Here is a 461,373-nt window from a genome sequence, read left to right as displayed (position 1 = left end):
CTGCGCGTGCTGGACAAAACGCCGTCCATCGCGAAGGCCAAAAGGCCCAGCGCGAAGGACCTTGCACCGCTTGTCCAGGATCTCGTGACCGTCCTGGACAACCTGTCCGGAACCCTCTCCAAAGGCAAATACCCGGAAGGCAATAAGGGCAAGGCCATCGCTGCCGCCCTGCGTAAGGTTGCCGACGAGCTGGACGTTTAGGCCCCATGAAACCGGAAGCTGATCAGCAGGACCCGCAGTCAACCGTCCCGGAACCGGTGGACCTGGCGTCCTTGGCCGCGGGCTCGCTGGACATTGAGTTGGTGGACCCGGTGTCGGTGGATCCCGCATCAGTGGACCTGGTGGCGCTTCAGGCAGGTGCCGCACCGGCCGGGGAGGCCGATGTTGCTGCCGCCTCTGCAGGCCTTCCGCCTGCCGCGCCGACGGTTGCAACAGCCAAACTGGCCAAGCGGCGGGCAGGGGTGCCTGTGTGGCGGACCGGAAAGCCGGACGCTTTCCTTGCCGCTGCCGTGGACACGGCACGGACCGCCCTTGCAGGCATCACCTCTGCGTCAGACATTGGGGCGCACCTGGCAGCTAAAAGCGAAGGCGACCGGCTGGTAACCCACCTCTTTGAATGCAGGCTGCCCGGTTACGTCGGTTGGCAGTGGTTCGCCGTGCTGACACGGAACTCCCGGTCCAAAGTAGTCACAGTCAACGAGCTCGGCCTCCTGCCGTCCGAGGAATCCATCCTCGCGCCGGAATGGGTGCCGTGGGCGGAACGCGTCCGGCCCGAGGATGAGCAGGAACCGGAACCGGAAACAGCCGAACAGCACGTCTTTGAAACAGCGGCGGAGGCGCCTGAAACTGTTGCGGTTCCCGATTGGACAGCGGACGCTGCCTCCACTGAACCTGACCCCACTGAACCTTTTTCCGGTGAACCTGCCGAGGGCGTTGCCGCTTCCCTGGATGCTGTCGGCATGGGCGAAGCGCAGTCCGGCGAAGCACAGGACGGCGAAGCGCAGTCCGGCGAAGCACAGGACGGCGAACGGCAGCAGGGGGAAGAGCAGGACGCTGAGGCCCCGGCGCAGCCCTTCGACCACGACGCCGGAAGGCACTAAGGCTCAAAGTCACGCGAACGCGGGCTGAGTGACCAGCTCCGACGCACCAACGGCGCCGACCGGGAAACCCGGGCGGCGCCGTCGTACTTAACCAATAGGTGTTAAATTATTTGGGCTTCTGGCGCAGCCCCGTTTCGCGACGCAGCACGATTCACTTGCGCAGTTCGCCCACGACGTAGTCGATGCTGGCGAGAAGGGCGGAAACATCTGCCGGCTCGATCGCCACGAACGTCGCGATGCGCAGTTGGTTTCGGCCGAGCTTGCGGTACGGCTCCGTGTCCACGATTCCATTGGCCCTCAGGACCTTGGCAACCACGGTGGCGTCAACGGACTCATCGAAGTCAATGGTTGCGATGACGTTGGAACGCTCATCCGGGTTGGTGACGAAAGGGGTGGCGAATTCCGACGCCTCGGCCCAGCTGTAGATGCGTCCGGCAGAATCAGCTGTGCGGGCAGAAGCGAAATCCAAACCACCGTTGGAGTTCAACCACTGCACCTGCGCGTCCAGCGTTACCAGGGTGGACAGCGACGGGGTGTTGTAGGTCTGGTTCAGGCGCGAGTTGTCGATGGCGGTTTGCAAATCCAGGAAATCGGGAATCCAGCGGCCGCTGGACTTGATCCGCGCCGCCCGTTCCAGTGCGGCGGGGGAGAACAGGCCAAGCCAGAGCCCGCCGTCGGAGGCAAAGTTTTTCTGCGGCGCGAAATAGTAGACATCACTCTGTGCAACGTCCACATCCAGTCCACCGGCTGCGGACGTTGCGTCCACAAGCACCAGTGAGCCCTCGTCCACCCCATCGACTCGCTGCACGGGGGCTGCGACGCCGGTGCTGGTCTCGTTCTGGGGCCAGGCGTAGACGTCTACACCGGCTTCGGCCTGGGCGGAGGGGCGGGTGCCGGGCTCGGACTTGATAATGGAAGAGGCCTCCAGGAAGGGCGCCTTGTTGGTAGCCCCTGCGAATTTCGATCCGAACTCGCCGAAGGACAAGTGCTGGGCTTTCTTTTCCACAAGGCCGAAGCTGGCAATGTCCCAGAACGCTGTGGAGCCGCCGACGCCGAGTACAACTTCGTACCCTTGCGGGGCCTGGAAGAACTGGCTGAGGCCCTCGCGGACGGAGCCAACGAGGTTCTTGACCGGGGCCTGCCGGTGGGACGTACCCAGGATGTTTTTCGCGGCCGCGGACAGGGCATCAATCTGCTCCGGTCTGACCTTGGACGGCCCTGCGCCGAACCGTCCGTCCCGGGGCAGGAGGTCGGCGGGAATAGTGATGCTGGGTTCGCTCACAGGTGCTCCAATTTCGGCGTGGACACGGCTTTGGTCCGGACGGGTGCTGGTGGCCGGCAGCCGGTGACAGCTGCAACCAGGGCCTCCCTCATTCTGCCCTGTGGGACTGTTGGGGCGGGAACCGGAGCCGTCATAGTCCAGTCAATGAGACGGTCACACAGCCCGCCGCAACTAATCGGACAAAGTCAAAATAGGCTAAGCTTTTCCACGGACTACGTCGCAGTTGAAGGCGATACGGTGGGACAACGCAAGGTACTGCGCTCGAGGAGCTGAGCTGGATGACGGATCTGATTGATACTACGGAGATGTACCTTCGGACCATTCTGGAGCTCGAGGAAGAGAACATCGTTGCCCTGCGTGCGCGTATCGCCGAACGGCTTCGCCACTCCGGACCCACCGTTTCCCAGACCATTGGACGGATGGAGCGGGACGGCCTCGTGGTGGTTTCCGGCGACCGCCACCTGGAGCTCACTGAGACCGGCCGTAAGCGCGCCACCGAAGTCATGCGCAAGCACCGCCTGGCTGAGCGGCTCCTCGCCGACGTGATCGGACTGGACTGGGCCTACGTCCATGACGAGGCCTGCCGCTGGGAGCACGTGATGAGCGAGCGGGTGGAACGGCGCATCTACGAGATGCTCGACCACCCCACCAAGTCTCCGTACGGAAACCCCATCCCCGGGCTGGCCGCGCTGGGCGGCATGCCTTCCCTTGGTTTTGGCGACGGGGCTGTCAGCCTTCTGGAGGCGATGAAGTCCTACGGCTCTGCCTCTGTTGTCACCATCAGCCGGCTTGCTGAACCCATCCAGGTGGAGCCTGAGCTGCTCTCGCAGCTTGACGAGGGCGGCATCCGGCCTGGCGCTGCTGTGTCCCTGGAACGGGTGGGTGATTACATCTCCGTCCGGGTCCCGGGCATCGAAGGGGCGCTCGAGCTGCCGCCGGAGGTAGCGGCCCACGTGTTCGTGGCCCTCGCCTGAGAATCCCCGTCGGGTGCCCTACCCCATGTGAAGTGGCTTACGCAAAGATAACGGAATTGTTACTTTGCCCCTTTTGCCTCTATAGTTGAACTGAAGTTGATATTAAAGCGTTACCTGATCCGGAGCCGAGCTCTGCCAGCGGATCAGGAGCACGAGTCGTAACTGGCAGAGGCGGGGGAACCACAAGCGGCAGCCGGGGGACTGCCTTGGGGTTAAGTCCGTCAGCAGCAAGCCTCTTCCAGTGAAGGATTCCTCCGGGATATCTCTGTGCCGAAGCTTGCTTACGGCGGACCGGGTCTTTGCACTCTCTGACCCGAATCCGACAGCTAACTTCGCAGGCTTTCCAGAGAGGACCCTTCTTGACCATGCACAATTCCAGGGGACGCCGCCGCGCGCCGGTCCCTGCTTCGACACCGCGCGGTGTCGAAGTCATCACCTCGGAACGCCCCCGCGATCCGCACCGTGATGCTCGCCGGCGTCGGGGTCCCTTCCGTCAGGTCACCGAATTCGCTGCAGCCAGCGGCATCGGCCAAAAGGCCGGCGTGGCACTTGCCGCCACCGGTCTGGTACTCACCGTGACCGTACCGGCCACCAGTCCCGTCATGGCCACCGATACCTTGGGATCCTCTGCCGTTGCCGCGTCAGCTGTTGCCCCGCAGCCCCAGATCACCGCAGAAGCCGGGGCCGCGATTGACTTCAGCCGTTCCGCTGTAGTCACCCAGGCGGACCCGGACGGAAAGCTGAAGCAGCTGCTCAGCGCCCAGTCTGCCGGCGCCGTAACCCGCGCTGCTTCCACGGGAAGCCTCGGTGCCCCACTCGCTGCCTTGACCACTGCTTCGCCGTTCGGCTACCGCGTCAGCCCGATCACGGGAGGCTCCGGCGACTTCCACCGCGGGCAGGACTATGTGGCCCAGTGCGGCACATCCGTCCTGGCTGCGGCCACGGGAACTGTTACCTTCGCCGGCTGGCACGAGTACGGTGGCGGCAACCGCGTTGTAGTGGACCACGGCAACGGCCTGGAAACCACGTACAACCACCTCTCCTCCTTCAGCGTGAAGGAGGGGCAGACAGTTTCCCGCGGAGACGTTGTAGCCCTCAGCGGGACCACAGGTGCCTCCACCGGCTGCCACCTGCACTTTGAGGTCCAGGTCAACGGTGAGGTCGTCGACCCCACCAGCTGGCTCTAGTCAAGTGACCGCTTGCTATCAAATCATCTTGACCTGCCGTGACCTGAATGTGACATTCACGCAAAACTGCTGTACCGTCTAACTCGCGTCAACTTTTCCGAAGTTGACGCTCTTGTGCGGATTGCCTAACTCTGCCACCGCTCAAGGTCCGTTCGCATTTCATCGTCTGGCAGGGGCGGGGGAACCAATTGTGGCCTTTAGTTTCGAAGGCCTTGGGGTTAAGTCGCAAAAGCTTCCCAGGAAGCCGCGCGGCCGGGTGACTCCCATCCGAATCCGACAGCTCACCTCGCAGGCATTGGGAGAGGCTACCTTCGTGTCTTCACGCCATAATTCGGCGCGCCACCGCGCGCAACCGGTTCGTACCAACGCCCTGGACTCCATGTCCAAGGCTGTTAGTGCCAATGCCGGGACAGTAGGTCGCCAGGCTGCAGTCATCGCTGCTGCATCCGGCCTCATCCTGACCATGGGCCTGCCAGCCAATGCAGCAGATACCACTGCTGGTATCTCCGCTTCCACCGAGTCCGGATCCGCGCAGCCCGCCCTTGCCGTCACCGCGGCACCCACGGCTACCGTTTCCTTCGAACGGCCGGTTGTGACCACCATCGCCGCTCCTGTTGTGGAGCCTGTGACAGTCCAGTCAACCTCCGATGACGAGGACGCCCCCGCCGCATCGACTGCAGCGACCGCGTCAACTGCCCCCACTGCGGCGACTGCCACCACAGCAGCAGCAAAGAAGATCGCCGAGCCCGTCGCATCCGCGGCCAGCTCGGGCATCGCGGCCATCGCTTACACCGGCATCGGCAGCCCGTACGTCTGGGGCGGCACCACCCCCAATGGCTGGGACTGCTCCGGCTTCACCCAGTGGGTCTACGCCCAGGCCGGCATCAGCATCCCCCGCGTGAACGCATGGACTGCAATGAAGCCCACGTCCACGCCGCAGCCCGGTGACCTTGTTATGCAGAACGGCGGAGCGCACGTTGGCATCTACGTCGGCAACGGCATGATGATCAGCGCCCTGAACCCCTCCCAGGGAACGCTGCTGCACTCGGTAGCCGCTACCGGCTCCTCCGCGTTCTTCACCATGAACTAGTTCTTCGACCTTACGGTCCAAGAGCTTTTTCTTTGCCCAAACACGCTTTTCGCTAAATCACACATCCCCGTTCAGGGCGTGCCGGCGTACCCCCAAGATGCCGGCACGTCCAGTCCCCTTTGGCTGCCTACATGCGGTTCGAAGGAAAACGAAAGAGAGAACTGATGACTACTCGTGCAACCGCACGGCACCGCGCCGAGGTCACCAAAACCAACTCGCTCGCCATCATTGCCAAAGCTGTCGGCGACAACGCCGGCGGCGTAGGACGCCAGGCGGCTGTTATCGCAGCGGCTTCCGGCCTTGTCCTGACCAGCGGCCTGGCAGCCAACGCTGCTGACGCCAACGTCCAGCGTGATTCCGCTCCGGCTTCCACCCTGGAAGTTGAATCAACCGTTGAGGCTCCGATTTCGGCTGCTTCCACCATCGCCATCTCCTTCGAGAAGCCGGCTGTAACCACCACCCCGGCCCCCGTAGTGGAAGCCCCCGAGCCCGAAGTCGAGGCAGAAGCTGAGGTTCAGAAAGCCGCTCCGGCTCCTGCTCCCGCCACACGGACTGCCGCTGTCGCCAAGGTGACCGCCACGGCGCCGGCAGCAGCCGCTCCGGCAGCAGCCGCGCCCGCCGTTTCTGCACCGGCAAGCGGCAAGGGTGCGGCCATCCTGTCCGCCGCCTACGCACAGCTCGGCGTTATGCAGGACTGCACCATGCTGGTTACCAACTCCCTGGCTGCCGTGGGCATCAACTTCCACGACTGGCCGGCAGGCTACCTTTCCCTGGGCCGTACGGTTAGCGCTGCAGAGGCTCAGCCGGGCGACCTCATCTACTACGCCAACGGTGGTTCCGGCATGGCGCACATCGCCGTTTACGCCGGCAACGGCCAGGCCGTCCACGGTGGCTACAACGGCAACCAGACTGTTGTCTTCAGCGCCAACGTAGGCTCCGGCCCGGTGTTCATCCGCGTCAACTGACACTCTTCCGCCACGTTTTGCATAGCTGACGAAATCCAGACAGGACCCCTGCCCTTCCGGCGGGGGTTCTGTCAGTTAACCCGGAGGGTTTGCGGGTCCCGCGCCTATTTTGGTTCGGACACGGCTGCCTCCGGCTTCAGCGATTAGCTGATAGTGCACTTCTTTGTTTACTCTTGTGGTGTCGATCCATAGCCCGGACATGCCGAGGGCAGCCGGCCCTCGTGCCCCTGACGGGTGCGGCCGTGAAGAGGTACGTGCATGCGCACTCTCGTTCTGAATGCTGGATATGAACCGCTGGCGGTTATTACTTTCCGCCGGGCGCTGGTGCTTGTGCTCACGGGCAAGGCGAGCGTTGTGGCTGAGGGGGACGATCCCGTCGTGGGTCCCCAGGAGATTCTGGGCCGCCCGTCCGTGATCCTCCTGAACCGCTACATACGCCCCAGATACAACCAGTCCACGGCCGTTAGCCGACGCGGAGTGCTCCGGCGTGACGGGCACAAGTGTGCCTACTGCGGTAAAGCTGCGCACACCATCGACCACGTTCAACCAAAGTCCCGCGGAGGTGCGGAGTCCTGGGAAAACCTGGTGGCTGCCTGCTTGAAATGCAACAACGTCAAGGGCGACCACACCCCGGCGGAAATGGGCTGGAAGCTGAGGTTCGTCCCGGAGCCTCCGCATGGGACCATCTGGCAGATCAAGGAACTCGAGAAGCCGACGCCCGCCTGGGATCCGTTCCTGCTGCCCGAACGTGCTGCGTAGCACCAGTGTCGGACGGCTTCCGTGCCCCCGGACTAGGCTGGGGGAATGGAGCAAAAGGGGTCGGATTTCAATGCCTTGATCCTGGCCGGCGGTCGGTCATCACGGCTGGGCGGAGTACCGAAGCAAGGGCTCGTCTTCCAAGGTGCCACCCTCCTGCAGCAGTCACTGGCCGCGGCCTCCGGGGCCTTCCGTACAGTAATTGTTGGCCCGGACCCAGGTGCACTTCCCGCAGGTGTGCTCTCATGCCGGGAGCAACCCGAGTTTGCAGGCCCGGCGGCTGCTGTGGCCGCTGGCCTTGGCGCGCTGGCCCGGGCCGGAAACGAACAGACGTACACCCTGGTGCTGGCCTGTGACATGCCGCGGGTCTCTGCTGCCGTGCGGGCCCTGAGGAAGCCGCTGGACGACGGTGAACTCGGAGGCGACGGGCTCATGGCCTGTGGGGAAGACGGGCGGCCCCAGCACCTCGCAGGGTTCTACCGCACAGGCATGCTAAAAAAGGCTGCGGAGGATCTTGCGTCGCGGGGCGCCTTAGTTAACGGTTCGATGCGGGCGCTCCTTGCTAGTCTTGACCTGCAGCTTGTCACCGTCCCCTCCGGTTCCACTGACGACGTGGATACCTGGGACGATGCCGCCGCACTAGGAGTTGACGCCGGGACTACGACGAATTCCAGGACCGGCGCGGCAGCAGTTGATTTGGGAGGCAGTCAGTGAAAAGCCAGGATGAAACGCTGGAGGAGTGGTGCAGGTCCCTGCTCCAGGCTTATGAGCTTGAGGACGTCCAAGTGGATGTCAACGCCGTCCTCGCCCTTGCAGGGGTAGCAGCGCATTCTGTCGTGCGGCCTGCGGCGCCCCTCACTACCTTTATCGCCGGCTACGCCGCCGGCCTGGCTTCAGCGGCCGGACGCAGCACGGAAACGGCGTCCATGGAAGGTGCCCTGGCCGTGGCCCGATCTTTGGCTGCCGACTACGACGCTGAAGCTGCCGGGACTCCCGGCGAATGACCGAGGAGCCCGGGGAAGAACGGAGTTCAACGGACCTGCCGGAGACGCCGCGGCATCTGGCCCACACCTGGGAGGAAGCGAGGCTGGCCGCCTTCGAAGCAGCCACGCCTATTCCGGCCGGGCCTGTTCCCCTGCAGTTTGCCCTGGGCCGAAAGCTTGACCAGGACATTACTGCGCTCCAGGACATGCCCCACTACGCTTCCTCCGGCATGGACGGCTGGGCGGTCAACGGCAGCGGCCCGTGGATCCTGGCGGAACCGGGCGCCCGGCTGGCGCCCCACCAGGCCAGCCCAATCGTCACCGGCGGGCTGATTCCTCCCGGCGGAAAGGCTGTGCTTCGCAGCGAAAGCGCCGTACTCGGCACGGACGAGGACGGCCTGCCGGTCCTGATGACGGGTGGGAGCGCCCGGCCCGGGGAACCCCGCAACGGCCAGCACATTCGCAAAGCCGGGGAGGAAGCCCTGGCCGGAGACATGCTGGTCAAGGCGGGAGCGAAGCTCAACCCTGCCCATCTGGCACTTGCCGCACTGGCCGGCTACGACGAACTGCAGGTCCAGGGAAAACCCCTTGTCCGGATGCTGTTCACCGGCTCCGAAGTTATAGAACAGGGAGTGCCCGTCCCGGGCAAGGTGCGGGACACTTTCGGTCCGCAACTGCCGGCAGTCGTGGAGATGCTTGGCGGCATAGCGGGGGAACAGCACCGGATCGGGGACTCCTACGACGAGTGGCTCGCCGCCTTGGAGGACGTGGTACCTGAGGTGCCCGGCGCTCCAGACCTGCCGGCCGACGTCGTCATCACCACGGGCGGAACCGGACGCTCAGGCACGGACCACCTCCGCACGGCGGTGGCAGAACTGGGGGGCAGGCTCGTCGTCGACGGGATCGCGATGCGCCCGGGACACCCGGCTGTCCTGGCGGAACTGCCGGACGGCCGCTTTGTCCTCGGTCTTCCAGGGAACCCGCTCGCCGCCATGATGGCACTGGTCACTGTTGGGGCGCCCCTGCTCGCCGCGCTCGGCCACGGCAGCCTGCCCCCTGTCCAGGAAGTGCCCTGCGGAAGCATGATCGAACCCGATCCGGGGCGCACCCGGCTGATGCCCTTCCGGCTCCTCTACGGGATGGCATCTCCGGCGCAGCACACCGGCCCGGGGATGATGCGCGGGTTGGCCTCGGCCGACGGCGTGATGGTGGTGCCGCCCCATGGAGTCCAGCTCGGCGAGTTGGTGCCGGCCGTTGCCCTGCCCTGGGGGCCACCCATTCCGGCAGCTGGTGATCCTGCCGGGAAGGCAAAGCCAAGGAGCGCACCGCGGCAAACCAGGACCGCCGCCAAACCGTCAGCCGGCGGGCCCGTAGACTGGAGTGCACTGCTTGGCTGACGCTGCTCCCGGCCGTGCCCGGTTGGTGTCAGGCTGCGGCAGTTGTCATGATGGACCTATGAAAACGCAGGGGTGGGAATGGGCCGGGTAACCCAGCGCCGGAAGGTGCACAAGTACGTCCTTGACGGTTCTCCGAAGGCGCTCGAGTTTCCGGTACGCCACCGTGAGGATGTCCTCGCTGTGGAGGAGCCCCTGGAGATCCGGCTCGGACAGCTCTCCTTTTCTGTCACTATGCGGACCCCTGGCGACGACTTTGACCTGGTGGCCGGCTTCCTGGTGTCAGAGGGGATCATCTGGAGCTCCGAGCAACTCGTGTCGCTGCGTTTCTGCGCCGGCGAAGATGAAAACGGCGTCCAGACATTCAACGTGGTGGAAGTCCAGCTAAGGCCGGACGTCACAATTCCGTCCATCGGCCGCCACATCTACACGTCGAGCTCCTGCGGCATTTGCGGAACGGACTCAGTGGAGTCAGTCCAGAAGTCCTCGCACTACAGTCCCGCCGCAGACCCGCTGACCATCGACGCTGAGCTCCTCGCATCGCTGCCCGCCCTCCTGCGGAAATCCCAGCGCCTTTTCGAGGACACCGGGGGAGTGCACGCCGCCGGATTGTTCAACATCCAGGCCGACGGCGGCGCGGAGCTGTTGTGCCTCCGGGAGGATGTAGGGCGCCACAACGCCGTGGATAAGGTGGTGGGCTGGGCGCTGCGTGAAGGACTGCTCCCGCTCCGCGGCACCGTCCTCCAGGTCTCGGGGCGGGCGTCCTTTGAACTGGTGCAGAAAGCGGCGTTGGCGGGAATTCCCGTGCTCGCCGCGGTCAGCGCGCCGTCAAGCCTCGCAGTTGAGCTTGCAGAGGCCAGCGGCGTGACGCTTGCCGGCTTCAGCCGGGGAACCAGCCTCAACATCTATGCCGGTGACCACCGGATCGTCAGGCCCGTTGCCCGGACTGCCGCTGACGCCCGTACCTGAGCCGGTTTCCCCGCCCGCCCTGCGCGGAAAACGTTTTTTAGGGGGATGTTGTCCGCCGGTTATGGCGAGTAAGCTACCAGCGGGTAGTTTTATCCGCCGAATGGACAACATGGTCCACGATCTCAGCGCTGAAGAGGGCCAACATTGCATGACGACCGCCGAATCACGGAAGTCCGCCTCGAAAGATTCGTCCGAGAACGTATCAACCCCGCCGTATACAGCCGGAGCCTCCCCCTCAGCCTGAGCAGTTGGGACGTGCCGGACGAACCCGTGCCGGCCCTCGAGGCCATGCGGCAGAAGTTCCAGCCGCAGGAACACGGCGCTCCCTGGGGAAAGCCGTGGGCTACCAAGTGGCTTCATCTCCAGGGGGAAGTCCCCGAGTCCTGGGGCACGGAGCCGGACACTACCCTTGAAGTGGTGGTCGATCTGGGGTTCACCATCGAAGTGCCGGGTTTCCAGTGCGAGGGCATCGCATGGCGGGCCGACGGCACCATCATCAAAGCGGTGTCGCCGCGGAACCAGTACATTCCGCTCAAGCTTCTGGGCGGCGGCATGGCAGTGGACTTCTATGTGGAGGCCGCCGCAAACCCTGATGTTGCGCAGGGCTGGACGTTCGCCGCCACACCGTACGGCGACAAGTCAACGGCCGGAACGGCCACCCAATACAGGCTGGGAACCATTGTCATCGCCGAGCTGAACCAGGCTGTGTGGGAACTGCAGCAGGACATCTGGACCCTGTCCGGCCTGATGGTGGAGCTGCCCCTGGAGCTGCCGAGGCGGCACGAGATCCTGCGGGCGCTTGAGCGCATGATGGACGTGATGGATCCCGACGACGTCGCCGGCACCGCAGCCGCCGGCCGGGCCGCCCTCGCCGAAGTGCTGGCGCGTCCCGCCTATGCGTCCGCTCACCAGCTCGTTGCCACCGGCCACGCGCATATCGACTCGGCCTGGCTTTGGCCCGTCCGGGAAACCATCCGCAAGTGCGCCAGGACGTTCTCCAACGTAGTGGCGCTGATGGATGAGTACCCGGACTTCGTTTTCTCCTGCTCGTCGGCGCAGCAGCTGGCCTGGATCAAAGAGTTCTACCCTGAACTCTTCGGCCGGATCCGGGAAAAGGTGCGCGCCGGGCAGTTCGTACCCGTAGGCGGCATGTGGGTGGAGTCCGATACCAACATGCCCGGCGGAGAGGCGATGGCGCGGCAGTTCGTGGAAGGGAAAGGCTTCTTCCTTGCCGAGTTCGGCGTGGACTGCCAGGAAGCGTGGCTGCCGGACTCCTTTGGATACTCCGCAGCCCTGCCCCAGATCGTCAAGTCCGCCGGCAGCCGGTGGTTCCTCACCCAGAAGATCTCCTGGAACCAAACCAACAGAATGCCGCATCACACCTTCAACTGGGAGGGCATCGACGGCACCCGGATCTTCACCCACTTCCCGCCGGTAGACACCTACAACTCCCAGCTCAGCGGACGCGAACTCGCCCACGCCGAGCGGAACTACCGCGACCACGGCCGCGGCACCGTCTCGCTGGTGCCCTTCGGCTATGGTGACGGCGGTGGCGGCCCCACCCGGGAAATGCTTGCGGCTGCCGTGAGGACAGCAGATCTGGAAGGATCTCCCAAGGTGCGGATCGGTTCCGCCGCCGGCTTTTTCCAGCAGGCCGAGGATGAGTATCCGTCGCTGCCGGTGTGGGTGGGGGAGATGTACCTCGAACTGCACCGCGGCACCTACACCAGCCAGGCCCGGACCAAGAAGGGCAACCGTCGCAGCGAACACCTGCTGCGCGAAGCGGAACTGTGGTGTGCAACTGCAGCGGTCCGTGCAGGGGACAGGTTCACCTACCCCGGCGCCGAGCTCAAAAGGCTCTGGCGCCTGGTGCTGCTGCAGCAGTTCCACGACATCCTTCCAGGCAGCTCCATTGCCTGGGTGCACCGGGACGCCGAACGCAATTACGCAACCATCGAAGCTGACCTCGAAACGCTGATCGCCGCTGCCGCCAAGGCAGTGCTTGGCCGCGGGGACCGGGAGTTCCTATTGAATGCTGCACCGCATGCCCTGGGCGGCGTGCCTGCGATGGCTGCCGGCGTCCCTGCGGCGCGGTCTGCGCCCGCCCGCTCCGCAGCGCGGGACGGTGGTTTCGTTCTGGACAACGGCATTATCCGGGCAGTCCTGGATGCGGACGGCCTGCTCACTTCGCTTTGGGACTACGCCACTGGCCGTGAAGCGATTGCGCCGGGAGAACGCGGCAACCTTTTGGAACTTCACCGCGACACCCCTAATGAGTGGGACGCCTGGGACATTGACGAGTTTTACCGCCGCAACGTCACTCCATTGACCTGCGCGGAGTCGGTGCGGCATGTCGACGAGGACGGCGCGGCTGCAGTAGTGGTGGAGCGGAGTGCAGGGGCCTCAACCATTACCCAGCGCATCAGCCTCGCCGCCGGAAGTCCTTCGCTGTCGATCACCACGTCTGTGGACTGGCAGGAGCGGGAAAAGCTGTTGAAGCTTGGCTTCGCACTGGATGTGCGGGCGGACCGGTCTGCGGCGGAAACACAGTTCGGTCACGTCTTCCGGGCAACCCACACCAACACGTCCTGGGAAGCGGCGAAGTTCGAAATTTGTGCACACCGCTGGATTCACGTGGGGGAGCCGGGCTACGGCGTCGCCGTTTCCAACTCGTCGACGTACGGCCATGACGTCACCAGAAGCATCAGGGCGTCCGACGGCGGCACCACCACCACAGTGCGTATGTCGCTGCTGCGTGCCCCGAAGTTCCCGGATCCGGATGCGGACCGTGGACGTCACGAGCTGACCGTCACCGTCCGGCCCGGCGCCGGCATTGCCGATGCTGTCGAGGAAGGATACCGGACCAACCTTCCTCCGAGGCTGGTCACCGGAGCCTCGCCGGTGGAGCCGCTGGTTTCGCTGTCAAACCCGGCTTTGGTGGTGGAGGCTGTGAAGCTCGCAGAGGACGGTTCCGGAGATGTCATTGTCCGGTTGTACGAATCGCTGGGGCAGCGTTCCGGGGGAACGCTCACCGCGAACTTCCCGGTACGGCGGATCACTGCCGTGGATCTGTTGGAACGCCAGGTGGATGCTGCCGGCGTAAACGCCGGCGTGGACGGGGCGGAGCTGCTGCTGCGGCCGTTCCAGTTGGTGACGCTGCGTCTTGTTCGCGGACAGGAGCAGGCGGGCGGAAAAGGGCCTTAAATGGCTGAGTGGGGGCGGTCCCCAACGGCCGCCACCACTCATCCCCCCAAAGCGTGCAAAGGCCCCCGGGGGCCGCATTCGTCCAAGAAAGTATCCCCGTTCGTAAACGCCCCGCAGCCCCCACCTTCACACATTCATGATTGTTTCACATTCTAATGATTTTGTGAAAGCGGGAAAGGTTACGTTTCGGTAGATGTCCTTCTCAGCGGGTGGCTCCTGCTGTTTCTGACTCTCGCGACCCAGATGAGGGCCAGGCCGAGGACGAAGCAGAGCACCGCCGTGTAATTGACGATGAACTCCAGGGCGCCCAGCGCGGGCGGCACCACAGGGAACAGCAGGGTGAGGGCTATGGCCATTCCGCCCACTGCCAGCAGCCCGGCGGCCACCCGTACCAGCACGGGAAGTCTGCTGCCTACTGCGCGGACCATGGCCGGAAGCAGGACCAAGGACACGTAAGAGGGATAGGCTCGTCCCGCCGCCCCGTAATACTCCACCAGGACGAAGTTCCGCTCGCTTTTGCCCGCTGTTGCCGACAGTCCGGCCGAGGAACCGGTAGTGTCCATCAGGAAAAACAGGATGGTCATCACCAGGGAAATGACCAGCAGCACCATCATGCCCAGCCTGCCCGTGATGAGCCGGTAGGCATGGTCCGCTCCAAATCCCCGTGTCACCCGTATCCCCACAAAGTAGATCGCTCCGAAAATGATGAAGCGCAGCAGCAGGTTGGCGAGGTTCGTGCCTCCCAGCGCTCCGTCAACCGCCGCGTAGGGCGCCTCAATGCTCAAAAGGATGGCCGCAGTCAGCAGAGCAAAAATATAGAAAAGGGACCGGTTCTCTCCCCGAAGTGCACTCGGTACCCGGGCCGCTGCGATAAGTCCGCAGATTGCCAGCGTGGACCACTGAAGAATTTCGATCATCCCAGGTTCTCCCAAATCTTTTCTGTCTGCGCCTGGTCCTGTTCCTGCCGCCGCAAAACCTTGCCCAACGCCTGTAGCCGGTCGCCGGCCAGGACCGCGAGGTCGCCGTCGGACAGGCTGTCCAATGCGGCCTGGCGTGCGCCGGGAGGCCAACCTGCCTCTTCCTCGGTGATCAAGCCGGTGGCCACCAGGCCGCTTGCGGGGCCCACTCCTGCCGCCCGCGCCGTGGCCACGGCCAGTTCTGCTGAAAGCCGGTTGGCGGTCAACTGGGCTGAATAGTTCTGTGGCGCTATGCCGGTGGCGGCGGAAACACGGTGCCGCACCTCGCCGTCGTCAATGGCATCAACCCAATTCTTGACGGACGTGGCGTGCGGCGCAGGTGACAGCGGGGGCGGCGTGCTTCCCGGGTTCCCGTCGGGGCCCATGCCCGGGCGGGCCAGCATGGCGCGCAGGAGGTCAGCGGTGGAAATCTGGCTGACCAGCTCGCACCGGGCAGGCGGTTGCTGCGGTCCGGCCAGTTCCCGGTACGGTTCGAAGTCGGCCAGGGCAGCCACCGGGTTGATGTTGTAGGCGCGGCTGATGCTGACCACCGTGCTGACAGAAACTTTTCCGCGCACCAATTGCTGGGCCAGAGTGGTCCGCTTGATTCCCGAGATCCGGCAGACATCTGCCGTACTGGCGTCCGGCGCGATTCCTTGCAGCCAGCGCTGGAACGCCTTGGCGGGGAGGGTCATGAAGGGCTCTCTGCAGATCGGATGATTTGTTGATTTTAGCCTGCCCTTGTCCGGCCGATTTTACCCGCACCCCAGTTTCGGCTATGCTTGATGGTCGAGCCCGTTGGTCCGTACACCCCCCAAGTCCGGACCAGCGGGTTCTTTTATGTCCGGGCTCCGGGCGCCGTCCATCTGACGGAATGCAGAGGCTTTGCGGGCCGAAAGGCGCCAGACCTGCTGCGCGCTGCGGTGAAAGGATGACTCCATGACTGCGACCCTTGTTGCAAAGGATCTTTCCGGCGGTCACGACCACCGGCTGCTCTTCTCCGAACTCTCCCTCACGGTCGCCCCTGGTGACGTTGTCGGTGTGGTGGGGGCCAACGGCGCCGGAAAGTCGACACTGCTCCGCCTGCTTGCCGGCGTCGACCAGCCCCAGGGCGGGACCGTCAGCCTGGCTCCCGCTGACGCGTTCGTGGGCTGGCTTCCCCAGGAGCACGAGCGCGTTTCCGGCGAAACGGTGGCGGCGTACATTGCCCGGCGGACCGGCTGCGCCGAGGCCACCGCCGAGATGGAGTCCACAGCAGAGGCGCTGGGTTCCGGCGCGCCCGGGGCCGATGATGACTACGCCCGCGCTTTCGACCGCTGGATGGCCTCCGGAGCCGCTGACCTGGACGACCGCATTCCTGCCGTACTGGCTGATCTGGGCCTGGACACCGGCACTGATGCCGAGATGACCGGGTTGTCCGGGGGCCAGGCCGCCAGGGTGGCGCTCGCGGCCCTGCTGCTCAGCAGGTTCGACGTCGTCCTCCTGGACGAACCCACCAACGACCTGGACCTGGCAGGACTTGCCAAACTCGAGGACTTTGTCCGCGGATTGCGGGGCGGCGTTGTCCTGGTCAGCCATGACCGGGAATTCCTTGCCCGCTGCGTCACCACCGTAGTGGAACTGGACCTGGCGCAGAACTCCGTAGCTGTTTACGACGGCGGCTATGACGCCTTCCTTGAAGAACGTGCAGTGGCCCGGCGGCACGCCCGCGAGAAGTACGAGGAGTTTGCCACCACCAAGGCGGACCTGGTGTCCAGGGCCCGTACGCAGCGTGAATGGAGCTCACAGGGCGTTCGGAACGCCATGAAGAAGAGCCCGGACAACGACAAGATCCGCCGCGCCGCCAGCACCGAGTCCTCGGAGAAGCAGGCGCAGAAAGTACGGCAGATGGAATCGCGGATTGCCCGGCTGGACGTGGTGGAAGAGCCACGGAAGGAGTGGCAGCTCCAGTTCTCCATCGGCAAGGCGCCGCGCTCAAGCGCCGTCGTGGCCACCCTCCGCGATGCTGTGGTAAAACAGGGCACGTTCACCCTCGGCCCGGTCAACCTCCAGCTCAATGCGGGGGAACGGATCGGCATCACGGGCCCCAACGGCGCCGGCAAGTCCACCCTGCTGCGCCTGCTGCTGGGTGACCTCGCACCGGAGTCCGGCAGCGCAGCCATGGGCGCCTCGGTGGCCATCGGCGAGATCGACCAGGCCCGGGGGCTGCTGGCAGGCCACCTTGCCCTTGCCGACGCCGTCGAAGCTGTCCTGACGGACCTTAACCCGGCAGAGGTCAGGACGCTGCTGGCAAAATTCGGCCTGAAGGCGGACCACACCGCGCGTGCCGTTGATTCGTTGTCACCCGGCGAGCGGACCAGGGCCGCCCTGGCCCTGCTGCAGGCGCGCGGCGTGAACCTCCTGGTCCTGGACGAGCCCACCAACCATCTTGACCTCCCCGCCATCGAACAGCTTGAGGAGGCGCTGGAGAGCTACGACGGCGCCCTGCTGCTGGTGACACACGACCGGAGGCTGCTGGAAAACGTGCGGCTGGATGTACGTTGGAATGTGGAAAACGGGACCGTAACGGAGCAGCAGCAATGAGCATGGAACGGGTGGCCTGGGGCTCCCTCTACAACATCACCCGCGCCAAGAGCGGTTCCCGGCCGTTCTCCAAGGCCACCCTCAAGCGCGTCCTGGGGTTTGCCCGGCCGCACCGGGGCAAGCTCCTGGCCTTCGTGGCGTTGTCCATCGTGATGGCGTTCCTCGCCGTGGCCACCCCCGTGCTGGCAGGGCAGGTGGTGGATGCGATCGTGGCCAAGGCCGCCGCGGAGGAAGTGGTCCGCCTTGCGGTGCTCATCGCCGTCGTGGCCGTGGCCGAAGCAGGCCTGGGCCTGGTGAGCCGCTGGCTGTCCTCCACCATCGGTGAGGGGGTGATCGTGGACCTTCGCACCAAGGTCTTCGACCACGTGCAGAAAATGCCCATCGCGTTCTTCACCCGGACCCGCACCGGCGCCCTGGTCAGCAGGTTGAACAACGATGTGATCGGTGCCCAGTCGGCGTTCGCCGGGACACTGTCCGGTGTGGTCAGTAACGTGGTGGCCCTGATCCTCACGCTCATCGTCATGCTCGGAACGTCCTGGCAGGTGACAGTCCTGGCCATGATCCTGTTGCCGGTCTTCCTTATCCCAGCGCGGCGGATGGGGTCCAAACTCGCGGACCTGCGCCGCGAGGCGGCGGAGCACAACGCGGCCATGGGAACCCAGATGACTGAACGCTTCTCCGCCCCCGGCGCCACCCTGGTCAAGCTCTTCGGCCGCCCCGATGAGGAGTCCCGGGAGTTCGCCGTCCGCGCCGGCCGCGTCCGCGACATCGGCGTCCGGACCGCCATGCTGCAGTTCACCTTCGTGACCGCCCTGACGCTGGTCTCCGCGCTCGCCCTGGCGCTTGTGTACGGGCTGGGCGGATGGTTTGCCATTACCGGCCAACTGGCGGCAGGCGACGTCGTGGTGCTGGCCCTGCTGCTGACCCGCCTCTACGCCCCACTGACGGCCCTCTCCAACGCCCGGGTGGAAATCATGAGCGCCCTGGTCAGTTTCGAGCGTGTTTTCGAGATCCTGGACCTCAAACCCCTGATCCAGCAGAAGCCGGACGCCGTGCCTGTGCCGCCCGGCCCGGTAGCAGTGGAGTTCGACGACGTCCGTTTCGCCTACCCCTCGGCGGACAAGGTTTCACTCGCCTCGCTGGAGGAGGTGTCCACCCTGGACACCCGCGGCGGGGAAGAGGTGCTCCATGGCATCAGCTTCCGGGTGGAGCCCGGCCAGACGGTGGCGCTGGTGGGATCGTCCGGCGCCGGCAAGTCGACCATTGCCCAGTTGCTGGCCCGGCTTTACGATGTGGACTCCGGCGCCGTGCGCCTGGGCGGAACCACGCGCGGGACTGGACTGGACCTGCGTGACGCCACCTTCGATTCCCTCCGGGACACGCTGGGCATGGTGACGCAGGACGGCCACCTCTTCCACGAAACCATCGCCTCCAACCTTCGGCTCGCCAATCCGTACGCCACTGAGGAGGACATGTGGGAGGTCATCCGGCAGGCCCGGCTCGAAGCCATGATCCGGTCCCTGCCGGACGGGCTGGACACCGTGGTGGGCGAACGCGGCTACCGGCTTTCGGGTGGTGAGCGCCAGCGGCTCACGATCGCCCGGCTGCTCATCGCCCAGCCCCGCGTGGTGATCCTGGACGAGGCAACGGCCGCGCTGGACTCCACCAACGAAGCTGCAGTGCAGGCTGCCCTTGGTGCCGCGCTCGAGGGGCGCACCGCCGTCGTGATTGCCCACCGCCTGTCCACCGTCCGTGCCGCTGATGCGATCCTGGTGGTGGAGGACGGCCGGATTGTGGAACGGGGGACCCACACAGAACTGCTGGCTGCCGAGGGACGCTATGCGGAGCTCTACCGGACGCAGTTTGCCGAAGCCACGGCAGTGGCGCAGGAAGCAGTTCCTGAGTTCTAGCCTTCAGGCGGGGTGCCTGCAGGCCGGACGTCTCCAGGCCCTGCGGCCAGCTTCGGAAGGATATGCTCCGTGAGCAGCGGGGCGAGGTCCGCGGGCAATTCGCCAGCCAGTTCAAGCCAGCGGATCTCCGCTATTTCTGCAGACGGATGGGCCGTCCAGGTGCCCGGCGCCAGGAAGACGGTGGCCTCGATATCCGTGGCGGCCTCGTTGGCGGCCTCCGCGATCCAGACCCCCATCAGCTGAAGCTCGCGCGGATCGACGACGATACCCACTTCCTCGGCCAGTTCCCGTGCCGCCGTCTGTGCCGCCGTTTCCCCCGTTTCCGGCTTCCCGCCCGGGTGCATGAACATGGCCGTGCCGCGCTTCCTCACAGTCAGGAGCCGGCCGGCATCGTCGAAGACACACACCGCGGACACCACGATGCGGTTCTTCATGCGCCCACCGTAAGCCGCACCAGCACTGAGGCGAGCAGGAGGTCCTTCTGCGGCCCCGTCACGTCCCAGCTGTAGCTGAAGCGGTTCTCGTCAATGTACGCGTAGGCCACGCGGTAGGTGTCAGGATCGCACCAGTGCTGGTCCAGGTTGGCCTTAGGCGTGAAGCTCATGGTGTGGAAGGGGCGCCCCTCGGGAAAAAACACGTTCAGGGCGTCGGGGTGGTCCGTGGTCTTCAGCAGGTATTCACGGGAGGCAGGGCCGGTGAAGGTGGGCCAGCGCATGGTGCCTTCTTCGCGGAGGGCCAGGCCGGCGTCGTCCAGTGGGTCAAAGCGCACGACGCCGGAAAAGGTACCGCGGGTGCCGGTTGCCCTGTCCAGCAGGTCCCGCCGGACAGACCACTGCCCCGATTCCGCGGGGGCGGCCGGGCCGAGCAGGTAGGCACGGAGTGCGAACTCCGGGGGAGGAAAGTTCAAGTGCCCTCGATTGGAATCGAACCAACGACACCGGCTTTAGGAGAGCCGTGCTCTATCCACTGAGCTACGAGGGCGGGCGTCCGCAGGATCGGCAGGGCCGGTCCGGCTCGGACACGGATACAAGCATACAAGGTACAGAGCCGTACTACGCTCAAGGCATGAGTTCAGCGCCGTCCACAGCCCGCTCCGTGGCGTTCATTCCGGACACCGCGTCCACGCGGCAGTACATCGGCGCCTGGTCCGTGCTGAGCGTGCTGCAGTATTTCGCGGCGGAGGCGGCAGTCATCGCCGCCTGGGCCGGACCCCGCCCGTACGACCTGCGCACGGGCTACATCAGCGACCTGGGTGCCATCAACTGCGGGATTTTCGACGGCCGTGAGGTTTGCTCGCCGCTGAACTGGCTGATGAACGCCTCCTTTGTGGTCCAGGGGCTGGGGATGCTGCTGGGTGCGCTGCTCCTGAGTTCGGGGCTTCTGCGGGTGGCTGCCCTGGCCAACGCACGCGTGCGGCCGGGCCGGCGCGTTCCTTGGCTGGCCGCCGCCGCTGTCCGGGTGCTGACAGCAACGGCGGGAGCCGGAACGGTGATCGTGGGACTGGTTCCGGAGGACATTGGCTCGGGCTGGCACTACGCCGGAGCGGTCATGTACTTTGCGGCCGGGTCGGTTGCCCTGCTGGTCCTGGGGATCCTGTGGCTGCGAAAAACACTTCTGGCCTGGTTCATCCTTGCCGGCGGCACCGTATCCGCTGCCGCCCTGGTAACCGGCGGGCTTACCGGCATGGCTGTGCCGGAGCCCGGGACCTTGGAGAGGCTCATGGCCTACCCGGTCACGGTGGGAATGGCCACCGCCGGGTTGGTGATCGCGCAGCGGGTGCGCCGGCACCGGAAACTGGTCCGCGCCGCGGCTGCCGCCGGGCAGGGGCTGCAGGGGAGTTTTTAGCCCTCGGCGTCTTGAGGCTTCCGCGCCCGCAGGAATACTGCGGCGGCCCCTGCCAGCAGGCTCAGGACCAGCAGGACCCAGCCGGCGACGGTGAGGGTCGATGCCAGGGCGACCTGGCCGGCGTTGGCCGTTTGCGCTGCCAGCACGCCGTCGATGGCCGCGTTGCCCCAGAGCCGGACGGCGACAAACAGCAGGGGGAGAGCCCACAGCGCCCAGCGCAGCGTTCTCCGTGCAACGCTCGTTCCGATCAGCAGCAGCCAGGTGAACCCGAAGATCAGCGGAAACAGGGTCCCCGCCGTTTTGTGCACGTAATTGAGCTGGCCGCGCGCGTCCTCGTCCATGGCCGAGCGCAGCTGGCCGACGTAAGCGGGATCGAAACCGCCGATGAGTGCATCGGGCATGGCCAAACCGGAGGAGAGCTGCCGCAACTGGTCCAGCGTGAGCAGGTGCACGTACCAGAACAGGAACAGGCTGGCCACCACACCGGCGATCAGGATGAGGTTGCCGTTGCTTTCGGCTTTTTGCGGAGTGCGGGCGGTGGTGGAATTAACCACAGGGGGAAGATGGTGCTGCGGTACAACCGCTTTTGAACCATGCTTCTTGATCCGCTGCGCAGGAGTTTTGGCCATGGCACCATTATCCAGCCCCATAAACTGAAGCCATGACCATTGGCCGGCACAGCGCTGCTGAACTTGACCCTTCCCTGGACGACTACCAGCTGGGGGCAGCCTTGGTCCGCGAAGCCGGGCAGCTGGCGCTGCTCATGCGGATGGCCGGCCTGCAGTCCGAGCAAAAGACTTCCATTTCCGATGTTGTGACCGCGGCAGACCATGCCGCAGAGGCTTACGTGCTGGAGCAACTGCAGCGCTGCCGGCCGGAAGACGGCATCGTGGGAGAGGAAGGCGCCTCGGTGCAGGGCACCAGCGGCCGCACCTGGGTCATCGATCCTGTAGACGGCACCTACAACTTCCTGCACGGCTCCACGTACTGGTGCTCCGCCATAGCCCTGAAGGATCCCTCCGACGTGGTTCTCGGCGCCATCTTCCAGCCTGAGGAGGACAAGCTTTGGGTTGGCGGCAAAGAGCGCGCGGCAACCTTGAACGGTGAGCCCCTGACGGCGTTCCATGAAGACGGGGGAGCGCGGAACAGCACTGCCGTTGCAGAGTTTGGCGCGGCCACCTACATTCACCCCAGCTGGCTGATGGACCCCCTGTGCGCCATGCCCTGGCACGCCGCCGCAACCTCGGCCGCGGCCCTGCGGATGCTCGGCTCGGGCTCCTGCGACCTCGGCCGGGTGGCTGACGGGCAGCTCGGGTGCTGGTTCCAGCACAGCTGCCCGGAGTGGGACTGGCTGCCGGGCAAGGCCATTGTCCGTGCCGCCGGCGGAGCCGTGGACACCGTCCGTGTCAACGGCCTGGAATGGTTTATGGCAGGAGGCACGACGGCGGTACGCGAGTTGCGTGCGGCGTTGGAGTCGGGCTCGGTGGCATAAACGTGCGGGTAATCCCGGCCACGTAATCCACAGCCTGGAAGTGAGTGTCGGCCCCACCGCCTAGACTTGTAGGCATCATGGATATGTTGTTCGACCCGTACTCTGAGGGACCTTTTAAGGCCGCTTCCGCCGCCGCTGTCCGCACCAAATCGCCCTCCGAGGGTGTAGCTGCGGCTCCGGGGGCAGGCGGCAGCGTCCGTGTGGACCGGGCTCCGGAAGGGCAGGGCCACCGGGGGCACCGCCTGGATGCCGCCCAGCTCCTTGAGGGGTTGAACCCCCAGCAGGAAGAGGCGGTCAAACACACCGGTCCGGCCCTGCTGATCGTAGCCGGTGCCGGTTCGGGTAAAACCCGTGTGCTCAGTAACAGGATCGCCTACCTCATCGCCACGGGACGGGCCCACCACGGTGAAATCCTCGCCATCACGTTCACCAACAAGGCCGCCGCGGAAATGCGGGAACGCATTGAAGTGCTGGTGGGCGGCCGCGCGAAGATCATGTGGATCTCCACCTTCCACTCATCCTGCGTCCGTATCCTGAGGCAGGAAGCGGCAAACGTTGGTCTGAAATCCAACTTCTCCATCTACGACTCCGCGGACTCCCTCCGGTTGGTCACGCAGGTGTCAAAGGCACTGGACCTGGATCCCAAGAAGTTCGCACCCAAGGCCATCCAGCACAAAATTTCCGCGCTGAAAAATGAGCTCATCGACGCTGACTCGTTCGCCGCCTCGGCGAACTACAACGATCCCTTCGACCAGGCGGTGGCGGACGTCTTCAAGGGCTATACGCAGCGGCTGCGCCAGGCCAACGCCATGGACTTCGATGACCTCATCGCGGAAACCGTCTACATGTTCCGTGCCTTTCCGGCGCTGGCGGAGTCCTACCGCCGCCGGTTCCGGCATGTCCTGGTGGACGAGTACCAGGACACCAACCACGCCCAGTACGCTTTGGTCCGCGAAATCGTGGGCGAAGGCCCGGGAGCGTCGGAGCTGACGGTGGTGGGCGATTCGGACCAGTCCATTTACGCTTTCCGCGGCGCGGACATCCGCAACATCGTGGAGTTCGAGAAGGACTACCCCGAGGCGCGGACCATCAAGCTGGAGCAGAACTACCGGTCCACGCAAAACATCCTCAGTGCCGCCAACTCCGTTATCTCGCGCAACCCCAACCGTCCCGAGAAGCGGCTGTGGACGGCCGAAGGTGACGGCCACAAAATCGTGGGTTATGTGGGCGAGAACGAGCATGACGAGGCCCAGTTCATTGCCAAGGAAATTGACCGGCTCCAGGACGAGGACAACCTCCGTCCGGGCGATGTCGCCATCTTCTACCGCACCAACGCCCAGTCACGCTCCATCGAAGACGTGCTGGTCCGGGTGGGCCTGCCCTACAGGGTGGTGGGCGGCACCCGCTTCTACGAGCGCAAGGAAATCAAGGATGCCCTCGCGTACCTTCGTGTCTTGGTGAATCCGGACGACGACGTCAACCTCCGCCGGGTGCTCAACGAACCAAAGCGCGGCATTGGGGACAGGGCCGAAGGCGCCGTCGCAGCCCTGGCACAGCGTGAGCGGATCTCCTTTATGGCCGCAGCCCGCCGTGCCGAGCAGGCCCCGGCCATGGCCACCCGCTCCGTCAACGCTGTCCTGGGATTCGTAAAGCTGCTGGATGACCTCGCGGAAGTGGCGGCGGGTTCCGGTGCGGCCGCGGCCTTGGAAGCCGTTCTTGAACAGACCGGTTACCTGGCAACACTGCGCGCCAGTACCGATCCGCAGGACGAGTCCCGGGTGGAAAACCTGGCCGAGCTCGTGGCAGTGGTGCGCGAGTACGAACAGGAAAACCCGGAAGGAACGCTTGAGGCCTTCCTTGAACAGGTGTCCCTGGTGGCCGACGCCGACCAGATTCCGGATGCGCCCGGCGGCGACGCGGAAGACACAGCCGCCGCCGTGGCGGAAGCGAAACGGCTGGGGGTTGTCACGCTGATGACGCTGCACACCGCCAAAGGACTCGAATTCCCGGTGGTGTTCCTGACCGGCATGGAGCACGGGCTGTTCCCGCACCAGCGCTCAGCGACGGATCCAAAGGAACTTGCCGAGGAACGCAGGCTCGCGTACGTGGGGCTCACCCGTGCCCGCAAGCGGCTCTACGTCACCCGCTCCGAGGTCCGCAGCATGTGGGGCCAAAGCCAGTACAACCCTGCCAGCCAGTTCCTGGAGGAGATCCCGGCCGACCTTGTGGAGTGGAAGCGCGAAGGCACCACCAGGCAGGCAGGCTGGGGCGGCGGATCCATCGGGTCCAGCCGTTACAGCGGGTCCTTTTGGGGCGCCGGAACAGCCCGCGGTGCCGTCGCTGACCCGTCGGCCGGCTTCAATGCCGATGTTCCGGCGGTCGTCGCCCGGACGCGGGTGCAGCCGCAGAAGGAGGTCGTTGCCGTCAGTGTGGGGGACAAGGTCAACCACACGAGTTTCGGCAATGGAACGGTCCTGGCGCTGGAGGGGGCGGGGGACAAGACCGTAGCCAAGGTGAAGTTCGACGTCGGCGAAAAGCGGCTGCTGCTGCGCTACGCGCCGCTGACTAAACTCGACGCATAACGCCTACGGGGGACTGTTTTGGGGATTGTTGCCGCCTGGAGGGTGGCGTTACGAGCTGATTTCCGGACCCGCCAAAAGCGCCTCCCTGGCACCTTCAAAGGCGTCAAAAACCCCGTAATTCCGCGGTTTTTCTACGCACCATAGAATAGTGTGCTTACTCACATAAGCGGTAGTCTTGGACGGGCCGGTCCCTCCAAAGGACTAGAGTTCCCAGTGGAGCATCACGCCGCGTGGCTCGTTTCCAACAGGCCTCCGGTGCGAGCAATTCCGCAGCCCGGTCATCGTCTTCTGATGGTGTCCGACTGTACAGAAACTACTTCGACGTAGAAGGACACTAAACCGTGGACCTGTTTGAATACCAGGCGCGCGATATGTTCGAGGCGCACGGTGTACCCGTGCTTGCCGGCATCGTGGCGCACACCCCAGAAGAAGCTAAGGCAGCTGCCGAGAAAATCGGCGGCGTGACTGTTGTTAAAGCACAGGTCAAGGTCGGCGGCCGTGGCAAGGCCGGCGGCGTCAAGGTCGCAAAGGCCGCTGACGAAGCTCTTGAGCATTCCACCAACATCCTGGGCATGGACATCAAGGGCCACACCGTCAACAAGGTGATGATCGCCCAGGGTGCCGATATCGCCGAGGAATACTACTTCTCCGTCCTCCTGGACCGGGCCAACCGCAACTACCTGGCCATGTGCTCGGTCGAAGGCGGCATGGAAATCGAACAGCTCGCCGTCGAACGCCCCGAGGCGCTCGCCAAGATCGCCATCGACCCCGCCGTGGGTATCGACCAGGCCAAGGCCGACGAAATCGTCGCCGCCGCAGGCTTCGCTGAGGAACTCCGCGGCAAGGTGGCCGCAGTGATCCTCAAGCTCTGGGACGTCTTCAAGAAGGAAGACGCCACCCTCGTAGAGGTCAACCCGCTTGTCAAGACCGGCGCCGGTGACATCATTGCGCTGGACGGCAAGGTCACGCTGGACGAGAACGCAGAGTTCCGCCACGCCAAGCACGCCCTCCTTGAGGACAAGGACGCCGCTGATCCCCTCGAGGCCAAGGCAAAGGCGCAGGACCTCAACTACGTCAAGCTGGACGGCGAAGTGGGCATCATCGGCAACGGTGCAGGCCTGGTCATGTCCACCCTTGACGTTGTTGCCTACGCCGGCGAGAACCACGGCAACGTCAAGCCCGCCAACTTCCTGGATATCGGCGGCGGAGCCTCCGCCGAGGTCATGGCCGCAGGCCTGGACGTCATCCTCGGCGATGAGCAGGTCAAGTCCGTCTTCGTCAACGTCTTCGGCGGCATCACCGCCTGTGACGCTGTTGCCAAGGGCATCGTTGGTGCACTGGCCGAGCTGGGCCACTCCGCGAACAAGCCGCTGGTAGTCCGCCTCGACGGCAACAACGTTGAGGAAGGCCGCCGCATCCTGGCCGAGGCAAACCACCCGCTGGTTACCCTGGCCGCAACCATGGACGAGGGCGCCGACAAGGCCGCCGAGCTCGCCAACGCAGCTAAGTAAGGGACGCACCATGTCTATCTATCTGAACAAGGACTCCAAGGTCATCGTCCAGGGCATCACCGGCGGCGAAGGCACCAAGCACACCGCACTGATGCTGAAGGCCGGCACCAACATCGTCGGCGGCGTTAACGCCCGCAAGGCCGGCACCACCGTCCTGCACGGCGACAACGAGATCACCGTCTTCGGCACCGTCAAGGAAGCCATGGCCGAGACCGGCGCCGACGTCTCCATCGTCTTCGTGCCCCCGGCATTCACCAAGACCGCCGTTGTCGAAGCCATCGAAGCCGGCATCGGCCTCGTCGTTGTCATCACCGAAGGTGTTCCGGTCCAGGACTCCGCCGAGTTCTGGGCACTTGCCCAGGCCACGGTGGACGCTGACGGCAACCAGGTCACCCGCATCATCGGACCCAACTGCCCCGGAATCATCACTCCCGGCGAGGCACTGGTCGGGATCACGCCGAACAACATCACGGGCAAGGGCCCTATCGGCCTGGTTTCCAAGTCCGGAACCCTGACCTACCAGATGATGTATGAACTGCGTGACCTCGGCTTCTCCACGGCCATCGGCATCGGCGGCGACCCCATTATCGGCACCACGCACATCGACGCCCTGGCCGCGTTCGAAGCTGACCCCGAGACCGAGGCGATCGTGATGATCGGCGAAATCGGTGGCGACGCAGAAGAGCGTGCCGCCGACTTCATCAAGGCCAACGTCACCAAGCCGGTTGTTGGCTACGTTGCAGGCTTCACGGCTCCCGAAGGCAAGACCATGGGCCACGCCGGCGCCATCGTCTCCGGTTCCGCCGGAACCGCCCAGGCCAAGAAGGAAGCCCTCGAGGCTGCAGGCGTGAAGGTCGGCAAGACGCCGTCCGAAACCGCCAAGCTGCTCCGCGAAGTCTACGCAGCCCTCTAGGCGGCAGCACCACCAGCAAAAGAAGCGGGGCCACCTGCCGTCTTTCCGGACGGCAGGTGGCCCCGCTCTTTGCTTTTTGCTTTCCTGCCCTCAAGTACGACGACGAAGGGGTCCTTCCAGCCGAAGCTGCAGTCCGTCGTCGCGCGCTGTCCTAGACCTTCGCGCTGCTGAGCAGCTCATCGAGCCGTTCGTAGCCTTCGGTCATGCCGCCTTCCATGCCGGACTGCGCCATCCCGTCCCGCGCCTCCTGGGTGGGGTAGACCGAATGGCCCCGCAGCCGGCACCGGCCGTTGCCCAGATCCTCAAACGTCATGAACTCCAGGCTGACCACGTCCGGGTAGCCGCCGAACTCAAAGGTCTGGATGGCGAACTCGTTCTCGCGGACCGTATGGAAGATGCCCTTGAACTCGTAGGGCACCCCTTCCGGGCCCGTGTGCAGGTAGCTGTAGCTGCCACCGGTGCGGAAGTCGTAGTGGTCGATGTCCATTTTGTAGCCCCGCGGCCCAAGCCACTGGACGAGCAGGTCCGGTTCCTTGTGGGCGCGGAACACCTCCGCCACCGGGAAGTCGAACTCGCGCTCGTAGTCGATGAAGGGAAGGCCTTCGGGGACGGTGAGTTTCAGAGAATTGGTCATGACTGTTCCTTTGCCTTGGCGCCGCCATGCCCGGCGCTGGATTCAAGCACGGCATCCAGGCTGCGGAACTGCTCCTCGCGGACCAACCTGTACTGGTCAATCCAGGCGGTGAGTGCCTCCAGCCGTGCGGGGTTCAGGTGGACGGGCCGGCGCTGGGCATCCCTGCTGCGGGTGACCAGCTGCGCCTGCTCGAGTACCTGTATGTGCTTCGAGATTCCCTGCTTGGACATCTCAAAGGGTTCCGCCAGTTCGTTTACGGTGGCCGGTCCCCGGCTGAGCCTTGCGATGATGCTTCTCCGCACGGGATCAGCCAGCGCCATGAATGCGGAGTCGAGGGCCGCGCTTTCGGGAATCATTCCTACCTCTTTAGTCAACCAACAGCTTTATCAACTGCTTGGTTGTTTAAGGGTAGGGCTGGGCACGCTCCAACGCAAGCCCCAGTCCTGAAATAGGCTGAAAGGATGAACGACCCCTCGCAACTCCCCGTCCCCCTGGTCCGTCAGGGCAGGACACCGTGAACCTCTCCGGGAATTTGGGCCCAAGCCCCCGCAGCCTCGAAGTGAACGACCTCGCCGTCTTCGACCAACTGGTCGCCGCGCGCGGAACGGAGCTGGACGGCTGGCACGCCCAGTCGCTCGACCTGCGCGGCCGGGCCCCGGCCCTGGAACAGGTGAAGGTTGAGGGGGCCATCTTCCTTGGCTGCACCTTTGACGACGGGATGGAGGACACCCTGCGACGCCGGGGAGCCCTGATTTTCCCTCGCCTCGAGTCAGTACCCTTCAACCCCTACCGGGCAGAGCTGTACTCTCCCGCCGAGCTTTACGCCGGCTTAAAGGAGGCCCCGTATGAAGAACTGCCGGACGCCCGCATCTACCAGTGGAGCATTCAGCCAGGGCAGCGGCACCGGCTGGACGCCACCCTCGCCTCAGCGCTGCACGACCACGCCATCGGCGATGCGCTGGAGGAAGCCATCCGTTCCGGCCCCTTCACAGCCCGGTCCGTGGTGGGCGTCATGGGCGGGCACGCAGCCCAGCGGGCAAGTGCCGACTATACCCAGGCAGCCCGGCTCGGCAGGCTGCTTGCCCGGGAGGGGCATGTGGTGGCGACCGGCGGGGGACCGGGAGCCATGGAGGCCGCCAACCTGGGCGCCTATCTCAGCCAGGCGGACGACGCCGGGCTGGAGGCTGCGCTGGCAGGGCTCGCCTCCGTCCCGGGGTTCCGTCCCTCGGTGTCCGCATGGGCGCGGGCGGCGGCAGCCGTCGTCGACCGCTATCCGGACGGAACGCCGTCGCTGGGCATCCCCACCTGGTTCTACGGCCATGAGCCGCCCAACTACTTCGCCACCCACACCGCCAAGTACTTCGCCAATGCCATCCGCGAGGCCATCCTGCTGGAGCTTTGCCAAGGCGGCATCATTTTCCTGCCCGGAGCCGCCGGAACCGTGCAGGAGATTTTCCAGGACGCTTGTGAAAACTACTACGGCGCCCGCGAGAAAATTACACCAATGGTGCTGGTGGGCAGGCACCACTGGGAGCACCAGTATCCGGCCTGGCAGATGCTGCGCAGCCTGGCCGCGGGCAGGCCAATGGCGGACCGGATTTTCCTGGTGGACACCGTGGATGAGGCAGTGAAGGTTTTGGGGACCTGACCGCGGCCTGGCCGTTGTTATCCGGCTGCTCAGAGGTCCTTGCGGCACTGGGCTTTGCTCAACGCGTACAAGCCGTTGAGGTCCCCTTCGGACAGCCCCTCGGGAGTGCCGATTTCCGGGTACATCAGCTGGGTGGGATCCTCCACATGGTCCAGCCCCATCACATGGCTGAGCTCGTGCAGGATCACAGCAGTGGCATACAGGTGGCCGTTGGGATTCAACAGCTCATCGGCTATCTGCGGTGCGTCCAGGTCGAGGCCGCCGGTTACAAAGGTCTTCGGGCCGTCGTCGTAGCCGTAGTGGGTGCTGCCTCCGGTGCCAATCACCTTGCCCTTGAGCTGCGGGGCCACCTCCGGGGTAGTCCACGCGATGAGCAGCGGGGCCCAGCGATCGCCGTAGGCGTCCGGCTGGTAGGGCGGCCGCTGCGGCGATGGCAGTTCGCGGGTGGTGCCATCGTAGATGAACGTTATTCCGGTGGCAGCGGAAACAACAGCGATGGCTTCCGGGACCAAGTGCTGCGCGCCCGCGGGCGCCAGCTCGTCATTGATGACGTAGTGCAGCGGCCGGCACGGAGAGTACCCTACCGGGCTGCCGTCGCCGTTAACCGCAAGAAACTGGTAGGAATCGTTGGCCACGGCTGGCGGCACAGGCGCGCTCAAGGGGGCGGCTCCTTCCCCGACTCCCGCCGGCGGCGCTCCCGTCCGTGCCCCCGCAGGCTGTCCGACGGATTCCGATGCGGCACCGCCTTGGGGGCCGCCTTCCTGTCCGCCGGCACCCGGCCCAAGGCGAACGTCGAGGAGGTCCTTGAACCGCGGATCATCAAGCACCAGCGCTGCCACCAACAACGCCGCGGAGAACAGGGCACCCGTAAGCACGAACCGAAGGGCCCTTGCGCTGCTTCCAGGGCGTGCCCGCCTTCCGGCACGGCGTGGTGGTTGTCCGTCCACTACAGCACCCCCACATGTCGCCAGCTCATCCGCTGCCGCCAGCGGACCTGTTGCCAGTGCACTTTACAGCCCGTGGTCAATCGACAGCAGGCAACTGCTACTGGACAACCGTGCCGAAGACCAGCCCCAGCAGGTAGGTAACCGCCGCGGCGCCCAGCCCGATGGCGAGCTGGCGCAGCCCGCGGGTTAGCGGGGACGTGCCGGAGAGCAGGCCGACGATGCCGCCGGTGACCAGCAGGGCAACGCCTACAAGCACGCCTGCCACCATCAGGGCGGCTGCGCCGGTCATGCCGAACAGGAACGGCAAAATCGGGACGATGGCGCCCGAGGCAAAGAAGCAGAAGCTGGAGAGCGCCGCACCCCAGGCTGTGCCCACGGCTTCGTGCTGGTCCCCGGCCTCGGGAAGTTCCGGCTGCAGGGACAGGCTGGGGTCACAGTCGCAGGACAGGAGGCCCATGCGTTCGGCAACGCGGTGCTGCGCTGCTTCCTGTGACATACCCCTGGCCAGGTAAACGAGCAGCAATTCGTTGTGCTCAAGGTCCAGTTTGGGGGCCGCGGCCAGGGTGACCTGGGTGGGCCGGGTGGCTGCCAGGAGTTCCCGCTGCGAGCGGACCGAGATGAACTCGCCGGCTCCCATGGACATGGCACCTGCCAGCAAACCCGCAATGCCGCTGAGCAGCACTACGCTGCTGGCCACACCGGATGCGGCCATGCCCATCACCAGGGAAAGGTTGCTGACCAGGCCGTCGTTGGCGCCGAAGACGGCGGCGCGGAAGGTTCCGGCAAGCCGATTGCGGCCGCGCGTGGCCAGTCCACGGACCACTTCCTCGTGGATCTGCTCGTCTGCGGCCATCGCATCCGTTGCGTTGGGGTCCTTGGCGTAGGGGGAGCGCCCCTCCGCACGCTGGGCCAGGGCCAGCACGAACACCGAACCGAAGTGTCGGGCCAGGAAACCGAGCACCTGGCTGCGGATGGAGGCCGGGCGGGGCTTGCCGGCGTGCTGGCCGAGGAGACCCAGCCAGTGGGCTTCGTGCCGTCCTTCCGCTTCCGCAAGGGCCAGGAGGATGTCGCGTTCCTCACCCTGCCGGTTTTGCGCCAGGTCACGGTAGACAGCGGCCTCGGCCCGTTCATCCGCCAGGTACTGGCGCCAGCGCCGGATATCCGCGGCGGAGGGCGGGGGCACCGGCGGGGCTGCCGGTGAAGGCGCTGAGGGGCCGGTGGCGGCAGGGCCGGAATCCGCGGAAAACGGCTCTGACGGGGTGTCACGGTGGCGGTATGCATCGGCGTGCTGAGACACGTAAACTCCTGGGCTGGATGGGGCGTGGTGCGGCCCCATTGCCCCGCCAGCTTACCGCGGAAATCCGCGGTTTTTCGGCTGGCTTCCCTACCTGGGAAGTTTCGGTTCCCCTCAAAAATGCAGGGGTTTAGGGCCTTCCGGCCGCCGTTCGCTGGCCCTTGACCACGGCAACCCGCGGTGCTGTGATGAAACTGTGGCGCTCGCCGGCGCCCACCAAAAGAGCACGTCAGAGGCGAACAAACGGAGGTAGCACAATGAACACCACCGGACAGCACCCGGACATGCCCCACCTGGATTCGGTGGAAGCCGATCCCGCTTATGACTATGCCGAGGATGTGCCCGTCATGAAGGAAGACTGGGACGCTGAGGATGAATTCCTGGATGCGGAGGAGCCCGTAGTCCAGACGCCGCCCGTAGTCATCGACGCGGAGGAACGCGTGGTTCCCCTGGATGACGACGAGTTCCGCGAGACGACTGAATAGCGCGAAACCGGAAGAGAACTGACGACGGCGGCACCTCACCTTCGCTTGGTAGCGAGGGTGAGGTGCCGCCGTCGTCCGGGTGACCGTTAAGCTGCCGTCAGGAGGCCGTAACTGCTTCCGGCGCCTCGGTGTCCTGCCCGGAAACGCGGCGCTGCCAGTTGCGCATCACCTGGGGGTCGGTGGGCTTTGTCAGCAGGGAGACCGTGACGTACACCACGGCGGATGCGAGCAAGCCGTAGTAGATGGGTTCGTTGGCGTAGATGCCGTCCAGCGGCGCCTTTGCGTTGATTTCCAGGATGATCATGGTGCCAAGCGTGACGACCGAGCCCACGGCCATGGAAGCGGCCGCGGCCACGCCGGTGCCGCGCTTCCAGACCAGGCCACCGAGGATGGCGACCAGGAGGCCCCCCACCAGGATGTCGTACGCGATGGTCAGGGCCGCCACCACGTCCTTGGTGATGATGGCGATGACGATGGCAACGATGCCCAGGGTGAGGACCCAGATGCGGTTGGCCTTGACGTCGTGTTCCGGGTTGTCCGTGTCCTCGGTGTTGACCGTCTTGCCAAACCAGCTGGCCACAAACGGCAGGACGTCCGCGCGGGCAACTGTTGCGGCCGCGATGAGGGCCCCTGATGCCGTGGACATCATTGCTGCCACAGCGGCGGCCAGGACCAGCCCGGCGATTCCGATGGGCAGCAGGCTCTGGGCCACTTCAGCGTAGACGTCGTCCTTCGCGGCAATTTCGATGTCGGCCAGCGCCACGCTGGCGGCCATGCCGATCAGTGCGCCGGCAACACCGTAGAGGATGCAATAGATGCCGGCGGTGGCGCCGCCCCACCTGGCCACCTTGGCTGTCTTGGCAGTAAAGACGCGCTGCCAGATGTCCTGGCCGATCAGCAGGCCGAGGGTGTACACCACGAAGTAGGTGATGATGGTCTGCAGGCCGATGCCGTCGATCTGGAAAAAGCTCTCGTCCACCCGGCTGCGGATGCCGTCGATGCCGCCGGCGGCGTTGAAGGTGAACGGGAGCATCAGGAAGAAGATCCCGACCGTCTTGATGATGAACTGCACCTGGTCAGCGAGGGTGATGGACCACATGCCGCCCACCGTGGAATAGATCAGCACGATGGCGCCGCCGACGGCGATGGCCAGTGCGCGGTCCCAGTCGAAGAGCACCACGAAGATGGTGGCGTAGGCGCCGGTGGAGGTGGCGCAAAGCATCAGTGTGTACGCGAGCATCACGATGCCCGAAGCCTCGGTGGCCCTGCTGCCGTACCTCAGCGTGAGCATCTGCGACACGGTGTAGATCTTCAGCTTCTGGATGGTCCCGGCAAACAGCAGGCTAAGGAGCAGGACACCGGCGCCAATGGCGACGACCAGCCACATGCCGGAGATGCCGAATTTGTAGCCGAGGCCTACCCCGCCCACTGTCGAGGCGCCGCCCAGGACGACGGCCGCCATGGTCCCGGTGTAAAGGAACGGGCCAAGGCGGCGGCCGGCCACGAGGAAGTCGCTGTTGTTCTTGGTGCGGGACTTCCCCCACCAGCCGAATGCCAGCATTGCGAGAAGGTACACCACCACGATGGCGATGTTGATGACATTTGCGTCCACGAGGACTCCTTGGAGCTGTTGGCAGCCGGGTGGTTCCGGGAAAGGGAGCCGGGAGCCGCTGCACGAGGGGGATGAGGCTGAGAGTCGAATCTCGGATATTGCCCTATAGGCAACAGATGTTTTCCAAAGAGTAGGCTGTGACCGTGGTAACAGTCAAGAGAATGCACGCTTGCCCGGCCACGAGCGCCATGCACGCGTCACAGAAGCCGCTGGCTATTAGTATTGCTCCAGAGTGGGGCCGGGCGGCCGGCCGTGAAAGGTACGCAGATGAAGGCACTGCCAGTTGAGCCCAGCAACGTACCTGTTGCCATTGGCTCCCGGATCCGCGCCGCGAGGCAGTCCCAGCGGCTCACCATTGAGCAGGTCGCTGACGCCACGGGACTCACCAAGGGGTTTCTCAGCCGGGTTGAGCGTGACCTGACATCCCCTTCCGTAGCCTCGCTGGTAACGCTGTGCCAGGTCCTCTCCATCTCCATTGGTGAATTGTTTGCCGCCCCGGAAACGCACCTCACCAAACGCAACGACGGCCCCCGGATCTCCCTTGGCGGCCAGGGGATCGTGGAGCGCCTGCTTACGGCTCGTTCGGAGCGGCGCATCCAGATCATCCAGGCCTGCATCGAACCGCACGGCCGCGGCGAGACGGAGCTCTACGCCGTCGACTGCGACGTCGACGTCCTTCACGTCATCAAAGGCAGCATCCGGCTGATTCTCACCAACGAGGAATATGACCTCACCACAGGGGATACCGTGACCTTCCCCGGCCGGGAACCACACACCTGGGTCAACCCGACGGATAAGCCGGTCGAGGTTCTCTGGGTTCTGGTTCCCGCCGCCAGCCGCTGACAGCCCCTTGTCTTCTTTCGTTGATGCCCTGGGCTGGTCGTGCCTCAAGCCAGGCTTGGCCGGTAAACAACTGGTGCACATATGAAAACAAGCTGTATGATGGCAGTCACATCCATTCTCAACTCCTCGAAGGAGAGGCCTCCATTGGAAGAGCTGCGCATAGAAGCCAACGGCAACCTTGGCCCCATCGATTCATCCCGTATTCCCCGGTACGCAGGGGCAGCCACTTATGCCCGGCTTCCCCGCCTGGACCAGGTGCAAAAGGCGGACATCACGGTGGTGGGTGTTCCTTTCGACTCCGGCGTCTCCTACCGTCCGGGAGCCCGCTTCGGTGCGAACCACGTTCGCGAGGCAAGCCGGCTGCTGCGCCCCTACAACCCGGCCTGGGACGTCAGCCCCTTCGAGAATGTCCAGGTGGCCGACGCCGGGGACATGGCGGTCAACCCGTTCAATATCAACGAGGCCATCGAGACTGTCCAGCAGAACGCGCTGGACCTCACCGCCGGCGGCAGCAAGCTGGTGACCCTTGGCGGCGACCACACCATCGCCCTGCCCTTGCTCCGTGCAGCCGCCGAGCGCGCCGGCGAACCTATCGCCATGCTGCACTTCGACGCCCACCTTGATACCTGGGACACCTACTTCGGTGCCGAATACACCCACGGCACCCCGTTCCGCCGCGCCGTCGAGGAGGGCATCCTGGACACCGAGGCCATCAGCCACATCGGAACCCGCGGGCCGCTCTACGGCAAAAAGGATCTCGACGACGACCACCGCTTTGGGTTCGGTATCGTCACCTCCGCAGACGTCTACTACCAGGGCGTCCTCGAAACGGTGGCCAAGGTCCGCGACCGGATCGGCAACCGCCCCCTCTACATCTCTGTGGACATTGACGTCCTTGATCCGGCACACGCACCCGGAACCGGCACCCCGGAAGCGGGCGGCATCACCAGCCGCGAACTGCTGGAAATCATCCGCGGCTTCCGCGGCATGAACCTGGTGGGCGCCGACGTCGTGGAAGTGGCCCCCGCCTACGACCACGCCGAGATCACCGGTGTTGCAGCAAGCCATGTCGCCTACGAACTGGTGACCCTTCTGGCGGACAACGCCGTCGCCGGGGATCGGTTCGGAGCCGAAACAGGCTATGCAGCGCAAGCCCTTGGCCAGGAAGCCCGCCGCCCCGCAGGCTTCGCCGCAGCCGGCAAGGAGTAGCCAGGATGATTGGTTCCGATCCGGGGATGGCAGCTCCGAGGAAAGGCACGGATGCCCGCAACGGCGGGGACCTCGTCGTGGAAACCCTTGAGGCGCTGGGCGCGAAAACCGTCTTTGGCATCCCCGGCCAGCATGCACTGGGACTCTTCGACGCGATGGGCAGGGGCAACCTGCAGTTTGTGTCATCCCGGGTGGAGAACAACTCGGCGTTTGCCGCCGACGGGTACTCCCGCGCCACCGGTGAAGTGGGCGTCCTCTTCCTTTCCACCGGGCCCGGAGCCCTGACATCGCTGGCCGGGCTGCAGGAAGCCTACGCGACGGGGGTTCCCATGGTGGTGGTGGCCAGCCAAATCCCGCTCGAGGGCCTCGGCGCCCGGCGCAAGGGCATGCTGCACCAGCTCGATGACCAGAAGGCTTCGGCGGCCAACGTCACCAAGAGCCAGCGGCTGATCCAGCACGCATCGGGCATTCCGTCCGCGATCCAGGACGCATGGACCGAGGCGATTTCCTCGCCGCAGGGACCGGTATGGCTCGAGATCCCGCAGAACGTCCTGCTCGATCCGATCATGGTGCCGCCGGTGGAGGATGCCCTTGCTGAAGCTGCGGACAACCCGCCCCGGGTGGAACTGGTCCGCGAAGCCGTGAAATGGCTGCAGGCCGCGAAGCGTCCGGCCATTATTGCCGGCGGCGGCACACGGCGGGGCCGGGCCGAAAAGCCACTGCTCTCCATCGCGGAGAAACTTCGCGCCCCGGTGATCTGTACTCCTGGCGGCAATGGCGCTTTCCCCTGGAACCATGAGCTGTCGCTGCAGTCCTGGATCGAGGACCGCTACATGACCGATCTTCTGGAGGACGCCGACGTCCTGGTGGTGGTGGGTTCGTCCCTCGGCGAAGTCACCTCCAACTACTTCACCTTCGAGCCGCGCGGCAGGATCATCCAGATTGACGCCGAACCCCGGGTTCTGGAGTCAAACCGCCCGGGGCTGGGGATCCGTGCTGACGCCGGGCAGGCCCTCGCCGCCCTCGACGAGGCGCTTGCAGCTGGAAGCGGAGCCACCCCCGACTGGCACGGCACCCCGCCCGAGGACCTGGTGAAGGAATCGCTGGCGAAGGTCCGCGCACGCCTCGAGGCCCAGGACCTCGGCAAGGAACTGAAGTTCATGGCCGACATCCGCGAAGCAGTCCCGGCGGACATGCAGACCTTCTGGGACATGACCATTTCGGCCTACTGGGGCTGGAGCTGCTGGGACGCCCGCGAAGGCCAGTTCCACTCCGCGCAGGGCGCCGGCGGGCTGGGCTACGGCTTCCCCGCAGCCATCGGCGCAGCAGTTGGACTGCAAACCGTGGGCAAGCCGGGCCGGGTCCTCGCGGTCTCCGGCGATGGCTCGTCGATGTATTCGATTTCCGAGCTGGCCACCGCCAAGCAGCACAACGTTCCGGTCACGTGGTTGATCGTGGACGATGGCGGCTACGGAATCCTGCGCGAGTACATGGTGGGTGCCTTCGGCAAGGCCACCGCCACCGAACTCGCACGTCCGGATTTCGTCAAACTCGCCGAAGCATTCGGCGTGCCGGCCGCAAGAGTTGCACCTGAGGACGTGGGGGAGGCGCTTAAGGCCGGCTTCGCAGCGGACGGGCCCAACGTCGTCGTCGTCGAAACCCTCCTGAAGATGTTCGCCCCTACCCACCTTCCCGAATAACCCGCCGGGCTCCCAGCCAGGCACAAACAGTCGAAGGCCCCGCAACACGAGTCCGTGTGGCGGGGCCTTCCTGGCAACCGCTCCGCCTGATGGGGGACAGGCGGAGAAGCTGACACCAACCTAATGGAAAGCATGCTTACTTTCAACCTGGGGCGGTTCTGTCCCTCAGGGTTCCGACTCCGGGGCTGTTAGTTTCCCAAAGCAACCATTTACCTATATAGTTGCTTCAGGCAAACAAGTAGGGAGCGCCTGAAACCATGGCAGTAGCACCGGATACAGCAGCGGATCTCGTGTACCAGATATTCGACCTCCAGCGGGCGGTGCGGTGCATTGCCACCGCCAGCGTGCGTGGGCAGGGCACCGGGATCGCGCTCCAGGGCGTCCTGCGCTTCGTCGGCGAAGGGGAATCCCGTGCCACGCGCCTGGCCGAGCGGTTGGGGGTGAGCGCCCCGGTCCTCAGCCGCCACATTGCCGACCTTGAAGAGCATGGGCTCGTGGTCCGCAGGCAGGATCCCGACGACGGCCGGGCCCAGTTGGTTGCCCTCACGCCCCTGGGCGAGGAAAGGCTCCGCCACGTCGAGGAGCAGCGGACAGCTGTTCTGCAGGACTACCTGCGCACCTGGAGCGAGGAAGACGCGGGCAACACCGCGAAAATCCTGCACAAACTCACCGAATCACTCCTGCAATCAGCCCGGGCAAAGGCGGCCGGCACCTTCCAACCCATCCCTAGGAGCTGACCCATGGCAACCCATACCGAAACAAGCCAAACCGCCGCCCCGGCGTTATCCGGCGCACTCGCGGAAACACCTCCGGAGATGTCCCACCGCCAAATCATGGAAGCCCTAACCGGGCTCCTGGCGGCCTTCTTCACAGCAATCCTCAGCAGCACCATCGTGGCCAACGCGCTGCCCACCATCATGTCCGATCTGCACGGAACGCAGACGGACTTCGCCTGGGTCATCACGGCCGCGCTGCTGGCCAACGCCGCCACCACCCCCATCTGGGGCAAGCTTGCAGACCTCTTTAACAAAAAGGTCCTGGTCCAGCTCAGCATCGTGGTCTTCGTGGCCGGTTCCGTGATGGCTGGGCTGTCCGAGACCATCCCGCTGCTCCTCGTGGCCCGGGTCATCCAGGGCGTCGCCATGGGTGGCCTCACCGCCCTCGCCCAAGCCATCATCGGCACCATGATCCCGCCGCGTGACCGTGGCAAGTACTCCGGGTACATGGGCGCGGTGATGGCCGTCGGCACCGCCGGCGGGCCGCTGCTGGGCGGCTTTATCGTGGACAGCCCGCTCGGCTGGCGCTGGACCTTCTTCGTCTGCGTGCCGCTCGCCGTCGTGGCACTGATCCTGCTGCAGGTCACCCTCAAAATCAGCCACGTCCGCCGGCCCGCTAAAATCGACTGGCTCGGGTCCATCCTGCTCACTTCGGGCGTGAGCCTGCTGCTGATCTGGGTCTCCTTCGCAGGCAACCCCGCCTACTACGACTGGATCTCCTGGCAGTCCGCCCTCATGGTGGGCGGCGGCGTCGTTCTGCTCGCGCTGCTGGTCCTGGTGGAATCAAAGGTTGAGGAGCCCATCATCCCGCTCAAGATCATCTCCGAGCGCACCACGGCCCTGGCCATCGTCGCGTCCGTGGCTGTGGGTGTCGCAATGTTTGGTTCATCCACGTTCCTGGGCCAGTACTTCCAGGTGGCCCGCGGCGCGACCCCCACCGAGGCCGGGCTCCTCACCCTGCCCATGATCGCCGGAAACCTGGCCGGATCGGTGGCAACCGGCCTGCTGATCAGCCGCACGGGCAAGTGGAAGGGCTACCTGATTGCCGGTTCGGTCCTGCTGATCGGCGGACTCGGGCTGGCCGGCACCATGGACCACACCACGGAGCTTTGGCACGCAGGCGTCTTCACCGCGGTACTGGGCCTGGGCCTGGGCATGCTGATGCAGAACCTCGTCCTGGCGGTCCAGAACACGGTCCGGGCTGCGGACATCGGGACGGCCAGCGCATCGGTGGCGTTCTTCCGGTCCGTGGGCGGCGCCATCGGCGTATCGGTTCTCGGCGCCGTCCTGGCCAACAGGGTCAGCGAACTTGCCACGCAGGGACTGACAGCAGCCGGAATTCCGGTGCAGGGAGGCTCCGCCGGCTCCAGCATGGACCTGGCCCACATGCCCGAACCCGTCCGCGAAATCATGCGCGCCGCCTATGGTGACGCCACCGCGGAGGTCTTCCTGATCTCCGCCGCGGTGACCGTTGTCGCGCTGGTATCCGTGCTGTTCATCAAGGAAAAGCCGCTGCGGCGCACGGTGGACATCCAGCCCCTGCAACCGGCGCCGGAGAAGGAAAGCACGACGCCGGCCCCAGCCTCCGCTGCCCCGTGAACCCCGGCATTACTCCTCCGGGATGTTCTTGTGCTGGGCTGTTTCACCACCGGAAGGAGTTTCGTAGAGTTGGAGGGCTAACGGTGTCAGCCCCAGCTGGTACTACTTAAGCCCTCACCACTTCGCGCACTCTTCCAAAGGACTCGTGGGCATGCTCCTCACCCTTATTCGGCGGTACTCCAGGCCGTACAAGCCATACATACTGGCCGTCATCGTTTTCCAGCTGGCGTCCACCATCGCGGCGCTGTACCTTCCCAGCCTGAACGCCCAGATCATCGACGAAGGGGTATCCCGCGGGGACACGGACTTCATCTGGCGCACCGGCGGAATTATGCTTTTGGTCGCCTTCCTCCAGGTGGGCACGGCCATTGCCGGCGTCTACTACGGATCCAAAACGGCCATGGCCGTGGGGCGCGACCTTCGGCGCGGTGTGTTCCGCAAAGTCACCAGCTTCTCCGCCAAGGACGTCAACACCTTCGGCGCGCCCACCTTGATCACGCGCGGCACCAACGACGTCCAGCAGGTCCAGATGCTCGTGCTTATGGGGCTGAACTTCATGGTAGCCACTCCCATCATGTGCATCGGTGGCATCATTATGGCCCTGCGTGAGGACATCAACCTGTCCTGGCTGGTCTGGGTCTCGGTACCCGTGCTGGTTGTGGTGGTGGGCTACCTGGTGGTACGCCTCATGCCTCTTTTCCGGGCCATGCAGAAAAAGATTGACCGCATCAACGGAGTCCTGCGTGAACAAATCATCGGCATCCGGGTGGTCCGCGCCTTTGTCCGCGAACCCTACGAAACCGAGCGCTTTGGCGAAGCGAACAAGGACCTGACGGACGTTTCCCTGAAGATCGGGGCCCTGTTTGTCCTGATGTTCCCCGCCATCGGCATGATCCTGCACTTGTCCACCGCCGCTGTGCTGTGGTTCGGCGGCCAGCGGGTGGACACAGGCGAAATGCAGGTGGGGGCACTCACCGCGTTCCTCCAGTACCTGCTGCAGATCCTCGTGGCCGTCATGATGGGCACCTTCATGGCCATGATGATCCCCCGTGCCTCGGTGTGCGCGGACCGCATCGGTGAGGTGCTCGACGTCGAACCCTCCATCCACGATCCCGAGCGGCCCGAGGCACCGGCCGCACTGGCCGGGGTGGTGGAATACCGGAACGTCACCTTCGCGTACCCGGGCGCAGAGTCGCCGGTGCTGAGCAATATCAGCTTCACCGCAAAACCTGGGGAGACCATCGCCATCATTGGTGCCACGGGGGCAGGGAAAACTTCGCTGGTGTCCCTGCTGCCGCGCCTCTACGACACCGTGGAAGGGGAGGTGCTCCTGGACGGAGTTCCGGTCAGCAAACTGGACCGGGCAGAGATCACCAGGCGAGTGGCACTGGTGCCGCAGCGGCCCTACCTGTTCTCGGGCTCCATCGAACACAACCTCCGCTTTGGCAAGACCGAAGCCACGGACCAGGAACTCTGGGACGCGCTCGAGGTGGCACAGGGCGCCGACTTTGTCCGGAACAAGAAAAACGGGCTGAACTCCCGCATTTCCCAGGGCGGAACCAACGTCTCCGGCGGTCAGCGCCAGCGCCTTTGCATCGCCCGCGCGTTGGTTACCAAGCCCCGGGTCTACCTCTTTGATGACTCCTTCTCCGCCCTTGACGTCGCAACTGACGCCCGCCTCCGGGCGGCGCTCAAGCAGACCACCGCCGACGCCACCGTCATCATCGTGGCGCAGCGCATCTCCACCATCACCGAAGCGGACCAAATCCTGGTACTGGACAACGGCCGCATCGTGGACCGCGGCACCCATGGGCAACTCCTGGAAACCTCACCCACCTACCAGGAGATTGTTGAATCCCAGCTAAGCGTGGAGGAAATGGCATGAGCCCCCGCAGGAAAAACTCCGCTGACGTGCACGGCTCAACGGACTCCCCAGACCAGGCTGGGGCGGGCCTGGTTGAAGACGGCGCGGTTGAGGACGAGGAATTCTTCGAAGAGGAATACAAGCCTTCCGAAGCTGACGGCGACATGTTCGGCGGCATGCCTGCCAAGAAGGCCGAACACTTTTGGCCGTCCGCCAAGCGGCTGATGGGACTGCTGAAGCCAGAGGCCGCGGGCATCTACGCCGTGGTCGCGATGGTGGTGGTCGCAGTGGTCCTGAACGTTATTGCCCCCAAGATCCTGGGCCAGGCCATGGACGTGATCTTCGGCGGTGTGGTTGGCAAGCAACTCCCGGCCGGCGCCAGCAGGGAAGAGTTCGTGGCGGGACTGCGCCGGCAGGGGCAGGACAACTTCGCGGACATGATTTCCAAGATGGAGCTGGTACCGGGAAGCGGCATCGACTTCCAGAAACTCTCCTTCCTCATCGCTGCAGTGCTGCTGATGTACTTCGTAGCCAACATCTTCCTGTGGCTGCAGGGCTACGTCCTGAACCGCATCGTCATGAAGGTTATCCGCCGGCTCCGTGACGACACTGAGCAGAAGCTCAACCGGCTGCCCTTGAACTACTTCGACACCCGCCAGCGCGGCGACGTCCTCTCCCGGGTAACAAACGACGTGGACAACATCCAGCAGGCGCTCCAGCAGGCGTTCGCCCAGCTGATCAACTCGCTGCTCACAGTCATCGGCATCGTGATCATGATGTTCATCGTCTCCTGGCAGCTGGCCCTCATTGCCCTCGTGGCACTGCCGCTGTCCGGCGTCGCCGCCGGGATCATCGGCTCACGCAGCCAAAAGCTTTTTGCCGCGCAGTGGAAAAACACCGGTTCCTTGAACGGCCAGATTGAGGAGTCGTTTTCCGGCCATAACCTGGTACGGGTCTTCGGGCGGGACGCCGACATGCTGGAACGGTTCGAGGAACGCAACGAGGCCCTGTACAAGGCCAGCTTCGGGGCCCAGTTCGTGTCCGGCATCATTTTCCCCGTGATGCAGTTCGTCTCCTACCTCAGCTACGTGGGCATTGCCGTGGTGGGCGGACTTCGGGTGGCCTCGGGCTCCATGTCCCTGGGCGACGCGACCGCCTTCATCCAGTACTCCCGCGAGTTCACCCAGCCGCTGGGTCAGATGGCCGGGATGGCCAACATGCTCCAGTCCGGCGTGGCGTCATCCGAGCGTGTATTCGAATTCCTGGACGCCGAAGAACAGGACTTGGAAACGGCCACCGAGCACCTTCCGGCCAAAACGAACGGGCACGTACAGTTCAGGAACGTCACCTTCAGCTACACGGAAGACAAACAGCTAATTGAAGACCTGTCCTTCAACGCTGAGCCGGGCCACACCGTTGCCATCGTTGGTCCCACCGGTGCCGGAAAGACCACCCTGGTCAATCTCGTGATGCGCTTCTATGAGCTCAATTCCGGATCCATCACCCTTGACGGGGTGGACATTACCCGGCTCAGCAGGTCCGAACTGCGTTCCAAGGTGGGCATGGTGCTCCAGGATGCCTGGCTGTTCGGCGGGTCCATCTACGAGAACATCCGCTACGGCAACCTGGACGCCACCGAGGAACAGGTCATGGCCGCGGCCAAGGCTACCTTCGTGGACCGCTTCGTGCGCGCCCTCCCCGAGGGCTATGACACGGTGATCGACGAGGAAGGCAACAACGTCAGCGCCGGCGAGAAGCAGCTCATCACCATCGCCCGTGCCTTCGTTGCCAACCCGTCGCTGCTGATCCTCGACGAAGCCACCAGTTCCGTTGACACCCGCACCGAAGTGCTGGTGCAGAAGGCCATGGCGGCGCTGCGCACCGACCGCACCAGCTTTGTCATTGCCCACCGGCTTTCCACTATTCGCGACGCCGACACCATTTTGGTGATGGAGAACGGCAGGATTGTGGAACAGGGCAACCACAAGGTCCTCCTTGCCGTCCAGGGCGCCTACCACCGGCTGTACATGTCCCAGTTCGCCGGCGCGAACGCGGGCGAACTGCCGGTGGACGATTCGACGGCGGTACACAGTTGAGCGCTCAGGAGGCACTTGCGCGGGAGAACGTGGCGGTGCAGCACGGCGCACAAATACAGGAGGATTCCATGCAGCAGGATGCACGGGTGCAGGACGCCCCGCAAAAGCCGGACAGTGACGGCGGGCGGCGGATCGAGGTTCTGGTTCCCATGCGGTGGGGTGACATGGACGCTTACGGGCATATCAACAACGTCCAGATTGTCCGGATGCTCGAAGAAGCGCGGATTGGTGCTTTCGGGCCGCCGCGGGGAGCAGGACTGCCCGGTATCGAGCCCCATGTCTCCCTCTTCAACGACGTCCCCGACGGCACCATGGCGCTGGTGGTGGACCATAAGATCCGTTACGTCAGAACCTTGGAGTACCGAAACATTCCGGCTGTGGTCCAGGTGTGGATCGGCGCCGTTAAGGGAGCAAGCTTCGATATCCATTACCTGGTCCAGGATCCCGTCACGGGGGAGGAGTGCGTGAAGGCCAGCAGCCACCTGGCCTTCGTTGACGAAACCACAGGGCGGGTCCAGCGCCTCACCCCGGAACAAAAGGAACGGATGGCGCCGTTCACGGCCTGAGCCGATATCACCGAGGTGTGGACGCGCTGCTCCGGAAACGCCCACTGGGGCGGGTGCAGCCATTGCACTGGAGAAGGGTGGCACCGGAAACTGAAAACCCACACCACAGAGGAGAAGACAATGGCCCAGAAAAAGACCTGGAAAGAAATGTCCCCGTCAGCGAAGGCCGGCACCATATTGGTAGGCATCGGGCAGGTGTCCCTCCTGGTTGCGGCGCAGCGGGACATTTCGAAGCGTCCGGCCGCGATGATCAACGGTCCGAAGGCTGCCTGGCGTGCGGCATCCTTCATCAACTTCATTGGGCCCGTGGGCTACTTCACCTTCGGCCGGAAGAAGCCCGGAGCGGTGTCGTAGCGGTGTGAAGCCGCGGAGGCGCGGGCGGCTCTGAGCACTGGTTCAGCTTCACCCTGTAAATTTGAATCCATGACCCCCGCCTCCACTGCTGCCATGACCCGCGCCCTCGGCATCTCCAAGGAGATCGAGGACGCGGCGTGGTTCGTGCTTGGTCCCGGGCTCCTCGGCAAACCATCAGCACTTGATGGCCGCACCATGACCTGGACGTCCGAGGCCGCGGCGGAACTCCTGGAAAGGCTGGAACGGGGCACGCCGGATCCGAAGGCGCCCATGATGACGAACCTCCGGCAGAACCTCGACGGCGCGTCCCGGCAAGCAAAGCAGCTGGCCGTCGAACTGTTGTTCCTGCAGTCCCTGCCGCTGGCCCATGAGGTGAAGTCCCTCAAGGTCAAGCGCGCCCGCGTGGCCGAGGCCGCCTCCTGGCTCGAACCCCCGCTTGACCTGCCCGATGAGCTGTATGAGGGCCTGACGGACCATGGTGTCATCCGTGACCGGACGGCTGAGTTCAACTGGACAATCTGGGACCACCTGAAATGGCTGTGCCGTTTTGTGCAGCAGGTGGACCAGCAGCCTACCGCTGACATTGCCGCAGCACTGCAGGACCCGTTGCAGTTCCACCGCCTCGCCGCAGCCACGCCCGGCGACCAGCCGGCCATCCGCCGCAGCATCGAGTTCCTCACCTGGCCCAGCTACTTCGAGCCCGTCGTCGCGGATGTGGAACGCCAGGAGATCCGCGACGCCTTCGCCTCGCTGGTGGGCGGCGCGAAGGGCGACGCCGAGGAGGACGTCACCGCGGACATCCATCGCATCCGCCTGCACCTGGATGAGCAGGCCGGCCAGCGCATCGACTGGCACGCCCGCCAGCTCGTCAGCCAGTGGCGCAAAGTGGGCGACCCGGGCCGGCGGGCGTGGCTGCTGCGCACGCACAGCGACAACACCGAGCTGCTCACAGCCTGGCAGGGCGAGGAGAAGGTGACGCTCGACGTCGAGCATCTCCGCCTGCTGGATCCCGGCGTCACAGCGGGCCTGGTCCAGCACGCAGTGGACGAGGACTACAAGCACCTCGGCTACGTGGAGCGCGAGGACACCAAAACGGCGGTCTTTGCGTTCCTGACGGTCATGAAGCCCGGGGACTTGGTGCTGTACCAGCACTCGGGCGCCGTACGGCTCGGCGTGGTGCTGGGCGAGCCCGAACACAACGCGGACAACCGGCGGTTGCGCCGGAAGGTCCGCTGGTTCGATGAAGGCCACACCACTACGAGCCTTCCCCGCCACGTCCAGCGGCAGCTGGCCACACCCGGAATCGTCGTCGACCTGACCCGCGTGGTGCAGGCCCTGCAGGCCCTGTTGCCGGCCGAAGCGGAAACAGAGCCCGACGGCGATGCTGAAGCGGCCGCCGTCGTACCTCCCGTCCAGGAGGGCTTCCGTGCGCTGACCCGCGAGTTCGCAGACGCCCTGCACATGGAGCTGGAGCCGCTCCAGGAAATTGCCGAGCTGCTGGAGGAGAACCGCCAGCTGGTCCTGTATGGTCCGCCGGGCACCGGCAAGACCTACCTGGCCAAGCACCTTGCCGCAGAGCTGGCGGACGACACCACCGACGAGCGGGTCAAACTCGTGCAGTTCCACCCGTCGTACGCCTACGAGGATTTTTTCGAGGGCTACCGGCCGGACAAAACCGACGAGGGCCAGGTCTCCTTCAAACTGGTGGCCGGCCCGCTCCGCCGGCTGGCTGAAGAAGCAGCCAAGCCGGGCAACGAAAAGAAACCGTACTTCCTCATCATCGACGAGATGAACCGTGCCAACCTGGCCAAGGTTTTCGGCGAACTGTACTTCCTGCTGGAGTACCGCGATGATCGGATTTACCTGCAGTACAGCCCTAACGAGCCGTTCACGCTGCCGGACAACCTTTACATCATCGGCACCATGAACACCGCGGACCGGTCCATCGCCATGATGGATGCCGCCATCCGCCGCCGCTTCGCGTTCATCGAGCTGCACCCGCAGACGGAACCGGTGAAGGGGTCCCTGCTCCGGTTCCTCGAGGCGCGCAGGTTGGACACCACCCCGGCGTTGCTGCTGGATGCCCTGAACAGCGCCATCGACGAGTGGGACCGGGACCTGATGATCGGCCCGTCGTACTTCATGAAGTCCGCCGCCCACACTCCTTCCGGGCTGCGGCGCATCTGGAAGTACGAGCTGATGCCCCTGCTTGAGGAGCACTATCACGGCCAGCTGACCCGGGCGCAGCTGGAGGAACGCTTCGGACTGGACCGGTTGCTGGAACGCCTTGCGGGCCGCTGATCCCGGCTCGTCCGTCCGGCATCTGGTGCTGGACGAACTGTCCCGTGGAATGGTGGAACGGCTGGACACGGCCAGCGCCGCTTTCCTGAACTCCAGCGGTCTGGCCAAGGCGTCTCCGATGGGCCTCGGACTGTACCGCATCGAGCCGGTGGGCAAGGTGGGCTCGGTGCGGACTCCCACGGTGCAACTCGATGTCCGGCCCAAGGACCGGCTGGGGCTCAGCCGGCTCCTGTTCCTGCTCAGCTACGCCGGCGAACAGGGTTTCCGTCCGGATACCGTTGCGGCGCTGGAAGACAGCGAGCTGTGGAGCGCGCTCGCGGAGTCGCTGGCCCAGCTCGCCGAACGGGCACTGGGCCGCGGCGTCCTGCAGGGCTACCGGACCGTGGACGAGTCCCTCCGCACGGTGAAGGGCCGCATCCGGATCTCTGACCAGATCTCCCGGCGGCCGGGGATGCTGGTGCCGCTGGAGGTGTCCTATGACGAGTTCAGCGAGGACATCGCCGAGAACCGCATCCTCCGCGCCGCATTGGAGCGGATGGGCCAGGTGCCGCGGGTCCGGCCGGAGGTGTTGAGCCGGCTGCGCCAGCTCAAGGGAAGGCTCGACGCCGTAACCCGCCTTCCAGCGGGCGCCCCGCTCCCGCCGTGGACGGCCAGCCGGATGAACCTGCGCTACCACGCCGTCCTCCGCCTGGCAGAGCTGATCCTTCGCAACGCCTCGGCCGAAGCCGGCCAGGGCCAACAGCAGACGGCGTCGTTTGTAGTGGACATGGCACAGGTCTTCGAGGACTTCGTGGGCACGGCGCTGCGTGAGGCCCTGTCGCCCTACCCGGGGGAGCTGCGGCTGAAATACAACGCGCTCCTGAGCGAGGCGGTCCGGGACTCCGACCGGCTCTCCGTGCAGCCGGACGCCGTTCACCTCCTGGGCGGGCGTCCCGTAGTGGTCTTCAACACGAAGTACAAAGCTGCCTCCGACCTCGGCGCCTCCCTCACGGCCGACCATTACCAGATGCTGGCCCACTGCACCGCTCTGGCGGTCCCCACTGCATGGCTGGTGTACGCAGGAGCCGGCGAGGTTAAGCTGCGCCGCATCCTCAACACCGACATCGACATCGTGGAGTTCCCGCTGGACCTGTCCAGGCCGCCGTCGGAAATCCTCGCCTCCATCTCGGAACTGGCCCGGCAGTCCTGGGGCGAGGTGGTCCGGCAGGCGTCCGCGCGCTAGCCGGGCAGCGCCCGGAGGGCACCCGGGCCCTGCCTGCGGGGTTAGGGTCCGGGTGGGGACTACACCGGCACCCGGAACGTAAACGTGGTTCCCTTGCCCAGGTCGCTTTCCACTTCGATGGTCCCGCCGTGGGCCTCCACGATGGCTTTGCTGATCGGCAGGCCCAAGCCGACGCCAGGGATGGCTGTCCTGCGGACGCTGCTGGTGCGGAAGAACTTTGCGAAGACCTCGGAGGCGTCCTCGGGGCTCATGCCCATTCCGGTATCGCTGACCCGGCAGGCCAGGTGGCCGTCCTCCTGTGCCAGCGTGACCAGCACATTGCCGCCATCGGGGGAGTACTTGATGGCGTTGGACACCAGGTTGTCCAAGACCTGGGAAATCCGTGCCCCGTCCACGTGTGCCTCCAACCGCTCCGGTGTATCAGCAGCCAGAACCACACCGGAGGCCGCCGCTTTCGGCATGGCGGAGGAGACGCTGCTGCGAACAAGATCAGCCACGTCAACAGTGTGCGGGGAGACGATCAGCTGTCCGTTGCGGCTGGACAGCAGATCCGATACCAGCGTGAGCAGCCGCTCCGAATTCCTCCGGATAATTTCCAGCATGTCCCGCTGGGATTCCTCCGGCTCATCGCTCAATAGAATTTCCACATACCCAAGGATTGATGTCAGTGGCGTGCGGAACTCATGCGAGACGCTGGAGACAAAGTCGTCCTTGGCCGCCAGCGCGTTGACCAGGTCCGTGACGTCGCTGAAGGCGATCACGGAGCCGGAGAATTTCCCGTCGGCGTCCTTCATTGCCCGGGCGGTGGTCACGAAGGCACGTTGCTCATTGCCTGAGCCAAGCCAGACAAGGTAATCGGTGAACGTTTCTCCCAGCACGGCACGGCGGACAGGGCGTTCCTGCACTGGAACCAGCGTTTTGCGGTCCGGTCCGTAAACGAGCAATTGGGACTCGTCCGGGTCCGCTATGTCCTTGGGCCGCGCCAGTTCGTGGTTTACCCGCTGCTTCCGGTTCATCAGCACGTCATGCCCGTCGGCGTCCACCGCCAGGACGCCCAGGTGGACGGTGTCCAAGACCGTATTCAACAGCGCTTCCTGGCGCTGGCTCGTCTGCAGGTTCGCCTGCAGCTGGGCGTCCTTATCCTCCAGCTGCCGCTGTTGCCGCATCATGCTGTGGGTCAGGACACTGACGGACACGCCGATGCCCAGCATAATCACGGGCAGGAGCAGGGCGCGGGTGAATTCCTGGGCTGTGGAGGCACCCTTAAGCAACAAGGGCACCCAGATGATGGCAAGCGGTCCCAAAAAGGAGAGCCACAGTGCAGCCCGCGGGTAATATCCGGAGGCACATAGCCAAATGACCGGGAACACCGAAAGCAAACCCAGGGTGGTCAGGCTTTCCTGCCCGCCCTCCCGGGCAAAACCGATGGAAATGAAGTCCAGCAGTGGAACGATGAGGAAGCTTGTATAGGGCAACCGCTCCCAAGGGGTGAAGTAGCAGATGCCCATGATGGCAAGCTGTGAAATGACGAAGACGGCAAACAGGGGATTTTCAAGCGTGCCGGGAAAGAACGCCCACACCAGGAACACGGTGAAGAGAGTCGTCACAAAGAGTGGCATCTGGCTCAGCGCTACCCGTTGCGTCAGCCGGAGCTCGTGAAAGGGCCGCCGAAAGAACCTTATCCGGCCGGACGACCACGCTACGGGCTTAGTCATGGCGTGGAAACTTGCGGGACAAGGTGTGTAAGGCCATATCAGCAGGATATCCGCAGCCAGCTATACTTCAGACGTTGGCTGCTGAGGGGACGCTATGAGTGATGCACGTGTCGGACTGGTTATTGAGGATGACCACGACATTCGGGAACTGGTTCGCACAGTGTTGACCCAGGCAGGCTTTGACGTGACCGTAGCGAGCAGCGGCGCCGAGGGCGTCCTGACGGCCAAAACACTCAACCCGGATGTCATCACCCTGGACCTCGGGCTGCCGGACATTGATGGTTTTGAGGTCTCCCGGCAAATCCGTGAATTCTCCGATGCCTATATCGTGATGCTGACGGCCCGCACTGAAGAGCTGGATACCCTCATCGGGCTGGAATCCGGCGCGGACGATTACCTCACCAAACCGTTCCGGCCCAGGGAGCTGCGCGCCCGCATCGCTGCGATGATGCGCCGTCCCCGTTCCGTCCCGGAGTCGTCAGACGCAACAGATGCCGAGGCATCAGCGGACGCCCTGGCGCACCCCGAACGTGGGAACTACAGCCATAACGGGCTGGAGTTGAGTTATGCATCCCGCACGGTGACCGTGGACGGCACCGAGATGAACCTGACCCGCACTGAGTTCGAGCTACTGCACGCACTGCTGGAAGCAGGCAGGACTGTACGGACCAAATCGGACCTGGTGCGTCGGCTGCGGGACGAGGACTACGACGTCGGGGGTTACATCAGCGAAGCGGACGAACGGTCCGTCGAGGTGCATATGGGGAACTTGCGCAAGAAACTGGGGGATTCGCCGCAGAAGCCGCGCTGGCTCCAGACGGTTCGCGGTGTGGGCTACAGGCTGGCTCCGGGCGAACACTGAGTCTGCAGTCTGTCCATCGTTTGCCCGCTGCACCGGCTGATTGGTCGAAGGAACGTTTTAGCAAGCCTGGGCAGGACGACGGCGGCGTCATCGTCAAGCCCTTCAGTCCGGATTTCGCCCTCCAGGGCTGCCGCCAGGCCTGCGAGCCGCTCGGCGCCCACCATTTGGCTGGATGTCTTCAGGCTCAGCACAGCGTCGACCGAACCGTCCAGGTCGCCAGCGGTCAGGGCGAGCCTCAGGCGGCCGATGCGATGGGGTAGGTAGTTGATGAAGTTGCCAACAAAAACCCGGCAGTAGCCCTCGTCCTCCCCGAGATCCTCACGGAGCCGGTCCAGGACTGTATGGTCCACCAATGGCCAGCCGGAGTCGTCGGACGGGGTCATCGCTGTCCTTTCGGCTGTGGTCTTCCACTCCGGAAACCGGTGGATTACGTGGGGCATTGGCTCCTTCTCAGATTAGGGCTGCTTCGCCTGCTCACGACGGGTCCGCGTGAGAATTGTGGCTTTCTTGATGAGGCTGTAAGTACAGCCCTGTGCCCGACCTTGCTGCTCCGCACTTCGTTATGGGCGTCACATGGTCCCGCCTGCAGCAGGAGCCCCATGTGCGTCATCAACAGCGCGTCCTGGCCCGGTTTACCGTTTTGTGCGGCCCCCTTGGGTCGCCGCAGTTAGCTGGCCGCTGCTCCGGACCCTTTCGTGCTGCAGTCCTCCAAGCGGGACAACGAAGTCATCCTTCCGGGCCGATATCAAGAGCTACCGGGGTAAAGGCAAAAGATCGCCTCAAGAATGCTCCCTGTTCAGGCCCGGGCCGGAGGGCGAGGGTGCGGCGCCGAGAAACTGCACCAGCTGAGCTTCCAGTGCCGAGCCGTCCTTGAGCTCACATTCCCAAACGGTGAGCACCTCCCAGCCGGCGTCCTCCAGCAGGCGGCGCTGGCCCGCGTCGCGCTCCTTGGTGCGTGAACGCTTGGCTGCCCAGAACTCGGCGTTCGCTTTGGGCGCGTGCAGGCCCACCCGGCAGTTGTGGAAATGCCAAAAGCAGCCGTTGACGAAGATGACTTTGCGGCGGCCCGCCAAGACAAGGTCAGGATTGCCCGGCAGGCGGGTTCCGCCCGTGCGTCCGTGCAGGCGGTATCGGTATCCCTTTGCGTGGAGGAGGCGGCGGACCAGCAGCTCGGGCTTGGTGTTTTTGCCGCGGATCCGGGACATGTTCCAGCTGCGCTGCTCCGGGCTCAGCTTGTCCGCCATGCTTCCAGTCTAGGTTCCTAGAAACCGCGCTCCGGCTGGTCCCCGAGCTGGAAATGGCGCCCGGTCACCGATGTGGGTTCGATTTCGACGTAGAAGTCCTTGAGCGTGGGCAATCACGACTTCAGCCCCAGCTCCTCCACGGAAGCGAGTTCGGCCGAGTTGCTCAGGACCCGGGCTTTGCCCCGAAGGACCACGGACCACGCCTCGTCCGAGAGGATGCCGTCGGCCTCGAAAAGCACTGCTGAGTTTATGATCAGCTGGGCGAGCTCGTTGCCAGGAGCAGTCCGCAGGTACAGCTTGCCGTTGGAGCTCACGTAGTTGACGGGAAAAATGTCAGGTTCTCCGGCCACTGAGACCACTAACCGTCCGTGCTTGGTCTTTTCGAGCAGACGCCAGGACTGCTCGTCGTTGAGTTCGAGGACGGGATTTCCATCTGGGTGTTCAAACAGCATGGCGCCATTCTTCTGTGTCCCTTGGGAAAGTTCCAGGGGCTCGACGCGTTCATTCGTCATGACCAGCTTGAGTCAACGCCGCGGAGGACTGCTTACGAGTCGGCTTCTTCTACAACGTTCTCCGAGACAAGTGGGTGGTGAATCGAGGGGCCTGCACCTGTGGATAAGTCTTATCGCTGAAATGTGAGGTGGGCTACCCTTAGATCACTGTCCGGAGTATGCCGTCTTGAAACTACGGGGGGATTAGCGGCCCATGACATCGCATAACGTATCCGCATCCAGGTTGAAGCGTCTTGGCGGTGTCGCCACAGTTCTCGCCGGAGGGTTGGTGCTTGCTGGGTGCGCGGGCGGAGCGCCTGCAGATCCCGGCGCCGTATCCCCGACTGCTGCACAGTCAGCCTCCTCCAGCTCTTCGGCCACTCCGACGGCGACGCCAAGCGCCGCCTACAAACCCGCCGACGCATCCGGCCCAGCCCAAAACGTCCCCGTCCCCGTGCTGCCCCAAGTGGCAAAAACGGAGACGAAGGAAGGTGCGGAGGCCTTCGCAAAGTACTGGTTCAGTGTGTTGAGTTACGCGTATGAAACCGGAGACACGGAGTCCCTGTCGTCTGTATCGGGCCCTAACTGCACATTCTGCCAAGGACTAGTGAATAACATTGAGTCCGCTTGGGCTGAAGGAAAGTGGATATCTGGGGGCCAAATTGAGGTCCCTGCTGCTACCGCAAAAGTGCTACCGGGTGAGCCTACATATGTGACCCTTCAGGTCCTACAGAAAGAGCTATTAATTCATAACTCGGACGGAAGCCTCTATCAAGAACCAACGGCAGCTACGAACGCCGGAAGTCAGGCGACCGCTACCTTTGGAGCGTCGGGCTGGATATTCAGTGATCTAGGACTGATTCGGTAGCAATGCGTACTGGATGTAGGGGGTTCCTGAGCCTCACTTTGTCGTTGCTATTGCTGGTGTCCTCCTCTGCTCCGGTCCATGCCCTAGACAATTCACAGCCGAAGCCGCCCCGCATCGGGGCCGGTTTTGTTGACACTGGGCTCGGAGCGGTAGCAGACCAGTGGACAATCGATCCTGCTACAGGTGAAGTCGTCCCGACGGCCGGGGGCTCCGTAAATACCGACCCCAACGAATACAAGTACGAGCTCCAATGCCACCTTGGCGGGGGTGATTTCGATACTCCGTGCCTCGCCCGGCAGATTGAATGCAACGATGGCCCGGAGGGCGAGGAGGGCATTCCCGTCATCTGGCTATCAAGGCCCCGCGGGGTTCCCGGCGCTGTCTGGGCCCACCACTCGGGCCCGACCTGCCTTTACGATGCTCAGCCGGAAGACCTGCTGCCGCGAATTGCCGCGGACATTCAGCGGCAGTTCGAAAGCCTGCCCGTGAACGCCGGAACGGTCGTTGCCCAACCCAGCCCCCACACGCTAAGGGGTGCCGAAACAAACTTCTATGCCGAAGCAGTTGAACAGCAGTTCGACGTCACGATGTTCGGCCAGCAGGTGCACATCGTGGCCACTCCGGTCCAGTACACCTGGAACTACGGCGACGGCACTGTCTTCGGTCCGCAACCGTCAATGGGAGGCCCGCTGCCGCAGGACCGGTGGGGCGAAAAGACGAGGACGAGCCACGCTTACGGAACTACTGGGGACTTCCAAATCGTGCTGACCACCACCTTCCAGGGAACTTACTCGGTAAACGCAGGCCCTCCGCTGCCCATCCCCGGTCAAGGCCAATTCAGTGCACCACCTCAAACCATCAGCGTCTGGCGGTCACTGACTCGGAACTATGCCGACGACTGCAACGTGAACCCGCAAGGGCAGGGCTGCCCGGGCGTCGGGGCACCGCGCTGATCTCCTGCCGTTGCCGGACGGGCGCGCCGACGGGTGCGATACACACATCCGTCGGCGTCAGCTCCCTACCTGCGGTAGGTCGGGACCGCGCGGCAAGGGTGTGATCCGCACCGCATCCGGAATAGTTGCAGGTGCCTCCCAGTTGCGCCAGACAGTACGTCGAATACTTCGAAAGGACGCGCATGCTGTTTTCCCCTCTGGCCCTTGGCGAACTTGAGCTCCCGAACCGACTGGTGATGGCGCCCCTGACCCGGCTCCGCGCCGGAGAGGATGGTGTTCCCGGACCCCTCATCGCGGAGCATTATCGCCAGCGCGCTTCGCTTGGCCTGATTGTCAGCGAAGGAACCTACCCCAGCCAGGCAGGCCGTTCCTACCCCGGCCAGCCCGGCATCGTCACTGAGGAACAGGTAGCCGGTTGGAAGAAGGTCACCGACGCGGTCCACGCCGAAGGCGGCCGGATGTTCGCCCAGGTTATGCATGGCGGCCGGGTCTCGCACCCCGACATCACAGGCGGCAACACCATCGTCGCCCCCAGTGCAGTAGCCATTGAGGGCGACGTTCGCACCCCCTCGGGCAAACAGCCCTACCCCGTGCCGCACGCACTCACCACGGACGAACTGCCTTTGGTGTTTCAGGAATTCGTGGCCGCCTCGCTGAACGCCATAGAGGCAGGGTTCGACGGCGTGGAGCTGCACTCGGCCAACGGCTACCTCCTTCATGAGTTCCTGGCACCGAACTCCAACATCCGCACGGACAGCTACGGTGGTTCCCCGGAGAACCGGGCTCGTTTCGTCATTGAGGCGGTCAACGCGGTTGTGGCAGCAGTGGGAGCCAACCGGGTGGGTATCCGTATCTCGCCGGAGCACAACGTCCAGGGCATTGCGGAGGTTGACGCCGCAGATGTCCGGGCAACCTATGAGGTGCTGGTGGACAGCATCGCCCCGCTGAACCTCGCCTACCTCAGCATCCTGCACCACGAACCGGCCGGCGAACTGGTCCAGGACCTCCGCGCCCGCTTCGGCGGCACCTTCCTGGTCAACACCGGCTTCAGCGTCGTCACCACCCGGGAGGAAGCGGCTGCGCTGGTGGCGGACGGCCACGCTGACGCGGTGGTGGTGGGCCGTCCCGCCATCGCCAACCCCGACCTGGCACGGCGGTGGAACGAGAGCCTGCCGCTGAACGAGCCCGACCCCTCCACCTTCTACGCCGAAGGCGCCAAAGGCTACACAGACTACCCGGCCTACGCCGGCTAATTGCCCTTCAACGCAATTACGCGATAACAACGACGGCGGCACCCGGCCTGGGTGCCGCCGTCGTTTGCTGTCCGGTGTGCTGTCCCGGCAGCGGGCGCCGAACGCCATCCGACGGCCTTCGGCTACTGAAGTTGGCCCACCGGGCTCCACAGGGGTCCCGGCGGTGATCGAATGCTACTCCAGCAAATGGAGTTTTACTAGGGGCGGGTCCAGCGACAGCAGGAAGTGCTAAAGAAGCGCCTCCCGGCCGGTTCCTTCTGTCATCACGAGCTTGCCGTCCTCGATGGACACCAGCACGCTTTTGGGCTTTCCACTGACCTTCGTGATCGCCTTTAGGCCCTTGTTCGTCACTTCAACTCCGACGTGCGCGCCCTTTGCCGGCAGCTCCACGGACACCTCAGACGCGATGCCGAGTATCGGATTTGTGGAAACGTCCAAGTCCCGCCGCGCCTGCTTGCCGTTCACCGTCACGGTGATGTTCGCTTCCTCGAACCCCTCCTGAAACACAATAAGCAGTTCCCGCATGATGCCCTCTTCCTCGAGCGATGGGTGCCTTGTGACGGTATTCCAACTACAGCACTTTGCGGGCGGCAGCGGAATAGCCAGCTCCCAGGCGGCGGCGTTCAGCGCCAGTGGAGCGGGCCAAGCGCTTAGGGCAAGATGTTCTGGTGACCCAACTGCCGCATGCTCCTTCCCCTACACCGTCCGCACCCAGCAAAAGGGAGGACGGAATCTATAGCCAGATAGCAGCCGAACTGGGTGTCAAAGCCTGGCAGGTGAAAGCAGCGGTGGAGCTGCTCGACGGCGGCTCCACCGTCCCCTTTATTGCCCGGTACCGCAAGGAAGCCACCGGCACGCTGGACGACACGCAGCTTCGCGACCTCGATGAGCGCCTGCGCTACCTCCGCGAGCTGGAGGACCGCCGTCGTACGGTGCTCGACGCCGTTGCATTGCAAGGCCAACTCACCCCCGAGCTGCAGAAAGCGATCCTCGCTGCTGATACCAAGTCCCGGCTCGAGGACATCTACCTGCCCTTTAAATCCAAGCGGCGGACCAAAGCACAGATCGCCCGTGAAGCCGGCCTGGAGCCGCTGGCCGACGCGCTGCTGAAACGGCCGGAGCTTCACCCGGACCGTGAGGCCGCCAAGTACCTCAACCCTGAGCACGCCGTTGGTGATGCAACTGCCGCGCTCGCCGGTGCGAGGGCCATTCTCGTGGAGCGGGTTGCGCAGGATCCCGACCTCGCCGCAACCCTGCGCGAGCGTCTTTGGACACAGGGCCGCATGGTGTCCCGCGTGAAGAAGGGGAAGGAGACCGAGGGGCAGAAGTTCGCTGACTACTTCGAGTTCGCGCAGGCCCCGGCGGGTATGCCGTCGCACCGGGTATTGGCTTTGCTGCGCGGCGAGAAGGACGGCGTCCTTGAGCTCGATCTCGCCGAAGCAGACCCCACAGACGACGCCGCCCTTGCCGCCGCGCGTTCCCGGTACGAGTCAGCGGTGGCCAGGTGCCTTGGGGTCGCCGACCGCGGACGTCCCGCTGACAGCTGGCTAATGGAAACGGCGCAGTTGGCGTGGCGGTCGCGCGTGCTCGCGCGGTTGACGGCCGATCTTCGGGGCAAGATGTTCGCCGCCGCAGAGGACGAGGCCGTCCGCGTTTTCGCCGCCAACCTTCGGGACGTGCTGCTGGCAGCACCTGCCGGGAACCGGGCGACGCTGGGACTGGACCCTGGGCTTCGGACCGGCGTCAAGGTAGCAGTGGTGGACGGCACCGGCAAGGTTGTGGCAACGGACACGGTCTACCCGCACGCGCCGGCCAGGAAGTGGGACGAGGCGCTGGCAACGCTGGTACGGCTGGCACGGCAGCACACCGTCGAACTGGTGGCCATTGGCAACGGAACCGCGTCACGGGAAACGGATAAGCTCGCCGCTGAACTGATAAAGCGTCTGCCGGACGTGGAGCGCAAGCCGCAGAAGCTTGTGGTTTCTGAAGCCGGGGCATCCGTCTACTCGGCTTCAGCCCTCGCCGCGGCCGAATTGCCGGGGATGGATGTGTCTCTCCGCGGGGCAGTGTCCATTGCCCGCAGGCTGCAGGACCCCCTTGCCGAACTGGTAAAGATTGATCCGAAGTCCATCGGCGTTGGCCAGTATCAGCACGACGTGACGGCATCGAAGCTGGACCGCAGTCTGGACGCAGTCGTGGAGGACTGCGTCAACGCCGTTGGGGTCGACGTCAACACTGCTTCGCCCGCGCTGCTTAGCCGGGTTGCCGGCGTCGGGCCGCTGCTGAGTGAAAACATCGTGGCGTACCGCAACGAGCACGGGCCCTTCACAAAGCGGGCCGAACTGAAGAAAGTGCCGCGGCTCGGAGCCAAAGCGTTCGAGCAGTGCGCCGGCTTCCTCCGGATCACCGGGGGAGCGGAGCCGCTGGACGCGTCCAGCGTGCACCCGGAGTCCTATGCGGTGGCCCGGAAGATCCTGGTTGCCGCCGGTTCTGCTCCCGCATCATCGCTGGACCCACGGGAGTTTGTTGACGATACCGTTGGGCTTCCCACGGTGCAGGACATCCTGGTGGAGCTGGACAAACCGGGGCGGGACCCGCGTCCCGCCTTCGCAGCTGCCGCCTACTCGGTGGGGATCGAGAAGATTTCCGACCTCAAGCCGGGGATGGTTCTGGAAGGGACCGTGACAAACGTTGCAGCGTTCGGGGCATTTGTGGATGTGGGCGTCCATCAGGACGGACTGGTCCACGTCTCGGCGCTGGCGAACCGTTTTGTGTCAGACCCGCGTGAGGTGGTGAAGTCCGGGCAGGTGGTCCGGGTGAAAGTGCTTGAGGCAGACCCCGATCGTAAGCGCATCTCCTTGACGTTGCGGCTTGAGGATGAACCTACTTCGGGTGCCGCTGGTTCCGGTGCCACGGCTGCCGGAAAGCCTGGCGGCCGGCCGCAGAACCAGGAGCGCGGGGGGAAAGGCCAGAATGGCCGGCGCGGCGGCAGCCCCGGTGCCGGACAGGGCTCCGCCAGGGGGTCGGAACGCGGGGCGGGCCAGGAGCAGGGACGAAAGGGTGGCAAGCAGGCACGCAGCGCCCCGGCGGCTGGCCGCGGTTCTGCTTCCCAGGCGGCCCCTGTAGATACCGCGATGGCTGAAGCGCTGCGCAGGGCGGGGCTCGGCAAGTAGCCGGACTGGAGGCTGGCGATTGCGTGTCCAGGTGGGGGTGCGGCAGCTGCGCCTTAGGCCAGTGACAGCACGAACGCGAGGATGAATCCTGCGGCCGTGCTCAGGGCGACGGCCGGGCCGCCGTGTTCGTATGCTTCGGGCATTAGGGTGTCCGCAAGCGATGCGATCACGGCGCCGGCGGCAAAAGCCAGGGGGATGGAGATGGCTTTCGGGTCTGTTCCGGACAGCGGTCCCGCACCCACTACGACGGCGATCACCAGCAGGGCCGCACATGCCAGCCAGAGTCCGAGGATGCTTCCGGTTGACCGGCCTTGGCTGCGCATGGATGCCGAACCTACCAGTGCTTCCGGGAAATTTGAGACAAAGATGGCCGCGAGGAGTGCTAAACCGCCGGTTCCTTCACCAAGCGCGATTCCGAGGGCAACGTTCTCCGGCACACCGTCAAGGGTTACTGCTGCCAACAGCGCCAGGCCTGCTGCTCCACGCGTTGATGCAGCTGTGGGCGCCTTATCGCTGGCAGCTGCATCGGTGTCCAGCTTGGCGCTGCCCTGGAGCTCGTCTGCAGGAGTGGCCTGTTTGTCGTCGCCTGCTTGGGCCCATCGGTCCAACAGTGCACTGAGGACCGTGAACACTACTGCCCCGCCCATTAGACCGACGGCCGCGCGGACGATCCCGCCGTGTTCGTAGGCGTCCTCGAACAGTTCGAAAGCGAGTGCTGTAATCAGGGCACCTGCGGCGAAGGCGAGCAACATGGCCAAGAGGCGCTTGGGAAGTTCGAAGCGGACACCGATGAAAGCACCCAGGACCAAAGCACTGGATGCTATGACGCCGAACCACAGCGACATCATCATGCCGCAAGTATAGGAGCAGGCCCTTGACGTGGGAATACTTAACCGGCCCGCGATGCGGTGGGCGCACTTTCCGTGATGAGGGGGTTTCTGCAAAGGTGGGTTCATGACATATTTCCTGGAGTACACGATTCCTGCCGCCGACGACGCCGAGTTTGAGTTCCCGCACCATGAGATCAACTCCGGTACCACCATTCCGCTGACTCAGACCAGTGCAGATGTTGTGCACACTCCGGAGCTGCCAGCGCGAACCGGCATCATCGGGGCTACTGTTCCCGAGGCTAAGCTGGAGGCGGAGCAGTTGATCACCCACAGCCGTGCAACTGAGGCATCCTTGTACTTCGACCCGTCCAACTCCCTGAACGCCGGGGTTGGGAACCTCGTGGCAAGGTTCAGTAAAGGCCGCGGCTGGCAGGACGTTTAGCGAACCTTCGGGGTCAGTTATCGGCCCACGAACCGGGGCCGGCCGAATTGGGTCCGGACCCCGGGCGAGTACAGTACGGAATCCGGCGGGCCAGCCACTTCCATCCCTGCGGCTCCAAGCAAACCATCTTCTAGTTCGAGCACGTCTGCAACGTACAGGGGCCACGGTTCGTGGGTGTTCGGGATATAGACCGTACGGCCCCTGAAAGTGCTGTGCAGCCCGAAGCGCGCAGTCAGATGAATGGACAGTGGATCGTCCGCAGGCTTCCCAAGATTCGGCGCAGCACGGAAAATGCTGCTGGCGCCCTGCCTGAACCTGTGGACTGAGTAGCTGGTAACAGGGGCCAAAGCCGACGGCGGCGTGTAACCGGTGCGCGACCAAACATAGGGTATGCCGGCCGCCCGAGCGGCCAGGACCACGGGCAGCCGGTTTGCGTCCAGGCTCAGAAAAACCACACCACGCGTGCCGTCGGACTCCCTGGAGTAGAGGCGGACATTGACCTCAGTGAAACTTCCCAAGTGCGGGATGTCTGGTCCCCGTCCTATGCCCGCCTCCTTCATGCGGAAGCCGATAAGGCCGGCCCAGGAGGTTCCGTCGAAGGTATCCGGCTGAACGCCCCGGGGCATAAAACGGGCTGCAACGGGTTCCGGAATGCGCCAGTGCAGGAAAACGGCATCTATCCATCGCTGATCCATGATGACAGGAAGAGGCAGTTCCTCCGGCAGCGGCCACCGTAGCGCCCTGTTTAGGTGTTGGTTCATCGCCCGCTCCTGCCAGTGCTCGAGTACCCCTGGAAAGCCGGCCGACGCCGTGAAGGTGGTTCGGGGGAATCAGCCTTAGCACAGGCGGACGTCATGCTGTGAAGCCTAATGGAGGTGATCAAAAGGAAGCAGTGCCTTCCCGCAACCGAGATACCGGCTTACGGCGTGCGCCTACGGGCGGCAGTTCGGTCCTTGCAGCCGCTCGGGCTCCCCGGGGACGAGGCTGTTTACGCAGCATGCCCAGTTGGGGCCCACCTTCATTTCCGCGCGGTGGTGGTTGTTTCGGTGGTGGCTTGGGGTGGTGGGGGTGGTTTGAAGTAGTGGTTTTGTTGGGGTTTTTGGTGGGGGTCGAGGTGTTTTGGGGGTGTGTACCAGGGGGTGCCGTTGATGGTGGTGATGGTCCATTGTTCTTTGTGGATCAGGTGGTGGTGGCTGCTGCAGAGGAGGGCGCCGTTGTTGATGGTGGTGGTTCCGCCGTGGGACCAGTAGGTGATGTGGTGGGCTTCGCACCAGGGTGCGGGGATGGTGCAGTGGGGGAAGGTGCAGCCTTGGTCGCGGGCGGTGAGGGCGAGGCGTTGGGTGGGGGTGAAGAGCCGGGTTTTGCGGCCGAGGTCGAGGATTTCGCCGTGGGTGCCCAGGAGTGCGGGGATGATGTCGGCGTCGCAGGCGATTTTGCGGAGGGTGGCGGCGGCGACGGGCCCGGTGAACACAAAGTTCCCCGTGCCGGGGGGTGTGCCGGTGCCGGTGCCGAGGGGCGTGCCGGTGCCGGGGCCGGTGCTGGTCCTTGTGCTGAGAGCGGTGGCGGTGGTGGTGTTCTTGTCGGTGCCGGGGTGTGTGCCGGTGGTGGGTGTTGGGTGGGTGGCTTTGTGGTGGGGGAGGAGGTCTTGGTAGTTGATGGTGGCGATGATTTGGGGGCTGTTTCCGCCGGTGCTGGGCAGGGTGTTGGTGGCCAGGGCGATTTTGGCGGCGCCGACGAGACCGTCGAGTTGTTTTTGTGGCCTGGTGCGGCGGTCCAGTTCCACGTCCACGCCGCGGTCCCGCCAGTGATCCGTGCCCGTGCCCGTGCTGGGCCCTAGTTCAGCTGCAGTGCCGGTGCCGGGTTTAGTTCCGGTGTTGGTGCGTGGGTTGGTGGCGGTGTTCATGACGGTGAGGAGGTGTTCGTATTGGTCGGTGGTGGCGTAGATGTCGAGGTGGTGCAGGCCGTGGCGGGGTTTGCGGATGAACGCGCCCTGGGTGTGGCGGAGGGCTTCTTGGCTGGGTTCGGTGCCGTCGGCGTCGATGGTCTCGGCCCAGCGGCGGGCGACGCGGGTGAGGAAGTCGGGGTCGGCGGCCGCGGCGGTGGTGGTGAGGTTTTCCTCGATCAGCGCCAGGTACTCCCCGGTGGTGAGGTGTTGGAGCCGGTTCAGGGTCAGGCTGATGATGGTCCCGGCCCGGGAAGACACGGCCGGGCCGGCACCAGAGCCGGTGCCGGCGGCGGGGGTGAGGGCGGCGGTGCCGGGGGTTGGGGTGAGGGCGGTGGTGAGGTGTTCGCGTGGGGCCGGGAGGGTCTGGCCGGTGAGGGTGGTGGCGGGCAGGATGTCCGCGGCGAGGGCGAGCCGGCGGTGGGCTTCGCTTTTGCCGATCCGGAGCCGTTGGCGGAGGAACTCGGCGGTGGTGGCGCACCCGTCATCGGCCGGTGAGGTGACCATAGGGGCAGTAGGTGTACCGGTTGCTGTTGGAGCTGCCGGCCAGGCGGTGTCTGTTTCGGTCAGGGTTTCCACGGCGTTGTCCCAGCCGGTGACCCAGCCTTTGCCTGTCCGGGCCCGGCAGGTCCGGGCGGTGTCGGCGGCGGTAATGGCCTGTGTTCAGGTGCGGTCCACGGTCCCTGCGGCGAGGACCTGCAGGTACTCCACGGTCCGGGAGAGGTCTTCCACGTGCCCGGCGAAATCAGCGGCTTTAACGTAGTCAGCCCCGGCCAGCACACCCGGTGCGGCTGCAGCGGCCGCCGTCAGAAGCCGGCCACACTCGGCCAAACCCAGCGGCGCAACAGACCGCGCACCGGATGCCAAGGCCGAGGCGGCGATTAGAGCCTGCTCGTGTTCACCCCGCGCGGCTTCACCCAACTCAGATTCATCCGGTGCAGCTTCGTCCGCGTCAGATTCATCAGGTTTGGGTTCAAACGGCTCGGGTTTATGGGGTGCGGGAATGCCGGGAACGACGCGAAGGCGACCGGCCAGACCTGGGCGGGAGCCGCCGTCATACGCCTCCAGGCCACCGGCGGAACTGCTGCCAGCCCGCGCCAGCACAGCGGCAGAACCGCCGAACTCCGCAAGCTGTTCCCCAATGGCTTCCATAGGACAACTCTGCCAAACACCCCTGACAAAACAGCTCCCCAAAAGCAGCTATGTGGAAAACCTAGGCTTCACGGCATCCAACAGGATCAACGCGCAGGAGCGTTCGCGGAATCAGGGGCACGTGGTTCCTTCTGCCACGGCCACCGACCCGTAATCTCCAGCTCCAGCGAGAAGCTCAGGAAGGTCCGGATCAGCACAATGATGGCCAGGACTCCCACGCTCTCGAACGTCGGTGTGACAGCAACGGTGCGGATGATGTCGGCCGCAACCAGGAGTTCTAGCCCCAACAGGATGGACCTGCCCAGCAGTTGCCGGTAAAGGCGGTAGGTGCTGAGGCGTTCAGCTCCCGCTGGGAGGCTGCGGGGCTGGTGTCCGCGGAGTGCCAAGGGAATGGAAACCAGTGCCCCGATGACCATCACGGCCACCCCGGCAAAGTCGACAAATTCTCCGACCGTCTCGATGATGTGCCGAAAGTCCACAGTTCCTGCCTCACTCGCGTCGGGTCAAAGTTGCTGGCGTTCGAGTGCCAGCCTAAGCGCTGGCAGGCGGGAGCAAGCCCACTCTAGGGGTGGCGGACCCCATTCCCGGCAAGGATGTCCCGGTAGCCTTCCCGGAACGACGGGAAGTTGAACTCAAAACCAGTGCTGCGCAGGAGCCCATTGCGGCAGCGCTTGTTGCCGCCCCGCGCCGGTCCGGCGTCTCCAACTCGGGGCTCGGCCAAGCCCATCTCGGCGGCCAGGAAGCGGAGCACGCTGCCGAGGTCAGCGGGTTCGTCGTCCACGCCGACATAAACCGGCGCGGGGACAGTAGGCATGGTGATGAGATGGACTATCGCCGCAGCGGCATCGTCCCGATGGATGCGGTTTGTATATCGGACATCTTCCGGGACGATGGCTGAACCGCTGCGAACCTGGTCGATCAGCCGGGTCCTGCCGGGTCCATAGATGCCGCCAAGCCGGAGTGCCGACGTCTTCGTTCGAGTCCCCGCAAAGCTGGCATGCAGGAGGTCCTCGGCCTCCAAAAGGACGCGGCCGGAGAACCCGCCGGGGACAGCGGCCGTCCCTTCGTCAACCCAGCCGCCGCCGGCGTCGCCATAAACAGCGGTGGAGGAAACGAAGAGCACCCTTTCGGGGGTGACGCCGTCGCGCTCCAATGCGTTCAGGACGTGGGCGAGTCCCTGCACATACGCGGCCCGGTAGGCCTCCTCCGTTGGTGCGTCTGCGGCTACAGCTATCACGACGGCGGTGGTGTCCTTCGGGACTGGCGGAAGGTTGGGCGCGCTGAGGTCCGCCGCCGCGCTTTCGATCTCGGCCGGCAGCTTGCCGGGGGAGCGGCGCCAGCCCACCACGCGGTGGCCCTGGGCAGCGAGCCGCAGCCCCGCCTCCGTTCCGAGATCACCACAGCCAGCAAGGAGGATAGTCATGGCTGACAGTCTGCCAGTTCATTGTCCTGGTCCGAATTCGTGCTTGGGGAGTCCGTGAAGTCAGGGGTCCGGGAGGGTAGACATTATCGCTGGAGTCGGAACAGCGGGACCCTGCGGCTGGGGCGTAAGCTGCGACAGCACGTTGAGGAGCACGCCGAGGATGAAGATCATCAATGCCAATCGGAAAAGCACCCCAAGACATCCCGGTTTCTTCCTGAGCCCGGGCCTGGGCACAGTCGTAACGGGCGGGCGAACAATGTGCGGATCATGGTCCGGGTGGCGGGCAGTACGCCACTGAGCCAGGGATGCGGCTGGACCGGAAGAATGCGCGAAGTCCGGCGAGCCTGTTGGTACGTGTGCGGTGGTCACCAGCGTAGGACTCGTTGTCCCGGCAAGCAGGTTGGTGAGGTGGTGGTGGATAACACCGATGGTGTTCGAGTCCAGCACGGGCGGGAGGGCCGCTACAGCGTCCTTCATGGTGTCGATGCCCTGGACTCGTGCGCCGCTGGCCGTTGACCCCTGCACAACGGGCTGCCCCACCATGCACACCCATGCCTGGACGTAGCGGCGGTGTTGTGGCTCAAGAAGGGCCGCGACGGCGGCGCCCTGCTGCAGTACGCCGGCAACTTCACGCTCCCGGGAGTAGCCGTTCTGCCGGAGAACGCCGTTGCGAAGTTGTACGTCCCCTGACCAGTTCTTTGCGTCAATGACGATGACCCCACCTGGCCCTATCAGAACGTGATCCAGGTTGGCTTTGGGCCGGCCCGGCCAGTGAACATCGTGAAGAGCCGCCCAGCCCTGTGACTGAAGCGTCTCGAGGAAGGCGGCGACCCGGGCTTCCCCGGCCGCCCCTGCTGCCCATGCCCGTTCGGACCGTTCGGCATAATCCAGCTGCCGCCGAAGCTTTGCTGCCCGTTCCGCCGCTATTCGCGCCTGCTCGGCAGCGCCGTCACCTGCACCCATACCTTGCCCCCAAGCTGATGGTGTGCGTCACGCGCACATGGGCATAACTGTATGCGATCAGCGCGACATGGTGGCCTACGGTGCCTCCACCGGGAAGAACACGCGAGGGTCCTGCAGCAGTGCGGGGTAGGCGAACGCGGACCGGTCGATGATCTCGGTGACCGTAAAGTTCCTGCCGAACCTGCCGTCCTTGAGTGTGATGGGCCTGCCCACAACCTGTCCCACCGCAAACTTCGTGCCGTGCTCGAACGGGACGGCCACGGGGGTCTTTCCCGGAAGCGTGGAGAAAGCCTCCTCCTGGGCCAGCCGCTTGCGCGTAGGTTTCTTCACCAGCTGCTTCGGCGGGGCCTTGCGTGGCTGCCTTGAGGGGCGGCGGGACCCGTCCTCGATATAGACCGGCGTGTAGTCATCATCCGGGTCAGCAGGCACGGCATCGGTAAAACCATGAACCGGCGGCAGCGCCACCGTGTCCAGGGCCTGGGGATCCACATCTTGGTGCGGTGAGCGAAGGATCCACAGGATGTCGCCCTCAGGTTCATGCGGCAGTATCTCGTGCCTGGGCTCCGGCCAGACGTAAGCCATCTCCGGTACTGCGTCCGGGAATACGGAACTGTAGATTTTCGGCGCTTTATGCACCAGTTTCGAGCGGTGGCTAAGGTGGACGTCCGGGTCCCCCAGCCACGGCGGCATCGGAATCTTGGCTACGTAGTCCGGGTGGGCGGCCTGCGGCGCGAATTCAGCGATGTTCGCTCGGGTGTTGTCCGGGTGCCCGCGCTCGATCCACTCGTCCACCATCGCCAGCCCATACATGGTCAGGGCAGGCACATATCCCATCCACATCCGGATCGCCGGGTGGGTCTGCCAGCCGTAACCGGGAATCACCAGTGCTCGGAGCGTCTGCAGTGCCTCGACGCGCTGTTTGCCGAGCCGGGCAGTGTCCAAGGCGGCGGCGCTCTGCCGGAAATCGGGGTACGGAAGGAAGGTTTGCATCCCTTCAGTCTGACGGCCGCCGGCGGATGTGCCAATTGCAGTGCCCGGCACCACAGGCGCGGCATCAAATTGTTCACATCGTGGACCTATGCATACTCAAGGTAGCCGGACCCACTAAGATCACCGCAACCACCCCCGCGTTATGGAAGCCCTCTGATGACATCCACTCCTGAAAAGACCCCTGAAAACACCCGCTCCTTCGAGCCCCGCTACGGCCAGATGCTAAGTCCGGAAGCCAAGGGCATCCTGGTCCTTGACGAATTTACCCTTGACCCGGAAGCGGCCCGCAAGGAGCAGCACGGCTTCCGCGCCGGCATGGCCGCCGTCGCCACCACTATGCGCCGCATCGCCGCGTTGCGCGTAGTGATCGCAGTTGTGGCCATCGCTAATCTGCCTCTGTTCCTGCTCTCCAGCGGATGGTGGATTTACGGCGTCTCACTCACCTTGGTAGTCGCCGTGCACACCGCCGTCACCTTGCTCAACCGCCACGAGCCGCGGCTCAAGCAGCGCTCCGCTTTGGAGCTGCACCTCCACCGCGAACGCAGTGCCAACTACCGCAAGGTCCGTGACGCCGTGAAGTACATGATTGACACCCCGAGCCGGATGAACGAGCACCTCTACCTGGAGCTGCTCGCTGCCAAGCGTGTTGCCCTTAACCTGGCGCACGGCACGGTTGCCCTCCTGGACACGAGCGACGATTCCGCCTGGAAGGTGCGGATCGTCCGCGAATTGCCGGCAACCAGCTAGAGGCACCGTCCCTAGCAACACCTTCAAAACGTACAACGCCGGCCCGCCCCTTCTGGGGGCGCGCCGGCGTCGTTCTTTGGTCAACGGAATTTGTCTATCGCCGACCGATTGGGGCGCCCTTGCAGGCGTCGGGCACTACCGTGCCGTCGCTCAAACCGGAAAGGGTTTAAGCCGGGAGCTGGATGACCTGTCCTGCGAAGACGAGGTTCGGGTCAGCAATGGTGTCCAGGTTCGCGTCGGCAAGGTGCTGCCAGCCGCCTTGGATACCCAGCTTATCGGCCACAATGCTCAGGGTGTCGCCTGCCTGCAGGGTGTAGGTTTCGCCGCTCAGGGCAACCGCGGTGACGTGCCTGGCGACGGGCGCCTTGGCAGCCGGTGTTGAGACGACCGGCGCGCTCAGGACGGGGGCGGCCTGAACCGGTGCGGCCTGAACCGGTGCTGCCTGGACGGGAACGCTTTGCACGGGAACGCTCTGTGGTGCAACACCGGTGGCGCCCCCGCTCAAGCCGAGCTGTGCAGCGCAGGACGGCCAGGCGCCCCAGCCCTGCGATGCCTGAACCTGCTCGGCGACGGCGATCTGCTGCTCGCGGCTCGCGTTAGCGGCTGAACCCGTGCCGCCGTAGGCTGCCCACGTGTTGGGGCTGAACTGAAGGCCGCCGCTGTAGCCGTTGCCGGTGTTGATGGCCCAGTTGCCGCCGCTCTCACATTGTGCGAGCGCGTCCCAGGTGGACGTGCTGGTCGCGGCGTTGGCTGCGGTGGCCGAAAGGGCCAGCCCGGCAGCCGAAATGGCGGCTACGGTGGCTCCGCGGCGCGCGACAGTACGGAAAGTGGTGTTTTTCATGATGGTGATGCTCCTGAAGGCCACCTGCGCTGGTTCCGTCCCCGGAGATCGTCGCGCCACTGCCCACCCCTGACGAATAGAGGTCAAGTTCGGCCGCTGCCAGCTGGGCAGTTCTGGTGGAGGCAGCACCGGGCATTACTGCGCCCGCGTTCGCGGGCATGGGTCTCACGCTAGGACATCATCCGGCCGTTATCAAATCGAGACCTTGTCTGGGTGGTGGCTGACTGTTTGCTGGCCGAGCGCTTCAGCCAGGTAGGGGGCCGTGCGGCTTTTACGGGACGTTGCGACGGCGGCTGGTGTCCCGGTAGCCATGATCTGCCCGCCCTTGTCCCCGCCTGCAGGGCCCAAATCAATCACCCAGTCCGCTCCGGCGACCACTGCCATCTCGTGCTCAACAACCACCACAGAGTTTCCGGCGTCCACCAATCCGTGGAGCTGTGCCATCAGCAGTTCCACGTCGGCTGGGTGCAGCCCGGTCGTAGGCTCGTCCAGCAAGTACAGGGTGTGTCCCCGCTGGGCCCGTTGAAGCTCCGTGGCCAACTTGATGCGCTGCGCCTCACCGCCGGAGAGCTCCGTGGCAGGCTGCCCCAGCCGAAGATAACCGAGTCCAACATCCTGCAGGCTTGTGAGGCTGCGGGCCGCGGCGGGTACGTGGGCGAGGAACGCCGCGGCAGTGTCCACCGTCATGGCCAGCACTTCGGCCACATTCTTGCCCCGGTACTCCACCTCGAGCGTTTGCGGGTTGTAGCGGGACCCGGCACATTCCGGGCAGGGGCCGTAACTGCCGGGCAGGAAGAGCAGTTCGACGGCAACGAAACCCTCGCCCTGGCACGTCTCGCAGCGGCCGCCGGCCACGTTGAAGGAAAACCTGCCCGCACCGTATCCCCGAAGTCCTGCTTGTTCCGTGGCGGCAAATTCCTTGCGGACGGCGTCAAAAAGACCCGTGTAGGTGGCGAGGTTGGAGCGCGGCGTCCGCCCGATGGGCTTTTGGTCCACGGTTACCAGGCGGTCGATGTGCTCGCTTCCGGTGACGGCTCCCAGGGCCAACGGGTCCGCCGCGTCATCCGGCTCCACGGGCGTCTTGAGCCCGTAGCCCACTACCTCCGCCAGCACACGGCCTACAAGGGTGGACTTGCCCGAGCCGGATACGCCGGTGACGGCAGTCAGGACACCCAGGGGAAAACGCGCGTCCAGTCCGCGCAGGTTGTGCCGGCTTACGTCCTTGAGCTCCAGCCATCCGGCGGGCTCCCGGGTCAGGCCCTTGCGTGCATCGCCGCGGACATTGCCGGGGACCTTCGGCAGGGTTTCGCCGAACAGGAAAGGCCGGGTGACCGAGGCTTCAATACCCGCAAGCCCATCGACCGGTCCGCTGTAGAGCACGTCGCCGCCGCCTTCGCCCGCCCGCGGGCCGACGTCCACCAGCCAGTCCGCTCTGCGCACCACGTCCATGTTGTGCTCCACCACAAACACTGAGTTGCCGGAAGACTTCAGTTGCTCCAGCACGTCCAGGAGGGGCTCGGCGTCGGCCGGGTGCAGCCCTGCGGAGGGTTCGTCCAACACATAGATGACGCCGAAGAGGCCGGAGCGCAGTTGGGTGGCGATGCGGAGCCGCTGCATCTCGCCCGGCGACAGCGTAGGCGTAGCCCGGCCCAGGGCGAGGTAGCCCAGCCCGAGGTCCAGCAGGACGGTGATGCGCTGGAGCAGGTCCCGGGTGATCGCCACGGCCACCTCGTTGGACTCTCCCGAAACGTGCGTGCGCGAGGCCGTCCCGGCGTCGTGCAGCTCGGAGGTGGGGCGCACGATTTCCGCAAGGTCCGCCATGGGGAGCCGGTTCAGTTCCGCGATGGTCCTGCCTGCGAAGGTCACGGCCAGGGCTTCCTGGGTCAGCCCTGCGCCTGCACAGCGCGGGCACGGCCCGGACTCCATGAACGCCAGCACCCGCTCACGCATGGCGGCACTTTGCGAATCAGCCAGCGTATGGAGGACGTAGCTCCTGGCGCTCCAGAATCGCCCCTTGTACGGCTTGGCAACGCGGTCCCGCTGTGGAGTCACCTCCACCACGGGCTGTTCCTCCGTGAAGAGGATCCAGTCGCGGTGCTTTTGGGGCAGCTTGCGCCAGGGTGTGTCGACGTCGTAACCCAGGTGGGTGAGGATGTCCCGAAGGTTTTTCCCCTGCCAGGCCCCGGGCCACGCGGCGATGGCGCCGTCGCGGATGCTTAGGGAGGGATCCGGGACGAGCGAGGACTCGGTGACGGTGTGTGCGATGCCCAGGCCGTGGCATTCCGTGCATGCCCCGGCAGCCGTGTTGGGGGAGAAGGCGTCCGAGTCCAGCTGGCTGCTGCCGGCTGGGTAGGTTCCCGCGCGGGAGAAGAGCATACGCAGGGAATTGGAGAGCGTGGTGACTGTTCCTACCGTTGACCGGCTGCTGGGTGCGCCGCGGCGCTGTTGAAGCGCGACGGCGGGTGGGAGGCCGCTGATCAGCTCCACCTTTGGATTGTGCCCCTGCTGGATAAGGCGGCGGGCATATGGGGCCACGGACTCGAAGTAGCGGCGCTGCGCCTCGGCGTAGATCGTGCCGAAGGCCAGGGAGGACTTGCCGGAGCCGGAAACCCCGGTAAAGGCCACGATCGCATCCCGCGGAATGTCAACGTCCACGTTGCGGAGGTTGTTTTCGCGCGCTCCGCGCACCCGGACAAAGCCGTCGGTTGCATGGGCAGGAGCTGGATACTGCAGGTCATCAGCGTGCTTGGCATTCTGCATTGGCTCGACTCTAGTGGTGAAACCGGCGGAGGGCATTATCCTGACCGGATGGATAACTTTGCTGGCGGTACTGCCGTGCCTGAAACCGAACCTTTTCCAGGGGAGCCAGAGGTCCCTACCAGGCTCCTCCCGGTGGCGGAGCTGCACCTCCATATTGAGGGGACCCTGCAGCCGGAGTTGATCTTTGCGCTGGCCGAACGCAACGGCATTGCATTGCCCTACAGCGGGATTGAAGAGCTTCGGGCCCGGTACGAGTTCACCGACCTGCAGTCCTTCCTTGATCTGTACTACGCCAACATGGCCGTTCTGCAGACTGAAGAGGACTTTGCGGCGATGACCCACGCTTATCTGGAAAGGGCCGCTGCAGCCGGGGTCCGGCATGCCGAGATCATGATGGACCCGCAGGCGCACCTCGCCCGCGGCATTTCCCTGGAAACCTGCGTCAACGGTGTCGCCTCGGTCCTGGTGACGTCCGAGGAGGACTTTGGGATCTCCACGATGCTGATCGCGGCGTTCCTGCGGGATCTTCCCGAGGAGTCCGCACTGGAAGTCCTCGACGGGCTGCTGGCCATGAACGCACCCATCGGAGCCATCGGGCTGGACTCGGCGGAGGTGGGCAACCCGCCGTCGAAGTTTGAGCGGCTTTACGCCAAGGCGCGCGAAGCGGGCCTGCGGCTGACCGCCCACGCAGGCGAGGAAGGGCCGGCGTCGTACATCGTTGAAGCCCTGGACATCCTCGGTGTGGAGCGCATCGACCACGGCATCCGCTGCATGGACGATCCGGACCTGGTGGAGCGTCTCGTGGACGCGCGGATCCCGCTGACGGTGTGCCCGTTGTCCAACGTCCGGCTGCGCGCCGTCGATACCCTAGCGGACCACCCGCTGCCCGCCATGCTCGCAGCCGGGCTCAATGTGTCTGTCAATTCGGACGACCCCGCCTATTTCGGCGGCTATGTGGATGACAATTTCACCCAGCTGGAAGCAGCCTTCGAACTCTCCGATTTCGACAAGGCCAGGCTGGCGGCAAACTCCATCCATTCGTCCTTTGCTTCGGAGGAGCGGAAGGCGGAATTGCTGGACGAACTGAACAGCGGCGAAGTAACGCACTGACGCCTGCTGTGTCCCACGCAACGTCCGTCCCCGGTTACCGCTAAACTTGGTGCCGCAGGCGTGTCTGGGGAAGTGCAGTGCGGCACCCATGTCAGCGCTCCGGGTTGTGCAGCCAGCCCTACAACCCGATACTCCAGACCCACTTGTTGAAACGTACGCTTCACAGTCGGTCACGACACGCAGAGTTAACCATTTCAAGTCGCGCGATGTTACGGGCAGTTGGCATGATGCCTAAGACCGATCGCTTTTATAAAGGGGAATCATGGCCAAGTCCACCGCAGAAAACACCTTCCTTCGACTCAAGACCGTGCTGGATGTCCTGACCGAAGGCGTGTGGTCCGGCGATGCACTGAACGCAGGCGAGGTCCTCGCGGAGGCCACGGCACGCGTGCCGTTCAACGAGCACGAGCGTGAGCTGCTCAGCGGCGGCATTCCCCGCGGCCACAAAACGCTGACCTCCGCCACGGCCAAGCTCGTTAAGGCCGGCTGGCTGGTTAAGGGCCGCACCGGCTGGACTATCACCGAAGAAGGCATGCGGGCAACGGTAGCGTTCCCGGACCCGGTGTCCTTCGCCACCGCGCTCGACGCCGGCACCCCCGTTCCTGCCGACACCCCGGTTCCCACGGCACCGGCCGGCTTCGTCCGTAAGACGACCGCGGTTCCCGCAGCCGCAGTACCGGCGCAGGCCGCGGCCAAGACGGAGACCAAGAAGCCGGCCGCGAAGAAGACTCCAGCGAAGAAGGCCGCTGCAGCCGTGGGCAAGGCAGCAAAGGCCATCGAGGACGCAGTCGAACCCGTGGTCAACGCCGTCAAGGGCAAGGCTCCGGCCAAGGCGTCGACCGAAACTGTTGTTGAACCGGTTGAGGACGCGGACGTTGAGACTCACCCGCAGCCGGAAGCGGTGGCTGTTGCAGGCGACTTCAACACCATCCTCGGCGCTCCTGAGAACTGGGCGCCCCAGTACGACGAGGCCCAGATGGAGTTCGACTTCCTGGACCAGCTGTGGAAAAAGAGCGCCGAACTTCCGGCGGGCCACTACACCTTCAAGATTGCCCTGAACCGGTCCTGGGACGAGAACTACGGAGCATTCGGTACCTTCGACGGCCCCAACCACGAGCTGTACCACGACGGCGGAACTGTCACCATCCGCTACAACCACAGCACCCGCGACATCACCATCAACTAGGCGCCCCGGATCCAACCGGGTTGCGCCAGGTTCCGTTGCGAAGCGTCAAAACGGCTCCTGGCGCTACCTGGTTGGGCAGGAAGCGCTGACTGAGGGGAGGCACCATGGCCAGGAACGAAGATTCGTCTTCCGACCCGTCTGCCACTGATGCTGAAGCGGTGCGTTTGACTGCCCGTGTATCTGGCGTGGTGCAGGGTGTCGGCTTCCGTTATTGGACCATGGGCAAGGCGGAGGAGCTGGGTCTCACCGGTGAGGTGAAAAACCTCGACGACGGCTCGGTCGCCCTCGTGGCTGAAGGGCCGCAGTGGAAAATCCACGAGCTGCGCGCATGGCTGAACTCCGACGCCACGCCAGGCCGGGTGGAACAGGTGGAGGACTCGATCTCCCCGGCTGAGGGCAACTTCAACGGCTTCAGGACCCGCTGACCCTGCTCCGCGGGGTGCCTCCGTGCCCGGTGGATCTGCCGGGTTTAGGGGATCCCTGGTCCCGTGGGCTGAGGCCGAGAAACGCTCCGAGCTCCTCCAGGGCCATGGGCCGACGCGGCATGTAGCTGGTGAGTTCGGGCGAGCGGATAATGACCGCCCGCCACTGCCCACGCGATACTGCCACATTGATCCGGTTCCTGTTCAGCAGGAACTCGGCCCCGCGTGGGGCCTCGCCCACTGCCGAACATGCCATCGACACCAGGACCACCGGCGCTTCCTGGCCTTGGAACTTATCGGCTGTCCCCACCCGGACGCCGGGCAGGCCTGCCTCCCCGAGGGCTTGCCGGATCACATGGACCTGCGCGTTGTACGCGGCAACCACCAAAACGTCTTCGAGCCCCAGGGGCCGGGACTCCGTTCCCGCACCGGAAGTCCACTTGAGCCCGAGGTGCCGCCGCACCTGACGGACCACCTCGGCAGCTTCTTCCTTCGATGCCGTGGTATTGCCGCTGTGGTTGACGAAAGCGGTTTCAACCCCTGGCGGGAGTCCCTCGAGCTCCCGTTCGGAAGCCGCAGGCGCCGCGTGGAGCTTGCCTTCGTAGCTCAGCCGGGAGACTGCCCGGCACAGCTCCGGGTGCATCCGCCAGCTGTCCGCGAGGAAATACCCAAGGTTGGCAGGCAGGGTGGCGTGTCCTGCAGCGAGCCAGCCCAGCGCTGATTCATCCACGGGTTCGGGGTGTGCGCCCTGCGTGACCTGCGGCAGTTGCTGGGGATCGCCCAGCAGGAGAAGCCGCTTCGCCGCCCGGGAGACGGCCAGCGTGTTCGCGAGCGAGAACTGTCCGGCTTCGTCAATGACCAGCAGGTCCAGCGAACCGCGCGGGACGTCCTTGCCGGTCATGGTCCAAGCCGTGCCGCCTACCAGGCAGCCGCCCACTGAAGCCAACAACGCGACGACGTCGCCATCGGCGGTCTGCCTCCACGGGACGTCGTGCGGCGCCGCCAACTTCTTCGCTACTACAGCGGGATCTACGCCGCCGGTCCTGATGGCACAGCAGAGCAGGTTTTCGACGACGTTGTGCGACTGGCCCACGACGCCGATCTTCCAGCCTTCGGCGACAAGCCTGGCGATCACGTGGGCACCAACGAACGTCTTTCCCGTGCCCGGGGGTCCCTGGACAGCGAGGTAGGAACGGTCAAGGTCACGGATGGAAGCGGTGATTGCAGCGGCGTAGGCAGGGGAACCGTCCGGCCCGTGCGGGACGTCCACCGGATGCCGGAGGGAGCGGAACCGCGGGGGTTGCTTGCGCAGGATGTCCAGGCCCGGCTGGGCCGGCAGGTCCGGCACGGAGGCGCCAACTGTGGCGGCAATTTCCGCGATGGCAGCTTCGATGCTGGCCGTAGCAAGGGGCTGGTCCTCGGTGAGGGCAACGGGCAGGTGTGGATAGGCGGCAACCTTGCCGGACTCACGCTCGGCGACGGTGATGATGGTATGTTCCGGGTTGTCGGGTGCCGCTGACAATTCACTGATCCTGGTCCCGAACGTGAAAGCCCTGGCTCCAGGAGCGGCGTCAGGCGCGGCCATACCGTCAGGAGGCGGGGCATCGTAGAGGCGGCACCAGCTGGAATCCGGCCGGAAGTCCGATCCCTCCGTCATGGTGCCGCGGAGGCGCAGTATCCGTGTGCGCATCCGCTCCCGCGGCTTGGCGAGGGCCCAGTCTGATGTCACCTCTGCCGATTCCACCACAAAGACGTTCCGCTGGTCGGACCAGTTCTCGATGGGTGCTTCCACGCGGTCGAAGTGCTGCCACCAGAACTGCTTGCGTTCGCGGCGGTGATATCCGGTAGCGGCGGCCACCATCGCGATGGCGCGTTCATCATCCGTCCAGGGGCGGTTGTCCGGCAGGCCGGCGAGGTACTCGCGCAGCCTGGATTCCTCGGGGCTTTCCTCTTGTGCCGGGCGTTCCCGGGACGCCGCAGCGGGGCGGGCAGGCTTTGCTTCGGAAGTGACGTCTTTTGCAGCTTCCGTAACTCCCTGCCCGGCAATGTCCAGGAGCCAATCGCGCAACCGGAGGGTGGAGAGGCAGTCATAGTGGTTGTAGTCGGAGATTGATGCCAGGATCTTCTCCGCCTCCACAGTGTTCCCGGCGTCCCGGGCCGCACAGTACGCGGCGTAGGCGACGACGGAGGCGCCGGCGTCCTTGACATCCCCGGAGCGCAGGTTGTCGCCCATGTACAGCGGTTCAAGCTTCTTGATGGAGTACGACGCTTCGGAGATGCGCAGCGACTGCCGCACCGTGGCGTAGAGGTCCACGAGCAGGCCCTCCCTGAGCCAAGTGTCCACCGTGTCCTCGCCGGCCTGATGCGCAAGGGAGAGGTTCCGCAGGGCAGTCTTCTCGTACGCGGCGTAGTGGTAGACGTGCATGTCCGGATACCGGGCCCGGCGTTCCTCTACATAATCCAGGAACTCGAGGAAGGCACGGCGTTCCCCGGACCGGGAATGGGCCCAGAACGGGCGGAAGATGGGATCGCCGGCGTGGCCGGCACCCGGCGCCTCGACCACACCGAACAGATACTCGATGCCCCAGGCTCCGGTGGCAGGGTCCTGCCACAGGGGGTCGCCCTCGAAGTCGAAGAAGATGTCTCCCGGGCTGGGCAGGGGGAGCGCCCCTATGGTGTTCTCCGGCAGTACGGTGAACGAGACGGTGTGCGGCTGGCCGTCTTTTGTGAAGGTACGTGATCCGGCCGGGGTATCGAGGCCCAGCTGCATCCGGGCCTGCACCCGCAGCCGGGCCATTGAATTTTTGGCGTCCCCGGCTGGCATGGCAGCAAGCTCATCAATGGTGGTGATGCCGGCAGCACGCAGCTTCCTGCGCTGCACCACGGACATCCCTGCCACCATCAGCAGGTCCCGGTGGGCCTGTACTTGTTCTGCGCAGTAATCGCACCGGCCGCAGTGGACGATTTCCGGCTGCTGCCACCGCACGGTGGCATCAGCGGACCGGTGCTGCGCTGTCAGCTCCCGGAAGCGCCGGCGCCGTTCCCGAAAAACAGGCAGCAGGTCCGGGAGGGAGTGGCTGCTGCGGAGCCAGTCGTCATCCACGCGGGTACCCAGTACCAGGGTCACGGTGGGGGAGGGGTCAAGACCCATCCCGAGAAGCTGGTCCCCGTACGCCGCCAGCTGCAGCAAAGCACCCACCTTGGCGTGCCGGGCGAGCTTGGTGTCCCAGACTTCGTAGCGCCCGGAGCTGCCCGTGCCGGCAGCCTCGTTGACGAGGAAGTCCGCGTAGCCGAGAAATTCGCCGTCGAAAAACGTGGCCTGGAAAACGACGTCGGCGCCGGAACGGAGGGCGAGCTCCGTTTCCGCGTGCCTGGCCTGCAGCTCCCCGCGCAGGTTCTGGCCGCGTTCCAAGGAATAGACGCCCGCACCCCGGCTGGCATCCCACTCACCGTACTTGGCGACCAGGCTGGCGAGGACCGTTTGTTCGTGCTTGTCACCCAGCTCGCCGGCCCGGACCTGCATCTCGTCAGCCTCAAAGACAGCTTTAGGGGAGCGCCCCAGCTTCTCGTCCAGGATTCGGAGCGTCCGGTACTCGCACTCGCTGGCGGCCACGAGATCGCTGGCGGAAAACACCAGGTCCGGTGGCGCGCCGGCCGCTGCAGCTTCGAGCAAAAACACGGGGCCTCCCCATCGACAGCCGGGCCGGAAGACGGTTCCCCTGGCCCTGGATCCAACCTAGCAAGAGGCACTGACAATTCGGCGCCCGGCAAACCCACCCGGCAAAGGTCAGCTGTCTGCGGCCGCCCGCACCTGGGCCTTGTCGTGCTCCGCGTGGGCGCGACGCAGCAGGTCCAGGAACTCTGTCTCATTGCGGACGAGCCTCTTGTACTTCTCGGGCAGCTGTCGGATCTGGTCCTCCTCGCGGCACATACGGGCGAAGATCTTGTCGCGCTCCACCATGTCCGTCTCGTAGTTGAGATCCAGGTATTCGTTGGCGTGCCGCCGCGCTCCGGACACGGCGTTCTTGGCCTTGCCCTTGGGGCTGAAGATGGAGGCAAGAATAGTCACCACGAGGACGCCGAGGATCACGCTCAGGGAAACCTGGGTGCTGACTTCCACCACGTTGACGTGTTCGCCGTCGTTGATGAACGGCAGAGTGTTCTCGTGGAGTGCGTGCAGGATGAGCTTGACGCCGATGAAGCCGAGGATTGCTGCCAGGCCGTAGGAGAGGAAGATCAGCCGGTCCAGCAGCCCGTCGATCAGAAAAAACAGTTGCCGCAAACCCATCAGGGAGAACGCGGTGGCGGTGAAAACGATGAACACGTTCTGGGTCAGGCCAAAGATTGCGGGAATGGAATCGAGCGCAAAGAGGATGTCCGTGCCGCCGATGGCCACCATTACCAGCAGCATCGGGGTGAGGACGCGCTTGCCGTTTTCCATGGTGAAGAGCTTGTCGCCGTCGTAGTGTTCCGACGCCGGAAGGAACTTCTTGGCGAGCCGGACCACGAGCCCTTCAGACTCGTCGTCGTGGGAGTTCGGGCGGAGCAGGTTGCCGGCAGTGACGAGCAGAATGAGGCCGAAAATGTAGAACACCCAGGCGAAACTGTTGATCAGCGCGGCGCCAAGGAAGATGAACGCGGTGCGGGCGATGAGCGAGAAAACAATGCCGAACAGCAGCACCTTCTGCTGGTCCGCGCGGGGCACCCTGAAGCTGGCCATGATGATGAGGAACACAAAGAGGTTGTCCACGGACAGCGCCTTTTCCGTGACGTACCCCGCAAAGTATTCCGTGCCCATCGTGGGCCCGCCGAAGAACAGCACCCCCAGACCGAAGAGCAGCGCAATGCCCACATAGATGGCGGACCAAATGGCGGATTCCTTGAGCGAGGGCGTGTGGGCCTTTCGCACATGGAAAAAGAAATCGAAGGCCAGCAGGCCAACAATTCCTGCGATGGTCAGGGTCCAGACATAGGAGGGTACTTCCACGCGGCGGGCCTTTCGTCGTCAGTGTCCTTCCAGCCTACCCGCGCGGGCGGCGGCTAAGCAGGCTTGAGGAGTTCATGCTCCACGACGGCGCTGCGGGACAGCGTCTTGTACCCCTCCTGATCGAACAGGACGGTAATCACGTCGTCCTCGTGCCGCATCACCAGCCCCGGACCCCACTCCTTGTGGACCACAGCGGACTGCAGCGGGAAGGGTTCCCCGGCGCCCGAAGCGGCCTGTTCCGCGGACCCTGGAGCGCCGCCGTCGTGGGTTTGTGCTCCCGCGTCAGGCGCATCTGCGCGGTTGGCAGCCTCGGCGCAGGCGTCGCAGTTGCCGCACGGCTCCGGCAGGTCTTCGCCGAAGTAGCCGAGCAGGAACTGCCGCCGGCAGCTGTCCGTCTCCGCGAACGCGCGCATCATGGTGAGCCGGGACTGGTCCACCCGTTGCCTGGCTTCGGCCATGTCGACGGCGCGCTCCACCAAGGTTGGCAGCTTGGCTTTGGAGGTGAGCCGGATGCCCCGCTTGCCGGTGGTGACGCCGCCCGTCTCCTCGAGCTGGTTCACAAGGCCCGTGACCCGCCGGGCGGGGAAGCCGCTGAGCTCCGCCAGGGAGGTCTTGGGCACCGGTGCGCCCGCGGATTTGAGGACCTTCAGCACCTCCAGTAGAGAGTCAGGATCGGGGGAGTGGGTGCCGAAGAACTTGCGCAGTCCCAAATCCTCGGCACGGTAGTGCAGCACAGCCGACGCGGGTTCGCCGTCACGGCCTGCCCTGCCGATTTCCTGGTAGTAGGAGTCCAGGGATTCCGGGATGTCCGCGTGCACCACGAACCGCACATTGGGTTTATCGATACCCATGCCGAAAGCGGTGGTGGCAACCACCACGTCCAGCTGGTCGTCCAGGAACAGCTCGTGGATGCGCTCGCGGTCTGCCGCGGAACGGCCAGCGTGGTACGCCTCCGCCCGGAGCCCCTCGTCCTCGAGCTTGGCGGCGTACTTTTCCGTGTCCTTGCGGGTGGCGGCGTAGAGCAGCCCTTGACCCTGTTCCCGGGCCAGCGCCGCTACCTGCTCCAGCACAGCCTTGCGCTTGCCCTTGTCCTCCTGGTGGCGGACCACGTCGAGGGAAATGTTGGGCCGGTCGAAGCCGTGGACCAGGACCAGCGGGTCCTTCATGCCCAGCCGCTCACAGATTTCATCGCGCACGGGCGGTGACGCGGTGGCCGTCAGCGCTGCTACCGGCGGGTTGCCCAAGCGTTCCCGGACACTGCCGAGGTTGAGGTAGTCGGGCCGGAAGTCGTGGCCCCAGGAGGAGACGCAGTGTGCCTCGTCCACTACAAACATGGAGATGTCCAGCTTGGCGATGCGGTCCACGGTTTCCTGCTTGGCCAGCTGCTCCGGTGCCAGGAAGAGGAAGGTTGCCTCGCCGGATTCTGCCGCCTGCCAGGCAGCTTCCACCTCGGAGTCGGTGCGGGAGGAGTTGACGGCGACGGCGGCCCCTTCGCCCAGTTCCGCGGCCAGGCCGTCCAGCTGGTCCTCCTGCAGGGCAATAAGGGGGGAGACCACGACGACCGGGCGTCCCATTGTGCTGTGCAGGTACCGGCCAGCGACCTGATAGATGGCTGATTTGCCGTATCCGGTGGGCATCACGGCCAGGACATCACGACCGTCCGCGAGGGCACGGATGCCATCGAGCTGGCCATCGTGCAGGTGGGGCAGGGAAAAGGAGGACGCCGCAAGGGCGCTGAGGGCAAGATCGTCGGACATTAGGGAGCGGCTCCGCACAGTGGTTCCTGCGGCCGCTTGCTTCAGCCGAGGTACCCAGCCTAGCGCGGGCCGGGCAGCGCCGTCGTCCCTGTCACCGCCATGTGGACAACCACCCCTCCCGTCGTCCGCTTCCCCGTCGCCCTCCTTGACTTCCGGGCCACCCTGAACAACTGTGGAGGAAACCGGTCTGCCGGCAGAAGCTGTGGCATTTGGGGCCGGGACAGCCAAGGAGAGTGCACCGTGACGCGCAAAAACCCGAAGGTCGAAGAAGCCGACGAGTCCGAGCTTGAGGTGACCGGACACCCTAAGTCGTGGGCGGCGGGAGTGCCCGGCGTTTACCACTCCATGCAGCCAGCAATTAAGCACATGGGCCTTGAAAGGTCCGCGAAGACGCTGCTGGCGCTGAACCAGAAGGAAGGGTTCGACTGCATGAGCTGCGCCTGGCCGGACCCCGGCCACCGCAAGACGTTCGAATTCTGCGAAAACGGTGCCAAGGCAGTGACGTGGGAGGCCACCCCCGTTGTTGTCGCGCGGGAGTTCTGGGCGGAGCACCCTGTCAGCGAACTGCGGAAGCGGTCCGAGTACTGGCTGGGAATGCAGGGCCGGCTCACCGAACCCGTGTACAAAGCGGCCGGTGAGGACCACTACCGGCCCGTCAGCTGGGACCGGGCTTTCCAAATTATGGCAGACAAGCTGACGTCACTGTCGAGCCCGCATGAGGCAACTTTTTACACCAGTGGCCGCACATCCAACGAGGCCGCGTTCCTGTTCCAGCTGTTTATCCGCGGGTATGGCACCAACAACCTGCCGGACTGCTCCAACATGTGCCACGAGTCCTCCGGCTGGGGCATGGGCCAGACCATCGGCGTGGGCAAGGCCACGGTCTCCTACGACGACTTCGCCAAAGCCGATCTGATCATCATCATGGGGCAGAACCCCGGAACGAACCATCCTCGTATGCTCACCGCCCTGGAAGAAGCCAAGGAGGCGGGTGCAAACATCGTGGCGGTCAATCCGCTGCCGGAAGCCGGCCTGATGCGCTACAAGAACCCGCAGAAGGTCAAGGGAATCATAGGCCGCGGCACGGATTTGGCCGACCAGTTCCTGCAGGTCCGCATCGGCGGCGATATGGCGTTGCTGCAGGCGGTGTCCAAGCGCGTGCTTGATGCCGAGGCTGCGAATCCGGGTACCGTGCTGGACCATCAGTTCCTTGAGGAACACTGCCAGGGGCTTGAGGAGCTCCGGGCGCACCTTGCTGAACTGGACGAGTCAGCCGTCCTTGAGGCTACGGGGCTGCGTGCCGAGGAGATCGACGAACTGGCTGACCGGTACCTCCGCGCGGAGAAGGTGATCATCACCTGGGCCATGGGAATTACCCAGCAGAAAAAGGGCGTCGCCACCATCAAGGAGATCATCAACCTGTTGCTGCTGCGCGGAAACATCGGCAAGCCCGGCGCCGGGGCCTCACCCATCCGCGGACACAGCAACGTCCAGGGGGACCGCACCATGGGCATCTGGGAGCAGATGCCGCCGGCGTTCCTGGACGCCCTGGGTAAGGAATTCAACTTTGAACCACCGCGGGACCATGGCGCGGATGCGGTGGAAACCATCCGGCAGATGCGCGACGGCGGCATGAAAGTGTTCATAGCCATGGGCGGCAATTTCGTGGGCGCCATGTCAGACACCCATGAGGCTGAAAGGGCGATGGAAAACACGGATCTTTCGGTCCAGATCTCCACCAAGCTCAATCATTCCCACGCCGTGACGGGGACCGAGGCCTTGATTCTGCCGACGCTGGGACGCACGGAGATCGACCGGCAGGAGTCCGGGCCCCAGTTCGTCTCAGTGGAGGACACTGTCTGTGCGGTGCACGCCTCCCACGGCACTGTTGAGCCAGTAGCGCCGGGGCTGCTTTCCGAGGTTGCGATCGTCTGCCGGCTTGCTCAGCGGGTGCTCGGCAACAAGCTCTCCGCTGACTGGGGCGGTTTCGAAAAGAACTACGACCTGATCCGGGACCATATCTCCCACGTGGTGGTTGGCTGCGAGGACTACAACCGGAAAATCCGGCAGGACGGCGGGTTCATCCTGCCCAATGGACCCCGGGACTCGCGCACCTTCCACACGCCCACCGGCAAGGCCATGCTCACCGTGAACGAACTCGAGCATGTGGAACGGCCTGCAGGCACTCTGATCCTGCAGAGCATGCGCTCGCACGACCAGTTCAACACCACCATCTACGGCCACAACGACCGGTACCGGGGCATCAAAAAGGGCCGCGAAGTGGTGTTCGTGAACCCGGCGGACCTGGCCGAACTGGGGCTCGAGGACGGGCAGCATGTGGATGTCCGCGGCGTGTATCCGGACAACGTTGAGCGGGTACTGCGGAACTATCGTCTGGTGTCCTACCCGTCAGCGCGGGGATGCGCTGCGGCCTATTATCCGGAAGCCAACGTCCTGGTGCCGCTGGAGAGTGTGGCAGAAGGCAGCCAGACGCCCGTGTCCAAGGCTGTGGTCGTGCGGCTTGAGCCCGTGCAGGTACTTGAAGAGGAGCCCACCGCAGCGGGATAGCGCACCCGGCCGGGCCCGGCGGTTATTGGGCGGTGTCCGCCCATCCCTTACTGGCCGGGCCGCCGTCCTGGCCGTCTTCACAAAGCTGGAAAGCAACGCGGGCCGCCTTCTCCACAGAGGCGCGCGAGGCTTCCCGCGTGCCCGCGCTGCCAGTGCCCGCATCCAGTCCAGCCGCATAGCCCACCAAGAAGGTGGTGACCGGCGCCGCCGGGTGGATGACAGATTCCGCGGACTTCCGGGCCAGGTCCAGAAGCAGTTCATTGTCCACGTCCATGTCCAGGATTTGCAGAGCCTGGGCAAGCCGGTTGCTCCACTGGTCCAATACTTGTGCTTCTTCGTCACTGACTGCCATGGTTTGCTCCCCGTTATGAGTTGGTTTGACTGTTTGCTGCGTTCCCGTGGCCGACACTACAAGGCTTCGCGGCTGAAGTCATCGGGTTCCCAAAACCCCTAATCGAAAAAAGGGTAGAGGCCCCTCGCTTATGACTCTGGATCAGCTTCCCTGACCGCACCTAGACTGGGCAGACCCCAGCCCAGGAGCGTTCGCACCTGATCCCCGGCAACAAGGAAGCGCCATTAGATCGGCGCCGTGCACTGCCTGCAGGGGTACATCACGACTCAATCATGGCTGCCCCACCCGGCAAGCCTGACAACAGGAGATACAGATGACAGGGAACAAAGCCGTTGCCTACAAAGCGCCTGGGAAAGTCGAACTGATCGACATTGACTATCCCACCTTCGAGCTCAAGGACGGGCCCGGCGTTAACCCCGCGAACGTGGGCCGCCCCGTTAACCACGGGGTAATCCTCAAGACCGTGGCCACCAACATCTGCGGATCGGACCAGCACATGGTGCGCGGACGCACCACAGCCCCGCCAAACCTGGTGCTGGGCCACGAGATCACCGGCGAAGTGGTGGAGGTGGGCCGCGATGTCGAGTTCATCAAGGTCGGAGACCTCTGTTCGGTCCCGTTCAACATCGCCTGCGGGCGCTGCCGGAACTGCAAGGAACGCAAGACCGGCATCTGCCTGAACGTGAACCCGGACCGGCCAGGAAGCGCCTACGGCTACGTGGACATGGGTGGTTGGGTAGGCGGACAGGCGAACTACGTGCTGGTGCCGTACGCCGACTGGAACCTGCTGAAGTTCCCGGACAAGGACCGGGCCATGGAGAAGATCCTGGACCTGGCCATGCTGTCGGACATCTTCCCCACGGGTTACCATGGCGCCGTCACCGCCGGAGTCGGCGTGGGGTCCACTGTCTATGTTGCCGGCGCCGGACCCGTGGGCCTGGCAGCGGCGACGAGCGCGCACCTGCTGGGCGCCGCCGTCGTAATTGTGGGAGACCTCAACGAGGACCGGCTGGCGCAGGCACGCAGCTTCGGCTGTGAAACCGTGGACCTGACCAAGGGAGGACCTGCGGAGCAAATTGAACAGATCCTCGGCGTACCGGAAGTGGACTGCGGCGTGGACGCCGTGGGTTTTGAGGCGCGCGGGCACGGCCACGGGAAGGAAGCGGAGGAAGCACCTGCTACGGTGTTGAACTCCCTGATGGACATCACCGCCGCCGGCGGTGCCCTCGGCATCCCGGGACTGTACGTCACGGGCGACCCGGGCGGGATTGACGAGGCCGCCAAGAAGGGTGCGCTAAGCCTGAGCCTGGGAACCGGTTGGGCCAAGTCGCTGAGCTTCACCACAGGCCAGTGCCCGGTGATGAAGTACAACCGCCAGTTGATGATGGCCATCCTGCATGACCGGGTCAGCATCGCCAAGAACGTCAACGCCAAGGCCATCACGCTGGAAGAGGCACCAAAGGGCTACGCAGAGTTCGACGCAGGCGCGGCCACCAAGTACGTCCTCAACCCGAACGGGTACCTGAGCTGAGGCGGATCGGCGGACGGTGGTCCTGGTGACCCCGGTGCGGAAATAACGGCTGCCTGGCCCGGGTTAGGCTTTGCACGGGCAGCAACACCACCGCATTGAAGGAGATCCCCTTGAGCCAGATCACCGTCCGCCACAACCCTGACCGTCAGCGCTTTGAAATCCTCGACACCGGGAACGTGATCGGCAAGGCAGCCTACAAGGATTACGACGGCGGCGGCTCGCCCCAGCGGATTTTCTACCACACCGTGATCAACGAGGAGTACGGCGGGCAAGGTTTGGCGGGCCAGCTCGCCACCGTTGCCCTGGACGAGACGGTAAGTGCCGGGTTCGGAATTGTTCCGGTGTGCCCCTACATCAAGAAGTTCCTGACGAAGCACCCGCAATACGCGGCGAATACGGTCCGCACCGTCCCCGCCCACCTGGAATTCCTCGAGACCGCGTTGGCTGCCCGCACCCGCTAACGAAGCTCTCAGGCGGCTCCCAACCTACTGTGCTTTAATCAGCATCCTTAGCATCGGTGTGCGCTGGGCGCCCGATGCCTTTTTTCGTTGCTCGAGTTTGCAGGAGTTCTATGTCGGCCGACCCAGTGCTGCGTGCGGCAGGACGCCACTTCCGTACCCCCCGGAAGGGACTCCGGGCTTTGCCGCTGGCGCTGTTGTTCTCTTTTGCCGCCCTGTTGATCACCGCAGCCGTGGTGTTTGCGGCCGTCAGGTCCGGTTCCGGCCCGGCTGGCCCCGTCCCCGCAGCTGTCCCCGAAGCCCCTGTTGCCGTGGCTCCAGCTTCCCTGGAGGACCGCATCCAGTCCGTCCTGGATGAGAATGACGAGTACAGGGTTGGGATTGCTCTGGCGGACGTGTCCGGCGATGCCGCAAGGACTTTCGGTAACCAGGACGCCTTCACGGCCGCCAGCACCGCGAAGATCATTATTGCGGCGGCGTACTACCACCTCGTCGAGACCGGTGAGGCGGCCCTGGACGAGCCGCTGGGGGACTACGACGCTTCGTTCCAGCTCAAGTCCATGGTGAACAAGAGCAACAACGATTCGTGGCTGCTGTTGATGGATGCGGTGGGCTACCCGCAGTTAACGGAGTACGCCGCCTCCATCGGCGTCGCCTACGATCCGCAGGAAAATCTGCTGACGGCCGCCGAAATGGCATTGGTCCTCAAGCAGTTGTATGCCGGGGACCTGCTGAACCCGGACCACACTGCCCAGTTGCTCGGCTACATGCAGGACACCAACAACGAGGAACTGATTCCCGCCGGGTCGCAGGCCGGGGTGAAGGTGTTCCATAAGTACGGCGAGTTCGCCGGGGAACTCCACGACGCAGCAGTGCTGAGCTATCGGGGCTCCTCGTTTGTGCTGGTCATCTACACGGAGAACCCCGAGGGGACGGAAGAGCCGGGGCAGGCGGACGTGATCCGCGAGCTCACCGGAGTTGTGGAACAATCACTGTTCCCGCCCGTTCAGGTTGGTGAGTAAAGCCCCCTCGGTTCACCAAAGTCGTGCCGGCGCGGCGGCGTGCACCAGACTGTTTCCGTGAGCAACAATCCGCGGACTGCCCTGGCCGTCGCCGGCCTGAGCCTGGGCACGGCACTGAATCCCCTCAACTCCTCGATGATCGCCGTGGCGCTGGTAGTGCTCCGCGGAGATTTTGGGCTGGACGTCGCCGCCGTCACCTGGGTGGTCACATCCTTCTACCTCGCCTCCGCAGCCGGCCAGCCGGTGATGGGCAGGCTTGCCGACCGGTTCGGACCGCGGCGGATGTTCATGCTGGGCATGGCACTAATGGCCGTCACCTGCGCCCTGGCACCGCTCGCGCCGGACTTTGCCCTGCTCTGCGTGGCCAGGGCGGTGATGGCGCTGGGCACCGCCACCGCTTATCCCAGCGCAGTTGTGATGGTGGGAGCCATCGCGCACCGAGCCAATGTTGACTCCGCCCGCCCGCTGGGCCGGCTCCAGATGGCCAACACGTCCGCGGCAGCAGTGGGGCCTGTGGTGGGCGGCCTGCTGGTCAGTTTCGTTGGGTGGGAGGCACTGTTCCTCATCAACGTTCCGCTTGCGCTCGCAGCGCTGCTGATCGTCCGGCAGGCTGCCCCAAAGGATGAAGCCCGGGAACGGGGCAGCCTGGCGGAGCTGGTCAGGGATTCGGACATCCCCGGGATCTTCTGCTTCGTGGCGGCCCTGCTGCTGGTGATGATGGCGGCGCTGAATGTCGCACCGGCCTACCGCTGGTGGATGCTGGCCGCCGGAACTGCGATCGCCGCGCTGTTCGCCTGGCGCGAGCTGCGCTTCAACCGGCCGTTCCTGGATTTGAGGCTGCTGGGCCGCAACCGCCCGTTGATGCTGGTGTACCTGGGTTTCGCGCTGTTCAGCAGCGTCTACTACTTCGTCTTCTTCGGCCTGCCCCAGCTGCTGCAGGAAGCGGGCGGGTACGATCCCGGCGTGGTTGGCCTGTTGATGCTGCCGGTGGCTGCCATGTCAGTGATCGCCACGCCGTGGGCGGTCAAGGCGATGGGAAGGTTCGGGGTGCGGCGGGTGCTGATAGCCGGCGTCGTCCTCCTCACCGTCGTGGCCGCCTTGATGTGGCTGCTGACCGGAACCCTGGTGATTCCGCTGGTGGTGGTCCTGACAGCACTGATGGGTGTCCCGTATGGAACGGTCAGCATCGCCACGAACCAGGGCATGTTTGTTTCCACCCGGCCGCAGGAAAGGGGCGTGGCGGCGGGCATCTATCAGACCTGCCGTTACGTCGGCGCGATCGCCGCCACGGTGATGATCGGCGTCTTCGCGGCGGCCGGCGTGGACCAGGCAAGCTGGGCCCGGATGGTGCTTGCCATGCTGGTCCTCTGCGTGGTGACGTTCGGGGTCTGCCTGTTGTGGCGGCAGCGCGAAGCGTAGCGACTTCCACGGCTCGTGCGGAGGTGCATCCGCGGGGCTTATCGTGGAGCTATGGCTTCTCCAAAGGCGCAGCTGTACCTGGATATCACCGCCAAGGGCCTGTGCATTCTTGGCGCGGCGCTGATGATCTTCGGCCGCGGCGGATGGTTCTACGCGGGCGTCGGGATCGTGGTCCTGGGCGTGCTGTTCATCGGCGGCTCGCTGGTGGCCACGCGCGACCTGCGGCGGAGGGGATGGGACGGCACTAACCGGCCACCGGCCGGTTAGCGCCCCCCGCCGTCGCCTGTTTTCAGGTGTGCATCAGTGAGCTCAGGTGTACATCAGTGACCCGGGCGTGGTGAGCTTCTCCCCGGTTTCCAGCCAGGTCTTCAGGCCGGAAAGGATCATCGGCCAGCCGCCGTAGAGCTGCTCATTGGCGCCTTCCCGGAGGTCGCTGTGGGTGACCGTCAGGCGGCAGGAATCGCCCACGGGCTCGATGTCCCACGTGACTTTTGAGGTTCCCTCAGCTTTCACGTCCTCACCCCACAGTGCGCGCATGGTCTGGACCAGCCGGCGGGGCGGGTCCACCTCGAGGTTCTCGCCTTCGCCCAGCGGCGCGTCGGCTTTGGTGTTGTTCATGGTGAAGCGCCCGCCGGGCGTCCAGTCCGCCTCGATGGTGTTCCCGAACTGGTACTTGCTGCGGATCTCGCTGTCCGTAATGGCTTCCCAGAGCCGTTCGGGCGTGGTCTTGATATAGATCTCGAAGATTTTTTCCATGGGACTTTCCAATCTGGATTTGAGGTCGCTGAGGCCAGCGGCCCATGGTTCTGCATATTTGCTCACCCAGCGGTCGTGGACGAGCCGGATGGGAACCGGGTTCAGGAAATGCAGCTTTTCACGCCCCCGACGGCGGGTCACTACCAGGCCTGCCTCTTCCAGGATCTTGAGGTGCTTGGCGATCCCGAAGCGGGTCATTTCGAAACGGCCCTCGAGGGCACCGAGGCTTTGCCCGTCTTCCCGGAAGAGCTCGTCGAGCAGATCCCGGCGGGTGGGGTCGGAGAGTGCCTTGAACACGGCATCCATGGAAACAATGATAGGTGACCATCCGGTCACCTATCAAGGGTTTTCAGTTCCTCGACGCCATTGTCTGGTCCCGGTGTTGGAAGACGTCCTCGCCCGGGCCGGTGAAGGCGCGGGAGCGCTGCACAGCCTCGATCGAACCCGTGAAGAGCTGCGATTCGTGCGGATCTGCCGGAACGCGCGAACCGTCCCGGGCGGCGGTTCCCAGTCCGCGCAGCGGGTGCTGACGGCGGGAGGAGGAACCGCCGTCGGACGCCGCCTCTGTCCAGCGCTGCTGGGGGAGCGCCTCCGGATGGCCCTGCTGCAGGAAAGCGACCATGGCTTCGCGGACGAGGCAACGCAGGTCGAAGAGCGCTGCACTGTCCGCTGCGCTGACCAGGATCCGCACCCGGACAAACCCGCCCGTGGCATCAGTGATCTGCAGGATGCCCACGCGCTGGTCCCACAGGTCCGTTCCGACCAGGACGGTGCGCAGTTCAGTGCGCATGTCCTCAACCGGGGCGCGCCAGTCGAGGTCGAACTCCACGGTGCCCATCACCTCCGACTGGCGGCGGGTCCAGTTCTCGAAAGGTGTGGTGGTGAAGTAGGTGGAGGGCAGGATGAGGCGCCGGTCGTCCCAAATGTGCACCACCACGTAGGTGAGGGTGATTTCTTCGATCCGGCCCCATTCCTTTTGGACCACCACCACATCGTCCACGCGGATGGCGTCCGTGAAAGCCAGCTGCATGCCGGCAAAGACATTCACCAGCGAGGTCTGTGCGGCGAGGCCGGCCACGATCGAGATCACGCCGGCGGAGGCCAGCAGCCCGGCTCCCAGTGCCTGGATGGCCGGGAAAGTGAGCATGACTGACCCGACGGCGAGGACCACCACCAGTGCCACGCCGATCCGCCTGGCCAGGATCATCTGGGTCCGAAGCCGGCGGGCCCGCCGGTTGTCCGCCACGTCCACGCTGTAACGGCCCAGCACCACCGCTTCGATGATCAGCAGTACCGCCACGGCCAGCCACGCCAGCGAACCAATCAGGGCTATCACCAGCAGATGGTCGACGGCGGGAAGCCAGCCCTCACCTCCGGCCGTCAGTCCCAGCGCGGTCCGGATGCCGATGAGACAGAGGGCCAGGCGTAACGGCTGCCGTGCCACCCGGGAGGTGGCCTGCAGCTCCGGACGTTTGCGGTTAAGGCGAAGGACAAGCTTGCGGAGCAGCCAGGACAGGACCAAACCTGCGGCCACAGCGAGCGTGACGGCAATGAAGGGCAGAGCGGGATTCAGAAGGTCATGCATCCCTTAACCTCTACCAACTTACGGCGCAGGGGTCGAAGTTGACTCGGGGCACGGCGGGGTGTGTAGGTCCAGCGTGCTGGTCGGGAGGGTCCGGAACGCAGCCCGGTACTAAACTCGCCCTTATGAATCCAGCTGAGCAGGTAGTGGTGGCCGCCGACGGTAAACAGAGGTTGGCAGCGTGACGGGTCCGCTGCGGGTCTCTGTGCCCGACCAGAAACTACTGGAGGCGCTTGAGCCGGTTGCCGGCGTCGAGTTCCTGTTGTGGGACTTCGCCGGGCCTGCTCCCGCAGAAAGGTTTGACATCGTGGTGCCGCCTTACATGCGGGGGCCAGAGGTGCTGTCGGCGCTGGAGTCTGTGGAGATTGGCCTGATCCAAAGCCAGTCCATCGGGTACGACGGCGTCGAGGACGTTTTGCCCAGCGGTTCCGTTTTCGCCAACGCGGCGAGCGTCCATGAGACGTCGACGGCGGAGCTTGCCGTCGGGATGATGATCGCCAGCCAGCGCGGCATGTCCGACTTCGTGCGGAACCAGGCCAGCGGGACGTGGGACAACAGCCAGCGGCCCAGCCTGGCCGACCGGCGCGTGCTGCTGGTGGGCTACGGGGGAGTGGGCAAGGCCATCGAGGCGCGGCTGCTTCCTTTCGAAACCGAGGTCACCCGGATGGGCAGCCGCGAGCGCGAGGACTCCGGTGGAAAAGTATTCGGGATCGACTCCCTGTACGAGCAGCTGCCCCGGCACGAGATCGTGGTGGTCAGCGTTCCCCTTTGCGAGCAGACCCGGCAGCTGGTGGACCGGAAGTTCCTGGCTGCCATGCCCGACGGCGCCCTGCTGGTGAACGTTGCCCGCGGCCCGGTGGCGGACACGGAGGCGTTGCTGGCCGAGACCTCGTCGGGCCGTTTGCGGGCTGCTCTTGACGTCACGGACCCGGAACCGCTGCCGGCCGGACACCCGCTCTGGACTGCCCCGGGCGTGCTGATCACACCTCACGTGGGCGGGGCCAGCTCGGCGATGTTCCCGCGGATGGTCCGGCTGATCAGGCAGCAGATCGGGCTGATGCTGGACGGTAAGGAACCGGTGAATGTGGTGCTGGGCCAGCCTCAGCGCGCCGGCCGATAATCCGGTGAGCCGCGGAGTGTGTCATGGGTGTGGCATTGCGCCGGCGGTAAAATCTGTCCATGGCTGATACCTTGGCCTCCCTCGCGGAGACCTTCAGGAATATGGGTGTTTCCAAGGCTTACGGGGATCCTCTCAACGTGGGCGGGGAGGAGATCATCCCGGTGGCGCTTGTCTGGTTTGGTTTCGGCGGCGGCAGCGAATCCGAAGGCGGCCCGTCCGGCGGCGGCGGTGGGGGAGCAGTGCTCCCGCTCGGTGTTTACCGCACCGTCAAGGGAAGAGCTGTGTTCGAACCGAACACGATTGCCACGTTGGTGTGCCTGGTGCCGTTGGTCTCCGTGGCGGGCAGGGCAGTCCGCCGGGCCATCGCTGCAGCAGGGAAATAAAGGGCAGTTCTCTTTCCCCGCCGACGAATGCGCCCGACAGCACGCCGCTCTTAGAGGGCGGGCTGGCGCCGCCTCCGGAACACAATCCGGAGATTGTCCCGGAGGCTCATGCTGCTCCGGCGGCTGACCACGATGACGGCGAAGAGTGCAGTCACCAGAACCACCGCACCGCCGGCCGCCACGGACCAGCGCGCGCCGAACTCCGAGCCGATCCAGCCCATCAGCGGCGCCCCCACGGCTGTTCCGCCCTGCAAAACCGCCAGGTACAGGGCCAGTACACGCCCCCGGAACTGGGGTTCCACCGAGAGCTGGATGCTGGTGTTGCAGCTGTTCAGGAACGTGATGGACGCCAGGCCCACAGGGATCAGCACCGCCGCATACAACCAGAATGACGGCGACACGCTCCCCAGGAGTGTAAACAACCCGAGCCCGAGTGCCCCGCCGAGCAGGTACCGCAGCCGCGGCCCCGCCCTGCGGGCGGCGAGCAGCGCGCCGGCCAGTGTGCCCACCGCCATGATGGAGCCGAGGAGCCCGAACTCGCCGGGGCCCATCCCGAACTCGACGGTTGCCATCAGCGCGTTGATGATGGGAAAGTTCATGCCGAAGGCCCCAAGGATACCCACCAGGACCATGATCAGGACGAGATCGGGCCTTCGCCGGACGTAGCGCACGCCTTCGGCGACCTGGTGTTTCCCGCGGCTGGCTTGGGCAGCGGGGGCCAGTTCCGGAGTGCGGATCCGGAACAGCGAAATGATGACGGCGGCGAAGCTGGCGGCGTTGATCAGGAACACCGGGCCGGTGCCCACCCAGGCGATCAGCAAACCGGCGATGGCGGGGCCGGTGAGGCGGGCGGTGTTGAACGAAGCGGAGTTCAATGCCACCGCGTTGGAGATCTTGTCCTGTCCCACAAGCTCCGAAACGAACGCCTGGCGGGACGGTGCATCAATGGCACCGGCGATTCCAAGGCAGAGGGCTGCCAGGTAGGCGTGCCACAGCTGGGCGGTGCCGGTCACCACCAGGAGTCCCAACGCCAAGCCGGTGAGTCCCATGGCAACCTGCGTCCACAGCAGGATTTTCCGCTTCCGGTACCGGTCCGCCAGCACTCCGCCGTACGGGCCGAGCAGCAGCATGGGAAGGAATTGAAGGGCAGTGGTGATGCCCACCGCGGCCCCCGAGTGGTTCGTGAGGACCGTGAGCACCAGCCAGTCCTGCGCCACCCGCTGCATCCAGGTACCCACATTGGATACCAGCGCCCCGCCGGCCCAGATCCGGTAGTTGCGGTTTTCCAAAGCCCGGAACATGGCGCTCATTTGCCGCTCATCTCCTGCATGAGGTGCGCCGCGCGGCTGAGAACCATCCGGTCCTCTTCGCTCAGGCCCGCCACCCGCTGGGCCAGCCACGCTGTCCGCTGGTTCCTGGCTTCGGCCAGTACTGCACGGCCCGCATCGGTGATCTCCACGCGGACCTGCCTGCCGTCGTCGGGATTTGCGGACCTGGACACAAAGCCCTGCTCCGCGAGCGCGTTGACTATCCGTGTCATGGAGGGGGCCTGCACGTGCTCCCGCTCGGCGAGTGCGCGGAGGGTCTGCGCCCCGTTGGCGTTCAACTGGGCCAGCACCGTGTACTGGCCGGGGGTGATGACATCGCCGGTTGCTTCCACGCGGAGCCTGCGGGATGTGCGCATCACGGCCGTACGGAGGTCTATCGCCAGGTTGTCGGCGCTGGTTGATTGTGCAGCTTCTGAGTCTTTGATTTTGGTGTTCACGCCCGCGATGCGCCTCCCGAATATGCTTAAGAGTGCTAATTAGTTCTGCTAATAAGTATGCTGCGTTATCGGCGGGGCCACAAGGACCGGAACCTTGACGTGCGTCACCACCCGGCAGGAAAGGCCCTCAGCAAGGGAGAGAGAGGGGTGATCGGCTGGTTAGGCTGAAGCAGGATTACGTTCTGAGCATTCCCGGCTCTATTCAGGGGACGAACCGGGGCGCCTACTGCTCCGCCTTGATTTTCCGCCAGCCGCCGGCGCGGTTGTTGGCTATGATCGCCCGGAACATCTCCAGCAGGGCTTCCTCGTTGATGGGTTCCCCCTCGTGGTAGGAGATTGTCCGGCCGGTCTTGTTGCCGTGGCCGGCGGTGATGATGTGATGCGGGTCGGGGGCGATTCCGCCGTCGTACAGGAAAACGTTCACATGGTCCTTGGCCGCGAGCAGCGCACAGATGTTGCCCTGCAGGACGAAGTACGGCTGAACAGTCCGTTTGATGGTTTCCTCAACGCCCGGATCTGCAGCGTGGACAAGGTCGCGCACTTTCCGGCAAATATCCTGCTGCCAGGGCGGGAGGGGATTGATGTAGTCGTCCACCCGGGGGTCCGTTTCGTAGCTCATCCTTGAATTCCTTCCGCGGGGCGCCTTTGCACAACGAAGGCGAATTCACAGCCTATGATCCCGTGGGGAAGCCGGGAGGGGAAGGGGCCGAGAGCAGGCGGAGACGTCCGCCGTCGTCCGCGCTTGGCGGCGCTATGATGACCGGATGGGTGCTGTTGATGATTCCCTCGCAGCGATGTCCGAGCCGGACAAAAGCTGCCTTCAGCGCGTCATAGACGTTGCTCGGGGCATCGCTCCGGACACCGAGGAGGGTATGAGCTACGGGATGCCGGCCCTAAAGCTGGACGGCAAGCCCCTGATTAGTGTGGTGGCGGCAGTCAGGCACCTGTCCATCTTCCCGTTCTCGCCCGCAGTGGTGGAGGCAGTCGCGTCTCAGCTCGGTGGATACTCGCTGTCCAAGGGAACCGTCCGGTTCACGCCCGACCACCCCGTACCTGATGACGTAGTGGCGGGGATGGTCCGGCTGCGGGTGGCGGAAATCCGAAAGTAGCCACCAGGGGCGCCAAGGGTTCAGAGAAACCTGGCGCCCGCCGTCTAAACACGTCGTGAACTGCGGATGCCGGCTAGGGGCTTTGGCGCAACAATGCGGCCACAAGGCCGATAGTAAGTAGGCTTACCGTGATGCCTCCGCGTTCGTGGCGTTGCTGGGCCGTACCAACCCCATCCGGAAACGGTCATGCGGACTGAGAGGAAGAACCATGAGTACCGGACCCGAAAGCGCGCCCCATGATCACGGCGGCGACGGCCTTGCCGGCAGCTTGCTCGGAGGCCTGGCCGAAGACCCGGCGAAGGTGGTGCGTGTCGGGACCAGCCTCATCCGGCTCCTGGACGAAGTGCGCACCGGACCGCTGAATGACAACGCAAGGGTAAGGCTGGCGCACGTTCACCAGCGCTCCGTGGAGGAACTCCGGGACGGCCTGGCGCCGGGCCCGGCAGCTGAACTGCAGCGGCTGTGGCAGCCGCTGACCAGTGGATCTTCCGTGTCGCAGGAAGAACTGCGGATCGGACAGGCGCAGCTCTCCGGGTGGATTGACGGTCTTGTGCAGGACATCCAGTCGAGCCTTGAAGCGAGGCAGGCAGCAACGCAGCAGATGCTGGCACCCCTGCAGCTTCCCCTCCCTGATCCACCCGGTAGCCTGCCGGCTGTCCTGCTGGAGGGCGGCACTCCCGGGCAGAGCGCGAGCGGGGAACCAAACCCGGGAGACGACGTCGAGCTTCCCGGCCAGTACCTCTGACACAGCCGAAGCCGGCCGATATCCGGCGGAAGGCGGCAGCCGGGGCCGGTGGCAGTCGCGCCGCCCGTTCCCCCTAATGTCTGCGGCGACTGCGTGCTGGCCTGTTCGCGCGCCCGCGTGTGTGAGACCATCCGGTATGGGTGATAACAACCAACTGGACAATGACGCCGTGCCTGTAACCGGGGTAAATGACCACGCCTGGGAGCGGGAGCACCGCCATCCCACGGCTGAACAGGCCCGCTCCATCGGCTACCGGCGGCGGGACGCGGAGGCCAAACTTGAGCAGCATCTGCGGGAAGCCCGCGACAAGGCCTAAGGGAACGGACGGGCAAGGGATCCCGACGGCGGGACTCAGCGGCCAGCATACGAACTCTTCCAGAGTGTCCGCGGTTATTACCCCACGTTTGCCTTGCGGCGGGACAGACGCCGGGAGATGAGGGCGGCGGGCACAATCAGGAACCACAAATACGGTGTGTTGCTGGTGAGGAAAAACGCGGCCGGGATGCTGAGCAGGAACACCGCCGGCGCCGTCATCCGGGCCCGGAACACCCGCCGGTGCTCGTGGTCATCCACCGTGTCATCTGTCAGGCCCTTGCGCCAGGCGTAACTCCACATACCGGCCAGGGTGAAGTAGACGCCGGAGATTGTGGCCGCGTAGAGCACGCTCGGCCACGGACTCGGATTGCCGCCGTAGTCACTCAGCACCGACGTGGTGGCGGGCAGCATCACGATGAAGAACAGCAGCAGCATGTTCAGCCAGGCCAGCCGTGAACTGAACTCCCGGATGCGGAAAAAATCGGTGTGATGGGACATCCACACCCGGGCGATGATGATGAAGGACAGCACAAAGGCGAACAGCTCCGGGAGAGCGCCTACCAGTTCAACGTTTAGGCGCTCCGGCGGGATTCCCACCGGCAGTTTCAGGTCCAGGGCCAGCAGGGTCAACGCGATGGCAAAGACCGCGTCACTGAAGAACACCATGCGCTCCAGCGGGACTGACTTGTCCACCGCAATTCCTTTCCCAAGGTGCTCCAGTAATAGGTCCGGCAGGTGGGCCTGTCGAAACTCTAAGGCTGGCAGCAGCAGCGGGAAAGAGGACAAAACCTATTTCCGTCACCTTCAAACAGTTCCATAATGGGCACGTAAGCTTCGGGGACCCTCGCGCCGATGACGGCTGGCGGGGCGCTTCAGAGTCCCAGGTGGCCGCCCTGACACTCGGCGGACGGACGGCTACGCGGGTCCGTTTCTGTTGTTCCGGAACCGCGAACGGGGGAGAGCATCGCCGCCAACGCGAATAAATGCACAAAGGGATCATCATGCTCAAGGATTCTGCAATCATGGCTGTCCTGCCGGCGAAGGACATCAACCGGGCGAGGGATTTCTACCGCGACAAGCTGGGACTTGAGTCCTCGGAAGCCATGGAGGAGTACAGCCTCCTGTACCGCTGCGGCAACGGAACGGGCTTCCTGATTTATCAGACAGACAACGCAGGGACAGCAAAGAACACCCAGATGGGCTGGGAGACGGACAACATCGAACGGGAGATGGAGGAACTGCGGAGCCGTGGTGTTGTGTTTGAGGATTACGACCAGCCCGGCCTGAAGACAGAGGACGGCCTTGCCACCGACGATTGGGGAAAGTCCGCCTGGTTCCTGGACAGTGAGGGCAACATCCTCAACCTGTCCCAGCGCACCTAGCCTCTGCCCACCAGCCATCGGGGCGTGACTGGATGGTGACTTCGATGGCGTCGCCTGCGAGCGCCAGTCACCGGCAACTTGAAAAAGCCGTGGATACTCTGTTCCGGGAGTGTCCACGGCGTCGGTGGCGTAGCATGCAGGGCCAGGTCAGAGCGGCAATGTAATCAGTGCGATGAGGGCCGGTACAGTGGCGCCGAGGGTGCCCGGGATGCTGTCGCCCTTCCGGGGGTAGTGGCCCTGCATGTCCGCCAGGAACATGGCCGGAGCGGTCAGCACCATGTTCAGGCAGCAATAGATCACCAGGGTGTAGCCCACCACCACATAGCCGATGTTCACCGCCATCACCCCGGCGAGTACCCCCAGGCCGATTACCAGGTTGCGGAACCCTGTGGGAATGGCCCACATCATCACGGCCGGAACATTCTGCGGCGGGGTGCTCAGGAACTTCTGCGCCCCCGGCCGGTGCATCAGGAAGCTTTCCAGCGGGAACACCACGATGTAGACCACGGCGGCGAGTACCGCGAAAATCTGGGAGACGGCGTTCATAAAGAAAAAGTACGACGCCGGCGCGACCGGCCGCGATCCCCGCGCCGGGGGTTCCGGGGTGCGTGAGGAACCCCCAAATTAGGGGATTGCACTGCCACCCCGTGGGCGGATACTGGAGCTATGTGGGAGGAGCGCGCTGAGCATGCCCGGCGGGACATCGCCGCCCTCGCCGCCAGCGGAATGAACCCGGCCGACCTGCACGCCTCGGCTCTCGCCGTCGTACAGCGGGAGGTGCCGTTCGAGCAGGGCTGCTGGGCCGCCGTCGACCCCGAGACCCTGGTGATGACCTCCGTAACCAACTGGCGGCCGTGGCCCGTGGGCGAGGCCGAGTACGAAGAGTACGCCCTCCGCTTCGCCGAGACCGAGTACACCGGCCAGGAACCGAACAGGTTCGTTGAGCTGCTGCGGCGGCCCCAGCCCGTCGCGAGGATCTCGGACGCCCCGCACCGGGATGTGGTCCGCAGCGTCCGGATCAACGAACTGCTGAAGCCGCAAGGGCTGGAACATGAGCTGCGCGCAGCATTCCGGATAGACGACGCGTGCTGGGGAGTCGGAAGCATCTTCCGGGACGCCGGCCGCGACTTCACGGACCGCGAGGTGGAGTTCCTGCGCGCAGTGGCGGCAACCCTGGCAGCGGCAACCAGGATCGCTGTCCGGGTACGGCACCAGACGGGGCCAGCCGCCGTCGGGCCGGTGATCGTCCTGGCCGGGCAGCACGGCGAGCTGCGGGCGGCCACCACCGCCGCCGCAGAATGGCTGGCCGAAGTGGAGGAGGCGGCGCCAGGCCGGTTCAGCATGACGTTGTACTCGGTGATGGCGCAGGCGCACGCCGCCGCGTCTGGAACGGCCCGGGCCAGGATGCGGGACGCCGGGAACAACTGGGTAGTGTTGCAGGCCAGCCGCCTAATCACCGGTGACGATCCCGGGCAGATGGTGGTCACAGTGGAGCCGGCCACCACCCACGACCTGGCCGGCCTGCTGCTGATGGCTTACGGGGTCACCGCCCGCGAGCGCGAGGTCTGCCTGGAGGTGCTGGCCGGGAACCCGACAGCGGACATCGCCCGGCACCTGTTCATCTCCCCGCACACCGTGCATGACCACCTGAAATCGCTGTACGGGAAGGTGGGCGTGGGCAGCCGCGGGGAGTTGGTGGCCAAGCTTGTGGCATGACAGCCGGCGGCCCCGGACGGCTTGCGGGCGGACTGGCGGCTAACAGGATGTTGCGGTCTTCCTAGCCCGTTCCTGCGCTTGTATGCTGTGGATCGGAGAGCCGGGAAGCCTGGTCGGCCCGTAGGCGATGCCTGCGGAACGCCCCGGCGCCGCCTCGGGCGTTCGTATGACGACCTGAGGAGCGGACGCAGATGGATTCAGCAGCACAACCCGTCGTAGAAGTGCGGGAACTGGTCAAGAACTTCGGCAGGACCCGGGCCCTGAATGGCCTGAACCTGATCGTGAACCCGGGCGAGGTCCACGGCTTCCTCGGCCCCAACGGCGCCGGCAAATCCACTACGCTGAGGATCCTCTTGGGGCTTATCCGCCCTACTGCGGGAACAGCGCGGGTCCATGGGATAGAACCCTGGGCGGACCCTGTCGCGGTGCATAGGGAGATCGCCTACGTCCCGGGTGATATAAGCCTGTGGCCCAACCTGTCGGGCGGGGAAGTCATCGATCTGGTCACCGGCCTCCGCGGCGGCGCAGAGGGGAAGCTGCGCCGCGACCTGATCGAGGAGTTCGAGTTTGATCCGCGGAAGAAAACGCGGACCTACTCACGGGGCAACCGGCAAAAGGTGGCTCTCATTGCAGCGTTCGCCCGGCCCGCGCGCGTGTATCTGCTGGATGAGCCCAGCGCGGGACTGGACCCGGTGATGGACGCGGTGTTCCGCCGCCAGATCGAAAGAGTCAGCAGGGACGGGGCCACTGTGCTGCTGTCCAGCCACATCCTCAGCGAGGTGGAACAGCTCTGCGACCGCGTGACCATCATCCGGTCTGGAGCCACCGTGGAAACCGGGACGCTCGGCGAATTGCGGCACCTGCAGCGCACACACTTCCGCGTGACGGGTCTCGCTGATCCGGCACGGCTGGCGGCGTTGCCTGGCACGCATGGGGTCAGCATCGCTGATGGAGCAGCGGAGTTTGATGCCGACGCCGGGGACCTCGGGTCCGTCCTGGCCGGCATCGCGGAGCCGGGAGTCAGCGGCCTGTCGGTGGCCCCGCCGTCCCTTGAATCCCTGTTCCTGCGCCACTACGGTGACGGCGGCAAGGACCGTGTGGACAGCGAGGTCAAGTGATGGGCGGCATGCTGCGGCTGGTCCTGTCCCAGGCGCACCGGGACAGGGTTACGTTGCCGGTCTGGATCCTGGGCATCTCGCTGCTCAGTTTTGCCACGTCAACGGCTGTCGCCACGCAGTTCGGGGACGAGGCGGCGCAGGCCGCGATCCTGGCCCTGGCGGCATCGAACCCGGCCTTCCTCTTCCTGCGCGGCCTGCCGGACGGGACCGGCGTTGGTGCCGTGGTGTTCTTCCAGGGTTACGCCTTCACGGCGGTCCTGGCCGGACTGATGAGCACTTTCCTGGTGGTGCGGCACACCCGCGCAGACGAGGAGCTCGGACGGGCCGAACTCCTCGGGGCGGTTCCGGTGCCGCGAACGGCACCCTTGGCGGCGACGCTTCTGTTGGGTGCGGCCGCGAATCTGCTGCTGGCCGCCTTTGTTGCGGCTGCTTTCGTCGCGGCCGGGCTGCCGGCTGCCGGTGCCGTGGCCGCCGCTGCCGCCGTCGGGGTTGTCGGCGTTTTCTTTGTTGGTCTCGCCGCCGTGGTTGCCCAGGTCCTGCCCTCGGGCAGGAGCGCAAACGGGGCCGCCGCGGGCCTTGTGGGTGTGGCCTATCTGCTCCGCGGCGTCGGGGACGCGTTGGGCACTCCAGCGGCGGATCTGCTGCACGTGACCAGTGCCTGGCCGTCGCTCCTGTCGCCCATTGGCTGGGGCCAGCGCTCCCGGCCGTTCACTGCCCCGGACCTGTCCGCGCTGCTGGTGCCGCTTGCTGCCGGATTGGCTCTGGGGGCTGCTGCGGTGCTCATCCGACGACGGCGGGACCTGGGGGCGAGCATGCTGCCCGAGCTCCCGGGCAGGGAACGGGCAGGGGTGGGCGGCACCTCATTCTTTGGCCTCGCCTGGCGCCTGCAACGGGGAGTAGTGGCCGGCTGGTGCGTTGGGGCGGCGGTCCTGGGGGCAGTGGCAGGTGCCCTTGGACCGGCTGTCTCCGAGACCGTGTCCGGCCTGGCGCCCCTGAGGGACCTCATTGCCCGGCTTGTTCCCGGCGGCCGGGCAGGGCTGATCGACATTTTCGTCACCGCCCTGCTTGGCGTGGCAGGGGTGTTTGCGGCGGCCGCGGGCATCCAGGCGGTGCTGCGGCTGCGCGCGGAGGAGGCCGAAGGCCGGGCGGAGCTCCTGCTCTCCGCGCCGGTCACCCGGGTCCGCTGGCTTGGCGCGAACCTGGTCATCGCTGCCTTGTCCGCAGCGGCCGTCACCACAACCGCTGGTGTCGCTGCCGCCGTCGGCCTGGCGCTGTCCGGCACCTCGGACGGTCCGGTCTGGTCCCTGGTTCCGGCGGCGCTGGCGCATGTTCCCGCAGCACTGGTGTTCCTGGCGGCCGCGTCGGTTTCGTTTGCGGTTGCACCCCGGCTCGCCATCCTGCTCGGGTGGGGGATGCTTGCGGCGGGGATCATTGTGGGCGAGTTCGGTGAGTTGTTCGCCCTGCCGGTATGGCTGCAGGACCTGAGCCCGTTCCGGCACTCGTCCGCCATGCCTGTGGAAGCCTTTAACCAGGCAGGGGCGCTGGGGCTGGTTGTCGTTGCCGCCGCAGGCGCCGCCATCGCCGCCTACTCCCTTCGCCGGCGGGACATCACCGCCTGATCCCGGAGCCGGTAGGCCAACGGATCAGGACTTCGGCGGACCCGGAGCACCAGGTTCCACGGAACGGGGCGTCACGCGAATCCGGGAAACGCGCAGCCGGTCCATCGCCGTCACCGTCAGCACATGGCCGTCCGCTTCCACGCTGTCACCAATGCGGGGAAGGCGCCCCAGCCGGTCAATCACAAACCCGGCCACCGTCTCGTAGTGCCCCTCGGCCAGCTCGAATCCGGAGGCAGAGGCGAACTCCTTAAGAATCAACCCGCCGTCGACGTCCACCGAGCCGTCGGCCTTGGTGACACGGTTCTCCGCAGCCGAGCCGGCGTCGTACTCGTCGTAAATCTCACCCACCAGCTCTTCCACCAGGTCCTCCAGCGTGACGATCCCGTCCGTGCCGCCGTATTCGTCCACCACCAGGGCGATGTGCTGGCCCAGCCTGCGCATGCGCTGCAGTGACGGCAGCACCTTGTTGGTGCCCGGCAGCGGAAGGATCTCCCGGACGATGTCCCGCACCTGGCCGTCGTCGTGCTTACCGTTGAGCGGTACGAGGTCACGGACGTGGATGAAGCCGAGGACGTCGTCGGGCGTCTTGTCGATCACCGGATAGCGTGAGAACGGCCCGTCCCTGACCATGCTGAACGCCTCGGCGATGGTGAGGTTGCCGTTGATGAACGTCACGTCGGTGCGTGGGCGCATGACTTCCTGGAGGGAGCGGTCCGCGGCGGCGAAGACGTCTGAGAGGATGCTGCGGCTGTCCTCTTCCAGCATGTCGCTCTCGGCCACCATGTCCCATAATTCTTCAGAGCTGACGCTCTCCTGCCTGGCGTTCGGGTCACCGCCGAACAGCCGAACGACGGCGTCCGTTGAGACGGACAGCAGCCAGACGGCGGGCCGCATGATTTCGGACAGCACGCCCAGGGGAGGGGCGAGGACTCTGGTGAAGCCGACGGCGCTCTGCATGGCCAGCCGCTTGGGCACGAGTTCGCCAAGAACCAGGGAGAGATAGGCCACCAGCAGCGTCATCCCGATAAAGGAGACAGGTTCGGCCGCGGCGCCGAAACCGACGCCGGCCAGAAGGGGTTCGACATCCGGGGCGATGGTGGAGGCGCCATAGGCGGCCGAGAAAAAGCCGGACAGCGTCACGCCGATCTGCACCGTGGACAGGAACCTGTTGGGGTTCCCGGCCAGCGCCGCGATCCGGGCACCGCGTTTGCCTGACTTCTCCATCCGGCGCACCTGGCTCTCGCGCAGGGATACCAGCGCCATTTCCGTGCCGGCGAACACCCCGCCCAGCAGCACAAAAAAGAGGACCAACAGAAAATTCAGCAGGGTATCGCCGTCCATGGACAGACACTACCGAACAGCCGGGCCCTGGTGTGGACGGGTGTTAGGCAGGGGCGAAATACCGGAACAGGCAGTGCCGGTAGGATCGGAGGGTTGCCGCGGGGGTCGGCCACAGTTTTGGGGGAAGTACGTGAACGTCGGTCCGATAAAGCGCACCGCTAGGGCCTCCGTGGCCGGCGCTGCCGCGCTCCTGCTCGCGTCCGCCGTCATAGCTGCTCCGGCGTCTGCCGATGACCCACAAACGATTTCCGTCACCGGACAGCCCCTGGGAGTGGCGGCAGGTCCGGACGGCGCTGTCTATGTCAGCGACTACAACTGGACAGGCGGTATCAGCGTCTACGAGCCGGGGGAGACGAGCGCTTCCCGGCACATCAGCGTTGGGAGGTTTTCTACTTCCTTGGCCATGACGCCGGACGGGTCGCTCTACGTGGTCCAGACTACGGAGGAGATGCAGACCGAGCTGGGCGTGGTTGCCCCCGGCGCCTCAGACGTGTCCTTCACCATCCCGCTGCCGCAGGGGACACACTGGCTGACGGCGGGGCCGGACGGGGCACTGTACGTTGCCAGCCGCAGCGAAGGCACTGTGTCAGTGGTTATGCCTGGCGGGAGGCGGGTGGACCGGGTTGTGGACGCCGGCCATCATCCTGTGGAGGTTGCCGTGGCCAAGGACGGCACCGCCTATGCCGCCAACCAGGACGCAGGCACCGTCAGCGTCATTCCGGGCGGCGCCGCCAGTCCCTCGCACACCATCGACCTCGGCAGGACGTCCGCTCCCCACGGGATTGCGGCCGCCCCTGACGGGACTGTTTACGTGGCCAACGTCCTGTCCAACGACGTCGCTGTCATTGAGCCGGGCGGGACCACAGTGGCGCGGCGGATCCGGGTGGGCCGCGAGCCGCAGGAGGTGGCCACCTCTCCGGACGGCACGGTGTACGTGACCAACAGTGCGGACAACACGGTCTCGGTCTTACCGCCAGGCGCGGATGCAGTGGCGGAGACGGTGCCGGTAGGGGAGGACCCGGGCCGCCTGGCTGTTGCGGCGGACGGCTCGGTGGTGGTGGTCAACCGGGGCGGCAAGTCCCTCACCGTTATCGACGGCGGAGGGTCAGGGGTAGATGCCGACGGCGGGACGTCGCCACTGCCTGATGCAGCCACTCCTTCCGGGGGTGCTTCCGCGGCTGCGCTTCCCGCGGTCGCGGTGGGAGCCGCCGGACTGGTGCTGGCCGGCGCGGCCGCGCTCATCGTGGTGTTTCGAAGGCGCAGGACGGTCGAGGCGGCAGCCACGGTGACAGCCTTGACCTTCGACTAGTGCCGGGTCTGGCTGAGTTTTCCGGGCGTTGGGGTGTGCTGCCTGCAACACCTTCGCGAAGTCCGAAGCGTGGGTTTCCGGCCACCAGTGCCCGCCGTCCACCCTTGTCACAGTAAGGTCTGGCACCCAGTTCTCCAGGCCCTCCGTAAGGCTGGACGAAACGAACGGGTCCTTGACGGGAACCACCACCTGGACCGGAATCGAAACCCGGACCGGGGGCTCGTGCCTGCCGGGAAAGTTTGCCCGGTAGAGGGCCAGCCCGCGGACAGGGTTGTCGCCAATCGGCCGCCCGGCAGCCCTTTCATAGGAGCGGGTGAGGAAGAAACGCCAGAGCGCCTCGGGCAGCAGCGGAATCTGGAACACGGCAACATACTGGCTGCGCAGGAGCTGTCCCACCAGCTTGAACCAGCCGCGCGGGTGCCGCAGGCGTTGATGCATCCACCAGGAGACATGCCCCAGGTCCGGCCCGGACACGCTCGTGAAGCGGCTGATCCTCCCGGCCGCGCGGGGGTCCTGGACAGCTGCCCACCCCTGGATGGACCCCCAGTCGTGGCCCACAACATGAACGGACGAGGTATTCGTTGCGGCCAGCACGGCGTACAGATCGTTGACCAAGGCCTCCAGCAAGAAGCTGTCCTTCCCTCCCGGGGCAGATGAGGATCCGGCGTTGCGGGTGTCGTAAGCGATCACGTGGAATGTTCCCGCGAGTTCGCGGATGAGCGGAAGGAACACGCGGTGGTCGTCCGGGTAGCCGTGGATAAGGAGCAGGCTGGGGATTTCCGGTGAGGGATCCGGGCCGTACTCAAAAACTGCCAGTTCCGCCCCCTGGGAGGAAACTGTCCGCCGCCGTTCCTTCCACCTGTCCATCGGCACAGCCTATAGCTCTCCACCAGCCACTCCGGCAGGAACCCGGCGCGCCCGCGATCCGCGGCCCCGGATAGGTCTTCCACCAGCCGATGAGGTGTCGTTACCCTGAACCTATGGAAACGGCCCTTGCCTCTTGGGGGGAGTTCAACGTGGCAATCGCCGGAGCCGGCGCGGCTTTGGGCGGGTTGCTCATCGTGGCGCTGTCGGTGAACATCAAGCAGATCGCGGAGTCGCGGGGCCTTGCCGCCCGTGCAGGAGCCGCCGTGTCTGCGCTGATCCTTGGTGTTGTCCTGGCGTGTGCTGCGCTGATCCCTGGCCAGCCGCTATGGGCGTTCGGCACCGAGGTCCTGGTCGGCACCCTGGTGGGAGGGGTTATCGCTGCCCTGGCGGCTCGGGCGATCCTTCAGGATGACAGCCCGGGGCGGCCGCGGAACTGGGATAGGCAGCACATCGCGTCCTTTGTCTTCCCACTCGTCATCTACTTGGTGGGCGGTGTGCTGCTCGTACTGTCGGTCCCCACAGGACTGCTCGTGGTGGCCCTTGCCACGATCGTGGCATTGATAGGCGCCGTCGTTTTCTCCTGGGTTGCGCTCGTGGAAATTCTGCGCTGACCCCAAGACGACGTCGGCACAGCACGGAGGACCGAAACCCTATGTCACCTGTAAAACGCTTCGACCATATCGGCATCACCGTTGCGGACCTGGAATTGGTGACGGCGTTCTTCGTCGGGCTGGGCCTGGAGATTGAGGGCGGGCCGATGTTCATGGAGGGTGAGTTCGTGGATACGGTGATTGGCATTCCCGGCTCGCAAAGCCGGATCGTCACGCTGCGCCCGCCCGACGGCGGCACCCGGCTGGAGCTCTCGAGCTTTGTCCGGCCGGAACACCAGCCCGGGTCGCCGCACGCGATGGCCAACGAGCTGGGGTTGCGCAACGTGTCCTTTGAGGTGGACAACCTCCAGGCCACGGTGGAGCAGTTGGCCGCAGACGGCTACGGGCTGGTGGGCGGGATCGGCCAGTACGAGCAGATGTGGCGGATGGCCTACGTCCGCGGTCCGGAGGGAATCATCGTGTCCCTGGCAGAGCGGACCGGTTGACCAGGTAAAAAGGCCCGGCACCAGCTGAATCAGGCTGCTGCCGGGCCTTGCACTGGCCGGAAGGCTTAGCCCTTCACCTCGTACGCCTTCGGCAGCTTCAGGCCCCGCTCTTCCATGAGGGTGCGCAGGCGGGTGGGGTAGTCGGTGATGATGCCGTCCACACCCAGGTCCATCAGGCGCTCCATGTCCGCGGTGGTGTTCACGGTCCACGGGATGACGGGCAAACCCAGTTCGTGGGCTTCGGCGATCATCGCCGGGGTGACGGAGCTGAACGTGGGGGAGACGACGTCGTACCCCTGGGCTGCTGCCGCCTTCGGCAGGGAACCGTTGTAGTCGTCGATGTCGATGCCGCCGAGGTTGCGGCTGGCGCCGGGCTGTCCCACGCCCATCCAGGCGTTGCCGCTGGAGAGTGCCACCAGCGGCAGCTCCGTGGCGATCTCCTGGGTGAGGTTCAGCGAGGACCAGTCGAAGGACTGGAGCGTGGTGCGGTCGGCCATGCCGGAGGCGTTGATCTCGGCCACCACGGCGCGGGTCAGGGACTCCATGCCGGCGCCGCCGATCTCGCTGCTCTCCACCTTGGTCTCCACGTTGAAGCGGACCTTCGCGGCGTTGGTGTCGCGGACCAGCTGGTAGACGTCCTTGAGTTCAGCGATGCGGTTGCCCTCGATGACGTCCTGCTCAGGGTAGCTGGCCAGCTGCTGGAAGCCGCAGTCGAGCGTCTTGATTTGTGCCAGGGAAAGCTCGGCCACGCGGTCGCCCACGTACGGGAACTCGGGGTCCCCGGCAGTGGCGGCTTCGGTGTCCTTGCACTTGCCGGCCTGGATGGTGCCGTCATGCCAAACGATCACCTTGCCGTCCTGGGTCAGGTGGGTGTCCAGCTCCAGGGTGGTCACGCCCAGCGCCAGGGAGTTGGTGAACGCGGCCAGGGACTCCTCGGTCCACTCCCCGCGGCCGCCGCGGTGGCTCTGCAGGTCGAAGGAGCCGTTCCGCTCATTCGTCTTGATGGCGCTTGTTGGCGCCGTTCTGGCATCGTTCGACGACGGCGTGCCGGCTTCGTTCTGCGGGCTTGCCGCGGCGGGGCCCGCCATGGCGGCGATCAGGGCGGCGGCAGCCGCGGCAGTCAGGACTTGGCGCATGGGTGGTTCCTCCAGTGAGACAGGGAAGCGGCCGGCAGGCCGCTGACCCGTCAACGCTAGGGAGGGCAGGTTGCGTGCTTGGTGCGCAGAGTTGGAGCTGAGGTTAACGGGAGAGAGTCTTCCGAAAACGCCGCCTCGCTAGTGCGTGTTTTCAGGTTCCTTGACCGGCCGGGGCCGCTTCCACGTGGACTCGCGCGGGCCCGGCGGATAGGCCGCCGTTTTACCGGCGTACGTGATCACCAGTGCCGCGATGACCGGGAGGGCCGCGGCGGCGGGCACCAGCAAAGGTCCGGCTACCACCAGGGCGGCCGAGCCGTAGAGGGCACCGATGGTGATGCCCAGCTGGATGGTGAGGACCGTGAGCCCGTTCGCGGCGTCCTTGTTCTCACGGCCGGCCCGGAGGATGGCCGACTGGTTGTAGATGCCGATGGCGCCGAGGCCCGCGCCCCACACCGTCATCAACGCCAGGGTGAGGAACAGGCTGCCACCCACGAAAGGCAACGCCAGCATTGAGGCGGCGATTGCCGCCGTCGTGATCAAAAGCGAACGGCGCGGGTGCGAATCCACCGTGAGCCCGGCGATCCAGATGCCGAGCAGGCCCGAGACGCCCAGGACCGTGAGGGAGAGGCTGATGGCGTAGTCGGGCAGCCCGGCGTCGCGGATATACGGGGCGATGTAGGTGAAAAGCGCGAAGTGGGCCAGGACCAGCAGGGGCCAGGCGATGGCTACGGATTTCACGCCGGGCTGGGCGATGGCCGAACGCATGGAAGGGCGTACCTCGCCGGCGCCGCGGCGCACCGACGGGAGGAACAGGAAGCCCAGGATGGCGAGGAGCACGCCGAAGCCGGCGAGGGCCAGGAACGCCGACCGCCAGCCGAGGACCGTGCCAAGTGCCGTGCCCACCGGTGCGCCGATCGCCAGGCCGAGGCTGTTGCCGCTGAAGACAATGGCCAGGGCCTTGCCCACTTTGTCGGCCGGTACCACGCGCGAGACATACGGTGCCATGGTGGTCCAGAGCAGTCCGTGCGCCAGGCCGCCCACCAGGCGAGCCACCATCGCGAAGGTGAAGTCGGGGGCGATGCCCACCAGGGCGTTGCTGAGCGCGAACGTCAGGACCAGGGCCACCAGCAGGGGCCGCTTCGGTATGTTCGCCAGCAGCCGCGCGGCCGGCACCACCGTGACTACGATGACCGCGGCGTAGGCGGCGGCGAGGTAACCGGCCACTGGCTCGGACACCTTCAGGGCCTCGCTGATCTGGGGGAGCAGTCCGGACGGGAGCAGTTCGGTAGTGATGGCGGTAAAGGCGATGGTGGCCAGGACCATCATGGCGGCCAGCGGAAAACGCTGGGGCGCCGGCGCGGAAATCGCGGAAGACATTAAGGAGGATTCCATTCAAGGGGGAGGGGAGCGGAACCCGGCGCTGCTGGCCTGAACAATTCCTCCAACAAGTTTACACTCTGAACTAACCACCCCGGTGCCATAAGATCCGGTCTGAGGGGCCCTGTTGGTACCTGCCAGAGCCGATCTGCGCCAGACTGGAGTCCGGCCCAACCAACGAAAGCAGATTTCCTTGATTACTCTCCAGCAGGACGCAGAAGGCTTCATCCGGATGAACCGGCACTACCCCGCCAGCGTCCGGATCAGGATCGCCTTCAATGACGGCAGCACCGGCGAGTTTTCCGGCCGGGCCCTCAACAGCGCCTACGACGCCGCGCTCGCCGAATTCCGCGCGAAGAACGGCCTCGACGCGCGGGGCTTCTCCAGGACGCCTGCCGGCCGGACGAACTCCGGCAACAAGGTCGACTTTGTTCCCGTGCACCCCGGCATGGAGGAGTAGCCGGGGCCCTTGCTCCAAGTGCTTAAGGTGCTGGCCGCATCCTCAGGAGCAGCCACATGGTCCGCGGGATGGGCCAAATAATCGCGAGCCCGAGCACCATCACCAGCGGAACCCCGACGTCCGGGAACTGGCGGATGATGACCGGCAGGTCGGTATCGAACCGGGCGGGTGCGTAGAACAGGCACAGCCATAGGGCGAACACGTCCAGCGCGAGGGTGGCTGCGGCCCAGGCCAAACGAGCCCACCGTCCACTGCCTGCGAAGCGCTTATGGAGCAGGACCGACAGCGCCAGCCACAGGCTCAGCAGCTCCATCAGCAGCAACGCCAGGGACACCGCCCAGCTGTAGCGCTGCAGCCAGTCCTCGAAGACCACCGCCGGTATCGGGGACTGTCCGTGGAGGATCCGCAGGATGTCGGTATCGATGGCCTTGAGCCGCGACGGGGCGGCAGTATCGTTGCCGTTGATCACCAGGGCAACGCCGAGGCCGGAGTTGGGGACCATGGCCAGGTACGTGTGGCTGTTGCCCCATTCCCCCTGGTGTTCCAGCAGCAGCGGCAACTCCCCAGGCGGCACCGGCATCCAGGGGTCAACGGATTCAACCAGCGGCCGGGTGTACCAGCCCATGCCGTAACCCTTGGCCTGGTCCACAGAGCTGCCCGGCTCGAACATCGCTGCCACGCTCTGGGGCTGGAGGATCCGCGCGTCGCCGTGCCGGCCGCCGTCGAGAAGCGCCGCCAGCACGTGGCCCAGGTCCTCGGCCGAGGAGTAAAGGGTGCTGGACGGCATCCCGGCGGCGGGCGCGGGGACGTCCGTCTGGAGCCAGAAGGAGCTGAACCACCGGGAATGGCCGGCGGCGAGGTTGTCCTGTCGGGCAGCTGCCCGGGTGGGATGGCTGTGCACCATGTCCAACGGCCCGAACACGTGTTGCTCCAAGTAGTCCGCGAAGGGCTGGCCGGAGACCGCCTGCACCAGGACGCCCAGTACGTTGTAGTTGGCGCTGGCGTAGTGGAAGTTCCGGCCCGGTTCCCCCGCAAGGGGAGAGTTCGCCAGGTCGCGGACGGCTGCTTCCAGGGCGTCCGGGTGCTGGTCGCGGGAGGCTTCGAAGGCGGTGTCCCTGGCGCTCATGCCGCTGGTCTGGTGAAGCAGGTGGCGCACCGTGATGGCGGGCGACCGGTGATCGTCAAGGGTGAACCAGGGCAGGTACGTTTGCACCGGCTCGTCCAGCCGCAGCCGCCCGGCCTCCACCTGCTGCATCACCGCGATGGCAGTTAGCGACTTGCTGGTGGAGGCGAGCATCACCGGCGTTTGCGCCGTCATCGGCCGTCCCGAGGCGTCTGCCTTGCCAAGAGTTGCGGAGTGCACCTGGACGCCGTTACGGACGACGGCGACTGCGGCACCGGGAATGCCGAGGCTTTCGAGCTGCCCGCGCAGGTAGGAGTCCACGGCCGCGTAGGTCTGCCCAGAATCGGCGGATTCCCTGGCCGTAATTTCGGTAAGGGCTGCCGTTGGCGGGGGCGCGGCAGCAACGAGGAACCCGGCCACCAGGAAGCACAGCAGCAGGCAACGCGCTGACCACCGCATTGTCCGCATGGCTGCACCTGCTTCGGCTGTCCGTCACTTCACGGTAGGGCCTGGCCAAGCGGAAGGCAACGCATGGGCAAGCCGGCGGTGGTACCGAATTGAGGGGCCTGCAGGGCCAACAGCTGAAGGAGGTTTACTCCGTAACAGCTGCCGGAACCCGCTCAGCGTTCTGTGAAGCAGCTGAGCTGCGGCGCCAGTAGGCCGCCAGGACGGCGCCGGAAACGTTGTGCCAGACGGAGAAGATTGCTCCGGGCAGTGCCGCTTCAGGTGTCAGGTACTGCCGCGCGAGCCCTGCTGCGAGGCCTGAATTCTGCATGCCGACTTCAATTGCAGTGGTGCGCCGGGAGGGAATTGGGAGCCTGAAGAGACGGGCCGCAGCGTAACCCAGGGCGTAACCGAGGCCGTTGTGCAGGATGACCGCCGCAAGAACCAGCAGCCCGGCGGCGAAAATGGCCTTTGCGCTGCCGGAGACCACCGCAACCACCACAACGGTAATGGCGAGCACCGAAATCCAGGGCAGGGCCGGCAGCGCCTTGTTGACCAGGCGCGGCAGGAAGACCCGGATGATGAGTCCCAACAGAACAGGGAACAGCACAACCTGGACAATGGACCACGCCATGGAACCGGCGTCCACCGGCATGTACTGGCCGGCCAGCCACAATGCCAGCGCCGGGGTCATCAGCGGAGCGATCAGCGTGGAAACGGTGGTCATCGCAACGGACAGTGCCACATCACCCTTGGCGAGGTAGGACACCACGTTCGATGCGGTGCCGCCGGGGCAGCAACCCACCAGGATGACGCCGGCAGCAAGTGCAGGCGGAAGGCCCAGGGCAGCCGCAACCAGCCATCCCAGGAACGGCATGATCGCGTACTGCGCCACCACTCCGATCACCACGGGGACGGGCCGCTTGGCGATGACGGCAAAGTCCGGGGGAGTGAGGGTCAGCCCCATCCCGAACATGATGACCCCTAGCAGGGGGTTGATCCACGGGGCCAGTCCGGTGAAAGCTGAGGGAGCGGCGAGCGCCACGGCTCCGCCGGCCAGGATAAGCAGGGGAAACAGGGTGACGGCGACGCGGGCGCTGCGTTCTTCGGCAGCTGACGCCGTGGTGGAGGATTCAGGTAAAAGAGACATACCTACCGGATTATCACAGCGAAGGTTGGGTCCCGGAATTGGTGCCGATTGATGACGCAGCCGTGCCTGTAGGGAAGGAAGGGAACAAAGTGAAGACGGATGAGCTGCTGCGGGACGCGTTCGGGCGGATCCGGGAGACGGTGGAGGACACGCTGGAAGGGCTCGATGGCGGCGCCCTCACCCGCCGCCCGGGCGGTACCGGGAACTCGATCGCCTGGCTGATCTGGCACCTCGGCCGGGTGGAGGATGCGCAGGTGGCCGCTGCGGCCGGGCTGGAGCAGGTGTGGACGTCGCAGGGTTTCGCGGGCCGTTTCGGCCTGCCGCTGCCGGAGCGGGACACCGGCTACGGGCATTTGACGGACCAGGTTGACGCGGTCCAGGCCGTACCGGAGTTGCTGCTTGAGTACTACGACGCCGTGCACCGGCAGACCGTGGGTTTCCTGGCAGGACTTCGGGACGAGGATTTGGACCGGATCGTGGACCGGCGCTGGGATCCGCCCGTCACGCTCGGCGTCCGGCTGGTCAGCACCCTTGCCGACTGCCTCCAGCATGTGGGGCAGGCCGCCTATGCGAAGGGCCTGGGAGACACGTAGCAGGCCGCTCCTAACCGGCCGGACGCTCCAACGTGACCGTCCCGGCGTCGCCGTCCACGCTGATCTGCTGGCCGGTGGCAATCCGCTGCGTGGCCACGCCCGTGCCCAGGACGGCCGGGATTCCGTACTCGCGCGCCACGATGGAGCTGTGGCTCAGCGGGCCGCCGACGTCCGTCACCACCGCGGAGGCCATCCCGAACAGCGACGTCCAGGCGGGGGTGGTGGTGCGGGCCACCAGGACGTCCCCGGGCTCCATTTGGCCGAAGTCCTGCGGCCCGGCCAGCACGCGGGCGGGTGCGGTGACCCGGCCGGCGCTGGCACCGGCGCCTTTGATGACGTCGCCGCGCTGGCGCTGTGAACCGGCGGGCATCATCGATCCGAACGCCTTTTCCATCCACCGGTTCTCGGGCAGCATCTGCGGGGCAGCGGCCTTCACCTGGCCCCGCCACAGCATCCTGCGGTCCTCGACGGCGGCGGCGCGGGCGGGTCGGTCCGCCCCGGTGATCGTGACTGCGCGTGCCCCTGGCGAGGCCAGGCCGAACTCGACGGCGCTCTGCAGTTCCTGGTGCCGCAGCCAGAACACATCGTCCGGGGAGGCGATGACGCCCGAGGCGACCAGCCGGTGCCCGAGTTCCAGCAGCATCTGCCGCAGCAGCGGCCAGGCGAGTCCGACGTCGGCCAGCGCGTCCTCGCGGAGGGGTGCTGTCTCCTGCGCCCACCGCAGCAGCCGCAGGAACACGGCGCTGCGGCGCGGCCCCAGCCGGGCTACCGTCTGTTCAGTCAGCGATTCCCGCCGCTCGGTCAGCTGCCGCTCATGCGGGTCGGTGCCCTGCCCCCGTAGATAGAACTTGACCGTCTCCAGCAGGGCGGACGGATCGTCGGCTGCCACCGGGCTGGCAAAGTCCAGGTTGTAGACCGCGTGGCCGTACAGGCCCAGATGCTCCCGGAAGGCGAAACGCCATTCCTGCCACAGGACGTCGTCCACCCCTTCCGGCGGCACACCGGTGCGCAGGCATTCGGCGAGCACCGCCGTCGGACGCTCCACCAAGGCACCCGTCAGCGCCGGATCGCTCCGGGCCCAGCCTGCCAGATCGTACAGCGACTTATCGGCCCGGATGGGTTCGCTGTCAAAGCCCAAAAGGAAGGTCTGGGCGGGCGGGTCGCCGTCGCGCCGGACCAGCTTGTCGTAATACGCCCGGAAGGAAAGTTCGCTGGTGGCGGCCAGCGGAATGATCGACTGCACGGCCGTGTAGTACACAGTGCCGGCATCCAGGAGCGCCTGCGCTCCCGCGAGCAGTTCCTCGCCGGGAAGCTCCGCCGGGGGCTTCGCGGACCACTCCTTGATCACCTGTTGGTAGCGGGGGTGCGAGAACTCCCGCCAGCCGGCCACGCCCATATGGGCCTTGCCGCGGGCCAGCGCCCGCACCGCCGGCAGCGTCTTGCCCATCATCCGCCACATGCCCGCGCGGCGGTAATAGTAGTAGGCGTAGCCGTTGATGGTGGGCATTCGCACGTCGCCGTCGCGGATGACGTTCCTGCCCAGGGCTTCGGTCAGCAGGGCTGTCAGCGACCGTGCCACCGAGCCGTCGATGAGGTCGGCAAACAGCGGGGTGAGCGGGTCGGGGAGCTGTTCCACGATGCTGGCCCGGAAGTAGAGCCCCTTTGGATACAGCAGGGGCCAGGTATCAGGGGTGTCGGCCGCCGGCTCGGGCAATGCCGTGATGGGCCGGGACTGCAGGATGAAGAACCGGCCGCCGGCCCGCGCCCACTCGATGTCCTGCGGCGCGCCGAAATGGATCTCGATCCGCTTCCCGTACCCAGCCAGCTCGGCAGCTGCACGGTCATCAAGAACAGGCGCACGACGGCGGGCTGCCGCCACCGGCTCCTCCCGGGTGCCGTGCTCCGCGTAGACAGTCATGACTTCCTTGTCGGCTGTCTGCCGGGACACCACCGCGCCTGTCCCGGCGTCGACTGTCAGGTCATCGGTGGTGACCGTCCCGCTGACCACCGACTCGCCCAGCCCCCACGCGGCACTGATCACCGTCTGGCCGCGCCGCCCGTTGGACGGGTTGGCGGTGAACATCACCCCGGCCGCATCGGCCTCCACCATCTGCTGGACGACGACGGCGAGGCGCACCTCGTCCGGCGCCACGCCTTCCCGGGCACGGTAGGCCATGGCGCGCGCGGTCCAGAGGGAAGTTCAGCAATCAACCACCGCGGCGGACAATGCCTCCGACCCGCGGATGTTCAGGGAGGTTTCCTGCTGCCCGGCGAAACTGGCCGAGGCAAGGTCCTCGGCCGTAGCGGAGGACCGGACCGCCACTGGGGTGTCACCGCCGCCGAGCTGTCCGTAGGCCTCGCCGAGTTCGGCTGCGATGTCGGCGGGCATGGTGCCGCTGCCGAACAGGGCCCGGATCCGTTCCGCGGCACGCTCGTAGTCCTGCGGCGGCGATTCCGGTGGGAGCGCGGCCAGTTCCCGGATCTCCGCCGCGAAGTGGTTGTCGAGGGTGAACCGTGAGTAGGCGGCGGTCGTCAGGACGAACCCCGGCGGCACCGGCAGTCCGGCCTGGATGAGGCCGCCCAGCCCCACCGCCTTGCCGCCGGCCACGGCGAGGTCGCCGCGCCCCACATCGCTTAAATTCTCGACAGTGGTCATCACGGCGCGTCCTTTGGAGATTTACGAGGCCAGACGCTCGCTGGCCTTGGAACCTGACGTGTTGGGGGCAGCGCCGCTGGCGGGCGTGCTGATCTCTGTCCACACCACATCGAGGGAGAGCCCGAGGACGTCCGCGATGGCGGCGATGGTGGGGAAGGCAGGGGTGGCCACACGGCCCGTCTCGATTTTGCGGAGGGTCTCCGGTGACACCTGCGCATCGAGTGCGACCTCAAGCATGGAGCGCCCGCCCCTGGCGGTGCGCAGCAGGGCGCCGAGGCGCTGTCCGCGCTCCACCTCTTCGAATGTGAGCGGCAATCTAACCATGGGTACAACTATACCGGGATAATTTGGCCGGTATAGTTATTGGATGATTGAGATCCTGAACTCCGCCGAACTGGCACGGGCAAAAGAGGCGGGCGCCCTGGTCGCGAACATTCTGCAGACACTGAAAAGCCGGAGCACGGTGGGTACCAATCTCCTGGACATTGACCGGTGGGCCAAAGCGATGATCATCGAGGCCGGAGCAGAATCCTGCTACGTGGACTACGCGCCGTCCTTTGGGCGCGGCCCGTTCGGCCATTACATCTGCACCGGCGTCAACGATGCGGTGCTCCATGGATTGCCGCACGATTACCAGCTTGCCGACGGTGACCTGCTGACCCTCGACCTCGCTGTCCTTAAGGGCGGTGTGGCCGCAGACTCTGCCATCAGCTTCGTGGTGGGGGAGTCGAAACCGCCCGAGAGCATCAGCCTGATCGACGCCACCGAGCGGGCACTGTCTGCAGGGATAGCCGCGGCAGGTCCGGGTGCCCGCATCGGTGATATTTCCCATGCCATCGGCTCCGTTCTCAGCGAGGCAGGCTACCCCGTCAACACACAGTTCGGCGGCCACGGCATCGGCTCAACCATGCACCAGGACCCGCACGTTCCCAACACCGGGCGGCCCGGCCGGGGCTACACATTGCGCCCCGGGCTGCTGCTGGCGCTGGAGCCCTGGGTGATGGCAGATACCGCAGAACTGATCACCGATCCTGACGGCTGGACGCTGCGAAGCGCGACAGGCTGCCTGACTGCACACAGCGAACACACCATTGCCATCACCGAGGACGGAGCGGAAATCCTCACCCTGCCCACCCAAGTTCTCCCGTGATGTTGCGGCCATAACGTATGCTAAGCCTGCTTACGATTCCGGTTTCGGGCGGGTTCGCTGACCTCATGCGGGCCTGGGTTCGGGGGCGGAATTGAGCGGGGCGGGCAACATCCCGGTTAAGCTTTGAACTTGCGCAGATGGGTACAGCCACCGTGTGCAGGCAGGACGGAAACGAACAGGGGCTTGATTTGGCAGGGAATGCAACCTTCAGGCACAGCAACACCGCGCTTCTTTCGGTGAGCAGTGTCGAGGCTCCGAGGATCGTGAGTTCCACCGATTTCGACCGCCGGTTGGCGTCCACACTGCAGCGGCTGAAGTTCCCGCCCCGGCTGCTGGAGCGCGTTGCCGGCGTGACGCACCGCCGCTGGTGGGCAGCAGGGACGTCCTTTGATGACGCTGCCGCCGAAGCAGGCGCGAAGGCCCTGGCCGAGGCAGGCGTGGAAGCGTCCGACGTCGGCCTGCTGATCAACACCTCGGTGACACGGCGCAACCTGGAACCATCCGTCGCGGTGAAGATCCACCACGGGCTGGGCCTGCCGTCGTCGGCCATGAACTTCGATCTCGCCAACGCCTGCCTGGGGTTCGTCAACGGCCTGACCCTGGCCGCCAGCATGATCGACTCCGGCCAGATCAAGTACGCGGTGATAGTCAACGGCGAGGACGCCGAGTCCACGCAGGAAGCCACGCTGGCCCGGCTCGAGCGGCCCGAGACCACGCGCGAGGACTTCAACCGGGAGTTCGCCACCCTCACCCTGGGCTCCGGAGCCGCTGCCGCCGTCCTCGGCCCCGCGGACCAGCACCCCGGCTCGCACCGGATCGTCGGCGGAGTCATGCGCGCCGGCACCGAACACCACGAGTTGTGCGTGGGCGGCATTGACGGCATGGCCACCGACACAAAAGGACTGCTCGACGGCGGCCTGCAGCTCGTCGTCCAGGCCTGGCACGAAGCCCAGCCTGAGTGGGACTGGGCCGCCATGGACCGGTACGTCACGCACCAGGTGAGCAACGCCTACACCAAGGCCATCATCGACGCGATCGACCTGGATCCGGACAAGGTGCCCATCACATTCCCGCACTGGGGCAACGTAGGCCCGGCCTCCCTCCCCATGACCCTCGCCGCCGAAGCGCAGTCCCTTGAAGCGGGGGACCGGGTCCTGTGCATGGGCGTGGGCTCCGGGCTGAACACCGCAATGCTGGAAATCGTTTGGTAGCCGCCGGCTGGCCCGGCGTCCGCAGGGAATGGTCTCGCGACATGGACGTGCCGTCCACCTCTGCCGCCGACGCGCCAGGAACTGTACGCCGCTGGCACCTGCTGGACAACGGCGAAGAGCTGGCCCGCCTCGGCCTGACCCCGGCCGGAACCCTGCTGTGCGTGCACGGCAACCCCACCTGGTCCTACCTGTGGCGGACACTGCTGGCCGCAGGATCAGATCCGGCTCACCCGTGGCGCGTTATCGCGGTTGACCAGCTGGACATGGGCTTCTCGGAGCGCACCGGCACTTTCCGCCGCCTGGCCGACCGGATCAACGACCTCGGCGACCTCACCGACGCCCTGGGCCTGGACGGTCCCGTGGTGACGGTGGGCCACGACTGGGGCGGCGTGATCAGCCTGGGCTGGGCCGTGGCCCACCCGCAGCAGCTCGCCGGGGTGGTCCTCACCAACACCGCCGTCCACCAGCCGTCAGGTTCGGCCATTCCGCCGGCCCTGCGGCTTGCCCTGCACCCTGCCGTGCACCAGTGGGGGACCACGACGTCGGACGCCTTTCTCCGGGTGACACACTCCCTGGCACACCCGCCGCTGCCCGCCATCGTCCGCAAGGCGTACATGGCCCCCTACCGGAGCGCCGACCGCCGGGCCGGGGTGGGGAACTTCGTGGCGGACATTCCCGTGGACGCGTCCCACCCGAGCTTCCCCGCACTCACCGGCGTGGCCGAAGGGCTGCGCGGGCTGAAGGTCCCGGCGCTGATGCTGTGGGGTCCCCGGGATCCCATCTTTTCGGACCGGTACCTCAAGGACCTTCTCACCCGGCTTCCGCACGCCGACGTGCATCGGTTTGAAGGCGCAGGCCACCTCGTGGCTGAGGACCGGAACATTGCCGCGCCCGTCTTCCAGTGGCTCGCGGGAAACCTCGGTGCCGGCGAAAGCAAAGCCCCGAGCGCAGAGGGTGTACCGGCCGGGCCGGAGTCCGCGGCCTTCAGCCCGCTGTGGGACCTGCTCAATGAACAGGCCTCAGGGCCGGCGGGAGGGGACACCGCCGTCGCGGAAATGGCGCCGGACGGCACCACTGCCCGTTCGCTCAGCTGGCAGCAGCTGGACCGGAACATCCTGGACCTCGCGGCGGGGCTGCGGGATGCCGGTGTGGCAAGCGGCAGCCGGGTGAGCCTGATGGTTCCCCCCGGCGTGGACCTGACCGTGGCGCTCTACGCCTGCCTGCGGCTGGGTGCCGTGGTGGTGGTGGCCGACGCCGGGCTAGGAACTAAGGGCCTGAGCCGCGCCGTGAAAGGCGCCACCCCCGATTTCCTCATCGGCATCGACAAGGCGCTCGCCGCCGCATCGGTGCTCGGCTGGCCGGGACGGCGGATCAGCGTGCAGGACCTCCCGGCCGCCCGACGTCGGCTCCTGGGAGTCGAGACCTCCCTCGCGGCCCTGGCCCGGGCCGGCGCCGGCCGCGGTTCACAGCCGACCGAAAGCGCGGATCCGGATGCCCCGGCCGCCGTCCTCTTCACCTCCGGTTCCACCGGCCCCGCCAAAGGCGTTCTGTATACGCACCGGCAGCTGGCCGCGATGCGGGACACGCTGGCCGCAACCTTCGGGATCCGTCCCGGTGCCCGGCTGGTGGCAGGCTTTGCCCCGTTCGCACTGCTGGGGCCGGCGCTCGGAGCGGTGTCGGTAACGCCGGCCATGGACGTCACTGCGCCCCGCACCCTCACGGCAACAGCGCTCGCCGACGCCGCCGCGGCCATCGACGCCACGGTGGTCTTCGCCTCGCCGGCCGCGCTGCGGAACGTCCTGGCCACCCAGGAAAGCCTGAGCGACGCCGGGCACCAAGCGCTGGGAAGCGTCGAACTGCTGCTGTCTGCCGGAGCGCCCGTCCCCGAGCCGCTGCTGGCCGAGGTGCAGCGGCTGCTGCCCCGGGCGTCGCTGCACACCCCATACGGGATGACTGAGGCGCTGCCGGTCACCGACATCAGCCTCGAGCAGATCCAGGCGGCCGACGCCGATGCTGCCGCCGGCACCGTGCCGGGAGCCGGCAACGGCGTGTGCGTGGGAAAGCCGGTGCACGGCGCCCGCGTGGCGGTCATCCCGCTGGCGGGGAACGGCACCGCGCCCGGGTCTCAGCCCGTGACCGAAGCCGGCGTGACCGGTGAGATCCTGGTCAGCGCCCCGCACGTCAAGGAAGCATACGACAGGCTTTGGCTGACCCAGGGGGAGAGCACCAGCATCCCGGGATGGCACCGCACCGGCGATGTGGGGCACTTCGACGCCGCCGGCCGGCTGTGGGTGGAAGGACGGCTCGCGCATGTGGTGACGGCCCCCGGCGCCGTGGTGACTCCGGTGGGTGCGGAACAGGCCATCGAACGGCTGGAGTCCGTCCGGCTCGCGGCCCTCGCGGGGGTGGGACCGGCCGGCACCCAGGCCGTGGTCGCCGTCGTCGAGACCATCCCTCCTGCCCGCAAAGCCGGCCTCGCTGAGCCGGAGCTCGCCGGACTCGTCCGCGGGGCGGCCCTCACCGCTGCCGTGCAGGTTTCCGCTGTGCTCGCCGTCCCCGCACAGCCCACCGACATCCGCCACAACGCCAAGATTGACAGGACCCGGCTGTCCCGCTGGGCTGCGCGAGTGCTGGCGGGCGGCCGTCCGGGGAAGCCGTGAGGGTCCTGGTCACCGGCGCCAGCGGGCTGCTCGGCGGTGAAGTGGCCCGTCTTTTGGTGCGGCAGGGCCATGATGTAGCGACGTTCCAGCGCCGTCCGTCAGGGGTCGACGGCGCTGCTGATTTCCGCGGCTCACTGGCCGACGAGGAGGTGCTCCGGAAAGCAGTCGAGGGCGCGGAAGGAGTCATCCACCTGGCCGCCAAGGTCTCTTTCACGGGCCGGGCGGCGGAGTTTGATGAGGTGAACGTCGAAGGGACCCGACGCCTGCTGCAGTGCGCCCGCGAGGCGGGGGTACGGGACGTGGTGTTTGTGTCCTCCCCGTCCGTGGCCAACTCCGGCGCCGCCATCGCCGGGCTGGGCGCGGACCCGGCGGACCCGGAGCATGCGCACGGCGACTACTCCCGCACCAAGGCCGAGGCCGAGCTGCTGGCGCTGTCTGCCGACGCACCGGATTTCCGGGTCGCGGCGGTGCGGCCCCATATTGTCTGGGGCCCGGGGGACACCCAGCTGGTGGAACGGGTCCTGGCACGCGCCAGCCAGGGCCGGCTGCCGCTGCTCGACGCCGGCGCAGCCCTGATCGACACCACATACGTTGACAACGCCGCAGCGGCCATCGTCGCCGCTCTCCACCGCATGGACCACGTGCACGGCAGGGCGCTGGTGGTGAGCAACGGCGAGCCCCGTCCGGTGAGCGAGCTGCTGGCCGGTATCTGTGCTGCGGGAGGTGTCCCCGCGCCGTCGTGGTCGGTGCCTGGCCGGGTGGCGCGTGCGGCGGGAGCGGTGGTGGAAAAGCTGTGGACCTGGGCCGGGCGGCAAGAGGAGCCGCCAATGACCAGGTTTCTCGCCGAGCAACTCTCCACCGCCCACTGGTTCGACCAGCGCCAGACCCGGGAGCTCCTTAACTGGAAACCCGCCGTCTCGCTCGATGAGGGACTGGCGAGGCTGGCCGAGCACTATGGCTCCCGACGGCGGCGCGGCTAACTGCCACCAGCGAAGACGGGGAGGGCCCGGACGGCGCTGCGCGTAGGGTGGGAGTTGGACGAAAGGAGCACTTCATGAAGAAAATCCTCATGGTACTGACCAGCGTTTCCGAGATCGGCGATACGGGAGAGAAGACCGGCTACAACGTGGCCGAGGCTGCCCATCCCTGGAAGGTGTTCAAGGATTCCGGACACTTCGTCGACTTTGCGTCCATCCAAGGCGGCCAGCCACCGCGCGACGAGGTGGACACGAAAGATCCCACCCAGGTGGCCTTCACGGAGGATGAAACCACGCGCGCCGGCCTCTACAACACGGCCCGCGTGGATGTGGTTGATCCAGGCCAGTACGACGCCGTCTACCTCGTGGGCGGTCACGGGACCATGTGGGACTTCCCCGACAGCGAAGGCCTGCAGAATCTCGTTGCCAGCGTTTACAACAACGGCGGACTGGTAGGCGCGGTCTGCCACGGACCGGCCGGCCTGCTGAACGTGGAACTGGAGAACGGGTTCCGCCTCGTCGAGGGCCGGAAGGTAGCCGCCTTCACCAACGACGAAGAGGTAGCCGCGGGGAAGGACAAAGTCATCCCGTTTTTCCTGGCAGACCGGCTGGAGGAACAAGGTGCCACGCACGTCTTTGCTGATGTCTTCGAGGAGAAGGTAGTGGTTGACGAGCGGCTGGTGACCGGCCAGAACCCGGCCTCAGCTGCCGGCGTAGCCAAGGAGATGGAAAAGCTCTTCGCAGAGGTGATCCACCAGGAAAAAGCCGAGGAACGCCACGAGTCGGAGACCCTGCGCGCTGAGAAGGACGCCGAAAAGGCTGCTGCCGCCGCAGAGGGGGAGCAATAACCCTAGAGCTTAGGCTTGGCCTATGTCTACTGACGATGAGAAGGATCCTCCTGTGCCCGCTGACGTCGAGGGTAAGATCCAGAAGAAGGTTCACGACAAGCCAGCCACAGATGAGCGTGAGGCGCGGACTGACATCGACGGGACGCCTTCGCGCTAGCGGCCGCTTCAGCACCCGAGGTATCGCGGGACTTGACCGGAGTCACCGTGCCCCGGTGCCCCACTTTTCCTGGTGTGCCCAGCTAACCGGAGGAATGCCACCGTGTCCTCTGCAATCCGTTCAGGGCACTCCCACAGGACCATGTGCGCCGCGTCGGGGTAGACCTTCAGGATTGCGCCGGGTATCCGGGCGGCCAGGGTTTCCTGGCTGCTGCGGGGCAGCAGGTTGTCTTCGGCTCCCCACAGGATGAGCGTTGGGGCCTGGATGGTTCGGGATTCTGTGGGCGGGCTGGCTTCGCAAAGCCCGTGCAGGATGCTCTTCCACGCGTGGGCGGGCATCCTTAGTCCGTCCCGGACGCGGTCCTCGAGGTACCGGGCCGGGACGTCGTGGAGCAGGGGAAACCAGGACAGCGAGTCCCGGACCCAGTCCTCGTCCACAGGGTCGGTGAGCGCATCCACTTCGTCCGCGAAGGCGGGCCGGCGGTGCAGGCTCAGGGGAGCCCCCACCAGTACCAGCGCCGTCACCTTTTCGGGGTGAGCGACGGCGAGCTGCTGGGCCACGTAGCCGCCGCTGGAGGAGCCGACGACGGCGGCCCGCGGCACGTCCAGCGCGTCCAGCGCGTCCAGGATCGCGGCGGCGTCCTCGGCCTGCTCCGCAAGGGAGTAGCCGCCTGCGGGTTTGTCCGCCTCACCCTGCCCACGCAGGTCCGGTGCGTAAACCCGGCAGCCGGTCAGCAGGGGGATCAGCCGGTCGAAGCTGTGGCGGGACTCGCCCCAGGCGTGCAGCAGCAAAAGTGGGGGCGGGCCGCCGTCGTCCTGGCTGTTGTTTTGGGCCAGGCACGGCACCGTGATGCCGGTGCGAAGCCGGAGATCCAGGACTTCGAAGTCCATAGCTTCAGGGTACGCCGGGCACAGGGCCTTGAGCGGTGGGGATTATTCGCCTTACAGTGACTGCCTACGACACTTCAGGAGACCGCATGTCCCTTGTCCGCGTACACAACTTCTCGGTCTCCCTCGACGGCTTCGGCACGGGCGAGGGCCAGCAACTGGATGCTCCGTTCGGCCACGCAGGCACGCGGCTGCTGGAGTGGGCCTTCGAGACGCGGACCTTCCGCGCGATGGGCCTTCATGGGGAATCGGAAGGTTCCTTCGGCGTCGACGAGGCGTTCGCCAGCCAGTGGGGAACCGGGGTCGGCGTCGAAATTATGGGGCGTAACAAGTTCGGTCCTCAGCGCGGTCCCTGGGAAAACGAGGACTGGAAGGGGTGGTGGGGCGATAACCCCGTGTTCCACACCCCTGTGGTTGTCCTGACACACCATCCCCGGCCGGTCCTCGAGATGGAAGGCGGAACAACCTTCCATTTTGTTGACGCGGACCCTGCCTCAGCGCTTGAACAGGCCCGTGCCCTGGCCGGCGGCCTTGATGTGAGGATCGGCGGCGGCGCCAGCACGGTGCGGCAGTTCCTCGAGGCTGACCTGATCGACCACATGCACGTCGTCCTCGTGCCGATCGTCCTGGGCCGGGGTGAACGGCTCTGGGACGGACTGGAGGGACTCGAGGAACGTTTCCACATTGAAGCCACACCTTCTCCCCAAGGGGTGGTCCACCTGGTCTTCACCCGTCGCCCGGCCGGGGGTAAGTGATGCTCAACGAGACAGACCTTTTGCATGCCCTGCGGCGGCACTGGGAGTACTCCGGCAAGGACGAGGACATCGCCCACGAGATCTACCATGACGACGCCGTGCTTGAGTTTCCCCAGTCCGGCGAACGGTTCGAAGGTGTGGAGAACTTTCGCGAATGGCGGCGGCAGTATCCGGCGGAGCTCAAATTTCACACCCGGCGGATCACGCACCGTGAAGACCTGGTGGTGGTAGAGAACCTGATCAGTTACGACGGTGCGCCCTGGATGTACACGGTCAGCCTTCTCGAGTTCCGGGATGACCGGGTGGCGCACGAGCGGATCTACATCATGGATGGGTGGGATGCTCCGCAGTGGCGGGCCCCTTGGCGCGCCGAGCAGCCTGCAGACCCACCGCTGCCCGCTCCTTAGCTTCATCACAGCACGAGCCCGGCAACGGACCGCTAGGGTCATTCCATGACCACTGACGCTCTCCGGCCTGTCTATTTCCTTTCGGACAGCACCGGCATCACCGCGGAAACGCTGGGAAACACGCTGCTGACACAGTTTCCCGGGAACGATTTCGACCGCATCACCGTCCCCTTCATAACCACCGTTGAGCAGGCACGGTCCGTCGTTAAAATCATCGACGCCGCGGCCGCCGCCGGACCGGCCCCGCTGGTCTTTTCCACCGCGGTCAGCAGCGAAATCCGCCAGACTTTGAGTACCTGCCGGGGAATCATCGTGGACCTCATCGGCACGTACGTCGAACAGCTGGAGCAGGCGCTGGGCAGCCATGCCAGCGGGGAGCCAGGCCGGGCGCACGGCCTGGGAAACGCCGCGCGATACCAGTCGCGGATGGCCGCCGTCGAGTATGCCATGGAGCACGACGACGGCCAGAGCCTGCGGGCGCTGGAAAAGGCCCAGGTCATCCTGGTGGCCCCGTCCCGGTGCGGGAAGACGCCCACCACCATGTACCTGGCGCTGCAGCACGGGATCTTCGCCGCGAACTTCCCGCTGGTGGAGGAGGATTTCGCAAGGGAAGGGCTGCCCAAGTCGCTCAAGCCCTTCGTGTCGAAATGTTTCGGCCTGACCACCAACCCGCTGCGCCTGAGCCAGGTACGCACCGAACGGCGCCGCGGCTCCTCCTACGCCTCGCTGCGCCAGTGCGGTTTCGAGCTGCGCAGCGCCGAGCGCCTGTACGAATTCCACGGGATTCCCTACCTCAACTCGGCCAGCGTGTCCGTGGAGGAGATGGCGGCCACCATCCTGCAGAAGATGAACCTCAAGCACTAGGAAGAGTTTCACAAATGTGGTGTGGCACACATCATATGGCGCCGTTCTGGAAGCCCTGCCAAGGTGGAGAGGACTTTTGCCCCTACCCGGCCACCGCCGGGAGCCGGGCCTTGGCATTTCACCCTCTGCGAAGGAGCAGTAATTATGGCGACAGACATCCTGTGGTTTTCAGAACTCGGACTCAAGGACCTGGACCGGGTGGGCGGCAAGAACGCGTCCCTGGGCGAGATGGTGCAGAACCTGACCTCCGCCGGCGTCCAGGTTCCTGACGGGTTCGCCACCACTGCGGATGCCTACCGCAACTTCCTGGCCGAGTCCGGCCTGGACCAGCAGATCGTCGACCGGCTCGTGGGCCTGGACACCGATGATGTGACCGCCCTGGCAGCTGCCGGCCAGGAAATCCGGACCCTGATCCGCGAGACGCCCTTCCTGCCCGACTTCGAGAACCAGCTCCGGAACGCCTACCGGGAGCTGGTGGAGAAGCACGGCGGATCCGATGACCTGTCCTGGGCCGTGCGGTCCAGCGCGACGGCGGAAGACCTGCCCGACGCGTCCTTCGCCGGGCAGCAGGAAACCTTCCTGAACGTCCGCGGGATCGAGAACATCCTGGCCGCCATCAAGGACGTGTTCGCGTCGCTCTACAACGACCGCGCGATCGCCTACCGGGTGCACCACAAATTCGAGCACGCGGACGTGGCACTCTCGGCGGGCATCCAGCGGATGGTGCGCTCCGACGTCGGAGCCTCCGGGGTCATGTTCACCATGGACACCGAATCAGGCTTCCAGGACGCCGTGTTCGTCACCTCCTCCTATGGCCTCGGCGAGGCCGTGGTCCAGGGTGCGGTGAACCCGGACGAGTTCTACGTGTACAAGCCGGCGCTGCAGGCCGGCCGCCCCGCCATCCTCAAGCGCGGCCTGGGCGAGAAGGCCCTGCAGATGACCTACACCAGCAGCCAGGAGATCGGCCGCACCATCGATTTCGTCCCGGTGGAGGCGTCCCTGCGGAACCGCTTCAGCCTCAGCGACGAGGACGTGGAGCAGCTCGCCCGGCACGCCGTGGCCATCGAGAACCACTACGGCCGTCCCATGGACATCGAGTGGGGCAAGGACGGGATCGACGGCGGCCTGTACATCCTGCAGGCCCGCCCGGAAACGGTGCAGTCCCGCCGTGCCCCCGGCAGCCAGACCCGCTTCCGCCTCAACGAAACCGGCCCGGTCCTGGCCGAGGGCCGCGCGATCGGCCAGCGCATCGGCGCCGGCAGCGTCCGCATCCTCACCGCCATTGACCAGATGGCTGCCTTCCAGACCGGCGACGTCCTCGTGGCGGACATGACGGACCCGGACTGGGAACCGATCATGAAGCGCGCCTCCGCGATCGTCACCAACCGCGGTGGACGGACCTGCCACGCGGCCATCATCGCCCGGGAACTGGGGATCCCCGCCGTCGTCGGAACCGGCCACGGCACGGACGCGCTGTCCGACGGGCAGGAGGTCACCGTCTCCTGCGCCGACGGCGAGACTGGCACCATCTACCAGGGCCTGCTGGACTTCACGGTGGAGGACACCGGGATCACCAAGATGCCTGATGCTCCCGTGAAGGTGATGATGAACGTGGGCACCCCGGAGCAGGCGTTCACCTTCGCCCAGCTGCCCAACCACGGCGTGGGCCTGGCCCGGCTTGAGTTCATCATCAACCGCCAGATCGGCATCCACCCCAAGGCGCTGCTGAACCTGGACAGCCAGCCGGAGGACGTGCAGGCGAAGATCCGGGAGCGGATCGCCGCGTACAGCAACCCGCGCGAGTACTACATTAAGCGCATGGCCGAAGGCGTGGCCACCATCGCCGCCGCGTTCGCGCCGGAACCGGTGATCGTGCGCATGTCCGACTTCAAGTCCAACGAGTACGCCAACCTCCTGGGCGGGCCGGCCTACGAGCCGCACGAGGAAAACCCGATGCTCGGCTTCCGCGGCGCCTCCCGCTACCTGGAGCCGTCCTTCCGGGACTGCTTCGACCTGGAGTGCGAGGCCCTGTCCTTTGTCCGGAACGAGATGGGCCTGACCAACGTCAAGCTCATGATCCCGTTCGTGCGGACCCTGGACGAGGCCCGCGGCGTCATCGAGCTGCTCGCCGAGAACGGGCTGCGCCGCGGCGAGAACGGCCTGGAGGTGGTCATGATGTGCGAGCTGCCGTCCAACGCGCTGCTCGCCGACGAGTTCCTGGACTACTTTGACGGGTTCTCCATCGGCTCCAACGACATGACCCAGCTGGCGTTGGGCCTGGACCGCGACTCGGCCATTGTGTCCGCAGGGTTTGATGAGCGCGATCCTGCCGTTAAGAAGCTCCTCAGCATGGCCATTAAGGCCTGCCGGGAACGCGGCAAGTACGTGGGCATCTGCGGCCAGGGCCCCAGCGACCACCCGGACCTTGCCGAATGGCTGGTGGAGCAGGGCATCGAGTCCGTCTCCCTGAACCCGGACACCGTGGTGGACACCTGGCTTCGGCTCGCGGACGTCGCGGCGGGCGCTTCCGCCGAGGGCGCCGCTTTGGTGGGAGCGCGCTGACCCCTCCAAGCTTAAGCCGCGTGCCGCCGTCGGGAGTTCCCGACGGCGGCACGCGGGTTCGTAGGAACGGAGCCTTAGTTGCCAGCTGTCTGGATCAGGAATCCTGGTTTACTGCGACCACGATCTTGCCGCGGGTATGGCCCTCCATGTTGCTGCGGAAGGCATCAGCGGCTTTTTCCAGCGGGAAGACCTCGGCAACTTCCACGCGGATCTTCCGGCTGTCCGCCAGGTCGGCGAGTTCCTGCAGGTCGGCTCCCACTGGATTGACCCACATCCACTCGCCGCCGTGCTCTTCCACTTCACTGTCGGCGATCGAGGCATGCCGGCCTCCTTCGGCCAGCACGGCCAGCGTCGCCTCGAGGTTTCCGCCTACGAAATCGGCAACAACGTCCACGCCGTTAGGACCCAGCACGCGAACGCGCTCAGCGAGCCCGTCCCCGTATTCAACCGGCTCGGCTCCCAGGGAGCGGAGGAACTCGTGGTTCTTCTCGGTGGCGGTGGCGATGACGCTGGCGCCCTGGGCAACGGCGATCTGGATGCCAAGGGAGCCCACGCCTCCGGAACCGCCGTGGATCAGGACAGTCTCGCCGGCCTTCAGGCCCAGCCGGTTGAGGACCTGGTAGGCGGTCAGGCCGGCCAGCGGCAGGCCCGCCGATTCGTTCCACCCGAGCGAGGCAGGCTTCCGGGCCACGACCCGCTCCGGGAGCGCGATGTACTCGGCAAAGCTGCCACCGTGGACGTAGTCCTTGCGGCCGTAGGCGATGACCTCGTCGCCGGGCTGGAACTGCCTCGCGTCAATTCCCACCGACTCCACAACCCCTGCCACATCCCAGCCGGGGATGGCGGGAAACTGCAGGTCCATGATGGGATCCAGGTACCCGGCCATGATTTTCCAGTCCACCGGGTTTACTGCTGCTGCCTTGACTTTGACCAGGACCATTCCCGGCCCAACTTTCGGCATCGGCTGATCGCTGTATTCGAGGACGTCCGGGTTTCCGTATGAGCTGTAAGTGATTGCCTTCATGCCTTCCACAACCGCGTGGCGGGATCTCAGTATTCCGGGCCCGGCCACGAAGTGGCGGATAGCACGGGCAGGTAGTTCCGGTGCCGGACAAGTCCGCACTAAGTGCGTGCCGGCGATAGGACAAAGCGGCGCTACCGAGTTCGAACCACCCCCCTGTAGAGAGGCACGCTCAATCACCTAACACCTCGATGTCACCTGACATCAGAACAGCCCCTGAGCGCCAGCAAAGGCCGGCGCGGCTTTGAGACGCGGGAATTTGGTGTGTCAGAGATGGGAACGAACAAGTCCTACTTGGTAACGTGCACCACCACTGCTTTATCCACTGACTGCTCAATTCCAGCGTTGTCTACGCCTGTCACAGTCCAGTTGCTCAGCAGCAGAACAGTCTTGCCGGTGTCAGAGTTGTGGACGATCTTTGTGAAGCCCAGGGCTGTGAGTTCGTCGTTCAGAGCCTCTGCGTTCATGCCAACAACGTTGGCGGGGACTACAGCAGTTAGTGGTGCTGCGACAACTGGCGCAGGCTCTGGAGCGACGGCTGCAGGTGGTGTTGCGGTCACAGTAGCTGTGGCGGTCACTGTGGCAGTAGCCGTCTGAGTTACTGTGTGGGTGACAGTCGGGGCGGCCTGAGGCGACCCTCCTGCGCAGCCAGCAAGGGCAAGGCAAACGACTGCTCCTGCAGCGATGATGTGAGTTTTAGTCAAAGCGTGGTCCCCCTATTTAACGATCTTTCTGGCATTGCGGCCGTGATGATGAGGCGGGCGGACAAAGGTACGACCGTTGACCGCCAATAATGAAGAAGTCAGGTTCAGCGATGCACGCTTGCAATAACTCCAAAGGTATCCTCCCTGACCAAAGCAAACTGATTGCCCATTTTTTCTTGGCTTGATGGATTACTGCGCGAATCCTGAGGAGGCCTTGATTTAGAAATCCGTCTGCCAGGGCTAAAGGTGCTGAATCTAACAGGCTATTCATCAGATGTTGCAGAAGACAGACATAGTTCTACTAAGACGCACAGTGCATAATGGGCTTTCTCTGCTGAATCCGTGGTGAGCCTGTTCTTGGTTCGGATACGTATCGTTCAACTGAAAGGCCAAAGCATGCTCTTCGTTTTCGTGCTCATGATGAAGTTCACCGTTTGGTGCATGATCGCGTCAGTCAAGCTGACGGTGATGTGTGCCAGGTTGATGTGGCCTCTTCTAATATTCATGACCAAAATGATGATGGTCGGCGGGGTAGCTGTCGTCACGCTCGTTGGCGGCGCCCTTGCAAAGAGGGGACAGAGCGGAAAACTTCAGGAACATGGGCTCAGCCCGGTGAAACAGGCAAGCGCTCAGCAGTAGGGCTGCTGCCTAAACGAAGCAGCCATCGCCTGCCCGGGAGGCGTATGTAACGCTGGGTGGCAGATAGTTATCGGGCCAAGGTGGCGCTGTTCTGAAGCGTCATAAAACCGGCATCTACTAGGCCTCGCTGAGCTTCAGTTGTTTTGTGCCGCTATAGTTTGTCTTGGGGGACCGACCTGTCATTTGGTCTGACGCAGGGCTATATCTCAGTGATACCGCGGGCAGAGACGCCACCCAGAGAATCAGCCAAATAAGTTAGACAGGATCTGCAATGACAGAGAACACAACGACGCCGAACGCTCCACGTGACGGCAAAGCCCAAGCGGCTGCGGATAAGGCTTATCGCAAGGCTACCCGGCCCTGGTTCAAGAAGAAGCGCTTCCTTCTCCCTCTGATTATTGCCGCCCTAATGATCATTTCGGGGATTTCAAACGCTGGCAAGGACGATTCTACGGCTACTGTCGCTCCTTCAGCAGAGACACCGGCAGTGGCGTCTGCTCCTGCGGCACCTGAATCGGCCGCGGCCCCGGCGGCTCCTGCAGCCCCCGCGGCTCCCGCAGCGCCCGCGGCACCGGCGGTTCCTTCCGAGTACAAGTCCGCACTGAAGAAGGCGGAGTCGTATTCCAAGACTATGCACATGAGCAAGGCTGGTATCTACAACCAGCTCACATCAGAATACGGCGAGAAGTTTTCTCCTGAAGCAGCGCAATATGCGGTTGATAACCTTCAGGCGGACTACAAGGCAAACGCCCTGGAGAAGGCCAAGAGCTACCAGACGACCATGTCGATGTCACCGGAGGGTATCCGCCAGCAGCTGACCTCAGAATTCGGCGAGAAGTTCACGCCGGAGGAAGCCGACTACGCGGTTCAGAACTTGCCGTAAGAAGGCGCCAAACGAAGGGGCTCCCTTATGGGGCCCCTTTGCTGTGTACCGATCAACGCATAGACGTCGCCTTTTCAGCCTGAGACGCGTTCATCCACTCGCTCAGCCAGGGCGCCCGGACAGTGGACGTGATCCGGCAGTCGGCCACGAAGGTTCCTTTGGCGCCGGCGTCGATCCAGTCCTGCAAAGCGGAAAGATCGGACAGCGACCGGATGACCGCCGACTCGGCACCCAATGCCCGGGCGACGCCGCCGAAGTCCACCTCCGGGATCAGCATCGGCTTCTCCGTCAGGCCCTGGGAGCCGTACTGGTGGATCTCTGCTCCGTAGGCGGCGTCGTTGTAGATCACCACGACGGCGCTGCTCGCCGTACCGATGAGCGATTCGAGGTCGGCCAGGCCCATGAGGAAACCACCGTCGCCGGCGGCCAGCACCAGGGTGCGGCCGCCCTCCAATGCACGGGCTGCCCCGACGGCGCTCGCAAGTCCCAGCCCGATGGACTGGAAGGCGGTCCCCACCATCACCAGGTCCTCCGGCCGCGGGATGTTCCAGTACATGGGTGCCCAGCCGATGAAGTGCCCGCCGTCCTGAACCACCGTGCGGCGCTCCGGCAGCACGGCATCCAGCGCGGTGGCGAGGGAGCGCGGGTCCAGCCGGCCGTCCCCGGTCACATCCGTGCCGGGGTGGTGGGCCGGTCCTTCGGGCAGGCGTTTGCGAGCTTCCGCGCGCCACGCTTCCGTGGCAACCTCACCATCGAGCAATGACAGAAGACGCCCCGCGGCGGACCTCGCGTCCGCGTTGATGAACAGGTCCACCCGGGGGTTCGTAGGCTGCAAAGAGGTGTCGATCTGGATGACGGTGCTGTCCGGGCCGAGCAGGTGCCCGAACCGCATGGTGAAGGGGCTCAGGCTCGCCCCGGCCACCAGGACCACGTCGGCCTCGCCCATGAGCCCGGCCGCGGTGTCGGTGCCGAAACCGCCCGCGACGCCCAGGTACCCCTCGCCTTTGAGGAGGTTGAGCGCCAGGGCGGTTCCGGCGGTCAGTGCGCCGAGCCGGTCGGCGATTTCGCGGAGCTCCGGGCCGGCTCCGGCGAGGTGTGCCCCGCGGCCGGCGAGGATCAGCGGGCGCCTGGCTCCGGCGAGCAGGCGGGCCACCTGTCCAAGGTCGGCGCCGCCGTCGTGCGTTGCCTGGGGTGTGGCCGCCGGCGGAAGTTCCTCGTCTGCAGCCTCCAGAGCCGCGAGGTCGTAGGGAATGGCAATCACGACGGCGGTGCGCTTGGTGAGTGCGTACTCCACGGCCTGCCGCGTGATGGAGCCCGCAGCGTCGCGAGTGACGGTGAAGGTCGCGGCGCCGAGGCCGGCGGCGATGGCCGCTTGGTCCACGTCCTGCGGACGGGCCCCGCTGGCGGGGGCGTCTCCGGTGACGAGCACGACGGGGATTTGCGCCTGGACGGCCTCGGCGAGGGCGGTGAGGGCGTTGGTGTAGCCGGGTCCGTAGGTGGTGGTGCCCGCTGCGAGCCGTCCCGAGGTCCGGTAGTAGGCGTCGGCGGCGGCGATGGCGGCACCCTCATGCCGCACGGGGGAGAAGCGCAAGCCCAGCTTTTCCACGGCATCCAGGAAGTAGACGTTGCCGTTACCCATCACGCCGAAGACGTCGCTGAGGTAGCTGCTGAGAACCTGCGCCACGCGGCCGGAGACTGTGAGAGTGGTCATGCAGGAAGCCTGTGGCCTGCATCTCACACTTGCAATACCCGTGGATCCTGTTGGGACTTTTGGTAGCAGGGGGCTTAAAAAGTGAAAAAATGCCCAGCTCCGGGTGCGCCAACCACGCTTAGTCCGACGTGCGGGGTTCCTGCTCGGACAGGCGGCTGATGAGCCCGTCGTAGCGGGGCGGCATGAGTTCCATGACGGAGATGGCGGTGCTGGTCCGCTGGATCCCGTCGATCTCCAGGATCTGGTTGGTGATGCGATAGAGATCGGCGGTGCCGCGGGCTACCACCTTGGCCATGAGGTCCGCGTCGCCGGTGGTGGCGTGCACCTCGATGACTTCCGGGATCGCTGCGAGGCCGCTCTCCACGGAGCCGAACCGCGTCTGGCTGATTTCCAGGGAGAGGAAGGCCATGAGCTCGTAGCCGAGCGCTGCGGGGTCCAGCCGCCGGCTGAAGGAGCGGAGTGCGCCGCTGCGCTCCAGCCGTGCCAGGCGGGCATGGACGGTGTTGCGTGCGACGCCGAGTGTCCGGGAAAGTGCCAGGGCGCTGGCTTCGGGGTCCTTGTCGAGGGCCAGGATGATTCGGCCGTCGAGCGAATCGAGGGTGCGAGCATTCGTGATGGTCATATTTTCACCAGAGCTACTAGAAGTTGAGCAGAAGTCCCAAGCACAAAAGCGTATCTTGCTATGTGGGCCGGGTCACAACCATGATCGGTGCCCATGACCCCTGAACAACTCCTGACAAGGCCGGACACCGCGCTGCCCACCCTTCGCGGCGCCGTGGCCGGGCTTCCGTCCTACGTCCCGGGCAGGCGCGGTGCTGGCGCGGACGTCGCAGCCCTCGCCAGCAACGAAAGCCACTACGAACCGCTGCCCGCAGCCATCTCTGCGGTGGCCGAAGCTGCTGGCAAGATGAACCGCTACCCGGACAGCGCCGCCGTCGAACTCCGCGAACGGCTCGCCCGGCACCTGGGCGTCACCGCCGAAGAGGTCGCGGTGGGGCCGGGCAGCGTGGGCGTCCTCCAGCAGATCATCACCGGCCTCTGCGACGCCGGGGACGAAGTGATCTTCGCGTGGCGCTCCTTCGAGGCGTACCCCATCCTGGTGGAGCTGGCAGGCGCCCGGCCGGTCCGCATCCCGCTCGACCAAACTTGAGGGCCACGACCTCGATGCCATGGCCGCCGCCGTCACTGAACGTACGAAGGTCATCCTGCTCTGCACCCCCAACAACCCGACCGGCGTGCCGATCAGCCACGAACGCATCGAGGCTTTCCTGCGCGCCGTCCGCTCTGACATCCTCGTGGTGATCGACGAGGCCTACGTGGAATACGCCGAAGCGGGCAGCGGCCCCGATTCCCTGGCGCTCTACCGCCAGTACCCCAACGTGTGCATTCTGCGCACCTTCTCCAAGGCCTACGGGCTGGCCGGCCTGCGGGTTGGATACGCTGTGGCCTCGCCGGCCATCGCGGAGGGACTGCGCCGGACCGCCCTGCCGTTCTCCGTGAGCGCGCTGGCCCAGAAGGCGGCCATCGCGTCCCTGGATGCGGGGGAGGAGATGGAGGCGCGGGTCGCCGTCGTGAAGCAGGAGCGCACACGGATGGCCGCGCAGCTGGCGGCCCAGGGCTGGAAGCTGCAGCCGAGCCAGGGCAATTTCCTGTGGCTCCGTGCCGATGACGAGCTCCGGGCGAGGCTCGTCGAGGCGTTCGACGGCGCGGGCGTCCTGGTCCGTACGTACCAGGGCGACGGCGTGCGGATCACCGTTGCCGATCCCGCCTCCAACGACCGCGTGCTCCGGCTCCTCGAAGCCCACGCGGCCTGAGCATTCTTTGATCCCTTATTACTCCGTTCCACCTACTATCTAGAGGAATCCCCATGGAACAACAGACAAAGACGTCTGCCCGCGCCCTCGGCGCGGCCCTTAAACCACGCCAGCTCACCATGATGGGCCTCGGAAGCGCCATCGGCGCTGGCCTCTTCATCGGCTCCGGCGCTGGCATCCAGGCGGCCGGCCCGGCCGTGCTGATCTCCTACCTCGTGGCTGGCACCCTCATCATCCTGGTGATGTGGGCCCTCGGCGAGATGGCCGCCGCTAACCCGGACAGTGGCGCGTTTTCTGTCTACACCGCCAAGGCCTACGGGCCGGTGGCAGGCGCCACCGTTGGCTGGCTCTGGTGGATCCAGCTGGTGGTGGTCATCGCGGCCGAAGCGCTCGGTGCGGCAGGCTTGCTGGCTACCATCTTCCCCGCGCTGCCGGTGTGGCTGATGGCCTTTGTGTTCATCGTGGTGCTCACCGCCGTGAACCTGACCAGCGTGAAGAACTTCGGCGAGTTCGAGTTCTGGTTCGCCCTGCTGAAGGTGGCGGCAATCGTTGCGTTCCTGGCTGTGGGCGCTGCCCTGCTCTTCGGCTGGCTGCCGGGCGTCCAGACGCCGGGCCTGTCCAACTTCATAGGCGACGGCTTCGCGCCCAGTGGTTTCGCCGGGATCGCGACGGCGCTGTTTGTGGTGGCGTTTGCGTTCGGCGGCACCGAGATTGTGTCCGTGGCGGCAGCTGAAACAGCCGAACCGGCCCGCAGTGTAAAGAAGGCAGTGCGCACCGTGCTGTGGCGCATCCTGGTGTTCTACATCGGTGCGATTTTCATTATCGCCGCCGTTGTTCCGGTTGGTTCCGAGGGGCTGAAGAGCCCGTTCGCCGCGGTGTTGGAAGCCGCCGGGATGCCCGGTGCGGCCACCGCCATCACTTTGGTGGCCGTCGCGGCACTACTGTCGGCGCTCAATGCCAACCTCTACGGTGCCTCCCGGATGGCGTACTCGCTTGCGGAGCGGGGTGAAGCACCCCGCCTGCTCGCTGCGGTGTCCAAGGCGCGGGTCCCGGTTGTGGCAGTCCTGGCGAGCGTCGCCTTCGGTATTGTCACGGTTGTGCTGGAGCTGGCATTCCCAGAGATGGTCCTTGGTGTCCTGCTGAACATCGTGGGATCGACGTGCCTGCTGGTGTGGACGTCCGCGCTCCTGGCCCAGCTTGCGCTGCGCCTCCGCGCCGACCGCGAGGGGACGGAACTCCCCCTGCGGATGCCCGGCTTCCCGTGGCTTACGTGCTTTGGCCTGCTCATCCTCGCGGCGATCTTTACGGTGGGCTTAATCGGTGAGGATTCCCGCCCCCAGCTCCTGAGCACGTTCGGACTGGTGGCACTGCTGGCGGTGGCAAACTGGCTGAACCACCGGAACCGAAAGGTTGCGGGCCGGGTTGAAGCGGCGGAGGGTGACAAGCAGCCGGCGCTCGTCGACTGAGTTAGGGCTCTGCGAACCACTGCTTGGGTTTTTTGCACGCAAAGGGCGTGTCCGGCTGGCCGAGCGCGCCCTCCGCAAGTCTGAAGCCCGACGGCAAGTAGTTGGGAAGCATAAGTTACGAGACGCAGAGGTTCCCAGGCAATGAGGCGGTTAGGAGAAGGAGTCGCCGCCCGGGGCTGATCGCTAAGCCGTATTGGCCAGAATCAGCGCTTTCGGGAGACGTTTGCGCGTACATCCTCAGCCTGTCCTTCATCGAGCACCCACCGCTCGTACTTACGGTGATCCGGATATTTTTTGCGTAAATAATCGCGAACTACTTTTCCAGGTCGTTGTTCGTCGGTATAACCGAGTTCACGAGCGAGCTCGGCAGGTTCATAAGTAGCCATAAATTTGAGTCTAGGCTGTGACTCGGCTACGTTAGCGACCACTGCCCGATGACGTGCCCACAAGTAAAGAGGCCCGTCCTCGTTCAGCAATGCAATGTTTCACCGTACTTCTGTAGAAATTGGCTTCAAAAAGAAGAGACCCTGAGCCGAATTGAAGCTTTCAACTCGAGCAATGACGCGAAGGTTAGCACCCGCTCCCAAAGTGTCTGGAATGTTCGAACCCGTAAGATGCAATTCATTCACCAGGTTGACATCGCGGAATTGGAAATTTGGGCCAGTCATCGGTGGTTCATTGTGGTTTCCGGAAAGAATCAGGATGTCATATCTTGTTTTGTAGCTACCGTGATTATTCATGGAGCCGATATTTGCATCAAACTCAATGGTCCGACCCTTATATTTTGCTGCGAATGCTTCGATCAGGTCGTAATCTGTGTCCGACCCGGCTAATAGTGCAGCAAGCTCCGGACTGTTATCAGTGGTCAAAATCTGCTCTTGCGCAGCGTCCGCAGGTGAGGGCTCGGCCGGCTCGGTCGTCTTCGTGGCGACCTCTTCGGTCGCTGTGACGGAGGGTTGCGTAGTCGGCGTGGCAGCCGCCTCGCTCACTTGTGCGGTCGGGGCGGAGGTGTCATCTTCATTCTGAATTGAGCTAACGCCTATACCGATGATGCCAATAAGCAGGAGCGCACCGACCCCTATTCCCCATGAGCGCCAGGACTGCTGAGGCTTAAGCCTGCGAAAGGTCATTTTCGTCCGCAACAGTTCCTGGCTTTGGCTGACGAACTCCCAGCCTTCTTTTTGTAGCTTCTGCATCGTTCTGGCTTCTGTGCCGCGAATGGAATGCACTGACCTGAACTCATACTGTGCGTCGTCGCCAGCCATGAGACCCCCCAATCCCTATGGGACTTATCGTTTTCTTGACTCGACCTGACGTAGCAACGTCGCGAGCCTCGCCGTATTGGATGACGGCGCTCATCGAATATACCCGGTCTTGATCGAGGTGTTTTTCATTGACGGAAGCACGCTGCGCAGGTTCGTGTTCACGAACTGGTCTGCGCGTTTCTGGCTCACCAAGCGGGTTCCTAGGCTACTGTCGCAACAACGTCAATACGCCCTTCAGAGGAGAGCCTGTTTGGAGACTTCGTTCAACGCTTCCAGTTCCATTGTCGGCAAACTCCTCGAAGAAGTTTCTTGGGAAAGCGCCCGTGACTACAGGGCAGGCGGGCAGGGGCGCGAAAATGTCCTGACCGCCGAAGTGCTCGTAGGCTTGGATTTCTTGCCCAGGGCTCATTTCCTTGGAGCCGCCATCCAGGCCGCCCACGGTGCCGATGAGGCTCGGAACAAGCTCGCTGCGGAAGCAGAGGACTTGCTGATGGGTTTTCTGCCAGGCGATTTCAACCTAGGTTCAGGTGGGCGCAATGCGAGATTGACAGTCCAGCCCGACGCAATTTTTACGACTCCGAGCACGTACACCCTGGTTGAAGCAAAACGAATTAGGTACGGCAGTTTTCAGCCGGAACAACTTGCCCGTGAATACCTGGCGCTTATGTCCAAAGCCGGTACCCTTATGCCCGTTCTCTTTCTCTTGGGCGTTACACCCCCGGTTCGTGTCAAGGGGAATGGCCAGCTCGAACTCGCCGAAGCCGTCGGTAAATTTCTGGGCCCCGTACTGGAACGCCTCAGCGAGCCGCGGCTTCCTTCTGAAGCCGAGCTTATGGACCGCCTTCCAGACGTCTTCTGCTGGATATCTTGGCAGGAATTGGATCAATGTGTTCGCGAAGCGGCGAGCAAGTACACGTCTGGTCCTTCCTCTGGAGTTGCTTCCGTCCAGCGCATCGCGGCCTTTGTCCGAAACGCAATCGCCTGGCATGCGTGACTACCCCAAGTCAACGAAACCCACAGGCTTACGGCTCGCGTTCAGGGCCCTACCTAGGAAGTTCTGCCCTGTGCCAGCCCCATAAACATCGTCCGGTGGAGGATGTCCACGTGCTTCCGGGCGACCTCCACGGCTTCCTCAACGTTGCCCGCGCGGAGGGCGGCCACGAGCGCGATGTGGTCCTGGTTTGACGTGTGCAGCTTTTCGATGGGGTAGGGGATGAAGTAGTCGTACAGCTCGGCGAGCGTCTCGTTATAGACGTCGACGGCGCTGCCCATCCCTGATGCAGTCCCCACCAACTGATGAAACAGCTCGTCGGCCTGGTGGTAGACGGACCAGTCCGTCGCCTCGGCCATGTCGCGCGTCAGCCGCTCCAGCTCATCCAGCTGGTCAGCAGTTGCATTAACAGCCGCGTAGTGCGTCACCGCGCACTCAAACAGCAGCCGCCGGTCCACCAGCCGGTTCACTTCCTGGGATTCGGCGGGGGAGGCAGATAGCTCCGCCAAAACATCTGGCGGCGGCGAGTCCGCCACAAATGTTCCCCCCGCTCGGCCGCGCCGGCGGACCACTACGCCCTGCTCCGCCAAGCTCGCCAACGCACGGCGGGCCGTGATCGGGCTGACCGAAAGGCCCAGGGCCACATCCTCCTGGTCGGGCAGCCGTTCACCCGGCTTCAGCAGCCCCAGTGAAATCGCCATCCCGATCCGCATCCGTACGGCGTCCATCGCGCTGCGGCGCTCCATCCCGGGCATCCTGCCGGCGCCGAGGCGGGCGGGCTCGGCGGTGTCCTCCAGCTGACGGGTCATATCCGCTACCTTACGGCCCACGCCGCCCCCTTTCCTTTATTAGTTCATTCTGATCTAATATAACCCGGATCACACCCCAACGCGGAGACAAACCCATGCAACGCATCCTTCCCCTCATCGCTGCCCAGGCCCGGCCGCGGCTCATTGGCGAACCCGCCTCGGCCTTCGCGGACGAAGTCAAAGAAGCCCTCCGATCCCAGCCGCACAGCAAACTGGTCGTCTTCCCCGAACTGCACCTCTTCGGTGATGAAAACCCGGACCTCCAAAGAACGGAAATGCTCCAGGCTTCCGCCGAACCGCTGGACGGCCCGAGAGTCAAAGAACTCAAACAATTGGCGAAGGACCTCAATATCTGGCTGGTCCCCGGCAGCGTCTGCGAACGCGGCCCCGAAGGCCAGCTGTTCAACACCCAGCTGGTCCTGTCCCCGGAAGGGGAACTCGCCGGCTATTACCGGAAGATCTTCCCCTGGCGCCCGTTCGAGCCTTACGACCCAGGCGACAAGTTCACTACGGTCGACCTGCCCGGCATCGGCAGGGTGGGCCTGAACATCTGCTACGACGCCTGGTACCCGGAAGTGTCTCGCCAGCTCGCCTGGATGGGCGCCGACGTCATCCTCAACGTCGTCAAAACCACCACCCCGGACCGCAAACAGGAACTGATCCTCGCCAAGGCCAACGCCATCGTGAACCAGGTCTTTATGGTCAGCGTCAACTGCGCAGGCCCCACCGGCCAGGGCAGGAGCATCATCGTGGACCCGGAAGGCAACACCCTCACAGAAGCAACAGACGATCAGCCGCAGCTGCTCACCGCGGAACTGGACCTTGCCGCCGTCGACCGCGTCCGCACGCACGGCACAGAGAACCTCAACCGCCCCTGGTCGCAGTTCCGCGAGGGGGAGCCCGCCGTCGAACTTTCCGTCTACCAAGGCCGGATCAACCCGGCCACCTGGACACCGCCGTCCTACAAGCCCTAAGGAAACACCGTGACAACAACCCTCACCCGCACGCTGAAGCTGCCCTCACTGGTCCTGTTCGGGCTGGCGTACCTGACCCCCATCATCGTCCTGGGAATCTTCGGCATCATTGCCGAAACCACCGGCGGCGCCGCGCCCGCCGCGTACCTCGTGGCGCTCGTGGCTATGCTGTTCACCGCACACAGCTACGGCCGGATGGCCATCGCCTACCCCGTGGCCGGCTCCGCCTACACCTACGTCCGCCGCTCCATCGATTCCCGGGTCGGTTTCCTGGTGGGCTGGGCCGTCCTGCTCGACTACCTTTTCCTGCCCATGGTCATCTGGCTCATCGGCGGCTCCTACCTGAGCGCCCAGTTCCCCGGCATCCCCATCGGCGTCTGGATCGTGGGCTTCATCCTCATCACCACGCTGCTTAACATCCTGGGCATCAAGGTGGCTGACAAGGCAAACTACGTGCTGATGGCGTTCCAGCTGCTGGTTCTGGTGTTCTTCGTGGCGCTGGCCATCGGCAACGTGGTGTCCGCCAACGGCGCCGGGGGACTGGCCAGCGCGCAGCCGTTCTTCAACGACACCGCCAGCTTCGCCACCATCTCCGCCGGCGCCGCGATTGCCGCATACTCGTTCCTGGGGTTCGACGCCGTCACCACCCTCACCGAGGAAACCATCAACCCGCGCCGGACCGTGCCGCGCGCCATCATGCTCGTGGCCCTGATCGGCGGCGGTATCTTTGTGGCGGTGTCCTACGTGACCCAGCTAGTCCACCCCGGCGGCGTGTTTGAGGACTCGGCCTCCGCTGCCAGCACCATCGCCCTGCAGATCGGCGGGCAGCTGTTCGGCGCCGTGTTCCTGGCCGGCCTGGTGGTGGCGCAGTTCGCCTCCGGCCTCGCAGCCCAGGCCAGCGCCTCCCGCCTGCTGTATGCGATGGGCCGCGACTCCGTCCTGCCCAAGGCGGTCTTCGGCCGGCTGAGCGAGAAGTTCCACACCCCGGTGGCGAACCTGGTGGTCACCGGCATCGTTGGCCTGATCGCGATCTTCCTGGACGTGGCCACGTCGACGTCGTTCATCAACTTCGGTGCCTTCACCGCCTTCACGCTGGTGAACGCCTCGGTGGTGTTCCACTACGTGCGCCAACGCCGGGCCGGGCAGCAGCTGAACCCGGTGTCCTACGTGCTGGTCCCGGTGATCGGCGCGGTGATTTGCGCCTACCTGCTCTCCCAGCTTGACAGCAACGCCATTACGCTGGGTGTGTCCTGGCTGGTGCTGGGCGTGCTGGTCCTGGCTCTGATCACGCGCGGGTTCAAGGCCTCGCCGCCGGAGATGACGGCGACGGAGAAGGCGACGGTCGAGGCGGCCGCCTGACACTGGTCAGTTTGTAGTGTGGCCGGTGGGCCGAGGGAAGGAACAGTCGTGAGGATTGCGCTGGGGCAGCTGGAGTCGGGTGCCGACATCCGGGCCAACCTCGCCGCGATCGATAAGTTCGCCGCCGAGGCAGCGCGTGACGGCGCCGCGCTTGTCGCCTTCCCGGAGTACGCCACCTACGAGAAGAAGAAGGTGGACGCAACGTTCCCTTCGGTGGCCGAGCCCCTGGACGGTCCCGTCTGCCGGGAGCTCGCCGGTATTGCCCGCCGCCACAGCATCGCGGTGGTGGCGGGCGTCGTGGAAGCGTCGGACGAGCCGGGCAGGGCGTACAACACGCTGGTGGCGTTCGGGCCCGACGGCGGCCGGCTGGCTTCCTACCGGAAGATCCACCTATTCGACGCGCAGGGGTTCGGGGAGTCCGAGTTCATCAAGCCCGGCGAGTCCCTTGAGCCGGTGGTGTTCGAGCACGGGGGAGTGCGGTTCGGGCTGATGACCTGCTACGACCTGCGGTTCCCCGAGCTGGCCAGGTCACTGGCCGACGCCGGCGCGCAGGTCCTGCTGGTCTGCTCGTCCTGGGTGCCGGGGGAGCACAAGACGGAGCAGTGGCTCGCGCTGAACGCGGCGCGGGCGATTGAGAACAGCATGTACGTGGCGGGGGTTTGCCAGGCGCCGCCGGTGTCGGTGGGCCGGACTGTGTTAGTGGACCCGATGGGAGTTGTGGAGACCGACCTTGGATTGGAGCCTGGTGTGCGGGCGGTGGAGGTTTCGCTGGAGACGGTGGAGCGGGTGCGGGAGTCGTTCCCGATGTTCCGGCAGCGGCGGCTGTAGCAGAGTGGGGCGGGAGCGCTATTATGACGGACAAGACAGGGTACGCAGGGTTGCTGGAACTTTTTTGGGGAGTTTATGAAATTTAATACGCAAGATCCTGATATCGAGACTATATATCGCAGGATTCTTGATGCCGATTACGATTTGCAGCCAGACTTTCAACGAGGAGAGGTTTGGACGCTCAAAAAACAACAGCGCTTGATAGATACGGTTTTGCGAGGCTGGCACATTCCGCCTGTTCATCTAGTTGCTCGCCCGGAAGGAACCAGTGACGTTCTCGATGGGCAACAGCGACTCACAGCCATCCGCGACTTCATGGATGGGGCGTTCGCGATTGACGGCAATATAGAGCCGGAAAGTGATGCACTACTACCCTTAGACGGGCTCCGATATCATCAGCTTCCGCCGTCGATCAAACGGAACTTTAGAAAATTCACGATCAGAATATTTGAATTAACCGACTACGATCCTGATGAGCCGCACGAGCTGTTTTTCCGTTTGAACCAACCGACGAATCTGACGGAGGCAGAGAAACGCAACGCATTTATTGGTGGTCCCCGAAACCAGATCAAGAACCTCGTTAAGGCATTTTCTGAGACGGGTCTGAACAAAGAGCGGGTCGGCTTTTCTAACGCTCGGATGGCCTATGACGACTTGTTAGGCCGCCTGTTGCTTACAATGGAAAATCGCTCGCTTAACGAAAAAATTACCGCCAGTAGAATCACCGCTCGATATCGGCAGGTGAAAGAATTCCCTCAGGAAATTATTGAGGACGCTACGAACTCCGTTCGCTTCTTCCTGTCGTCGCCAATGCTCGAATCCAATACTGCCCAGATCCGCCCCAACAAGGCGACGATTCATACTTGGCTTTGTCTCATTTCCAGATTTAGCGTGAGCAGAAAATCAGAGTTAGAAATTGAGCGCTTCTACGAGGGCGTGGAATGGATTGAGCGCAATCGGTGGGAGCCTAGCGTTGTTGAAGACAACGCGCTTTCGGCTGCGCTTCGAATCTTTCATGACAGATCGACGGCGCGTGTTGCAGATGTGTCGTCTGTCGTTCTTCGTGATCTTTGCGCAACGATACTCCTGACGCGCAAAGGCTTCTGGGAGCCGTCGCCTCTGATACGCAGTACCGTAGAAGGAGCCCTCTTCACACTAGATCTCAGGTCAGCCAGTGACCGTGAGCTTTACCAGTATGGCCACAGCGTCGGTTGGGGTGACCAATGGTCAGTGTGAGATCTGCCGATATCGCCAACCACATAAAGCGCCTTCCAGTCAGAAGTTATTCGGCTAGTCCAAAGACAATTGTCCTGAAAGGTGCAAGAGTCCCGGCGGGGTACTCAGTTGAACTGGGTAACGGCATGGCGGTGATTGCCGGCGGCAACGGTGCAGGTAAATCCAGCCTACTCCAGGCGATTCGAATTTGCTTGGACTCCTCTATGGAGCTACCCGAGGACTCCGTCGGTTGGTTCGCTCAGATTGATGAAGTTGAGATTCGATGGTCCAACGACCGGACCCGGACAGATCTTAACTCTTCGCGCATCCAGGTTCGCCGGTCCGGTGTTGGGGACGTGCAGGTCGTACGGTCAGGAGATGTTCCCGGGAACGTCCATTACATCGACGCGGCCATTGAGACCGGCAAAATACTTGCCATGCTCCGCGAGGATCCCAATTATTTGGACTTGATAGAAGGCGTCGATCCCGCCCCCGCAAGCTCCGACGCCCTTACGCTCGCCTCATACGTATTGAATCGAGACTACGACACGATTGATATCTATGAGATTACTTCCGTAAGTGAGGAAGATTTAGCAATTCCCTTTTTTCGGATTCGAGCCCTTGGGGCTGAATACAATGTCCTTGGCATGGGTCGAGGCGAGTTGGCCACGATATATTTGCTCTGGAGACTTGAGCAGATATCGGATGGCGGCATTGTCATCCTGGAAGAACCTGAGACTCATCTTGCTGCAATTTCTCAACGCAAATTAACAGAGGCGCTGGCAATTATCTCCGCCAAGAGGGACCTGACCGTCATTATGTCCACCCATTCACCAGGCGTGTTTGAATCATTACCTCCTGGGCAGGTGTCGTTGATCGGTTCTTTGCCGGAAATGTCCGTTACTACCGGGCTCGACTCAAGGGCACTGGCCAGCCGACTAGGTCTTAGGAGATCCCTGCGCTGTATTGCTGTAACAGAAGACTTATTTGCTGCCCAAATGCTGGAGATGGTCTTACGCACTCTGGATAGGAGCTTGCTCGACTCGGTAGGTATCTCCTATGCAAAAGACGGTGAATCAGGAGTCAGGACCATTGTCAATGGTCTGCATGCATATCGCAGCACGGGGCAGACCATCCACCGGTTGGTCGGAATTTTAGACGGCGATCAGCGAACATCAGACGTCACCTCAGAGAACTTCTCCTATTTACCTGGCGACCTTCCCCCAGAACGCATGTTGCAGGACAGGCTCACGGCATGGTTCACCGGGCGCCAGGAATTTCATTTTTCCACGGATGTCGCCCAGAAGCTCACTGACGCCCTAGTTGAGTCTCAAGGACTGGATCACCATGACTGGTTGCTGTCGATGGCGCGGCATTTCAACGGCAGCTCGGCGTTCCTAGATGTCACTGCAGCATTTCTTTTCGATGACGAACAGTTTGTGCAGCAGGCCTATGGCCTTCGATCGTTTTTGGACTCGCAGTAGAGAAGATGTATGTGTGGTCTTGTTGCGATCGGCTTTTACGATGAATGAGCAAGTGGATGTCTGAGTCTGTTATCCTTTTATGGGCGTAGCGCACGGAGCGCGTCTGAGCATCGCTCAGAAGGACCAGGTTCGACTCCTGGGCGCCAGGTTGCATGAGTCATTCATGCGATGTGGCGTTTAGGAGTCGAGAGTGGCATACCCAACTTCAGTCGAGTTCAGGAAGAACTCGGAGAACCTGAAGGAAATAAAGGCGAGTCTGACACAGCTCGAGCGGCTACATAAGGAACAGATCAGGGCTAGCGGGGACTGGAGGAATCCCGAACGCACGTCAGCCCCAGTCGCAACCATAAGGCGACTGCATCTGTTGACAGTTGGCATCATGGCGGAGGCTACGCTTAGAAAGCTCATTGTGGATCCTACGGGATTTAATGATGCTGAGAGGTCAATCATTTGGGGAAAGACCAGTCAGAGTGATCGTTGGTTGTCAGCAATCGAATTATCTTATCGTAGACATTTCAATGTCCCGATTCACATTGGATTGGATACTGCCCTTGTAGTCGAGACCGCGACGCAACTGCTAGAGACGAAGTCTCTAGTCACCGGAAGCCTTAATCCGGTTATAGAAGATCGCAATAAAATAGCTCACGGTCAATGGACATGGCAATTGAAGAGCCGCAAAGAGAACGAGTTTCTGGTTGAATCGCGCAATCTTTCTCGTTATGACTACTGTCAAATTAAAGCAATGACGGAGTTAGTTGCGAGTATCGGTAAGCTCATTCACTTACTTGTGGTTTCTGAGCCCACTTTTCAAAGAGATTACTCCGCCATACAGAGCCGGCTTGACCGACATCGGCTTGCGTTGATCGACAGCCCCTATAAGAATTTTTGCGCGACGCTCGTCAAGGGAAAGGATCCCGCTGTGTTACAAGTGGGAACCGAGGGCAAATAGGCTGGAAGCTGTCTCTCGCTGGTCACGCCAAGCTGTTTCCCCTGCAACTAGAGCTCGTGCAAAATCATGAGTAGTCCCAACTGCAGCTGGCCTACACGTGAAAATTCGACTAGGCAGACTTTGCAGGCTCAGCTGCTTTGGTATAGTTACTTCCCACTTTATTTTAGCGACGCCCAAACCTCTGCCGGTAGTAGCTTGCTTAGTTCTAGGACGCTTCCCGGAAGGATGCAAGTCCTGGCTGGAGCAGCACTTCGGACTGCACTGAATGATACGCACACAGCATCTTCGGTCGGTAGCGGCATGTCTGAGAAGTCCGAAATGTTTGTGAGGAGTGAACTTTCACCTCGCTAGAGATGCGGCGAGATCGCTGAGTTCGTCTTCCTCCACCGAACCGAAATCGTCGTGCCCAGCTTGGTCGTAGCTCAGCACAGGTTTGCCCATCGCAGACCCTACGAGGTCGAGAAGCCGAATTCGGCGGTCTTCAAAGAAAGCGTGAAAGTCATCAATAAGCAAATGTGCAACGTCAATGTGGTGGGCGGCTACTGATTCTTGAAGTTCTTGCGCTGAGATCTGGGCTCGCAACGCCAACTCCCCGACATACCTACTTGGCGCCTTTGCAGAAATAAATCGATTCGTCACACTGGAAATTGGCGTCTTATTCACGATACTTTGCACTAGCGAGTTCTCGATGCCTGCCCTCTCGCACCATTTCTGGGGAAATATGTGGTGGATGTCTACTGCAAAGTCCTGGTACGAGCCCTGATTGATTGTCCGATTATAGATCCAGTCCTTAACGTCTCCCCGCATTGTCAAGGCATAGATGCCTTTGTAGGCAGCGGAATTGCGTGTTCGCAAAGTAAGGAGCCGGTCTGGATTGAATGAGGCGCCAGCGACTGTACCCGGCTCATTCCCTCCGCGAACCCAGGCTTCCATTTCTTCGAGATCCCGCGCGAATCGGGTCTCGACCGCCCCTCCGTAAAGCTCGCCCATAACTCCGCTCCAGTACCATCGTGTAATTAAACGGGCGACCCCCTGCAGATCTGCGTCGGTTCCAAGCGCGACGCGTATAGCTGCCAGCGGCACGAGCTGGGTTCGGTAAGGGAGATCCTGATGCCGAAAGATAAACTGGTCGTTGATGAACTGACCTGCCCAAATAAATGCATCTGTCAGGGGGTCCGCCCATTCCAAATAGTCGTCAAGTGAGAGCTTTAGGATGTCTTTTCGCTTGCAGGTGATTCCTGGGACCTTTTCTGATTCACCTAAGTAGTTAAGCCGCCGTTTCCTGCTAGCCAACAAGCTGATCGCCTGGAGGAAGTCTGTGTTCTCTAAACCTGACAGAACAGGACGGAGCGATAACATCTTCCTCTTACGCGCCGTCCAGTCGTCATTCAGCCGGAAATCGGCACTTCCAGCCGCGAAGGTGGCCGTCAGAAGTTCAAAAACATTTAGGGCTACGCCGCCCGTGTTTACCTTTTCAAACACAGTGCACACCGCTTCGCGCTTAGTCGTGTTCGAAAGTTCGATAACAGGAACCTTGTATTCTGAGAGCTGCTTCAGCGGACCATCAAAGAACTCATCTAACATAGTGTCAGAGTCGGGATGGCTGTGATGGAAGAGGCGGCTATACTTCCTGGTGTAGCTTGTATCAAGGATTTTATTTAGCGGAAATACTCCCGCTGCAATTTCCTTTTCCATGTCGGAGTAGTCGGCAACTATGTCGCGGTCAAAGTTTGCTCTAACAATCCGATCTTCCTTAACGAAGAAAATTGCGTCGTCCTCCATGTCCATATCCGAATCAATCGACTCCGCAACGCGTATGTAGAAATAACCCTTCATGACTTTGCCACGCGGATCACATGAATCGACGGGTTCCTGACTAAACAATGACTGGTAGAGCGATGTCAGACGTTGCTGGCCGTCAAGAAGGAGGAAGTCCGGGCTAGTGTTGGACTCCCTTGCTCCTGAAAGGGGACGGACGGCGAAGTTGACTTCATCCGATCCCGTCTCAAGCGTCATGACGACACCGACGGGGAAGCCCTTTGCGATGCTGGCGAGGAGACTCTGAATTCTGTCGACGTCCCACTTCCAAGGTCGCTGGAAATCAGGAAGCTGAATTTTCCCACTGTCAATGTCCTTAAGGAGCGTCTCAAGGTCACGAATCGGGCTATCAAATGACATGGTTGCCTTCCTTATCACTTCCGCTTGCTTTAGCTAAGCAGAGTACTAGGTCACGGCAAACATCTTGTTCCGAGGGCCTCAGCCGGTCAGGGAGTGACTTGACGCTTTCTTACATGCCTTGCCAGTCCTTGTCCCAGCGCGCTCGACCTAGTGAGCACTGGGAGTGCTTTCGCGCGTCATGTTTGCGCCTTTGCACATCCTGATTATCGTAGCATGCGCCAACTGCCGAGCCTGGCTGCGGCATCCGTGCGGACATTGCAGTCAGACCGCGCTTCGAGTCGAAAACTTCACAGCATTGGTAACGCTACAGCAGCAGGCTCCACCGCTGCGAAGTGCTAACCCTGCTGTCCAGTAAATCGCTTAACACCATCACACGTCATAGCTGCCCGGTTCTTCCCCAGGGCTTGTTTATGCATCCGTGAGCCCCGGGTCGGAAGAAAACCCGAACTGGCAGCGGCACAAGTGGCCCTATATGTGCATCATGGCCAGGAAGATGGCCTGCCTTATGCCAAATTGCCGTACATAATGGCTTAGGAGGCTCTACTGCAACTGATGGGTGGCACCTCCCAATGGGGAAGCAGCAAACACAGGAGCAGGTCTTGACAGTTACAGCCGAAAACCGGGAACTCAACGTCGCACCCGGTTCGGTGGTCCACGTGCGTGATGAGGAGTGGCTGGTCACCAGCCTCGAAAAGTCCGTCGATGGCACACTCATCAGAGTTCAAGGCTTAAGCGAGCTCGTGAGGGATACAACGGCTGCCTTCTACTCAGCTCTGGACGACATCGAGGTCGTTGACCCGGCCAAGTCCAAGGTTGTCGCGGATGACACTCCGAACTACCGCAAAGCGCGCCTCTTCCTGGAGACCACGCTGCGCAAGACGCCCACACCGCAGTCCGCGGAACACCTCACGGTCTCAACGCGCATGCTCTCGAGAAACCTGAAGTATCAGCAGATCGCCGTCGCGAAGGCCCTGGACACCAAGAACATCAGGCCCCGGATCCTTATCGCCGACGCTGTCGGCCTTGGGAAGACGCTCGAGATCGGCATGATTCTGAGTGAACTGGTCAAGCGCGGCCGCGGAGAACGGATCCTCGTAGTAACGCCCCGCCACGTCCTGGAGCAGATGCAGCACGAACTGTGGTGCCGCTTCGCCCTCCCGTTCGTCCGCTTGGACTCCGCCGGAATCCAGAAGGTGCGCCAAAAGCTGCCTGCCACGCGCAACCCCTTCACCTATTACAAGCGCGCCATCATCTCCATCGATACCCTGAAGAGCGCCCGCTACCGCGCCCACCTCGGCAAGCTGAACTGGGACGCCGTCGTCATCGATGAGTCCCACAACCTCACCAACACCGGCACTCTCAACAACGAGCTCGCCCGCATCCTCGCCCCCAACACGGAAGCCCTGATCCTCGCCTCGGCGACGCCGCACAATGGCCGCAACGAGTCCTTTGCCGAGCTCCTCCGGCTCCTTGACCCCACGGTGGTCCGCCCTGACGGGACCTTTGATCCCAAGCAGGTGGAAAACCTTATCATCCGCCGGCACCGGCATAGCCCTGAGGTCGCCCAGGAAGTCGGCGCGGACTGGGCCGAGCGGGAGGAACCGGACAATCGGCTCGTAGCCGCCTCTGCAGCTGAGGACGCTATCGCCGAGGAGCTCTCGGACACGTGGCTTTACCCTGAGGGCCGGCCGTCCCCGTACTCAGGACAGAATGGGGCCCTGTTCTCCTGGACGCTCGCCAAGGCCTTTCTTTCCAGCCCAGCCGCATTGTTGGAGACAGTAACGGAGCGTCTGAAAAAGCTCGACGCCGATGCCCCCACCGAGGCCAGGGAGACTGAGGCGTTGGGTCGTCTCCGCCAGCTTGCAGAAAAGGCCAACATTGGCGAATCAGGAAAATACCACGAACTTGTCAGCTACCTAAAGAAGATCGGCGTAGGCAAGGGATCCCCAACCAGAGCGGTTGTGTTCGCCGAGCGCGTCGCCACGCTCAAGTGGTTGCGGGAGACTCTGCCCAAGGCACTCGGCCTCAAGCCCGAAAATGTCGGCCTCCTCCATGGCGGTCTCAGCGACGTTGAGCAGCAGAGCATCGTGGACCAGTTCAAGCGCGGCAACAGCCCGCTGCGTGTTCTCGTCACCGGCGACGTGGCGTCGGAAGGCGTCAACCTGCACGCCGAATGCCACCACCTGATCCACTTCGACATCCCTTGGAGCCTCATCCGGATCGAGCAGCGCAACGGCCGCATTGACCGCTTCGGCCAGCGCCACAAGCCCCAAATCGCCACTCTTCTGCTGAACCCGAGCAACACGCGCTTCTCGGGCGACATCAAGGTGCTCACCCGGCTCATGGAGCGTGAGCATGAAGCGCATGCGGTGCTCAATGACGTCGCCTCCCTCATGGGGAAGTACAGCGTCAAGCAGGAGGAGGATGCCATCCTCGAAGTCCTCCTCGGCAAAAAGGACTTCGATGACACCGTCGGCGAACCAGGCCCGGACCCGGAGTCGGGCGACGTCTGGGACTTCCTCGACTTCGAGGCCCTCAACCAGGACGGACCAAGCGAGGACATACCCGTGGAAAAGTCCCTGGGCCTCTACGCTACGGACTTGGACTTCCTAGACGAAGCCCTGAATGAGGCCTTCGGCGAGCCCCAGAAGAAACTCGGCTGGACTGTTCATCCAGGCCACGGACTCGCTGAGCTGAAGCCGCCGTTGGACCTACAGCACCGTCTGGGGTACCTTCCCCAGGAATACCTGTCAGAGCGCAGGGTCACGGAGACCCTCAAGCTCGCCACTACCGTGGAAGCTGGCACCCGTGAACTGGACCGTGCCCGTGAATCCGATGACATGAGCTGGCCGGAAGCCCACTATCTCGGCCCGCTCCACCCCGTCCTGGACTGGGCGAGCGACCGCGCGTTGGGTTCAATGTCACGCAGCGAAGTGCTCGCCGTCCGTGGCGACGTTGACTCGCCGCAAGTTCTCCTCATGGGCACCCTCATGAACCGGCGCGGCCAGGTCGTGTCCAAGGCGTTCATCGCCGTCGAGTTCCCCGACCCAACCAATCCCAACTTCTGCATGGACCAGCCCCTGGAGGACCTGGGTGACCACCTGGCAGCGATCGGCATCCACAACAAGGCGACCAATCCCGGCCCCGTCAGCCTGGAGGGCCTGCAGGCCCTCCTCCCACGCGCAGTGGAGAACGCCAGGCAGACAATGCAAATGACGTTCGAGTCCGCGGCCAGTGCCGCCGAGCAGCGGCTCCAGTCGTGGACGGACCGCGCCACGGGCTGGACCCAGCTGTCCTTCGAGCTCACGCAACGGACCGAGGTCAAGAAACAGCGCGAGCGCGTCACTGAGGAACAGCTCATCGCCGAGTCGCTCGCTCCGGCCCAGCGCCTGGTCCGCCCGCTTCTGATCGTCGTTCCCCGCAATACCCCTACAGCCGTACCGGAAGGTGCTGACCAGTAATGCCGTCCTTTGATTCGATCGTTGTCGGTGAAGACTGGATCAGCGAACACTTCTTCACCACGGATTCCACCAAAGAGTCCTTCCAGGCGGAAGTCATCAAGCTCCGGAAGTCCTGGGACGAGCAAGCCAAGGAAGGCCACCCCACCACGCTGTCCCGCTTCGCCGAAGTCCGCGGCCGGCTGCAGATCCTCCTCGCCGGACTGGCCGAGGACCCTGCGGGCGCTCGCGAGGCATACGCCCTCCTGCGCACCGCGCTGGGATTCAAAGGTACGACGGCGGCAGTCACCTTTGAGCGCAGCGGCACCGAGACATTGGTTCCCGGCGTGTGGAAGACGGACGATTCCGACGTCCTGTTTCTTGAGGCCGGAACAGCCGACGCTGCTGAAGATGTTTTGTCTTCGGTAAAGCCGCTCGAACGCGTCCTCGTCGACGGCAAGGAGACGACGCCGTCCCTGATGCTGGCCAAGGTCGTCTCCGAAATTTATCTTGCGGAACGTTCGCCCAAGTACGTGGTTATTATGGCCGGACGCTGGCTGGTGCTGACGGAGCAGGAACGCTGGGCCGAGGGCCGCTACCTTTCCGCTGACGCCCTGCTGGTTGCCGACCGTAACGACACTAGAAAGCACTCGGAAACCGATCGCTTCCTTGCCATTTTCGGGCGGGACTCGCTCATGCCAACTCCCGATGGGTCCATCTGGTGGGATGACGTCCTGGCGGCTTCCGTCAAACACACGGTGGGTGTGTCGCAGGACCTGCGGGAGGGTATCCGCCGTTCCATCGAAATCATCGCCAATGACGTTCTCAAGAGGCGAGCCGCTCGTGGGCTCCCCGTCGACGATGTCGACGGTCGGGGCCTGGCCCGACAGTCTTTGCGGTTCCTCTACCGCATTCTGTTCCTGCTGTACGCAGAGGCCTCCCCCGAGATGGGCGTGTTGCCCGTCGGTGCAGGCGAATACAACGAGGGGTACGGCCTCGACCGGCTCCGGGAACTGACGCTCGTCAACATCCAATCGCAGGAATCGCAGCGTGGCACTCACATTTACGAATCGCTGGAGCGGCTGTTCAGGCTAGTCGACGGCGGCCACAAGCCGGGGCGGGGATCGCTGACTGAAGTCCCGTCCGGGGACAACGAAGGTCTCAACTTCCAGCCACTGAAGGCGGATCTCTTCCAAAAATCGGCTACTTCCCTCATTAACGAGGCAAAGTTGAGCAACGGAGGGCTTCAGCGCGTCCTGCAGCATCTGCTGCTGAGCAAAGAGGCCCGTGGAAAGGACCGCGGATTTATCTCCTACGCGGAGCTCGGCATCAACCAACTTGGCGCCGTCTACGAAGGGCTGATGTCGTATACAGGCTTCATCGCAGCTGAGCCCCTGTACGAGGTAGCCAAGGACGGCAACCCTGAGAAGGGTTCTTGGGTGGTCCCGGTGGACCGCTCCGACTCAATCGATGCGAAGCACTTTGTTAAGTACGAGGACGAGCGGACAGGCGAGAAGAAGCTCGTGCTTCACGAGACCGGTTCATTCGTTTTCCGTCTCGCGGGCCGGGAACGTCAGCAGTCTGCCTCCTATTACACACCAGAGGTACTCACGAAGTTCGTCGTGTCGCAGGCTCTGGAGGAGTTGCTGGACCAAGACGGCGGAGTCACTCCGGCTGACGATGTTCTCAAGCTCACGGTGTGTGAACCGGCGCTGGGTTCCGGCGCGTTCGCCTTGGAAGCTGTCCGCCAGCTCGCCGACGAGTACCTGAAGCGCAAGCAGGACGAGCTTGACGTCAGGATCCCCGCGGACGAATACCCGCAGGAACTTCAGAAGGTCAAGGCTCAGATCGCCCTGCACCAGGTCCACGGCGTGGACCTGAATTCGACGGCGGTGGAACTCGCCGAAGTCTCCCTCTGGCTCGACACCATGGTGAAGGACCTGCAGGCGCCCTGGTTCGGGCTTCGCCTGCGCCGCGGAAACTCCCTGTTGGGTGCCCGCCGGGCCACATACTCCCGGCAGTCGGTGAATGACAAATCATGGTTGAAGAGCGCCCCGCAGGACGCACCCCTTCCCGGACTCGTCGACGCCATGACGGCCCAGACCGACGATCCCAACGTGGTCGGGCGCATCCACCATTTTCTACTCCCTGCCGAGGGCTGGGGCACGGCCGCCGACGCCAAGGACGTAAAGGACCTTGCATCGGAATCCCAGCAGGCGCTCAAGACCTGGCGCAACAAGATCAAGTCCAAGCCAAGCAAGACCCAGGTCGACCGCATGGTGAACCTTGGCCGCCGTGCGGAATCACTGTGGAAGCTCACGCTGCGCCGACTGCAGGTCGCCGAGGCGGAGGCCCGCCGGGACATCGACTACTTCGGCAAACACCCTGCGGTTGTTTTTGAAGCTGGCGTTGCAGACACTCAGGCCCAAGCCGTCACCCGCGAGCAGATTGAAGATACTCTCAACGACCCGAATGGCGCCTACCAGCGCCTTCGCCGGGTCATGGATGCCTGGAATGCGCTGTGGTTCTGGCCACTGACAGAGCGCGCGACCGGCGGGGCAACACCACCGATCCTGGACGAATGGCTCGCCGCACTCGAAGCGATTCTTGGCCTACAGGGCAAAGAATCGAAGATGGCAGGGCAGCAGACCTTAGGTGCCGCGTCAACCTGGGCCGAACTGAACGACGCCGAACGGGCCGACCTTGCCTTTGCCCTGGCCTCCGACATCGACATCATCAAGAAACAACATGCGTGGCTGCAGGTGTGCGAAAATATCGCCGCCGAACAGGGCTTCTTCCACTGGGAACTCGACTTCGCGTCCGTCTTTGGACGAGGTGGGTTCGATCTTCAGGTGGGTAACCCGCCATGGGTAAGGCCGCGGTCGGATGAAGCCGCGCTTCTTGCCGAGGGGGATCCGTGGTGGCAGCTGGCGGAGAAACCGACCCAGGCACAGATTAAGGTCAAGCGCGGCGAGACTCTTGCGGAGAAGGGCATGCGGGAGTATTTCGTTGAAAACGCGATTCCTACGGCCGTCCTTTCGGAATTCGTAGGATCAGTCGGTGACTACTCCGTGTTGGCTGGCCTGCAGCCGGACCTCTATCGGGCGTTCATGGTCCGCACCTGGCGTTCCGCGTCAAGTATCGGTGCCGTCGGTTTGTTACATCCGGAATCGCACTTCACGGAGAAGCGTGCGGCTCACCTTCGGACCGAGACATACCGGCGTCTACGCCGCCACTGGCAGTTCCGCAACAAAAAGAAGCTCTTTGCCGACCTGACTGATCAGCTTGAATTTGGGGTCCATATTTATTGCGGGCGCCGGGATGAGCCCGGTTTCAAAATGGCTGCTTCGCTGTACCAGCCGGACACCGTGGAACGGTCCATGTGGCATGACGGGTCGGGAGAAGCGCCGGCGCTAAAGAACGCTGGCGGCGAATGGGATATTCGACCGCATTCCGAACGCATCGTCGACGTTGATCTGTCGGTACTCCGGGTCTGGGCTGACATTCTCGATGAACCAGGAACCCCTGCCATGCAGGCTCGGATGGTTTATCCGGTTAACCTGGCCAGCTCTAGTGTTCTTGAAAAGCTGAGTAAAGCGCCGCGTTTTCGGGAGTTATCTCTGCAGTACTCAGCAGGTTGGCACGAAACGGCGGATCGCAAGAATGGATACTTCGAGATAGGGCCAGGCTTTCCAGCCTCGTGGAATGATGTCATCCTGCAGGGGCCCCACTTTACGGTTGCTAATCCGTTTTCAAAGCAGCCACGAAAAGTCGTTAGGAGCAACAACGACTGGGATGAAATCGATCTCGAGGCTATACCTTGCGATTTCTTGCCTCGCACGGCCTATCAGCCCAAGGGCGATCCTGATCGTTATTCTCGCGACTATGGAATGTGGCTTAACTCTGATGGGGTATCGGTACCGGTTCGCGACCAATTCCGGTTGGCGTGGCGTCGTATGGCTGCCATCGCAAGCAAGCGCACTCTCCACATTGGGCTTATTCCTCCCGGCGCCGCGCACGTGAACCCCGTGTATTCGGCCGGACCGTTTTCGAACGCACGATTAATGCTGGGGCAACTTGGAGTTCTAGCGAGTTTGCCTGCTGACTTCTTGATCAAATCTTCGGGTTCCAGCGAGATTCAGTTTTCGCTCCTTGGACAGCTTCCGAGATTCAACCACGAGAGTCTTCTCGCAGATGCAATTGTCGAACGAGCAGCCCGACTTGTATGTCTGACGGGCACTTACTCAACTTTATGGACTGAAGTTATGGGCTCAGAGTGGTCGCTCGAAAAGGCCTTAAGGACGGCGGCCAAGCGGCGTAAAGCCGAGGTGGAGCTGGATGCCCTAGTTGCAATCGAAGTCGGACTATCCGCTGACGAGCTTTGTGCGATTTACCGCACTCAATTTCCGGTCCTTCATGCCTATGAACGAAATGACCTATACGACGTCAACGGCCGTAAAGTGCCAGGGGAGATGAATAAGCAGTATAGGTTGCGTAGCGAGAACCTCACTCCTGAAGAGCGAACTTGGACGCACCCGCAAAGCGGTGTCGAGTACGTCTTCGAGTTCCCGTTCCAGGGCTTTGACCGCGAGGAAGACATGCGCAAGGCGTACGAACATTTCTCGAGAATGCTAGTGGAGAACTCCTGATGTCGGAACTGATGCCCACCCGCCAAGCTGGCGACCTCCGCCGCGGCCTCTCAGACTACCTTGCCACGACGTTTGCTCTCACCGATGGCAATGCACAGTCCGCCATAAAGGACTTCCTTGCTGATCCGGACAGCGGCCTGTTCAAGGGTTCGTACGTTCGGCTGCGACTGCCCTTTGAAACGGCTGAATTTGGTTGGCGGGACTGCCTGGACTGGTACGAGGGTTTCGAGCCCTATGGCCACCAGGCGCGAGCATTTCAGCGACTGAGCAGCAAAGCTACTGGCCAAGATAGCGCCGCCGAAGGACTCCAGCGTCCCGAGCCCACCCTCATCACAACGGGAACGGGTTCCGGTAAGACCGAGGCATTCCTGTACCCCATCCTGGATCACGTCCTACGGGCGAAACGCGATGGTGTCACGGGTATGAAAGCGCTCATCCTCTACCCAATGAACGCCCTGGCCAATGACCAGGGCAAGCGCCTGGCCGAGATGCTGACCACTTACTCCGAACTCTCCGGGATCAGTGCCGGAATCTACACTGGGCAGCAGGACACCAGCCGCACCAAAGTCTCCCATGATGGGCTGATCAATGACCGGCAGGTCTTTCGCGAGGACCCGCCTGACATCATGCTGACCAACTACAAAATGCTGGACATGCTCCTGCTCCGCCAGGAGGACGCCCCTCTCTGGCAGAAGTCCTCGACGAGCTTGCAGTACGTCGTCCTCGACGAGTTTCACACCTACGACGGCGCCCAAGGAACTGACGTCGCCATGCTGCTGCGCCGACTCGGGCTGACGCTCAAGAGCTACTGGCCGGACGACCTAGGAAATCGTACGCACGGTCTGAGCGAAGAGGACCGGGCTAGGCCGCTCGGCCGTGTGACCCCTATAGCCACGTCCGCAACCCTTGGCAGCAAGGGTGACCCGGAAGCTATGCTCCGTTTTGCGGAAACGGTATTTGGTGAAGTGTTCCCGCCCGAGTCCGTAATCACGGAAGCGCGTATGTCCGGTCCAGCTTGGGGTCAAGGCGGACATGACGCCGATTTTCGTTCCCTCGATGCGATCGCAGAGGACATGTCTCCCGCGCTAGAGCATATATATGGGGCGCCTGGTACCGATCGTTGGTGGAACGAGCCAGAAAGCGGCATCGATGTTGAGGTAGAGACGACGCTGGTAGACGCTATTGCCGACACGCTATTTCGAACTCCTCCAGCGAATCTGGAACTGAGCCTTCGTCGCCATCCGCTGACACTGGAGGTCCTCAAGCACGCTACTGAAGCGATCTCCCTTCGAGACCTTTCTGATCGCATTTTTTCGCGACGAACCATGCTTTGGGACGCAGACCGGGACGATGCGGAAGAGTACCTTTCATGTTTTATCGCCTTATTGAGTCATGTTCGCGCGACCGTGGGCCGTTCTGAACTGACGGTCGAAACCCACCTTTGGATCCGCGAAATGTCCCGTGTGGACGCAGCCGTGGACACAGTGCCTCGGTTCCGCTGGTCAGATGACGGAATCGATCAGTCGAACGACATGTTCCTGCCCGCCGTCTATTGCCGGCACTGCGGACGGTCCGGCTGGGGCGCCGTCCTGGCACCTACCGGCATGGATCTGGAGCTGGACGACTCCAAGATCCGCGAGGCCCGCCTGGCGAACAACCCGAGGTTCAGAACTCTCATCTCTGCCGCCGCCGAGGCCGACATTATCGAGTTCCGGCAGGACGGCGCGGAACAGGTCCAGGGACTGCACTGGTTGCACACGGTCAATAGGGGCCTTTCCAAAACTCCTCCCGCCGCTGACAGCGCGGACCTGGCGGAAGGCCGCGTTATTCCCGTGCTGATGCTGACGGGCCAGGATGCGGACGATCAATCAAAGAGGGACGTCTGCCCGTCATGCCTGGCAAAGGAAGGCATCGCCTTTATGGGCAGTGCCATCGCAACGATGCTCTCCGTGAGCATCTCCAACCTCTTCGGTGCAGAGGGCCTGGACGAGGGAGAGAAGAAGGCGCTGGTCTTCACCGACAGCGTTCAGGACGCCGCCCACCGTGCTGGCTATGTGCAGTCACGCTCCCACACCATGACGCTCCGCACTGCGCTGCGCTGGGCCCTGGGCGAAGATACGGCGACACTCTCAGAGGTTGTCGAGGCTGCCATTGCCAATGCGAAATCGCCCACGGAGCGCTATCAGCTGGTCGCCCCCGAATACGTTGACCGCCAGAGTTTCAAGCAGTTCTGGAACCCGAAAGCTACACCGGCTGAACAGGCGCGAGGACGCCGCTTCGCCAGGCGCCGCCTGCAGTTCGACGCCCTCCTGGAGCTCGGCCTGCAGTCCCGCACCGGCCGGACACTGGAGCTCACCGGATCTCTCGCCGTCGAGACGGATGCAGGCAGCGCCACACGCATGCTCGCCGTCGCCCGCCGGGCGTACGACTCGGTGCAGCATCAGACGATGGTGGGGGACACTCCGCCTACCGACCAGCAGTTGCTGCAGTGGATCCGCGGCACTGTGGAGCGGATCCGCCTCCAAGGCGGCATCAACCACGAGTGGCTCAAGGGCTACATCGCCACGGACGGCAAACGGTGGCAGATCTGGGGAGGCCGGCCCAAAGGGGAAGGCATGCCTGCTTTCCCGTCCGGGCGACCCGCGCCGGCGTTCCCGCGGATTGGCCGCGCGGACGCCACGACCGACAACCTTGACACCGTCACTCCATCAACGTCGTGGTACTCCCGGTGGACGGCGCGCTGCCTCGGCATTGCGCCGTCGGACAGCGGCTACCTTTCCAAAGCGCTGATCACCGCGCTGGAAGAAGACGGCGTGCTTGGCAAGACCAGCACCAACTCCGGAGCCGATGTCTACTGGCTGGATCCGGCCAAGATCATGCTCTCCGTTCCCGCCGTTGACGACCTCGAGTCCGGCCGCCATGTCCTCGCGTGCAAGGTCTGCAAGGCCGTGACGCCCGGGAGCCTGACCGTCATCGACCAGCTCGACGGCGCCCCGTGCACTCTTGTCCGGTGCAGCGGAAGGTTGGAACGCCAGGCGGGCGACTCCCGGAACTTCTACCGGGACCTTTACTCCTCGCGGGAAAGCAAACGTGTGGTCGCACGGGAGCACACCTCCCTCCTGGACGACAAGACCCGTATTCTCTACGAGACCCAGTTCAAGTCGGGATCCGACAATCCACAGGCTCTCAATGTCCTGGTGGCCACGCCCACTTTGGAGATGGGCATCGACATCGGTGACCTCTCCTGCGTCATGCTTGCCTCGCTGCCTACTTCGGTCGCCTCCTACCTGCAGCGCGTCGGCCGTGCAGGCCGCCTCACGGGCAACTCGCTGGTCCTCGCATTTGTGCGGGGCCGCGGCGAGCATCTGCCCAAGCTGCATGACCCGCTGTCTGTCATCAACGGTGAGGTCCGGCCGCCTGCAACTTATCTGGACGCAGAAGAAATTCTGGGGCGCCAGTATGTGGCCCACGTGGCAGACCGGTTCGCACGGACCGCCGGTCGCCCCCACCCCCGCGACGCGGTCCAGGCCCTAGGAAGCGTTGCACCGGGCTCGTTCATCGGGGACCTGATCCAGGACGCCACGGCGAATGCCAAGACGTACCTGGCTGAGTTCCTTGGCCAGTTCGGTGGAAAGGTGTCCGAGGGAAGCCGCCATCGGCTTATGGCTTGGGCATCCGAGCACGACGACGGTGAGCCCAGCGGTCTCGCTCGGCACCTCATCCGGGCGGCAGGGGACTGGAAAGCCGACATCGACGAGCTCGAGGCCCGCCGCAAGGAAATCGACAAGGCTCTGCCGGAGCTGGAGGCAGCCGCCAAAGAAGCGGAGCGGCTCGAGGACAAGTCCTCTGACGCAGTTCAAGCACTCCGCACTGCTAAAGCCACTCTCCGCATGATCGGCGACCAGCTCAAGCAGCTCCGCGGCGATTACTGGATCTCCGTCTTGGAGGCCTACGGCGTCCTGCCCAACTACACCCTGCTGGACGATTCCGTGAGCCTGGACGTGGGGCTGTCCTGGAAAGATGCCGACACGCAGGAGTTCGTCACGGACACCGTCACGTACAACCGCGGCGCCTCCATAGCGCTCAGCGAGTTCGCCCCCGGTGCCACGTTTTACGCCCAGGGCATGGAGATCCTGATCGATGCCGTGGACCTTGGGCCGCAGCAGAGCCACGTTCAGAAATGGCAGGTGTGCCCGCAGTGCGGCTGGGTCAAGACCGACGTCAGCACCAGCGCACCCGTCACCAGTTGCGTCAGGTGTACGACGGCGGCAATATCCGACATGGGCCAGATCTTCGACGTCGTGGTCATGAAAAAAGTCTCCGCCGAAGTACGACGCGACGAGGCCGCCATCAACGACCGCCGCGATAACCGCGTCCGTGAACGGTTCACGATCGCTGCAGCGGCTGACATCGACCAGCAGCACCTGCAAAAGCGCTGGTTCGTGGAAGGGTATGAGTTCGGCGCGGAGTACTTCAACCGCGTGGATATCCGGTGGATCAACACCGGGCGGACCGCGTCCAACGGCGGAGTACGAACCATCGCCGGCGACGATGTTCGAACTCCAATGTTCCGGCTGTGCTCCTACTGTGGCCAGCTGGACCAATCGGCCAAGGAGAACCGGCCGAACGAGCACCGGTTCTGGTGCAAGTTCCGGAAGGAAACCCAGGAGAGCATCAAGGAAGTAGTCCTGGCGCGCGAGCTCAATACGCAAGGCGTCGTGTTACACCTTCCGCTGGATGTCATCTACGGGGACGATTTCTCGGTGCCGAGTCTTCAGGCCGCGCTGCTCATGGGTCTCCAGAAAGTCCTGGGCGGTGCACCTGACCACCTCGGGGTGCTGAAGATCAACGATCCCGCACATGGCGGTGGCCGGATCGCACTCCTGCTCCACGACAAGGTCCCCGGAGGCACGGGATACCTAGCAGAGTTCGCAAATGCGAAACGTGTATGGGAGCTGCTGTACGCAGCTTGGGAGATCGTGCGCGACTGCAGCTGCCGGTTCGAGGAACGCCTTGCCTGCCACCACTGCCTCCTGCCGCACGCCGAGCCATGGCAGGTCGACAAGGTCGCCCGCGCAAGTGCGGAGCGGCTGCTTGGTCTCCTCCTGCGCTCGGGGCAGAAGGCCGCCGATGGTGAGGTCCCGCCGTCGTACTCGGACTGGACCGTAACCGAAGAAGCGCCGAGCGCCGAAACGTCCATCGAATCATTGCTGGAAAAGCGGTTCCGGAAAGCCTGGATGGACCGGCTCAAAGCAGTGGGCGCGCACACCAAGGTCACCCCCGGTGCGCTCGCCGACACTATCACCTTCCGCATCCCCGGTCAGAGCTTCCAGTGGCAGCTTCTGCCGCAGGTGGATGTTGCCAGCACACGGCCGGACTTCCTGCTGAAAGGACCGCCGGACCCGAACTTTCCGGTGCTGGCGATTTACACCGACGGTTTCGCATTCCACGCGTCGCCGGAGCACAACCGGATCGCGGACGACGCCGAGAAGCGCGACAAGCTTCGACACACCTCGGATCTGTCTTCTGCTGTGGTTCCTTGGGCTGTCACATGGGAGGACGTAACCGCGTTTGAGGCGGGTCCGACGGCGCCTATTGCGCTGCCGTCCTGGGCAAACGCCAAGCTGAACGCACAGCTGATGGCCAAGTTCCCTGTGGACGCGTCCATCATGGGTGTGCTGGGCCGGGATGCCATGAGCATGCTCTGGCAGTGGGTCAACAAGCCGGACCCTGAAGCCTGGGCTAAGTTTTCTGAGCTGGTACCGATGATGCTCATGCAGCAGAAGCCGCAGCCTTCGGACGCGGACGCCGTTTACGGGCATGCTGTGGCCTTGGCCCGTGGAGAACAGCCCCCGCTGCCCACTGGAAGTGTGACCGCCTGGACGTACCGATCCGGCAGCGTCGGCTTTGCTGCCGCGGGCTCGCCTAACAGCCTGTCCACAATCGCCGTCGGCCTTTGCGTGGATGATCGGCAGGATGCACTGGCTTCTTCTTCACACGAAGCCTCTTGGCGCGTTTGGCTGCAGCTTTCCAACCTCCTGGCATTCAAACCCATAGGTTTGACCATCGGATCCGTAGCTTCCGACGTGAGCCCCGGCGGCTCGGTTGCTGCAGAAGTCGCCCGCCAGGAAATGGCGGATGAGGTCGGACCCGCGTGGAAGCCACTGTTGGATCAGGCAACTGAATTCGAAAAAACACTGCTGTTGCAGCTTGCCACTGCCGGTCTGGATATTTTGCCGGGGCTCGGATACGAGGTGGACGGCGTGCCAGTTTCAATCGCCTGGCCGGACCATCACCTTGCCGTGGTATTCGACGGTGACGAACGTGAAGGGCTGGAAGCCTCGGGATGGACCACCGTGGGAATTGACGTTGATGAAATACGTGAACTGCTAAAGGCAAAGGGGGCTTGACGTGGCACTCGTGACTTGGATCAAGCAAAAGGACAAGATCGACGGCGCAATGAAGGCCAAGGTCTATTCCTTCTTTGAGAAGTTGCAGAAAGACGACACTGCACCGGGCCTCCACATCGAACCGATGCATACGCCTGCCGACCCTCGCGTCCGCACTGGCCGTATCGATTTGAACTACCGCGCAGTCCTCTTCAAAGTTGCTTTCGAGAACATCCCGCACTACTTCTACTACGGTGCATGGCCACACGACCAGGCAATCGACATTGCCCGATCCAGCGTGCTGCAGGTGAACTCAGTCAACGGTGTCCTCGAGGTGGTGCGTGCCTCAACGCCGGCTCCCGTGCCGCCGTCGGACACCGTCACCGAGGAACCAGTCGAGGTGGTTGAGCCGGAGGCTCCCGAGGAGGCAGAGCCTGAATCACCACAGCTGTGGATGAACCCGCTCGCGGCGTGCGGGATGGATCAAAGCGAGTTGGTGGCAACCCTCGGCCTCGCTGCTGATCTTGTGGACAGAGCCTTCGCCGCTTCATCTGACGAGGAGCTTCTGGATGTATTGGGCGATGCTCCGGAGTGGCAGGCCACGGCGCTGCTGGAACTTGCCGCGGGTACGTCTGTATCGGATGTTCAAGACAAGCTGGCCCTGAGCCGCTACGTCGATAACCCGGAAGAGTCCGAAGAGGACAAGATCAAGCGGGCGCTCGAGCACCCGGCAACGAAGATGCAGTTCACTTTCGTGGGGGACAACTCCGAAGAACTGAAGAAAGTCATCGCAGGCGGCGACTTTGACTCCTGGCGTACCTTCCTTCACCCCGAACAGCGCGTCTATGCCGAACGCGGCTACAGCGGATCCTTCAGACTTTCCGGCGGTGCCGGCACAGGCAAAACCGTTGTGCTGCTACACCGGGCAAGGGCGCTTGCTCTCGCGGAGCCTTCTTCTCGCATAGTACTGACGACGTACACCACTACTCTTGCTGAGTCGCTTGAGAGCGGACTGGCAAAGCTCGACGCAGGTCTTCCTCGCTCGTCCAAGCCTGGTGACCGAGGTATTCATGTTGCCGGCGTGGATTCGCTCGTCAGCAAGATCTTTCGTGCGGCCTCCGAAGTGGAACAGCGGCAGTCGATGAAAGATCTGTTTGGCCTGGAGGCTGCAGCTCCTGGCAAGATACTGGAGGCCGATCGAGCGCGCCAACAATGGGAATCCGCGCTTAGCGACGTGGAGCACGAACTCGAACCTGAGCTCGCCAATCCCACATTCCTTCAGCAGGAATACGAGACCGTCGTGCTGCCAAACTTCATTACGGGTAAAGACGAGTATCTCAAGGTCCCCCGCGCGGGGCGCGGCACAGCACTAAACCGTGCCAAGAGGCTGGCCGTATGGAAGGTCATCGAGGGCTACAGGTACTACAACCGGATCGACATGCATGCCTCCTTTGTTGAGATGGCACACCTCGCAGCTTTGATCCTGAGGCAGCGCGCCGAGAATGGCCTGACCCGGATGGCGGACCACGTGCTCATCGATGAGGCCCAGGACTTGCACGCCGGTCACTGGATATTCCTCCGGGAACTGGTGCAGCAGGGTCCTGACGACCTGTTCATTGCAGAAGATTCCCACCAGCGCATCTACGGACAAAAGGTGCCGCTGTCCCGTTTTGGCATCGGAATTGTCGGCCGGTCTCGGCGGCTGACCCTCAACTACCGCACCACACAGCAGAACCTGGCGTACGCCGTCGGACTTCTGAAAGGCATTCCAGTCACGGACATTGAGGGCACCGATGAATCCGTCAACGGATATACGTCTTCCCGTGTGGGACCGAAGCCGCAGGAACACGCGGCAACGTCCTATGTGGAGGAGCTGGACAACCTCGCCCAGACGCTGCGGACATGGCAGGAGGAAGGCGTGCCGCTTGAAACAGTCGGCATCCTGGTTCGCGCGAACTTCCAGATTGGCAAGGTTATCAGCGGACTTAATGAACGGGGACTAGAGGCGCGGATTGCCGGATCCGCCGCTGCTTCCGGGGTGCCGGCAGTAATGACTATGCACCGATCAAAGGGCATGGAGTTCACCAGAGTTGTTCTGTTCGGCATGTCAGATCAGTCGATGCCGGCTGCATACCAGTTGCAGAACCTGGCTCCGGCCGAACAAGCGGATGCGCTTCTGCGTGAGCGTTCGCTCCTCTATGTGGCTGCTACGAGGGCCCGGGACGGGCTTGTCGTGTCATGGAGCGGCAAACCGTCAGAGCTGCTTGGTACAAAGTAGTTTCCATACATAACGGCAATTGGGGGAGAAATGGCGGCAGGATCGACAGCGGCGAAGTCCCGATGGTGGGATGGAGACGCCAAACAGCGGTACTGGATGGAAATCGCGTACGAACCCAAGTTTGGAACCCAACTCATTGCTCCGCCCACAGGCAACCACGACCGGATGCACGATGTAAGAGTTGGCGACGTAGTGCTGCATTGGGTGAGTAGGAAAAACCCAAAGCGCTGGAAACCGGGTATCTACGGGGTTTCACGAGTCGCTGGCGAACTTCGGTCGGGCTCGGGCAACTGGCTGGGGGAGAGTGCCGATACGATTCCCTTGGCGGACTATGAACCTCTTTCCCGACCTCTATTGCTTGATGAGCTGCGTCAGCATGAAGGACTCATTCTTGGCATTCTCGACATGCTTCGCGCTAAATATGCCAACCCCAAGCAGGACATACATTTTCCTTTCAACCGGCACCCGACGGCAGGACTGAAGCCAAACCAGGGCTATTTGTTCAAGATGCCGGCGCAAGTCATTGATGCAGTCCCTGATTTACTGCCTGACAGCGACTGGGGCGGCTTTGATCGGCCGCTTGTTGCGCCGCCTGTGAGTGGGCAAAACGGTGTGAGGCAGCGCTACGCTGGCTTTTGCGCGGATCCGGTCCTGAAGAAAGCCATCGAGATGCAGGCCGTGCGTCAGGCAATTACGCACTACGAGACTTCGGGGTTCACGGTGCAGGACGTCGGAGCATACCGGTCCTACGACCTGGAAGCGGTGCGTGGTGACGAAGTTCGTCGCGTCGAAGTGAAGGGCTCTCAAGGTCACGTTCAGAAGGTCATCCTCACCCGCAACGAGGTGACCAACGCCAATGAGTTCGAACAGACAGACCTAGTGGTGGTTGCAGAGATCCAATGGGAGCGCCATCTGGATGGCAACATAACTACCGCAGACGGGCTGATGAGTGTGTATCCCGACTGGAAGCCGTCGCCCGAAAACCTCGTGCCCTTGAGTTATGAGTACTTCCTGGATTAGAAATCTGTGATGCGGGGAGGGGGTCGGACTCCCGACCCCCTCGCCGCACAAGGCATCAGTAAACTTTGTCGGCCAGCTTGTCCGCGAGATCGGAAGGTGCGAAGTCCTTCGTGTGATACGTGGTCCAACCCTGCTCCGCGAGCCAGTCGTCCCGCTCGTCATCGCGGTCCACCAGGACCGCAACACGCGAGGCCGCCCAAGACAGATCTACTTGCCACTGGTTATCCGGGCCAATGTCGGCGCCCCAGTCTCCGGGCTCCACTTCCACTTCTACAAGTTCAGGGATCAGTTCCTTCAAGTCGGAACCGGATTCCGTAAAGACGGTCAGCCAGGCGCTCTGCCGGATGCTTTCCGGAATGCCCAAGTCTTCGGCAACTGCAGATTTTCCTGAAGCCTGGACGCCAAGCGTCCCTAGAGGATTCAACTTTGCCCATTCAAGAAAACCGAGCCCAATCTGCCCGTGCACGCCGAATAGACTGCCCCGGTCCAGATTTGAATTGAACAGCTCGCAGCTGGTTTCAGGGACGAGAACGCAACAATGGCAAGCTGCGAGGTTTCGCGCATCCGTTCCTGACCCTCGGGACTCGATGCAGACAGGGTCTGCCGAGCACCACGATGTACGGAACAAGCCTTCATCCAGTGCAGGACCAAGCCGCTTCGGGCGCGCCTGCGCTGCGATGCCACCCAGGCTGCCGGCCGAGTCCGATGAGGCCGTGTAAAGAAGCACTCCGACCTGATCCTGACCCACATAGAGACGTTCCCGGATTGAAGATGCCGGGTAGCCTGCGTCGAGGGAAAGCTGGTCGATGATGATGTGAGACAACGTATGGACCAGAGTCTCGACAATGCTCACAGGGACCGGATCCAGTCCGCGCTGCTTCGCTGCACGCTTGGCATTGATCCGCAGAGTATTCTCCCGGCTTGCGGCGAAGTCTGTTTTTGCCCAAGCCTCAACCTGGGCCCTGTCCAGGGCTACGAAGAGTCCCTCGCCAAGGGTCTCGATGGCGGGCAGCCAGTTCTGGCGGTTGTCATCCGGCGATAGCGGCGACAACTTCGCGTCGGGCTTGTCCTCACCCCTGGGTTGTAGACGACTAAAGCCGTAAAGAGCCCGCACCTCTCGTAGCCGAGTGATTTTTCGTGCCGCCTTGATCCAATGCTGGTGGGCAGTTGGAACGGCTACTTTGTCGGCAACGAAGTCCGTGTCCGGACTATCTTTGCGGCCGTTCATCAATGCGAGGAATTCCTGCTCCCGAAGCTGGTCTTCCGAGAGCTCAGTCTGTTCACTGCCGTGGAACTGACGCCTGATTTCCGCACGGAGTTCGTCAACAGAGAAACGGCCGTCAAATTCCTTCACGACGCCCTCGAGGACCCATGTGGACCCGGGATCAAGAGCCTGGGGCTGACTGAGCTGGGATGCCTTTGACGTCACCACCTTTGCAAGAAACTCTGAGTAGGGCGGTATGGAGATGGCGGATCTAACTACCGGAAACCAAACATTGGACGCACCGCGTTGGACAGTCTTTGGCGCTTTGCCGCATTCGCGTTCCCGATAACCCCAACCTAGCCAGGGCCTGTTGCCCTGGCATTTCATTTCCTTCAAGGCTATGGAGTTGAAGGCGTCGGCCATGGTTCGGGATTTCCCACATGAACACCGGACCACCATATCCGCCAGCGACGACGTACGCCCTTCGGAAGCAAGCGAGAGTAGGTGGTTTGCCTCTTCAGTCGGAGAGAACCCATGGACCCAGTAGGAATAAGGAAAATCGTCGATGTGTCCGTCCTCGCACGCAACCACGAATCGGGAGGGAGTAAGTGGTGCAAGGGATTTACACAACCCACATTTGGGATCCTCGTACGACGCTTGGAGCTGCTGGACTTTCCCGAGGCGATTGCACTTTGGGCATACGAGTAGCTGGGGAAAACGAACTACGGGGATCCTGCCCCGTGCTCCGGCTGGAGGCAGCAGGAGCTCGGAAACCCCCAAGCTCCGTGCGAGACGTGGCTCACTGACTGGCTTCAAATGCTTCCTGTCCCACTGATCAATGCTGGTGATCATGAAGCTGTTGTTTTCGGCTGGGAACAGACTGCCGACTCCAAACGTAGAGATCAGCTGACTGCGTCTGGCGGCATAGGTCTTCTTAGCCAAGGGAGGCGTCCTTCCTCATGGGTGCGGGCCGGAGCGTCGTTTCTGCGTCCACGTCGCGCATACTTCGGGGTGTGGGCCACGGAATGGTGCTGGTGCTATAGACAAAGTCCGGATCTTCTAGGGCTTTGCTCGAATCTATGAGGAGCGACCGGGGGGCTTTCTTTGTGTCCTGGTAAGGCAGGTCAGCGTCGGCAAGGGCGGCCTTTCGCCAGATGTTGAGAAGCCGTTCTAGTTCTTCGCGTGTAGCGAGTGACTCCTCGTGGTCGACGGACGCCACCCGGTTGCCTATCCAGGTCATGACTTCGTCTACTGCCGGGGATTCGTCTCTGACGTGCCCAGCAGTGCCACGGAGCTCGGGAACAAGCATCCTCAGCGCTGAGACCAGCGTGGCATGAAGTCCACGGTCCCGGGACCGTGCTGCGAAGGGCGTGGCACTGGTTGCTTCAACTGCCCGGTAAAGCGCTCCATGGAAGTCATTGAAGGATTCGTAGTGTGAGCGGTCCCGTGTGCGCGCTGAGTTGAAGATGGTCACTACCAAGCCCGGGTGCTGTCGCCCAACGCGGCTCGTTGCTTGAATGTACTCTGCGCTGGATTGGGGCTGTCCCATCACTGCCATGAGCCCCAGACGGTCGACGTCCAGGCCAACTGAAATCATGTTGGTGGCCAATACAACGTCCTCAGGTACCTGGCCACTCATCAAGCTCTTCTCCAAGGACTTGAGCGCTTCTGGAATTTTGTGGTTTTCAACGCGACTTGTCAGCTCACTCAATTGAATTCCACGGCCCTCAAGCCTGCCGTCACGTTTCGCCAGCAGATTAAGCCGGGCCCGGACGTCGTCGTATACCTGAAGGTAAGCGGAGCCAAGAACACGGAGACTGTTGAAGTACCCCATGAGGGTCCAGTAAGGGTCGCGGTCTTCGGCCGTTGCCGCCTCAATAAGGTTGGCCGAGTGCAACAACGAGGCGTAGGTGCGGACCATGAGCGTCGCATGACTGGTGCCGGACGCGAGCACTCCAACGTATTGGCGTGTCCCGAATTGGTCAGAAGGGGCCTTCTGGGCAAAGAAGGAGTCGTCAGGATCAAGTCCCGGAGGCGGGAACAGGCTGGACTGACGGTTAAAGACGGACCGAATCTGGTCTTCAGCCCTTCGAATCGTAGCCGTGGAGGCAACGATCTTTGGCTTTCTGGCTTCTGAGCCCCCTTCACGCCCGATGCCACCGGCGGCCAGGTCGACAGCCGTTTCGAACAATCCAACAGTAGAACCGAGGGGGCCGGAAATAAGGTGAAGCTCATCCTGGATAATCAGGTCCGGGCCCAGATCAGCAGGGGAGAGGCGTCCAAAAAGGGCTGCAATTTCGCCACGCCAGGACATCCCTGCGAACTTGTCGACAGTGCCGATCACGAGCTCCGGGCGCTCCCTATAAACATCCGTGTCGACTATATGAACGGGAAGGCCGTCACTGAAGTCGCATGAACGATTGGAACACGTCACAGTCATTCGATCTGTCGGGACCTTGGTAATCCTGTAGTCGTCAACGGTGAGTCGGGTGCCACACCAAGGGCATGCTTCTATCTGTTTTGGGTTGCCTTCAATGACTTCCTGATTGCTCCTGAGCTTTCCGAGGTTCGTCCTCGCAGTCGCAATGTCGTTCGGGGTGGCGCCTCCGCCGACCCAGAGCCCGATGCTAAACGATGCGCCTCCGAGACGGTTCTCGTTGTCCAGCCGCACGGATTCCAGGGAGCAGATGAGCATGGCGGCGCGCTCGAACTGTTGGATGGTCAGAAGTCGCAGCGTGTAGCGCATGATCACTGCAACGCCGCGAACACTGGTATCGCGAAGTCGCCGAAGCAGCAGGAGATAGGCGATAAGCCCGAGGTATGCTTCGGTTTTTCCACCACCGGTGGGAAACCAAAGAAGATCGGCTAGGTCCCTTTCCTCGTGCAGGTCGTCCGTTAGAGACGGCAGATTGATGAGGATGAAAGCGATCTGGAAGGGGCGCCAGCTCTGCTCGCCAAGTTTGAAATCGCCCTTGGCTCCTTTTCGTACCCAGTCCTGGCGGGAACGCTGCATGTGCATTGCTTTGTTCGCCAACTGAAACGCCTCAAAGGCTTTTGCATCATCGGCGAGCAATCTGATTCCAGCCTTGATGCGAGTGTGGGCGATGCCCGCCTGCTTCATGTGTTCGTCCGCGACCCCGCGAAGGTGGGGTGGCACGAACGCTGGCCCGTCCTGTGTTGCAGATGCAGTGGATGCCGCGATCCAGGTTGAGTAGTCCTCTGCGAGGCGGCTGAGTTCGGCAACGACTTCTTCACGAGGTGCTGCTGCCATGAAAGGCAGCGAGAGATTGGCGGCACTGCCTCCAGCCATGGATCTGTGGACGTCTTGCCGGGGGACAAACGTTGACGAGACTCGTTGACAAAGCCGCCCGTCGACGTCGGACTCTTGTACTTCGATTGCGCACCCGTGGCCTGCCCCGAAAACCATGTGATTGCGGTAGAGAAGCTCCGAGGACGCCAAGTCGGGGTCGGACGGGACGCTGGTGCGGAGCTTGGAACGGTCTACCAGCGCCGGGACTGGCGTGTGGACTGAAACGCCAGCCTGGAACCAGCACGCCACATCCTTGTCGGAGGCCGGGTCCGGCTTGGGTTGCGTGTTTCGGAGAACAACGGTGACAGTAACAACAGCATCTTCCGGGGCACGCACCAACGCATACAGCTCCAGGGCGCCGCCCTCAAGCATGTGACGCTGAGGTCCCGATGCAGCAAGATCTACCTCAATCTCCGGCAAATCAGCGGCAGTTCGCTGCCAATCGTAAGTGTCACGCCGCTTGCTGCCACTCTCCCTGACAGTGGCTATTGGCGTGTAGCGCGCTGCTGTTGGGGTGACCGCCAGGGACGTGGAACGGTTTGTATCCACGGAGACGGTAAGGCCTACACTGCTGGGATAGGTCAGGCGGGCGTTCGCGACGGAGCTGTCCACGGAGACCTCTCCTGAAGCTGCAGCAACCGACTCTGGCTCGTCAGGGGCTTCTACGTAGGTATCGTCAGCTGCGGGCCAAAGGACGCCGGTGACATAGCGTTCGAGCGGACGTTCCGTAATCAGCTCGTCGCTGGCCCCAGGACCATTGAGATCGGTTTCGAGTCGGTCTACCATTTCCCGGCGGAAGGCGTACTTGGCATCCAATATCGACACTTGTTGCTCCTAGTTCTTTGTCCGCGTGATCAAACCGGTTAACCGAGGGACCAACCACATGCCCGAGGAGCCCAACCCCGTCAGCTTCGTCTCTTCCGGGTGGCCGGTAGCGCATTCGATGGACGTGACTCGAGCGCCGGTGAATCCGGCGGGCCACTCATGGCTCCGGTGGGTCTTGAATGCAAAATTTTTTTTGAGCGCGTATGCGAAGGATGGGCTGGTTCGCCCGATAACCTTGCCGCCACTGGTGGTCAAAACATAGCGGGGCACTTCGCCGGGCTCCGGTTCGGATTGTAAAGAGCCAGATACTACCTGGCCCAATAAGTCCTCCAATACGAGGTTGTCCTGGATTGCCTGGGCATTGCCGTCTTCGGGGTAGTACGGGGAGACGTCATCGATATCCGAGTTGAGGAACTCCATCCGGGCTGTGTACTGCATCCGATTCCTGCCAAAGGCCTTTTCGAGCCAACGCCCCGTGGAGCCATCGGCGTACTGCAGTAGTTTCTTGGGCAACTTTGTTGAGATGACTTCTTCCCGTGCGCGGGTCAAGGCAACGTACTTCTGCTTTAGTGTTGCTTCGTTCTGCTCAGCGGCCGGCGATCCAAACTCGGGCTGCAGATAGAGGACGTTGGTGAACTCAAGCCCCTTGGCCCGGTGAACAGTGGAGACTATGAGGCTGGCAGTATCTGCCACGGTCAGAGTTAACGGGATTGACCGGCTGCGGAGTCGCTGACTCAGCTGGGGAACGTTCAAGGAATTGTAAGCCGTGAAATTCCCTTCAGCTGTCTTTAGCGCAAGCCATAGGTCAGCTGCTGAGTCGCCGAAGAGAGCGGTAAGGCGTGACTTGATGTCGTCCGCATCGTACGTTCGATCTTCGAGGTCTTTGAAGACCTGGTGCACCCACGGCGCCACACTCATGTCCTGAGCTTTACGGCGAACCAGATGCGGATAGCCGTTTTGCCACAGAAGTTCGCTCGCGATAAGCACCTCGTAGTTTGTCGAACAGAGGAGGGCAGTCGTCTCGCCGGCATTCGGGCTTAGCGCCCCGGACTCGTTGAGTACCGAGGTGCTGGACACTTGCCTTCGGAAGTCGTCAAGAAGGCCGTGTGCTGTCTCTGAACCTGAATCATCGAGCTCACCGAGGCTCCGTATTTCGTCACCCACAGAAATGAGTTCCCGGGTACGGTCAGTGACCGCCCGGTAATGTCTGGCCAGTTTCTGGTGTTCAGCACCAAAATCAGTTTTCAGCTTCTCGATGAGCTCTCCGGATGTCAGCTTTGAGTCTGACTCCTCCAGCTGGAAATCGTATATACCTTGCAATGGATCCCCGAGCACAGTGAAGCCTAGGTCCTCGCCTAATGCGGCGAACAAGGCCAAGACAAGCTCCGCCCGGTCTCCCACGAGGTCCTGGGCTTCATCAACCAGAATGTGCTTGAGGTGCAAAATCCGGTCCGGCGTCTCTTCGCCAGCAATGTATTGCGTCGCTTTCCTGATCCGCGCATCGAAGCTGTCACCGAGAGTATCTTCGTCCATGTCGATCAGTAGTTGCGCGGCAAAGGAGTCGAACGTCCTGATCTGCAAGCCATCCAGGTCATGCATACGAGCACGTTTCCGTACTGCTTCGACGGCGGCTCGTGAGAAACTCAGCACAAGAATCTCGTCTGCCGGATTTAGTCCGTCTTCTACGAGTGTTTTCACTCGGGCAAGAAGCACTTCGGTCTTGCCTTGCCCCGCAGCGGCGGTGACAAACAGCCTGTCCTCTGGTTCCGCTTCTGCTACTGCCCGCTGACTCTCGTCGAGCTCAATTTCAGCGAGCACTTATTGCCTCGTTCCTCCAAAGGTAGTCCAGCTGCGTGAAAGCGAGCTGGTCCCCGTACTGATCCAAGTTGTCCTTAACATTCACAATCAAAACTTCTTCGCTGCCGCCGTTCAGAGGGCCACGAAGGCCGCGCCCAATCATCTGTATGTATTTGTTGGGGGAGAAAGTGGGACGGCAAACGTATACGGCATCAACTTTGGGTGCGTCGAAGCCTTGTGTGAGTACGTCGAAGTTAGTCAGAACGCGAATTCTTCCGTTTCGGAAATCTTCAATGATGGAACGTCTGTGACCAAGATCGGTTTTACCCGAGATAGCGGCTGCGGGGATGCCTTCCACCGTGAGGACGGCGGCGAGAGCTTCGGCGTGTTCCACGGAGGCCGCAAAGACAAGAGTGGGTCCTTTCGTGTCCGATGCCTTGATGTGGTCAAGAATGGCCTCATTGCGTTGCGTGTTGTCTGCTACGTGCTGGAGGTCGATACGGGCCTCGAGCATTGCACTTTGTGAATCCTCGTCCCGGGCTGAGCGCATATCTTTTAGTTTGAGTTCGATGCCCTTCAGCTCCCGATGCTTCACCCGGGCCAGAACACCCATTTCCTGGAGATACTCGTGGGCGTTTTCCGCGCTGAACTCGTCGGGCTCGATGAGGTTGCGCCCAAATCGGGCAACGAGTCGCTCGGTCTCCTTTTCGTTGGTGCCCCGATAGGGTGTGGCCGAAAGACCAAGCAGCGATCGTGACTTTTCCGTGAATGAGCGGCCGAACCAGGAAAGGACCGGTGTGTAGGAAGTTGCGGTCGCCCCGTGGGCCTCATCGATGATCACGAGGTCTGGATCAGACATCCATTCATACACAGACCGACGTGTCTGTTGGATGCTGGCAAGTGTTTGGATTGTCGCAACGACCAGGTGGAGTTTGGTTTCCTCTCGAACGGCGCTGTTGCCGCCCCAGAGCCTACTAACTGCCATCCGTTCACCGGGAGCTCCCGCTGCTTGCCACACGTAGGTCCAGGTTTCGATGGCCTGTTCGCAGAGTTCTTCGGATTGAGCAATCCAGATGACTAAGCGATGTTCTTCCTGTGGCGCATTTTTGATCTCACGGATCACGGATTCAACGGCTACACGGGTCTTGCCGGCTCCCGTGGGCAACTGAACCAGGCCACGGCTGTGCTTTGTGTCCCCAGCCAGGAGGTTGACGATTTTCTTGCTGGTTGTCTCCTGGTACCGGTGAAGTGGGTTCAAACCCACAGGTCCGACGAACTCCTCGCGCTCCGGTTTCTTCTTAGTGGATTCACCGGCCATTGCGGGGGAGAACCCGAGCTCTTTGACGAACTCTTGGGCCGTTTTGCCGCCACGGAAGTGATCCGGGGTCTCGATACCTGCCTCTAAGAGTGCGGGCTTGAGTACCTTGAGGAGACTGCTCCCGTGCAAGTTGCTAACGATCTCGAACAGGCGCTCGTCAGTCAGCTGCAGACCCCGGGCCTCCAGCATGTTTGTAACTGCGCCGGGAATAAGTCTCCGGAGGGTGTCACGGCCGACGAGCTCAGCAATTTTCCCGGCATCTGTTTTTTGCTTGTTGACCCGTCCGATGCGAGCCTGGGCTTCGTCGTCTTTCTTAAGCTGCCGCATTGCCTGCATCACTTGAAGAGTGGATCGTTTGCTTCCAAAGGCTCCCAGGATTGTCGTCAGCAGCGCCTGATCGCCCTGAGGAGCGCGGTAGTACAGCATCCCATCGTGCAGATATGAAGCTCTGGGAGTTGCCAGTGAATGGGAGTCGTAGCTATTAGTCTGGACTTCGTTTACTGACATGCAGGGAACACACAGAGTCTGCACAGCAACTTCACCAGCCACCCGCTTGAGGTAGGGGAAGAGCGACCTAACACTTGTTGGTTCTTCGCCTTCTACGGGAATGGCATCGGCCGACTTGAAGAATTCGATAGTTAGCCGCTTAATTCCCCAGTTCTCTTCCAACGCCTCATCCAGTTCCGGATGACCTGTGTAGAGCGCTGGAGCGCTGGCGCTCTCTACTAAATGGTCCCGAGATGCGAGATCGGAAGCGAGGACCACGTCCTTGGTCAAGTATCGAGTGTTCCGCCCTCCGCTGAGAGGGGTGAGAAGTTCCTTTGGCGGACGCACTTCGAGGGCGGCCAGTGCCCCGTATAGTTCGTGCAGTTGTTGCATGGGCAATTGATGCTCAGCCAAGGAAAGGACGAGGGCCCATTTAATTCGGGCGGGATCGGATGGGAAACCTAGCGCTGCTGCTGCTTCTTCTCCGGGGAAGGGGAGGTAGTCCGAGGGAATCTTTTCGACTTTTCCAACGCACTGCTGGGCATCCACGGTTCCAAGCGGCGTTTCGAAGGCGCCGTACTTCTTGACCCACCAGAGATCGGGCCCGTCTATCGTTTCTGCCGGTCGAAAACCGCTGCTGAATTCAACCTTCGAAGGATACTGTGGCCGCCCCAGAATCGTCCGTGTTACCTTGGCTCGAGTCGTGGCTGACGCATCGATGAGAAGGTGAAGGCCATCCGTCGTAAGGGCCTGGTTGAAGCGTATCCCGGCCTCGGAAAGGGGTGCGGGTCCGTTACGAGATGCATCGGCAAGACGGCTTGCCTCAGCCTGCTTCCAGAGTTCGTAGGTTTCACCGGCACGCGTCATCTTGGCGTCTACGAGCAAGGTCCTCGCGCCGAGGTTCTTGAGGAGAGCGAGGTCGTTGGCGTGGAACTGGTCGTCCACTACAAGATGCTCATCGCCAACACTGTTTTGGGCGAATAGTCCGCCTGGGAGCCACACGTTGCCCAACTGGCGCCACTGATGATCCCGGCAGCGAACCAAAATTTTCGTAGGGTCTGTTCTCTCGTTGATAACGGCCAGACTCTCGGGGACTGCTAGCGATCGAGTAAGCCTCCACAAAGACTGCGCGAGCTCGATGTCCGTGTAGTCTTGACCGACTTCACTGGCGACTCGGCTGACGACGCCGCGGCCATCTTGTGCTTGGAGGTCAAGGGCACGAAGGTAGCTGTTCGCGTTGCCATGGTGCATCAAGTCATAAGACACGACACTGACTGACTCGTCGTCGGCGCTCATGGGAAGAAACACTCTTGACGTGATCGGCGCCTCCACGCCGCCGTCAGACATCAGAACAATACGGCTGCGGCGCATCGCTGGGCGATAATCCGCATAGGATTTGTCAATCATGGCGGCTAGCTGCAAAGCATTCTCGTAATCCTGGAGCTCGCCTCCTGCAACAACTTCTTCCAGCCATTCCTCAAGGGACGCGCGCTTGAAGTTCGCTTCCTTCAAAATTCGCATGACTTGGGATTCTCGTCTTAAGGCAGACGAGTGTAACCATAGCCGGTCCGCAGGGACCCAGGACTCCCACAATGCGATAAGGCGCGTTGCTTCTTCAAGCGCAGGCTGCACTTTTATTTCATTGGGGAGCCTGAGGACGCCTGATCTATCGGGTAGGCAGGGCGCAAACGGCAAAATTTCGAAGATCGGTTTGTTGATCACGGAATCTGCCCAGGAGCTTGACTCTTTGTCACGCGAGGGCAGAATATCCAGAAACAGTGCCGGATCTCCGGGTGTTCTGAGGTCGTTCAGCGCACTTGCCACCATGCGCGGAATTGTGCGGGTAAGAATTTCCCGGTTGTAGAGCGTCTCAAGCATGCTGTGGCGGTCTTCGTTCATCTTGAAAGCCGCATTGATGATGCCGCGAAGCGAGGTCTCGTGCTGAGTGGGAAAGTAGTTCCAGAATCGGCCCATCTTTCGGCGCTGATTGTCCGTCAAAGGGACCGCCCAAGTTACATCCACTTGCTTGCGCGCGACGATGCTCCCAGCCTCGATGGCTGCCTGGGTACTGACGACATGTTTGTCCCGGAAGATGCGCCACTCGTTCGTGGCGGTCCCGTCATTGAGATTAACTCGGTTACCGTCTCTATCGGCAGACCAAGTAAGCGCGGATCCATCGATCCGATCCTCGAACTCCAGAGATCCGATTTTTTCGGAGAAGAGAAGAAATTCCCCGGGGAATTTCTTAATCTCATCGGACAGCCAGGAGACATTACCTGTCAGAGGCAGTTTCACAACGGTAGAGGCCCAGGGGAAGAGCTCGGCGAGAACACCGTCGTCGGCTGCTGCGATGTCCGGGTCTACGGGCGTGGCTAGTCGAAGAATTGGGTAGGTTTCGAGGTTCGGGTACAGGCCCTGGAGAATCTCCCGGCTTCGGGTCTGGCTCCACGAGACGGAGCCGCTCCGGCTGTAGATCTTTGGATCAGAGGTTATTTGGATAACCGACTTGAACCCTAGCCCAAAACGACCAATCTCATCGTCACGCTTTTCAGATGAGTGGGAGAGCATTAGAGTCCGAAAGCCCGCCTCCGAAAAGGCCTGGCCCTCGTTGGCGCAGTAAAGCGCATCCTCCGTCAAGACCACTTTGATGCGACCCCCGGCATCCTTGATGGCGTCGGCCGCGTTCTGTATAAGTTCGTTTAGCTGCTTCCGGCCGTAGCCGCCTTGGGAGATAGCAGCTTCAATGTTGCTGTGTTCGCGGACAAGGTCAGGACGGGCCCTGTAAGCGTTAAGTGCGCTCTGTGTTTCAGCCGCAACAAACTTGCTGAGCGGCGAAGTCACGCCGGCCCATGAATCCCGAACCGTCATCGGTTCTGTCCCCCATATCGAGATCACTGCTATCGGCCCACGCCGAAGTCTTCTCGACAATATTTACCACCAAGATGCGACTTTTTCCCGCAGACTCTTGATACAGCGAGGCTTCTCAGAGGTGCTACACGAGTTAACGGGCTATGGCACTACCTAGGGCTGTGGGGACCGCGGCGTTGGGTTGGTTCATGAGTGACCGTCATCAGCCCCAGTGATTCACGATGCGAGGTATGACAAACGAACACATTTGGGAAGAGAACTTCTGGAGTGACGGTCACTCAGATTTGCGACGATACGAGGCTGGGGGCCCGCCGGGTACGTCCGCCGATTGGTCGTGCCGGCACCGGTCCAGTCCTCGGCACAGGATAGTCGTGGGAACCCTCGTTGTTTTGTGGTGCAGTTTCGCGAGCCGTGTCGGTCCACCGTTTTCTTATCATCGTGTCGAAAAAATTTGCGTCAAGATCTCGACCGAGAGCTGCTGCCAGGACGTGGGCAGCAAGTCGCGGTGGAATGGCGTTACCAATCTGTTGCGAGACGTCCTTGCCCGACCACGGGTAATCGGCGGGGAACGTCTGGAGCTGGCCAGCCTCCGCAAGTGTGAGGCGGTCGAGTTCGTTCCCGTTGAAGAACAACCGGTTCCGGGAAACCTTTCCGGTGACCGTGAAAGCCGGTTCCTTCGAAGTGCGCTGACCTCGGGCCTTTGGGTCCCCGCCGGTTCCATAATTGGAGATCATCACGAAGGGCTCCACCCGGCCTAACGTTTCGCCGATGCTCAGGCAGGGCAGCAACGAAGGCCGGCTCGTAAAGGCTTTCACCTCTTTTCTCCTGAATCGGTGATGCGTGGGTGCGGGAAGTACGGGGGTGCGGTGACGGCTCGCGATCAGGATCGCGCGACGGCGCGTCTGCGGCACCCCGTACTCATCTGCGTGGAGTACGCTAGTCACCGTCCCATAACCCAGTGGTTCCAATACCTTTGCCATGGCCTCCCACACGGGCAGAACCGCAGGCACCTGCTCCAACACAATAACCTCGTAGGCGTTCCCCGCCTTATGGGCCTCCAATGCCCATCGCAGCGGCTGCAGCACTAGCCCGGTCCGCTCATCATCCAACCTGGCTAGCTCAGTTGTGACGTCGTCCTCGTCGGCCATGCGCGTAATGAAGGACAGGACCCGGTCCAATGCCTTACGACCAGCACCTGCCCCGGCAACGGTGTACGTCTGACACGGCGGCCCCCCGGCGAGAATCGTCGCATGGGGAAACTCGGCGGGACCATGATCCCGTACGTCACCTTGCACGGTTTCAAGCCCGGCAGCCCGCCTGGTTGCGCAAGCATTTTCGTCCCACTCAATGCCGGCCACAGACAATCCCAGCCAGCGTGCAGCGACATCCAGTCCACCAGGACCGGCGAAGAGATCCACCATTTCAGCGTCAGAAAGAGGTGGGTCCGATTGCACGAAGGTCATGGGACACAATCTTATCGGGCGACGGATCACCGATGGGCCAGCATCCTTCCTGTCGACCGCCTTCGAACTCAACAAGGTGAACGGGCAGCGGGCAAGCTTCGTGCTCGGCGTCCTTAATAGCTCTGCCCACTCCCGCGACGCGGACGGCTTCAGCTGGGATGTCTCGGTCGACAGGGAAAGGTGGATCAATTCCGGCCGAATGGAGCTGATGTGACCAGGAAGCCTGAACACATCAGCGTGGTCGAGCTTCGGAACGCCATGGTTGAGGTTGTCCGCACGACAGGCGGCATCACCGTGGACGAGCTGCACCGGGAAACCATCCGGACGTTCGGCGCGAAGCGCCTGACTGCAGGAGTAGCCACCCGCCTAAATCAAGGCTTGCAATACGGTAGACACTGGGCGGCTGGAACTGCGCGGCGAGTTTGTGCAACTGGCCAGTTAGCGGGAACGCACCCCAAATGGAGGCAGCAGAAGGCCGCCCTGGCTATTTCTTCCGCAGTTTATTAATAACTTCGGCTGCTTGCCGGTAGGCCTCTTTTGCCTCGGGGCTTATTGCTGCCCGATACAACTTCTTGCCGTCCTCGAAAAGCTCACCGGCCTTCGCCTGCACTTCGGGGTCCCTCGCGAGCGCGTAGGCCTTGGCGGCGGTAGCCTTCACTTTCTGCCCGCCGATCTTAAGAGCGGCAGCGGCTTTGTCTGTTCTTCCGGCCATTATTTGCTCCGTATCGTTGGGGTTGTGCTGCTTCCGTAGTCGGCAATTACGCAGCGATCGCAGGGAAGATGACGAGTGATCCGTCGCTGTTTCGCTCCATCTCGATGGCGACATCGCCTTGGTGACTATCGGTGTGAAGACCGTCTCCCAGTGCACGAAGGCGATAGGCGGCTTGAAGTAGTTGGTCTACCTCGCCCGGTGTAAAGGCTGGGAGCCGGAATCCGCCGTCGCGCTTCAACTCAAGATTGGCCAGTCGGTGCAAAACCTCGGTGATGCCGGACTCCAATTCGTCGGTGCTGCGCCCGTCGTCGCGCAGTGTTCCGATGAAGCTCGTAAACGGGTTGCTAGTATCCTGCTGGGCGTGATCGACCGCCTGAAGCACGAGCACCCGCCGTTTGAGAGCGATGGCAAGCCTCGCGATTTCCAAGTGAGCTCGAAACGTGCCGCCTTCCTCGGTGACGCCGGGGAACGACTTCTTCAGTGCGCTCACTTCGACTGCGCCGTCAGGCAAGGCATCTAATGCAGCTTCCCACTTCTTCAGCCGCCTACGGGTGGCAGCGATGGCAGTGTTGATCCCGTGCACAGAGGAATCCAAGCCAAGGGAGAAGCCTATTTTTCCCTTGTCAAGGAGAATGGAAGTGGCCTTATCGATCGCTTCGCGGGAACCGTCGAGTTCGTTACGCTCCTTATCGAGGGAGTCCTCGTGCAACTGCTCCAAGAGGTCAGTGATGCGCTCGATGGCTTCCTGACGTTGTTGTTCGGCGTGCGCGCTGACGCCGACGGCCACTGCCATCAGCACGAGCGGCGCCGCTACAGTCAAAGCGCCGGCGCTAGCTACCGCTACACCAGCTGTCGCGGCCGAACCAGTTGCCGCCCCGGCCGCACCGGCACCCACAGCTGAGGCTTTACTACAAGCCACAGGGACAAAAGTAGCGTTGGCTACGATACCGTGCGAGTCGCGTAGCGCGCTATGGACGCCTCCTGCAACTGTCTTGGACACCATCGGAGTGACGAGACCGCTGCCCACCTGGGACGCAACTTTCGCCGGTACCACCATTGTATAAAGCACTTCGCCTGTCTCGGCGAGATTCAGCTTCTGCGGAACCGATTTAGCGGTTTGCGATACAAGTTGTGCCAGCTGCGTAGCGAGCGGGCTTGCAGCATCAAGCGGGATCCCACCCTTCCGATTGCGTGCTGGAGGCATCGGATGCATCTCAAGCGTGGCGATGGGGGAATCTGCCAGTGCTGCCAACACCGTCCTTAGCTCAGAAAGGCGAGCAGGCGTGAGGCCTTCGCTGCCGAGCACGTCAGTCACGCTAACTTCGGTTGTCGCAAGTGTCCATACCGGCACGAGCGCGTTGTTCTTGTTTGTCATGTGATGTCCCCTCGCAGGCCGAAATTCCGCCTAGGCGGGTGACCCTGCCGCCAGCAGGATTTTGAAGCCCCCGCGTTTCGCTACCGTTCGATCGATATCGTCCCACACAGAGATCCGCAATCACGAAAGTGTCGCGCCCGTGTCTGTCTGCCTCTCTCATTACACTGAAGTTGCATCCAGCACTCCAGCCCAGCTGGGGGCTAACTAACAGGAACGGAACCTATGCCGTTCAAGGCAGATGGGGTCCGATGTCCAGAGTTAGATCGTTCAAGTCCTTCGCGGTGGTGGCGTCGCTGACGGCCGCAGTTCTGGCCGCACTTCTCGTGGCAACGATGCTTGGAGTTGGCCCGATCGCAAACGCAAGTCAAACCGTTCTGCTGAAGTCCGTGAGGGACGTAAGTCAGCTCCATACGGCCATTGGCACCTTCGAACTGGTCATAGAGGACGAGGAAAATATCGGTGGTCTGCCCGATTTTATCGAGGGCCGAAAAACTTTGTTTGTTGCTGTTGGAACCGTGAACGCACTCGTTGATTTAGAGAACCTAGCTGAAGAAGACCTTGCGGTATCCGCTGACGGCAAGTCGGTGACGGTGCGGCTGCCCGAGCCCCAGCTCGACAAGCCCAACATTGACCATGAGCGGACGCGCGTGTACAGCCAAAAGCGTGGGGTCGCGGACCAGATTGTCGACGCATTCGAGGCGCCGCAGCAAGCCAAGTTCTACAGCCTCGCCGAAAGCCGGATAGCTGCTGCCGCGGAGGAATCAGATCTGCAGCAACGGGCCGCTGATAACGCTAAGAGTGTGCTTACCAACTTATTTGCTTCGCTCGGCTACGAGGTCACCTTCAAGGACGGCGCATCTAGTTAGGGACGGGCTTTGCCAAAGCGCTTGGTTTGTGGGTACCCGCGCGAGGAATCAGGCCGTAATAACCTCATCAGCGGTACACCTTGATCCCCACTACGGCCGCGCTCACCACAACTGCACCCTTAAACTGCGCATTCAGCCGCTAGCTCCGAGTGTTCACCGGACAAAATATTGATGGACGGAAAGCCGAATAACTGATAACGACGAGCAGTATGAGTTTAAAAAAGTGCGCGCGATACGCGCCACAAGCGCCAGCACGATAAGAAAGTGGCAGGACTCCGGCCGGGCGCCCATGTCACGCCGCAGCGCGCTCTATTGGCAGGGATGGGCCCCGCGGCGGTGGCCAGGCATGTCCGGAGTTTTGGCCCGTTTATTGAGTTCTGTGCCGCCCGTGGAGTGCGGACCGAAAAACCAAGGGGATGGTTTGTCGGAAAAGCCGCAGTCACGCCGCCAGCCAGAAACATCGCTTGCGCCGCGATTCTGGGAATGGACGGCGCAGCGGCACCCGGACTTGAATGGCGAGTTGACACCCCACGACGTGAGCCCCGATCTCAATCAACGAGTGTGGTGACTGTGCCCCAACGGACATTCTACTCACGACACGCTGAACGCCCGGTCGCGGGGAAGGGTTTGCCAGGAGTGCTTAGGGCCCGGCCTCGCAGATCAGCCGGCGTCCGCAGAGGAAGTAGCGTCCTGCCGTAGGTCGTCGCCGTACACATTTGTAGACGACTCCCGCAGCGGCCAAGTCACAGCCTGCGCGCCAGCGTCAGAGGGCCACCACCACAAGTTTTTACACACATTTCGATTATTTGCGTTTGGTGACCGTGTGCCGGATGTGGGCCAGGAACCGCGAGACCAGCATCCCGTGGTGGAAGAGAGTTCACGAACGCTTCCGAAACCGAAGGTTCAGCGGCTCAGGGTCGGGGCAGCAGTCATCGACATGTCACCCTGCCACAATAGATAGTCTTTCGCGCTCCGCTGCCACCACACGTCGTGCAAGCTCGACCTCAGATACGTCAACCGCATCGGGAGCCTGCTTTGCGATAACACTGTCCCGCGCGAACTCGTCAAAGAGCTGCCTCTTGTCTTTCAGAATGTCGCGGATGCGCTCGTCAACGCTGTCTTCCGTAAGCAGACGGTGCACCTGGACAGTGTCGGTCTGACCCATGCGGTGAGCTCTCGCGATCGCCTGTGACTCCATCGTGGGTTTGATCTGCGGCTCACAGATCACAACGACCGACGCCGACTGGATGTTCAAGCCGACACCGCCCGCGGTTATTTGTGCAACGAGGACGGCGCCGTGCCCGGCCTGTGAGAAGCGGTCAACGAGCTTCTGTCGGTCCGCCGCGGCGATGGACCCTGTAAGGGGGCCGAAGACCTGACCGGGTAGTAGGCGAGCGACCTGGTTCAGGACTTCTCGGAAGTATGAAAAGACGATGACCCGTCGGCCATTAGCTTCGGCTTCTCCTGCAATTTCTAGCAGTCGGCTGACCTTCATGGATTGTTCCGACATCATGGCGGCGCGTCGCATTAACATGAACTGGCCTTCCCTTACCGCTCGGCCGTATACCAGCTCATCAGAGTGCGACATCCCCATCCACTCGTCTATCTCGACCACTTCGGGAAGCTCTGTGAGCACATCCTCCTGGTTACGGCGTAGGTAGGCTGGCGCGACATGCTTGCGAAAAGCCTTGGCGAGAAATTCAGGCGCTTCCTCCGCGAGGTCGGGGCGGATATAGCTGATCAGATTGCGGAACTCGGCGACACTGTTCTCCAACGGCGTGCCAGTCATCAAGATTGCATACTTTGTGGAATTGATGATCTCCGCCGCCGCGAGCGAGCGCTTTGCCCTGGGATTCTTGATGTAGTGCGCCTCATCGAGAATGACGCACCCCAGATCGACTCCGCTCAAGTGCTCTTCTATCCACGGCAGGAGATCATACGTGGTGACGGCGACGCCGCCGTTCTTGACCCACGCCTTTGCCGCGTGGTTTCGCTCCCATAATGTGCCGTGGAGGCGTAAGGCCCTTAATTTGGTGTGCTTTACTGTCTCGCGAGTCCAGTTACTCACGACCGCGGCCGGACAGACGACGAGGAAATGCGACTGACCGCGCGCACGGAGATGGGCGAGAACGGCGCCCCGCAGCTGTTCCGCTCTTATCGATCGGAGGTTTCTGCAGCCTTGCCGCCGCCTGGATGAGTTCTGCGGTGAACATACTAATGCTGTATTGGGCCTGCACTTGCGATCAGCGCGCGTTGTGCGCAGAACCTAACTAGATCAACGTCGTGGCTCAACTCTTTTACCTCAGGAGAATAGGGCATAAGCAGCTTTGAATCGTGGCCACCCCCATCCTTTGCATGAACCACCCGGCACCGAATGTCATAGATGCGATCAGCTACCTGATCGATGAGGTCAACCCCTCGATTTTCGACATTAATGATTGATACGTCAACAATCTTTTTCTTGTTCTTGAGATGCGCGGCGCGTTCGGGGTGGTTCAATACAAAGGTGTTGATCTCATCTACTTCCAGGCAGGATCGAAGCGTTGCCTTCAATTGGTCTCGTTCCGATCTGCCTTTGGCGCCGCCGCCCAGCATTAAAAGGCGCCCCAATTGCCCATCGTCCTCGATATTGAACAGAGGGTTTCTTAAGTTTGTTCGAGCTTTCCGGATTGCTTCCAACTCGGAGTATCGAGCAAAGAAGAATTCCAGCACCTGATAGTAAGCCAGGAACGCCAAGAGATTCATGCCGGTCGCCGAGGTGGCGTAGCGGTACAGCGACAAAGCTTCTGTTGAGTACGAGTAGCGGGGAGGAGATAGAGGGATCAATGCGGGTGCTTGTGAAGTCCGCACGTAAGGCGAGGGGCTCCTAAAGAGAGCTAGATTCGCCCCGTACGCGTACTTCAACTGCAGGTCGAATAGAAAAGACGCCCCTAGCTCGTCGAGTGCTTTCAGCGCCTCGTCGTGGGTTGCAGGCTGCAGTCCCTCAATTTTCAGGGAATTGCTCGCATTTCGCCCATCTCGCCCTCTCATAAAAATACGTCGGGACGATAATGTCTGTAGAACTTCTGTTGCCGGGCTCACTTCGAGACTCCATCGACCGCGAGGGTCCCTGACTCGAATTCGGTAGCTCGACGACCGGGCGTTCTCACGATCCACGCTCGCGCTCTCTGAGTCTGGACTTGATTCTGTTTCCGATTCTGCGTCAGAGAGGGGGATCGGGGCGTCTAGCGCGATGGGGCGCCAATCACCCCCTGGATCTTGCACCTCAGCTCCCGGCATTTCAGAGATTGCCATTCCTCGCGATCCGCCATTTTCGAGGGAGGCCTCGATGAACCCCGTCTGCTTATCGTAGAGTGCATCGTAATTGCCTAAAAATCGTTTGGATTGCACATTGATTTCAAAGTATTTATCAACAGTAGCTGCCGTCGCACGTCTCCAAACTTGTTCATCCCTGCCTCGGAGTATGGAAAATCGAAGCTGTCTTTCGCCATCCTCTGGCGTAAGCCATTCGCAGGTCGCGCCAGATTCCTTCAACCGCTGGTGAAGCAGGTCTAGAGGTTGATCGGCTGCCTCGGAAAGTTTTGTTACCATTCCGCGAATATACACAACTCGTACTGCCAGTGATTACACGTGCTGAGTCCATACGAACTCCGAGCGCGGAAGGCGCACGTCTATGTCCTGAACCTTGGCCGCGAGAACGTCGAAACTGATACCCCGATTGTGTCGAGGTCGTCTCCGTCATTACATCCCTGGCCTGGACGGAACTCAAAATCGAACGCGCATGCGCCAACGACTCCGTCATCAGGCGTCGGGGCGCGGGCATGGACCCGGCGGCCGATGACCGATCTTCCCCGATAGTCAGATCGCCAACGCCCCGGCTTATCGAACAGGGTCAACCCACATCTCATGTCGCACGCGATTTCCACTCAAGCTCCCATCATCGACCCACCAATCCGGTTGAACTGAGCGACTCGATGGAGGCTCCGGATGCCTGAAGGTCAATCGTCATGTTCCTGACGCACGCATTGTTTGAAACAAACACAAAGCGGTTCGGATACTTCGGAGGTTCAGGGCGTTTCAGGGGACGGGCAGCTCACACGGGGACGGCCCTGCTGACCCCTGGCGCCTCAGCTGTACCGATGATCGTTCAGGCATCCTCAGCAACACAACTCGTTGAGGATCCTTCCTCAATGACTCCGGGTAGCCTGAGGTGGTGTGGCAGATGCACCTCGACCTAACAGTTCCTGACCGAGAGATACTCGAGCTTTCGGGGCGGAACTCCTTCGAGGGCTTCAGCGCATAATGGCCCGCCGTGACCGACGCTGCGGCGGTTCCGGGCAATCGCGCCGTTAGCGAGGACAACCGGCGGATTAGCCGTGCCTATAACTCTGTCGCTAAAGGTGTCTCTCCGACAGCCTCAAAACTTTCTCGGACCATCCTGCCACTGACGGCGCTCCAGCCGCAGCCCGCGGCGGCTGCACAAGAGGCTGGGCAGGAACCGGAGAAGGACCCCCGCCAGCAGCAGCCACCATCAGGTCTGCCAGTTCCACATGAAGCATCGCGATCTGCCGGTGGATCGCACTGATCCGGTGTGCGACGTCGGCGTTCACCACCGGACGCCGATGGGCCAAGCGGGCCTTTGGAAACCCCTGATCACAAAGGCCGCCAGTCCTGACATGACGTTTTTCCCACCCTCCGCCGGCGAGTAGAGTCTTGCGTTAGTGACACGGGGTGCCCTGCTGGTAGGGGCTGAGAGAACACCCGTTGAACCTGATCTAGTTCGTACTAGCGAAGGGATGTCGCGGATGACTATTCGCCTGACGCCTGACCATGCCTGGACCATGCTCGAACGTGTCCGGGAAAGCACACCGCTGATCCAGTGCCTGACCAACACCGTGGTCACGAATTTCACCGCCAATGTCCTGCTGGCCCTCGGGGCGGCACCGGCCATGGTGGACGTCCCGTCCGAGGCAGGGCCGTTTGCGCGGGTTGCGTCCGGAGTGTTGGTGAATGTCGGCACTCCGCATGAAGAGCAGCGGGAGGTATGCGCGAGGCAGCTCGTAGCTGCGAACCTTTCAGCGTTGGAGCATTAGATGGAAGCTCCAATCGTTTTGGGCACGCGGCTCACCCACCCAGCTGCAGTCGGAACACCCACAGCAGCATGTCTTCGCTCGGCACGTACCAGTCCCGCTCCGGCGCCCGGCGGAAGCCCAGCGACTCGTACAAGCCGTGCGCCCGTTCCATAAACTTGGCGCTGGTGATGCTGATCGCCTCGATGCCGGGGAGCTGCCGGGCGTGCTGAACCACTTCGCCGACCACCGCGCGGCCAACGCCGCCGCCCTGGCATCCGGGGTCCACGGCCAGCATCCGGAACTCCAGTTCCCCGTCCTTGGCGATCTCGCTGTACGGCTGGTCTGCGAACGTCAGCGTCACCGCCGCGACCACCCGCCCGTCAGCCTCCGCCATTCACACCTGCGCATGCTCGGCGCGGTGCTCCACATCCTCCAGCACACTCATGTACGGGTGGTCGGCGGCGAAGTGTCCCGCCCGCAGGTAGGCCTCCCGTGTAATGCGCCGGACCTCAGGAAAATCCGCCGGCGCAGCCCTCCTGAATACGATGCTCATCGGGGTGCCACAGTCGCAGTAGTCCGCTCGACGTAGTAACCCAGCTGTGCCAACTCCGGCTGCGAGGCCGGGTCTCCCACAGCATTCGCGCCCACCGCGTTGGCCACCGCCAGAGCGTGGGCGTAGTCCAACCCGTGCCGCAGCGCCAAGACCAGGGCGGCGCAGAACGCGTCCCCGGCGCCGACGGTGTTCGCCACCGCCACGGCAGCCGACGGCGCCTCTGCCACCTTGCGTCCGTGCTCGAACATCGCCGAGCCGTCCCCGCCGTACGTCACCGCCACCAGCTTCGCCTCCGCGAGGGCGGGGATCAGGGCGTACTCGCTCTCGTTGACGATCACCAGGTCGCAGCGTTCCAGCAGCTCCGCCGGCAGGTGCATGGCCGGTGCCGCGTTCAGCACAAAGTAACCGCTGTGCCGCCGGGCGGCCTCCAGCACCACGGGCAGCCCGACCTCCAGCTGGCACAGCACCGTCTCGTCCGGGGCGAACTGCACCCCGTCCAACGAGAGGTTCGAGTTGGCGCCCGGGCACACCACAATCTGGTTCTCGCCGTCGCGGTCCACCACGATCAGCGCCGTCCCGGTCGGTTCCGGCAGGACGGCCACGTCAGCCGTGTCCACACTGGCGCCAGCCAGCGTGTCCAGCATCCGCTGCCCCTGCGCGTCACTGCCCACGGCGCCGACCATCCGGGCGCTCCCGCCGAGCCGCGCAGCTGCCGCGGCCTGGTTGGCACCCTTGCCGCCGGGCTGCTCAGAAAGGACCGCGCTGCCGATGGTTTCGCCCGCGGTGGGCAGCCGTTCTGCGGTGGCGATCAGGTCCAGGTTGATGCTGCCGACGACGGTGACGGCAGGAAGTCGAGTGCTCATGGGAAGTCCTAACGGGGGAGGGGCCGGAAGCAGCCGGATTGAGAAATAGTGTAGACCATGGTTGTACTTGTCCGTCATACATGGTTGTATAACAACTCACATCCCAAGCGCAGGACCTGCCTGCAGAACAAAGGAGTTTGATGTGAACACCCCAACCCCGGCGGCCGCCGCGCCTTCCGCGGAAGCCGCAGCCGCCGTCGTACTTCGCGAAGAAACGCAATTCGCCGGCCGCCGCGCCGCCCTGCTGATCTCCACCCTGTTGCTCGGCGTGCTGTCCTTCCAGCTCAACGCCAGCATGGTCACCCCTGCACTGCCGCAGATCGCCGCCGAATTCGGACAGGGTGCCGAGAGCGCCGCCCCCGTCCAGTCCATGTTCTTCCTGGCCGGCGCCATCGCCGGGCCCGTGATCGGCCGGTGGAGCGACTTCATCGGCCGCCGCGCCGCGCTGCTCCTGGTCCTCGGAATCATGGGCGCCGGCACCGTCCTCTGCATCACCGCCCCCACCCTGCCGCTGCTGGTCACCGGCCGGTTCCTCCAGGGCGTCTCCAGCGCCGTCTTCGCCCTCGCCTACATCGTGCTCAGCGAAAACCTGCACGCCAAGGTCTTCGGCACCTCCGTGGGCATCATCGCCGCCATCAACGGGGGAGTGGGCGGCGTGGATGGCTACGTGGGCGGGCTCATGGCCGAGACCCTCGGCTTCCGGTCCATCTTCGTCGTCGTACTGGTCCTCACCGCCATCGCCGCCGCCTGCATCATCAAAATCGTTCCGGCCGGACGGCCGCAGGGTGTGCGCGGCGCCATGGACTGGTGGGGCGCCGGATCCCTCTCGCTGTTCCTGGTCTTCACCACGTACTTCGTCTCCGGCGGCTCGGCCGCAGGCTGGACCGCACCCGGCACCCTGGCCCTGCTGGCCGGCACCATCGCGTCCTTCGCCGCCTTCTGGATGATCGAGAAACGCCGCAGCCACCCGCTGATCGCCGTGCACCACCTGCGCTCCCGCCAGGTGTGGCCGGTCATCGCCACCACCGTCCTCACCCTGGCCGGCATCTTCGCCATCATCAACTTCACTGTGGTGCTGCTCAGCCAGGACCCCGACGGCGGCTTCGGCCTCACCGCCTCCATCTCGGCGCTGCTGTTCCTCACCCCCGCCGCACTGATCGGCGTGTTTGCCGCACCTTTGGCCGGCTGGCTGGCCGACCGCCGCGGCTGGATCAAGACCCTCCGGTTCGGCACGGGGCTCAGCCTGGCCTGCGCGGTCGCTGCCGCCACGTTCTCGGACAACCAGACGGCGGTGCTGATCGCCGTCGCGGTCCTTGGCATCTTCTACAACGGCTTCTTCCTCACCGCCATCAACGGGCTCTCGGTGCTCCTCTCACCCAAGGAAGCCCCGGCCGCCCTGCCCGGCATCAACGGTGCGTCCTTCGGCATCGGGGCGAGCCTCGGCGTCGTCCTCGTGGCGCCGTTCGCCGCCCAGGCCACCGCCGCCGGGTACGCCACAGCCCTCTGGATCTCGGTGGCGATCACGGCCGCCGCGTTCATCGTCAGCCTCTTCGTCGCCGCCCCCAAGGGCGAGACCGTCTAACCCCTTTTTACTGTAGGAGAACCACCATGACCACGCCCTCCCCGTTCTACCTGGACTGCGACACCGGCATCGACGACGCCCTCGCCCTGGCCTACCTGCTGGCCTCGCCTTTTGCTTCCGTGAAGGGCATCGGGACCGTCAGCGGCAACGTCAGTGCCGCCGTGGGCGCCCGCAACACCCTGGACCTGCTGGCGCTTGCCGGCGCCGATGATGTGCCGGTGGCCCTTGGTGCGCACGACCCCCTCTTTGGCTCGTTTGGGGGCGGGGCGCCTTGGGTGCACGGTGAGCACGGGATCGGCGGGGTAGCGCTTCCGACGGCGGCTGCTTCCGTTGTGGAGGAGTCCGCGGCTGAGATGCTGGTACGGCTGGCCCGCACGTACCCGGGCACGTTGAAGGTGCTGGCCATTGGTCCGTTAACGAACATCGCGGAGGCCCTCCGGCTGGAACCTGCCTTGCCGTCTTTGGTGGAGTCGGTGACGGTGATGGGCGGGGCTGCCCTGGCTCCGGGGAACATCACCCCCGTGGCCGAGGCCAACATCTTCAACGACCCCGAGGCCGCCGCTGTGGTGCTGGCCGCCGACTGGGACGTGACCCTGGTGCCGCTGGACGTGACCATGGCGTCCGTCCTTGAGGAGCCGCACCGGCAGCAGCTGCTGGCGTCTTCGTCGCCGGTGGCGCGGACGCTGGGGGAGATGCTGGGCTATTACTTCCGGTTCTACGAGGACATTTACGGCCGGCCCTGCTCCGCCATGCACGATCCTCTGGCGGCGGTGCTCGCCGTGGGCGCTGTGAAGGCCGCCGTTGCGCCGGTGGTGCGTGCCGCCGTCGACACCTCCGACGGGCCTGGCCGCGGGCAGACCATCTGTGACCTCCGGGGGCTGTATGCGGGCTACCCTCCGGTGGCTGGCGTGCGCTGCCGCGTGGTGCTTTCACTCGAGGAGGACATCGTGCCGCACCTGGTGGAGACGCTGCTGACTATGCAGCCGGTGGGCGAGCTTGTTGGTGGTTGAGCCCGCCGAAACCGGCCCGGTTTACACCGTCTAGAAGCGTTGCCCTCGGCCTTGGGGCGGGGGTACGCTCTTCCTCCCGGCTGCGGACTTGGGAGGATCAGTCATGAAAGTCCTCGCCTCGGTTTCGCTGGTGCAGCTGATTGTGCAACTCGTTGCCGCGCGAAAGGCGATCCGGGACAGAATACCGTACGACATTCCCTTTGGGCAGGGAAAGCCCGAGAACGTGGCGCGCGATATGTGGGGCATGGGCAGCGGGCTGGCAGCGCCGTGGCATACGCTGGCGGTCCACGCGGCGGGCATCGTTCTGCTTCTTGCCAGGCCGCGGCGCTGGGTGCGAAAGGCCGTTGGGTGGCTGGGTGTCCTCTACGTTCTTGGGATCCTGTGGGAGCGGATCACACTCGAGTCCCTGCGGCACCCGAACAAGGAATCCACCCCGCTGATAGCTTCCGGCTTGGTCCTGTCTGTTGCCATGGCCGTGCTGGGATTGGCTGGACGCAAGAGGGATATCGGTACTACCAATTGACCTCCGGGCTAGGCCGTGTTGTTCTTCCGCAGCCGCGGAAGAACCGGGGAGAGAGCTTGAATCAACCGCCGAGATGAAATCTGGCCAGGAGTCCTATTGGGCAAGGGCAGGGTCAACCCATGTGACGCCGTCGGATGTGTAGGAGTTTAGGACTGCAGCGACTGCATCACCGAGAGGTGCCCCGCCCTGGCGGCGATCAGGCACTTGGCCAGGTAGAAAGGCTGGTTGCCGTACCGAACGTACTGGGTGAGGACCAGCACGGGATCGGACGGGCGCAGGTCCAGCAGCTTCGCGCGGCTGGGGCCCACCTGGCTGAGGCTGATCTGACATTCGCCGGGCCCGGGCAGCCGGCCCAGGTGATTGTTGAGCGCGGCAAGCAAGGTGGCGCCGCCGTCGTCCTTTATATCAAGGGGCGCGGCGGCGCTCTTGCCGAGGCTGACCGGCTGGGCGGAGATGTTTTCCTGCAGGTGGGCGATGGCTTCGCCGTCGCGGATCAGGACGGATTCCCAGAGCCAGCAGTCGGTGCCGGGCTCGACGCCGACGCCGGGGGCGGCGAACTCGGACGCGGGCTGTCGTGCCACCTGGATGCGCTTGACCTCGAGCTGCTGGCCGGGGCTGCCGAGGACTTCCTCGAAGGGGCGGATGCGTTCGATGCCGATGCGGGGGAGCGTGTCCGAGACGAAGCGCCCGACGCCGCGTCTTGCCCTGATGAGCCCGTCCTCCTCAAGCAGCATGAGGGCTTCACGGACCACAGTGCGGCTGACTTTCATGTCGGCGCCGAGTTCGGTTTCGGTGGGGAGCATGGAGCCGGGCGTGAGGAGGCCGTTGCGGATGGCTTCGGCGATCCGAGAGTACACCGCGACGCGAAGGGGTGAGCCGGGCTGGGCGGCCACCGGCTGGGACAGGAACCGGGCGGCGTCCTGGTGCACGTTATGCCTCGCTTTGTGGGTCTTGGGAATTCCAGCCTAGTGCAACGTCTGATCCGTTTGTTGGACAAGCGGCCCGTTTACCCTGCCGCGGGCGCTGCAAACCGCCACGAGCAAGCTCCACTTAGTCCCGTTTTCCGCCCAGCACGTCCACGTGTACATGGTCGAGGTGACGGAGGATCTCGTTGCCGGGCTCAGGAGCGTCGTAGTCTCCCCATCGCCCCCGGGAGCTGTGGGCGCCCCAGAACCGGTCGTCGAAGATGACGTACTGGATATCCAGGTCCTCGGCGTGAGCAACGAGCCAGTGCGCGAGGATCCACCCCTGGCGCCGGTTCTCCTCGGTGACGGGGCGGAAGAAGATGTCGATCGCCCGGCCATCGTAGTGCGTCGAGTTAGCTCCATGCCCCTGATCCACGCCTCCCGGGGCGAACCCGCCCAGGCTTTGCTCGCCGAACACTTCTGTCATGGCCCCGCGCAACTGCTCGGCACGCGGTGTCAAACCGGTGGCACTCGCCTGCTGTTCCTGGAGATCACTGGCCGCGGACCCGCGGCAGGCCAGAACTGGGCCGGCGTCCGAGGGCGGCCCGTCGGCCAACCGCTGTAAGACCGCCGCGTCGATGCCGGTGGTGTCCGGGGCTGCCATCCCGCGGGAGAGGAGCGCCACCGCTGTGGTGGCCCGTTTCGCTTGGTCACGATCGAGTCCCACCTCGCCCTCCGAGGTTTCGACCACGCACTCCGGGCGTAACACCAGCGAGCCGTCTGCAGTGCGCAATCCATCAAGTAAGTTGGGACCGAGGAACGCCAGCACGGAAGCCAGCGCTCCGAGCAGGACAAGACCCAAGAACAGCCGGCGGGTGCGGTGCTGGCCGCGACGTCCTTGGTGGTGCGTCATCGTGACGTGCCCTTCGGTTGCTGCATGCTGGCTCGTCCATTATTTCAAACCACCGCTCAGCTAAAGCGTCTCGGGGACCGGGCGTCCCGGGAACAGCGTGGAGTACTGCTTCCGGTACATCCGGCGCCCGACCAGGCGGTAGGCAAGGCGGACCGGCGCGGGGATCTCCTTGAACAGTTCCTTCCGGTCCGCGGGCGGGTTCGTGGCCAGCACCATCCCGAGGTAGCCCACCAGGAACTTGTTGCTGACCTGGTTGCTTCCATGCTCCGCGGCTGCCTTCACTTCGCCCTCCGTCATCACCCTCTCCACCGCGGGCATCACCTCGGTGACCTCCCGGCGCAGGTGCACGTTGAGGACGGCTGAGAGATCTTCGTAAAGCGCGGCGAGTTCCGCGCCCTGCTCCCCGTCCGCCGTCGTCATCCAGCGCAGCCGCAACGGCGCGATGACCTCGAGCCGCCGGGTGACCTGCCGGTGCTGCTCGAGCATCTGTCCTATGTGCAGGGCGCATCCCGGTGCCCGCTCCGCCAGCTGCGGGTACATGAGCAGATCCTCGCTCTCATGGTGGATGTGGAGCAGCTTGTCGAAGTTCCCCAGCACTTCGCCCACGTACGCGGCGCGGGCAGTGTCGCCCGCAGCGGCGGAGCCCACCAGGCCCGGCGCCTCGTCGTACGCCCACAGGAAAACGCGGTGGATGCGCCGCATGGACGCCGACGCGGTGCACAGGACAGGCCCCGGCGGCAGGGGAGCGGCGGTTTCGCCGGGCTGCATGGTGAAAAAGTCGGTCATTGGAAGGGCCCCTAACACTCGTCATTCCAGACCAGGACCTCTCCCCGGGCAGCATCGTACCGCTGAGGTGAAAGCCGCACAATGGCGCCGGAATTACGACGGCGGAGCTCACCTTGGTGCGTCGGGCGCCGCCAACTTGGGGGGTTCTTACCCCTATCCAGCGGGTACGGGTGCGCGGAAGATAGCCCCTATGAGAAGACTTTTCCTGGCCGGTTTAACGGCGGCAATCCTCGGTTTTGGCACAGTGACTCCCGCAGGCCCCGGGAAAGCCGCGCCTGAACCTTCGCCGGCAGCGGGCCAGGTCATGGTCAAGTTCCGTGACCACGGCGGGGCAGCGGGAGTCCTCCGCCAGTACGGCCTCAGCGACGGCCCGGACATCGGAAGCACCGGCGCCCGCCTGATCAAAGTACCGGCCCGCAAGGAACTTCAGCTGATCAACGCCCTGAGCCGGAACCCGGCGGTGGAGTACGCCGAGCCGGACCACATGGTCACGACCTCCACCACCGACGAGTATTTTCCCCGCCAGTACACCCTGCAGAACAATGGCCAGGCGTTCACCAACACCCGGGGTGACATCTCGATAGCAGCGGGCACGCCGGACGCTGACGTCGACGCGGTGGAGGCATGGGCCGCCGCCACGGGCAGCGGCGTCAAGGTTGCCGTCCTTGATTCCGGCGTGGACCTTGACCACGAGGACATCTCCTCCAAGGTGGTGGCACGGGCGAACTTCAGCGGAGCCACCAGTGCGGACGACATTTACGGCCACGGCACCCACATGAGCGGCACGGTAGCCGCGGTCGCCAACAACGGCGTCGGCGTGGCAGGCGTGTGCCCGGGGTGCAGCATCTTCGCCGGCAAGGTGCTCAATGACAGCGGCGTGGGAACCAGCTCCGGCCTGGCGAACGGCATCAACTGGGCGGTAAGCAACGGCGCGAAGGTCATCAACATGAGCCTGGGCGTTCGGTCGTCGCGGACGCTTGAAGCTGCGGTCAATAACGCCTGGAGCAAAGGCGTGGTTCTCGTTGCAGCAGCCGGCAACGGCGGCAACCAGGCGCAGATCTACCCGGCCGGCTACCCCAATGTCATCGCCGTCGCCGCCACCGACAATAAGGATGCTAAAGCGGCCTTTTCAACCTACGGGGCCAGCTGGGTGGACATTGCAGCACCCGGGGTCAACGTCTATTCCACGTTCCCGAACCACCCGTTCACCCTGGAGAAGCCGAACAACCGGTCCCAGAAATACGACGTCGGCAACGGAACGTCCGTATCCGCGGCGATCGTGTCCGCTACAGCGGCACTTGTCTGGAGCGTCAATCCTGGTGCTACGGCAACTTCCATCCGCAGCAAGGTGGAATCAACCGCCGACAAGATTCTAGGGACCGACACCTACTGGGCCAACGGCCGGGTGAACGCGTACAACGCCGTGCGGTAGTGCCAGGACCCGGCAGCTGAGCGGCCAGGGCCCGCCCCCGAATCCGACCGGCTCAATCCAACGGATCTGGTGGAGTCAGAATGAGGGGGCTTTCCGCCCTATTTCAGGTTCCGGTGCGGGACTAGCCTTAATAAGCACGGCGGCGAACGGGCCGCCTGCCGGACTCCGGGAGGCAGACGGTGAAATCGGCAAATCCAAACATCATCGTAGGAATCGGCCTGATGGCGCTGGGTGTGCTGTTGCTGCTGGACCGGCTCGGCCTCGGTGAAGGCGCCGCATTCTTCGCAGCGCTGCTCTTCGCCGCCGTGGGGGCCTTATTCCTGACTGTATTCGCCCGCCACCGGGAGAACTGGTGGGCCGCCATCCCGGGCTCGGTGTTCCTGGGTCTTGCAGCGGTGGTAACCGCGGCGCAGGCCACGGGCAGCAGCGCGGCGGGAGCCTTCCTGTTCCTCTTCATGGGAGCAGGTTTCGCGGCCATCTACCTGCGCGAGCGGACCAACTGGTGGGCGCTGATACCGTGCGGTGTCATGCTCACACTGGCGGTTGTCGTGAGCCTTAGCGACTCGTTGGAGGGCACGGCCATTGCCGCCGTCTTGTTCCTGGGCCTGGCGGCAACCTTTGCTGTGCTGGCCAGGGTTCCGGTCCGGACCTCGGGCCGCATGGAGCGGATGAAGTGGCCGTTGATCCCGGCTGCCGTCCTGGCGGTGCTGGGAGTCATCTTCGCGCTCCAATCCATGGCTCAGCTCATTCCCTTGGACTTCGTCATGCCGGCCGTCCTGGTCCTGGCGGGAGTCGCCCTGGTGGTCTACGCGTACTTCGCCCGCCAGGACCGGCATCACAAAGCACACACCCCCGGGCCCAGCCCCGGCTAGCCGCCGTGGATTGCTCAGGCCGCCGAGCCATCCACGGCGGCGGAGGAGCCGGGGCGCACACATCGACCCGCAGGCCCGGCCACTGACGAGATGGGCAACGCCGACCCATGGGAAGACCCGTGGTTCTACACCAACCCCATCTTCGTTAGGGTCAACGACTAGGAAGAGGGCCTAGTCAGGGCAGCGGCTGCCGCTCGCCGACGCAGACGGAGGACGACGGCGGAAGGTAGTCCCGCCGTCGTCGTTCCATCCGCTGCTGCTGGCTGGGGGACGGTATGTTGGCACGTTTGGCGCGGTTGCACCTGGCGCAGGCGGCGACGAAATTCTGCAGGCTGGTGGAGCCGCCCTTGGACCACGGGTAGAAGTGGTCGCCGTGCTCGGCGGGGCGGGCGCAGCGCCGCCCGAACCCGGCCTCCAATTCGCACCGTCCGCCGGCCCGGGCCATCCCTTCGCGCCGCTGTTCGCGGGTAAAGCGCCGTACCGGGTCCCGCCGCCGGACGTCCTGCCTGGTGATGACGGCGACGACGATGAACATCACGACGAGGGCCAGACCGGGGAGCGTGACCGCGGCGGCGACGCCCTCGACCAGGCCGCGCAATACCTCCGCGGGGGAGGATGGCCGTATGCCGGCGGCAGGTGCTGCCTTGGGCATGAATGCGGTCATCACCGAGATGGCGAGCCACACCATCACCGCCGCGTACGCCAGCCGAAGCCCCTGCCGTGTCCAATAAATACGGCTTAGTTCCTGCATCGATTCCCCCAATTTTCTGTGCGCCGGAAGCGCGCGGCTCCGGATATCCAGGGGGAAGCGTATCCGCCGGGAGCATACTGCCGCCCCAGGTTTTGCTCAGGTTTTGCTGAGCTTTCCGGTGCCCCAGCAAAAGGAAGACGACGGCGGGAAGCAAGTCCGCCGTCGCAGTTTCCACCGCCCCGGTCCATGTGGCCCTTCCGGAAAGGCCGCCACCGTTGATGCCGCGGGTTCACCGCGGCGCCTGCCCTTCGTACACTGGGTCCCATGGTTTCCCGCATCAGTGAACTGGTCCTGAACTGCACCCATCCGGAAGTGCTCGCGCAGTTCTGGTGCGGCGTGCTCGGTTACGTGGAGCTTGACCGGGAGGACGGTGCGATCGAGATCGGCCCACCCGCCGGGTTCGGCGGCCTCCAGCCGACCATCATCCTGAGTCCCAGCAGCAACCCGCGGGCCGGACGGCTGCCCCTGCACATCGATGTCAACCCGGTGGACCGGGACCAGGACGCCGAGCTGGAACGCCTGCTTGACCTGGGAGCCCGTCCGGCCGACGTGGGGCAGACCGGCAGCGAGCAGTGGCACGTCCTGGCCGATCCCGAAGGCAACGAATTCTGCCTCCTGCGCAAGCGGCTTGAGCCCTGACCAACACAGAACCCTGACGACACTCTGTTAAAGTCGGGCTCCATGACCGAAACCCAAACTGCTGCTCCTGGTCGCGTGGGATTCCTCCACACATCGCAGGTGCACGTGGCGACGTTCGAGGCCCTGACCCGCGAGCTTATGCCGTCCGCGCTTGCAGTGCATCGCGTGGATCCGGGCGCACTGGAGCTTGCCAGGCTGGATGGGACGGGGAAGGGTGTCCGTGCCGTCGTGGCCGCCCACCTTGCGCAGCTCCGCGACGCCGGCTGCACGGTGGTTCTCTGCACCTGCTCCACGCTCGGGGAGATCGCTGAAGGTCTGTCCGGCCCTGGCCCGGCAGTGCTCAGGATCGACCGGCCGATGCTTCGGAGGGCTGTGGCCCTCGGCCCGCGGATCGGGGTCCTCGTGGCGTTGACGAGCACCGTCGAGCCGACCACCAGTGTCCTCAGCCAGGAGGCCGCGGCCGCGGGAACTGAGGTGACAGTGGAGATCAGCGTTGTGGACGGGGCATGGGAGGCGTTTATGGCAGGCGAGGCGGAGGCCTATCACTTAAGAATCGCCGGAGGTGCGCGTGCGCTCGCAGGCCGCTCCGACGTCGTCGTCCTGGCGCAGGCAAGCATGGAACCTGCTGCTGCCCTCCTTGAGGGCCTCGGGATTCCCGTCCTGACCAGTCCCCGCTCCGCCGTCGAGGCGGCCATACCCCTTCGGTAGGCGCGAGGTGCTGCCAGGGTGATCCGTTCACCCCTGTGCCTGTAGTCCGAATCCCGGGCAAATTTGTGGTGCTGGGCAACCTTTCCTAGGCTGGCAGAGCATGCTAAGCACGCTTAGTATTTTCGGTCATTGCCCGAGGACTGCCAGTTTTGCCCATCCTGAGGAGAAAAATTCGTGCCAGAAGAGAGCAACATCCAGATCCCCGGAGTCCCCGCAAGCGAGCCTGCCAGCCTGGAAGAACCGACAACTCCACGCGAGCCGCTGCCCCCAAAGCCGGACCAGCGAGGACCTGAGGCGGTCTCTCCCACGGGAAGCCCCACCGGGGCACCGGCCACGGCTCGGGCCCAATCCGGTCAGTACCTGACCACTGCCCAGGGGCTTCGCCTTCGGGATACTGACCATTCCCTGAAAGCTGGTTCGCGCGGGCCTATTCTGTTGCAGGACCACCACCTGCGGGAAAAGATCACGCACTTTGACCACGAGCGCATTCCCGAGCGCGTAGTCCACGCCCGCGGCGCAGGAGCCCATGGTGTGTTCCGCTCCTACGGCACTGCTGCCAACATCACCCGCGCAGGCTTCCTGGCCAAGGACGTGGAGACTCCCGTCTTCGTGCGCTTCTCCACAGTGCTGGGTTCCCGCGGCTCCGCCGACACCGTCCGGGACACGAGGGGCTTTTCCACCAAGTTCTACACCGACGAGGGCACGTACGACCTGGTGGGAAACAACATCCCGGTCTTTTTCGTCCAGGACGGCATCAAGTTCCCGGACATCGTGCACGCGGCCAAGCCGCACCCGGACCGGGAAATTCCCCAGGCGCAGAGCGCCCATGACACGTTTTGGGATTTCGTTTCCCTGCATACCGAGGCCCAGGCGCACACGATGTGGAACATGTCCGACCGGGGAATCCCGCGTTCCTACCGGACCATGGAAGGCTTCGGCGTGCACACCTTCCGGTTCATCAACGCGGAAGGCCAAACCACTTTGGTGAAGTTCCACTGGAAGCCAAAGCAGGGCGTCCACTCGTTGGTGTGGGAGGAAGCGCAAATCATCAACGGCATGGATCCGGACTTCCACCGCCGGGACCTGGCCGACGCCATCGAAGCAGGCGCCTACCCCGAGTGGGAGCTCGGCGTGCAGACGTTCCCGGACACCGAAGACCAGATGTTCGAAGGGATCGACCTGCTCGATCCCACCAAGTTCGTACCGGAAGAACTCGCTCCGGTCCAGCCCATCGGCGTCATGACACTGAACGCCAACCCCACCAACTTCTTCGCCGAAACCGAACAGGTGGCATTCCACCCCGGACACCTCGTCCCAGGAATCGACGTCACCAACGATCCTCTGCTCCAGGTACGCCTTTTCTCCTACCTTGATACCCAGATCTCCCGGCTGGGCGGACCCAACTTCGGCCAGATCCCCATCAACCGTCCGCAGGCCCCGGTCAACGACATGCTGCGGGACGGGATGCACCAGCAGGCGGTCCATGGGGGAGTGGCTCCCTACCAGCCGAACTCGCTGGACGGCGGCTGCCCGTTCCTCGCTGGACAGGATATCGGCGCCTTCATCGACGTGCCGGAGGAAGTGGCTGCCTCCATCAAGGAGCGGAAGAACCCGGCATCCTTCGATGACCACTACAGCCAGGTGGGCCTCTTCTTCCGCAGCCTGAGCCCGGTGGAGCAGGACCACGTGATCCAGGCCTACACCTTCGAGCTGGGCAAGTGCTACGAAAAGTCCATCCGGGAACGGCAGCTGGCGGCTCTGGCCAACGTGGACGCGGGCCTGTGCGCCGCCGTGGCCCAAGGCCTGGGCCTGCCGGCTCCGCAGGCTACTGAGCAGATCCCGGAGTCCGAGCCCAGCCCTGCCTTGTCACAGGTGGGTGGGACCTGGCCGGTCGCCGGCCGGATTGTTGGGATTCTGGCCGATGAGAACAGCGACCTTGCTGCCGTAAACGCAGCACGGAAGGCCTTGGACGCCGAAGGCATCGTCCCCCTGGTCATCGCCCCGGCGGGCGGTTTCCTTGGATCGGAGGACGACGGCGGCGTTCCTGTGCAGCGGACCTACCTCACCGCCCGCTCCACAGAGTTCGACGCCGTCATCGTTGCTGCTGCCGCTCCGGCTCCCGACGCTGCACCTGGGCTCGACGCCAAAGCCGGTGCCCCCGGGGATGCACTGGATCCACGGGCCGTATTGCTGCTGACTGAAGCGTTCCGCCATGCCAAGGCCATTGCCTCGCTGGGCGCCAACTCCGCGGTGCTGGCGGCGGCGGGCCTGCCCCTTGATGCTCCGGGCATCGTCTCGGGTAAGGAGCCTGAATCCTTGGTCCAGGAATTGACCGCGCTGCTGGCAGCACATCGGGTGTGGGAGCGGTTCCCGGCAGCCTCAGCCTAGGGGCTACCTGCACAGCCGCCGATGGGCAGGGGTGAAACTCTTCCCATCGGCGCAGCTGGCGCGGTGTTCCGGTCAGTCAGGAGCTCAGCCGCTGACCTGCGCCACCTCAACCTGCACGCCCGCGTCCCGGAACTTCTGCACCTGCTCAGGGTCGGCGCCGTCGTCCGTCACCAGAGTCCACGGCAGCGCCACGCGGGCCCAGGCGGGGAGGGGCCGCAGGACTGGCTTGGACGAGTCTGCCAGCACATAGCATGCCGGCCACAATGCCGAGGACCTTCACCGGACCGTGGCCCTGATCGAGGTATTGGCCACCACCAGGTCGTAATCGCCCCGGCCGGTTAGGAAGAACAGCGTGTCCGCCGGCAGCGGGCCCACCGCGTTGATCCCGGCAGCCTGCGCGGCCTTCACACCCGGCTCGATCTTCTCGGCTTCCTAACCCTGGCCGAACAGGCCGTATTCGCCGGCGTGCGGGTTGATGGCGCAGACGCCGATCTTCCGGTTCGGGATGCCTACGCCTGCCCGGCTTTGCCCTGGATCTCCTTGGCAACCTGCTCAAGCTCCAATGCAAGGGCCCGCATATGTAGAGCCAGGGAATCCGGGTTCCCATACTCGGTGCTGCCCGTCCCGGACTCGCGCCCGGCCTCACGGTGCACGGGCGGCTGCAGGGGACGGACTTGACCTGTTACGTTCCCGGCGTCATTGATCACGTCGATGTCGAACACCACCTGGTCTGCGTCATGCCAGGTGGTAAAGACCTCGACGGTACGGCCGGATGCATCCACGCTGGTCCCTTCCAGGAGGAGAACAGGTGAAGGCGCTTCCATGCGGAGCAGTGACAGGAGGCCGGAGTCTGCAGGGGCAGCCCGAATCTGGCGCCGTCCGGCCGTGACGTGAATGCCAAACTTTTGCCGGAGCACTCCATGCAGGGAAGCGTTGCGCAGGTCCTCCGGTGTCAGGCCAGCACATAACGGAAGCGGCAGCCAGGTGTGAATGAGCGCGATCGGGGACCCATCCACGGATCGGAGCCGTTTCAACGCCAGTACTTCCGGCGTGCCCAGGGCGGTGGACGCTCCGCGGGCAGGCTCGACGTTGAATCCGAGCACTTCGGTCTGGACGGTGACACCCGTCTCTGAGATCTGTGTGGACAGTCCCGGCATGCGCTGGACCAGCCGGTGATGCTCCCGCCGGGGCGCCACCGTGCTCCCGCGCCCGCGGCCCCTCTCGATGAGGCCCTCGGCAGCCAGGGCACCAAGTGCCTGGCGGACAACCGACCGCGATACGCCGAACTGCTCCTGGAGCTGTGCTTCGCTGGGAAGCGCAGCTCCAGGAGGCAGTGAATGGTTCACGATCTGCGCTCTCAGGTGGTTGCGCAGCTGAAGATGCAACGGATCGTTGCCGCTGGGTGGGACAAATGAAGCGGCGGCGGATGGGCTCATTGCATCAATTATCCAATACGGTCAGGACGCTGAGGCGGCCTTGTCCTGGCGCGCTGTTTGCCACACGTGGTCCCATCCCGGAGCGAGTGCTGCTGCCCGCTCAAGGGACAGTACGAGGCTGGCTTCGCGGGCGATGCCTTTGCCGGCGATGTCGAAGGCGGTCCCGTGGTCCACGGATACCCGGACTACCGGCAGCCCAACGGTGATGTTGACGCCGTCGTCGCCGTAAACCGCCTTAAAGGGAGCGTGGCCCTGATCGTGGTAGCAAACAATGACCATGTTCCACTTGCCCTTCACCGCTGCCGGAATCAGTGCATCCGCCGGCAGTGGGCCCTGGACGTTGATGCCTGCAGCCCTTGCCGCTTCAACGGCTGGAGCGAGGACGTCAGCGTCTTCGTTCCCGAAGAGACGGTTTTCCCCGGCGTGAGGGTTCAAGCCCGCCAAACCGATTGGTTCATCCGGATTGCCAAGGGCCTTGGTGAAGGCGCTCACCAGTTTGATGACGTTCCCGGTCCGCTCGGGCGTGACGTCCTCGATGGCCTGGCGCAGTGATACGTGCGTTGTGAGGTGGAAGAAGTACAGGTCCCCGGCGGACAGGACAAGGCTGAAGTTCTCGACGCCGAATTCGTGCGCCAGCAGTTCAGTGTGACCGGGCCACTTGTGCCCGCCGGCGTGCATTGCCGCCTTGTTCAGCGGCGCGGTGACGATGCCGTCCACCTCGCCCTCCCGGGCGAGCCTGCACGCCTCAACGACGAACCGGTAGGATCCGTCGCCGGCGTCGGGGCTGAGCTCGCCGGTTGGCACATGGGCGAGGGACGGCCCGGTCTGGAGAAGCTCGATGGTTCCCGGCTCGTTCTTTGCCTCGGCGATGGACTGGATGACCCGCACCATGTCCGGGTTGCCGCCGACATGCTCGACGCCACGCCGCATGGCCGCCTCATCGCCGACGACGACGGGCCGGCAGCGCGTGCGCAGGTCGTCGTGGGCGAGCAAGGCCTTGGCGGTGATCTCCGGTCCAATGCCCGCAACGTCGCCCAGGGTGACTGCGAGGGTGGGAATGGTCATGAGTTGGCCTCCGTTGAGGTTGGGGTTGATGAAGTGGCGGTTAGGGTTTGAAGGGTATCCACGAGGGTTCGGGGTGTGCCGAATCCGCCCGCCTTGGTGACGGTGCGCATTCCGTCTGCCCGTCCGCCATTGACGACGCCGAGCGGGACGCCCTCCTGGACAGCGCCGTGCACTGTGACGGAGTCGGCGCCGCATGCGGACAGCACAGCGCGGGCGCCGTCCCCGCCCATCAGGACCAGGTTCGAGAACTCGTGGCGGTCCATCAATGCGGCAGTGAGCAGTGCGAGCCCGTTGGCCACCAGGGCGCTTGCGCTCGCTCCGCCGGCATGGTCTTTCTCCTGCGGGGCTGGACGTGACGGCGAAACCACCATCACGGTGGGCGGGAGTTCCTGCGGGAGCAGTGCCGCTTCCAGCCATGCCGCGGTGGCCCGGGCGCTGTGCAGGTGCTCCATGGCGGGGTTCAGCACCAGGATCTCCTGAGGCGGCGTGTTTTCGGTCAGAACCTGCACTTGTTCCCGCGACATGTCGTTCAGGGAAGTCACCACCACGAGTGTTCTGCCTGAATCCCTGGCTTGGCGGGATGCGCTATTTGTGCCTGAAGCGGCCCGTCGATCCGCGATCGCCGAGGCAAGTCCGGCGGAACCTACCGGTACCGCCTGCGGGCCGATCTCGGACAGCACGGCGGCGAGCAAGTCAAGATCGGTTTGCGTCACCGCATCAACAACGACGACGGCGTTGTTCGTGGCGGCTGAATACAACGCCTGTGCCCGGTCCTCTGCCGGAAGGCTCGTAAGCGCCGGAACCAGCGCGGCGCCGGGCAACAGTTCGCCCATGGCGCTGGTACGGACGGGAGTAACCGGGTCGGTGCCCGCCGGGGAAAGTTCGACGGGCTTTCCATGCACGAGCAGCCGCCCGTCCTTAACCACCCGGCCCATCGCCGGGTAGGCGGGGCACACCACCGCGAACGGGGAGGGGTGCAGCCCGCTCCAGGCCTCGAGAGCTCCCGCAATCTGTCCGGAGATACTGCCCCGCATGGTGGAGTCGATCTTGACGTACAGCTGGTTGATGCCGGTTGAGGCCAGGTGCGCCACAAATTCGTGTGTGCGGGAGCGGGCAGAAGCCGTATCCAACGCCCGCGCATCGGTGACGCGGGCCAGTGCAGTTGGTGATGCAGCGGAGGCGACGTCCGCCTCTTTGTCTTCCGCCAGGCTGAGGCGGGCAAGGAAGCCCGCCTCAGCAAATTGGACCAGTGTGTCGTTGGCTCCGGTGAGGTCGTCTGCGACGATCCCGATGGCCGGTTCAGGCTGCATGATCAGTACTTGGTATCCGGCTGCTGGAAGGGCTCGCCGTCGTCGGGCAGTTCAGCTGATCCAGGGCCGGTGGTGCGGGAACCGGCTCCGACGGACACTTCTTCGTCCTCGCTGGTGAGCCCGCCCTGGCGCTTCAGGACGTAGCTTGCAAGGAGCGGCGCGAAGATGGCCGTTACCAGGACCGCTGAAGCAACCTGGGCGGTCGCTACCTCTACGTACGGGGCAAAGGTGGGGTCCGCTGCGGCTACGACGGCCGGAGTCGCGATGGAGTTGCCGGCAGTCGTGGCCGATGCAATACCAATGCCGGATTTGCGGCCGCGGCGCAGGATGAACCGGTAACCGAAGTAGACCAAGGCGCCGGTGATCAGCGTGGCAGCAATACCGACGAAGATGCCGCCCAGGCCGCCGGTGATGACATTGCCCAGGTTGATTCCGGTACCGAGGGCAAACGCGAAGAATGGAATCACGATGTTCGGAACGGGTCGCATGACCTCGGTCCAGCGACGGTCGAGGTTGCCCACGATGAACCCGAGGGCCAGCGGGATGACTGCCGCGAGGAGAGCCAGGAACGGGATGTTGCCGAGACCCGAGGCGCCAAGGAAGAGGAGGGTGAAGAATGGCCCGTCATTGATCGCCGAAGCCATGTACGCGCCGCGGTCCCGGCTGTCGCCGTAGCGTCCGGTGAAGGCCAGCCACAAGCCGCCGTTGCTGTTATCGAAAGAGGCAAGCAGCGCCAGGATGGAAATGCCGAGGATGCCCTCCACGCCGACCACCAGGCCGAGCCCGGCCACGAGCGCCGCGGGGATGATTGTTTTGAAGAGCAGAACGACGCCGGTGGTCGCCAGAACCGGACCGGAGGTCTTTGCTGTGATCTGCATGCCGGTGGCGAAGATGAGGACGGCAATCAGGGGAAGCGCAGCGTCCTTGAACAGGGCGGTGGTGAAGCTTCCCATCGTCAGGAAGCCGGGGAAAAACGTTCCGACGATGGACCCGAGGAGAAGCGGTATCAGCATCAGCCCGCCGGGAATGCGGTTCATCGCATCGAACAGCGGGACGCGGGAGGTTATGCGCGATTCGGCAGCCATGGCGAATCTCTCTCTGTGTGTGTGTGATGGGAGCCGTACAAAGATGTACGTACAAGATGTACCTACAATAGGCATTAGGGCGTGGTGACGCAACTCATAATGAAGGTCAGGCTTAGATGGTGTGGAACAGGATTCCAACATGCCGGTGCAGAAACTGGCCGCAGGCTGGGCCCGTACTGATGGAGGAAGCAAGCTGATGCAGGGAACGAACGTGGCAGGCCTGGAACTTCCCGTCTCACAACTGGCGCTGGGAACCATGACGTTCGGCGATACGGCCACGGAAGGGATTGCCGGGGGCATGTTCTCCGCAGCCCTCGACGCCGGCATCACCGTGGTGGATACGGCCAACGGGTACGCCGGGGGAGCCAGCGAGGAGATCCTCGCCAAGCTCCTGCAGGGACACCGCGACGACGTCATCCTCGCCTCAAAGGCCGGCATTCCGCATCCCGACGCCGGTGACAACTCACCGCTGTCCGCCGAGGGGCTGCGTTTGTCGGTTGAAGGCAGCCTCCGCCGCCTGGCGACTGACCGGCTGGACCTTTTCTATCTCCACCAGCCTGACCGGAAAGCTCCACTTCCCGAGACGCTCGACGCCGTCCGGCAGCTCATCCGTGAGGGCAAGATCCGCGCCTGGGGCGTGTCCAACTACGCCGCCTGGCAGATTGGCGAGTTGAACGCAGCGGCCGATGCCGCCGTCGTACCCCGTCCGTTGGTGGCCCAGCAGCTGTACAATCTGCTGGCCACGCGGATCGAGGACGAGTACCTGGAATTCGCCCAGCACACCGGGCTGCTGACGATGGTCTACAACCCGTTGGGCGGCGGTTTGCTCACCGGGAAGCACTCCTTCGCTGAGTCACCCACGGAAGGCCGCTTTGGCAACTCCCGCCTCGCCGAGATGTACAAGCAGCGCTACTGGGACCCCCGGCTGTTCGAGGCGGTCCGCAAGCTGGCTGACATTGCCGATGGTGCCGGGCTGCCCATGGCTGAATTGTCCTTGCGCTGGCTGATCAGTAAGCCGGGCGTGGGGTCAATCCTGCTGGGCGGGTCCAAGATTGAGCAGTTGCAGGCCAACATTGCCGCGGCTGCCAAGGGCGCCTTACCTGCGGACGTGGTAGCTGCCTGCGACGCCGTGGCTGCAGAGACCCGCGGGCCAATGCCCAAGTACAACCGCTGACCATTCTGAACACACCCAACTGACCCTGCGAAATTGTCCTACCTGCATAAAATGCATTAACGATGAGGAGTGACCTGAGCGGTATGGCGACATGGCAGAACGATTACCTGTGGGCGCTGGCACATGCCGAGCGCGCTGCCCTGGCGGAGGATCTGTCCGGCCTCAGCGCGGAGCAATGGCAGCACCGTACCCTGTGCGGACAGTGGACGGTCGAGCAGGTCCTCGCTCACCTTACTGCTGCGGCTAGCCTGAACCAGTGGCAGTGGCTGCGCAGCATGCTGGGCTCACGTTTCCGTCCCGACGTGCACAACCAGCGCCGGCTGGCTGAGCACCGCGGCGCAACTCCCGAAGAGACGCTCGCTCTATTCCGCGCCATCATCAGGAGTACCACCGCACCCTCAGGACACACGCCCGCGTACCTTGGCGAGGTCCTCGTGCACGCCCAAGACATCCGCCAGCCCCTGGGGCTTGCCCGCACGCCAAGCGTCGACGCACTGACGGCCGTGGCCGAATTCTTCGCCCGACGCGACTTCACCGTTGCGAGCCGCACCCACGCGGCCGGTCTGCAGTTGCGCGCGAACGACGGGCCGTTCGCTGCTGGCATTGGCCCCTCGGTCACCGGATCCACCGTCGCTCTGGTGATGAGCATGGCTGGCCGCGACGCATATCTCGACCAGCTTGACGGCCCAGGCGTGCCCACCCTGCAGTCGCGTCTTCAAGCCACAGCAGCCAAGACGGCTGACCCACACTGACCGGGTGCCTGAATCGCATGGTGTGTAGGACGCTTCGGGTGCTGACAGGTTTCCGCTGCTGCCAGCGGCGAAGGTTCACGGACACGTTCTGAGACCTGAAGTACCGGGATAGCGGCCGTAGTCGGGGAACCTGGGGTTCCGGGACTACGGCCGTTTTGCTTCGGTGCGTTTGGCGCCGAGGGAATTCCGCTCAGCGCAACCTGATGTTGGAGGGCTTACCAGGAACCTCCAGCGGTTTCATGCCAATGGTCTTTGCCTGCTCCACGCACCACTTTACGAGCTGCATCCCGAGCACCTTCTGCAACGATTCCTGACGGTGCTGCTTTACTATCGGGGTCCCAACGGAACCGAACAGCGACATACTGATACCGGTTTTCCCGTGCAGCGCAGGATCGTTCAGTACCAGCTTCCATGCTTTTTCAAGCGCCTTGGAGGCTTCATCCTTACTGCCGTTGACACCCTTGAAACTCCGCACCAGATGCGCATGCATGCGTTGATGTTCGGTCAAAGCCTTGGTCTTGGTGGCGTTAGCCGTCCCAGCCACAGGAACCACTGCTTGCGGCTTCGCCTTCGACTGGGTCGCTTGCCCGGAATCCTGCGGCTTCTTCGATACCGGCGGGTGCTCGGTAGTGTTCCTGCCCGCAGCCACAAGCGTGAGGTGAGCCAGTTCCCGGTGCAGGGCGGCGATCTGCCGGTGTATCTCGCTGATGCGCTGGACAGCGTCCACTTCCCGCTTCGCCAATGCCACACGCAGGGAAGCTTCGACGCGAGCCGGCAGCTCCGTGCGGAAGGCTGCACAGAGTGTTTTTGCAAGCGCAAGCCGTGCGCCGGGGTCGGGCACAAGGAGCGGCGACGCGCTGGTGGAGTTCGCGATGACGTCGGCAAGGTCCGGCAGGCGGCCGTGAACCTTCCCCCAGCGAAGGCGCTCGATGGCTGTGCGCCCGTCCACCTGCGGTGAATAGACACTCTGCATGAGTTGCAGCTGCTGGGGGTCGAGTGCTGGGAAGTGCTGCGGAAGGATGGTGCTGCGCAGGACCGCGCGGACGGCGTCGAGCTGTTTCGAGACCTGTTCCACCGGGTTGGCGACGTGCATGCCGCCGTCGAGGACCCAAGGGGTGCCGGTATCGGTAGCCGATGCCACGCTGTGGGGGAAGCCCTTCCATTCGCTGATCATGATGGTTCCGTGCCGGGCGTTGTAAAAGAACCAGTCCACCTCGGCCACGGGCCTGCCCGGCGCGTCCACCCGGCAGTTGCTGAAGGCCCAGACGTTGTCGTCCAGGAGCTGGTTCAGGGTGGCGACATCCCGGGGGGAGGGCCGGTGCGCAGCCGTATTGGCGGAAGGAAAGTGCAGCAACGAGAACTTTCTGGGGCGTATAGCCCTTCCAGGGGAACCCCACGCCCCCAGCCGGTCGCGCGTCGCGCGCTACGCCATCATCACTGCAGGGAAGGTCCGACGGCAAACTCATACCGTGCCCGTCCCGCCCGTACCCGGGTCAGGGGAGTGGCTGGCGCTCGCCGACGCTGACGGACGACGACGGCGCCAGGTAGTTCCGCCGTCGTCGTTCCAGCCTCTCCTGCTGGCTGGGTGACGGGATCCTGGCACCCTTGGCGCGGTTGCACCTGCCGTCTCCAGCAACACTTCCGGTGGACGACATCCTGATACATTCGGTCTAACTACCCGGCGTGCCGCTTGCAGTGGCTGCCACTGCGGAACCAAAGACCACCAAAAGGGGAGCGCGCCCGTGTCAACGGCAGCTGTTCCGGACGCCACCGAGCTTGCCCGCCTGGTGCGCACCGGTGAAGCCTCCGCCCAGGACATCCTGGCGGAGGCGCGCTCACGGGCTACGGCCGCTTCTGCTCTGGGTGCCTTTCTCCAGGAGGATTGGGAGGGCGCTGCGGTAGCCGCGGAAGGGGTGGACCGCCGTCGGGCCCGCGGGGATGATCCGGGACCGCTGGCCGGTGTTCCGCTCAGCGTCAAGGACGTCATCGCTGTGGCGGGCCTGCAACTGACAGGCGGGAGTGCGGCCTATGCCGGAAACATCGCCTCCTTTACTGCCACCGCCGTCCAGCGCCTGCAGGAAGCAGGGGCCGTGGTGGTGGGCAAAACCAACTGCCCCGAGTTCGCCTTCGGTGCCATCACCGAGAGTCCTGTCGGGGGCCTGACGCGAAACCCCCGGTTTCCCAACGCGACGCCGGGTGGTTCGAGCGGGGGAGAAGCCGCCTCCGTCGCTGCCGGCATCACCGCTCTCGGGCTGGGCACCGACTACGGCGGATCGCTGCGGTGGCCTGCGCAGTGCGTGGGAATCACGGCGCTGCGGCCTACTCCGGGCATCGTTCCCGATCTTGGCGTCGTTCCGGGAGCGGGCGGCTGGTACGGCGTCGGGCATCCGTCCCCGCCTGGCGCCCGCCTGCAGGCAGCGACCCAGGTGGTGGGACCGCTCGCGCGTTCGGTGCGCGACTTGCAGACGGCGCTCGCCGTCCTGACGGCATCAGAACCTCATGCCCGGCTTGTTCGTGATGGGGCCGTCCCCGGCAACGTCTCGGTAGTTTGGAGTGACGGTTCGGCGCTGGGGCCGGTGCGGCGGGAAGTGTCCGCAATGATGTCCACCCTGGTTGAGCAAATGGCCCTTTACGTCCGGGCGGTGACGGAGGTGCAGGGTCTGTTTGTGGAATCGCTGGCCGCCTACAACCGGCTCCGCCCGCTTGTTCCGATGACGGATCATGCCGCAGCCATCGCTGGCCGGGAGCACCTGGTTCAGCCTGTGAACCGCGACGTCATCCAGAGGTCCTTGGCCACTGACATCAAGGACCTCGAGGCGGCCGTGGCCGCATCCGAGGCGGCACGGGCAAGGGACCTGGCGGTCTTCGAAACCGCTGACATCGTGCTCCTGCCCGTGGCAGGTGGTCCTGCCTGCAACCTGTCCGGAAAGCTGGACATTGACGGGCAGAGCATTTTCGGCTGGGACATCATGGGTCAATGCAGGGCCGTGACCATGGTGGGCGCCCCCGTTGTGTCGCTGCCCGTCACGATCTCATCCGAAGGGCTGCCCTTGTCCGTCCAGGTTGTCGCTCGCCCCGGTGCAGATACGGTGGCGCTTGAGTTCGCCCGGTGGCTTGAGGACCTTGCAAGGCTTTAGGCGGCCTCCCCGGCCGGAAAGTTGCCGGACTACAACGTCTCCGGGATCGGCCGTCCCGGGAAGAGTGTTGCGTACTGTTTCCGGTACATCTTGCGCCCGACGAGCTTGTAGGCCAAGCGCACCGGCGGCGGGATTTCCTTGAACAGTTCCTCCCGATCGCCGGGCGGGTTCGTTGCCAGCACCATGCCCAGGTAGCCCACCAGGAACTTCTTGTCGAACTGCTCGATGCCGTGCTGGCCGATCAGCTTAAGTTCCTTTTCATTGATCGTCCTGTCGACGGCGGGCATCACCTCGGTAACTTCGCGGCGTAAGTGCACATTAAGGACAGCCTTCAAATCCTCGTAGCGATCCGCGAGCTCCCGTCCCGTCTCCGGGTCTGCTGTTTCCATCCAGCGCAGCCGGACAGGCTCGATGTCCTCAAGCCTGCGCGTGACCTGATGATGCTGGTCCAGCATCTGCGCCACATGAAGGGCGCAGGCCGGTGCACGCTGCTTCAGCTGCGGGTACATGAGCAGGTCCTCGCCCTCGTGGTGCACATGGAGCACCTTGTCGAAGTTTCCCAGAACTTCACCGACGTACTTCGCGCGGGCCGTGTCTCCAGGGGTGGCGGAACGAACCAGACCGGGTGCTTCGTCGTAGGCCCACAGGAAAAAGCGGTGCACCCGCCGCATCGTGGCCGATCCGGTGCACAGAACGGGGCCGGGCGGCAGGGGAGCTGCCGTTTCGCCGGGCCGCATCGTAAAAAAGTCAGTCATGTCATGGCCTCTAACGTTCTGACGCGGGACCAGACCCTCTCCCCGGCAGCATCGTAGCGCCCGTCCTTTTCCTAGGCAACGGCTCCGCGTCGCCAGTTCCCCCCTAAATTCTTCCGTTGGGTTGAGCGGAGGGGACGGCAGTTTTAACATGGCCGCACGCACCGCCGCCTCAGCGATGTTTCGCAAGGAAAGGGAACTGTCATGAAGGCATTAGCAGTGGTCTCGGCAGCGCAGCTCGCCCTCGGCCTTGCCGGTCTCCGGAAGGCCCTCCGGAACCGGACAAGTTATGACGTCTGGAAGCTCAAGGGAGACCCCCGGCACATCGAGCGCGACCACTGGGTTGCCGGAACCAACCTGTCAGCTCCGGGCGTCATGCTTGTTCTGCAGGGCCTGGCCACCTTTGGGCTTTCGATACCGGACCGGCGTGAAGCCGCCGCCAAAACCCTGGGCATCCTCGGCGCAATCATGACCGGCGGCTATCCGGGCGAGAGGTCAGTTCGGGAGGCGTGGCGCGGTAAATCTTCCGACCAGGCCATGGTGGCGATAACCGCGGCCGCAACCGGTCTGGCAGTGCTGATGGCCGTGCTGGGCTGGCGTGAGGCGCGGCGGCAGCAATGACGGAAGGTATAGACGCCATGCTCTCTGCCGCGCATCAGGCTAGCCCACAGGGCGGCAGGAAAAGCACCCAAGAGAATGGCCCCGGCCACAGCGTAAGCTGCGGCCGGGGCCATTCTTGCGCGCCTGTGGCGGCGGGACGTGACTAGGCGCGTGCCGTGCGGCCCTTGGTCAGGATCACGGCCAGGGCCACCATGCCCACGCCGAGCAGCAGGTGCAGGATGTTGTCGGCGCCGTTCACCGGTACGAAGTTGCCGGCGGTGTCCTGGGGGATGACCAGGCCGTAGATGAAGAGAACCAGGTAGATGATGCCGCCGTAGAGGAGGAAGGAGCGGGCTCCGGATGCGGTCTTGGCCAAGGCGATGCCGGCCACGCCGAAGAGCAGGTGGACGATGTTGTGCAGGGCCGAGACCTGGAAGAGGCCCAGCAGCATGGCCTCAGAGTGGTGGCCGGCGAAGTGCAGCTGGTCGTAGTTGCCCGTGATTCCCGGAACGAAGCCCAGGACGCCGACCAGCAGGAACACGGCGCCAACAGCCAAGGATGCCTTTTGGACGTTGGTGCGCGCTGCCGTACCGGTGTTGGTGTGTGTTGCCATGCTGATCTCCTGATTGCGATATGTGTTTATGGGCCGGCAGTAATCTGGCTGCCCAACGGGTTATGCAAGCTATTCGGGTGTTATCGCAGGTCGGATGGGTCACAAGGCAAAAGTTTTTTCATTCGGGGACAGGCACAGTGGTCCGTGTCGCCGTCGTGCTTTCCGGAGCCGCCACGTGCAGCCCGGGCCTGAACTGCAAAGGACCATTGCCACCAGAGTCCGGACGCCGCACACTAGGGCCCAGGACGCCGTCGTCACGGGCGGACACCCCTCAAGTAGTCGTATCTGGAGGCCGCTTTGGTATCAAATGCTCCCTCGGTGGTGGTGGAGACCATTCTTGGGCCGCTCAAGGTGCGCCGGTCCGGCGCAGGTGCCCCTGCAATCCTGTGGCACAGCCTGTTCGTCGACTCCACCACGTTCGACGGCGTGGCGGAGGACCTGGGCGCGCAGCGTGAACTGTTCCTTATCGACGGTCCGGGCCACGGCGACAGCCCCGGCCCGCACAGGCGGTACACACTCCAGGACTGCGCCACCGCCGCGTCACAAGTTCTTGATTCGCTGCGCGTTGCGGGTCCGGTTGATTGGGTGGGTAACGCCTGGGGCGGGCATGTGGGGATCGTATTCGCCGACATGTTCCCGACCCGTTGCCGAACGCTGACCACCATCGGTACTCCGCCGTATCCACTGACCACATCCGAACGCAGGCAAAACGCGCTCCTCGTCTACCTCTACCGGGCGGTGGGTCCGCGACCATTCAGCGGGCTCCTCGTGGAAGCGCTCGCCGGTAAAGGCGTAGACAAGGCGTATCCCTCCGCCGCCGATGCGGTCAGGAAAGCTTTCGGGCGCGGTGACAGGCGCGGGAAATACTGGGCCATGCAGTCGGTGATGTTGCACCGGCCTGACCTCCGCCCGGTGCTGCCCCGGCTGACGGTACCCGTCCTGATGCTGGCCGGCCACGACGACGCGTTGCTGGACCGCGCCGAGGGGAAGCGTGCAGCAGAGTCTGTGCCCGGCGGCAGGTTCGCAGAGGTTAGCGGCGCCGGTCACGTTGCCCCACTCCTGATTGCACCCCGCGAGGTAATAAGGAACGTCCTGGAGTTCTGGTCGCAGCAGGAGCCTTGAGTTGTGGTAATCGGTGTCCGAAATCTCCTGTAGTGTTGTTCCTGTTGTTGTGTTTATGCAGTTGGTAGTTCAGGCAGTACGCGGGGTCGAAAGTCCCCGTTCTTCTGAAGTAGCGGTTTTGAACACCCCACACCGGAGGACCCGAAAGTCGGGACTTTTCCTCCACCTTCACGAAGGACAAAAATAATGGCTACTGGTACCGTCAAATGGTTTAACGCTGAAAAGGGCTTCGGCTTCATTTCCCCCGATGACTCCTCACAGGATGTTTTCGCACACTACTCTGCGATCGCTTCCTCCGGCTTCCGCTCACTCGAAGAGAACCAGAAGGTCTCCTTCGAAACCGAGCAGGGCCCCAAGGGTCCCCAGGCCGTAAACATCCAGTCCCTCTAATTTCTTAGAGAAACTGGGGCCTTAGGGTTTCAAAGTTTGAAGCAGGGCCGGTCATTGACCGGTCCTGCTTTTGCTTAACCCGGCTGTGCGTTCCTGGCGCGCATACTCCGGCTGAGCAGTGCACCCGCCAAGGACAGAGCCAGGACGGCTGCCAGGGCCGACATCGAGGGGTTGACCCAGGCGGGAACAATGTCGTACGCGGCGTCGCATCTGTTGTGCAGCGGGAAGTACATGCTCCCGTCATGGGGATGCAGAAGCCGGAAGTTACGGTCCAACCCGCGGCCGGCAGCCTCACAGGCCTCATCGAGGTCCTTGCCGGAAGCCGCCGAGAACTGTGTAAGAAAGACCGAGCCGAGGAGGAAGGCGGAGATCAACGCCAGCCACAGCCAGGATCGTGCTGCCTTCATCCATCGCATCCAGATCACCCCTAAATATCGCCGGCAGCACAGGCGCTACTTTTGAGGGTTAATGCTCTCACCGGGTCGCTTGATTTTAGTTGCGCGGGCTTGGAAATAGGTTGGAAGTCTGCTCAAGATATGGGCAAGAAGGCCACCGGCGCCGGGGTTCGACAAACTCAACCACCGGATCCTGGCATGTGCCCCGGGCTTACCGCAGTCCCATCGCGTTCCGCACCTCATCGAGAATATGGTGCATCGCGTTTTCAGCCGCGACCGCGTCTCCGCCCGCCACGGCGGCAGCAACGTCCTCATGGGCCTGGAGGGCCTCATTCCGCGGTTTGAACGGCATCAGCCCCTGTTTGGTTCGGCTGGTGAGCACCTCAGCCACCATGCCTTCCAGCGCCAGAAACATCTCGTTGCCGCAGCTCCCCAGCAGCAGGCAGTGGAATTCGATGTCCGCCGCCAGGAACGCCTCGAGCTCGCCGGCTTCACCCAAGCGGCGCAAGTCAGCGGCCAGGGACGTCAGCTTTGCCCGTTCGGCCGCGCTCGCCCGGCGCGCGGCGCCGGCCGCTGCAATAGGTTCGACGGCGATGCGCAGCTCGGTCAGGCTGCTGTACTGTAGCTCGCGCCGGTCGGAGGTGAGCCGCCAGCGCACCAGCTTGGGATCAAAGACGTTCCAGAACCGGCGCTCCTGCACCACAATGCCCACCCGCCGGCGCGAGTACACCAGATTCATGGATTCAAGGACCTTCATGGTGTCCCTGGCGACGGTACGGGAGATGCCGTATTCCTGCTGAAGACCTTCCAAAGTGAGGCGGCTTCCGGGCGGAAGATCACCGGACGCGATGGCTATGCCAACTGCCTCCAGAACGCGTTCATGCATGGCGGGGGAGGCCCCGCCGTCGTGCGCGTTATCCGCGTCCCGGGGTGTCGCCATCGACATCGTTCCTGCCTTTCTCTGCGCCTGGGCGCGACACCAGCATACCCAAAAAGCCTTAATAGGTATGACTTGTGACACTGAAAAGTAGTATCAGTGCCGCCAAAAGGTGATATCTTATCTCCAGCGCACCTCTTCTATAGGGCGGCGCTAACCCGCTTTCCTAAGCCAACGGCGTCTTCTCGGAGGTAAAACATGCAGTATCCCGCCACGCACCTGGTGGTGATGGGCGTTGCCGGTTCCGGCAAATCCACCATTGCGGCAGCTCTGTCCCGGCAACTGGGCTGGGCCTGCGCCGAAGCGGACGAATTCCACCCGCAGTCCAATATCCAAAAAATGAGCCAGGGCACGCCGCTGCAGGACGAGGACCGCTGGCCGTGGCTGCAGGAGATCCAGAACTGGATGACCGCCAAGGCGAAGGCCGGCCAGAGCACCGTCCTCACCTGCTCCGCCCTGAAGCAAAGCTACCGGCAACTGCTGGCCAAAGCCGAAGGCCGCGTCCTGTTCCTCCACCTGCACGGCTCAGCAGATCTCATCGGCCAGCGCATGCAGGGCCGGGAAGGCCACTTCATGCCGCCCACACTCCTCCCCAGCCAGCTGGCCACCCTCGAGCCGCTGAGCGAGGACGAACTGGCCGCCGGAAGCCTGCGGCTTGACATCTCAAAGTCCCCTGAAGAGCTGGTCAAAACCATCACCGCAGCCCTGCAGCTTCCCGCAGATAACGCGTCTTAGAACTTTCCCCCACCCCAATCAGTTCTGTTTCAAAGGAGAACCATGACCATCGAAGGATGGACTCAAACGATGGGCGCAGGCCCCCTGCTGCTCATCGCTGCGGCAGCGATCGCCGCGCTGCTGTTCCTGATCATCAAGCTGCGCATGCACGCGCTGCTCGCCCTGATTGTGATCAGCCTGGCCACGGCCTTCGCCACCGGCATCCCGGCCAACCAGGTGGTGCCAGTCCTGGTCAACGGCTTCGGCACAACGCTGGGCACGGTGGCCCTCCTCGTGGGCCTGGGCGCAATGCTGGGCCGCATCGTCGAAACCAGCGGCGGCGCCAAGGTCCTGGCCGACTACCTCATCGGCATCTTCGGCGAGAAACGCGCCCCCTTCGCGCTGGGTCTTGCCTCCCTGATCTTCGGCTTCCCCATCTTCTTCGACGCCGGCCTGGTGGTCATGCTGCCCGTCGTCTTCGCCGTTGCCCACCGCCTGGGCGGGGGAGTGCTCCGCTACGGCCTGCCGGCCGCCGGCGCGTTCTCCGTAATGCACATCTTCCTGCCGCCCCACCCGGGCCCGGTGTCCGCCTCCGCTTTCTTTGACGCCAACGTTGGCCTGGTAACCATCGCCGGCCTCATCGTCGCCATCCCCACCTGGTACGTCACCGCCTACCTCTTCGGCCTGTACACCGGCAGGAAGCTCGTCCTCCCGGTTCCGGAGATTCTGGGGCACGCAAGCGCCGACGCCGAGACCAACCCGCCGCGCTTCCGCACCATCGTGGGGCTGCTGCTCCTTCCCCTGGTCCTGATCTTCATGAACACCGGCCTGAACACGTTGGCCTCGTCCAACGTCCTGCCCGAAGGTGTCAAGGATGAGCAGTGGTACCAGGTCCTGCGCACCATTGGTGAAACCCCGGTGGCGCTGCTGATTGCCGTGATCGTGGCCATGTTCGTCCTGGGCACCAAGCGAGGCAAGGACGCCGGCGCGCTGGAGAAGCTGCTCGAATCCTCCCTGGGGCCGGTCTGCTCAGTCATCCTGATCACCGGCGCCGGCGGCATGTTCGGCGGCGTCCTCCGCACCTCCGGCATCGGCGCCGCCCTGGCCGACGTTCTGGGCAACCTGGGCATTCCGCTCATCCTGGCGGGCTTCATCATTTCCGCCATCCTCCGCATCGCCCAAGGCTCAGCCACTGTGGCCCTGACCACCACCGCAGGCCTTATCGCCCCGGCCGTGGCACTGGCCGGACTGAACGGCATGCAGGTGGCCTCCCTGGTCATCGCGGTGGCCGCCGGCTCCGTGGTGGTCTCCCACGTCAACGACTCCGGTTTCTGGCTGGTTGGCCGATTCTTTGGCATGGACGTCAAGACCACGCTGAAGACCTGGACCGTCATGGAAACCCTCATCGGCGTGATGGGCTTCGCCATCGCCGCCGTAATCTTCCTGCTCGCCGGGCTGGCGGGTTAGCCTGGCCCAACGTGGTAGCGCCAAGGGTCGTCTTGAACCGTCAAAACGACCCTTGGCGCTACCTGCTTTTGGAGTCCGGGCGACTTATGCCTGCAAGCCCGGGACGCCGTCCTGGATCCGGAACGAGCGAAGCGTCTTCACAGGGGAACCCGGGGTGGTGACGTGGTCCAGCACCCTGAAGTCAGCGGTCATCGCATCCTTGGTGATCCGGGTGTTCACGTATCCGCGTGAATCGTTATAGAACTTCAGGTGCGGATTCCACGCCATCACCGGGTCGGTGGTGGAGCCGGATCCGTTGCCGGTGGAGGTGATGGACGTGCACACCAGCTCCGAGCCGACCACGGGCGAGCCCGGGTCCTTGTAGTCCACCTTTAGGTCGTTGGCCCAGTTGCGGTGTACATCGCCGGTGAGGACGACGGCGTTGCGCACCTTTGCGTCCACCCATCCTTGGGTAATGCGGCGGCGGGAGGAGGCGTAGCCGTCCCAGCCGTCCATGGAGACGTCGTCGACGTCGAGGGCCTGGGCGCGGTCCCGCTCGGCGAAGAACACTTGCTGGCCGAGGATGTCCCAGCGCTGCGTGGAGTTCCTGAACCCGTCCAGCAGCCACTGCTCCTGCTCGGCACCGGTGATGGTGCGGTTCTCCGCGAGGCGTTCAGCCACGTTCTTCTTCCAGCCGTCGCCGGCGAGCTGGTCGTCACGGTACTGCCGCGTATCCATCATGTGGAAGTTGGCCAGCTGGCCCCACTGAATGGTTCGGTAAATCTTCATGTCGAACCCCGCCGGGACTGACGAGGCGCGCAGCGGCATGTTCTCGTAGTAGGCCTGGAAGGCGGCGGCCCGGCGCTGGCGGAAACGCCCGGTGGTGTCGTTGAGCTGGTTCGCGTCCCGGTTCTCGGGGACCTCGTCCGCCCAGTTGTTGTCCACCTCGTGGTCATCCCACACCACGAGCCACGGTGCGATCGCATGCGCAGCCTGCAGGTCGGTGTCGGACTTGTACTGGGCGTGCCGCTGCCGGTAGCCCTGCAGGGTGGTGGTTTCGGGACCCTGGTGGTCGCGGGGATTGCCACCGCCGATCACGTAACTGCCCTTCTTGTACTCGTAAAGGTAGTCGCCCAGGTGCAGCACGAGGTCCGGGTGGTCCTGGGCCAGGCGCGTGTAGGCGGTGAAATATCCGTGCTCGTACTGCGAGCAGCTGGCGAACGCCATGGCCAGCGCGGCCGGTGTTTCATGCAGCGCCGGGGCGGTGAGAGTACGGCCCACCGGGCTGATGTGCCGCCCGCTGCGGAACCGGTAAAAGTATTCGCGGCCCGGCTTGAGGCCCTTCAGCTCGACATGCACGGAGTGCGCAGTTTCGATCCGTGCGTGTTCGACGCCGCGCGCTACTACCGTGCGCATTCCCTCGTCTTCTGCCACTTCCCAGGCCACGGGGACCTGGCGGGAGGGCATGCCGCCCAGGCCGTCCTCGGCAAGGGGGTCCAGCGCGAGGCGGGTCCAAATGACAAAGCCATCCGGCCAGGGCTCACCGGATGCAATGCCCAGCAGGAAGGGGTCGGTGCGGAGGCCGGCGTCGTCCGCGACTGAGGTGGCGACGGCGGCACCCGGCAGCGCGGCGACGAGGCCGGCACCGAGGCCTGCGGCAATGAGGGATCTGCGTGAGATGTTGTCCATGAGTGAAACGGTAGGAAGGCTAATTGGACAGGTCCTGAGGAGCATGTGAATGACTGGTTAACTGCGTGACAAGAGCAGTCGTACGCTCAGCCATCGCCAGGACGCGCGCTCGAACCGGCACACCAGCCCGACCCGGACTTACTTGCCTGCTGTCCGCGGCTTTGAGGCTTTTGGCTCCTTCGGCGGGAGCTGCGCCATGTACTCGAAGGCTTTGTGGATCCAGGCTTTCGCCCGCGCGTCGTCGCCATCGCCTTCCTCGTTCCACATTTCGGGGAGGCCCGTGTAGCCGCCCATGGGGCGCTCCGCGGGCCCGAACGGGACGGTCCGTTCGGCGCTTTCGAGTTCCTCCCGGTCCCCGGGGGAGAGCTTGATGCCGATGGTGGGCCCGAACAGCCCGGCGAACATGTTGCCGTTCACGAAGGCGCCCAGGTTCCCGAACATGGGCTTGACGGTGACGTCCGGGTGGTTCGGAACCAACGACCGGAAACGTTCCTTGTCCTGGTCCGTCGCCTTTGGCATCTCCATGGTGTTCCTCCCCGGGGTTGGCTGGTGTGTGCAGGATATGCCGTGACGGGCTAGTGGAGGTAGGGCCGGTCCGGCTGGCTGGTGGGGGTGATGGCGTCCGGGACGAAAATTGTCGGGACCTTGGCATCGGGTTCGGGGTTGCGGCGGAAGGTCCCCGTAACAGTGACCCAGGTGTCGGTTTTGTAGTCCTTCTGCCAGCCGGGGTGGTGCACCGGGACGCCGACCGGCTGGGCATCAACAGTGCAGCAGGTGGTGACAAACCGCGTCACGTAAAACACCGCAGCGGGATTCGTTTTGTCCATGGTGACGAACCCGGTGATGCTGGCGGTCCTGCCGTTGAGGTACAGGAGCTCCGCATCATGGCGAAGCAGCGATGCCCACTCCCTGACGTCAAAGTCCTTTTCGCCACCGTTGATCAGCTGTGTGGTCTGGTGGCGGCTGAGCGTGCCCGAACTGTTGAGGTCGCGCTGGTTGGCCGTGGCGGAGGTCAGCGCTGATGGCGGCAGGACCAGCAGTCCGACGACGGCAGCGGACACAGTGAGCAGGCTCCCGGCGGCCCGCAGCGGCCGCCGCCCGACGTCGTCGTGGTGATCATCGCCGTCGTCATGGGAGTGCCCGCCGCGCCTGAGGACCAATGCCGCCACTGCCAGTACCCCGGCAATGAGGGACATGGCAATGGTGAATACGACGTAGCGGGGATGGATGTAAAGCTCGAGCTTTCCAGTGGCCCCGAGCCAGAGAGTGGAGATGATTCCGATGAGCCCCAGCGTAAAGCCGGACCGTTCCGCGATTCCCCTAAGCAAGGAAGTTCACCGCCCACCCGAGTATGGCGGAGCACAGTGCTATCAGCAGGGTGAGCTGCAGCAGGGTCCTGGCTGTGAACGTGGTGCGCAGCAGAGCGAGCATCCTGACGTCGATCATGGGGCCGAAAACGAGGAACGCGACGATGGCGCCGGGCATAAACGTGGAGCCGAACGAGAGGATCAGGAAGGCGTCCACGGTCGAACAGACGGCCACCACAAAACCCAGCAGCATCAGCGCCAGCACGGACCATACGGGATCGTTCCCCACTGCAACCAGCAGGTTGCGGGGTGCGCCCACCTGGATGAGGCCGGCGAGCCCGGCGCCGATGAACAGTGCGGGCATCATGGCGTTGGTCTCGCGGGCGAACAGCGTCACGCTGCGCCCAAGTTTTCCGCCCGGGTCTGGATGGTCCGCCGCGGCGCACATGGCTTCGAAGCGGGGCGTCAGCAGGTCCTGGGGACGGCGGTGACGGCTGTAGATCCAACCGATGAGGTTGGCGATGAGGAAGCCTCCCGCTATCCGGGCCAGGAGGATGTTGTTGTCCCAGCCGAACGCCTGGTGGGTGGTGATGATCGTGACCGGATTGATGATGGGTGCGGCGAAAAGGAAGGTCATGGATTCAGCCACCGTCAGGCCCCTTGTCATAAGGGCGCGGGCCATGGGGATGTTGCCGCACTCGCAGACCGGCATCAGCATGCCCAGGACCGAGAGGCAGACCCGGCGAAGGATCGGGTTCCCCGGGAGCCTGCGAAGCAGGAAGTTTTCCGGCAGCCAGATCTGGACGAGGATGGACACCAGGATGCCGAGGAAGAGGAACGGCAGCGACTCGATTATTACGCTGATGGAGAGCGTGAAAAAGTCCCGGGCCGCGCCTTCGATGCCGGCGGTGGAAGAGGGCATCAACGTCCGGAAAAAGAAGGCAACGGTTACCAGGATGACGGCCAGCAGCACCAGGTTCGTGCGGCGGGTTTTCGCTTGCGCGAGGCGCAAAGCTGCTGCCGACGACGACGTTCGCCCCCGGTGTGCCAGCTGGTCCGGCAAGTTCTCTGGCCCAAGATGCGGCTGGCCCATGCAGCGAGGCTAATGGGCGCACCTACCGGATTCAAGACGGCAGGTTCAGATGTCGGGAAAGCAGTCTGCCTGGCAGACGGGTGCAGCAGGGAACACGGACCGTGCCGCCGTCGTTGTGCCAAAGGCAGTGCGCTCCATCCCGAGCCCTGGAACTTCCCCGACCAAAGGACACCCCTTGACTCCTCGCACGATCGTGATCACCGGCGCCAGCGACGGCATTGGGGCAGCAGCGGCCCGGACGCTGGTGGAGGCGGGGGATCAGGTGGTGATCGTCGGCCGGTCCGGGGAGAAGACCCGGAGCATCGCCAAGGAGCTCAACGCGGACTACTTTGTCAGTGACTTCTCGGAGCTCGAGCAGGTCCGCACGCTCGCTGCCCAGCTGAAGTCCGACTACCCCCGCATCGACGTCCTGGCCAACAACGCCGGCGGCATCATGGGCAAACGCGCCCTCACTCCTGACGGCAACGAATCCACGTTCCAAATCAACCACCTTGCGCCGTTCCTGCTCACCACGCTGCTGATGGACACGCTCACGGCCAGCAACGCCAAGGTAATCAACACGTCCAGCGCCGCCAACGCGTTCGGCACGCTCGACCTTTCCGACCTCACGGCCGAGCGCCGCTACTCCACTAACCGCGCCTACGGCACCGGCAAGCTCGCCAACATCCTGTTCACCGCCGAGCTGGACCGCCGCTACGGAAACCAGGGCATTACGACGGCGGCGTTCCACCCGGGCGTGGTCCGCACCAACTTCGCGGCCGAGTCCACCAGCCCTTTCCGGTACGCGTACAAGACCGTGCTCAACCGGTTCATGCTCACCCCGGACCAAGGCGCCGACACCCTGCTATGGCTTATCAACGGCACACCCGGCAAGGACTGGTTCTCCGGCGCCTTTTACACCAAGCGCGCCTTGGCCAAGGCCAACCCGCAGGCATACGATACCGAGCTGGCGCGCGGGCTGTGGGAAAAGAGCGAAGAGCTGGTCCTGGCTTAGGACTGCTTGGCCAGCGCCTCACCGATAATCCGGGCGCCCTCCGGATACGCTCCAGGGTTCGGGCCGGAGTAGTTCAGCCGCACGAACGGGCCGGCGGGCTCGGCCGGGAACCATTCGGTGCCGGCGGCAATCATCACGCCTGCGTCTTCACAGTCCCTCGTCAGCCGCGGCAGGTCCGTCCCGTCCGGCATCCGCAGCCACAGGTTCAGCCCGCCCTTGGGCAACAGCTCGACATGGGCCTGCGGAACATGCTCCCGGACGCTGGTGACCAGCAGGTCCCGCCGCGACTGCAGCTGCTGCCGGAGGCTCCGCAGGTGAGTCTGCCACCCTGGCTGCCTCACCACGTCCAGCGCCGCGGCCTGCAGCAGACCGCTGACGTACATCGACTCCGCCGCCCGCTGGCCCAGGATCCGTTCCCGTGCCGGGCCGCGCGCAATGACCGCGGCGATCCTGATGGCGGTGGAAACGCTCTTGGTCAGGGACCGGACGTAGATGACATGCCCGGAGTCGTCTTGCGTGGCCACAGGGACAGGATCGGACGTGATCCCGAAATCATGCGCCCAGTCGTCCTCCACCAGGAACGCGCCGTGCCGGCGGACCACCTCGAGGACCTCCCCGCCGCGCCCCGGAGCCCACTGCGCTCCCGTGGGATTCGCGTAGTTGGGCTGCGCGTAGAAACCCCGGGCGCCGGTCTCCTCAAAGGCGCGGGCTAAAGCCACAGGATCAGGGCCGTCCGGCCCGCTGGGCACCGGGACAACCCGGACCCCCGTCTGCGCCGCGGCCAAAATGGCACCCCAGTACGTGGGCGACTCCATCAGCAGAGGCTGGCCCGCACCCACCAGCGCCCGGAAAATCGAACTGAGTCCGCTCTGGCTGCCCGGCAGCACAATCACGTCGCTTGGCGTCGGGGGAGAGACCCCAACCGGCGTGGCCGACCCCAGCTCCTGGGCGAACCACTGCTGCAGTTCCGGCATGCCTGCCGCCGGCGGCCGCGACAGCGCAGCATCACCCCGTGCGGCGCGCGCCAGGGCCGCGCGAACAAGGCGCTCGGGCAGCAGCTCCCGGTCAGGGTATCCCGAGTGGAACGGGATGACGCTGTTGGGAACATCCCGCATGGTGCCGGAAGCGGAGGGCAGGGCCGACGGCGGGGCCCCCAAAGCTGCCGTCTGCCAGCCGTAGTCGGCCGGCCGGGCAGTCCGGACCGCCCGCACGAAGGTCCCCACTCCGGGCCGGCTCTCAATCAGCCCCTGAACCGTCAAGGCTTGTAGCGCCTTCTGCACCGTTACGGGGCTCGCCTGGTACTCGGCCACCAGTGACCGGGTTGACGGCAGCCGGGCACCCGGGGTGGCTGCGGAAATCCACTGCCTTAATGCCAGAACAATGCGGGAACTGCTATCGTTGTTCATGAGACAACAGAGTAGCGCTACTGCCGTAAAACGGCCAGTGATACTGCCCAGCACCCCGACCGGAATCTGGTGGGGACTTCTGGGCGTGGCGGCCTTCTCGTTCACGGTGCCCTTCACCCGCGTGGCGGTAGCCGGCCTATCCCCGCTTTTCATCGGCTCGGGCCGGGCTGTCATCGCAGCAACCCTCGCCGCCGCAGCCCTCTTGTTGACCCGGCAGGGACTCCCGTCCGCCTTCACCTGGGCGAGGCTGGCACTCGTGGCCTGCGGCGTCGTCGTCGGATTTCCGCTACTCACCTCCTACGCCCTCACTGCCGTTCCAGCCGCGCACGGCGCCGTGGTCATCGCACTCCTGCCCGCTGCGACGGCAACGGCCGCCGTGCTCCGCGCCCGGGAACGCCCGCCCGCAGCTTTTTGGGCAGTCATGATGCTCGGCTCGCTGGCAGCCATCAGCTTCGCGTTCCTGCAGTCCGGCGGGTTCGGGCACCTGCACTGGGCAGACCTGCTGCTGCTGGGGGCCGTCATCTGCGCCGCCGTCGGGTACGCCGAGGGCGGCCTGCTGGCCAGGGAACTCGGCTCCTGGCAGACAATCGCCTGGGCACTCATCCTCGCCTTGCCGCTGATGCTGGTCCTCGCCGTCCTTTCGGTTGCAGCCCAGCCGCCGTCAGCAACACCTGCCGAGTGGGCCGCGTTCGCCTACCTCGCCGTCGTCAGCATGTTCCTCGGCTTCTTCGCCTGGTACCGCGGACTCGCCATCGGACCCATGGCACGGGTCAGCCAGATCCAGCTCCTCCAGCCCGTTCTCAGTATCTGCTGGGCCGCGCTCCTGCTGGGCGAGGCGCTGACCTGGACCACCATCCTCGGCGGCCTGGCCGTGATCGCGTGCGCCGGTGCCGCGGTTCGTGTCCGGTTCCGCCGGGCCGCCCCTATCTCCTGAACCGAAAGGACCACATCATGTACATCCCCGCCCACTTTGGAGCCGGCGCCGACGCCGTTCAGCACCTCCTCACCTGGCCTGCTGCGGCGAATCTGGTCACCATGACGGACCAGGGCCTGCTGGCGACCATGCTGCCCTACATCTACGAGCCCACCGTGGGGGAGCGCGGTGCACTGCACGCACACGCGGCGAGAAACAACCCGCAATTTTCCTGCCTGCCCAAGGGGGAAGCCCTCACTATCATCGAGGGCACGGATGCCTACATCTCGCCGTCGTGGTACCCCTCCAAGCTCGAGCACGGCCGCGTGGTGCCCACCTGGAACTACTCAACCGCCCACGTCTACGGCGAATTAATCATTCATGACGACGTCGACTGGCTGGGCCGCCACGTCCGCCGCCTGACACGGCTGCATGAGGACGGCCGGGAACACCCCTGGTCCGTCGACGACGCCCCGAAGCCGTTCATCGCAGGGCAGCTGCGCGCCATCGTGGGCGTCGAGCTGGTGATCACGCGTATCGAGGCCAAGGAAAAGCTCAGCCAGAACCGCTCCGCAGCGGATGCCGCGGGCGTGGTCGAAGGACTTCGGGCGAGCGGGCAGGAAGCCAGCGCTGCAGCCGTCGAACGCGTGCGCCGCTGACCCCGGTAGGGAAGTGCGGCGCCGCTCGCCCGCCCCCGAATCGCGGGCGAGCGGCGCCGTCCTGCATGCACTAAGCCGGTCGCTGGGAGTAACAGCGTGCAATATAAGCATGAATACATGTCTTTGATGACTGAAAATTCGACGCTCGTGCTACTTTCAGCACTGATAACGTGCATTCCTTCGTTTCCCGGTGCCGGGACCAGGGGACTGCACGCGCCCCCTCCCGCACCGCCCGACCCCCGCATTGGAGACGCCCGTGGATCCCTCAGCTCCGCTAACCCTGGAAGAGCAGCCAGCCGGTTTGGCAAGGCAACGGCAGGAGTCAGGGCTCCGCCGGTCCATGGGCCCGCGCCACCTGGTGATGATCGCCATGGGCGGCGTGATCGGTTCCGGCCTGTTCCTCAGCTCCGGCTACACCATTTCCCAGGCCGGCCCGCTCGGCGCGGTGATTGCCTACCTGGTGGGCGCGTTCGTGGTGTACCTGGTCATGGCCTGCCTGGGCGAACTCGCCATCGCCTACCCGGTTTCCGGCGCGTTCCACATATACGCCGCCCGCTCCATCGGCCCTGCCACCGGTTTCGCTACCGCGTGGTTGTACTGGCTGTGCTGGGCTGTGGCCATCGGTTCGGAGTTCACCGCTTCCGGTCTGCTCATGCAACGGTGGTTTCCGGGCGTCGAGGTCTGGGTCTGGTGCCTGGTCTTCGCCGCGATCCTCTTCGGCTTCAACGCGGTGTCCTCAAAGTTCTTCGGTGAGTCCGAGTTCTGGTTCGCCATCGTGAAGGTGGCCGCCATTATCGGCCTCATCGTTTTGGGCGGCGCGGCCCTCTTCGGTTTCCGCCCGCTCAGCAGCGGGGGAGAGCACCCGTTCCTGTTCGAGAACTTCGCCACGGAGGCCGGACTGTTCCCCAACGGCTTCACCGGCGTCCTGGTTACCGTCCTCGCCGTCTTCTACGCCTTCTCCGGTTCCGAACTGATCGGCGTGGCAGCAGGGGAAACCAAGGATCCCGCCACCAGCATCCCCAAGGCCATGCGCACTACCGTGCTCCGCCTGCTGATCTTCTTCGTCGGCGCGATCGCTGTTATTGCCGCCACCATCCCGTACACCGAGGTGGGCCTGGACGAGAGCCCGTTCGTGACGGTCTTCTCATCCATCGGCCTGCCGTTCGCCGCCGACATCATGAACTTCGTCATCATCACCGCACTCCTCTCCGCCGGAAACAGCGGACTTTTCTCCTGCGCCCGCATGCTTTACTCCCTCGCGGACGAAGGCCACGCGCCCCGCGCGTTCAAAAAGCTGACACGCCGCGGGATCCCCTTGACTGCGCTCGCGGTGAGCATGGTGGGCGGCGTCGCCTCGCTGATCAGCAGCGTGGTTGCCCCGGAGACGGTCTACCTTGTCCTGGTGTCAGTGGCCGGTTTCGCCGTGGTGGGGGTATGGATGTCCATCACCGCCTCGCACTTCTTCCACCGCCGCGCCTTCGTCCGCAACGGCGGCGACGTCGCCGCGCTCGCCTACAAGGCCCCCCTGTTCCCGCTGGTACCCATCCTCGCCTTCACGCTGTGCGTCGTCTCCCTGATCGGCATCGCTTTGGACCCCACCCAGGCCGCCGCGCTCTACTTCGGCATCCCCTTCGTGGCCGCCTGCTACGCCTGGTTCCACTTCCGGCACGGACGCAAGGCCCAGCCCACTAAGTAAAAGGAAACGGACGACGGCGGCTGCCGGGCCGGGCGGTTATTGGCACCTTCCCGCCGGCCGCCGTCGTTCTTTCCGGCCTTCCTGTTGGATCGATGCTGCCGTGGCAGAATAGGGCGAGGTTTCCGGCGGGGAGGGCAAATGAGCGTGGATCCTTCCGCTGAGGCGTCGTCAATGGCGCAGGGCCTCCGGATCGTACGGCTGGTGGCCGACCGCGAGAAGCGGGGCCGGCAACTGCTGGGGGTTTCCCAGCTGGCGGCCGAACTGGACATGGAGCAAAGCCGCGTCTCCCGGCTCACCCAGGAGTTGTGTGACCTCGGGCTGCTTGAGCGCGTGGACCGCGGCCCGTTCCGGACCGGCCGACGATTCTTCACCCTCGCCGCCTCGCTGAATACGGGCTGGGTCAGGGAAGCGAAAACCGTGCTGGAGGCGCTGGTGGCCTCGTTGGGGCTGCGGGCCCGGCTCTCGGTCCGGGACGGCTACCGCGTGATCCTGGTCAGGAGTTCAAGCAACGACGCCGTTCCCGGAAGCTTCGTGAAGCCGGGCATGGTAACGCCGGTATGGTGCACCGGTGCCGGCAGGGCACTGCTGTGGGACCACGACCGTCCCGCACTGGAGGCCCTGCTCCGGGACGTGAATTACGTCGGCATCGGTGGCCCGGGGGCTGCCCATTCCAATTCTGAAGTGTGGGACCGGATGGTCCGGGACCATGCCGCCGGCTACATTTCGGCTGCGGAGGAATTCGAGCACAACGTGGTGGAATTCGCGGTGCCCGTCCGCGGCGCCGGCGGTGCCATCCTGGCCTCGCTCAGCGTGCTGGGAAGCCCGGCCAGGATCGGCTCCCGGATGGACGCCGGCGCGGCGCTCACCAGTGCAGCGGAACGGCTCGGATCCTTTCCGGCGCCAGGCTAGTCCTGCGGCTGGTGGCCGAGCCTGCTCTCGAGCCACCGTCCCTGTGCGGCCAAAGCCGCTGCGCATGCCTCCCGGCGCGGTTCCAGACGTTCCTTGATGCCCACGATCTGCAGCGCCGCCACCACGTCCCCCTTGAAATCCCGAATGGGGACGGCCAGGGAGTAGAGGCCCGGTTCGGCCTCCTCGTCCACGATGGTGTAACCCCGTGCCCGGGCGGCATCACGGCGGGCCAGGAAGTCTTCGACGCCGGCGGGCGTGTTGGGGCCGTGGCGCACGAAGTCGACGTCCGCGAAGACAGTCCGCACCTCTGCCTCCGATGCTTCCCACAGCACTGCCTGCCCGGCGTCGCTGCAGTAGGCGGGGTAGGGCCGGCCAAGCCAGGAGCCCACCAGGTTGCTGCTGGCCGGGACGCTTTCGGCGATGGTCACCGTGCTGTCGCCACTGAGGACCCCGAGGAAGCATGCTTCGTCAGTGTCGCGGGCCAGCGCTTCCAGGGCACTGCCGCCGTCGGACTGTAAACGGCGTTCCGTCAGCAGTTGCGCATCGGTGAGGACGGACCAGTCCAGGGTGTAGGTGCGCTGGCTGGTGCGGCTGAGGAAGCCCTCCTGCTCCGCACTGCGCAGGTTGCGCGACACCTGGCTGCGGTCCTTGCCCAGGTCCACGGCGATGTCTGCCACTGTCCCGCCGGGGTGTCCTGCTGCGTGGCGTGCGCCAACAGCAAGGACGGCCATGATCCCGCGGCCCATGCTGGAGGTTTTAGGCATGGACTGAGTTTAGTGGAGGGCGTCCGGGCCCGCCGCCGGCCCGCGGTGGGCGGACTCAGCAGATGGCAATGACGCGCGCCGGGAAGCCGCTGCCGCCCAGCGGTTTGGCCCAGGTTGCCACGACGGCGGCGCCGGACTCCGGAAGCCCGTCCAGGTTGGCCAGCAGTTCAATCTGCCAGCGGTCCTGTGCCAGGACGAAGGTTTCCAGGCTGAAATCCTGCCGGGAGGTGGCCAGGCCGGGGTCTGTGTCCGTCTGCTCGTGGCCTACGGCTGCAACCGACCGCTCGTTGACCAGGAAGGACAGCACCTCAAAGGACCAGCCTGGCGTGTGGCTCAACCCGTCCTTGTCCCGGTTGGCCATGGCGTCCGGATCCGGCCACCGGCTGCTCCAGCCGGTGCGCAGGGCCACAAAAGCCCCTGCGGGGATGGCGCCGTTCCGGCTTTCCCAGTCCTGCACGTCCTTCAGGGTAGGGACGGCATCCGGGTTGCCGGCCACCCGCGCGGAGATGTCCAGGACCACGAGCGGAAGGATCATCTCCCGGACGGGGATTTGATCCAGGGTCCTGCCGCCGCGGATGAAGTGCGAGGGCGGGTCCACATGGGTTCCCCACTGGCCCACGATCGAATAGCGGTGCGCGGTGAACCCGTCACCCTTCTCCAGGTCGAAGAGCGCTTCGCGTTCCTCGTCCGGGAAGGCGGCAAAGTGTGGCTGCCCGGGGTGGAAGGCGTGCGTCAGGTCGACGAACTGCCTGCCTGCGAGCAGCTGCTGCAGGTTGTCCCACAGGGAAGCGGTGATGGTGGTGTCCGTCATGATGCAGCAGCTCCCTGGGGTGCCAGTGCACTGCTGGACACACTGATCGGGCCGGTGAGTTCGATGACGGGTACTTCCCACGGGTGGATCTCCACGATCTGGCGCATGAAGCGTTCCACGGCGGCATCCTCCAGGGAGGCATCAAAGTAGGTAGTGAACACAAACGTTGGAGACAGGGTCTGCTCGCCCACGCGGCCTAATGTCGGATTGGCGCCCTCGGAAGTGGTGAAGCCCTCGAAACCCAGGCCGGATTCGAATACATGCTTGTAGCTGCCAAAGTCGCCCAACTCCTGGAACTGCGCGAGAGCCTGAAGGAGATGCGCGATGCCGGGATCGTCGCGGAAGGCGCTCGCTTTGCCTTTGGCGAGCTGCGCGAAGGTGGTGCCGCTGATGGGCCAATGCACGCGCAGCTTGCGTACCGGATGAAGTTGAACGTCCAAGAACCTGTCCTCTTTTCCTCCCGCCGGGCTGACGGTTGCCTGCCATCGTGACAGAAAGAAATAATCATTACAAGCATAAGAAGATGCGTATTATGACTGCATGCCTGTCAATGCGATGCTGTCATCCCTGCTGGACTCAGGCAGGCACCTGCCCGCCGACGGCGCCCTGGCCACCGAGCTGGAGGCCCGCGGCTGCAACCTCGACGATCCCTTGTGGTCGGCGAAGGTTTTGCTTGAGCAACCCCAAGTAATTAAGGCCGTCCACGCCGACTACTTTGCAGCAGGTGCCAGGATTGCGACAACGGCCAGCTACCAGGCCACGCCCCAGGGGTTTGCCGGGCGGGGGATGGGGGAGCAGGAGGCGTTGGAGCTGGTGGCGTTGTCGGTCAGGTTGGCGGATGAGGCCCGCCGCGAGCATCTGGCCGCCGCCCCCGGGGACGGACCTTTGCTGATCGCCGGATCCGTCGGCCCGTACGGTGCCTACCTCGCGGACGGCTCGGAATACCGCGGGGATTATGTCCTGACACCGCGCGAATTCCGGGACTTCCACCGTCCCCGCTTAGCGGCGCTGGTGGATGCCGGCGTCGATTTCCTCGCCTGCGAAACCCTGCCCTCGTTAGCCGAAACCGAGGCACTCCTGGCCCTGAGCCAGGAATACGGCGTCGAAGCCTGGTTCTCCTTCTCCCTGCGGGATGGGACGCACATCAGTGACGGCACACCGCTGGCAGCCGTGGCCGGACTCCTGGACACGCAGCCCCATATTGCAGCCATTGGCGTGAACTGCGTGCCGCTGGGACTGGTCGGCCCCGCGCTGGCCGCGCTGGGGCAGGCCACCGGCAAACCGCTGGTGGCTTATCCCAACTCCGGGGAGGCCTACGATCCCGTGACCAAGACCTGGGGACCTGCCGAAGCAAGCGGGAACACCGGATCGGGTCCTGGAGCGGACCAGAAGACGCAGCCCCGCACCCTGGCGGAGGGCACTGCTGCCTGGCAGAAGGCCGGGGCCCGCATCATTGGTGGTTGCTGCCGGACCACGCCCGCCGACATCGCCGCTGTCGCAGCTGCTATCCCGCCCGCTTAGCCTTCGAGCCGGCCGTAGGTGCTGATGACGTTGCCCTTGCTGGTGCGGTACTGGTCCTGAAGGACAAGGCGCGTGGTGGGGTCGCCGTCCTCAAAGAGGCGGCGGCCACTGCCGGCCACCACGGGGTGGGTCATCAGCGTGAGGGAATCAAGCAGCCCGGCGAACAACAGCTGCCGCGTCACCGAGATGCTGCCGCACACGGCGATTTCGCCGCCGTCGCGCTCCTTCAGCTTGGCTATGAACTCCTCCAGCGGGGAGTCCATCAGCTGCGAGTTCTGCCATTCCAGCGGGTCCTTCAGCGTCCGGGATGCCACGAACTTTTCCACGGGGTTGATGAATGCCGCAAAGTCCTCATCCACCGAAGCGTTCGGCCAGTAGGCCGCCCACTCCTGGTAGCTCACCCGGCCCAGCACCACAGTGTCCACGGTTTCCATCATCCGGGTCATCCCAATACCCAGTTCGGCGTCAAAGCTGTCGAACTGGAACTTGTAGGGATCGGACACCACGCCGTCCACGGAGTGGAACAGACCGGCAGTGACTTTGCGCATGAGGACCTCCAGGATGGCACCAATGGTGCGGGCACGCCGGCTCCGCGTGGCCGGACAGGTCCACCGTATTAGGTGCGCCGGCGGGAGGGAAGAGGGCCGCGGGGCGGAGGCGTATGGCGGCCAGGCGTTAGGTTCGTCACCACTCCCTGCGTGTTGCCGGGTTTCCCGGCCGGGGAACGCCATACTGGTTTTGAACGGCTTTTGCCGTGCCCCGGCCAGGCAGGAGGAAGTGCATGGAAACCCTGAAAAAAATCGTGTCCAACCAGTATTTCCCGGCCGCCGCGGTGCTCACCGCAGTGGTCCTTTTCTGGGCCGTGGGGCTTCTGGGCGGCCTGTCCCTCCTGAACAACAGCCAGTCCCCGCTGACAACCCTCACCTGGATACTCTTCGTCTACGGCGCGGCGGTCCTCACCCCCCTGGCAGGCGCTTGGGCTGCCGCGGACCTGCTCCGGCGGTGGAAGCGCAACCGGGCCGCGGAAGCAGCCGGTGTCCAGGCAGAAGCCGGCAGTCAGCAAACCCCGGCAGCGGAACCGGAATACGTGGCTGAAGCCGCGGCCCAACCCGCTGCACAGCGCCAGACTGCACCGCAACAGCCGGTCCAGGACCAGCCTGCCCAGCAGCAGCCCGCCGCCAAGAAGCCCATGCAGAAGAACCCGGGCCAGAAGAAGTCCGGCTCCAAGAAAGCAGCTTAGCCCGGGCTCCCGGGACGCTTTCATCCTATTAAGCCCCGCCTCTATTTGCCCACGGCAGGATCGGCAGCCTCTCCGTGCCCGTGCGGACCATCGACACAGGTCTTGGCGGTTTTAACCGTGTCCACCGGCAGGTCCTGCAGCCGGCATTCGTGCCGGACGCCATTCCGGGCGCCAGGGCAAGCAAAAGCGCCGTTCTCCGCACGCGGAAAACGGCGCCCGCCCCTTGATAAAATTGGTTTCGGAAGCTACACGCGGCGGTGGCTGCGGTTCGTGACTGCCCCGTAAACCAGCAGGACGATAATCGACCCCAGAATCGCCAGGAGCCAGGTGCGGATATCGAAGAATTCAGCCAGACCGCCACCGAAAACCAGCGAGCCGATCCAACCGCCCAGGATAGCGCCGACGACACCGAGGACCAGGGTGATCACCCAGCCTCCGCCCTGACGGCCCGGGAGGATGGCCTTAGCAATAGCTCCGGCGATCAGGCCCAAAATGAGAAATCCTAGAATGCCCATGTTGTCACTCCTTAAATTAGTTAAGTTGTGCCGGGCCCCCATTTCCGGTTCCATAATTCAAGCAGTGTGCCTACTGCACTTCAAGACTTCAAATATCACGGGATGGCTGTCAGTTTCGCTGGCGGGAATGCATGTTTCAGCAGGTGAGGGGCCAGCGGCCCGTCGGGGACCCGGCGGGCTTTCGATAGAGTTGAACTGTCCCGCCACCTACCTAGGAGCTCCGGCATGTCCAGGCAGCAGTCCTTCCGGCCTCGTGCCGTCTTCCTCGATATCGACGGCACCTACGCGGACCACGGATTGGCTCCCCAGGCACACGTTGAGGCGGTCCGCACAGCACGCGGGCGGGGCCATTTGGTCTTCGTCTGCACCGGGCGCCCGCTGTCCATGGTCCCCGGCCACATCCTGGAAACTGGGTTCGATGGCATCATCACCGGCGCCGGCGCCCGGGTGGAGCTCAACGGGCAAGTCCTCAAGGACACGCGGTTTCAACCCGGCCTGGCAGCCCTCATCGTGCAAACGCTCGAGGCCGTGGACGCAGCGTACATCCTGGAAGCACCGGAGGCGCTGTACGGCCGCACCGGCGTGGACCAGCGGCTCAGGCAGGTGCTTGGCCCCGTGTTCGCTGGCCGGTCCGGGCACGATGGCGTCCTGAGTACTGACGTTGATCCACTCGAGGACATCCTGGGGCCCATGCAGTACAGCGACGACCTGCGCGGTGCGTCCTTCGCCAAAATCTCGTGCTTCGACTCTCCCGTGCCGCTGACGGAACTCATGGCCGGTCTCGGCCCGGACGTGGGACTGATCCCCAGTTCCCTGTCAGCGCTTGGCGACCGCGCCGGCGAGATCTTCATGGCCGGCACACACAAGGCGGTGGGCATCCAGGCGGTGGAAGCCCACCTGGACCTGGACCGGGCGGACATTGTGGCCATCGGCGACAGCGCCAATGACATCGAGATGCTCGAGTACGCAGGAACCGGTATCGCCGTCGAGGATGGCCATCCCGCCGTGCTGGCAGTGGCGGACAGGACTACTCCCGGCCCGTCCGGAAACGGAGTGGCGCTCGCCTTTGCCGAGCTCGGCCTCCTGGGCTGAGCTCGCAACTCCAAGCCAGGCAGCCCTCACGACCTGCGCCGGGACCCCTGAACCGGGGCTGTGCTACTGAGCTAAAGCTGGGGGACGGCCCGCTCCAAAGCGGGCACCTCCACGCTTCCTGTCCCCAGTCCGCGCAGCACCCAGCCTTCCGCCTGCCATGCGGCAGCGTCCAAGGCATTCCGCGCATCCAGCACCACCCGGCGTCGTACCAGCCTGCCCGCCACGGCAGGTGACAGGCGCCGGTATTCGTCCCATTCGGTCAGGAGCAGCACCAGTTCGGCGCCCTCGAGCGCCCGCTCCGTGGAAGCCTCAAACCTGAGCCGCGGGTAGCGCCGCCAGGCTTGGTTGACCGCCTTGGGATCGGTGACGGTCACGTGTGCGCCGGCAGCTGCCAGGCGGTCGGCAACATCAAGGGCGGGCGAGTCCCGGATGTCGTCCGTGTCCGGCTTGAATGACGCGCCCAGCACGGTCAGGGAACGCCCTGCCAGGCTTCCGCCGCAGAGCTCCGCGGCGAGGCTGGCAGTCCGCTCCCGCTGACCCAGGTTCACGTTGTCCACCAGCCGCATCCAGTCGTCCACGGCAGCAACGCCGAGGGCCGAGGCCTGGGAGCGGAAGCTCCGGATGTCCTTCGGCAGGCAGCCCCCGCCGAACCCCAGCCCGGCATGCAGGTACCGCCCGCCGATCCTGGGGTCCATGCCCATCGCCTCACCCAGCTCCGCCACGTCCGCACCCGATGCATCGCAGAGTTCGGCCATGGCGTTGATGAAGCTGACTTTGGTGGCCAGGTACGCGTTCGCTGCCGACTTGATCAGCTCCGCGGTGGCGAAGTTGCAGACCAGGCGGGGGATCCCGGCGGCGAGCAGCGGTTCATACACGGCGTCCAGGGCAGCCGTCACGCCCAGGGGTGCCCCGGTCCGGGCATTGAAGGCGCCGGCCCTGCCGCCGTGTACTCCGTAGACCAGCCGGTCCGGTACCAGTGAGTCCTTCACTGCGGTGCCCTGCCGGAGGAACTCGGGGTTCCAGCCCAGCAGCACGTCCGGCCGTGAGGCCAGTACACCGCGGAGCATGTCCACGGTACCCACCGGCACTGTGGATTTTCCGACGACGACGGCGCCTGCCGCCAGGTGCGGGAGCAGCGCCTCTGCCGCGGAGACCAGGTAGGTGAGGTCGGCGGCGTCGGACGTTTTGTGCTGCGGAGTACCCACACACAGGAAGTGCACCTGCGCGCCGCCGGCGGCGGCCGCTGCGGTGGAGAAGGTCAGCCGGCCGGTGGCCAGGCCGTCCTGCAGCAGTTCGTCCAGCCCGGGTTCGTGGAACGGGGCCGCGCCGCGTGCCAGCTGCGCCACCTTCCCGGGGTCGACGTCGATGCCCACCACTGTGTGGCCCATTGATGCGAGCGTGGCTGCGTGCACCGCGCCAAGGTAGCCGCAGCCAATCACGGAAATTCTCATGATTCCCACCCGCGCCCTGATGCCGCAGGCTCGGCCACGGGACCCGGCGGGCGTTGTCCCAGCGCCAGGACCTGCTCGTAATGGCGGACCAGCTGTCCGCAAAGCGCCGGCCACGTCTTGTCCTGTACCGACGCGTGGGCCGCCGCGGCGAACGCACGGCGCTTGGCGTCGTCGCCCATCAGGTCCACCACGCGGGCCCGCATTCCGGCGAGGTCCCCGGGTTCGTAGAGCCAGCCCGTCCGGGAGTTCTCCACCAGGTCCAGGGGCCCGCCGCGGCCCGTGGCCACCACCGGCACACCCGATGCCATGGCCTCCTGGATGGTCTGGCAGAACGTCTCCAATTCGCCGGGATGGACGAACAGGTCGAAGGACGCCACAGCGCGTGCCAATTCGTCCCCGCCCAGGAAGCCGGTGAAAACGGCGTCCGGCAAGGCGCCTTCCAGGGCCGCCCGCTGGGGTCCGTCGCCCACAACCACCAGCCGCGTGTTGGGGATGCCGGCCAGGGCAGCCAGGTCCTCCACCTGCTTCTCCACGGCCAGCCGACCTACGTAGCCGATGATCCGCTCGCCGCCGGGGGCCACGGAAGCCCGCCAGCCGTCGTCGTGCTTTTCCGGCGAAAACCGCGCCGTATCAACGCCCCTGCGCCACATCTCCACCCTGGGGATGCCGCGGCCGCGCAACTGGTTCAGCGCGAACGTTGAGGGCACCAGGGTGCGGGTGGCGAGCAGGTGGATGTTTTCCACGCGGTTCCAGGCCCAGTTCTCCAGGAACGGCACCCCGTACCGCGCCGCATAGCTGGGAACCTCGGTTTGGTAGATGGCAACGGTGGGGATGCCCAGCTGCCGCGCGGCCTGTGCCGCCCGCCAGCCGAGGACGAACGGCGAGGCAAGGTGGACGACGTCCGGTGCGTAGTCGGCAAGGATTCGCTTGACCCGGTACACACCGCCCATCGCCACCCGAACGTTCGTATAGCCCGCCAGCGGAACCGCCGGCAGCCGGTGGATTTCGGCGCCCCTGACACGGGCCGGCGCTTCCCCGTCCAGGGTGGAGGGCGCGATGACCAGGACGTCATCGCCCCGGTCCTCGAGGTGCTCCAGCACCTGCAGGATGGAATGCGTTACGCCGTTCATCAGCGGCAGGAATGACTCAGCAACTATTGCGATCCTCACCCCTCCACCGTGGGCGGGCTGCGTTGCCGCGCGGGGGACCGGATGTGACGCCGCGGGAAAGGTTGGGGAAACAACAGGACCCCCGGGGACCTGTTGGAACACGGATGAGTCACGAATGCAGCGGCAGCGGCAAACTCTATTGACCGTGCTGTTTCAGCGGCTTTATGATTCAATCACCTGAACGTTATGAAACGATTCATTGTTGTAGCAAAGACCTCAGAGACGCGGTTCAATTTATGCAGCACGATCGCAGCAATCCTCCCGGGCACGCACCGGGCGTCCAGCAAGGCGGACCCGTGCTCTCGCTGACCGGCGCCGCCAAAACCTTCGGTCCAGTCGTGGCCCTCGCGGACGGCACAGTGGAGATCCGCGCCGGGGAAATCCATGCGCTGGTGGGCGAGAACGGCGCCGGGAAGTCCACCCTGGTGAAGATCCTCGCAGGCCTCTACCATCCGGACTCGGGGGATTTCCGGCTCAGCGGTCAGCCTGTCCACTTCCGCAACGTGGCGGAGAGCAAGGCCGCCGGCATCTCCGTCATCTACCAGGAACCCACCCTGTTCCCGGACCTCACCGTGGCGGAAAACATTTTCATCGGCCGGCAGCCCAAGGGGCGGTCCCGGCTGATCAGCCGCGCCGAGATGCGGCGGCAGGCCGCCGAACTGTTCGACCGGTTGGGCGTGCCCATGGATCCCTCCCGGGTGGCGGAGGGGCTGTCCATTGCGGACCAGCAGATCATCGAAATTGCCAAGGCCATCTCGCTTGAGGCCAAGGTGCTGGTGATGGACGAACCCACGGCGGCGCTCAGCGGGGTGGAAGTGGACCGGCTCTTTGCAGTGGCCCGCGGGCTGCGGGACAAGGGAACCGGCATCCTGTTCATCTCACACCGTTTTGACGAGGTTTTTGACCTGTGCGACCGGATCACCGTGATGCGGGACGGCCGCTACATCGCAACCCACCGGACTGCCGAGGTCACCGTGGAAAAGATCGTCCGCGAGATGGTGGGCCGGGACATCGGAACGCTGTTCCCCAAAGCCGAAGCGGACATCGGACACACAGTACTTAAAGTCGAGGGCCTCAGCCGATCCGGGGTATTCCGGGACATCAGCTTCGAAGTCCGGGCCGGTGAAATCGTTGCCCTGGCGGGCCTGGTAGGTGCCGGGCGGACCGAGGTGGCCCGTGCGGTGTTCGGCATCGACCCGTACGACGCCGGACAGGTCTCTGTGGAGGGCAAGCCGCTGAAGGCCCGCAACCCCCAGGCGGCCATCGCCGCCGGGCTGGGCTTCGTGCCGGAGGACAGGCGCAAGCAGGGGCTGGTGATGAACCTGTCGGTGGCCCGGAACGTGACGCTCACCCTTCGGAACAAGTTCGCGACGGCAGGGCTCATCAACGGCGGCAAGGAACGTGCGGCGGCGAAGGAATGGAGCAAACGCCTGCAGGTCAAGGCCGGCTCCCAGGAGCACGCCGTCTCCACACTCTCCGGCGGCAACCAGCAAAAGGTGGTGCTGGCCAAGTGGCTGGCAACCGATCCCAAGCTGCTCATCATCGACGAGCCCACCCGCGGCATCGACGTGGGCACCAAAAGCGAAGTCCACCGGCTTATTTCCGATCTCGCCGGACGCGGAATCGCCATCCTGATGATCTCCTCCGAGCTTCCCGAGGTCCTTGGCATGGCAGACCGCGTCCTGGTGATGCGGGAGGGCCGGATCACCGCCCAGCTGGACAGGGCAGATGCGGACCCCGAATCGGTAATGCACGCGGCAACCTCCACGGCAGGAGTTCCGGAATGAGTTCAACCCTCAAGCACCAGGAGAAAGGCACGACGGCGGACCGCACCGGCGGCGGCAGCGGCGGGATCGGCCCGCTCCTGAGGCTGCGTGAGCTCCCCGTCCTGGTTGCGCTGGCGCTGCTGGTGCTTATCACCTTCCTGAATAACCCGCTGTTCCTGTCCCCGCAGGGAATCAAGGACCTGCTGCTCAACGCCACCATCATTATCATCCTGGCAGCCGGACAGACCCTGCTCATCATCACGCGGAACATCGACCTGTCCGTCGGCTCCATGCTGGGGCTGGTGGCGTTCGGCACCGGTTCAATTTTCGCCGCCATGCCGGACCTTCCCATCCTGGCCGTCCTGCTCCTGGGCATGGCCTTCGGCGCGCTGCTCGGTATGTTCAACGGCTTCCTGGTCACGGTGGCCAAAGTGCCGGCGCTGGTGATCACCCTGGGAACCCTTTACGTGTTCCGCGGGCTCAACAACGCCTGGGCCGGCGGCAAGCAGTACTTCGCCGGGGACCGGCCGGAGGCATTCGGGGCACTGTCCGTGGACACAGTGCTCGGCTTTCCGATCATCACCCTCCTTGCCATTGCAGTGGTGGCGGCGGTGGCCGTGTACATGGCCGGCACCCGTCCCGGCCGCGACCTCTACGCCATTGGCTCGGACCCGGAAGCGGCGAAGGTCCTCGGCATCAAGGTGTCCAAACGCGTATTCCTCGCCTTCCTCGCCAACGGAGCGCTCGCCGGCCTGGCCGGAGTGCTCTACGCCAGCCGCTTCAACTCCGTCGGAGCAACCACCGGGACGGGAATGGAACTGGATGTGGTGGCAGCCGCGGTGGTGGGCGGCGTGGCCATCTTCGGCGGCAGCGGAACCGTGGCCGGCGCGGCCCTCGGAGCCGTGCTCCTGACCACCATCACCAGCTCCCTGACCGCGCTCCGGGTGGACAAGTTCTGGCAGCAGGCCATCGTGGGCATCCTGATCCTCACGGCCATTGTCATCGACCGCCTGGCCAGCCTGCGGACGGCCCGGAAACTGCGGATAAGCGAGGCCCGGAATGTCTGAGACCACTACGCCCAGCAGCACCACTGCGGCTGCGCCCGTTGCCGACAGCACCAAGCCGCTGGCCACCGAACCCAAGGGAAAAACGGGCGCTGCCCGCATCCTTGCCAGCCGTGACGCCATCACCATCTACGTACTCCTGGCATTCCTGATATACGCCGCAATCGCCATCCCGCGCTTCGCCTCACCGGTGACCACCGGCTTCCTGCTCCTGGACGTCATTCCCGTCCTCCTGATCGCGATGCCCATGACGCTCATCATCGTCACCGGCGAAATCGACCTTTCGGTGGCCAGCATCGCAGGGCTGACGAGCGCCCTGATGGGTGTGCTGTGGGCGGCCGGACTGGACATCTGGCTGGTGCTGGCGCTGTGCCTGCTGGCCGGAATTGGCGCGGGAATGTTCAACGGCTTCCTGATCGCTGTCCTGGGACTGCCCTCGCTCGCGGTCACTATCGGCACGCTGGCACTCTTCCGCGGCCTTGCCCTGGTAGTCATCGGGGACAATGCCGTAGCCAACTTCCCCCGCCCCCTGACAGCCTTCTTCACCTCCAAGCTCGGGGCCACCGGCATCCCCACGGTGATGATCGGCGTCGTACTCATCATGGTGATCTTCGGCGTCCTGCTCCACTTCACGCCCTTTGGGCGGGGGCTCTACGCCATGGGGTACAGCAAGGAAGCGGCCAACTTCGTGGGCATCAACGTGGCGCGCAGCAAGTTCTGGCTGTACGTTGCCTCCGGTGCGGTCTCAGCCCTGGCCGGAATCTACTGGACATTGCGCTACACCAGTGCGCGGAGCGACAACGCCTCGGGGCTGGAACTGGCCGTTATCGCCGCCGTGCTCCTCGGCGGTGTCTCGATCTTCGGGGGCAAGGGCACCATCCCAGGCGTGATCGCCGGTGTGCTGCTGATCGGCAGCCTGAACTATGCACTGCGGCTCGGGCGGGTGTCCGACGTCGTCCTCATCACAGTAACGGGCCTGCTGCTCATCTTCTCCGTGGTGGCGCCGAGCATAGGCTCCGCCGTCCGGGAATGGCAGCACAACCGGCGGGTCCGCCAGAGCTTCAGCCGGGGCACCTCCGCCACCAGCAACGACCAAACAAGGGAAAAGGAAAAACAATGATGTTGAACCGAAAAAAGACAGGCAGCCGCCCGAGGTTGGCCCCGCTGGTGGCCGTCACGGCGGCGGCAGCCATGGCCCTGACGGCATGCAGCGGCGGAACGGGGACCACGGGGGAGACCTCCGCCGCGGTTGAGGAGCAAAAGATCACCTTCATCCCCAAGCAGCTGAACAACCCGTATACGGACGTTGTCCTCGGCGGCGGCAAGGACGGCGCGCAGGAAGCGGGCTTCGCCTCCTCCCAGGTGGTGGGTCCCCTGGAAGCCTCTGCGTCCAGCCAGGTCTCGTTCATCAACGCTGAAACCCAGGCGGGCACCAACGTCATCGTTATCGCCGCCAACGATCCCGACGCCGTCTGTACGGCCTTGGGCGAGGCCCGTTCCGCCGGTGCCAAGATTGTCGCTTTCGACTCGGACGCCAACCCTGACTGCCGTGACGTTTTCATCAGCCAGGTGGTAGCCAAGGAAGTGGCCCTGATCCAGACGAAGCTGATCGCCGAACAGATTGGCGGCTCCGGCGAAATCGCCATCCTCTCCGCCACGGCAAATGCCACCAACCAGAACGAGTGGATCAAGTTCATGGAGGAGGACCTGGCATCGAACCCTGCCTACAGGGACATCAAACTGGTGGCCAAGGTTTACGGCGATGACGACGACACCAAGTCGTTCCAGGAAGCCCAGGGCCTGCTGCAGGCACACCCGAACCTGAAGGGCATCATTTCGCCCACCACCGTGGGGATCGCCGCCACGGCCAGGTACCTCTCCACCTCGGCCTACAAGGGCAAAGTCGCGCTGACCGGGCTGGGGCTGCCCAACGAGATGCGGCCGTTCGTCAAGGACGGCACCGTCAAGGAGTTCGCCCTCTGGGATCCCGCCCAGCTCGGATACGTCGCGGCGTTCGCCGGCAAGGCCCTCGTGGAAGGGAAGATCACCGGCGCCGCAGGCGACAAGTTCACGGCCGGGGAACTGGGCGACCGGACGATCGAAGAAGGCGGTGTGGTCATTGTTGGCCCGCCAACCGTCTTCAACACCGAGAACATCGACCAGTACAACTTCTAGCGCTGCGGGGTACACACCGGGCGGGCTCCCCTGGCCCGCCCGGCGTTCCGCGCCTCGTGTTGAGCAAAAAATTCTGCGGAAGGGAAGGCTGCCATGTCGCCCACCAAAAGGAACGCTGCGGAACTGCTGGAGCCCCACCGGCGGCGGCCCACCCGGATCGGCCTGGTATCCGGGGGATTGGGTGCGTACTGGCCCCAGTTCCCCGACCTCCTGCCCCAGCTTGAGGATTCAGCCCGGTACGTCACCTCCCGCTTTCGGGAGCTGGATGCGGAGGTGGTGGATGCGGGCTTCATCTCCGATGCCACCCAGGCGGTTGCGGCGGGGGAGAAGCTCCGGCAGGTTGACTGCGACCTGATCGTCATCTTCCTCGCCACCTACCTGACGTCCTCCATGGTTCTGCCCGTAGCCCAGCGCTCCGGGAGCCCGGTGCTTGTCATCGACCTTCAGCCCACCGAAGCGATGGACCACGCAAACTTCGACACCGGTGCCTGGCTGGCCTACTGCGGCCAATGCCCGGTACCTGAGGTAGCTAACGTTTTCCGCCGGGCGGGGATCGACTTTCGGTCCGTCTCAGGGCATTTGAAGCAGGACTCGGCCTGGGAACGGATCAACCAGTGGGTCCACGCAGCAGGCGTCCGGGCCAGGCTTAGAAACGCACGGCACGGCTTGATGGGGCACCTGTATCCGGGCATGCTGGACGTCGCCACCGACCTCACCACCGTCTCGACGAGCTTCGGATCCCACGTGGAAGTGCTCGAATTTGATGACCTGCGGGAACGGGTGAAGGCCGTGACCGACGCCGAGGTGTCCGAGCGGCTCTCCCTGGCCCGTGAACTGTTCGTCCTCGATGAGTCCGTCAACGACGACGACTTCGCCTGGGGTGCCAGGGTTTCAGTCGGGCTGGACCGGCTGGTGGAAGACTTCGACCTGGACTCGGTGGCTTATTACCACCGCGGACTGGCGGGGGAGCAGCATGAGCGGCTGGGCGCCGGCATGATCCTGGGTTCCTCGATCCTGACGGCCCGTGGAATTCCCATGGCAGGGGAGTACGAGCTGCGGACCTCCATTGCCATGCTCGCTGCCCACGCCATTGGTGCCGGCGGTTCCTTCACCGAAATCCAGGCCCTGAACTTTTTCGACAACGTGGTGGAGATGGGGCATGACGGGCCTGCGCACCTGGCTGTCTCCTCGAAGGATCCGCTCCTGCGCGGCCTGGGCGTTTATCACGGCAAGCGCGGGTGGGGAGTTTCGGTCGAGTTCGACGTCCAGCCCGGTCCTGTCACCACCCTCGGCCTGGGCCAGGACCCGGATGGCAAGTACGTTTTCGTGACGTCGGAAGGGACGGTGGTTCCGGGTCCGCTGCTGGCCATCGGAAACACTACTTCGCGCGTGAACTTCGGCGGGGATCCAGGGATCTGGGTGGACCGGTGGAGCCAGACCGGGATCGGTCACCACTGGGCCCTGTGCCTTGGGCACCGGGCCGCGGACATCAAGGCCGCGGCCTCGCTGTTGGGACTCGAACACCGGCATGTGTCGCTGCCATGAGGCGCCAGACTTTTTGCCCGGAAAGGTGCTGGTCAGTCCTGGTTACAGAGGCCAACACGAAATAAATTACTAAGCAGACTTCCCTTTTGATGCTAAGCATGCTTACGGTAGGGGGGCAGCTAGCGCACAGCCTTCAGCAGAGAGGGCGGAGGCCGAGTGCCGGGATAACCGGTGCCGGGACATCCATGGCCAGCTATGCCCAGCGCAACGACAAATCCAAGGAGACGTCATGCTCAACAGGGAAAACATTGAAAGCCTGCTCCACAAGGGCGGCAACGTCGTCGGTTCCGACGGCGAGAAGATCGGCTCGATCGGTCAGCTGTACGCGGACGACGACACGGGCGAGCCGACATGGGTCACCGTCAAGACGGGACTTTTCGGCACTTCCCAGTCCTTCGTCCCCGTTGAAGGCGCCCACACCCAGGGTGATGACCTCGTGGTTCCCTACAGCAAGGAACACGTCAAGGACGCCCCGCGCGTCGACGTCGACGGACACCTCACCCCTGAGGAAGAGGACCGGCTGTACACCTACTACGAGCGTGGTGCCCGGACCTACTCGGACACCACCCGTGGCGATGTGGACCTGCAAGGTGATGCAGACCTGAACGCCGGCACTCCCAACGCCGGGACCGCAGGCTACGCATCCGACCGCGACACCGTAGGCCACGACACGTCCGGCCCCACCACCGATGACGCCATGACCCGCTCAGAGGAACAGCTCCGCGTGGGCACCGAGCGCCAGGCTGCCGGCAGGGCACGGCTCCGGAAGTACGTCACCACGGAAAACGTCACCACGACCGTCCCGGTGCAGCGTGAAGAAGTCCGCCTGGAGCGCGAGCCCATCACGGACGCCAACCGCGGAGCGGCGCTCGACGGCCCGGACATCAGCGAAGAGGAACACGAAGTGATCCTGCATGAGGAACGCCCCGTGGTTCAGAAGGAAACGGTCCCGGTGGAGCGCGTGCGACTCGACAAGGACGTTGTCCAGGAGAACGTCACGGTCAACGAGGAAGTCCGCAAGGAGCACATCGAAGCCGACGGCGACGGCATCGACCGCGATCTGCGCCGCGATGACGACCGGCGCCTCTGATCCCCGCATAACAGTACTGCTGACGCGCCGCTGAACGGACCGGCGCCAGGCAGCCACAGCAAACGACGCCGGGAGTCCACTTGGGGGCTCCCGGCGTCGTTGTGCATGCGGTACTTCTCTTGTGCCGGGCCGGCCTGCTGCTGGTGCCTGCCGGCCGCGGAGATGCTGGTGCAGCCGCCCGGAAAGCGGCGACTGCACCAGCCAGTAGGACGAATATCTTCAGAACTTAGGGTTCTTCTTTCATTCGCGGCTCCTGTTTCCCGGGTTACGGATTCCGGGCTACCTCCTGTCGGCGGTCATGTTCCTCGAGAACAGCCAGCCGGCAGCGATCATTGCAACGCCCAGCACCAGGTGGGTCCAGTTGTCCATCACGTTCAGCGACAGGAAGTTGGCCGCTGAATCGACTCCGACAATAAGCCCGAAAATGGCCAGGACGATGTACAGCGCACCCGCTCCCAGAAGGAAGTTCCGTGCTCCATGTTCTGTACGGGACATCGCCCAGCCGGTTGCGCCGATGGCCACCTGCACAATGTTGAGCAGCATGGACACCTGGAACAGCCCGAGGAACATGGCGTGCGAAGCCGGTCCGAGGAACATCAGTTCGCTGTACTGGGTGGTGACGCCGGGGATGAACCCCAGGACGCCCACCAGCATCAAAACGATCCCCACTCCCATGCCCACGTTCTGGACGTCTGCCCGTCCAAAGTGAACGCCGTGCGCATGGTGGGATGCGGTAGTCATTTTCTTGCCTCCAACCACTAATAGTGGACGCTTCAATTTTACGGCGGACCACTGCGAAAAGCGCCGCCACGAGCCCCATTGAACATCCAGTCGGCCAGGGCGTTACGCCTGTCGGTCACGGGCCAAGACACGTGCCCGTGACACCATGGACATCAATGAAACTGCGCGCTGATCAGACCGGAAACCGTGGCCTTCCCATGCCCTTGTGGCTGCAGGGCGCCGTTGAAACGGCCCAGGCAGCCTTCATCTCGGCACTGGTGGTGCTTGCGCCGATCCTCGCCGTTTGGGCTACCGCCGGTTTCCAGGACGGAGCCTTCGATTTCCTGGCGCGCCTGGCTGGCCAGTCCTGGCTGTTGGTCCATGGCGTGCCCCTGGAACTGACTGCTGCTGGTTCGGAGTCCGCCGCCGCTTCCGGTGCCGGACTGCTCGCGCTCGTTCCGCTTGGTTTGACCCTGATCCCTTTCCTGCTTGCCTGGCGCGCCGGCCGCCGGCTGGCCCGTGCCTCCTATACGGACCAGCTGTGGCAGGCACTCCTCGGGTCCTGGGTGGTGTACTCGGCCTTCGGAGCGGCGACCGGCTTCATTTGCCGCACGCCCGACGTCGGGATCGATGCGTGGCACGCAATGTTCATCCCCCTTATTCCTTTCGCCCTGGGCATGGTGGTCGGCGCACGGCGCGAGGCCGGCTCCTGGAGCCGGCTGATCGGCGTCGACGCGGTGGACTGGATTTCCCGCACCAGCCAGCACTCCCGCTGGGCCGGGTCCTATCTCGCCTCGGCCGCGAAGGCCGGTTTTGTTGCGGTGCTTTCTGCCCTGGTACTGGCCGCGGTGCTGCTGGCCGTTGACCTTTTGATCCACTGGAACCTCGTGGTCGCGGTGTACGAAGCGCTCGACGCCGGCGCGGTGGGAGGTGCCGCACTCACCATCGCGCAGCTGGGCTTCCTGCCAAACCTCGTGGTTTTTGCCCTGGCCTGGACGTCGGGTTCGGGCTTTGCCATGGGCGCCGGTTCCCAGGTGGGCCCGCTGGGGACCGCCGTCGGTCCGCTGCCTTCGATTCCGGTGCTCGCCGCCATCCCGTCCGGTCCCCTGGAGTACGCGTTCGTTGCCTTGATCGTCCCGGTGCTGGCCGGTGTCCTGGCGGGCTGGTGGTTCCTCCGGGAAGGGGAGAACCACTTCGACGAATGGCTTGCCATCAAGGTCCGGGTGCGCTGGTTCACGGCCGCCGTTTCAACCCTGGTTCTTGGGATTCTTTGCGGACTGGCGGCGGGGTTGATGACTGCCGCTCTGGCCTGGCTGGCGCGTGGCTCCGCGGGGATTGGACGCCTCACGGATATCGGCCCCGACCCTTTATGGACGGGAGTCTGGGTGGCGGCGGAGGTGGGAGCCGGCGTCGTCATTGGCTACGCGGCGGGACCCTGGCTTGAACGTGAGCAACCGGCAGTGGAACAGGACGCTGAATTGGTCCGATAGGTCGTGCTGCCTTCAAGGGAGGCCGCTCTAGGGGAGCTGCGAGGGCAGGGATTCTTCCAGCTGCACGCGGCATGCCGACTGCGCCTTATCCGTCAGGGCCCGTCCGACACACGCCTGATACTCACTAATATCGTTGAAGAACAGCGATGTGACCAGGATCAGCAGCACCATGAGGGCGGACACCACCAGGCCGGAAATCGTACCAATGAGGACCAGCCGGGACTCCTTCAACCGTGCTGCCCGGACCAGCAGAACCACGCCAAGGGCAATGCTCGCGGCCGTCAGGAGTGCTGTAAGCCAAAGGTAGTTGACGTCCAGCTGGTAGACGAAGAACGCTCCCAGCACCGTCACCACGAAGATCCGGAACAGGGTATGGGTCTTGGCAAGCGAGGCCTTCGCTGCCTCGCTGAGCGGCTGTTTTGTGCGCTGCCATCCAGCCGGTTCCGGTGTGCTGTTCATGTTTTCCAGCCTACGCGAGGCTGCCCATAAGCTAGTGCCATGCGTATCGTCGTCCTCGTTTCCGGAACCGGGTCCAACCTCCAGGCAGTTATCGACGCGGTTAAAGCAGGGGAACTGGACATCGAGATCGCCGCCGTCGGTGCCGACCGGCCAGGCACTTTCGGGGTGGAGCGGGCTGCGGCGGCAGGCATCCCGACATTCGTGGTTGACTTCAAGGCCTACCCGGACCGGGCTGAGTGGAACGCTGCCCTGACCGAGGCCGTCGCGGGGTTCGAGCCCGATGTGGTGGTTTCCTCGGGGTTCATGCGGATTGTGAGCCCCGGGTTCATCGACGCGTTCGGCGGCAGGTACCTCAACACTCATCCCGCCCTTCTCCCGTCCTTTCCCGGGGCCCACGGCGTGCGCGACGCCATGGCCTATGGCGTGAAGGTGACCGGCTGCACCGTGCATTGGGCGGACGCCGGGGTGGACACGGGCCCCATCATCGCCCAGGAGGCCGTGGCCATCGAGGAGTCAGACACTGAGGAAAGCCTGCACGAGCGCATCAAGGTGGTGGAACGCCGGCTGCTGGTGTCCACCCTGGCCTCCCTCGCTGCAACCCGCCGCTCCGGCCTCCCCAACTAACTCGCATTTGTTGTCGTTTTGAGCCCGCAAAACGACAACTATTGCGAGTCAGATGGCGGGCTGCGCTTCAGCCTGTGGACAACCGCCGAAGGGCTCTGCGGGCCTGCCAGCATTGATTCGTGAAGACCCCTCGTCCCCTGCCCGATCAGCTGGCCGTAGCACCTTTCACGTCCCAGGAGGCGGTCGACGCCGGCGTGAGCCTCAGGCGGTTACGGCACCGGGCGCTGTACTCACCCAGCCGTGGCATACGGGAGCCTCATGACACACCCGCTCCGGCGGAGCGGTTCACACCGGAAGCCATCCGCCCGTTTTCCCGGGTGACCGAGTTTTCAGCGGCGTCCCATGCCACAGCGTTCAGGTTCTGGCAGTTTCCCGGGTTTCTGCCCGCAGCAACGGATCCGCTCATCCACATTTCGCGGCCCGACACGATGGCCATTCCACGTCGCAGGGGCGTAGTGGGCCATGTGGGACAGTTCTTCGACGACGAGATTGTGTCCGTCAACGGGCTGTTGGTGACCAGCAGGCTGCGGACCTGGCTGGACTGCTCGCGGCGAATGAGCATCACGGAGCTGACAGTGGTGGCGGTTCACCTGCTCCGGATTCCGCGGTTCGACTTTGAGGGCCGGAAGGAGCCATACGCCACCCGGGAAGAAATGGCTGACATGTTGGACCGGCACAAGGGAACCCCGGGCATCAGGAAGGCCAGGGTGGCGCTGGACCAGGCGAAAGTGGGTTCAGACTCCGCCCCGGAAACGAGGCTCCGGCTTGCGTTGGAGGACAATGGCCTGCCCGAACCCCTGCTGAACACACCCACGGAACTGAGTGCCGGCGTCGTACGGCAACCCGGCTTGAGTTATCCGGAACAGAAGGTAGCAGTGGAGTACGACGGCGAGGGACACTCGGAGGCGGCGCAGATTGACCGGGACATTGCCCGCGAAGAGGACTTCAGCCGTGCCGGCTGGCTGCTGGTGAGGATATACAAGCGCCACATGCAGCTCGAGGCGAAGGCCGCGGTCCGCAAGGTCCGCTGCGGACTCGTCGCCCGGGGCTGGCCGGAAAAGTAGCTCGCAGTTGTTGTCGTTTTGAGGGCTCAAAACGACAACAACTGCGAGTCAGTTGGGAGGCGAGGAGGGGAGGAGGGGAGGGGGAGCGGGTTATTCGAGGCGGCGCTGCTTGGTTTCCGGGGAGAAGAACGCCATCCACAAAACGGCCAGCAGCACCAGGCCCCCGGCGAGGGCGAAGGATGTGGCCAGGCCCAGTTCCGGCCAGAAGTAGTTTGCGAAAATCAAGGGCCCGAAGCCCGCGCCGAGCCGGGAAAACGTGGAGGCCCAGCCAAAGCCCGTTCCGCGCAGCTCAGTGGGGTAGAGCTCTGAAACGTAGGCGTAGAGCACCGGGATGGCCACCTGCACCACGAACCCGAACACTAGCAGCCAGAACACTGCCGCAGTCGGGATGTCCACCACGATGGCCACGATCACCAGCGTCAGTGCGGACAGCGGCCCGGTGATGGCGAGGATCCACTTGCGGCCCACCCGCTCCACCAGCAGGGCCGCCACGATCACACCCAGGAGCCCGACGGCGGCCATGGACGCGGTGGTGACGAACGCCTTGTACTCGGCAAAGCCGGCACCAATCAAAATGCGCGGCATCCAGGTCAGGGACAGGTAGTACACCAACAGGATGGAGAAGAACAGCGACCAGGCAGCAGCGGTGATTTTCCAGTTGTACTGCCACACGAGCCGCAGCTGGTGCCAGGCGCTGCCGGCGGAAAGCCGCGGCACTTCCTTGGCGTCGGGGAGGCTGTAGGCCCGGGCTTCAGCGCCGGTTGCCGCCACCAATTCATCAATGACCCGGGCCGCTTCCTCGCGCCGGCCCTTGCGGATCAGGAACAGCGGGGACTCCGGAACGCTCCGGCGGACCCAGAAGACGAGGAGCGCCGGCAGTACCATCACCAGCATGGTCAACCGCCAGTCGCCGTACAGGGCTACGAGCCCGGCGGACACAAAGCCGGCCAAAGCGGCACCTACGGGCCACCATCCGTCCATGGCCGTCAGCACTTTGCCGCGCTGTTTGCGGGGAGTGAACTCACCCACCAGGGCGTAGTCCACCGGAATGCAGCCGCCCAACCCGAACCCGGCCATGAACCGGAAAATGCAGAACCAGATGAAGTCGGGGGAGAAGGCGCCCAGCACCGTAAAGAGGGAAAAGATCAGCAGCGTGGCAGTAAACGCCTTTTTCCGCCCGATGGTGTCCGCGATGGTGCCCCAGACGAAAGCGCCAAGAGCCATTCCGATCAGGTTGGACGTCCCCACCCACGCCACCTCGCCCGGGGTGAGTGCCCAGTGCTTGGAAAGCAGCGGAATGAGGATGCCGTTCAAGGTCACGTCCCAGGCATCGAACATGAACCCGAGGCCCCCGATCAAAAAGATCCTGCCCTGGACTTTCCATCGCCAGGGCAGTTCCTGGACCACCTGTTCGCCGCTCGGCACAGTGGTGTAAGTATTCATCGCCGCCTCCTGAAAGAACTTTAGCCGGGCCCGGTGGCGTTCACACTTCGGCGTGCACGGAGCCTTCACGCGGGGCAAAGTGCACTTCGCGATAAACTGGCCCTATCCCCACCAACCGCGGCACTGTTCCGCGACATAAGACGGAGACATTTGTGAGCTTCACGCAGCATGAGCGCGTATCCATTGACCGTGTTCCCATCCGCCGGGCGCTGATCTCGGTTTACGACAAGACCGGTCTGGAGGAGCTTGCCCAGGGCCTGCATGCCGTGGGAGTGAAGCTGGTATCCACCGGGTCCACGGCCAAGAAGATTGCTGCCGCGGGCATCCCTGTGCAGGAGGTTGAGGAAGTCACCGGGTCCCCGGAGATGCTGGACGGCCGCGTCAAGACCCTGCACCCGCGGGTTCACGGCGGCATCCTGGCCGACCGCCGCGTTGAGGCGCACATGGAAACGCTGGTCAACATGGAGATCGAGCCTTTCGATTTGGTGGTGGTGAACCTCTACCCGTTCGTGGAAACCGTCAAGTCCGGCGCCGCCCAGGACGACGTGGTCGAACAGATCGATATCGGCGGCCCGGCCATGGTGCGGTCCGCGGCAAAAAACCATGCTGCCGTCGCCATCGTGGTGGACCCCTCCTTCTACGGCCAGGTGGTCACCGCGGCCGCGGAAGGCGGCTTTGACCTGAACACACGACGGCGTCTCGCCGCCAAGGCGTTCGCCCACACGGCCTCCTACGACAACGCCGTGGCCACCTGGACCGCGAGCCAGTTCCTGGACGAAGACGGCGACGGAGTGATTGATTGGCCCGCCTACGCCGGCCTCTCCCTGGAACGCTCCGAGGTCCTTCGTTATGGCGAGAACCCGCACCAGCAGGCGGCGCTCTACGTGGACAAGGCCGCTCCGGCGGGCATCGCGCAGGCTGACCAGCTGCACGGCAAGGCCATGAGCTACAACAACTTCGTGGACGCCGACGCCGCCCTCCGTGCCGCCTACGACTTCGCCGAGCCGGCAGTGGCCATCATCAAGCACGCCAACCCCTGTGGCGTTGCCGTCGGTTCCGCGGATGCCGCTGATCCGATTGCCGATGCCCACACCAAGGCACACGCCTGTGACCCTGTGTCCGCGTTCGGCGGCGTCATCGCAGCCAACCGCACGGTGACCGCCGGCATGGCCAACACCGTCAAGGACATCTTCACCGAGGTTGTCATTGCGCCTGGTTTCGAACCCGAAGCCGTGGAGATCCTGTCCAAGAAAAAGAACATCCGCCTGCTTGCCCTGCCGGAAGGTTACGGCCGCTACCCGTCGGAGATCCGCCAGGTTTCCGGCGGCGTCCTGGTCCAGGTCACTGACAAGGTGGATGCCGACGGCGACAACCCCGCCAACTGGACCCTGGCCGCCGGTGAAGCCGCGGACGAGAAGACCCTCGCAGACCTTGCCTTCGCCTGGACCGCCTGCCGTGCCGCCAAGTCCAACGCCATCCTGCTGGCCCAGGACGGCGCAGCCGTGGGCATCGGCATGGGCCAGGTCAACCGCCTGGATTCCTGCCGCCTGGCCGTCGAGCGGGCGAACACGCTGGGCGTGACGGTGGAGTCCGACGTCGACGGCGCCGGCGGTGCCACCAACGTCGGGACGGCAGGCTCAGGCGCGGGCGGAGCACCCGAGCGAGCCCGGGGCGCCGTTGCAGCCTCGGACGCCTTCTTCCCGTTTGCGGATGGACTGCAGATCCTGGTCGACGCCGGGGTCCGCGCGGTGGTCCAGCCCGGCGGTTCGGTGCGCGACGAGGAAGTCATTGCTGCTGCTAACGCGGCCGGCGTCACCATGTACTTCACGGGAGCCCGTCACTTCTTCCACTAGGCCGCACCGCCGCCATGACGGCGTGGTCCCCGGTGGGATAAACACCGACGGCGCCTGTCCCCGCGAAGGGGCCAGGCGCCGTCGTTGTTTGAGAAGGTACTACGGGACTGGAACAAGGGCCGGTGCAAGGGAGGCGCTGGTGAACGCCGTCTGGATTTCCGTCCCCCAGTACGGGCCGTACATAACGCCGGCGCCCTTGTAGCCGTAGCTGTTGACTGAGTTCTGGTACCCGGCCATAAACGGGTCGGTGCCTTGGACGAGCCACGGCCCGCCGGAGGAGCCGCCGGTCATGTCGCAGGGAATGCCGCGGCTTTCAAACTGGGTGTTGGTGGTATCCGGGCTGGTGGTTCCGGAACAGCTCCAAAGTGCCTGCCCGTCGAACGGTTTGGAGGACGGGTAGCCGAAAGCCTTGATGGTCAGGCCGTCCCTGGGCCCGACGAAGAGGGGCTCTGAACCGCCCACCACCGCCGTAAGGGGCTCAGGATTCTTGTCCTGGGTGACCACCACGAAGCCGGTGTCGTACTTCATGCTGCCCGTCTCGTTCCACTCTTTCGGCAGGTGGTACGACGTTCCAACCCATTCCCCGTACTGCGCCGGGCCGTTCTCATACGCCGGGACGAAGACGAACCTTGTGGGTTTCGAGTTGGGACCGTCACTGAGGCAGTGCGCGGCAGTGGCCACAACGCTTCCGTTAGCTGACGACAGGGCGTTGCCGGAGCAGACGTAGTCGCCACTGCCCAGGGAAACAAACACCTTGCCAACGTGCTTAACAGGGGCCTCACGCACAGCGATGGTCAGCTTGCCCTTGGCCGGCTTCGGCTTCTTATCCTGGCCTTTTTCGACAGTATCGGGGTTGGCGGGGTTGCTGCGTTCGAATGCCTTGGCTGCCAACACCTCACCCGGGATCGCGTTCCGCATCCGCTCTTCGGTCCAGTACTCGGCAGCGCCCGTGCTCTCAAGCGCCCCGCCCACGGAGGCGGTGGTGTCCTTTTTGTCGGAACCGGCAGGTGCTGCGCTTGCTCCGCCCGCTGCGCCGAGTGCCAAAACGGCGGCTGCCGAGAGGGTCAGGAAGCCTAAGGCCGCGGACCTTGTGCGAGTCATGGTTGTCCTGTCTGAACTGGGAAAACGTGGGAAGCGCCGAGAGTGACGATGTGAATGTATCCTCTCAGTCAATTTTTGTAAATGTACTTTGACCAGCTCACAACGCGGTCTGGCTGGCCGGTTTCGGCGGGAGGGAAAGCGCTGGGACATTTCGGCAGGGCGGGCACCCGGGTGCGGGACGCCGTCGTACGTTTTCCATCGCTGTAATCCTGCCCGCGGGCCGGGTAACCCAGAAGCTCCAGTAGGGTTCAAACCCTTGTCCTCGGGTAGGTTATACATGGTGAAACTGAACAAATTTCACAACCCAAGCCGACCCACAGGGAGACGCCCGCGCATGTCCAAGATCATCTACACCCACACCGACGAAGCGCCGATGCTGGCTACCTATTCGTTCCTGCCCATCATCGAGGCGTTCGCCTCGACAGCAGGTGTGGAGGTGGAGACCCGCGACATTTCGCTCGCCGGCCGCATCATCGCCGTCTTCGGTGACTACCTGACGGCCGAGCAGCAGATCGGTGACGCCCTTGCTGAACTCGGTGAGCTGGCGAAGACGCCGGAAGCCAACATCATCAAGCTGCCCAACATCAGCGCTTCCATCCCCCAATTGAAGGCAGCAATTGCCGAACTGCAGGGCCAGGGCTACGCCCTCCCGGACTACCCGGACAACCCGTCCTCGGATGAGGAAACTGCCGTCCGCTCCCGCTACGACAAGATCAAGGGCTCCGCCGTGAACCCGGTCCTGCGCGAGGGAAACTCGGACCGCCGCGCACCCCTGTCCGTCAAGAACTACGCGCGCCAGAACCCGCACTCCATGGGTGCCTGGACCGCCGATTCGAAGACCAACGTTGCCACCATGGGCAAGGATGACTTCCGCTCCAACGAGAAGTCCGTTGTCATCGAGTCCGAGGGCACCATCACCATCCAGCTCGTCCGGAAAGACGGCTCAGTCAAGGTCCTGAAGAAGGCCTTCCCGGTGCAGGCCGGCGAGGTCATCGACGGTACCGTCATGCGCGCAGCCGCCCTGGACGAGTTCCTGAAGGCCCAGGTTGCCCGCGCCAAGGAAGAGGGCATCCTGTTCTCCGCCCACCTCAAGGCCACCATGATGAAGGTCTCGGACCCCATCATCTTCGGCCACGTGGTCAAGGCCTACTTCGCCGAGCTCTTTGACACCTACGGCAAGCAGCTCGCAGCCGCAGGAATCAGCCCGAACAACGGCCTGGCTGCCATCCTCAGCAGCCTTGAGGACCTGCCGGAAGACGTCCGTGAAGGCGTCCAGTCCCTCATCAAGAAGGGCCTCGAAGAGGGTCCCGCCCTGGCCATGGTGGACTCGGACAAGGGAATCACCACCCTCAACGTCCCCAGCGATGTCATCGTGGACGCGTCCATGCCCGCCATGATCCGCAGCTCCGGCCACATGTGGGGCCCGGACGGCAAGGAAGCGGACACCCTCGCGGTGCTGCCGGACAGCTCCTACGCCGGCATCTACCAGGTGGTCCTCGACGACTGCCGTGCGAACGGTGCCTACGATCCCACCACCATGGGAACCGTACCCAACGTGGGCCTGATGGCCCAGGCAGCCGAGGAATACGGCAGCCACGACAAGACCTTCGAAATCCAGGAAGCCGGCACCGTTCAAATCGTGGACGGCTCCGGCAACGTCCTGATTGAACACCAGGTTTCCGAGGGTGACATCTGGCGCGCCTGCCAGACCAAGGACCTGCCCATCCGCGACTGGGTCAAGCTGGCCGTCACCCGTGCCCGTGCCTCCCAGACGCCGGCCGTGTTCTGGCTGGACGAGGAACGCCCGCACGACGCCAACCTCATCACCAAGGTCAACGAGTACCTGCAGGAGCACGACACCGAGGGCCTGGACATCCGGATCATGTCCCCGGTGAAGGCCATCGCGTTCACCCTGGACCGCATCCGCAAGGGCGAGGACACCATCTCGGTCTCCGGCAACGTCCTGCGCGATTACCTCACCGACCTGTTCCCCATCCTGGAGCTGGGCACCAGCGCCAAAATGCTCTCCGTTGTTCCGCTGATGAACGGCGGCGGGCTCTTCGAGACCGGCGCCGGCGGATCCGCCCCGAAGCACGTCCAGCAGCTGCTCAAGGAAAACCACCTGCGCTGGGACAGCCTGGGTGAGTTCCTGGCCCTGGCCGTGAGCTTCGAACACCTGGCCACCACCACGGGCAACGCCCGGGCCCAGGTCCTGGCCGACACCCTGGACCGTGCCACCGGCACTTTCCTGTTGGAGAACAAGTCGCCCAGCCGCCGCGCAGGCGAACTGGACAACCGTGGCAGCCACTACTTCCTTGCCCGCTACTGGGCCGAGGAACTGGCCAAGCAGACGGACGACGCCGACCTGGCCGCCGCGTTCGGCCCCGTCGCCGAGGAGCTCTCCTCCAAGGAGGAAACCATCGTGGGCGAGCTGGCCGAGGTCCAGGGCTCCCCGGTGGACATCGGGGGCTACTACAACCCGGATGACGCGAAGGCTTCCGCCGTGATGCGCCCGTCCGCGACGCTGAACAAGGTTCTCGCCACCCTGAGCTAGGGGCGGCTGCTGGCAGACTGACTGGCCAGGCACAAAGAGGCGGTGCTCGGGTTTTATCCCGGGCACCGCCTCTTTTATGTTGGCAGCTGCTTAGCAGGTGCAGGCACCTGACGCGACGCCGTTGGGGGCAGAGGCCCAGCGGTTAGTCCTTGTCTTTGCCCTTGCCCTCGTTGTTTTTCTTGTCAGCATTGTTTCCGGTTGCGGGCGCTGGGGCCGGAGCAGGTTCCGGTACACTGGCGGGCGCCGGGGCCGGTGCCGGAGCAGGTTCCGGTGCAGGTTCCGGTGTCTCGATGGCCGCCGCTGAAGCCTGGGCGGCCGCCTGGTCCTTGGCAATCCTCGCGTCTTCTGCTGCCTTGGCCGCCGACGCAATAGCCTCTTCCAGGTCGGCGCGGACGGCCGCAGCAATGGTGGTGATGGTTTGTCGGCGCTCCTCGGAAATCTGGCCCTTGCCCTGGGCCGCTGCGAGCTCCGCTTCCAGGCCTTCCAGGGCCTTCATGGCTGTGGCGGGATCGTTCCTTGAGGATGCCTCGCTCACCTCCAGGACCCGCGCCTGGAGTTGCCGTGCCGCGGCGACCTGAAGGCCGGTCTCGCTGGGTCCGCAGCCACTCACGAGCGCTGCCGCCACAACGGCAGCCGTGCACGCCGCGGCAACCCGGACATGCCTTGCCGTCAGCTTCAAGCTCACGGCTCCACGCTCTTCTGGAGTTCCTCCAGGTGCTCGCCAAGGACGCCGGTCACCGTGGGATAGGGCACGACGTCGGGCGCGGACTGGGCGGACAGGCTCGCGAGCACTGCTGCTACGGCTGCAGCCACCACCACGAGGCCAAGGAGCACTGCCAGCCACAACCGTCCGCGCCGGGGCCCGGGTGACCGCTCCTTTTTAGACTGTTTCCCTTTAACCCCGACGGCGCGGGAGACCGCTTGAGCCGGCTCTATGGGGCCGGCTGCCTCGCGGAGCTCATCCACGGACTCCTCAGCGGTGATGGAGGGCGGGTGAAACGGCATTGCCGGCAGCACCCTGGTTGTCTCGGGAATCAGCTCTCCCGGGGTGGACGCCGGCGAAACCAGTGCCTGCCTGAGGGACGTCTCGATGTCCGCGGCGGCCGGGCGCTCAAGTGGCTCGATGGCTGTCATGGAGCGGATCAGGTCAGCCCACTCGGCCGGCAGGTCCTCGGGGATCTCCGGCGCCCGGTGCAGCCGTGCCACGGCAGATTCAACGGCGCCGCCCGGGTATTCCACAGTCCCCTTGATGCATTCAAGCAGTACAAGACCAAAGGAGTAGATGTCAGAGGCGGAGGACAGGGGCTGGCCCAGGGCTTGTTCCGGGCTGAGGTAGGCGGCAGTGCCCACCATTGTTCCCGTGGCCGTCAGCCGGGTGGAGTCAGCGATCCGGGCAATGCCGAAATCTGTGAGCTTGGGACGCAGCGGCTCCCCGGGCCGGATCTGGACCAGCAGGATATTGGCCGGTTTGATGTCCCGGTGGATGATCCCGAGGCCGTGGACATACGCCAGCGCATCGGCGATACCAGCGCCGATCACTGCCAGTTCCTCCAGTGGTACCTGGCTGTGCCGGATGCGGGCCCGCAGGTCCTGCCCATCGACGAGTTCCATGGTGAGGAAGGGCCTGGGCTCATCAGGGATCCGGTCATCAATTCCGGCGTCGAAAAGCGTGACGAGCCCGGGATGGTTGAGCGTGGCCAGAAGCTGTATTTCCGCTTCCTGCCGCTTCAGTTCATCGGCGTCCGGAGCCTGCGGGGCAAAGAGCTTCAGGGCGACGTCGCGGCCCAGGTTTTCATCCCGGGCACAGTAAACCGATGACATTCCGCCGCGGCCAATAACCTCGCCCAACCGATAACGTCCGCCAACCACTTCATTCTTGATGGAGCTAGGCGATTCCGCCACCATGACCCGTTCCTCCCGGTGCGCTGCGGCACTGTCCTAGATCAAATTATACGGGCGGTGGAGTAAACGGACGATTAGCTGCCAGCTTATGTTCTGCGACACGCCGGGGGTCCGCCTTGATGCCGGAAAGGTTGGCAGGGGCAGGGCATACAGCCTGTCCGGAGCCACTCCATCGGCGGCGGTGCCGTTTTATGCCTACGACGCTTTTGTAACAAGCCGTTCATCGTTGGGGTAGCTGACCCCCAGTTGTGCCCGGACTCCATCGAACAGACGCATGGTGTTCAAGGTGTCCTCAAGCGGCATCACCGGGCTTTCGGTGAGGCCCTGCTGGATGCACCGCGTTACCTCGCGCAGTTCGTAGGTGTATCCGCGGCCCACCGGATCGAAGGTTTCAACGCGGCGTTCGTCCCAGCCGGTTCCAATGATCAGCTCCCGCGGATTGTTGATGGAGCCGATGCTCTGCAGGAAGCCTTTGCTGCCCGCGACGGTGGCGGTGCGCGGGCCGTGGGCGAGCAGCGACGATGTGAGCTGCACCTGTGCGCCGTGGTTGTAGCCGAGGGTCAGGGCATTCTGGGCGTCTACGCCGTCGTCATTTACATGTCCTGTGGCGCTGACTGTCTGCGGAAAACCGAGCGTTCCCAGGGCCCAGAGCAGGGGGTAAACGGAGATGTCGAGCAGTGCGCCGCCGCCATCCTGCCTGGCCCAGAGCCTGGCGGTGGGGGAGTAGGGGGCGGGGAAGCCAAGGTCCGCGGTGACCCAGTGGATGTCCCCGATGTCTCCGGAGGCTGCGATGTCGAAAGCCCGCTGCATGGCCGGCAGGAACCGGCTCCACACGGCCTCCATGAGGAAGAGGTCTCGGCTTCGGGCCACTTCGATCAGCTCGGCCGCCTCCCGGGCATTGATGGTGAAGGCCTTTTCGCAGAGGACGTGTTTGCCGGCGTTGAGCGCAGCCAGCACGATCTCATGGTGCTGGGCGTGCGGCGTCGCCACGTACACCACGTCCACCGCATCATCGGCGAGCAAGCGTTCGTAACCGCGGGCCCCGGCGTCGTCCCCGTATGCCCGGGCGAACCCGTAGGCGGCGGCGAAGGCGTCACCCGTGTCCTGCGCGCGCGAGCTGACGGCATACAGCTCGGCATCGGTCAACAAGGCGAGATCCTGTGATACCGACCTTGCTATCCCGCCCGTGGCGATAACTCCCCAGCGGAGGGGAGTCCCGGTGGCGGTACAGGGGTCCTGGTCGGACTGGGTGGACAACCATGGCTTGGCGATAGGCGCACTCATGGTGCCCATCCTCTCACCGCGGTGCTGGAAACCGGGAGCGTTGTTGCGCAGACAACGAAAGGCCCGGCCCCGCAACGCGGGACCGGGCCTTTCAGTGGTCAAACTGCTTACTTGGTGATCGGTTCGAGGACCGGGTCGCCTGCGTAGGCGGTCTTCACGTTTTCAGCGGTGACGATGACCGGCTCCAGCAGGTATGCGGGAACGGTCTTGACGCCGTTGTTGTAGGAGTCCTTGTCGTTGATCTCCAGTTCCTTGCCGGCCTGGAGGTCCTTCACCATGGTGATGGCGTGCTCAACGAGCTTCCGGGTGTCCTTGTTGATGGTGGAGTACTGTTCGCCGGCCATGATGGACTTGACCGACTCAACTTCGGAGTCCTGCCCGGTGATGACGGGTGTCGGCTTGCCGGCGGCCTTGACCGAGGTCAGGACTGCGCGGGCCAGGGTGTCGTTGGGGGAGAGGACGCCGTCCAGTGACTCGTTGGTGTAGCTGCCGGTGAGCAGCGTATCAGCGCGTCGCTGGGCGTTCTCAGCCTTCCAGCCCTGGGTTACAGCCTGTTCGAAGCTGGTCTGCCCGGACACTACCTTGAGGGTGCCGTCGTCGATCTTCGGCTGCAGGACACTCATGGCGCCGTCGAAGAAGACCTTGGCGTTGGCATCGTCGGGGGAGCCGGCGAACAGTTCGATGTTGTACGGTCCCTCCGGCTTCTTGGCCTTGAGGCCGTCCAGCAGTGCCTGGCCCTGGAGCTCGCCCACCTTGAAGTTGTCGTAGGCCACGTAGTAGTCCACGTTCTCGGTGTTCAGCAGCAGGCGGTCATAGGCGATGACCGTGGCGCCGGCATCCTTGGCCTGCTTCAGCTGGGTGCCCAGCTGCGAGCCGTCGATGGCGCCGACGATGATGACCTTGGCGCCCTTGGTGACCATGGCGCTGATTTGGTTCTGCTGCTCGGACACGCCGCCGTTGGCGAACTGCACGTCAGCCTTGAACCCTGCGCCGTTGAGGCCGTCATTGAACAGCTTCTCCGCCAGGACCCAGTTTTCACTGGTCTTCTGGGGGAGTGCGACGCCGATGGAGGAGCTCTGTTCGAACCCTCCTGCGCCTTCGGTTCCGCCGCCTGTGCTGGGCTCGGAGCGTCCGCAGCCCGTCAGCGCCAGTGCTGCGATGGCAGCAACCGCTGCGGCCTTTCCTGCTTTACCAATCATTCGCATTGTTGGTTCTCTTTCTGTGTTGGTGTAACGCTGTTCAGGCCAACGCTCAGGCTTCCCTGGCGATTGCTTCCTTGGTGGAGGTGGTCTCGTCCGGCTGGAGCGGGTTGCTGGGGCCGCCGCCGGAGGGGCGGTTAAAGTTCCTCGTCAGCATGCCGATGATCGACTTCTTGCCCTGGCTCTTGTTGTAGACATCGAACGCGACGGCAATCAGGAGCACCAGGCCCTTGATGATCTGGGTAAGGTCGGCCCCGACGCCGAGGAGCTGCAGGCCGTTGTTCAGCACGGCCATGACCAGGCCGCCGATGATGGACCCGACCACGGTGCCCACGCCGCCGGTAACTGCAGCGCCGCCGATGAACACGGCCGCGATGGCGTCCAGTTCCCAGCCCACGCCGTCGAACGGGCCCGAGGCGGTGGAACGGCCCACGAAGATCATGCCCGCCAAACCGGCCAGGATGGACATGTTCATCATGACCAGGAAGTTGACCTTCTTGGACTGGACACCGGAGAGTTCAGCAGCGTGGCGGTTGCCGCCCACTGCGTAGACGTGCCGGCCGAGGATGGTGCGGGAGGAGATGAAACCGTACAGCAGGACCAGGACCGCGAGGATCAGGCCGGGAATGGGGAAGGAAGTGCCCGGGCGGCCGGTGGCGAACAGGTAGGTGGCGTAAAGGATGGCGCCGCTGATCAGGACCAGCTTCAGGGCGGTGACCCACATTTCCGGAACTTCAGCACCCAGTGCCTTTGCGCGGGCCCGGGAGCGCAGTTCGCCCCATACAACGAATGCCGCGGCCGCGATGCCCAGCAGCAGGGTCAGGTTGTTGAATCCGGTGTCCGGGCCCACCTCGGGAAGGTAGCCTGCGCCGAGGTACTGGAAGTCGCTGGGGACCGGAATGGTGTTGGACTTGCCCACGAACTGGTTGAAGCCGCGGAACAGGAGCATGCCGGCAAGGGTGACGATAAACGCCGGTATGCCCACGTAGGCCGTCCACCAGCCCTGCCAGGCGCCGATCACCGCACCGAGCACCAGGCCCAGGAGGACGCCGGCGTACCAGGGGATGCCCCAGTCACGGATGGCCAAGGCCACGGTGACTCCCACAAAGGCGGCCACGGAACCGACGGAAAGGTCGATGTGCCCGGCGATGATCACCAGCACCATACCGATCGCCAGGATCAGGATGTAGGAGTTGCCGTTGAAGAGGTTGATGACGTTGCCGGGAGTGAGGGTCCGGCCGTCGGTGGCAATTTGGAAGAAGATGATCAGTGCCACGAGGGCGAAGATCATGCCGAATTGGCGGGTGTTTCCGCCAAAGAGCTTCTTGAGGGCGTTCATTGTGTCAGTCCTTGTGTCCGGAATGTTCTGGGCTGGTCCAGGGGTCAGGCGGCTTTGCGGGCGGAGGTCATCAGTTTCATCAGGCTTTCCTGACTGGCCTCGTCTTTGTCCAGGACACCGGTGATGGCGCCTTCGAAAATTGTGTAGATACGGTCCGAAAGGCCCAGGAGCTCGGGCAGCTCCGAGGAAATGACGATGACTCCCTTCCCCTGGTTGGCCAGTTGCTGGATGATGCCGTAGATCTCGTACTTGGCGCCAACGTCAATGCCGCGGGTCGGTTCGTCCAGGATCAGCAGGTCGGGGTCGGTGAACATCCATTTGGCGAGGACCACTTTCTGCTGGTTGCCGCCGGAGAGTTTGGCTACGCCTTCCTCCACTGACGGAGTCTTGGTCCGCAGTGACTTGCGGTACTGCTCTGCCACGGTGAACTCCTGGTTCGGGTCCACCACGGAGTTGTGGCTGATCTTCCGCAGGTTGGCTGCCACCGTGGTGGTTTTGATGTCGTCCAGCAGGTTCAGGCCCAGGGATTTGCGGTCCTCGGTGACGTATCCCAGTCCGGCGTCAATGGCCTGCCGGACTGATTTCAGGGTGATCTCCCGGCCGTCCTTGTAGACCTGGCCATTGATGAACCGGCCGTAGGAACGGCCGAACACTGACCGGGCAAGTTCGGTACGGCCCGCGCCCATCAGTCCGGCGAAGCCAACGATCTCACCGCGGCGGACGAAGAAGCTTGAGTTCTTGCAGACCAGCCGGTCCTGGACGTTCGGATGGCCCACGGTCCAGTTCTTGACCTCGAAGAACACCTCACCGATGTTCGGGGTGTGCTCCGGGAAGCGGGATTCCAGGGTCCGGCCCACCATGCCCTTGATGATCCGGTCCTCGTCCACGCCGTCCGCTTTCACGTCCAGCGTTTCGATCGACTTGCCGTCGCGGATGATGGTGATGGAGTCGGCGATCTGCTCAATCTCGTTGAGCTTGTGGGAGATGATGATGCTGGTAATGCCCTTTGCCTTCAGGCCGAGCATCAGGTCCAGCAGGTGCTGGGAGTCGGACTCATTCAGCGCCGCCGTGGGCTCATCAAGGATAAGGATCTTGACGGACTTGTTCAGGGCCTTGGCGATCTCCACCAGTTGCTGCTTGCCGACGCCGATTTCCTTGATGGGGGTGTCCGGGTCCTCCTGCAGGCCGACGCGGGCCAACAGGTCCAGGGAGCGCAGCCGGGCTTCGCCCCAGTCAATGACGCCGCGCTTGGTGGGCTCGTTGCCCAGGAAGATGTTCTCCGTGATGGAGAGTTCCGGAATCAGCGCAAGTTCCTGGTGGATGATCACGATGCCCGCGTGCTCGCTGGCCCGGATGTCGCGGAACTGCTGCACCTGGCCCTGGTAGACGATGTCGCCGTCGTAGCTGCCGTAGGGGTACACGCCTGAGAGAACCTTCATCAGGGTGGACTTGCCTGCACCATTCTCGCCGCAGATGGCGTGGATCTCGCCGGCCTTCACCCGCAGGTTCACATCGGCCAACGCTTTAACGCCGGGGAATTCCTTGGTGATGGACCGCATCTCGAGGATGATCGGGTCCGAATGCGTGGTCTGGGACGTCATATGCCCTAACCCTCCAATGCGATGACTTCTTTGTCCGGCCGGGCAAAGCGCAGGGCCGTCTGATGCAAAAGTAAACTGGATCACGCGGGTTGTCGTCAAGTCTTTAACGCATATCCCGAATAACGAAACGGTCTAGTTCTTCCGGATTCCCGCGTGCTGGAACACCAGCGCTGCCGCTCCGAGCGCCTCCGCACGGTCGCCCAGGGAGGACATGGCCAGTGCTGTTGTCTCGCCGATGACGGGAACCGCATGCCTTACCAGGCCCCTCCGGATGGGATCCAGGAAGAGCTCACCCAGGCCTGCCAGCGGACCGCCAACCACGATTACTTCGGGGTTGATCAGGTTCGCGACGTTGCCGAGCGCACGGCCGACGGCGAGCCCTGCGTCATCAAGGACGCGGAGGGTTGCCGAGTCCCGGGCCAGGGCCTTGCGCACGATATCTGCAGGCGTCAGTGGCCGGTCCCCGCCGCGGCTCAGCAGTTCGATCATGGTGGTGGTGGAGGCTATTGTCTCGAGGCAGCCGCGGTTGCCGCAGCGGCACACCAGGCCCTGTTCGTGGATGGTGGCATGGCCGATCTCGCCAGTGATCCCGACGTTGCCGTAGTAGGGCGCGCCGTTCAGGATGAGGCCTGCCCCAATGCCTGAGCCAATCTTCAAAAACAGCAGGTTGCTGACCCCCGTGTGCTGGCCCCATGTCACCTCCGACCACGCGCCCAGATTGGCGTCATTGTCAACGAAGACGGGGATGTTCAGCCGTTCTTCCAGGTGCTGAAGGATGTTGATGCCCACCCACTCAGGAAGGATGGCGCCCTGGGCCACTGTGCCTGAGCGCCGGTCGATTGGTCCGGGAATTCCGACGCCGGCACCCACCACGGCGTTCCGGGCCACCCCGCTTTCGTCCAGGAGTTTGTCGAGCAGGACCACTGCCGCCTGGATGCCTTCCTCGGCCTGGTGGCCAAGCGGCAGCGTGACGGATTCCTCGGCAATGACGTGATAGCTCAGGGAAGCCAGCACCACCCGGAGATGCCTGCGCCCGAAGTCGATTCCCACTGCCACTGCACCATTGCTGTTGAGCCTGACGTTGAGTGCCCTGCGGCCGGAACTGGTGATGGGCTCAGTGGAAGCCATGCCTGAATCGAGCATGATCTTGACGATGTTTGACACCGTTGCGGTGGAGAGCCCGGTCTGCCGGGCCAGTTCGGCCTGGGTGGAAGGCCCGCCCATCAGCGACTCGATGATCCGCTGCTGGTTCAATTGCCGCAGGGCAGATTGTGAGCCGGGATTTTTGGGCTTGCTCCTCGTTGAGCGCGAAGTTGCGGGCATGCTTGAAAGATTGCCTCATGGCACTCTTGTAGTCAAGAAGTTAACGCATGGATGCGTTTGAGTGGCCTCCGGGGCGGTTGGGCGAATTGCCCTCCATCGAGTGCGAAGAGGTGCAAAAGACCCGCAAGTCCGGTTGAGGGCGAAGCTAGTCTGGAGTCGAAGGCCTCCCGTGGAGGCTGATCCGACGATGGAAAGGCGGCGCCGTGTTGCTGGCACTCCTGCAGGCCAATGCTGTGGTGATGGATGTTGATGCCAACTGCGCCACCATCGAGGCAGCCGCAGAGGCCGCTGCTGCTGCCGGCGCGGCAGTGCTGGTGACCCCCGAGCTCTTCCCGGTTGGCTACGCGCCCCGCCGGGTCCGCGGTGAATTGGACCCCGCCCGCCTGCCGGCCCTGCACCGGCAATTCGAAGCCATCGCCCGCCGCCACCGCATCGGACTGGTCTACAGCCTTCCCGAAGTCACTGGGCAGGGGGAGTGGCACATAGGTGCAACCCTCCTGGACGCCGACGGCGGCACCCTGCTCAGTTACGCAAAGGTGCACCTTTTTGGCCCTGACGAGCGTGCAGCCTTCACCCCGGCCGCCCAGCCTCCCGCCGTCGTGGACTTCAACGGGATCCCCACCTCGATGGTCATCTGCTACGACGTGGAATTCCCCGAAGCGGTCCGGGCGGCGGCCGTAGCCGGCGCCGAGCTGCTCCTCGTGCCCACTGCGCTGGGGCACGGGTTCGATGACGTCCCGCAAGTGTTGCTGCGGGCCCGCTCGCTGGAAAGCCAAATGACCATTGCCTACGCCAACCATTCAGGGGTGGAGGAAGGCTTCCGGTTCCTTGGCGGCAGCGTCATCACCGGGCCGGACGGCAGGTTGCTGGGTGCGGCCGGCGGGGAGCCGCAGCTCCTTATCGCGGCGTTGAAGGAAGGCGCTGCCGCAAAGGCACGCAGCGAGGTGCCCTACCTTGAAGAACGCCGCCCCGATGTCTACCGTTCCTGGGGTGCCTGAGAACCGGGATCCGGATCGTCCTCATACTGCAGCGCAATCCACAGCTCGGCCCGGGACTGCGCAAGCCGGAGGTCCAGGTCCAGCAATTCCCCAATGGCGGTAATTTGGCGCCGCACGCTGTTGCGGTGCAGTCCCAGGTCCTTGGCCGTGGCATCCCAGCTTCCGTTGGCAGCAAGCCAGGACCGCAGAACCCGAAGCTGGGCCGTCCGGCGTTCAGGCTCCAACTCAAGGATCGGTGCCAGGAGCCGGGCAGCCAGCATGCTGCCGGCCTCCCTGCCCAGCAGTCCGGCAACGGACCAGGTCACCTCCTCCACTCGCACGCTTTTGCCCGTTGCCAGCACGCGGGGCCGGAGCGACGCGGCGCGGCGGTAGGCCTCCGGCAGGCCGGACAGCTCAGCGGGCTCACCCACCACCAGGCGCCAGCCGAGCTGCTCCACCTCGGCCACCAGCTGGTCATCCACCTTCAGCCGCGTAACTGCCGCGAAGCCGTAATCGGTCAGCTCAACCATTTTGCTGTCGAAGATCCGGCGCCACTGCAGCAGCTCCCGGACGGGCCCGTCCTCCGCCGTCGGAAGGCTGTCCACCCGCACGCCCTGGACCACCCGGACCGGGCTGGACCGTGTTCCCGAGACGCTTTGCGCCAGCAGATCCTTCAACACGTTCTGCTGCCGGCTGCTGCCCCCGCCCGGGCTCTCCGGGTGCAGCAGCAGGGCAGTGGCCAGCTGGCTGGGTGCCAGGGACCCGCTGGTCCGTTGGCGGACCAGCAGTTCCAGGAGCCCCACGACGGACGAGACCACGCTGTTTTGTGCGGGAGTCAGTGCCTTGTCCGCGCCCAGGATCAGGCTGCCCAAGGTCGCATCCTTGCTGCTGCGGAGGGGATGGCCGAAAATCAGTGCGGAGCCGGGGGAGTCGAACGTTTCCGTTTCCACCCGTGGTCCGCTTCCGGTGAGGAGTTTTTTGAGCAGGGGCTGGAGCAGGGAGAGGTCGACGCCGGCACCTGCTTTGGCGCGCACGCGGCCGTCGGCGCCAAAAAGGACCGCCCAGACGGGAACGCGCTGGGTCAGTGCCGCCAGGAGCTCATGCTCCGGCCGGGCCGAAAGCACGGCCCGCATGAGGTGGCGGTTGGTCTCCGCCAGCTGCCGGAACACCTGGGCGTTGCCGGACTCCAGGAGCTTGGAGAATTCCAGGCCCAGGGCGGCAAAGGGCACGCTGGCAGGCACCTCCACCAGGGTGAGTCCCTGCTCCCGGCAGGCAGCCGCCACGTGGTCCGGCACCGCGTCGTAGTAGGGCTCCAGTCCGAAGCCCAGGGCTGCGACGCCGGCATTCACCAGGCGGCGGACATACTCCTCCGCCCGGGCCGTGCTTTGGCTCCAGCCGCCGTCAGCGTTGACGCCTTCGCGAAACGGCAGGCCGGCGGTGAGGACAAACTCGCCGTCCAGGAGGTATGGAGTGGGGTCCTCCAACTCGCTTGGTTCCACCCACCGCAGGGGCACCTGGCCGTTGCCGGCGTCATGCACCACCCGCACCGCTGCCGGCAGGGCTGCGAGGAACTGTCCCAGCGTGACGGCGTCCAACTGGTCCGGGCTACCTTGGATGGCTGGTGCATTACGTCTCATGGGTGAAAACTATAGGGCACTTAGCACCTCTTTGAGATGAGGCTCACACCCCTAGTCTGGGTGAGGGGGAAAACCAGTTCAACCAGCCAACGACACGAACGGACGTCAACGATGACTGTGCCTACACTTTCCGGCCGGGCCCCGGGCGGCGCGCCCGGATCAGCGGCCCGTCCCGCCCTGGGAGCCCAGCTGCTGCGCCGCAAGCCCATCGCGCAGATGGTCAGCGAAGCCGAAAGCAACGACGGCGGGCCGCGGCTGGTCCGCAGCTTCGGTGTCCTGCAGCTGACCATGATCTCCGTCGGGGCAACCCTGGGTACAGGCATCCTGGTGATCCTGGGCGAATCCGTTCCGCTCGCGGGCCCCGCTATCTGGATTTCCTTCGCCATCGCAGGCCTGGCCGCGCTGCTGTCCGCAGTGTCCTACGCCGAGATGGCCGGGCTGGTGCCCGTGGCCGGTTCCAGCTACTCCTACACCTACGCCACCATGGGCGAAGGGATGGCGTGGATCTGCGGCTGGTGCCTGGTGCTGGAGTACGCCGTGTCAGTGGCCGCCGTCGCCGTGGGCGCCGGACAGTACGTCAACGAGACCCTCGCTGTCTTCGGTTCCGTCCTGCCGGATGCGGTGTCGCAGCCGCCCGGCGATGGCGGCGTTGTCAACATCCCCGCCATGATCATTGTGGTGCTGGCAACCATCCTTCTGGTCCGCGGCGCCAAGGAAAGCGCCTGGATCAACACCTCCATCGTGGTGGTGAAGGTGGGCATCCTGCTGTTCTTCTGCGCGGTTGCTTTCACAGCCTTCAATGCGGGCAACTTTGAGCCGCTGCTGCCCATGGGCGCCGCCGGTGTCTCCGCCGCAGCTTCCCGCGTCTTCTTCTCCTACATCGGCTTCGATGCCGCGTCCACCGCGGGCGAGGAAGCGCGGAACCCCAAGCGCGACCTGCCCCGGGCCATCATGTGGTCCATGCTGATTGTCACCACCATCTACGTCCTCGTGGCGGTTGCTGCCATCGGTGCCCGGCCCTGGGGCTGGTTCGACGGCACAGAAGCCGCGCTGGTGAAGATCCTCGAAGAAACCACCGGCCAGCCCTGGATCGCCCTGGTCTTCGCGGTGGGCGCTGTGCTGGCCATCGCCAGCATCGTCCTGACAGTGCTCTACGGGCAGACCCGCATCCTGCTGTCGATGTCCCGTGACGGGCTCATTCCCAAAGTGTTTGGCCGCGTCTCCCGCCGTACCGGCACTCCCGTGGCCGGGACGCTCCTGGTGGGAACCGCCGTCGCCCTGACTGCCGGGCTCGTACCGCTGGGGGCGCTGGCGGATGCCACCAGCATCGGCACCCTGTTTGCGTTCGCCCTGGTGAATGTCGCCGTCATCTACCTGCGCCGTACGCGCCCGGAGCTGGAGCGTACCTTCCGCGTGCCCCTCTTCCCGCTCACACCCATCCTGGGCGCTGCCATGTGCGCCTACCTCATGGCCAACCTCGGCGCGGACACCTGGGTTGTTTTCGCCCTCTGGATGCTCGTGGGCGTGGCCGCCTACTTCGGTTACGGACGCCGGAACTCAAGGGTGGCTGCCCTCAGCAACGAGGAGTACCGCGCGCTGTCAACAGAATCAACCACCGAACCGACCAAGGCGGAACTTCCATGACCATCGCCACCGAACTGCCGGCTTCAGACCCGTCCAGCACGTCGGCCACACCGGCAGCAGCCCCCGCTCCCGGCGGCGCCCCCGCAGGACCCATCACCATGCTGAACCCGGACTTCCCGTTCAGCTACGACCACTACCTGGCCCACCCGGAGGGCCTGGGCTCCGTGCCGCCCGAACTGCTGGGCACGGAAGTGGCCGTCATCGGTGCGGGGCTTTCCGGCCTGGTCACCGCCTATGAGCTGATGAAGCTGGGGCTGCGGCCGGTAGTGTACGAGGCCGACCGGATCGGCGGACGCCTGCGCACTGCTTCTTTTCCCGCCGCACCCGGCGTTGTGGCCGACCTCGGCGGCATGCGCTTCCCGGAATCCGGCAAGGCGTTCTACCACTACGTGGACCTGCTCGGCCTGGAAACCGAAGAGTTCCCCAACCCGCTGTCCCCGGCCACCTCCAGCACAGTCATTGAGCTGGCCGGCCAAAAGCACTATGCGGAAAAGCCGAGTGACCTTCCGCCGTTCTTCCGCGAAGTGGCGGACGCCTGGAAGGCAGCCGTAAATGACGGCGCCCGGTTTGCCGAGATGCAGCAGGCCATCCGTTCCCGGGACACGGCACGGATCAAGGAGCTGTGGAACGCGCTGCTGCCGCTGATGGACGAGCAGACCTTCTACGGCTTCATCGCGGCCAGTGAGTCCTTCAAAAAGGCCGGCTTCGCACACCGCGAGGCCTTTGGCCAGGTGGGCTTCGGCACCGGCGGCTGGGACACCGACTTTCCCAACTCCATCCTGGAAATCCTCCGGGTGGTGTACACGGACGCGGACGACCAGCACCGGCTTATCCGCGGGGGAGCGCAGCGGTTGCCTGAGGCACTATGGCAGCACGCGCCGTCGGGCATGGCCCACTGGCCGGAAGGCACTTCGCTGGCGTCACTTCACTCCGGCTCGCCGCGCGGCGCCGTGGGGAGGATCGGCCGGGAGCCGGACGGGAACCTGCGGATCCGTGAACGCTGGGGCCGTGAAGCCAGCTACCCCGCAGTGGTCACCACTTGCCAGTCCTGGCTGCTCTCCACCCGTATCCACACCGAGGAGGCCCTGTTCCCGGCGGAACTCTGGACCGCCATCGAGCGCTCGCACTACATGCAGTCCTCCAAGACCTTTGTCATGGTGGACCGGCCGTTTTGGAAGGACATCAATCCGGACACGGGCAACGAGGTACTCTCCATGACCCTCACGGACCGGCTCAACCGCGCCACGTACCTCCTGGACAACGGACCGGACCAGCCTGCCGTTATCCTGCTGTCCTACACCTGGAACGATGATGCCCTGAAGTGGCTGGCGCTGGACGCCGACGAGCGCGTTGAACTGATGCTGCACTCGCTGGAGCAGATCTACCCGGGAGTGGACATCGCCGGGCACATCGTGGGCCAGCCGATCACTGTCTCCTGGGAGGCCGATCCGAACTTCATGGGCGCGTTCAAGGCGAACCTGCCCGGGCACTACCGCTACCAGCAGCGGCTGTTCACGCACTTCAAACAGGACACCCTGCCCGAATCCCAGCGGGGGATTTTCCTGGCAGGCGACGACGTCTCGTTCACGGCGGGCTGGGCCGAAGGCGCTGTGACCACCGGGCTCAACGCCGTATGGGGCGTGGTGAACCATCTGGGTGGTTCCTCCGCGCCGGGCAATCCGGGGCCGGGCGAATTGCTCGAGGAGATCGGCCCCATCAGCCTGGACTGATTCAAGCGTGCATTTCCCGGTGCTGCGCCGCGAGCTCGACGTACCGGGCAGCGTTAGCCCGGACGCCGTCGTACTCCTCATCCGTAAGTTCGCGCCGGACCTTGCCCGGGACGCCCGCCACGAGTGAGCGGGGCGGGACGACGGTTCCCTCCAGCACCACGGCGCCGGCCGCCACCAGCGAGCCGGCGCCGATCACCGCCCCGTTGAGCACTGTTGCGCCCATGCCGATCAGGCAGTCGTCTTCCACCGTGCAGCCATGCACGACGGCGGCGTGCCCCACGCTCACGCGTTCGCCCACGGTGCAGGGGAAGCCGGGGTCCGCGTGCAGCACCACGTTGTCCTGCAGGTTGCTGCCTGCGCCGACGGCGATCGCGGCGGTGTCGGCGCGGACCGAAACGCCGTAGAACGCGCTGGCATCTTCAGCCAGGGTGGCGTTGCCGATGATCGAGGCCGTAGGGGCAACGAAGGCGGATTCGTGGATGGCCGGGGAATTGCCGGCGAAAGGGTAAAGAGGAGCCATGCGCCAAGCCTAGGACATCCGCCCCAGCCCAACCGGGTAGTGCGATGTGTCGATTTGGGCGTTCAAGTGGCGCAGCGCACACCTCGCAGAGGCCCGGCCGTCAGTTGAAGACGACAGTCCTGTTGCCGTCCAGCAGCACCCGGTGCTCTGCGTGCCACTGCACTGCCTGGACCAGAGTGCGGCCCTCGACGTTGCGGCCCATCTGGACGAACTGTTCCGGCGTGCGGGCGTGGTCCACACGGATGACTTCCTGCTCGATGATGGGGCCCTCGTCCAAAGCAGCCGTTACGTAGTGGGCGGTGGCGCCGATCAGCTTCACACCCCGGGCGTGCGCCTGGTGGTACGGCTTGGCGCCCTTGAAGGACGGCAGGAAGGAGTGGTGGATGTTGATGGCCTTGCCGGTGAGGTCCGTGCAGAGCTCGTCGGAGAGGATCTGCATGTAGCGGGCCAGGACCGTGAGTTCGATATCGTGCTCAGCCATGATGGCCCGGAGCTTATCCTCCGCCTGGCCCTTGGTGTCCCTGGTGACAGGAATGTGATGGAACGGGATGCCGTAAAACCCGGCGAGCCCGGCCAAGTCCTGATGATTGGACACGATGGCGGGAATCTCAATGGGCAGCGTCCCGGAGCGCTGCTGGAACAGGAGGTCGTTGAGGCAGTGCGCCGCAGTGCTGGCCATCAGCAGGGTCCGGACCTTTTGCCCCACGGTGTTGAGGCTCCACTGCATGCCGAACGTTTCTGCCACCGGCTCCAAGGCAACACGAAGCTCTGACGCGGGGACCGCCGTGGTCACCTCGACCCGCATGAAGAAATTGCCCGTGGCGGGGCTGCCGTACTGCTGCGAATCCGTAATATTGCACCCCGCCGCAAGCAGGGCGCCGGTCACCGCATGGACGATTCCCGGGCGGTCCGGGCAGGACAGGGTTACTACGTACGCTTGGTTCAGCTGCTCTTCACTCACGCCTACAAGCCTACCCGCGCGGTGGCGCCCGGATTTGGTACCCTGAAAGGGTCGCAACTGGCGTTGGGTGGCTAACCACCAGGGAGCGGCAATCACGAAGACCACGGATCGTACGCCTGGGCCGAGGGTCATGTCTTGCCGGAATTGGGGCTGCACCCCGTCAGTACCGCAGCGCCATGCCCGCGCTTTCACACCCTGTCATAAGGCACTGTGAAGGTGCGCCAGCCGGTAGCCTGACCTAAGCAGTGCCCGTATCCCCAGCCAGGAGTTCTTCGTGACTACTACAGCCACCTCAACAACCGCCGTGAGCAACCAGCCGCTGGCTGAGCTCGACCCCGAAATCGCAGCAGTCCTGAACCAGGAGCTCGGCCGCCAGCGCGGCACCCTGGAGATGATTGCTTCCGAGAACTTCGCCCCCCGCGCCGTGATGGAAGCCCAGGGCTCGGTACTCACCAACAAGTACGCCGAGGGCTACCCGGGCCGCCGCTACTACGGCGGCTGCGAGTACGTCGACGTCGCCGAGCAGCTGGCGATCGACAGGGTCAAGGCCCTCTTCGGCGCCGAGTACGCCAACGTGCAGCCGCACTCGGGCGCCCAGGCCAACGCCGCCGCGCTGTCCGCCATGATCACCCCGGGCGACAAGATCCTCGGCCTGTCACTGGCCCACGGCGGCCACCTGACCCATGGCATGAAGCTGAACTTCTCCGGCAAGCTCTACAACGTGGCTGCGTACCAGGTGGAGGAAGACAACTTCCGCGTGGACATGGACAAGCTCCGCGAGCAGGCCATCGCCGAGAAGCCCCAGGTCATCATCGCCGGCTGGTCCGCCTACCCGCGCCACCTTGACTTCGCTGCCTTCCGCTCCATCGCCGATGAGGTTGGCGCGCTGCTCTGGACCGACATGGCACACTTCGCCGGCCTCGTTGCGGCCGGACTGCACCCGAGCCCGGTGCCCTACTCCGACGTCGTCACCTCCACCGTGCACAAGACCCTTGCCGGTCCGCGCTCGGGTGTGATCCTGGCCAAGCAGGAGTGGGCAAAGAAGCTCAACTCCAACGTCTTCCCGGGCCAGCAGGGCGGTCCGCTCATGCACGTCATCGCAGCCAAGGCAGTCGCCTTCAAGATTGCCGGCACCCAGGAATTCAAGGAGCGCCAGGAGCGCGTCCTTGAAGGCGCCCGCATCATCGCCGACCGCCTCAACCAGGCCGACGTCGCTGAAGCCGGCGTCTCCGTCCTGACCGGGGGCACCGACGTGCACCTGGTCCTGGTTGACCTCCGCAACTCAAAGCTGGACGGCCAGCAGGCTGAAGACCTCCTGCACTCCGTGGGCATCACGGTCAACCGCAACGCCGTCCCGTTCGACCCCCGCCCGCCGATGGTTACCTCCGGCCTGCGGATCGGCACCCCCGCCCTCGCCACCAGGGGCTTCGGCGCTGCAGAGTTCACCGAGGTGGCCGAAATCATCGCCACCGCGCTGAAGGCCGGCACCAGTGCCGACGTCGAGGCCCTGCAGTCCCGCGTGGACAAGCTGGCCGCCGACTTCCCGCTCTACCCGACGCACGAGGAGTGGTAAATCCATGACTAAGACCACCCAGACCGCGAGGATCCTTGACGGCAAGGCAGCCGCGGCGGCCATCAAGTCGGAGCTGACCGAGCGCGTCGCAGCCCTGAAGTCCCGCGGTGTCACACCCGGCATCGCCACCGTGCTCGTTGGCGCGGATCCGGCATCGCAGCTGTATGTGTCGATGAAGCACAAGCAGTCCGAAGAGATCGGGATGAACTCGATCCAGCGTGAGCTTCCGGGGGACGCCACCCAGGCCCAGGTTGAGACCCTGATTGACGAACTCAATGCGGACCCGGCCTGCCACGGTTACATCGTGCAGCTGCCGCTGCCCAAGCACCTGGACACGGACGCCATCCTTGAGCGCATCGACCCCGCCAAGGATGCCGACGGCCTGCACCCCACCAACCTGGGCCGGCTGGTGCTCAACGTCAACGGCGAAATCACCTCGCCGCTGCCGTGCACGCCCCGCGGCGTCATCGAGCTGCTGGAACGCAACGGGTACAGCCTCGCCGGCAAGCATGTGGTGGTGGTGGGCCGTGGAGTCACCATCGGGCGTTCCATCGGCCTGCTGCTCACGCGGCGCGCTGTAAACGCCACCGTGACCCTGACGCATACCGGCACGGAAAACCTTTCGGAACTGCTGCGGCAGGCCGACGTCATTGTGGGCGCGGCGGGTGCCAAGCACGTCGTCAAGGCTGCGGACGTGAAGCCGGGCGCAGCAGTGCTCGACGTCGGGGTCACCCGCGAAACCGATCCCGAAACGGGCAAGAGCAAGGTCCACGGCGACATTGAGCCCGCCGCGGCCGAGGTGGCGGGCTGGATCTCGCCCAACCCCGGCGGTGTCGGCCCGATGACCGTGGCGCTGCTGATGACCAACGTGGTGGAAGCCGCGGAACGCCAGGCAGCGAACGCCGGGTAGTCCGGACTTCTCAACGACGGCGGCCCGCTCCCTGTGCACCCGGGGGCGGTCCGCCGTCGTACTTTAACCCGGGCAGGCTAAAGTCCCCTTCCACCTGCCCGGCAGCTCTACTAGTCTGCGGAGGGTGCACAACAAAGCCAGCGTTTCCTCCAGCGCCGCCGCCGGCGCCGTCGAACCAGCCGCGGAACACCCCACTGAAGCCCGCCGCACCGTCATCACCGCGGAGAACCTAACCAAGACCTACGCCGAGGTAACCGCCGTCGACGGCATCTCCTTCAGCGTCCCGGCGGGCGAGTCCTTCGGCCTGCTGGGACCCAACGGCGCCGGCAAGTCCACCACCATGAAGATGATCGGCGGGGTCACGCGTCGCTCCTCCGGCAGCCTCCGCATCATGGGCCTGGATCCGGATTCCCACGGGCCGGAAGTACGCGCGCACCTGGGCGTGGTGCCGCAGCAGGACAACCTGGACGAGGAACTGCGCGTCCGGGACAACCTGCTGGTGTACGGGCGCTACTTCGGGCTGCCCATGAGCTACCTGAAACCGAAGGCGGATGAGCTGCTGGAGTTTGCCCAGCTGACGGACAAGGCAAAGTCCAAGGTGGATGCACTTTCCGGAGGCATGAAGCGGCGGCTGACCATCGCCCGCTCGCTCATCAACGAACCGCGGATCCTGCTGCTGGACGAACCCACCACCGGACTGGACCCGCAGGCCCGGCACATCCTCTGGGACCGGCTGTTCCGGCTCAAGGAGCAGGGCGTCACGTTGATCCTCACCACCCACTACATGGATGAGGCCGAGCAGCTGTGCGACCGGCTCATCGTGGTGGACAAGGGCCGGATCATGGCCGAGGGGTCACCGGCGGAGCTGATCCGCGGCCACTCCACCAGGGAGGTGGTTGAGTTGCGGTTCGGGTCCGAACGGAACGCCACCATCTCCGCCGAGCTGGACGGCATCGGGGAGCGGCTTGAGGTGCTGCCGGACCGGGTGCTGATTTACGCGCACGACGGCGAGGCCGCCCTCGAGCAGGTAGCCTCCCGCGGCCTGCGGCCGCTGACCTCGCTGGTCCGGAGGTCATCGCTGGAAGACGTGTTCCTCCGGCTCACAGGCAGGAGCCTCGTTGAGTGAAAAGACCGGGCCAGGGGTAAGGGCAGGCCGGGCGGGTGCGCCGGCCAGCCCGCACGGCCCGGAGGCAGCGGCGGCGAAGGCGAGGCGCTGGGGCGCCTTCTACTACGCCGAACAGGTGCTCCGGGTGATGAAGGGGTACAGCTGGTCCATCATCATGTACAGCGTGGGCCACCCGGTGGCCTACCTGTTCGCCATGGGCGTGGGGCTGGCCACACTTGTTGACTCCCAGGGGGCGGGAGCCTTTGGGGGAGTGGGTTACGTGACGTTCGTGGCGCCGGCCCTTGTGGTCTCGGCAGCAGTCATGACGGCCGCGAACGAATTCACCTTTCCCGTGATGGACGGCTTCAAGTGGCGCCGGACGTACTACGGCCCGCACGCCTCGCCGCTGACGCCCCAGCAGATAGCTGCCGGCCACATCATGGCAGTGACCCTGCGGTTCCTGCTGCAGTCCGCCGTCTATTTTGCGGCCGTTGCCCTTTTCGGTGCTGCGCCCGGCGGCTGGGGCTGGGCCACCATCCTGGTTGCCACCCTGGCAGGGCTCTCCTTTGGGCTGCCGCTGATGGCCTACGCGGCGTCCATTACCGAGGATAAGGGCCAGTTCGCGCTGGTGATGCGTTTCATCGTGATGCCGCTCTTCCTGTTCTCCGGCACCTTCTTTCCGCTGGACAGCCTCCCGTTGATGGTGCGGTGGATTGGCTGGATCTCGCCGATCTGGCATGGCACCGAACTGGGCCGTGTCTTCAGCTACGGGTACCAGGAGCCGCCGCTGCTGACTCTCCTGCACGCCGTGGTGCTGGCGGGCCTGGCAGTGCTTGGCTGGTTCCTGACGCGGCGGCAGTTCGCGGCAAGGATGGGCCGATGAGCGCAGGCACGCACATGAAGAGCCCGGCGGACATAGCCCGCAACAGGACGTTCGGGCCGCTGTATTCCCGTAACGCCAGGGCGGTGATTTCCCGCGGCCTGCTGGCTACGAAGAGCACCAACTGGCTGGTAATGCTTTCCGGCTTCTTTGAACCGGTCCTGTTCCTGATCTCAATGGGAGTGGGGCTCGGCGCCATAGTGGGTTCCGTCCAGGGTCCCGGCGGCGGGGAGATCAGCTACGCAGCCTACATTGCCCCGGCCCTGCTGGCGGTCTCCGCGATGAACGGCGCCGTCTACGACTCAACCTGGAACGTGTTCTTCAAGATGAACTTCGCGAAGCTGTACCAGGGCATGCTGTACACGTCCCTGGGGCCGCTGGATGTTGCACTGGGTGAGATCTTCCTGGCCCTTCTGCGCGGACTTCTCTACGCGATGGGGTTCACCGCGGTGATGGGCGTGATGGGGTTGATCACCACGCCGTGGGCGCTGCTAATGGTTCCGGCCTCTGTGCTGATCGCCTTCGGGTTCGCCAGCATCGGTATGGGGATCACCAGCTTCCTGAAAACGTTCCAGCAGATGGATTGGATCAACTTCATCATGCTGCCCATGTTCCTGTTCAGCGCCACGTTCTACCCGCTCAGCGTCTACCCGCAGGCGGTTCAATGGCTGATCCAGGCCATGCCGCTGTGGCACGGGGTGGAACTGCTGCGCCAGATCAGCGTTGGCATCTTCACCCCGGCAACGCCCCTCCACATCGGCTACTACCTGGTGATGACCGCCGTCGGAATGCTGCTGACCACCGTGCGGCTGCGGGCGCTGTTCCTGAAGTAGCTGGGCCTAACCAGGTAGCAGTAACTGTCGTTTTCAGCCCTCAAAACGACAGTTACTGCTACTTGGATGGGGGTGTTCGCCGGGGGTGGAAGGCGGCGGAAGCATACTCCGGTGTTTGAGAGAATGGGTGCATGCAATCTCTGGGCAGCTCCACATCATCCTCCAAACCCGCCAGGGGCGGGTTTTCCATGTTCCGGATCAGCGGACCGGGGCTGATGGTCCTCGTCACCGCGTTCGTTGTGGCAGTGATCTTCGCCGCCAACCAGAACGACGTCGTGGGCTGGGTTGTTGCCATCATCGCCGCCTTCTGGCTCGCGCTCGCATGCTTTGTTGTCTTCAGTATCCAGAAGGCCGCCAAGAAAGCCGGAGCCAAGCTGACCGAAGCCCAGAACGCGTTCACCACAGCCGCCGGACGCGGACCGTCCTCCTACGTGGACCAGGGCGGGACCCGGGTTGTTGCCGAGCGGAGCCAGGCCGAAGAGGTCCGGGACCTCAAGCTGGACCACTCCTTCAAAATCGTCCAGGTGCAGATCCGCGTGGTGGAGGAGGAGCGTGCCAAGGGTGCGGCCGCCAACCAGGACACCATCAACCGGGCCCTTGAAACCATTGAGATCACAGCCACGAATGCCAGGGACATGATCAAGTCCTCCGGCGGAGGCGGAGAGCCGGTCACCGGAACCATCATCGACTAGAGTGGAGCGGGTGATCTCGGCATTGAAGAAGGACCACCTTCGCATCGCATCCGTTAACGTCAACGGCCTTCGTGCCGCTTACAAAAACGGCATGGCGGCGTGGCTTGAGCCGCGCGAAGTGGACATCCTCTGCCTGCAGGAAGTCCGCGCGCCCGACGCCATCGTCCGGCAGCTGCTGGGTGACGGCTGGCACATCCTGCATGCCGAGGCTGAAGCCAAAGGCCGTGCCGGCGTCGCAATCGCTTCCCGCGAAGAGCCCCTCGACACTCGGAACGGCATCGGTGACGATTATTTCGCCGCCGCCGGCCGCTGGGTAGAGGCTGACTTCCGGTTCGCTGATGCCGCCGGGCGCCCGGTCCAGCTCACGGTTGCAAGCGCCTACGTCCACTCCGGCGAGGTGGGCACCGCCAAACAGGACGACAAGTTCCGGTTCCTGGATGCCATGAGCACCCGCCTGCCGGAACTGACCAAGCACAGCGACCACGCCCTGGTGGTGGGGGACCTCAACGTGGCCCACACGCCTTTGGACATCCGGAACTCCAAGGGCAACGTCAAGAAGGCGGGCCACCTGCCCGAAGAACGCGCCTACTTTGACCGGTTCTTCGGCGAGGAGATCGGCTGGCAGGACGTCCACCGCAACCTGGCCGGCGAGGTTGACGGACCCTATACCTGGTGGTCGCAGCGCGGAAAGGCGTTCGACAACGACACCGGCTGGCGCATCGACTACCACCTGGCCACCCCTGCACTGGCTTCGGCCGCCATCTCGGCGGTTGTGGACCGGGCCGCTTCGTGGGACACCCGCTTCTCCGACCATGCCCCGCTGGTAGTCGATTACCAGCTCTGAGCCCGAAGGTTTCCTCCCCATGACTAGCCAGACTTCCCCGGCAACCAAAAAGCGCATCCTTTCCGGCGCCAAGCCCACCGCGGATTCGCTGCATCTTGGCAACTACATCGGCGCGGTCCGCAACTGGGTGGACATGCAGGCGGAGTACGACGCCGTGTTCTTCATCCCGGACCTGCACGCCATCACCGTGGACTTCGACCCCGCTGAGCTGGCCAGGCGCACCCGCATTGTCGCTGCCCAGTACATTGCCGCCGGCATTGATCCGGACAAGAGCATCTTCTTTGTCCAGTCGCATGTGCCCGAGCACGCCCAGCTGGCCTGGGCGTTGAACTGCATCACCGGTTTCGGTGAAGCCTCCCGCATGACCCAGTTCAAGGACAAAACGCAGAAGTCCGGCGCCGACGCCGCAACCCTGGGACTGTTCGCCTATCCCACCCTCATGGCCGCGGATATCCTGCTGTACCAGACTGACCTGGTGCCGGTGGGGGAGGACCAGCGCCAGCACCTGGAGCTGACCCGGAACCTGGCCCAGCGCTTCAACACAAGGTTCGGTCCCACGTTCACAGTGCCGGAGGCCACGATCGTCAAGGAACGCGCCAAGATCTACGACCTCCAGAACCCCAGCGCCAAGATGTCCAAGACCGGGGAGTCGCCCAACGGAGCAATCCAGCTGCTGGAGGATCCAAAGATCGCCGCCAAACGCATCAAGTCCGCAGTGACCGACGCCGGGACGGAGATCCGGTTCGACACCGAAGAAAAGCCCGGTGTCTCGAACCTGCTGACCATCTACTCGTCCCTGACGGGCAAGTCCGTTGCGGAACTCGAGACCGAGTACCAGGGGAAGATGTACGGCCACCTGAAGGTGGACCTCGCAGAGGTGGTGGTGGAGTTCGTTACCCCGCTCCGTGACCGGACCAACGAGCTGATGTCAGACCCGGCGGAACTGGACCGGCTGCTGGCGCTCGGCGCCGAGCGCGCCCGCGAAATTGCGTCGGTAACCCTCGGCCAGGTTTACGAGCGCATGGGGTTCCTCCCGTCCTTCTCCCTCGCAGGAGTCCGCTAGCGCCATGCCGTCCAGCAAAGTCACCGCAAGGGAAGGATCCCGCTCCGCCAAGGCGGCGGGAATGTCCGCTAACCCTCAAGGCGACCCAGCGGAGGCCCCCGGTGGGAGGATTGCCACCACCAACCGCGCGGAAGACGTCAGCGTGGGCGTCATCCTGGGTTTCCCTCCGGACGTGGCTGAAGAGCTGCAGCGCTGGCGGGCCTCCTTCGGGGACCCGCTCGCGGACGTGGTCCCGGCCCACATCACGCTGGTCACCACCACTCCGACGCAGGACTGGGAAGCCACGCGGGAGCATGTCCGGGAAGTGGCCCGGAACCAAAGCCCCTTCATGGTCACCATCGCCGGCACCGGGTCGTTCCGTCCGGTTTCACCCGTGGTGTACATCAACGTGGAAGACGGTTTCTCGGACTGCGTGGACCTGCACGAAAAGCTCCAGCAGGGCCCGCTCCAGCGGGATCTGCCCTTCGCCTACCACCCGCACGTCACCATCGCCCACGACGTCGCCCCGGAAAGCCTCGACGAAGCCGAAACGGTGCTGAAGAGCTACAGGGCCACCTTCCCCGTAGTTAGCATGGGACTTTACGAGCATGATGCTGACGGCATCTGGCAGCTACGGGAAGAGCTGGACTTTGGGACCGAAACTGACAACGACGCCGGCACCGGACCCGCGGACGACGCCCCGGGCGCAGCAGCCCAAGCAAGCGGAAGAACAGCCACTTCCCACTGAACAGGCCAGGCTGAAGCTCGCCGTCATCCGGAAGCGGATGGAATGGGGCAAGGCCCGCAGGGCAGGCGGGGGCTCCTTCCCGGCACTGATGGCCATGTTCCAATGGATCCTTGCCAGGCTCAACGCCCTCCGGCCGATGCGTGCGTTCCGGCACTACAGCCTGCAGCGCGGGCCGCTGATGAGCGCCGGAATCGGCTTCAACATGTTTTTTTCCATCACCGGACTTCTCACCACAGGCTTCTCCATTGCCGGACTGGTGCTGCGCGGACAGCCCGCGCTCCTGGACATAGTCATCAGCAGTGCCGCCTCCAGCGCTCCCGGGCTCCTGAAGCTGAACGGCGGCCCGGGACTGGTGGATCCGCAGGAAATGCTGAATCCGGACGGACTGGGCTGGACAGCGGTAATCGGCTCGCTGGTCACCGTCATCACCTCGTTGCGCTGGATCTCCGGTATCCGTGACGGCCTGCGCGGCGTGCTGGAACTGCCGCCGCTGCTGGTCAACCCCATCCTCCTGAAGCTGCGGGACGCCGGGACGCTGCTGTTGCTGGGGGTGGCGCTGGTGATCAGTGCCGGCGCCTCCCTGGTGTTCGGAACCGCTGCAGGATGGGTCTCCGATGTCCTGCGGCTCGGCGACGCCTTGGCCGGGCCCCTGGCCACGTCTGTCAAAATCTCCGTGCCGCTGGTGCTGAGCTGGGCAACAGCTGTCATCATGTACAGGTTCGCCGCCGGACTGAAGCTCTCACGCCGTGCGCTGCTGGAAGGGACCATCCTGGCGGCAGTCGGCACCGGGGTGCTTCAGATTTTCAGCACCGAACTGCTGGCCGGCGCCAGCCGCAATCCCATCCTGGCGCCGTTCGCCATCATCATCGGCCTGCTGATCTGGTTCAACCTGGTGAGCCAGGTCTACCTCGTCTCGGCGGGCTGGGCCGCCGTCCGGGAAGCCGACCTCAGGCACCAGCCTTCGGCGCAGGAGAAGGGCATCTGGGGATCCCGGCAGGTCCAGCCCGGAAAGGTGCCCGTCTCGCCCGGCAAGGCACTTGTGCAGGCTGACAGTGCCGCCCCGGCTACTGGCCGGCGTCGAGGTACTGGTCGGCCCAGGCAGCGATAATCCGGGCGGCCCGTGCCGCCTGTCCCTTCCCTGTCAAGAGGTGGTCGCTGCCTTCAAGGGACACGAAGTTCCGGGGGTGCCGGGCCGTCTGGAAGATGGTGCTCGCATTTTCGATGCCCACGGTGTTGTCCGTGGGGGAGTGCAGCACCATCAGCGGCTTGTGAAGCTGCTTGATGCAGTCGGTCAGGTCAGCGTTCTCCAGGTCATCCACAAAATGCTTGCGGATCTCCACGCGCTTCCCGCCGAGGTCCACTTCCGCGCTGCCTTCGTTCAGGATCTTATCCAGGGCGGCGTCGAAAACGTGCGCCACGTGCTTGGGCGAGAAGGGGGCGCCAACGGTAGCGACGGCGTCGAGCTCGGGGATTTCCCGCGCAGCAGCCAGTACGGCGGCGCCGCCAAAGGAGTGCCCCACCAGCAGGGAGATTTGCTTCCCCTCGCTGCGCATGAATTCCGCCGCCTTCACCGTGTCGGCCACCTTGTGGCTGAAGGAACCCGCGGACCATTCGCCGGCTGAGCCGCCCAGGCCCAGGTTGTCGAACCGCAGCATACCCACCCCGCTGTCTGCCAGCGCCTTGCACATTCGTGAAGCGGAGGGCGCGTCCTTGCCCAGCGTGAAACCGTGGGAGAAGACGCCCCACCCTTTCACCGGTCCGTCGGGGACGTCGATGATGCCGGAGAGCATTTCGCCGGTGGAACCTGCAAAGGTAACTTTCTCAGAGCGGGACACTCCCGTCCCCTTTCGGTTTGGTACGAATGGCTGTGGGCCCACGCCACCGGGTTCCCTGGTCAGGGAGCGGGTTGGGGAGAAACGACGACGGCGCTGACCCCTCAGGTGGGGGACAGCGCCGTCGTCTGCTGGATCCTAGGTCAGATCTTGCGGGAGAGGATGGCCTGCTTGACTTCCTGGATGGCCTGGGTCACCTGGATGCCGCGGGGACATGCTTCGGAGCAGTTGAAGGTGGTGCGGCAGCGCCACACGCCTTCCTTGTCGTTGAGGATCTCAAGGCGCATGTCGCCGGCGTCGTCGCGTGAATCGAAGATGAAGCGGTGCGCGTTGACAATCGCCGCCGGTCCGAAGTACTGGCCGTCGGTCCAGAACACAGGACAGGAGGACGTGCACGCGGCGCAAAGGATGCACTTGGTGGTGTCATCGAAACGTTCACGGTCATCGGCGGACTGAAGGCGTTCCTTGGTGGGCTCGTGGCCCTTGTTGATGAGGAACGGCATGACCTCGCGGTAGGACTGGAAGAACGGCTCCATGTCCACAATGAGGTCCTTCTCAACCGGCAAGCCCTTGATGGGCTCCACGGTGATGGGCTTGGACGTATCCAGGTCCTTCAGGAGCGTCTTGCAGGCGAGACGGTTGCGGCCGTTGATGCGCATGGCATCCGAACCGCAAACGCCGTGCGCGCAGGAGCGGCGGAAGGACAGGCTGCCGTCCATTTCCCACTTGACCTTGTGCAGGGCGTCGAGGACTCGGTCAGTGCCGTACATGGTGAGGTGGAAGTCATCCCACGTGGCTTCCCCGGAAACTTCCGGGTTGTAGCGGCGCACGCGCATGTGCACATCGAACGTAGGGATCTCCCCGCCACCGCCAACGCCGGCAGGCAGTTCAATTTTTGAGGCTGGCTCAGCGGTTTCAGCGGTCATCTTAGTACTTCCTCACCATCGGCTCGTAGCGGGTAAAGACAACCGGCTTGGTGTCCAGGCGGATGCCGGCCGTTACTGCAGCGTCTGCTGCAACCGTTCCGTCCGCCGGGGCGAGGTCGTCCTTGTACGCCATGGAGTGCTTCATGAATTTCTCGTCGTTGCGTTCCGGGAAGTCCTCGCGGAAATGTCCGCCGCGGGACTCCTCGCGGTGCAGGGCCGCCACGGTCATCACCTTGGCGAGCTCCAGCAGGAAGCCGAGTTCAACGGCCTCAAGCAGGTCAAGGTTGAAGCGCTTGCCCTTGTCCTGGACGTTAATGCGCTTGTACCGCTCCTCGAAGGAGGCGATATCGCGCAGCACCTGGTTCAGGGTCTCCGCGGTGCGGAACACCTGCATGTTGGCGTCCATGGTGTCCTGGAGTTCCTTGCGGATCACGGCCACCTTTTCTTCGCCGACGCCGTTGCGGGCAATGTCCAGCAGTTCGGTGGTGTAACCCACCGGGTTCTCCGGCAGTTCCACAAAATCGGCCGTCCTGGCGTATTCAGCCGCGGCGATACCGGCACGCTTGCCGAACACGTTGATGTCCAGCAGCGAGTTGGTGCCCAAACGGTTGGAGCCGTGGACGGAGACGCACGCAACCTCGCCGGCTGCGTACAGGCCGGGAACCACGGTGTCGTTGTCCTGCAGGACTTCGGTGGTGATGTTGGTGGGGATGCCGCCCATGGCGTAGTGCGCGGTGGGGAACACGGGAACTGGCTCCGTGTAGGGCTCCACGCCGAGGTAGGTGCGGGCAAACTCGGTGATGTCCGGAAGCTTGGCATCGATGTGCGCCGGTTCCAGGTGCGTGAGGTCCAGGAGGACGTAGTCCTTGTTCGGGCCGCAGCCGCGGCCTTCGCGGACCTCGTTGGCCATGGAACGGGCCACGATGTCACGGGGCGCCAGGTCCTTGATGGTGGGGGCGTAGCGCTCCATGAAGCGCTCACCCTCGGAGTTGCGCAGGATTGCCCCTTCACCGCGGGCGGCTTCGGACAGGAGGATGCCCAGGCCGGCGAGACCGGTCGGGTGGAACTGGAAAAACTCCATGTCCTCCAAGGGGATGCCGCGGCGGAACGCGATGCCCATGCCGTCACCGGTGAGGGTGTGGGCGTTGGAGGTGGTCTTGAAGACCTTGCCGGCGCCACCGGAAGCGAACACCACGGACTTGGCCTGGAAGACGTGCAGCTCGCCTGATGCGAGGTCGTAGGAGACCACACCGGCAACGCGCTTCTGCTTGTACGGCGTGCCGTCCGCACGGACTGCGTCCTCTTCCACCGTCAGCAGGTCCAGGACATAGTACTCGTTGTAGAACTCGACGTTGTGCTTGACGCAGTTTTGGTACAGCGTCTGCAGGATCATGTGGCCGGTGCGGTCCGCGGCGTAGCACGCCCTGCGGACGGGGGCCTTGCCGTGGTCGCGGGTGTGGCCGCCGAACCGGCGCTGGTCGATCCGTCCCTCCGGCGTGCGGTTGAACGGCAGGCCCATCTTTTCCAGGTCCAACACAGCGTCGATGGCTTCCTTGGCCATGACCTCTGCCGCGTCCTGGTCCACCAGGTAATCGCCGCCCTTGACGGTGTCGAACGTGTGCCACTCCCAGTTGTCTTCCTCGACATTTGCAAGGGCTGCACACATGCCACCCTGCGCCGCACCAGTGTGCGAGCGGGTGGGGTAGAGCTTGGTCAGTACTGCTGTGCGGGCGCGTTGACCGGATTCGATCGCGGCGCGCATGCCAGCGCCGCCGGCACCGACGATGACGACGTCGTACTTATGGACCTGCATACCAGACGCTCTTTCTCTCAATATTCGCAATAAAACAAGGGGCGGGCGTTGCCCGCTCCGCAAAACAGGGCCCGCGGTTAAACCCGCGGGCCCGGGATGCCGCCGATACTAGGCAGGGCAGAATCCGCCCGGCAGGGGAACGCCGTCAACCACGGGACACGGGTCGAAGGTGAAGATCACCAGGGTGCCCAGCACGATGATGACCACAGTGGCCGAGTAGAGGACGGTCTTCAGCCAGCGGCGGGTTGAATCCTTTTCCGCGTAATCGTTGATGATGGTGCGGACACCGTTGGTGCCGTGCAGCATGGCCAACCAGAGCATGGTGAGGTCCCAGAACTGCCAGAACGGGTCGGCCCACTTGCCGGCAACAAAACCGAAGTCGATGGCGTGGATGCCTTCACCCACCAGGAGGTTCACGAAGAGGTGGCCGAAGATGAGGACTACAAGCACTACCCCGGAGAGCCGCATGAACAGCCAGGCGATCATTTCGAAGTTGCCCCGGCTGCCGCCGGTGCGGCGGTACTGGGGGGCAATGCGCCCGCTGCGCGGGCTCTCGATGGTTGCGGACATGGCTTAGTGACCTCCAAGCGCGAGGGACAGGTGGCGGATGGAGAAGGCGACCATGGTGACTACCCAGAGGCCAAGGACTGCCCAGAGCATCTGGCGCTGGTACTTGGCGCCCTTCTTCCAGAAGTCCACCGCGATGATGCGCAGGCCGTTGAAAGCGTGGAAAACGATGGCGGCAACCAGGCCGGTTTCACCCAGGGCCATCAGCGGGTTCTTGTAAGCACCGATCACCGCGGTGTAGGCCTCCGGAGACACCCGCACCAGGGAGGTGTCCAGGACATGGACCAACAAGAAGAAAAAGATCACTACACCGGTGATTCGGTGTCCTACCCAGGACCACATGCCTTCACGGCCGCGGTACAAGGTGCCAGCTGGTTTTGTCGGCACTGATAAACCTCCCTGCAACACAGCGGCGCTGGCATGGGATCCACGCGGGGGGAACGCCTGCTGCGAGAGCACTCGTAGCTCGGAGCCTAAATTTAGGCTCAGGCACCAGCTTATTCAATTTAGGGAGGCCTTGGTGCCCGCTGGCGGCAAGGAATCCCCCAATTTAAGAGACAAATACCACATTCACCTCCCCGCCGTGCTTAATTGGGGCGGGCTGTGGAGCCGGACGGGCCGCCGGAAGCGGGTCGGCTAAAGTAGGCCTTGATGAGTACAGACAAAGTGACAAGCCCGGTTTCACCCCTTGACCGCTTCATCGCGGTGATCCCGGCAGGCGGAGTGGGGACCCGCCTTTGGCCCCTGTCGCGAGCCGCAGCTCCCAAGTTCCTGCACGATCTCACCGGTTCAGGCAGCACACTGCTGCGCGCCACCTACGACCGGCTGCACCCGCTTGCGGGCCACCGGGTCCTGGTGGTTACCGGCCAAGCCCACCGTGAAGCAGTATGCCGGCAGCTTCCCGAGGTCCAGGATGCTGACCTTGTCCTGGAGTCGGAGCCAAAGGATTCAGGGGCTGCGATCGGCCTTGCTGCTGCCATCCTCCATGAGCGCGATCCGGACACCATCATGGGCTCCTTTGCCGCGGACCAGGTGATCAGCCCGGACAGCCTGTTCCAGCAGGCGGTGCAAGAGGCGATCCACACTGCCGCCGCAGGCAAGATTGTGACCATCGGCATCAAACCCACCCACCCGTCCACCGGGTTCGGCTACATCCGCTCCGGCCAGGACCTGCGCATCGAGGGTGCACCTAGCGCCCAGGACGTCGTGGAGTTCGTTGAAAAGCCGAACGAGGAAGTGGCCCAGCAGTACGTGGACAGCGGCAACTACGTATGGAATGCCGGCATGTTCGTCGCTCCGGTTGCTTTGCTGCTCAAGCACCTCGAAGCGAACCAGCCCGAACTGTTCCAGGGACTGCAGGAAATTGCGCGCGCCTGGGACACTCCTGCCCGGGATGAGGTCACGGCCCGCGTGTGGCCCACGCTGCCCAAGATCGCCATTGACTACGCCGTTGCCGAACCTGCCGCCGAGGCCGGGGACGTCGCCGTCGTGCCCGGTTCCTTCCGCTGGGACGACGTCGGTGACTTTGCATCCGTGGGCCGGCTGAACAGCGCACGGGAAGTGGACGATGTCACGGTGCTGGGGGAGGGCGCCCGCGTCTTCACCGAGAACTCCAGCGGTGTGGTGGTCAGCGACACTAAGCGCGTGATTGCCCTCATCGGCATTGAGGACGTTGTCATCGTGGACACCCCGGATGCCCTGCTTGTGACCACCATGGCCAACTCGCAGCGGGTCAAGGCGGCGGTCGACGCCCTCAAGGCCAGCGGGGATACCGACGTTCTCTAAGGCGGTTGTTGCGGCATCGCGGTTCCCGGATGTAACGCGGGGACCGCGATAACCCGTATTCCGGTGTCCCTCGCTAGAGTGAACCAGTGCGCAATTACACTACGGAAGCCGAGCCCACCGCACTGGTGGCTCCATGGCTTGAGCCGCTCCTGCCGGAACTGATCGACTTCCGCAGGGACCTGCATGCGCACCCGGAACTGTCCTTCAAGGAGTTCCGGACCACGGACAAGCTGGCAGACCGGCTCGAGGCCGCCGGCCTGAACCCGCGCCGCCTGGAGGGCACCGGACTCACCGTGGACGTGGGCGAAGGCCCAATCGCCACCGCGCTGCGGGGCGATATCGATGCCTTGCCCATCATCGAGGAAACCGGCCTGCCCTTTGCCTCGAAAAACCACGGCGTCACGCACGCGTGCGGCCATGACGTCCACACCACCACCATGCTGGGCATCGCCCTGGTGCTGCACCGGATGCACCTGGAGGAGCCCCTGGGCGCCACCGTCCGCATCATCTTCCAGCCCGCGGAGGAAACCATGCCCGGCGGTGCCCACTCGTGCATCGAGCAGGGCGTCCTGGACGGCGTACCCAGGATCCTGGCCCTGCACTGCGATCCCCGCATCGAAGCGGGCAAGATCGGTACCCGCATCGGTGCCATCACCTCGGCGTCGGACACCATCCGTATTGAACTTTCCGGCCGCGGGGGCCACACGTCCCGTCCGCACCTGACCGAGGACCTTGTGTTCGCCCTGGCCCAGATCGCCGTCAATGTTCCCGCCGTCCTGTCCCGCCGCGTGGATGTCCGGAGCGGGGTCTCGGTGGTGTGGGGCCAGATTTCCGCCGGCTCGGCGCCCAATGCCATCCCGGGGACCGGCTATATGGCCGGGACAATGCGCTGCCTGGACCGCGAGGCGTGGCACGCCGCCGGGGAGCTGCTGGATGAGGTGGTGCACCAGGTGGCTGCCCCCTACGGTGTTGACGTGCGCCTGGAGCACACCAGGGGAGTGCCTCCGGTAGTCAACTCCGAACACGAGACGGCCATCATCGAAGCATCGGCGCGGGCGGAAATTGGCGAAAGCGCCGTAGTGCTTACCCCGCAGTCCATGGGCGGGGAGGACTTCGCCTGGTTCCTCGCCGAACTGCCCGGCGCCATGATGCGCCTTGGCACCAAGACGCCCGGCGGCGAGGAATATGACCTCCACCGCGGCGACTACATCCTGGACGAGCGTGCGCTGGGCCTCGGCATCCGCGTTCTCACGGCTGCCGCGCTTCGCACTATCCGCGACCTCTAAAAACCAAGGCGCAGGCGCAAGCGCAGTCGCAATCCGCGCACTTAGCCCGGCCGCCCGGCACTTGCCATGTCGCCCGCTACTAAGTTGTGCACAATTCAATTGCCCACTAAGCTGCTTCCATGACTGATGCTCCACGGCTGGACCGCCAAGTGTGCTTTGCGCTCTACTCGGCGTCCCGCGCAGCAACCGCGGTCTACCGGCCCGTCCTGGAAGAGCTCGGCCTGACCTATCCCCAGTACCTGGTCATGCTGGTGCTCTGGGAGGACGAACCGCGCGGCGTGAAGGAACTGGGCCAGGAGCTCGGCCTGGATTCCGGTACTCTCTCGCCCCTGCTGAAGCGCCTGGAGTCACTGGGCCTGGTGGAGCGCCGCAGGTCCGGGGAAGACGAGCGCCGTGTCGCCATCCACCTGACGGCCGCCGGGCGGGAGCTCAGCGGCAAGGCCGGTGCCATCCCCAAGCGCCTGGCCGAGGCTGCAGGTCTTACGCCCGCGGAACTGGATCAGCTCCACAACACTCTGGGCCGTTTGACGGCCGCCCTCCAGCGCAGCCGCTGACAGCATCAGCCGCCACGTTTTTCAACCACCAAGACAGGACGGATCACCGTGAAACCTCTCTACACTGCAGAAGCACTCGCCTCGGGCGAAGGGCGCGACGGGAATGCGCGGACCAACGACGGCAAGCTGGACGTCACACTGTCCAGCCCCGTGGAGCTGGGCGGAAACGGCCAGGGCACCAATCCCGAGCAACTCTTCGCAGCCGGCTACGCAGCCTGCTTCCACTCCGCACTCCGCCTGGTGGGCCGCCAGGAACGGGCCGACCTGACAGACTCTGCGGTGGCTGCCAAGGTCCACCTCGGCAAGCTGGACGATGCCGGCTTCGGCCTCGCCGCGGAGCTGGAGATTGCGCTGCCGGCGCTGGATCTTGCCACCGCAGAGGCGTTGGTGGCCAAGGCCCATGAGATCTGCCCGTACTCCAACGCCACACGGGGAAACATCAGCGTGGACATCAGGATCATGGAATTCGCTGCATGAGCCTCGGAACCCTTCCGGCAACGACCCGCGAAATCCGCCTGGCCTCCCGTCCCGTGGGCCGCCCCGACGCCGGCAACTTCGAGCTTGCCGAGTCGCCGCTGCCCGGGCTCCAGGAGGGGCAGATCCTGGTCCGGAATCTTTACATGTCCGTCGACCCCTACATGCGGGGACGCATGAACGACGTTAAGTCCTACTCTGCGCCCTTCGCGCTGGACAAAGCGCTCGACGGCGGCGCCGTAGGCGAGGTGATCGCGTCCCGTTCCACCGAACACCAGGAAGGGGACGTTGTGGTGCACAACCTGGGCTGGCGCGAGTATGCAGTGGTGGACGCAGGTACGGCACAGCAGGTCCGCACAGCCCTTGCTCCGGCGTCCGCCTTTCTCGGTGCACTGGGCATGACAGGGCTGACCGCCTACGCCGGACTGCTGAAGGTGGCCGAATTCAAAGCGGGTGACGCGGTGTTCGTCTCCGGTGCCGCGGGAGCGGTGGGTTCACTGGTTGGCCAGATTGCCAAAGCGATGGGTGCCTCGCGGGTGATCGGATCCGCGGGCTCGCCAGCCAAAGTGGCCCGGCTCCTTGAGCTCGGCTTTGACGCCGCCTTCGATTACCACAACGGCCCAGTGCGAGGGCAGTTGAACGAAGCAGCCGGCCCCGGCGGCATCGACGTCTATTTCGATAACGTCGGCGGCGAGCACCTTGAGGCAGCCTTGGCCGCCCTCAACGTTGGCGGCCGCGTGGCAATGTGCGGAGCCATCGCCCAGTACAACTCAACCAAGCCGACTCCTGCTCCGCACAACCTGATGCTGGCCATCGGCAAGCAGCTCACCCTCAAGGGCTTCCTGGTGGGCGGCCAGCGCCAGCACGCGGCTGAGTTCGCCGGGAGGATGGCCGGCTGGCTGGCAGACGGCACCGTGCAGTACGACGAAACCATCGTTGACGGGCTGGAAAATGCGCCGCAGGCCTTTATGGACCTGCTTGACGGGGCCAACACCGGCAAGATGCTGGTCCGCCTCCAGCCCGCGCTGTAACAGGCCGGGCTTCAGCCAGGGGTGCCGCGCGGAGGCGGCGCCCCTACTGGTTGGTAACAACTTGTCAACAATCTCCGCGATCCGGAGCCACTGTGCTATTGGGACGTGGCGCAGGCCACTAAAGTAGTGGCATCAGTGCGCTCCGGCGCAGTGCTGCGGACCTCAGTGAAAACAGAATTTCAGTGCAGAAACGGACACTCATTGAATTCGAGCCGTAGCGCCACTCTCTTCATCCTGGAGGAAAATTGAAGACATCACTGCGTGCACAATTCAAGCGCGGTTCAATGGCCGGCCTGGCTACCGTCAGCGCCTCCGCCCTTCTGTTGACCGCCTGCGGCGCAGCCCCCGAAGCCGGAAGCACCTCGACCGCCGGGGCCAGCGACTACACCGGCTGCATCGTCTCCGACTCCGGCGGATTTGATGACCAGTCCTTCAACCAGTCCTCCTACGAGGGCCTGAAGAAGGCTGAAACCGACCTCGGCATCAAGGTCAACCAGGTGGAGTCCAAGACCAACAACGACTTCGAGCCCAACCTGCGCGCCATGGTCACGGCCGGATGCGACCTCACCGTCACCGTTGGCTTCCTGCTCGGCGACGCCACAAAGGCGCAGGCTGAGGCCAACCCGGACAGCCACTTCGCGATTGTCGACTTCGGCTACGAGACTCCGATTGCCAACGTCAAGCCAATCATCTACGACACCGCCCAGGCTGCGTTCCTCGCCGGCTACCTTGCCGCCGGAACCACCAAGACCGGAACGGTGGCCACCTTCGGCGGCATCAAGATCCCCACCGTGACCATCTTCATGGACGGCTATGCCGACGGCGTGAAGTACTACAACGAGCAGAAGGGCAAGGACGTCAAGCTCCTTGGCTGGAACAAGGACGCCCAGGACGGCAGCTTCACCGGCGACTTCGAGAAACAGGATGTGGGCAAGCAGCTCACCCAGAACTTCCTGGACCAGGGTGCCGACATCGTGATGCCGGTGGCCGGGCCCGTTGGCAAGGGTGCCGGTGCTGCCTTGAAGGAAGCCAAGGACGCCGGCAAGGACGTCAAGCTGATCTGGGTGGATTCCGACGGCTACCTCACGGCCCCTGACTACAAGGACATCATGCTGTCCTCTGTCATGAAGCAGATGGGCGACGCCGTGGAGACCGTGGTCAAGGAGGACAAGGAAGGCAACTTCGACAACACCCCGTACGTGGGCACCCTCGCCAACGAAGGTGTGCAGCTGGCCCCGTTCCACGACCTCGAATCCCAGGTTCCCGCCGAGCTGAAGAGCGAGCTGGACCAGATCAAGAAGGACATCGTTGACGGCAAGCTGAAGGTCGAGTCCGCCGCCAGCCCCAAGGCCTGACCCGCATCTGAAGCGCCACTCCCGGTTGGTCAATGACTGGCCGGGCGGTGGCGCTTTTTGCTGTGGCCTTCCGCTTTCGGGCCACCGCCCGCTCATCCCAGGACTGCACCCACTAGGCTGGTGCTGCAGCCACATATCCCGTCCGGTCGATCACTGGACGCTTCGAGATTGGTCAGAGTTTTGAAACTTGAACTCAGAGGGATCACTAAACGCTTCGGAACCCTGCTCGCCAACGACCACATCGACGTGGTGGTTGAACCCGGACAAATACACTGTCTGCTGGGCGAAAACGGGGCCGGAAAATCCACGCTGATGAATGTGCTGTACGGCCTTTATGAGCCGTCCGAAGGCGAAATCCTCATTGATGACAAGGCCGTGTCCTTCCGCGGACCCGGCGATGCGATGGCGGCGGGGATCGGGATGGTGCACCAGCACTTCATGCTGGTCCCCGTCTTCACGGTGGCCGAGAACGTGGCGCTCGGTGCCGAACCCACCAAGGCTGCCGGCTTCCTCAACCTGGAGGAGACGCGCCGCCGGATCAAGGAAATCTCGGATCAGTACGGCTTTGACGTCGATCCGGACGCCCTGGTGGAGGACCTGCCGGTTGGTGTCCAGCAGCGCGTCGAAATCATCAAGGCGCTGGTCCGCAACGCCAAGGTCCTGATCCTCGACGAACCCACTGCCGTCCTGACACCCCAGGAGACCGATGAACTGCTGGACATCATGCGCCAGCTCAGGGCCGCGGGCACGTCCATCGTGTTCATCTCCCACAAGCTGCGGGAGGTGAAGGAAGTTTCGGACACCATCACCGTGATCAGGCGCGGCAAGGTGGTGGGGACCGCGGACCCCGCCGCCCCCACAACCGAGCTTGCCTCAATGATGGTGGGACGCGCCGTCAGCCTGAACCTGGACAAGGCACCCGCCCAGCCGAAGGAGACGACCTTCGAAGTCCGGGATTTGACGGTCATCGCCCCCAACGGCCACCACGTGGTGGACGGGCTCAGCTTCAGCATTGCCCGTGGGGAAATACTGGCCGTGGCAGGCGTGCAGGGGAACGGCCAGACAGAACTCACCGAAGCCATCCTCGGCCTCCAGGACCGGGTCTTCGGCTCCATCAAGCTGGACGGCAAGGAGTTGCTGGGCAGGTCCGTCAAGGAAGTCCTGCACGCCGGCGTCGGATTCGTCCCGGAAGACCGCAAGGTGGACGGACTGGTGGGCACGTTTTCGGTGGCCGAAAACCTGGTCCTGGACCTCTACGACAAGCCTCCCTTCGCCAAGGGCATCAGCATGAGCCCCGCGAAGATCCTGGAGAACGCCAAGGCCCGCATCGGCGAGTTCGACGTGCGGACGCCCTCAGCCGCGGCCGCGGCAGGCACGCTTTCCGGCGGCAACCAGCAGAAAGTGGTGATGGCGCGCGAACTCTCCCGGCCGCTGCGCCTGTTCATCGCTTCGCAGCCCACCCGCGGCGTGGACGTGGGCTCCATCGAGTTCCTCCACCGCAGGATCGTTGCCGAGCGGGACCAGGGCACACCGGTGATGATTATCTCCACCGAGCTTGACGAGGTCATGGAACTGGCGGACCGCATCGCGGTGCTCTACAAGGGCAAGCTGGTGGGCGTGGTCCCGGCCGGCACCAGCCGGGATGTCCTGGGCCTCATGATGGCAGGCATTCCGCCCGAGGAACACGCACACTCCGCGGGGCACCCGCCCACCGCCGCAACGGCCTCCACGTCCGACGCCGAAGGAGGCGACCTTGTCTGAGCAGCATCCCCCCAAACACGCTGCCGAAGCGGGCGGCAGCAAAGCCCACCCGGCCACCCCTGCCGAGGAGGAGACAGCCGCCGTCGTATCCGTTGATACCGCGGGCGGCGCCATGGAACCTTCGGCGGTTCCGGCCACTGCCCAAAGCGGACAGCTTCCCGGCGGTCCGGAGACGCTGCTCCGGAAGATCTTTACCGGCAGCGGCATGGTTTCGGTCCTCGCGGTCCTGCTGGCGCTCATCATCGGCGGGCTCCTGATTGCCAGCACTGACAAACAGGTAGCCACCACGTCCACCTACCTCTTCGCGCGTCCCACCGACTTCCTGACAGCCGTGTGGAACGCTGCCACCCGCTCCTACATTGCCCTGTTCCAGGGCTCGGTCTTCAACCCGCGCGGCAACAGCGTGGCGGCCCAGTTCGCACCGTTCATGGAAACACTCACCATTGCCACGCCGCTCATCACGGCCGGCCTTGGCGTGGCACTTGCGTTCCGTGCCGGACTCTTCAACATCGGCGGGCAGGGGCAGATCATTGTGGCCGGCATCCTTGCCGCCTGGGTGGGCTTCGCGCTGCACCTGCCCCTGGGGCTGCACCTGCTGCTGGTCCTGGTGGCCGGCATCATCGGCGGTGCCTTCTGGGGAGGCCTGGTGGGGCTGCTGAAAGCCCGGACGGGCGCCCATGAGGTCATTCTCACCATCATGTTCAACTACATCGCGCTGTACTTCCTGCGGTACCTGCTGAACACCCCGGCCTTCCAGCGGCCAGGGGAGACGAACCCCATCTCGCCCATCCTGGATCCCACGGCCGTATACCCGCAGATTTTCGGCACCCAGTACCGGCTGCACCTTGGTTTCCTCCTGGCCATCGCCGCCACCGTCCTGGTGTGGTGGCTGCTGAACCGGTCCACCGTGGGCTTCGAGTTCCGTGCCGTGGGCGCCAACCCCAAGGCTGCCCAGACGGCCGGCATCAACGTCTCCCGCTCCACCATCCTGGTGATGGCGATTGCGGGCGGACTGGCGGGAATGTCCGGCGTCGCTCAGGTGGCGGGAACGGAAAAAGTCCTCACCGACGGCGTGGCCGCCACCTATGGGTTCGACGCGATCACGGTGGCCCTCCTGGGGCGTTCGACGCCGTGGGGAACCTTTGCCGCCGGCCTGCTGTTCGGCGCCTTCCGCGCCGGGGCGGTCCAAATGCAGATCCAGACCGGAACCCCCATCGACATCGTCCTGGTGGTGCAGTCCCTGATCGTCCTCTTTATTGCGGCCCCGCCGCTGGTCCGGGCAATCTTCGGCCTGAACCCCCGCCGCAGGAAGCCTGCCCGCACGGCCAAGTCCCGTCAGGCAGCCACAACCGGAGGTGCCGCATGAGCACAAAAGTATCGTCACCCCGCCCGGGACAACCACAGCCGGATCACACTCCGAAAGACACCGGCCCCAGCGCCGTCTCCGCCAAACCGGTGACCTGGAGGACGCCCGTCCTGCTCACGGTCTTCGGCCTGATCGCCCTGGTTTTCTTCGGTTTGATGGCGCCCAACCAGACCGCGAGTTTCGGCATCTCCACCGGCGAGGACTTTTTCCAGCTGCCGGCCCTGGCGGTGAACGCGTTCACTGGCGGCATGGTGTTGTCCGTCCTCCTGCTGGGCCTGGCAGCCTACGCGGTCTACCTCAAGACCAAGGACCGGCCCGCGCCCGGCTGGCTGACCGTCACCTTCATCGTCCTGTTCGTGGCCGCTTTCCTCATCTGGGTGGTGGGCGGTGCGCGTACCCCGAGCATCTCGCTGGCAGGCCTCATCGCCGGGTCCGTCACCCTCGCCGTCCCGCTGGTGTTCGGTTCCCTGTCCGGCGTCCTGTGTGAGCGGGTGGGCGTGGTCAACATCGCCATCGAGGGCCAGCTCCTGGGCGGCGCGTTCACTGCCGCCATCGTGGCGAGCATGACCCAGAACCCCTTCATCGGGCTGCTTGCCGCCGCCGTGGCCGGGGCAGTGGTTTCCATGGTGCTGGCGCTGTTCAGCATCAAGTACCTCGTGAACCAGATCATCGTGGGCGTGGTGCTCAACGTCCTGGTCTCCGGCGTCACGGGCTTCCTGTTCAGCACCGTTATGCAGGCCAACAAGGCGCAGTTCAACTCACCTCCCGGGCTGGACATCATCGAGATCCCCGTCCTGTCCAGCATCCCCATCATCGGGCCCATCCTTTTCCGCCAATCGGTGGTGGGATACCTGATGTACGTTGCGGTCCTGGTGGTCTGGGTAGGCCTCTTCAAGACCCGCTGGGGCCTGCGGGTCCGCGCTGTGGGCGAGCACCCACAGGCGGCCGACACCCTGGGCATCAACGTAAATGCCACCCGCTTCTGGAACGTCACGCTTGGCGGGGCAATTGCCGGCATCGGCGGATCCTTCTTCACCCTCGTCGCGATCGACAGCTTCACCAAGGAAATCTCCGGCGGACGCGGCTTCATCGCGCTGGCCGCGCTGATCTTTGGCCGGTGGAACCCCATCGGCGCGTTCTTCGCCGCGCTCCTGTTCGGCTTCGCAGACAACCTGCAGAGTATCGTCACGATCATCGGCACCCCGGTGCCCAGCCAGTTCATGGCCATGCTGCCCTACCTGGTAACGGTCCTCGCCGTCGCCGGACTGGTAGGCAAATCCCGGGGCCCGGCAGCGAGCGGTATTCCCTATGTCAAGGGTTGACGGCGGCGTGGGATCCGGAAGCGGCGTGGACTGGGCCGCACTGGAGGCTGCCGCCGTCGACGCCATGGCCAAGGCGTACACGCCTTACTCGAAGTTCCCGGTGGGCGCGGCAGCCCTTACCGAGGACGGCAGGATCGTCAGCGGCTGCAACGTGGAAAACGCCAGCTACGGGCTGACGCTCTGCGCTGAATGTGCGCTGGTGGGCAACCTGCACATGACCGGCGGCGGCCTGCTGCGCGCCTTCTATTGTGTGGACGGCGGGGGCAACGTCCTGATGCCGTGCGGGCGCTGCCGCCAGCTGTTGTACGAATTCCGCGCCCCCGGCATGGAGCTCATGACCACCCAAGGCATCAAGACCATGGACCAGGTGCTGCCAGACGCCTTTGGTCCCGAACACCTGGAGGAAACCCGGTGACAGACAACCGCGCAGCGATCAACAAGGCCGAGGCGTTCGACGCCGTCGACATCATCCGGACAAAGCGGGACAAGGGCGCACTGAGCCCGGAACAGATCGATTGGACCATCGACGCCTACACCCGGGGAGTCATCGCGGACGAGCAGATGGCCGCCCTCAACATGGCCATCCTGCTCAACGGCATGAACCGCAGTGAGATCGCGCGGTGGACGGCCGCAATGATCGCTTCAGGCGAGCGGATGGACTTCTCCAGCCTGCGCCGCCCGGACGGCGGGCTGAAGTACACCTCCGACAAGCATTCCACCGGAGGCGTCGGGGACAAGATCACCCTGCCCCTGGCGCCACTGGTGGCAGTCTTCGGCGTGGCCGTCCCGCAGCTCTCCGGCCGCGGACTCGGCCACACCGGCGGCACGCTGGACAAGCTGGAAGCCATCCCGGGCTGGCGGGCCTCGCTTACCAATGAGGAAATGCTCGCCCAGCTGCAGGACGTGGGCGCCGTCATCTGCGCGGCCGGCGCGGGCCTGGCCCCGGCGGACAAGAAGCTTTACGCCCTCCGCGACGTTACCGGCACCGTTGAGGCCATCCCGCTCATCGCCTCGTCCATCATGAGCAAAAAAATTGCCGAGGGGACCGGAGCCCTGGTTTTGGACGTGAAGGTGGGAAGCGGCGCCTTTATGAAGGATGAGGCCACTGCCCGCGAACTTGCCGAAACCATGGTGGCGCTCGGCAAGGATGCAGGGGTCAACACCGTTGCCCTTCTCACCAACATGAGCTCCCCCCTGGGCCTGACCGCGGGCAACGCTATCGAGGTGGAGGAGTCCGTCGAGGTGCTGGCGGGCGGGGGTCCCGACGACGTGGTGGAGTTGACGGTCCGGCTCGCCGAGGAGATGCTCGCCGCTGCAGGGGTCCACGACGCCGATCCCGCAGCTGCCCTGAAAGACGGCCGCGCCATGGACGTCTGGAACCGGATGATCGAGGCCCAGGGCGGCGACCCCCGCGCCGAGCTTCCGGTGGCCCGGGAATCCGAGGTGGTCTACGCGCCGGCCGACGGAGTGCTGGTGGAACTCGATGCCCTTGCGGTGGGCGTGGCAGCCTGGCGCCTGGGCGCCGGGAGGGCCCGCAAGGAGGACGTGGTGCAGGCAGGCGCCGGCGTCCGGATGCACGCCAAGCCGGGCGCCATGGTCCGGGCGGGCGAGCCCCTGATGACACTGCTCACCGACACCCCGGAAAGGTTCGCCCGCGCCAAGGAAGCGCTGGAGAACGCAGTAGTCATTGCGCCCGAGGGATCACGGCCGGCACAGCGCCTGATCATCGACCGCATAGCATAGGGACCCATGCAGGCCATCAATGACTTCATTCTCGCCGCGGCCGGACAGCCCTGGGTGCTGCTCCTCGTCCTGGCATGCTGCATCATTGACGGCTTCTTCCCGCCCATCCCCAGCGAGTCCGTGGTGGTTGGCCTGTCCGCGGTCGCTGCCACCGCAGATGTTCCCAATCCCTGGCTCCTGATGATGGTGGCTGCCCTGGGGGCCTTTTCGGGGGACAACATCGCCTACCTGATCGGGCGCAGGGTGGGCACGCGGCGCTGGGCCTGGATGCGGGGTCCCCGCATGCAAAGTGCCTTCCGGTGGGCGGGCCGGGAGCTGCGCAAGCGCCCCGCCTCGCTCATCCTCGTGGCACGGTTCGTCCCCATCGGGCGGGTTGCGGTAAACCTCACCGCCGGCGTCACACGCTATCCGCACCTGCGCTTCGTGGGGCTGACCGTCCTGTCGGCCAGCCTCTGGGCTGCCTATTCGGTGGGAATCGGCCTGTTCTTTGGCCAATGGTTTGAAGACAACCACCTCCTGGGTGCCGTCATCGCCATCATCTGTGCGGTGGCGCTCGGGATCGTGGTGGACATCATCATCAACAGGGTCCGGCGCAGGTCTCCCATGATGGAACGGATGAAGGAACCGGAAGCGTAGTTGAACCGTTGTCCGGGTAGGACGGGGCGTAGCGAAGTGCGCCGCGGCCGTGGGACACTTAGGAACGATTTCCGCTTCGGCTGCGCCACTTCCGGCCGGTGCCATTTTGCATAGGAGCAAGACCGCGTGGAGTTTATTAATGAGGCCGTGCTCCATGCAGCTGGTCAGTGGTGGATATACCCAATCCTGCTCCTGTTTTTCTTTGTTGACGGCTTCGCCATGGTGGTCCCCAGCGAGACCCTCATCGTGGCCCTCGCCGCATTCTCCCGGCACAGCGGGGAACCCAATCTCTGGATCCTCGGCCTCACCGCACTGATAGGCGCCATCGCCGGGGACAACATGGCCTTTATGCTCGGACGCAAGATCGGGCTGAACCGGTGGAAGTGGATGCGCCGGCCCAGGGTGCAGAAGGCCTTCGGCTGGGCGCGCTACGAGCTGGACAAGCGTGGTGCCGTGCTGGTCTTCACTGCCCGTTACATTCCCTGGGGCCGGGTAGCCGTCAACTATGTCGCCGGAAGCACCGGCTTCTCCCACCGCCGCTTCTTCCTGCTGGACGCCTTTGCCTGCATCACCTGGGTTGGGTATTCCATCGGCATCGGCCTGCTGGCCAGCTCCTTCCCCTGGCTGCACCACAACCCCCTGCTCAGCGCGGGCATTGCGGTGGTGTTCGCGATTCTGCTGGGGATCCTCATCGACCACCTGCTCAGGTTGTGGCACAGGCACCTCGCCCGTAACGACGCCCAGGAAGTGGACGGGTGGCTCGACGGCGGTCCCAACGGGGCACGGGACAACCAGGCCGGCGGCACCGCCGCCCTGGCACCGGCAGCAGGAGAGGGCGAACCGGCGGCCACCTAGCCGCTGGCAATGAACTGCCGCCCACCCTAAGGTGGGGTACGTGACTGAGCCTATTGTTGACGCTGCCCCTGCCATCGATTTTGACCTGAAGAACCTGCCCAAGGTTTCACTTCACGACCACCTGGACGGAGGACTCCGTCCGGCCACCATCATCGAACTGGCCGAGGCAGTCGGCCACACCCTCCCGTCGACTGACCCCGTCGCGCTCGGCCAATGGTTCCGGGAGTCCGCGGACTCCGGATCCCTGGTCCGTTATCTTGAGACCTTTGACCACACTGTTGCCGTCATGCAGACCGCTGAAGGGCTCTTCCGCGTGGCCAAGGAGTTCGTCGAGGACCTCGCTGACGACGGCGTGGTGTACGGCGAAGTGCGGTGGGCGCCCGAACAGCACCTGCAGAAGGGCCTCACCCTGGACGAAGCCGTTCAAGCGGTGCAGGAAGGCCTTGAGGCAGGAGTCGAGGCCGTGGGGGAGACGGGCCGCGAAATCCAGGTGGGCCAGCTGATCACCGCCATGCGCCACGCGGACCGTGGCCAGGAGATCGCCGAACTCGCCGTCCGCCACCGCAACAAGGGCGCAGTGGGCTTCGACATCGCCGGAGCCGAAGACGGCTTCCTGCCCTCCCGCTTCAAGGACGCCTTCACCTACCTCGCCCAGCAGAACTTCCCGGCCACGGTGCACGCCGGGGAGGCGGCCGGACTGGAGAGCATCCAGTCCGCCCTGGTGGATGGCCGGGCGCTGCGGCTGGGCCACGGCGTCAGGATCGCCGAGGACATCACCGTGGAGTTCGACGACGATGACGGGACGGAGGACACCATCGGACTGGTGACCCTCGGGGACCTGTCCAGCTGGGTCCGCGACCGTGGCATCGCCCTCGAGGTCTGCCCGTCGTCCAACCTTCAGACCGGTGCCGTCGCCGGGTTCGGCGAGGGCATCGAGAGCCACCCGCTGGACATGCTCTACCAGCTCGGCTTCAACGTCACCATCAACACCGACAACCGGCTGATGAGCGGTGTCACCCTGACCGACGAGTTCGACCTCCTGGTGGAAACCTTCGACTACGACCTCGATGACCTGCTGGAGCTGACCCTGAACGCCGCCGAAGCATCCTTCCTGCCCCTTGAGGAAAAGGAAGCGTTGGTGGAGTACATCAACGACGCCTACGCAAACCTTGGCTGACAGCCCGGATTCGGGCAGCGCCCCGACCGGGGAGCCACTGGGGGAGCTGCTGGGGCAGATTGCCGCCCTGCGCGAGCACTGCCCGTGGATGGGCGCGCTGACCCATGAGTCCCTGGTGGAGTACCTCCTTGAGGAGGCTTACGAGGTGGCGGAAACCATTGAGGCCGGGACGGGCATAGACGTTGACGACGCCGAACTCCGCGGCGAGCTGGGCGACGTACTGCTTCAGGTGGTCCTGCACGCCCGGCTTGCCGAGGAGCGCGGATCCTTCACCTTCGATGACGTCGCACGCGGCCTGAGCGCCAAGATGATCCGCCGGAACCCGCATGTCTTCCGCCCCGACGGCTCCCTGCAGGACAGCTTTCCGGCCACGGTTGAAGAGATCGTGCAGAAGTGGGACGCGGTGAAGCGGGCAGAGCGGCCGGACCGGCATGACCCGTTCGAGGGCATCCCGTTGGCGCTCCCCGCGCTGGCCCGGACGCAAAAGTCCATCGACCGGGCCGCGCGGGCAGGGCTTCCACAGGCTCAACCATCCGTGGAAGTTCCCGCCTTCGCGTCCGAGGACGAGCTGGGCGAGCTGCTGCTCGCCGTCGTACAGTCCGCCCATGCCGGCGGGTTGGACGCCGAGCGTGCCCTGCGCGGTGCGGTGCGGAACTACCAGCAACGCGTCCCCGGGCAGCAGCAGGAGTTATAACCGCACCATCATGACGTCCGGGGGCTGGATAGGTTTCCGTAACCCGGAGCACTCTCGACTACGCTGGTCCGTGACGAGTACGTCGAGTTTTCAGCTGTATTTTCCGCGTTAATCGCCCATAAGGAGCAAATTCATGGCGCTTATCGATGCCATCCACGCCCGCGAAATCCTGGATTCCCGCGGCAACCCCACAGTAGAAGTTGAAGTACTGCTCTCAGACGGCCAGATCGGCCGCGCAGCAGTTCCCTCCGGTGCTTCCACCGGCGAGCACGAAGCCGTTGAGCTGCGTGACGGTGACAAGGGCCGTTACCTTGGCAAGGGCGTCCAGAAGGCTGTTGACGCCATCATCGACCAGATCGCACCGGCCCTGACCGGCTTCGACGCCACGGACCAGCGCAGCATCGACCAGGCCATGCTGGACCTGGACGGCACGCCGAACAAGGGCAAGCTGGGCGCCAACGCCATCCTGGGCGTCTCCCTCGCCGTCGCCAACGCAGCCGCCGCCTCCGCTGACCTGCCGCTGTACAAGTACCTGGGCGGCCCGAACGCTCACGTACTGCCGGTCCCGCTGATGAACATCCTCAACGGCGGCTCGCACGCCGATTCCGACGTCGACATCCAGGAATTCATGGTTGTCCCGCTGGGTGCCGAGACCTTCTCCGAGGGCCTGCGCTGGGGCGTTGAGGTCTACCACGCCCTCAAGGCCGTCCTGAAGGAAAAGGGCCTCGCCACCGGCCTGGGCGACGAAGGCGGCTTCGCCCCGAACCTGCCCTCCAACCGGGCAGCACTTGACCTGATCCAGGAAGCCATCAAGAACGCCGGCTACACCCCGGGCAAGGACATCGCACTGGCCCTGGACGTCGCCTCCTCCGAGTTCTTCACCGACGGCGCCTACCAGTTCGAAGGCAAGGCATTGACCTCCGCCGAGATGAGCGCCTACTACACCGAACTCGTGGCCGACTACCCGCTGGTTTCCATCGAAGACCCGCTGGACGAGAACGACTGGGACGGCTGGAAGACCCTCACCGACTCCATCGGCGACAAGGTCCAGCTGGTGGGTGATGACCTCTTCGTCACCAACCCGGCCATCCTGCAGCGCGGCATCGACACCAAGACCGCCAACTCCCTGCTGGTCAAGGTGAACCAGATCGGTTCGCTCACCGAAACGCTCGACGCCGTCAGCCTGGCCCAGCGCGCCGGCTACACCACCATCACCTCGCACCGCTCCGGCGAAACCGAGGACACCACCATCGCCGACATCTCGGTGGCCACCAACGCCGGCCAGATCAAGACCGGCGCCCCGGCCCGCTCCGAGCGTGTTGCCAAGTACAACCAGCTGCTGCGCATCGAAGAGGAACTCGATGACGCCGCACGCTACGCCGGCCGCAGCGCCTTCCCGCGTTTCAAGGGCTAGTAGCCGCATAACCGACGAGGCGGTGGCTATGGTTGAAAGACCATAGCCACCGTTGTTGTTTCGGCAGTATTAGTTTCAGCCCAGCTAGTGGCGGCCCCGGCAGGCTGCGCGTTTCAGGAGTGTCATGGCTACCCGCCGTCCCAAAGTTCCAAAGGTCGCCTCTTCCCGTCCGGGAGCGCTGTCGAGCCAGGAAACGGCCGACGCCGACGTCATTCGGGCGCCCTTCGGTTCCGCCAAGGAAAAGCCTGCCACCGGCGCCGCCGGGCCGAAAGCCGCAACCCCTGGACCAGGCAAGGCAGCGGCCGGCCATACATCCGGCTCCAGGGATGCCCCGGGGCCACACGGCGGAACTGCGCCTGCCGGCGGCGGGAAGGGCAGCAGCGCCCGAAGCAAGTCCCCGGCTGCCGGCACTGAAACAGGTGAAGACCAGCAGCCAGTACCAGCGAAGGCGTTTTCCGGACGGATGCTCGCGCTGGCAGTGGTCATGATTGCCATCACCATCATGCTGGCGCCCACCGTCAAGATCTTCTTCGACAAAAGGGCTGAGATCGAAGCCCTCAATGCGGACATCGCCGCCCGTGAGGCCGAAGGCGACAGCCTGCGGCAGCAGGTTTCCCGCTGGAAGGACCCCAACTACGTGAAACAGCAGGCCCGCGACCGCATTAACATGGTTATGCCGGGCGAAACCGGCTACTGGGTCTTCGGCAGCGATTTGCCGGCCGGAGACAACAGCGGCCACACCGGTGCAGCAGCACAAGACCCCGCCGATCTGCCGTGGGTGGATTCCCTGTGGGAGTCGATCACGCGCGCGGCCACAGACTGAACCGCAAAAGGAAGGACGGCCCGCGACAGTGGAACTTAACACGGCAGCCGCCCGGGACGAATCCCGCCAGCCATCAGCACGAGACCTGGAAGTACTGAGCCGCCAGCTGGGCCGGCCGGTCCGGGACGTCGTCGAGATTCCCGCCCGCTGCGTCTGCGGCAACCCCCTGGTGGCCGCCACCGCTCCACGGCTCGGCAACGGGACCCCGTTTCCCACCACCTTCTACCTGACCCATCCGGTCATTACCTCTGCGGTTTCCCGTCTGGAAGCAGCCGGAGTGATGAACGAAATGAATGAGCAACTGGCAGGTGACGAGGACCTGGCCGCTGCCTACCGCTTAGCCCACGAGGCCTACCTGGCTGCGCGTGCGGCCATCGGTGAACGCTCCGGCATCGGAGCTGTCCCCGAGATCGACGGGATATCCGCCGGCGGCATGCCCACCCGTGTCAAGTGCCTGCATGTTCTGGTGGGCCAGTCCCTCGCGGCCGGTCCGGGAGTGAATCCGCTGGGGGACCGCGCCATCAGTGCAATCAGCGAGTGGTGGACCGCGGACAGGTGCTACTGCGACGGCGCCTGGGACACCACAGGGGAAGCCCCGTCCAGGGACCTCAGCCGGCACGGACCGCAGGGCCTGCCGGACATCGTGGGCCGGCCCGCACCCGTCCGGAAGACCTCCGGGACCGCAGGAGCTGGGAAATGACGCGCGTTGCCGCCATCGATTGCGGTACTAACTCCATCCGCCTCCTGATCGCGGATATCGACCGCAACAACCCAACTGCCGGGCTCAAAGACATCGTGCGCGAGATGCGGGTGGTTCGGCTGGGCCAGGGGGTGGACGCCACCGGTGAGTTGGCCCCGGAAGCCCTGGAACGCACGTTTGCGGCCACCGCTGACTACGCCCGCCTTATCCAGGAACACGGCGTCGGGAAGGTGCGCTTTGTTGCCACCTCCGCGAGCCGGGACGCGAAGAACCGCGACGTCTTCGTGGACGGCGTCCGGGACCTGCTGGGCGTGGAACCTGAGGTGATCTCCGGCGACGAGGAAGCCGCGCTGTCCTTTGCCGGAGCCAGCAGCGTACTGCCTGTCCTTGATGGCCAGGAGGTGTTGGTGGTTGACCTCGGTGGCGGAAGCACCGAGTTCGTCCTCGGCACGGCCGCCGGCGTAACCGCAGCCAGGTCAGTGGACATCGGGTGCGTGCGCCTGACCGAACGGCACCTGCGGCAGGACCCGCCCACCGCTGAACAGATAGCCGCCGCGGTAGCCAACGTGGACGCAGCCATCGCCCGCGCCCGCCAGGACGTGCCCCTGGAACAAGCCACCGCCGTCGTCGGCGTTGCCGGTTCCATCACCACCATCACCGCCCATGCCCTCCGCCTGCCGGAATATTCGCCGGATGCCATCCACGGCACCGAGCTGTCCCTGGACACCGTCCGCGCGGCCGCGGCAGACCTCCTGAATATGACGCGTTCGGACCGCGCCGCCCTGCCCTACATGCACCCGGGCCGGGTGGACGTCATCGGCGCAGGGGGACTGGTTTGGGGCCGGATTCTCGAACAGCTGGCCGGGCTAACCGGCGGACGCATTGCAACAGCCACAGCAAGCGAACACGACATCCTCGACGGCATAGCCCTGAGCATTGGCTGACGGCCCATGCGGATCCACACTGCCGGAATGAGGCTGCCGCTCGGACGGGCCGGGGCAGCCCTGCTCGCCCTGGTCCTTGCCGGCGGTTGCCTCGCCGCCGGCCTGTCCACTGCCCCAGCCGCCCAGGCCGACGAATGGCGCGACAAACAGTACTGGCTCGCCGAGTCGGGCATCACCAAGGCCTGGGAGGTCTCCAAGGGCGCCGGGGTTAAGGTGGCGGTGATCGACAGCGGGGTTGACGCCCAGCATCCGGACCTCAAGGGAGCCGTCGCGGGCGGCTATGACGCCTCCGGTTCCGGACAGCCCAACGGCCAGAAAGGCGTGGGCTCCAAGACGGAACACGGCACACTGGTGGCCACCATGCTTGCAGGACGCGGCCACCAGCCCGCCGACGCCACCGCCTCGCCGTCGCCCGGTCCCGCAGCCCTTCCCCCGGATGGAATCGTGGGTGTGGCCCCCGAAGCCCAAATCCTCGCTGTCTCCACCTGGCTGGGCTCGCCGAACCCTTCGGGCAAAAGCGACCAGGACCAGATCCCCGAAGCCGTCCGCTGGGCGGTAGACAACGGGGCGAGGGTCATCAACATCTCCCTGGGCAGCACCACTCCGCAGTGGCCGCAAAGCTGGGACGCGGCCTTCCTCTACGCCGAGCAGAAAGACGTGGTCATTGTGGCCGCCGCCGGCAACCGGGTGGGCGGCAACATTCAAGTGGGCGCACCGGCTACCATCCCTGGCGTCCTGACGGTCGCAGGCCTGGACCGCAAGGGTGCGGCCAGCGTTGACGCATCCTCCCAGGGCATCAGCATCGGCGTCGCGGCGCCGGCGGAAAACCTGCTGGGCGGGGTGCCCGGCGGCAGCTACGCAGAGTGGGCGGGAACGTCGGGCTCGACGCCCATCGTTGCCGGCGTTGCGGCACTGATCCGTTCCAAGTGGCCGGCCATGAGCGCCGAGCAGGTCATCAACCGGATTGTTACCACTGCAAAGGACGCCGGAGCTCCGGGCAGAGACCCGCTCTACGGCTACGGGGTGCTCAGCGCGGAGGCGGCCCTGAAGGACGACGTGCCCGAGGCGGAGGCAAACCCGCTCGGCTCCATCGCCGAATGGATCCGCGTTCACCGGCGTGGCAACTTTGCCACCCCCGCGCCGCTTCCCACCACTGAAGCACCAAGTGCAGTGCCCACCTTGCCGGAGGCAACTGTACCTGCGGCCGAGCCGCCTTCCCGGAGGGACAGCGCACTCGGCGGCGCCGTCGTGATCGGTTTCAGCCTGTTGTTCGTGGCGATCATCGCGGCGGCGGTCATTCAGCTTCGCCGGGCGGCGGGAAGGCCGGCGGGGCCGGCAGAGGAACCGGACACAGATGCGATGGACAGGGTGGACTTCGGCCGGAAAACCTGAACATTGCAACGTCCGGGCAGTTAGTGAAGATTTTCACAAACTGCTGTATCCTTGTGCTATGGCAACCACCCCAGAGCTCCAGGACCGTCCCAGGGTACTCGTCGTCGGCGGCGGGTACGTCGGCCTGTACGTAGCACTCAAACTGCAGAAGAAGATCGCGAATGCCGGTGGCATCGTCACCCTCGTGGATCCACTGCCCTACATGACCTACCAGCCGTTCCTCCCCGAGGTGGCCGGCGGCAACATCGAGGCGCGCCACGCTGTGGTCTCCCACCGCCAGCACCTCAAGCAGACTGAACTGATCCAGGGCCGCGTGACCTCGATCGACCACACCAACCGCACGGCCGTGGTGGCTCCCGCGGACGGCGGCGCGCACTTTGAGGTGCCCTACTTCGACGTCGTCATGGCCGCAGGTGCCATCACCCGTACGTTCCCCATCAAGGGCCTCGCGGACAAGGGCATCGGCCTGAAGACCATCGAGGAAGCTGTTGCCCTCCGCAACAAGGTCCTGGAGCGCATTGAAGTTGCCTCCACCATGACCGATCCCGCTGCCCGCGCCAAGGCCCTCACCTTCGTAGTGGTGGGTGGCGGATTCGCCGGCATCGAGTGCATCACGGAGATGGAAGACCTCGCCCGCGCCGCAGTCCGGGACAACCCGCGCATCAAGCAGGAGGAAGTCCGCTTCGTCCTGGTTGAAGCCATGGGCCGGATCATGCCCGAAGTCACCGCCAAGCAGGCGGAGTGGGTTGTGGAGCACCTCCGCAGCCGCGGCATCGAGGTACTCCTCAACACGTCCCTGGACAACGCCGAGGGCAGCCTTAAGCTCATCAACCTGCCGGACAAGACCCCTGCCCAGGAGTTCGAAACGGACACCCTCGTGTGGACCGCCGGCGTGCAGGCCAACCCCATGGTCCGCTCCACCGACTTCCCGCTGGAGCCCCGCGGCCGCGTCCGCGTCCTCCCGGACCTCCGCGTGGCCGGCGATGAAGGCATCATCGACAATGCCTGGGCAGCCGGCGACATCGCCGCGGTGCCGGACCTCACCGGCAAGGGCCTGCCGGACGGTACCTGCGTCCCCAACGCCCAGCACGCGCTCCGCCAGGCCAAGCGCCTCGCCAAGAACCTGTGGGCCTCCCGCTGGGACAAGCCGCTGAAGGACTACAAGCACAAGAACCTCGGTGCTGTTGCAGGCTTCGGTCAGTGGAAGGGTGTTGCCAACATCAACCTTGTTGGCAGCATCGGACTCAAGGGCGGTCTCGCCTGGCTGGCGCACCGCGGCTACCACGGCCTGGCGATGCCCACGTTCGAGCGCAAGTTCCGCGTGATCCTTAACTGGATTTTGAGCTTCTTCGCAGGCCGCGACACCACGCAGCTGATGGACCTGGACAACCCGCGCGGTGCCTTCGTGGCAGCGGCCACACCGGCCCCCAAGCCAGCTGCCGCGCCCGCTGCGGACGCTCCTGCCCCGGTAACCCGCGGCTCGGGTTCCACCGCCACCACCAAGACGGAAGCGGTCCCGGCCAGCATCAAGTAGGCCGGCCCTGCCCTAGCGCGCACGACGGCGGCTTTCCCTTTGGGGGATGGCCGCCGTTGGCGTTTTCCCGGCAGCGTCAGCCTTGAGCGCCAGCCCGGCGGACGCCTGCAGCGCCGGGGGTGGGGCTTCTAAACTGGGCAGCATGACTGGCGAGAAGAACCTCCAGGCCCTGTTGTCCGGGATGCATCCAATCCAGCGCCCCGGTGAGTACGTCTACGTGCTGTGGCCGCACAACCGGCCGCTCGTGCCCGCGATCGAAGCTGCGGTGCGGGAAGCTGAAGGCCTCGCCGTGGTTCTGCCCCGGGAGCTGGCGGACCGTGAAGGGTTGTCCTACGGGTTCGTGGCCGCCTGGATCACGTTGCAGATCCACTCCTCACTGGAAGCCGTGGGACTCACTGCGGCCGTCAGTAAGGCCCTCACGGATGCCAGGATCAGCTGCAATGTCCTTGCCGGCCTGCACCATGACCACCTGCTCGTGCCGGTTGCCGATGCGCTCCGTGCCCTTGAGGTGCTGTCGGAACTCGCCGGGCAAAGCGCCCAGGTGGGGGAGGGCGGGCAGATGCCGCGTCCCGAACTCCTGCTGCGCGGGGAGACACCGGAGGACCGGGATGCGATCCTGGCACTGACAGCGGAGGCGTTCGCCGTCCCGCCTGCCACCGGCCTGCCGGCGGAAGGGGAGCCGGTGGAGGTCAGTGTGCTCCGGGCGCTTTTTGACGCCGAAGAGTACTTGCCGGCTCTCAGTGTGGTGGCGGTGCTTGACGGCGAGGTGGTGGGGCACGTCATCAGCACCCGCGGATGGGTGGGCCGCCAGCAACTCCTGGGCCTTGGCCCCATTGGAGTCACTCCGCGGCTCCAGAGGCACGGCATTGGTTCGGCCCTGATCACGGAGAGCATCGCCAGGGCAAACGCAGCGGGGGAGATCGGCATCGCCTTGCTCGGAAGCCCTGACTACTACTCCCGCTTCGGCTTTGTCCCGGCCGCATCGCTGGGCGTGCTTCCGCCCGAGGAAGAATGGGGCGACAAATTCCAGCTGCTGCCGCTCGCACTGTGGCCGGGCGGCGTCCGCGGGACGTTCCGGTATGCCGCACCGTTCTCGCGCCTCTGACGGGATACCATTGAGCCGTTGCCCCAGTAGCCCAATTGGCAGAGGCAGCGGACTTAAAATCCGCGTGTTGTGGGTTCGAGTCCCACCTGGGGTACGTGGCGAAACCGGCCGCAGCAGCCGTCAGAAGAAGAAGCCGTCCGCACTGCGAGCGGCTTCTTCCGTTTAATTCCACATATGCAACGACTGTTATAAGGATGTGACCTCTCTCACTTATCTTCCCTGTGCATATGCATTAGCTTGAAAACTAAATCAGGAACACCTGATTTTTCGTGTCAAAGGCCGTTCGCACCTTTAGATCGAGGAGCTTGTAAATGACTTCATTCCCCCAGGCGGGAACCCGTGTTGCCAAGCTGACAGCGCTTGGCATCGGCGTCGCCTTTATGGCAACGGCTTGCGGCGGTTCGTCCACACCCACGGCGTCCGAGACCGCCACCGGGTCAGCGGCAGGAATTGCGTGCCCGGCACCCGGCTCCACCGGCGGAAGCACCGCCCAGGCCACCGGCGCCGGTGGTGCCGTCCCGCCGTCCAAAGGCACAACCGAAACCCCACTCAAACTCGGTTCCCTGCTCCCCACCACAGGTTCGCTGGCCTACCTTGGCCCACCTGAAATTGCCGGTGTCAACCTCGGCGTCAAGGAAGTCAATGATGCCGGCGGCGTCCTCGGCAAGCCTGTGGAAGTGATCCACCGCGACTCGGGCGACACCAAGACTGATATCGCAACCCAGTCCACTTCCGCCTTGCTCGGCCAAGGGGTCAACGCCATCATCGGTGCAGCCTCCTCCGGTGTTTCCAAAACGGTCATCAACCAGATCACGGGCGCCGGCGTGCTCCAGTTCTCACCCGCCAACACTTCACCGGACTTCACCACCTGGGACGACAAGGGCCTGTACTGGCGCACCGCACCCTCGGATGTCCTCCAAGGCAAGGTCCTGGGCAACTACATGGCCACCTGCGGTGCCCAGACCGTGGGCATGATCGTCCTGAACGACGCCTACGGCACAGGGCTGGCGACCAACATCAAGGCAGCTTTCGAGTCGGCCGGCGGCAAGGTGGTGGCGGAGGAGCTCTTCAACGAGGGCGACACCCAGTTCAGCAGCCAGGTGGACAAAGTTATTGCGGCAAAGCCGGATGCCATCGCCCTGATCACCTTTGACCAGGCCAAGAGCATCGTGCCGCTAATGACGGGCAAGGGTGTGAAGGCCAACCAGATGTTCCTGGTGGACGGCAACACCTCGGACTACAGCAAGGACTTCCAGCCCGGCACCATGGAAGGCGCCCATGGCACCTTCCCGGGAACCTTCGCCAACGAAAGCTTCACCAACAAGCTGCTCGAAATCGATCCGGCGCTGAAGGACTTCACCTACGGCGGCGAATCCTATGACGCCGTGAACCTGATCTCACTGGCATCCGAGGCAGCCGGCAGCACCAGTGGTGTTGAAATTTCCAAGCAGCTCAAGGCAGTTTCGGAGTCGGGTGAGAAATGCACCAGCTTCGCCTCCTGCGTTACCCTGCTTCGCGAAGGCAAGGATATCGATTACGACGGCCAGTCCGGCCCCGTAACGTTCTCGGACGCCGGTGACCCCACCGAGGCCTACATCGGCATCTACGAGTACACCAATGAGAACAAGCTCAAGCCCCTCCAGTCGGAGTTCGGCAAGCTGTAATGCCCCACTCGTAAACAACAAAGAGCCCCTGTCCTGCCGGACAGGGGCTCTTTGTTGGCTTGCCGTTACTCCACGGTATCGGCCAGCGTGCCCAGGTAGAGCTGGATGACCTTCGGGTCCTTCATCAGTTCACGGCCGGTGCCGGTGTAGGCATCCCGGCCCTGGTCCAGGACGTAGCCGCGGTCGCAGATCTGAAGGCAACGGCGGGCGTTCTGTTCCACCATGATTACCGAGACGCCGGCCCGGTTAATCTCGTGGACGCGCAGGAAGGTTTCATCCTGCTTGACGGGCGAAAGTCCCGCGGACGGCTCGTCAAGCAACAGCACCGCCGGATCCATCATCAGTGCCCGTCCCATCGCCACCATCTGCCGCTCGCCGCCTGAGAGGGATCCGGCGCGCTGGGCGCGGCGCTTCCCGAGCTCAGGAAAAAGGCTGGTGACGAAGTCGAACCGCTGGGCGAAGTCCTTGGGTCGCTGGAACATGCCCATCTGCAGGTTTTCCTCGATGGTGAGGGTGGCGAACACGTTGTTGGTTTGCGGGACGAAACCTACACCACGGCTCACCAGCTTGTTCGCCTTCAGCCCGGTGATGTCCTGGCCCCGGACAACCACGGTGCCCGAGTGGACCTTGACCAGGCCAAACATTGCTTTCAGCAGCGTGGACTTGCCGGCTCCGTTGGGGCCGATGATGCCGATCAGTTCGCCTTTGCGGGCCTCGATGCTGCAGCCGTTCAGGATGTTGACCCCGGGGAGGTAACCGGCCACCAGGTCGGTGACCTTGACCACCGAGTCGCCTTCCGTCACGGGCTGGGCGGCCGGTGCCGCGCTGGTGCTGCTCATTGGGTGTCCTTCTCTGTGGTGCCGGTCTCGGTGCTTCCGTGGCGGCCGTGGGGTTCGTCGCGCTGGGGCTGGCCTTCCCCGCTACGGGCAGGGTTGCTGCCCTCGGCGGCCAGAACGTCGACGGAGATGATGCCCGCGTTCTCTGTTCCGACAATGGATTCTTCGTCGGCCACCAGTTCGGCCGCGAGTTCCTTGAAGCCTTCGGAGTCACCCAGGTCCACGTCATGGTGCGCACCGAGGTAAGCGTCGATGACCGCGGGGTTCTTCATCACTTCCCCTGGCGGTCCTTCCGCAACCACCTTGCCCTCTGCCATGACCACTACCCAGTCGGCAATGTGCCGGACCATGTGCATGTCGTGTTCAACGAACAATACCGTCATGCCCTCGGCTTTGAGGTTCTTGATGTGATCGAGCAGGGACTGCGTCAACGCCGGGTTGACGCCTGCCATGGGTTCATCAAGCATCACCAGTTTGGGCCGCACCATTAGGGACCGGGCCATCTCCAGGAGCTTGCGCTGGCCTCCGGAAAGGGAAGCGGCGTAGTCGTCCTTCTTGGCGTCGAGCTTGAATTTCTCCAGCAGGACATTCGCCTCTTGGGTGATCTGTTTCTCCCGGCCGCCCCAGATGCCTTTGAAGAGTGCCTTGGCGAGGCTCTCACCGGGCTGGTTCGCCGCTCCCAACCGCATGTTCTCCATGACCGTGAGCTTGCCCATGACCTTGGTGAGCTGGAACGTGCGCACCATCCCCATCCGGGCAACCTTGTAGGGGGACACCCCGGCCAGGCTTTGGCCTTCGAACTGCCATTTGCCGCTGTTCGGCGTATCGAAACCGGTCAGCAGGTTGAACAAAGTGGTCTTGCCGGCTCCGTTGGGACCGATCAGGGCCGTGATCTTATGGCGGGGAATCTCCAGGTAGTCGACGTCCACTGCATTGATGCCGCCAAAGCTCCGGGTCACGTTCTCGGCGACGACGATAGGGTCCCGCTTCTTGCAGCCGGGGCCGGTTTCACCGGCGGCTATGGGACGGGTATCGGTCATGTAGTCATATTCGCCGGCACCGGTGGTGGTGGTTTTTTCGCTGTGCTTGCTCATGCGAACGCCAGCTCCTTTTTGTTTCCGAAGACGCCCTGCGGCCTGAAGATCATCAACAGCATGAGGGCTATGCCAACCAGGATGTACCGCAGCTGGCCCGCCTGAACAGTGTTCAGCCACGTGACGGCTCCAGACTCGATCAGGCCGTACAGGATGCCCTGGGTCAGGGAAAGGACCACCCAGAAAATCATGGCGCCAATCACGGGCCCGAGGACGGTGGCCATGCCGCCGAGCAGGAGGCAGGTGTAGAGGAAGAACGTCAGTTCCGTTCCGTAGTTTGCCGGCTGCACCGATCCGCGGGGGAGGGTGAAGACCATGCCGGCGAGGGCGCCCAGCACACCACCGATAATGAGGGCCTGCATCTTGTAGGCGTAAACGTTCTTGCCCAGTGAGCGTACGGCGTTTTCGTCTTCGCGGATGCCTTTGAGTACCCGGCCCCAGGGGCTGCGCATGAGCAGCCATACGAGCGTGCAGCACAGGATGACCAGCGCCCATGCCACCACGCGGATGAAGAAGTCGCGGCTGTTCATCCCGAAATAGGAGCCTTCAGGGAAGGGGTTCATGGAGTAGAACCCTCCTTCGAAGGCTGCCAGGCCGTTGGCGGACCCGGTGACCGAAGTGAGCTGGTTGGTGGTCACGATGTACCGGACAATTTCTGCCGCTGCAATGGTGACGATGGCGAGGTAGTCGGCCCGCAGCCGCAGCGTGGGGATGCCCAGCAGCAGCGCGAAGATGGCGGAGGCGACGACGGCGATCAGCAGGCCCACAAAAAACGGGACGCCAAAGGTAAGGGTTGAGATCGCGAAGCCGTAGGCCCCGACGGCCATGAAACCCGCTTGGCCGAAGTTAAGCAGCCCGGAGTAGCCGAAGTGGACGGCGAGGCCGAGCGCGGCCAGGGCGTAGGCCGCCGTCGTCGGGCTGAAAATCTCCGCGGCGGCGCTGGCAAGAATAAATCCAAAGTCCATGGCTGTCTCCTAACCCACGCGCTCGCGTCGGCCCAGGATTCCCTGCGGCCGGAACAAGAGGACAACGATCATAATGAACAGGGCTCCCACGTACTTGAGGTCGGCAGCGAGGCCAAACACGGTGGTCAGCTCCACGAAGATGCCCACAATGATCGAACCGATCAGGGCACCAAAGACGGTCCCAAGGCCGCCGAGGGTGACGCCGGCGAAGATCAGCAGCAGGATCGCCGAGCCCATGTCGAAAGTGACGCCCGGGCGGTAGTAGGCCCAGAGGATGCCGCCAAGAGCGGCAAGCATGCCGCCGGTGATCCAGACGAGCCGGATCACGCCGTCGACGTCGATGCCTGAAGCAGCTGCGAGGGCGGGGTTGTCCGCTACTGCACGGGTGGCTTTGCCCAGCCGCGTTTTCAGCAGGACGATGCCGATCAAGGCGATCACCACGGCGCTGATCCCGAGAGACCACAGGTTATTGGGCGAGATGGACACCGGGCCGAGCTGGATTTCCGGGCTTTGGGCGTACGGCAGCTGCTGGGTGGCGCCGCCGAAGAAGAACTGGATGACGTACCGGACAGCAAGGGCGAGACCGATGCTGACGATCATCATCGGCACCAGGCTCGTGCCACGGCGGCGCAGCGGCCGCCACAGGCCGCGGTCCTGGACATAGCCGAACAACGCGCCGCCCAGCAGTGAGAGGATGACGGCCAGCCAGAAGGGAAGTCCTATTGCGTTGAAGGCAAACACCAGCACGGCGCCGAGGGTGACCATCTCACCGTGGGCGAAGTTTGTCAGGCCCGTCGTGCCGAAGATGAGTGACAGTCCTACGGATGCCAGTGCCAGGAGCAGGCCAAAGCTCAGGCCGGCGACGAGGCGGTTGAGGAGGTTCTGCCCGAAGTCCTGCTCCTGGACCACAATGCCTTTGCCGAACGCAAAGATCACCGAGAGGTTGGAAGTCTGGCTGAAGGTGACCTCGCGGGGATTTTCCTGGCCCTCGGCAAGAGTGATGCCCTCCGGCAGGGTGGATTCGTCCAGTTCCACGGTGTAGGTGCCCTGCTCCGGCACGCCGATGCTCCAGGACCCGTTCGCGGACGACTTGGCGGTGCCGGTGAAGTCACCGCTCTTGGCGGTGATGGTTACGTCAGCCAGGGGAGCGCGGGTATCATCCCGGAGGAAGCCGCTGATGTTGTTTTGGAAGGTTTGATTCGACGGGGATGGTGTCGGCGAGGGGGAAGTGGCCTGGGATGCCGGGGCCGCCACGAGGAGGATTGCCAGGATGGATGCGCTGATGGCTCCCATCAGTCTTCGCAACCTGCGGCGTCCTCGGCCGGGCAGGCCTTGGGATGTACTTCTCAAATTAAAAACCTCCACTTGGGGGGCGGTCTCGGCTGCGCCATTGCAGCCGCTGCGAACGGATGCAGGGCTGGGATGATGCCATAAGGCCTTGCACCCGTCACGTATGTGAGGTCCGTCACCCTGCTTGGCTTATGCTACAGCCCGAAAGTACCTGTAAATGCCGTGATCAGCGGCGTCAGGATAGCGATCAGGTAACAACTGGGCTTGGTTGGGGAGCCCGAGCGGTGGGGAAGCGTTGGAAAACCTTTGTTGAGCAGAGGTGTTTCCTTGCCGGCAGCACGGAGGCAGAACACGCCGGTGCGGCACCATGGGCGGCGGATGACGTCACAGTTGGGTTGCACCCGCCGGCCTACGGAACTTTTAGCGGTGCGAACACGTGAAAATTGGTAGCGTAAACCATAAGGTTCACAACACATCCCTATTGGAGGAATCCCGCAATGGCACTTGGCGGCAACCCGATCTTCAACGGAAAAAGCTTCCGTGGAGCCACCCAGGCACCGCCTGTCCCGCAGGCTCCCTATGGCCAGGCTCCCTACGGCCGGCAGCCGTATGGCCAGGCTCCCTACGGCCAGCAGCCGTACGGCCAGGCTTCCTATGGTCAGCAGGGCTGGAACGCACAGCAGCCCATGACTGACGCACAGCTGCAGCAGATGTACAACCAGCCTGCAGCGGGTCCGGCAGACACCGGCCGGATGACCTTCGACGACGTCATCGTCAAGACCGCTGCCTGCCTTGGCGTCGTGGTAGCCGGCGCTGCCGTTACCATGTTCGTCAGCATGGGGCTTGCGGCGCTCCTGATGATTGTCGGGGCACTCGGCGGCTTCGTTCTTGCCCTGGTGAACACTTTCAAAAAGCAGCCCTCGCCGGCGCTTATCCTGGCCTATGCAGGACTGGAGGGCCTCTTCCTCGGCGGCCTGACCCGTATTCTCGACGCGCAGTTCCCGGGCGTCGGCCTGCAGGCAGTGATCGGCACACTGTCCGTGTTCGCGGTGACCCTTGTGCTGTTCAAGAGCGGCAAGGTCCGGGCCACACCCAAGGCCATGCGGTTCTTTATGATCGCGATCATCGGCTACGCGGTCTTTGCGCTGATCAACATGGTCATGATGATGACCGGTGCGGTGCAGGAGCCCTTCGGCCTGCGCACCAGCGTAGAGATCTTCGGTATACCGCTGGGTGTCCTGATCGGCCTGCTCGCCATCGGCCTGGCTGCCTTCTCGTTGATCATGGACTTCACCAGCATCGAGGCGGGCGTCCGCAGCGGCGCCCCGCAGCGCTTCTCCTGGACCGCCGCGTTCGGCCTCACCGTCACCCTCGTGTGGCTGTATGTGGAAATCATCCGCCTGCTGGCCATCCTCCGCGGGGACGACTAACCGCCTAAGCGGCAATCTGCCGCTTGATCCGGTGCATTAGCCCGAAACCAGTTGGGGGCCCTACCGAAAGGTAGGGCCCCCAACTGTTTGTACGAGGTTTAAGCGATCCGCAGGGCGCCGTCTGCCGGGGTCACCGTGAAGATGTCCGGCACAGCGAAACCGGCGCCAGCGAAGGCTTTGACCACGGCGTCGCGCACCTTTTGTTCCGCCCCCGCCGGAGTCAGGGCAATGGCAGCGCCGCCGAACCCGCCGCCGGTCATCCGGGCGCCAAGGGCCCCATTGGCGCGGGAGGCCTCTACCGCCAGGTCCAGTTCGGGGCAGGAGATTTCGAAGTCGTCGCGCATTGAAGCGTGGCTTGCGTCCAGGAGGGATCCGATGGCCGCCGGCCCCTGGTCCGAAAGGAGGTCCACAGTCTGGAGGACACGGTCATTCTCGGTGACCACGTGGCGCACCCGGCGGAACGTCACTTCGTCCATAAGTCCCGCTGCTTCCTCGAGTCTGCCCACCTGCACGTCGCGCAACGCCTTGACGCCGAGGGCCTCGGCGCCCAGCTCGCAGGACGCACGGCGTGAGGCGTATCCGCCGTCGGCGTGCGAATGTGACACCTTGGTGTCGATGACCAGCATGACCAGGTCCGCCGGTTCCGTCTCGAACGGAACCAGGCTGACGGTCTGGTCCCTGCAGTCCAGGAAGACGGCGTGGCCCTTCGACCCGCGCAACGAGGCGGACTGGTCCATGATCCCGGTGGGCGCCCCAACGAAGTCGTTCTCGGCCCGCTGGGTGGCCAGGACCATGTCCTCCGCCTGCAGCCCTGCCCCCGTCAGGTCGTTCAGGGCAGAGATGACGGCGCATTCGATCGCGTGGGAGGAGGACAGTCCGGCGCCGAGCGGGACATTTGAGTCCAGCAGCAGGTCAACGCCGGGCACATCGATGCCCCGCTGGCGAAGCGCCCACATGACGCCCAGCGGATACTTGGTCCAGCCCTTGGCCGAACCGGGCTGCAGGGCATCCAGCGAGGTGGTCACCACGCCCTGGTCGCCGTAGGTGGACAACAGACGCACGGAACTGTCGCGGCGGACCGCGACCGCCACGCGGGCGGTCCGGTCAATCGCGAAGGGCAGGACAAACCCCTCGTTGTAGTCCGTATGCTCCCCGATCAGGTTCACGCGTCCCGGCGCCTGCCAGACGCCGTCGGGAACCCCGCCGAACTCCCGGCCGAAACGGGCGGCCAGCTCCCCGGCTCCGGCGGCTTCCGGAGTGGACAAGGGGTCAGATGCGGCGCTCAAGCGGACGCTCCTTCGGGCAGGGCAGCCTGGAAGGGAGCGGGGGAGGGTGGTGAAGCTGGAACAGTAACGCCGCGAAGGCGCTCGGCCACGCTTTCCGGGGTGGTGTCATTGATGAAGGCGCCCATGGCAGTCTCAGAACCGGCGAGGAACTTCAGCTTGTCGGCGGCGCGCCGCGGCGAGGTCAGCTGGAGGTGAAGATAGCTGGCGGGACGCAACAGTGAGTCCAGCGGGGCCTGATGCCACGCGGAAATGTAGGGAGTGGGTGTGGGGTACAGCGCGTCCAGCCGTTTGAGCAGGTCAAGGTAGACGTGGGCCAGTTCATCCCTTTCCTCCCCGCTCAGCGCCGCCAGGTCGGGCACCTGGCGGTGGGGAACCAGATGGATCTCAAGCGGCCAGCGGGCAGCGAAGGGAACGTAGGCGCTGAAGTTCTCTCCTTCCACGACCATCCGGCTGCCGTCCTCGCGTTCGGAGCGCAGCAGCGAGCCCGTGAGGGTCTCCCGGCCGTCCGCCGCATCATAGAACCTTCGGGCAGCGGCTCCCAGGACACCCGCGCGCGGAGTGACAAACGGGTAAGCATAAATTTGGCCGTGGGGATGGTGGAGGGTTACACCGATGTCGGCGCCCCGGTTTTCGAAGGGGAAAACCTGTCTGATTCCGGGAAGCGTGCTCAGGGCTTCAGTGCGCTGCGCCCATGCCTCAATGACAGTGCGGGAGCGCGCTTCGCTCAGGCCGCTGAAGGACCCGGCATGGGCCGGGGTGAACGCCACCACTTCGCAGCGGCCGTAAGCCGGTCCCGTTGTTCCCCAGGCCCCTTCCGCCGGGACCGCCCCCAGAGCCGGGCCCAACGATGGAAAACGGTTTTCAAACACCACGACGTCGTAGTCGTCAGCCGGTATCTCCGAAGGATTGCCGGCGGTTGTGGGGCAAATCGGGCACTGGTCCGCGGGCGGCAAATGGGTCCGGCTTTGTCGGTGGGCGGCAATCGCGACCCATTCGCCGGTGAGCGCATCGAAACGGACCTCGCCGGGTTCGCCCCGCGGAGGCAGACCGCGGTGGTCCATGATGGTGTCCGCGGTCCGCGCTTTGGGAGCGTGCGCGTCGTCAAAGTAGATCAGCTCCCTCCCATCGGAGAGCCTGGTGCTGGTGATTCCCGTCATGGATCCCGTCCTTATGGCGTAGCTGCAACTGGTTTCATTCTGTCATAGGACGCTCAAAAAAGAATAGAAGCAAACAAAACAGAACATTTCTCGCGGGTGCGGGAGCAACGGACGAGCTGTACGGTATTGCACATGACTACCGAATCACCCCTCGAAACCAGTGCCGCTTCAGGCTACCGGGCATATGCCACCGGCCGGCAGTATGAACTCCGGCGGGGAGACGCCCTCGCAGTGGTTACCGAACTGGCCGCCGGGCTTCGCCTGTTCAGCAGGGCGGGGGTCCAGCTCACGGAGTCTTACGGCGACTATGAGATCCCGCCCGGGGGATGCGGGATTACGCTGGCTCCCTGGGCCAACCGGGTGGAAGACGGGCAATGGTTCCTTGACGGCAAAAAGCAGCAGCTGGCCATCACGGAAGTGGCCCGCCACAACGCCAGCCACGGCCTCCTTCGCAACGCCTCCTATGCACTGGTTGACGAGGCCGAGCATTCGGTAACCCTTGAAGCCACCATTTTTCCCCAGCATGGTTATCCGTTCCTGGCGCGGCACCGTGTGCAGTACTTTCTCACCGAGGATCTCGGCCTGGTGGTCCGCCAGACCCTGGCTAATGATGCCAAGGCACCTGCGCCGTTCGTCCTGGGGGCACACCCGTACCTGCGGCTGGGGGACGCCGATATCGAGGAGTTGGTGCTGACCGTCTCCGCTGACACGCAACTGCTGGCCGACGAGCGCCTCATTCCGCGCAGCAGCGCTCCCGTCCAGGGCGAGACCGATTTCCGGGACGGCCGGCGCATTGCGCCGCTCAGCGTGGACGTTGCCCTTACCGGACTGCGCTTCGAGGACGGCAAGGCCCGGCATGTCCTGGCGGCGCCCGATGGCCGTGAGGTGAGCCTCTGGCAGGACGAGTCCTGCCAGTACGTCCACATCTATGTCAGCACCCAGTACCCGGGGCGCAGGCGGGCGGTGGCAGTTGAACCGATGACCGGTCCGGCCAACGCCTTTAACTCCGGCGACGGCCTCCGTTGGGTTCAGCCGGGCGAATCCTTCACTATGTCCTGGGGCATCGACTACCGCCCGGCCGCCGGCGGCTAAGTTTCCCATTAGCCCGCGGCTGGTGAATTATTAGGCTATGACGCCAGCCGAGGATCCCGTTTCGCCCGACCCTCAAACCCCGCTGCGGCAACCACTTGCTGCACCGGCAACCGGAACTACGCCACTGCGGGTCCTCACGGACCGCGAACTGGACCAGGACATTCCCTATGGGGTGCGCATCGCCGCGTCCTGGGCGTGGCGTGTGGGGCTCATCCTCCTTGTCGGTGGTGTGCTGGTATGGCTGCTGCGGGGGATCAGTTTCCTCATCATCCCGGTGATGGTGGCCGCTCTCCTGGCCGGGCTCCTGAGCCCGGTTGTGAGCTGGCTGAAACTGAGCAAAGTGCCCGCCGGCGCTGCCGTGGCCATCACTGTGGTTGGTTTCCTCGGCCTGATCGGCGGATCACTGGCGCTGGTGGGCAGGCAGCTCGTTGCCGGCTTCGGTGAGCTTTGGTCCGAAGCGCTGACCGGCATCAGGCAGATCCAGAACTGGTTGTCCGAAGGACCCCTCCACCTGACGGCCGACCAGATCGACAAGTACCTGCAGGAAGCCAGTACCGCTCTCCAGGACAACACCAGCAGCATCCTCAGCGGTGCCCTGTCCTTTGGCAGTACCGCCGGGCATTTCGCGGCCGGACTGGTGCTCGCTCTCTTCGTCCTCATCTTTTTCCTGCTCGAAGGCGACCGGATCTGGGCCTTCCTCGTCCGGCTGCTGCCGCGGAAGGCGCGGGCGGCGACCTTCGGTGCGGGGCGGAAGGGCTGGACGTCAATGGTGAGCTATGCGCGCATCCAGATGTTCGTCGCCTTTGTCGATGCAGTGGGCATCGGCGTGGGTGCGGCCATCATCGGCGTCCCCCTTGCCCTGCCCCTGAGTGTGCTGGTGTTCATCGGTTCGTTTATCCCCATCGTGGGTGCACTGGTTACCGGCGCCATCGCAGTACTGCTGGCTTTGGTCGCCAACGGCCCCATCAACGCCCTGATCATGCTCGGCATAGTGCTGCTGGTGCAGCAACTGGAAAGCCACATCCTCCAGCCCCTGGTGATGGGCAAGGCCGTTGCCTTGCATCCAGTAGCTGTGATCCTGTCCGTAGCGGCCGGCTCCTACCTCGCAGGAATTCCTGGCGCGCTGTTCTCAGTGCCGGTCCTCGCCGTCGCAAATTCTGCCGTTCGCTACATAGCAGCCAGAACGTGGGAACATGAACAGGTGCTGGCAACGCCTGAAAGCCTGGTGACTGCCGGCGCCGGCCCGGACAACACCATTACGCGTGTTGACCCGCCGGACGCCCTTAAGGGCGGCAAGGACGCCGCAGCCAGCACCGAAGCAGAACAACCTGACGCCCGTCCCAAGGACGCGGCGCCGGGACCGAAATCCAGAGGAGATTAGTCCGTGAACATCCTTGAAACCCTTCCCGTCACGCTGGACGATGTCCTGGAGGCGCAGAAGTTGCTCGATGGGATTATTGCGCGGACGCCGGTGGAATCATCCCGGGCACTGGGCGCCATTATTGGCGGCGATGTCTACCTCAAGTGCGAAAACCTGCAGCGGGCAGGGTCGTTCAAGGTCCGCGGCGCCTACGTGCGCATGGCTCGTTTGTCCGGGGAAGAAAAAAAGCGGGGCGTTGTGGCTGCCTCCGCAGGCAACCACGCCCAGGGTGTCGCCGTAGCTGCCAAGAGCCTGGGCATCAAAGCCAGGATCTACATGCCGCTGGGCGTGGCACTGCCCAAACTCGCTGCCACCCGCGGACACGGGGCAGAAGTCATCCTGCACGGGCACAACGTCGACGAAGCGCTCGCAGAAGCACAGCGGTACAGCGACGAGACCGGCACCGTCTTCGTCCACCCGTTCGACAATGTGGACGTCGTCGCGGGCCAAGGCACGCTGGGGCTCGAAATCCTGGAACAGGTGCCCAACGTTGACACCGTCCTCATGGGCGTTGGGGGCGGCGGACTCCTGGCGGGTGTCGCCGTCGCCATCAAAGCCCGGGCCAGGGAACTGGGCCGGGAGATCCGCATCATCGGCGTGCAGGCGGAGAACGCCGCGGCGTACCCGCCCTCATTGGCTGCTGATGCGCTCGTGCCGTTGAAGAAGGTGTCCACCATGGCCGACGGCATTGCCGTGGGCCGCCCGGGGCAGCTTCCCTTCAGCATCATCCGCGAGCTCGTGGATGACGTCGTCACGGTCAGCGAAGATTCCCTGGCACGGGCGCTGATTTTCCTGCTGGAGCGGGCAAAGATGGTGGTTGAGCCTGCCGGCGCTGTGGGTGTGGCTGCCCTCATGGACGGCAAGATCGAAAATCCGGGGACTACCGCCGTGGTCCTCTCCGGCGGCAACATCGACCCGATGCTGATGCTCAAAGTCATCCAGCGTGGCCTCTCCGCTGCGGGGCGCTACATGACCGTCCGCATGATGCTGGACGACCGTCCGGGTTCCCTTGCAACCATTGCCCGGATCATTGCCGAGAACGACGCCAACGTCACAGGTCTGGACCACACGCGGGTGGGCGGGTCCATCAGCATGGGTGACGTCTCGATCACCGTGAACCTGGAAACTAAGGGCCACCAGCACGGGGAGCAGGTCCTCAGCGCACTCCGCGCCGAGGGTTTCCAGCCCATCGTGGTGCATTAGGAGAAACATGGCCGGACTGATGGGCAGCGGAGGCTATGGGGAACGGCAGACCATTGCCGCCCGGGCAAAAGGCGGCTTGCTGGTGCTCGGCGGCTTCGTTGCCTTGTTGTTCGCCATCGAACTGTTCAACGCTCTGATGCTGCGCTCGCTTAACCGGACGTTCGGCCTGCGCCCACGGAGCGCGGACGGGCTGCTGGACATCTTCACGTTCCCGCTCCTGCATGCCAACCTGAACCACCTGCTGTCCAACAGCCTGCCGCTGATCATTTTCGGCTTCCTGGTGTTTCTTTCCGGGCTCCGGGTCTTCCTGACAGCACTGGCCTTCAGTTGGCTCGGGTCCGGGGTCACGGTCTGGCTGATCGGGAACGGCGGCATCACCGTGGGGGCATCCGGCCTGGTATTCGGACTGTTCGCCTTCCTGCTGGTTCGTGGGTTCTTCAACCACAGCTGGCGGCAGATCCTGCTTGCCGTTGTCCTGTTCATGGGCTACGGCAGCATCCTGTTGGGACTGCTGCCCTTCGTTGCGGGATACGTCTCCTGGCAGGCCCACCTTGGCGGTGCTGCCGGCGGGGTGGTGGCCGCCCTGCTGCTAAGACCGCGCAAAGGATCAGCAGGCAGCCGGGCTTGAAGCCGGGGCCTTAAAACAAAATGCTGGCCGCCCGTTTGGGGCGGCCAGCATTCATGTCAGGCTGACGACTACGCGGCGTATGGCTTGGCCGAAAGGATCTCGACTTTGATGTCCTTGCCGTTAGGTGCTGTATAGCTCAGGCTGTCGCCTTCCTTGTGGCCCAGGATGGCCGCACCCAGCGGCGACTTCTCGCTGAACACATCGAGATCGGAATCGCCTGCGATTTCCCGGGAGCCGAGGAGGAAGGTCTCTTCGTCCCCGGCGATCCTGGCCACAACAATCATTCCGGGCTCCACAATTCCGTCGTCGGCCGGGGCCTCGCCGACGTGGGCGTCCCGAAGCAGGGCGGTGAGCTGGCGGATGCGGGCCTCGATCTTGCCCTGCTCTTCCTTTGCCGCGTGGTAGCCGCCGTTTTCCTTGAGGTCACCCTCTTGCCGGGCTGCCTCGATCTTCTGGACGATCTCCGCCCGGCCAGCGCCGGAAAGGTGGTCCAGCTCTGCCTTCAGGCGGTCAAAAGCTTCCCGGGTAAGCCAGGCTGCTGCTGCGCTGTTGGTGGTAGACACGGACTTCTCCTCTAATGGTCTTACATGCAAAAGACCCCGCCACGGTGGCCACTTGTGGAACAGCAACCAGCTCAGCGGGGTAAAGGTATTGCTCCATTGTAGTCAACCCAGTGGATTTATCCCAACGAGCAAGCGGCGCGCATCACATCTTCGCGCCGGACTCCCCGGGAATCCAGCAGCTGTCCACCACGCCGGACACGGACAGTGACTCAGTCCTGACCGGCACCCGCTGCGAAACTGTACGTCCGCCGTCGGCTGTTCCATCAGGTTCCGAGGGAGGAATGTCCACGACCTTCCACCCCACCACGGCGTATTTCGAATCCAGGGCCTTGACGGCGCACTTCACGGATATCCCGTGTTCCCTGGTCACCTGGAAGTCCACTTCGGCGAGCGTGGCGTCCGTGGTGACGTAGCCGATGTCCTTGAAGCTGACGTCATTCAAGGAATTCGACGTGGAAACCCAGGCCATAAAACCGATGCCGGCGGCCAGTGCAACGCCTCCGCCAATGCGCTTGGCGGCAGGGGAGAGCCGCCGCTTCTTAGCACCATAACGATTGGCTAGGCTAGTGTTCGCGGGCTCGGAATGGGCCGACTGTTCCGGAGAAGTCACCAGACCAGTTTAGTGCCCCTTCCGCCGGAGCCTTCCCGGCCAACCGGGGCAGCAGGATCCCAAGCGCCCGCCCGTACAGTGAACCGTTCAGCAGCGATCAAGCCGCAAGTAAGAATAAGGAGCCGTCCTTTCAATGACAGCGTCCAGCAACTCCCACGCGCCGCTCCGGCTGCTCGCCGTCCATGCCCACCCCGACGACGAGTCCAGCAAGGGTGCCGCGACCATGGCCATGTACGCAGCGTCGGGGGTGGACGTTATGGTTGCCACCTGCACGGACGGTTCACGGGGGGACATCCAGAACCCGGCAGTGGAAGGTGAGCCCCATCCCAAACGGGACATGGCCGGCGCCCGGCGCCTGGAAATGGAAAGCGCTGCCCGGATTTTGGGCATCAAGCAGCAGTGGCTGGGCTTCGTGGATTCGGGCCTGCCCGAAGGGGAACCCCTCCCGCCGCTGCCGGCCGGGTCCTTCGCCACCCTGCCGCTTCACCAGGCAGCCGCCCCGCTGGTCCGGCTGGTGCGCTCCTTCAAGCCACACGTCATCCTCAGCTATGACGAAAATGGCGGATATCCGCATCCGGACCACATCATGGCCCACCGGGTTGCCGTTGAGGCCTTCGAGGCTGCCGGTGATCCAGCGCGTTATCCGGAAGCCGGCGAGCCCTGGGAACCGGGCAAGCTGTACTACGACCGGGCTTTCAGCCCGGAGCGGTTCCGTGCCCTGCACTTCGCCCTGGAGGAAGCGGGACTGCAGTCCCCTTACGCCGAGCGGCTCGCCGCGTGGCTGGAGTCGGACGCCGAGGGCCACACCCCGCCGCCGGCACCCCATCCCACCACCACGCAGATTGATTGCGGGGACTTTTTTGAAGTGCGCGACGACGCGTTGCGGGCCCACCGCACGCAGGTGGACCCGTTGGGGTTCTTCTTTGCCGTATCCCCTGAGATGCAGCGCCGGGCGTGGCCTTGGGAGGACTACTCGCTGATCAAGTCCAGGGTGCCGTCAGAGCTCCCCGAGAAGGACCTCTTCGCAGGGCTAAGATAGAACCGGCAGGCAATTTCTATGCCGCGTAGAAGAGGTGCCCGGATTCGGGCCGCCGTATCTGCTGCCTGCTGACATCGCTCCACAGAAGGTTTTCAACGTGCAACGTCTGCTCCTCAGCCTGGCTACCACCCCCTCGCCCCTGCCCACACCTTCCCTGCGTGAGGGGATCTCCGAGGACCAGGTCACACCGGGTCTGCTGGGATTCATCATGACGGCGTTTTTTGTGGTGGCCACTGCTTTGCTGATTGTGGACATGGTCCGCCGGATCAGGCGGGTCCGCTACCGGGCCCAGGTGGAGGAGGAGCGCATTGCCGCAGCAGCCGCCGCTGACGTTGAAGCGGCCGAAGCCGCAGAGGCAGGCCCGGGGGTGGCAGGTCCTGCTGCAGGGGGGCCTTTCCCGGGCCCGACCGACGGCGGAGCGGAAGCCGACCCGGGAAAACGCCGGCACTAGAGGCAGCAGGGGCTGCCCGCTTCCTAGCTAAGCACCGCCAGGGTTATGGCTGTGAAGTGCGCAGCGAAGGCCACCACGGTCAAGGCGTGGAAGAGCTCGTGGAAGCCAAAGTGGTGGTAGCTGAAGTTGGGCTTCTTCATGGCGTAGAAGACGGCGCCGGTGATGTAGAGGACGCCGCCCGCGCAGATGAGGACGGCGGCGGGGGCGCTGGCCTGGAAGAACTGCGGGAGGTAGAAGAGCGCACCGCAGCCCAGCGCGATGTAGATCGGAACGTAGAGCCAGCGGGGCGCCTCAGTCCACAGCAGCCGGAACAGCACGCCCAGGATGGCGCCTGACCAGATGACCCACAGCAGCAGGACCGCCTGGGGCCGTTCCAGGAGGGTCCACGCCAGCGGGGTGTAGGTGCCGGCGATGACCAGCATGATGTTTGTGTGGTCCAGCCGCTTGAGTACCATCTTCACCCGCGGGGACCAGTTGCCACGGTGGTACACAGCACTGACGCCGAACAGCAGAACGCCGGTGGCCGCGTAGATGGCCGAAGTCAGCTTCCGGTCGACCGTCGGAGCCAGCAGCACCAGGACCATCCCCGCCGCAAGTGCCAGTGGTGCAGTCACCGTGTGGATCCAGCCGCGCCACTTCGGCTTGATCATCAGGAGCTCGGCAAGGCGCACGGCTGCATCGTCCATGGCACCCGTATCGGCGCTCGTTCCCGCGCCGGTTTCCGCTCCGGGTTTGTCCTGAGGCTGCGGGGTCCGGAAAGCGTCCGGGGTGTCGCTGTTCATGGCTCCAGAATAACTTACGGGCCGGTAAGTTACTGCCCAGTAACAGGTGATTGGCCTGCGCACGGGCGAAGGGAGCTTCACCGTCCGCGGCTGACGGTAGCCTAGGATGTGCAAGCCGAACGTACAGCAAGGAAGTCAGGTGAGAGACCGCGTGGAGTTGCCCGGGTTCCTCTACGGCTTTTATGAGCGACGGCTGCTCAGGGATCTCGCGCGCGACCGCATTCCCCGCCATATCGGCGTCATGGTGGACGGCAACCGGCGCTGGGCGAAGCAGTTCAACGCGCCCACCAGCCAGGGCCACCAGGCCGGAGCGGACAAAATCCATGAATTCCTTGGCTGGTGCCAGGAACTCGGCGTCAAGGTAGTCACGCTGTACATGCTCTCCACGGACAACATGAACAGGTCCAGTGAAGAACTCGACCTCCTCATGGGCATCATTGCCAACACCCTGGACCGGCTGGACGAGGACGCCAACATCTCGGTGCACGCCATGGGCGCGCCCGAGCTGCTGCCGGACTACCTTGCGGAGCGGCTCAACAAGCTCACGGCGCGGACGCCGGTCCGCGAAAGAATCCACGTCAACGTGGCGGTGGGTTACGGTGGGCGGCGGGAAATCGTGGACGCCGTCCGTGAACTCCTGCACGATGCCGTCGCCAAGGGCACGGACATCGGCAAGCTCGCGGATGATCTTTGCGTGGACGACATTTCCCGGTTCCTCTACACCCGGGGCCAGCCGGATCCGGACCTGGTAATCCGCACCTCCGGCGAACAGCGGCTCTCCGGGTTCCTGATGTGGCAGAGCGCTTACAGCGAGTTCTACTTCTGTGAGGCCCTGTGGCCGGCCTTCCGCAAAGTGGATTTCCTGCGCGCCCTCCGGGATTACGCCGGCCGGCAGCGGCGCTTCGGCTCCTGACCGTCCGGGTTCACCGACAGTTCACGCGGAGGCAACAGGAATCGCCGTGTAATGGTTGCGGAAATTACTTCCGATGGATTTACGTTATATTCATCAGCAGGCAAACCGCCGGCTGATCGGGGAGGCCAGTACATGGAGCGATACATCGCACCGGTTGTATGGGAGGCCGGACCCGGCCTCGTGGCCGAGCCGCCTCACCACTAACAATTCCGGGCATGTGCCCGGGGCTGGAGTCGATGTGGCTACTTCTGAACAACTGCCCGCGGTCCCTTCGGACCAGGGACAGAAAGCTGCCTCTCGCGCCGTGCGAGCCAATCCAGAGACCGGCACAGCAAAAGATGCTGCGGCCGGTTTTGCTGTCTCCGGAAGGAAAGCCGCCATCCACACGTTCGTGATCGACACCTCCGTCCTGCTGTCCGACCCTCGTGCGCTGCTGCGCTTTGCGGAACATGAGGTCATCGTGCCGGTGGTGGTCATCACCGAACTCGAGGCCAAGCGGCACGACCCCGAGCTTGGCTACTTCGCGCGGAAAGCGCTCCGGCTCCTCGATGACCTCCGGGTCAAACACGGCGGCCTCAGCACATCCATTCCCATCGGCGACGACGGCGGCAGCCTCATGGTGGAACTGAACCACATCTCCGCCGAGGTGCTGCCGCTGGGGTTCCGAAGCGGCGACAATGACAGCCGCATCCTCGCCGTCGCCAAGAACCTCGCCAACGAGGGACGGGACGTCACCGTGGTGTCGAAGGACCTTCCCATGCGGGTCAAGGCGTCCGCCATGGGGCTGACGGCCGACGAATACCGCAACGAGCTGGTCAAGGACTCCGGCTGGACGGGTGTCGCCGAAGTGGAAGCCGGCGAGCAGGAGATCACTGCCCTGTACGGGCACGAACCTGTGTTCATTCCGGCAGCGGCGGAAATGCCGGTGAACACCGGACTGGTCCTGCTTTCCAACCGCGGGTCCGCGCTGGGCCGGGTGGGGCCGGACAAGCAGGTCCGCCTGGTCAGGGGTGACCGCGATGTGTTCGGCCTGCATGGGCGGTCCGCGGAACAACGGCTCGCCATTGACATGCTGATGGATCCCGCCGTCGGCATCGTCTCCATCGGCGGCCGGGCGGGGACGGGCAAGTCGGCCCTGGCCTTGTGCGCGGGCCTTGAAGCGGTCCTGGAGCGTCGTGAGCACCGCAAAGTGATAGTGTTCCGGCCCCTCTACGCAGTGGGCGGACAGGAACTGGGCTACCTCCCCGGGTCCGAGTCCGAGAAGATGAATCCCTGGGCACAGGCAGTCTTCGACACCCTCGGGGCACTGGTAAGCCAGGAAGTGGTGGAAGAGGTCATGGACCGCGGCATGCTCGAAGTCATGCCCCTCACCCACATCCGCGGACGCTCCCTGCACGACGCCTTCGTCATCGTTGATGAGGCCCAGTCGCTGGAAAAGAACGTCCTGCTGACGGTCATGAGCCGCATCGGCCAGAACTCGAAGATCGTCCTCACGCACGACGTCGCCCAGCGCGACAACCTCCGCGTCGGGCGCCACGACGGAATTGCCGCCGTCGTCGAAACATTGAAAGGACACCCGCTCTTCGGCCACATCACCCTGACCCGCTCAGAACGTTCACCGATCGCAGCCCTGGTGACGGAACTGCTCGAAGGCTAAGCCGGAGTGCGCTTGAAGGGCCGTGGTTCCGTTCGGCGGGCCACGGCCCTTTGCCGTCGCTTAGACACCTCCCGGCGCGCCGCTGCGGTCGCTGGGCGACCTGCGCATCGCTGGTCGGCGATGCGCTCCTACGCAAAGGACCGTAACCCGCCTCGTGGTCAGGTCACCTTCAGGAAGTCCGCTGCTGCTTGGTGGCCCTCAACCTGCAGCTCCCAGTCCGGCCTCTTGAAGGTTTCGGGGGTGAGGCGGACGTGCTGGACTGTTTCGACTTTGGTGCCCCAGGCATTCCTGGTGGTGCCATTCAGTTCGTAGCCCAGGGAGCGGGAGACGCCGAGCGAGGCTTTGTTCCAGCCGGCTGCTTCTGACTCGGCTACTTCTGCGCCCAGCCAGTCGAACGCATACAGGACGACGGCGGCGCGCATCTCCTTGCCCAGGCCGCGGCCCTGCGCGGACTGCCGAAGCCAGGACCCGGTGGTGACGGTCCTGAGCTTGACGAAATCCTTGGCTCCCACATCCTGGCAACCGATCAAGTTGCCCTCGTACCAGATGCCCAGGAGCAGGGTCCAGGCCTCCGGGGAGCACTCGGCGCGGCAGTGCCAGTACCAGCGGGCCATGTTTGGTCCCAGTTCGCCTGCCGGGAGCTCCGTCCAGGGAGTGCTGAACGGGCTTTTGCCGGCCTCGTGGATCCCGCTTTGGGCGGCAGCAACAGCTGCCGGGATGTCCTGGTCCTGGATGAGGCGGAGTTCCAGCCGGGGCGTGGCGAGCCGAAGACCGAAAAGTGGCCACACGTCGATCAGTGAAGTCATTCGCGAAGCCTAGCGGACGGGCATCGTTGCGGTGTGCCAACGTCAGGCCGGGACATACCAGGGGATGTGCTGCCGGACGTCGGTCAGGCTCATTGACTGGGCCAGGAACAGGTCGTCCAGCATGTACTCATCCACGGCGATGATGCGGAGCCAGTGGCCGTACTCTTTAGTTCCCGCTTCCAGTGACTGGCTGGCCACGCACACGCCGGTGCCGAGGTCCACGCGGATCCGGGATCTGCCGGGCAGGCACAGCGGCGCTGACGGATGCAGGGGACGGTAGGCAGTTGTGGGCGCCACAACTGCTTCAAGAACAGGGCGTCCCTCGTGCTCCTGCTGCCGGACCTCCTGGATGTCCACCGTGTTGCTGCCGGGAAACTCCAGGGGCACGGGGGCGTTTCCAGCCAGTTCCACCGGGTCGAGGGCCGCGGAGAACCGCCCGTTGCCGAACCCGGGCTCGCCATAGGCCGCCTCAGGCCGCCGCCGCACCAGGCCATGGCCGTCGTAGACGGGGGTTACCAGGTGCGGGGGGAGCAGCCACGATGTACGCGTGGCACTGACGTAGAGGCCGTCCTTGGAATCGTTGATCCCCGTTGTGCTGTGCAGGACACGACCATCGGCGGTCTCAAGGCGCAGGGCGCCGGGGCGTCGCAACCACGCACGGACTAGGGGTGTTGCCGGGCTGGGGGCAGTGCTGAAGGGCTCGTCCCAGTACTCGAAACGCAGGGACTGCCATTTCCAGGGGGAGGACCTGCAAAGGTTGCGGAACAGCGCCGGATCGGCAGCGGCTGGATCGCTTTCCGGGTTCAACCGGTGCCGGGAGCCCCACGTCGACATATCCACAGTTTACGCGCGGGCGGTGGGTCGTCGAGCGGGATTCCAGTAGCATCCGAGGGTGATCCAACGACTGGGCGAACTCTGGCAGCATTCCCCGCCGGCCTTCTGGCTGGTGCTTGCGGCCTGCGCCTACTTCGCCGTGATGGCCGTACGTCTCACCGTAATCGACGTCCGGCATCACCTCCTGCCCAACCGGATCGTATTTCCGTCCTATGCCGTGGCCGGCCTATTGCTCCTTAATGCCGCAGTCATTGCCGGCGCCGTTCCCGGCGCCCTGCAGCGTCATGACGGTGCCATCCCCGGCCTGCTGGCTGTGCCGGCGCTGCGCGTGGTGGCAGGGGCCGCGATCCTGTGGCTCTTCTACTTCATACTGCGGTTTGCGTACCCGCCGGGCATGGGCTTTGGGGACGTAAAACTCGCAGGTGTGCTGGGGATCTACCTCGGCTATCTTGGGTGGGGACACCTCTTTGCCGGCACCTTCCTGGCCTTCCTCCTGGGCGGCCTGTGGTCCATCGCGCTCCTGGCCGCCCGCAGGGGGACACTGAAATCATCCATCCCGTTCGGCCCGTTCATGCTCGCCGGGGCAGCGGCTGCAATGCTGCTGCCTGCCTGATCCCGGATATCCGGCCGTGGCAGCCAGTTCGGTAGCTGGCGGAATGCCTGCCCCTGACTATGTCCTGAAACTCCGCAAGAAAATCGGCAACGATCCGCTCTGGGTTCCCGGGGTCCGCGGTGTGGTGCTTGATGACGCGGGAAGGGTGCTGCTCGCCCAGAGGGCCGACAACAGGCAATGGGCGCTGGTCAGCGGAATGCTTGAGCCAGGGGAGCAGCCGGCGCGCGGCCTGGTGCGGGAAATTTTCGAGGAAACGGCGGTAGTGGCTGAACCGGAACGCGTTGTCTCCGTGGGGGCAGTAGGTCCGTTTACGTATCCCAACGGCGACGTCTGCGAGTTCCTGGACGTCATATTCCGCTGCCGCTATGTCTCCGGCGATGCCAGGGTTAACGACAACGAATCACTGGCCGTCGGCTGGTTCGCCCTCGACGAACTCCCTGAGCTGATGCCCGGTCACCTCACCAGCATCCACCGCGCCCTGGCGCCGGCCGACGCCGCCCACTTCGAACCCTGACCCTCGCTCCGGACACCCGTACCCTCCCAGGTCGGTCAACGGCGCACCCGGCAGCGCAGGTGAAGCACCCGGTTGCCCTGGATCACCACGTCAGGATCCTCCAACAGTTGCTGGGTGTAAACCGACCCGAAGTAGCGCTTGCCGGACCCAAACACGACGGGCACGACGTCCATGCGCACCTCGTCGACCAGGCCCGCGGCAAACACCTGGCCACCGACGTCGCCAGCAGCAACCTCCACCAGGCGGTCACCCGCAAGCTCCTGCGCCTTGGTCACGGCTGCCTCCACGCCGTCGACGAAGTGAAACGGTGTTTCGGGGTTCCAGCCCTCAGGCTCCGGCCGGTGCGTTACGACCACCACGTGGTCGACCCCGCCCGGAGGCTTCCCGTCCCAGCCGTCCGTCATGTCGAAGACGTGGCGCCCGACGATGGTCGCTCCAATCTGGTCCCAGTACGGCCTGGTGTAGTCATAGGAAGTCTGTGACACCTTCAACTCGCCGCTGTCGTCCAACGGCACCTCACCGCTGGACAACCAGTCGAACAGGGGCCTGCCCATGGGGCTCTCCTTTGCTTCAGGTGCCCCAGAGTAGCTCAGGCTCAATCCTTCCTGCAGAACGACGGCGGCCGCCCACCTTCGCTGGAAGGTGGGCGGCCGCCGTCGTGCTGGGAAGTGTTATGCCTTGTGCGGCGGGCGCGTCATGGACATGACGTCCAGTGCCGTGTCCAGCTGTTCTTCGGTGACCTCGCCGCGCTCCAGGAAGCCCATGGCGACGACGGTCTCACGGATGGTAAGCCCCTCGGCCACTGCCTTCTTTGCGATCTTTGCGGCGTTTTCATAGCCGATGTACTTGTTCAGCGGGGTCACGATGGACGGCGAAGCCTCAGCGAGGAAACGGGCGCGCTCCACGTTGGCGGTGATGCCGTCGATCATTTTGTCCGCCATCACGCGGCTGGTGTTGGCCAGCAGGCGCACAGACTCCAGCAGGTTCGCGGCCATCACGGGGATGCCGACGTTCAGCTCGAAGGCGCCGTTGGTTCCGGACCAGGCAATGGCGGTGTCATTGCCGATGACCTGCGCGGCCACCATGATGGACGCCTCACAGATGACCGGGTTGACCTTGCCGGGCATGATCGATGACCCGGGCTGCAGGTCCGGAATGGCGATCTCCCCGAGGCCGGTGTTGGGACCGGAGCCCATCCAGCGGAGGTCGTTGTTGATCTTCATGAACGAGATCGCGATATTGCGCAGCTGGCTGGACGCCTCGATGAGGCCGTCGCGGTTGGCCTGCGCTTCGAAGTGGTCACGGGCTTCGGTCAGGGGAAGCCCGGTGTCCGTGGCCAGGAGTTCGATAACGCGCTCCGGGAAGCCGGCCGGGGTGTTGATGCCCGTGCCCACAGCGGTGCCGCCCAGGGGAACTTCGGCGACGCGGGGGAGTGAGGCGTTGATGCGCTCGATGCCGTAGCGGACCTGCGCTGCGTAACCGCCAAATTCCTGGCCGAGCGTTACCGGCGTCGCGTCCATGAGGTGGGTGCGGCCGGACTTGACCACGTCCTTGAACTCCACGGCCTTGCGCTCCAGGGATTCGGCCAGGTAGCCGAGGGCCGGGATGAGGTCGTTGATCAGGGCTGATGTGGCAGCAACGTGCACCGACGTGGGGAAGACGTCGTTGGACGACTGGGAGGCGTTGACGTGGTCGTTCGGGTGGACAACCTTCTCGCTGCCGGCAGCCTTCAAGGCCCGCGAAGCAAGTTCGGCGATGACCTCGTTGGTGTTCATGTTCGAGGACGTGCCGGAGCCGGTTTGGAAGACGTCGATGGGGAAGTCGCCGTCGTACTTGCCGGCGGCCACCTCATCTGCCGCGTCAGCAATGGCCTTGGCAAGCTCGCCGTCGAGCACACCCAGTTCAGCGTTGGCCTGGGCCGCAGCCTTCTTGACCCGGGCCAGCGCTTCGATGTGGGCGCGTTCCAGTGTCTTGCCGGAAATGGGGAAGTTCTCCACTGCCCGCTGCGTCTGCGCGCGGTACAGTGCGTTCACGGGGACGCGGACTTCGCCCATCGTGTCATGTTCAATGCGGAACTCTTCAGTGGAAGTCATGGGGCTAGCTTAGGGCGATCCGGCGCCCCATCGAAAACCGTGAAGAGCATGCTACGGGCGGCCTCCCGCGCCGGTCTCTAAAGCTCGCCGATCCCCGAAACCACGTTGGCGCGCCCCTCCGCCAGGCTGTAGGAAAGGCCAATGACGGCAGTGCGTCCGCTTTCAATTGCGTCGGAAATCACACGGGAGCTGTCCGCCAGCCGCTGGGCCGTCTGCTTGACGTGCTCCACCACCATGTCGTTGACCTCATGCTTGTCCTGGCGGATGGAGGTCAGCACCGAAGGGGTGATGCGCTCCACCAGGTCGCGGATGAAGCCCGGCGGCATCTCTCCGGTGTCCACGGCTGCCTTGGTTGCGCTGACGGCGCCGCAGCTGTCATGCCCGAGGACAGCGATCAGCGGCACCCCGAGGACACCGACGCTGTACTCCAGAGATCCCAGGACGGCGTCGTCGATGACTTGCCCTGCGGTGCGCACCACAAAAACATCGCCCAGTCCAACGTCGAAAATAATCTCGGCGGCCAGCCGTGAGTCGGAACAACCGAAAATCACGGCGAAGGGGTGCTGGTTTTCCACCAGGGAGGACCTGCGCGAGGCGTCCTGGTTGGGGTGCGACGTCTCGCCGCTGACAAAACGTTCGTTTCCTTCGCGCAGACGGCGCCAGGCAAGTGCAGGAGTCAGGTAAGTAGCCACGCGACTACGTTACGGTGCAGTAGCCGCCGATGGTGAAACTGTGACGGCGGGGCTGCTTTCCATGGACTTCACGACGGCGTCTGCCAGGGTGGCGAATTCGTCCAGGTGGGCAGCCCCGGCGAGGATGACGGTGGTCCCGCGGTACTCAAGCACCATCGACTTTTCGCCCTTTCCCGTGTCCCGCAGCTGCCATTGCTGGCCGCCTGCGTTCCGGGAACCGGTGACCGGGGCGTTCCCGGTCTCCTGAAGGAGCCAGGTGGGGTTGGCGGCACGGGTCTGGACCAGTCCGATGAAGGACTCCTTGGGCGTAATGTAACCCACCTCCCAGGCCGGCACACCGCTGCCCGTGCCGGCTTCCCACCGGGCGTAGTTGGCCCGGAAGGAGTTGCCGGTATCGGGCGCCGCCGGTGTGAATCCTGCCACGTCTGTGGCGTTCCGGGCCGCTGCACTGACATCGACGTTCGGGCGGTAGCCGTCGCTCTTGGGGGAGGGGTTCATCAGGACGATGGGCAGGAAGGCCGCAATGCTCACCACCAGGGCAATGATCATGCCGATCACCGAAGCGTTGGCCCGCTTGGCTGCTGCCGCCGGAATAACAGGCTTAACCGGGCCCTGTCCGTGAGCCCCGCCCGGTCCGCTGTTGCTTCCGGATCCTGCTGGTGCGGGGGAAGGGGTGGTCTTTTCCTGCGATTCTTTCACCCCTCTATAGTCGCCCATTCCGGTGTGCAACTCACACCCGGCCCGGGCGGAGCAGGCCCGCCAATGAACGTCACCTTCGCGTACATTGCGCGGTGGCGTCATTCCGCCGCCGGAAAGCGGTGCCGCGACTATGATCGGTATCAGAGGAATCACCGCCGGCTGTTCCGGCCGGCGGGTTCAATGATCGCCACTCGAAGAAGAGGTTCACGTGTCACAAGCGTCCATGACCCAGAAGTACTCCACGATCTCCCCGTCCCTGGCGGTGGGCAACGATGAGCCGGACCGCAACCTTGCCCTCGAGCTAGTCCGCGTTACCGAAGCAGCAGCAATCGCCGGCGGGCACTGGGTTGGTTTCGGCGACAAGAACACGGCCGACGGTGCTGCCGTAGACGCCATGCGCTCCTTCCTCCAGACCGTCCACTTCAACGGCGTTGTGGTCATCGGCGAAGGCGAAAAAGACGAAGCGCCCATGCTGTTCAACGGCGAACGCGTCGGCGACGGTACCGGCCCGGAGTGCGATGTGGCGGTTGACCCCATCGACGGAACCCGGCTCACCGCCCTGGGCATCAACAACGCCCTGGCCGTGCTGGCTGTGGCTGAGCGCGGCTCCATGTTCGACCCTTCCGCGGTGTTTTACATGGAGAAGCTTGTCACCGGCCCGGAAGCGGCGGACATGGTGGACCTCCGCCTTCCCGTGAAGCAGAACCTGCACCTGATTGCCAAGGCCAAGGGCGTCAAGGTCAACCAGCTCAACGTCATGATCCTGGACCGCGACCGCCACCGCCCGCTGGTGGAGGAAATCCGCGAGGCCGGCGCGCGCACCAAGTTCATCATGGACGGAGACGTTGCCGGCGCCATCGCTGCTGCCCGCTCCGGTACCGGGGTGGACGCGCTGATGGGCATCGGCGGAACCCCCGAAGGCATCGTTGCTGCCTGCGCCATCAAGTCCCTGGGCGGCGTTATCCAGGGCCGGCTGTGGCCCACCAGCGATGACGAGAAGCAGAAGGCGCTCGACGCCGGCCACGACCTGGATCGCGTCCTGTCCACGAACGATCTCGTCTCCAGCGACAACTGCTACTTCGCAGCAACAGGTATTACTGACGGTGACCTTCTCAAGGGCGTCAGGTACTCCAAGGACAAGGTCCTGACCCAGTCAATCGTGATGCGCTCCAAGTCCGGCACCATCCGCTTTGTGGACGGGGAGCACCAGGCCAGCAAGTGGGAAGGGTACGCCCGCAAAAGCTGATTCTTTTCCTGCTTGAGACAGATCCCCGGAGCCCTGCACGGCGGCTCCGGGGATCTGCCGTTTGAGGCGTTGGTATAGGGTTGAAGCCATGATTCCTGCTGTTGTGCCCTGTACTGACCGCGCCCTTTGGGACGAACACGTTGACCAGTTCCAGGGACATCCGCAGCAGCTGTGGGGGTGGGGCGAAACCAAGGCCATGCACGGCTGGTCCGTGGACCGGGTGCTGGTCAACGACGACGGCGAAACGGCAGGCTGCGCCCAGCTGCTCATCCGCCGGCTGCCGTTCCCCTTCCGCGCCCTGGTCTACATTCCACGGGGTCCGATGTGTTCGGTGGAGAACGCCCCTGCCGTGCTTGGCCACCTGGCAGAGTATGCGGCCGTCCGCCACCGCGGCGTTGCGTTGAGCATAGAACCCGACTGGGACCAGGACTCGGACTTCGCCGGTGCCGTCGCCTCGGCCGGCTTCCGGGCAACCACCAACACCGTCCTTATTCCGCGGACGCTCATCCTGGACCTCACCCGCACTGACGACGAACTGATGGCGGAGATGTCCAAATCCACCAGGGCGAACATCCGCAAGGCGATGCGCAGCGATGTGGAGTTCCGCAAGGTCAAAAATGACGCCGAGCTTGAACAGGTTCTGGCGATCTACCACGAGACCGCCGAGCGTGCCGGGTTTGGCATCCACGAAGACCAGTACTACCGGGACATCTTCAAGAACATGGGCGACGGCTCGCCTGTCGTTGCCGCGTTCGACGGCGAGGAGATGCTTGCTTTCGTCTGGCTCGCAAGGAGCGGCTCCACCGCCTTTGAGCTGTACGGCGGGGTCTCCGCCGAAGGGCAAAAGCAGCGCGTGAATTACGGTGTGAAATGGGCAGCGCTGCAGGCCATGCGGGAAGACGGCTGTTCCCGGTACGACTTCAACGGCCTGCTCAACGACGGCATCTCCGACTTCAAGAAGCAGTTCGCCAAGCACGAAAACATGCTCCTGGGCACGTGGGAAAAGCCGCTGTCGCCGTTCTACCCCGCCTACGCACAGGCCATGCCGCTGGCCCGCCGGGGGCTCCAGACAGGTCGGCGCCTGCTGAAGACCGCAGCCGGCCGGGTCCGGCCCCTGATTCGGAAGCTGCGCCCGGGCAACTGACCCTGCATGGTTGCCTTTTGTTACAACAAAGGGCGACGGCGGCACCCGCGCGGGTGCCGCCGTCGCCCTTTGGGGTTGTCGGTCAGCTGCGCACAGCAGTCCGCTGCAGTCCTGTGGTGACAGCAAATGCCAGCGCCGGCCCGGTGCTGCCCGCCACCGCGTGAACGTTGACCGGGGCTTCGGCGGCCGCCAGGAAGGCGCTGCCGCCGCGGGAAAGCTGAAGATCGCCCTTGGGCGAGTCCAGATAGACATCTCCGGCAACGACGATCACCACAGCGGCGCCGGACTGGGCCAGCGGGACGGGCCCGGCGCCGGGGGCGAGTTCGATGCGCTGCAGTTGGAATTCTTCAAAGGGCGGGCGGAAAAGCTCCTGGTCCATCACGGACCGCTCAGCCTCGAGCATCGGCACTGCCACGGGCTGGAAGTCGATGGTTTTCAGCAGTTCGGGGACGTCCACGTACTTGGGGGTGAGCCCTCCGCGCAGGACGTTGTCGGAGGACGCCATGACCTCAACACCGAGGCCGTGCAGGTAGGCGTGGACGTTGCCGGCAGGAAGGTAGACCGCCTCACCGGGCTCAAGGGAGATGCGGTTCAGCAGCAGCGAGATCAGGACGCCGGGATCGCCGGGGTACTTCTCGTTGAGGCTGATCGCGGTTGAGAGTTCGGCGTCGAAGGGAGCCAGCGAAGCTCCGGAATGCAAGGCCGCCACCACCAGCGCTGTACCCTCAGCCACGGCCTGGCCGCCGGAGATCAGCCGCTCAAAGGCCGTACGCAGGGCGGCGCGTTCATCCTTGTCGTCAAGATCCGCCAGCAGGGCGGTGATCAGTGCCGGCACCCCGCGCCCGGCTGCATCACAGGCGGCGGCAACGTGCTGCAGGACTGCCCGGCTGGCGGCGGCCGGCCGGAAACCACACAGCGCCTCAAACGGTGTCAGGGCAAGGATCATCTCGGGTTTGTGGTTATCGTCCCGGTAGTTCCTGTCGGGGGCATCGGCTGCGACGCCCTCGGCGTTTTCCCGGGCAAAGCCCGCCTTCGCCTGCTCAAGGCTTGGGTGCACCTGGAGGGACAGCGGCTGGGCAGCCGCCAGGATCTTGGTGAGGAAGGGCAGCCGGGGACCGAAACGCGCCACGGAGTCCGCACCCAGGAAATGTTCCGGGTCCCTTTTGATCAGGGCGTCCAGAGGAGCCGTGGAGCCGTCCTCGGGCAGGTGGGCCAGGGACGGTGAGTCCGGGTGCGCTCCGATCCACAACTCGGCTTCCGGGCCGCCCGACTCGGGACGCCCCAGCAGGGCGGCAATCGCCGTCGTCGATCCCCAGGCATAGTCCCGGAGGACGTTCTCAATCTCGTACAATGCGGTGTCCGTTCCGTAGGTGAATGTGGTGGCGGCGGCTACAACGGGGCGCACTGGCCGTTGGCTGCCACAAGTTCCCGGATGGCCTGCTCTTCGCCCTGGCTCTTGAGCTCGTTGAGCATCTCTTCGGTGATCGGCTCGCCGTCAGGAGTGGTGGTCACAGGAGTGAAGTCCGCAGCCGGGGGAGACTGCTGGGTCCGGATTCCGCCGGCAACGGGCAGCGCGGTGTCCAAACGTGCCGGTGCAGCCTGCAGCCCTCCGCCGGCGGTGCGCGGCACCACCATGGCGTCATCCGGCAGCCCGGCGGACTGGGCTTCCGGAGCGGGAGCCAAGAGCTGGTCCACGCGCTCATGGATGACGTCGAAGTCGGGCACGGTGGAGAATGACGCGTCAAAATCCGGCGGGCCGATGGTGAGGCGTTTGATCTCCTGGCCTTTTGCCTTCATGGCCAGGTCCACAAAGCTTCCCAGCTGCGAGGAGGAGATATTGGAGTCCACCACCTTTGTTCCGGCGTTGGCGATTTCCTCGAACTTGCTCAGCAGGGTAGCGGGGTCCAACTGCTTGAGCATGGCCTGCTGAACACACTGCTGGCGCTGGATACGGGCGTAGTCATCAACGAATTCGCGCGACCGCCCGTACCAGAGTGCATGGTAGCCATCCAGCCTCTGATCCCCGGCGGGGATCCAGCCCAGGGGCATCCCGTGGATGCCGTTGGCCTCATCAATGGTTTCGCCGCTGATGGGCACCCAGCCGCCGGCCTTGATCCTGATGCCGCCCATGGCGTCAATCAGCTTGGAAAACCCCTCCATATCCACCAGCACGTACGCCTGCACCGTGATTCCCAGCGTTCCGGACACCGCCTCGAGCGTGGCCTGCGCCCCGGGATCTGCAACGCCGGGGTAGAGGTCGGCGTGCGAGTTGTTTACTTCGGTGTTGATGGCGTTGATCAGGCAGGCGTCACCGCAGTCGTACCCGTCAGGGTAGATCGCCCGCATGGGGGAGTCCTCGCTGAACTGGGCGTTTTGGAGGTTCCGGGGCACGGAGATGATGGCGGTTTGGCCGGTTTCGGCATCCACGCTCAGGACCGAGAGGCTGTCGGTGCGCCTGCCGGTGCGGTCGTCGCCGGCGTCACCGCCCATCATCAGGAAGTTGTAGCGGCCCTCCACGGGGTCGATAGCGGGGCCGGCGGAAAAGATGCTGCCGATCGCGTTGCGCCCCACGTTGAGCAGGTAGGCCGTGTAACCCAGGGTTCCGCTGCCCAGGACCATCGCCACAACCAGCGAGATCACGACGGCGGGCCGTGCCGGTGGTGCCAGCAGGACCGGGCGGATGAGCCGCAGCGTATTGATGAACAGGAGTGCCCACCCGGCGGCGAGTGCCGCCAGCAGGATCACGATGACCAGCGAGGCAATCGGGTGGGTCACGATGTTGATGAGCAGCGGCCGGTTGAAGACCAGCAGGAGCACGGCCAGCACCAGGGCCGCCCAGACGCACAGCGTGACCCGAAGCGCAGCGCGCCCCAGTTTGCGGTCGCCCGCGACGAGCTGAGCGCTGCCCGGCACCGAAAGAGTCAGGAGCACAAGCACGAAGCCCCGCTTGGTCCGGACCGGGGAGGAGGCGCTCACCGGGTAGCGGACCGGATCGGTCAGCGTCGCGTCAGAAGCGGGCGGCGGGAGCTTTCTGCTGGACACGGCCGCCTTCCTAACGGCTGCCCCGGAGCGGGCCGTTGCCTTCGGCGAAGACCTCGCTGACCTTCTGCCGCAGGTTTGCCCCCTTGCGCGACGCTACGGCATTCAGGTCTGCGGCGAACTCCAGTAGGTCGGCGCGCAGCGACGCCGCGAGCTCGTCCGTGCCTGCTGCAAGCATCCGGACCGCCAGGAGGCCGGCATTGCGTGCACCGGCGATGGAAACGGTGGCTACGGGAACACCGGCGGGCATCTGCACAATGGAGAGCAGCGAGTCCATGCCATCCAGCGTCTTGAGCGGGACCGGCACTCCGATCACGGGGAGCGGAGTGACGCTGGCCAGCATCCCGGGCAGGTGGGCGGCACCGCCGGCGCCGGCAATAATCACCCGCAGCCCGCGCTCGTGCGCGGTCTGGCCGTAGCGGATCATCTCAGTGGGCATCCGGTGGGCGGACACAACGTCGGCTTCAAAGGGGATGCCGAACTCCGCGAGGGCGTCAGCGGCAGCCTCCATGACCGGCCAGTCCGAATCCGAACCCATCACTAGCCCTACCAGCGGGTTGCCGGCGGAACCCCGGGCGGGGCTGGTTTCGGCGCTCATGCCTTCTCCTCAAAAATTGCCGGGGGTTCTTCTGCGGGTACCCGCCCGTCGCGGATGATGCCTGCCACGGTTCCTGCACGGCGCCGGACGGCGTCAACCTCGTCCGTGGATGACCCCACGAGGTTCACATGGCCAATCTTCCGGCCCGGCCGTACCGATTTGCCGTAGCAGTGCACCTTGGCCGCCGGCTCGCTGGCCAGCGCCAGCGGGAAGGCGGAAAACAGGTCCTGGTTCTCGCCGCCCAGGAAGTTCTTCATCACCACTACCGGAGCCAGGACGTCCGTTGCCCCCAGCGGCAGGTTCAGGACCGCACGGAGGTGTTGTTCAAACTGGCTGGTGACGGACCCGTCCTGGGTCCAGTGCCCGGTGTTGTGGGGGCGCATGGCCAGTTCATTGATGAGGAACCCCGCACCTGTACCAGGAGTTTCGAAGAGCTCCACGGCAAGGACCCCTGTCACTCCCAGTTCATGGGCTATGCGCAGGGCGGCATCCTCGGCGGCCGCGGCAACCTCCACCGGGATGTCCAGGGCGGGGGCAATGACTTCGTCGCACACCCCGTCAACCTGGATGGTGTGGACCACGGGCCAGGCGCGGGCTTCGCCGTCCGGGGTCCTGGCCACAAGCGCGGAAAGTTCCCGGGTGAAGTCGACCTTCGCCTCCGCGAGAAGCGGGCTCATGGCCTCAAACCATTCTGTGGTTTCGGCAGCCTCTTCAGCTGAGGAGATGATCCGTACGCCCTTGCCGTCATAGCCGCCGCGCGGCGTTTTCAGGACTACCGGCCATCCCGTGTCCTCGCCAAAGTTGATGAGCCCGGCCACATCGGCAACCGAAGCCCACGCGGGGTTGGGAAGCTCCAGCCGCTCAATGGCGGCGCGCATCACCAGTTTGTCCTGGGCGTGGACCAAAGCGTCGGGGCCGGGCTGGACGTTGACCCCGGCTTCCTGCAGGGCCCGCAGATGGGCCGTGGGGACGTGCTCGTGATCGAAGGTCATGACGTCCAGGCCCTGGGAGAACTCCAAAAGGGTCTGCAGGTCCTTGTAATCACCCACTGGTGATAAGGCCACCGCCGAGACGGCGGAGACGTCGTCGCCTTCGGCAAGGACACGCAGTTCAAAGCCGAGCGCAGTTGCGGCTGGGGCCATCATTCTCGCGAGCTGGCCGCCGCCAACCACACCTATTACTGGAAAAGTCACATGTGCCAGCCTACCGAAGACCGCAGGGTATCCCGCTTTTTGGGACGCGGCGGGGAAGCAGTTTTGACTCCGCCGGTCCGTTCCTGCCCCACGTTAGGGGGCTGCCCTCCAGCTTCAGGGGCTAAAATGGGCCTCCGGCCGTGTGGCCCATTGTTTCAACGGCCATGGAGGGTCATGTTTAACACGCTTACAGATCGCATCCGGGGGCTCGCCTCACTTTTCTGGCGTGAGGTGGCCAAATTCGGAGCCGTAGGCGGTGTGGCATTCGTCATCGACAACGGCCTCACGTATTACCTCATGCACGGCCCCATGACGGACAGCGAGGCCAAAGCCAGGTTTGTTGGCGCCTCCGTAGCCACGATATTTTCCTGGATTGCCAACCGCCTCTGGACCTTCCGGCACCGCAGGCAGGACAACGTGCTCCGTGAATTCCTGATGTTCATCCTTATCAACGGCATCGGCATCGGCATCTCCACCGGCTTCACTGCCCTGGCGAAGTACGGACTCGGCATAACAGACAAGAACATGCTCTTCTTCGCGGGAGTGGCAGGAATCCTGGTGGCCACGGTGGTCCGCTTCTTCGCCTACCGGTTCCTGGTGTTCAACAAGGAACTGGACCAGGAGCCGGAGTTCTCCCACGACCACGAACTCATCGAACTCCACCACCATTCCGCGGATGCCGGCGCCGGCGTTCCGGAGCGGGAGCCTGTAACAGAAGACCCCGCCCGGCCCAAAAACTAGACCGGCCTGAAAGCGGGGCCGGCCCGGAAAGCCGGGCCAGCCCCCCATCAGGGATGTTGCTCAGAAGCCGATATCAGGTGCCGTGGATGCGTTCCGCGGCGAGCAGCTTCTCAGTGGGCTCCACGTCGGGATGTGTCATCACCACTGAGCCCCCGTGCCGCCACGCGCCCAAGGCATTGGCCAGCGCCGCCTCCAGCCCGTCCCGCCCCGGAATGTGCAGCCGCACGGCCTCCCCGTGGGACACTGCGAAGCCGTCCAGCAGATCCTGGTGGGAGTGCCGGCGGCCGTCCTGGGCAACGATCGCACAGGCCAGGGGGTCGGCTTCGGTGTGCTGCATAAAAACGTCACCGTGGGAGCGCACGTCCGCCGCGTAATCAAGGCAGCCGGCGGGCAGTTCACCGGCCCAGCGCATAGCCAGGGCCGGCAGTGCCACGGCCACGACGGCGCCGTACTTCCCTGCTGCCGCTTCCGGAGTGGCCGTGGCCAAAAGGTCCGCCGCATCACCGCTGAGGACCGTCTCCATGCCCAGCTGCCAGGCGGCCAGGGCCCAGACCAGGCCTTTCCAGTGCGCGGGCAGGTCCAGCGCCAGCCGCATGCCGGGTTCGGCGTCCAGCTCGTCCTGGAGCAGGTTGCTGGTTTTGGCCACCCAGTTGTCCAGCACCTTCCCGGAGAGCTCTACGCGCTCCGAGTCCGGGCCGTACCAGGTAAGGCGCGGGGCGGTGGAGTTGCCTGAGCGGAGGCTGGTCATCAGATCGATTGCCGGGGTAGTCATGCCCTAATCCTGCCACCGCAGAGGAGCGCGGTCACCGGTGCGTCACCCCGACAAAAACGTGAGGCCGCTCAGGTGATCTTCGTCTCGTCAGCAGATGGGGCACTTTGCCGTACAGGGGCCGGGAACCGGGCTTACGGCGGTGTTTCCGGAGCGGAAGCGCTGCATAAACGGTGCGGGAATGGGTAACCCGCCAAAAGTTCGGGCGTGGCGTGCACCATGTTGGGGGCTGTTGGTGATTATTATCCGGGCAGCGGCTTGACTCACCCAAGTTACACGCGTGTAATTAGATGTCTAAAGGCACCTGCGTAAATACCGGCACACAACCGAGTGTCCACGTATCCAGGCAAGGGTTGCAACATCAGGAGGGTCGCCGTGGGGCAAGCAGAGCGTATCCAGGAAGATGCCGTCGTGGCCGGTCAGGCAACGGCAAAGTACCGTGCGCGGGGCGTTCCCAGCGATTGGTATGTCGATCCGGCCGATCCTGACGCCGCGGAGCGGTACAACACAAGCAACAGGGACTCCCAGGAGGACCAGGCCACAGCTTTCCTTGCCGCACATGAGGCACTTCTGAATGGCGGGCAGGACCCCGAGGATGAGCTCGACCCGCCCATGGAGCTGGCTGCGGCCGGAACGGCACAGCCTGTATGGATTGGACTGCCCTTCCAGCAGGACCTGGGTGATGAAGGCGAACTTGGGTGGCAGACGGACGCCCTCTGCGCCCAAACCGACCCCGAGGCCTTTTTTCCTGAAAAGGGAGGGTCCACCCGGGATGCCAAGAAGGTTTGCGGTGCCTGCAACGTGCGGTCCCAGTGCCTCGAATACGCCCTGGCCAATGACGAACGGTTCGGCATCTGGGGAGGCCTTTCCGAGCGTGAGCGCCGGCGGCTAAGGAAGCGAGCAATCTAATTCTTCAGGATGTCCACGTCACTGCCGTTGTGGTTGCCCACAACGGCAGTGCCTATCTCCCCAGAACCCTGGCAGCTTTGGCGGATCAGACCCGGGCTGCTGACGCCGTCATCGGCGTCGACACCGGCTCCCGCGATAATTCCAAAGCCCTCCTTGAACAGGCCCTGGGCGCGGCGCGCGTAGTAAGCCATCGCGGAAAGAACGGCATGGGTGCTGCGGTATCCGCGGGCCTCGCCGAACTCGCCCCTTGGCGGGCCGATCACGGCAACGGCAGTTCTGAGTGGATCTGGCTGCTTCACGATGACGCCGCACCCGCGCCGCAGGCCCTCGCCGAACTGCTCCTCGCCGTCGAGCGCGCCCCCTCCGTAACAGTTGCCGGCTGCAAGCAGCTGGACTGGCACGCCGGACGCAAGCTGGTGGACGTGGGCCTCTCCACCAGCCGTTGGGCGGAGCGGCTGACCCTCATTGACGCCGATGAACTTGACCAGGGGCAATACGACGGCCGCAGCGATACCTTCGCCGTCAATTCCGCCGGCATGCTTATCCGCCGCGACGTCTGGGAGCAGCTTGGCGGCTTTGACCCCGCACTCCCCGGCAGCGGCGACGACGTCGATTTCTGCTGGCGCAACCGCTTGGCCGGGCACCGCGTGGTGGTCGTCCCCGCGGCCAGGATGTTCCACGTAGTGCACCGGCCCCATGCGCTGGGCAACGCCGCCGCGGCCCGTAAAGCGCAGGTCCATTTGAGGCTGAAGCACGCGACGCCGTGGATGGTCCCCGTCCACGGCGTCGCCGCCCTCCTGGGCAGCATCTTCAAACTGGTGCTGAGCATTGCCGTAAAGGATCCCGGGCACGGCATTACACAGCTGGCAGCAACGTTCGCAGCGCTCGGCCGCCCGCGCGCAGTGATGAGGGCAAGGGCGAACGCCAGGAACAGCCGCCGCATCCGCCGGTCGGTAATCCGTAAGCTTCAGACACCCCGCCGTGAGGTCTGGAGCCACCGGCGTTCCCTCATGGAGGCGCTTGGTTCGGACGGGAGCCCGGCGGATTACCTCGAACAGGACCCGCTGGCGAACCAGCCCACCGGCGACGCCGAGGACGACTTCGCAGCGCTTGCCACCAGCAAGCGCGGCTGGGTGGGCAACGGAGCCCTGGCCACGGTCATTATCGCGTCCATTACCTCGCTGCTGGGCTTAGCCGGACTTTTCGGCGCCCCTGCCGTTACCGGCGGGGCGCTGATTCCGGTCTCAGCCGGCCTTGACGACATCTGGCACCACGCGTCCAGCTGGTGGATTTCCCTGGGTGCCGGGCTTCCCGGACGCGGGGATCCCTTTGGGTATGTCCTCTGGGTCCTGGGTGTGCTGGGGGGCGGTGACGCCAATGCCGCCATGGCCTGGCTGCTGCTGCTCGGCATGCCGCTGTCCGGCCTCACCGCATGGTTTGCTGCAGGCGGCCTGACCGTCCGCCGCCGCCTGCGCCTGGCAGCAGCTTTATTCTGGGCCGCGGCCCCGGCCCTGCAGGTGGCCCTCAACCAGGGCCGGGTTGGAGCCCTTGTTGCGCACATCATGATTCCGCTGCTGGTCCTGGCCTTGCTGCGGGCGACTGGCTCCGCTGTGGGACAGGGACGATTCCAGCAGCCGGCTGCCGGTGACCGCCGCTTCACCGGGCCGACGCCGGTGAAGCCCGGAATCAATGGAGTGCCGTCGTGGACGGCTGCAGCGGCGGCCGGCCTGGTGCTGGCTGTTGTGACGGCGTCCGCGCCGTCACTGCTGATACCTGCGACAGTGGTCATAATTCTTTGCTGGCTTCTCCGCGGGCGCCGGGGCCGGACAGTATGGTGGGCATTGCTGCCCACTGCGGCCCTGTTTATCCCGTTCGGGCTTTCAGCGCTTGACAGGCCGCGGGCCCTGCTGGCCGATCCCGGCCTGCCGCTGGGTTTTGATGCCGCCCCGCTGTGGCAGCAACTGCTCGGCCAGCCGCTCGAGTTCGGTCCCAACAGCGGGCTGGCCGGACTGCCGTACTTCGCGGGCAGCACGGTGCCGTGGGCCCTGTTGCTGGCCCTCCTTGCTGGTGTCCCCGTGGTGCTCCTGGCAGTGGCTGCCACCGGCATGCCCGGTAAACGGGCCGGAATGGCCAGGTCCCTGTGGGTGGTTGCCACTATCGCGCTCGCCGGAGGCTGGTTGGCCGGGCATGTGGCTACCGGCATAAATGCCGACACCATGGTCACACCCTTCCCTGGAGCGGCGGTTTCCGCAGCGGCGTTTGCCCTGCTCGCTGCCGCGGTCCTGGGAGCCGAGCGGCTGCTGGACTTCGCGGACCGGGCAGCGGCGGGCACTGCGAAACCCAGGAGGGCACTGCAGTCCGCGGCGGCATGCGCCATGGTGCTTCTGCTTGCCGGCCCCCTGGCAGGAATGGCTGCATGGTCGGCGCAGAACCTTCTCCGTCCAGCTGCAGCCACGGCCCAAATGCCCACGGCCTCCACCGCATTGGGCACGCCCCGGCTTGTCGAGGCAACCGGCGTGCGCACCCTTCCGGCGACAGCCACGGACCGCGGAACCGGGCCTGAACAGACACGCACCCTGTCCATCAGCACCGGCGAGAACGGCACGTATGATGCTTCCCTCATGAGGGGCGCGGGCACAACCCTGGACAGCCTTTCAACCATCGCCTCAGTGCGTAACATCCTGGGCGCGCCGGGATCAGAAACAGTGCGCGACGACGACGACGTCACCTCCGCGGTCCGCCGCGTGGTGGCAACGCTGGTAGCTGGCAAAGGCGTGGACCCGCGGACCGACCTCGAACAGCTGGGGGCCGGATTTGTGGTTCTCCGGGCAGCAGATACGGCAGCCCAGCTCACCGCCAGCAGGATGGATGCCGTCCCCGGGCTCATCGCGGTGGGGCAGACAGACACCGGATGGCTGTGGCGGATCACTCCACTGAACCAGCCGGCCCTCCATGCGGCGGACGTGGCCCACCGGGTACGGGTTGTTGACGCAGAAGGCGCCACCACCGCCCTCGTCCCGTCAGGGTATGACGACGTCGATGCCGCTGTTCCCGAAGGGCCGGAGGGCCGTCTGTTGGTACTGGCGGAACGGGCGGATCCCGGCTGGAGTGCATGGCTGGACGGCCGCAGGCTGACCTCAACAACTTCCGGATGGTCGCAAGCCTTTACCCTCCCGGCTTCGGCTGGCCACCTCACGGTGCGGTACGAGAACCCGTGGGCCCTGTGGTCTGGAATCGCGCAGTGCACCGTTATTGGTCTGACCATCATGCTTGCCATCCCGATGCCTGCCCCGCGCCAGAGGACAGGTCTTTCACGGAACGAAGGATCGCTGCGTAAGGAACACCAGAATGCATAGAACCTCCACGTCCGCGGAAGCATCGGGGCCAGGCGGTGCGACGGCCGTCGAACCCGCGAAAAGCTCTGAACCTGCCCGGCGCCCGGCGGCCTGGCGCAGGAAGGCGCTGGTGACCAGCCTGGCGTCTGCCGCCGTCGTCATCGCCAGTGCCGGCGCCGTAGTGGCGGCCGGATCAATCCTTCCGCAGCCCGTGTCCAGCCGAGCCGTACCCGCGGGTGAATCGGCAGTGCCGGCGGGCACCAGTGTTGGGGTCTGTCCCGGTCCGGCCAGGCTGCTGGAAGGTACTGAAGCGGGCACCGATCCGCAATTCAGCCCGGAGTCGGCAACGGCCGCAAGCTCGGTCACCGGAGCAGTACTCAGCGCAGGAGGGGTGCTGCCGGCAAGCCGGCTGTCGGAACTCAGCGGAGCAACAGCGGTTGAGATCGGAAAAGAGCAGGCCCCGGCAGCTGCCATCGCAGGAGGTGCGCAGGAGCTCCTCGCCGGCGTGGTGGCCGGCCAACGGGTGGACCAAATCAGCGTGCTTAGCGCCGATGCCGTGGTAAACCAGCAGGCCTCGGCGGCAGCGGCCATGAAGTTCACGGCAACCGACGGCGACCTGCAGGGAATTGCTGCAGCCAACTGCCTGCAGCCGTCGAATGACCAATGGCTCGCGGGTGCCAGCACCACCGTGGGCCGAACGTCGGTGCTGGTCTTGACCAACGGGTCTTCCACTCCGGCCACCGTCAGCCTCGAACTTTTCGGGTCCTCGGGGCAGATCCAGGCACCCGGCAGCCGGGGGCTGCTCGTGGCACCAGGGACATCGCGGCCGGTAGTCCTCGCCGGGCTGGCTCCCGGAGAGGCGCAGCTCAGCGTGCACGTACGCAGCGCCGGAGGCCCCGTCGCAGCCATCATCCAGCAGAGCGCCCTGCGCGGGCTGACTCCTGGCGGCGTGGACTTCATAACCCCGGGAGCGGCGCCGGCGGTCCGGCAGGTGATGACCGGAGTCGATATCCAGGACCCTGGCCAATCAGCTGCGCTGACCGGAAGGCCAGGGTACGAGGACGCCGGGCCAGCCCTGCAGCTCACCGTCCCCGGCCCCTCAGACGCCGTGGTGGAGGTCAAGCTCTACGGGCGCGACGGCCAGAGGGCACTGCCCAATGGGGGAGTCATCACAGCCAAGGCGGGCACCGCCACGGAAATTCCGCTGGCCGGCGTCCCGGCAGGCCACTACACGGTGGAGGCATCGTCGGATGTCACCTTTGTCGCTGCCACCCGGGTGACCCGGGGCCTCCAGGACGGCAAGGCCGCAGACGTCGCGTGGGCAGCATCGGGAGTAAGACTCGGCAGCCAGCACGTGGTCCCCGTTCCCCAGGGAGGCCAGCGCCACCTTGTTTTCGGTGCCCTGGACAACCGGGCCACCATCACCTATTCCGCCATCACTGCCGACGGGAAGGTCCGGGCGCCGTCCACCGCAGACATTGCCGGCGGAACCACCGCCTCCATCGCCATTCCGGAAAATGCCGAGGATTCCGCCGTCGTCGGCTATGTGGTGTCGGCTTCCGGCGACGCTGTGTATGGAGCTCTGTTGCTGCAGCAGGACGGGCGTGACGATGTGTCGACGCTTGCCTTCCTGCCGGCAGCGGCGGGACAGGAAACGGTGCCTGTCACGCTGAGTTACTGAAGATCCGCCGATGCCTGTCAGAGCCGATGCCTGATGTAAGCAGTGACTGGTGCGGATGCAGCGGGATCAGTACCGGCGGCGGTAGACGGGGTCAAGGGTCTCCGGGGCAACACCCAGCATTTCAGCCGTATGCTCCACCACCACGTCATGGACCAGGTCGTGGAGTTCGTCCACACTCCCGCACGCCTGCTCAACCACCCGGCGGTACACCGTGATCATCGGCCCGTCCCCGTCGGTCGCCGGGGTGTAGGAACCCATGGGGGCGGTGGTGCCATTTGCCGCCAATTGCTCAAGGTCCGGCGGGATTTCATCGACGCCGAAACGGACACCGTCAAGGGTCTTGCCCCAGATGTCATGCAGGCGCTGCGCGGAGTCCAGCACCATGTCATCGAAGCGGTCCGAACGGGTGCGGTAACCGGGATGGGTCGGGAGCATCACTTCCCCGCGAAGGCCCCGTCCGTGGCGGTTGCGGCGGCGCATCATAAAGCTCTTGCCCGGCGCCGCGCTGCCCGGGTCAGTGTGGGCATCCGGATCAGCCAACCGGACCGAAAAGCCTGACTCATGGTTCGATGACTGCATATATCGACTGTAAACCCGGGGGCGGATTTACGCGACACATGGGCTGCATGCACCGGTGCGCGTCGACCCGGGGCGGCAATACCGTGTTTTACCGCCTGCACGGAGTAGTCTGTGATGTCGTGGGAGCTATCCGTCAGTGTTCAAGATCTGCGTGCCGCCAGTCAGCGGTAGCCACTCTGACGTACGTCTACGCGGATTCCACGGCGGTCCTTGGTCCGCTGGCCACCTACGCCGAACCCCATTGTTACGATCTGTGTGAGCAGCACGCTGATTCTCTGACTGTCCCGCGGGGCTGGGAGGTTCTGCGCCTGGCCATGCCCTCCACGCCGCAGCAGCCCGGCCCGGATGACCTCCTGGCACTGGCCAACGCGGTCCGGGACGCCGCTGCCCTGCCTGCCCAGGCGCCGCCGCCGTCCGGTCAGCGCGGCTCCCATTCGGCGCTTGAAGCCCCGGCCGGCGCTGAAGGAACCCGCAGGGGCCACCTCCGCGCCCTGCGGGAACCGTCCTGAGCGGCATCTGGCGGTAGGCTGGAAGTTGCACTTCCGTCCGCTACCGGCGCCGGCGCGCCCGCCAGGAGCATGAAAAACAATGCCGAATATCAGTCCTGAACTCCTGTCCGTTCTGCGTTGCCCGGTAACAGGGTCCTCCCTGGTGCAGGAAGGCGGGGAACTTGTTGCAGCCGTCGCGGGCGAGTCCGGCGTGAGGCCCCGCTATGCCATCGAGGACGGGATTCCCCTCCTCCTGCCGCCCGAACTCCTGGCGGCAGCGGCGGCAGCTGGTTCGGACCAGCACGATTCGGACCAGCACGATTCAGCCGCCGGCAGACGCCGGGCCGTTTAACCCCCCACCAGTACAAACCACCGGCGCACACGCCGCGGCTCCCCGGCCCGGCACCGCAGCAGCATCCGGCTCCTGGCCGGACAGAGTAAAGGATTCACCATGGCTTTTGATTACAAGGTTGCCGACATCTCGCTGGCAGAGGCAGGCAGGCACCAGATCCGCCTGGCGGAGCACGAGATGCCCGGCTTAATGTCCCTCCGCGAGGAATTCGGCCCCACCCAGCCGCTTAAGGGTGCGCGGATCGCCGGGTCGCTGCACATGACGGTACAGACTGCGGTGCTGATCGAAACCCTTACCGCCCTGGGCGCCGAGGTCCGCTGGGCTTCCTGCAATATCTTCTCCACCCAGGATGAAGCCGCGGCTGCCGTAGTGGTGGGCAAGGGCACTGTGGAGGACCCCCAGGGTGTCCCGGTGTTTGCATGGAAGGGCGAGACGCTCGAGGAATACTGGTGGACGGCGGAGCAGATCCTCACCTGGCCCGGCGCCGAGACCAACCCGGAGCTCGGCCCCAACATGATCCTTGACGACGGCGGAGACGCCACCATGCTGGTGCACAAGGGCGCCGAGTTCGAGGCCGTGGGCAACGTTCCGTCCAACGACCCCACGGATTCCGAAGAATACGGCATCTTCCTTGACGTGCTGCGCCGCTCCCTCGCCGCAGACCCGCAGAGGTGGACCCGCACGGCCGCCGCCATCAAGGGAGTCACCGAAGAAACCACCACCGGCGTCCACCGCCTGTACCAGCTGGCTGAACAGGGCAAGCTCCTCTTCCCCGCAATCAACGTCAACGACTCCGTCACCAAGAGCAAGTTCGACAACAAGTACGGCATCCGGCACTCCCTTCCGGACGGCATCAACCGCGCAACGGACGTCCTCATGGGCGGCAAGGTCGCCGTCGTCTGCGGCTATGGCGACGTCGGCAAGGGCGCCGCGGAAGCGCTGCGGGGCCAGGGTTCCCGCGTGATTGTCACGGAGATCGACCCCATTTGCGCCTTGCAGGCCGCCATGGACGGCTACCAGGTGGCCAAGCTGGAGTCCGTCCTGGCCCAGGGCGATATCTTCATCACCACCACCGGCAACAAGGACGTCATCATGGCCGAGCACATGGCCGGCATGAAGAACAAGGCGATTGTGGGCAACATTGGCCACTTCGATAACGAAATCGACATTGCCGGACTCGCCCGAATCCCGGGCATCAAAAAGGTGGAAATCAAGCCGCAGGTCCACGAATGGGTTTTCGAGGCCGGCACCGAAGCCGAGCGTTCCATCATCGTCCTGTCTGAAGGCCGCCTGCTGAACCTGGGCAACGCCACCGGGCACCCGTCCTTTGTGATGAGCAACTCCTTCGCCAACCAGACCATCGCCCAGATCGAGCTGTGGACCAAGAAGGACCAGCCCGAGGGGGAGCGCGAGTACGAAAACCAGGTGTATGTCCTGCCCAAAGTCCTGGACGAAAAAGTTGCCCGCCTGCACCTGGGTGCGCTGGGCGTGGAGCTGACCGAATTGACCAAGGACCAGGCGGAGTACCTGGATCTGGACGTCGCCGGTCCGTACAAGCCCGAGCACTATCGTTACTAAGAAGTGAACTGCCCGGGTGCCCCGAGCACCCGGGCTGTTACTTTCTGCGCCTAGGATCAAAATATGGAGCCCGAAGTCCAGTCCCGCCGGCCGGGTCGTGTGAAGAAGATACTTGTGGTGGTGGCCGTCTGCCTCCTCGCCGCCGTCGGCGGGGTGTTCGCTGCAGTGGCACCGGGAATTGCCCGCGGAGCCATCGAGTCGGAGTCGGGGTCCGCTGCCAGGACATCACCCGGCATCGCAGCGCCGGTGATTGCCCCGGTCAAGTTCGACGCCGTGCCGGTTAACGGCGCCAAGCAGGTGAACCCGGCAGCCCCGGTGTCCCTGAAGGTGTCCAACGGCACCATAGAACGCGTCACCCTCACCAGCACCTCCGGAGAGACGGTGGAGGGCCGCATCGACGCCGCCGGCACAGGCTGGACGGCCTCCGGGCCGCTGAAATTCAATACGGACTACAGCTACACCTACGTCGTGAAGGACGGGGCCGGCCGCGAGACCAGCACCACCCAGGCCTTCAGCACCGTTTCCAGTTCCCACGAGGCCGATGCCGCTATCTACCCGCTGGATGGCATGAAGGTGGGTGTCGGGCAGCCGCTGCAGGTTATCTTCAGCGAACCCGTGCTTAACCGTGAGGCGGTGGAAAAGGCCATCAGCATCACCAGCAGCGCAGGCCAGGTGGGTGACTTCCACTGGCACAGCGACACCATGGTCCGGTACCGCGCGGAAAATTTCTGGGCGGCAAACTCCACGATCACCATGGACATGCAGCTGTTCGGCATGGACCTCGGCAACGGCCAGATCGCCAACTTCAACAAGAAGGTGAACGTCGCCATTGGTGACAAGAAGGTGGCAGTGGCGGATGCAGCAGCCCACACCTTCACGCTCAGCGTCAACGACCAGGTGGTCAAGACGCTGCCGGTGAGCATGGGGGATAAGCGGTTCCCGTCCGCGCGCGGGTACGGGGTGCTGATGGAGAAGAAGCGCTATGACCACTTCCGGGCCTCGAGCATCGGGCTGAAGCCCGACGATCCGGCCTACTACGGGGACGTTGACGTCGAATACACCATCCGGCTCACCCTCAGCGGTGCTTATATCCACCAGGCACTGGAATCTGCTTACCCCTTTATCGGCAATACCAACGTCTCACACGGCTGCATTGGATTTGCCCCCGACGGTGCCGCGTGGGTTTTTGACAACATGGGCACCGGCGACGTTGTCCACATCGTCAACACCGAGGGCGATTACGCGGCCCACGACGACGGTTTTGGCGACTGGAATATTCCGTGGAGCGAATACGCCAACTAGGCGCTCAGCCGCTGAAAGGCAGCCGGTGCAGGCGCTCGGCTGTCTCAGCGCTCCGCCGTCGTGCCCCGGACAACCTCGCCAGGTCCCTGCTCCGCCGCTCGGCCACCACCGCGGCAAGGTAGTCACCGGGAGTTGTTCCGGCAGGCGGCGGCGGGGCCACGTGCGCCGCGAGTTCGGTGGCGATCGACCCGGCCATGCCGGCCCTGGACAGCGGGGCCATCCGGTTGGCCTGGCGGAGGAACTGGGAAGCCCGGCGGGCCGTCGCATCCGGAATCCTGCCGATATCCGCCGCCGAGGCCCAGGACTGGAGCCGGGGCGGAACGGGCACCGGCGGGACTTCTTCCAGCGGTACCCGGCGGCGGATGGCATATGTCCCGGCCATCAGGTCGCCCAGCCTGCGGGACCTGTGGTTGAACAGCGCCACGGCAATGGCCACCCCGCCCAGCGTCAGGTAGATCTCAAGGAATCCGGTCAGCCCGCGGATCAGGGCGTGGCGGAAGCGGATGGCACCGCCGTCCTCCCGCACCACCCTCAGCCCGGTTGCGAGCTTGCCCAGCGACAGCCCTCGGCTAAGAGTCTCAACAGCCACCGGAACAACCACCAGGCAGAACACCACGCTGGACACCACCATGGCCCGCACGGCGGCTTCGTCGAGTTCTCCAGCCGCGCCCGCTACTTGAATCAGGATCACCGCCAACAGGACAATGCTCAAGGCCATATCCAGCAGCAGGCCCAGCGCGCGCGCTGCAAACGATGCGGGGCGTAATTCCAGGACCACTGCCTCACCGGTGATGATCGAACTCACGCTGTTCCTGTCCTTGCTGCTGATGGGACAGTCACAGTCTATGGCGGCCCGCTAGGCTGGTTCCGTGGATATGGACGCGTTCTCCGCCGTCAACGCGGACAAGTGGTCCCGGCTGCACGAACTCGCCCACAAACGCAGGCTCAGCGGGCCGGAAGCAGATGAACTGCTGGCCCTGTACCAGTCCGCGTCATCCCACCTTTCGCTCATCCGGTCGGTGGCTCCGGAGAGCGGCCTGTCCGCCTCCCTGTCCGCCACACTTGCCCAGGCGCGGACCCGTTTTACCGGTGCCCGCTCCAACGTGATGGAGGACCTGGCAAGGTTTTTTGTGGTGGCCCTTCCGGCCGCTTTCTACCGGCTCACGTGGCTTACCCTTGCCTGCGGGGCGGCCTTTGTCCTCATCGGCGCAGCCTACGCGTTCTGGATTGGCACATCCCCCGAAGCGTTGCGGGCGGTGGCTTCCGAGGCGGCGGCAGAACAGTACGTCGAGGAAGACTTCATCAACTATTACTCGGAGAACCCCGCGGCGTCCTTCGCCGGTGCCGTCTGGACCAACAACGCCTGGATCAGCGCACAGGCAGTGGCCTTGGGCATCACCGGAGTATGGGTGCCCATGATCCTGTTCAGCAACGCGCAGGGGGTGGGTATCGCGGCCGGCATTTTCGCGGCCGCGGGGAAGACAGACGTTTTTTACAGCTACATCCTGCCGCATGGCCTGATGGAACTCACGGCCGTGTTCATCGCCTGCGCAGCCGGTCTTCGGATCTTTTGGGCGATGGTATCGCCGGGGCCGCGCACCCGGGGCCGGGCGGTAGCGGAGGAGGGCAGATCCCTCATTACGGTAGCCCTGGGCCTGGTTCTTGTGCTGTTTGTCTCCGGCCTGGTGGAAGGGTTTGTCACACCAAGCGCGCTTCCGGCCTGGGCAAAGATCACCATTGGAGCGGCGGTGCTCGCCGGCTACTGGCTGTATGTCCTCGCCTGCGGACGACCAGCCTACCTGGCCGGGGAGCGCGGCGACCTGCGCCGCGAGGACGCAGGCTATTCGCAAGTCGCTGCCTGAACCGTTGCCTGAATCGTTGTAATCCTTCCGGGGTGGTTCCGCGTCCGCGGCGGAGCCCGGACGGTAGGCTCGTCAACAGACAAAGCGCGCCGGGGGACCACAACCTGGCGCAGAAGCCCAAGGGAAGCGACGCTGCTGTGAAAGACGAAACTCCTGCCCGCGCCAGGCGCACCGAGCCCCGGCCGGAACCTGTCCTGGACACGTCAGGGGACTCCGACGAACCGGCCTTTTCCTGGATGACGTCCGCCGGTACAGGCGCCGGCAGTTCTGCAACGCACGGGTCTAATGACCCGGGCTATGAAACGTCCGGAGAATCAACCCGCAGCTCCGGCGAGGGCGACGTGGCAACAAGCGCAGGCTCAACCTTAACAGCCGCAGGTTCAACTGCAACAGGTGCCAGTTCCTCCGTAACCGGCAGCGGCGCAGCCGCAGCAGTCGCCGGCGGTTCGTCCGCTACTGGTATCACCGATGCTGCCGCCGCCCCCGCGGACCGCAAAGCCGTCCAACCGGAGAGCCGGGCGGGCCGCAAAGCCGCGAAGGCCGCCGCTGACGATGCGGATCCTGCACCCGGGCGCGGCAGCTCGCCTGTTTTCAAGGAGCCGCTTCCCACCTCCGCACTGCAGGTCCGTCCTCCGGAGGAGGAGGTGGAGCGCCGCAACGCCCAACGCGAGAGCGCAGCCAACGCCAAGCCGGTGGCTCCGCGGGTGATGCAGGTCCTGCTTGCCATCTTCTTCCCCCTGATCCTGCTCATCCTTGCGGTACGAGCGGTGACCAGTCCGCTGTTCCTCTGGGTGGAGTACAACCGCCCCGGATTTCCGGGTGACGGCTACGGGTTCAGCACCGACGACAGGATGACTTACGGCTCCTACGCGGTCGACTACCTCAGTAACTGGTCCGGACCGCGCTACCTGGGCGACCTGGTGCACCGCAGCGGCGACAAACTGTTCAAGGACGGCGAAGTCAGCCATATGGCGGACGTCAAGCTGGTGATCCTCTCCACCTTTGGCGCCGGAGTGCTGCTGGCCCTTGTCAGCATCATCGCTGTCCTCTACCTGCGGAAGAAAACCAACGGGGGAGTCCGCAGGGGATTGTTTGCCGGCTCCATCATCACCTTGGTCCTTATCCTGGGCCTGGGTTCCCTGGCAGTGCTGGGATGGCAGCAGTTCTTCACCGAGTTCCATCGGATCTTCTTTGCCGACGGCACGTGGACGTTCAGCCTCGATGACACCCTCATCCGGCTGTTTCCCGGCCAGTTCTGGGTCGACGCAGGAATTGTGATCGCAGCCCTGGTGCTGCTGACCGCGCTGATTACCCTGATCCTCACCTGGCCTACGCGCCGGCGCCGCGGCCTCGTCAAGGAACGGCCTGACGGCACCCGCCAGTCAGCCGACCACTCGGCCGAGCCGGCGGCGCGGCATGGGGCGGCTCAGGAATAGAGTCCGGCGATCTCGCTTTCATAGTCATGCACGACGGCGGCGCGCTTCACTTTGAGGGACGGCGTCAGGTGCCCTGACTCGACAGTGAACTGGGCGTCCAGCAGGGCAAACCTGCGGATGGATTCGGCTTTGGACACCTGCCGGTTGGCCTGGTCAACCGCCTCCTGAACTGCAGCAATCACCCGCTGATCCGCGACGGCGTCCCGGACAGCAAGTGAGGGCAGTCCCTGCCCGGAACACCAGTGCGTGAGGCCTGCGGGGTCCAGGCTCACCAGCGCGGACACATAAGGCCTTCCGTCGCCGAGCACCACGGCGTGGGCCACCAGCTGATGCGCGCGGATTTTTTCTTCCAGCGGCCCGGGCGCAACATTTTTGCCACCGGCGGTGACCAGCAGGTCCTTTTTCCGCCCTGTGATGGTGAGGAACCCCTGGGGGTCAAGTTCCCCGAGGTCGCCGGTACGGAGAAATCCGTCCACGAAGGCCTCTGCGTTCGCGGCCTGGTTGGCGTGGTAGCCCCGGAAGACGCCAATGCCCTTGACCAGGACCTCGCCGTCTTCCGCTACCCGGATGGTGGTGCCGGGGATGGGAATGCCTACTGAACCCAGCCGGGTACGGGAGGGGGTGTTGACGGTGCACGGCGCCGTGGTCTCGGTGAGGCCATAGCCTTCAAGGACAGGAATCCCGGCCCCGTGGAAGAAGTGGGCGTCCTCCGGTGACAGGGCACTGGCCCCGGACACCGTGTAGCCCACCTGGCCGCCGAAGGCCTGGCGGAGCCGCGGGTAAAGCAGCCTGTCGAAAATTCCGTGGCGGATGCGGCAAAACATCCCGGGACCGCTGCCCTCGCCGCGGCTGCGCTTGTCCTGTTCCTGCGAGTACTCAATGGCGGTAGCCGACGCAGCGTCGAAAAGCCGGGCTTTTCCGGCCGCTGCGGCTTTGTGTGCTGCGGTGGCGCGGAGCTTCTCGAAAATCCGCGGAACCACCAGCAGGAAGGTGGGCCGGAACGATCCCATGTCATCGGCCAGCTGCGCCGCTCCTGTGTGCCCGAGCGTGGCTCCGGCGGTCAGGCACACAACCTGGACCGCGCGGGCGAGGACGTGTGCGAGCGGCAGGAACATCAGCGTTCGGGCCTGGTCCTGAAGGAGCAGCTCCGGAAGGAACGCAACGATGTTGCGGGCCACCAGGGCAAAGTTGCCGTGGGTGATTTCGCAGCCTTTGGGATTTCCGGTGGTACCCGAGGTGTAGACCAGGGAGGCGATGTCGTCCAGTCCTGCCCGGCTCCTATGCCGTTCCAGCTCCGCGTCGGTGACCCCCGTTCCGGCGGCGGCCAGGCTCGCGAGGTCCGGGGCTTCACCCTTGAAGTCCATCCGGCCCACGTGGATGAGCCGGTCCCGCAGGAGCTCGGAGCCGGTCAGGACATCTGCCACCAGCTTCACCTTCGCATGGTCCTCGGCGAAGACGCGCCGCACGCCGGCGTCATGGAGGGTCCATTCCACCTGGCTGGCTGAGGACGTTTCATAAATGGGAACGGTCACACCGCCGGCGAACCAAATGGCGAAATCCACCAGGGTCCATTCATAGGAGGTGGCGGACATGACCGCCACAGTGTCGCCGGGTTCGAGCCCGCCGGCGATGAGGCCCTTGGCCAGCGCGCTGACGTCCTGCAGAAACTTCTGCGCCGTCACGTCATACCAGCCGTTGGGCCCCTTGCGCCGGTACAGGGCGTGGGCAGGGTTGGCCGCCTGCTGCTCCAGCAACAGATCCGTGACGTTGCTGGCGGCATCAAGCTCAACCAGCAGTTCGGTGCTCGCTTCTCTCACAGCAGGTCTCCGTTCCGCTGCCATGCCGCGGCAGCGGCTCCGTCGGGGTCTCCTGCCATCCTGCCCTAGATCCAGGAAGGCATCCACATCCGGAGCCGCCACTCCTGGTACGGGATGACCTCAGCCGCCCAGACAGGATAGAAAAAGGCTGTCAACAGGACTGCTGCGGCCACGAACAGGGCCACCAGGTACAGGCCGGACCGGCGGCGCCACGGCGGGTCCGTCGTCCTGCCCAGGACCAGCCCCAGGCAGTACACGAGGGCCAGTACCAGGAACGGTTCAAAGGACACCGCATAGAAGTAGAACATGGTCCGCTCCGGGTACATGAACCACGGAAGGTAGCCTGCGGCCACTCCGGCCAGCACGGCTCCGGCCCGCCAGTCACGGCGCCCGGCCCACCAGAACAGGAGCACCACCAGCGATATGGCTGCCGCCCACCAAATGATGGGATTACCAACAGAAAGTACGGCGGAGGTGCACTTGTCCACGTCGCAGCCCGGGGTGCCGCGCTGGGGCGACTCATAAAAGAACGACGTTGGCCTGCCCATCACCAGCCAGCTCCAGGCGCTGGCCTCGTACGGATGCTCCGACCCCAGGCCCTGGTGGAACTTGTAGGCTTCGAGGTGGTAGTGCGCCAGGGACCGGACCGATTCCGGCAGCCAGCCCCATTCGGCGGACGGATTGCTCTGTGCCCAGCGGCGGAAGTAGGCGTCGTCGGAGCGGAACCAGCCGGTCCAGGTGGCGGTGTAGGCCAGCGCGGCAACCGGAACCATAGCCAGGAATGCCGGGATGCCGTCCTTGATCACGCCGCCGCTGATCCAGCCGCGGATTCCCGCTACCCGCCGTGCGCTCATGTCCCACAGGACGGTAAGGATTCCGAAAACGGCCAGGAAGAACAGCCCCGACCACTTCGTTCCCACGGCAAGCCCCAGGAATACGCCACTCGCCAGCCGCCACCAGCGGATGCCCAGCCAGGGTCCGGAGAGCAACGCGGCGGTGCCGGGAAGCCCACCGTTGGCCGAGGCAACCTTGCCCAGCCGCGCCGCAAGCCGGCGTCGGCCGTCATCCCGGTCCATCAGCAGGGCGCCAAACGCTGCGAGGATCCAGAACATCAGGAAGATATCCAGCAGTGAAGTCCGGGACATCACCAGGTGGTGGCCGTCCACGGCCAGGAGGAGTCCTGCCGCGCCGGCCAGGGGAAGCGAATGGAAGAGTTTCAGCGCTATGAGCGACAGGAGCAGGACGGACAGGGTTCCGGTCAGGGCAGCAGCGAAACGCCACCCGAAGGAATTGTCCGCGCCGAAGAGCCACATGCCCGCGGCGATCATCCACTTTCCCACCGGGGGGTGGACGACGTACTCGGGAGTATCCAGAAGCAGCGCGGGGTTACCGGCGTTGAATGAATCATTGGCTTTGTCCGGCCAACTGCGCTCATAACCGCTGACGAGGTAGGAGTAGGCATCCTTGACGTAGTACGTTTCGTCAAAAACCAGCTTGTGCGGCGTCTCAAGCCGGAAGAACCTCAGGACCCCGCCGGCTGCGGCAGTCAGGACAGGGACCAGAAAAAACCAAAGCCGCAGCGACGGCGGGTAGTCCCGCCAGCTCTGGACAGATCCCAGGAGCCGCGCCTGCAGGGACTCAGCGGTGAAGGCATCAACGGGACGGCTGACCCACGGGCGGGCAGGAAAGGTTGCGGGCCGGCCCTCAACGTCGGGGGTGGAACAGCCGGACGCCGGGGGCGTGGGGTACCCGGCCCCGGCCGGCCGCGTCGAGGTCTGCGTCACGAGCCCCATGCTACCTTTTGCGGCTGGCCGCGCTCCTCAGCAGTAGGCTGGTGGCGTGGAAACTAACCCCAGCCCCTTCCCTGATTCCGGCACTCCCACCCACGATGAGGAAACCGGAGAACAGCCGGTAAGGGTGGCGGATGCAGGAGCTGCGGCGCCGGCGGATGGGCGGATCGTGCTGGCGGCCACACCGATAGGAAACACGGGCGATGCTTCTGCCCGCCTCGTGGAGCTGCTGGGCACCGCGGACATCGTCGCCGCCGAGGACACCCGCCGCCTGCACCGGCTGGTGCAGAGCCTGGGCGTCACCGTAGCGGGGCGGGTGATCAGCTATCACGAGCACAACGAAGCAGCCAGGACCGCCGAGCTTCTTGACCAGGTGCGGGCAGGCAAGACACTGCTGATGGTTACCGACGCAGGGATGCCCTCGGTGTCCGATCCGGGGTTCAGGCTGGTGGAGGGTGCCGTCGACGCCGGGCTCAAGGTCACTGCCGTCCCCGGCCCGTCAGCTGTACTGACGGCGCTCGCGCTGTCCGGCCTGCCCACGGACCGCTTTTGCTTTGAAGGATTCCTCCCGCGGAAGGCAGGCGAGCGCGCGTCCCGCCTGGCGGACCTGGCGGGGGAGCGCCGGACGATGGTGTTCTTCGAAGCGCCGCACCGGCTGGAGGTGATGCTGCGGGCGCTGCGCGAGCGTTTCGGCCCCGACCGCCGCGTGGCCGTGTGCCGGGAACTGACCAAAACCTACGAGGAAGTGATCCGGGGCTCCCTTAACGAGCTCCTGCAGTGGGCAGAAACCACCGAGGTCCGTGGTGAAATTGCCGTCGTCCTGGCAGGCGCACCGGAACAGGAAGCTGGAACGCCGGAGGACCACGTGGCTGCCGTCAATGAACTGGTGGCCCAGGGAATCCGCCTGAAGGAGGCTGTTGCAGCCGTCGCGGAAGACGTCCGGGTGAGCAAGCGGGAGCTTTACTCCGCTGTTCTGGCCGCCCGGTAGCCGGCCCCAACAGCCCGCCGGGGCTGTGCAGGTGCACAGCCCTTCAGTGGTTCTGCAGTGCGTGAAGGCGTAGACCGGCTGGTGGCGCAGCAGTAGTCTGGCAACTAATCAGCCAGGACGACGGCGGCTACTCCGGCCGCCGCCGGGGCTGCAACACCCCACCGACGAGGGAGTCATCGTGACTGTCACTGCACAGCCGGCCGTTTCCGCAGAACGCGAAAGCGCCCTTTTGGCCTCTGTTCCTACCGGCCTGCTCATCAATGGTGAGTGGCGGGCCGCCGCAACAGGTAAAACCTTTGATGTCGAGGATCCGGCTACCGGCAAAGTGCTGCTGAGCATTGCCGACGCCGGCCCCGAGGACGGTGCCGCGGCGCTGGATGCCGCCGTTGCCGCCCAAGAGTCCTGGGCAAAGGTCCCGCCGCGCGAGCGCGGCGAGATCCTGCGGCGCGCGTTTGAGCTCGTGACCGGGCGTGCCGAGGACTTTGCCCTGCTGATGACCATGGAGATGGGCAAGCCGCTGGCAGAGGCCCGCGGTGAAGTCACCTACGGCGCAGAGTTCCTGCGCTGGTTCTCCGAGGAAGCCGTCCGTGCCTTCGGCCGCTACTCCGTGTCCCCGGACGGCAAGTCCCGCCTGCTGGTCACCAAGAAGCCCGTGGGCCCCTGCCTGCTGATTACCCCGTGGAACTTCCCGCTGGCCATGGCCACCCGAAAGATCGCTCCCGCTGTTGCCGCGGGCTGCACCATGGTGCTGAAGTCCGCGAACCTGACCCCGCTGACCTCCCAGCTGTTCGCCGCCGTCATGATGGAGGCGGGCCTGCCCGCCGGTGTCCTGAACGTCATCCCCACTTCAACAGCGGGTGCCACTACCGGCCCGCTGATCAAGGACTCCCGGCTGCGCAAGCTCTCCTTCACCGGTTCCACCGAGGTTGGGCGCCGTCTGCTCGCCGATGCCTCCGAGACTGTCCTGCGCACGTCCATGGAGCTTGGCGGCAACGCGCCGTTCGTGGTCTTCGAGGACGCCGACCTGGATGCCGCCGTTGCAGGCGCCATGCTGGCGAAGCTGCGGAACATGGGCGAGGCCTGCACCGCTGCCAACCGGTTCATCGTGCACGAGTCCGTCGCAGCGGAATTCGCGGAGAAGTTTGCCACGAAGATGAAGGAGATGACCACCGCGCGCGGAACCGAACCGGAGTCCAAGGTGGGCCCGCTGATTGACGCGAAAAGCCGGAACAAGGTCCACGAACTGGTGTCCGACGCCGTCTCCTCGGGCGCCAAAGCAGTGCTGGGCGGGGGGCCCGTGGAGGGCCCGGGTTACTTCTACCAGCCCACCATCCTCTCCGGCGTCAGCGAAGGCACCCGCATCCTGTCGGAAGAGATCTTCGGCCCGGTTGCCCCGATCATCACCTTCAGCAGCGAAGATGACGCGGTCCGGCTGGCCAACAACACCGAATACGGGCTGGTGGCCTACGTCTTCACCAAGGACCTCAACCGCGGCATCCGGATGGGCGAACGGCTGGAAACCGGCATGCTTGGCCTGAACGCGGGGGTCATTTCCAACGCAGCGGCACCGTTCGGCGGGGTCAAGCAGTCAGGACTGGGGCGCGAAGGCGGCCTCGAGGGCATTGAGGAATACCTCTACACCCAGTACATCGGCATCGCCGACCCCTACGCCGGGTAGTCCTTTTTCGCCAGCTGGCAGAGCCGCCGCACGCCGGGGTCAGGAACGCGCAGACCAGCGGGCTGACCAGAAGCGTGCGGCGGCTCCTGCTGCCTGGACCGCTGCTGCTTGGGCACCACGGAACGGCGCCACGAGCAGGCGTCCCAGTAACCCGATCACCGACGGCGGCACCCACAATGCACGAAGCCTCCGCAGGGTGGGGGCATGGGCGCGCAAGGCTGATTCAAGTGCTGCGATCCGGGCGCCGGTCACGTCCTGGCCATCAGTTGAGGCCCGGGGGCCGGCTTTGCCGTTGCCCGCCGGCGCATCTGCCTCTGCCGGCGGGGGACCGTACTCGCGGCGTTCGAAGTTTGCGGTCAGTGCTGCAGCGGCCCGGTGGGCAGCATCGTCCATTCCGCCCTGTTCCCCGAGCAGCGCGGACTCCCGGAGGCGGGCGCTGTAGGCGCGCGGGGTTTCGCTGGGCTGCGGTGGCAGGCCGTAATCAGTCCCCAGGTCCATCATTTCGCTCCACGCCAGAACCGCGGCCGTGCCTGGATCCACCGCCCGAAGCCGGCGTGCCCTGATGCCCTGCCGGGCCAGGCGCGGCGCAACTGCCAGAAGGGCAACTGCCAAGGCACCGCCCAGGCCCAGGAGCAGGGGCAGCAACTGCACGCCGGTATCTGTGCCGCCTTCGCCTCCCCCGGGAGCGGGCAGGGGAGCGGCGCTTGGTGCCGGCGCAGGAGCAGGGATCGCGTCAGGGACCAGATCGTCGTTGTTCTCAAGCGCACCCGGCGCTGAAGGGGCTGATGCCTCCGAGGCGTAGTCGGGAACGACCCCACGGGAGGGCGTGGGCTCAAACGGCACCCATCCCAAACCCTGGAAGTACAGTTCCGGCCAGGCGTGGGCGTCCCGGGCGTCCACCTCGTACTCGGGCAACGCGCCCTCGCCTGCCACGGAGACGGTGGCACCCGTCAACCTGCCGGGGGCATAGCCAACGGCGATTCGGCTGGGAATTCCTTCCAGCCTTGCCATCACGGCCATGGCCGACGCGTAGTGGATGCAGTACCCGCTTTTCTCATCCAGGAAATCGGCAAGGACCGAGAGGCCGTTTCCGTCATAGCCGCCCTGCACGGGCGACTGCAGGGAATAGGTAAACTCCGCGGAGCGGAGGTACCTCTGGATCGCCATGGCCTTTTCATAGGGCGTGGCGCGGGAACCGGCCACCGTGCCCGCCGTAGTCCGGACAATCTCGGGAATATTCCCCGGGATCCTGGTGAAGTCGTCCTCGATGCCCTGCACCGCCGCCGAAGACCGGGCCAACTGCCCGGCAGTGAGCTTCGGAACTGAGGACCGAACTAGGTATTCCTGCCGCCGGGAGGTGGTGTCCGTTCCCTTGATGCTCAGGGTGGCCGGATCCCAGGTCCACCGGCCGTTAAGGCCGCGCACGGATTCCGGGGGATATGGGGCGGGCAGGTAGGGGCTGGTGAATGTTCCGGCATCAATCGCGGTCACCACCGGCTGCTGTTCGTCCGCAAGGACCACATAGCCGGGGTCGATCTGGCTGCTAAGGGAGCGCCGGGAGGCGTTGCGGTCATCCGGGCCCCACGAGTCGCCGTCAAAATGGTCCACGGTGACTGAGCGCAGGTACAGCGGTTTCGTGGAATTGGTGGCGTACGTGATCCGTCCGGTGCCGGCAGGAGTCCGCAGGCTGTTGCCCAGGGTGATCATCGGGTTCAGGCCCGTTGACGCGCCCCAGGGATTAAGGCGGGAACCCTGCGGGAAAGTGCCCTGGTCAAAGCCCGGAATTGCCAGCGGCACCAGCAGGGTGGCAACCAGGGCAACCGACCCTGTCAGAACAGCCCGCCGGACCTGGCCCGGGTTGCGGGCGGAATCAGCCGCAATCCGGGGGTCTGGGACAAACCACTGGCTGCAGGCCAGGATCATCAGGTATCCGGCCACGGCGGCAGTGAAGCCCCAGAACCCAACGCTCTGGGGCTTGATCATGGCCGGCACCACGAGGATGGCCAGCAACCCCGCACCCGTGGCGGCAGGCATGCCCAGCGGCACCGCGAGCGCGTCCACAAGGATCACTGCCAGGCCCAAAACGGCGCAGATCACCATCACGATGCCCACGTTGGGGGCTACGGGGGCAGTTTCTGACAGCACGGTTTCGCTGGCCCGGCGGATCAGCCGATTGAGTTCAGCCAGGCTCGCCCCGGTGGGGATGATGCCGGCAAAGCTGGAGCCGCGGAAAAACGTCAGGGTCAGGACGGTGCCCAGCGCAAGGAACCCGCCGGCGGTGACCAGCAGGGGCTGCGCCCGCACCGCACGCAAGGCGGCCAGGGCAAGACAGACCATCAGCACCGTGGTGAGCACGGGCCAGTACCAGCCCCAGCCCCGCAGAACCCCGTTCAAGGACAGGGCAGCCCCGGCCACGCCCACGGCAATGGAACCTGCCATCATCCACGGGTAGGGCCCAACTGGGGGACGTCCTGCTGCGTTTACTGCCGGCGCTGCCGGTTGCTGGTCCATTCCGGTCTTCCGGGGCGGCGCAATGGTCATCCTGCCACCTCCGCTCCGCGGCGGACCTCTGCGGACTGGGTTTCCGGCAGGGCCGGGTCCTGGTCGAAGTGGCTCCAGGCTGCTGCAACGGATACCGACGGCGGCACGGCAGCCGCCCGCCAGCCTCCCTGCCGGAGCTTTTCGAGTGCGTCCTCGAAATCCGCGGGGCGGTCGGTGGCAATGATGGCGAACGCATTGGTGCCGTAACCGGCGGCCGGGGCGAGGGACAGGGCTTCCAAGGGTGAGATCCTTCCCAGGACAGCGATTACCGGTCCGCGCATGCGGTGCGCTGACAACTTGTCCATCAGGTTGTCATCAAAGGGTGCCGGACCGGAGTCCTGGTGCCCATGGAAATCCCGGGGGCCGGGAATGTCCTTCCGCCCGGCCTCGCGGCGGGAATGCGGCCCTGTGAGCTGGATTGCCGCGAGGCTTTCGGCGATGGACTGAAGCCCGGATGCCCCCCTGTATTCCTCTACGCCGGGTTCCGGGGCCGAGGGCGAACGCAAAAACGCCGGTTCCCCGCGGACGTCCAGCACGCGCAGGCCGTAGTTGCGCTCAGCGAGGTGGGCACTGATGGACATGGCGGCAACCACAGCCCACTCGAAGGTTGCGCTGCTGACCATGGAGTGGCCGCCCAGTGCTGCGCTTCCGGACGGTACTGCCCCTGACCCGCCGGAGAAAGCGGTAAACCTCTGGTCCAGGATGATGGTGGCCTCGGGCGTCGTGACCGATTCCTCCTGCCGGACCATCAGGGAACCGTGGCGCGCTGTGGCTGCCCAATGAACCCGGCGCATCGGGTCACCGTGGCGGTACTCGCGCGTCATGACGTCGTCGTCGCTGGGGTTTGCCCGGATCCTGGTCGCGGTGACCCCGTCGTTGCCGCGGGCACCGGCGAGCCCTGTCAAGGGGAGCGCGACGGCGGCGGGCGTCACGGTGAGGGTGTCGCCGTCGTCTATCGCCTGCCGGTGCAGGGACAGCCCGAAGGGATCGGTGAACTCCGCCGTCACTGGACCGATAAGGAACTGGCCGCGCTGCGTGGAGCGCAGGTGGTACTCATACCTGCTGGTGCCGCCGGTAGCCGAACGGGACGGAAAACGGAACGCGGGCGACTCACCGAACCGTGCCGGCAGCCTTTCCTCCATCGTCGCCCTGCCGGTGGCTGCGCCCGTCCGCGCCACTGCAAGCCGCACGGTGGTGGGGGCCGAGGTTTCCACCGGTGACGGGTTGAACTCCCGGTACACCTGGAAACGCGGTTTCACCAGGCGGATCCCGGCAAGGGAAACCAGCGGAAGGACGAGCAGCAGTACAGCCAGGCTTAGCAGGTCCCTGCGGCCCATCACCTGTGCCGCGGCAAGTGCCGCCGCGCCTGCCACCAGCATTCCCCAGCCCCGCCGCGTAAAGAGGTGTCGGGGCAGTTTGTCCGGCAGCACCATGGAAAACCGCCTAGTGGTTCCGGCTCAGGCCCGGGACGGGGGTGTTCCGGTTCATTGACCCCGAAGTCCTGGTCCCTGTATCAGCGGGCCTTTGCGTGACCGGCAGCCTGGACAGGATGCCGCGAAGGACGCTGTGCGGGGTCTCTCCGGCTCCGGCGGCCTTGCGGTCCAGGATAATCCGGTGGGCCAGGACAGCTTCCGCAACCTGCACGACGTCGTCAGGGAGCACAAAGTCACGGCCGTCAAGGGCTGCGGTGGCCTTGGCAGCCCGCAGGAGCTGCAGCATGGAACGGGGGCTCGCGCCCAGGCGGAGCAGCGGACTCTCGCGGGTGGCCCTGCCCACGGATACCGTGTACTCCTTCACGGCCTGCGAAACGTAGACCTGCTGGACGGTGGCGATCATGGCAGCGACATCGGCAGTGGTTACCACGGCCGAGACTTTTGCCAGCGGCGACGTTGCCTGATGGGTCTCAAGCATCTCGATCTCAGAGTCCTTGTCCGGATAACCCATTGAGATGCGTGCCATGAAGCGGTCCCGCTGGGCTTCGGGCAACGGGTACGTGCCCTCCATCTCGATCGGATTCTGTGTTGCCACCACCATGAAGGGTTCATCCAGCCGGTAGGAAGTACCGTCCACCGTCACCTGGTGCTCTTCCATGCATTCGAGCAGGGCGGACTGGGTTTTGGCTGAGGCACGGTTGATTTCGTCACCAATGACGATGTTGGCGAATACCGCACCCGGTCTGAACTCGAAGAGCCGGGACGACTGGTTGTAGATGGAAACACCGGTCACATCGGAGGGCAGCAGGTCCGGCGTGAACTGGATCCGGTTGACGGTGCAATCGATGGTCCGGGCGAGAGTTTTGGCCAACAGCGTCTTTCCCACGCCCGGAACATCCTCCAGGAGCAGGTGCCCCTGGGCCAGCAGGACGGTCAGCGCCAGCTTCGCGGCGTCGGACTTACCGTCGATCACTGTGTTGATGGTGGTCAGGATCCGCTCGCTGGCGGCGTGGAATGATGAGGGGTCCATTGCCGTTTGCCGGTGCCCGTTGAGGGGGCTGACCGGGTCTGCGAACCCCGCCAGACTGCGGTTCGCAGCGCTCACATCGTTGGCAGTGCGTCGGTGGGATTCCATCGGCAACCTTTCAGCCAGGCATTCACCTGGACGGACAGCAAGCCCTGCCTTCGCCCGTCGGTGGGCGACCGCATGTGTTCGTACCAGACTACTAACACAACTGCTTCGGCTGACAGAGAGTTCCAATAAATCTGGGGGACTGTTCCCGGTTAGGGTGGATGGATGTGCAATCCGCTGATCCCCGCCGCTTACCGGGCTAACGCCGGAGACGGCGGCCAGGAAGCCGGAACTTCCCCCAAACGGGAATATCCGCCCGCGCCCGAGCCTTTGCCGGTGCCTGTAATGGACAACCACACGCATCTGGATTTCCCGGACGGGAAGGCTCCGGTGGGCATCAAGGAGGCGCTTGACGCGGCGGCGGCCGTGGGGGTCCAGGGTGCGGTACAGGTGGGCTACGATCTCGAGTCCTCACGGTTTACGGTGCAGGCGCTGGATCTGGATCCGCGGCTGCTGGGAGCTGTGGCGCTGCATCCCAATGACGCTCCACGCTACGCCGAGCGCGGTGAGCTGGAAGCGGCCCTGGCGGAAATCGAGCGGCTCGCCGCCCACCCCAGGGTCAGGGCCATCGGCGAGACCGGGCTCGATTTTTTCCGCACCGAAGGGGAAGGCCTGGCACACCAGCGGAATTCCTTCCGCCGGCATATCGACATCGCCAAGCGGCTGGACCTGACGCTGCAAATTCACGACCGGGATGCACACCGCGACGTGGTGCAGGTGCTGACGGAAGAAGGAGCTCCGGAACGGGTGGTTTTCCACTGCTTTTCCGGCGATGAGGAGCTGGCAGCTGTCTGTAATAAAGAGGGCTGGTGGATGTCCTTCGCCGGCACCGTGACCTTCAAGAACGCAACCAACCTGCGGGCCGCGCTCGCCGTGGCGGATCCCGACCTGGTCCTGGTGGAAACAGACGCCCCCTTCCTGACACCCCATCCCCACCGGGGCCGCCCCAACGCCAGCTACATGGTCCCGTACACAGTCCGTTCCATGGCCGAATTGACAGGTACGGACCTGGCAGAGCTGTGCAACCGAATCCAGCAGAACACGCTGCGGGCCTACGGATCCTGGGATTAAGATCACAACGCGGCGGAACCTGAGTTGCATACCGGGTATTCACAAATATTGGTCCCTTTATAACGCTACGGTTACAGTAGGAATTCATTAGCCGGGGTCGGGGAAGGCCGCCGGGTAAATGCACTCGATTCGCAGCAGGTTTCTGCCGACCCTGGTTCCAGCCTGCCTGATGCCGTAGTGTGGCGCCGCAATGATGCCCGGACCCGCCCTTTTGGGATAGTGCCGGGCCTTTTATTGCGCTATCCCCGTGCCCGGAAGGACCTAAAGTAACGGGCAATCGTGGTCAAGTTCTCCACAACGGACGGCAAATTCAGCTACATCAAGGTTGGGACCCAGCTCCTGGTGCTGTGCGCACTGGTGGTGGGTCTCGTAGCCTTCGTGGGCAATAACAAAACCATCACGCTGAACGTCGACGGCAAGGTAACGTCCGTTCAGACCTTTGGTGGAACAGTCGGCCAGGTGGTCAAGAGCGCCAAAGTCGAGCTGAAGCCGGCCGACAGGGTCTCGCCGGCCGTGGATGCAACCGTCCAGAACGGGACGGTCATCAACGTCAACATGGCCAAGGAAGTCAAGGTCAGCCTGGACGGCTCTGAAAAAACAGTGAACACCACGGCCCAGAATGTCGCCGGACTCGTGACGGAGCTTGGTGTCGCAAGTGCATCATTGGTTTCCGTTCCCAAGGACGCCCAGCTCTCGGTAGCAGGGTCCTTCGTTTCAATTTCCACCCCCAAGTCCGTGAGCATTGTTGCTGACGGCAACGTGCAGACCGCCACGACAACTGCCGCCAACGTCGGCAAGGTACTGGAAGATGCAGGGCTTACCCTTGGCGCCAATGACCGGATTTCCCAGCCTGCGAATGCGCACGTAGTGAACAACATGGTCATCAAGGTCTCCCGCGTGGACACCAGCCAGACTGCGGTCACCACCGAGGACGTCGCCTTCCCGTCGGAGGCCAAGGAAAGCGCTGAGCTGCTGAAGGGCGAAAAGGAAGTTACCCAGGCTGGTACTGCCGGCAAGATGGAGAAGACCTACAAACTGGTGCTGGTTGACGGCCGCGAAGCGTCACGCACGCTCGTGTCCGAAGCTGTCACCGTGCAGCCCGTGACCGAGAAGATCACCGTGGGCACCAAGGCCAAACCTGCGGCTCCGGCAGCTGCGGCTCCGGCAGCGCCGGCCCCCGCTCCGGCGGCCAGTGCAGCTGCCAACACCGGTGCCGCCGCCCCGGCGATGATGAACGAGGCCATGTGGGACAAGATCGCCAAGTGCGAATCAGGCGGAAACTGGTCCATCAACACCGGCAACGGCTACTACGGTGGCCTGCAGTTCGATATCCGGACCTGGCTTGGATCCGGCGGCGGCGCCTACGCCCCCAACGCCAGCCTCGCCACCAAAGCACAGCAGATCGATATTGCCAACCGCGTTTACGCCCAGCGCGGCCTGCAGCCGTGGGGCTGCGGCTGGGCTGCCACCAGCTGACGCCACCTGACCCAGGCGCCTGCGGGGCAAAGCGGCCGGCTCCGGATCTTCCGGGGCCGGCCGCAGCACTTAACGACGCCGGGCGCAAGTGGCGCGCGGGATAGGATACCTAGGTGACTGAACCCATCCCCGCCGCGCCCGCACCGTTGTTTGGTGCTTCCGACATACGCCGGCTGGCGGAAGAGATAGGCGTCCGGCCAACAAAGACACTGGGCCAGAACTTCGTCATTGACGGCAATACGATCCGCAGGATTGTGGCCGCGGCGGGTGTCGGCCCGGACGAGACAGTCCTGGAAGTGGGGCCCGGCCTGGGATCGCTGACTTTGGGGCTGCTGGACGCGGCCGCCTCGGTGGTCGCGGTGGAGATCGACCCCGTACTGGCCGCAAAGCTTCCGGCCACGGTCAAGGAGTGGCGCCCGGCTGCAGCTGGAACCTTCCACCTGGTGCAGGCCGACGCCATGAAGGTCACAGAACTCCCGGTCCAGCCCACCGCCCTGGTGGCCAACCTGCCCTACAACGTAGCAGTGCCCGTGGTGCTGCACCTGCTGCAGCACTTCCCCAGCCTGCAGCATGGGCTGGTGATGGTGCAGGATGAGGTGGCTGACCGCCTTGCTGCCGGCCCCGGCTCCAAAACCTACGGCGTGCCCTCGGTAAAGGCTGCCTGGTACAGCCGGATGCGCAAAGCCGGCGTCATTGGAATGAATGTCTTCTGGCCCGCACCCAAGATCCACTCCGGGCTGGTGTCCTTCACCCGCCACGACCCTCCGGCCACCACAGCAACCCGTGAGCAGGTTTTCGCCGTGGTAGATGCCGCTTTCGCGCAGCGCCGCAAGACGCTCCGCGCCGCCCTCGCCGGCTGGGCCGGAAGCGCGGCAGAAGCCGAGCGCTGCCTGCTGGCCGCCGGCGTCGACCCCACAGCCAGGGGTGAAGTGATCGACATTGCAGCCTTCGCCAAGATCGCGGAAGCCCGCGGGGCGCGGCCGTGAAGGCACCGGCGGGACGGTTTACCGCCAGAACCGTCCGCGCCAAGGCTCCGGGGAAGGTCAACGTCTCCCTCGACGTCGGGCCACTCCGGCCCGACGGCTACCACTCCGTGGCCAGCGTGTACCTTGCCGTATCCCTGTATGAGGAGGTGGCGGCCACCAGCACCGAGGCCCCCGGCATTACGGTCAGCCTCAGCCCGGACAGCACGCTGGACCTTGACGACGTCGATATTCCGCTGGACCGCAACAACCTGGCGTACAAGGCGGCAGCCATCATGGCGGACGTCTCAGAGCGTGCCACCGGGGTCCATCTGGAAATCACCAAACGGGTGCCGGTGGCAGGCGGCATGGGTGGCGGCTCTGCTGACGCTGCCGCCACGCTCCTGGCCTGTGATGCCTTATGGAACAGCGGGCTGTCCCGTGAAGAACTCGCGCACCTTGCCGCGGAGCTTGGCGCCGACGTCCCCTTTTCCCTGCTTGGCGGAACTGCCGTGGGCCTGGGCCTCGGCGATGAGCTGTCCCCGGCCCTGGCCAAGGCGCAGACCGACTGGGTGCTGGTCACGGCGGATTACGGGCTGCCCACGCCCGAGGTGTACAGGACGCTGGACCGCCTGCGGGCAGCAGAGGGCATTGACGTTGCCGAACCCACAGGGGTGGATCCGCAGATCCTCACAGCCTTGCGCAGCGGGGATGCCGAAGCCCTGAGCCGGGTCCTGGTCAATGACCTCCAGCGGGCGTCCATCGAACTGGCTCCCTCACTGCGCGATACGCTGGGAATTGGCGAAGCGCACGGAGCCATTGCAGGCATCGTCTCCGGCTCAGGCCCCACTGTGGCGCTGCTGGCCGACGACCCCGTGGCTGCCGAAGGCCTGGCGGAGAACCTGCGGCGCTACGGCCTGACCGCACTCGCCGTCCACGGCCCCGTCCCGGGGGCCCGCATCATGTCCGACACCCTTCTCTAAGACGTTCAGTTCCTACTCAGCAGCAGAAAGCAGTTCCCTTTGGCACACCTTCTTGGCGGCGAGAACCTGACGGTCTCCTACGCAACCCGCACCGTCCTTGACGGCATCACCCTCGGACTCGAAGAGGGCGACCGGATCGGCATGGTAGGCCGGAACGGTGACGGTAAGTCCACCCTGATGCGCCTGCTGGCGCTCCGGTCCACCCCCGACTCCGGGCGCGTTACCAAACGCGGTGACGTTAATGTCGGCTACCTGGACCAAAGCGACGTGCTCGACGGCGACCTGACGGTTGGCGCGGCGATCGTAGGGGACCAGGCGGACTACGAGTGGGCACGGAACCCGCAGATCCGGGAGATCATGGGCGGGCTGGTGTCCGACGTCGACTGGCACGCCAACGTCCACGCCCTGTCGGGCGGGCAAAAACGGCGCGTTGCCCTGGCCAAGCTGCTCATCGAGGACCACGACGTCATCATGCTCGACGAGCCCACCAACCACCTCGACGTCGAAGGTGTCGCCTGGCTCTCCCGGCACCTGAAGACGCGCTGGCGGGCGAACCAGGGCGCTTTCCTGGTGGTCACCCACGACCGCTGGTTCCTGGACGAGGTCTGCAACAAGACCTGGGAAGTCCACGACGGCATTGTGGACCCCTTCGAAGGCGGTTATGCAGCATACGTGCTGGCCCGCGCTGAGCGTGACCGGTCAGCGGCCGTCATGGAAAGCAAGCGCCAACAGCTGGTTAAAAAGGAACTCGCCTGGCTTCGCCGCGGCGCGCCGGCACGCACCGCCAAGCCCAAGTTCCGCATCGAGGCGGCCAACGCCCTCATCGCCGACGTGCCCGAACCCCGGGACTCCACGGCCCTGAGCAAAATGGCCACCGCACGCCTGGGCAAGGACGTGCTGGACCTGGAAAACGTCTCGCTGGACTTCCTCGGCGGTGAAAAAGGACAAAAGCTCTTCGACAACATCACCCTTCGCCTCGCCCCAGGCGAGCGGCTCGGCCTGGTGGGCGTCAACGGCGCCGGCAAGACCACCCTCCTGAAGCTGCTCAACGGCCAGATCGAACCCACCTCCGGCAAGCTCAAGCGCGGCAAGACCGTGGTCACCGCCGTGCTCACCCAGGAAGTCAAAGAGCTCGACGACGTCTCGGACCTGCGAGTCATCGAAGTGATCGAGCGTGAAAAGCGTTCCTTTAGCGTGGGCGGCAAGGAGTTCACGGCCGGCCAGCTCGTGGAACAGCTCGGCTTCACCAACGAGAAGCAGTGGACCCCGGTCAAGGATCTCTCCGGCGGCGAGCGCCGCCGCCTCCAGCTGCTGCGCCTGCTGGTTGGGGAGCCCAACGTGCTGATGCTCGATGAGCCCACCAACGACCTCGACACTGACACCCTCGCCGCCGTCGAGGACGTCCTTGACGGCTGGCCGGGCACGCTCGTCGTCGTGAGCCACGACCGCTACCTGCTGGAACGCGTGACCGACCACCAGATGGCGCTGCTGGGTGACGGCAGGATCCGCGCCCTGCCGCGCGGCGTCGACCAGTACCTGGAACTGCGGGAAGCAGCCCTGGCCGGTTCCACCATCACCGGCGGCGGCAACCCCGTCACCAGCAACGGGTCAGCTTCCCCGGCCGCCGCTCCTGCCGGCCCGTCCGAAGCCGAAAAGCGCGACGCCCGCAAGGCCAAGAACCGCATCGAACGCCAGCTCGGCAAACTCGAACAGCAGGAAAAGAAGCTTCACGACCAGATGGTCAAGAGCACCGCCGACAACGACTTCGACGCCCTGACCGAACAAAACAAAAAGCTCAAGGACCTCGCCGGCGAACGCGAAGCCCTCGAACTCGAATGGCTGGAAGCCCTGGAAGTCCTCGGCGAATAAGCCAAACGGGACGCGCGGCAGTAGTGGTGCAGGAGGCCTTCGTGCAGTCGCGCAAGAGAAGCCGGACCAGTCAGCTCCCGGACATGAGCTCCGGGTCCTTTTTGAGGCCGGTGAGGCCGTTCCAGGCGAGGTTCACGAGGTGTGCCGCGACAGTCTGTTTGTCGGGCTGGCGGCTGTCCTGCCACCACTGGCCGGTCATCGCAACCATGCCGACCAGCATCTGGGCGTACATCGCCCCGTCCTGGGCGCTGAAGCCGCGGCGGTCGAACTCGTCGGAGAGGATATGTTCCACGCGGGCGGTGACGTGGGAGAGCAGGGTGGAGAAGGCGCCCTCGGGCTGTGACGGCGGGGCGTCGCGCATCAGGATACGGAACCCTTCAGTGCGGTCCTCGATGTAGGTCAGTAGAGCAAGGGCGGCGCGTTCCACGAGGACCCGCGGCTTTGCCTCCTGGGTGAGGGCTGTGGTGATGGCGTCCAGGAGGATGCGGAACTCGAAGTCCACCACCTGGGTGTACAGCCCCTCCTTGGATCCAAAGTGCTCGTAGATGACCGGTTTGGATACTCCCGCGGAGGCTGCGATTTCCTCGATGGTGGTGCCGTCAAGTCCCCGGACTGCGAAAAGGCCCCGTCCGACGTAGATCAGCTGGCTCCGCCGCTGAAGGCCGGTCATCCGTGTCCGCGGAGGGTTGTTGCTCACATTTCCATCATGCACTACGCGTCCCCGGCCGAACTGCAGTGGCCCGGCCGCGCCCGCAGGAGGGCAGGCGGGGGCCGGAACGGGGCCGGAACGCGGCAGGACCGGGGGATGAACGGCCCGTGTCGCGCGGCGCCCCGAACCCGTGGCAAAATAACTACTTGTGCCCAGGCAAAGCGCCGCGGCACGGTCCGCTCTGGTGTAATGGCAGCACCCCGGCCTTTGGAGCCGTGGAGTATAGGTTCGAATCCTATGGGCGGAACTGCTGTGCGAGGAGCGTTCAGTAGGATGACATTCGGTGCCGGGACGGCCTAGGGCCGCGCGGGCACCGCAAACGCCAGCGTCACTTAGCAAGGAGAGCCTTACGTGATCCCCGAGAATACCGGACCGGCCGCGGTCATCGTTCTGGCGGCAGGCGCCGGTACGCGGATGAAATCGCGCACTCCCAAGATCCTTCATGAGATTGGCGGCCGGTCCATGGTGGGCCACGCTCTCCTGGCTGCACGCAGCGTCAATCCGCGGCAGCTCGCCGTCGTGGTCCGCCATGAACGTGATCTGGTGGCACGCCACCTTTCAGAGCTTGACCCCGCCGCAGTCATCGTGGACCAGGACGACATTCCGGGCACCGGGCGTGCAGTGGAGGTGGCCCTCGAAGCCCTGGACGGCCACGACCGCCTCACGGGAACCGTTGTCGTGACCTACGGTGACGTTCCCCTCCTCTCCGGAGACCTGCTGGCCGAGCTTGTGGCCACCCACGAACGTGAGGCCAACGCAGTCACCGTCCTCACGGCGGTCCTGGACGACGCCGCCGGTTACGGCCGCATCCTGCGCGGAGACGACGGGACGGTCACCGGCATCGTCGAACACAAGGACGCTTCCGACGCCGAGCGGCTCATCCGCGAGGTCAACTCGGGCATTTACGCCTTCGACGCCGCCGTCCTCCGCGACGCACTGGCACACGTCACCACCGACAACTCCCAGGGCGAGAAGTACCTCACCGACGTCCTCGGACTGGCCCGGCAGGCAGGCGGCCGGGTCGCGGCCGTCGTCACCGCCGACCGCTGGCAGGTTGAAGGCGCCAATGACCGCGTCCAGCTTTCCGCCCTGGGCGCCGAGCTGAACCGCCGGGTCGTGGAGGCCTGGATGCGCGCAGGCGTCACCGTGGTGGACCCGGCGACCACCTGGATCGACTCATCCGTGACCCTCGACGAGGACGTCCGGATCCTGCCCAACACCCAGCTGCACGGTGCCACCACGGTGGCGAGGGACGCCGTCGTCGGCCCCGACACGACACTGACCGACGTCACCATTGGTGAGGGTGCCAAAGTAGTACGGACCCACGGTTCAGGGGCGGTCATCGGCCCGGACGCCGCCGTCGGGCCCTTCACCTACTTGCGCCCCGGCACCGTCCTGGGCGAAAGCGGCAAAATTGGTGCCTTCTATGAGACCAAGAACGTCACCATCGGCCGCGGCTCCAAGCTGTCCCACCTGGGCTACGCCGGCGACGCCGAAATCGGCGAGGACACCAACATTGGCTGCGGGAATATCACTGCCAATTACGACGGCGAGAAGAAGCACCGGACGGTCATCGGCTCGGGCGTCAGGACAGGCTCCAACACAGTCTTCGTTGCCCCGGTCACCGTGGGGGACGGCGCCTACAGCGGCGCCGGCGCGGTGATCCGGAAGGACGTGCCGGCCGGCGCGCTCGTGCTGTCGGTTGCCGCCCAGCGCAACACCGAGGGCTGGGTGGCCGCGAACCGCCCCGGCAGCCGCTCCGCTGAACTGGCCCAGGCAGCCACCCAGGATTCCTCAAGTACCCCGGCACCTACAGAAGAGGGCAAGCGATAATGAGCGAAATTACGGCGCGCGGCGAAAAGAAGCTGGTGCTGGCCACAGGGCGTGCCCACCCCGAACTGGCCCGGGAAATCGCCAAGGAGCTCGGCACCGACCTCCTTCCGGTGGACGCCTACGACTTCGCCAACGGCGAGATCTACGTCCGTGCCGGCGAGAGCGTCCGCGGAACCGACGCTTTTGTCATCCAGGCGCACCCCGCGCCGCTGAACAACTGGCTCATGGAACAGCTGATCATGATCGATTCGCTGAAGCGGGCCTCCGCCAAGCGCATCACCGTGGTCTCACCCTTTTACCCGTACGCCCGGCAGGACAAGAAGGGCCGCGGCCGCGAACCCATTTCGGCGCGCCTGGTGGCAGACCTCTACAAAACCGCCGGCGCCGACCGCATCATGAGCGTGGACCTGCACACCTCCCAGATCCAGGGCTTTTTTGACGGCCCCGTGGACCACCTGATGGCCATCCCGCTGCTCGCCGACTACATCCGCACCCGCGTTGATGCCGAGAACATCACGGTGGTTTCGCCGGACACCGGCCGAGTGCGCGTCGCGGAGCAGTGGGCAGAACGCCTGGGCGGCGCCCCGCTGGCGTTTGTGCACAAGAGCCGGGACCTCACCGTTCCCAACCAGGCTGTTTCCAAGACAGTGGTGGGCCAGATCGAGGGACGGACCTGCGTCCTGATCGACGACATGATCGACACCGGCGGAACCATCTCCGGTGCGGTGAACGTGCTGAAGAACGCCGGGGCCAAGGACGTCATCATCGCCGCCACGCACGCCGTCTTCTCCGAACCGGCTGCCCAGCGCCTCTCAGAGTCCGGCGCCCGGGAAGTGGTGGTCACCAACACGCTGCCGCTCACCGCCTCACAGCGGTTCCCGCAGTTGACGGTGCTGTCCATCGCTCCGCTGATCGCGCGTGCGGTCAGGGAAGTGTTCGACGACGGCTCGGTCACCAGCCTGTTCGACGGCAAGGCCTGACCGCGCGCGGACCGGACCCGGTTTCAATAAGTTGGCTCAGCGCTGATAGACTCTTCAGCGATACCTTGGCGAGGGAGAGCGCCGGTAACCCCCACGGGTACCGGTCCGCAGTCTCCGTTATCGACTGGGTCTGAATCTCCCTTCGAAAATGGGTCCGGCCACGGCCGCCCGGCGTTGAAGGTCGCAACAGACCTCCGCCCTTGCTGAACACCGTTTAGTTATCAAGGAGATATCCATGTCTGAGCAGAAGCTCGCAGCAGAACTGCGCACCGAATTCGGCAAGGGCTACGCCCGCCGTGCCCGGATGGCCAACCTGATCCCCGCCGTCATCTACGGCCACGGCGCGGAGCCCATCCACGTTACCCTCCCGGCCAAGGCCACCACCCTGGCTGTCCGCACCGCCAACGCCCTGCTGTCCCTGGACATCAACGGCGAAGGCCACCTGGCCCTGGTCAAGGATGTCCAGCGCGACCCGATCAAGCAGATCATCGAGCACATCGACCTCCTGACCGTCCGCCAGGGCGAGAAGGTCACCGTTGACATCCCGGTCCACGTCGTCGGTGAGCTTGCTCCGGGCAACGTCTTCAACCAGGAACTCACCGTCATCTCCCTTGAGGCTGAGGCAACCCACCTGCCCACCGCCGTCGAGGTCAGCATTGAAGGCCGCACGGCCGGCGAGCACATCCACGCGTCCGACCTGGTCCTGCCTAAGGGCGCCGTCCTCCTGGCCGATGCCGATGCCCTCGTAGTGAACATCTCCGAGGCAACTGAGTCCGGCGACGAAGAAGGCACGGAGGAAGCTGCCGAAGCTGCTTCCGAGACCGCAGCCGAGTAATCAGCCTGCACTCTGCAACAGTGGCCGGATCCTCCTGGGGTCCGGCCACTGCCGCATCCGCCGCGAAACCCCCGCCCAGAGCGCCCTTCGCCCCACCTTAGGATTGATTCATGACTGACACCTGGTTGATTGTTGGCCTCGGAAACCCGGGAGCCCAGTACCAGGGCAACAGGCATAACGTCGGACAGATGGTCCTTGACGAACTCGCCGGACGCGTGGGAGCAGGATTCAAAACCCACAAGGCACGCGCCCAGGTGGTGGAGGGCCGTCTCGGCATCGGCGGTCCCCGCGTTGTGCTGGCCAAGCCCATGAGCTACATGAACGTCTCGGGCGGCCCCGTATCTGCACTTGCGGGCTTTTACGGCATCGCCCCGGACCACGTGGTGGCGGTACACGACGAAATCGACATCCCCTTTAACACGGTGAAACTCAAGACCGGCGGGGGAGAAGGCGGCCACAACGGGCTGCGGGACATTTCCAAAGCGCTTGGCACCAAGGACTACCTCCGCGTCCGGGTGGGGGTTGGAAGGCCGCCGGGCCGGATGGACACGGCGGATTACGTGCTGAAGGATTTCGGGACGGCGGAGCTGAAGGAACTGCCTTTCCTGCTGGACGAGGCAGCCGATGCGGTGGAACTGCTGCTGCGGGAAGGGCTTACCGCTGCCCAGCAAAAGATCCATCCAGCGAAGTCAGAGCGCTAGCAACAAAAAAACTTTAAGTCCCGGTACCTGTTTCCTTGTCTGTGCCACGAGGTAGTCTTTTTCGTATGCGGGGGAGCAATGGGGCTACATCCCGCTATCGCGGGACGTAGGGGATAAGTTCATGTCAATCGAGCCACTTAGCTGGGGACGTGGGTCAACTTCTCACGACGTTGGGCTGCACAGTAGTGAAAGCTCCGGCGTGCCCGGAGCGCAACCGTGGTCGGCGCCGGCCCGGAGCGCGAACCTCGAAGCCGTCCGCGCAGCGCTGGTCAGCGAGGACTCACTGGGCGCTGTCATCACCGGCGGCAGGGGCGTGGGGAAGTCTTCCCTCGCCCGCGCCGCAGTCTCCGACCTCGGAGCGGACGTCTGGTCCCTGCAGCTGCGAAGCGGGCCTGCCGGCGCCAACACGCCCTATGGCTGCCTTTCCTTCCTGCTGGCCCGCCTGCCGCAGGCCTACATGGGATCTCCCACTGCAATCCTCCGCGGAATTACGTCACTGATCCGCAGTGACGCGGCCGGCAGAAGCTGCGTCATCACCCTGGACACGTCCGGAAGCATTGACGACATGAGCGCGGGCGTGCTCTTGAATGTACTCCTGACCGGTACCGCCAAGATCATCGCAGTCGCGCCAAAGATCAGCGATCTTCCCGCCGACTTCCACTGGCTGCTCACGGACAGGCGCCTGACCGAGGTCCGGCTCAGCAACCTCAACGAGCTGCAGACCCGCCAGGTTCTGTTGTCCCTGCTCGGCCACCGGGTCTCGGCGTCGCTGGTCAGCACCTATCACCACATGGTGGGCGGAAACCCGTTGCTGCTGAAAGCGCTCGTCACCGAACAGCGGCTCTCGGGCAACCTCGTCCTCTCAGACTCTGTCTGGACCCTTCGCGACAAAGTGGTGCTCGACGGCGCTGCAAGCCTTGATGACATCGTCCGGTCCCGCTGGTCCCGGGAAACGCCGGAGACACGGGAAGTCATCGAGATGCTGTCCTGCGCCAGGCGGGTGGAACTCTCCAGGCTCACGGCCGTGTACCGCTCCGAAGTAGTGGCGGATATGGAGGACGCCGGCCTGCTGGAGATCGACGACTCGGACCACCGCTGGGTTTCCCTGCGTGAGAAGTACATTGGCGACGTCGTACGGTCGTGGCTAAGCATTGCCCGGCGCCGGGAACTGCGGAGCACCCTCCTCGGCGGTAGGGAACCGGACCCTGCGGACATGACAGTCGAGGAGCTCATGGCCTTCGCCGCATGGACGCACGAGTGTGAGGCAGAGCTGAGCCCCGCGCTGGCCCTGGCAGCGGCCGAAGCGGCCGTCCAGCTTTTCGATCCACGTTTTGCCCTGGCCTATGCGGAGATGCTGAAGCGGTCGGACCAGGAGTGGGTACCCGCCCAGCGCCAGAAGGCGGCCGCCTATCTTCAGCTGGACCTGCCAGTCCAGGCCCTTGCTGCCTTGGACGACATCTCGCAGCCGGAGCTGGACAGTGTGGGTGTCGAAGAATACGCCCGCGTCGTAGCGGCAAAAGCCAAGGTGATGGTGGCGCATCCGGAACAGGCAGGCAAGGTTCCGGCCCTGCTGGGTGAAGCCCGGAAACGCCTGGATGCCGCGGCAAGTACCGCCGCCTGGCCCCACCCTGCAGTGGCTGCGGCGAACCGCGTAGCCCTCAGCGGGTTCGAATACCGCGCCTTCGTCGGCGACTACGCGGCCATGGTTCCGGAGCTGGAAGAAGCAGCAGACCCGGCCCGGAACCCGGATGTTGCCTACCGGATGCAGTCCGCCGTCGTCCTGATGACGGCATTGGCCCTGACCGGGCGCGAGATGGACGCCCTAAGCCTGATGCGGCAGCTCGGAGGGCAGATTACAGACGCCTCGCATGTAGTGGGGCTGCGTGAGCAGTACACCAGGGAGGCCTATCTGGTGCTGCTGACGGCCGGGCAATGGCGGCGGTGCATCGATCTTCTGGGTCCGGCCGGCGGCGGAGAATACGACCGCCTCCCGTATCGGAGTGCTTCCACTGAACTTGCTGCCGGCCTCGCCTACGTCTACTCGGGCCGGGGCGGGGCTGCCCTGGACCCGCTGATTTCCGCAGTGGCGCAACTGGAGCTCCAACCGCTCCAGACTGCCCTCCGCTGTGCCTATGCGGCTACAGCACTTGCCTACGCGCAAATTGGCAACACGGCCCAGGCACGCAAGTTCCTCACCAAACTCCAACGGACAACGGGCACGTCGAGCTTCGCCACGGAAAGCATCATCGAGTTCTGTGCTCTGCTGGCGGGACGCTGGCTGGGCGACGCCGAGGCCGTTGCCGGGCTGAAGCAGTCTGCCCGGCGGAACCTGGGATCAGGTCTATACACATTGGCCGGGATCAGCCTGCTGGCAGCAACCGTCAACGGCAGCGACGCCGATTTCCGCCTCCTGGAGGAGATCACGGCTCACCGGCAAGGCCCCCTTGCGGAGATCGCCCGGCTGGTCGCGGTGGGAAGCCGCAGCAAGGATGCCAAGACCCTGCTCGGTGCGGGGGAAATCGCCGCCACCCTCGAACTGGACACCATGGAGGCCCGCTGCATGGCCCTCGCAGTCGATTTTGCGAGGCAGGACGGAGATTCCATCTCCGCCCGGACCGCGCAGGCACGGCTGGACATCCTGGCTGCAACTGTGGCAAACCTTCCCATCGTTCCCACCAGCGGCAGTCCGCTGCTCACGGCGCGGGAGCGCCAGATCGCACGGTTGGCCGGCCGCGGCGCGTCCAACCGGGACATCGCCCTGGAAATGGGTGTCTCCGTCCGAACGGTGGAAGGCCACTTGTACCAGGTCTTCACAAAGCTCGGCGTAACTTCCAGGGGTGATCTGACTGGACTCGTCTAACGGCCACAAACCGGCAGCCGCCCACCGCCCCGTTACCGGCCGGCGTGAGCCCCTGGACCGGATCTGCAACATCGTCCGGAACGGGACCAGCCAGGCGGTATTCGTGATGGCAGGGCCAGGGATCGGCAAAACGTCCCTGACAGAGGCCATCACCGAGCGGCTCGCGGGGGACCTGAACATCGTGCAGATCCACGGCAGCTCCGCACTGGCCGTTGTTCCGTTCGGCGTCCTGACCCCCTACACCGGAGAGTTGACCGCTGAAGAGTCGGTGTCGCCCGTGGCGGTCCTGCGTTCGATGTGGACGTATTTTGAGAAGCTGAAGGCCGGCCGGGGTGCGCCTGTCCTTTTGGTCGTGGATGACGCACACCACCTGGACGACGCCTCTGCCGGAGTAGTCGCCGACCTGATCTCCGCAGGTTGGGCAACAGTGGTGGCTGCTGCCAGGCCCCGGCCCGGGCTGCCGCAGCCGCTGGAGCAGCTGTGGTACGACGGCCTTGCCGAGCGGGTGGACCTTCGGCCCCTCAACAGGGAACAGATTGAGGAGGTCCTTGCCCACGTCCTCGACGGGACAGTGCCACCGGCCACGGTGAATTCCGTGTGGACCGCCTCGGGTGGAAATCCGCGCATCCTCGACGCCCTGCTGCACGATGCAGCCGAAACCGGGGTGCTGGCCAAGCGGAACGGCATCTGGATGTTGCTGGGGCCGGTGCCGGTGGACGGCGCCCAGCTGACGGCAGTGGTGACCAAGGACCACATCAGGCGCGGTCCGGAGGAGCAGGAAGCCCTGAAACTCATCGCACTTGCCGGGCCTGTAAGCCGCAAGGTGATCGAGGACATCAGCGGCGCCGCGGTAGTGCGGTCCCTCCTTGACCAGCAAATGATCATCGAGAGTTCGGGAGTCCCGGCCGAGCTCTCCCTGTGGAACGCCCTTTTCGCCGGCGCCATCCGAAGCACGCTGTCCGTGTCCCGGAGCCTGCAGCTGCTCGAAAAGATCCGCGCCCACCAAAACGGCACCGTGTTGCAGGGGGAGGGGATGCTGCGGTCCGTGGAGTGGGCTTTTGAATGCGGACTCCGCGTACCGGATCCCGCAATGCTCGACGCCGCCCGCGAGGCCCTGAGGCGGTTCCGCAACGCCAGCGCGCGCACCATAGCCGCCAAAATCCAGGACCCTGATCTCGTGCCCCTGGCCCAGGCCATCCAGGCACGGGCACTCTACAACCAGGGGGACTATACCCAGGCTGCCCACCTGCTTGATGCCTGCTGGCGCCAGCTTTCCGGCGACTCCGACGCTCCTGCAGTGCTCCTGCTCCGGGCAGCAGCACACCAGGCCAGCGGCCAATCTCTGAGCGCCCTGGCCGATGACCTGCGTGAACACGTCCAGGAGCATGCCGAAAGGAACGGCCGTCCCCATGAGCGGCTCCTGCAGGCCATGCGCTTCCTGCAGCTCGGTGCCGCTGTGGATGCCGGAGCGCTGGCCACTGAGGTCCGGGAAATCCGGAGCAACGCCTCCGCGGAAACCGGAGGCGAAGCGGTCAGGGTGCTCGGAGAGGCGCTGTTAGCCCATGCCCTTGCTGCCACCGGCCGCGCCGGTGAAGGACTGGACTTCGCGCTCCTCGCCGCCTCGGACCTGCCGCCGCTGGAGGACAGCTTGTTCTTCTTTCCCGAGTTTGTGCTGGGACGGCTTGTGACCGGCTACCTGGCCATGGGCGAGTGGGAATCGGCCGAGCGGGAACTGGACAACTACGCCGCCGGACACACACCCGGATCCGAAACCTTCAACGGAAGCCTGCAAATGCTCCGCGGCTACTCACTCCTGCGGCAAGGCCGCATGGAACGGGCCTACCAGGTGCTGCTGCCTGCCGTTGAGGCACTGCGGCTGAACGACCCCCTTCAATTGTTCCGCTTCGGTTCCTCCCTGGGCTTCTACGCTGCCGCCCGGCTGGGGGATGCAGCACAGGCGAAACGGCTCGAACAGGACTTCACTGACGCAGTGGCCGGTGGTCCGGCCCACGAGCTGCTGGCCGCAGCATATGGTGCCGCCGCCGCCGAATACCTCACCCGTGACGGCAAAGGGCTGGCCGCCCTGCATACCCTGGCCACCACACATGATGCCACCGCCAGGGCGGGAAGCCTGCTCGAAATCCTGGCAATCTGCTGGGACCTGGGGGACCCTTCAGTCATCCCCATGGTGCAGTCGGTGGCAAAGACCGTCGAAGGCCGCTGGGCCGAGGCGATGCTGACACTTGCCAAGGTCTGGGAAGCAGCTGACGGGGACGCCCTGATGGAGACGGCAGCGGCACTCGAGGAATCAGGCTTTGCGAACCTCGCGCGTGAAGCCTATGCCCGGGCCCACACCGTTCTGGAGCACGCAGGAGAACGCAGGCGCTCCAGGCAGGCGGTGGCGCTGCGCGAGAAGTGCGACCATGAGCTGGGGGAGCGGTTCCGGGAGGGCCGTTTCATTGCTGCGGCTCCCGCCGTCCACCTTACCCGCCGGGAGCAGGACATCGTGGGGCTGGCGGTGCAGGGTCTGACGGACCGCGAAATCGCCCAGCGGCTGATGGTGTCTGTCCGGACCGTGGAGGGGCACCTCTACCGCACCTACGTAAAGCTGGGCGTGCGCAGCCGCGACGAGCTGGAGTCGGCCCTTCCCAAATAGGCGCTGCCGGAACCCACCCCGCCACCAGCGGGGCGGTCCTGCGCGCCCGCCGCCCGGCTGCCCAGGGCGGCCGTATGGGTACTGCAGGCGATCACGGTAGTCCCTGACCACGGAATTCGAGTACACCGTACTCGTGCATCGCGGTGGCCCCAAAGTGTCTACTTAAGAAGGCAAAAGGATACGGCCGGAAGCGGCCGCCAAGAGTTGCCAGCAGCGAACAAGGTCCTCGTCCCAATCTGCCGGCCCACCCGGGCCGGGTTGAACGGGGCCGGCAACGTCAGAGTCTTCTGAGACCGAGGCTCTCCCCCCAGCCGTTGCCGGCCCTCTGTTTCCGCGGGCTGAAGCCCGGAGCGACTGTGGCGGCTGCCCCCGGGCGGCCGCCACAGCCGTGCTGTGGGACAATTGAGTGTCATCCGTTGGCATCTCAAGGAGTTAGTTTTGGCCGTAGTATCAACGCCAGCCACGCTGGAACGCGCCTTGCCGGTCATGGATAACGCAGAGGTGCAGCGCATCCGGAACGACTTTCCGGTCCTGGACCAACTGGTCAACGGACGCCCCCTGATTTATCTCGATTCCGGGGCTACGTCGCAGAATCCGCTCAGTGTCATCGAGGCGGAGCAGGAATTCTATGAACAGCGCAATGCCGCCGTGCACCGCGGCGCACACCACCTCGCCGTTGAAGCCACCGAGGCGTTCGAGGACGCCCGGCAGACCGTGGCCGACTTTGTCAGCGCTGCCTACTCCGAGATCATCTGGACCTCCAACGCCACCGAGGGCCTCAACCTGCTCAGCTACGCCCTGTCCAACGCCGGCCTGTGGGCCGCCCAGGGGCGGGGCGACGCCCGGCTGAAGGACCTGGCATTGAACCCGGGCGATGAGATCGTGGTAACCGAAATGGAGCACCACGCGAACCTCATACCCTGGCAGGAACTTGCGTTCCGCACCGGGGCAACCCTCCGCTACATCCCAGTTGACGACGCCGGCAGCCTTCGCATGGACGTGGCGGGGGACATCATCAGCGGGCGGACCAGGGTGTTGACTTTCAGCCATGCCTCCAACGTCCTGGGCACCATCAACCCGGTCCGGGAACTCACCGCCCTGGCCAGGAACGTCGGCGCACTGGTGGTTCTGGATGCCTGCCAGTCCGCACCGCACATGCCCTTGGACGTCAAGGAGCTGGACGTTGACTTCGCAGTCTTTTCCGGCCACAAAATGCTTGCCCCCACGGGCATCGGGGTGCTGTACGGGAAGCAGGACATCCTGGACATCCTGCCGCCGTTCCTGACGGGCGGTTCCATGATCACCACCGTGACCATGGAACGCGCCGACTACCTCCCCGCCCCCCAGCGTTTCGAAGCCGGAACCCAGCGGATCTCCCAGGCCGTGGCCCTCGCGGCCGCAGCCAACTACCTGACGGAAACAGGGCTGGACCGGATCCACCGGTGGGAAGCTGAACTCGGCCAGCGGATGATTACCGGGCTGGAGTCCATCCCGGGGACTCGGGTCCTTGGTCCCGCCGCCGGCCAGGACCGGATAGGGCTGGCCGCGTTCGACGTCGAAGGAGTCCATGCCCATGATGTGGGCCAGTTCCTTGATTCACTGGGAATTGCCGTCCGGGTTGGGCACCACTGCGCCCAGCCGCTGCACCGCAGGCTGGGACTGACGGCCACCACCAGGGCAAGCGCCTACCTGTACAACACCACTGACGACGTTGATCAGTTCCTGGATGCCGTTGCAGGCGTACGGGCCTACTTCCGCGCCTAGACATTAACGCAGACGCCCATCGAAGGTATGACATGAGCCTTGACCACCTGTACCAGCAGATTATCCTCGACCACTCCAAGGCCAGGCACGGCAGCGGACTGGCCGTAACCGAGGCGCCGGACGGCGCCACGACAGGGCAGTCGCACCAGCTCAACCCGGTGTGCGGCGACGAAGTAACCGTGCGCCTGGCCGTCACCGACGGCAAAGTGGCGCAGCTCGCCTGGGACGGCGCGGGCTGCTCCATCTCCATGGCGTCGGCCTCCGTCCTCTCGGACTTGGCCGAGGGTATGACGGTGGCCGAGCTGCATGAGGTGATTGACAGCTTCCGCGAAGTCCTCCGGTCCCGGGGCAAGATACCCGCAGATCCGGAACTGCTGGGCGATGCGGCAGCGTTCGAAGGAGTGGCCCGCTACGCAGCCCGGGTGAAGTGCGCCATGATTTCCTGGGTTGCTGCAGAGGATGCGCTCAACCAGGCAGCTTGACAGCAAAGAAGTCCGGGCCTCCTTCCAATTGGAAGGAGGCCCGGACTTTCTTTATTTCATCCTCAGTGGGACCTGGCTAAAACAGCGCCATGATGCCGATGATGGCGGTAGCCGCCCCGAGCACCATGGAGACGCTCACCAGCACCACGTGGACCGTGAGGAACTTCGTGGCCTTGCCGGCGGCGTCCCGGGCGCGGGGATCCTTGAGAACCCGGCGCAGGAACTGCGGCCATACCACCAGGGACCATACTCCGGCGATAATCAGGACCAGCGCGGGGAAGACGGGCAGCTCCACGAACTAGTGGCTTTCCAGCCAGGCCTGCGCCTGCTTGGCCTGCAGGTTCAGCGCCTTGGCAACCATGGGCTCGGCGGCGTCGGCAATTTTCCCGCCGAGGAACGGAACCGAGGACTTGACGGCACCTTCGAGCTCAACGCGCGTGCCGCCGTCGGCCGCAACCAGCCGCTGCACTGCGGTGACGTCCACCGGGGCGCCGGCCACCTTCAGCGAGATGTTGCTTTGGCGGGAGCCGTCCGCTGCGGGGGCATCCCAGCTCTCCACCTGCGTCACCTTGAGGTGTTCGCCCACGAACTTGCGGGCGAACTCGGGAAGCCTGGTGGTGGGGAGGGTGCGGACGGACGTGGCGCTGAAGGCGCCGGCGATGTCGCCGTCAACGGTGAAGGACTCAAGGCTGCCGCCCACCAGCTGGCTGACGTGGCGCTGGAAATCCTCGTTCACCAGGACAGCTGCAACGCTGGGGACGGAGTGCGGAAGGGTGGTGGTTGCGCTCAGGGCCATGGGTCCTCCTGGGACGTGGGGAACGGATTAAGCTCCAAACATCCTACGGGGTACGCGCAGTCCGCTCCGCATCCGACAGTTTCCGCGCCGCCGCGGTGATGTTCCTCGCCATGGCCGGAAAGATCAGGCCGTGGAACGGAAGGACAGCGAGCCAGTACAGCCGCCCGCTCAGGCCTTTGGGAAAGAAGATGGCACGCTGCCGGTACCGGCTGCCGCTTCCGTCCGGCTCGACGGACAGTTCAAGCCACGCCCGGCCCGGGGCGCGCATTTCTGCCCGAAGCCGCAGCAGTTTTCCGTGGTCGATCCGTTCCACCCGCCACCAGTCCACGACTTCACCGGCGGCGAGCGTGTGCGGATGCCGCCGCCCGCGCAGCAGGCCGGCGCCGCCTGTGAGTTTGTCCAGCCAGCCGCGCACCTGCCAGGCGAGCGGCAGCGAGTACCAGCCGTTGCGGCCGCCGATTCCCTCGATGACCGTCCACACATGGGCGGGATCCACCTCGCCGTGGAAGGTCCTTTGATCGATGTAGACCTTGTGACCCGCCCAGTCGGGGTCGCTTGGCAGGGGGTCGGCAGCCACACCGGCGTTGGCCCACGTGGTCTGCACCTGCCCGTCGCGCTCCTTCCCGAGGGCCAGGGCGACCGCGGTACGGTAGGCGGTGAGGCCGCCGTCGGGCTGCGGGATGACCTGGTCGATGTCGTGCTCGTTGGCCACGGCGTCGTGCTGGAGGGACTGGACCAGGGGCACGGCCATGGACAGTGGGATGGGCGTGGTCAGGGCAACCCACATGCCGGCCAGTTTGGGCGCGGGGACGGGCAGCGCCAGCACCATCCGGTAGGGCAGCCCGGCTTCCGCGGCGTACTCCTTCATCATCCCGGCATACGTGAGCACCTGGCGGCAGCCGATGTCGAAGGTGCGGTTAATTGGGCCGTCCAGGGAAGCCGCGGACACCAGGTAGTAGAGGACATCCCGCACGGCAATGGCTTCGATGCGGTTCCGGACCCAGCTGGGCGCGGGCATCAGCGGCAACGTCTCGGAAAGGTGCCTGATCATCTCGAACGAAGCGGACCCGGAACCGATCACCACGCCCGCCTGGAACACGATCGCATCCACCGGGCTGTCCAGGAAGACTTTGCCCACGGCCTCGCGGGAGCGCATGTGGGTGGACAGCTCCACGCCTTGGGGATGAAGCCCGCCCAGGTAAATGATGCGGTCCACGCCGGCGCCCGCGGCAGCTTCGGCCACAGCCAGCGCCATGGCCTGTTCCTTGGCTTCAAATCCCGCCCCGGCGGCCATGGAGTGCACCAGGTAGTACAGGACGTCGACGCCGGTCAGCGCAGCCCGCAGCCCGCCGCCGTCGTCCAGGCTGCCCTCCACGACGTCCACCTTGTCCCGCCACGGGACACCGGCGATCTTTGCAGGGGAGCGCACCAGGACCTTGACGATGAAGCCCTCTTCCAGGAGCTTAGGCACCAGCCGGCCGCCGATGTAGCCTGTGGCCCCGGTGACCAGGACGGTCTTTGCCGGGCGATGGGTGCTGCTGGTTCCGGTCATGCTGTCTCCTCTTCGTCCTTAAGGTGTTCGGAGCCGCGGTGCGCCTGGACGGGTGGATAGCGGCCTGCTGCGCGTTGCCAGCCTAGCCGGACCAGCCCCGCCCGCCATGTCGGTGCGGAGGAGTAGGCTGGGTTTACCCGGGATTCGAAACGAATTTCGGGTTTTCGCGTTGCGCTTTTTCGCTGAATACCACAGGAGCTTCTGCCATGAGCCATCCCGGCCCGTCCACCGCCGGCCATACCAGCGCGGGCCCGTCGCTGGACGGACTGCGCCGCGCCCTCGCCCCGGACCAGACCTTCGCCCGTGTCCGGGCAGAGGCTGCCCGCGGCTTCGACGTCCGGGGCCAGGACTACCAGATCAGTGCGCCTGCCGGACTGCGGCCGGTGCTTCTTGCCGAGATGGCCGACGGCATAGCGGCCACTGCCCCGGCAGGCGGAGCGCCCCGCGACGCCAGCCCGGGGGTGGTGCTCGCAGTCACCGCCACCGGCCGGGAAGCAGAGGATCTGACGGCCGCGCTGCGCGCCTACCTCCCCGCGGACGCCGTGGCTGAATTCCCCAGCTGGGAAACCCTTCCGCACGAGCGGCTCTCCCCGCGGTCGGACACAGTGGGACGCCGCCTTTCCGTGCTGCGCCGCCTGGCGCACCCGGAAAGTTCGACGGCGGGGCCGCTCCGTGTAGTCGTGGCGCCCGTCCGTGCCGTGGTACAGCCCGTGGTGGCCGGCCTGGGCGAGCTGGTTCCGGTCACCTTGAAAGTGGGCCAGGAGATGCCGTTCACCGAAGTGGTGCGGAGTTTGGCGGACGCCGCGTACGCCCGTGTGGACATGGTGACGCACCGCGGGGAGTTCGCTGTCCGCGGCGGCATCCTCGATGTTTTTCCACCCACCGAGGACCACCCCATCCGGGTTGAGTTTTTCGGCGACGAGGTGGACCAGATGCGCTGGTTCGCCGTCGCCGACCAGCGCTCGCTGTCCTCACCCGGGCTGCACCACCCCACGGAACTGCACGCCCCGCCGTGCCGGGAAATCCTCATCACCCCGTCCGTGATGTCGCGGGCGGCCACCCTGAAGTCCCAGCTGCCGGCTGCCGCGGACATGCTGGAAAAGATCGCCGGCGGCATCACCGTGGAGGGGATGGAATCCCTGGCGCCGGTACTGGTGGACGCCATGGTCCCGTTTGTGGAACAGCTCCCGGCCGGTTCCATCTCGGTAATCATCGAGCCTGAAAAGGTCCGCACCCGCGCCCACGACCTCGCCGCCACCAACGAGGAGTTCCTGGAAGCGGCCTGGTCCACGGCCTCCGACGGCGGGACCGCACCGCTGGACCTCAGCTCACAGGCAAGCGCTGCACTCCATTCCGCCAGCTTCCGTTCGCTGACCGAAACGCGGAGCTCCTCGCTGGAGCATGGCGTTTCATGGTGGTCCATCACCTCCCTGGCCCAGGACGAGGAGCTGCTGCCGGACATCGACGTACTGAACCTGCACGCACGCGAACCGCGGGGTTACCAGGGCGATGTCGCGGAAATGATGGAGTTCATCGGCTCCCACGTGCGCGACCAGTGGCGGATCGTTGTGGCCACAGAGGGTCCCGGACCCGCCCAGCGGCTGGCTGAGCTGTTCCACGACGCCGACATCCCCTGCGCCCGCGTGGACAGTCTGGACCACGAGCCCCAGGCGGGCATCATCGAGGTGACCACTGCCGCCGTCGGACGCGGTTTTGTCCTGGACGGGCTCAAGCTCGGCCTGCTCACCGAGGCCGATCTCCTGGGCCGGACGTCCGCGGGATCCACCAAGGACATGCGCCGCATGCCGTCCAAGCGCCGCAACGCCGTGGACCCGCTGCAGCTGGTGGCGGGGGACCACGTGGTGCATGAACAGCACGGCATCGGGCGGTTCGTGGAGCTGATCCAGCGCAAGGTGGCAGGCGGCGGGGACGGCGTGCGTGAGTACCTGGTCCTGGAATATGCACCGTCCAAGCGCGGCGCCCCGGGTGACCGGCTGTTTGTGCCCACCGACCAGCTGGACCAGGTGACGCGTTATGTTGGGGGCGACACTCCCGTCCTGAGCAAGATGGGCGGCGCCGATTGGGCCAGCACCAAGTCAAAGGCCCGCAAAGCCGTCAAGGAGATCGCCGGTGAGCTGATCCGGCTGTACTCGGCCCGCATGGCCTCGCGCGGACACGCCTTCGGGCCGGACACCCCCTGGCAGCGTGAACTCGAGGAAGCCTTCCCGTACGTGGAGACCCCGGACCAGCTGACCACCATCAACGAGGTCAAGGCGGACATGGAGCGCGAGATACCCATGGACCGGCTGGTCTCCGGCGATGTGGGTTACGGCAAGACGGAGATCGCCGTGCGCGCGGCCTTCAAGGCGGTGCAGGACGGCAAACAGGTGGCGGTGCTGGTGCCCACCACCCTGCTGGCCCAGCAGCACTACGAAACCTTCACCGAACGCTTTTCCGGCTTCCCCCTCCGCGTCAAGCCCCTGTCCCGCTTCCAGGCAGCCAAGGAAGCGAAGGAGACGGCGGAGGGCGTCAAGAACGGTGCCGTTGACGTGGTCATCGGAACCCACCGGCTGTTGTCCAAGGACTTCGAGTTCAAGGACCTGGGCCTGGTGATCGTGGACGAGGAACAGCGGTTCGGGGTGGAGCATAAGGAAGCCCTCAAGAAGATGCGCACCAACGTGGACGTGCTTGCGATGAGCGCCACGCCCATTCCGCGCACCCTTGAGATGTCCCTGACGGGTATCCGCGAGACGTCCACACTGGCCACGCCCCCGGAGGAGCGGCACCCGGTGCTGACCTACGTGGGTCCCTATACGGACAAGCAGACGTCCGCCGCCATCCGGCGTGAACTGATGCGCGAAGGGCAGGTGTTCCTGGTCCACAACCGCGTGTCCACCATCGAACGGACCGCGGCGAAGATCCGCGAACTGGTTCCGGAGGCCCGGGTGGAGGTGGCGCACGGCAAGATGTCCGAAAGCCGACTGGAGCAGATCATCGTGGACTTCTGGGAGCGCCGCTTTGATGTGCTGGTGTGCACCACCATCATCGAAACCGGCCTGGACATTTCCAATGCCAACACCCTGATTGTGGACGGGGCGGACAAGTACGGCCTGTCCCAGCTTCACCAGCTCCGCGGCCGTGTGGGCCGCGGCCGCGAACGCGCCTACGCCTACTTCCTTTATCCTTCTGAAAAGCCGTTGGGTGAAGTGGCGCTGGAGCGGCTGAAGGCGGTGGCCACGCACAACGAACTCGGCGCCGGCATGCAGCTGGCCATGAAGGACCTGGAGATCCGCGGCGCCGGCAACCTGCTCGGCGGCGAACAGTCAGGCCATATCCAGGGCGTGGGCTTCGACCTCTACATCCGGCTGGTGGGCGAGGCGGTAGCAGACTTCCGCGGCGAGGCCGAGGAAAAGGCCGCGGAGATGAAGATCGAACTGCCGGTCAACGCGCACCTGCCGCACGACTACGTGCCGGGGGAGCGGCTGCGCCTGGAGGCTTACCGCAAGCTGGCCTCCGCGCTCACCAACGAAGCCATCGACGAAGTCCTGGCTGAGCTTGTGGACAGGTACGGCGAACCTCCGCTCCCGGCGCAGAACCTGGTGGCCGTCGCGCGGTTCCGGGTGGGTGCCCGGGAAGCGGGCCTGTCCGATGTGGCGCTGCAGGGCAACTTCATCAAATTCTCTCCAGCCACGCTGCCGGAGTCCAAGGTCATGCGCCTGAACCGGATGTACCCCGGATCCCAGTCCAAGCCTGCCCTGGATGCCGTGCTGATCCCCAAGCCGAAGACCGCAAAGATCGGCGGCCGGGACCTGCAGGACGCGGAAATCCTGGAATGGGCCAACGGCGTCATCCGGAACATCTTCTCGGACCAGCCACTCGCTGCTCCGGCAGTCAGCGGTTAGCAGTTGATGGGAGGACACCACGCCGCGTCGGGAGCCGCGGCGTGGGTAGCTATTGCCTCAACGGGGCCGTACACGCTGGGCTGGTATCCGCTGGACGCCACCGGCATCCTGATCGGCGGAATGGCAACGGCGGGCACCGCCCTGGTGTGCGACTGGGACCACCGGCACAGCACGGTAGCGAACTCCCTGCCGCCGCTGTCCAATGTGATTGCCGTGGGAATCGAGAACGCCAGCGGCGGGCACCGGCAGGGCACGCACTCAGTTCTGGGCGCGGCTTTCTTTGTGCTGCTGGCCACCCTGGCAGGCCAGGTCCAGGTGCAGACGGACTGGGGGCTGCTGTCCGTGGGCGCGGGGCTGCTGTGCATGTTCATGATCAACATCGCGGCCAAAGCACTCAAGCTGTTCCCCAAGTCCGGCTTCATCAGCAACTGGATTTTCGCGCTCACCATGGCCGGGCTGGTCACCTGGTACGCGCCGGAGCAGTGGACCTGGCTTCCGGTTTCGATGCTGACCGGGGTGGTGGTGCACATCGTGGGCGACCTGATCACCACGGGAGGCGTGCCACTGCTGTGGCCTGTCGTCATCCGGCCGCCCAAACTTATGCGCAAGGTGCCGCTGCTGCGCCAGGTCTGGCGGCCCAACGGCGCCCTGTCCCTGCCGCTGCTGGGCCGTGCCGGGTCGAAGCGTGAGTGGCTGCTGCTGATCCCTGTGAGCGCCTATGCGATGGTGGGGCTGTGCGTGGCCGGCTGGTCCATCGCGCAGGGCCAATGGGCCAGGGTTGCGGCGGCAGCCGGAGCCTGGATCAAACTCTGGCTTTAAACGCGCAGAAACCCCCGGGACGCGTCCCGGGGGTTTCTGCGCGGTACTTGCCTAAGGTCAGTGCTCGCCGGCGGAGTCCGAGCGGCCGAGGATGGTCTGCGGGATCCAGTACGCCAGGGCGAACAGACCCACGCATGCGGCCATGGGCCAGGCGTTGTCCAGGGTGAGGAAGGACAGCGAGTAGATGGCGCCGAAGAACAGTGCCATGCACACCACGAACAGGACGATGCTCGTGCCGAGCTTGTTCTCGTTCTGGGGGGTCTGCAGAGCGCCGCCCTGGCGGGACTCTGAGCCCTGGTTGGAAGCCGTGATACTGCTGGACATTCGTTCCTCCTTGGCCCGCGGGCCTCAATCTGTGGCGGCCCGGCCCGCCGTCAGTAGGACGATGAACCCTGTTCGCCCTTGACGATGGCAATGCCGGAGCTGGCACCAATACGTGTTGCACCTGCAGCAATCATAGCCTGCGCGTCTTCGAGGGAACGCACCCCGCCCGAAGCCTTCACACCGAGGTCCGGGCCTACCGTCTTCCGCATGAGGGCGATATCCCCGGCGGTGGCGCCGCCTCCATTGAAGCCCGTTGAGGTCTTCACAAAATCGGCGCCGGCCTCCACGGCGGCTTCACAGGCCAGAACTTTCCCGCCGTCATCAAGCAGGGCAGTTTCGATGATGACCTTCAGGATGGCCCCGCCGGCATGGACGGCCTCCGCCACCGCGGAGATGTCCTCAACCAGCGCCCCCTTGTCTCCGGCCCGGCCAGCGGCGATGTTGATCACCATGTCCACCTCGTCCGCGCCGTCCAGCACTGCGCCACGGGCTTCGAAAGCCTTGACGTCGGTGGGGGTGGCACCCAGGGGGAAGCCCACCACGGAGCAGGTCAGGACACCCGAACCCTTGAGGGCCTTCTTCACGGTCTTCACCCAGATCGGGTTAACGCACACTGACTTGAAATGGTATTCCACGGCTTCGGCGCAGACCTTGAGAACGTCAGCTTCTCCCGCCTCCGGCTTCAGCAGGGTGTGGTCGATGAAGGATGCGATGTTGCCGGATCCGGCGACAGCAGTTTGAACGGAAGGGGTGGCTTCGTTGCTCATGATGGTCCTCTCCAAGGCCCGTGTGACCGGGCGCTGTGGCGCCCGTGGCTCGCTTCGGGAACCATCTTGCCACAGCCGCTGTTGCCGGCATCGGGCAGCCGGCGGGTGCAGGCGGCGGTCAGGCAGCCGCCGGCAAGGCAGCAGGAGCAGAAGCCGTCAGGAGCTGCGTCGCGCACGCGCCGGCTGCGGAAGCAGCGGCAACGAGCAGACCCAGCCGGACGCCGTCGTACGCAGCGGCGTCACCGATGGCCCAGATGCCCGGGACCGACGTCCGGAAGTCCCCGGTGATGACAATCCCGCCGCCGGCCTCCGTCCGAAGGCCGGCACTGGCGGCGAGGCCGTCCCGGGACACCCGTTCCTCGGCAAGGACCACCAGGTCGCCGTACATGCTGCTGCCGTCCTCGAAGATCACACCGGAAGCGGCGAAGCTTGACGCTGATCCAGCGGGCATGACGGCGGCAGGCCTGGCGGTGGTGCGGATGGGGCGTACGCCCCTTGCCCGGAGCACTGCTTCCGCCTGGCCCGCCGCGGCGCCGGTACCCACCAGGATCCCCAATGGACGCCTGCCCAGTTCCCTCGTGACTTCGCTGACGGCCTCTCCGACGCGGGCGGCGTCGTCAATGGTGGAGTAGCTCAGGCAGCGGCCGGCGCCTTCCACCGGGCTGGCCACCGGTGCGGATCCGGTGGCTATGACCAGCTGGTCATAGCTGAATTCCATGCCGTCTGCCGTCGCAACCGTCCGGTTCTCCGCATCGATGTGGCTTGCCGGCTGCCCGAAGCGGACGGAGACCTGGGGGAGCAGCGCCAGTTCCAGCAACTCCTCCGGGGCGTCGTCCCGGTTGCTCAGTACGGTGATGGTGCCGGCGAACCGGGCCCGGTGGAGCTGGCTGACCAGGGCCTGGGCGGCAGGGCCCGCGCCCGCGATGACAATGCGGGTGGCGGAAACGGTGGAGGTGGAGGGTGCCGGAGCGGACATGTGCTGGCCCTTTCGCTGGCGGCCGGGGGATCCGGCCGGAACTTCATGATGGAACCCAGCGTAGGCCCGCGCTTTTTCCGGAGTGTTTCTCCGCAGTTGCCGTTTATGGTGCCCGTGTTCGCCAGTATTTACCGGCCGGTAACAGAACCGGTGATGTGGCTCTCATTCCTCCGCCAGTAGACACATCCGGCACCCCTGCGGCTAGACGCGGATGCGGTAGCCCCGTTTCACCACTGTCTCCACCAGGCGGCCGTCGGGCAGCGAGGACCGCAGGCGGCTGACCGTCATGTCCAGTGCGTGCACCGATCCGCGCAGTTCCAGCAGTTCCGACAGCGATTCGCGCGACAGCACGGCGCCGCCGGCACCCAGCAGGGCGCGCAGGAGCAGCAGCGGAGCCGGGGCCAGTTCCACGGCCTGGCCGTCGATGCGCAGGCTGCGTCCCCGGAGTTCGATGTTCCCGGACCTGGTGTCCAGGCGCCGGACGTGGTTCAGGGCGAGGTGCTCACACACCAGCCTGATGAGCGCACCCATCCGGAACCGTTCCGGGACCAGGGGCGTCACGCCGGCGTCGAGCAGGGGCTGCGCCGTGACCGGGCCCACCACCGCGGTGGTGACGTTGGTCTTCAGGCTTTCGATCAGCTGTTTGTAAACGCCCATCTCGTGGGCGGTGCTCCACATGGCGTCGACGGCGGGCGCGCTGGTGAACGTCAGGACGTCCAGGTTTCCGCTGCACGCGGCCTCGATGAGGCGGGGAAGCCGGTCCGCCCCGTCAGGTTTCACCCAGCGGTACGGCGTCACGGTCAGGACTGTGGCGCCGGACATGCGCAGGCGCTCCAGCTGCCGCACATCGGTATATCCGTGCAGCTGCACGGCAACGGTCGTGCCCCGGACACCCTCGGCGAGCAGCATGTCCACCAGGGTGGCGGTGGTTTCGTCGCTGCTGATTCCGACGTCGGCAAGTCCGGCCGCGCGCACGGCGCCGCGGGCTTTGGGCCCCCGGACGAACATCCGGCAGGCGCCGAGGGTCTCCAGCAGTTCATCGCCGATGCCGAAGGAGTCCGCGGCCTCGCACCAGCGGCGCATCCCGTAGGCAGTGGTGGCGATGCAGAGGTCAGGTTTGGCCGCGATGATGGCACGGGTGTCCTCGATGAGGCGCATATCCTCCTGCACGGGGGCAATTTTCAGGGCGGGCGCATGCAGCACTTCCGCTCCACGGCGTTCCAGGGCCTCGATCAGGTCCTGGGAACGCCGGTGCGAGGTAACACCGATGCGGAAACCCTCCAGCGGGGCCTCGGCGGCGTCGGGCGCTTCTTCAACCCGCGGAACATCAGCCGGTGCAAGTGCAGTCATGGAGGTCAATCCTTTCACGAGCCCAGCAGCGAGGCCGCCAGCCTGTCGAGGTCGGCGGCGGCCTCAGCGTGCCCGCGGTTGGCTTCCGCCACGCGAACAACCTCGCCGATGACGAGTACCGCCGGGTTGCTGCAGCCCGCAGCCGCCCCGGTGATGGTGCCGAGGTCCGCAATGGTGGTTCGCTGCCCGGGCCGGTAGCCGCGCTCAACAACGGCCATGGGCATGTCAGGGCGCATCCCGGCCCGCCGCAGTCCGGCGGCCAGTTGGTGGAGGGTGCCGATGCCCATCAGGACAACAATGGTTCCGCCCAGGCCGGCAAGGTGGTGGTGCTCCTTGTCGGTCAGCGGGGCGTGGCCGGAGACCACGGTGAACATGTGGCTGACTTCCCGGTGGGTGACCGGGATCCCGGCTGCCGCCGGAACGGAGATGGCGCTGGTGACGCCGGAAATGACATGTACGGGAACGCCGGCTGCAACGCAGGAGGCCACTTCTTCACCACCGCGGCCAAACACGTACGGATCACCGCCCTTGAGCCGGACCACATTGTTGCCGGCGAGGGCGCTTTCCACCATGAGCTTTTCAATGTCGCCCTGGCTGACCTTATGGTGGCCGGGCTTCTTGCCCACATCCACCAGTTCGGCCGAGGTCAGGTGGGGCAGGTCCTGACAGGGGGCCAGCCGGTCATAAAAAACGACGTCGGCATCACGGAGGGCCTTGACGGCACCGACCGTGAGCAGCTCTGTTGTTCCGGGGCCGCCGCCCACAAGGGTGACGTGGCCGGCCGGCCCGGCCGCAGGCTCGGTGGCCACGGGAATTCCAACGGCACGGCAGCGGTCCAGCAGGGACTCCCAGCCCGGCTGGCCGTCGTCGACGGCGGCAACAAGGAAGGGGTGCTCGGGCAGCGGGCCGTCGTGGCCGGCACCGCGGGGGGTGCTGAGGCGGGAGACGACCGCACCGGCGGCTTCGTAGCGGCGGACCGCCTGGCGGGCGGCGTGGTCCGAGCCTGTGACCAGGACTTTCCGGCCGGTGAGATCGATGCTGAGCTGCATGGTTATGCCTCGTTCCTGATGGGTTCCGGTGTGCCGGGACGGACCGCGATCGACGCTCCGAGGAGGACTTTGCCCTTTTCTTCCCGGGTGGCGGGACGCATCTGGCCACGCTCGTCGGGGACGAAGGTGATGGAGTCGTCCTTCTGGTCGGGGGCGTTGACGAAGGAGCGGAACCGGCGCAGGCGCTCGGGATCCTTGAGGGTATCGGCCCACTCGTCGACGTAGGTGTCCACGTGTTTGGCCATGGCAGCCTCGAGGTCCTCGGCGATGCCCAGGGTGTCCTTGACCACCACGTCCTCAACGTGCTTGATGCCGCCGTCGAGCTCTTCCTGCCAGCGGGCTGTGCGCTGGAGGCGGTCCGCGGTGCGGATGTAGTACATGAAGTAGCGGTCGATGTACTTGATCAGCGTTTCGTCGTCGAGGTCCTTGGCCAGCAGCTGGGCGTGGGCCGGGGTGGCGCCGCCGTTGCCGCCAACGTACAGGTTCCAGCCGTCAGCGGTGGCGATCACGCCCACGTCCTTGCCGCGGGCTTCGGCGCATTCCCGGGCGCAGCCGGAGACACCCATCTTCAGCTTGTGCGGGCTCCGGAGGCCGCGGTACCGCAGCTCCAGCTGGATGGCCATGGCCACCGAGTCCTGGACACCAAAGCGGCACCAGGTGGACCCGACGCAGGACTTCACCGTGCGCAGGCTCTTGCCGTAGGCCTGGCCGGACTCGAAACCGGCGTCCACGAGTTCCTTCCAGATTTCCGGGAGCTGCTCAAGCCGTGCCCCGAACATGTCGATCCGCTGGCCGCCGGTGATCTTGGTGTAAAGGTTGTACTTTTCGGCCACTGCTGCGATGACGCCCAGTTTTTTCGGCGTGATTTCACCACCTGCGATGCGCGGCACCACCGAGTAGGTTCCGTCCTTTTGCATATTGGCCAGGGCGCGGTCGTTGGTGTCCTGCAGGGTGCCGCGGCCGGCGTCCAGGACGTAGGCGCTGTTCTGGCTGGCCAGGATGTTGGCGATGGTGGGCTTGCAGATGTCGCAGCCGGAGCCGGTGCCGTACTTGGCCATGATTTCCTCGAAAGAGGTCAGCCCGAGGACGCGGATGGCGTCGAACAGTTCCTGGCGGGACAGGTCAATGTGCTCGCAGAGGGCCTTGGAAACCTCGACGCCGGACTTGGTCAGTTCGGTCTCGAGCAGCTTCTTCAGCATGGGCACGCAGGAACCGCACTGGGTGCCGGCGCGGGTACAGCCCTTCAGTTCACCCAGTTCCTGGACGGGAGCGTTGCCTTCACAGGCGCCGCAGCCGTTGATGGCGTCGCGGATGCTGCCGGCGGTGACGTTGTTGCACGAGCAGAGGGTGGCGTCGTCCGGCAGTTCGGTTTCCGGAGCTTCGCCCCCGCCGGCCGCGGAGAGGAACGCGCCGGGCTCGGCGGGAAGTTCGCGGCCCAGGAGCGGCCGCAGGCTCATGTACGGGGACGCGTCGCCAACGAAGATGCCGCCCAGGAGGGTCTTGGCATCATCAGTGGTGACAATCTTCTGGTAGACGCCGCGGGCGGGATCGGCGTACACAATCTCGAGTGCGTGCTCGGTCTTCGCGAACGCATCGCCGAAGCTGGCCACATCGACGCCGGAGAGCTTCAGCTTGGTCGCGGTGTCGAAACCCGGGAAGGTGGCATTCCCGCCATGCAGGCGGTCGGCCACGATCTCTGCCATGGTGTTGGCGGGCGCAACCAGGCCCAGGCACATCCCGCCGTAGTTCGCCACTTCGCCGATGGCCCAGATGCCGTCCACCTCGGTGGCGCAGTATTCATTGATGACCACGCCGCCGCGTTGGCCCAGGGAGAACAGCTGCTCTTCCCCTTCTGCGGCGCGGAAGAGTTCGTCGCGCGGCCGGACGCCGATGGCGACGATCACGAGGTCGGCACCGATGGTGCGGCCGTCAGCCATGAGCACGCCGGTGACCTGGCCGTCGTCGTCGGACAGTACTTCCGAGGGGAAGACCCCGCCGTGGACTTCGAAGCCCTTGGATTTGATGAGCCGACCCATGGCCTGGCCGGCGCCTTCGTCCAGCTGTGTGGCCATCAGCCACTGTGATCCGTCGATAACGATCGGGTTGGCGCCCAGCTGCTCGGTGCCGGCGGCTGATTCGAGCCCGAGGAGGCCGCCGCCGATCGTGACGGCGTTAACCTTGCGGCCCAGCTTTGCGGTGAGACCGGCAATGGCCTTGTTGATGGCCCAGACGTCTTCGAGCGTGCGGTATACGTGTGTGTGTTCGGCGCCGGGAATCGGCAGGCGGGCGGCATTGGAACCCGTGGCAACCACCAGCTCGTCGTATTCGAAGACGCTGCCGGCCGCGGTTTCCACTGTCCTGGCTTCGGAATTGATCTTGACCACGCGCTCGCCGGTCTTCAGCGACAGTGCCTCGTGGTTCCACATGGACGCCTCACCCAGGGTGAGGTCGTAGTCCATTTGGGTGAGGGCCTTGGACAGGGCCACACGGTCGTAGGGCAGGTGGGTTTCCTCGGTGAGGACCGTGACATGCCAGCCGTCGAGCCCGCGGGCATGCATGGCGTCCACGAAACGGTGGGCCGCAGGGCCGCCGCCGGCGACGACGATGCGGCGCGGAGTCTCTGTGCTGGAAGTCTGTTCGGTCACTGTGGGCCTTTCGCATGGGCGGCAGACGGTTTTCTGCGGCCTTCCGGTGTCGAGCTGTCCGTCCAGACTAGGGAGCCGCAGTTTCGCTTCAGTTTCCCGATTGTTTCGCCAACTTAACTTCTGCATCACGAACGGGTTTCCGGCGGCGTGAGGTGTCTTTTACGCGCCGGACACATTCTCTGCACCCCTTTGAAACACCTTCGGCCTAGCATGGAACGCGGCTGCAGAGGCGGCCAGACGCAGGAAGCTCAGCAGAGGAGAGAAGCCGATATGACGGCAACACTGGAACTTGGGGCACTCGCGGCCGGCATCGACGGACCCGTGACGGGCGCTGCCGCCGGCTGGCACCGCGTCTGCCCGGTGGATGACCTGGAACCTGCCTGGGGTGAAGCAGCCCTCGTCGCGGGACGCCAGATTGCCCTCTTCCGCGCCGGACCCGGCGAAGTTTTCGCAGTGGCCCATGAGGACCCGGCCACCGGAGCGCACGTTATGGCACGGGGGATCCTGGGATCAAGGGGCACCCGTCCCACCATCGCTTCACCGCTGCACAAAGAGGTCTACGACCTGGAGACGGGCGAGTGCTTCAGCACCCCGGGCCTGGGCCTGGCAACGTTTAGCACCCGCATCTGTGACGGTTTCGTCGAAGTCGAACTCTAAGCCTTTCAGCCGCATGGCCCGGCCCTAAAGCCCCAGCGCCTCGCTGACGTCCTGCAGTACCTCGTCCAGCGCCGCCCGGGCGGCCTGCCGGGCCTCCGGCAGTTCGGCTGCGGTGCCTACATGCTGGATGACTTCGAGGTAGCACTTGAGCTTGGGCTCGGTGCCGCTGGGCCGGATGATGACGCGGGTGAGGTCCCGTGTGAGGTAGACGAGCCCGTCGGTGGGAGGGAGATGTTCGCTGCCCTCGGCCAAATCGGTGAAGACCTCCACCGCGGATGATCCGAAGGATTCCGGCGGAGTGACCCGGAGGCGGTTCATCATGGCGTCCAGGAGGCCGAGGTCCGCCACGCGGATGCTGAGCTGGTCGCTCGCGTGCAGGCCGTGATGGAGGTACAGCTCGTCCAGGGTGTCGAAAACCGTTCTACCGTCAGCCTTCGCGGCGGCAGCGAGTTCGGCAATCAGCACTGCTGCGGAAATTCCGTCCTTGTCCTTGACCACGTCAGGTGCCACACAGTAGCCCAGGGCTTCCTCGTAGCCGTACAGCAGGCCCGGCACGCGGGAAATCCACTTGAACCCGGTAAGCGTCTCCTCATGCGCGTAGCCTGCGGCCGTTGCGATCCGGGCCAGGAGCCGCGAGGACACGATTGAGTTCGCGAAGACACCTTGCCGGCCGGTTTCGGAGTCGTTCCCGTCAGCTGCCGCCAGCCGCGCTGCGATGTGGGCGCCCAGCAAGGCACCGACTTCGTCTCCACGCAGCATGCGCCAGGCGCCGGTATCCGGATCCTTGGCCGCAACTGCCGCCCTGTCGGCATCGGGATCATTGGCGATGACGATGTCAGCGTTCAGCCGTTCAGCCGTTTCAAGGGCCAGGTCCAGTGCCCCGGGCTCCTCAGGGTTCGGGAAGCTCACGGTGGGAAAGTCCGGGTCCGGTTCTGCCTGTTCGGCCACCAGGGTCACGTCGGTAAAGCCGGCGGCCTTCAGCACAGCCTGCGCCGTTTCGCCGCCGACGCCGTGCATCGGGGTGAGTACAATGCGCAGGTCCCGTGCCGGGAAGCGCCCGGGCAGGGCCAGCGCGGCCGTGGCCTGCTCGTACCCCGCAGCCAGGGAGCCGTCGAGTACCGTCCATCCGCCGGGGGCAAGAACCACGGACTCCAGTGGCCCCACGGCGTCGATGCAGGCCGCGATCTCGGCGTCGTAGGGAGCGACGATCTGGGCGCCGTTGCCGCTTTCCGGGACGGCGTGGCGGCCCAGGTAGACCTTGTAGCCGTTGTCCTGGGGCGGGTTGTGGCTGGCGGTGACCATAACGCCGCCGTCGCATTCCAGTGCCCGCACGGCGTAAGCCAGCAGGGGAGTGGGCAGCGCGGCCGGCATCAGGAAGGTTTCTATCCCGGCTGCGGTGAAGATAGCGGCGGTTTCTTCCGCGAAGATGTCCGAGTTGTACCGGGCGTCATAACCGACGACGGCGCGCGGCCGGGTTCCCGGAGATGTCCTGCCCACGGCTTGGAGCAGGAAGTCCGACAGACCCGCGGCGGCCCGGCGGACCACCGCCCGGTTCATCCGGTTGGGTCCGGGACCCAGGGCCGCCCGCAAACCTGCCGTGCCGAACTGCAGTGTCCCGCGGAAGCTGTCCTCGAGTTCCTGCCGGGCGGCCGGTGCGCCCTCTTCGACAAGCCGGACGAGTTCCAGGAGTGAAGCTGAAGTCTTGGGGTCCGGGTCTTGGGCGGCCCATTCGCGGGCCTCGTTGAGCAGGCGGGAATCGGCATCGGAAGACGTCATGGCCCTAACGCTATCGTCATTGGGCCCCGAACCCCTGCTGCCCGCCGCGTAGACGGTGGAAATCCCCCGCCCGGTGGGGGCCTCCACGGGCCTAAAGCTTGGCGATGATTCCGGCGAGCAGTTTGGAAATCCGCGGGCCGGCGGCCTGTCCTGACTCAAGAACTTCCTCGTGGCTAAGCGGCTGGGGGCTAATGCCGGCGGCAAGATTGGTCACCAGTGAGATGCCGAATACTTCCATTCCGGCGTGGCGCCCGGCGATGGCTTCAAGGGCGGTGGACATCCCCACCAGGTCGGCGCCGATCCGTTTGGCGTACTGCACTTCCGCAGGCGTTTCGTAGTGCGGGCCGGGGAACTGGGCGTAGACGCCTTCGTCCAGGGATGCGTCGACTTTCCGGGCGAGCCCCCGGATCCGCGCAGAGTAAAGATCTGTCAGGTCAACGAATGTGGCACCTTCCAATGGGGAGGCCGCGGTGAGGTTGATGTGATCGCTGATCAACACCGGCGTGCCGGGGGACCAGTTTTCGTTGAGCCCGCCGCAGCCGTTGGTGAGGACCAGGGTGCTGCAGCCTGCTGCCGCTGCAGTCCTGATGCCATGGACTACTGCGCGGACGCCCTTGCCTTCGTAGTAATGGGTCCGGGCGCCCAGGACCAGCGCACGCTTGCCCTCCTTGGTAAGCACCGAGCGGATGGTGCCCACGTGCCCAACCACTGCAGGGGCGTGGAAGCCGGGCACTTCCTCTGCTGAAAGGGTGGCGGTGGTTTCACCGATGAGGTCGGCTGCCTCACCCCAGCCCGAGCCAAGCACCAGGGCGATGTCGTGGCTGTCCACCCCGGTCTCCTCGGCGATGTACTCGGCGGCGGCGCTGGCGGCAGCGAAGGGATTGGTCTTCAGGAAGTCTGTTGTACTCACTGGTACAAGCTATCCTGCCGTTCCGCCTGCGCCCACCCCGCCGCCGGTTTCCTCAGAGACCGTTTTCTTTGGACGTCAGGGGAGGATGCAGGACAATGAGTGATTGTGACTACGCATCCAGATTTCAGCTCACCCCGGATCGCAATCCTTGGAGGTGGTCCCGGCGGATATGAAGCTGCCATGGTGGCCGCCTCGCTCGGGGCGCAGGTCACAATCATTGAGCGGTCCGGGCTGGGCGGTTCGGCCGTGCTGACTGACGTTGTCCCTTCCAAGACGCTGATCGCCACGGCGGACCTGATGACGCGCGTCGCCGAGGCAGGGGAGCTGGGTGTGAAGTTCGACGTCGGCGGCGGCGACTTCGTGCCGGTGATGCGGGCGGACCTCAAGCACATTAACCACCGCCTCCTGAACCTTGCGCGCAGCCAGTCCAAGGACATTCATGACGGCCTGAGCAACCTGGGCGTCCGCATCCTGAGCGGATCGGGCCGGCTCGTGGACGACCACACCATCGAGGTCCTCACGGCTGAAGGAACGGAAACCGTCGAGGCGGACACCATCCTGCTCGCGTTGGGCGCCCATCCGCGCGAGCTGCCCACGGCACGGCCGGACGGCGAGCGGATCCTGAACTGGACACAGATTTACGATCTCGACGAACTGCCCGAAGACCTGATTGTGGTCGGTTCGGGTGTGACCGGGGCCGAGTTTGCCTCCGCCTACAACGGCCTGGGTTCCAAGGTGACACTGATTTCCAGCCGTGACCGGGTTCTTCCGGGGTCAGACGTGGACGCAGCAGTGGTGCTTGAGGAAGTCTTCGAGCGCCGCGGCGTCCGGGTCTTGTCCCGCTCCCGTGCCGAGACCGTGGAACGCACCGACGACGGCGTGGTGGTGACCCTCAGTGACGGCTCCAAGGTCACGGGCAGCCACTGCCTCCTCTGCCTAGGCTCCATTCCCAATACCGCAGGCATCGGTTTGGAAGAAGCCGGCGTAGCGGTCAGCGAAAGCGGCCACATCAAAGTGGACGGCGTCTCCCGCACCACGGCCCCAAACATCTACGCCGCCGGCGACTGCACCGGGGTGCTGCCGCTTGCCTCGGTGGCGGCCATGCAGGGCCGCATCGCCGTGGCCCACTTCATGGGCGACAGCGTCACCCCGCTCAAGCTGCACCAGGTGGCGTCCAATATTTTCACCTCGCCCGAAATCGCCAACGTGGGCGTCTCCGAGGCAGAGATCGACTCCGGCAAGTACCAGGGCGACGTCGTCAAGCTTTCGCTGCGCAGCAACGCCCGCGCCAAGATGCGCAACCACAAGGACGGCTTCGTGAAGATCTTCGCCCGGAAGGGCTCGGGAACGGTGATCGGCGGCGTGGTGGTGGGGCCCAACGCCTCCGAACTGATCTTTCCCATCTCCATCGCGGTGAAGCAGAAACTGCACGTGGACGACGTCGCCAGCACCTTCACGGTGTACCCGTCATTGACCGGATCCATCTCCGAGGCGGCGCGCCGGCTCCACGTGCACCTGTAGGTACCTCACGCGGGAGTCTGGACCCCTCCGGCGTGACCTGCATAGACTCCTTCAAGGACCGGCCGGGAATTTCCCGGCCGTCCCTGCATCAGCCAACGACGCAAGGAGAAGTTCGTGGAACTGAAGGACGTCACATGGAATGAGCAGGCCCGGGAGAAGATCCTGCTCGACGCTGACAAGGCCCTGCAGGAAGCGGTCCGGGAGGCAGCCTCCACGTTGTCCAGCGCGGACAAGGACGAGGTGTACAAGTTCCTGTTTGAAAAGCTGAAGGACCAGTTCGTGGATTTCCAGCCGGGGCCGGACCTCACCCAGTACGCGGAGGCGGTGGCCAACGGGGACTTCGGCTCCACCGGCACCGGCAAGGAAGGTTAGGGAACAGGCCGTGTCAGCAGCCCTGGTCCGTCCCCGCAGCGGCAAGGTCATCGGCGGCGTCTGCGCCGCCCTGGCAGCCCGGTTCGGGCTTTCGAAATTCCTGGTCCGGCTGGGCTTCGTAATTTTCGGCCTGGTGGGGATCGGCGAACTGGTCTACATCGCGCTTTGGATCCTGATCCCCAAAGAGCAGGGCTAGGGTTTAGGGGGCGGCCGGGGAGAAGTGTTTTTCGATGACTCCCTTGATGTCCTCATGGCAGCCGCCGCAGCCGGTGCCGGCCCGGGTTGCCTTGGATACTTGAGCCACGGTTGAGCAGCCATCCTCCACGGCGCCGGCAATGGCGGCTCCGCTAATACCCGCGCACCGGCAGACGGTTCCCTGCGGGTCGGCGGCCGTGCCCGGTAATTGGTCCGGCCCGTCCAGGCGGAGCAGCAGGGACCTGTCGGCGGGCAGTTCCGCGCCGCGCTCGAACAGCCCCACCAGTTCGGCTGCGGTGCGCGGCATACCTACCGCCACCAGGCCCTCAAGCACGCCACCGCGGGTGGTCATTTTCACGTAGCGGCCGTGTTCGGGGTCGGCCCACTGGGCGATCTGCAGGCGCGGCCTGCCGCCGACTGCACCGGCGGTAAGGACTTCCTCGTCCCAGGGCTCAGCAGCGTTCTCGCCGGCCACCGCCATGTTCATGCCCCGGGCCTTGAGGACAACGACTCCGGCCTGCTCGGCGGGCAGTTCCGGCAGCAGTTCCGCTTCTCCCGGAGTGGCAGAGGCGAGCAAAGTCAAATATTCAGCAAGCCACTCGGCCTGCCGCCATCCTGGTCCGACAAGCCCGGACGGGCCTTTGGCGTTCCGGCACGATGCACAGGCGGGGTCAGGGCAACGGACTTCGGCACAATCGCCAATGGCAAAAATGTGGGGCTCGTGGTGCGCCCGGAGCCGGTGGTCCACCAGGATCCCGGCGGAGGTGGAGAGCCCACAGCCTTCTGCCAGTTCCGTGCGGGGACGGACGCCGCACGAGAGGACCAGGAGGTCGCCGTCGATCGCTGACCCGTCGTCCAGCAGCAGGGCCGAGAACCCGCCGTCGGGCGCGTTGTGCTCCACAGCGGTGGAGCGGGCATTGCCGGCCATCCGCACGCCGCAGCGCCGAAGGCCGGCAGCCAGCACGGCGCCCCCGCCGCGGTCGATATTGCGGCCCAGCGGGTAGGGGCCGTTGTGGACCACGGTGACGGTGGCTCCTTCTTCCGCCGCGGCCAGGGCAGTCTCAAGCCCCAGGACGCCGCCGCCCAGCACCACCACCCGTTTGCCGCCGTCCACCGCCTGGCGCAGCATTTCCGCGTCACGAAGATCGCGGAGGGCCGTGACTCCGGCCGGAAGGACAGGTGACGTGGGGTCCGGGTTGATGCCGGTCAGGTTGGGGATGACCGGACGGGAGCCGGTGGCGAAGACCAGGCGGTCGTAGTGGGCCACCCCGCCGTCGGTCAGGAGGACCTGCTGGCGCGCCCGGTCCACGCGGCGGACGCGGACGCCAAGGCGGACGTCGACGCCCGCTGCAGCGAGGGCGCCGGGATCGGAAAGTGCCAGGGCAGCGGCAGTGGTCCGCCCGACGCCGAGGTCGGCGACCAGCACGCGGTTGTACGCCGCTTCCGCCTCCGCTCCCACCACGGTGAGGCCCAGGTGGCCGCTGCGGACAGCGGGCAGGAGCTCATCGACCAGCCGGGCCGCCACCGGCCCGAATCCCACTATGACTACTTGCTCGCTCATGAGGCCTCCGTCGTTTGAAGCACGCTGGTTGGAACCGGTTGGGCAGCCGGCCGCACCCAGACCTTGTTGAACTTGAACTCGGGCATCCCGGAGATGGGGTCCGTGGCAGCCTCCGTCAGCTGGTTGGCGCTCTCAAGTTCGGGGAAGTGGAAGGGCAGGAACACGGTGTCCGTTCTGATGGCGGTGCTCAATTCAGCCCGGCACAGCACTTCGCCGCGCTCATTGGCCACCGAGACGAACGCGCCTTCGGTGATGCCCAGAGCTGCCGCGGCCGCCGGGTGCAGTTGCAGCTTCGCTTCTGGCCGGGCTTCCAACAGTTCGGATACCCGGCGGGTCTGCGCGCCGGACTGGTAGTGTTCCAGGAGCCGGCCGGTAATGAGGGTCATTTGTTTGGCTGCCGGGGCGGTGCCGCTCCTCAAGGGGTCCCCTGGGGGAGGACGACGGCGGCGGGGCGCCACCGGGGTCATCACTGCTTTGCCGTCGGCCTGGGCGAACCGGTCCCGGAACAGCCGCGGCGTTCCGGTGCTGCCGGCCGGGTAGGGCCAGTAGGCGGCTTCGCCGCGGTCCAGCATGGCGTAGTCAATGCCGGAGTAGTCGGCGGGCCCGCCGGCTGAAGCGAGCCGGAGCTCCTCGAACACCGTTTCCGGGTCCTCGCTGTAGGTGGAGGGAGCATCCAGCGCTTCAGCGAGCCGTGCCATGATCCAGAGCTCACTGCGGGCACCGGCCGGCGGAGTCAAGGCACGGCGGCGGCGCAGCACCCGGCCTTCGAGGTTTGTCAGTGTGCCTTCCTCCTCCGCCCATTGGAGGACGGGCAAAACCAGGTCCGCTTCGGCGGCGGTCTCGGACATGAAGAAATCGCAGACCACCAGGAAGTCCAGGCTGCGCAGGCCCCTGATGACCGCGTTGGCGTCAGGTGAGGCGACCGCAATGTTGGATGCGTGGACAAAAAGGCAACGGACGCCGTCAGGCTTTCCCAGTGACTTCAGCAGTTGAACGGCCGGGAGACCGGGGCCGGGGATAAGGCCTTCCGGTACGCCCCAGACCTTGGCAACGTGGGCGCGGGCGGCGGGATCAGTGATCTTGCGGTAGCCGGGGAGCTGGTCCGCCTTTTGCCCGTGCTCCCGGCCGCCCTGGCCGTTGCCCTGGCCGGTGAGGGTGCCGTAGCCGCTGCGGGCCGAGCCCGGCAGTCCCAGCAGCAGGCTGAGGTTGATCGCGGCCGTTGCGGTGTCAGTGCCATCCACGTGCTGCTCTACGCCCCGGCCGGTGAGGATGTAGCTGCCGCCCCGGTGTGCCCCCTCGGCCAGCCGGCGTGCGGTCTCCCGGATCAGTCCGGCCGGGACGCCGGTGATGGATTGCACCCGTTCGGGCCAGAAGGAGTTCACGCTGCGGACCACGGCACTGTAGCCCGAGGTGCGTTCCTCGATGAAGGCGGAGTCCACCAGGTTTTCGTGGATGACCACGTGGGAGATGCCCAGCAGGAGGGCAAGGTCTGTTCCGGGGAGGGGCTGGAGGTGGAGGCCGCCGCCGTCGGACGTGAAAGCAGCCGTGGCTGAGCGGCGGGGATCCACCACAATCAGCCCGCCGGCGTCGCGTGTTCCCTTCAGGTGCTGCACGAAAGGGGGCATGGTTTCGGCTACGTTGGAGCCCAGCATCAGGATGGTATCGGCGGTGTCCAGGGCCTCGAGCGGGAACGGCAGGCCGCGGTCGACGCCAAAGGCCCGCATCCCGGCAGCGGCGGCGGAGGACATGCAGAACCGGCCGTTGTAATCGATCCGGGAGGTCCCCAGGGCGAGCCGGGCGAACTTGCCCAGCATGTAGGCCTTTTCGTTGGTGAGGCCGCCGCCGCCGAACACGCCCACTGAATCCGCCCCGTAAGAGGAGCGGGATGCCTTTACGGCGTCCGCGGCGACTTGGAGGGCCTGGTCCCAGCTGATGGGCCGGTGGACGCCGTCGGGCCCCTTCAGAAGGGGCTCGGTGATCCGGCCGGGGTGGTTCAGCAGCGAGGCGGACGTCCAGCCTTTGCGGCAGAGACCGCCGCGGTTGGTGGGGAAGTTCCGGCCGCCCACTTCGAGGACGGGCAGGTCCCGGGCGGGGGATTCCGGAAGGGGCAGTACAGCCACGGGGACTGGCCCCGGCAGGGAAGCCGGGGCCAGTTCCGCTGGAGACGTGAGCGTCATGGCGCACTGCAGGGCGCAGTAAGGGCAGTGCGTGTCGGCGCTTTTGGTCATGTTAGACGTGTCCCATCGCATTTCGGTTGGCGTTGCGGATGTAGAAGGCCCAGCAGACAACCAGCATCAGGACGTAAGCCCCAACGAAGCCGTAGAAGGCCGGAGTGTAGGATCCGCTGGCACTGTTGGAGGCGTTCAGGACCTGCGGGATCACAAAGCCGCCGTAGGCGCCGATGGCGGAGATCAGGCCGAGTGCGGAGGACGCGAGGCGCTGGGTGGCCACCGAGCTAGCACCGTTCCGGGCCGCCCGGCTGGAGGTGGCGAAGATGACCGGGATCATGCGGTAGGTGGCGCCGTTTCCGAAGCCGCTGGCGGTGAAGAGCATCAGGAAGAGGACCAGGAAGAGCCAGAAGTTCTTCAGCGGCAGGGTCCAAACCATAGTGAGGGTGATGACGGCCATCGAAGCGAAGGCAGCCACAGTCATCCGGGCACCGCCCATGCGGTCGGCCATGCGTCCGCCGTACGGGCGTGCCAGCGAGCCCACCAGCGGTCCGAGGAACGCCAGTGAGAGTGCCACCGTACCCACGCCGATGGAGGAAAAGGCCGGGAAGTAGTCCTTGATCAGCTTGGGAAAGACACCCGCGAAGCCGATGAAGGAACCAAAGGTGCCGATGTACAACAGCGCCATGATCCACAGGTGCGGTTCCTTCAGTGCTGCCACTGAACCCGCGATGTCGCCCTTGGCGCTGGTGAGGTTGTCCATGAACTTCCAGGCGCCGAAGGCGGCTACAAGGATGAACGGCACCCACATCCAGCCTGCCATGGGCAGGTTGACCGTGCCCACGGCGAGCAGGGTGATCACAATCGGGACGGCGAGCTGTGCGACGGCGGCACCCATGTTGCCGCCCGCGGCGTTCAGGCCGAGCGCCCATCCCTTCTCCCGGGCGGGGTAAAAGAAGGTGATGTTGGCCATGGAGCTGGCAAAGTTTCCGCCGCCGAAGCCTGCGAGGGCCGCCACCAGCAGCATGACACCGAACGGAGTTCCCGGGTTTGAGACGCACAAGGCCAGGCCGATGGAGGGGATCAGCAGCAGCAGGGCGGACACGATGGTCCAGTTGCGGCCGCCGAAGCGGGGGACCATGAAGGTGTAGGGGATGCGCAGGGTTGCACCTACGAGGCTCGGCATGGAGATCAGCCAGAAGATTTCGGAGGTGGAGAAGTTGAAGCCGGCGCCGGGCAGCTGGACCACCACGATGGACCAGAGCTGCCATACAACGAACCCGAGGAATTCGGCGAAGATGGACCAGTTGAGGTTGCGGCGGGCGATGGAGCGGCCGGCGGATTCCCACTGTTCCTTGTTTTCGGCGTCCCAGTTGGCGATCCAGCGGCCGGGGCGGAACTCGAGGGCAGGGGCTTCTGTGGTGCGGGTAGGGCCGGGCTGTGCGCTGGCGGATGCGGCGGTTCCGGGCCTTGCGGCTTCGTCCAGATCCAGGGAATTCCCGGGGCCGGCATCAGCGGTGCGGTCAACAGTCACGGGGTACCTCCTTTGGGGGTTGTTGTCCTCCCAAGGTAGGGACGCCGCGTTTCACGCACCGACGAGGTTTGTTAACGCGCTGTGACATTTGCCTATCGTTGGCCCTGAAGGGGCGTGAGGCGCGGGCAGCGGGCCAAAGAATGGAACGTACGACACACGTCCGGATAGTGGACCTTTCGTCCATTGACTGGACCGCGGGAACTAATATTGAACTCTAACTATTCCGAGCCTGGCGATAACGCACGGCCCGGCCGGTTCTCATGAAAGCGTTTACCTATGTCCTCCATTGATACTTCCAAGGTGCCGGGATCCCCGCAGCCGGTGAACTCACGCGGCCGCGTGATCGTAGCCAGCCTGATCGGCACGACGGTTGAGTTTTACGATTTCTACGTCTACGCCACCGCAGCCGTTCTGGTTTTCCCGCAGCTGTTCTTCCCCAACCAGAACGAAACGACGCAGCTGCTGAGCTCCTTCGCCGTTTTCGGCGTGGCGTTTGTCGCCCGCCCGCTGGGCTCCATTGTTTTCGGCCACTTCGGCGACAAGTTCGGCCGCAAGGGCACCCTGGTGGCATCCCTGCTTACCATGGGTATCGCCACGTTCCTGATTGGCTGCCTGCCCACCGCACTGGTCCCGGGCTGGGGCTTCTGGGCTCCGGCCCTGCTGGTTGTCATGCGTTTTGCCCAGGGCCTGGCCCTGGGCGGCGAATGGAGCGGCGCCGCCCTGCTGGCCACGGAGAACGCTCCGGCCAACAAGCGCGCCATCTACGGTACTTTCCCCCAGTTGGGCGCCCCTATCGGCTTCATCATCGCCAACGTGATCTTCCTGGCCTTCAGCTACGCTCTGTCGCCGGCTGACTTCCAGTCCTGGGGCTGGCGTGTGCCGTTCCTGCTCAGTGCCGTCATGGTCATCATCGGCCTCTATGTCCGGCTCAAACTGATCGAAACCCCGGCCTTCACCAAGGTGCTCGAGTCCAACGAGGTGGCCAAGCTGCCACTGGGCCGGGTCTTCAAGACCAGCTGGCGCCAGCTGATCCTCGGAACGTTCATCATGCTTGCCACCTACGTGCTTTTCTACCTGATGACCACCTTCACCCTGACCTACGGCACCCGCCCCGCCAGCCTGGACGCTGCCCGGGCTGCTGCCGAAAAGGCCGGAAAGCCGATGTCCGAGGCCGCCGCCGCAGCCTTTGTGCCCGGCCTGGGCTACACGCGCAACGACTTCCTGTGGATGCTGATTGCCGGTGTCGTTTTCTTCGGCATTTTCACGCTGGTCTCCGGCCCGCTGGCCGAGAAGTACGGGCGCCGCAAGATGCTGCTCGCGGTAACCGGCGGAATCTTCATCTTCGGCCTGCTCTTTGTTCCGCTGTTCAGCGGCGGCTTCGTTGGCACCATGGCCCTGCTGATCATCGGGTTCTCCCTGATGGGCCTGACCTTCGGTCCGATGGGTGCGCTGCTGCCGGAACTGTTCCCCACGAACGTCCGCTACACAGGGTCGGCCGTGAGCTACAACTTCTCCAGCATCCTTGGCGCAGCGGTGGCTCCGTTCATCGCCGTGGCACTGTGGGAACGTGCAGACGGCAGCCCGGTACTGGTGGGGATCTACCTGACCGCCATGGCCGTACTGACCCTGATCGCGCTGTTTGTCAGCAAGGAAACCCGCGACGTGGACTACGAGAACAACGTGGCCTGATGACGCCGCATCGCTAAGCGGAATGCCCGGCTGGTCTGCGGACCAGCCGGGCATTTTTATGTCGCCGAGGCGTAGCGGGCCACAAAGTTCTTGAGGATGTTCATGGGTTCGGTGACTGTAAACCGGCGGGCGTCGTCCATCAGTTGCCCGGCCGATTCCGGCGGAAAGTAGCCGGCGTTGCGGTAGATGTCGATGCGGGTGCAGAGGCCTTCGGTGTCCAGTTCGGGGTGGAACTGGGTGGCGTAGAGGTTGTTTTGAATCCGGAACATCTGGACCGGGCAGGCGGCGGACCTCGCCAGCAGCACGGCGTGCGCGGGGAGGACGGTGCACGCTTCCTTGTGCCCCGTATAGGCGGTGAAGGTCCTGGGCAACCCGCTGAGCAAGGGATCCTTCAGGCCTGCGTCGGTCAGCTGGATTTCCGCGGCACCGAGCGGTTCGCCGAAAGTTCTGTCGATCACGGCGCCCTGATGCGTACCGAGGGTGCCAACGCCATAGCAGGCACCAAGAAACGGGAAATCCCGCGCCACCAGCTGGTCCAGGAGGCCCGACAGCTCGCGCTCCACGCGGAGTTGCGTCGCAGTCTTCTGTTCCGGCGGGTCGCTGGACGTGAACGGGCTGCCGCCCACGATCACGCCCGAGTAGCTGTCCAGGTTTAGATCAGGCAGGGGAGCGGCCTCCAGCCTGAGGCGCACGAGCTCTGCGGGTTCCAGTCCGCCGTACCGCAGGTAGGCGGCATACTCGTCTTCGGCCGCTGCGTCTTCGGCCCGTGACGCCAGGAGCAGGAAAGGCAACATCTGCTAAGTGTGCCCTCTCCGGCGGAAACTGTCAGCGTGTCAGCTTGTGGCGGGCTGGCTCAGGGAACGGCGGGACTGCGGCCGGGCGGCCGGATCGGCGTGGCGGTGCAGGAGTTTCCAGTAGCCTTCCTCGCGGCGGAAGACGCTGGTCACGCGGAGCGCGAACTCCTCGGCGACGGCCGCCCCATCAAGCCGCGCGCGGAAGTGTTCGGTCTCCACCAGGAAAGCGGTGTCACGTGCCGTGTAGGACGTGATGGTATCGAATCCCAGCATCTCGCCGTCCTGGAACTGCCGTGCCGCCTGGTCCAGCCGGGCTTCCACCTGCGCCCAGCCGCGGGCGATGCCGCCGAACGGATTGGCCAGCGTGACGTCGTCAAGCCGGGAATAGAGGTCCTTGACGGGTCCAGGGTTGCCCCGGGTGATTTCTGGAACGGCGAGGTGGTAGCGGTGGACTTCTTCTTCGAAACTGGGTGCGAGCATGGAAGCCTCCGGCGCTTACTGGTCTTCGATGGTGGCGATGACGGCGCCGGCTGACACCGTTTCGCCTGGTGCAGCGCTCAGGCCGGTGATGGTTCCGGAGCGGTGCGCGGTCAGCGGCTGCTCCATCTTCATCGCTTCGAGGACCACCACGAGGTCGCCTTCGGCTACAACGTCGCCGTCCGCCACTGCCACCTTGACGATGGTGCCCTGCATGGGGGAAGTCAGGGCGTTGCCGGTGGCTGCTGCCGTGCCTCCTGAGCGGGAGCGCTTCTTTGATTTGCCGGACTTCGCCGCGGCGCCTGCCGTACCGGTACCCGGCGTGCCGAGGGAAGCGGGCAGTACTACCTCAAGCCGTTTCCCGCCAACTTCAACCACCACGCGCTGCCGATCCCCGGGGTCAGCGTCGGTCCCGGCGCCGCCGTCGGGGGTCCAGGCCGGGAGGTTGTTGACGAACTCGGTCTCGATCCAGCGGGTGTGGACGCTGAAGGGGCCCTCCGCGGGTGCAAACGCGGGGTCGGAAACCACGGCGAGATCGAAGGGGATCACCGTCGGGATGCCCTCGACCACCATCTCTTCGAGGGCGCGGCGGGCGCGCTGCAGGGCCTGCGGCCGGGTGGCTCCTGTCACGATCAGCTTGGACAGCATCGAATCGAAATTGCCGCTGATGACGTCGCCCTCTTCGACGCCGGAATCAATGCGGATGCCGGGGCCGGTGGGGTTTTTCAGGACCCGGAGGGTGCCGGGGGCGGGCAGGAAGTTCCGGCCCGGGTCTTCGCCGGTAATACGGAACTCGAAGGAGTGGCCGCGGATCTCTGGATCGCCGTAGCCCAGTTCTTCGCCGCGGGCCAGCCGGAACTGCTCGCGGACCAGGTCGATGCCGGTGACTTCTTCAGAGACGCAGTGCTCCACCTGCAGGCGGGTGTTCACCTCAAGGAAGGAGATGGTGCCGTCCTGGCCCACCAGGAATTCACAGGTGCCGGCGCCCAGGTAGCCGGCCTCTTTCAGGATGGCCTTGGAGGACTCGTACAGCCGGCGGTTCTGTTCTTCGGTCAGGAACGGAGCAGGGGCTTCCTCCACAAGCTTCTGGTTGCGGCGCTGCAGCGAGCAGTCTCGCGTGGAAACCACCACCACGTTGCCGTATGCGTCCGCCAGGCACTGGGTCTCAACGTGGCGGGGTGCATCCAGGAAGCGTTCGATGAAGCACTCGCCGCGGCCGAAGGCAGCGGTGGCTTCACGGACAGCGGATTCAAAAAGTTCGGGGATTTCGTCGCGGCTGCGGGCGACCTTGATGCCGCGTCCGCCACCGCCGAAGGCGGCCTTGATGGCTACGGGCAGCCCGTACTGGTCCACGAAGTCCAGGATTTCGTCGGCGGTCTTGACGGGGTCGGCGGTGCCGGGAACCTGGGGTGCGCCCACCTTCTCGGCGATGTGCCGGGCCTGGACCTTGTCGCCGAGGGCGGAAATGGCTTCCGGGGACGGACCGATCCAGGTGATGCCGGCCTCGATCACGCGGGCGGCGAACTGGGCGTTTTCAGCCAGGAAACCGTAGCCGGGGTGAATGGCGTCCGCGCCGGACTGGCGTGCTGCCTCGATGATCTTGTCCATGACGAGGTAGGACTCGGCGGCGGTGCTGCCACCGAGCGCGTAGGCCTCGTCAGCCAGGCGCACGTGCAGGGCGTCGCGGTCTGCGTCGGCATAGACAGCAACGGAGGCGATGCCTTCATCACGGGCGGCGCGGATGATGCGCACAGCGATCTCACCGCGATTGGCGATCAGCACCTTTGTGAGGGTCGACTGCGTGGGACGTGCGGACTGCTCCAAATTTGCTGACAAGGCGTCTCCTTCTTTCCTTCAGGGAGCCTAGCGCGGTTTTGGAGGTTCCGCCGATATTACTTGCGGATTCCGCGTGTAAAGCGCCCAGGCTTTGTAGGGAAGCTACAAGACTCGTGGAAATCGGGCAGCTTACGCCGCCGGCCACAGGTCGGTGATGCGTACCTGCGCCTGAGCCAGCAGGCTGCGGAGCGTGGAGACGGACAGGCCGACGACGGCGTGCGGGTCGCCGTCGACCTTGCGGATGAAGGCCCCACCGAGGCCGTCGATGGTGAAGGACCCGGCGCAGTGCAGCGGCTCGCCGGTGGCGATGTAGGCGTCAATCTCCTCCGGCTCCATTTCAAGGAAGGAGACCTCCGCGGAGGCAACAGTCCCGAGGGTGGCACCCGTGCCGGGGGCGGCGCCGTCGTCAGGGTCTGTGTCCCGGCAGTCCACCAGCCAATGTCCCGTATGCAGCACCCCGGTGCTGCCGCTCATCCGCAGCATCCGCTCGCGGGCGACGGCGGCGGTGTACGGTTTGCCGTGCGCTTCGCCGTCGAATTCGAAGACGGAGTCGCACCCGAGTACCAGCGCACCTTCCGCTTCCGGCAGCGCCGCCACCGCCTCAGCCTTCGCCCGTGCCAGCAGCAGGGCGGTATCGTGCGGGTCGGTAACGCCGTACCGTGCCTGGACCGCATCCTCGTCAACGTCCGATACGAGGACTGAGTGCCGGATGCCGGCCTCGGCCAGGAGCTTGGTGCGGGCGGGGGACTGGGAGGCAAGAATCAGGCGGACCACGGCTCCAGCCTAGCCGGTCCTGCCCAAGGGCAGGACCGGCCGCGGCACACCTGTGTCAGTGCACCAGCGCCCCTGGTGCGGGTGCCGCCTCAGGACTGCTGAGCTTGGCGCCCTCCACGTCGACGTCCGGCAGGATCCGGTCCAGCCAGCGGGGGAGCCACCATGATTTTTCGCCCAGCAGGTACATCACGGCAGGCACGATGGTCATCCGGACCACGAAGGCATCAAGCAGCACACCGAAGGCCATCGCGAATCCGAGCGGCCGCACCATGGTGAGGTGGCTGAAGATGAAGCCGGCAAAGACGCTGACCATGATGATCGCCGCGGCGGTCACCACTGCGGCGGCGTGCCGGAAGCCCACCCGGACCGCCTGCTTTGCCGGGGAACCGTGCATGTACGCCTCGCGCATCCCGGAGGCGATGAACACCTGGTAGTCCATGGCCAGACCGAACAGCACACCGATCAGGATGATGGGCAGGAAGCTCAGGACGGCGCCCGGGTTGGCGACGTCGAACACGCCGCCCAGCCAGCCCCACTGGTACACGGCCACCACGGCCCCGAACGCGGCGGCGAGCGAGAGCAGGAACCCGCCGGTTGCGAGCAGCGGCACCACGATGGAGCGGAACACCAGCAGCAGCAGGATGAGGGAGAGGCCGACGACGATCGCCAGGTAAGGCGGCAGGGCGTCGCCGAGCTTCGTGGAGACATCAATGTTGCCGGCGGTCTGGCCGGTCAGGCCCATGGCGACGTCGTATTCGGCCTGGATGTCGTCGTTGAGGCCGCGGAGTTCAGAAACCACCTGCACGGTGCTGGCGCTGGCCGGGCCTTCCCGGGGGATGACCTGGAAGACAGCGGTGCGCCGGTCCTCACTGAGGGCAACAGGCACGGCGGCCACCACGTTGTCGACATCGCGGAGATTGTCCGCGATGTCGTACTGCAGGGTCTGCGCCTGGGCCTCATCGAGGTTGGCGGGGAATTCGCCCACGGCCACGATGGGGCCGGTGACCCCTTCGCCGAAGCTCCGGGCGGTCAGATCGTAGGCCTGGTAGGCCTCGGATTCCACTGGTTCTGACCCGCCGTCGGGCAGTGCAAGCTGCAGCTGTGTGGCGGGCAGCGCGAGGGTGCCCAGGAGGAGCACGCCGGCCAGGAGCGCCAGTACGGGGTGCCGGGTGACCAGACCGCCCCAGCCATGGGTGCTGCGCTCGCGGTCCTGCGCTTCGTCAGCCGCTTCATGGCCGGGTTCAGCGTTGTGGGTCTCCGCCTTTTTCCAGGCACGCCGCGAGATGATCCGACGTCCAATCAGGGACAGCATGGCCGGTGTGAGGGTGATGGCCACCAGCACCGCCACTGCCACGGTTCCTGCAGCGGCCAGGCCCATCACGGCGAGGAAGGGCAGACCCGGCACCACGAGTGCGGCGAGGGCGATGATCACGGTCAGGCCGGCGAAAACCACTGCGTTGCCGGAGGTGCCGGTGGCACGGGCAACCGATTCCTCGTGGTCCATGCCGGCAAGGAGCTGTGTCCGGTGCCGGTTGACGATGAACAGCGAGTAGTCGATTCCCACGGCCAGGCCCAGCATCAGGGCGAGCATGGGGGAGATGGAGCTCATGTCGAAGAGGCCGGAGAGGGCAAAGGTGATGCCAACGCCTACACCTACGCCGATCACTGCCATCAGCAGGGGCAGCCCGGCGGCGATGAGTGTGCCCAGCATGATGATCAGGACCAGGGCGGCCACTGCGATGCCGATGACCTCGGCGGCGCCGAAGAGTTCGGAGATGTCCTCGGTGATTTCCTTGCTTGCGTAGGCGGTGACGCCGGCAGCGGAGGTTTCGTGGGCGATGTCCTGGACTTGCTGGCGGACCTCGGGGCTGAGGCCGTTGATGGAGGTACTGAACTGTACCTGTGCGACGGCGGCGCGGCCGTCTTCGGAGACGAAGCGGATGGCTGAGGATGCCTCTGCCTGCCGCTTGCCCAGTTCCAGTTTGGCTTTGCTGGCTTCAAGTTCCCGGGCGCCGGCGTCGAGCTTCGCCTGGCCCTCCGCGAGGGCGGCTTTTTGCTGGCCGAGCTGGGCCTCGATAAGCGCCGCCGGCGCGCCGGCTGCTGAGAGTTGCTGTTCGGCCGCCGCGAGCCGTGCCTCGCCGGCCTCCAGCTCGGCGCGGGATCCTTCAAGTTGTGCCTGGCCGGCGGCAAGCTGCTGCTCGCCATCGGTGATGGCCTGTCCGGCCTGGTCCACCTGCGCCTGCGTGGCGAACGGATCTATGGTGCCCCGGACATCGGACACGGATTCCAGCTTTTTGAGGGCATCGGTGACGGCGGTGCGGCTCTCGGGCGTGAAGCCGCCGTCGGGCGCTTCGAACACAATGGTGGCGGTGCCGCCGGATGCTGACGGAAGCTCTTCCCTCAGCTTGTCCGCGATCCGCTGTGTTTCAGTGCCCGGGATCTGGAAATTGTTGGACAGGGTGCCGTGGAACGCGGCGGCAGAGCCGCCCACGGCCACCAGGGCAGCCAGCCACAGCGAAATCACCAGCCAGCGCCGGCGGTAGGAAAACTTGCCCAGGCGGTAAAGGAGCAGTGCCATGAAGGGTAACCGATCTGATCAGGAGGAACGGGAGTCTGAAGAAGAGGGGGTGGTGTGCCGGGCAGCAGCGGAGCGGCCGGCGCCGTTGAAACCGGCGCCCAGCAGCGCCATCGAGTCGATGAGCAGCTGACGCAGCTCCGCGAGGGAATCCGGTGAGAGATCGGGGCCGCGGCGGCTGAACCAGACCTCCATGGCAGCCTTGCCGCAGGACATCACTGAGCCGGCCAGGGCGTGGACGTACAGTTCGTCCTGCCCGCCGGCGGTTCCCGCCATGCGTTCGCGTGCCACGGCGAAGACCTGGGCCCTGCAGTGATCCCAGGCCTCAAGTTCGGTGTGCGACATCAGCGGACTCTGGCGGGTCAGGGTAAAAAGTTCTGCCAGCGGAGCTACGGCTTTCGGGTCGGCGAGGGCAACCAGTGCGGCCTGGGCCGACTCCAGCATCGGTTCGTCAGCGGGCCGCAGCCGAAGCTGCTGAATGGCGTTGTCCAGGAAGTTGTGGACGATGGATGCCAGGGCGGCATCAGTGCTGCTGAAGTAGTTGAAGAAGGTCCGGCGGGAGATCCCTGCCGCCTCTGCGATGTCCTCGGCGGTGAAGTTTCCCGGACCCTTGGTGCGCAGGAGTGCCAAAGCGGCATCAGTGATGGCCAGGCGGGTAGCGGCCTTGTTCAGCTCACGCCGCGACGGGACGGCTGAAACGGGCGCGGGGGCTCGGCCTGCGGAAATTGTCACGCTCTTACACTACGTGCAACTTTGCACTGCGGGCAAGTTTTCGGGAATTCCCGCCGATGACGGTTACTAGTGAGCAAGAAAAGAAGTCCCCGGGAATCTTCCCGGGGACTTCTTTTTACAGCAGGGGTGAGCAGGGACCCTTAGGCCTTCACGTCCGCCAGTTGGCGCGTTGTGGTGTCCGTGGAGGTTCCATCGGACGGGGCCTCAGCGGCGTCCACAGTGTCCTCAACAAACGGTGTGCCGTTGCGGGGTGCGTTGTACAGGGCCTCATCGAGGATGCCCTGGCGCTTGGCCACGATGGTGGGGACGAGCGCCTGGCCGGCAACGTTCACCGCGGTGCGTCCCATGTCCAGGATGGGATCGATGGCCAGGAGCAGGCCGACGCCGGCAAGCGGCAGACCCAGCGTGGACAGCGTCAGCGTGAGCATCACCACGGCGCCGGTGGTGCCGGCGGTTGCCGCGGAGCCCAGGACGGAAACCAGTGCGATCAGCAGGTACTGGCTGAAGTCGAGCTGGATGCCGAAGAACTGTGCCACGAAAATAGCTGAGATGGCCGGGTAGATGGCAGCGCAGCCGTCCATTTTGGTGGTGGCGCCCAGCGGTACGGCGAAGGAGGCGTAGCCGCGGGGTACGCCGAGGCTGCGTTCGGTAACCCGCTGGGTCAGGGGCAGGGTGCCCACCGAGGAGCGGGAAACGAAGGCCAGCTGGACGGCGGGCCATACACCGGAAAAGTACTGCTTGACCGACAGGCCGTGGGTACGGACCAGGACGGGGTAGACGGCGAAGAGCACAAGTGCCAGGCCGACGTAGATGGCGAAGGTGAACTTGCCCAGGGAACCGATGGTGTCCCAGCCGTAGACGGCGACGGCGTTGCCGATGAGGCCCACGGTACCCAGCGGGGCGATGCGGATGATCCACCACAAAACCTTTTGGATGACGGCCAGCGCGGAGGCGTTCAAGGTAAGGAACGGCTCGGCAGCTTTACCCACCTTGAGAGCGGCAACACCGACGGCAATGGCGATCACCAGGATCTGGAGCACGTTGAAGCTGACGGAGGTGGTGACGGCGCCGGATTCGGCAACGGTGGAGCTGGCGCCCAGGCCCAGGAAGTTCTTGGGGAAGAGACCAATGAGGAAGGACCACCAGTCACCGGACTTGCCGGAGTACTTTGCCTCTTCGGTGATGCCCGTGTTGGCGCCGGGCTGCAGGAGCACGCCGAGGCCGATGCCGATCAGCACCGAGATCAGGGAGGTGATGGCGAACCACAGCAGGGTGTTCCACGCCAGTTTGGCGGCGTTGGACACCTGGCGGAGGTTGGAGATGGAGCTGACGACGGCCGTGAAGATCAGCGGTACGACGGCGGTCTGCAGCAGCGATACATAGCTGGAGCCGATGGTCTGGAGTGTGGCGCCGAGACCGTTGGGGCTGGCTTTGGTGCTGCCGGTGTACTTGGCCAGGAGACCGAGGCCAAGCCCGACGATGAGGGCGGCGATAATCTGGAAGCCGAACGAGCCAGCCCATTTGGGCAGCTGGAAGCCGGTCTTTCCTGCGGATTCTGAGGGGCGGGTTGATGTGCTCACCCGATTACGTTAGGGCGCGCTTCCATATCACGACGAACGGATGTTGAGAAATGTTACGGCGTCCCGCGAAGGCTTAAACTCGAAAAAGCCCATAAATCAGCGGTTTTCCGCGCTTTTGTGAAGTTATTCCCTTCGCCGTAGTGCTTAAGGTCTCGCCCTTAGGGTCATCGTTGGCCGGGCTTGGGCCGCGCCCGGACGTGCATCCGCTCCCCCTGCTGCCCGAACAGGCTAATGAACTCGACGGGCTTGCCGTCGGCACTTGAAAACCAGTGCGGGGTGCGGGTGTCGAATTCCGCGGCCTCGCCAGGCCGGAGTTCAAAGTCCTTGTTGCCCAGCACCAGGCGCAGCCGCCCGTTGAGGATGTAGAGCCATTCATAACCTTCATGCACCCGCGGGTCAGGCTCCGCTCCGCGGGCCTCGCCGGCCAGCACCATCTTGAAGGCCTGCAGCCCGCCCGGACGGCGGGTGAGCGGGACAGCCGTCATCCCTGCGTGGGTGATGGGGCGCAGGTGGATCCGCGGATCTCCGGTGGGCGGGGCACCCACGAGGTCATCCAGGGGAACGCCATACAACTGCGCGAGGGGCAGCAGGATGTCGAGGTTGGGCCTGCGCTGGCCGGACTCCAGGCGGGAAAGGGTGCTCACCGATATGCCCGAGGCCGTGGAAACTTCCCCCAAGGTGAAGTTCCGCTCGGCACGGATTGCGCGAAGCCGGGGGCCAACCGCCCCGAGAACGTCGTCCAAGTCGCTGTCCATACTGCCACTTTGCCAGATCAGCAACGATACTTGCCACTGCCTCCAGATGCGGGGAAGGCTGTTATCACCGCCCGGGGACATTAGCAGCGGATCTGAAAAACGCAGGGAAGGACGAATGCGGCATGGACACCACACGGTATGACGTTGTAATTATTGGCGGCGGGGCCGCCGGGCTCAGCGCGGCGACAACATTGGCCCGCGCGCTGCGCACGGTGCTGGTCATCGATTCCGGAATGCCGCGGAACGCGCCTGCGGCCGGAATTCACGGCTATCTTTCCAGGGACGGAATGAAACCCTCGGACCTGCTGGCCACGGGACGCACCGAAGTGCTCTCCTACGGCGGCACCGTCATTGACGCGGAAGCTGTTTCGGCACGGAGAACAGCCGACGGCTTCGAGGTGGTCACCGAAGATGCCCGCCGGTTCACCGGCAGGCGCCTCCTCGTGACCACCGGCTTGACGGACGAACTGCCTCCGATCCAGGGGCTGCGGGAGCAATGGGGAAAGGGCGTTGTGCACTGCCCCTACTGCCACGGTTGGGAAATCCGCGGGCAGCGCATTGGGGTGCTGGGCACTGGCCCGCTGTCCGTCCATCAGGCACTGCTGTTCCGGCAGTGGTCCAGTGATGTCACCCTGTTCCTAAATGACGCGGTGGAGCCAACTGACGCGGAACGGGTCAAGCTCGCTGCCCGGTCCGTCACCGTGGTTCCCGGGCCCGTGGCTTCCGTTGACGCTGCGGATGGTGTCCTCAAAGGAGTCACGCTACGGGAAGGTACCTCGTTCCAGGTAGCAGCACTGGCTGTCGGCACACGGATGGAGGCCAGGTCCACCTTTCTGAAATCGCTGGGGCTGGCCACCCAGGTGCACCCGTCAGGCGCGGGCCGTTTCATCGGGACCGATCCCATGGGTGCTACAGGCGTCCCGGGCGTATACGCAGCGGGCAACGTCTCCAACCTGATGGCTCAGGTAATCACCGCAGCTGCCGAGGGTGTCATGGCTGGGGCGGGGATCAACGCGGACCTCATTGAAGAGGAAACCCGGTGGGCTGTTGAGGGCAGCGTCAGACCCGTTCCAACGGCTGTGGCAGTCGAAGGATGAGCGGAACGGGTCTGACCACAACCTGCCATCTCCATCACCGGAGCAGCGCGCGCCGGAGTGTGTCGAGTCCGACGGAGCCGATGTTCAGGGCGCGGGTGTGGAACTCCTTCAGGTCGAAGCCGGGCCGTGCCTGGAGTTCGGCCCGGATCTGTTCCCAGAGCCGATGGCCGACTTTGTAGGACGGTGCCTGTCCCGGCCAGCCGAGGTAGCGGGTGAACTCGAAGCTGAGCTGTCCCTCACTGATGGGCAGGTTCTGCTTCAGAAACCCGTACCCCTTGTCCGGGGTCCAGGTGCCGGAGCCCCAGCGTTCGGGAACCTCGAGTTCGAGGTGGACGCCGATGTCGAACACCACGCGGGCGGCCCGCATCCGCTGCATGTCCAGCATGCCCATGTAGTCGCCCGGATCCTTGAGGTAGCCCAGTTCCTGCATCAGTTTCTCGGCATAAAGGGCCCACCCTTCGCCGTGGCCGGAGGTCCAGCACACGTTACGGCGCCACTTGTTCAGCAGTTCCCGGCGGTAGGTGGCAGTGGCCACCTGGAGGTGGTGTCCCGGAACTCCTTCGTGGAAGACCGTGGTGGTTTCAGCCCAGGTGGTGAACGTGTCCTCGCCGGCCGGGACGGACCACCACATGCGGCCGGGACGGCTGAAGTCATCGGACGGGCCGGTGTAGTAGATGCCGCCCTCGTCAGTGGGAGCGATGAGGCACTCAAGTTTCCTCATGACCTCCGGGATCTCAAAGTGGACGTCGGCAAGTTCGGCAACGGCTTTGTCCGAAAGCTCCTGCATCCACTCCCGCAGCGCCTCTTTGCCTTTTAGCTGGCGCGCGGGATCGCTGTTCAGGATGTCCTTGGCTTCTTCGATGGTGGCACCGGCCTTGATGGTGTCCGCCACCTTTCCCTGCTGGGCGATCAGCCGGTCGAGTTCCTCCACGCCCCAGGCATAAGTCTCTTCCAGGTCCACGGTGGCGCCGAGGAAGGAACGGGAGGCGAGTGCATAGCGGGCCCGGCCCACCGCGTCCTTTTCCGGCGCGGCCGGCAGCAGCTCCGTCCGAAGGAATGCTGCCAGCCCTGCATAAGCCCTGCGCGCGGCGGCGGCGCCGGCGTCGAGCTCTTCCTGCACCGCGGCCGACAGGGGCCCGGCGGCGGTGGCGGCTCCTGCCGCAAGCTTCGCGAAGAACCCGTCCTCTGCGGCGTACTTCGTGGTTTGCTCAACGACGATGTTCACCTGCCGGGCAGCAGCAACCCGGCCGGCGTCACGGGCCAGCCGCAGGGATTCGATGTAGCCGCCGATGGCCGCCGGAACGTTCAGGGCCCGGCCGGCGATGTTCTGCCAGTCCTGCTCTGTCTCCGTGGGCATGAGGTCGAAAATGGAGCGGATGTCCTGGGCAGGGGAGGCGATATTGTTCAGGTCCGCATAATCCCAGCCGGACGCGTGGATCAGCAACTGCAGGCCAAGCCGCTCCTGCATGGCGTCGAGTGTGACGGCGTCGACCTCGTCCTCAGGTTCGAGCCCTTCAAGGTCCGTGAGGGCCTTCCGGGCCTCCTCCGCGAACTCAGCGATGCCGGCGGGGGAGAAGTCCTGGTATTCGGTCTCGTGTCCGGGAACGCCAAGGGTGGTGGCGAAGGACGGATTGAGCCTGATGAGCGTATCCGTGTAGGTGTCCGCGACGGCGTCGATGCGGGTTTTCGGGCGGGCAGCAGGGGCAGTATCTGTAGTCACCCTCCGAGACTAACCGCACGGCTGCCGGAATAGGGGCCCATTCCGGCGAGGGGCCAAGTCGAGCGCAGCGAGGCTTGGGAGCCGGTGGGGAGGATTAACCCCGGCTGCGTTTCCACGCCCCCGGCCCGGGCGCGGGCGCCAGGCGCAGCTGCTGCCGCCGAACCCAGTGACGCACCGGGGGCTTGTCCGTAAGTGCCGGTTCTGCGCCTCCCAGGGAGAGTACGACGGCGGTCAGCGCAGCCAGTTCCTCAGCCGTCGGCTGGCCTTTGACAACAGAGAACAGCGGGGCACCGTCTGCGGGCGCCGCGCCAGGATCAACCGCCGGCTCTTCGGGCTGGGCTTGCGACGTGACGGGCTGGGCGGGGTTCACAGCGGGATGTTCCCATGCTTCTTGGTGGGAAGGCTGGCCCGCTTGTCGCGCAGCGCCCGCAGGCCCTTGATGATCTGGGTCCTGGTTTCGCACGGCGCGATCACGGCGTCAACGTAACCCAGTTCGGCTGCCTGGTAGGGGTTCAGCAGCTCTTCCTCGTACTGACGGATGACTTCAGCCCGGCGCGCCTCGACGTCTCCACCTGCCTCGGCCACCGCTGCGAGGTCCCGGCGGTACAGGATGTTGACGGCGCCCTGTGCCCCCATCACACCGATCTGCGCCGTGGGCCAGGCAAGGTTCAGGTCGGCACCGAGCTTCTTGGAACCCATCACGATGTACGCGCCGCCGTAGGCCTTGCGGGTGATCACGGTGAGTTTGGGAACGGTGGCTTCCGCGTAGGCATAGAGGAGTTTTGCGCCGCGGCGGATGATGCCCTGGAACTCCTGGTCCTTGCCCGGCAGGAAGCCCGGAACGTCCACCAGGGTGATGATGGGGATGTTGAACGCGTCGCAGTGGCGGACAAAGCGCGCTGCCTTTTCGGAGGCGGCAATGTCCAGTGTGCCGGCGAACTGGAGTGGCTGGTTGGCCACGATGCCCACCGTGTGGCCCTCCACCCGGCCATAGCCGATCATTACGTTGGGGGCGTACAGGGCCTGCATTTCGAGGAAGTGGCCGTCGTCCACAATCTGCTCCACAACGCTGCGCATGTCGTAGGGCTGGTTGGCCGAGTCCGGGATCAGCGTGTCCAGAGCGAGGTCGTCGTCGTCGACCTCCGGCTCCTGCTGGTGCTCCAGCACCGGAGCTTCCGAGAGGTTGTTCGAGGGCAGGAAGTCCAGCAGTTCGCGGACAAACTCGATGGCGTCGGCTTCATCGGAAGCCAAATACGTGGACGTTCCGGTGGTGGCGTTGTGCTGGCGGGCACCACCCAGGGTTTCCATGTCCACGTCCTCGCCGGTGACGGTCTTGATGACGTCCGGGCCGGTGATGAACATGTGTGAGGTCTTGTCCACCATCACCACGTAATCGGTGAGCGCGGGGGAGTAGGCGGCGCCGCCGGCGGAAGGACCCATGATCAGGGAGATCTGCGGCACCACCCCTGAGGCGTGGACGTTGTTGCGGAAGATATCGGCGAACATGGCCAGGGATGCCACACCCTCCTGGATGCGGGCCCCGCCGCCATCGAGGATGCCGACGACGGGACAGCCGTTGCGCAACGCGAATTCCTGCACCTTGACAATTTTTTCGCCGTTGACCTGGCTCAGGGAGCCGCCGTACACGGAAAAGTCCTGGCTGTAAACGGCTACGGGGCGCCCGTCCACGGTGCCGTAGCCGGAAACCAGGCCGTCGCCCAGCGGCTTCTTTTTCTCCATGCCGAACGCGGTGGAGCGGTGGACAGCCAGGGCGTCGAATTCCACGAACGAGTCTTCGTCCAGCAGGAGGGCGATACGCTCCCGGGCAGTGTTCTTGCCGCGCGCGTGCTGCTTCTCGATCGCTTCGGGGCCGGAGGGCTGTTCGGCACGGGCCTGGCGGTCGCGGAAATCGGCGATCTTTCCCGCTGTCGTTGTCAGATCGTGGCTCATCAAATATCTCCGGCTCTGTAGCAGATTGGTCCTGTGGCGCTGTCCTAGGCGGCAGGTCTCCCGCGGGAGTTAAGTAGCATCCACACAAAGAACCAGCCCTGCTGGCTAGTCTAATGACGCTTCTGGCGCCCACCGCTGTAGGGAACCTACAATTTTCTGCCGTGCCACAACCAGAGACCAGATGTTACTCGTCAGTAATATAATTGGGTTACAGTGATTTTTATGACTTCGAGCAACGATGCTTCGGGCTCCTTTGCCAGCCCGTACCGGCCCACTGGCTCCCTTCGCGGCCGCACTGTCCTCATGTCCGGCGGAAGCCGCGGGATCGGGCTGGCAATAGCCGTCCGGGCCGCCGAGGACGGTGCGAACGTGGTGCTGATGGCGAAGACCGGGGAGCCGCATCCGAAACTGGAAGGCACGGTGTACACCGCCGCCGAACAGCTGGAGGCGGCCGGCGGCCAGTCACTTCCGCTGGTCGGCGATGTCCGCAGCGACGAGGACGTGCAGCGGGCAGTCTCGGCGGCGGTGCAGCGCTTCGGAGGCATCGACGTCGTCATCAACAACGCCTCCGCCATCGACCTGTCAGGCACGGACGCCGTCGACATGAAAAAGTACGACCTGATGCAGGACATCAATGTCCGCGGAACCTTCCTGCTGTCCAAGCTGGCGCTACCGGCGCTGCGCGCCTCCGCCGGCGGGCACATCCTCACCCTTTCACCACCGCTGAACCTCGATCCGTACTGGGCCGGCAAGCATTTGGCCTACACCATGGCCAAGTACGGAATGAGCCTGACAACCCTGGGGCTCGCGGAGGAACTGAAAGCGGACGGAATCAGCGTCAATTCGCTGTGGCCCTGCACCCTGATCGACACCGCAGCCATCCGGAACATGCCCCACGGCGAGCAAATGGTGCAGGCAGCGCGCGGCCCCCGGATCATGGCCGATGCGGCGCATGCCATCCTCACCGGAGCCAACCGTCGTGCCGGGGGTACGTCCAGCGGCAACTTCCATACGGATGAGGAAGTCCTCACCGCAGCCGGGGTGGCCGACTTCCGTCCGTACAGCCTCGGGGCACCGGAGGACCGGCTGGTTCCGGACATCTTCCTGTAGGCGGGACCTCCTGCCCGGGTCGGTAGGATTTAGTTATGGATGACGCACATACCCCCGGTACGCCCTTGAACCGGGGGGACCTGGCGGACTCGAACTTTCTGTCCGCCGCCGGCATCCCGCGGCTGGAAGTGGTGGACTCCACCGGATCCACCAATGCCGACCTCCTTCGGTCCGTCGCGGTGGACCCCCGTGCCTGGCCCGATCTGTCCGTGCTCACTGCCGAGTACCAGACAGCCGCGCGCGGGCGGCTGGACCGGCACTGGGAAGCTCCGCCGCTGAGTTCGATCTCGGTCTCGGTGGTCCTGCGTCCGGCCAACGCTGAAGGCCGCCCGCTGCCCACGCAAAGCTATTCCTGGTTGTCCCTGATTGCCGCGCTTGCCCTGAGGGAAACCCTGCTCGAAACCGCAGGAATACCGGCCGAGCTGAAATGGCCCAACGACGTCCTGGTGCGTGGAAAGAAAATTGCGGGCATCCTGGCCCAGCTGGGCCCCATGTCAGACGGCTCCGTGCCGCCTGTCATTGTGGGAACCGGCCTGAACGTTACCCTTGGGGCCGCGGAGCTGCCTGTCCCCACTGCCACCTCGGTGGTGCTCGAGGACGCCAGGACGGCGGACCGCACCTTGCTCCTCAAGAGCTATCTTTTGAAGTTTTCCGTGCTGTACCGCAGCTTCTGCAATGCCGACGGCGACCCGGCGGCAGGCATGGCAGGCGGGGCGTCGCTGCACAAGCGGGTTGAGGCGGTCATGGTCACCCTGGGCAAGCAGGTGCGGGCACAGCTTCCGGGGGACCACGAGATCATCGGCCACGCGTCCCGCCTTGATGACTACGGGTCGTTGCTGGTGGTGGACCGCGACTCCCGGGAGCACGTGGTTACCGCCGGAGACGTGGTGCACCTGCGTCCGTGGACCGCTCCGGATGCCTCCGGCCAAGGCGGTTATGCGTAAGGACCTTGTTCCGGGGGAGCAGGTGATTGTCACCACCCGTCCGCAGCCGAGGAAGCTTGCCGGTGCGATGGTTGCCTTCATTTTTGCCCCGGCCGTTGCTGCCTATTGCTCCGCCTGGATAATCCGCGGAGAAGCGGGGCGGGCTGTGCCGGCTCTCTCCGGACGCTGGACTCCCTGGCTAGTGACCGGGTGTGTCCTCGCAGCTGCGTCGGTGTGGCTGGGTTACTGCCTGCCCCGGCTGCTGCGCTGGCACGGTACCCGCTATACGCTGACCAGCCGGAGGCTGGTGGCCAGGTCCGGAAGATGGCGGCGGCAGGACCAGCAGGTCAACCTCGCTTCCATCCGTAACCTGACTGTCCATGAGTCGGTCCTGCAACGTCTCTTCCGCTCCGGGAATATATCCTTGGAAACCGGATATCAGGGAGTGGTCACGTTCCCCGACGTGCCCGAAGTCGCCACGTTCCGGGACTTCATCCTCGACGCCATAGGGGACCTGCCGGACGGGTACGATGCCCAACCGGACCGGACAGCGGACTACCCCGCCGGGGCTTTGCCGTGGGAAATGAGAGAAGGTGGACCAAATGAACGATGAGCACCAGCAGGAAAGTATCGAGTCCACCGTGCCGCCCGCTCCGGCCGCCGACGCCCATCCCGCCACCGGCACCATGTCCGCCGAAAGGCTGGCAATGAAGGCCCTGGAGTCCCGGCTGTTGGGTGGGGAACGCAAGCTCCGCCGTCGTGAAGTGGCCGCCGGCGCAGGCCTCTCCCTGCTCTCCGCGCGCAAACTTTGGCGTGCCCTCGGGTTCCCGAACTTTGGTGACGAGGACGTGGCCTTCACCGAGCGCGACCAGGCAGCCCTCTCCACCGTGGTGGACCTCGTGAGGTCCGGAAAGCTGACGGAGGAAGCCGCCATCTCCGTCACCCGCTCCATCGGCCAGATGACTGACCGCATGGTGGTCTGGCAGATCGAAGCCCTCGTGGAGGACATGGTCCACGAACAGGGCGTCACCGATGCCGTTGCCCGCAAACGCCTGGTGAACGAACTTCCCGCACTTGTGGATGCGCTGGAGGAAGTACTGGTCTACTCCTGGCGCCGCCAGCTCAACGCAGGTGTCCAGCGGCTCGCGGTCCGTGCCGAAGCAGGACTGCAGGCCAGTGAAGAAGGCAGGGAAGGCGACGAGGACGACGCCCCGCTGCCCCTGGCGCGCGCCGTCGGCTTCGCCGACCTTGTCTCCTACACCAGCCTGTCCAGGCGTATGAACGAAAAAACGCTGGCGCGGCTGGTCCAGCGGTTCGAAAACAAGTGCGCCGAAATCATCTCCGTTGGCGGCGGCCGCCTGGTCAAAACCGTGGGGGACGAAGTGCTTTACATCGCGGAAACTCCCGCGGCCGGTGCGGAAATCTCCCTGGCGCTGGCCCAGGCCTTCACCGAAGACGAGATCCTGCCTGAAGCGAGGGTGGCGATGGTCTGGGGCAGGATCCTGTCCCGGCTCGGTGATATCTACGGTCCCACCGTGAACCTCGCGGCCCGGCTGACCACCCTGGCCGACCCGGGAACCGTGCTGATTGACTCCATGACGGCATCTGCGCTGGAGCACGATGAACGGTTCGTGATGCTGCCCCAGCCTCCGGAGAACGTGCGCGGCTTTGGCGAAATCCGGCCGGTGCGCCTGACCCGGGGCCTCGGCAAGGGGCTGGTCCTGGACTAGCATCTTTACCGTCGGCATGGGGGCAGGGGATTGCTGCCCGGAATTCATGGTTCCCGTCATCCGAGCCACTAATTTTAGGAGAGCATGAAACAGCAGCCCGCAAGCGTTCCCTCCAGCGTCGCACCGAGGCCAAAGCTTGGCCTTGTCGTGGGCCGCGGGACAGACCGGGGACTCCACAGGGAGCTGAACGAGGATTCCTACATCGCGGCCGATCCGGTTTTCGCTGTGGCTGACGGTATGGGTGGGCATGAGGCCGGCGAGGTTGCCAGCGGCATGTGCGTCCGTGCCCTTGCCGCGATACCCCAGCTTGTAACGGGTGAACGCAGCGTGACAGCTGCGATCCTCCAGCAGTATTTAGTCCAGGCCGACTACTCCATCCGTGAGGCCACCGGTGCACGTGCCGGTACCACGCTGGCGGGGGCGGTTGTGGTCGAGCACCTGGGCATGCCGTACTGGCTGGTGGTGAACATCGGGGATTCCCGCACCTACCGCCTCAGCCAGGGAAAGTTCGAACAGATCAGCGTGGACCACTCTGAGGTCCAGGAGCTTGTGGACGCCGGAGAAATCACGCCTGTGCAGGCAAGGACCCATCCGCGGCGGCACGTGGTCACACGCGCCCTCGGAACCGGCGACGAAACCGAAGCGGATTACTGGTTGCTGCAGGTCAGGGACGGTGACCGCGTTTTGGTCTGTTCCGATGGGCTTACCGGGGAGCTCGCCGACGAAGACATCTACCAGATCGTCAGCAAGGTGCAGCATCCCCAGCGGGCAGCGGATGAGCTGATCAAGGCCGCGCTGCGCAGCGGTGGACGGGACAACATCACGGTCATCGTTGTGGACGCCGTGGAAAGCAAACAATGACGGCGCCATAGGCTGCTCCCGGGGCTGGTCGTTGACGGAGCCCCTGCCCCGGCCGCACATGTGCCAGCGCCCGGCTCCAGCGGTAAGGCAAGATAGGTCTGTGAGCACAGGACCAGGCCCCGCAGAACAGACCGCCACCCGGACCACCGCACCCGCCGAGCCGGAAACCACCCCTTCCGACCCGGTCCGCGAGGAATACGAAAACCTTGTTGACCTGGTCCGGAAGTACAGGTTTGCGTACTACCAGGAAGACACACCCCTGGTCTCCGACGCGGAATTCGACGAACTTTTCCGGCGGCTGGAGGAGATCGAGGCGCTCCATCCGGAGCTTGTGTCCAACGATTCGCCAACCCAGGAAGTCGGCGGCGAAGTTTCGGCGGCGTTCGCCGCCGTGGAGCACCTGCAGCGGATGTACAGCCTCGAGGATGTCTTCTCCCTTGAGGAACTCGAGGCCTGGCTGACAAAAGCATCAGCGGGCATTGCAAAGCTCGGCGACGGAACCCAGCAGCCTGCGTGGCTGACCGAACTCAAAATCGACGGTCTGGCGGTCAACCTGCTGTACCGCGACGGGAAACTCGTGCGCGCAGCCACCCGCGGCGACGGCACCACCGGTGAGGACATCACCCACAATGTCCTCACCATCAAGGAGATCCCGCAGGAGCTCAGCGGCGAAGGGTTTCCGGAAGAAGTGGAAATCCGCGGTGAAGTGTTCATCCCTTCCAAGGCTTTCGCCGAATTCAATGAAGCACTCATCGAAGCCGGAAAGGCGCCCCTGGCCAACCCCCGCAACGCTGCCGCCGGTTCCCTGCGACAGAAGGACCCGGCGGAAACAGCCAAACGCCCCCTCAAGATGTTCGTCCACGGCATCGGCGCCCGCGAAGGGCTCCAGGCGCGCAGCCAGTCCGAGTCCTACGACCTGCTGAAGGACTGGGGATTGCCCGTCAGCCCCTACTCCGAGGTGCTGGGGAGCATGGATGAGGTCCTGGACTTCATCAAGCGGTACGGGGACCAGCGGCACAAGCTGCTCCATGAAATCGACGGCATTGTGGTCAAGGTCGATGACTTCGCCACCCAGCGGGCACTCGGCTACACCACCCGTGTACCGCGCTGGGCAGTGGCCTACAAGTATCCGCCCGAGGAAGTCCACACCAAGCTCCTGGACATCCAGGTCAATGTGGGCCGCACCGGACGGGTCACACCTTTCGGGATGATGGAGCCGGTGAAGGTGGCTGGATCCACGGTGGAAATGGCCACCCTGCACAACCAGGAAGTCGTCAAGGCCAAGGGCGTGAAAATCGGCGACATTGTGGTGCTGCGCAAGGCCGGCGACGTCATCCCCGAAATCGTTGGCCCGGTCCTGGCACTGCGGGACCAGCAGGATCCGCCGGTCCGGGACTTTGTGATGCCCGCCGAGTGCCCCTCCTGCGGCACGCCCCTTGCCCCGGCCAAGGAGGGCGATGTGGACATCCGTTGCCCCAACGCGAAATCCTGCCCGTCCCAGCTGCGCGAACGGGTGTTCCACCTGGCAGGCCGCGGCGCGTTCGACATCGAAGCGCTCGGGTGGGAAGCAGCCATTGCCCTCACCCAGCCAGCGGAACCCGACGTGCCGCCGCTCACCACCGAGGCTGCCCTGTTCGATCTCACGCCGGAACTGCTGTCAGAGGTCAAGATCCGTCGTGAAAAACGCACGAAGGGTGTGGCTACCGGGGAATTCGAACTGGTGCCGTACTTCTACAGCAAGGGCACCGCGAAGTCGCCCTCGAAACCCACCGCCACCACTGAAAAACTGTTCCGCGAACTGGAGAAGGCCAAAACCCAGCCGCTGTGGCGGGTGCTGGTGGCACTGTCCATCCGGCACGTCGGACCACGGGCTTCCCGCGCCCTGGCCACGGCCTTCGGCACCATGGATGCCATCCGGAAGGCCTCGGAGGATGAACTGGCCCACGTGGACGGGGTGGGACCCACCATCGCCGCTGCATTGAAGGAATGGTTCGCCGAAGACTGGCACGTGGAGATCGTGGACAGGTGGGCTGCTGCGGGAGTCAGGATGGAGGACGAGCGGGACGAGTCCATGCCGCGGACCCTTGAGGGGCTCACCGTGGTGGTCACGGGTTCGCTGCCGAACTTCAGCCGCGACGAGGCCAAGGAGGCCATCCTCCTGCGGGGCGGCAAGGCTTCCGGCTCAGTCTCGAAAAACACCAGCTTCGTGGTGGCAGGCGAGAACGCCGGAACCAAGCTGGACAAGGCCGAGCAGCTGGGAATTCCCGTGCTGGATGAGGACGGTTTCCGCAGACTTCTGGCCGAGGGCCCCCCGGCGCCGGCGGAGGTATCGGCGTGAGCAGCGACGACAGGACCAGCGAAGTGTCTGTTGAGGAATTGCTGGAGGTGGCCAGGGAAGCAGCTGCGGCCGGGGCGAAGGTGCTCTCCGGCCGGAGTGCCGAGGGACTTCAGGCCAGCAACAAGGGCGACGCCGGCGATTGGGTCACGGCGTTCGACGTCGCCGCGGAGCACGCGGTCCGCGACGTCATCGCAGCAGCGCGGCCCGGTGACACCATCACCGGGGAGGAACACGGAACCACCAGGCCGGAACAGCCCACCGGCTACCGGTGGTCCATCGACCCGCTGGACGGCACCACCAACTTCATCCGCAACATCGTCTACTACGGCACCTCCGTGGCAGTGGCAGATGCCGGCGGCGCGTGGCTGGCCGGCGTCGTCAACGCCCCTGCACTGGGCCGCGTCTACTACGCCGCCCGCGGCCAGGGCGCGTGGCTGGAGGAGAACGGAACCCTGACCCGGCTTGAAGGGCCAGTGCCGGGACGCAAGGGGCAGATCCTTGCCACCGGATTCAACTACGATCCCCGGGTCCGCTCGGAGCAGGCCGCCCAGTTCGCCGAACTGCTCAAGGACTTCGCGGATGTCCGCCGGCTCGGCTCCGCTGCGCTGGACCTGTGCCTGGTGGCGGACGGCACCCATGACGCCTTCGGCGAGCGCGGGCTGAACGAGCACGACTTCTCGGCCGGGGCTTTGATTGCGGAGGAAGCCGGCTGCTGGGTCCGCCGGCCCCGGCTCACCAGCCCGCTCGACGGCGGCCCGACGGACCAGGAACGGCTGGATGCCTGGACCTGCGCAGCGTCCCTGGAACTGTCCGGCAAGTTCCCGCTCTAACCCGGGCTCCTGGCCTCGTGCCGGCCAACTGCCCAAGGAGGACTGATAGTTCAGTCACGGAAACCCCGGTTTTGCGCGCTGCTACCGGCTGGTAGCACTACCATTGACGGGTGCATTCCCAGATAACAGTCCGTCCAGTCGTCGAATCCGATTTCGACGACGTTGCCCGCATCACCAGGGACTCCTACCTTGCTGCCGGGTACTTTGACGACGCCGACCATCCCTATATGCGCAAGATCCAGGACGTGGCACTGCGGGCGGGAGAGGCCACCGTCTGGGTAGCCGAGCGGGCAGGACAGGTGATCGGGTCGGTGACGCTGGCCCGGGCAGGGGAGCCCTACGCAGACATCGCCCTCAACGATGAGCTGGAGTTCCGCATGCTGGTGGTGGACCCGGCCATGCAGCGCAGCGGCGCCGGCAAAGCGATGATGGCGGCCATCCTTCAGCACGCCAAGGCCCTGGACGGAGTCAGCGCAGTGTCGCTGACTACCGGAAGCACCTGGGTTAGCGCGCGCGGGCTGTACAACAAGACCGGCTTCGCCAGGGTTCCGGAGAGGGACTGGCTGGTGCCCGGAACGGACATAAAACTGCTGGTTTACCGGCTGGACCTGTAGCCGCCCTAAAGTGGTGCCGACCCAATCCAGCATTGAAAGGCCCACCATGCGCAAAACCTTCGGCACCGGCTCCGTCTGGGAACAGACCCTCGGCTACTCCCGGGCCGTCCAGGTGGACAACACCCTCTACATTTCCGCCACCGCCGCGAGCGGCGAGGACGGCATGGTCGGTAACGACTTTTACACCCAGACGCAGTTCATCCTTCAAAAGCTCGGCAAAGTCCTCGCGGACGCCGGCTTCAGCTTTGAGGACGTGGTCCAGTCCAAGCTGTACCTGACGGACATCAGCAAATGGGAAGAAGCCGGCCGCGCCCACGGCGAGGTGTTCGGCGAGATCCGGCCCACCCTGTCACTGGTGCACGTCCTGCCCTTCCTGGATCCGGAGATGCTGGTCGAAATCGAGCTCGTGGCCCGGAAAAGCGCCAGCTAGCGGCCCGACCGGATTACCGGCCCGCCGGCAGGCCGTAGCGGTGCTCCGGCCTGCCGGTGGTTCCGTAGCGCAGCTGGATGTCCACGGCGCCGTCGTCGGCCAGCGAGGAAAGGTACCGCTGCGCGGTGGCGCGCGAAACACCCACCCGGCCCGCCACCTCGGCGGCGGAATACTGTTCGCCGGGAACCAGTGACTCCAGCACTGCTGCCTCCGTGGCCGAGCGGGGCTTCGACGACGGCGTGACATCGCCGGGGATCAGCGCCCGCTTGGCGCGCTCCACGCTGTCCTGGTCCAGCGCGCCAGGCTGGGACAACAGGCGCCGGTACCGGGCGTAGGACCGGAGCTGCTGCGAAAGCGACTCGGCGGTAAACGGCTTCAGCAGGTAGCCCAGGGCGCCGCGGCGGAAAGCAACACGGATGGACGCGGCGTCGGAGGCGGCGCTGAGGATCACGGTGTCCACATCCAGTTGCTGCAGCAGGTCAAGCCCGGAGGCGTCCGGCAGGTAAACGTCCAGCAACACCAGATCCGGCCGAAGGCTGTGGATGGCCTGCAGCGCGAGCGATGCCGACCCCACCGGCGCCAGAGCCAAAAAGCCCGCCACCGAATCCACATAGGCGGCGTGCAGCTTCGCTACGTGGAAGTCGTCGTCGACGATCAGCACCCGAAAGTCCTCAGGCATCCTTTTCCTCTCCACCTGTATCCCTTAGCCCTGCGTCCTTCAGCCCTGCTCCCGAACTCCCGGAGTTCCTGGTGCCCGCGGTGGTGCCGGGAAGCGTGGCCATAAAGACGGCACCCGGGCCGCCGCGTGTTCCGGGGTCCAGCAACGTCACGTCACCGCCGCGGCGCCTGGCCAGCTGGCGAGCAAGCGCAAGCCCAAAGCCCTGGCCGCCACCGGCGCGGACAGGACCGGACGCGGTGGTGAAACCTTCGGCGAAAACAGCCTCGGCGTCCGCTCCCTCGGCCAGCCCGTCACCTGAATCAGCCACCACCACATGGAGCGTGCCGCCGTCGTTGTCCGGCTCATCCATCACTTCCACTTCAACCCAGCGGTCAGGAGCCGAACCGGCCACCGCGGCGTTCACTGCATTGTCGATCAGGTTTCCCAGCACGGTGGTGACGTCCTGGGCATCGGTCACCTGCCCGCGGACCAGGGTCTCCGGCCCGATGCGGAGGGCGACGCCCCGCTCGTCGGCCTCCACGCCCTTGGCTCCCACAAACGCCTGGAGATAAGGGTCCTGAAGCAGCTCGGCCTGGTCCACGGGGAACTTCAGCGGTCCCGTCGCGGCCAGCCGGGCAAGGTACTCGCGGGCCTGGTGGTGCTGCCCGATACTCATGAAGCCGGCGATGGTGTGCAGCTGGTTGGCGAACTCATGCCGTTGTGCCCGCAGGGCGGTAGACATGGTCCCCACGGCGTCCAGCTGGCGGGTGAGCTGCTGCAGTTCCGTGCGGTCACGAAGCATTACCACCCAGCCCAGGTCCTCACGCCGGTGAAGTGCCTTGCGCGCATTGGCAACCAGGACCCGGCCCCCGGCCACCAGCTCAACGGCGGGAGCTGAGCCGGGGCGGGTCAGGGACTTCAGCTGATCCGGTACGGGTGCATCCTCCCAGCGGGTTCCGGCCAGGTCGGCCAACCCCAGCAGCCGCTGTGCTGCGGCGTTAAAGACAGTGATCCGTCCGTCGGCCGAAACGCCGACAACGCCGTCGTCCACGCCCTGCAGGACCGCCACCTGGTCGTGGACCAGGGTACTGATCTCCTCCGGCTCCAGGCCCAGCGTGAGGCGCTGGAGGCGGCGGCGCAGCAGGAAGGACCCCAGGACGCCGGCGAGCAGTGCGCACGCGGCCGTCAGGGCAACGGGACCGGTGTCGCGTGCCACGCTCTGGCCTACGGTCTCCATGGAATAGCCCACGCTGACCTCGCCCACCACGGTGGTGCTGCCCGGGGCGTAGACGGGGACCTTGGCGCCGGCGGACGGGCCGAGTGTTCCGGTGTTCCGGGTGGTGACCTCCTGGCCGGACAAGGCCTCTGACGGATCAGTGCTCACCCTTTCCCCGAGACGCTGTGGATCGGGATGGGCCAGCCGAAGTCCTGTTTCGTCGGTGATGACCACAAACAGGGCGCCGGTCCGGGCCCGTACAGCCTCCGCGGATGCCATCAGCGGCCCGGCGGCGAGTTCGGCGGGCGGGGGAGTACCGGCCTGCTGGCTGATGGCCAGGACATCCGCCCGCACGGAGGGGTCGGAGGCTACGGTCCGGGCGAGGGTGAGCGCCTGGTTCTCCGCCTCGCGGCCCACCCTGTCGTACGTCAGCCAGGCGTGCACGGCGGCGCTGAGCAGAACCACCAGAAGTACCACTGCCAGTTGCAGCAGAAGCGTCTGGGTGGAGAACCGCAGCGGCGCACGGGAGCTGGAACGCGGCACGGTCCTCCTTGATCCGGATGGGCGGGCACTCATCGGGGCGATGAGCAAAATGAGCAAAATGCTCGCAACAAGCAGTATGCCAATCAATTGAACCAAAGGCACGGCCGTGACGGCGGCCACCCTACAGTCTGTAGCACGCGTCACACCGCTGTGCCGCTGTTCACAAAGAAGGAGCCGGCCGTGCTGGTAATACTTGGATTCGCAATGATCGCGGTATTCATGGTGCTGATCATGACGAAGAAGTTGACGCCAGTGCTGGCGTTGATCATCGTCCCCACAGTTTTTGGTCTTTTTGCCGGTGCCGGCCTTGGCATCGGCGACATGGTGATGGACTCCATGAAGGCCATGACCTCCACAGCAGCCCTGCTGATGTTCGCGATCATCTACTTCGGACTGATGATCGACGTGGGGCTTTTTGACCCGCTGGTCCGGTTCATCCTCCGCAAGCTGGGCAACGACCCCGCCAAGGTGGTGCTGGGAACCGCCATCCTGGCCGCGGCTGTGTCCCTGGACGGTGACGGCTCCACCACCTTCATCCTCACCACCGCCGCCATGCTGCCGATCTACCTCCGCCTGAAGATGAGCCCCGTGGTCCTCACCTGCGTGGCCGGCCTCGCCAACGGCACCATGAACATCGTTCCGTGGGGCGGTCCCACCGCCCGCGCCGCCAGTGCCCTCAACATCGATGTCAACGACGTCTTTGTGCCCATGCTTCCGTCCCTCCTCGCCGGCATCGCCGTCGTCCTGGCCTTCGCCTGGCTGCTCGGCCTGCAGGAGCGCAACCGCCTCCGCGCCACCCAGCCGGAGATCTGGGGAGCGCCGTCCACCGCAGAGCCCTTCACCGCAGAAGGGTTCGACGGCGGCACCTCCGCCGGCGGCTCCGGAACCGGCCGCAGTGGTTCGGGCCGCGCGGGGAACAACCCCGGCGGAGCAGCCCCCGCCGTCGGCGGTTCATCTGTTGCAGTCCTGGAACGCCCTGAAACCCTCGTCGATGACAGCGATACGGCCATGGCTGACACCGCGCTGGATCCCAACCGCAGCACCCTGCGTCCCAGGCTGCAGTGGTTCAACCTGGGTCTGACCGTTGCCGTCATGGGCATGCTCATTGCCGACCTCGTGCCCCTGCCGTACGTCTTTATGGTGGGTTCCGCCATCGCCCTGCTGGTGAACTTCCCCCACGTCAAAGACCAGGCGGCACAAATCGTTGCCCACGCGCCGTCGGTGGTTGCCGTGGTCAGCATGGTCATGGCCGCCGCTGTCCTGACCGGCGTCCTCACCGGCACCGGCATGGTGGAAGCAATGTCTGCGTGGCTGGTACAGATCATCCCGTCCAGCATGGGCCCGTTCATGGCGATCATCACCGGCGTCCTCAGCATCCCCATGACGTTCTTCATGAGCAATGACGCCTTCTACTTCGGCGTCCTGCCTGTCCTGAGCGAGACGGCAGGCCACTACGGAATCAGCGCCGCTGAAATGGCCCGCGCCTCCATCACCGGCCAGCCGTTCCACATGCAGAGCCCGCTGGTGCCCGCCATCCTGCTCCTGGTCTCGCTGGCCAAGGTGGACCTCGGTGACCACCACAAGAAAGTCCTGTGGCGCAGCGCTGTAGTCTCCCTGGTCATGCTCGGAATCGGCGTGCTGACCGGAGCCATTGGAATCGGTTAGTCTGTAGCTGCCGCGGTCCTGCCCAAGCGGGCTGGAAGCCCCGGCCTGAAGGTGCCCGTCTGACGCCCGCTGGGGGATGTCAGACGGGCATCATCGTTTCCCCACTAGAATGGACCGGAAAATCAATTCAAACTTTGCAGGGGAGATCCATGGCTGCGATCAACCGTGACGACGTCGCGCACCTCGCGCGGCTCGCTCACATTGAGATGAGTGCCCAAGAGCTGGACAGGATGGCCGGAGAACTCGCCGTCATCGTTGATTCGGTCAAGTCCGTGAGCGAAGCCGCCGGTGATGACGTCCCGGCCACGTCCCACCCCATCCCGTTGAACAACGTGTTCCGCGAGGACGTTGTGGGACATACCTTCACAGCGGAGCAGGCGCTTTCCGGCGCACCGGATTCCGATGACAACCGTTTCAAGGTCCCCGCAATCCTGGATGAGGCATAAAGCATGACTGACACCAACGAACTCATCCGCCTCTCCGCGTCCACGCTGGCCGAAAAGCTTGCTGCCGGCGAGGTCACTTCCGTGGAAGTCACCCAGGCATACCTGGACCGGATCGCTGCAGTTGACGGCGGCGAACGGGGCGTCAACGCGTTCCTGCACGTCAACGCCGCGGAAGCGCTCGCCGTCGCGGCAGAGGTGGACGCGATCCGCGCCGCCGGCGGCGCCGAAGCCGACGCCCTGCATGTCCTCGCCGGCGTCCCCATCGCCGTCAAGGACCTCATCGTCACGGTAGGCCAGCCCACCACGGCCGGCTCCAAAATCCTTGAGGGCTGGCACAGCCCCTACGACGCCACAGTCGTGGAGCGCCTGCGCGCGGCCAGGATGCCCATCCTGGGCAAAACCAACCTGGACGAGTTCGCGATGGGCTCCTCCACGGAGCACTCCGCCTACGGGCCCACCCGCAACCCCTGGGACCTGGACCGGATCCCGGGCGGTTCCGGCGGCGGGTCCGCAGCCGCCGTCGCGGCCTTCGAGGCGCCCCTCGCGCTGGGAACCGACACCGGCGGGTCCATCCGCCAACCCGGTGCGGTCACCGGAACCGTGGGCGTGAAGCCCACCTACGGCAGCGTGTCCCGCTACGGCGCCATCGCCATGGCATCGTCGCTGGACCAGATCGGCCCCGTTTCGCGGACCGTCCTGGACTCAGCCCTCCTGCACGAGGTCATCGGCGGGCATGATCCGCGCGATTCCACCTCCCTGCCGGACCCGCTGGCTGACCTCGTGGCCGCCGCGAAAACCGGCAACGTCGAGGGCATGCGGATCGGCATCATCAAGGAACTGCACGGCGAGGGCTACCAGGCCGGCGTCGAAAACCGCTTCCACGACTCCCTGGAACTCCTCAAGGACGCCGGCGCCGAAATCGTCGAGGTGTCCTGCCCCAACTTCCAGTACGCCCTGGGCGCCTACTACCTGATCATGCCCTCTGAAGCGTCCTCCAACCTGGCCAAGTTCGACGGCGTCCGGTACGGGCTGCGTGTCCTCCCCGAGGACGGTCCCATGACCATCGAACGCGTGATGGGTGCCACCCGCGCCGCCGGCTTCGGCGACGAAGTCAAGCGCCGCATCATCCTGGGCACCTACGCGCTGTCCGCCGGCTACTACGACGCCTACTACGGCTCTGCTCAGAAGGTCCGCACCCTGGTGCAGCGCGACTTCGACGCCGCCTTCACCGTGGCCGACGTCCTGATTTCGCCCACCGCCCCCACCACCGCTTTCCGCCTCGGCGAGAAACTGGACGATCCACTGGCCATGTACCTCAACGACGTCGCCACCATTCCGGCGAACCTCGCCGGGGTTCCGGGCCTGTCGCTTCCCGGCGGCCTTGCCGACGAGGACGGGCTCCCCGTTGGCATCCAGCTGCTGGCCCCGGCCCGGGAGGACGCCCGCCTGTACCGCGTGGGCGCCGTGCTGGAGTCGCTGCTGGAGGCCAGGTGGGGCGGCCCGCTGCTGGCCCAGGCCCCGGAACTTTCCCCACGTCCCGTGGCCGTGCTCGTCGAAGCCAAGGAGGCAAACTAATGAACACCGACGCAATCCTGAGCTTCGAAGAGGCCATGGAGAAGTACGATCCCGTCCTGGGGTTCGAGGTCCACGTGGAGCTCAACACCAAGACCAAAATGTTCTCCTCCGCTCCCAACGTCTTCGGCGACGAGCCCAACACCAACGTCAACGAGGTGGACCTCGGCATGCCCGGCGTCCTGCCGGTAGTGAACAAGGCCGCGATCGAGTCCTCGATCAAGATCGGCCTTGCGCTCAACTGCAAGATCGCCGAGTCCTGCCGCTTCGCCCGGAAGAACTACTTCTACCCGGACACCCCCAAGAACTTTCAGACCTCCCAGTACGACGAACCCATCGCCTATGACGGCTACCTGGACATCGAACTCTCCGACGGCACCGTGTTCCGCGTGGAGATCGAGCGTGCCCACATGGAGGAGGACGCCGGAAAGCTCACCCACATGGGTGGTGCCACCGGCCGCATCCAGGGCGCCGACTTCTCCCTGGTGGACTACAACCGTGCCGGTGTTCCCCTGGTCGAAATCGTCACCAAGCCGATCGAAGGCGCCGGTTCCCGCGCGCCCGAGCTCGCCAAGGCCTACGTGGCAGCGGTCCGTGAAATCGTGAAGAACCTCGGTGTGTCCGACGCGAAGATGGAACGCGGCAACGTCCGCTGCGACGCCAACGTCTCGCTCCGCCCGCACGGCCGGGAACGGTTCGGCATCCGCTCGGAAACCAAGAACGTGAACTCGCTGCGCGCCGTCGAACACGCCGTCCGCTACGAGATCCAGCGCCATGCCGCCGTCCTCGATGCCGGCGAGCCGGTCGTTCAGGAGACCCGCCACTGGCACGAGGACACCCGCACCACCACGTCCGGCCGCGCCAAGTCCGACGCCGACGACTACCGCTACTTCCCGGAACCGGACCTGGTTCCTGTTGTTCCCTCACGCGAGTGGGTCGAAGAGCTCCGTGCCACGCTGCCCGAGCCGCCGGCCGCCCGCCGCAAGCGGCTGCAGGCCGACTGGGGCTACTCGGACCTCGAATTCCGCGATGTGGTGAACGCCGGCGTGATGGACGAGATCGAGGAAACAATTGCCGCAGGTGCTTCCGCTTCCGTTGCCCGCAAATGGTGGATGGGCGAAATCGTGGGCCGCGCCAAGAACGCCGACGTCGACCCCGGCCAGTTGGGAGTCCAGCCCGCCACCATCGTGGAGCTCGCCCGCATGGTGGAAGAGGGCAAGATCAACAACAAGATGGCCTCGGAGGTGCTGGACGGCGTGCTCGCCGGTGAAGGCGCCCCCGCAGAAATTGTCGAAAAGCGCGGCCTGGCCGTGGTTTCCGACGACGGCCCGCTGCTCGAAGCCATCGACGCCGCGCTGGCTGCACAGCCTGACGTGGCGGACAAGATCCGCGGCGGCAAGGTGCAGGCCATCGGCGCCATCGTAGGTGGAGTCATGAAGGCCACCCGCGGCCAGGCCGACGCCGGCCGGGTCCGCGAACTGATCCTGGAGAAGCTGGGCGTCACCGTCTAAATTCCCCACCCAACTGGGTCGCAGTAAGTGTCGTTTTGAGCGGTCATAACGACATTTGCTGCGACCCAGTTTTGGTTTGATCAGTGCTCACGCCGCCCGGGGGCGGGCAGCGTCAGCCCTGTTCCACCAGGCCGGCCATGATGCCCTGCAGCGCCTCGGAGACGATCGTGACTGAACGGCGCTTCAGGTTCTCGGGCCGTGCCAGAAGGTCGATCCGGCGCCGCGTGCTGATTCCTTCGAGGGGACGCAGCACGATCTGCGCGTTGAGCACCGGCCCGGCGGTGTACCTGGGCAGCAGCCCCACCACTCCGCCGGCAGCCACCAGGGCCGCAACCGTGGAGTAGTCGTTGATCCGGTGGACGATGTTCAGTTCCCGGCTGGAAACGGCGGCGACGGCGGACAGCACATCGGCGGGGGAGTAGCCGGTGTGGCTGGTCACCCAGGCCTCCCCGCCGACGTCGTCCGCTGTCACGGCCGCCTTCCCGGCCAGTGGGTGTCCGGCAGGCAGCGCCACGTCGAGGGGTTCGTGGGCGAGTGGAATCACCGTCACCCGCTCCGCGGGCCACCGGGGACTGTGGTCCATCCGGTGGGCCAGCACCAGGTCGTAGCGGGCAGTGAGGGCAGGAAAATCCTGCTGGGCCACGTCCTCGTCGGAAAGCTCTATGCGCGGTTGTCCCTCCGCGTCCAGCATCCTCGCGAGCGGGGCAAACACGGCCTGGCCCACGCTGTGGAAGCCGGAGAGAGTAACCCTGCCATCCGGCGTGCCGTGGTAGCTTCCGATGGCGCCCTTGGCATCCGCCATGGCGCTGACGACGGCGGCGCCGGCGTCGGCCAGCACCTGGCCCGCCTCGGTCAGGACCAGGTTCCGGCCTTCCTTGCGGGTCAGCGGAACATCCACGGTGCGCTGCAGGAGCGCCAGTTGCTGCGATACCGCTGAAGGCGTCACCATTAGCGTGTCCGCCACGGCCTTGACGCTGCCCAGGGCGCCAAGCTCGCGCAGGATCTCAAGCTGGTGTATCTCCATGTTCCCAGTCTATGCATTAGCTCCAGCTACATCGTTGATTGAGAAAATAGCGGTTGTGCTTAAGCTTCTTCCTCGCTGTAATGAGGAGGGCAGCTCCCGCCGATGACGCAAAGATGAAGAGTTAGGAAGCCGATGAAGGCTTTGTACAAGCCCGGCCCACGGGCCGGCTTCGAACTGGTGGACCGCCCCGAACCGGTGGCCGGCCCCGCGGATGTCAAGATCCGGGTCATGACCACCGGGATCTGCGGCACTGACCTGCACATCCAGTCCTGGGACTCATGGGCGCAGGGGATCATCGAAGCTCCCCTCATCCCCGGCCATGAGTTCTACGGGGAAGTCGTCGGGATCGGTGAGGACGTGCGCGACGTCAAAGTCGGTGACCGGGTCTCCGGGGAGGGCCACGTGGTCTGCGGGATCTGCCGCAACTGCCGTGCCGGCCGGCGGCAGATGTGCATCCACACCGTAAGTGTGGGTGTGCAGCGGGACGGGGCCTTCGCAGAGTACGTCGTAATCCCGGAAACCAACGTCTGGGTCCATCACGATCACTCCGTCACCGCCGAACTCGGTGCAATATTCGACCCCTTCGGCAACGCCGTCCACACCGCTCTCAGCTTCCCGCTGGTGGGTGAGGACGTGCTGATTACCGGCGCCGGCCCCATCGGCTTGATGGCCATCGCGGTCGCACGCCATGCCGGTGCCCGCAAGATTGCCATCACGGACGTGTCGCGGCCCAGGCTGGACCTCGCGCGGCAGCTCGGCGCAGATCTCGCCATCGACGTCTCCACCACGCGTGTCCGGGACGCGCAGCGGAAACTGGGCATGCGCGAAGGCTTCGACATCGGGATGGAAATGTCAGGCCACCCCACCGCCCTGCCGGAAATGATCGACAACATGAACCACGGCGGCCGGATCGCCATGCTCGGCTTGCCCAGCCAGGACATCACCATTGACTGGGGCAAGGTGGTCACCCACATGCTCACGCTCAAAGGCATCTACGGCCGCGAAATGTACGAGACCTGGTACGCCATGAGCGCCATGCTCTCGTCCAATCCCGTGCTGCACGCCGGCATCTCCGCCGTCGTCACTGATACGCTCCCTGCTGCCCAATGGGAAAAGGGCTTCGACCTGGCCCGGAGCGGCGCGGGCGGAAAAGTTGTCCTCGACTGGACCCAACTCTAAGGAACACCATGTACACCTCGATCAAGGACCAGCTGAGCACCGAGCTGCAGGACATCCGCACCGCGGGACTCTTCAAGACCGAACGCAGCATCAACTCGCCCCAGTCAAGCCACATCACCGCCGGCATCATTGGCCGGCAGGGCGCCAACGTGCTGAACTTCTGCGCCAACAACTACCTGGGCCTGGCGGACCACCCCGACATCATTAACGCAGCCAAGGCCGCCATGGACGAACGCGGCTTCGGCATGGCCAGCGTCCGTTTTATTTGCGGCACCCAGGACCTGCACCTGGAACTCGAAGCCCGCGTCTCGCGGTTCCTGGGAACCGAGGACACCATCCTGTTCTCCAGCTGCTTCGACGCCAACGGCGGGGTCTTCGAATCGCTCTTCGGCCCGGAGGACGCCATCATTTCCGATGCCCTGAACCATGCCTCCATCATCGATGGCATCCGACTGTGCAAAGCCCAGCGGTACCGGTACGCGAACCAGGACATGGCGGACCTGGAAGCGAAACTGGTGGAGGCGAAGGACGCCCGCCGCAAGATCATCGTCACCGACGGTGTTTTTTCGATGGACGGGTACCTGGCACCGCTGGAAGCCATCTGCGACCTTGCCGAGAAGCACGACGCCCTGGTGATGGTGGACGACTCACATGCCGTCGGTTTTATGGGCGCCACCGGTGCCGGTACCCCGGAACACGCAGGGGTGTCGCACCGGGTGGACATCTACACCGGCACATTCGGCAAGGCGCTGGGCGGGGCATCCGGCGGCTACGTCTCCGGCCGGCGGGAAGTAGTGGCCATGCTCCGGCAAAAGGCCCGGCCGTACCTCTTCTCGAACTCGCTGGCCCCGGCCATCGTTGCCGCCACCATCAAAGCCCTGGACCTCGTGGAGAACTCGGCGGAGCTGCGGCGCACACTCTTTGACAACGCTGCGCTCTTCCGCCGCCGGATGACCGAGGAAGGCTTTGACCTGCTGCCCGGCGAGCACGCCATTGTCCCGGTGATGTTCGGCGACGCCGTCCTGGCTGCCAAGGTGGCCGACCGGATGCTGCAGCATGGCGTCTTCGTCACCGCCTTCAGTTTCCCCGTGGTGCCGCGCGGGGCCGCCCGGATCCGGGTGCAGCTTTCGGCCGCCCACTCAGCGGACGACGTCGAAACGTGCGTGCGGGCCTTCGTCGCCAGCCGTGCCGAAGTGGGAGCCTGAGCGCAGCCGCCGTCCTCCCAACTCTGCAAGGATGGTGCCATGGCAGCACACTACGACGTCCTGATTGTCGGCGGCGGCATCGCCGGGCTATCCCTTGCCTCGGCCCTGGCCGGCAAATGCAGCGTGGCGCTGGTGGAGGCTGAGCAGGAGCTGGCGTACCACACCTCCTCCCGCTCAGCACGGCAGCTCATCCCCAGCTACGGTCCGCCCGTGGTCCAGGAACTGACGGTCCGGACCCTCGAGCTGATTGCTGCCCGCGACGCTGAGCTGCCCGAACACGTGCTTACACCCCGCGGCTTCATGTTGGTCGGGACCGAGGAAGAGGTGGCTGCCGAAGCCAGCGGCTCCATGCAACCCATCAGCGTGGCCGAAGCACTCGAACTCTGCCCGGCGCTGGTCCCGGATTCGTTTGCCGCCGCCGGCCTCGACACCGGATCCTTCGGCTGCAACGCGCCCCTCCTGCTGGCCGACTACCGGGAGCGTGCCCTCGCGGCCGGGGTGGACATCATCACCGGCGCGAGGGTCCATTCCGCGCAGCGCCTCGGCTCCGGCTGGCAAGTGGGAGCCGGCACGGAGGCACTCGAAGCGGGCGTCCTGGTGAACGCCACCGGCGCCTGGGCCGATGAACTCGCCGTCATCAGCGGGGTGGAGAAGCTCGGGCTGCAGCCGTACCGGCGGACCGCGGCGATTGCCGCCGTCGAACACCCGTTGCCCGAGCGGAGCCCTATGGTGGCGGCAGCGGACAATTCGTTCTACTTCCGCCGCGAGGGTGGCGACGTGCTGATTTCCCCGTCCGAATCAGTGCCCAGCAGGGCCGAAGACGCCAGGCCCCGCCCCGGTGACGTGGAGCGGCTCGCCGCAAGGCTTAATCAACTGACAACGCTCGGCATCACCGGAATCCGCCGTGCCTGGACCGGGTTGCGGACCGAAGCGGCGGACGGTATCCCGGTGGCCGGTTTCGACGCCGAAGCCCCCGGCTTTTACTGGCTTGCAGGCCAGGGCGGCTATGGGTTCCAGACATCGGCCGCGATGGCGGAACTGGCAGCAGGGCAAATACTCGCCGGCCGCGACACAGTCAGCAGCGCCTCGGGCCGAACCGGCGACAGTCCGGCATCCCGGACAGCGCAAGCGCTGGCGGCAACCCGCTGGTCCGTCCGGCGCTGAAGAATGGCACTATGAGTACGCTGATCACCAATATCGCCGAGCTGATGACGCAGGACCTGGAGCACCAGGTCCTGCGGGACGCTGCGGTGGTGATTGAGGGGGAACGGATCTCCTGGATCGGCGCCGCGGCCGACGCACCTGCCGCGGACGACGCCGTCGACGCCGGAGGCCGTGCCATGCTCCCCGGCTGGGTGGACTCCCATACCCACCTGATCTTCGCCGGTGACCGGACGGCGGAGTTCGAGGCGCGGATGGCTGGGGAGTCTTATTCCGCCGGGGGCATCGCCGTCACTATGGACGCCACCCGGTCAACCTCCGACTTCGACCTCACCCGCCTCGCGCTGGCCCGCATTGACGAAGCTGTCGCCCAGGGAACCACCTACATCGAAACGAAAACCGGTTACGGCCTGGACGTTGAACACGAAACCCGGAGTGCGCGCATCGCCTCCACCGTGGCCGACCAGGTCACCTACCTCGGAGCACACCTGGTGCCTGCCGGGCAGGATCCAGACCACTACACGGAACTCGTCTGTGGTCCGATGCTGGCCGCCGTCCGGCCATACGTGCAGTGGGCTGATGTCTACTGTGAAAAGGGCGCTTTCACGGCTGAGCAGTCCCGGCGGGTCCTGCTGGCATGCCGCGAAGCGGGGCTCGGCCTGCGCGTGCACGGCAACCAGCTGGGCGAGGGGCCGGGAGTGCAGCTCGCAGTGGAACTCGGCGCCGCCAGCGTGGACCACGTGAACTACCTTGCGGAGCAGGACGTGGACGCGCTCGCCGGAACCTGGGCCGCCTGGGATGATGCCGCCGGAACCGGACGGCGCGGCACCGTGGCCACCTGCCTGCCGGCCTGCGACCTCTCAACCCGCCAGCCGCTCGCGCCTGCACGGGCCCTGCTGGACGCCGGAGTCCAGGTGGCGCTGGCCTCCAACTGCAACCCGGGCACGTCCTACACCAGCTCCATGGCCTTTTGCGTCACCACGGCAGTGCTGCAGATGGGCCTCAGCGTCCATGAAGCCGTCCGGGCCGCCACCTACGGCGGTGCATTGGCGCTGCACAAGGACGCAGGAATCGATACCGACGGCGAACGCGCGGTGGGTTCGATCGCCGTCGGTCACCGGGCGGACCTTCAGCTGCTCAACGCACCCTCTGCGACGCACCTTGCTTACCGCCCGGGCATGCCACTGACGTACGCTGTATGGCGTGCCGGGAAGCGGGCCAGGTAACCAGCACCAGCAAAATGGCGTTAGATGATCGTAAGTGACCTGTTATGATCAGGAAGCGTCATCGGAGCTGGTGGCGGAGTAGCTGGAGGCCTTTGCATGACCCGCACCGACCGACTGACGGCCATCCTTGATCTCCTTGCCAAAACCGGGCAGGTAGAGGTCGAAGAGATCGTCACCACCCTCAACGTCTCCCCAGCCACTGCCCGGCGCGACCTGGACAGCCTGGCAAAGCGACGGTTGCTGACCAGGACCCGGGGCGGTGCCACCACCGGTGCTCTCGCGTACGACCTGCCGGGCCGGTACAACCGTGACGACCACGCCGAGGCCAAGGAACAGATTGCCCAGGCGGCCTCTGCACTGATTGCTCCAGGGGCGGTGATCGGCTTGTGCGGCGGCACCACCAGCACCGCCCTTGCACAGATCCTGGCCACCCGCGAGGACCTCAACGCGCCTTCCAACCAGCCCACCCTCACGGTAGTAACCAATGCGATCAATATCGCCGGGCAGTTGGCGGTCCGGCCAAACATCAAGGTCATGGTGACCGGCGGAATCCTTAATCCGCGCTCCTATGAACTCGTGGGGCCTTACACGGACATCATTATGCAGAAGGTGGTGCTGGACATCGCCTTTATCGGCGTCAACGGCATCGACCCTGAAGTGGGACCAACCAACACGGGGGAGGGGGAGGCTTCCGTGAACGCACTGCTCGCCAGCAGGGCACGCGTTTCTTATGTGCTGGCTGACTCGTCCAAAGTAGGGGTGCGCGCCTTTGCCACCATGGACGGCTACAACTTCACCCGCCTCATTACGGATTCAGGAATCTCGCCACGGGACAAGGCGGCCTTCGAAGCCAACGGTACGGAAGTGACTGTGGCTGCCGGCTAGTTTCAGCTGTGTGCCAGCCGGACAGTAAGGGCAATCAGCCCGGAACCAGGAACTGCAGGCAAGATGGGTACATGCTGGTTCCCTCCCGCCGTCGTTTGAAGATTGAAGTCTGGATTGTCCTGGGCCTGTCCCTGGGCCAGTCTGCGGTCTACTCGGTGGTGCAGCTGCTGGACAAGATGACACGGGCGCCGCTGGCTGAAGGCACGTCCACGCTCAACCGCTCCCAGAGCAGCCGTGAATACTTTGACCTGACCTACCAACTGCTGGACATCATCTTCGCGCTGGTGCCCGTGCTGCTGGTGATTTACTTCCTCACGGACCAGCGGCAGGCAGCCTCGGGCGACAGCAAAGCGGGTTCGGCTTTCCGCAAGCTCGGATTCAACTTCGAGCGGCCGGGCCGGGACCTGTTCCAGGGGTTGGGACTGGCGGCTCTGATAGGTATCCCGTCCCTTGGCCTTTACGCCGCGGGGAGGGCTCTTGGAATTACTACGGCCATTATTCCCAGTGCGCTCGACGCGTATTGGTGGACAGTGCCGGTGCTGATCCTCTCGGCAGTGCGCCATGCCGTGGTGGAGGAAGTCATCGTGGTGGGCTACCTGTTGAACCGCTTTGGGAAGTTCGGCTGGAGCATACCGCTGTCCATCGCCGTGAGCTCGGTGCTCCGCGGCACCTATCATCTGTACCAGGGCTTTGGCCCCTTCATCGGCAACGTGGTGATGGGCCTCGTTTTCGCGTGGCTGTATACCCGGACGCGCCGCGTCATGCCCCTGGTGATCGCCCATGCCGTGCTGGACATCGTGGCCTTCGTCGGCTTCAGCCTGTTCGGCAAGGCCATAGGACTGGGGTAAAGGCTCAAAATCCGTGAAGGTCAACCGCCGCGCGCGTGCAGGAACCGTTCGATGCAGTCCTCTCCGGGGGAGTGCGCGACGAGGACAAAGTCCACGTGGCCGCGCGTAGCGTCTTCCGGCACGGTCTGAAGTTGGCGTGGCAAGTGTGGTGGTTCCCAGTCGTGGTGTTCGGGTTTGTAGTGCCTGCCGGTGGGTGAGGTCCAGGCCGGTGGTTGGGTGCTGGTGGCCGGGGTGGGTTTCCAGGCGGTGGCGTGTTTGAGGCGGTGGTGCTTGGGGCAGAGCTGGCCGAGGTTGCTGATTCCGGTGGTTCCGCCGTGGTGCCAGGCGGTGAGGTGGTCAGCTTCGTTGTCCAGGGAGTTGTTGCTGCAGCCGGGGAAGGTGCATTTGCCGTCCCGGAGCTGGAGCGCTTTCTTCATGGCTTTGGTGAGGCGGTAGCTGGTCCGGCCGATCTCCAGTGGCGCGCCGTCGCGGGGGTCGACGAGGACCCGGTAGAACGAGTTGGCGCCGTTGGTGACGAGGTCTCTGACCATCGAGGGCGGGATGGGTCCGTAGCCGTCCAGCATGGCGGGTTCGTCGGTGAGGCCGAGCAGGGAGAATACGGGCACGGTGACCAGGACCTGTGGCCGGATCGATGACGATGGCCCACGATGCGTTCCTGTACCTGCATCGGCGTCTGCAGCCGGGCCTGCGTCTGCGCCTGTATCGTCACTGCTGCCGGTAGTGGTTCCGCCGCTGATCCTGGCCCCGCTGGTGAGGAGGGCTGCGGCGAACTGGTCGGCCCGCAGTTGGGTGAGGCTGCGGGGCTCGTCGGGGGCCCTGAAGTCCGCGGGCGAGGGCGGTGAGCCGGTTCCAGCCCGCTACCGCCTGGTCAGCGGGCAGGTAGGCGGAGAGCCAGGCCATCCCGTCCTGGTCCGGCCGGTATTCCACCCGCCGGTCCGCCACACCCCTGATGTGCCGCTGTTCGATGGACTCGGCGTGGTGGCGCTCGCGCCAGGTCCGGGCTTTGGCTTTGAACCGGTATGCGGGGATGTCCCCGATCGGCGCGGCGGTGGATGGTATGGGTGTATCCGGGCCCAGGAAGTGGGCTTCGAGGGCGGCGGCGCCGGCAGGGTCCAGGGTGGCGGTTTCCTCCACCATGAGCTGGGCGTGCCGCCACGAGACCGTCCCGGCGCGCAGGGCCGAGAGGGTCAGCGGCAACGTGGCCACCAGGGCGTGGGAGGTGGCCAGGAACGCACCAGCGGCACGGCCGCCAAGGGCCAGGAGGCTGCCGATTTCCGCGGCGACCGCCATCTCTCGCGCCTGCATCGGGGTTTCCGGCGCCGCGACAGCATGGACGGTGTCCGCGTACGTCACCGCCGCCCGGGCCTTCAGCCCTGTGACCCGTGCCTCCACGGTGGCCGCGCCGGAGAGGATGTCCAGGCAACCATCGGCCAGGGCAGCCAACGGATCAGCACCATCAACCACCCCGGAAACCGGAGCCTCCGCTTCGGCATAAAGCACGGCAAGGGCGGCATTGATGTCCTCAAACGCCTTCGCTACCGCCGCTTTTCCCATACACCCATCATGGCAAGGGGGTCTGACAATACCGGTTGGAGTGGATGCGCAGGCAGCTGAACTACCCGTTGCCGCGCCGTCATCCGCTGGGTGCACCAGGAAACGGATTCGGCCGCCATCAGCGGGTGACGCCGTTGTCACCTGCTGATGGCGGCCGAAGCTCAGGAAAGAGCGGGCTGGTATATCCGACCGTACGGAAGCCCGGGCATCAGCCCCGCAGCTCCGCCAGGGACAGTCAGATCGTGACGGCTCCGCTGGCGGTCTCGAACGTCACCGAAAGGATCCCGGGGGTTCCGTGCGGTGCCACCCACTCCACGGCCACGTCCTCGAGCGGCTTCTCTACCGGCTCACCCAGCCATTCAGTAACGCGCTCAGCCGAACCGGCAATGGTCAGGCAGCTCATCTTGACGTTGCTTTCGTAGGCGTTGGACGGGTGCAGGGTTGGGTCGCCCTCCCACTTGAGCATGTACGGAACCTGCGGGTCTGCGATCAGACCGAGGATGCCGATCTGTTTCCAGACCAGTTCGCGGCCGTCGGGAAACTTACGGTTTCCGTTGACCGAGGAGCGGCCAAGGCGCTCTTCGAATGGTGCCAGGTCGTCAACCTCGACGCACCAGCCCATCCAGCCGCCGCCGGCGGCAGACCGCGCACGCACTGCCTGTCCGAAGGGAGCCTTGTCCGAAGCGGGGTGGTCCAGGACCTCCACCACTTCGAGGTACTTGTGTCCCGCAAGCGGGATGATCATATTCCGGGTTCCGAACCGCGGGTGTACCCCGCCCTTCACTGCCTCAACGCCGAGGGCAGAGGAGATACGTTCGGTGGTGGCAGCCAGGCCATCGTGTTCACAGGCGTAAGAGACGTGATCCATGCGCATGGCAACATCTTGGCACTTTGTGATCGGGCTCTCAGCTAAGGCAACCCTTACTGGGATTTTCCCTTGGAAGCGCTGGTTTTTCTGCGCAGGTCCCCGAAATCTTGAGGACTATGTTCGTCATAATCCTGTTCGGCCCTGTCTGCACGTTCCTACACTGAGCTCAGGTCATGAGTGCCAGCACGAAGCCCCGGCTTGCTGGCCGGCAACCCTCCACCCGCGGTGGGGTGCCCCGGGTGAGGACCTGGTTGTCCGGCAACGGCCGGATGGCAAGCGCGGCCCGCAGTGCTTCCAGCATGCCGGGCCCATGTCAAAGGAGCCTTACTTGTCCAACGGATGGTCTTTTGAAACCCGTCAGATCCACGCAGGGCAGGAGCCGGACGGTGCCACCGGCGCCCGGGCCCTTCCCATCTACCAGACCACGTCCTTTGTCTTCCCCAGCGCTGAAAGCGCCGCCAACCGCTTTGCCCTGGCCGAGCTGGCACCCATCTACACCAGGATCGGCAATCCCACACAGGAAGCGGTGGAGCAGCGGATCGCCAGCCTGGAAGGCGGCCTGGGAGCGTTGCTGCTCAGCTCCGGCCAGGCCGCCGAGACCTTTGCCGTCCTGAACATCGCCGAGGCAGGGGACCACATCGTCGCCAGCCCCAGCCTCTACGGCGGCACCTACAACCTCTTTGCCCACACACTCAAGAAATTCGGGATTTCAGTCACCTTCGTGGCAGATCCGGACAACCTGGACCAGTGGCGCGGGGCAGTCCAGCCCAACACCAAGCTCTTCTTCGGCGAAGTGGTGTCCAATCCGCGGCAGGACGTCCTGGACATCGAAGGCGTGTCCCAGGTGGCGCACGACGCCGGCGTTCCACTGATCGTGGACAACACCCTGTCCACCCCGTACCTGATCCGGCCGCTCGAATGGGGTGCTGACATTGTGGTGCACTCAGCCACCAAGTACCTCGGCGGCCATGGCTCCGCCATTGCAGGAGTGATCGTCGACTCCGGAAAGTTCGACTTTGGCAAGGACCCTGCCCGGTTCCCGGGCTTCAACACCCCGGACCCCACCTACAACGGGCTTGTCTACGCCCGCGATCTCGGCGCAGACGGTGCCCTCGGCGCGAACCTGTCCTACATCCTGAAGGCCCGTGTGCAGCTGCTGCGGGACCTCGGCTCGGCGGTGTCGCCTTTCAACGCCTTCCTCATCGCCCAGGGTCTGGAGACGCTGAGTCTGCGGGTGGAACGGCATGTTGCCAACGCCCTGGAAGTTGCCCAGTGGCTGGAAGCGCGTGACGACGTCGAATCGGTCGCCTATGCGGGGCTTCCCTCCAGCCCCTGGTACGAGCGGGGCCGCAAATACGGCCCCAAGGGGACCGGCGCCATCGTGTCGTTCAACCTTGCCGGTGGCGCGAAGGCGGGCAAGCGATTTGTAGACGCGCTGGAGCTGCACTCCCACGTGGCGAACATCGGCGACGTCCGGTCGCTGGTGATCCATCCGGCGTCGACCACCCACAGCCAGCTGTCGCCCGAGCAGCAGGTGGTGGCGGGCGTGAACCCCGGCCTGGTGCGGCTTTCGGTGGGGATCGAACATATCGATGACATCCTGGCCGACCTCGAAGCCGGCTTCCGCGCGGCCAAGGAGGCCACCGGAGCCTAGCCCTCCCGCAGGGTGGGCGCCCGGGGGCAGCAACGGGCCGGGGAAGTCACAACCAGTCACACTCTTGGCGGCAGGCAGGGGCTGTTTCGTACACTCGAACCAGGTCATGAGTGCCAGTGACAGCCCCGGCTTGCTGGCCGGCAACCCTCCTTCCGCGGCGGGGTGCCCCGGGTGAAGACCTGGCCTGCCGGTCATATGACGGCGGGCAAGCGCGTAGAAGAGGTCTTGCCATGACGGTTACCGTCACCCGTACAACTGTCCCCGAACACGGCATTGTCCGCTACGCCTCCATCGGCGGGCTGAAGCTCGAAGCCGGCGGTGACCTGCCGGACGTTGTTCTGGCCTACGAAACCTGGGGCACCCTGAACGAGGACGGCAGCAACGCCGTCCTGATCGAACATGCACTGACCGGCAGCACCCACGTGACCCGGGGCGACACCGAGGAGCCCGGTTGGTGGGAACAACTCGCCGGGCCGGACGCACCAGTGGATACCAACCGCTTCTTCGTGGTGTCCGTAAATATTGTGGGCGGCTGCTACGGCTCGACCGGGCCCTCGTCGCCTGCCCCGGACGGAAAACCATGGGGTTCGCGTTTTCCGCTGGTGACCCTGCGGGACAGCACCGTGGCCGAAGCCCGGCTGGCAGACCAGCTCGGAATCCGGAGCTGGTACGCCGTGTTGGGCGGCTCAATGGGCGGCGCCCGCGCCCTCGAATGGGCCGTCACCTTTCCGGAACGGGTGCAGCGCTGCGCCGTGATCTCCATTGGTGCCGCGAGCACGGCAGAACAGATCGCCTTCGCCCAGGCACAGACGCTCGCCATCCGGCAGGACGCCAACTTCAACGGCGGCGACTACTACGGCGGCACCGCCCCCGAGGAGGGGCTGGCCCTCGCCCGGCGGATCGCCCACATCACGTACCGCTCTCCGGTCGAGCTGGACGGCAGGTTCGGCCGTGCGCCGCAGGCTCCCGAATCACCGTTTCAAGGCGAGCAGCTTGCAGCGCGCGGGCGCTACCAGGTGGAAAGCTACCTGGACCACCAGGGCAGCAAACTGGTCCAGAGGTTTGACGCCAACAGCTATATCGCCATCACCGAAGCGCTCATGAGCCATGACATCTGCAGGGGGCGTGGAGCCCTCGTCCAGACCCTGTCCGCTTGCACTGCACGGTTCTTTGTAGCGGCGGTGGACTCTGACCGGCTCTACTTCCCGTCCCAGTCATGGGAACTGGCCCGTGCCCTCCCCGGCGAGGTGGACGTCCACCTTATCGAGGCACCCATCGGGCACGACGGATTCCTCACGGAGATCGCCCAGCTGGGGAGCCAGCTGCGGGACCATCTTTCGGAGTAACCCCGGCCCCACAAGCCTGCCCGTGTGCATTAATGCAGATGCACTCTGCATCATTCGGCGTTGAGCTGCGCGTTTGGGAGGACCATACTCGATGGGACCCGGCGGTTCGTGACCAAAACCACACGCATCCGCTACAGACTGTCCCAGTGGTGTCGAAGACGACGCCGAAGGAGTTCACATGAGTACGGAACACTCCGCCGCACGGCGGCCAGAGGAAACCGACGTCAAATCCACAGGCCTGAGGAAAGTAGTGACGGCCTCCATGGCCGGCACCGTAGTTGAGTGGTATGAGTTTTTCCTTTATGCCTCGGCCGCCACCCTGGTGTTCGGCAAAATGTTCTTCCCCAACTCAGGGACGGAACTCGACGGCATCATCGCTGCCTTCGTTACTTACGCCGTAGGCTTCGTGGCCCGCCCGATCGGCGGCATTGTCTTCGGCCACTTCGGGGACAAGTTCGGCCGCAAGCAGTTGCTGCAGCTGAGCATCATCCTGGTGGGCGTGGCCACCTTCCTCATGGGATGCCTGCCCACCTTTGCCCAGATCGGTTACTGGGCCCCGGCCCTCCTGGTGTTCCTGCGCTTCGTCCAGGGCTTCGCCGTCGGCGGGGAGTGGGGCGGCGCCGTGCTGCTCGTTGCCGAGCACAGCCCGAACAAGTCCCGCGGGTTCTGGTCCAGCTGGCCGCAGTCCGCCGTTCCCCTCGGCAACCTCCTGGCCACCGGCGTGCTGTTCACCCTTTCTGCCACGCTTTCCCAGGAAGCATTCCTCGGCTGGGGCTGGCGCGTCGCCTTCTGGCTCTCGGCCGTGATCGTGATCGTCGGCTACTACATCCGCACCAAGGTCCAGGACGCCCCGATCTTCATCGAAGCCCGCAAGGAAGTCACCGTCGAGAAGAAGGGCTACGGCGTCGCCGAAGTCTTTCGCCGCTACCCCCGCGGTGTCTTCACCGCCATGGGCCTGCGTTTCGCCGAGAACATCCTGTACTACCTCGTGGTGACGTTCTCCATCACCTACCTGAAAGTGGTCGTCCAGACCGACACCTCCCGGATCCTCCTGCTCCTGCTGGTGGCGCACTTCATCCACTTCTGCGCTGTCCCGCTCGTGGGAAAGATGTCCGACAGCTTCGGCCGCCGGCCGGTCTACATGGCGGGCGCCATCCTCGGCGGAACCTGGGGCTTTTTCGCCTTCCCCATGATGGACACCGCCAACGACATCGTCATCCTGGCCGCCATCACCATCGGCCTCCTCTTCCACGCGCTGATGTACGCAGGGCAGCCGTCAATCATGGCCGAGATGTTCCCCACCCGGATGCGCTACTCTGGCGTCTCCCTGGGCTACCAGGTCACCTCCATCGTTGCCGGTTCGCTGGCACCGATCATCGCCACTGCACTCTTGAGCAACTTCAAGTCCTCCACCCCGGTGGCCCTGTACCTGCTCGGTGCCTGCATCGTGACCGCCATCTCGGTGTTCTTCCTCAAGGAGACCCGTGGCATCTCGCTCCACGACGTGGACGCGGCAGACGCCAAGGGCACGGCCGACCTGCTGGCAGCGGCCAAGAAGTAGGCTCCGGCACCCGCCACCGCACAACACGCAGACTGCCCGACCCGCGACAACGCAGGCCCGGGCAGTTCGGCCGTCAGCCCCATCGACGAAGTCAGGATTTCCCATGAAAGCAGCCGTTCTTTACTCCACTGTCCCGCCCGGAACGAGCTACACCGACGCGCACCCCCTTCGGGTCGAGGAGCTCGACCGGCCGGAACCCCGGGCCGGCGAGCTGGGCATCACCATCACCTGCTCAAGCCTGTGCCACTCC

392 protein-coding genes, 3 tRNA genes, 10 pseudogenes and 6 riboswitches (2 of these 411 running past the window's edge) are annotated in these 461,373 nt (G+C 64.8%); of the genes and pseudogenes, 233 read left to right on the top strand and 172 right to left on the bottom strand.

Annotated elements, in window-relative coordinates:
* A protein-coding gene (locus tag AC5RTE_RS10465; protein WP_013599963.1) for a cold-shock protein crosses the window boundary here: on the top strand, positions 1 to 201 show its 3' portion. Its footprint begins 183 nt before the window's first position; 201 of the gene's 384 nt are visible here — the last part of the coding sequence; the start codon falls outside the window, past its left edge; its stop codon occupies positions 199 to 201.
* 5 nt (positions 202 to 206) lie between these two features.
* On the top strand, positions 207 to 1,100 hold the full coding sequence (locus tag AC5RTE_RS10460) for a DUF3027 domain-containing protein (protein ID WP_494041306.1): 894 nt from the start codon (positions 207 to 209) through the stop codon (positions 1,098 to 1,100).
* Positions 1,101 to 1,251: 151 nt separating this feature from the next.
* On the opposite strand, the gene serC is transcribed toward AC5RTE_RS10460, so the two are convergent.
* On the bottom strand, positions 1,252 to 2,382 hold the full coding sequence (gene serC, locus AC5RTE_RS10455; protein ID WP_494041305.1) for a phosphoserine transaminase: 1,131 nt from the start codon (positions 2,380 to 2,382) through the stop codon (positions 1,252 to 1,254).
* A gap of 278 nt (positions 2,383 to 2,660) precedes the next feature.
* Between serC and AC5RTE_RS10450 the strand changes: the two genes are divergently transcribed.
* The 10 genes from AC5RTE_RS10450 (at position 2,661) to AC5RTE_RS10405 (ending at position 13,904) form a co-directional block, all read left to right on the top strand.
* Positions 2,661 to 3,356 carry an iron-dependent transcriptional repressor DtxR gene (locus tag AC5RTE_RS10450; RefSeq protein WP_494041304.1) on the top strand — a complete coding sequence of 232 codons (696 nt, stop codon included), beginning with the start codon at positions 2,661 to 2,663 and terminating at the stop codon, positions 3,354 to 3,356.
* 144 nt (positions 3,357 to 3,500) lie between these two features.
* A riboswitch (cyclic di-AMP (ydaO/yuaA leader) is annotated at positions 3,501 to 3,712 on the top strand.
* Positions 3,713 to 3,721: 9 nt separating this feature from the next.
* Positions 3,722 to 4,543 (top strand): M23 family metallopeptidase, encoded by an 822-nt coding sequence (locus AC5RTE_RS10445; protein WP_494041353.1) that lies wholly within the window; start codon positions 3,722 to 3,724, stop codon positions 4,541 to 4,543.
* Between the two features lie 128 nt (positions 4,544 to 4,671).
* Positions 4,672 to 4,852: riboswitch (cyclic di-AMP (ydaO/yuaA leader) on the top strand.
* 70 nt (positions 4,853 to 4,922) lie between these two features.
* Entirely contained in the window at positions 4,923 to 5,633 is a 711-nt protein-coding gene (locus tag AC5RTE_RS10440; RefSeq protein ID WP_494041303.1) for a C40 family peptidase, read from the top strand.
* 164 nt (positions 5,634 to 5,797) lie between these two features.
* Positions 5,798 to 6,598: an NlpC/P60 family protein gene (locus tag AC5RTE_RS10435; protein WP_494041302.1), complete on the top strand. Its 801-nt coding sequence runs from the start codon at positions 5,798 to 5,800 to the stop codon at positions 6,596 to 6,598.
* 258 nt (positions 6,599 to 6,856) lie between these two features.
* Entirely contained in the window at positions 6,857 to 7,357 is a 501-nt protein-coding gene (locus AC5RTE_RS10430) for an HNH endonuclease (RefSeq protein WP_494041301.1), read from the top strand.
* Between the two features lie 45 nt (positions 7,358 to 7,402).
* A complete protein-coding gene (mobA, locus tag AC5RTE_RS10425; RefSeq protein WP_494041300.1) occupies positions 7,403 to 8,068 on the top strand; it encodes a molybdenum cofactor guanylyltransferase in 666 nt (221 codons plus the stop codon).
* Entirely contained in the window at positions 8,065 to 8,358 is a 294-nt protein-coding gene (locus AC5RTE_RS10420; RefSeq protein WP_494041299.1) for a DUF6457 domain-containing protein, read from the top strand. Before mobA ends, AC5RTE_RS10420 begins: the two co-directional genes overlap by 4 nt.
* Positions 8,355 to 9,734, top strand: a complete 1,380-nt coding sequence (locus AC5RTE_RS10415) for a molybdopterin molybdotransferase MoeA (protein ID WP_494041298.1) — start codon at positions 8,355 to 8,357, stop codon at positions 9,732 to 9,734. The genes AC5RTE_RS10420 and AC5RTE_RS10415 overlap by 4 nt, the downstream gene beginning before the upstream one ends.
* 78 nt (positions 9,735 to 9,812) lie before the next feature.
* A complete protein-coding gene (gene fdhD / locus AC5RTE_RS10410) occupies positions 9,813 to 10,700 on the top strand; it encodes a formate dehydrogenase accessory sulfurtransferase FdhD (RefSeq protein WP_494041297.1) in 888 nt (295 codons plus the stop codon).
* 144 nt (positions 10,701 to 10,844) lie between these two features.
* Complete coding sequence (locus tag AC5RTE_RS10405; RefSeq protein ID WP_494041296.1) at positions 10,845 to 13,904, top strand: alpha-mannosidase; 3,060 nt, start codon at positions 10,845 to 10,847, stop codon at positions 13,902 to 13,904.
* Between the two features lie 179 nt (positions 13,905 to 14,083).
* Here AC5RTE_RS10405 and AC5RTE_RS10400 read toward each other — a convergent pair whose 3' ends face one another.
* Both AC5RTE_RS10400 and AC5RTE_RS10395 read right to left on the bottom strand, forming a co-directional pair.
* Positions 14,084 to 14,821 (bottom strand): hypothetical protein, encoded by a 738-nt coding sequence (locus tag AC5RTE_RS10400; RefSeq protein ID WP_494041295.1) that lies wholly within the window; start codon positions 14,819 to 14,821, stop codon positions 14,084 to 14,086.
* A complete protein-coding gene (locus AC5RTE_RS10395; RefSeq protein ID WP_494041294.1) occupies positions 14,818 to 15,555 on the bottom strand; it encodes a hypothetical protein in 738 nt (245 codons plus the stop codon). The genes AC5RTE_RS10400 and AC5RTE_RS10395 overlap by 4 nt, the downstream gene beginning before the upstream one ends.
* A 244-nt stretch (positions 15,556 to 15,799) precedes the next feature.
* Here AC5RTE_RS10395 and AC5RTE_RS10390 point away from each other — a divergent pair, with 244 nt between their 5' ends.
* Entirely contained in the window at positions 15,800 to 17,443 is a 1,644-nt protein-coding gene (locus tag AC5RTE_RS10390; RefSeq protein WP_494041293.1) for an ABC-F family ATP-binding cassette domain-containing protein, read from the top strand.
* Positions 17,440 to 19,353 (top strand): ABC transporter ATP-binding protein, encoded by a 1,914-nt coding sequence (locus AC5RTE_RS10385; RefSeq protein WP_494041292.1) that lies wholly within the window; start codon positions 17,440 to 17,442, stop codon positions 19,351 to 19,353. The genes AC5RTE_RS10390 and AC5RTE_RS10385 overlap by 4 nt, the downstream gene beginning before the upstream one ends.
* Here the strand turns inward: AC5RTE_RS10385 and AC5RTE_RS10380 are convergent.
* The 3 genes from AC5RTE_RS10380 to AC5RTE_RS10370 form a co-directional block, all read right to left on the bottom strand.
* Positions 19,350 to 19,787, bottom strand: a complete 438-nt coding sequence (locus AC5RTE_RS10380; RefSeq protein ID WP_494041291.1) for an NUDIX hydrolase — start codon at positions 19,785 to 19,787, stop codon at positions 19,350 to 19,352. The two genes, AC5RTE_RS10385 and AC5RTE_RS10380, sit on opposite strands and share 4 nt — an antisense overlap.
* Entirely contained in the window at positions 19,784 to 20,260 is a 477-nt protein-coding gene (locus AC5RTE_RS10375) for a DUF6314 family protein (RefSeq protein WP_494041290.1), read from the bottom strand. Before AC5RTE_RS10375 ends, AC5RTE_RS10380 begins: the two co-directional genes overlap by 4 nt.
* Before the next feature lies 1 nt (position 20,261).
* Positions 20,262 to 20,334, bottom strand: a tRNA-Arg gene (locus AC5RTE_RS10370).
* A gap of 84 nt (positions 20,335 to 20,418) precedes the next feature.
* Between AC5RTE_RS10370 and AC5RTE_RS10365 the strand changes: the two genes are divergently transcribed.
* Complete coding sequence (locus AC5RTE_RS10365; RefSeq protein WP_494041289.1) at positions 20,419 to 21,198, top strand: DUF998 domain-containing protein; 780 nt, start codon at positions 20,419 to 20,421, stop codon at positions 21,196 to 21,198.
* Here the strand turns inward: AC5RTE_RS10365 and AC5RTE_RS10360 are convergent.
* Positions 21,195 to 21,827: a hypothetical protein gene (locus AC5RTE_RS10360; protein ID WP_494041288.1), complete on the bottom strand. Its 633-nt coding sequence runs from the start codon at positions 21,825 to 21,827 to the stop codon at positions 21,195 to 21,197. The two genes, AC5RTE_RS10365 and AC5RTE_RS10360, sit on opposite strands and share 4 nt — an antisense overlap.
* Before the next feature lie 32 nt (positions 21,828 to 21,859).
* Here AC5RTE_RS10360 and AC5RTE_RS10355 point away from each other — a divergent pair, with 32 nt between their 5' ends.
* The 4 genes from AC5RTE_RS10355 (at position 21,860) to sucD (ending at position 27,696) form a co-directional block, all read left to right on the top strand.
* Positions 21,860 to 22,690, top strand: a complete 831-nt coding sequence (locus AC5RTE_RS10355) for an inositol monophosphatase family protein (RefSeq protein WP_494041287.1) — start codon at positions 21,860 to 21,862, stop codon at positions 22,688 to 22,690.
* 77 nt (positions 22,691 to 22,767) lie between these two features.
* The gene (gene pcrA / locus AC5RTE_RS10350; RefSeq protein ID WP_494041286.1) at positions 22,768 to 25,272 is read left to right on the top strand and encodes a DNA helicase PcrA; all 2,505 of its coding nucleotides are present in this window, start codon (positions 22,768 to 22,770) and stop codon (positions 25,270 to 25,272) included.
* A 341-nt stretch (positions 25,273 to 25,613) separates the two neighbouring features.
* The gene (gene sucC / locus AC5RTE_RS10345; protein WP_494041285.1) at positions 25,614 to 26,783 is read left to right on the top strand and encodes an ADP-forming succinate--CoA ligase subunit beta; all 1,170 of its coding nucleotides are present in this window, start codon (positions 25,614 to 25,616) and stop codon (positions 26,781 to 26,783) included.
* 10 nt (positions 26,784 to 26,793) lie between these two features.
* Positions 26,794 to 27,696: a succinate--CoA ligase subunit alpha gene (gene sucD / locus AC5RTE_RS10340; RefSeq protein WP_494041284.1), complete on the top strand. Its 903-nt coding sequence runs from the start codon at positions 26,794 to 26,796 to the stop codon at positions 27,694 to 27,696.
* A 151-nt stretch (positions 27,697 to 27,847) separates the two neighbouring features.
* Here the strand turns inward: sucD and AC5RTE_RS10335 are convergent, their stop codons facing one another.
* Both AC5RTE_RS10335 and AC5RTE_RS10330 read right to left on the bottom strand, forming a co-directional pair.
* A complete protein-coding gene (locus AC5RTE_RS10335) occupies positions 27,848 to 28,330 on the bottom strand; it encodes an SRPBCC family protein (protein WP_494041283.1) in 483 nt (160 codons plus the stop codon).
* Entirely contained in the window at positions 28,327 to 28,686 is a 360-nt protein-coding gene (locus tag AC5RTE_RS10330) for an ArsR/SmtB family transcription factor (RefSeq protein WP_494041282.1), read from the bottom strand. The genes AC5RTE_RS10335 and AC5RTE_RS10330 overlap by 4 nt, the downstream gene beginning before the upstream one ends.
* Before the next feature lie 158 nt (positions 28,687 to 28,844).
* On the opposite strand from AC5RTE_RS10330, the gene AC5RTE_RS10325 reads away from it, so the two are divergent.
* Positions 28,845 to 29,978 (top strand): LOG family protein, encoded by a 1,134-nt coding sequence (locus AC5RTE_RS10325; protein WP_494041281.1) that lies wholly within the window; start codon positions 28,845 to 28,847, stop codon positions 29,976 to 29,978.
* 29 nt (positions 29,979 to 30,007) lie between these two features.
* Here the strand turns inward: AC5RTE_RS10325 and AC5RTE_RS10320 are convergent, their stop codons facing one another.
* Together AC5RTE_RS10320 and AC5RTE_RS10315 are read right to left on the bottom strand one after the other, a co-directional pair.
* Entirely contained in the window at positions 30,008 to 30,925 is a 918-nt protein-coding gene (locus AC5RTE_RS10320; RefSeq protein WP_494041280.1) for a matrixin family metalloprotease, read from the bottom strand.
* A 97-nt stretch (positions 30,926 to 31,022) separates the two neighbouring features.
* Positions 31,023 to 32,222, bottom strand: a complete 1,200-nt coding sequence (locus AC5RTE_RS10315) for a VIT1/CCC1 transporter family protein (RefSeq protein ID WP_494041279.1) — start codon at positions 32,220 to 32,222, stop codon at positions 31,023 to 31,025.
* A 254-nt stretch (positions 32,223 to 32,476) separates the two neighbouring features.
* Here AC5RTE_RS10315 and AC5RTE_RS10310 point away from each other — a divergent pair, with 254 nt between their 5' ends.
* Positions 32,477 to 32,704, top strand: coding sequence for a hypothetical protein (locus tag AC5RTE_RS10310; protein WP_494041278.1), 228 nt, complete (start codon positions 32,477 to 32,479; stop codon positions 32,702 to 32,704).
* A 97-nt stretch (positions 32,705 to 32,801) separates the two neighbouring features.
* Here AC5RTE_RS10310 and AC5RTE_RS10305 read toward each other — a convergent pair whose 3' ends face one another.
* Positions 32,802 to 34,316, bottom strand: coding sequence for a sodium:solute symporter family protein (locus AC5RTE_RS10305; protein ID WP_494041277.1), 1,515 nt, complete (start codon positions 34,314 to 34,316; stop codon positions 32,802 to 32,804).
* A gap of 267 nt (positions 34,317 to 34,583) precedes the next feature.
* On the opposite strand from AC5RTE_RS10305, the gene AC5RTE_RS10300 reads away from it, so the two are divergent.
* The 11 genes from AC5RTE_RS10300 (at position 34,584) to AC5RTE_RS10250 (ending at position 48,846) form a co-directional block, all read left to right on the top strand.
* Positions 34,584 to 35,159, top strand: coding sequence for a helix-turn-helix domain-containing protein (locus AC5RTE_RS10300; protein WP_494041276.1), 576 nt, complete (start codon positions 34,584 to 34,586; stop codon positions 35,157 to 35,159).
* Positions 35,160 to 35,303: 144 nt separating this feature from the next.
* Positions 35,304 to 36,368 carry an agmatinase gene (gene speB, locus AC5RTE_RS10295; RefSeq protein ID WP_494041352.1) on the top strand — a complete coding sequence of 355 codons (1,065 nt, stop codon included), beginning with the start codon at positions 35,304 to 35,306 and terminating at the stop codon, positions 36,366 to 36,368.
* A gap of 5 nt (positions 36,369 to 36,373) precedes the next feature.
* Positions 36,374 to 38,068 carry a thiamine pyrophosphate-binding protein gene (locus AC5RTE_RS10290; RefSeq protein WP_494041275.1) on the top strand — a complete coding sequence of 565 codons (1,695 nt, stop codon included), beginning with the start codon at positions 36,374 to 36,376 and terminating at the stop codon, positions 38,066 to 38,068.
* Between the two features lie 257 nt (positions 38,069 to 38,325).
* Positions 38,326 to 38,805, top strand: a complete 480-nt coding sequence (locus AC5RTE_RS10285) for a MarR family winged helix-turn-helix transcriptional regulator (protein ID WP_494041274.1) — start codon at positions 38,326 to 38,328, stop codon at positions 38,803 to 38,805.
* A 78-nt stretch (positions 38,806 to 38,883) separates the two neighbouring features.
* Positions 38,884 to 40,443, top strand: coding sequence for an MFS transporter (locus tag AC5RTE_RS10280; RefSeq protein ID WP_494041351.1), 1,560 nt, complete (start codon positions 38,884 to 38,886; stop codon positions 40,441 to 40,443).
* Positions 40,444 to 40,594: 151 nt separating this feature from the next.
* Positions 40,595 to 42,328: an ABC transporter ATP-binding protein gene (locus tag AC5RTE_RS10275; protein WP_494041273.1), complete on the top strand. Its 1,734-nt coding sequence runs from the start codon at positions 40,595 to 40,597 to the stop codon at positions 42,326 to 42,328.
* A complete protein-coding gene (locus AC5RTE_RS10270; RefSeq protein WP_494041272.1) occupies positions 42,325 to 44,403 on the top strand; it encodes an ABC transporter ATP-binding protein in 2,079 nt (692 codons plus the stop codon). The genes AC5RTE_RS10275 and AC5RTE_RS10270 overlap by 4 nt, the downstream gene beginning before the upstream one ends.
* 149 nt (positions 44,404 to 44,552) lie before the next feature.
* Positions 44,553 to 44,969, top strand: coding sequence for an acyl-CoA thioesterase (locus tag AC5RTE_RS10265; RefSeq protein WP_494041350.1), 417 nt, complete (start codon positions 44,553 to 44,555; stop codon positions 44,967 to 44,969).
* Positions 44,970 to 45,089: 120 nt separating this feature from the next.
* Positions 45,090 to 45,323, top strand: coding sequence for a PLDc N-terminal domain-containing protein (locus tag AC5RTE_RS10260; protein WP_494041271.1), 234 nt, complete (start codon positions 45,090 to 45,092; stop codon positions 45,321 to 45,323).
* Positions 45,324 to 45,392: 69 nt separating this feature from the next.
* Positions 45,393 to 47,624, top strand: a complete 2,232-nt coding sequence (locus tag AC5RTE_RS10255) for an McrB family protein (RefSeq protein WP_494041270.1) — start codon at positions 45,393 to 45,395, stop codon at positions 47,622 to 47,624.
* On the top strand, positions 47,611 to 48,846 hold the full coding sequence (locus tag AC5RTE_RS10250; protein ID WP_494041269.1) for a 5-methylcytosine restriction system specificity protein McrC: 1,236 nt from the start codon (positions 47,611 to 47,613) through the stop codon (positions 48,844 to 48,846). The genes AC5RTE_RS10255 and AC5RTE_RS10250 overlap by 14 nt, the downstream gene beginning before the upstream one ends.
* 59 nt (positions 48,847 to 48,905) lie before the next feature.
* Here the strand turns inward: AC5RTE_RS10250 and AC5RTE_RS10245 are convergent, their stop codons facing one another.
* Complete coding sequence (locus tag AC5RTE_RS10245) at positions 48,906 to 50,561, bottom strand: sensor histidine kinase (RefSeq protein ID WP_494041268.1); 1,656 nt, start codon at positions 50,559 to 50,561, stop codon at positions 48,906 to 48,908.
* A 94-nt stretch (positions 50,562 to 50,655) separates the two neighbouring features.
* Here AC5RTE_RS10245 and AC5RTE_RS10240 point away from each other — a divergent pair, with 94 nt between their 5' ends.
* The gene (locus tag AC5RTE_RS10240) at positions 50,656 to 51,423 is read left to right on the top strand and encodes a response regulator transcription factor (RefSeq protein ID WP_494041267.1); all 768 of its coding nucleotides are present in this window, start codon (positions 50,656 to 50,658) and stop codon (positions 51,421 to 51,423) included.
* Here AC5RTE_RS10240 and AC5RTE_RS10235 read toward each other — a convergent pair.
* From AC5RTE_RS10235 to AC5RTE_RS10225, 3 genes and pseudogenes are all read right to left on the bottom strand, one after another.
* Positions 51,396 to 51,806: an Hpt domain-containing protein gene (locus AC5RTE_RS10235; protein WP_494041349.1), complete on the bottom strand. Its 411-nt coding sequence runs from the start codon at positions 51,804 to 51,806 to the stop codon at positions 51,396 to 51,398. The genes AC5RTE_RS10240 and AC5RTE_RS10235 overlap by 28 nt on opposite strands.
* 396 nt (positions 51,807 to 52,202) lie before the next feature.
* Entirely contained in the window at positions 52,203 to 52,667 is a 465-nt protein-coding gene (locus tag AC5RTE_RS10230; protein WP_494041266.1) for a very short patch repair endonuclease, read from the bottom strand.
* Positions 52,668 to 52,684: 17 nt separating this feature from the next.
* Positions 52,685 to 53,119 (bottom strand): annotated as a pseudogene (locus tag AC5RTE_RS10225) (pyridoxamine 5'-phosphate oxidase family protein).
* A 253-nt stretch (positions 53,120 to 53,372) separates the two neighbouring features.
* On the opposite strand from AC5RTE_RS10225, the gene AC5RTE_RS10220 reads away from it, so the two are divergent.
* The 3 genes from AC5RTE_RS10220 to AC5RTE_RS10210 all read left to right on the top strand — a co-directional run bounded on the left by AC5RTE_RS10220 (position 53,373) and on the right by AC5RTE_RS10210 (position 56,232).
* Complete coding sequence (locus AC5RTE_RS10220; protein WP_494041265.1) at positions 53,373 to 54,026, top strand: DUF6318 family protein; 654 nt, start codon at positions 53,373 to 53,375, stop codon at positions 54,024 to 54,026.
* 56 nt (positions 54,027 to 54,082) lie between these two features.
* Complete coding sequence (locus tag AC5RTE_RS10215; protein WP_494041264.1) at positions 54,083 to 54,979, top strand: hypothetical protein; 897 nt, start codon at positions 54,083 to 54,085, stop codon at positions 54,977 to 54,979.
* Between the two features lie 182 nt (positions 54,980 to 55,161).
* Positions 55,162 to 56,232: an alkene reductase gene (locus tag AC5RTE_RS10210; protein WP_494041263.1), complete on the top strand. Its 1,071-nt coding sequence runs from the start codon at positions 55,162 to 55,164 to the stop codon at positions 56,230 to 56,232.
* A gap of 228 nt (positions 56,233 to 56,460) precedes the next feature.
* Here the strand turns inward: AC5RTE_RS10210 and AC5RTE_RS10205 are convergent, their stop codons facing one another.
* Positions 56,461 to 56,757 (bottom strand): hypothetical protein, encoded by a 297-nt coding sequence (locus AC5RTE_RS10205; RefSeq protein ID WP_494041262.1) that lies wholly within the window; start codon positions 56,755 to 56,757, stop codon positions 56,461 to 56,463.
* A gap of 143 nt (positions 56,758 to 56,900) precedes the next feature.
* On the opposite strand from AC5RTE_RS10205, the gene AC5RTE_RS10200 reads away from it, so the two are divergent.
* Positions 56,901 to 59,405, top strand: a complete 2,505-nt coding sequence (locus tag AC5RTE_RS10200) for a Tex family protein (protein ID WP_494041261.1) — start codon at positions 56,901 to 56,903, stop codon at positions 59,403 to 59,405.
* A gap of 53 nt (positions 59,406 to 59,458) precedes the next feature.
* On the opposite strand, the gene AC5RTE_RS10195 is transcribed toward AC5RTE_RS10200, so the two are convergent.
* Positions 59,459 to 60,256 (bottom strand): ZIP family metal transporter, encoded by a 798-nt coding sequence (locus AC5RTE_RS10195; protein WP_494041260.1) that lies wholly within the window; start codon positions 60,254 to 60,256, stop codon positions 59,459 to 59,461.
* Positions 60,257 to 60,359: 103 nt separating this feature from the next.
* Here AC5RTE_RS10195 and AC5RTE_RS10190 point away from each other — a divergent pair, with 103 nt between their 5' ends.
* Positions 60,360 to 60,677: a hypothetical protein gene (locus tag AC5RTE_RS10190; RefSeq protein WP_494041259.1), complete on the top strand. Its 318-nt coding sequence runs from the start codon at positions 60,360 to 60,362 to the stop codon at positions 60,675 to 60,677.
* A gap of 17 nt (positions 60,678 to 60,694) precedes the next feature.
* Here the strand turns inward: AC5RTE_RS10190 and AC5RTE_RS10185 are convergent, their stop codons facing one another.
* The 6 genes and pseudogenes from AC5RTE_RS10185 to AC5RTE_RS10160 form a co-directional block, all read right to left on the bottom strand.
* The gene (locus AC5RTE_RS10185) at positions 60,695 to 61,438 is read right to left on the bottom strand and encodes a YqjF family protein (protein WP_494041258.1); all 744 of its coding nucleotides are present in this window, start codon (positions 61,436 to 61,438) and stop codon (positions 60,695 to 60,697) included.
* A 257-nt stretch (positions 61,439 to 61,695) separates the two neighbouring features.
* Positions 61,696 to 63,771, bottom strand: a pseudogene (locus AC5RTE_RS10180) (HNH endonuclease signature motif containing protein).
* An 86-nt stretch (positions 63,772 to 63,857) separates the two neighbouring features.
* Positions 63,858 to 64,250 (bottom strand): DUF1622 domain-containing protein, encoded by a 393-nt coding sequence (locus tag AC5RTE_RS10175; RefSeq protein ID WP_494041257.1) that lies wholly within the window; start codon positions 64,248 to 64,250, stop codon positions 63,858 to 63,860.
* A gap of 83 nt (positions 64,251 to 64,333) precedes the next feature.
* Positions 64,334 to 65,194, bottom strand: a complete 861-nt coding sequence (locus AC5RTE_RS10170) for an SDR family oxidoreductase (protein WP_494041256.1) — start codon at positions 65,192 to 65,194, stop codon at positions 64,334 to 64,336.
* A gap of 60 nt (positions 65,195 to 65,254) precedes the next feature.
* The gene (locus tag AC5RTE_RS10165) at positions 65,255 to 66,157 is read right to left on the bottom strand and encodes a nuclease-related domain-containing protein (protein ID WP_494041255.1); all 903 of its coding nucleotides are present in this window, start codon (positions 66,155 to 66,157) and stop codon (positions 65,255 to 65,257) included.
* Positions 66,158 to 66,232: 75 nt separating this feature from the next.
* Positions 66,233 to 67,147 carry an MSMEG_6728 family protein gene (locus AC5RTE_RS10160; RefSeq protein WP_494041254.1) on the bottom strand — a complete coding sequence of 305 codons (915 nt, stop codon included), beginning with the start codon at positions 67,145 to 67,147 and terminating at the stop codon, positions 66,233 to 66,235.
* Positions 67,148 to 67,303: 156 nt separating this feature from the next.
* On the opposite strand from AC5RTE_RS10160, the gene AC5RTE_RS10155 reads away from it, so the two are divergent.
* Positions 67,304 to 67,894: a hypothetical protein gene (locus AC5RTE_RS10155; RefSeq protein WP_494041253.1), complete on the top strand. Its 591-nt coding sequence runs from the start codon at positions 67,304 to 67,306 to the stop codon at positions 67,892 to 67,894.
* A 166-nt stretch (positions 67,895 to 68,060) separates the two neighbouring features.
* Here the strand turns inward: AC5RTE_RS10155 and AC5RTE_RS10150 are convergent, their stop codons facing one another.
* On the bottom strand, positions 68,061 to 68,735 hold the full coding sequence (locus AC5RTE_RS10150) for a transglycosylase family protein (RefSeq protein WP_494041252.1): 675 nt from the start codon (positions 68,733 to 68,735) through the stop codon (positions 68,061 to 68,063).
* Between the two features lie 192 nt (positions 68,736 to 68,927).
* Entirely contained in the window at positions 68,928 to 71,495 is a 2,568-nt protein-coding gene (uvrA, locus tag AC5RTE_RS10145) for an excinuclease ABC subunit UvrA (RefSeq protein WP_494041251.1), read from the bottom strand.
* A 48-nt stretch (positions 71,496 to 71,543) separates the two neighbouring features.
* Here uvrA and AC5RTE_RS10140 point away from each other — a divergent pair, with 48 nt between their 5' ends.
* The 3 genes from AC5RTE_RS10140 to AC5RTE_RS10130 all read left to right on the top strand — a co-directional run bounded on the left by AC5RTE_RS10140 (position 71,544) and on the right by AC5RTE_RS10130 (position 74,216).
* The gene (locus tag AC5RTE_RS10140) at positions 71,544 to 72,605 is read left to right on the top strand and encodes an adenosine deaminase (protein WP_494041250.1); all 1,062 of its coding nucleotides are present in this window, start codon (positions 71,544 to 71,546) and stop codon (positions 72,603 to 72,605) included.
* A gap of 262 nt (positions 72,606 to 72,867) precedes the next feature.
* Positions 72,868 to 73,791, top strand: a complete 924-nt coding sequence (locus tag AC5RTE_RS10135; RefSeq protein WP_494041249.1) for a pullulanase X25 domain-containing protein — start codon at positions 72,868 to 72,870, stop codon at positions 73,789 to 73,791.
* Positions 73,792 to 73,895: 104 nt separating this feature from the next.
* The gene (locus AC5RTE_RS10130) at positions 73,896 to 74,216 is read left to right on the top strand and encodes an acylphosphatase (RefSeq protein WP_494041248.1); all 321 of its coding nucleotides are present in this window, start codon (positions 73,896 to 73,898) and stop codon (positions 74,214 to 74,216) included.
* Here the strand turns inward: AC5RTE_RS10130 and AC5RTE_RS10125 are convergent.
* The 3 genes from AC5RTE_RS10125 to AC5RTE_RS10115 form a co-directional block, all read right to left on the bottom strand.
* Positions 74,203 to 77,892, bottom strand: a complete 3,690-nt coding sequence (locus AC5RTE_RS10125; protein WP_494041247.1) for a TM0106 family RecB-like putative nuclease — start codon at positions 77,890 to 77,892, stop codon at positions 74,203 to 74,205. The genes AC5RTE_RS10130 and AC5RTE_RS10125 overlap by 14 nt on opposite strands.
* A 108-nt stretch (positions 77,893 to 78,000) precedes the next feature.
* A complete protein-coding gene (locus AC5RTE_RS10120; RefSeq protein WP_494041246.1) occupies positions 78,001 to 79,200 on the bottom strand; it encodes a TerC family protein in 1,200 nt (399 codons plus the stop codon).
* Between the two features lie 53 nt (positions 79,201 to 79,253).
* A complete protein-coding gene (locus AC5RTE_RS10115) occupies positions 79,254 to 80,957 on the bottom strand; it encodes a RecQ family ATP-dependent DNA helicase (protein WP_494041245.1) in 1,704 nt (567 codons plus the stop codon).
* A gap of 240 nt (positions 80,958 to 81,197) precedes the next feature.
* Here AC5RTE_RS10115 and AC5RTE_RS10110 point away from each other — a divergent pair, with 240 nt between their 5' ends.
* On the top strand, positions 81,198 to 83,525 hold the full coding sequence (locus AC5RTE_RS10110) for an FdhF/YdeP family oxidoreductase (RefSeq protein WP_494041244.1): 2,328 nt from the start codon (positions 81,198 to 81,200) through the stop codon (positions 83,523 to 83,525).
* 22 nt (positions 83,526 to 83,547) lie between these two features.
* Here the strand turns inward: AC5RTE_RS10110 and AC5RTE_RS10105 are convergent, their stop codons facing one another.
* Complete coding sequence (locus AC5RTE_RS10105; protein ID WP_494041243.1) at positions 83,548 to 83,877, bottom strand: DUF6457 domain-containing protein; 330 nt, start codon at positions 83,875 to 83,877, stop codon at positions 83,548 to 83,550.
* Positions 83,878 to 84,190: 313 nt separating this feature from the next.
* Between AC5RTE_RS10105 and fdhA the strand changes: the two genes are divergently transcribed.
* The 5 genes from fdhA (at position 84,191) to AC5RTE_RS10080 (ending at position 88,574) form a co-directional block, all read left to right on the top strand.
* Positions 84,191 to 85,408 (top strand): formaldehyde dehydrogenase, glutathione-independent, encoded by a 1,218-nt coding sequence (gene fdhA / locus AC5RTE_RS10100; RefSeq protein ID WP_494041242.1) that lies wholly within the window; start codon positions 84,191 to 84,193, stop codon positions 85,406 to 85,408.
* A gap of 110 nt (positions 85,409 to 85,518) precedes the next feature.
* Positions 85,519 to 85,869: a GNAT family N-acetyltransferase gene (locus AC5RTE_RS10095; RefSeq protein ID WP_494041241.1), complete on the top strand. Its 351-nt coding sequence runs from the start codon at positions 85,519 to 85,521 to the stop codon at positions 85,867 to 85,869.
* Positions 85,870 to 85,979: 110 nt separating this feature from the next.
* Entirely contained in the window at positions 85,980 to 86,888 is a 909-nt protein-coding gene (locus tag AC5RTE_RS10090; protein ID WP_494041240.1) for a serine hydrolase, read from the top strand.
* A 57-nt stretch (positions 86,889 to 86,945) separates the two neighbouring features.
* On the top strand, positions 86,946 to 88,307 hold the full coding sequence (locus AC5RTE_RS10085; protein ID WP_494041239.1) for an MFS transporter: 1,362 nt from the start codon (positions 86,946 to 86,948) through the stop codon (positions 88,305 to 88,307).
* Positions 88,308 to 88,358: 51 nt separating this feature from the next.
* Positions 88,359 to 88,574, top strand: coding sequence for a hypothetical protein (locus AC5RTE_RS10080; RefSeq protein WP_494041238.1), 216 nt, complete (start codon positions 88,359 to 88,361; stop codon positions 88,572 to 88,574).
* A gap of 42 nt (positions 88,575 to 88,616) precedes the next feature.
* On the opposite strand, the gene AC5RTE_RS10075 is transcribed toward AC5RTE_RS10080, so the two are convergent.
* Both AC5RTE_RS10075 and AC5RTE_RS10070 read right to left on the bottom strand, forming a co-directional pair.
* Complete coding sequence (locus AC5RTE_RS10075; protein WP_494041237.1) at positions 88,617 to 89,369, bottom strand: ArsR/SmtB family transcription factor; 753 nt, start codon at positions 89,367 to 89,369, stop codon at positions 88,617 to 88,619.
* A gap of 43 nt (positions 89,370 to 89,412) precedes the next feature.
* Complete coding sequence (locus AC5RTE_RS10070; protein WP_494041236.1) at positions 89,413 to 90,648, bottom strand: mechanosensitive ion channel family protein; 1,236 nt, start codon at positions 90,646 to 90,648, stop codon at positions 89,413 to 89,415.
* Positions 90,649 to 90,826: 178 nt separating this feature from the next.
* Here AC5RTE_RS10070 and AC5RTE_RS10065 point away from each other — a divergent pair, with 178 nt between their 5' ends.
* The gene (locus AC5RTE_RS10065) at positions 90,827 to 91,765 is read left to right on the top strand and encodes a 2-hydroxyacid dehydrogenase (protein ID WP_494041235.1); all 939 of its coding nucleotides are present in this window, start codon (positions 90,827 to 90,829) and stop codon (positions 91,763 to 91,765) included.
* 59 nt (positions 91,766 to 91,824) lie between these two features.
* Positions 91,825 to 92,148 (top strand): hypothetical protein, encoded by a 324-nt coding sequence (locus tag AC5RTE_RS10060; RefSeq protein ID WP_494041234.1) that lies wholly within the window; start codon positions 91,825 to 91,827, stop codon positions 92,146 to 92,148.
* Positions 92,149 to 92,198: 50 nt separating this feature from the next.
* On the opposite strand, the gene AC5RTE_RS10055 is transcribed toward AC5RTE_RS10060, so the two are convergent.
* From AC5RTE_RS10055 to AC5RTE_RS10045, 3 genes are all read right to left on the bottom strand, one after another.
* The gene (locus AC5RTE_RS10055; protein ID WP_494041233.1) at positions 92,199 to 93,458 is read right to left on the bottom strand and encodes an MFS transporter; all 1,260 of its coding nucleotides are present in this window, start codon (positions 93,456 to 93,458) and stop codon (positions 92,199 to 92,201) included.
* Complete coding sequence (locus tag AC5RTE_RS10050) at positions 93,455 to 93,832, bottom strand: MarR family transcriptional regulator (RefSeq protein ID WP_494041348.1); 378 nt, start codon at positions 93,830 to 93,832, stop codon at positions 93,455 to 93,457. The genes AC5RTE_RS10055 and AC5RTE_RS10050 overlap by 4 nt, the downstream gene beginning before the upstream one ends.
* Positions 93,833 to 94,136: 304 nt before the next feature.
* Positions 94,137 to 94,532 (bottom strand): DUF1801 domain-containing protein, encoded by a 396-nt coding sequence (locus tag AC5RTE_RS10045; RefSeq protein ID WP_494041232.1) that lies wholly within the window; start codon positions 94,530 to 94,532, stop codon positions 94,137 to 94,139.
* A gap of 145 nt (positions 94,533 to 94,677) precedes the next feature.
* On the opposite strand from AC5RTE_RS10045, the gene AC5RTE_RS10040 reads away from it, so the two are divergent.
* The 3 genes from AC5RTE_RS10040 (at position 94,678) to AC5RTE_RS10030 (ending at position 96,083) form a co-directional block, all read left to right on the top strand.
* Positions 94,678 to 95,022 (top strand): iron chaperone, encoded by a 345-nt coding sequence (locus AC5RTE_RS10040; protein ID WP_494041231.1) that lies wholly within the window; start codon positions 94,678 to 94,680, stop codon positions 95,020 to 95,022.
* Between the two features lie 208 nt (positions 95,023 to 95,230).
* Complete coding sequence (locus AC5RTE_RS10035) at positions 95,231 to 95,767, top strand: proteasome activator (RefSeq protein ID WP_494041230.1); 537 nt, start codon at positions 95,231 to 95,233, stop codon at positions 95,765 to 95,767.
* 136 nt (positions 95,768 to 95,903) lie between these two features.
* On the top strand, positions 95,904 to 96,083 hold the full coding sequence (locus AC5RTE_RS10030) for a hypothetical protein (protein ID WP_494041229.1): 180 nt from the start codon (positions 95,904 to 95,906) through the stop codon (positions 96,081 to 96,083).
* A 77-nt stretch (positions 96,084 to 96,160) separates the two neighbouring features.
* Here AC5RTE_RS10030 and AC5RTE_RS10025 read toward each other — a convergent pair whose 3' ends face one another.
* Entirely contained in the window at positions 96,161 to 96,775 is a 615-nt protein-coding gene (locus tag AC5RTE_RS10025) for a TMEM175 family protein (RefSeq protein WP_494041228.1), read from the bottom strand.
* Between the two features lie 308 nt (positions 96,776 to 97,083).
* On the opposite strand from AC5RTE_RS10025, the gene AC5RTE_RS10020 reads away from it, so the two are divergent.
* Positions 97,084 to 97,464, top strand: coding sequence for a VOC family protein (locus AC5RTE_RS10020; RefSeq protein WP_494041227.1), 381 nt, complete (start codon positions 97,084 to 97,086; stop codon positions 97,462 to 97,464).
* A 147-nt stretch (positions 97,465 to 97,611) separates the two neighbouring features.
* On the opposite strand, the gene AC5RTE_RS10015 is transcribed toward AC5RTE_RS10020, so the two are convergent.
* Positions 97,612 to 98,010, bottom strand: a complete 399-nt coding sequence (locus AC5RTE_RS10015; RefSeq protein ID WP_494041226.1) for a DUF1304 family protein — start codon at positions 98,008 to 98,010, stop codon at positions 97,612 to 97,614.
* A gap of 120 nt (positions 98,011 to 98,130) precedes the next feature.
* Between AC5RTE_RS10015 and AC5RTE_RS10010 the strand changes: the two genes are divergently transcribed.
* From AC5RTE_RS10010 to AC5RTE_RS10000, 3 genes are all read left to right on the top strand, one after another.
* Positions 98,131 to 99,180, top strand: a complete 1,050-nt coding sequence (locus AC5RTE_RS10010) for a helix-turn-helix transcriptional regulator (RefSeq protein WP_494041225.1) — start codon at positions 98,131 to 98,133, stop codon at positions 99,178 to 99,180.
* A 191-nt stretch (positions 99,181 to 99,371) separates the two neighbouring features.
* Positions 99,372 to 100,298 (top strand): ABC transporter ATP-binding protein, encoded by a 927-nt coding sequence (locus tag AC5RTE_RS10005; protein WP_494041224.1) that lies wholly within the window; start codon positions 99,372 to 99,374, stop codon positions 100,296 to 100,298.
* Positions 100,298 to 101,917 carry an ABC transporter permease gene (locus AC5RTE_RS10000; RefSeq protein WP_494041223.1) on the top strand — a complete coding sequence of 540 codons (1,620 nt, stop codon included), beginning with the start codon at positions 100,298 to 100,300 and terminating at the stop codon, positions 101,915 to 101,917. Before AC5RTE_RS10005 ends, AC5RTE_RS10000 begins: the two co-directional genes overlap by 1 nt.
* Before the next feature lie 24 nt (positions 101,918 to 101,941).
* Here AC5RTE_RS10000 and AC5RTE_RS09995 read toward each other — a convergent pair whose 3' ends face one another.
* Positions 101,942 to 103,258 (bottom strand): hemolysin family protein, encoded by a 1,317-nt coding sequence (locus AC5RTE_RS09995; protein ID WP_494041222.1) that lies wholly within the window; start codon positions 103,256 to 103,258, stop codon positions 101,942 to 101,944.
* A gap of 130 nt (positions 103,259 to 103,388) precedes the next feature.
* On the opposite strand from AC5RTE_RS09995, the gene AC5RTE_RS09990 reads away from it, so the two are divergent.
* Positions 103,389 to 104,567: a Vgb family protein gene (locus AC5RTE_RS09990; RefSeq protein ID WP_494041221.1), complete on the top strand. Its 1,179-nt coding sequence runs from the start codon at positions 103,389 to 103,391 to the stop codon at positions 104,565 to 104,567.
* A 63-nt stretch (positions 104,568 to 104,630) separates the two neighbouring features.
* On the opposite strand, the pseudogene AC5RTE_RS09985 reads toward AC5RTE_RS09990, so the two are convergent.
* Positions 104,631 to 105,434 (bottom strand): annotated as a pseudogene (locus AC5RTE_RS09985) (alpha/beta fold hydrolase); the annotation flags it as partial.
* 113 nt (positions 105,435 to 105,547) lie between these two features.
* Between AC5RTE_RS09985 and AC5RTE_RS09980 the strand changes: the two are divergent.
* Positions 105,548 to 106,045: a hypothetical protein gene (locus tag AC5RTE_RS09980; RefSeq protein ID WP_494041220.1), complete on the top strand. Its 498-nt coding sequence runs from the start codon at positions 105,548 to 105,550 to the stop codon at positions 106,043 to 106,045.
* A 41-nt stretch (positions 106,046 to 106,086) separates the two neighbouring features.
* A complete protein-coding gene (locus AC5RTE_RS09975) occupies positions 106,087 to 106,530 on the top strand; it encodes a VOC family protein (RefSeq protein WP_494041219.1) in 444 nt (147 codons plus the stop codon).
* Positions 106,531 to 106,595: 65 nt separating this feature from the next.
* Here the strand turns inward: AC5RTE_RS09975 and AC5RTE_RS09970 are convergent, their stop codons facing one another.
* Positions 106,596 to 107,666, bottom strand: coding sequence for a glycerophosphodiester phosphodiesterase family protein (locus AC5RTE_RS09970; protein WP_494041218.1), 1,071 nt, complete (start codon positions 107,664 to 107,666; stop codon positions 106,596 to 106,598).
* Between the two features lie 138 nt (positions 107,667 to 107,804).
* Positions 107,805 to 109,043 (bottom strand): MFS transporter, encoded by a 1,239-nt coding sequence (locus AC5RTE_RS09965; protein WP_494041217.1) that lies wholly within the window; start codon positions 109,041 to 109,043, stop codon positions 107,805 to 107,807.
* Between the two features lie 193 nt (positions 109,044 to 109,236).
* Between AC5RTE_RS09965 and AC5RTE_RS09960 the strand changes: the two genes are divergently transcribed.
* Positions 109,237 to 109,503, top strand: a complete 267-nt coding sequence (locus AC5RTE_RS09960) for a hypothetical protein (protein WP_494041216.1) — start codon at positions 109,237 to 109,239, stop codon at positions 109,501 to 109,503.
* Between the two features lie 22 nt (positions 109,504 to 109,525).
* On the opposite strand, the gene AC5RTE_RS09955 is transcribed toward AC5RTE_RS09960, so the two are convergent.
* Both AC5RTE_RS09955 and AC5RTE_RS09950 read right to left on the bottom strand, forming a co-directional pair.
* Positions 109,526 to 111,094 (bottom strand): serine hydrolase domain-containing protein, encoded by a 1,569-nt coding sequence (locus tag AC5RTE_RS09955; RefSeq protein WP_494041215.1) that lies wholly within the window; start codon positions 111,092 to 111,094, stop codon positions 109,526 to 109,528.
* 124 nt (positions 111,095 to 111,218) lie between these two features.
* On the bottom strand, positions 111,219 to 112,220 hold the full coding sequence (locus tag AC5RTE_RS09950) for a bile acid:sodium symporter family protein (protein ID WP_494041214.1): 1,002 nt from the start codon (positions 112,218 to 112,220) through the stop codon (positions 111,219 to 111,221).
* A gap of 89 nt (positions 112,221 to 112,309) precedes the next feature.
* Here AC5RTE_RS09950 and AC5RTE_RS09945 point away from each other — a divergent pair, with 89 nt between their 5' ends.
* Positions 112,310 to 112,813, top strand: a complete 504-nt coding sequence (locus AC5RTE_RS09945) for a mycothiol transferase (RefSeq protein WP_494041213.1) — start codon at positions 112,310 to 112,312, stop codon at positions 112,811 to 112,813.
* Between the two features lie 10 nt (positions 112,814 to 112,823).
* Here AC5RTE_RS09945 and AC5RTE_RS09940 read toward each other — a convergent pair whose 3' ends face one another.
* The 3 genes and pseudogenes from AC5RTE_RS09940 to AC5RTE_RS09930 form a co-directional block, all read right to left on the bottom strand.
* Entirely contained in the window at positions 112,824 to 113,069 is a 246-nt protein-coding gene (locus AC5RTE_RS09940) for a PEP-utilizing enzyme (protein WP_494041347.1), read from the bottom strand.
* A 444-nt stretch (positions 113,070 to 113,513) separates the two neighbouring features.
* Positions 113,514 to 115,469, bottom strand: a pseudogene (locus tag AC5RTE_RS09935) (PEP/pyruvate-binding domain-containing protein); the annotation flags it as partial.
* 21 nt (positions 115,470 to 115,490) lie between these two features.
* Positions 115,491 to 115,793 carry a helix-turn-helix domain-containing protein gene (locus AC5RTE_RS09930; RefSeq protein WP_494041212.1) on the bottom strand — a complete coding sequence of 101 codons (303 nt, stop codon included), beginning with the start codon at positions 115,791 to 115,793 and terminating at the stop codon, positions 115,491 to 115,493.
* A 43-nt stretch (positions 115,794 to 115,836) separates the two neighbouring features.
* On the opposite strand from AC5RTE_RS09930, the gene map reads away from it, so the two are divergent.
* The 6 genes from map (at position 115,837) to AC5RTE_RS09900 (ending at position 122,472) form a co-directional block, all read left to right on the top strand.
* Positions 115,837 to 116,619, top strand: coding sequence for a type I methionyl aminopeptidase (map, locus tag AC5RTE_RS09925; RefSeq protein ID WP_494041211.1), 783 nt, complete (start codon positions 115,837 to 115,839; stop codon positions 116,617 to 116,619).
* 188 nt (positions 116,620 to 116,807) lie between these two features.
* Positions 116,808 to 117,830: a 3-oxoacyl-ACP synthase III gene (locus AC5RTE_RS09920; RefSeq protein ID WP_494041346.1), complete on the top strand. Its 1,023-nt coding sequence runs from the start codon at positions 116,808 to 116,810 to the stop codon at positions 117,828 to 117,830.
* Positions 117,831 to 117,871: 41 nt separating this feature from the next.
* Positions 117,872 to 120,490 (top strand): alpha/beta fold hydrolase, encoded by a 2,619-nt coding sequence (locus tag AC5RTE_RS09915; protein ID WP_494041210.1) that lies wholly within the window; start codon positions 117,872 to 117,874, stop codon positions 120,488 to 120,490.
* Positions 120,487 to 121,470 (top strand): NAD-dependent epimerase/dehydratase family protein, encoded by a 984-nt coding sequence (locus AC5RTE_RS09910; RefSeq protein ID WP_494041209.1) that lies wholly within the window; start codon positions 120,487 to 120,489, stop codon positions 121,468 to 121,470. The genes AC5RTE_RS09915 and AC5RTE_RS09910 overlap by 4 nt, the downstream gene beginning before the upstream one ends.
* Positions 121,471 to 121,544: 74 nt before the next feature.
* Complete coding sequence (locus AC5RTE_RS09905; protein WP_494041208.1) at positions 121,545 to 122,315, top strand: type 1 glutamine amidotransferase domain-containing protein; 771 nt, start codon at positions 121,545 to 121,547, stop codon at positions 122,313 to 122,315.
* 22 nt (positions 122,316 to 122,337) lie between these two features.
* A complete protein-coding gene (locus AC5RTE_RS09900; RefSeq protein ID WP_494041207.1) occupies positions 122,338 to 122,472 on the top strand; it encodes a hypothetical protein in 135 nt (44 codons plus the stop codon).
* A gap of 8 nt (positions 122,473 to 122,480) precedes the next feature.
* On the opposite strand, the gene AC5RTE_RS09895 is transcribed toward AC5RTE_RS09900, so the two are convergent.
* Positions 122,481 to 123,362, bottom strand: a complete 882-nt coding sequence (locus AC5RTE_RS09895) for an alpha/beta fold hydrolase (protein WP_494041206.1) — start codon at positions 123,360 to 123,362, stop codon at positions 122,481 to 122,483.
* Positions 123,363 to 123,448: 86 nt separating this feature from the next.
* On the opposite strand from AC5RTE_RS09895, the gene AC5RTE_RS09890 reads away from it, so the two are divergent.
* From AC5RTE_RS09890 to ppsA, 4 genes are all read left to right on the top strand, one after another.
* A complete protein-coding gene (locus AC5RTE_RS09890; protein ID WP_494041205.1) occupies positions 123,449 to 124,114 on the top strand; it encodes a dihydrofolate reductase family protein in 666 nt (221 codons plus the stop codon).
* Positions 124,114 to 124,521 carry a nuclear transport factor 2 family protein gene (locus AC5RTE_RS09885; RefSeq protein WP_494041204.1) on the top strand — a complete coding sequence of 136 codons (408 nt, stop codon included), beginning with the start codon at positions 124,114 to 124,116 and terminating at the stop codon, positions 124,519 to 124,521. The genes AC5RTE_RS09890 and AC5RTE_RS09885 overlap by 1 nt, the downstream gene beginning before the upstream one ends.
* A 45-nt stretch (positions 124,522 to 124,566) precedes the next feature.
* Entirely contained in the window at positions 124,567 to 125,385 is an 819-nt protein-coding gene (locus tag AC5RTE_RS09880; RefSeq protein WP_494041203.1) for a pyruvate, water dikinase regulatory protein, read from the top strand.
* Between the two features lie 144 nt (positions 125,386 to 125,529).
* Positions 125,530 to 127,947: a phosphoenolpyruvate synthase gene (gene ppsA, locus AC5RTE_RS09875; RefSeq protein ID WP_494041202.1), complete on the top strand. Its 2,418-nt coding sequence runs from the start codon at positions 125,530 to 125,532 to the stop codon at positions 127,945 to 127,947.
* Between the two features lie 94 nt (positions 127,948 to 128,041).
* Here the strand turns inward: ppsA and AC5RTE_RS09870 are convergent, their stop codons facing one another.
* Entirely contained in the window at positions 128,042 to 128,971 is a 930-nt protein-coding gene (locus tag AC5RTE_RS09870; protein ID WP_494041201.1) for an NADP-dependent oxidoreductase, read from the bottom strand.
* Positions 128,972 to 129,258: 287 nt separating this feature from the next.
* The gene (locus AC5RTE_RS09865; RefSeq protein WP_494041200.1) at positions 129,259 to 129,435 is read right to left on the bottom strand and encodes a hypothetical protein; all 177 of its coding nucleotides are present in this window, start codon (positions 129,433 to 129,435) and stop codon (positions 129,259 to 129,261) included.
* Positions 129,436 to 130,068: 633 nt separating this feature from the next.
* Between AC5RTE_RS09865 and AC5RTE_RS09860 the strand changes: the two genes are divergently transcribed.
* Together AC5RTE_RS09860 and AC5RTE_RS09855 are read left to right on the top strand one after the other, a co-directional pair.
* Positions 130,069 to 130,311, top strand: coding sequence for a hypothetical protein (locus tag AC5RTE_RS09860; protein ID WP_494041199.1), 243 nt, complete (start codon positions 130,069 to 130,071; stop codon positions 130,309 to 130,311).
* Between the two features lie 271 nt (positions 130,312 to 130,582).
* On the top strand, positions 130,583 to 131,194 hold the full coding sequence (locus AC5RTE_RS09855) for an Ltp family lipoprotein (RefSeq protein WP_494041198.1): 612 nt from the start codon (positions 130,583 to 130,585) through the stop codon (positions 131,192 to 131,194).
* 52 nt (positions 131,195 to 131,246) lie between these two features.
* Here AC5RTE_RS09855 and AC5RTE_RS09850 read toward each other — a convergent pair whose 3' ends face one another.
* The gene (locus AC5RTE_RS09850; protein WP_494041197.1) at positions 131,247 to 132,905 is read right to left on the bottom strand and encodes a thiamine pyrophosphate-binding protein; all 1,659 of its coding nucleotides are present in this window, start codon (positions 132,903 to 132,905) and stop codon (positions 131,247 to 131,249) included.
* Between the two features lie 118 nt (positions 132,906 to 133,023).
* A complete protein-coding gene (locus AC5RTE_RS09845; RefSeq protein ID WP_494041196.1) occupies positions 133,024 to 133,527 on the bottom strand; it encodes an Lrp/AsnC family transcriptional regulator in 504 nt (167 codons plus the stop codon).
* A 93-nt stretch (positions 133,528 to 133,620) separates the two neighbouring features.
* On the opposite strand from AC5RTE_RS09845, the pseudogene hisC reads away from it, so the two are divergent.
* Positions 133,621 to 134,719 (top strand): annotated as a pseudogene (gene hisC / locus AC5RTE_RS09840) (histidinol-phosphate transaminase).
* 53 nt (positions 134,720 to 134,772) lie between these two features.
* On the top strand, positions 134,773 to 136,185 hold the full coding sequence (locus AC5RTE_RS09835) for an amino acid permease (protein WP_494041195.1): 1,413 nt from the start codon (positions 134,773 to 134,775) through the stop codon (positions 136,183 to 136,185).
* Positions 136,186 to 136,388: 203 nt separating this feature from the next.
* On the opposite strand, the gene AC5RTE_RS09830 is transcribed toward AC5RTE_RS09835, so the two are convergent.
* Together AC5RTE_RS09830 and AC5RTE_RS09825 are read right to left on the bottom strand one after the other, a co-directional pair.
* Positions 136,389 to 136,571, bottom strand: a complete 183-nt coding sequence (locus AC5RTE_RS09830; RefSeq protein WP_494041194.1) for a hypothetical protein — start codon at positions 136,569 to 136,571, stop codon at positions 136,389 to 136,391.
* 99 nt (positions 136,572 to 136,670) lie between these two features.
* Positions 136,671 to 137,450: a DUF4839 domain-containing protein gene (locus AC5RTE_RS09825; protein WP_494041193.1), complete on the bottom strand. Its 780-nt coding sequence runs from the start codon at positions 137,448 to 137,450 to the stop codon at positions 136,671 to 136,673.
* 250 nt (positions 137,451 to 137,700) lie between these two features.
* Here AC5RTE_RS09825 and AC5RTE_RS09820 point away from each other — a divergent pair, with 250 nt between their 5' ends.
* Positions 137,701 to 138,444 carry a hypothetical protein gene (locus AC5RTE_RS09820; RefSeq protein ID WP_494041192.1) on the top strand — a complete coding sequence of 248 codons (744 nt, stop codon included), beginning with the start codon at positions 137,701 to 137,703 and terminating at the stop codon, positions 138,442 to 138,444.
* A 53-nt stretch (positions 138,445 to 138,497) separates the two neighbouring features.
* Here AC5RTE_RS09820 and AC5RTE_RS09815 read toward each other — a convergent pair whose 3' ends face one another.
* Entirely contained in the window at positions 138,498 to 139,250 is a 753-nt protein-coding gene (locus tag AC5RTE_RS09815; RefSeq protein WP_494041191.1) for a FadR/GntR family transcriptional regulator, read from the bottom strand.
* A 95-nt stretch (positions 139,251 to 139,345) separates the two neighbouring features.
* On the opposite strand from AC5RTE_RS09815, the gene AC5RTE_RS09810 reads away from it, so the two are divergent.
* From AC5RTE_RS09810 to AC5RTE_RS09785, 6 genes are all read left to right on the top strand, one after another.
* Positions 139,346 to 140,224 carry a carbon-nitrogen hydrolase family protein gene (locus tag AC5RTE_RS09810; protein ID WP_494041190.1) on the top strand — a complete coding sequence of 293 codons (879 nt, stop codon included), beginning with the start codon at positions 139,346 to 139,348 and terminating at the stop codon, positions 140,222 to 140,224.
* A gap of 9 nt (positions 140,225 to 140,233) precedes the next feature.
* The gene (locus AC5RTE_RS09805) at positions 140,234 to 141,583 is read left to right on the top strand and encodes an APC family permease (protein ID WP_494041189.1); all 1,350 of its coding nucleotides are present in this window, start codon (positions 140,234 to 140,236) and stop codon (positions 141,581 to 141,583) included.
* A 48-nt stretch (positions 141,584 to 141,631) separates the two neighbouring features.
* On the top strand, positions 141,632 to 142,411 hold the full coding sequence (locus AC5RTE_RS09800; protein WP_494041188.1) for a carbon-nitrogen hydrolase family protein: 780 nt from the start codon (positions 141,632 to 141,634) through the stop codon (positions 142,409 to 142,411).
* Between the two features lie 75 nt (positions 142,412 to 142,486).
* A complete protein-coding gene (locus AC5RTE_RS09795) occupies positions 142,487 to 143,647 on the top strand; it encodes a GmrSD restriction endonuclease domain-containing protein (protein ID WP_494041187.1) in 1,161 nt (386 codons plus the stop codon).
* The gene (locus AC5RTE_RS09790; RefSeq protein ID WP_494041186.1) at positions 143,635 to 145,110 is read left to right on the top strand and encodes an ATP-dependent nuclease; all 1,476 of its coding nucleotides are present in this window, start codon (positions 143,635 to 143,637) and stop codon (positions 145,108 to 145,110) included. The genes AC5RTE_RS09795 and AC5RTE_RS09790 overlap by 13 nt, the downstream gene beginning before the upstream one ends.
* 364 nt (positions 145,111 to 145,474) lie before the next feature.
* Positions 145,475 to 146,059: a hypothetical protein gene (locus tag AC5RTE_RS09785; RefSeq protein ID WP_494041185.1), complete on the top strand. Its 585-nt coding sequence runs from the start codon at positions 145,475 to 145,477 to the stop codon at positions 146,057 to 146,059.
* A 339-nt stretch (positions 146,060 to 146,398) separates the two neighbouring features.
* Here the strand turns inward: AC5RTE_RS09785 and AC5RTE_RS09780 are convergent, their stop codons facing one another.
* Positions 146,399 to 148,237 (bottom strand): GmrSD restriction endonuclease domain-containing protein, encoded by a 1,839-nt coding sequence (locus AC5RTE_RS09780; protein WP_494041184.1) that lies wholly within the window; start codon positions 148,235 to 148,237, stop codon positions 146,399 to 146,401.
* Between the two features lie 599 nt (positions 148,238 to 148,836).
* On the opposite strand from AC5RTE_RS09780, the gene AC5RTE_RS09775 reads away from it, so the two are divergent.
* From AC5RTE_RS09775 to AC5RTE_RS09755, 5 genes are all read left to right on the top strand, one after another.
* The gene (locus tag AC5RTE_RS09775; protein ID WP_494041183.1) at positions 148,837 to 151,698 is read left to right on the top strand and encodes a helicase-related protein; all 2,862 of its coding nucleotides are present in this window, start codon (positions 148,837 to 148,839) and stop codon (positions 151,696 to 151,698) included.
* Complete coding sequence (locus AC5RTE_RS09770) at positions 151,698 to 156,323, top strand: Eco57I restriction-modification methylase domain-containing protein (protein WP_494041182.1); 4,626 nt, start codon at positions 151,698 to 151,700, stop codon at positions 156,321 to 156,323. Before AC5RTE_RS09775 ends, AC5RTE_RS09770 begins: the two co-directional genes overlap by 1 nt.
* Positions 156,323 to 162,733 carry a DEAD/DEAH box helicase gene (locus AC5RTE_RS09765; protein ID WP_494041181.1) on the top strand — a complete coding sequence of 2,137 codons (6,411 nt, stop codon included), beginning with the start codon at positions 156,323 to 156,325 and terminating at the stop codon, positions 162,731 to 162,733. The genes AC5RTE_RS09770 and AC5RTE_RS09765 overlap by 1 nt, the downstream gene beginning before the upstream one ends.
* 1 nt (position 162,734) lies before the next feature.
* Positions 162,735 to 164,990 (top strand): 3'-5' exonuclease, encoded by a 2,256-nt coding sequence (locus AC5RTE_RS09760; RefSeq protein ID WP_494041180.1) that lies wholly within the window; start codon positions 162,735 to 162,737, stop codon positions 164,988 to 164,990.
* Between the two features lie 96 nt (positions 164,991 to 165,086).
* Entirely contained in the window at positions 165,087 to 166,010 is a 924-nt protein-coding gene (locus AC5RTE_RS09755) for a protein NO VEIN domain-containing protein (RefSeq protein ID WP_494041179.1), read from the top strand.
* A 55-nt stretch (positions 166,011 to 166,065) separates the two neighbouring features.
* Here AC5RTE_RS09755 and drmB read toward each other — a convergent pair whose 3' ends face one another.
* The 5 genes from drmB to AC5RTE_RS09730 all read right to left on the bottom strand — a co-directional run bounded on the left by drmB (position 166,066) and on the right by AC5RTE_RS09730 (position 179,281).
* Positions 166,066 to 168,156 carry a DrmB family protein gene (gene drmB, locus AC5RTE_RS09750; protein WP_494041178.1) on the bottom strand — a complete coding sequence of 697 codons (2,091 nt, stop codon included), beginning with the start codon at positions 168,154 to 168,156 and terminating at the stop codon, positions 166,066 to 166,068.
* Positions 168,149 to 171,349: a helicase-related protein gene (locus AC5RTE_RS09745; protein WP_494041177.1), complete on the bottom strand. Its 3,201-nt coding sequence runs from the start codon at positions 171,347 to 171,349 to the stop codon at positions 168,149 to 168,151. Before AC5RTE_RS09745 ends, drmB begins: the two co-directional genes overlap by 8 nt.
* A 9-nt stretch (positions 171,350 to 171,358) precedes the next feature.
* Positions 171,359 to 173,167 carry a UvrD-helicase domain-containing protein gene (locus AC5RTE_RS09740; RefSeq protein WP_494041176.1) on the bottom strand — a complete coding sequence of 603 codons (1,809 nt, stop codon included), beginning with the start codon at positions 173,165 to 173,167 and terminating at the stop codon, positions 171,359 to 171,361.
* Positions 173,157 to 177,818: a DEAD/DEAH box helicase gene (locus tag AC5RTE_RS09735; RefSeq protein WP_494041175.1), complete on the bottom strand. Its 4,662-nt coding sequence runs from the start codon at positions 177,816 to 177,818 to the stop codon at positions 173,157 to 173,159. Before AC5RTE_RS09735 ends, AC5RTE_RS09740 begins: the two co-directional genes overlap by 11 nt.
* A gap of 278 nt (positions 177,819 to 178,096) precedes the next feature.
* Complete coding sequence (locus AC5RTE_RS09730) at positions 178,097 to 179,281, bottom strand: DNA cytosine methyltransferase (protein WP_494041174.1); 1,185 nt, start codon at positions 179,279 to 179,281, stop codon at positions 178,097 to 178,099.
* Between AC5RTE_RS09730 and AC5RTE_RS09725 the strand changes: the two genes are divergently transcribed.
* Positions 179,280 to 179,495, top strand: a complete 216-nt coding sequence (locus tag AC5RTE_RS09725; RefSeq protein ID WP_494041173.1) for a hypothetical protein — start codon at positions 179,280 to 179,282, stop codon at positions 179,493 to 179,495. The two genes, AC5RTE_RS09730 and AC5RTE_RS09725, sit on opposite strands and share 2 nt — an antisense overlap.
* A 270-nt stretch (positions 179,496 to 179,765) precedes the next feature.
* Here AC5RTE_RS09725 and AC5RTE_RS09720 read toward each other — a convergent pair whose 3' ends face one another.
* A complete protein-coding gene (locus AC5RTE_RS09720; protein ID WP_237430034.1) occupies positions 179,766 to 179,993 on the bottom strand; it encodes a hypothetical protein in 228 nt (75 codons plus the stop codon).
* Between the two features lie 46 nt (positions 179,994 to 180,039).
* On the bottom strand, positions 180,040 to 181,368 hold the full coding sequence (locus AC5RTE_RS09715) for a hypothetical protein (RefSeq protein ID WP_494041172.1): 1,329 nt from the start codon (positions 181,366 to 181,368) through the stop codon (positions 180,040 to 180,042).
* Positions 181,369 to 181,616: 248 nt separating this feature from the next.
* Between AC5RTE_RS09715 and AC5RTE_RS09710 the strand changes: the two genes are divergently transcribed.
* A complete protein-coding gene (locus AC5RTE_RS09710) occupies positions 181,617 to 182,234 on the top strand; it encodes a DUF4230 domain-containing protein (RefSeq protein ID WP_275729209.1) in 618 nt (205 codons plus the stop codon).
* A gap of 940 nt (positions 182,235 to 183,174) precedes the next feature.
* On the opposite strand, the gene AC5RTE_RS09705 is transcribed toward AC5RTE_RS09710, so the two are convergent.
* Complete coding sequence (locus tag AC5RTE_RS09705; protein WP_494041345.1) at positions 183,175 to 184,377, bottom strand: DEAD/DEAH box helicase; 1,203 nt, start codon at positions 184,375 to 184,377, stop codon at positions 183,175 to 183,177.
* Positions 184,378 to 184,448: 71 nt separating this feature from the next.
* Positions 184,449 to 185,825: a hypothetical protein gene (locus tag AC5RTE_RS09700; protein ID WP_494041171.1), complete on the bottom strand. Its 1,377-nt coding sequence runs from the start codon at positions 185,823 to 185,825 to the stop codon at positions 184,449 to 184,451.
* 1,126 nt (positions 185,826 to 186,951) lie between these two features.
* Positions 186,952 to 187,048, top strand: a riboswitch (TPP riboswitch).
* Between AC5RTE_RS09700 and AC5RTE_RS09695 the strand changes: the two are divergent.
* Positions 187,031 to 187,303: pseudogene (locus AC5RTE_RS09695) on the top strand (hydroxyethylthiazole kinase); the annotation flags it as partial. Its footprint overlaps the riboswitch before it by 18 nt.
* 55 nt (positions 187,304 to 187,358) lie before the next feature.
* Here AC5RTE_RS09695 and AC5RTE_RS09690 read toward each other — a convergent pair.
* Positions 187,359 to 187,859: pseudogene (locus tag AC5RTE_RS09690) on the bottom strand (GNAT family N-acetyltransferase).
* On the bottom strand, positions 187,856 to 188,722 hold the full coding sequence (locus AC5RTE_RS09685; protein WP_494041170.1) for a ribokinase: 867 nt from the start codon (positions 188,720 to 188,722) through the stop codon (positions 187,856 to 187,858). Before AC5RTE_RS09685 ends, AC5RTE_RS09690 begins: the two are co-directional and overlap by 4 nt.
* Before the next feature lie 142 nt (positions 188,723 to 188,864).
* Between AC5RTE_RS09685 and AC5RTE_RS09680 the strand changes: the two genes are divergently transcribed.
* The 3 genes from AC5RTE_RS09680 to AC5RTE_RS09670 all read left to right on the top strand — a co-directional run bounded on the left by AC5RTE_RS09680 (position 188,865) and on the right by AC5RTE_RS09670 (position 191,837).
* Positions 188,865 to 190,304: an MFS transporter gene (locus AC5RTE_RS09680; protein ID WP_494041169.1), complete on the top strand. Its 1,440-nt coding sequence runs from the start codon at positions 188,865 to 188,867 to the stop codon at positions 190,302 to 190,304.
* A 26-nt stretch (positions 190,305 to 190,330) separates the two neighbouring features.
* Positions 190,331 to 191,314: a nucleoside hydrolase gene (locus AC5RTE_RS09675; protein WP_494041168.1), complete on the top strand. Its 984-nt coding sequence runs from the start codon at positions 190,331 to 190,333 to the stop codon at positions 191,312 to 191,314.
* 103 nt (positions 191,315 to 191,417) lie between these two features.
* Positions 191,418 to 191,837 (top strand): hypothetical protein, encoded by a 420-nt coding sequence (locus AC5RTE_RS09670; protein ID WP_494041167.1) that lies wholly within the window; start codon positions 191,418 to 191,420, stop codon positions 191,835 to 191,837.
* Between the two features lie 146 nt (positions 191,838 to 191,983).
* Here the strand turns inward: AC5RTE_RS09670 and AC5RTE_RS09665 are convergent, their stop codons facing one another.
* From AC5RTE_RS09665 to AC5RTE_RS09655, 3 genes are all read right to left on the bottom strand, one after another.
* The gene (locus AC5RTE_RS09665) at positions 191,984 to 192,766 is read right to left on the bottom strand and encodes a GntR family transcriptional regulator (protein WP_494041166.1); all 783 of its coding nucleotides are present in this window, start codon (positions 192,764 to 192,766) and stop codon (positions 191,984 to 191,986) included.
* A gap of 121 nt (positions 192,767 to 192,887) precedes the next feature.
* Positions 192,888 to 193,655, bottom strand: coding sequence for a VldE C-terminal domain-containing protein (locus AC5RTE_RS09660; RefSeq protein WP_494041165.1), 768 nt, complete (start codon positions 193,653 to 193,655; stop codon positions 192,888 to 192,890).
* A 60-nt stretch (positions 193,656 to 193,715) separates the two neighbouring features.
* Positions 193,716 to 194,441 (bottom strand): hemerythrin domain-containing protein, encoded by a 726-nt coding sequence (locus AC5RTE_RS09655; RefSeq protein ID WP_494041164.1) that lies wholly within the window; start codon positions 194,439 to 194,441, stop codon positions 193,716 to 193,718.
* A 190-nt stretch (positions 194,442 to 194,631) separates the two neighbouring features.
* On the opposite strand from AC5RTE_RS09655, the gene AC5RTE_RS09650 reads away from it, so the two are divergent.
* The gene (locus AC5RTE_RS09650; RefSeq protein ID WP_494041163.1) at positions 194,632 to 195,873 is read left to right on the top strand and encodes a S8 family peptidase; all 1,242 of its coding nucleotides are present in this window, start codon (positions 194,632 to 194,634) and stop codon (positions 195,871 to 195,873) included.
* A 179-nt stretch (positions 195,874 to 196,052) separates the two neighbouring features.
* The gene (locus tag AC5RTE_RS09645) at positions 196,053 to 196,745 is read left to right on the top strand and encodes a hypothetical protein (RefSeq protein WP_494041162.1); all 693 of its coding nucleotides are present in this window, start codon (positions 196,053 to 196,055) and stop codon (positions 196,743 to 196,745) included.
* A 175-nt stretch (positions 196,746 to 196,920) separates the two neighbouring features.
* Here the strand turns inward: AC5RTE_RS09645 and AC5RTE_RS09640 are convergent, their stop codons facing one another.
* The gene (locus tag AC5RTE_RS09640) at positions 196,921 to 197,496 is read right to left on the bottom strand and encodes an HNH endonuclease (protein WP_494041161.1); all 576 of its coding nucleotides are present in this window, start codon (positions 197,494 to 197,496) and stop codon (positions 196,921 to 196,923) included.
* 264 nt (positions 197,497 to 197,760) lie between these two features.
* Between AC5RTE_RS09640 and AC5RTE_RS09635 the strand changes: the two genes are divergently transcribed.
* The 3 genes from AC5RTE_RS09635 to AC5RTE_RS09625 all read left to right on the top strand — a co-directional run bounded on the left by AC5RTE_RS09635 (position 197,761) and on the right by AC5RTE_RS09625 (position 201,231).
* Complete coding sequence (locus AC5RTE_RS09635; RefSeq protein ID WP_494041160.1) at positions 197,761 to 198,135, top strand: VOC family protein; 375 nt, start codon at positions 197,761 to 197,763, stop codon at positions 198,133 to 198,135.
* A gap of 42 nt (positions 198,136 to 198,177) precedes the next feature.
* Entirely contained in the window at positions 198,178 to 198,843 is a 666-nt protein-coding gene (locus tag AC5RTE_RS09630; RefSeq protein WP_494041159.1) for an aspartate/glutamate racemase family protein, read from the top strand.
* A gap of 174 nt (positions 198,844 to 199,017) precedes the next feature.
* Complete coding sequence (locus tag AC5RTE_RS09625) at positions 199,018 to 201,231, top strand: catalase (protein ID WP_494041158.1); 2,214 nt, start codon at positions 199,018 to 199,020, stop codon at positions 201,229 to 201,231.
* 84 nt (positions 201,232 to 201,315) lie between these two features.
* On the opposite strand, the pseudogene AC5RTE_RS09620 reads toward AC5RTE_RS09625, so the two are convergent.
* The 6 genes and pseudogenes from AC5RTE_RS09620 to AC5RTE_RS09595 all read right to left on the bottom strand — a co-directional run.
* A pseudogene (locus tag AC5RTE_RS09620) lies at positions 201,316 to 201,480 on the bottom strand (DeoR/GlpR family DNA-binding transcription regulator); the annotation flags it as partial.
* 27 nt (positions 201,481 to 201,507) lie between these two features.
* Positions 201,508 to 201,708, bottom strand: a pseudogene (locus AC5RTE_RS09615) (4-hydroxythreonine-4-phosphate dehydrogenase PdxA).
* Positions 201,709 to 201,740: 32 nt separating this feature from the next.
* The gene (locus AC5RTE_RS09610) at positions 201,741 to 202,667 is read right to left on the bottom strand and encodes a GntR family transcriptional regulator (RefSeq protein ID WP_494041157.1); all 927 of its coding nucleotides are present in this window, start codon (positions 202,665 to 202,667) and stop codon (positions 201,741 to 201,743) included.
* A 21-nt stretch (positions 202,668 to 202,688) separates the two neighbouring features.
* Positions 202,689 to 203,732: a 4-hydroxythreonine-4-phosphate dehydrogenase PdxA gene (pdxA, locus tag AC5RTE_RS09605; protein WP_494041156.1), complete on the bottom strand. Its 1,044-nt coding sequence runs from the start codon at positions 203,730 to 203,732 to the stop codon at positions 202,689 to 202,691.
* On the bottom strand, positions 203,729 to 205,042 hold the full coding sequence (locus AC5RTE_RS09600) for a four-carbon acid sugar kinase family protein (protein WP_494041155.1): 1,314 nt from the start codon (positions 205,040 to 205,042) through the stop codon (positions 203,729 to 203,731). Before AC5RTE_RS09600 ends, pdxA begins: the two co-directional genes overlap by 4 nt.
* A gap of 2 nt (positions 205,043 to 205,044) precedes the next feature.
* Positions 205,045 to 206,127 (bottom strand): 2-keto-3-deoxygluconate permease, encoded by a 1,083-nt coding sequence (locus AC5RTE_RS09595; RefSeq protein ID WP_494041154.1) that lies wholly within the window; start codon positions 206,125 to 206,127, stop codon positions 205,045 to 205,047.
* A gap of 139 nt (positions 206,128 to 206,266) precedes the next feature.
* On the opposite strand from AC5RTE_RS09595, the gene AC5RTE_RS09590 reads away from it, so the two are divergent.
* Positions 206,267 to 207,301, top strand: coding sequence for an aldo/keto reductase (locus AC5RTE_RS09590; RefSeq protein ID WP_494041153.1), 1,035 nt, complete (start codon positions 206,267 to 206,269; stop codon positions 207,299 to 207,301).
* Between the two features lie 83 nt (positions 207,302 to 207,384).
* Positions 207,385 to 208,053 (top strand): maleylpyruvate isomerase family mycothiol-dependent enzyme, encoded by a 669-nt coding sequence (locus AC5RTE_RS09585; protein WP_494041152.1) that lies wholly within the window; start codon positions 207,385 to 207,387, stop codon positions 208,051 to 208,053.
* A gap of 190 nt (positions 208,054 to 208,243) precedes the next feature.
* Here AC5RTE_RS09585 and AC5RTE_RS09580 read toward each other — a convergent pair whose 3' ends face one another.
* Positions 208,244 to 209,407, bottom strand: coding sequence for a hypothetical protein (locus AC5RTE_RS09580; RefSeq protein ID WP_494041151.1), 1,164 nt, complete (start codon positions 209,405 to 209,407; stop codon positions 208,244 to 208,246).
* A gap of 139 nt (positions 209,408 to 209,546) precedes the next feature.
* Positions 209,547 to 209,708: a hypothetical protein gene (locus AC5RTE_RS09575; protein ID WP_494041150.1), complete on the bottom strand. Its 162-nt coding sequence runs from the start codon at positions 209,706 to 209,708 to the stop codon at positions 209,547 to 209,549.
* A gap of 87 nt (positions 209,709 to 209,795) precedes the next feature.
* Here AC5RTE_RS09575 and AC5RTE_RS09570 point away from each other — a divergent pair, with 87 nt between their 5' ends.
* Positions 209,796 to 211,190, top strand: a complete 1,395-nt coding sequence (locus tag AC5RTE_RS09570; RefSeq protein WP_494041149.1) for an amidase — start codon at positions 209,796 to 209,798, stop codon at positions 211,188 to 211,190.
* Between the two features lie 29 nt (positions 211,191 to 211,219).
* On the opposite strand, the gene AC5RTE_RS09565 is transcribed toward AC5RTE_RS09570, so the two are convergent.
* Positions 211,220 to 211,945, bottom strand: coding sequence for a hemerythrin domain-containing protein (locus AC5RTE_RS09565; RefSeq protein WP_494041148.1), 726 nt, complete (start codon positions 211,943 to 211,945; stop codon positions 211,220 to 211,222).
* A gap of 201 nt (positions 211,946 to 212,146) precedes the next feature.
* On the opposite strand from AC5RTE_RS09565, the gene AC5RTE_RS09560 reads away from it, so the two are divergent.
* Positions 212,147 to 212,563, top strand: a complete 417-nt coding sequence (locus AC5RTE_RS09560) for a hypothetical protein (protein WP_494041147.1) — start codon at positions 212,147 to 212,149, stop codon at positions 212,561 to 212,563.
* Between the two features lie 142 nt (positions 212,564 to 212,705).
* Here the strand turns inward: AC5RTE_RS09560 and AC5RTE_RS09555 are convergent, their stop codons facing one another.
* A complete protein-coding gene (locus AC5RTE_RS09555; protein ID WP_494041146.1) occupies positions 212,706 to 213,155 on the bottom strand; it encodes a DUF4383 domain-containing protein in 450 nt (149 codons plus the stop codon).
* 297 nt (positions 213,156 to 213,452) lie between these two features.
* Between AC5RTE_RS09555 and AC5RTE_RS09550 the strand changes: the two genes are divergently transcribed.
* Together AC5RTE_RS09550 and AC5RTE_RS09545 are read left to right on the top strand one after the other, a co-directional pair.
* Positions 213,453 to 214,277, top strand: coding sequence for an alpha/beta fold hydrolase (locus AC5RTE_RS09550; protein WP_494041145.1), 825 nt, complete (start codon positions 213,453 to 213,455; stop codon positions 214,275 to 214,277).
* A 186-nt stretch (positions 214,278 to 214,463) separates the two neighbouring features.
* A complete protein-coding gene (locus tag AC5RTE_RS09545; protein WP_066274236.1) occupies positions 214,464 to 214,667 on the top strand; it encodes a cold-shock protein in 204 nt (67 codons plus the stop codon).
* A gap of 74 nt (positions 214,668 to 214,741) precedes the next feature.
* On the opposite strand, the gene AC5RTE_RS09540 is transcribed toward AC5RTE_RS09545, so the two are convergent.
* Together AC5RTE_RS09540 and AC5RTE_RS09535 are read right to left on the bottom strand one after the other, a co-directional pair.
* Positions 214,742 to 215,074 (bottom strand): hypothetical protein, encoded by a 333-nt coding sequence (locus AC5RTE_RS09540; protein ID WP_494041144.1) that lies wholly within the window; start codon positions 215,072 to 215,074, stop codon positions 214,742 to 214,744.
* A gap of 199 nt (positions 215,075 to 215,273) precedes the next feature.
* The gene (locus AC5RTE_RS09535; protein ID WP_494041143.1) at positions 215,274 to 216,008 is read right to left on the bottom strand and encodes a FadR/GntR family transcriptional regulator; all 735 of its coding nucleotides are present in this window, start codon (positions 216,006 to 216,008) and stop codon (positions 215,274 to 215,276) included.
* 189 nt (positions 216,009 to 216,197) lie between these two features.
* Between AC5RTE_RS09535 and AC5RTE_RS09530 the strand changes: the two genes are divergently transcribed.
* Positions 216,198 to 216,734: a gluconokinase gene (locus AC5RTE_RS09530; RefSeq protein ID WP_494041142.1), complete on the top strand. Its 537-nt coding sequence runs from the start codon at positions 216,198 to 216,200 to the stop codon at positions 216,732 to 216,734.
* A 42-nt stretch (positions 216,735 to 216,776) separates the two neighbouring features.
* Positions 216,777 to 218,180 (top strand): GntP family permease, encoded by a 1,404-nt coding sequence (locus AC5RTE_RS09525; RefSeq protein WP_494041141.1) that lies wholly within the window; start codon positions 216,777 to 216,779, stop codon positions 218,178 to 218,180.
* 84 nt (positions 218,181 to 218,264) lie between these two features.
* Here AC5RTE_RS09525 and AC5RTE_RS09520 read toward each other — a convergent pair whose 3' ends face one another.
* From AC5RTE_RS09520 to AC5RTE_RS09505, 4 genes are all read right to left on the bottom strand, one after another.
* Positions 218,265 to 219,848, bottom strand: coding sequence for an alkaline phosphatase D family protein (locus AC5RTE_RS09520; RefSeq protein WP_494041140.1), 1,584 nt, complete (start codon positions 219,846 to 219,848; stop codon positions 218,265 to 218,267).
* 138 nt (positions 219,849 to 219,986) lie between these two features.
* A complete protein-coding gene (locus AC5RTE_RS09515; RefSeq protein WP_494041139.1) occupies positions 219,987 to 220,373 on the bottom strand; it encodes a TfoX/Sxy family protein in 387 nt (128 codons plus the stop codon).
* Between the two features lie 50 nt (positions 220,374 to 220,423).
* Positions 220,424 to 221,176 (bottom strand): TIGR03943 family putative permease subunit, encoded by a 753-nt coding sequence (locus AC5RTE_RS09510; protein WP_494041138.1) that lies wholly within the window; start codon positions 221,174 to 221,176, stop codon positions 220,424 to 220,426.
* Positions 221,169 to 222,248 carry a permease gene (locus AC5RTE_RS09505; RefSeq protein WP_494041137.1) on the bottom strand — a complete coding sequence of 360 codons (1,080 nt, stop codon included), beginning with the start codon at positions 222,246 to 222,248 and terminating at the stop codon, positions 221,169 to 221,171. Before AC5RTE_RS09505 ends, AC5RTE_RS09510 begins: the two co-directional genes overlap by 8 nt.
* Before the next feature lie 175 nt (positions 222,249 to 222,423).
* Here AC5RTE_RS09505 and AC5RTE_RS09500 point away from each other — a divergent pair, with 175 nt between their 5' ends.
* Complete coding sequence (locus AC5RTE_RS09500) at positions 222,424 to 223,242, top strand: SDR family NAD(P)-dependent oxidoreductase (RefSeq protein ID WP_494041136.1); 819 nt, start codon at positions 222,424 to 222,426, stop codon at positions 223,240 to 223,242.
* On the opposite strand, the gene AC5RTE_RS09495 is transcribed toward AC5RTE_RS09500, so the two are convergent.
* The gene (locus tag AC5RTE_RS09495; RefSeq protein ID WP_494041135.1) at positions 223,239 to 224,648 is read right to left on the bottom strand and encodes an aminotransferase-like domain-containing protein; all 1,410 of its coding nucleotides are present in this window, start codon (positions 224,646 to 224,648) and stop codon (positions 223,239 to 223,241) included. The two genes, AC5RTE_RS09500 and AC5RTE_RS09495, sit on opposite strands and share 4 nt — an antisense overlap.
* Here AC5RTE_RS09495 and AC5RTE_RS09490 point away from each other — a divergent pair.
* The 4 genes from AC5RTE_RS09490 to AC5RTE_RS09475 all read left to right on the top strand — a co-directional run bounded on the left by AC5RTE_RS09490 (position 224,647) and on the right by AC5RTE_RS09475 (position 228,825).
* Positions 224,647 to 225,582, top strand: coding sequence for a DMT family transporter (locus AC5RTE_RS09490; protein ID WP_494041134.1), 936 nt, complete (start codon positions 224,647 to 224,649; stop codon positions 225,580 to 225,582). The two genes, AC5RTE_RS09495 and AC5RTE_RS09490, sit on opposite strands and share 2 nt — an antisense overlap.
* A gap of 17 nt (positions 225,583 to 225,599) precedes the next feature.
* A complete protein-coding gene (locus tag AC5RTE_RS09485) occupies positions 225,600 to 226,220 on the top strand; it encodes an FMN-binding negative transcriptional regulator (protein WP_494041133.1) in 621 nt (206 codons plus the stop codon).
* Positions 226,221 to 226,476: 256 nt separating this feature from the next.
* Positions 226,477 to 227,916, top strand: a complete 1,440-nt coding sequence (locus tag AC5RTE_RS09480; RefSeq protein ID WP_494041132.1) for an amino acid permease — start codon at positions 226,477 to 226,479, stop codon at positions 227,914 to 227,916.
* Between the two features lie 144 nt (positions 227,917 to 228,060).
* On the top strand, positions 228,061 to 228,825 hold the full coding sequence (locus AC5RTE_RS09475) for an IclR family transcriptional regulator (protein ID WP_494041344.1): 765 nt from the start codon (positions 228,061 to 228,063) through the stop codon (positions 228,823 to 228,825).
* Here the strand turns inward: AC5RTE_RS09475 and AC5RTE_RS09470 are convergent.
* The 3 genes from AC5RTE_RS09470 to AC5RTE_RS09460 are packed head-to-tail and all read right to left on the bottom strand — an operon-like array spanning position 228,822 to position 230,840.
* Positions 228,822 to 229,589 carry an IclR family transcriptional regulator gene (locus AC5RTE_RS09470; RefSeq protein WP_494041131.1) on the bottom strand — a complete coding sequence of 256 codons (768 nt, stop codon included), beginning with the start codon at positions 229,587 to 229,589 and terminating at the stop codon, positions 228,822 to 228,824. The two genes, AC5RTE_RS09475 and AC5RTE_RS09470, sit on opposite strands and share 4 nt — an antisense overlap.
* Positions 229,590 to 229,644: 55 nt before the next feature.
* The gene (locus AC5RTE_RS09465; RefSeq protein ID WP_494041130.1) at positions 229,645 to 230,400 is read right to left on the bottom strand and encodes a cyclase family protein; all 756 of its coding nucleotides are present in this window, start codon (positions 230,398 to 230,400) and stop codon (positions 229,645 to 229,647) included.
* Complete coding sequence (locus AC5RTE_RS09460; protein WP_494041129.1) at positions 230,397 to 230,840, bottom strand: hypothetical protein; 444 nt, start codon at positions 230,838 to 230,840, stop codon at positions 230,397 to 230,399. Before AC5RTE_RS09460 ends, AC5RTE_RS09465 begins: the two co-directional genes overlap by 4 nt.
* Positions 230,841 to 230,940: 100 nt before the next feature.
* Here AC5RTE_RS09460 and mmuM point away from each other — a divergent pair, with 100 nt between their 5' ends.
* Positions 230,941 to 231,921: a homocysteine S-methyltransferase gene (gene mmuM / locus AC5RTE_RS09455; protein ID WP_494041128.1), complete on the top strand. Its 981-nt coding sequence runs from the start codon at positions 230,941 to 230,943 to the stop codon at positions 231,919 to 231,921.
* Here mmuM and AC5RTE_RS09450 read toward each other — a convergent pair.
* Entirely contained in the window at positions 231,918 to 232,469 is a 552-nt protein-coding gene (locus AC5RTE_RS09450) for a dihydrofolate reductase family protein (RefSeq protein ID WP_494041127.1), read from the bottom strand. The genes mmuM and AC5RTE_RS09450 overlap by 4 nt on opposite strands.
* A gap of 233 nt (positions 232,470 to 232,702) precedes the next feature.
* Between AC5RTE_RS09450 and AC5RTE_RS09445 the strand changes: the two genes are divergently transcribed.
* Positions 232,703 to 233,161 (top strand): hypothetical protein, encoded by a 459-nt coding sequence (locus tag AC5RTE_RS09445; RefSeq protein WP_494041126.1) that lies wholly within the window; start codon positions 232,703 to 232,705, stop codon positions 233,159 to 233,161.
* A 245-nt stretch (positions 233,162 to 233,406) separates the two neighbouring features.
* Here AC5RTE_RS09445 and AC5RTE_RS09440 read toward each other — a convergent pair whose 3' ends face one another.
* The gene (locus tag AC5RTE_RS09440) at positions 233,407 to 233,676 is read right to left on the bottom strand and encodes a GlsB/YeaQ/YmgE family stress response membrane protein (RefSeq protein WP_494041125.1); all 270 of its coding nucleotides are present in this window, start codon (positions 233,674 to 233,676) and stop codon (positions 233,407 to 233,409) included.
* A 225-nt stretch (positions 233,677 to 233,901) separates the two neighbouring features.
* Here AC5RTE_RS09440 and AC5RTE_RS09435 point away from each other — a divergent pair, with 225 nt between their 5' ends.
* Positions 233,902 to 234,768: an HAD hydrolase family protein gene (locus tag AC5RTE_RS09435; RefSeq protein WP_494041124.1), complete on the top strand. Its 867-nt coding sequence runs from the start codon at positions 233,902 to 233,904 to the stop codon at positions 234,766 to 234,768.
* Between the two features lie 71 nt (positions 234,769 to 234,839).
* On the opposite strand, the gene AC5RTE_RS09430 is transcribed toward AC5RTE_RS09435, so the two are convergent.
* Positions 234,840 to 236,219 carry a UDP-glucose dehydrogenase family protein gene (locus tag AC5RTE_RS09430; RefSeq protein ID WP_494041123.1) on the bottom strand — a complete coding sequence of 460 codons (1,380 nt, stop codon included), beginning with the start codon at positions 236,217 to 236,219 and terminating at the stop codon, positions 234,840 to 234,842.
* Positions 236,216 to 237,388, bottom strand: coding sequence for a glycosyltransferase family 4 protein (locus AC5RTE_RS09425; RefSeq protein WP_494041122.1), 1,173 nt, complete (start codon positions 237,386 to 237,388; stop codon positions 236,216 to 236,218). The genes AC5RTE_RS09430 and AC5RTE_RS09425 overlap by 4 nt, the downstream gene beginning before the upstream one ends.
* Before the next feature lie 236 nt (positions 237,389 to 237,624).
* On the opposite strand from AC5RTE_RS09425, the gene AC5RTE_RS09420 reads away from it, so the two are divergent.
* The 6 genes from AC5RTE_RS09420 (at position 237,625) to AC5RTE_RS09395 (ending at position 245,028) form a co-directional block, all read left to right on the top strand.
* Positions 237,625 to 239,175 (top strand): sugar ABC transporter ATP-binding protein, encoded by a 1,551-nt coding sequence (locus AC5RTE_RS09420; RefSeq protein WP_494041121.1) that lies wholly within the window; start codon positions 237,625 to 237,627, stop codon positions 239,173 to 239,175.
* Positions 239,172 to 240,221 (top strand): ABC transporter permease, encoded by a 1,050-nt coding sequence (locus AC5RTE_RS09415; RefSeq protein ID WP_494041120.1) that lies wholly within the window; start codon positions 239,172 to 239,174, stop codon positions 240,219 to 240,221. The genes AC5RTE_RS09420 and AC5RTE_RS09415 overlap by 4 nt, the downstream gene beginning before the upstream one ends.
* The gene (locus AC5RTE_RS09410) at positions 240,214 to 241,338 is read left to right on the top strand and encodes an ABC transporter permease (RefSeq protein WP_494041119.1); all 1,125 of its coding nucleotides are present in this window, start codon (positions 240,214 to 240,216) and stop codon (positions 241,336 to 241,338) included. Before AC5RTE_RS09415 ends, AC5RTE_RS09410 begins: the two co-directional genes overlap by 8 nt.
* Complete coding sequence (rhaS, locus tag AC5RTE_RS09405; protein ID WP_494041118.1) at positions 241,335 to 242,393, top strand: rhamnose ABC transporter substrate-binding protein; 1,059 nt, start codon at positions 241,335 to 241,337, stop codon at positions 242,391 to 242,393. Before AC5RTE_RS09410 ends, rhaS begins: the two co-directional genes overlap by 4 nt.
* A 93-nt stretch (positions 242,394 to 242,486) precedes the next feature.
* Positions 242,487 to 243,938, top strand: coding sequence for an arabinose isomerase (locus tag AC5RTE_RS09400; RefSeq protein WP_494041117.1), 1,452 nt, complete (start codon positions 242,487 to 242,489; stop codon positions 243,936 to 243,938).
* 229 nt (positions 243,939 to 244,167) lie between these two features.
* Positions 244,168 to 245,028 carry a DUF2382 domain-containing protein gene (locus AC5RTE_RS09395; RefSeq protein WP_494041116.1) on the top strand — a complete coding sequence of 287 codons (861 nt, stop codon included), beginning with the start codon at positions 244,168 to 244,170 and terminating at the stop codon, positions 245,026 to 245,028.
* Between the two features lie 279 nt (positions 245,029 to 245,307).
* Here AC5RTE_RS09395 and AC5RTE_RS09390 read toward each other — a convergent pair whose 3' ends face one another.
* A complete protein-coding gene (locus AC5RTE_RS09390) occupies positions 245,308 to 245,769 on the bottom strand; it encodes a DUF4383 domain-containing protein (protein ID WP_494041115.1) in 462 nt (153 codons plus the stop codon).
* A gap of 155 nt (positions 245,770 to 245,924) precedes the next feature.
* On the opposite strand from AC5RTE_RS09390, the gene AC5RTE_RS09385 reads away from it, so the two are divergent.
* Positions 245,925 to 247,238 carry a cell division protein PerM gene (locus AC5RTE_RS09385; RefSeq protein WP_494041114.1) on the top strand — a complete coding sequence of 438 codons (1,314 nt, stop codon included), beginning with the start codon at positions 245,925 to 245,927 and terminating at the stop codon, positions 247,236 to 247,238.
* A 27-nt stretch (positions 247,239 to 247,265) separates the two neighbouring features.
* Here AC5RTE_RS09385 and AC5RTE_RS09380 read toward each other — a convergent pair whose 3' ends face one another.
* A complete protein-coding gene (locus AC5RTE_RS09380; protein ID WP_494041113.1) occupies positions 247,266 to 247,697 on the bottom strand; it encodes a hypothetical protein in 432 nt (143 codons plus the stop codon).
* A 39-nt stretch (positions 247,698 to 247,736) separates the two neighbouring features.
* Here AC5RTE_RS09380 and purN point away from each other — a divergent pair, with 39 nt between their 5' ends.
* Positions 247,737 to 248,321 (top strand): phosphoribosylglycinamide formyltransferase, encoded by a 585-nt coding sequence (gene purN / locus AC5RTE_RS09375; protein WP_494041112.1) that lies wholly within the window; start codon positions 247,737 to 247,739, stop codon positions 248,319 to 248,321.
* Positions 248,322 to 248,440: 119 nt separating this feature from the next.
* Entirely contained in the window at positions 248,441 to 249,385 is a 945-nt protein-coding gene (locus AC5RTE_RS09370) for a hypothetical protein (protein WP_494041111.1), read from the top strand.
* A gap of 90 nt (positions 249,386 to 249,475) precedes the next feature.
* Here the strand turns inward: AC5RTE_RS09370 and AC5RTE_RS09365 are convergent, their stop codons facing one another.
* Positions 249,476 to 250,828 carry an MFS transporter gene (locus AC5RTE_RS09365; protein ID WP_494041110.1) on the bottom strand — a complete coding sequence of 451 codons (1,353 nt, stop codon included), beginning with the start codon at positions 250,826 to 250,828 and terminating at the stop codon, positions 249,476 to 249,478.
* A gap of 152 nt (positions 250,829 to 250,980) precedes the next feature.
* On the opposite strand from AC5RTE_RS09365, the gene purH reads away from it, so the two are divergent.
* Positions 250,981 to 252,681 (top strand): bifunctional phosphoribosylaminoimidazolecarboxamide formyltransferase/IMP cyclohydrolase, encoded by a 1,701-nt coding sequence (purH, locus tag AC5RTE_RS09360; RefSeq protein WP_494041109.1) that lies wholly within the window; start codon positions 250,981 to 250,983, stop codon positions 252,679 to 252,681.
* Between the two features lie 99 nt (positions 252,682 to 252,780).
* Here the strand turns inward: purH and AC5RTE_RS09355 are convergent, their stop codons facing one another.
* Positions 252,781 to 253,782 carry a trypsin-like serine peptidase gene (locus tag AC5RTE_RS09355; RefSeq protein WP_494041108.1) on the bottom strand — a complete coding sequence of 334 codons (1,002 nt, stop codon included), beginning with the start codon at positions 253,780 to 253,782 and terminating at the stop codon, positions 252,781 to 252,783.
* A gap of 334 nt (positions 253,783 to 254,116) precedes the next feature.
* Between AC5RTE_RS09355 and AC5RTE_RS09350 the strand changes: the two genes are divergently transcribed.
* Entirely contained in the window at positions 254,117 to 256,336 is a 2,220-nt protein-coding gene (locus tag AC5RTE_RS09350; protein WP_494041107.1) for an NADP-dependent isocitrate dehydrogenase, read from the top strand.
* Positions 256,337 to 256,478: 142 nt separating this feature from the next.
* Here AC5RTE_RS09350 and AC5RTE_RS09345 read toward each other — a convergent pair whose 3' ends face one another.
* The 7 genes from AC5RTE_RS09345 to AC5RTE_RS09315 form a co-directional block, all read right to left on the bottom strand.
* Positions 256,479 to 257,021: an FIMAH domain-containing protein gene (locus tag AC5RTE_RS09345; protein WP_494041106.1), complete on the bottom strand. Its 543-nt coding sequence runs from the start codon at positions 257,019 to 257,021 to the stop codon at positions 256,479 to 256,481.
* A complete protein-coding gene (locus tag AC5RTE_RS09340; RefSeq protein WP_494041105.1) occupies positions 257,018 to 258,241 on the bottom strand; it encodes a serine/threonine-protein kinase in 1,224 nt (407 codons plus the stop codon). The genes AC5RTE_RS09345 and AC5RTE_RS09340 overlap by 4 nt, the downstream gene beginning before the upstream one ends.
* 192 nt (positions 258,242 to 258,433) lie before the next feature.
* Positions 258,434 to 259,522 carry a Gfo/Idh/MocA family protein gene (locus tag AC5RTE_RS09335; protein WP_494041104.1) on the bottom strand — a complete coding sequence of 363 codons (1,089 nt, stop codon included), beginning with the start codon at positions 259,520 to 259,522 and terminating at the stop codon, positions 258,434 to 258,436.
* 107 nt (positions 259,523 to 259,629) lie between these two features.
* Positions 259,630 to 260,727 carry a substrate-binding domain-containing protein gene (locus AC5RTE_RS09330; protein ID WP_494041103.1) on the bottom strand — a complete coding sequence of 366 codons (1,098 nt, stop codon included), beginning with the start codon at positions 260,725 to 260,727 and terminating at the stop codon, positions 259,630 to 259,632.
* Positions 260,728 to 260,773: 46 nt separating this feature from the next.
* Positions 260,774 to 262,060 carry a multiple monosaccharide ABC transporter permease gene (gene mmsB / locus AC5RTE_RS09325; RefSeq protein ID WP_494041102.1) on the bottom strand — a complete coding sequence of 429 codons (1,287 nt, stop codon included), beginning with the start codon at positions 262,058 to 262,060 and terminating at the stop codon, positions 260,774 to 260,776.
* Between the two features lie 44 nt (positions 262,061 to 262,104).
* Entirely contained in the window at positions 262,105 to 263,661 is a 1,557-nt protein-coding gene (mmsA, locus tag AC5RTE_RS09320) for a multiple monosaccharide ABC transporter ATP-binding protein (protein WP_494041101.1), read from the bottom strand.
* A gap of 132 nt (positions 263,662 to 263,793) precedes the next feature.
* Positions 263,794 to 264,984 (bottom strand): ROK family transcriptional regulator, encoded by a 1,191-nt coding sequence (locus AC5RTE_RS09315; RefSeq protein ID WP_494041100.1) that lies wholly within the window; start codon positions 264,982 to 264,984, stop codon positions 263,794 to 263,796.
* 203 nt (positions 264,985 to 265,187) lie between these two features.
* Between AC5RTE_RS09315 and AC5RTE_RS09310 the strand changes: the two genes are divergently transcribed.
* Positions 265,188 to 265,982 carry a nitrilase-related carbon-nitrogen hydrolase gene (locus AC5RTE_RS09310; RefSeq protein ID WP_494041099.1) on the top strand — a complete coding sequence of 265 codons (795 nt, stop codon included), beginning with the start codon at positions 265,188 to 265,190 and terminating at the stop codon, positions 265,980 to 265,982.
* Here AC5RTE_RS09310 and AC5RTE_RS09305 read toward each other — a convergent pair.
* The gene (locus tag AC5RTE_RS09305) at positions 265,961 to 267,598 is read right to left on the bottom strand and encodes a PucR family transcriptional regulator (protein WP_494041098.1); all 1,638 of its coding nucleotides are present in this window, start codon (positions 267,596 to 267,598) and stop codon (positions 265,961 to 265,963) included. The two genes, AC5RTE_RS09310 and AC5RTE_RS09305, sit on opposite strands and share 22 nt — an antisense overlap.
* A gap of 111 nt (positions 267,599 to 267,709) precedes the next feature.
* Here AC5RTE_RS09305 and AC5RTE_RS09300 point away from each other — a divergent pair, with 111 nt between their 5' ends.
* Positions 267,710 to 269,242 carry an amino acid permease gene (locus AC5RTE_RS09300; RefSeq protein ID WP_494041097.1) on the top strand — a complete coding sequence of 511 codons (1,533 nt, stop codon included), beginning with the start codon at positions 267,710 to 267,712 and terminating at the stop codon, positions 269,240 to 269,242.
* Positions 269,239 to 270,972, top strand: a complete 1,734-nt coding sequence (locus AC5RTE_RS09295; protein WP_494041096.1) for a flavin monoamine oxidase family protein — start codon at positions 269,239 to 269,241, stop codon at positions 270,970 to 270,972. The genes AC5RTE_RS09300 and AC5RTE_RS09295 overlap by 4 nt, the downstream gene beginning before the upstream one ends.
* 1 nt (position 270,973) lies before the next feature.
* On the opposite strand, the gene AC5RTE_RS09290 is transcribed toward AC5RTE_RS09295, so the two are convergent.
* Both AC5RTE_RS09290 and purU read right to left on the bottom strand, forming a co-directional pair.
* Positions 270,974 to 271,492, bottom strand: coding sequence for a gamma carbonic anhydrase family protein (locus AC5RTE_RS09290; RefSeq protein ID WP_494041095.1), 519 nt, complete (start codon positions 271,490 to 271,492; stop codon positions 270,974 to 270,976).
* 100 nt (positions 271,493 to 271,592) lie between these two features.
* Positions 271,593 to 272,453 (bottom strand): formyltetrahydrofolate deformylase, encoded by an 861-nt coding sequence (gene purU / locus AC5RTE_RS09285; protein ID WP_494041094.1) that lies wholly within the window; start codon positions 272,451 to 272,453, stop codon positions 271,593 to 271,595.
* A gap of 43 nt (positions 272,454 to 272,496) precedes the next feature.
* Positions 272,497 to 272,582, top strand: a riboswitch (ZMP/ZTP riboswitch).
* A gap of 145 nt (positions 272,583 to 272,727) precedes the next feature.
* Here purU and glyA point away from each other — a divergent pair.
* From glyA to AC5RTE_RS09235, 10 genes are all read left to right on the top strand, one after another.
* Positions 272,728 to 274,026, top strand: coding sequence for a serine hydroxymethyltransferase (glyA, locus tag AC5RTE_RS09280; RefSeq protein ID WP_494041093.1), 1,299 nt, complete (start codon positions 272,728 to 272,730; stop codon positions 274,024 to 274,026).
* A 4-nt stretch (positions 274,027 to 274,030) separates the two neighbouring features.
* Positions 274,031 to 274,936: a bifunctional methylenetetrahydrofolate dehydrogenase/methenyltetrahydrofolate cyclohydrolase gene (locus AC5RTE_RS09275; RefSeq protein WP_494041092.1), complete on the top strand. Its 906-nt coding sequence runs from the start codon at positions 274,031 to 274,033 to the stop codon at positions 274,934 to 274,936.
* Positions 274,937 to 275,060: 124 nt separating this feature from the next.
* Positions 275,061 to 276,062 (top strand): ABC transporter ATP-binding protein, encoded by a 1,002-nt coding sequence (locus AC5RTE_RS09270; protein ID WP_494041091.1) that lies wholly within the window; start codon positions 275,061 to 275,063, stop codon positions 276,060 to 276,062.
* A complete protein-coding gene (locus AC5RTE_RS09265; protein WP_494041090.1) occupies positions 276,055 to 276,924 on the top strand; it encodes an ABC transporter permease in 870 nt (289 codons plus the stop codon). The genes AC5RTE_RS09270 and AC5RTE_RS09265 overlap by 8 nt, the downstream gene beginning before the upstream one ends.
* Entirely contained in the window at positions 276,921 to 277,754 is an 834-nt protein-coding gene (locus tag AC5RTE_RS09260) for an ABC transporter permease (RefSeq protein WP_494041089.1), read from the top strand. Before AC5RTE_RS09265 ends, AC5RTE_RS09260 begins: the two co-directional genes overlap by 4 nt.
* Before the next feature lie 131 nt (positions 277,755 to 277,885).
* Entirely contained in the window at positions 277,886 to 278,446 is a 561-nt protein-coding gene (locus AC5RTE_RS09255; protein WP_494041088.1) for a hypothetical protein, read from the top strand.
* 10 nt (positions 278,447 to 278,456) lie between these two features.
* The gene (locus AC5RTE_RS09250; RefSeq protein ID WP_494041087.1) at positions 278,457 to 279,290 is read left to right on the top strand and encodes an exodeoxyribonuclease III; all 834 of its coding nucleotides are present in this window, start codon (positions 278,457 to 278,459) and stop codon (positions 279,288 to 279,290) included.
* 19 nt (positions 279,291 to 279,309) lie between these two features.
* Entirely contained in the window at positions 279,310 to 280,353 is a 1,044-nt protein-coding gene (gene trpS, locus AC5RTE_RS09245; protein ID WP_494041086.1) for a tryptophan--tRNA ligase, read from the top strand.
* A gap of 4 nt (positions 280,354 to 280,357) precedes the next feature.
* Complete coding sequence (locus AC5RTE_RS09240; protein WP_494041085.1) at positions 280,358 to 281,080, top strand: 2'-5' RNA ligase family protein; 723 nt, start codon at positions 280,358 to 280,360, stop codon at positions 281,078 to 281,080.
* 37 nt (positions 281,081 to 281,117) lie between these two features.
* Positions 281,118 to 282,188, top strand: a complete 1,071-nt coding sequence (locus AC5RTE_RS09235) for a YihY/virulence factor BrkB family protein (protein ID WP_494041343.1) — start codon at positions 281,118 to 281,120, stop codon at positions 282,186 to 282,188.
* Here AC5RTE_RS09235 and AC5RTE_RS09230 read toward each other — a convergent pair.
* The 5 genes from AC5RTE_RS09230 to sdhC all read right to left on the bottom strand — a co-directional run bounded on the left by AC5RTE_RS09230 (position 282,145) and on the right by sdhC (position 286,605).
* Complete coding sequence (locus AC5RTE_RS09230; protein WP_494041084.1) at positions 282,145 to 282,915, bottom strand: alpha/beta hydrolase family protein; 771 nt, start codon at positions 282,913 to 282,915, stop codon at positions 282,145 to 282,147. The two genes, AC5RTE_RS09235 and AC5RTE_RS09230, sit on opposite strands and share 44 nt — an antisense overlap.
* Positions 282,916 to 283,055: 140 nt before the next feature.
* On the bottom strand, positions 283,056 to 283,838 hold the full coding sequence (locus AC5RTE_RS09225; protein WP_494041083.1) for a succinate dehydrogenase iron-sulfur subunit: 783 nt from the start codon (positions 283,836 to 283,838) through the stop codon (positions 283,056 to 283,058).
* Between the two features lies 1 nt (position 283,839).
* Positions 283,840 to 285,651, bottom strand: a complete 1,812-nt coding sequence (sdhA, locus tag AC5RTE_RS09220) for a succinate dehydrogenase flavoprotein subunit (RefSeq protein WP_494041082.1) — start codon at positions 285,649 to 285,651, stop codon at positions 283,840 to 283,842.
* Between the two features lie 108 nt (positions 285,652 to 285,759).
* Positions 285,760 to 286,221, bottom strand: coding sequence for a succinate dehydrogenase hydrophobic membrane anchor subunit (locus AC5RTE_RS09215; protein ID WP_050055919.1), 462 nt, complete (start codon positions 286,219 to 286,221; stop codon positions 285,760 to 285,762).
* 3 nt (positions 286,222 to 286,224) lie between these two features.
* Positions 286,225 to 286,605, bottom strand: coding sequence for a succinate dehydrogenase, cytochrome b556 subunit (gene sdhC, locus AC5RTE_RS09210; protein WP_015936418.1), 381 nt, complete (start codon positions 286,603 to 286,605; stop codon positions 286,225 to 286,227).
* A gap of 264 nt (positions 286,606 to 286,869) precedes the next feature.
* Here sdhC and AC5RTE_RS09205 point away from each other — a divergent pair, with 264 nt between their 5' ends.
* The 24 genes from AC5RTE_RS09205 to AC5RTE_RS09090 all read left to right on the top strand — a co-directional run bounded on the left by AC5RTE_RS09205 (position 286,870) and on the right by AC5RTE_RS09090 (position 311,833).
* Complete coding sequence (locus AC5RTE_RS09205; RefSeq protein WP_494041081.1) at positions 286,870 to 288,003, top strand: mannose-1-phosphate guanylyltransferase; 1,134 nt, start codon at positions 286,870 to 286,872, stop codon at positions 288,001 to 288,003.
* Positions 288,004 to 288,089: 86 nt separating this feature from the next.
* Positions 288,090 to 289,289 (top strand): amidohydrolase, encoded by a 1,200-nt coding sequence (locus AC5RTE_RS09200; RefSeq protein ID WP_494041080.1) that lies wholly within the window; start codon positions 288,090 to 288,092, stop codon positions 289,287 to 289,289.
* 119 nt (positions 289,290 to 289,408) lie between these two features.
* On the top strand, positions 289,409 to 289,843 hold the full coding sequence (locus AC5RTE_RS09195) for a MarR family winged helix-turn-helix transcriptional regulator (protein WP_494041079.1): 435 nt from the start codon (positions 289,409 to 289,411) through the stop codon (positions 289,841 to 289,843).
* A 48-nt stretch (positions 289,844 to 289,891) separates the two neighbouring features.
* On the top strand, positions 289,892 to 290,320 hold the full coding sequence (locus AC5RTE_RS09190) for an organic hydroperoxide resistance protein (RefSeq protein WP_494041078.1): 429 nt from the start codon (positions 289,892 to 289,894) through the stop codon (positions 290,318 to 290,320).
* A complete protein-coding gene (locus AC5RTE_RS09185; RefSeq protein ID WP_494041077.1) occupies positions 290,317 to 291,348 on the top strand; it encodes an NADP-dependent oxidoreductase in 1,032 nt (343 codons plus the stop codon). The genes AC5RTE_RS09190 and AC5RTE_RS09185 overlap by 4 nt, the downstream gene beginning before the upstream one ends.
* A 245-nt stretch (positions 291,349 to 291,593) precedes the next feature.
* Positions 291,594 to 292,703: a BMP family lipoprotein gene (locus AC5RTE_RS09180; protein ID WP_494041076.1), complete on the top strand. Its 1,110-nt coding sequence runs from the start codon at positions 291,594 to 291,596 to the stop codon at positions 292,701 to 292,703.
* A gap of 180 nt (positions 292,704 to 292,883) precedes the next feature.
* Positions 292,884 to 294,464 (top strand): ABC transporter ATP-binding protein, encoded by a 1,581-nt coding sequence (locus AC5RTE_RS09175; protein WP_494041075.1) that lies wholly within the window; start codon positions 292,884 to 292,886, stop codon positions 294,462 to 294,464.
* Positions 294,457 to 295,830: an ABC transporter permease gene (locus tag AC5RTE_RS09170; protein WP_494041074.1), complete on the top strand. Its 1,374-nt coding sequence runs from the start codon at positions 294,457 to 294,459 to the stop codon at positions 295,828 to 295,830. Before AC5RTE_RS09175 ends, AC5RTE_RS09170 begins: the two co-directional genes overlap by 8 nt.
* Positions 295,827 to 297,152, top strand: coding sequence for an ABC transporter permease (locus AC5RTE_RS09165; RefSeq protein ID WP_494041073.1), 1,326 nt, complete (start codon positions 295,827 to 295,829; stop codon positions 297,150 to 297,152). The genes AC5RTE_RS09170 and AC5RTE_RS09165 overlap by 4 nt, the downstream gene beginning before the upstream one ends.
* Complete coding sequence (locus AC5RTE_RS09160; RefSeq protein WP_494041072.1) at positions 297,139 to 297,567, top strand: cytidine deaminase; 429 nt, start codon at positions 297,139 to 297,141, stop codon at positions 297,565 to 297,567. The genes AC5RTE_RS09165 and AC5RTE_RS09160 overlap by 14 nt, the downstream gene beginning before the upstream one ends.
* 17 nt (positions 297,568 to 297,584) lie before the next feature.
* Positions 297,585 to 298,895, top strand: a complete 1,311-nt coding sequence (locus AC5RTE_RS09155) for a thymidine phosphorylase (protein WP_494041342.1) — start codon at positions 297,585 to 297,587, stop codon at positions 298,893 to 298,895.
* Positions 298,896 to 298,901: 6 nt separating this feature from the next.
* Positions 298,902 to 299,531, top strand: a complete 630-nt coding sequence (locus tag AC5RTE_RS09150) for a DedA family protein (protein WP_494041071.1) — start codon at positions 298,902 to 298,904, stop codon at positions 299,529 to 299,531.
* 126 nt (positions 299,532 to 299,657) lie between these two features.
* Entirely contained in the window at positions 299,658 to 300,386 is a 729-nt protein-coding gene (locus tag AC5RTE_RS09145; RefSeq protein ID WP_494041070.1) for a DedA family protein, read from the top strand.
* A 40-nt stretch (positions 300,387 to 300,426) separates the two neighbouring features.
* On the top strand, positions 300,427 to 301,563 hold the full coding sequence (locus tag AC5RTE_RS09140) for an adenosine deaminase (protein ID WP_494041069.1): 1,137 nt from the start codon (positions 300,427 to 300,429) through the stop codon (positions 301,561 to 301,563).
* An 88-nt stretch (positions 301,564 to 301,651) separates the two neighbouring features.
* Positions 301,652 to 302,257 (top strand): MazG nucleotide pyrophosphohydrolase domain-containing protein, encoded by a 606-nt coding sequence (locus AC5RTE_RS09135; protein ID WP_494041341.1) that lies wholly within the window; start codon positions 301,652 to 301,654, stop codon positions 302,255 to 302,257.
* 133 nt (positions 302,258 to 302,390) lie between these two features.
* Positions 302,391 to 303,671: a phosphopyruvate hydratase gene (eno, locus tag AC5RTE_RS09130; protein ID WP_307095956.1), complete on the top strand. Its 1,281-nt coding sequence runs from the start codon at positions 302,391 to 302,393 to the stop codon at positions 303,669 to 303,671.
* A gap of 124 nt (positions 303,672 to 303,795) precedes the next feature.
* Positions 303,796 to 304,494, top strand: coding sequence for an FtsB family cell division protein (locus AC5RTE_RS09125; protein ID WP_494041068.1), 699 nt, complete (start codon positions 303,796 to 303,798; stop codon positions 304,492 to 304,494).
* Between the two features lie 28 nt (positions 304,495 to 304,522).
* Positions 304,523 to 305,194: a DUF501 domain-containing protein gene (locus tag AC5RTE_RS09120; protein WP_494041067.1), complete on the top strand. Its 672-nt coding sequence runs from the start codon at positions 304,523 to 304,525 to the stop codon at positions 305,192 to 305,194.
* On the top strand, positions 305,191 to 306,138 hold the full coding sequence (locus AC5RTE_RS09115) for a Ppx/GppA phosphatase family protein (RefSeq protein WP_494041066.1): 948 nt from the start codon (positions 305,191 to 305,193) through the stop codon (positions 306,136 to 306,138). Before AC5RTE_RS09120 ends, AC5RTE_RS09115 begins: the two co-directional genes overlap by 4 nt.
* Positions 306,139 to 306,165: 27 nt before the next feature.
* Positions 306,166 to 307,530, top strand: coding sequence for a S8 family serine peptidase (locus AC5RTE_RS09110; protein WP_494041065.1), 1,365 nt, complete (start codon positions 306,166 to 306,168; stop codon positions 307,528 to 307,530).
* A gap of 58 nt (positions 307,531 to 307,588) precedes the next feature.
* On the top strand, positions 307,589 to 309,064 hold the full coding sequence (locus AC5RTE_RS09105; RefSeq protein ID WP_494041064.1) for an NAD(P)/FAD-dependent oxidoreductase: 1,476 nt from the start codon (positions 307,589 to 307,591) through the stop codon (positions 309,062 to 309,064).
* 142 nt (positions 309,065 to 309,206) lie between these two features.
* The gene (locus AC5RTE_RS09100) at positions 309,207 to 310,169 is read left to right on the top strand and encodes an N-acetyltransferase (RefSeq protein ID WP_494041063.1); all 963 of its coding nucleotides are present in this window, start codon (positions 309,207 to 309,209) and stop codon (positions 310,167 to 310,169) included.
* Between the two features lie 20 nt (positions 310,170 to 310,189).
* Positions 310,190 to 310,263: transfer RNA gene (locus tag AC5RTE_RS09095), tRNA-Leu, on the top strand.
* Positions 310,264 to 310,480: 217 nt separating this feature from the next.
* Positions 310,481 to 311,833 carry an ABC transporter substrate-binding protein gene (locus AC5RTE_RS09090; RefSeq protein ID WP_494041062.1) on the top strand — a complete coding sequence of 451 codons (1,353 nt, stop codon included), beginning with the start codon at positions 310,481 to 310,483 and terminating at the stop codon, positions 311,831 to 311,833.
* 65 nt (positions 311,834 to 311,898) lie between these two features.
* On the opposite strand, the gene AC5RTE_RS09085 is transcribed toward AC5RTE_RS09090, so the two are convergent.
* From AC5RTE_RS09085 to AC5RTE_RS09070, 4 genes are read right to left on the bottom strand one after another with little or no spacing between them, the layout of a single operon-like run.
* The gene (locus AC5RTE_RS09085) at positions 311,899 to 312,672 is read right to left on the bottom strand and encodes an ABC transporter ATP-binding protein (protein ID WP_494041061.1); all 774 of its coding nucleotides are present in this window, start codon (positions 312,670 to 312,672) and stop codon (positions 311,899 to 311,901) included.
* Positions 312,669 to 313,763, bottom strand: a complete 1,095-nt coding sequence (locus AC5RTE_RS09080) for an ABC transporter ATP-binding protein (RefSeq protein WP_494041060.1) — start codon at positions 313,761 to 313,763, stop codon at positions 312,669 to 312,671. Before AC5RTE_RS09080 ends, AC5RTE_RS09085 begins: the two co-directional genes overlap by 4 nt.
* Entirely contained in the window at positions 313,760 to 314,728 is a 969-nt protein-coding gene (locus AC5RTE_RS09075; RefSeq protein ID WP_494041059.1) for a branched-chain amino acid ABC transporter permease, read from the bottom strand. The genes AC5RTE_RS09080 and AC5RTE_RS09075 overlap by 4 nt, the downstream gene beginning before the upstream one ends.
* 9 nt (positions 314,729 to 314,737) lie before the next feature.
* Positions 314,738 to 316,021 carry a branched-chain amino acid ABC transporter permease gene (locus AC5RTE_RS09070; RefSeq protein ID WP_494041058.1) on the bottom strand — a complete coding sequence of 428 codons (1,284 nt, stop codon included), beginning with the start codon at positions 316,019 to 316,021 and terminating at the stop codon, positions 314,738 to 314,740.
* 494 nt (positions 316,022 to 316,515) lie between these two features.
* On the opposite strand from AC5RTE_RS09070, the gene AC5RTE_RS09065 reads away from it, so the two are divergent.
* Positions 316,516 to 317,448: a Bax inhibitor-1/YccA family protein gene (locus AC5RTE_RS09065; RefSeq protein WP_494041057.1), complete on the top strand. Its 933-nt coding sequence runs from the start codon at positions 316,516 to 316,518 to the stop codon at positions 317,446 to 317,448.
* Positions 317,449 to 317,546: 98 nt separating this feature from the next.
* Here AC5RTE_RS09065 and galK read toward each other — a convergent pair whose 3' ends face one another.
* Both galK and galT read right to left on the bottom strand, forming a co-directional pair.
* Positions 317,547 to 318,734 (bottom strand): galactokinase, encoded by a 1,188-nt coding sequence (gene galK, locus AC5RTE_RS09060; protein WP_494041056.1) that lies wholly within the window; start codon positions 318,732 to 318,734, stop codon positions 317,547 to 317,549.
* On the bottom strand, positions 318,731 to 319,891 hold the full coding sequence (gene galT, locus AC5RTE_RS09055; protein WP_494041055.1) for a galactose-1-phosphate uridylyltransferase: 1,161 nt from the start codon (positions 319,889 to 319,891) through the stop codon (positions 318,731 to 318,733). The genes galK and galT overlap by 4 nt, the downstream gene beginning before the upstream one ends.
* A gap of 132 nt (positions 319,892 to 320,023) precedes the next feature.
* Between galT and AC5RTE_RS09050 the strand changes: the two genes are divergently transcribed.
* The 4 genes from AC5RTE_RS09050 to AC5RTE_RS09035 are packed head-to-tail and all read left to right on the top strand — an operon-like array spanning position 320,024 to position 324,234.
* Complete coding sequence (locus AC5RTE_RS09050; protein WP_494041054.1) at positions 320,024 to 320,983, top strand: aldose 1-epimerase family protein; 960 nt, start codon at positions 320,024 to 320,026, stop codon at positions 320,981 to 320,983.
* 37 nt (positions 320,984 to 321,020) lie between these two features.
* Positions 321,021 to 322,364, top strand: coding sequence for an AI-2E family transporter (locus tag AC5RTE_RS09045; protein WP_494041053.1), 1,344 nt, complete (start codon positions 321,021 to 321,023; stop codon positions 322,362 to 322,364).
* Positions 322,365 to 322,367: 3 nt separating this feature from the next.
* Complete coding sequence (ilvA, locus tag AC5RTE_RS09040; protein WP_494041052.1) at positions 322,368 to 323,606, top strand: threonine ammonia-lyase; 1,239 nt, start codon at positions 322,368 to 322,370, stop codon at positions 323,604 to 323,606.
* A gap of 7 nt (positions 323,607 to 323,613) precedes the next feature.
* The gene (locus AC5RTE_RS09035; RefSeq protein WP_494041051.1) at positions 323,614 to 324,234 is read left to right on the top strand and encodes a rhomboid family intramembrane serine protease; all 621 of its coding nucleotides are present in this window, start codon (positions 323,614 to 323,616) and stop codon (positions 324,232 to 324,234) included.
* Between the two features lie 68 nt (positions 324,235 to 324,302).
* Here AC5RTE_RS09035 and greA read toward each other — a convergent pair whose 3' ends face one another.
* Positions 324,303 to 324,797, bottom strand: a complete 495-nt coding sequence (greA, locus tag AC5RTE_RS09030) for a transcription elongation factor GreA (protein WP_494041050.1) — start codon at positions 324,795 to 324,797, stop codon at positions 324,303 to 324,305.
* A gap of 142 nt (positions 324,798 to 324,939) precedes the next feature.
* On the bottom strand, positions 324,940 to 325,407 hold the full coding sequence (locus AC5RTE_RS09025; RefSeq protein WP_494041049.1) for a DUF4307 domain-containing protein: 468 nt from the start codon (positions 325,405 to 325,407) through the stop codon (positions 324,940 to 324,942).
* A 133-nt stretch (positions 325,408 to 325,540) separates the two neighbouring features.
* Between AC5RTE_RS09025 and mca the strand changes: the two genes are divergently transcribed.
* Positions 325,541 to 326,446, top strand: a complete 906-nt coding sequence (gene mca, locus AC5RTE_RS09020; RefSeq protein ID WP_494041048.1) for a mycothiol conjugate amidase Mca — start codon at positions 325,541 to 325,543, stop codon at positions 326,444 to 326,446.
* 97 nt (positions 326,447 to 326,543) lie between these two features.
* On the top strand, positions 326,544 to 326,897 hold the full coding sequence (locus AC5RTE_RS09015) for a hypothetical protein (protein ID WP_494041047.1): 354 nt from the start codon (positions 326,544 to 326,546) through the stop codon (positions 326,895 to 326,897).
* 23 nt (positions 326,898 to 326,920) lie between these two features.
* On the opposite strand, the gene trhA is transcribed toward AC5RTE_RS09015, so the two are convergent.
* Positions 326,921 to 327,679 carry a PAQR family membrane homeostasis protein TrhA gene (gene trhA / locus AC5RTE_RS09010; RefSeq protein ID WP_494041046.1) on the bottom strand — a complete coding sequence of 253 codons (759 nt, stop codon included), beginning with the start codon at positions 327,677 to 327,679 and terminating at the stop codon, positions 326,921 to 326,923.
* 151 nt (positions 327,680 to 327,830) lie between these two features.
* On the opposite strand from trhA, the gene AC5RTE_RS09005 reads away from it, so the two are divergent.
* Complete coding sequence (locus AC5RTE_RS09005) at positions 327,831 to 328,592, top strand: isoprenyl transferase (RefSeq protein ID WP_494041340.1); 762 nt, start codon at positions 327,831 to 327,833, stop codon at positions 328,590 to 328,592.
* A 238-nt stretch (positions 328,593 to 328,830) separates the two neighbouring features.
* On the top strand, positions 328,831 to 330,249 hold the full coding sequence (gene phoH2, locus AC5RTE_RS09000) for an RNA 5'-3' helicase PhoH2 (protein ID WP_494041045.1): 1,419 nt from the start codon (positions 328,831 to 328,833) through the stop codon (positions 330,247 to 330,249).
* 158 nt (positions 330,250 to 330,407) lie between these two features.
* Here phoH2 and AC5RTE_RS08995 read toward each other — a convergent pair whose 3' ends face one another.
* Both AC5RTE_RS08995 and AC5RTE_RS08990 read right to left on the bottom strand, forming a co-directional pair.
* Positions 330,408 to 331,055, bottom strand: coding sequence for a GNAT family N-acetyltransferase (locus tag AC5RTE_RS08995; RefSeq protein ID WP_494041044.1), 648 nt, complete (start codon positions 331,053 to 331,055; stop codon positions 330,408 to 330,410).
* 42 nt (positions 331,056 to 331,097) lie between these two features.
* Positions 331,098 to 331,889 (bottom strand): hypothetical protein, encoded by a 792-nt coding sequence (locus tag AC5RTE_RS08990; RefSeq protein WP_494041043.1) that lies wholly within the window; start codon positions 331,887 to 331,889, stop codon positions 331,098 to 331,100.
* 58 nt (positions 331,890 to 331,947) lie between these two features.
* On the opposite strand from AC5RTE_RS08990, the gene AC5RTE_RS08985 reads away from it, so the two are divergent.
* Together AC5RTE_RS08985 and AC5RTE_RS08980 are read left to right on the top strand one after the other, a co-directional pair.
* Positions 331,948 to 332,502 (top strand): prepilin peptidase, encoded by a 555-nt coding sequence (locus tag AC5RTE_RS08985; protein ID WP_494041042.1) that lies wholly within the window; start codon positions 331,948 to 331,950, stop codon positions 332,500 to 332,502.
* Positions 332,503 to 332,545: 43 nt separating this feature from the next.
* Complete coding sequence (locus tag AC5RTE_RS08980) at positions 332,546 to 333,016, top strand: NUDIX hydrolase (protein ID WP_494041041.1); 471 nt, start codon at positions 332,546 to 332,548, stop codon at positions 333,014 to 333,016.
* Positions 333,017 to 333,051: 35 nt separating this feature from the next.
* On the opposite strand, the pseudogene AC5RTE_RS08975 reads toward AC5RTE_RS08980, so the two are convergent.
* The 4 genes and pseudogenes from AC5RTE_RS08975 to AC5RTE_RS08960 all read right to left on the bottom strand — a co-directional run.
* Positions 333,052 to 333,564, bottom strand: a pseudogene (locus tag AC5RTE_RS08975) (dihydrofolate reductase family protein); the annotation flags it as partial.
* Positions 333,565 to 333,687: 123 nt separating this feature from the next.
* On the bottom strand, positions 333,688 to 335,109 hold the full coding sequence (locus AC5RTE_RS08970; protein ID WP_494041040.1) for a class II fumarate hydratase: 1,422 nt from the start codon (positions 335,107 to 335,109) through the stop codon (positions 333,688 to 333,690).
* A 77-nt stretch (positions 335,110 to 335,186) separates the two neighbouring features.
* Positions 335,187 to 335,801 (bottom strand): carbonic anhydrase, encoded by a 615-nt coding sequence (locus AC5RTE_RS08965; protein WP_494041039.1) that lies wholly within the window; start codon positions 335,799 to 335,801, stop codon positions 335,187 to 335,189.
* Between the two features lie 9 nt (positions 335,802 to 335,810).
* A complete protein-coding gene (locus tag AC5RTE_RS08960; RefSeq protein ID WP_494041038.1) occupies positions 335,811 to 336,518 on the bottom strand; it encodes a DUF4245 domain-containing protein in 708 nt (235 codons plus the stop codon).
* Between the two features lie 205 nt (positions 336,519 to 336,723).
* Between AC5RTE_RS08960 and glpX the strand changes: the two genes are divergently transcribed.
* Together glpX and AC5RTE_RS08950 are read left to right on the top strand one after the other, a co-directional pair.
* Entirely contained in the window at positions 336,724 to 337,746 is a 1,023-nt protein-coding gene (glpX, locus tag AC5RTE_RS08955) for a class II fructose-bisphosphatase (RefSeq protein ID WP_494041339.1), read from the top strand.
* 88 nt (positions 337,747 to 337,834) lie between these two features.
* Positions 337,835 to 338,890 carry a lipid II:glycine glycyltransferase FemX gene (locus AC5RTE_RS08950; RefSeq protein ID WP_494041037.1) on the top strand — a complete coding sequence of 352 codons (1,056 nt, stop codon included), beginning with the start codon at positions 337,835 to 337,837 and terminating at the stop codon, positions 338,888 to 338,890.
* Positions 338,891 to 338,972: 82 nt separating this feature from the next.
* Here the strand turns inward: AC5RTE_RS08950 and manA are convergent, their stop codons facing one another.
* From manA to AC5RTE_RS08930, 4 genes are read right to left on the bottom strand one after another with little or no spacing between them, the layout of a single operon-like run.
* Positions 338,973 to 340,241 carry a mannose-6-phosphate isomerase, class I gene (gene manA / locus AC5RTE_RS08945; RefSeq protein ID WP_494041338.1) on the bottom strand — a complete coding sequence of 423 codons (1,269 nt, stop codon included), beginning with the start codon at positions 340,239 to 340,241 and terminating at the stop codon, positions 338,973 to 338,975.
* A 38-nt stretch (positions 340,242 to 340,279) separates the two neighbouring features.
* Positions 340,280 to 341,932, bottom strand: coding sequence for an LCP family protein (locus AC5RTE_RS08940; protein ID WP_494041036.1), 1,653 nt, complete (start codon positions 341,930 to 341,932; stop codon positions 340,280 to 340,282).
* A 10-nt stretch (positions 341,933 to 341,942) separates the two neighbouring features.
* Complete coding sequence (gene purE, locus AC5RTE_RS08935) at positions 341,943 to 342,527, bottom strand: 5-(carboxyamino)imidazole ribonucleotide mutase (protein WP_494041035.1); 585 nt, start codon at positions 342,525 to 342,527, stop codon at positions 341,943 to 341,945.
* Positions 342,524 to 343,720 carry a 5-(carboxyamino)imidazole ribonucleotide synthase gene (locus tag AC5RTE_RS08930; RefSeq protein ID WP_494041034.1) on the bottom strand — a complete coding sequence of 399 codons (1,197 nt, stop codon included), beginning with the start codon at positions 343,718 to 343,720 and terminating at the stop codon, positions 342,524 to 342,526. The genes purE and AC5RTE_RS08930 overlap by 4 nt, the downstream gene beginning before the upstream one ends.
* Before the next feature lie 174 nt (positions 343,721 to 343,894).
* On the opposite strand from AC5RTE_RS08930, the gene AC5RTE_RS08925 reads away from it, so the two are divergent.
* Entirely contained in the window at positions 343,895 to 344,461 is a 567-nt protein-coding gene (locus AC5RTE_RS08925) for a GtrA family protein (protein ID WP_494041033.1), read from the top strand.
* A 73-nt stretch (positions 344,462 to 344,534) separates the two neighbouring features.
* Here AC5RTE_RS08925 and AC5RTE_RS08920 read toward each other — a convergent pair whose 3' ends face one another.
* Positions 344,535 to 345,233 (bottom strand): TIGR03089 family protein, encoded by a 699-nt coding sequence (locus AC5RTE_RS08920; RefSeq protein WP_494041032.1) that lies wholly within the window; start codon positions 345,231 to 345,233, stop codon positions 344,535 to 344,537.
* Positions 345,234 to 345,605: 372 nt separating this feature from the next.
* On the opposite strand from AC5RTE_RS08920, the gene AC5RTE_RS08915 reads away from it, so the two are divergent.
* The 3 genes from AC5RTE_RS08915 to AC5RTE_RS08905 are packed head-to-tail and all read left to right on the top strand — an operon-like array spanning position 345,606 to position 351,155.
* Complete coding sequence (locus tag AC5RTE_RS08915) at positions 345,606 to 346,139, top strand: WhiB family transcriptional regulator (protein WP_494041031.1); 534 nt, start codon at positions 345,606 to 345,608, stop codon at positions 346,137 to 346,139.
* Positions 346,140 to 346,168: 29 nt separating this feature from the next.
* Positions 346,169 to 349,495, top strand: a complete 3,327-nt coding sequence (locus AC5RTE_RS08910) for a glycosyltransferase family 2 protein (protein ID WP_494041030.1) — start codon at positions 346,169 to 346,171, stop codon at positions 349,493 to 349,495.
* Positions 349,488 to 351,155 (top strand): DUF5719 family protein, encoded by a 1,668-nt coding sequence (locus tag AC5RTE_RS08905; protein ID WP_494041029.1) that lies wholly within the window; start codon positions 349,488 to 349,490, stop codon positions 351,153 to 351,155. Before AC5RTE_RS08910 ends, AC5RTE_RS08905 begins: the two co-directional genes overlap by 8 nt.
* A gap of 66 nt (positions 351,156 to 351,221) precedes the next feature.
* Here AC5RTE_RS08905 and AC5RTE_RS08900 read toward each other — a convergent pair whose 3' ends face one another.
* Complete coding sequence (locus AC5RTE_RS08900; protein ID WP_494041028.1) at positions 351,222 to 351,734, bottom strand: metallopeptidase family protein; 513 nt, start codon at positions 351,732 to 351,734, stop codon at positions 351,222 to 351,224.
* Between the two features lie 119 nt (positions 351,735 to 351,853).
* Here AC5RTE_RS08900 and AC5RTE_RS08895 point away from each other — a divergent pair, with 119 nt between their 5' ends.
* The 4 genes from AC5RTE_RS08895 to AC5RTE_RS08880 all read left to right on the top strand — a co-directional run bounded on the left by AC5RTE_RS08895 (position 351,854) and on the right by AC5RTE_RS08880 (position 355,454).
* Entirely contained in the window at positions 351,854 to 352,243 is a 390-nt protein-coding gene (locus AC5RTE_RS08895; protein ID WP_494041027.1) for a DUF3499 domain-containing protein, read from the top strand.
* A 79-nt stretch (positions 352,244 to 352,322) separates the two neighbouring features.
* On the top strand, positions 352,323 to 352,574 hold the full coding sequence (locus tag AC5RTE_RS08890; RefSeq protein ID WP_494041026.1) for a Trm112 family protein: 252 nt from the start codon (positions 352,323 to 352,325) through the stop codon (positions 352,572 to 352,574).
* Positions 352,575 to 352,673: 99 nt separating this feature from the next.
* Positions 352,674 to 354,152 (top strand): adenosylhomocysteinase, encoded by a 1,479-nt coding sequence (gene ahcY / locus AC5RTE_RS08885; RefSeq protein WP_494041025.1) that lies wholly within the window; start codon positions 352,674 to 352,676, stop codon positions 354,150 to 354,152.
* Between the two features lie 63 nt (positions 354,153 to 354,215).
* Positions 354,216 to 355,454 (top strand): L,D-transpeptidase, encoded by a 1,239-nt coding sequence (locus tag AC5RTE_RS08880; RefSeq protein WP_494041024.1) that lies wholly within the window; start codon positions 354,216 to 354,218, stop codon positions 355,452 to 355,454.
* A gap of 4 nt (positions 355,455 to 355,458) precedes the next feature.
* Here AC5RTE_RS08880 and AC5RTE_RS08875 read toward each other — a convergent pair whose 3' ends face one another.
* The gene (locus tag AC5RTE_RS08875) at positions 355,459 to 356,259 is read right to left on the bottom strand and encodes an RDD family protein (RefSeq protein WP_494041023.1); all 801 of its coding nucleotides are present in this window, start codon (positions 356,257 to 356,259) and stop codon (positions 355,459 to 355,461) included.
* A 64-nt stretch (positions 356,260 to 356,323) separates the two neighbouring features.
* On the opposite strand from AC5RTE_RS08875, the gene AC5RTE_RS08870 reads away from it, so the two are divergent.
* Together AC5RTE_RS08870 and AC5RTE_RS08865 are read left to right on the top strand one after the other, a co-directional pair.
* Positions 356,324 to 357,316, top strand: a complete 993-nt coding sequence (locus tag AC5RTE_RS08870; protein ID WP_494041022.1) for a stage II sporulation protein M — start codon at positions 356,324 to 356,326, stop codon at positions 357,314 to 357,316.
* Between the two features lie 137 nt (positions 357,317 to 357,453).
* The gene (locus AC5RTE_RS08865; RefSeq protein ID WP_494041021.1) at positions 357,454 to 358,752 is read left to right on the top strand and encodes a TIGR01906 family membrane protein; all 1,299 of its coding nucleotides are present in this window, start codon (positions 357,454 to 357,456) and stop codon (positions 358,750 to 358,752) included.
* Here AC5RTE_RS08865 and AC5RTE_RS08860 read toward each other — a convergent pair.
* Entirely contained in the window at positions 358,743 to 360,569 is a 1,827-nt protein-coding gene (locus AC5RTE_RS08860; protein ID WP_494041020.1) for an AMP-dependent synthetase/ligase, read from the bottom strand. The two genes, AC5RTE_RS08865 and AC5RTE_RS08860, sit on opposite strands and share 10 nt — an antisense overlap.
* A 65-nt stretch (positions 360,570 to 360,634) precedes the next feature.
* A complete protein-coding gene (locus tag AC5RTE_RS08855; RefSeq protein WP_494041019.1) occupies positions 360,635 to 362,362 on the bottom strand; it encodes a dolichyl-phosphate-mannose--protein mannosyltransferase in 1,728 nt (575 codons plus the stop codon).
* Between the two features lie 46 nt (positions 362,363 to 362,408).
* Here AC5RTE_RS08855 and rsmI point away from each other — a divergent pair, with 46 nt between their 5' ends.
* On the top strand, positions 362,409 to 363,347 hold the full coding sequence (rsmI, locus tag AC5RTE_RS08850) for a 16S rRNA (cytidine(1402)-2'-O)-methyltransferase (RefSeq protein WP_494041018.1): 939 nt from the start codon (positions 362,409 to 362,411) through the stop codon (positions 363,345 to 363,347).
* A gap of 178 nt (positions 363,348 to 363,525) precedes the next feature.
* A complete protein-coding gene (locus AC5RTE_RS08845) occupies positions 363,526 to 365,025 on the top strand; it encodes an NAD-dependent succinate-semialdehyde dehydrogenase (RefSeq protein WP_494041017.1) in 1,500 nt (499 codons plus the stop codon).
* A gap of 39 nt (positions 365,026 to 365,064) precedes the next feature.
* Here AC5RTE_RS08845 and AC5RTE_RS08840 read toward each other — a convergent pair whose 3' ends face one another.
* Genes AC5RTE_RS08840 through AC5RTE_RS08830 form a run of 3 tightly spaced genes read right to left on the bottom strand, consistent with a single transcriptional unit; the run spans position 365,065 to position 370,134 of the window.
* Positions 365,065 to 367,566: a transglutaminase TgpA family protein gene (locus AC5RTE_RS08840; protein ID WP_494041016.1), complete on the bottom strand. Its 2,502-nt coding sequence runs from the start codon at positions 367,564 to 367,566 to the stop codon at positions 365,065 to 365,067.
* Complete coding sequence (locus tag AC5RTE_RS08835; protein ID WP_494041015.1) at positions 367,563 to 368,999, bottom strand: DUF58 domain-containing protein; 1,437 nt, start codon at positions 368,997 to 368,999, stop codon at positions 367,563 to 367,565. The genes AC5RTE_RS08840 and AC5RTE_RS08835 overlap by 4 nt, the downstream gene beginning before the upstream one ends.
* Positions 369,000 to 369,009: 10 nt before the next feature.
* Positions 369,010 to 370,134 (bottom strand): AAA family ATPase, encoded by a 1,125-nt coding sequence (locus AC5RTE_RS08830; protein ID WP_494041014.1) that lies wholly within the window; start codon positions 370,132 to 370,134, stop codon positions 369,010 to 369,012.
* Positions 370,135 to 370,296: 162 nt separating this feature from the next.
* Here AC5RTE_RS08830 and AC5RTE_RS08825 point away from each other — a divergent pair, with 162 nt between their 5' ends.
* The 5 genes from AC5RTE_RS08825 to AC5RTE_RS08805 all read left to right on the top strand — a co-directional run bounded on the left by AC5RTE_RS08825 (position 370,297) and on the right by AC5RTE_RS08805 (position 376,492).
* Positions 370,297 to 371,202 carry a TatD family hydrolase gene (locus AC5RTE_RS08825; RefSeq protein WP_494041013.1) on the top strand — a complete coding sequence of 302 codons (906 nt, stop codon included), beginning with the start codon at positions 370,297 to 370,299 and terminating at the stop codon, positions 371,200 to 371,202.
* A gap of 279 nt (positions 371,203 to 371,481) precedes the next feature.
* The gene (locus AC5RTE_RS08820) at positions 371,482 to 372,678 is read left to right on the top strand and encodes a resuscitation-promoting factor (protein ID WP_494041012.1); all 1,197 of its coding nucleotides are present in this window, start codon (positions 371,482 to 371,484) and stop codon (positions 372,676 to 372,678) included.
* A gap of 113 nt (positions 372,679 to 372,791) precedes the next feature.
* Complete coding sequence (gene rsmA, locus AC5RTE_RS08815) at positions 372,792 to 373,664, top strand: 16S rRNA (adenine(1518)-N(6)/adenine(1519)-N(6))-dimethyltransferase RsmA (protein WP_494041011.1); 873 nt, start codon at positions 372,792 to 372,794, stop codon at positions 373,662 to 373,664.
* On the top strand, positions 373,661 to 374,623 hold the full coding sequence (locus tag AC5RTE_RS08810) for a 4-(cytidine 5'-diphospho)-2-C-methyl-D-erythritol kinase (protein WP_494041010.1): 963 nt from the start codon (positions 373,661 to 373,663) through the stop codon (positions 374,621 to 374,623). The genes rsmA and AC5RTE_RS08810 overlap by 4 nt, the downstream gene beginning before the upstream one ends.
* 39 nt (positions 374,624 to 374,662) lie before the next feature.
* Positions 374,663 to 376,492: an ABC-F family ATP-binding cassette domain-containing protein gene (locus AC5RTE_RS08805; protein ID WP_494041009.1), complete on the top strand. Its 1,830-nt coding sequence runs from the start codon at positions 374,663 to 374,665 to the stop codon at positions 376,490 to 376,492.
* Positions 376,493 to 376,562: 70 nt separating this feature from the next.
* On the opposite strand, the gene AC5RTE_RS08800 is transcribed toward AC5RTE_RS08805, so the two are convergent.
* Entirely contained in the window at positions 376,563 to 377,189 is a 627-nt protein-coding gene (locus AC5RTE_RS08800) for a TetR/AcrR family transcriptional regulator (protein WP_494041008.1), read from the bottom strand.
* Between the two features lie 187 nt (positions 377,190 to 377,376).
* Here AC5RTE_RS08800 and AC5RTE_RS08795 point away from each other — a divergent pair.
* The 9 genes from AC5RTE_RS08795 to sufU all read left to right on the top strand — a co-directional run bounded on the left by AC5RTE_RS08795 (position 377,377) and on the right by sufU (position 389,312).
* Positions 377,377 to 377,448: transfer RNA gene (locus tag AC5RTE_RS08795), tRNA-Gln, on the top strand.
* 104 nt (positions 377,449 to 377,552) lie between these two features.
* A complete protein-coding gene (glmU, locus tag AC5RTE_RS08790; protein ID WP_494041007.1) occupies positions 377,553 to 379,034 on the top strand; it encodes a bifunctional UDP-N-acetylglucosamine diphosphorylase/glucosamine-1-phosphate N-acetyltransferase GlmU in 1,482 nt (493 codons plus the stop codon).
* Positions 379,034 to 380,014: a ribose-phosphate diphosphokinase gene (locus AC5RTE_RS08785; RefSeq protein WP_163164303.1), complete on the top strand. Its 981-nt coding sequence runs from the start codon at positions 379,034 to 379,036 to the stop codon at positions 380,012 to 380,014. Before glmU ends, AC5RTE_RS08785 begins: the two co-directional genes overlap by 1 nt.
* Before the next feature lie 235 nt (positions 380,015 to 380,249).
* Positions 380,250 to 380,849, top strand: a complete 600-nt coding sequence (locus AC5RTE_RS08780; protein ID WP_494041006.1) for a 50S ribosomal protein L25/general stress protein Ctc — start codon at positions 380,250 to 380,252, stop codon at positions 380,847 to 380,849.
* Positions 380,850 to 380,959: 110 nt separating this feature from the next.
* Positions 380,960 to 381,550: an aminoacyl-tRNA hydrolase gene (pth, locus tag AC5RTE_RS08775; RefSeq protein WP_494041005.1), complete on the top strand. Its 591-nt coding sequence runs from the start codon at positions 380,960 to 380,962 to the stop codon at positions 381,548 to 381,550.
* Between the two features lie 121 nt (positions 381,551 to 381,671).
* Positions 381,672 to 384,410, top strand: a complete 2,739-nt coding sequence (locus AC5RTE_RS08770) for a LuxR C-terminal-related transcriptional regulator (protein WP_494041004.1) — start codon at positions 381,672 to 381,674, stop codon at positions 384,408 to 384,410.
* 52 nt (positions 384,411 to 384,462) lie between these two features.
* Positions 384,463 to 387,066 carry a LuxR C-terminal-related transcriptional regulator gene (locus AC5RTE_RS08765; protein ID WP_494041337.1) on the top strand — a complete coding sequence of 868 codons (2,604 nt, stop codon included), beginning with the start codon at positions 384,463 to 384,465 and terminating at the stop codon, positions 387,064 to 387,066.
* A gap of 438 nt (positions 387,067 to 387,504) precedes the next feature.
* A complete protein-coding gene (locus tag AC5RTE_RS08760) occupies positions 387,505 to 388,830 on the top strand; it encodes a SufS family cysteine desulfurase (RefSeq protein WP_494041003.1) in 1,326 nt (441 codons plus the stop codon).
* A gap of 32 nt (positions 388,831 to 388,862) precedes the next feature.
* Complete coding sequence (gene sufU, locus AC5RTE_RS08755; RefSeq protein WP_494041002.1) at positions 388,863 to 389,312, top strand: Fe-S cluster assembly sulfur transfer protein SufU; 450 nt, start codon at positions 388,863 to 388,865, stop codon at positions 389,310 to 389,312.
* Between the two features lie 76 nt (positions 389,313 to 389,388).
* On the opposite strand, the gene AC5RTE_RS08750 is transcribed toward sufU, so the two are convergent.
* The 3 genes from AC5RTE_RS08750 to AC5RTE_RS08740 are packed head-to-tail and all read right to left on the bottom strand — an operon-like array spanning position 389,389 to position 391,660.
* Positions 389,389 to 389,607, bottom strand: a complete 219-nt coding sequence (locus tag AC5RTE_RS08750) for an SCO4848 family membrane protein (RefSeq protein WP_494041001.1) — start codon at positions 389,605 to 389,607, stop codon at positions 389,389 to 389,391.
* A 3-nt stretch (positions 389,608 to 389,610) separates the two neighbouring features.
* On the bottom strand, positions 389,611 to 390,108 hold the full coding sequence (locus AC5RTE_RS08745) for a DUF2505 domain-containing protein (protein WP_494041000.1): 498 nt from the start codon (positions 390,106 to 390,108) through the stop codon (positions 389,611 to 389,613).
* Positions 390,109 to 390,151: 43 nt separating this feature from the next.
* The gene (locus tag AC5RTE_RS08740) at positions 390,152 to 391,660 is read right to left on the bottom strand and encodes an SDR family oxidoreductase (protein ID WP_494040999.1); all 1,509 of its coding nucleotides are present in this window, start codon (positions 391,658 to 391,660) and stop codon (positions 390,152 to 390,154) included.
* 206 nt (positions 391,661 to 391,866) lie between these two features.
* Here AC5RTE_RS08740 and mfd point away from each other — a divergent pair, with 206 nt between their 5' ends.
* Positions 391,867 to 395,562 (top strand): transcription-repair coupling factor, encoded by a 3,696-nt coding sequence (gene mfd / locus AC5RTE_RS08735; RefSeq protein WP_494040998.1) that lies wholly within the window; start codon positions 391,867 to 391,869, stop codon positions 395,560 to 395,562.
* Between the two features lie 6 nt (positions 395,563 to 395,568).
* Positions 395,569 to 396,381 (top strand): metal-dependent hydrolase, encoded by an 813-nt coding sequence (locus tag AC5RTE_RS08730; protein ID WP_494040997.1) that lies wholly within the window; start codon positions 395,569 to 395,571, stop codon positions 396,379 to 396,381.
* A gap of 57 nt (positions 396,382 to 396,438) precedes the next feature.
* Here AC5RTE_RS08730 and AC5RTE_RS08725 read toward each other — a convergent pair whose 3' ends face one another.
* The 6 genes from AC5RTE_RS08725 to nirB form a co-directional block, all read right to left on the bottom strand.
* Positions 396,439 to 396,705, bottom strand: coding sequence for a hypothetical protein (locus tag AC5RTE_RS08725; RefSeq protein ID WP_494040996.1), 267 nt, complete (start codon positions 396,703 to 396,705; stop codon positions 396,439 to 396,441).
* A 50-nt stretch (positions 396,706 to 396,755) separates the two neighbouring features.
* Positions 396,756 to 397,472 (bottom strand): deoxyribose-phosphate aldolase, encoded by a 717-nt coding sequence (deoC, locus tag AC5RTE_RS08720; protein ID WP_494040995.1) that lies wholly within the window; start codon positions 397,470 to 397,472, stop codon positions 396,756 to 396,758.
* 118 nt (positions 397,473 to 397,590) lie between these two features.
* On the bottom strand, positions 397,591 to 398,448 hold the full coding sequence (locus AC5RTE_RS08715) for an FAD-dependent oxidoreductase (RefSeq protein WP_494040994.1): 858 nt from the start codon (positions 398,446 to 398,448) through the stop codon (positions 397,591 to 397,593).
* A gap of 201 nt (positions 398,449 to 398,649) precedes the next feature.
* Positions 398,650 to 399,798, bottom strand: a complete 1,149-nt coding sequence (locus AC5RTE_RS08710) for a uroporphyrinogen-III synthase (RefSeq protein ID WP_494040993.1) — start codon at positions 399,796 to 399,798, stop codon at positions 398,650 to 398,652.
* A gap of 14 nt (positions 399,799 to 399,812) precedes the next feature.
* On the bottom strand, positions 399,813 to 400,847 hold the full coding sequence (gene cobA / locus AC5RTE_RS08705) for a uroporphyrinogen-III C-methyltransferase (protein WP_494040992.1): 1,035 nt from the start codon (positions 400,845 to 400,847) through the stop codon (positions 399,813 to 399,815).
* Positions 400,848 to 400,849: 2 nt separating this feature from the next.
* On the bottom strand, positions 400,850 to 403,492 hold the full coding sequence (gene nirB, locus AC5RTE_RS08700) for a nitrite reductase large subunit NirB (protein ID WP_494040991.1): 2,643 nt from the start codon (positions 403,490 to 403,492) through the stop codon (positions 400,850 to 400,852).
* Between the two features lie 270 nt (positions 403,493 to 403,762).
* Between nirB and nirD the strand changes: the two genes are divergently transcribed.
* A complete protein-coding gene (nirD, locus tag AC5RTE_RS08695; protein WP_494040990.1) occupies positions 403,763 to 404,149 on the top strand; it encodes a nitrite reductase small subunit NirD in 387 nt (128 codons plus the stop codon).
* A gap of 24 nt (positions 404,150 to 404,173) precedes the next feature.
* Here nirD and AC5RTE_RS08690 read toward each other — a convergent pair whose 3' ends face one another.
* Both AC5RTE_RS08690 and AC5RTE_RS08685 read right to left on the bottom strand, forming a co-directional pair.
* On the bottom strand, positions 404,174 to 405,925 hold the full coding sequence (locus tag AC5RTE_RS08690; protein WP_494040989.1) for a phospho-sugar mutase: 1,752 nt from the start codon (positions 405,923 to 405,925) through the stop codon (positions 404,174 to 404,176).
* Between the two features lie 91 nt (positions 405,926 to 406,016).
* Positions 406,017 to 406,835 carry a purine-nucleoside phosphorylase gene (locus AC5RTE_RS08685; protein ID WP_494040988.1) on the bottom strand — a complete coding sequence of 273 codons (819 nt, stop codon included), beginning with the start codon at positions 406,833 to 406,835 and terminating at the stop codon, positions 406,017 to 406,019.
* A gap of 105 nt (positions 406,836 to 406,940) precedes the next feature.
* Here AC5RTE_RS08685 and AC5RTE_RS08680 point away from each other — a divergent pair, with 105 nt between their 5' ends.
* From AC5RTE_RS08680 to AC5RTE_RS08670, 3 genes are all read left to right on the top strand, one after another.
* A complete protein-coding gene (locus tag AC5RTE_RS08680; protein WP_494040987.1) occupies positions 406,941 to 408,356 on the top strand; it encodes an NAD(P)H-quinone dehydrogenase in 1,416 nt (471 codons plus the stop codon).
* Positions 408,357 to 408,470: 114 nt separating this feature from the next.
* On the top strand, positions 408,471 to 408,728 hold the full coding sequence (locus AC5RTE_RS08675; RefSeq protein WP_494040986.1) for a hypothetical protein: 258 nt from the start codon (positions 408,471 to 408,473) through the stop codon (positions 408,726 to 408,728).
* A gap of 10 nt (positions 408,729 to 408,738) precedes the next feature.
* Complete coding sequence (locus AC5RTE_RS08670) at positions 408,739 to 408,924, top strand: PspC domain-containing protein (RefSeq protein WP_494040985.1); 186 nt, start codon at positions 408,739 to 408,741, stop codon at positions 408,922 to 408,924.
* A 3-nt stretch (positions 408,925 to 408,927) separates the two neighbouring features.
* On the opposite strand, the gene AC5RTE_RS08665 is transcribed toward AC5RTE_RS08670, so the two are convergent.
* The 3 genes from AC5RTE_RS08665 to AC5RTE_RS08655 are packed head-to-tail and all read right to left on the bottom strand — an operon-like array spanning position 408,928 to position 414,186.
* Positions 408,928 to 410,484: an FAD-dependent oxidoreductase gene (locus AC5RTE_RS08665; RefSeq protein WP_494040984.1), complete on the bottom strand. Its 1,557-nt coding sequence runs from the start codon at positions 410,482 to 410,484 to the stop codon at positions 408,928 to 408,930.
* On the bottom strand, positions 410,481 to 412,712 hold the full coding sequence (locus tag AC5RTE_RS08660) for a molybdopterin oxidoreductase family protein (protein WP_494040983.1): 2,232 nt from the start codon (positions 412,710 to 412,712) through the stop codon (positions 410,481 to 410,483). The genes AC5RTE_RS08665 and AC5RTE_RS08660 overlap by 4 nt, the downstream gene beginning before the upstream one ends.
* Position 412,713: 1 nt before the next feature.
* Positions 412,714 to 414,186 carry an MFS transporter gene (locus AC5RTE_RS08655; protein WP_494040982.1) on the bottom strand — a complete coding sequence of 491 codons (1,473 nt, stop codon included), beginning with the start codon at positions 414,184 to 414,186 and terminating at the stop codon, positions 412,714 to 412,716.
* Positions 414,187 to 414,462: 276 nt separating this feature from the next.
* Here AC5RTE_RS08655 and AC5RTE_RS08650 point away from each other — a divergent pair, with 276 nt between their 5' ends.
* Positions 414,463 to 415,875 (top strand): MFS transporter, encoded by a 1,413-nt coding sequence (locus tag AC5RTE_RS08650; RefSeq protein WP_494040981.1) that lies wholly within the window; start codon positions 414,463 to 414,465, stop codon positions 415,873 to 415,875.
* Positions 415,876 to 415,931: 56 nt separating this feature from the next.
* On the opposite strand, the gene AC5RTE_RS08645 is transcribed toward AC5RTE_RS08650, so the two are convergent.
* From AC5RTE_RS08645 to AC5RTE_RS08610, 8 genes are all read right to left on the bottom strand, one after another.
* On the bottom strand, positions 415,932 to 416,669 hold the full coding sequence (locus AC5RTE_RS08645; protein WP_494040980.1) for a glutamine amidotransferase: 738 nt from the start codon (positions 416,667 to 416,669) through the stop codon (positions 415,932 to 415,934).
* A 39-nt stretch (positions 416,670 to 416,708) separates the two neighbouring features.
* A complete protein-coding gene (locus tag AC5RTE_RS08640; RefSeq protein ID WP_494040979.1) occupies positions 416,709 to 417,149 on the bottom strand; it encodes a YybH family protein in 441 nt (146 codons plus the stop codon).
* A 15-nt stretch (positions 417,150 to 417,164) separates the two neighbouring features.
* Positions 417,165 to 418,982 carry an acetyl/propionyl/methylcrotonyl-CoA carboxylase subunit alpha gene (locus AC5RTE_RS08635; RefSeq protein WP_494040978.1) on the bottom strand — a complete coding sequence of 606 codons (1,818 nt, stop codon included), beginning with the start codon at positions 418,980 to 418,982 and terminating at the stop codon, positions 417,165 to 417,167.
* Positions 418,983 to 419,111: 129 nt separating this feature from the next.
* Positions 419,112 to 419,756: a Maf family protein gene (locus AC5RTE_RS08630; RefSeq protein WP_494040977.1), complete on the bottom strand. Its 645-nt coding sequence runs from the start codon at positions 419,754 to 419,756 to the stop codon at positions 419,112 to 419,114.
* A 55-nt stretch (positions 419,757 to 419,811) separates the two neighbouring features.
* The gene (locus tag AC5RTE_RS08625; RefSeq protein WP_494040976.1) at positions 419,812 to 422,334 is read right to left on the bottom strand and encodes an MMPL family transporter; all 2,523 of its coding nucleotides are present in this window, start codon (positions 422,332 to 422,334) and stop codon (positions 419,812 to 419,814) included.
* Between the two features lie 18 nt (positions 422,335 to 422,352).
* Positions 422,353 to 423,063: a TetR/AcrR family transcriptional regulator gene (locus tag AC5RTE_RS08620; protein WP_494040975.1), complete on the bottom strand. Its 711-nt coding sequence runs from the start codon at positions 423,061 to 423,063 to the stop codon at positions 422,353 to 422,355.
* A gap of 140 nt (positions 423,064 to 423,203) precedes the next feature.
* Positions 423,204 to 424,643, bottom strand: coding sequence for a dicarboxylate/amino acid:cation symporter (locus tag AC5RTE_RS08615; protein ID WP_494040974.1), 1,440 nt, complete (start codon positions 424,641 to 424,643; stop codon positions 423,204 to 423,206).
* Between the two features lie 164 nt (positions 424,644 to 424,807).
* Complete coding sequence (locus tag AC5RTE_RS08610; RefSeq protein WP_494040973.1) at positions 424,808 to 425,398, bottom strand: helix-turn-helix domain-containing protein; 591 nt, start codon at positions 425,396 to 425,398, stop codon at positions 424,808 to 424,810.
* A gap of 122 nt (positions 425,399 to 425,520) precedes the next feature.
* Between AC5RTE_RS08610 and AC5RTE_RS08605 the strand changes: the two genes are divergently transcribed.
* Positions 425,521 to 426,495 (top strand): NAD(P)/FAD-dependent oxidoreductase, encoded by a 975-nt coding sequence (locus tag AC5RTE_RS08605; RefSeq protein WP_494040972.1) that lies wholly within the window; start codon positions 425,521 to 425,523, stop codon positions 426,493 to 426,495.
* 34 nt (positions 426,496 to 426,529) lie between these two features.
* On the opposite strand, the gene AC5RTE_RS08600 is transcribed toward AC5RTE_RS08605, so the two are convergent.
* From AC5RTE_RS08600 to AC5RTE_RS08590, 3 genes are all read right to left on the bottom strand, one after another.
* On the bottom strand, positions 426,530 to 428,215 hold the full coding sequence (locus AC5RTE_RS08600) for a DUF885 domain-containing protein (protein WP_494040971.1): 1,686 nt from the start codon (positions 428,213 to 428,215) through the stop codon (positions 426,530 to 426,532).
* A 94-nt stretch (positions 428,216 to 428,309) separates the two neighbouring features.
* Entirely contained in the window at positions 428,310 to 428,585 is a 276-nt protein-coding gene (locus AC5RTE_RS08595; RefSeq protein WP_494040970.1) for an acyl-CoA carboxylase subunit epsilon, read from the bottom strand.
* The gene (locus AC5RTE_RS08590; protein ID WP_494040969.1) at positions 428,582 to 430,165 is read right to left on the bottom strand and encodes an acyl-CoA carboxylase subunit beta; all 1,584 of its coding nucleotides are present in this window, start codon (positions 430,163 to 430,165) and stop codon (positions 428,582 to 428,584) included. The genes AC5RTE_RS08595 and AC5RTE_RS08590 overlap by 4 nt, the downstream gene beginning before the upstream one ends.
* Before the next feature lie 222 nt (positions 430,166 to 430,387).
* On the opposite strand from AC5RTE_RS08590, the gene AC5RTE_RS08585 reads away from it, so the two are divergent.
* The 9 genes from AC5RTE_RS08585 to AC5RTE_RS08545 all read left to right on the top strand — a co-directional run bounded on the left by AC5RTE_RS08585 (position 430,388) and on the right by AC5RTE_RS08545 (position 439,001).
* Positions 430,388 to 431,275: an SDR family oxidoreductase gene (locus tag AC5RTE_RS08585; protein ID WP_494040968.1), complete on the top strand. Its 888-nt coding sequence runs from the start codon at positions 430,388 to 430,390 to the stop codon at positions 431,273 to 431,275.
* Positions 431,276 to 431,310: 35 nt separating this feature from the next.
* A complete protein-coding gene (locus AC5RTE_RS08580; RefSeq protein WP_494040967.1) occupies positions 431,311 to 432,219 on the top strand; it encodes a biotin--[acetyl-CoA-carboxylase] ligase in 909 nt (302 codons plus the stop codon).
* Positions 432,212 to 432,811, top strand: a complete 600-nt coding sequence (locus AC5RTE_RS08575) for a PH domain-containing protein (protein WP_494040966.1) — start codon at positions 432,212 to 432,214, stop codon at positions 432,809 to 432,811. The genes AC5RTE_RS08580 and AC5RTE_RS08575 overlap by 8 nt, the downstream gene beginning before the upstream one ends.
* On the top strand, positions 432,801 to 433,928 hold the full coding sequence (locus tag AC5RTE_RS08570) for an adenylate/guanylate cyclase domain-containing protein (protein WP_494040965.1): 1,128 nt from the start codon (positions 432,801 to 432,803) through the stop codon (positions 433,926 to 433,928). Before AC5RTE_RS08575 ends, AC5RTE_RS08570 begins: the two co-directional genes overlap by 11 nt.
* Positions 433,929 to 434,012: 84 nt before the next feature.
* Positions 434,013 to 434,789 carry a PP2C family protein-serine/threonine phosphatase gene (locus AC5RTE_RS08565; RefSeq protein ID WP_494040964.1) on the top strand — a complete coding sequence of 259 codons (777 nt, stop codon included), beginning with the start codon at positions 434,013 to 434,015 and terminating at the stop codon, positions 434,787 to 434,789.
* Positions 434,790 to 434,889: 100 nt separating this feature from the next.
* A complete protein-coding gene (ligA, locus tag AC5RTE_RS08560; protein ID WP_494040963.1) occupies positions 434,890 to 437,127 on the top strand; it encodes an NAD-dependent DNA ligase LigA in 2,238 nt (745 codons plus the stop codon).
* The gene (locus tag AC5RTE_RS08555; RefSeq protein ID WP_494040962.1) at positions 437,124 to 437,957 is read left to right on the top strand and encodes an inositol monophosphatase family protein; all 834 of its coding nucleotides are present in this window, start codon (positions 437,124 to 437,126) and stop codon (positions 437,955 to 437,957) included. The genes ligA and AC5RTE_RS08555 overlap by 4 nt, the downstream gene beginning before the upstream one ends.
* A 110-nt stretch (positions 437,958 to 438,067) precedes the next feature.
* Complete coding sequence (locus AC5RTE_RS08550; RefSeq protein ID WP_494040961.1) at positions 438,068 to 438,571, top strand: GNAT family N-acetyltransferase; 504 nt, start codon at positions 438,068 to 438,070, stop codon at positions 438,569 to 438,571.
* A 46-nt stretch (positions 438,572 to 438,617) separates the two neighbouring features.
* Positions 438,618 to 439,001: a RidA family protein gene (locus AC5RTE_RS08545; RefSeq protein WP_494040960.1), complete on the top strand. Its 384-nt coding sequence runs from the start codon at positions 438,618 to 438,620 to the stop codon at positions 438,999 to 439,001.
* Between the two features lie 13 nt (positions 439,002 to 439,014).
* On the opposite strand, the gene AC5RTE_RS08540 is transcribed toward AC5RTE_RS08545, so the two are convergent.
* Together AC5RTE_RS08540 and AC5RTE_RS08535 are read right to left on the bottom strand one after the other, a co-directional pair.
* Positions 439,015 to 439,680, bottom strand: a complete 666-nt coding sequence (locus AC5RTE_RS08540) for a response regulator (RefSeq protein ID WP_494040959.1) — start codon at positions 439,678 to 439,680, stop codon at positions 439,015 to 439,017.
* Positions 439,673 to 441,418, bottom strand: a complete 1,746-nt coding sequence (locus tag AC5RTE_RS08535) for a sensor histidine kinase (RefSeq protein WP_494040958.1) — start codon at positions 441,416 to 441,418, stop codon at positions 439,673 to 439,675. Before AC5RTE_RS08535 ends, AC5RTE_RS08540 begins: the two co-directional genes overlap by 8 nt.
* Positions 441,419 to 441,598: 180 nt before the next feature.
* Here AC5RTE_RS08535 and AC5RTE_RS08530 point away from each other — a divergent pair, with 180 nt between their 5' ends.
* The 4 genes from AC5RTE_RS08530 to gatB all read left to right on the top strand — a co-directional run bounded on the left by AC5RTE_RS08530 (position 441,599) and on the right by gatB (position 446,612).
* Entirely contained in the window at positions 441,599 to 443,083 is a 1,485-nt protein-coding gene (locus AC5RTE_RS08530) for a CitMHS family transporter (RefSeq protein ID WP_494040957.1), read from the top strand.
* A gap of 149 nt (positions 443,084 to 443,232) precedes the next feature.
* Positions 443,233 to 443,529 carry an Asp-tRNA(Asn)/Glu-tRNA(Gln) amidotransferase subunit GatC gene (gene gatC, locus AC5RTE_RS08525; protein WP_307095783.1) on the top strand — a complete coding sequence of 99 codons (297 nt, stop codon included), beginning with the start codon at positions 443,233 to 443,235 and terminating at the stop codon, positions 443,527 to 443,529.
* A gap of 3 nt (positions 443,530 to 443,532) precedes the next feature.
* Positions 443,533 to 445,104, top strand: coding sequence for an Asp-tRNA(Asn)/Glu-tRNA(Gln) amidotransferase subunit GatA (gene gatA, locus AC5RTE_RS08520; RefSeq protein ID WP_494040956.1), 1,572 nt, complete (start codon positions 443,533 to 443,535; stop codon positions 445,102 to 445,104).
* Positions 445,104 to 446,612: an Asp-tRNA(Asn)/Glu-tRNA(Gln) amidotransferase subunit GatB gene (gatB, locus tag AC5RTE_RS08515; protein ID WP_494040955.1), complete on the top strand. Its 1,509-nt coding sequence runs from the start codon at positions 445,104 to 445,106 to the stop codon at positions 446,610 to 446,612. Before gatA ends, gatB begins: the two co-directional genes overlap by 1 nt.
* A gap of 112 nt (positions 446,613 to 446,724) precedes the next feature.
* Here gatB and AC5RTE_RS08510 read toward each other — a convergent pair whose 3' ends face one another.
* Positions 446,725 to 447,636: a LysR family transcriptional regulator gene (locus tag AC5RTE_RS08510; RefSeq protein WP_494040954.1), complete on the bottom strand. Its 912-nt coding sequence runs from the start codon at positions 447,634 to 447,636 to the stop codon at positions 446,725 to 446,727.
* A 132-nt stretch (positions 447,637 to 447,768) separates the two neighbouring features.
* On the opposite strand from AC5RTE_RS08510, the gene tdh reads away from it, so the two are divergent.
* The 6 genes from tdh (at position 447,769) to AC5RTE_RS08480 (ending at position 454,140) form a co-directional block, all read left to right on the top strand.
* A complete protein-coding gene (gene tdh / locus AC5RTE_RS08505) occupies positions 447,769 to 448,815 on the top strand; it encodes an L-threonine 3-dehydrogenase (RefSeq protein WP_494040953.1) in 1,047 nt (348 codons plus the stop codon).
* Positions 448,816 to 448,823: 8 nt separating this feature from the next.
* Complete coding sequence (locus tag AC5RTE_RS08500; protein WP_494040952.1) at positions 448,824 to 450,020, top strand: glycine C-acetyltransferase; 1,197 nt, start codon at positions 448,824 to 448,826, stop codon at positions 450,018 to 450,020.
* Between the two features lie 39 nt (positions 450,021 to 450,059).
* Positions 450,060 to 451,184, top strand: a complete 1,125-nt coding sequence (locus tag AC5RTE_RS08495) for an NAD(P)/FAD-dependent oxidoreductase (protein WP_494040951.1) — start codon at positions 450,060 to 450,062, stop codon at positions 451,182 to 451,184.
* Positions 451,185 to 451,195: 11 nt separating this feature from the next.
* Entirely contained in the window at positions 451,196 to 452,407 is a 1,212-nt protein-coding gene (gene hutI, locus AC5RTE_RS08490) for an imidazolonepropionase (protein WP_494040950.1), read from the top strand.
* A gap of 96 nt (positions 452,408 to 452,503) precedes the next feature.
* Positions 452,504 to 453,292, top strand: coding sequence for a DeoR/GlpR family DNA-binding transcription regulator (locus AC5RTE_RS08485; protein WP_494040949.1), 789 nt, complete (start codon positions 452,504 to 452,506; stop codon positions 453,290 to 453,292).
* A gap of 71 nt (positions 453,293 to 453,363) precedes the next feature.
* On the top strand, positions 453,364 to 454,140 hold the full coding sequence (locus tag AC5RTE_RS08480; RefSeq protein WP_494040948.1) for a CPBP family intramembrane glutamic endopeptidase: 777 nt from the start codon (positions 453,364 to 453,366) through the stop codon (positions 454,138 to 454,140).
* Positions 454,141 to 454,160: 20 nt separating this feature from the next.
* On the opposite strand, the gene AC5RTE_RS08475 is transcribed toward AC5RTE_RS08480, so the two are convergent.
* The 3 genes from AC5RTE_RS08475 to AC5RTE_RS08465 all read right to left on the bottom strand — a co-directional run bounded on the left by AC5RTE_RS08475 (position 454,161) and on the right by AC5RTE_RS08465 (position 456,568).
* Positions 454,161 to 454,745, bottom strand: coding sequence for an HNH endonuclease signature motif containing protein (locus AC5RTE_RS08475; RefSeq protein ID WP_494040947.1), 585 nt, complete (start codon positions 454,743 to 454,745; stop codon positions 454,161 to 454,163).
* 100 nt (positions 454,746 to 454,845) lie between these two features.
* Entirely contained in the window at positions 454,846 to 455,694 is an 849-nt protein-coding gene (locus AC5RTE_RS08470; protein WP_494040946.1) for a 13E12 repeat family protein, read from the bottom strand.
* A 235-nt stretch (positions 455,695 to 455,929) separates the two neighbouring features.
* Positions 455,930 to 456,568 (bottom strand): VOC family protein, encoded by a 639-nt coding sequence (locus AC5RTE_RS08465; RefSeq protein ID WP_494040945.1) that lies wholly within the window; start codon positions 456,566 to 456,568, stop codon positions 455,930 to 455,932.
* 163 nt (positions 456,569 to 456,731) lie between these two features.
* Positions 456,732 to 456,847, top strand: a riboswitch (SAM riboswitch).
* A gap of 43 nt (positions 456,848 to 456,890) precedes the next feature.
* Here AC5RTE_RS08465 and AC5RTE_RS08460 point away from each other — a divergent pair.
* From AC5RTE_RS08460 to AC5RTE_RS08445, 4 genes are all read left to right on the top strand, one after another.
* A complete protein-coding gene (locus tag AC5RTE_RS08460; protein WP_494040944.1) occupies positions 456,891 to 458,216 on the top strand; it encodes a bifunctional o-acetylhomoserine/o-acetylserine sulfhydrylase in 1,326 nt (441 codons plus the stop codon).
* A gap of 102 nt (positions 458,217 to 458,318) precedes the next feature.
* A riboswitch (SAM riboswitch) is annotated at positions 458,319 to 458,434 on the top strand.
* Positions 458,435 to 458,446: 12 nt separating this feature from the next.
* Entirely contained in the window at positions 458,447 to 459,562 is a 1,116-nt protein-coding gene (metX, locus tag AC5RTE_RS08455; protein ID WP_494040943.1) for a homoserine O-acetyltransferase MetX, read from the top strand.
* Positions 459,563 to 459,740: 178 nt separating this feature from the next.
* Entirely contained in the window at positions 459,741 to 461,123 is a 1,383-nt protein-coding gene (locus AC5RTE_RS08450; protein WP_494040942.1) for an MFS transporter, read from the top strand.
* A gap of 103 nt (positions 461,124 to 461,226) precedes the next feature.
* Positions 461,227 to 461,373 carry the beginning of a zinc-binding dehydrogenase gene (locus AC5RTE_RS08445; protein ID WP_494040941.1) on the top strand. Its footprint extends 972 nt past the window's final position, so the window shows 147 of its 1,119 coding nt (coding positions 1-147); its start codon is at positions 461,227 to 461,229; its stop codon lies off the right edge, out of view.

Source organism: Arthrobacter sp. K41, from assembly GCF_059089645.1.
The sequence above is the reverse complement of the archived record's forward strand: the minus strand, read 5'-3'. Positions and strand labels throughout refer to the sequence as shown.

Coding starts and splice junctions, on each gene's coding strand:
- AC5RTE_RS10435 (WP_494041302.1), top strand. CDS start 5,798: ATGACTACTCGTGCAACCGCACGGCACCGCGCCGAGGTCACCAAAACC.
- AC5RTE_RS09260 (WP_494041089.1), top strand. CDS start 276,921: ATGAGCGCAGGCACGCACATGAAGAGCCCGGCGGACATAGCCCGCAAC.
- AC5RTE_RS10285 (WP_494041274.1), top strand. CDS start 38,326: ATGGCAGTAGCACCGGATACAGCAGCGGATCTCGTGTACCAGATATTC.
- AC5RTE_RS08770 (WP_494041004.1), top strand. CDS start 381,672: ATGTCAATCGAGCCACTTAGCTGGGGACGTGGGTCAACTTCTCACGAC.
- AC5RTE_RS10190 (WP_494041259.1), top strand. CDS start 60,360: ATGACATATTTCCTGGAGTACACGATTCCTGCCGCCGACGACGCCGAG.
- nirD (WP_494040990.1), top strand. CDS start 403,763: ATGACGGCAACACTGGAACTTGGGGCACTCGCGGCCGGCATCGACGGA.
- AC5RTE_RS09950 (WP_494041214.1), bottom strand. CDS start 112,220: ATGTCTCTTTTACCTGAATCCTCCACCACGGCGTCAGCTGCCGAAGAA.
- AC5RTE_RS10210 (WP_494041263.1), top strand. CDS start 55,162: ATGCTGTTTTCCCCTCTGGCCCTTGGCGAACTTGAGCTCCCGAACCGA.
- AC5RTE_RS09700 (WP_494041171.1), bottom strand. CDS start 185,825: ATGGTAACAAAACTTTCCGAGGCAGCCGATCAACCTCTAGACCTGCTT.
- AC5RTE_RS09395 (WP_494041116.1), top strand. CDS start 244,168: ATGCTCAACAGGGAAAACATTGAAAGCCTGCTCCACAAGGGCGGCAAC.
- AC5RTE_RS08710 (WP_494040993.1), bottom strand. CDS start 399,798: ATGACTGCACTTGCACCGGCTGATGTTCCGCGGGTTGAAGAAGCGCCC.
- AC5RTE_RS10020 (WP_494041227.1), top strand. CDS start 97,084: ATGCTCAAGGATTCTGCAATCATGGCTGTCCTGCCGGCGAAGGACATC.
- AC5RTE_RS09330 (WP_494041103.1), bottom strand. CDS start 260,727: ATGCGAATGATTGGTAAAGCAGGAAAGGCCGCAGCGGTTGCTGCCATC.
- AC5RTE_RS10310 (WP_494041278.1), top strand. CDS start 32,477: ATGAACACCACCGGACAGCACCCGGACATGCCCCACCTGGATTCGGTG.
- AC5RTE_RS10290 (WP_494041275.1), top strand. CDS start 36,374: ATGATTGGTTCCGATCCGGGGATGGCAGCTCCGAGGAAAGGCACGGAT.
- AC5RTE_RS09160 (WP_494041072.1), top strand. CDS start 297,139: ATGTCAAGGGTTGACGGCGGCGTGGGATCCGGAAGCGGCGTGGACTGG.
- AC5RTE_RS09980 (WP_494041220.1), top strand. CDS start 105,548: ATGGAAACGGCCCTTGCCTCTTGGGGGGAGTTCAACGTGGCAATCGCC.
- AC5RTE_RS09315 (WP_494041100.1), bottom strand. CDS start 264,984: ATGCCCGCAACTTCGCGCTCAACGAGGAGCAAGCCCAAAAATCCCGGC.
- AC5RTE_RS09860 (WP_494041199.1), top strand. CDS start 130,069: ATGCTCTTCGTTTTCGTGCTCATGATGAAGTTCACCGTTTGGTGCATG.
- AC5RTE_RS09430 (WP_494041123.1), bottom strand. CDS start 236,219: ATGAGAATTTCCGTGATTGGCTGCGGCTACCTTGGCGCGGTGCACGCA.
- AC5RTE_RS08565 (WP_494040964.1), top strand. CDS start 434,013: ATGAAACAGCAGCCCGCAAGCGTTCCCTCCAGCGTCGCACCGAGGCCA.
- AC5RTE_RS09900 (WP_494041207.1), top strand. CDS start 122,338: ATGTCTACTGACGATGAGAAGGATCCTCCTGTGCCCGCTGACGTCGAG.
- mmsB (WP_494041102.1), bottom strand. CDS start 262,060: ATGAACGCCCTCAAGAAGCTCTTTGGCGGAAACACCCGCCAATTCGGC.
- AC5RTE_RS09445 (WP_494041126.1), top strand. CDS start 232,703: ATGGAAACCCTGAAAAAAATCGTGTCCAACCAGTATTTCCCGGCCGCC.
- mmuM (WP_494041128.1), top strand. CDS start 230,941: ATGCCTGTCAATGCGATGCTGTCATCCCTGCTGGACTCAGGCAGGCAC.
- AC5RTE_RS08995 (WP_494041044.1), bottom strand. CDS start 331,055: ATGACTTCACTGATCGACGTGTGGCCACTTTTCGGTCTTCGGCTCGCC.
- AC5RTE_RS09635 (WP_494041160.1), top strand. CDS start 197,761: ATGGTTTCCCGCATCAGTGAACTGGTCCTGAACTGCACCCATCCGGAA.
- AC5RTE_RS09770 (WP_494041182.1), top strand. CDS start 151,698: ATGCCGTCCTTTGATTCGATCGTTGTCGGTGAAGACTGGATCAGCGAA.
- AC5RTE_RS10035 (WP_494041230.1), top strand. CDS start 95,231: ATGAGTACCGGACCCGAAAGCGCGCCCCATGATCACGGCGGCGACGGC.
- AC5RTE_RS09185 (WP_494041077.1), top strand. CDS start 290,317: ATGAGCCTCGGAACCCTTCCGGCAACGACCCGCGAAATCCGCCTGGCC.
- AC5RTE_RS08625 (WP_494040976.1), bottom strand. CDS start 422,334: ATGGCACTGCTCCTTTACCGCCTGGGCAAGTTTTCCTACCGCCGGCGC.
- AC5RTE_RS10030 (WP_494041229.1), top strand. CDS start 95,904: ATGGGTGATAACAACCAACTGGACAATGACGCCGTGCCTGTAACCGGG.
- AC5RTE_RS09675 (WP_494041168.1), top strand. CDS start 190,331: ATGACCACGCCCTCCCCGTTCTACCTGGACTGCGACACCGGCATCGAC.
- AC5RTE_RS09895 (WP_494041206.1), bottom strand. CDS start 123,362: ATGGACTTCGAAGTCCTGGATCTCCGGCTTCGCACCGGCATCACGGTG.
- AC5RTE_RS08830 (WP_494041014.1), bottom strand. CDS start 370,134: ATGGAATCCCACCGACGCACTGCCAACGATGTGAGCGCTGCGAACCGC.
- purE (WP_494041035.1), bottom strand. CDS start 342,527: ATGAGCGCCGAAACCAGCCCCGCCCGGGGTTCCGCCGGCAACCCGCTG.
- AC5RTE_RS09365 (WP_494041110.1), bottom strand. CDS start 250,828: ATGAATACTTACACCACTGTGCCGAGCGGCGAACAGGTGGTCCAGGAA.
- AC5RTE_RS08905 (WP_494041029.1), top strand. CDS start 349,488: ATGCATAGAACCTCCACGTCCGCGGAAGCATCGGGGCCAGGCGGTGCG.
- AC5RTE_RS09610 (WP_494041157.1), bottom strand. CDS start 202,667: ATGAGCCCATCCGCCGCCGCTTCATTTGTCCCACCCAGCGGCAACGAT.
- AC5RTE_RS08825 (WP_494041013.1), top strand. CDS start 370,297: ATGTGCAATCCGCTGATCCCCGCCGCTTACCGGGCTAACGCCGGAGAC.
- AC5RTE_RS10280 (WP_494041351.1), top strand. CDS start 38,884: ATGTCCCACCGCCAAATCATGGAAGCCCTAACCGGGCTCCTGGCGGCC.
- AC5RTE_RS08890 (WP_494041026.1), top strand. CDS start 352,323: ATGCCGAATATCAGTCCTGAACTCCTGTCCGTTCTGCGTTGCCCGGTA.
- AC5RTE_RS09295 (WP_494041096.1), top strand. CDS start 269,239: ATGACCATCGCCACCGAACTGCCGGCTTCAGACCCGTCCAGCACGTCG.
- AC5RTE_RS10080 (WP_494041238.1), top strand. CDS start 88,359: ATGGCTTCTCCAAAGGCGCAGCTGTACCTGGATATCACCGCCAAGGGC.
- AC5RTE_RS09490 (WP_494041134.1), top strand. CDS start 224,647: ATGAGACAACAGAGTAGCGCTACTGCCGTAAAACGGCCAGTGATACTG.
- AC5RTE_RS09545 (WP_066274236.1), top strand. CDS start 214,464: ATGGCTACTGGTACCGTCAAATGGTTTAACGCTGAAAAGGGCTTCGGC.
- AC5RTE_RS09385 (WP_494041114.1), top strand. CDS start 245,925: ATGAAACTGCGCGCTGATCAGACCGGAAACCGTGGCCTTCCCATGCCC.
- AC5RTE_RS09725 (WP_494041173.1), top strand. CDS start 179,280: ATGGGACACAATCTTATCGGGCGACGGATCACCGATGGGCCAGCATCC.
- mmsA (WP_494041101.1), bottom strand. CDS start 263,661: ATGACGTCCCAGACCACGCATTCGGACCCGATCATCCTCGAGATGCGG.
- AC5RTE_RS09435 (WP_494041124.1), top strand. CDS start 233,902: ATGTCCAGGCAGCAGTCCTTCCGGCCTCGTGCCGTCTTCCTCGATATC.
- AC5RTE_RS08585 (WP_494040968.1), top strand. CDS start 430,388: ATGACTTCGAGCAACGATGCTTCGGGCTCCTTTGCCAGCCCGTACCGG.
- AC5RTE_RS09660 (WP_494041165.1), bottom strand. CDS start 193,655: ATGACGCACCACCAAGGACGTCGCGGCCAGCACCGCACCCGCCGGCTG.
- AC5RTE_RS09930 (WP_494041212.1), bottom strand. CDS start 115,793: ATGGTTAGATTGCCGCTCACATTCGAAGAGGTGGAGCGCGGACAGCGC.
- trhA (WP_494041046.1), bottom strand. CDS start 327,679: ATGAACAGCGACACCCCGGACGCTTTCCGGACCCCGCAGCCTCAGGAC.
- AC5RTE_RS08605 (WP_494040972.1), top strand. CDS start 425,521: ATGGACACCACACGGTATGACGTTGTAATTATTGGCGGCGGGGCCGCC.
- AC5RTE_RS09885 (WP_494041204.1), top strand. CDS start 124,114: ATGCTCAACGAGACAGACCTTTTGCATGCCCTGCGGCGGCACTGGGAG.
- AC5RTE_RS08495 (WP_494040951.1), top strand. CDS start 450,060: ATGGCAGCACACTACGACGTCCTGATTGTCGGCGGCGGCATCGCCGGG.
- pdxA (WP_494041156.1), bottom strand. CDS start 203,732: ATGACCATTCCCACCCTCGCAGTCACCCTGGGCGACGTTGCGGGCATT.
- purN (WP_494041112.1), top strand. CDS start 247,737: ATGCGTATCGTCGTCCTCGTTTCCGGAACCGGGTCCAACCTCCAGGCA.
- rhaS (WP_494041118.1), top strand. CDS start 241,335: ATGATGTTGAACCGAAAAAAGACAGGCAGCCGCCCGAGGTTGGCCCCG.
- AC5RTE_RS09535 (WP_494041143.1), bottom strand. CDS start 216,008: ATGTCGATGGCGACACCCCGGGACGCGGATAACGCGCACGACGGCGGG.
- AC5RTE_RS09830 (WP_494041194.1), bottom strand. CDS start 136,571: ATGGCTACTTATGAACCTGCCGAGCTCGCTCGTGAACTCGGTTATACC.
- AC5RTE_RS09110 (WP_494041065.1), top strand. CDS start 306,166: ATGAGGCTGCCGCTCGGACGGGCCGGGGCAGCCCTGCTCGCCCTGGTC.
- AC5RTE_RS09515 (WP_494041139.1), bottom strand. CDS start 220,373: ATGGAGATGCCAAAGGCGACGGACCAGGACAAGGAACGTTTCCGGTCG.
- AC5RTE_RS09730 (WP_494041174.1), bottom strand. CDS start 179,281: ATGACCTTCGTGCAATCGGACCCACCTCTTTCTGACGCTGAAATGGTG.
- AC5RTE_RS09340 (WP_494041105.1), bottom strand. CDS start 258,241: ATGGTGGCGGAATCGCCTAGCTCCATCAAGAATGAAGTGGTTGGCGGA.
- AC5RTE_RS10235 (WP_494041349.1), bottom strand. CDS start 51,806: ATGACCCCGTCCGACGACTCCGGCTGGCCATTGGTGGACCATACAGTC.
- AC5RTE_RS09035 (WP_494041051.1), top strand. CDS start 323,614: ATGGCCGGACTGATGGGCAGCGGAGGCTATGGGGAACGGCAGACCATT.
- AC5RTE_RS08960 (WP_494041038.1), bottom strand. CDS start 336,518: ATGGGCGACTATAGAGGGGTGAAAGAATCGCAGGAAAAGACCACCCCT.
- AC5RTE_RS08740 (WP_494040999.1), bottom strand. CDS start 391,660: ATGACCGGAACCAGCAGCACCCATCGCCCGGCAAAGACCGTCCTGGTC.
- gatC (WP_307095783.1), top strand. CDS start 443,233: ATGGCTGCGATCAACCGTGACGACGTCGCGCACCTCGCGCGGCTCGCT.
- glpX (WP_494041339.1), top strand. CDS start 336,724: ATGACCCAGAAGTACTCCACGATCTCCCCGTCCCTGGCGGTGGGCAAC.
- hutI (WP_494040950.1), top strand. CDS start 451,196: ATGAGTACGCTGATCACCAATATCGCCGAGCTGATGACGCAGGACCTG.
- mobA (WP_494041300.1), top strand. CDS start 7,403: ATGGAGCAAAAGGGGTCGGATTTCAATGCCTTGATCCTGGCCGGCGGT.
- fdhD (WP_494041297.1), top strand. CDS start 9,813: ATGGGCCGGGTAACCCAGCGCCGGAAGGTGCACAAGTACGTCCTTGAC.
- AC5RTE_RS09590 (WP_494041153.1), top strand. CDS start 206,267: ATGCCGGTGCAGAAACTGGCCGCAGGCTGGGCCCGTACTGATGGAGGA.
- AC5RTE_RS09555 (WP_494041146.1), bottom strand. CDS start 213,155: ATGGCAACACACACCAACACCGGTACGGCAGCGCGCACCAACGTCCAA.
- AC5RTE_RS09685 (WP_494041170.1), bottom strand. CDS start 188,722: ATGAGCACTCGACTTCCTGCCGTCACCGTCGTCGGCAGCATCAACCTG.
- AC5RTE_RS09195 (WP_494041079.1), top strand. CDS start 289,409: ATGACTGATGCTCCACGGCTGGACCGCCAAGTGTGCTTTGCGCTCTAC.
- pcrA (WP_494041286.1), top strand. CDS start 22,768: ATGGATATGTTGTTCGACCCGTACTCTGAGGGACCTTTTAAGGCCGCT.
- sucD (WP_494041284.1), top strand. CDS start 26,794: ATGTCTATCTATCTGAACAAGGACTCCAAGGTCATCGTCCAGGGCATC.
- AC5RTE_RS10335 (WP_494041283.1), bottom strand. CDS start 28,330: ATGACCAATTCTCTGAAACTCACCGTCCCCGAAGGCCTTCCCTTCATC.
- AC5RTE_RS10385 (WP_494041292.1), top strand. CDS start 17,440: ATGAGCATGGAACGGGTGGCCTGGGGCTCCCTCTACAACATCACCCGC.
- AC5RTE_RS10170 (WP_494041256.1), bottom strand. CDS start 65,194: ATGACTATCCTCCTTGCTGGCTGTGGTGATCTCGGAACGGAGGCGGGG.
- AC5RTE_RS10135 (WP_494041249.1), top strand. CDS start 72,868: ATGGCCAAGTCCACCGCAGAAAACACCTTCCTTCGACTCAAGACCGTG.
- mfd (WP_494040998.1), top strand. CDS start 391,867: ATGAGCCATCCCGGCCCGTCCACCGCCGGCCATACCAGCGCGGGCCCG.
- AC5RTE_RS09050 (WP_494041054.1), top strand. CDS start 320,024: ATGACTACCGAATCACCCCTCGAAACCAGTGCCGCTTCAGGCTACCGG.
- AC5RTE_RS08730 (WP_494040997.1), top strand. CDS start 395,569: ATGGGAGGACACCACGCCGCGTCGGGAGCCGCGGCGTGGGTAGCTATT.
- AC5RTE_RS09105 (WP_494041064.1), top strand. CDS start 307,589: ATGGCAACCACCCCAGAGCTCCAGGACCGTCCCAGGGTACTCGTCGTC.
- AC5RTE_RS09520 (WP_494041140.1), bottom strand. CDS start 219,848: ATGGACAACATCTCACGCAGATCCCTCATTGCCGCAGGCCTCGGTGCC.
- AC5RTE_RS08465 (WP_494040945.1), bottom strand. CDS start 456,568: ATGCGCATGGATCACGTCTCTTACGCCTGTGAACACGATGGCCTGGCT.
- AC5RTE_RS10070 (WP_494041236.1), bottom strand. CDS start 90,648: ATGCATGACCTTCTGAATCCCGCTCTGCCCTTCATTGCCGTCACGCTC.
- AC5RTE_RS10040 (WP_494041231.1), top strand. CDS start 94,678: ATGGGTGCTGTTGATGATTCCCTCGCAGCGATGTCCGAGCCGGACAAA.
- deoC (WP_494040995.1), bottom strand. CDS start 397,472: ATGAGCAACGAAGCCACCCCTTCCGTTCAAACTGCTGTCGCCGGATCC.
- AC5RTE_RS09235 (WP_494041343.1), top strand. CDS start 281,118: ATGGAATGGGGCAAGGCCCGCAGGGCAGGCGGGGGCTCCTTCCCGGCA.
- AC5RTE_RS09835 (WP_494041195.1), top strand. CDS start 134,773: ATGGAACAACAGACAAAGACGTCTGCCCGCGCCCTCGGCGCGGCCCTT.
- AC5RTE_RS08485 (WP_494040949.1), top strand. CDS start 452,504: ATGACCCGCACCGACCGACTGACGGCCATCCTTGATCTCCTTGCCAAA.
- AC5RTE_RS10230 (WP_494041266.1), bottom strand. CDS start 52,667: ATGGCGGACAAGCTGAGCCCGGAGCAGCGCAGCTGGAACATGTCCCGG.
- AC5RTE_RS09275 (WP_494041092.1), top strand. CDS start 274,031: ATGACTAAGACCACCCAGACCGCGAGGATCCTTGACGGCAAGGCAGCC.
- AC5RTE_RS10265 (WP_494041350.1), top strand. CDS start 44,553: ATGCGGTGGGGTGACATGGACGCTTACGGGCATATCAACAACGTCCAG.
- cobA (WP_494040992.1), bottom strand. CDS start 400,847: ATGCAGCTCAGCATCGATCTCACCGGCCGGAAAGTCCTGGTCACAGGC.
- AC5RTE_RS08725 (WP_494040996.1), bottom strand. CDS start 396,705: ATGTCCAGCAGTATCACGGCTTCCAACCAGGGCTCAGAGTCCCGCCAG.
- AC5RTE_RS10430 (WP_494041301.1), top strand. CDS start 6,857: ATGCGCACTCTCGTTCTGAATGCTGGATATGAACCGCTGGCGGTTATT.
- AC5RTE_RS10260 (WP_494041271.1), top strand. CDS start 45,090: ATGGCCCAGAAAAAGACCTGGAAAGAAATGTCCCCGTCAGCGAAGGCC.
- AC5RTE_RS09810 (WP_494041190.1), top strand. CDS start 139,346: ATGCAACGCATCCTTCCCCTCATCGCTGCCCAGGCCCGGCCGCGGCTC.
- AC5RTE_RS09335 (WP_494041104.1), bottom strand. CDS start 259,522: ATGAGTGCGCCTATCGCCAAGCCATGGTTGTCCACCCAGTCCGACCAG.
- AC5RTE_RS08920 (WP_494041032.1), bottom strand. CDS start 345,233: ATGACTACCCCGGCAATCGATCTGATGACCAGCCTCCGCTCAGGCAAC.
- AC5RTE_RS10115 (WP_494041245.1), bottom strand. CDS start 80,957: ATGTCCGACGATCTTGCCCTCAGCGCCCTTGCGGCGTCCTCCTTTTCC.
- AC5RTE_RS09485 (WP_494041133.1), top strand. CDS start 225,600: ATGTACATCCCCGCCCACTTTGGAGCCGGCGCCGACGCCGTTCAGCAC.
- uvrA (WP_494041251.1), bottom strand. CDS start 71,495: ATGCAGAATGCCAAGCACGCTGATGACCTGCAGTATCCAGCTCCTGCC.
- AC5RTE_RS10045 (WP_494041232.1), bottom strand. CDS start 94,532: ATGAGCTACGAAACGGACCCCCGGGTGGACGACTACATCAATCCCCTC.
- AC5RTE_RS09540 (WP_494041144.1), bottom strand. CDS start 215,074: ATGAAGGCAGCACGATCCTGGCTGTGGCTGGCGTTGATCTCCGCCTTC.
- AC5RTE_RS08990 (WP_494041043.1), bottom strand. CDS start 331,889: ATGTCGACGTGGGGCTCCCGGCACCGGTTGAACCCGGAAAGCGATCCA.
- AC5RTE_RS09255 (WP_494041088.1), top strand. CDS start 277,886: ATGCAATCTCTGGGCAGCTCCACATCATCCTCCAAACCCGCCAGGGGC.
- AC5RTE_RS10165 (WP_494041255.1), bottom strand. CDS start 66,157: ATGGGTGCAGGTGACGGCGCTGCCGAGCAGGCGCGAATAGCGGCGGAA.
- AC5RTE_RS08650 (WP_494040981.1), top strand. CDS start 414,463: ATGTCCTCCATTGATACTTCCAAGGTGCCGGGATCCCCGCAGCCGGTG.
- AC5RTE_RS09975 (WP_494041219.1), top strand. CDS start 106,087: ATGTCACCTGTAAAACGCTTCGACCATATCGGCATCACCGTTGCGGAC.
- AC5RTE_RS09240 (WP_494041085.1), top strand. CDS start 280,358: ATGCCGTCCAGCAAAGTCACCGCAAGGGAAGGATCCCGCTCCGCCAAG.
- AC5RTE_RS08665 (WP_494040984.1), bottom strand. CDS start 410,484: ATGAGCGAGCAAGTAGTCATAGTGGGATTCGGGCCGGTGGCGGCCCGG.
- AC5RTE_RS10450 (WP_494041304.1), top strand. CDS start 2,661: ATGACGGATCTGATTGATACTACGGAGATGTACCTTCGGACCATTCTG.
- AC5RTE_RS10415 (WP_494041298.1), top strand. CDS start 8,355: ATGACCGAGGAGCCCGGGGAAGAACGGAGTTCAACGGACCTGCCGGAG.
- AC5RTE_RS08540 (WP_494040959.1), bottom strand. CDS start 439,680: ATGCCTGAGGACTTTCGGGTGCTGATCGTCGACGACGACTTCCACGTA.
- AC5RTE_RS09090 (WP_494041062.1), top strand. CDS start 310,481: ATGACTTCATTCCCCCAGGCGGGAACCCGTGTTGCCAAGCTGACAGCG.
- sdhA (WP_494041082.1), bottom strand. CDS start 285,651: ATGCAGGTCCATAAGTACGACGTCGTCATCGTCGGTGCCGGCGGCGCT.
- AC5RTE_RS10050 (WP_494041348.1), bottom strand. CDS start 93,832: ATGCGCACATCCCGCAGGCTCCGCGTGGAAGCAACCGGCGATGTCATC.
- eno (WP_307095956.1), top strand. CDS start 302,391: ATGGCGCTTATCGATGCCATCCACGCCCGCGAAATCCTGGATTCCCGC.
- AC5RTE_RS08645 (WP_494040980.1), bottom strand. CDS start 416,669: ATGTTGCCTTTCCTGCTCCTGGCGTCACGGGCCGAAGACGCAGCGGCC.
- AC5RTE_RS08510 (WP_494040954.1), bottom strand. CDS start 447,636: ATGGAGATACACCAGCTTGAGATCCTGCGCGAGCTTGGCGCCCTGGGC.
- AC5RTE_RS09525 (WP_494041141.1), top strand. CDS start 216,777: ATGACCATCGAAGGATGGACTCAAACGATGGGCGCAGGCCCCCTGCTG.
- AC5RTE_RS09205 (WP_494041081.1), top strand. CDS start 286,870: ATGAGTACAGACAAAGTGACAAGCCCGGTTTCACCCCTTGACCGCTTC.
- AC5RTE_RS10105 (WP_494041243.1), bottom strand. CDS start 83,877: ATGGCAGTCAGTGACGAAGAAGCACAAGTATTGGACCAGTGGAGCAAC.
- AC5RTE_RS08970 (WP_494041040.1), bottom strand. CDS start 335,109: ATGACTTCCACTGAAGAGTTCCGCATTGAACATGACACGATGGGCGAA.
- AC5RTE_RS09420 (WP_494041121.1), top strand. CDS start 237,625: ATGCAGCACGATCGCAGCAATCCTCCCGGGCACGCACCGGGCGTCCAG.
- AC5RTE_RS09595 (WP_494041154.1), bottom strand. CDS start 206,127: ATGGCTGCCGAATCGCGCATAACCTCCCGCGTCCCGCTGTTCGATGCG.
- AC5RTE_RS08715 (WP_494040994.1), bottom strand. CDS start 398,448: ATGTCCGCTCCGGCACCCTCCACCTCCACCGTTTCCGCCACCCGCATT.
- AC5RTE_RS09600 (WP_494041155.1), bottom strand. CDS start 205,042: ATGCAGCCTGAACCGGCCATCGGGATCGTCGCAGACGACCTCACCGGA.
- AC5RTE_RS09070 (WP_494041058.1), bottom strand. CDS start 316,021: ATGGGAGCCATCAGCGCATCCATCCTGGCAATCCTCCTCGTGGCGGCC.
- AC5RTE_RS10205 (WP_494041262.1), bottom strand. CDS start 56,757: ATGCGGGAACTGCTTATTGTGTTTCAGGAGGGGTTCGAGGAAGCGAAC.
- AC5RTE_RS09855 (WP_494041198.1), top strand. CDS start 130,583: ATGACAGAGAACACAACGACGCCGAACGCTCCACGTGACGGCAAAGCC.
- AC5RTE_RS09755 (WP_494041179.1), top strand. CDS start 165,087: ATGGAAATCGCGTACGAACCCAAGTTTGGAACCCAACTCATTGCTCCG.
- AC5RTE_RS08880 (WP_494041024.1), top strand. CDS start 354,216: ATGGAGCCCGAAGTCCAGTCCCGCCGGCCGGGTCGTGTGAAGAAGATA.
- AC5RTE_RS08640 (WP_494040979.1), bottom strand. CDS start 417,149: ATGCTCGCACCCAGTTTCGAAGAAGAAGTCCACCGCTACCACCTCGCC.
- AC5RTE_RS09080 (WP_494041060.1), bottom strand. CDS start 313,763: ATGAGCAAGCACAGCGAAAAAACCACCACCACCGGTGCCGGCGAATAT.
- AC5RTE_RS09400 (WP_494041117.1), top strand. CDS start 242,487: ATGTCGCCCACCAAAAGGAACGCTGCGGAACTGCTGGAGCCCCACCGG.
- AC5RTE_RS09045 (WP_494041053.1), top strand. CDS start 321,021: ATGACGCCAGCCGAGGATCCCGTTTCGCCCGACCCTCAAACCCCGCTG.
- AC5RTE_RS08500 (WP_494040952.1), top strand. CDS start 448,824: ATGTACACCTCGATCAAGGACCAGCTGAGCACCGAGCTGCAGGACATC.
- AC5RTE_RS09495 (WP_494041135.1), bottom strand. CDS start 224,648: ATGAACAACGATAGCAGTTCCCGCATTGTTCTGGCATTAAGGCAGTGG.
- AC5RTE_RS09845 (WP_494041196.1), bottom strand. CDS start 133,527: ATGACCATCACGAATGCTCGCACCCTCGATTCGCTCGACGGCCGAATC.
- AC5RTE_RS10140 (WP_494041250.1), top strand. CDS start 71,544: ATGGATAACTTTGCTGGCGGTACTGCCGTGCCTGAAACCGAACCTTTT.
- AC5RTE_RS09815 (WP_494041191.1), bottom strand. CDS start 139,250: ATGACCCGTCAGCTGGAGGACACCGCCGAGCCCGCCCGCCTCGGCGCC.
- AC5RTE_RS09380 (WP_494041113.1), bottom strand. CDS start 247,697: ATGAACAGCACACCGGAACCGGCTGGATGGCAGCGCACAAAACAGCCG.
- AC5RTE_RS09890 (WP_494041205.1), top strand. CDS start 123,449: ATGTCCCTTGTCCGCGTACACAACTTCTCGGTCTCCCTCGACGGCTTC.
- AC5RTE_RS10060 (WP_494041234.1), top strand. CDS start 91,825: ATGGCTGATACCTTGGCCTCCCTCGCGGAGACCTTCAGGAATATGGGT.
- AC5RTE_RS10330 (WP_494041282.1), bottom strand. CDS start 28,686: ATGATTCCCGAAAGCGCGGCCCTCGACTCCGCATTCATGGCGCTGGCT.
- AC5RTE_RS09470 (WP_494041131.1), bottom strand. CDS start 229,589: ATGCCTAAAACCTCCAGCATGGGCCGCGGGATCATGGCCGTCCTTGCT.
- AC5RTE_RS09575 (WP_494041150.1), bottom strand. CDS start 209,708: ATGTCGTCCACCGGAAGTGTTGCTGGAGACGGCAGGTGCAACCGCGCC.
- AC5RTE_RS10155 (WP_494041253.1), top strand. CDS start 67,304: ATGACATCCACTCCTGAAAAGACCCCTGAAAACACCCGCTCCTTCGAG.
- AC5RTE_RS09290 (WP_494041095.1), bottom strand. CDS start 271,492: ATGGCTCCTCTTTACCCTTTCGCCGGCAATTCCCCGGCCATCCACGAA.
- AC5RTE_RS09735 (WP_494041175.1), bottom strand. CDS start 177,818: ATGACGGTTCGGGATTCATGGGCCGGCGTGACTTCGCCGCTCAGCAAG.
- AC5RTE_RS10255 (WP_494041270.1), top strand. CDS start 45,393: ATGACCCCCGCCTCCACTGCTGCCATGACCCGCGCCCTCGGCATCTCC.
- AC5RTE_RS10300 (WP_494041276.1), top strand. CDS start 34,584: ATGAAGGCACTGCCAGTTGAGCCCAGCAACGTACCTGTTGCCATTGGC.
- AC5RTE_RS09720 (WP_237430034.1), bottom strand. CDS start 179,993: ATGGCCGGAAGAACAGACAAAGCCGCTGCCGCTCTTAAGATCGGCGGG.
- AC5RTE_RS08610 (WP_494040973.1), bottom strand. CDS start 425,398: ATGGACAGCGACTTGGACGACGTTCTCGGGGCGGTTGGCCCCCGGCTT.
- AC5RTE_RS09465 (WP_494041130.1), bottom strand. CDS start 230,400: ATGACGGACACCACCATCACCGCTTCCCTGTGGGACAACCTGCAGCAG.
- AC5RTE_RS08575 (WP_494040966.1), top strand. CDS start 432,212: ATGCGTAAGGACCTTGTTCCGGGGGAGCAGGTGATTGTCACCACCCGT.
- AC5RTE_RS09225 (WP_494041083.1), bottom strand. CDS start 283,838: ATGACCGCTGAAACCGCTGAGCCAGCCTCAAAAATTGAACTGCCTGCC.
- sufU (WP_494041002.1), top strand. CDS start 388,863: ATGAGCCTTGACCACCTGTACCAGCAGATTATCCTCGACCACTCCAAG.
- AC5RTE_RS09965 (WP_494041217.1), bottom strand. CDS start 109,043: ATGTCTTCCGCGATTTCCGCGCCGGCGCCCCAGCGTTTTCCGCTGGCC.
- AC5RTE_RS09530 (WP_494041142.1), top strand. CDS start 216,198: ATGCAGTATCCCGCCACGCACCTGGTGGTGATGGGCGTTGCCGGTTCC.
- AC5RTE_RS09955 (WP_494041215.1), bottom strand. CDS start 111,094: ATGCGGACAATGCGGTGGTCAGCGCGTTGCCTGCTGCTGTGCTTCCTG.
- AC5RTE_RS08745 (WP_494041000.1), bottom strand. CDS start 390,108: ATGGCCCTGAGCGCAACCACCACCCTTCCGCACTCCGTCCCCAGCGTT.
- AC5RTE_RS08925 (WP_494041033.1), top strand. CDS start 343,895: ATGTTTAACACGCTTACAGATCGCATCCGGGGGCTCGCCTCACTTTTC.
- AC5RTE_RS09165 (WP_494041073.1), top strand. CDS start 295,827: ATGAGCACAAAAGTATCGTCACCCCGCCCGGGACAACCACAGCCGGAT.
- galT (WP_494041055.1), bottom strand. CDS start 319,891: ATGACGGGAATCACCAGCACCAGGCTCTCCGATGGGAGGGAGCTGATC.
- AC5RTE_RS10150 (WP_494041252.1), bottom strand. CDS start 68,735: ATGAAAAACACCACTTTCCGTACTGTCGCGCGCCGCGGAGCCACCGTA.
- AC5RTE_RS09640 (WP_494041161.1), bottom strand. CDS start 197,496: ATGCAGGAACTAAGCCGTATTTATTGGACACGGCAGGGGCTTCGGCTG.
- tdh (WP_494040953.1), top strand. CDS start 447,769: ATGAAGGCTTTGTACAAGCCCGGCCCACGGGCCGGCTTCGAACTGGTG.
- AC5RTE_RS10390 (WP_494041293.1), top strand. CDS start 15,800: ATGACTGCGACCCTTGTTGCAAAGGATCTTTCCGGCGGTCACGACCAC.
- AC5RTE_RS09870 (WP_494041201.1), bottom strand. CDS start 128,971: ATGAAGGCAATCACTTACAGCTCATACGGAAACCCGGACGTCCTCGAA.
- AC5RTE_RS09940 (WP_494041347.1), bottom strand. CDS start 113,069: ATGGAGCCCGGGGACGTCCTGGTGGCCCGCACCACCACCCCCGCCTGG.
- AC5RTE_RS09655 (WP_494041164.1), bottom strand. CDS start 194,441: ATGACCGACTTTTTCACCATGCAGCCCGGCGAAACCGCCGCTCCCCTG.
- AC5RTE_RS10160 (WP_494041254.1), bottom strand. CDS start 67,147: ATGCAAACCTTCCTTCCGTACCCCGATTTCCGGCAGAGCGCCGCCGCC.
- pth (WP_494041005.1), top strand. CDS start 380,960: ATGACTGACACCTGGTTGATTGTTGGCCTCGGAAACCCGGGAGCCCAG.
- AC5RTE_RS08660 (WP_494040983.1), bottom strand. CDS start 412,712: ATGACCAAAAGCGCCGACACGCACTGCCCTTACTGCGCCCTGCAGTGC.
- AC5RTE_RS10010 (WP_494041225.1), top strand. CDS start 98,131: ATGTGGGAGGAGCGCGCTGAGCATGCCCGGCGGGACATCGCCGCCCTC.
- AC5RTE_RS10130 (WP_494041248.1), top strand. CDS start 73,896: ATGGCCAGGAACGAAGATTCGTCTTCCGACCCGTCTGCCACTGATGCT.
- AC5RTE_RS09215 (WP_050055919.1), bottom strand. CDS start 286,221: ATGTCCGCAACCATCGAGAGCCCGCGCAGCGGGCGCATTGCCCCCCAG.
- AC5RTE_RS09440 (WP_494041125.1), bottom strand. CDS start 233,676: ATGGGCATTCTAGGATTTCTCATTTTGGGCCTGATCGCCGGAGCTATT.
- AC5RTE_RS10445 (WP_494041353.1), top strand. CDS start 3,722: ATGCACAATTCCAGGGGACGCCGCCGCGCGCCGGTCCCTGCTTCGACA.
- AC5RTE_RS10245 (WP_494041268.1), bottom strand. CDS start 50,561: ATGACTAAGCCCGTAGCGTGGTCGTCCGGCCGGATAAGGTTCTTTCGG.
- mca (WP_494041048.1), top strand. CDS start 325,541: ATGACAGCGTCCAGCAACTCCCACGCGCCGCTCCGGCTGCTCGCCGTC.
- AC5RTE_RS09305 (WP_494041098.1), bottom strand. CDS start 267,598: ATGAGACGTAATGCACCAGCCATCCAAGGTAGCCCGGACCAGTTGGAC.
- AC5RTE_RS08835 (WP_494041015.1), bottom strand. CDS start 368,999: ATGGTGCTGCCGGACAAACTGCCCCGACACCTCTTTACGCGGCGGGGC.
- AC5RTE_RS08900 (WP_494041028.1), bottom strand. CDS start 351,734: ATGCAGTCATCGAACCATGAGTCAGGCTTTTCGGTCCGGTTGGCTGAT.
- AC5RTE_RS08590 (WP_494040969.1), bottom strand. CDS start 430,165: ATGAGCCACGATCTGACAACGACAGCGGGAAAGATCGCCGATTTCCGC.
- AC5RTE_RS10360 (WP_494041288.1), bottom strand. CDS start 21,827: ATGGCCAAAACTCCTGCGCAGCGGATCAAGAAGCATGGTTCAAAAGCG.
- AC5RTE_RS09715 (WP_494041172.1), bottom strand. CDS start 181,368: ATGACAAACAAGAACAACGCGCTCGTGCCGGTATGGACACTTGCGACA.
- AC5RTE_RS08840 (WP_494041016.1), bottom strand. CDS start 367,566: ATGACCATTGCGCCGCCCCGGAAGACCGGAATGGACCAGCAACCGGCA.
- AC5RTE_RS08980 (WP_494041041.1), top strand. CDS start 332,546: ATGCCTGCCCCTGACTATGTCCTGAAACTCCGCAAGAAAATCGGCAAC.
- AC5RTE_RS09970 (WP_494041218.1), bottom strand. CDS start 107,666: ATGCGCCAAGTCCTGACTGCCGCGGCTGCCGCCGCCCTGATCGCCGCC.
- AC5RTE_RS10460 (WP_494041306.1), top strand. CDS start 207: ATGAAACCGGAAGCTGATCAGCAGGACCCGCAGTCAACCGTCCCGGAA.
- AC5RTE_RS09630 (WP_494041159.1), top strand. CDS start 198,178: ATGACCGAAACCCAAACTGCTGCTCCTGGTCGCGTGGGATTCCTCCAC.
- AC5RTE_RS09505 (WP_494041137.1), bottom strand. CDS start 222,248: ATGGGCCAGCCGCATCTTGGGCCAGAGAACTTGCCGGACCAGCTGGCA.
- AC5RTE_RS09085 (WP_494041061.1), bottom strand. CDS start 312,672: ATGAGCAGCACCAGCGCGGCACCGGCCGCCCAGCCCGTGACGGAAGGC.
- AC5RTE_RS10185 (WP_494041258.1), bottom strand. CDS start 61,438: ATGAACCAACACCTAAACAGGGCGCTACGGTGGCCGCTGCCGGAGGAA.
- AC5RTE_RS08780 (WP_494041006.1), top strand. CDS start 380,250: ATGTCTGAGCAGAAGCTCGCAGCAGAACTGCGCACCGAATTCGGCAAG.
- AC5RTE_RS09065 (WP_494041057.1), top strand. CDS start 316,516: ATGGCACTTGGCGGCAACCCGATCTTCAACGGAAAAAGCTTCCGTGGA.
- AC5RTE_RS09135 (WP_494041341.1), top strand. CDS start 301,652: ATGGGCGCGCTGACCCATGAGTCCCTGGTGGAGTACCTCCTTGAGGAG.
- AC5RTE_RS09850 (WP_494041197.1), bottom strand. CDS start 132,905: ATGACCACTCTCACAGTCTCCGGCCGCGTGGCGCAGGTTCTCAGCAGC.
- AC5RTE_RS10195 (WP_494041260.1), bottom strand. CDS start 60,256: ATGATGATGTCGCTGTGGTTCGGCGTCATAGCATCCAGTGCTTTGGTC.
- AC5RTE_RS08545 (WP_494040960.1), top strand. CDS start 438,618: ATGCGCAAAACCTTCGGCACCGGCTCCGTCTGGGAACAGACCCTCGGC.
- AC5RTE_RS09350 (WP_494041107.1), top strand. CDS start 254,117: ATGTCCAAGATCATCTACACCCACACCGACGAAGCGCCGATGCTGGCT.
- AC5RTE_RS09355 (WP_494041108.1), bottom strand. CDS start 253,782: ATGACTCGCACAAGGTCCGCGGCCTTAGGCTTCCTGACCCTCTCGGCA.
- gatB (WP_494040955.1), top strand. CDS start 445,104: ATGAACACCGACGCAATCCTGAGCTTCGAAGAGGCCATGGAGAAGTAC.
- AC5RTE_RS08450 (WP_494040942.1), top strand. CDS start 459,741: ATGAGTACGGAACACTCCGCCGCACGGCGGCCAGAGGAAACCGACGTC.
- AC5RTE_RS09825 (WP_494041193.1), bottom strand. CDS start 137,450: ATGGCTGGCGACGACGCACAGTATGAGTTCAGGTCAGTGCATTCCATT.
- AC5RTE_RS08580 (WP_494040967.1), top strand. CDS start 431,311: ATGGATGACGCACATACCCCCGGTACGCCCTTGAACCGGGGGGACCTG.
- AC5RTE_RS09790 (WP_494041186.1), top strand. CDS start 143,635: ATGGTCAGTGTGAGATCTGCCGATATCGCCAACCACATAAAGCGCCTT.
- AC5RTE_RS10400 (WP_494041295.1), bottom strand. CDS start 14,821: ATGATCGAAATTCTTCAGTGGTCCACGCTGGCAATCTGCGGACTTATC.
- AC5RTE_RS08785 (WP_163164303.1), top strand. CDS start 379,034: ATGAGCGAAATTACGGCGCGCGGCGAAAAGAAGCTGGTGCTGGCCACA.
- ppsA (WP_494041202.1), top strand. CDS start 125,530: ATGGCGACAGACATCCTGTGGTTTTCAGAACTCGGACTCAAGGACCTG.
- AC5RTE_RS08690 (WP_494040989.1), bottom strand. CDS start 405,925: ATGACGTCTTCCGATGCCGATTCCCGCCTGCTCAACGAGGCCCGCGAA.
- AC5RTE_RS10090 (WP_494041240.1), top strand. CDS start 85,980: ATGTCGGCCGACCCAGTGCTGCGTGCGGCAGGACGCCACTTCCGTACC.
- AC5RTE_RS09710 (WP_275729209.1), top strand. CDS start 181,617: ATGTCCAGAGTTAGATCGTTCAAGTCCTTCGCGGTGGTGGCGTCGCTG.
- AC5RTE_RS09905 (WP_494041208.1), top strand. CDS start 121,545: ATGAAGAAAATCCTCATGGTACTGACCAGCGTTTCCGAGATCGGCGAT.
- AC5RTE_RS10015 (WP_494041226.1), bottom strand. CDS start 98,010: ATGAACGCCGTCTCCCAGATTTTCGCGGTACTCGCCGCCGTGGTCTAC.
- AC5RTE_RS08470 (WP_494040946.1), bottom strand. CDS start 455,694: ATGGGAAAAGCGGCGGTAGCGAAGGCGTTTGAGGACATCAATGCCGCC.
- AC5RTE_RS10075 (WP_494041237.1), bottom strand. CDS start 89,369: ATGGATGCCGTGTTCAAGGCACTCTCCGACCCCACCCGCCGGGATCTG.
- metX (WP_494040943.1), top strand. CDS start 458,447: ATGACGGTTACCGTCACCCGTACAACTGTCCCCGAACACGGCATTGTC.
- AC5RTE_RS10395 (WP_494041294.1), bottom strand. CDS start 15,555: ATGACCCTCCCCGCCAAGGCGTTCCAGCGCTGGCTGCAAGGAATCGCG.
- AC5RTE_RS09390 (WP_494041115.1), bottom strand. CDS start 245,769: ATGACTACCGCATCCCACCATGCGCACGGCGTTCACTTTGGACGGGCA.
- AC5RTE_RS09100 (WP_494041063.1), top strand. CDS start 309,207: ATGACTGGCGAGAAGAACCTCCAGGCCCTGTTGTCCGGGATGCATCCA.
- AC5RTE_RS10275 (WP_494041273.1), top strand. CDS start 40,595: ATGCTCCTCACCCTTATTCGGCGGTACTCCAGGCCGTACAAGCCATAC.
- fdhA (WP_494041242.1), top strand. CDS start 84,191: ATGACAGGGAACAAAGCCGTTGCCTACAAAGCGCCTGGGAAAGTCGAA.
- AC5RTE_RS09670 (WP_494041167.1), top strand. CDS start 191,418: ATGAAAGTCCTCGCCTCGGTTTCGCTGGTGCAGCTGATTGTGCAACTC.
- AC5RTE_RS09865 (WP_494041200.1), bottom strand. CDS start 129,435: ATGAACGCAGAGGCTCTGAACGACGAACTCACAGCCCTGGGCTTCACA.
- gatA (WP_494040956.1), top strand. CDS start 443,533: ATGACTGACACCAACGAACTCATCCGCCTCTCCGCGTCCACGCTGGCC.
- AC5RTE_RS09410 (WP_494041119.1), top strand. CDS start 240,214: ATGTCTGAGACCACTACGCCCAGCAGCACCACTGCGGCTGCGCCCGTT.
- AC5RTE_RS10240 (WP_494041267.1), top strand. CDS start 50,656: ATGAGTGATGCACGTGTCGGACTGGTTATTGAGGATGACCACGACATT.
- AC5RTE_RS09995 (WP_494041222.1), bottom strand. CDS start 103,258: ATGGACGGCGATACCCTGCTGAATTTTCTGTTGGTCCTCTTTTTTGTG.
- AC5RTE_RS08855 (WP_494041019.1), bottom strand. CDS start 362,362: ATGGGGCTCGTGACGCAGACCTCGACGCGGCCGGCCGGGGCCGGGTAC.
- AC5RTE_RS09075 (WP_494041059.1), bottom strand. CDS start 314,728: ATGGACTTTGGATTTATTCTTGCCAGCGCCGCCGCGGAGATTTTCAGC.
- AC5RTE_RS10220 (WP_494041265.1), top strand. CDS start 53,373: ATGACATCGCATAACGTATCCGCATCCAGGTTGAAGCGTCTTGGCGGT.
- trpS (WP_494041086.1), top strand. CDS start 279,310: ATGACTAGCCAGACTTCCCCGGCAACCAAAAAGCGCATCCTTTCCGGC.
- AC5RTE_RS09565 (WP_494041148.1), bottom strand. CDS start 211,945: ATGACTGACTTTTTTACGATGCGGCCCGGCGAAACGGCAGCTCCCCTG.
- AC5RTE_RS10380 (WP_494041291.1), bottom strand. CDS start 19,787: ATGAAGAACCGCATCGTGGTGTCCGCGGTGTGTGTCTTCGACGATGCC.
- AC5RTE_RS09650 (WP_494041163.1), top strand. CDS start 194,632: ATGAGAAGACTTTTCCTGGCCGGTTTAACGGCGGCAATCCTCGGTTTT.
- AC5RTE_RS09450 (WP_494041127.1), bottom strand. CDS start 232,469: ATGCGCAAAGTCACTGCCGGTCTGTTCCACTCCGTGGACGGCGTGGTG.
- AC5RTE_RS09150 (WP_494041071.1), top strand. CDS start 298,902: ATGCAGGCCATCAATGACTTCATTCTCGCCGCGGCCGGACAGCCCTGG.
- AC5RTE_RS08950 (WP_494041037.1), top strand. CDS start 337,835: ATGATTCCTGCTGTTGTGCCCTGTACTGACCGCGCCCTTTGGGACGAA.
- AC5RTE_RS09795 (WP_494041187.1), top strand. CDS start 142,487: ATGAAATTTAATACGCAAGATCCTGATATCGAGACTATATATCGCAGG.
- AC5RTE_RS09300 (WP_494041097.1), top strand. CDS start 267,710: ATGACTGTGCCTACACTTTCCGGCCGGGCCCCGGGCGGCGCGCCCGGA.
- AC5RTE_RS09585 (WP_494041152.1), top strand. CDS start 207,385: ATGGCGACATGGCAGAACGATTACCTGTGGGCGCTGGCACATGCCGAG.
- AC5RTE_RS09115 (WP_494041066.1), top strand. CDS start 305,191: ATGACGCGCGTTGCCGCCATCGATTGCGGTACTAACTCCATCCGCCTC.
- AC5RTE_RS09560 (WP_494041147.1), top strand. CDS start 212,147: ATGAAGGCATTAGCAGTGGTCTCGGCAGCGCAGCTCGCCCTCGGCCTT.
- AC5RTE_RS09765 (WP_494041181.1), top strand. CDS start 156,323: ATGTCGGAACTGATGCCCACCCGCCAAGCTGGCGACCTCCGCCGCGGC.
- AC5RTE_RS10000 (WP_494041223.1), top strand. CDS start 100,298: ATGGGCGGCATGCTGCGGCTGGTCCTGTCCCAGGCGCACCGGGACAGG.
- AC5RTE_RS08570 (WP_494040965.1), top strand. CDS start 432,801: ATGAACGATGAGCACCAGCAGGAAAGTATCGAGTCCACCGTGCCGCCC.
- AC5RTE_RS08480 (WP_494040948.1), top strand. CDS start 453,364: ATGCTGGTTCCCTCCCGCCGTCGTTTGAAGATTGAAGTCTGGATTGTC.
- AC5RTE_RS10005 (WP_494041224.1), top strand. CDS start 99,372: ATGGATTCAGCAGCACAACCCGTCGTAGAAGTGCGGGAACTGGTCAAG.
- AC5RTE_RS09780 (WP_494041184.1), bottom strand. CDS start 148,237: ATGTCATTTGATAGCCCGATTCGTGACCTTGAGACGCTCCTTAAGGAC.
- AC5RTE_RS10055 (WP_494041233.1), bottom strand. CDS start 93,458: ATGAGCGCCATGTTCCGGGCTTTGGAAAACCGCAACTACCGGATCTGG.
- map (WP_494041211.1), top strand. CDS start 115,837: ATGATTGAGATCCTGAACTCCGCCGAACTGGCACGGGCAAAAGAGGCG.
- AC5RTE_RS10440 (WP_494041303.1), top strand. CDS start 4,923: ATGTCCAAGGCTGTTAGTGCCAATGCCGGGACAGTAGGTCGCCAGGCT.
- AC5RTE_RS09880 (WP_494041203.1), top strand. CDS start 124,567: ATGACCACTGACGCTCTCCGGCCTGTCTATTTCCTTTCGGACAGCACC.
- AC5RTE_RS09415 (WP_494041120.1), top strand. CDS start 239,172: ATGAGTTCAACCCTCAAGCACCAGGAGAAAGGCACGACGGCGGACCGC.
- ahcY (WP_494041025.1), top strand. CDS start 352,674: ATGGCTTTTGATTACAAGGTTGCCGACATCTCGCTGGCAGAGGCAGGC.
- AC5RTE_RS10365 (WP_494041289.1), top strand. CDS start 20,419: ATGAGTTCAGCGCCGTCCACAGCCCGCTCCGTGGCGTTCATTCCGGAC.
- AC5RTE_RS09915 (WP_494041210.1), top strand. CDS start 117,872: ATGGACGTGCCGTCCACCTCTGCCGCCGACGCGCCAGGAACTGTACGC.
- AC5RTE_RS10355 (WP_494041287.1), top strand. CDS start 21,860: ATGACCATTGGCCGGCACAGCGCTGCTGAACTTGACCCTTCCCTGGAC.
- AC5RTE_RS10270 (WP_494041272.1), top strand. CDS start 42,325: ATGAGCCCCCGCAGGAAAAACTCCGCTGACGTGCACGGCTCAACGGAC.
- AC5RTE_RS09125 (WP_494041068.1), top strand. CDS start 303,796: ATGGCTACCCGCCGTCCCAAAGTTCCAAAGGTCGCCTCTTCCCGTCCG.